The organism is Streptomyces sp. NPDC040610 (assembly GCF_055594065.1).
The window spans coordinates 386,487-731,790 of the sequence record NZ_JBVIXA010000003.1 but is presented as its reverse complement, the minus strand read 5'-3'; the positions used below and the strand labels follow the sequence as shown (position 1 = coordinate 731,790).

306 protein-coding genes, 2 tRNA genes and 5 pseudogenes (1 of these 313 running past the window's edge) are annotated in these 345,304 nt (G+C 72.2%); 131 read left to right on the top strand and 182 right to left on the bottom strand.

Annotated elements, in window-relative coordinates; all coding sequences use genetic code 11:
* Nucleotides 1–639 precede the first annotated feature (639 nt).
* Nucleotides 640–1,677 (top strand): tryptophan--tRNA ligase, encoded by a 1,038-nt coding sequence (trpS, locus tag ACZ6AA_RS15970; RefSeq protein WP_468462606.1) that lies wholly within the window; start codon nucleotides 640–642, stop codon nucleotides 1,675–1,677.
* On the opposite strand, the gene ACZ6AA_RS15965 is transcribed toward trpS, so the two are convergent.
* Nucleotides 1,605–2,651, bottom strand: coding sequence for a GlxA family transcriptional regulator (locus ACZ6AA_RS15965; protein WP_471458462.1), 1,047 nt, complete (start codon nucleotides 2,649–2,651; stop codon nucleotides 1,605–1,607). The two genes, trpS and ACZ6AA_RS15965, sit on opposite strands and share 73 nt — an antisense overlap.
* 86 nt (nucleotides 2,652–2,737) lie before the next feature.
* On the opposite strand from ACZ6AA_RS15965, the gene ACZ6AA_RS15960 reads away from it, so the two are divergent.
* The gene (locus tag ACZ6AA_RS15960) at nucleotides 2,738–3,322 is read left to right on the top strand and encodes a cysteine hydrolase family protein (protein ID WP_468482976.1); all 585 of its coding nucleotides are present in this window, start codon (nucleotides 2,738–2,740) and stop codon (nucleotides 3,320–3,322) included.
* A 121-nt stretch (nucleotides 3,323–3,443) separates the two neighbouring features.
* Here ACZ6AA_RS15960 and proC read toward each other — a convergent pair whose 3' ends face one another.
* From proC to ACZ6AA_RS15935, 5 genes are all read right to left on the bottom strand, one after another.
* Nucleotides 3,444–4,340 (bottom strand): pyrroline-5-carboxylate reductase, encoded by an 897-nt coding sequence (proC, locus tag ACZ6AA_RS15955; RefSeq protein WP_468462608.1) that lies wholly within the window; start codon nucleotides 4,338–4,340, stop codon nucleotides 3,444–3,446.
* Between the two features lie 111 nt (nucleotides 4,341–4,451).
* A complete protein-coding gene (locus ACZ6AA_RS15950; protein WP_468482968.1) occupies nucleotides 4,452–5,189 on the bottom strand; it encodes an ABC transporter permease in 738 nt (245 codons plus the stop codon).
* A 107-nt stretch (nucleotides 5,190–5,296) separates the two neighbouring features.
* Nucleotides 5,297–6,088 carry an ABC transporter ATP-binding protein gene (locus ACZ6AA_RS15945; RefSeq protein ID WP_468462610.1) on the bottom strand — a complete coding sequence of 264 codons (792 nt, stop codon included), beginning with the start codon at nucleotides 6,086–6,088 and terminating at the stop codon, nucleotides 5,297–5,299.
* A 320-nt stretch (nucleotides 6,089–6,408) separates the two neighbouring features.
* Nucleotides 6,409–7,341 (bottom strand): class I SAM-dependent methyltransferase, encoded by a 933-nt coding sequence (locus tag ACZ6AA_RS15940; protein ID WP_471458459.1) that lies wholly within the window; start codon nucleotides 7,339–7,341, stop codon nucleotides 6,409–6,411.
* Between the two features lie 87 nt (nucleotides 7,342–7,428).
* Nucleotides 7,429–7,947: an EamA/RhaT family transporter gene (locus ACZ6AA_RS15935; RefSeq protein WP_468462612.1), complete on the bottom strand. Its 519-nt coding sequence runs from the start codon at nucleotides 7,945–7,947 to the stop codon at nucleotides 7,429–7,431.
* A 277-nt stretch (nucleotides 7,948–8,224) separates the two neighbouring features.
* On the opposite strand from ACZ6AA_RS15935, the gene ACZ6AA_RS15930 reads away from it, so the two are divergent.
* Entirely contained in the window at nucleotides 8,225–10,558 is a 2,334-nt protein-coding gene (locus ACZ6AA_RS15930) for a serine/threonine-protein kinase (RefSeq protein ID WP_471458457.1), read from the top strand.
* 127 nt (nucleotides 10,559–10,685) lie between these two features.
* On the opposite strand, the gene ACZ6AA_RS15925 is transcribed toward ACZ6AA_RS15930, so the two are convergent.
* The 5 genes from ACZ6AA_RS15925 to ACZ6AA_RS15905 form a co-directional block, all read right to left on the bottom strand.
* Nucleotides 10,686–11,018 carry an SH3 domain-containing protein gene (locus ACZ6AA_RS15925; protein ID WP_468462614.1) on the bottom strand — a complete coding sequence of 111 codons (333 nt, stop codon included), beginning with the start codon at nucleotides 11,016–11,018 and terminating at the stop codon, nucleotides 10,686–10,688.
* A gap of 135 nt (nucleotides 11,019–11,153) precedes the next feature.
* A complete protein-coding gene (ilvD, locus tag ACZ6AA_RS15920; RefSeq protein WP_471458455.1) occupies nucleotides 11,154–13,007 on the bottom strand; it encodes a dihydroxy-acid dehydratase in 1,854 nt (617 codons plus the stop codon).
* A gap of 174 nt (nucleotides 13,008–13,181) precedes the next feature.
* Entirely contained in the window at nucleotides 13,182–13,808 is a 627-nt protein-coding gene (locus ACZ6AA_RS15915; RefSeq protein ID WP_471458453.1) for a TetR/AcrR family transcriptional regulator, read from the bottom strand.
* Nucleotides 13,805–14,629: a sugar phosphate isomerase/epimerase family protein gene (locus ACZ6AA_RS15910; protein WP_468462617.1), complete on the bottom strand. Its 825-nt coding sequence runs from the start codon at nucleotides 14,627–14,629 to the stop codon at nucleotides 13,805–13,807. The genes ACZ6AA_RS15915 and ACZ6AA_RS15910 overlap by 4 nt, the downstream gene beginning before the upstream one ends.
* Nucleotides 14,630–14,745: 116 nt before the next feature.
* A complete protein-coding gene (locus ACZ6AA_RS15905) occupies nucleotides 14,746–15,699 on the bottom strand; it encodes a Ppx/GppA family phosphatase (RefSeq protein WP_468482963.1) in 954 nt (317 codons plus the stop codon).
* A 92-nt stretch (nucleotides 15,700–15,791) separates the two neighbouring features.
* On the opposite strand from ACZ6AA_RS15905, the gene ACZ6AA_RS15900 reads away from it, so the two are divergent.
* On the top strand, nucleotides 15,792–16,736 hold the full coding sequence (locus ACZ6AA_RS15900) for a DUF3109 family protein (RefSeq protein WP_471458450.1): 945 nt from the start codon (nucleotides 15,792–15,794) through the stop codon (nucleotides 16,734–16,736).
* A 12-nt stretch (nucleotides 16,737–16,748) separates the two neighbouring features.
* Here the strand turns inward: ACZ6AA_RS15900 and ACZ6AA_RS15895 are convergent, their stop codons facing one another.
* Nucleotides 16,749–18,587, bottom strand: coding sequence for a BACON domain-containing protein (locus tag ACZ6AA_RS15895; RefSeq protein WP_468482961.1), 1,839 nt, complete (start codon nucleotides 18,585–18,587; stop codon nucleotides 16,749–16,751).
* A 252-nt stretch (nucleotides 18,588–18,839) separates the two neighbouring features.
* Here ACZ6AA_RS15895 and radA point away from each other — a divergent pair, with 252 nt between their 5' ends.
* Together radA and disA are read left to right on the top strand one after the other, a co-directional pair.
* Nucleotides 18,840–20,249 (top strand): DNA repair protein RadA, encoded by a 1,410-nt coding sequence (radA, locus tag ACZ6AA_RS15890; RefSeq protein WP_468460025.1) that lies wholly within the window; start codon nucleotides 18,840–18,842, stop codon nucleotides 20,247–20,249.
* Between the two features lie 90 nt (nucleotides 20,250–20,339).
* On the top strand, nucleotides 20,340–21,464 hold the full coding sequence (gene disA / locus ACZ6AA_RS15885) for a DNA integrity scanning diadenylate cyclase DisA (protein WP_030361002.1): 1,125 nt from the start codon (nucleotides 20,340–20,342) through the stop codon (nucleotides 21,462–21,464).
* A gap of 136 nt (nucleotides 21,465–21,600) precedes the next feature.
* Here the strand turns inward: disA and ACZ6AA_RS15880 are convergent, their stop codons facing one another.
* Complete coding sequence (locus ACZ6AA_RS15880; protein WP_468482960.1) at nucleotides 21,601–22,437, bottom strand: hypothetical protein; 837 nt, start codon at nucleotides 22,435–22,437, stop codon at nucleotides 21,601–21,603.
* Between the two features lie 249 nt (nucleotides 22,438–22,686).
* On the opposite strand from ACZ6AA_RS15880, the pseudogene ACZ6AA_RS15875 reads away from it, so the two are divergent.
* Nucleotides 22,687–23,325: pseudogene (locus ACZ6AA_RS15875) on the top strand (phosphatase PAP2 family protein); the annotation flags it as partial.
* 321 nt (nucleotides 23,326–23,646) lie between these two features.
* On the opposite strand, the gene ACZ6AA_RS15870 reads toward ACZ6AA_RS15875, so the two are convergent.
* A complete protein-coding gene (locus tag ACZ6AA_RS15870; protein ID WP_471458486.1) occupies nucleotides 23,647–24,327 on the bottom strand; it encodes a response regulator transcription factor in 681 nt (226 codons plus the stop codon).
* Nucleotides 24,324–25,898: a sensor histidine kinase gene (locus tag ACZ6AA_RS15865; RefSeq protein ID WP_468482959.1), complete on the bottom strand. Its 1,575-nt coding sequence runs from the start codon at nucleotides 25,896–25,898 to the stop codon at nucleotides 24,324–24,326. The genes ACZ6AA_RS15870 and ACZ6AA_RS15865 overlap by 4 nt, the downstream gene beginning before the upstream one ends.
* A gap of 244 nt (nucleotides 25,899–26,142) precedes the next feature.
* On the opposite strand from ACZ6AA_RS15865, the gene ACZ6AA_RS15860 reads away from it, so the two are divergent.
* The 5 genes from ACZ6AA_RS15860 to cseC all read left to right on the top strand — a co-directional run bounded on the left by ACZ6AA_RS15860 (nucleotide 26,143) and on the right by cseC (nucleotide 30,964).
* On the top strand, nucleotides 26,143–27,075 hold the full coding sequence (locus tag ACZ6AA_RS15860; RefSeq protein WP_468460031.1) for an HhH-GPD family protein: 933 nt from the start codon (nucleotides 26,143–26,145) through the stop codon (nucleotides 27,073–27,075).
* Between the two features lie 291 nt (nucleotides 27,076–27,366).
* Complete coding sequence (locus ACZ6AA_RS15855) at nucleotides 27,367–27,924, top strand: SigE family RNA polymerase sigma factor (protein WP_030361008.1); 558 nt, start codon at nucleotides 27,367–27,369, stop codon at nucleotides 27,922–27,924.
* Nucleotides 27,912–28,571 carry a hypothetical protein gene (locus tag ACZ6AA_RS15850; protein WP_468460033.1) on the top strand — a complete coding sequence of 220 codons (660 nt, stop codon included), beginning with the start codon at nucleotides 27,912–27,914 and terminating at the stop codon, nucleotides 28,569–28,571. Before ACZ6AA_RS15855 ends, ACZ6AA_RS15850 begins: the two co-directional genes overlap by 13 nt.
* A gap of 105 nt (nucleotides 28,572–28,676) precedes the next feature.
* Nucleotides 28,677–29,390, top strand: a complete 714-nt coding sequence (gene cseB, locus ACZ6AA_RS15845) for a two-component system response regulator CseB (RefSeq protein WP_468460035.1) — start codon at nucleotides 28,677–28,679, stop codon at nucleotides 29,388–29,390.
* Between the two features lie 44 nt (nucleotides 29,391–29,434).
* Entirely contained in the window at nucleotides 29,435–30,964 is a 1,530-nt protein-coding gene (cseC, locus tag ACZ6AA_RS15840) for a two-component system sensor histidine kinase CseC (RefSeq protein ID WP_471458484.1), read from the top strand.
* A 40-nt stretch (nucleotides 30,965–31,004) separates the two neighbouring features.
* Here cseC and ACZ6AA_RS15835 read toward each other — a convergent pair whose 3' ends face one another.
* The 3 genes from ACZ6AA_RS15835 to ACZ6AA_RS15825 form a co-directional block, all read right to left on the bottom strand.
* Nucleotides 31,005–31,451 (bottom strand): VOC family protein, encoded by a 447-nt coding sequence (locus tag ACZ6AA_RS15835; protein ID WP_030361012.1) that lies wholly within the window; start codon nucleotides 31,449–31,451, stop codon nucleotides 31,005–31,007.
* A gap of 69 nt (nucleotides 31,452–31,520) precedes the next feature.
* Entirely contained in the window at nucleotides 31,521–32,006 is a 486-nt protein-coding gene (locus tag ACZ6AA_RS15830) for a helix-turn-helix transcriptional regulator (protein ID WP_468482975.1), read from the bottom strand.
* Nucleotides 32,007–32,128: 122 nt separating this feature from the next.
* On the bottom strand, nucleotides 32,129–33,730 hold the full coding sequence (locus ACZ6AA_RS15825) for an MDR family MFS transporter (RefSeq protein WP_468482958.1): 1,602 nt from the start codon (nucleotides 33,728–33,730) through the stop codon (nucleotides 32,129–32,131).
* A 127-nt stretch (nucleotides 33,731–33,857) separates the two neighbouring features.
* Here ACZ6AA_RS15825 and ACZ6AA_RS15820 point away from each other — a divergent pair, with 127 nt between their 5' ends.
* Entirely contained in the window at nucleotides 33,858–34,442 is a 585-nt protein-coding gene (locus ACZ6AA_RS15820) for a TetR/AcrR family transcriptional regulator (protein WP_468482957.1), read from the top strand.
* A gap of 93 nt (nucleotides 34,443–34,535) precedes the next feature.
* On the opposite strand, the gene ACZ6AA_RS15815 is transcribed toward ACZ6AA_RS15820, so the two are convergent.
* Nucleotides 34,536–35,216: a M23 family metallopeptidase gene (locus ACZ6AA_RS15815; RefSeq protein WP_468460041.1), complete on the bottom strand. Its 681-nt coding sequence runs from the start codon at nucleotides 35,214–35,216 to the stop codon at nucleotides 34,536–34,538.
* A 347-nt stretch (nucleotides 35,217–35,563) separates the two neighbouring features.
* On the opposite strand from ACZ6AA_RS15815, the gene ACZ6AA_RS15810 reads away from it, so the two are divergent.
* Nucleotides 35,564–38,296 carry an NACHT domain-containing protein gene (locus tag ACZ6AA_RS15810; RefSeq protein ID WP_471458444.1) on the top strand — a complete coding sequence of 911 codons (2,733 nt, stop codon included), beginning with the start codon at nucleotides 35,564–35,566 and terminating at the stop codon, nucleotides 38,294–38,296.
* A gap of 96 nt (nucleotides 38,297–38,392) precedes the next feature.
* Nucleotides 38,393–39,034: a DUF1016 N-terminal domain-containing protein gene (locus ACZ6AA_RS15805; RefSeq protein ID WP_468460045.1), complete on the top strand. Its 642-nt coding sequence runs from the start codon at nucleotides 38,393–38,395 to the stop codon at nucleotides 39,032–39,034.
* Here ACZ6AA_RS15805 and ACZ6AA_RS15800 read toward each other — a convergent pair.
* A complete protein-coding gene (locus tag ACZ6AA_RS15800) occupies nucleotides 38,984–40,438 on the bottom strand; it encodes a condensation domain-containing protein (protein WP_471458442.1) in 1,455 nt (484 codons plus the stop codon). The two genes, ACZ6AA_RS15805 and ACZ6AA_RS15800, sit on opposite strands and share 51 nt — an antisense overlap.
* 243 nt (nucleotides 40,439–40,681) lie before the next feature.
* Nucleotides 40,682–43,204, bottom strand: coding sequence for an ATP-dependent Clp protease ATP-binding subunit (locus ACZ6AA_RS15795; protein ID WP_030361019.1), 2,523 nt, complete (start codon nucleotides 43,202–43,204; stop codon nucleotides 40,682–40,684).
* A 466-nt stretch (nucleotides 43,205–43,670) separates the two neighbouring features.
* Here ACZ6AA_RS15795 and ACZ6AA_RS15790 point away from each other — a divergent pair, with 466 nt between their 5' ends.
* A complete protein-coding gene (locus tag ACZ6AA_RS15790; RefSeq protein ID WP_468460049.1) occupies nucleotides 43,671–44,354 on the top strand; it encodes an SCO3374 family protein in 684 nt (227 codons plus the stop codon).
* On the opposite strand, the gene ACZ6AA_RS15785 is transcribed toward ACZ6AA_RS15790, so the two are convergent.
* The 10 genes from ACZ6AA_RS15785 to ACZ6AA_RS15740 form a co-directional block, all read right to left on the bottom strand.
* Nucleotides 44,333–44,671, bottom strand: a complete 339-nt coding sequence (locus ACZ6AA_RS15785; RefSeq protein ID WP_030361021.1) for a histone-like nucleoid-structuring protein Lsr2 — start codon at nucleotides 44,669–44,671, stop codon at nucleotides 44,333–44,335. The two genes, ACZ6AA_RS15790 and ACZ6AA_RS15785, sit on opposite strands and share 22 nt — an antisense overlap.
* Nucleotides 44,672–44,896: 225 nt before the next feature.
* The gene (locus ACZ6AA_RS15780) at nucleotides 44,897–45,490 is read right to left on the bottom strand and encodes an amino-acid N-acetyltransferase (RefSeq protein ID WP_471458439.1); all 594 of its coding nucleotides are present in this window, start codon (nucleotides 45,488–45,490) and stop codon (nucleotides 44,897–44,899) included.
* A 9-nt stretch (nucleotides 45,491–45,499) separates the two neighbouring features.
* Complete coding sequence (locus tag ACZ6AA_RS15775; RefSeq protein WP_471458437.1) at nucleotides 45,500–46,006, bottom strand: BlaI/MecI/CopY family transcriptional regulator; 507 nt, start codon at nucleotides 46,004–46,006, stop codon at nucleotides 45,500–45,502.
* A 156-nt stretch (nucleotides 46,007–46,162) separates the two neighbouring features.
* A complete protein-coding gene (locus ACZ6AA_RS15770; RefSeq protein WP_471458435.1) occupies nucleotides 46,163–46,342 on the bottom strand; it encodes a hypothetical protein in 180 nt (59 codons plus the stop codon).
* A gap of 13 nt (nucleotides 46,343–46,355) precedes the next feature.
* Nucleotides 46,356–47,054 (bottom strand): hypothetical protein, encoded by a 699-nt coding sequence (locus tag ACZ6AA_RS15765; protein WP_468460057.1) that lies wholly within the window; start codon nucleotides 47,052–47,054, stop codon nucleotides 46,356–46,358.
* A 686-nt stretch (nucleotides 47,055–47,740) separates the two neighbouring features.
* Nucleotides 47,741–48,547 (bottom strand): type III pantothenate kinase, encoded by an 807-nt coding sequence (locus tag ACZ6AA_RS15760; RefSeq protein WP_380842012.1) that lies wholly within the window; start codon nucleotides 48,545–48,547, stop codon nucleotides 47,741–47,743.
* The gene (nadC, locus tag ACZ6AA_RS15755) at nucleotides 48,547–49,554 is read right to left on the bottom strand and encodes a carboxylating nicotinate-nucleotide diphosphorylase (RefSeq protein ID WP_468460059.1); all 1,008 of its coding nucleotides are present in this window, start codon (nucleotides 49,552–49,554) and stop codon (nucleotides 48,547–48,549) included. The genes ACZ6AA_RS15760 and nadC overlap by 1 nt, the downstream gene beginning before the upstream one ends.
* Before the next feature lie 5 nt (nucleotides 49,555–49,559).
* Nucleotides 49,560–51,263 carry an L-aspartate oxidase gene (locus ACZ6AA_RS15750; RefSeq protein WP_468460061.1) on the bottom strand — a complete coding sequence of 568 codons (1,704 nt, stop codon included), beginning with the start codon at nucleotides 51,261–51,263 and terminating at the stop codon, nucleotides 49,560–49,562.
* 85 nt (nucleotides 51,264–51,348) lie between these two features.
* Entirely contained in the window at nucleotides 51,349–52,494 is a 1,146-nt protein-coding gene (panC, locus tag ACZ6AA_RS15745; RefSeq protein ID WP_471458432.1) for a pantoate--beta-alanine ligase, read from the bottom strand.
* Nucleotides 52,491–53,627: a Rossmann-like and DUF2520 domain-containing protein gene (locus tag ACZ6AA_RS15740; protein WP_471458430.1), complete on the bottom strand. Its 1,137-nt coding sequence runs from the start codon at nucleotides 53,625–53,627 to the stop codon at nucleotides 52,491–52,493. The genes panC and ACZ6AA_RS15740 overlap by 4 nt, the downstream gene beginning before the upstream one ends.
* Before the next feature lie 81 nt (nucleotides 53,628–53,708).
* Between ACZ6AA_RS15740 and ACZ6AA_RS15735 the strand changes: the two genes are divergently transcribed.
* On the top strand, nucleotides 53,709–54,938 hold the full coding sequence (locus tag ACZ6AA_RS15735) for a threonine aldolase family protein (protein ID WP_471458428.1): 1,230 nt from the start codon (nucleotides 53,709–53,711) through the stop codon (nucleotides 54,936–54,938).
* On the opposite strand, the gene ACZ6AA_RS15730 is transcribed toward ACZ6AA_RS15735, so the two are convergent.
* Nucleotides 54,898–55,134, bottom strand: coding sequence for a hypothetical protein (locus tag ACZ6AA_RS15730; RefSeq protein WP_468460067.1), 237 nt, complete (start codon nucleotides 55,132–55,134; stop codon nucleotides 54,898–54,900). The genes ACZ6AA_RS15735 and ACZ6AA_RS15730 overlap by 41 nt on opposite strands.
* A gap of 320 nt (nucleotides 55,135–55,454) precedes the next feature.
* Here ACZ6AA_RS15730 and ACZ6AA_RS15725 point away from each other — a divergent pair, with 320 nt between their 5' ends.
* On the top strand, nucleotides 55,455–56,564 hold the full coding sequence (locus ACZ6AA_RS15725) for a DUF5937 family protein (RefSeq protein ID WP_468460069.1): 1,110 nt from the start codon (nucleotides 55,455–55,457) through the stop codon (nucleotides 56,562–56,564).
* A gap of 30 nt (nucleotides 56,565–56,594) precedes the next feature.
* On the opposite strand, the gene ACZ6AA_RS15720 is transcribed toward ACZ6AA_RS15725, so the two are convergent.
* Both ACZ6AA_RS15720 and ACZ6AA_RS15715 read right to left on the bottom strand, forming a co-directional pair.
* On the bottom strand, nucleotides 56,595–57,269 hold the full coding sequence (locus tag ACZ6AA_RS15720; protein WP_030361035.1) for a response regulator transcription factor: 675 nt from the start codon (nucleotides 57,267–57,269) through the stop codon (nucleotides 56,595–56,597).
* 168 nt (nucleotides 57,270–57,437) lie between these two features.
* A complete protein-coding gene (locus tag ACZ6AA_RS15715; RefSeq protein ID WP_471458425.1) occupies nucleotides 57,438–58,640 on the bottom strand; it encodes a sensor histidine kinase in 1,203 nt (400 codons plus the stop codon).
* Nucleotides 58,641–58,812: 172 nt separating this feature from the next.
* On the opposite strand from ACZ6AA_RS15715, the gene ACZ6AA_RS15710 reads away from it, so the two are divergent.
* The gene (locus ACZ6AA_RS15710) at nucleotides 58,813–59,766 is read left to right on the top strand and encodes an SAM-dependent methyltransferase (protein WP_468482974.1); all 954 of its coding nucleotides are present in this window, start codon (nucleotides 58,813–58,815) and stop codon (nucleotides 59,764–59,766) included.
* 70 nt (nucleotides 59,767–59,836) lie between these two features.
* Here ACZ6AA_RS15710 and ACZ6AA_RS15705 read toward each other — a convergent pair whose 3' ends face one another.
* On the bottom strand, nucleotides 59,837–61,033 hold the full coding sequence (locus tag ACZ6AA_RS15705) for an NADH-quinone oxidoreductase subunit D (protein WP_468482950.1): 1,197 nt from the start codon (nucleotides 61,031–61,033) through the stop codon (nucleotides 59,837–59,839).
* Between the two features lie 93 nt (nucleotides 61,034–61,126).
* Between ACZ6AA_RS15705 and ACZ6AA_RS15700 the strand changes: the two genes are divergently transcribed.
* Nucleotides 61,127–61,642, top strand: a complete 516-nt coding sequence (locus ACZ6AA_RS15700; RefSeq protein ID WP_468460075.1) for a PH domain-containing protein — start codon at nucleotides 61,127–61,129, stop codon at nucleotides 61,640–61,642.
* A 296-nt stretch (nucleotides 61,643–61,938) separates the two neighbouring features.
* Nucleotides 61,939–63,243: a PH domain-containing protein gene (locus tag ACZ6AA_RS15695; RefSeq protein ID WP_471458482.1), complete on the top strand. Its 1,305-nt coding sequence runs from the start codon at nucleotides 61,939–61,941 to the stop codon at nucleotides 63,241–63,243.
* Between the two features lie 379 nt (nucleotides 63,244–63,622).
* Here ACZ6AA_RS15695 and ACZ6AA_RS15690 read toward each other — a convergent pair whose 3' ends face one another.
* The 4 genes from ACZ6AA_RS15690 to ACZ6AA_RS15675 all read right to left on the bottom strand — a co-directional run bounded on the left by ACZ6AA_RS15690 (nucleotide 63,623) and on the right by ACZ6AA_RS15675 (nucleotide 67,673).
* Nucleotides 63,623–64,957: a coiled-coil domain-containing protein gene (locus tag ACZ6AA_RS15690; RefSeq protein ID WP_471458422.1), complete on the bottom strand. Its 1,335-nt coding sequence runs from the start codon at nucleotides 64,955–64,957 to the stop codon at nucleotides 63,623–63,625.
* A 242-nt stretch (nucleotides 64,958–65,199) separates the two neighbouring features.
* Nucleotides 65,200–66,165, bottom strand: coding sequence for an ABC transporter substrate-binding protein (locus tag ACZ6AA_RS15685; protein ID WP_468460079.1), 966 nt, complete (start codon nucleotides 66,163–66,165; stop codon nucleotides 65,200–65,202).
* 90 nt (nucleotides 66,166–66,255) lie between these two features.
* The gene (locus ACZ6AA_RS15680) at nucleotides 66,256–66,936 is read right to left on the bottom strand and encodes an ABC transporter permease (RefSeq protein WP_471458420.1); all 681 of its coding nucleotides are present in this window, start codon (nucleotides 66,934–66,936) and stop codon (nucleotides 66,256–66,258) included.
* Nucleotides 66,933–67,673: an ABC transporter permease gene (locus tag ACZ6AA_RS15675; RefSeq protein WP_468460081.1), complete on the bottom strand. Its 741-nt coding sequence runs from the start codon at nucleotides 67,671–67,673 to the stop codon at nucleotides 66,933–66,935. The genes ACZ6AA_RS15680 and ACZ6AA_RS15675 overlap by 4 nt, the downstream gene beginning before the upstream one ends.
* A gap of 175 nt (nucleotides 67,674–67,848) precedes the next feature.
* On the opposite strand from ACZ6AA_RS15675, the gene ACZ6AA_RS15670 reads away from it, so the two are divergent.
* Nucleotides 67,849–69,012, top strand: coding sequence for an ABC transporter ATP-binding protein (locus tag ACZ6AA_RS15670; RefSeq protein WP_468460083.1), 1,164 nt, complete (start codon nucleotides 67,849–67,851; stop codon nucleotides 69,010–69,012).
* Nucleotides 69,013–69,035: 23 nt separating this feature from the next.
* Here the strand turns inward: ACZ6AA_RS15670 and ACZ6AA_RS15665 are convergent, their stop codons facing one another.
* Entirely contained in the window at nucleotides 69,036–70,169 is a 1,134-nt protein-coding gene (locus ACZ6AA_RS15665; RefSeq protein WP_468460085.1) for an alpha/beta hydrolase, read from the bottom strand.
* A 237-nt stretch (nucleotides 70,170–70,406) separates the two neighbouring features.
* On the opposite strand from ACZ6AA_RS15665, the gene ACZ6AA_RS15660 reads away from it, so the two are divergent.
* The 6 genes from ACZ6AA_RS15660 to ACZ6AA_RS15635 all read left to right on the top strand — a co-directional run bounded on the left by ACZ6AA_RS15660 (nucleotide 70,407) and on the right by ACZ6AA_RS15635 (nucleotide 75,473).
* Nucleotides 70,407–72,233: a phosphatidylglycerol lysyltransferase domain-containing protein gene (locus tag ACZ6AA_RS15660; protein ID WP_468460087.1), complete on the top strand. Its 1,827-nt coding sequence runs from the start codon at nucleotides 70,407–70,409 to the stop codon at nucleotides 72,231–72,233.
* Between the two features lie 30 nt (nucleotides 72,234–72,263).
* Nucleotides 72,264–73,142: a dihydropteroate synthase gene (gene folP, locus ACZ6AA_RS15655; RefSeq protein WP_468460089.1), complete on the top strand. Its 879-nt coding sequence runs from the start codon at nucleotides 72,264–72,266 to the stop codon at nucleotides 73,140–73,142.
* Nucleotides 73,139–73,735 carry a nuclear transport factor 2 family protein gene (locus tag ACZ6AA_RS15650; protein ID WP_468460091.1) on the top strand — a complete coding sequence of 199 codons (597 nt, stop codon included), beginning with the start codon at nucleotides 73,139–73,141 and terminating at the stop codon, nucleotides 73,733–73,735. Before folP ends, ACZ6AA_RS15650 begins: the two co-directional genes overlap by 4 nt.
* Nucleotides 73,736–73,911: 176 nt before the next feature.
* Nucleotides 73,912–74,271 (top strand): dihydroneopterin aldolase, encoded by a 360-nt coding sequence (folB, locus tag ACZ6AA_RS15645; RefSeq protein WP_468460093.1) that lies wholly within the window; start codon nucleotides 73,912–73,914, stop codon nucleotides 74,269–74,271.
* Entirely contained in the window at nucleotides 74,268–74,864 is a 597-nt protein-coding gene (gene folK / locus ACZ6AA_RS15640) for a 2-amino-4-hydroxy-6-hydroxymethyldihydropteridine diphosphokinase (protein ID WP_030361051.1), read from the top strand. Before folB ends, folK begins: the two co-directional genes overlap by 4 nt.
* A gap of 120 nt (nucleotides 74,865–74,984) precedes the next feature.
* Nucleotides 74,985–75,473: a DUF3180 domain-containing protein gene (locus tag ACZ6AA_RS15635; RefSeq protein ID WP_468460095.1), complete on the top strand. Its 489-nt coding sequence runs from the start codon at nucleotides 74,985–74,987 to the stop codon at nucleotides 75,471–75,473.
* A gap of 131 nt (nucleotides 75,474–75,604) precedes the next feature.
* Here the strand turns inward: ACZ6AA_RS15635 and folE are convergent, their stop codons facing one another.
* The 6 genes from folE to dacB form a co-directional block, all read right to left on the bottom strand.
* Entirely contained in the window at nucleotides 75,605–76,210 is a 606-nt protein-coding gene (gene folE / locus ACZ6AA_RS15630; protein ID WP_468460097.1) for a GTP cyclohydrolase I FolE, read from the bottom strand.
* Between the two features lie 122 nt (nucleotides 76,211–76,332).
* The gene (ftsH, locus tag ACZ6AA_RS15625) at nucleotides 76,333–78,378 is read right to left on the bottom strand and encodes an ATP-dependent zinc metalloprotease FtsH (protein WP_468482973.1); all 2,046 of its coding nucleotides are present in this window, start codon (nucleotides 78,376–78,378) and stop codon (nucleotides 76,333–76,335) included.
* Nucleotides 78,379–78,541: 163 nt separating this feature from the next.
* On the bottom strand, nucleotides 78,542–79,081 hold the full coding sequence (hpt, locus tag ACZ6AA_RS15620) for a hypoxanthine phosphoribosyltransferase (protein WP_030361055.1): 540 nt from the start codon (nucleotides 79,079–79,081) through the stop codon (nucleotides 78,542–78,544).
* A gap of 65 nt (nucleotides 79,082–79,146) precedes the next feature.
* Nucleotides 79,147–80,193 (bottom strand): tRNA lysidine(34) synthetase TilS, encoded by a 1,047-nt coding sequence (gene tilS / locus ACZ6AA_RS15615; RefSeq protein WP_468460099.1) that lies wholly within the window; start codon nucleotides 80,191–80,193, stop codon nucleotides 79,147–79,149.
* A gap of 176 nt (nucleotides 80,194–80,369) precedes the next feature.
* Complete coding sequence (locus ACZ6AA_RS15610) at nucleotides 80,370–81,497, bottom strand: zinc-dependent metalloprotease (protein WP_468460101.1); 1,128 nt, start codon at nucleotides 81,495–81,497, stop codon at nucleotides 80,370–80,372.
* A gap of 173 nt (nucleotides 81,498–81,670) precedes the next feature.
* Nucleotides 81,671–83,185: a D-alanyl-D-alanine carboxypeptidase/D-alanyl-D-alanine endopeptidase gene (dacB, locus tag ACZ6AA_RS15605; protein WP_468482945.1), complete on the bottom strand. Its 1,515-nt coding sequence runs from the start codon at nucleotides 83,183–83,185 to the stop codon at nucleotides 81,671–81,673.
* Nucleotides 83,186–83,270: 85 nt separating this feature from the next.
* Here dacB and ACZ6AA_RS15600 point away from each other — a divergent pair, with 85 nt between their 5' ends.
* Entirely contained in the window at nucleotides 83,271–83,762 is a 492-nt protein-coding gene (locus tag ACZ6AA_RS15600; RefSeq protein ID WP_030361059.1) for an inorganic diphosphatase, read from the top strand.
* A 159-nt stretch (nucleotides 83,763–83,921) separates the two neighbouring features.
* Nucleotides 83,922–85,574 carry a threonine/serine exporter family protein gene (locus ACZ6AA_RS15595; RefSeq protein WP_468460105.1) on the top strand — a complete coding sequence of 551 codons (1,653 nt, stop codon included), beginning with the start codon at nucleotides 83,922–83,924 and terminating at the stop codon, nucleotides 85,572–85,574.
* A 32-nt stretch (nucleotides 85,575–85,606) separates the two neighbouring features.
* Here ACZ6AA_RS15595 and ACZ6AA_RS15590 read toward each other — a convergent pair whose 3' ends face one another.
* Both ACZ6AA_RS15590 and ACZ6AA_RS15585 read right to left on the bottom strand, forming a co-directional pair.
* Nucleotides 85,607–86,779 carry a DedA family protein gene (locus ACZ6AA_RS15590; protein ID WP_468482944.1) on the bottom strand — a complete coding sequence of 391 codons (1,173 nt, stop codon included), beginning with the start codon at nucleotides 86,777–86,779 and terminating at the stop codon, nucleotides 85,607–85,609.
* Nucleotides 86,780–87,021: 242 nt separating this feature from the next.
* Nucleotides 87,022–87,792 (bottom strand): MerR family transcriptional regulator, encoded by a 771-nt coding sequence (locus ACZ6AA_RS15585; RefSeq protein WP_471458414.1) that lies wholly within the window; start codon nucleotides 87,790–87,792, stop codon nucleotides 87,022–87,024.
* Between the two features lie 130 nt (nucleotides 87,793–87,922).
* On the opposite strand from ACZ6AA_RS15585, the gene ACZ6AA_RS15580 reads away from it, so the two are divergent.
* Nucleotides 87,923–89,335 (top strand): glutamate decarboxylase, encoded by a 1,413-nt coding sequence (locus ACZ6AA_RS15580; RefSeq protein ID WP_471458412.1) that lies wholly within the window; start codon nucleotides 87,923–87,925, stop codon nucleotides 89,333–89,335.
* Between the two features lie 266 nt (nucleotides 89,336–89,601).
* Here the strand turns inward: ACZ6AA_RS15580 and ACZ6AA_RS15575 are convergent, their stop codons facing one another.
* The 6 genes from ACZ6AA_RS15575 to ACZ6AA_RS15550 form a co-directional block, all read right to left on the bottom strand.
* Nucleotides 89,602–90,435, bottom strand: coding sequence for an ABC transporter permease (locus ACZ6AA_RS15575; protein ID WP_468460113.1), 834 nt, complete (start codon nucleotides 90,433–90,435; stop codon nucleotides 89,602–89,604).
* Nucleotides 90,432–91,394 carry an ATP-binding cassette domain-containing protein gene (locus tag ACZ6AA_RS15570; protein ID WP_468460115.1) on the bottom strand — a complete coding sequence of 321 codons (963 nt, stop codon included), beginning with the start codon at nucleotides 91,392–91,394 and terminating at the stop codon, nucleotides 90,432–90,434. Before ACZ6AA_RS15570 ends, ACZ6AA_RS15575 begins: the two co-directional genes overlap by 4 nt.
* Before the next feature lie 195 nt (nucleotides 91,395–91,589).
* The gene (locus ACZ6AA_RS15565; protein WP_468482942.1) at nucleotides 91,590–92,234 is read right to left on the bottom strand and encodes a PadR family transcriptional regulator; all 645 of its coding nucleotides are present in this window, start codon (nucleotides 92,232–92,234) and stop codon (nucleotides 91,590–91,592) included.
* Nucleotides 92,235–92,260: 26 nt separating this feature from the next.
* Nucleotides 92,261–92,812, bottom strand: coding sequence for a DinB family protein (locus tag ACZ6AA_RS15560; RefSeq protein WP_471458410.1), 552 nt, complete (start codon nucleotides 92,810–92,812; stop codon nucleotides 92,261–92,263).
* A gap of 116 nt (nucleotides 92,813–92,928) precedes the next feature.
* Nucleotides 92,929–94,386 (bottom strand): aldehyde dehydrogenase family protein, encoded by a 1,458-nt coding sequence (locus ACZ6AA_RS15555; protein WP_468460121.1) that lies wholly within the window; start codon nucleotides 94,384–94,386, stop codon nucleotides 92,929–92,931.
* A gap of 60 nt (nucleotides 94,387–94,446) precedes the next feature.
* Entirely contained in the window at nucleotides 94,447–95,370 is a 924-nt protein-coding gene (locus ACZ6AA_RS15550) for a helix-turn-helix domain-containing protein (protein WP_289947531.1), read from the bottom strand.
* Between the two features lie 315 nt (nucleotides 95,371–95,685).
* On the opposite strand from ACZ6AA_RS15550, the gene ACZ6AA_RS15545 reads away from it, so the two are divergent.
* Nucleotides 95,686–96,195: an ATP-binding protein gene (locus ACZ6AA_RS15545; protein ID WP_380842081.1), complete on the top strand. Its 510-nt coding sequence runs from the start codon at nucleotides 95,686–95,688 to the stop codon at nucleotides 96,193–96,195.
* Between the two features lie 96 nt (nucleotides 96,196–96,291).
* On the opposite strand, the gene ACZ6AA_RS15540 is transcribed toward ACZ6AA_RS15545, so the two are convergent.
* The 5 genes from ACZ6AA_RS15540 to rpmG all read right to left on the bottom strand — a co-directional run bounded on the left by ACZ6AA_RS15540 (nucleotide 96,292) and on the right by rpmG (nucleotide 98,799).
* Complete coding sequence (locus ACZ6AA_RS15540) at nucleotides 96,292–96,531, bottom strand: DUF397 domain-containing protein (RefSeq protein WP_190118079.1); 240 nt, start codon at nucleotides 96,529–96,531, stop codon at nucleotides 96,292–96,294.
* A gap of 393 nt (nucleotides 96,532–96,924) precedes the next feature.
* The gene (gene rpsR, locus ACZ6AA_RS15535) at nucleotides 96,925–97,194 is read right to left on the bottom strand and encodes a 30S ribosomal protein S18 (RefSeq protein ID WP_471458406.1); all 270 of its coding nucleotides are present in this window, start codon (nucleotides 97,192–97,194) and stop codon (nucleotides 96,925–96,927) included.
* Between the two features lie 2 nt (nucleotides 97,195–97,196).
* Nucleotides 97,197–98,327: a CobW family GTP-binding protein gene (locus tag ACZ6AA_RS15530; RefSeq protein WP_471458480.1), complete on the bottom strand. Its 1,131-nt coding sequence runs from the start codon at nucleotides 98,325–98,327 to the stop codon at nucleotides 97,197–97,199.
* A gap of 53 nt (nucleotides 98,328–98,380) precedes the next feature.
* Nucleotides 98,381–98,629 (bottom strand): type B 50S ribosomal protein L31, encoded by a 249-nt coding sequence (locus ACZ6AA_RS15525; RefSeq protein ID WP_289947538.1) that lies wholly within the window; start codon nucleotides 98,627–98,629, stop codon nucleotides 98,381–98,383.
* Between the two features lie 5 nt (nucleotides 98,630–98,634).
* On the bottom strand, nucleotides 98,635–98,799 hold the full coding sequence (rpmG, locus tag ACZ6AA_RS15520; protein ID WP_030361075.1) for a 50S ribosomal protein L33: 165 nt from the start codon (nucleotides 98,797–98,799) through the stop codon (nucleotides 98,635–98,637).
* Nucleotides 98,800–98,871: 72 nt separating this feature from the next.
* Here rpmG and rpmB point away from each other — a divergent pair, with 72 nt between their 5' ends.
* The 3 genes from rpmB to ACZ6AA_RS15505 are packed head-to-tail and all read left to right on the top strand — an operon-like array spanning nucleotide 98,872 to nucleotide 99,976.
* Nucleotides 98,872–99,108 carry a 50S ribosomal protein L28 gene (rpmB, locus tag ACZ6AA_RS15515; protein WP_030361076.1) on the top strand — a complete coding sequence of 79 codons (237 nt, stop codon included), beginning with the start codon at nucleotides 98,872–98,874 and terminating at the stop codon, nucleotides 99,106–99,108.
* Entirely contained in the window at nucleotides 99,108–99,413 is a 306-nt protein-coding gene (rpsN, locus tag ACZ6AA_RS15510) for a 30S ribosomal protein S14 (RefSeq protein WP_468460127.1), read from the top strand. Before rpmB ends, rpsN begins: the two co-directional genes overlap by 1 nt.
* Nucleotides 99,414–99,472: 59 nt before the next feature.
* Nucleotides 99,473–99,976 carry a hypothetical protein gene (locus ACZ6AA_RS15505; protein ID WP_471458403.1) on the top strand — a complete coding sequence of 168 codons (504 nt, stop codon included), beginning with the start codon at nucleotides 99,473–99,475 and terminating at the stop codon, nucleotides 99,974–99,976.
* 21 nt (nucleotides 99,977–99,997) lie between these two features.
* On the opposite strand, the gene ACZ6AA_RS15500 is transcribed toward ACZ6AA_RS15505, so the two are convergent.
* The 3 genes from ACZ6AA_RS15500 to ACZ6AA_RS15490 form a co-directional block, all read right to left on the bottom strand.
* The gene (locus ACZ6AA_RS15500; RefSeq protein ID WP_471458401.1) at nucleotides 99,998–102,319 is read right to left on the bottom strand and encodes an FUSC family protein; all 2,322 of its coding nucleotides are present in this window, start codon (nucleotides 102,317–102,319) and stop codon (nucleotides 99,998–100,000) included.
* Nucleotides 102,320–102,421: 102 nt separating this feature from the next.
* Entirely contained in the window at nucleotides 102,422–102,802 is a 381-nt protein-coding gene (locus tag ACZ6AA_RS15495) for a MerR family transcriptional regulator (protein WP_468460291.1), read from the bottom strand.
* A gap of 36 nt (nucleotides 102,803–102,838) precedes the next feature.
* Nucleotides 102,839–104,059 (bottom strand): DUF2786 domain-containing protein, encoded by a 1,221-nt coding sequence (locus ACZ6AA_RS15490; RefSeq protein WP_471458399.1) that lies wholly within the window; start codon nucleotides 104,057–104,059, stop codon nucleotides 102,839–102,841.
* A gap of 84 nt (nucleotides 104,060–104,143) precedes the next feature.
* Here ACZ6AA_RS15490 and ACZ6AA_RS15485 point away from each other — a divergent pair, with 84 nt between their 5' ends.
* Nucleotides 104,144–106,480, top strand: coding sequence for an FtsX-like permease family protein (locus ACZ6AA_RS15485; RefSeq protein WP_471458397.1), 2,337 nt, complete (start codon nucleotides 104,144–104,146; stop codon nucleotides 106,478–106,480).
* Between the two features lie 86 nt (nucleotides 106,481–106,566).
* Here ACZ6AA_RS15485 and ACZ6AA_RS15480 read toward each other — a convergent pair whose 3' ends face one another.
* Entirely contained in the window at nucleotides 106,567–107,406 is an 840-nt protein-coding gene (locus ACZ6AA_RS15480) for a nitrilase-related carbon-nitrogen hydrolase (protein ID WP_468460137.1), read from the bottom strand.
* 118 nt (nucleotides 107,407–107,524) lie between these two features.
* Here ACZ6AA_RS15480 and ACZ6AA_RS15475 point away from each other — a divergent pair, with 118 nt between their 5' ends.
* The gene (locus tag ACZ6AA_RS15475; RefSeq protein ID WP_471458395.1) at nucleotides 107,525–109,228 is read left to right on the top strand and encodes a bifunctional 3'-5' exonuclease/DNA polymerase; all 1,704 of its coding nucleotides are present in this window, start codon (nucleotides 107,525–107,527) and stop codon (nucleotides 109,226–109,228) included.
* A 13-nt stretch (nucleotides 109,229–109,241) separates the two neighbouring features.
* Nucleotides 109,242–109,685, top strand: a pseudogene (locus ACZ6AA_RS15470) (beta-class carbonic anhydrase); the annotation flags it as partial.
* Here ACZ6AA_RS15470 and ACZ6AA_RS15465 read toward each other — a convergent pair.
* From ACZ6AA_RS15465 to ACZ6AA_RS15455, 3 genes are all read right to left on the bottom strand, one after another.
* Nucleotides 109,654–113,118, bottom strand: a complete 3,465-nt coding sequence (locus ACZ6AA_RS15465; RefSeq protein ID WP_471458393.1) for an AfsR/SARP family transcriptional regulator — start codon at nucleotides 113,116–113,118, stop codon at nucleotides 109,654–109,656. The pseudogene ACZ6AA_RS15470 and the gene ACZ6AA_RS15465 overlap by 32 nt on opposite strands.
* Before the next feature lie 407 nt (nucleotides 113,119–113,525).
* Nucleotides 113,526–115,727: a sensor histidine kinase gene (locus tag ACZ6AA_RS15460; RefSeq protein WP_468460143.1), complete on the bottom strand. Its 2,202-nt coding sequence runs from the start codon at nucleotides 115,725–115,727 to the stop codon at nucleotides 113,526–113,528.
* Entirely contained in the window at nucleotides 115,717–116,529 is an 813-nt protein-coding gene (locus ACZ6AA_RS15455) for a response regulator transcription factor (protein ID WP_468460145.1), read from the bottom strand. Before ACZ6AA_RS15455 ends, ACZ6AA_RS15460 begins: the two co-directional genes overlap by 11 nt.
* 191 nt (nucleotides 116,530–116,720) lie before the next feature.
* On the opposite strand from ACZ6AA_RS15455, the gene ACZ6AA_RS15450 reads away from it, so the two are divergent.
* Nucleotides 116,721–119,654 (top strand): AfsR/SARP family transcriptional regulator, encoded by a 2,934-nt coding sequence (locus tag ACZ6AA_RS15450; RefSeq protein WP_471458391.1) that lies wholly within the window; start codon nucleotides 116,721–116,723, stop codon nucleotides 119,652–119,654.
* A 195-nt stretch (nucleotides 119,655–119,849) separates the two neighbouring features.
* A complete protein-coding gene (locus ACZ6AA_RS15445; RefSeq protein WP_468460149.1) occupies nucleotides 119,850–120,599 on the top strand; it encodes a DUF4232 domain-containing protein in 750 nt (249 codons plus the stop codon).
* A 186-nt stretch (nucleotides 120,600–120,785) separates the two neighbouring features.
* Here ACZ6AA_RS15445 and ACZ6AA_RS15440 read toward each other — a convergent pair whose 3' ends face one another.
* Together ACZ6AA_RS15440 and ACZ6AA_RS15435 are read right to left on the bottom strand one after the other, a co-directional pair.
* Nucleotides 120,786–121,148: a hypothetical protein gene (locus tag ACZ6AA_RS15440; RefSeq protein ID WP_468482971.1), complete on the bottom strand. Its 363-nt coding sequence runs from the start codon at nucleotides 121,146–121,148 to the stop codon at nucleotides 120,786–120,788.
* An 83-nt stretch (nucleotides 121,149–121,231) separates the two neighbouring features.
* Nucleotides 121,232–124,978, bottom strand: a complete 3,747-nt coding sequence (locus tag ACZ6AA_RS15435) for a BTAD domain-containing putative transcriptional regulator (RefSeq protein WP_471458389.1) — start codon at nucleotides 124,976–124,978, stop codon at nucleotides 121,232–121,234.
* Between the two features lie 77 nt (nucleotides 124,979–125,055).
* On the opposite strand from ACZ6AA_RS15435, the gene ACZ6AA_RS15430 reads away from it, so the two are divergent.
* Both ACZ6AA_RS15430 and ACZ6AA_RS15425 read left to right on the top strand, forming a co-directional pair.
* Complete coding sequence (locus ACZ6AA_RS15430) at nucleotides 125,056–126,030, top strand: alpha/beta fold hydrolase (RefSeq protein WP_471458388.1); 975 nt, start codon at nucleotides 125,056–125,058, stop codon at nucleotides 126,028–126,030.
* Between the two features lie 4 nt (nucleotides 126,031–126,034).
* The gene (locus ACZ6AA_RS15425; RefSeq protein WP_468482933.1) at nucleotides 126,035–126,865 is read left to right on the top strand and encodes an alpha/beta fold hydrolase; all 831 of its coding nucleotides are present in this window, start codon (nucleotides 126,035–126,037) and stop codon (nucleotides 126,863–126,865) included.
* Here the strand turns inward: ACZ6AA_RS15425 and ACZ6AA_RS15420 are convergent.
* Complete coding sequence (locus ACZ6AA_RS15420) at nucleotides 126,862–127,593, bottom strand: cysteine hydrolase family protein (RefSeq protein ID WP_468460157.1); 732 nt, start codon at nucleotides 127,591–127,593, stop codon at nucleotides 126,862–126,864. The genes ACZ6AA_RS15425 and ACZ6AA_RS15420 overlap by 4 nt on opposite strands.
* 90 nt (nucleotides 127,594–127,683) lie before the next feature.
* On the opposite strand from ACZ6AA_RS15420, the gene ACZ6AA_RS15415 reads away from it, so the two are divergent.
* The 3 genes from ACZ6AA_RS15415 to ACZ6AA_RS15405 all read left to right on the top strand — a co-directional run bounded on the left by ACZ6AA_RS15415 (nucleotide 127,684) and on the right by ACZ6AA_RS15405 (nucleotide 130,223).
* The gene (locus ACZ6AA_RS15415; protein ID WP_471458385.1) at nucleotides 127,684–128,199 is read left to right on the top strand and encodes a PadR family transcriptional regulator; all 516 of its coding nucleotides are present in this window, start codon (nucleotides 127,684–127,686) and stop codon (nucleotides 128,197–128,199) included.
* Between the two features lie 102 nt (nucleotides 128,200–128,301).
* Nucleotides 128,302–129,615, top strand: coding sequence for a sensor histidine kinase (locus tag ACZ6AA_RS15410; RefSeq protein WP_468460161.1), 1,314 nt, complete (start codon nucleotides 128,302–128,304; stop codon nucleotides 129,613–129,615).
* Nucleotides 129,579–130,223 carry a LuxR C-terminal-related transcriptional regulator gene (locus tag ACZ6AA_RS15405; protein ID WP_471458382.1) on the top strand — a complete coding sequence of 215 codons (645 nt, stop codon included), beginning with the start codon at nucleotides 129,579–129,581 and terminating at the stop codon, nucleotides 130,221–130,223. The genes ACZ6AA_RS15410 and ACZ6AA_RS15405 overlap by 37 nt, the downstream gene beginning before the upstream one ends.
* Before the next feature lie 60 nt (nucleotides 130,224–130,283).
* Here ACZ6AA_RS15405 and ACZ6AA_RS15400 read toward each other — a convergent pair whose 3' ends face one another.
* Complete coding sequence (locus ACZ6AA_RS15400; RefSeq protein ID WP_471458380.1) at nucleotides 130,284–130,844, bottom strand: TetR/AcrR family transcriptional regulator; 561 nt, start codon at nucleotides 130,842–130,844, stop codon at nucleotides 130,284–130,286.
* 111 nt (nucleotides 130,845–130,955) lie between these two features.
* Here ACZ6AA_RS15400 and ACZ6AA_RS15395 point away from each other — a divergent pair, with 111 nt between their 5' ends.
* Nucleotides 130,956–131,918 (top strand): zinc-binding dehydrogenase, encoded by a 963-nt coding sequence (locus tag ACZ6AA_RS15395; RefSeq protein WP_471458378.1) that lies wholly within the window; start codon nucleotides 130,956–130,958, stop codon nucleotides 131,916–131,918.
* Nucleotides 131,919–132,194: 276 nt separating this feature from the next.
* Here the strand turns inward: ACZ6AA_RS15395 and ACZ6AA_RS15390 are convergent, their stop codons facing one another.
* The 4 genes from ACZ6AA_RS15390 to ACZ6AA_RS15375 are packed head-to-tail and all read right to left on the bottom strand — an operon-like array spanning nucleotide 132,195 to nucleotide 135,067.
* Nucleotides 132,195–132,881 (bottom strand): response regulator, encoded by a 687-nt coding sequence (locus ACZ6AA_RS15390; protein ID WP_468482925.1) that lies wholly within the window; start codon nucleotides 132,879–132,881, stop codon nucleotides 132,195–132,197.
* Nucleotides 132,878–134,038, bottom strand: a complete 1,161-nt coding sequence (locus tag ACZ6AA_RS15385) for a sensor histidine kinase (RefSeq protein WP_471458376.1) — start codon at nucleotides 134,036–134,038, stop codon at nucleotides 132,878–132,880. The genes ACZ6AA_RS15390 and ACZ6AA_RS15385 overlap by 4 nt, the downstream gene beginning before the upstream one ends.
* Nucleotides 134,039–134,065: 27 nt before the next feature.
* Nucleotides 134,066–134,854, bottom strand: a complete 789-nt coding sequence (locus ACZ6AA_RS15380) for a hypothetical protein (RefSeq protein WP_468482923.1) — start codon at nucleotides 134,852–134,854, stop codon at nucleotides 134,066–134,068.
* 60 nt (nucleotides 134,855–134,914) lie between these two features.
* Nucleotides 134,915–135,067, bottom strand: coding sequence for a hypothetical protein (locus tag ACZ6AA_RS15375; protein WP_471458374.1), 153 nt, complete (start codon nucleotides 135,065–135,067; stop codon nucleotides 134,915–134,917).
* 209 nt (nucleotides 135,068–135,276) lie between these two features.
* Between ACZ6AA_RS15375 and ACZ6AA_RS15370 the strand changes: the two genes are divergently transcribed.
* From ACZ6AA_RS15370 to ACZ6AA_RS15360, 3 genes are all read left to right on the top strand, one after another.
* A complete protein-coding gene (locus ACZ6AA_RS15370) occupies nucleotides 135,277–135,846 on the top strand; it encodes a hypothetical protein (protein ID WP_471458372.1) in 570 nt (189 codons plus the stop codon).
* A 37-nt stretch (nucleotides 135,847–135,883) separates the two neighbouring features.
* Nucleotides 135,884–136,060 (top strand): hypothetical protein, encoded by a 177-nt coding sequence (locus ACZ6AA_RS15365; RefSeq protein ID WP_468460177.1) that lies wholly within the window; start codon nucleotides 135,884–135,886, stop codon nucleotides 136,058–136,060.
* 144 nt (nucleotides 136,061–136,204) lie between these two features.
* Nucleotides 136,205–137,431, top strand: coding sequence for an RICIN domain-containing protein (locus ACZ6AA_RS15360; RefSeq protein WP_468460179.1), 1,227 nt, complete (start codon nucleotides 136,205–136,207; stop codon nucleotides 137,429–137,431).
* 12 nt (nucleotides 137,432–137,443) lie between these two features.
* On the opposite strand, the gene ACZ6AA_RS15355 is transcribed toward ACZ6AA_RS15360, so the two are convergent.
* The 3 genes from ACZ6AA_RS15355 to ACZ6AA_RS15345 all read right to left on the bottom strand — a co-directional run bounded on the left by ACZ6AA_RS15355 (nucleotide 137,444) and on the right by ACZ6AA_RS15345 (nucleotide 140,116).
* Nucleotides 137,444–138,436, bottom strand: coding sequence for an alpha/beta fold hydrolase (locus tag ACZ6AA_RS15355; RefSeq protein WP_468460181.1), 993 nt, complete (start codon nucleotides 138,434–138,436; stop codon nucleotides 137,444–137,446).
* A 156-nt stretch (nucleotides 138,437–138,592) separates the two neighbouring features.
* On the bottom strand, nucleotides 138,593–139,243 hold the full coding sequence (locus ACZ6AA_RS15350; RefSeq protein ID WP_468460183.1) for a class I SAM-dependent DNA methyltransferase: 651 nt from the start codon (nucleotides 139,241–139,243) through the stop codon (nucleotides 138,593–138,595).
* 93 nt (nucleotides 139,244–139,336) lie between these two features.
* Nucleotides 139,337–140,116 carry a hypothetical protein gene (locus ACZ6AA_RS15345; RefSeq protein ID WP_468460185.1) on the bottom strand — a complete coding sequence of 260 codons (780 nt, stop codon included), beginning with the start codon at nucleotides 140,114–140,116 and terminating at the stop codon, nucleotides 139,337–139,339.
* Between the two features lie 107 nt (nucleotides 140,117–140,223).
* On the opposite strand from ACZ6AA_RS15345, the gene ACZ6AA_RS15340 reads away from it, so the two are divergent.
* A complete protein-coding gene (locus ACZ6AA_RS15340) occupies nucleotides 140,224–140,913 on the top strand; it encodes a TetR/AcrR family transcriptional regulator (RefSeq protein ID WP_468482918.1) in 690 nt (229 codons plus the stop codon).
* A 96-nt stretch (nucleotides 140,914–141,009) separates the two neighbouring features.
* Here the strand turns inward: ACZ6AA_RS15340 and ACZ6AA_RS15335 are convergent, their stop codons facing one another.
* The 6 genes from ACZ6AA_RS15335 to ACZ6AA_RS15310 form a co-directional block, all read right to left on the bottom strand.
* On the bottom strand, nucleotides 141,010–142,230 hold the full coding sequence (locus ACZ6AA_RS15335; RefSeq protein WP_471458369.1) for a glycosyltransferase: 1,221 nt from the start codon (nucleotides 142,228–142,230) through the stop codon (nucleotides 141,010–141,012).
* 225 nt (nucleotides 142,231–142,455) lie between these two features.
* On the bottom strand, nucleotides 142,456–144,093 hold the full coding sequence (locus ACZ6AA_RS15330) for an AMP-binding protein (RefSeq protein ID WP_471458367.1): 1,638 nt from the start codon (nucleotides 144,091–144,093) through the stop codon (nucleotides 142,456–142,458).
* A 191-nt stretch (nucleotides 144,094–144,284) separates the two neighbouring features.
* Entirely contained in the window at nucleotides 144,285–144,986 is a 702-nt protein-coding gene (locus ACZ6AA_RS15325) for an IclR family transcriptional regulator (RefSeq protein WP_471458365.1), read from the bottom strand.
* 192 nt (nucleotides 144,987–145,178) lie between these two features.
* Nucleotides 145,179–145,556: a hypothetical protein gene (locus ACZ6AA_RS15320; protein WP_471458363.1), complete on the bottom strand. Its 378-nt coding sequence runs from the start codon at nucleotides 145,554–145,556 to the stop codon at nucleotides 145,179–145,181.
* Nucleotides 145,557–145,688: 132 nt separating this feature from the next.
* Complete coding sequence (locus tag ACZ6AA_RS15315) at nucleotides 145,689–145,973, bottom strand: hypothetical protein (protein ID WP_468460197.1); 285 nt, start codon at nucleotides 145,971–145,973, stop codon at nucleotides 145,689–145,691.
* A complete protein-coding gene (locus ACZ6AA_RS15310; RefSeq protein WP_468460199.1) occupies nucleotides 145,970–146,395 on the bottom strand; it encodes a hypothetical protein in 426 nt (141 codons plus the stop codon). The genes ACZ6AA_RS15315 and ACZ6AA_RS15310 overlap by 4 nt, the downstream gene beginning before the upstream one ends.
* Before the next feature lie 156 nt (nucleotides 146,396–146,551).
* On the opposite strand from ACZ6AA_RS15310, the gene ACZ6AA_RS15305 reads away from it, so the two are divergent.
* Genes ACZ6AA_RS15305 through ACZ6AA_RS15290 form a run of 4 tightly spaced genes read left to right on the top strand, consistent with a single transcriptional unit; the run spans nucleotide 146,552 to nucleotide 152,672 of the window.
* Entirely contained in the window at nucleotides 146,552–148,117 is a 1,566-nt protein-coding gene (locus tag ACZ6AA_RS15305) for a hypothetical protein (RefSeq protein ID WP_471458360.1), read from the top strand.
* Nucleotides 148,117–149,532: a hypothetical protein gene (locus tag ACZ6AA_RS15300; protein ID WP_471458358.1), complete on the top strand. Its 1,416-nt coding sequence runs from the start codon at nucleotides 148,117–148,119 to the stop codon at nucleotides 149,530–149,532. The genes ACZ6AA_RS15305 and ACZ6AA_RS15300 overlap by 1 nt, the downstream gene beginning before the upstream one ends.
* A gap of 3 nt (nucleotides 149,533–149,535) precedes the next feature.
* Complete coding sequence (locus ACZ6AA_RS15295; protein ID WP_471458356.1) at nucleotides 149,536–151,308, top strand: hypothetical protein; 1,773 nt, start codon at nucleotides 149,536–149,538, stop codon at nucleotides 151,306–151,308.
* On the top strand, nucleotides 151,254–152,672 hold the full coding sequence (locus ACZ6AA_RS15290; RefSeq protein WP_471458354.1) for a CHAT domain-containing protein: 1,419 nt from the start codon (nucleotides 151,254–151,256) through the stop codon (nucleotides 152,670–152,672). The genes ACZ6AA_RS15295 and ACZ6AA_RS15290 overlap by 55 nt, the downstream gene beginning before the upstream one ends.
* 971 nt (nucleotides 152,673–153,643) lie before the next feature.
* Here ACZ6AA_RS15290 and ACZ6AA_RS15285 read toward each other — a convergent pair.
* Nucleotides 153,644–153,907 carry a hypothetical protein gene (locus ACZ6AA_RS15285; protein WP_471458478.1) on the bottom strand — a complete coding sequence of 88 codons (264 nt, stop codon included), beginning with the start codon at nucleotides 153,905–153,907 and terminating at the stop codon, nucleotides 153,644–153,646.
* Between the two features lie 295 nt (nucleotides 153,908–154,202).
* Here ACZ6AA_RS15285 and ACZ6AA_RS15280 point away from each other — a divergent pair, with 295 nt between their 5' ends.
* The 4 genes from ACZ6AA_RS15280 to ACZ6AA_RS15265 all read left to right on the top strand — a co-directional run bounded on the left by ACZ6AA_RS15280 (nucleotide 154,203) and on the right by ACZ6AA_RS15265 (nucleotide 161,543).
* On the top strand, nucleotides 154,203–155,675 hold the full coding sequence (locus ACZ6AA_RS15280; RefSeq protein WP_471458352.1) for an ATP-binding protein: 1,473 nt from the start codon (nucleotides 154,203–154,205) through the stop codon (nucleotides 155,673–155,675).
* A gap of 63 nt (nucleotides 155,676–155,738) precedes the next feature.
* Nucleotides 155,739–158,534: a Z1 domain-containing protein gene (locus ACZ6AA_RS15275; protein WP_471458350.1), complete on the top strand. Its 2,796-nt coding sequence runs from the start codon at nucleotides 155,739–155,741 to the stop codon at nucleotides 158,532–158,534.
* On the top strand, nucleotides 158,531–159,541 hold the full coding sequence (locus ACZ6AA_RS15270) for a PD-(D/E)XK motif protein (RefSeq protein ID WP_471458348.1): 1,011 nt from the start codon (nucleotides 158,531–158,533) through the stop codon (nucleotides 159,539–159,541). Before ACZ6AA_RS15275 ends, ACZ6AA_RS15270 begins: the two co-directional genes overlap by 4 nt.
* Entirely contained in the window at nucleotides 159,534–161,543 is a 2,010-nt protein-coding gene (locus ACZ6AA_RS15265; RefSeq protein WP_471458346.1) for an AIPR family protein, read from the top strand. Before ACZ6AA_RS15270 ends, ACZ6AA_RS15265 begins: the two co-directional genes overlap by 8 nt.
* Before the next feature lie 67 nt (nucleotides 161,544–161,610).
* Here ACZ6AA_RS15265 and ACZ6AA_RS15260 read toward each other — a convergent pair whose 3' ends face one another.
* Nucleotides 161,611–161,871, bottom strand: a complete 261-nt coding sequence (locus tag ACZ6AA_RS15260; protein WP_471458489.1) for a hypothetical protein — start codon at nucleotides 161,869–161,871, stop codon at nucleotides 161,611–161,613.
* On the opposite strand from ACZ6AA_RS15260, the gene ACZ6AA_RS15255 reads away from it, so the two are divergent.
* Nucleotides 161,828–162,325: a very short patch repair endonuclease gene (locus ACZ6AA_RS15255; protein WP_471458344.1), complete on the top strand. Its 498-nt coding sequence runs from the start codon at nucleotides 161,828–161,830 to the stop codon at nucleotides 162,323–162,325. The two genes, ACZ6AA_RS15260 and ACZ6AA_RS15255, sit on opposite strands and share 44 nt — an antisense overlap.
* Here the strand turns inward: ACZ6AA_RS15255 and ACZ6AA_RS15250 are convergent.
* Together ACZ6AA_RS15250 and ACZ6AA_RS15245 are read right to left on the bottom strand one after the other, a co-directional pair.
* Nucleotides 162,237–164,216, bottom strand: a complete 1,980-nt coding sequence (locus ACZ6AA_RS15250; RefSeq protein WP_471458342.1) for a DNA cytosine methyltransferase — start codon at nucleotides 164,214–164,216, stop codon at nucleotides 162,237–162,239. The genes ACZ6AA_RS15255 and ACZ6AA_RS15250 overlap by 89 nt on opposite strands.
* A gap of 345 nt (nucleotides 164,217–164,561) precedes the next feature.
* Nucleotides 164,562–164,732 carry a hypothetical protein gene (locus ACZ6AA_RS15245; RefSeq protein WP_471458340.1) on the bottom strand — a complete coding sequence of 57 codons (171 nt, stop codon included), beginning with the start codon at nucleotides 164,730–164,732 and terminating at the stop codon, nucleotides 164,562–164,564.
* A 221-nt stretch (nucleotides 164,733–164,953) separates the two neighbouring features.
* On the opposite strand from ACZ6AA_RS15245, the gene ACZ6AA_RS15240 reads away from it, so the two are divergent.
* On the top strand, nucleotides 164,954–165,085 hold the full coding sequence (locus tag ACZ6AA_RS15240) for a hypothetical protein (protein ID WP_471458338.1): 132 nt from the start codon (nucleotides 164,954–164,956) through the stop codon (nucleotides 165,083–165,085).
* Complete coding sequence (locus tag ACZ6AA_RS15235; RefSeq protein WP_471458337.1) at nucleotides 165,086–165,262, top strand: GNAT family N-acetyltransferase; 177 nt, start codon at nucleotides 165,086–165,088, stop codon at nucleotides 165,260–165,262.
* Between the two features lie 91 nt (nucleotides 165,263–165,353).
* On the opposite strand, the pseudogene ACZ6AA_RS15230 reads toward ACZ6AA_RS15235, so the two are convergent.
* The 12 genes and pseudogenes from ACZ6AA_RS15230 to bldG form a co-directional block, all read right to left on the bottom strand.
* Nucleotides 165,354–166,437: pseudogene (locus ACZ6AA_RS15230) on the bottom strand (IS630 family transposase).
* A 543-nt stretch (nucleotides 166,438–166,980) separates the two neighbouring features.
* A tRNA-Thr gene (locus ACZ6AA_RS15225) sits at nucleotides 166,981–167,054 on the bottom strand.
* Between the two features lie 120 nt (nucleotides 167,055–167,174).
* Nucleotides 167,175–168,737, bottom strand: a complete 1,563-nt coding sequence (locus ACZ6AA_RS15220) for an alpha/beta hydrolase (RefSeq protein ID WP_471458336.1) — start codon at nucleotides 168,735–168,737, stop codon at nucleotides 167,175–167,177.
* 381 nt (nucleotides 168,738–169,118) lie between these two features.
* On the bottom strand, nucleotides 169,119–170,324 hold the full coding sequence (locus ACZ6AA_RS15215; protein ID WP_468460213.1) for a DNA polymerase III subunit delta': 1,206 nt from the start codon (nucleotides 170,322–170,324) through the stop codon (nucleotides 169,119–169,121).
* A gap of 386 nt (nucleotides 170,325–170,710) precedes the next feature.
* Complete coding sequence (gene tmk / locus ACZ6AA_RS15210; RefSeq protein ID WP_471458334.1) at nucleotides 170,711–174,142, bottom strand: dTMP kinase; 3,432 nt, start codon at nucleotides 174,140–174,142, stop codon at nucleotides 170,711–170,713.
* Nucleotides 174,143–174,375: 233 nt separating this feature from the next.
* Nucleotides 174,376–177,195: a type I DNA topoisomerase gene (gene topA / locus ACZ6AA_RS15205; RefSeq protein WP_468460217.1), complete on the bottom strand. Its 2,820-nt coding sequence runs from the start codon at nucleotides 177,193–177,195 to the stop codon at nucleotides 174,376–174,378.
* A gap of 509 nt (nucleotides 177,196–177,704) precedes the next feature.
* Nucleotides 177,705–177,902 carry a hypothetical protein gene (locus ACZ6AA_RS15200; RefSeq protein ID WP_468460219.1) on the bottom strand — a complete coding sequence of 66 codons (198 nt, stop codon included), beginning with the start codon at nucleotides 177,900–177,902 and terminating at the stop codon, nucleotides 177,705–177,707.
* Between the two features lie 206 nt (nucleotides 177,903–178,108).
* On the bottom strand, nucleotides 178,109–179,674 hold the full coding sequence (locus ACZ6AA_RS15195; RefSeq protein WP_468460295.1) for a DUF7059 domain-containing protein: 1,566 nt from the start codon (nucleotides 179,672–179,674) through the stop codon (nucleotides 178,109–178,111).
* Between the two features lie 95 nt (nucleotides 179,675–179,769).
* Complete coding sequence (locus ACZ6AA_RS15190) at nucleotides 179,770–180,360, bottom strand: small secreted protein (RefSeq protein WP_468460221.1); 591 nt, start codon at nucleotides 180,358–180,360, stop codon at nucleotides 179,770–179,772.
* Between the two features lie 251 nt (nucleotides 180,361–180,611).
* Complete coding sequence (locus ACZ6AA_RS15185; RefSeq protein WP_468482906.1) at nucleotides 180,612–183,014, bottom strand: sodium-translocating pyrophosphatase; 2,403 nt, start codon at nucleotides 183,012–183,014, stop codon at nucleotides 180,612–180,614.
* 632 nt (nucleotides 183,015–183,646) lie between these two features.
* The gene (locus ACZ6AA_RS15180; RefSeq protein ID WP_471458331.1) at nucleotides 183,647–184,072 is read right to left on the bottom strand and encodes an ATP-binding protein; all 426 of its coding nucleotides are present in this window, start codon (nucleotides 184,070–184,072) and stop codon (nucleotides 183,647–183,649) included.
* Between the two features lie 140 nt (nucleotides 184,073–184,212).
* On the bottom strand, nucleotides 184,213–184,554 hold the full coding sequence (gene bldG / locus ACZ6AA_RS15175) for an anti-sigma factor antagonist BldG (RefSeq protein WP_030677886.1): 342 nt from the start codon (nucleotides 184,552–184,554) through the stop codon (nucleotides 184,213–184,215).
* Nucleotides 184,555–184,635: 81 nt separating this feature from the next.
* Here bldG and ACZ6AA_RS15170 point away from each other — a divergent pair, with 81 nt between their 5' ends.
* On the top strand, nucleotides 184,636–187,089 hold the full coding sequence (locus ACZ6AA_RS15170) for a DEAD/DEAH box helicase (protein ID WP_468460225.1): 2,454 nt from the start codon (nucleotides 184,636–184,638) through the stop codon (nucleotides 187,087–187,089).
* Nucleotides 187,090–187,446: 357 nt separating this feature from the next.
* On the opposite strand, the pseudogene ACZ6AA_RS15165 reads toward ACZ6AA_RS15170, so the two are convergent.
* The 7 genes and pseudogenes from ACZ6AA_RS15165 to ssd all read right to left on the bottom strand — a co-directional run.
* Nucleotides 187,447–187,662: pseudogene (locus ACZ6AA_RS15165) on the bottom strand (Rv3654c family TadE-like protein); the annotation flags it as partial.
* 245 nt (nucleotides 187,663–187,907) lie between these two features.
* Complete coding sequence (locus tag ACZ6AA_RS15160; RefSeq protein WP_468460227.1) at nucleotides 187,908–188,324, bottom strand: TadE family type IV pilus minor pilin; 417 nt, start codon at nucleotides 188,322–188,324, stop codon at nucleotides 187,908–187,910.
* Nucleotides 188,311–188,448: a DUF4244 domain-containing protein gene (locus ACZ6AA_RS15155; protein ID WP_471458328.1), complete on the bottom strand. Its 138-nt coding sequence runs from the start codon at nucleotides 188,446–188,448 to the stop codon at nucleotides 188,311–188,313. The genes ACZ6AA_RS15160 and ACZ6AA_RS15155 overlap by 14 nt, the downstream gene beginning before the upstream one ends.
* A gap of 350 nt (nucleotides 188,449–188,798) precedes the next feature.
* Nucleotides 188,799–189,659 carry a type II secretion system F family protein gene (locus ACZ6AA_RS15150; protein ID WP_471458326.1) on the bottom strand — a complete coding sequence of 287 codons (861 nt, stop codon included), beginning with the start codon at nucleotides 189,657–189,659 and terminating at the stop codon, nucleotides 188,799–188,801.
* On the bottom strand, nucleotides 189,656–190,546 hold the full coding sequence (locus tag ACZ6AA_RS15145; RefSeq protein ID WP_468482904.1) for a type II secretion system F family protein: 891 nt from the start codon (nucleotides 190,544–190,546) through the stop codon (nucleotides 189,656–189,658). The genes ACZ6AA_RS15150 and ACZ6AA_RS15145 overlap by 4 nt, the downstream gene beginning before the upstream one ends.
* A complete protein-coding gene (locus ACZ6AA_RS15140; protein WP_471458324.1) occupies nucleotides 190,543–191,712 on the bottom strand; it encodes a TadA family conjugal transfer-associated ATPase in 1,170 nt (389 codons plus the stop codon). The genes ACZ6AA_RS15145 and ACZ6AA_RS15140 overlap by 4 nt, the downstream gene beginning before the upstream one ends.
* Nucleotides 191,709–192,821, bottom strand: coding sequence for a septum site-determining protein Ssd (ssd, locus tag ACZ6AA_RS15135; protein WP_471458322.1), 1,113 nt, complete (start codon nucleotides 192,819–192,821; stop codon nucleotides 191,709–191,711). Before ssd ends, ACZ6AA_RS15140 begins: the two co-directional genes overlap by 4 nt.
* Nucleotides 192,822–193,347: 526 nt before the next feature.
* Here ssd and ACZ6AA_RS15130 point away from each other — a divergent pair.
* The gene (locus tag ACZ6AA_RS15130; RefSeq protein ID WP_468460237.1) at nucleotides 193,348–194,172 is read left to right on the top strand and encodes an HAD family hydrolase; all 825 of its coding nucleotides are present in this window, start codon (nucleotides 193,348–193,350) and stop codon (nucleotides 194,170–194,172) included.
* Between the two features lie 397 nt (nucleotides 194,173–194,569).
* On the opposite strand, the gene ACZ6AA_RS15125 is transcribed toward ACZ6AA_RS15130, so the two are convergent.
* Complete coding sequence (locus ACZ6AA_RS15125; protein WP_468460239.1) at nucleotides 194,570–195,385, bottom strand: Fic family protein; 816 nt, start codon at nucleotides 195,383–195,385, stop codon at nucleotides 194,570–194,572.
* A gap of 121 nt (nucleotides 195,386–195,506) precedes the next feature.
* Here ACZ6AA_RS15125 and ACZ6AA_RS15120 point away from each other — a divergent pair, with 121 nt between their 5' ends.
* Nucleotides 195,507–196,487, top strand: a complete 981-nt coding sequence (locus ACZ6AA_RS15120; RefSeq protein WP_468460241.1) for an ATP-binding protein — start codon at nucleotides 195,507–195,509, stop codon at nucleotides 196,485–196,487.
* 75 nt (nucleotides 196,488–196,562) lie between these two features.
* On the opposite strand, the gene ACZ6AA_RS15115 is transcribed toward ACZ6AA_RS15120, so the two are convergent.
* Nucleotides 196,563–197,867 (bottom strand): polysaccharide deacetylase family protein, encoded by a 1,305-nt coding sequence (locus ACZ6AA_RS15115; RefSeq protein WP_468460243.1) that lies wholly within the window; start codon nucleotides 197,865–197,867, stop codon nucleotides 196,563–196,565.
* A gap of 296 nt (nucleotides 197,868–198,163) precedes the next feature.
* On the opposite strand from ACZ6AA_RS15115, the gene ACZ6AA_RS15110 reads away from it, so the two are divergent.
* The 6 genes from ACZ6AA_RS15110 to ACZ6AA_RS15085 all read left to right on the top strand — a co-directional run bounded on the left by ACZ6AA_RS15110 (nucleotide 198,164) and on the right by ACZ6AA_RS15085 (nucleotide 206,364).
* Complete coding sequence (locus ACZ6AA_RS15110; RefSeq protein ID WP_471458319.1) at nucleotides 198,164–200,719, top strand: bifunctional SulP family inorganic anion transporter/carbonic anhydrase; 2,556 nt, start codon at nucleotides 198,164–198,166, stop codon at nucleotides 200,717–200,719.
* Between the two features lie 49 nt (nucleotides 200,720–200,768).
* On the top strand, nucleotides 200,769–202,769 hold the full coding sequence (acs, locus tag ACZ6AA_RS15105; protein ID WP_468460247.1) for an acetate--CoA ligase: 2,001 nt from the start codon (nucleotides 200,769–200,771) through the stop codon (nucleotides 202,767–202,769).
* A 229-nt stretch (nucleotides 202,770–202,998) separates the two neighbouring features.
* Nucleotides 202,999–204,396 carry a Na+/H+ antiporter NhaA gene (gene nhaA / locus ACZ6AA_RS15100; protein WP_471458317.1) on the top strand — a complete coding sequence of 466 codons (1,398 nt, stop codon included), beginning with the start codon at nucleotides 202,999–203,001 and terminating at the stop codon, nucleotides 204,394–204,396.
* A 136-nt stretch (nucleotides 204,397–204,532) separates the two neighbouring features.
* Entirely contained in the window at nucleotides 204,533–205,030 is a 498-nt protein-coding gene (locus ACZ6AA_RS15095) for a phage holin family protein (protein ID WP_468460251.1), read from the top strand.
* Nucleotides 205,027–205,977 (top strand): alpha/beta fold hydrolase, encoded by a 951-nt coding sequence (locus ACZ6AA_RS15090; RefSeq protein ID WP_468460253.1) that lies wholly within the window; start codon nucleotides 205,027–205,029, stop codon nucleotides 205,975–205,977. Before ACZ6AA_RS15095 ends, ACZ6AA_RS15090 begins: the two co-directional genes overlap by 4 nt.
* Nucleotides 205,978–206,157: 180 nt before the next feature.
* A complete protein-coding gene (locus ACZ6AA_RS15085) occupies nucleotides 206,158–206,364 on the top strand; it encodes a hypothetical protein (protein WP_468460255.1) in 207 nt (68 codons plus the stop codon).
* Between the two features lie 48 nt (nucleotides 206,365–206,412).
* Here the strand turns inward: ACZ6AA_RS15085 and ACZ6AA_RS15080 are convergent, their stop codons facing one another.
* The 3 genes from ACZ6AA_RS15080 to nth all read right to left on the bottom strand — a co-directional run bounded on the left by ACZ6AA_RS15080 (nucleotide 206,413) and on the right by nth (nucleotide 209,663).
* Nucleotides 206,413–207,615 carry a MarP family serine protease gene (locus tag ACZ6AA_RS15080; RefSeq protein ID WP_468460257.1) on the bottom strand — a complete coding sequence of 401 codons (1,203 nt, stop codon included), beginning with the start codon at nucleotides 207,613–207,615 and terminating at the stop codon, nucleotides 206,413–206,415.
* Between the two features lie 130 nt (nucleotides 207,616–207,745).
* Nucleotides 207,746–208,537, bottom strand: a complete 792-nt coding sequence (locus ACZ6AA_RS15075; protein ID WP_468460259.1) for an NUDIX hydrolase — start codon at nucleotides 208,535–208,537, stop codon at nucleotides 207,746–207,748.
* Between the two features lie 130 nt (nucleotides 208,538–208,667).
* Nucleotides 208,668–209,663, bottom strand: coding sequence for an endonuclease III (nth, locus tag ACZ6AA_RS15070; RefSeq protein WP_468482902.1), 996 nt, complete (start codon nucleotides 209,661–209,663; stop codon nucleotides 208,668–208,670).
* A 661-nt stretch (nucleotides 209,664–210,324) separates the two neighbouring features.
* Between nth and ACZ6AA_RS15065 the strand changes: the two genes are divergently transcribed.
* Together ACZ6AA_RS15065 and ACZ6AA_RS15060 are read left to right on the top strand one after the other, a co-directional pair.
* Complete coding sequence (locus tag ACZ6AA_RS15065) at nucleotides 210,325–210,999, top strand: Crp/Fnr family transcriptional regulator (protein WP_016642758.1); 675 nt, start codon at nucleotides 210,325–210,327, stop codon at nucleotides 210,997–210,999.
* Between the two features lie 269 nt (nucleotides 211,000–211,268).
* Nucleotides 211,269–212,099 carry a nucleotidyltransferase domain-containing protein gene (locus ACZ6AA_RS15060; protein ID WP_471458312.1) on the top strand — a complete coding sequence of 277 codons (831 nt, stop codon included), beginning with the start codon at nucleotides 211,269–211,271 and terminating at the stop codon, nucleotides 212,097–212,099.
* A gap of 113 nt (nucleotides 212,100–212,212) precedes the next feature.
* Here the strand turns inward: ACZ6AA_RS15060 and ACZ6AA_RS15055 are convergent, their stop codons facing one another.
* The 4 genes from ACZ6AA_RS15055 to ACZ6AA_RS15040 all read right to left on the bottom strand — a co-directional run bounded on the left by ACZ6AA_RS15055 (nucleotide 212,213) and on the right by ACZ6AA_RS15040 (nucleotide 214,808).
* Nucleotides 212,213–213,043, bottom strand: coding sequence for an MBL fold metallo-hydrolase (locus ACZ6AA_RS15055; RefSeq protein WP_468460265.1), 831 nt, complete (start codon nucleotides 213,041–213,043; stop codon nucleotides 212,213–212,215).
* A 61-nt stretch (nucleotides 213,044–213,104) separates the two neighbouring features.
* Complete coding sequence (locus ACZ6AA_RS15050; RefSeq protein WP_468460267.1) at nucleotides 213,105–213,989, bottom strand: NUDIX hydrolase; 885 nt, start codon at nucleotides 213,987–213,989, stop codon at nucleotides 213,105–213,107.
* 190 nt (nucleotides 213,990–214,179) lie between these two features.
* Nucleotides 214,180–214,650, bottom strand: a complete 471-nt coding sequence (locus ACZ6AA_RS15045) for a RidA family protein (RefSeq protein ID WP_087885212.1) — start codon at nucleotides 214,648–214,650, stop codon at nucleotides 214,180–214,182.
* A complete protein-coding gene (locus ACZ6AA_RS15040; RefSeq protein WP_003975360.1) occupies nucleotides 214,647–214,808 on the bottom strand; it encodes a DUF4177 domain-containing protein in 162 nt (53 codons plus the stop codon). The genes ACZ6AA_RS15045 and ACZ6AA_RS15040 overlap by 4 nt, the downstream gene beginning before the upstream one ends.
* A gap of 131 nt (nucleotides 214,809–214,939) precedes the next feature.
* Between ACZ6AA_RS15040 and bagA the strand changes: the two genes are divergently transcribed.
* Together bagA and bagB are read left to right on the top strand one after the other, a co-directional pair.
* Nucleotides 214,940–215,914, top strand: coding sequence for an ATPase BagA (bagA, locus tag ACZ6AA_RS15035; RefSeq protein WP_468460269.1), 975 nt, complete (start codon nucleotides 214,940–214,942; stop codon nucleotides 215,912–215,914).
* Complete coding sequence (gene bagB, locus ACZ6AA_RS15030; RefSeq protein ID WP_471458309.1) at nucleotides 215,911–217,263, top strand: ATPase BagB; 1,353 nt, start codon at nucleotides 215,911–215,913, stop codon at nucleotides 217,261–217,263. The genes bagA and bagB overlap by 4 nt, the downstream gene beginning before the upstream one ends.
* A 333-nt stretch (nucleotides 217,264–217,596) precedes the next feature.
* On the opposite strand, the gene ACZ6AA_RS15025 is transcribed toward bagB, so the two are convergent.
* Nucleotides 217,597–217,941 (bottom strand): WhiB family transcriptional regulator, encoded by a 345-nt coding sequence (locus ACZ6AA_RS15025; protein WP_170316297.1) that lies wholly within the window; start codon nucleotides 217,939–217,941, stop codon nucleotides 217,597–217,599.
* A 462-nt stretch (nucleotides 217,942–218,403) separates the two neighbouring features.
* Between ACZ6AA_RS15025 and ACZ6AA_RS15020 the strand changes: the two genes are divergently transcribed.
* The gene (locus ACZ6AA_RS15020) at nucleotides 218,404–220,638 is read left to right on the top strand and encodes a transglycosylase domain-containing protein (protein WP_471458307.1); all 2,235 of its coding nucleotides are present in this window, start codon (nucleotides 218,404–218,406) and stop codon (nucleotides 220,636–220,638) included.
* 129 nt (nucleotides 220,639–220,767) lie between these two features.
* Here the strand turns inward: ACZ6AA_RS15020 and ACZ6AA_RS15015 are convergent, their stop codons facing one another.
* Nucleotides 220,768–221,235 carry a GatB/YqeY domain-containing protein gene (locus ACZ6AA_RS15015; protein WP_471458305.1) on the bottom strand — a complete coding sequence of 156 codons (468 nt, stop codon included), beginning with the start codon at nucleotides 221,233–221,235 and terminating at the stop codon, nucleotides 220,768–220,770.
* Nucleotides 221,236–221,412: 177 nt separating this feature from the next.
* Between ACZ6AA_RS15015 and ACZ6AA_RS15010 the strand changes: the two genes are divergently transcribed.
* The 3 genes from ACZ6AA_RS15010 to ACZ6AA_RS15000 all read left to right on the top strand — a co-directional run bounded on the left by ACZ6AA_RS15010 (nucleotide 221,413) and on the right by ACZ6AA_RS15000 (nucleotide 226,346).
* A complete protein-coding gene (locus ACZ6AA_RS15010; RefSeq protein ID WP_468461112.1) occupies nucleotides 221,413–222,348 on the top strand; it encodes a metallophosphoesterase in 936 nt (311 codons plus the stop codon).
* A gap of 111 nt (nucleotides 222,349–222,459) precedes the next feature.
* Nucleotides 222,460–222,533, top strand: a tRNA-Pro gene (locus ACZ6AA_RS15005).
* A 759-nt stretch (nucleotides 222,534–223,292) separates the two neighbouring features.
* A complete protein-coding gene (locus ACZ6AA_RS15000) occupies nucleotides 223,293–226,346 on the top strand; it encodes an AfsR/SARP family transcriptional regulator (RefSeq protein WP_471458303.1) in 3,054 nt (1,017 codons plus the stop codon).
* Between the two features lie 113 nt (nucleotides 226,347–226,459).
* Here the strand turns inward: ACZ6AA_RS15000 and ACZ6AA_RS14995 are convergent, their stop codons facing one another.
* From ACZ6AA_RS14995 to ACZ6AA_RS14985, 3 genes are all read right to left on the bottom strand, one after another.
* Entirely contained in the window at nucleotides 226,460–226,642 is a 183-nt protein-coding gene (locus tag ACZ6AA_RS14995) for a hypothetical protein (RefSeq protein WP_471458301.1), read from the bottom strand.
* Nucleotides 226,621–226,965 carry a helix-turn-helix domain-containing protein gene (locus ACZ6AA_RS14990; RefSeq protein WP_468461108.1) on the bottom strand — a complete coding sequence of 115 codons (345 nt, stop codon included), beginning with the start codon at nucleotides 226,963–226,965 and terminating at the stop codon, nucleotides 226,621–226,623. The genes ACZ6AA_RS14995 and ACZ6AA_RS14990 overlap by 22 nt, the downstream gene beginning before the upstream one ends.
* 118 nt (nucleotides 226,966–227,083) lie before the next feature.
* Entirely contained in the window at nucleotides 227,084–228,052 is a 969-nt protein-coding gene (locus ACZ6AA_RS14985; RefSeq protein WP_471458299.1) for a JmjC domain-containing protein, read from the bottom strand.
* Between the two features lie 325 nt (nucleotides 228,053–228,377).
* Here ACZ6AA_RS14985 and ACZ6AA_RS14980 point away from each other — a divergent pair, with 325 nt between their 5' ends.
* From ACZ6AA_RS14980 to ACZ6AA_RS14925, 12 genes are all read left to right on the top strand, one after another.
* Entirely contained in the window at nucleotides 228,378–229,595 is a 1,218-nt protein-coding gene (locus ACZ6AA_RS14980; protein WP_471458297.1) for a M16 family metallopeptidase, read from the top strand.
* The gene (locus ACZ6AA_RS14975) at nucleotides 229,592–230,404 is read left to right on the top strand and encodes a hypothetical protein (protein WP_471458295.1); all 813 of its coding nucleotides are present in this window, start codon (nucleotides 229,592–229,594) and stop codon (nucleotides 230,402–230,404) included. The genes ACZ6AA_RS14980 and ACZ6AA_RS14975 overlap by 4 nt, the downstream gene beginning before the upstream one ends.
* A 17-nt stretch (nucleotides 230,405–230,421) precedes the next feature.
* The gene (locus ACZ6AA_RS14970) at nucleotides 230,422–231,552 is read left to right on the top strand and encodes a hypothetical protein (RefSeq protein ID WP_471458293.1); all 1,131 of its coding nucleotides are present in this window, start codon (nucleotides 230,422–230,424) and stop codon (nucleotides 231,550–231,552) included.
* Nucleotides 231,549–232,493 (top strand): ABC transporter ATP-binding protein, encoded by a 945-nt coding sequence (locus ACZ6AA_RS14965; RefSeq protein WP_471458291.1) that lies wholly within the window; start codon nucleotides 231,549–231,551, stop codon nucleotides 232,491–232,493. Before ACZ6AA_RS14970 ends, ACZ6AA_RS14965 begins: the two co-directional genes overlap by 4 nt.
* Nucleotides 232,493–233,248 (top strand): ABC transporter permease, encoded by a 756-nt coding sequence (locus ACZ6AA_RS14960; protein WP_468483623.1) that lies wholly within the window; start codon nucleotides 232,493–232,495, stop codon nucleotides 233,246–233,248. Before ACZ6AA_RS14965 ends, ACZ6AA_RS14960 begins: the two co-directional genes overlap by 1 nt.
* Nucleotides 233,241–234,032 carry a hypothetical protein gene (locus tag ACZ6AA_RS14955; RefSeq protein ID WP_471458289.1) on the top strand — a complete coding sequence of 264 codons (792 nt, stop codon included), beginning with the start codon at nucleotides 233,241–233,243 and terminating at the stop codon, nucleotides 234,030–234,032. Before ACZ6AA_RS14960 ends, ACZ6AA_RS14955 begins: the two co-directional genes overlap by 8 nt.
* Before the next feature lie 75 nt (nucleotides 234,033–234,107).
* Nucleotides 234,108–234,824, top strand: coding sequence for a nucleoside/nucleotide kinase family protein (locus ACZ6AA_RS14950; protein ID WP_471458287.1), 717 nt, complete (start codon nucleotides 234,108–234,110; stop codon nucleotides 234,822–234,824).
* Nucleotides 234,815–235,414, top strand: a complete 600-nt coding sequence (locus tag ACZ6AA_RS14945) for a histidine phosphatase family protein (protein ID WP_471458285.1) — start codon at nucleotides 234,815–234,817, stop codon at nucleotides 235,412–235,414. The genes ACZ6AA_RS14950 and ACZ6AA_RS14945 overlap by 10 nt, the downstream gene beginning before the upstream one ends.
* A gap of 10 nt (nucleotides 235,415–235,424) precedes the next feature.
* Nucleotides 235,425–236,363, top strand: a complete 939-nt coding sequence (locus tag ACZ6AA_RS14940) for a hypothetical protein (RefSeq protein ID WP_468461089.1) — start codon at nucleotides 235,425–235,427, stop codon at nucleotides 236,361–236,363.
* Between the two features lie 45 nt (nucleotides 236,364–236,408).
* Nucleotides 236,409–238,436, top strand: coding sequence for a PEP/pyruvate-binding domain-containing protein (locus ACZ6AA_RS14935; RefSeq protein WP_468461087.1), 2,028 nt, complete (start codon nucleotides 236,409–236,411; stop codon nucleotides 238,434–238,436).
* A 29-nt stretch (nucleotides 238,437–238,465) separates the two neighbouring features.
* Nucleotides 238,466–239,920 (top strand): ARMT1-like domain-containing protein, encoded by a 1,455-nt coding sequence (locus ACZ6AA_RS14930; protein WP_471458283.1) that lies wholly within the window; start codon nucleotides 238,466–238,468, stop codon nucleotides 239,918–239,920.
* On the top strand, nucleotides 239,913–240,245 hold the full coding sequence (locus ACZ6AA_RS14925) for a nucleoside triphosphate pyrophosphohydrolase family protein (protein ID WP_190117986.1): 333 nt from the start codon (nucleotides 239,913–239,915) through the stop codon (nucleotides 240,243–240,245). The genes ACZ6AA_RS14930 and ACZ6AA_RS14925 overlap by 8 nt, the downstream gene beginning before the upstream one ends.
* 122 nt (nucleotides 240,246–240,367) lie before the next feature.
* Here ACZ6AA_RS14925 and ACZ6AA_RS14920 read toward each other — a convergent pair whose 3' ends face one another.
* A complete protein-coding gene (locus tag ACZ6AA_RS14920) occupies nucleotides 240,368–240,778 on the bottom strand; it encodes a DUF6193 family natural product biosynthesis protein (protein ID WP_468461083.1) in 411 nt (136 codons plus the stop codon).
* Between the two features lie 288 nt (nucleotides 240,779–241,066).
* Here ACZ6AA_RS14920 and ACZ6AA_RS14915 point away from each other — a divergent pair.
* Nucleotides 241,067–241,522: pseudogene (locus ACZ6AA_RS14915) on the top strand (P-loop NTPase family protein); the annotation flags it as partial.
* On the opposite strand, the gene ACZ6AA_RS14910 reads toward ACZ6AA_RS14915, so the two are convergent.
* Nucleotides 241,437–242,282: an SDR family oxidoreductase gene (locus ACZ6AA_RS14910; protein WP_471458280.1), complete on the bottom strand. Its 846-nt coding sequence runs from the start codon at nucleotides 242,280–242,282 to the stop codon at nucleotides 241,437–241,439. The pseudogene ACZ6AA_RS14915 and the gene ACZ6AA_RS14910 overlap by 86 nt on opposite strands.
* Before the next feature lie 120 nt (nucleotides 242,283–242,402).
* On the opposite strand from ACZ6AA_RS14910, the gene ACZ6AA_RS14905 reads away from it, so the two are divergent.
* The 3 genes from ACZ6AA_RS14905 (at nucleotide 242,403) to ACZ6AA_RS14895 (ending at nucleotide 248,649) form a co-directional block, all read left to right on the top strand.
* Nucleotides 242,403–243,005, top strand: coding sequence for a TetR/AcrR family transcriptional regulator (locus ACZ6AA_RS14905; RefSeq protein WP_471458278.1), 603 nt, complete (start codon nucleotides 242,403–242,405; stop codon nucleotides 243,003–243,005).
* A gap of 339 nt (nucleotides 243,006–243,344) precedes the next feature.
* On the top strand, nucleotides 243,345–247,445 hold the full coding sequence (locus tag ACZ6AA_RS14900; protein ID WP_471458276.1) for an nSTAND1 domain-containing NTPase: 4,101 nt from the start codon (nucleotides 243,345–243,347) through the stop codon (nucleotides 247,443–247,445).
* 457 nt (nucleotides 247,446–247,902) lie between these two features.
* Nucleotides 247,903–248,649 carry a glycosyltransferase family 2 protein gene (locus tag ACZ6AA_RS14895; RefSeq protein ID WP_468461073.1) on the top strand — a complete coding sequence of 249 codons (747 nt, stop codon included), beginning with the start codon at nucleotides 247,903–247,905 and terminating at the stop codon, nucleotides 248,647–248,649.
* A 28-nt stretch (nucleotides 248,650–248,677) separates the two neighbouring features.
* Here the strand turns inward: ACZ6AA_RS14895 and ACZ6AA_RS14890 are convergent, their stop codons facing one another.
* Together ACZ6AA_RS14890 and ACZ6AA_RS14885 are read right to left on the bottom strand one after the other, a co-directional pair.
* Nucleotides 248,678–249,634: an FkbM family methyltransferase gene (locus ACZ6AA_RS14890; RefSeq protein ID WP_468461071.1), complete on the bottom strand. Its 957-nt coding sequence runs from the start codon at nucleotides 249,632–249,634 to the stop codon at nucleotides 248,678–248,680.
* Between the two features lie 43 nt (nucleotides 249,635–249,677).
* Nucleotides 249,678–250,922, bottom strand: a complete 1,245-nt coding sequence (locus tag ACZ6AA_RS14885) for an amidohydrolase family protein (protein ID WP_471458273.1) — start codon at nucleotides 250,920–250,922, stop codon at nucleotides 249,678–249,680.
* A gap of 240 nt (nucleotides 250,923–251,162) precedes the next feature.
* Between ACZ6AA_RS14885 and ACZ6AA_RS14880 the strand changes: the two genes are divergently transcribed.
* Nucleotides 251,163–251,612, top strand: a complete 450-nt coding sequence (locus tag ACZ6AA_RS14880; RefSeq protein WP_468461130.1) for a DoxX family membrane protein — start codon at nucleotides 251,163–251,165, stop codon at nucleotides 251,610–251,612.
* Nucleotides 251,613–251,891: 279 nt separating this feature from the next.
* Nucleotides 251,892–252,395, top strand: coding sequence for a hypothetical protein (locus ACZ6AA_RS14875; protein ID WP_471458271.1), 504 nt, complete (start codon nucleotides 251,892–251,894; stop codon nucleotides 252,393–252,395).
* Between the two features lie 153 nt (nucleotides 252,396–252,548).
* On the opposite strand, the gene ACZ6AA_RS14870 is transcribed toward ACZ6AA_RS14875, so the two are convergent.
* Nucleotides 252,549–252,881: an ArsR/SmtB family transcription factor gene (locus ACZ6AA_RS14870; protein WP_468461128.1), complete on the bottom strand. Its 333-nt coding sequence runs from the start codon at nucleotides 252,879–252,881 to the stop codon at nucleotides 252,549–252,551.
* A gap of 56 nt (nucleotides 252,882–252,937) precedes the next feature.
* The gene (locus ACZ6AA_RS14865) at nucleotides 252,938–253,429 is read right to left on the bottom strand and encodes an SRPBCC domain-containing protein (protein ID WP_468461061.1); all 492 of its coding nucleotides are present in this window, start codon (nucleotides 253,427–253,429) and stop codon (nucleotides 252,938–252,940) included.
* A gap of 237 nt (nucleotides 253,430–253,666) precedes the next feature.
* Here ACZ6AA_RS14865 and ACZ6AA_RS14860 point away from each other — a divergent pair, with 237 nt between their 5' ends.
* From ACZ6AA_RS14860 to ACZ6AA_RS14850, 3 genes are all read left to right on the top strand, one after another.
* The gene (locus ACZ6AA_RS14860) at nucleotides 253,667–253,876 is read left to right on the top strand and encodes a DUF4287 domain-containing protein (RefSeq protein WP_468461059.1); all 210 of its coding nucleotides are present in this window, start codon (nucleotides 253,667–253,669) and stop codon (nucleotides 253,874–253,876) included.
* Between the two features lie 565 nt (nucleotides 253,877–254,441).
* Nucleotides 254,442–255,197 carry a response regulator gene (locus ACZ6AA_RS14855; protein ID WP_468461057.1) on the top strand — a complete coding sequence of 252 codons (756 nt, stop codon included), beginning with the start codon at nucleotides 254,442–254,444 and terminating at the stop codon, nucleotides 255,195–255,197.
* A gap of 208 nt (nucleotides 255,198–255,405) precedes the next feature.
* A complete protein-coding gene (locus ACZ6AA_RS14850) occupies nucleotides 255,406–255,816 on the top strand; it encodes a RidA family protein (protein ID WP_468461055.1) in 411 nt (136 codons plus the stop codon).
* Between the two features lie 76 nt (nucleotides 255,817–255,892).
* Here the strand turns inward: ACZ6AA_RS14850 and ACZ6AA_RS14845 are convergent, their stop codons facing one another.
* Entirely contained in the window at nucleotides 255,893–257,653 is a 1,761-nt protein-coding gene (locus ACZ6AA_RS14845) for a sensor histidine kinase (protein ID WP_471458268.1), read from the bottom strand.
* 201 nt (nucleotides 257,654–257,854) lie between these two features.
* Here ACZ6AA_RS14845 and ACZ6AA_RS14840 point away from each other — a divergent pair, with 201 nt between their 5' ends.
* The 4 genes from ACZ6AA_RS14840 (at nucleotide 257,855) to ACZ6AA_RS14825 (ending at nucleotide 262,452) form a co-directional block, all read left to right on the top strand.
* Nucleotides 257,855–258,607 (top strand): DJ-1/PfpI family protein, encoded by a 753-nt coding sequence (locus ACZ6AA_RS14840; RefSeq protein ID WP_471458266.1) that lies wholly within the window; start codon nucleotides 257,855–257,857, stop codon nucleotides 258,605–258,607.
* Between the two features lie 212 nt (nucleotides 258,608–258,819).
* Entirely contained in the window at nucleotides 258,820–259,413 is a 594-nt protein-coding gene (locus tag ACZ6AA_RS14835; protein WP_468483608.1) for a hypothetical protein, read from the top strand.
* Nucleotides 259,414–259,492: 79 nt separating this feature from the next.
* Complete coding sequence (locus tag ACZ6AA_RS14830) at nucleotides 259,493–261,400, top strand: S9 family peptidase (RefSeq protein WP_468461049.1); 1,908 nt, start codon at nucleotides 259,493–259,495, stop codon at nucleotides 261,398–261,400.
* A 281-nt stretch (nucleotides 261,401–261,681) separates the two neighbouring features.
* Nucleotides 261,682–262,452: an SURF1 family protein gene (locus ACZ6AA_RS14825; protein ID WP_468461047.1), complete on the top strand. Its 771-nt coding sequence runs from the start codon at nucleotides 261,682–261,684 to the stop codon at nucleotides 262,450–262,452.
* A gap of 58 nt (nucleotides 262,453–262,510) precedes the next feature.
* On the opposite strand, the gene ACZ6AA_RS14820 is transcribed toward ACZ6AA_RS14825, so the two are convergent.
* From ACZ6AA_RS14820 to ACZ6AA_RS14785, 8 genes are all read right to left on the bottom strand, one after another.
* On the bottom strand, nucleotides 262,511–264,034 hold the full coding sequence (locus ACZ6AA_RS14820) for a hypothetical protein (protein WP_471458263.1): 1,524 nt from the start codon (nucleotides 264,032–264,034) through the stop codon (nucleotides 262,511–262,513).
* On the bottom strand, nucleotides 264,031–264,687 hold the full coding sequence (locus ACZ6AA_RS14815) for a SigE family RNA polymerase sigma factor (RefSeq protein ID WP_380842537.1): 657 nt from the start codon (nucleotides 264,685–264,687) through the stop codon (nucleotides 264,031–264,033). The genes ACZ6AA_RS14820 and ACZ6AA_RS14815 overlap by 4 nt, the downstream gene beginning before the upstream one ends.
* A gap of 436 nt (nucleotides 264,688–265,123) precedes the next feature.
* Entirely contained in the window at nucleotides 265,124–266,185 is a 1,062-nt protein-coding gene (locus tag ACZ6AA_RS14810; RefSeq protein WP_468461043.1) for an aspartate-semialdehyde dehydrogenase, read from the bottom strand.
* Nucleotides 266,182–267,453: an aspartate kinase gene (locus tag ACZ6AA_RS14805; RefSeq protein WP_471458260.1), complete on the bottom strand. Its 1,272-nt coding sequence runs from the start codon at nucleotides 267,451–267,453 to the stop codon at nucleotides 266,182–266,184. Before ACZ6AA_RS14805 ends, ACZ6AA_RS14810 begins: the two co-directional genes overlap by 4 nt.
* A 220-nt stretch (nucleotides 267,454–267,673) precedes the next feature.
* Nucleotides 267,674–267,817 (bottom strand): hypothetical protein, encoded by a 144-nt coding sequence (locus tag ACZ6AA_RS14800; RefSeq protein WP_468483603.1) that lies wholly within the window; start codon nucleotides 267,815–267,817, stop codon nucleotides 267,674–267,676.
* Between the two features lie 50 nt (nucleotides 267,818–267,867).
* Nucleotides 267,868–268,833, bottom strand: a complete 966-nt coding sequence (locus ACZ6AA_RS14795) for a hypothetical protein (RefSeq protein WP_471458258.1) — start codon at nucleotides 268,831–268,833, stop codon at nucleotides 267,868–267,870.
* Between the two features lie 275 nt (nucleotides 268,834–269,108).
* The gene (locus ACZ6AA_RS14790) at nucleotides 269,109–269,297 is read right to left on the bottom strand and encodes a DUF397 domain-containing protein (protein WP_468461037.1); all 189 of its coding nucleotides are present in this window, start codon (nucleotides 269,295–269,297) and stop codon (nucleotides 269,109–269,111) included.
* Complete coding sequence (locus ACZ6AA_RS14785; RefSeq protein WP_468461035.1) at nucleotides 269,294–270,109, bottom strand: helix-turn-helix domain-containing protein; 816 nt, start codon at nucleotides 270,107–270,109, stop codon at nucleotides 269,294–269,296. Before ACZ6AA_RS14785 ends, ACZ6AA_RS14790 begins: the two co-directional genes overlap by 4 nt.
* Before the next feature lie 78 nt (nucleotides 270,110–270,187).
* Between ACZ6AA_RS14785 and ACZ6AA_RS14780 the strand changes: the two genes are divergently transcribed.
* Entirely contained in the window at nucleotides 270,188–270,616 is a 429-nt protein-coding gene (locus tag ACZ6AA_RS14780; RefSeq protein ID WP_471458255.1) for a hypothetical protein, read from the top strand.
* A gap of 36 nt (nucleotides 270,617–270,652) precedes the next feature.
* On the opposite strand, the gene ACZ6AA_RS14775 is transcribed toward ACZ6AA_RS14780, so the two are convergent.
* Complete coding sequence (locus tag ACZ6AA_RS14775) at nucleotides 270,653–272,374, bottom strand: hypothetical protein (protein ID WP_471458253.1); 1,722 nt, start codon at nucleotides 272,372–272,374, stop codon at nucleotides 270,653–270,655.
* A gap of 244 nt (nucleotides 272,375–272,618) precedes the next feature.
* Here ACZ6AA_RS14775 and ACZ6AA_RS14770 point away from each other — a divergent pair, with 244 nt between their 5' ends.
* The 4 genes from ACZ6AA_RS14770 to ACZ6AA_RS14755 all read left to right on the top strand — a co-directional run bounded on the left by ACZ6AA_RS14770 (nucleotide 272,619) and on the right by ACZ6AA_RS14755 (nucleotide 275,621).
* Entirely contained in the window at nucleotides 272,619–272,948 is a 330-nt protein-coding gene (locus tag ACZ6AA_RS14770) for a hypothetical protein (RefSeq protein WP_471458251.1), read from the top strand.
* Between the two features lie 46 nt (nucleotides 272,949–272,994).
* Nucleotides 272,995–273,315 carry a hypothetical protein gene (locus ACZ6AA_RS14765; RefSeq protein ID WP_471458249.1) on the top strand — a complete coding sequence of 107 codons (321 nt, stop codon included), beginning with the start codon at nucleotides 272,995–272,997 and terminating at the stop codon, nucleotides 273,313–273,315.
* Nucleotides 273,316–273,338: 23 nt separating this feature from the next.
* Nucleotides 273,339–273,491 carry a hypothetical protein gene (locus ACZ6AA_RS14760; RefSeq protein WP_471458247.1) on the top strand — a complete coding sequence of 51 codons (153 nt, stop codon included), beginning with the start codon at nucleotides 273,339–273,341 and terminating at the stop codon, nucleotides 273,489–273,491.
* Nucleotides 273,492–273,935: 444 nt separating this feature from the next.
* Nucleotides 273,936–275,621 (top strand): acetolactate synthase large subunit, encoded by a 1,686-nt coding sequence (locus ACZ6AA_RS14755; RefSeq protein ID WP_471458245.1) that lies wholly within the window; start codon nucleotides 273,936–273,938, stop codon nucleotides 275,619–275,621.
* Between the two features lie 57 nt (nucleotides 275,622–275,678).
* Here ACZ6AA_RS14755 and ACZ6AA_RS14750 read toward each other — a convergent pair whose 3' ends face one another.
* The 3 genes from ACZ6AA_RS14750 to ACZ6AA_RS14740 form a co-directional block, all read right to left on the bottom strand.
* The gene (locus tag ACZ6AA_RS14750; RefSeq protein WP_471458243.1) at nucleotides 275,679–277,193 is read right to left on the bottom strand and encodes a glutamate synthase-related protein; all 1,515 of its coding nucleotides are present in this window, start codon (nucleotides 277,191–277,193) and stop codon (nucleotides 275,679–275,681) included.
* Nucleotides 277,194–277,345: 152 nt separating this feature from the next.
* Complete coding sequence (locus ACZ6AA_RS14745; RefSeq protein ID WP_471458241.1) at nucleotides 277,346–278,437, bottom strand: sensor histidine kinase; 1,092 nt, start codon at nucleotides 278,435–278,437, stop codon at nucleotides 277,346–277,348.
* Nucleotides 278,430–279,125: a response regulator transcription factor gene (locus ACZ6AA_RS14740; protein WP_030363169.1), complete on the bottom strand. Its 696-nt coding sequence runs from the start codon at nucleotides 279,123–279,125 to the stop codon at nucleotides 278,430–278,432. Before ACZ6AA_RS14740 ends, ACZ6AA_RS14745 begins: the two co-directional genes overlap by 8 nt.
* A gap of 129 nt (nucleotides 279,126–279,254) precedes the next feature.
* Between ACZ6AA_RS14740 and ACZ6AA_RS14735 the strand changes: the two genes are divergently transcribed.
* The 3 genes from ACZ6AA_RS14735 to ACZ6AA_RS14725 all read left to right on the top strand — a co-directional run bounded on the left by ACZ6AA_RS14735 (nucleotide 279,255) and on the right by ACZ6AA_RS14725 (nucleotide 281,650).
* Entirely contained in the window at nucleotides 279,255–279,875 is a 621-nt protein-coding gene (locus ACZ6AA_RS14735) for a M15 family metallopeptidase (RefSeq protein WP_471458239.1), read from the top strand.
* The gene (locus tag ACZ6AA_RS14730; RefSeq protein ID WP_471458237.1) at nucleotides 279,872–280,981 is read left to right on the top strand and encodes an endonuclease/exonuclease/phosphatase family protein; all 1,110 of its coding nucleotides are present in this window, start codon (nucleotides 279,872–279,874) and stop codon (nucleotides 280,979–280,981) included. The genes ACZ6AA_RS14735 and ACZ6AA_RS14730 overlap by 4 nt, the downstream gene beginning before the upstream one ends.
* Before the next feature lie 96 nt (nucleotides 280,982–281,077).
* A complete protein-coding gene (locus tag ACZ6AA_RS14725; protein WP_468483597.1) occupies nucleotides 281,078–281,650 on the top strand; it encodes a dihydrofolate reductase family protein in 573 nt (190 codons plus the stop codon).
* Nucleotides 281,651–281,701: 51 nt separating this feature from the next.
* Here the strand turns inward: ACZ6AA_RS14725 and ACZ6AA_RS14720 are convergent, their stop codons facing one another.
* From ACZ6AA_RS14720 to ACZ6AA_RS14710, 3 genes are all read right to left on the bottom strand, one after another.
* Complete coding sequence (locus ACZ6AA_RS14720; protein ID WP_385710042.1) at nucleotides 281,702–282,361, bottom strand: DUF5063 domain-containing protein; 660 nt, start codon at nucleotides 282,359–282,361, stop codon at nucleotides 281,702–281,704.
* Entirely contained in the window at nucleotides 282,354–282,953 is a 600-nt protein-coding gene (gene recR / locus ACZ6AA_RS14715; RefSeq protein WP_016638709.1) for a recombination mediator RecR, read from the bottom strand. The genes ACZ6AA_RS14720 and recR overlap by 8 nt, the downstream gene beginning before the upstream one ends.
* Nucleotides 282,954–283,119: 166 nt before the next feature.
* A complete protein-coding gene (locus ACZ6AA_RS14710) occupies nucleotides 283,120–283,461 on the bottom strand; it encodes a YbaB/EbfC family nucleoid-associated protein (protein WP_087885156.1) in 342 nt (113 codons plus the stop codon).
* Between the two features lie 287 nt (nucleotides 283,462–283,748).
* Between ACZ6AA_RS14710 and ACZ6AA_RS14705 the strand changes: the two genes are divergently transcribed.
* Nucleotides 283,749–284,492: an SLATT domain-containing protein gene (locus ACZ6AA_RS14705; protein ID WP_468461126.1), complete on the top strand. Its 744-nt coding sequence runs from the start codon at nucleotides 283,749–283,751 to the stop codon at nucleotides 284,490–284,492.
* 110 nt (nucleotides 284,493–284,602) lie between these two features.
* Here ACZ6AA_RS14705 and ACZ6AA_RS14700 read toward each other — a convergent pair whose 3' ends face one another.
* The 5 genes from ACZ6AA_RS14700 to ACZ6AA_RS14680 all read right to left on the bottom strand — a co-directional run bounded on the left by ACZ6AA_RS14700 (nucleotide 284,603) and on the right by ACZ6AA_RS14680 (nucleotide 290,799).
* On the bottom strand, nucleotides 284,603–285,253 hold the full coding sequence (locus ACZ6AA_RS14700) for a hypothetical protein (RefSeq protein ID WP_190117960.1): 651 nt from the start codon (nucleotides 285,251–285,253) through the stop codon (nucleotides 284,603–284,605).
* 88 nt (nucleotides 285,254–285,341) lie between these two features.
* Nucleotides 285,342–287,789: a dolichyl-phosphate beta-glucosyltransferase gene (locus ACZ6AA_RS14695; protein WP_468461019.1), complete on the bottom strand. Its 2,448-nt coding sequence runs from the start codon at nucleotides 287,787–287,789 to the stop codon at nucleotides 285,342–285,344.
* Entirely contained in the window at nucleotides 287,786–288,541 is a 756-nt protein-coding gene (locus ACZ6AA_RS14690) for a GntR family transcriptional regulator (protein WP_468461017.1), read from the bottom strand. The genes ACZ6AA_RS14695 and ACZ6AA_RS14690 overlap by 4 nt, the downstream gene beginning before the upstream one ends.
* A 202-nt stretch (nucleotides 288,542–288,743) precedes the next feature.
* Entirely contained in the window at nucleotides 288,744–290,102 is a 1,359-nt protein-coding gene (locus tag ACZ6AA_RS14685; RefSeq protein WP_468461015.1) for an aminotransferase class III-fold pyridoxal phosphate-dependent enzyme, read from the bottom strand.
* Between the two features lie 139 nt (nucleotides 290,103–290,241).
* Nucleotides 290,242–290,799: a hypothetical protein gene (locus ACZ6AA_RS14680; protein ID WP_471458232.1), complete on the bottom strand. Its 558-nt coding sequence runs from the start codon at nucleotides 290,797–290,799 to the stop codon at nucleotides 290,242–290,244.
* A 124-nt stretch (nucleotides 290,800–290,923) separates the two neighbouring features.
* Here ACZ6AA_RS14680 and ACZ6AA_RS14675 point away from each other — a divergent pair, with 124 nt between their 5' ends.
* Both ACZ6AA_RS14675 and ACZ6AA_RS14670 read left to right on the top strand, forming a co-directional pair.
* Nucleotides 290,924–291,721 carry a response regulator transcription factor gene (locus ACZ6AA_RS14675; protein WP_471458230.1) on the top strand — a complete coding sequence of 266 codons (798 nt, stop codon included), beginning with the start codon at nucleotides 290,924–290,926 and terminating at the stop codon, nucleotides 291,719–291,721.
* Nucleotides 291,721–293,193 carry an ATP-binding protein gene (locus tag ACZ6AA_RS14670; RefSeq protein WP_471458228.1) on the top strand — a complete coding sequence of 491 codons (1,473 nt, stop codon included), beginning with the start codon at nucleotides 291,721–291,723 and terminating at the stop codon, nucleotides 293,191–293,193. The genes ACZ6AA_RS14675 and ACZ6AA_RS14670 overlap by 1 nt, the downstream gene beginning before the upstream one ends.
* Here ACZ6AA_RS14670 and ACZ6AA_RS14665 read toward each other — a convergent pair.
* Together ACZ6AA_RS14665 and ACZ6AA_RS14660 are read right to left on the bottom strand one after the other, a co-directional pair.
* The gene (locus tag ACZ6AA_RS14665) at nucleotides 293,141–293,938 is read right to left on the bottom strand and encodes a VTC domain-containing protein (RefSeq protein ID WP_468461007.1); all 798 of its coding nucleotides are present in this window, start codon (nucleotides 293,936–293,938) and stop codon (nucleotides 293,141–293,143) included. The genes ACZ6AA_RS14670 and ACZ6AA_RS14665 overlap by 53 nt on opposite strands.
* Nucleotides 293,935–294,552: a DUF4956 domain-containing protein gene (locus tag ACZ6AA_RS14660; protein ID WP_471458226.1), complete on the bottom strand. Its 618-nt coding sequence runs from the start codon at nucleotides 294,550–294,552 to the stop codon at nucleotides 293,935–293,937. The genes ACZ6AA_RS14665 and ACZ6AA_RS14660 overlap by 4 nt, the downstream gene beginning before the upstream one ends.
* A gap of 150 nt (nucleotides 294,553–294,702) precedes the next feature.
* Here ACZ6AA_RS14660 and ACZ6AA_RS14655 point away from each other — a divergent pair, with 150 nt between their 5' ends.
* Together ACZ6AA_RS14655 and ACZ6AA_RS14650 are read left to right on the top strand one after the other, a co-directional pair.
* Nucleotides 294,703–295,302 (top strand): DJ-1/PfpI family protein, encoded by a 600-nt coding sequence (locus tag ACZ6AA_RS14655; protein ID WP_471458224.1) that lies wholly within the window; start codon nucleotides 294,703–294,705, stop codon nucleotides 295,300–295,302.
* On the top strand, nucleotides 295,299–295,835 hold the full coding sequence (locus tag ACZ6AA_RS14650) for a MarR family winged helix-turn-helix transcriptional regulator (protein WP_471458222.1): 537 nt from the start codon (nucleotides 295,299–295,301) through the stop codon (nucleotides 295,833–295,835). The genes ACZ6AA_RS14655 and ACZ6AA_RS14650 overlap by 4 nt, the downstream gene beginning before the upstream one ends.
* Here ACZ6AA_RS14650 and ACZ6AA_RS14645 read toward each other — a convergent pair.
* The 3 genes from ACZ6AA_RS14645 to ACZ6AA_RS14635 all read right to left on the bottom strand — a co-directional run bounded on the left by ACZ6AA_RS14645 (nucleotide 295,825) and on the right by ACZ6AA_RS14635 (nucleotide 297,421).
* Complete coding sequence (locus tag ACZ6AA_RS14645) at nucleotides 295,825–296,355, bottom strand: N-acetyltransferase (RefSeq protein ID WP_468460999.1); 531 nt, start codon at nucleotides 296,353–296,355, stop codon at nucleotides 295,825–295,827. The two genes, ACZ6AA_RS14650 and ACZ6AA_RS14645, sit on opposite strands and share 11 nt — an antisense overlap.
* A gap of 426 nt (nucleotides 296,356–296,781) precedes the next feature.
* Nucleotides 296,782–297,237: a hypothetical protein gene (locus ACZ6AA_RS14640; protein WP_468460998.1), complete on the bottom strand. Its 456-nt coding sequence runs from the start codon at nucleotides 297,235–297,237 to the stop codon at nucleotides 296,782–296,784.
* On the bottom strand, nucleotides 297,230–297,421 hold the full coding sequence (locus ACZ6AA_RS14635) for a hypothetical protein (RefSeq protein ID WP_087885146.1): 192 nt from the start codon (nucleotides 297,419–297,421) through the stop codon (nucleotides 297,230–297,232). The genes ACZ6AA_RS14640 and ACZ6AA_RS14635 overlap by 8 nt, the downstream gene beginning before the upstream one ends.
* A 64-nt stretch (nucleotides 297,422–297,485) precedes the next feature.
* Here ACZ6AA_RS14635 and ACZ6AA_RS14630 point away from each other — a divergent pair, with 64 nt between their 5' ends.
* Together ACZ6AA_RS14630 and ACZ6AA_RS14625 are read left to right on the top strand one after the other, a co-directional pair.
* Nucleotides 297,486–297,938: a DNA-processing protein DprA gene (locus tag ACZ6AA_RS14630; RefSeq protein WP_471458219.1), complete on the top strand. Its 453-nt coding sequence runs from the start codon at nucleotides 297,486–297,488 to the stop codon at nucleotides 297,936–297,938.
* Between the two features lie 25 nt (nucleotides 297,939–297,963).
* Nucleotides 297,964–299,307, top strand: coding sequence for a hypothetical protein (locus ACZ6AA_RS14625; protein ID WP_468483588.1), 1,344 nt, complete (start codon nucleotides 297,964–297,966; stop codon nucleotides 299,305–299,307).
* A 49-nt stretch (nucleotides 299,308–299,356) separates the two neighbouring features.
* Here ACZ6AA_RS14625 and ACZ6AA_RS14620 read toward each other — a convergent pair whose 3' ends face one another.
* The gene (locus ACZ6AA_RS14620; RefSeq protein ID WP_468483587.1) at nucleotides 299,357–299,728 is read right to left on the bottom strand and encodes a DUF6907 domain-containing protein; all 372 of its coding nucleotides are present in this window, start codon (nucleotides 299,726–299,728) and stop codon (nucleotides 299,357–299,359) included.
* A gap of 269 nt (nucleotides 299,729–299,997) precedes the next feature.
* On the opposite strand from ACZ6AA_RS14620, the gene ACZ6AA_RS14615 reads away from it, so the two are divergent.
* Together ACZ6AA_RS14615 and ACZ6AA_RS14610 are read left to right on the top strand one after the other, a co-directional pair.
* A complete protein-coding gene (locus ACZ6AA_RS14615) occupies nucleotides 299,998–301,992 on the top strand; it encodes a serine/threonine-protein kinase (protein WP_471458476.1) in 1,995 nt (664 codons plus the stop codon).
* Nucleotides 301,993–302,172: 180 nt separating this feature from the next.
* Nucleotides 302,173–303,741, top strand: coding sequence for a substrate-binding domain-containing protein (locus ACZ6AA_RS14610; protein WP_471458216.1), 1,569 nt, complete (start codon nucleotides 302,173–302,175; stop codon nucleotides 303,739–303,741).
* Here the strand turns inward: ACZ6AA_RS14610 and ACZ6AA_RS14605 are convergent.
* Nucleotides 303,734–305,017, bottom strand: a complete 1,284-nt coding sequence (locus ACZ6AA_RS14605) for an adenylosuccinate synthase (RefSeq protein ID WP_468460986.1) — start codon at nucleotides 305,015–305,017, stop codon at nucleotides 303,734–303,736. The genes ACZ6AA_RS14610 and ACZ6AA_RS14605 overlap by 8 nt on opposite strands.
* A 174-nt stretch (nucleotides 305,018–305,191) precedes the next feature.
* Here ACZ6AA_RS14605 and ACZ6AA_RS14600 point away from each other — a divergent pair, with 174 nt between their 5' ends.
* A complete protein-coding gene (locus ACZ6AA_RS14600) occupies nucleotides 305,192–306,052 on the top strand; it encodes a diacylglycerol kinase (RefSeq protein WP_471458214.1) in 861 nt (286 codons plus the stop codon).
* 36 nt (nucleotides 306,053–306,088) lie between these two features.
* Here the strand turns inward: ACZ6AA_RS14600 and ACZ6AA_RS14595 are convergent, their stop codons facing one another.
* The gene (locus ACZ6AA_RS14595; RefSeq protein WP_471458212.1) at nucleotides 306,089–306,652 is read right to left on the bottom strand and encodes a GbsR/MarR family transcriptional regulator; all 564 of its coding nucleotides are present in this window, start codon (nucleotides 306,650–306,652) and stop codon (nucleotides 306,089–306,091) included.
* Between the two features lie 93 nt (nucleotides 306,653–306,745).
* On the opposite strand from ACZ6AA_RS14595, the gene ACZ6AA_RS14590 reads away from it, so the two are divergent.
* Nucleotides 306,746–307,666, top strand: a complete 921-nt coding sequence (locus ACZ6AA_RS14590) for an ABC transporter ATP-binding protein (protein WP_471458210.1) — start codon at nucleotides 306,746–306,748, stop codon at nucleotides 307,664–307,666.
* Nucleotides 307,663–309,234: an ABC transporter permease gene (locus ACZ6AA_RS14585; RefSeq protein ID WP_468460978.1), complete on the top strand. Its 1,572-nt coding sequence runs from the start codon at nucleotides 307,663–307,665 to the stop codon at nucleotides 309,232–309,234. Before ACZ6AA_RS14590 ends, ACZ6AA_RS14585 begins: the two co-directional genes overlap by 4 nt.
* 70 nt (nucleotides 309,235–309,304) lie before the next feature.
* Here ACZ6AA_RS14585 and ACZ6AA_RS14580 read toward each other — a convergent pair whose 3' ends face one another.
* The 15 genes from ACZ6AA_RS14580 to ACZ6AA_RS14510 form a co-directional block, all read right to left on the bottom strand.
* Nucleotides 309,305–310,513 (bottom strand): cytochrome P450, encoded by a 1,209-nt coding sequence (locus ACZ6AA_RS14580; RefSeq protein ID WP_468460976.1) that lies wholly within the window; start codon nucleotides 310,511–310,513, stop codon nucleotides 309,305–309,307.
* A gap of 67 nt (nucleotides 310,514–310,580) precedes the next feature.
* Nucleotides 310,581–311,261 carry a response regulator gene (locus ACZ6AA_RS14575; RefSeq protein WP_468460974.1) on the bottom strand — a complete coding sequence of 227 codons (681 nt, stop codon included), beginning with the start codon at nucleotides 311,259–311,261 and terminating at the stop codon, nucleotides 310,581–310,583.
* Nucleotides 311,261–312,697: a sensor histidine kinase gene (locus ACZ6AA_RS14570; RefSeq protein WP_471458207.1), complete on the bottom strand. Its 1,437-nt coding sequence runs from the start codon at nucleotides 312,695–312,697 to the stop codon at nucleotides 311,261–311,263. The genes ACZ6AA_RS14575 and ACZ6AA_RS14570 overlap by 1 nt, the downstream gene beginning before the upstream one ends.
* 539 nt (nucleotides 312,698–313,236) lie before the next feature.
* Nucleotides 313,237–314,196 carry an alpha/beta hydrolase gene (locus ACZ6AA_RS14565; protein ID WP_471458205.1) on the bottom strand — a complete coding sequence of 320 codons (960 nt, stop codon included), beginning with the start codon at nucleotides 314,194–314,196 and terminating at the stop codon, nucleotides 313,237–313,239.
* A 249-nt stretch (nucleotides 314,197–314,445) separates the two neighbouring features.
* Complete coding sequence (gene kynU / locus ACZ6AA_RS14560; protein WP_471458203.1) at nucleotides 314,446–315,804, bottom strand: kynureninase; 1,359 nt, start codon at nucleotides 315,802–315,804, stop codon at nucleotides 314,446–314,448.
* On the bottom strand, nucleotides 315,797–316,672 hold the full coding sequence (locus ACZ6AA_RS14555) for a tryptophan 2,3-dioxygenase family protein (RefSeq protein WP_468460966.1): 876 nt from the start codon (nucleotides 316,670–316,672) through the stop codon (nucleotides 315,797–315,799). The genes kynU and ACZ6AA_RS14555 overlap by 8 nt, the downstream gene beginning before the upstream one ends.
* A 179-nt stretch (nucleotides 316,673–316,851) precedes the next feature.
* Nucleotides 316,852–317,265: a DUF3151 domain-containing protein gene (locus ACZ6AA_RS14550; protein WP_468460964.1), complete on the bottom strand. Its 414-nt coding sequence runs from the start codon at nucleotides 317,263–317,265 to the stop codon at nucleotides 316,852–316,854.
* A 64-nt stretch (nucleotides 317,266–317,329) separates the two neighbouring features.
* Nucleotides 317,330–318,490, bottom strand: coding sequence for a MalY/PatB family protein (locus tag ACZ6AA_RS14545; RefSeq protein WP_468461122.1), 1,161 nt, complete (start codon nucleotides 318,488–318,490; stop codon nucleotides 317,330–317,332).
* 143 nt (nucleotides 318,491–318,633) lie between these two features.
* Nucleotides 318,634–319,656 carry a class II fructose-bisphosphate aldolase gene (gene fbaA, locus ACZ6AA_RS14540; RefSeq protein ID WP_468460962.1) on the bottom strand — a complete coding sequence of 341 codons (1,023 nt, stop codon included), beginning with the start codon at nucleotides 319,654–319,656 and terminating at the stop codon, nucleotides 318,634–318,636.
* A 189-nt stretch (nucleotides 319,657–319,845) separates the two neighbouring features.
* Nucleotides 319,846–320,397, bottom strand: coding sequence for an orotate phosphoribosyltransferase (gene pyrE / locus ACZ6AA_RS14535; RefSeq protein ID WP_468460960.1), 552 nt, complete (start codon nucleotides 320,395–320,397; stop codon nucleotides 319,846–319,848).
* A 28-nt stretch (nucleotides 320,398–320,425) separates the two neighbouring features.
* Complete coding sequence (locus ACZ6AA_RS14530; protein WP_471458200.1) at nucleotides 320,426–321,229, bottom strand: aldose epimerase family protein; 804 nt, start codon at nucleotides 321,227–321,229, stop codon at nucleotides 320,426–320,428.
* 346 nt (nucleotides 321,230–321,575) lie between these two features.
* The gene (locus ACZ6AA_RS14525) at nucleotides 321,576–322,463 is read right to left on the bottom strand and encodes an SRPBCC family protein (RefSeq protein WP_471458198.1); all 888 of its coding nucleotides are present in this window, start codon (nucleotides 322,461–322,463) and stop codon (nucleotides 321,576–321,578) included.
* A gap of 70 nt (nucleotides 322,464–322,533) precedes the next feature.
* Nucleotides 322,534–324,123, bottom strand: coding sequence for a polyamine aminopropyltransferase (locus ACZ6AA_RS14520; RefSeq protein WP_471458196.1), 1,590 nt, complete (start codon nucleotides 324,121–324,123; stop codon nucleotides 322,534–322,536).
* Between the two features lie 195 nt (nucleotides 324,124–324,318).
* Complete coding sequence (locus tag ACZ6AA_RS14515; protein ID WP_468460952.1) at nucleotides 324,319–324,840, bottom strand: DUF2617 family protein; 522 nt, start codon at nucleotides 324,838–324,840, stop codon at nucleotides 324,319–324,321.
* A gap of 492 nt (nucleotides 324,841–325,332) precedes the next feature.
* Nucleotides 325,333–325,608 carry a hypothetical protein gene (locus ACZ6AA_RS14510; protein WP_468460950.1) on the bottom strand — a complete coding sequence of 92 codons (276 nt, stop codon included), beginning with the start codon at nucleotides 325,606–325,608 and terminating at the stop codon, nucleotides 325,333–325,335.
* A gap of 182 nt (nucleotides 325,609–325,790) precedes the next feature.
* On the opposite strand from ACZ6AA_RS14510, the gene ACZ6AA_RS14505 reads away from it, so the two are divergent.
* Nucleotides 325,791–327,062: a pyridoxal phosphate-dependent aminotransferase gene (locus ACZ6AA_RS14505; protein ID WP_471458194.1), complete on the top strand. Its 1,272-nt coding sequence runs from the start codon at nucleotides 325,791–325,793 to the stop codon at nucleotides 327,060–327,062.
* A 69-nt stretch (nucleotides 327,063–327,131) separates the two neighbouring features.
* Nucleotides 327,132–328,325 carry a glycosyltransferase family 39 protein gene (locus ACZ6AA_RS14500; RefSeq protein WP_468460946.1) on the top strand — a complete coding sequence of 398 codons (1,194 nt, stop codon included), beginning with the start codon at nucleotides 327,132–327,134 and terminating at the stop codon, nucleotides 328,323–328,325.
* A 21-nt stretch (nucleotides 328,326–328,346) separates the two neighbouring features.
* Here the strand turns inward: ACZ6AA_RS14500 and ACZ6AA_RS14495 are convergent, their stop codons facing one another.
* Both ACZ6AA_RS14495 and clpB read right to left on the bottom strand, forming a co-directional pair.
* Nucleotides 328,347–328,889 carry a type III secretion system chaperone family protein gene (locus ACZ6AA_RS14495; protein ID WP_190117929.1) on the bottom strand — a complete coding sequence of 181 codons (543 nt, stop codon included), beginning with the start codon at nucleotides 328,887–328,889 and terminating at the stop codon, nucleotides 328,347–328,349.
* A 93-nt stretch (nucleotides 328,890–328,982) separates the two neighbouring features.
* On the bottom strand, nucleotides 328,983–331,610 hold the full coding sequence (gene clpB, locus ACZ6AA_RS14490; RefSeq protein WP_468460944.1) for an ATP-dependent chaperone ClpB: 2,628 nt from the start codon (nucleotides 331,608–331,610) through the stop codon (nucleotides 328,983–328,985).
* A 181-nt stretch (nucleotides 331,611–331,791) separates the two neighbouring features.
* Between clpB and ACZ6AA_RS14485 the strand changes: the two genes are divergently transcribed.
* Nucleotides 331,792–332,208, top strand: a complete 417-nt coding sequence (locus ACZ6AA_RS14485; protein WP_190117927.1) for a pyridoxamine 5'-phosphate oxidase family protein — start codon at nucleotides 331,792–331,794, stop codon at nucleotides 332,206–332,208.
* 130 nt (nucleotides 332,209–332,338) lie between these two features.
* Here ACZ6AA_RS14485 and ACZ6AA_RS14480 read toward each other — a convergent pair whose 3' ends face one another.
* Entirely contained in the window at nucleotides 332,339–332,710 is a 372-nt protein-coding gene (locus tag ACZ6AA_RS14480; RefSeq protein WP_468460940.1) for a hypothetical protein, read from the bottom strand.
* Between the two features lie 2 nt (nucleotides 332,711–332,712).
* Nucleotides 332,713–332,901: a hypothetical protein gene (locus ACZ6AA_RS14475; RefSeq protein WP_468460938.1), complete on the bottom strand. Its 189-nt coding sequence runs from the start codon at nucleotides 332,899–332,901 to the stop codon at nucleotides 332,713–332,715.
* Nucleotides 332,902–333,056: 155 nt separating this feature from the next.
* On the opposite strand from ACZ6AA_RS14475, the gene ACZ6AA_RS14470 reads away from it, so the two are divergent.
* From ACZ6AA_RS14470 to ACZ6AA_RS14460, 3 genes are all read left to right on the top strand, one after another.
* Entirely contained in the window at nucleotides 333,057–334,046 is a 990-nt protein-coding gene (locus ACZ6AA_RS14470) for a helix-turn-helix transcriptional regulator (RefSeq protein ID WP_468460937.1), read from the top strand.
* Nucleotides 334,043–335,023 (top strand): helix-turn-helix transcriptional regulator, encoded by a 981-nt coding sequence (locus tag ACZ6AA_RS14465; RefSeq protein WP_468481637.1) that lies wholly within the window; start codon nucleotides 334,043–334,045, stop codon nucleotides 335,021–335,023. Before ACZ6AA_RS14470 ends, ACZ6AA_RS14465 begins: the two co-directional genes overlap by 4 nt.
* 350 nt (nucleotides 335,024–335,373) lie before the next feature.
* On the top strand, nucleotides 335,374–336,057 hold the full coding sequence (locus tag ACZ6AA_RS14460; protein WP_471458189.1) for a helix-turn-helix transcriptional regulator: 684 nt from the start codon (nucleotides 335,374–335,376) through the stop codon (nucleotides 336,055–336,057).
* A gap of 16 nt (nucleotides 336,058–336,073) precedes the next feature.
* Here ACZ6AA_RS14460 and ACZ6AA_RS14455 read toward each other — a convergent pair whose 3' ends face one another.
* The 3 genes from ACZ6AA_RS14455 to ACZ6AA_RS14445 form a co-directional block, all read right to left on the bottom strand.
* Nucleotides 336,074–336,472 (bottom strand): hypothetical protein, encoded by a 399-nt coding sequence (locus ACZ6AA_RS14455; RefSeq protein WP_468481636.1) that lies wholly within the window; start codon nucleotides 336,470–336,472, stop codon nucleotides 336,074–336,076.
* Nucleotides 336,469–337,143: an MmyB family transcriptional regulator gene (locus ACZ6AA_RS14450; protein ID WP_468460929.1), complete on the bottom strand. Its 675-nt coding sequence runs from the start codon at nucleotides 337,141–337,143 to the stop codon at nucleotides 336,469–336,471. Before ACZ6AA_RS14450 ends, ACZ6AA_RS14455 begins: the two co-directional genes overlap by 4 nt.
* Before the next feature lie 310 nt (nucleotides 337,144–337,453).
* Entirely contained in the window at nucleotides 337,454–338,434 is a 981-nt protein-coding gene (locus ACZ6AA_RS14445; protein ID WP_468460927.1) for an MBL fold metallo-hydrolase, read from the bottom strand.
* 295 nt (nucleotides 338,435–338,729) lie between these two features.
* On the opposite strand from ACZ6AA_RS14445, the gene ACZ6AA_RS14440 reads away from it, so the two are divergent.
* Both ACZ6AA_RS14440 and ACZ6AA_RS14435 read left to right on the top strand, forming a co-directional pair.
* Entirely contained in the window at nucleotides 338,730–339,959 is a 1,230-nt protein-coding gene (locus ACZ6AA_RS14440) for a helix-turn-helix transcriptional regulator (RefSeq protein WP_468460925.1), read from the top strand.
* A 183-nt stretch (nucleotides 339,960–340,142) separates the two neighbouring features.
* Nucleotides 340,143–341,396 carry a helix-turn-helix transcriptional regulator gene (locus ACZ6AA_RS14435; RefSeq protein WP_468460923.1) on the top strand — a complete coding sequence of 418 codons (1,254 nt, stop codon included), beginning with the start codon at nucleotides 340,143–340,145 and terminating at the stop codon, nucleotides 341,394–341,396.
* 307 nt (nucleotides 341,397–341,703) lie between these two features.
* On the opposite strand, the gene ACZ6AA_RS14430 is transcribed toward ACZ6AA_RS14435, so the two are convergent.
* The 5 genes from ACZ6AA_RS14430 to dnaK form a co-directional block, all read right to left on the bottom strand.
* Nucleotides 341,704–342,222 (bottom strand): hypothetical protein, encoded by a 519-nt coding sequence (locus ACZ6AA_RS14430; protein ID WP_468460921.1) that lies wholly within the window; start codon nucleotides 342,220–342,222, stop codon nucleotides 341,704–341,706.
* 206 nt (nucleotides 342,223–342,428) lie between these two features.
* On the bottom strand, nucleotides 342,429–342,884 hold the full coding sequence (locus ACZ6AA_RS14425) for a heat shock protein transcriptional repressor HspR (protein ID WP_468460919.1): 456 nt from the start codon (nucleotides 342,882–342,884) through the stop codon (nucleotides 342,429–342,431).
* 4 nt (nucleotides 342,885–342,888) lie between these two features.
* Nucleotides 342,889–344,085: a molecular chaperone DnaJ gene (dnaJ, locus tag ACZ6AA_RS14420; protein WP_468460917.1), complete on the bottom strand. Its 1,197-nt coding sequence runs from the start codon at nucleotides 344,083–344,085 to the stop codon at nucleotides 342,889–342,891.
* Between the two features lie 84 nt (nucleotides 344,086–344,169).
* Nucleotides 344,170–344,895 (bottom strand): nucleotide exchange factor GrpE, encoded by a 726-nt coding sequence (gene grpE, locus ACZ6AA_RS14415; RefSeq protein WP_468460915.1) that lies wholly within the window; start codon nucleotides 344,893–344,895, stop codon nucleotides 344,170–344,172.
* Nucleotides 344,895–345,304, bottom strand: the 3' portion of a protein-coding gene (dnaK, locus tag ACZ6AA_RS14410; protein WP_468460913.1) for a molecular chaperone DnaK. Its footprint extends 1,462 nt past the window's final position; 410 of the gene's 1,872 nt are visible here — the last part of the coding sequence; its start codon lies off the right edge, out of view — the gene reads right to left on this strand; the stop codon is at nucleotides 344,895–344,897. The genes grpE and dnaK overlap by 1 nt, the downstream gene beginning before the upstream one ends.

Here is a 345,304-nt window from a genome sequence, read left to right as displayed (position 1 = left end):
TTCCTCCGGGCGCTTCCCTTCGGTGTTTCTTTTGTTCTTGCGTTTCCGACTCTATCAGATCTTTCCGGCTTCCCGTTCCGATCCGATTTCCTCGGTGCTTTCCGGCCTTTCGGCCTTCCGGCGGTGTTGACTCTATCAGATCCTTTCGGGCCTGATTCCCAGTCAACCGGGGTTGTCTTCGCGGCTGTTGGGCCGTTCCGACGAGTGAGACTTTAGCGGAATCTCGGCTCCCGACCTAATCGGGGGCGTCCTTTCGAACGCGGACTCCTCATTTCGTAAAGACGCATGGAAACGAGCCGACAGCGGCCCTTCGCGGAAACGAAGAGGCTGAGCATCGATCGCTTGAATGGTTCTTACGGAATGGCCGCCCGGGGACCGATCAGTGATCGGCGCTCACGTCGGGCAACTCGGAGAACACTACGTTCCGGGTCTGGAGGTGTCAACTTCGGGGCTGCCCGCGCTACTGTGGGGACATGACTACGCATGCGCGCACCCATCAGTGGTGGGCCGCCTGACGGCGGCCGAGCTGACGCATGCACTCAACGGCCGCCGCTTCGGCGGCCGTTCGCGTATCTCCCTCCGGAGGTCCTGAACCCGGTCGCCGGGACGGCGGCCCCGTTCTGGAGGTGGAGACAAGAGATGACGCGGATCTTCAGTGGGGTCAAGCCGACCGGGCATCTGACGCTGGGGAACTACCTGGGGGCCATCCGGCAGTGGGCGGATGTCGATCAGTACCGGGCCGACGCGCTGTTCTGCGTCGTGGATCTGCACGCGCTGACCGTCGAGCACGACCCCGGGCGGGTGCGGAGGCTCAGTAGGCAGGCGGCGACGCTGCTCCTGGCGTCCGGGCTCGATCCCGAGCGGTGCGCCGTGTTCGTACAGAGTCACGTGGACGAGCACGCACGGCTGTCGTATCTGCTCGAGTGCGTCGCCACGGACGGCGAGATGCGGCGGATGATCCAGTACAAGGAGAAGTCCGTTGTCGAGCGGGCGCGGGGCGGGAGTGTGCGGCTCTCGCTGCTCACCTATCCGGTGCTGATGGCGGCGGACATCCTGGCGTACGGGGCCGACGAGGTGCCGGTCGGGGAGGACCAGACACAGCACGTCGAGCTGACGCGGGACCTGGCGGTGCGGTTCAACCAGCGGTACGGGCACGCGTTCGCGGTGCCGCGGGCCACGCGGCCCGAAGTGGCGGCGCGGGTCATGGATCTGCAGGAGCCGACGTCGAAGATGGGGAAGTCCCATGAGTCGGGGGCCGGGATCGTCTATCTGCTGGACGAGCCGGACGTGGTGCGGAAGAAGATCATGCGCGCTGTGACGGACAGCGGGGGCGAGGTCGTGTACGACCGGGAGGCCCGGCCCGGGGTCTCGAACCTGCTGGAGATCCTCGCGGCTTGTGAAGGTGGGAACCCAAACGGCTTGAGCGGTGTATACGAGTCGTACGGAGCCTTGAAGAAGGACACCGCCGACGCCGTGGTGGAGCTTCTGCGGCCCGTGCGGGAGCGGCACAAGGAACTGGTTGCGGATTCCGCGTATGTGGAGGAGGTGTTGCGGGCCGGGGCTGAGCGGGCGAGGGGGATGGCGAAGCCGACGGTCGATGCCGCCTATCGGGCGATCGGGCTGCTGCCTCCCGCGCCGGCGGTGCCCGAGCCGGTGCCGGTGAACGTGGCGCGGTAGGCGCGTGGGCTGGTGGCGAGACGCGAGGCGAAGTGCTGGCGCATCGTGATCTCGCTGCCGAAGCCCGCGCGGCGGGCCACCTCGGGCATGGGCAGGTCGGTGCGTTCGAGGAGCTTCTGCGCGGCGGCGACGCGCTGGTCCAGGAGCCAGCGCAGGGGTGTGGTGCCGGTCGCCGCGGTGAAGTGACGGGCGAACGAGCGCGCCGACATGCCCGCCCTGGCGGCCAGGTCGGAGACGGTGAGCGGTTCCTGGAGGTGACGCAGGGCGTATTCACGGACTGTGGCGAGGGCGTCGGCGTCGCGGTCGGCGCGAGGTGTGGGGTGCTCGATGAACTGCGCCTGGCCGCCGGTGCGGAACGGGGCGGTGACCATCGAGCGGGCGATGGTCGCGGCGACTTCCGAGCCGTGGTCCTTGCGGACCAGGTGCAGGCACAGGTCGATGCCGGCGGCGGTGCCCGCGGCGGTCCAGATGTTGTCGTCCTCGATGAAGAGGGCGTCGGGTACGACGGTGATGTGGGGGTGATGGGTGCGCAGCAGGTCGACGAGGTTCCAGTGGGTGATGGCGCGGCGGCCGTCCAGCAGGCCCGCCTGAGCCAGGGTGAAGGCGCCGCCGCACAGGGCCGCGATGGTGATGCCGCGGGTGTGGGCGCGGCGCAGGGCCTCCAGGAGTGGGGGTGGTGCCGGTGTCAGGTGGTCGTCCAGGCCGGGGACGACGATCAGGTCGGTGCCGGTCAGCCGGTTCAGCCAGGCGAGGGTGCGGTCGGGGGTGAGGGTGAGGCCGCCGCGCATGGGGACGGGGGCGGGGGTGGTGGCGACGCGGTGGAGGGCGAAGGGGGGTACGCCGCGGTCCGTGCGGTCGGTGCCCCAGACCTCGGTGATCACCGAGACGTCGAAGGGGCGGATGGCCGGGAAGGCGAGGAGGGCGATGCGTTGGGGGTGAGCGGCATCGACGGGTGGGGTGCGGGGTGATTGCACGCTGGCAGTAAACCATCGATCGGTGGCTTTTGTAGGGCTGGGGTGGTGGGGCTCCTGGCGGCAGCATCGTGGGCATGGAGAACGCACTGAACATCGCGGAGAACGCGGCGCTGGTCGTCGTGGACGTACAGAAGGGCTTCGAGGAGGAGGGGTACTGGGGCGCTCGGAACAATCCGGAGGCCGACGACAACATCGCCGCGCTCATCGACGCGTGGCAGGCGACGGGGCGGCCGGTCGTGTTCGTACGGCATGACTCGCCGAAGCCGGAGTCGCCGCTGCGGGTGGGATATGCGGGCAACGAGTTCAAGGAGTACGTCGAGCAGCGGCGCGGTAAGGGGGGTGGGGGTGAGCTGTTCGTGACGAAGAGTGTGAACTCGGCGTTTTATGGGACGCCTGATCTGGACGCGTGGCTTCGGGAGGCCGGGGTTTCTCAGATCGTGGTGGCTGGGATTCAGACCAATATGTGTGCGGAGACCACTGCTCGGATGGGTGGGAATCTCGGGTACGAGGTGGTGTTCGCGTATGACGCGACGTACACCTTTGATCTGGTGGGGCCCTTTGGGTGGCGGCGGACCGCTGAGGAGATTGGGCAGGCCTCGGCTGTGTCTTTGCAGGGGGGTGGGTTTGCTCGGGTGGTTCGGACGGGGGAGGTTCTGGGGGGTGTGGGGTAGGGGTGCCCTGCGGGGCTTTCCCCAGTCCCGCCCCTTCCCGGCTGTGTCAATGTGCGGCTCCGCCGCGCGCGGGGGGCTTCGCCCCTGGACCCCGGGGGTGGGTGTCCCCTTCGGGTGGGGGTTAGGAGTTGTTGCCTGAGGCCAGTTCTCGGCTGCGGTCTCGGGCTGCTTCGAGGGCTGCGATCAGGGCGGCGCGGACTCCGTGGTTTTCGAGTTCGCGGATGGCGTTGATGGTGGTGCCCGCGGGGGAGGTGACGTTCTCGCGGAGCTTGACCGGGTGTTCGCCGCTGTCGCGGAGCATCACCGCCGCGCCGATGGCCGCCTGGACGATGAGGTCGTGGGCCTTGTCGCGCGGGAGGCCCAGCAGGATGCCCGCGTCCGTCATCGCCTCCACGAGGAAGTAGAAGTACGCGGGGCCGGAGCCGGACAGGGCGGTGCACGCGTCCTGTTGGGTCTCGGGGACTCGGAGCGTCTTGCCCACGGCGCCGAAGACGTCCTCCGCGTGGGCCAGGTCGGCGGCCGTGGCGTGGCTGCCGGCGGAGATGACGGACATGCCCTCGTCCACCAGTACCGGGGTGTTCGGCATGACGCGGATGACGGGAGTGGCGTCGGCCAGGCGCTCCTCGATGAACGCCGTGGTGATGCCCGCGGCCGCGCTGATCACGAGGGTGTCGGTGGTGACGTGCGGGGCGAGTTCGGCCAGGAGCGAGGCCATGTCCTGCGGCTTGCAGGCGAGGATCAGGATGTCCGCGCGCTTGGCCGCCTCGGCGTTGGTGAGGGGCTCCACTCCGTAGCGGGTGCGGAGTTCGTCGGCGCGCTCCTGGCGGCGGGCGGTGACCAGGAGGTCCGCGGGGGCTCGGCCGCTGCGGATCATGCCGCTGAGCAGGGCTTCGCCGATCTTGCCGGTGCCCAGGACGGCGACGACCTTCTGGTTCGGCTTGCTCGGTGTCTTCGGCGTCTTCGGCGTCTTCCGCTTGCTCGCGGTGTCCGGAGTGTTCGGCGTGCTCGGCTTGCTCATGGGCGGGGCCTCCCGGGGTGCGTCGTTCGGGGTCATCCTCGCATCGGGTGGAGATGGGGTGGTGGGTTGTCCGGTCAGCGGACGGGGGTGGGGTGGGGGTAAGGGGCGTTGTCAGGGGGTGCGGCGGCGGAGGGTTGCCGCGCCCAGGGCCAGGACCAGGAGGGCGCAGGCCGCGACGATGGACACGTCGCGGATGAAGGCGCCCGTGATGTCGGGGTGGCGCAGGACCTCGTTCATGCCGTCGACCGCGTACGACATGGGGAGGACGTCCGAGATCGCCTCCAGGACCGGCTGCATGTTGTCGCGGGGCGTGAACAGGCCGCAGAGGAGGAGCTGCGGGAAGATCACCGCCGGCATGAACTGGACCGCCTGGAACTCGGAGGCCGCGAAGGCCGAGACGAACAGGCCGAGGGCCGTTCCGAGCAGGGCGTCCAGGAGCGCGACCAGGAGCAGGAGCCAGGCCGAGCCCGTCACGTCCAGGCCCAGGGCCCACAGGGCCAGGGCGGTGGCGAGCGCCGACTGGATCACGGCGAGGACGCCGAAGGCCAGGGCGTAGCCCGCGATCAGGTCGCCCTTCGCCAGGGGCATCGCCAGGAGGCGTTCCAGGGTGCCGGACGTGCGTTCGCGGAGGGTCGCGATCGATGTCACCAGGAACATCGTGATCAGCGGGAAGACGCCCAGGAGGGATGCGCCGATCGCGTCGAAGGTGCGGGGGCTGCCGTCGAAGACGTAGCGGAGGAGCAGGAGCATCACGCAGGGGACGAGGATCATCAGTGCGATGGAGCGGGGGTCGTGGCGGAGTTGGCGTAGGACTCGGGCCGCGGTGGCGAGGGTTCGGTTCGGGGTCATGGGGGCTCCGGAGGGGTGGGGAGAGGGGCGCGGGGCGAGGGGCGCGGGGTGTTCAGGGGCGGTTCGCAGGGGGCCGGAGGGGTGGTGGGTGGTTCGCGGGTGGGTTTTCAAGGTGCGTTTGCCTTGTCGACCAGGTGGAGGAACGCCGCTTCCACCGTTTCCGTGGACGTGCGGGTGCGCAGGGACTCGGGGGTGTCGTCCGCGAGGATTTCGCCCTCGCGCATGAGGAGCAGGCGGTGGCAGCGTTCCGCCTCGTCCATGACGTGGGACGACACGAGGATCGTGGTGCCTCTGTCGGTGGCGATGGTGTGGAAGAGGTTCCACAGGTCTCGGCGCAGTACGGGGTCCAGGCCGACTGTGGGCTCGTCCAGGACCAGGAGTTCGGGGGTGCCGAGGAGGGCTACCGCCAGGGAGACGCGGTTGCGTTGGCCGCCGGAGAGGTTGGCCGCGAGGGCGTCCGCGTGGGTGGTGAGGTCGACCTCCGCGATGGCTCGGGTTACGTCCTCGTGGCGGCGGGTCGCTGTGGGGCCTGGGCCCGGGGACAGGATCGCGGCGAAGTACTCCAGGTTTTGGCGGACTGTCAGGTCGTCGTAGATCGACGGGTCCTGGGTCACGTAGCCGATTCGGGAGCGGAGGGTGGGGGTGCCTGCTGGGTGGTTCAGGACGTTCAGGGTGCCTGTGACTTGTGCCTGAGTGCCGACGATTGCTCGCATCAGGGTGGATTTGCCGCAGCCTGAGGGGCCCAGTAGGCCGGTGATTTGGCCTCGGGGGACGGTGAAGGTGAGGTCCTTCAGGACTGTTCGGTGGCCTCGGGTGGTGGTGAGGGAGGTGGCTTGGATCGCGGGGGTGGGGGGTTGGGTTTGGGGTGGTGGTTGGGGTGGGGGCTCGTTATTCATCATGTGATGATTATGTGGGGTGGGGGGTCGGCTTCGTCAAGGGTTGGGGAGGTGGGGGTGTCCTGGTGGGGGTGTTCGGGTGGGGCCCTGCGGGGCATTCCCCAGTCCCGCCCCTTCCCGAAACCGGGGCTTCGCCCCTGGACCCCGGGGGTGGGTGTCCCCTTCGGGTGGGACGGGGGCGCCGCCGAATCGGCGCTTCGCGCCTCGTCCTCAAGCGCCGGACGGGCTGAGAATTGCTCAAACGCCGGACGGGCTGAGAATTGCCGGAGCAGGCCGGTCGTGCGGGTGGGACAGCCTGCGCCGATCGGCCTTCGGCCTCGTCCTCAAGCGCCGGACGGGCTGGAAACTTCGCCTGCGTGGGGGGTGGGTGGGTTGCGTACGACGGTGATGTCTACGGCGTAGGCCTCTTCTACCTGGGTGTTGGGGAAGAGGGTGGTCAGGTGGGCTCGTTCTGCCGACAGGATCGGGGCCGATTGTTCTGGGCCCAGGGTTGCGAAGTACGAGCGGCTGCCCAGGTGGGCCAGGTGTACGGGCAGGGGGACTCGGCGGGTCCAGTGCAGGCGGCGGTGGGTCGGGGTCAGGCCCGGGGTCACCGCTTCGATCACCGCTGCCGCGTCGCCGCTGATGCCGCTCGCGTGGTAACCCGGCAGCCGGGACTTCAGGCGGGCCTCCTGCTCCGCCGTCCAGGCGACGTCCGGGTCCGGCGTGTTCCACCACACCGCGAGCGCGCCGCCGGGGCGCAGTACGCGCAGGGCCTCCGGTATCGAGGTCGCCGGGTCCGTCCAGTGGAAGGCCTGGGCGTACGTGATGAAGTCCGCCGACGCGTCGGCCAGCGGCAACGCGTCCCCCACCGCACGCAGCAGCGGCGTGTCCGGCAGGCCCGCCCGCAGCTGTGCGCCCATGCCCGGGCCCGGCTCCACCGCGATCACACGCGCCCCGCGGTCCCGCAGCAGGCGGGTGGCGATGCCCGTGCCCGCCCCCACGTCCACCACCGTGGCCCCTGCCAGGGGGCGTCCCGCCAGTTCCTCTAGCGTGGTGAGGAGTTCGGGCGGGTAGCCGGGGCGGGCCGCCGCGTACTGGGCGGCCACCGTGTCGAAGGAGAGGGCGGGGGGAAGGGGTTCGCTCGTGTTCGGGGGATCGTTCTTGTTCGGGCGTTCGCTCGTCTTCGGGGGTGCGTCCGGACTCAGGTCCGGGTGTCGGCTCGGGCTCACGCTCGGGCTCACGCTCGGGTTCACGCGGTCGTCTTCGCTCGGCATGGCGTCATCCTCGCCTCGCCGCCCGGGCCCTCGCCGGGGTTCGGGGGGCTTCGGCCGGCTGTCGCTGCCCCGGGTGCCCCCGGTCCGCTACTTCCGGCGCTTCCGCTTCGACGGGTTCTTCGCCCTGCGTGACGTCCGCTTCTCGTACTGCTCCCGCGCCGTCTCGTACTCCTGGCGGTGCAGGTTCTCGCCGGGGGCCTCCTTCAGGGCGCGGAAGAAGTACGCGAGGAGGGAGCCGACGAAGCCGATCATCATCAGGCTGCGCATCGACGCCACCGACTGCGGGTCGTGGCGCTTGGCGAAGCCCTCCCACGTACGCCGGAACGCGATCGCGCTGCAGATCGCGAACATGATCACGACGAGGAGGTTCACGAACGCGCCCACGTCCGCGATCTCCAGGCCCTGGTAGGCGAAGCGCAGCACGAGGCAGCCCGCGACGGCCGCGGCCAGCGAGCCGACCGCGACACCGGCGCGGCGCAGGCCGTAGCGGTCCGTGTGGTCGACCCAGCTGGTGCCGAAGAAGCGGATGGGCTCGGGCCGGGGCCCCGGCGCGGTGCCCTCGGACGACGGCTCGATACGCGATTCGTCACGCGGTTGGTCACTCACGCGTCGATTATCGCCCGGGAGGGCAGGCAAACGGTCAGCCGGAGCCGCACGGGAGCGATCAGAGCCCGTCCGGCGTTCGAGGACGAGCGCGAAGCGCGAAAGGCGGGGAGAGGGGCGCAGCCCCATGGTCACCCCCGAAGCCGCACCACCGTCCCCCAGGGCCCAGGGGCCAGGCCACGCCGAAGACATCCCCCGCCTTGCCCCGCCCACGCCCCCGGCCGCTAGTTTGTGCGGGCAGGCATGACGCACGGGGGACGACCGGAACGGAGGTCGAAAGGTGTCGCTCCGCTCAGGGGACCCTGAGGAGATCGGTGGCTATGCGCTCGAGGCCCGCCTGGGCGCGGGCGGCATGGGCACCGTGTTCCTCGGGCGTACGGCGTCGGGGCGACCGGTCGCGATCAAGCTGATCCACCAGCAGTTCGCGGACGACGACGAGTTCCGCATCCGGTTCCGGCAGGAGGTCGCCGCTGCGCGCCGGGTGAGCGGCGCGTTCACCGCGGCCGTCGTCGACGCCGACCCCGAGGGGCCGCACCCGTGGATGGCCACCTCGTACATAGAGGGCCCGACGCTCGCGCAGCGCATCGCGCGGCGCGGGCCGATCGGCGGGGCCGAGCTGCGTTCGCTCGCCATCGGGCTCGCCGAGGCGCTGCGCGACATCCACCGCGCCGATGTCGTCCACCGTGATCTGAAGCCGTCCAACGTGGTCCTTTCGCCGGAGGGGCCGCGCGTCATCGACTTCGGCATCTCGCGCGCGGCCGACCAGCAGACGCTCACGATGACGGGGCGCGTGATCGGCACGCCGCCGTTCATGTCGCCGGAGCAGTTGCAGAACCCGCGCGGGGTCGGGCCGTCCTCGGACGTCTTCTCGCTGGCCACGCTGCTGGTGTACGCGTCCACGGGGCAGGGGCCCTTCGACGCGGACTCCCCCTATATGACGGCCTACCAGGTCGTCCACGAGCCGCCCGCCCTCGGCGACGTACCGCACGCCCTGCGCACCGCCGTCGAGCCGTGCCTCACCAAGGACCCGGCCGCCCGGCCCTCCGTCGACGAACTCCTCGTGCTGCTGCGCGACCTGCCCGCCGACCTGGAGGTCGTCGTGGGCGGCGGGCGCACCCGGGACACCCGGACCCAGCACCATCTGTCCCGGGACACGGGCGGGGGGCGGGACACCGGCCGCTCGGACGGCGCGGCAGCGACGGCATCCGGCGGGGGCACCGGCGCGGGCACGGACGGGGACGAGGCCGCCGCCGCGTCCCTCTCCCCCGGCCCGGCGGTCCCCGACCCCACAGCCGCCTCCGCCTCACCGTCCTCCCCCACGCGCCGCCCCGCCCGTCGCCGCTGGCGCCCCGTCCTCGCCGCCGTCGCCGCCATCGCCGTCATCGGCACCGGCCTCGCCCTCCTCGCCCGGTCCTCCGACGACGGCTCGGACGCCAAGCAGGACGACAAGGGCCGCAACGTGGCCGCGACCGGCCCTGCCCTGCCCGACGGCTTCCAGCCGTGGCGGCAGGACGTGCCCGCCGGAACGGCGAAGATCCCCGACGAGGTGCGCTGTCTGCCGCACGGCGACTCCGTGTACTGCGGGGGCGGCGGTTCCGTCGCCGCCCGCGTCCGGGTCGCCGACGGCAAGCGGCTGTGGAGCGTGGGCGGGCCGGGCGTACCGGTCCAGGACACCTCGCTCGCCGGGCTCGCGGGCGGCGGCCGTACCGTCGTCGGCTACCGCTTCGCCGCCGAGGGGTCGGGGCCCGACGAGGTGGTCGCCCTCGACGCCGCGCGCGGCAAGGAGCTGTGGTCCGCGCCGTTCGGCGCCCGGTCCTCGTCCGTCGTGGGCCCCGGCGCCGCGGACGCCGTGGTGGCCGGGTCGACCGTCCTCACGGCCGACGCGGACGGCACCCGGATCGAGGGCAGGGACGCCCGCTCCGGCAGGAGTCTGTGGACGCTCCCGTTCCCCGCGGGCAGCCAGTGCGCGCCGCTGGGCGCGGGCGGCCACGCGTACGTGATGTGCGTGCCGAAGGCGGAGCTCGCCGACGGCCCGGCGCGGCGGGCCACGGTCCGCGGCGTCGACCCGGCATCGGGCGAGCCCGGGCGGGCCGTCGCGCTGGACGGTCCGGTGCAGCCGCTCGGCGGGCTGGACGGGCGGCTCGTCCTGGTGCGGCAGCGGGCGGGCGAGGAGATCGGCGTGATCACGTACGACGCGGTGGTGCGCGTGGACGCGGCGCGCGGCAAGGCGACGACGGCCCGGCTGTCCAAGACGTACGGCGGGACGCCCGCGCTCGTCGGCGGCTCGGTGTACTTCACGGAGCAGAGCGGCCGGGTCAGCGCGGTCGACGCCGGGTCCGGCCGGTTCCGGTGGGCCCGGCACACGGGTGTGGAGGGCGCGGCGGGGCCGACCGCCGGTCCTGGCGCGCTGTACTTCGGTTCGAGCGGCGGCCGGGTCGCCGCCCTCGCCCCACGCGACGGGCACCGCCTCTGGTCCACCGACCCGAAGGTCAACGGCGACGGCGGCCTGCGCACGGGCTCCCGCGTGACGCTCGCGGGGCGGGTGGCGGTGGTGTCGGGGTCGGACAACCTGCTGTACGCGTTCGACACGGCGAAGCCGCCGAAGTCGGACTGAGGGGGCCCTGCCCGGGGTGGGGCCGACACGAAGAAGCCGCCGCAGCCCGGATGCCCGGGCTGCGGCGGCTTCATGTCATCGGCGGCCGTGGCACCTCAGTACCGCGGTGCGACGTACCCGTGGCGCCTCAGCACCGCGGCGCCACGTACCCGTTGCTCCCCGTCCGCACATACGTGTCCGACACATACCGGCTGTTGCCGATCTTGTCCCATATCTGTGAGGTGCCGGTCGGGCCCGTGACCGTCTCGCCGGGGCGCTGGCAGCTGATGGAGACGCGGCTGCCCGCCTGGACGCGGCCGACCTTGGCGTAGGAAGTGCCGGGGCCGGAGCGGACGTTGACGTCCGCGACGACGGGGTAGCTGCGGGCCGCCGCCTCGGTGCTCATCTCGGCGATGTCGGTCCCGTCGAGCTCGGCAGCCCCTGCTGCCCCAGCCGTCACCGTGAGTTCCTCACTGCTCATCCTGCTACCCCATATCCCCCGTGAAACGGGCGGCGCGGGCCGCCCATGGCATGTACCTCACACCATAGACGCGCCCGCGCATCACACCAGTTGCAGGACAAAGCAGGACAGTCTCCACCGGCCCGCGGGAGGGCGTCAGCCCAGCTTCGACACGTCCCGCACCGCGCCCTTGTCCGCGCTGGTCGCCATCGCCGCGTACGCCCGCAGCGCCTGCGAGACCTTGCGCTCGCGGGACTTGGGGGCGTACACGCCGCCAAGGGCCTCGCGGCGGCGGTCCAGTTCGGCGTCGTCGACGAGGAGGTCGATCGAGCGGTTCGGGATGTCGATGCGGATGCGGTCGCCGTCCTCGACGAGGGCGATCGTGCCGCCGGAGGCCGCCTCCGGGGAGGCGTGGCCGATGGACAGGCCCGACGTGCCGCCGGAGAAGCGGCCGTCGGTGACGAGCGCGCAGGCCTTGCCGAGGCCGCGGCCCTTCAGGAAGGACGTGGGGTAGAGCATCTCCTGCATGCCGGGGCCGCCCTTGGGGCCCTCGTAGCGGATGACGACGACGTCGCCCTCGACGACCTGCTTGTTGAGGATCTTCTCGACGGCCTCTTCCTGGGATTCGCAGACGACCGCGGGGCCCTCGAAGGTCCAGATCGACTCGTCCACGCCCGCCGTCTTCACGACACAGCCGTCGACCGCCAGGTTGCCCTTGAGGACGCCGAGCCCGCCGTCCTGGGAGTAGGCGTGCGCGACATCGCGGATGCAGCCGCCCGCGGCGTCCGTGTCGAGGGTGTCCCAGCGCTCGGACTGCGAGAAGGCCTCGGCGGAGCGCACACAGCCGGGGGCCGCGTGCCACAGCTCGACGGCCTCTGCGGAGGCCGACCCGCCCCGGATGTCCCAGGCGTCCAGCCACTCCTTGACGGAGGCGGAGTGGACCGTGTGCACGTCCTCGTTGAGCAGACCGCCGCGGTACAGCTCGCCGAGGATCGCGGGGATGCCGCCCGCGCGGTGCACGTCTTCCATGTAGTACGTCGTGGTCGGCGCGACGTTCGGCGCGACCTTCGCCAGGCACGGGACGCGGCGCGAGACGGCGTCGATGTCCGACAGGTCGTACCCGGCCTCGGCCTCCTGGGCGGCGGCGAGCAGGTGCAGGATCGTGTTCGTGGAGCCGCCCATGGCGATGTCGAGGGCCATGGCGTTCTCGAAGGCGGCGTGGGTGGCGATGTTGCGCGGCAGGACGGAGGCGTCGTCCCCCTCGTAGTACCGCTTGGTCAGCTCGACGACCGTGGCGCCCGCGCGCTCGTACAGCGCCTTGCGGGCCGTGTGCGTGGCGAGGACCGAGCCGTTGCCGGGGAGCGAGAGGCCGATGGCCTCCGTCAGGCAGTTCATGGAGTTGGCGGTGAACATGCCGGAACAGGAGCCGCAGGTCGGGCAGGCGTTCTCCTCGATGCGGAGGATGTCCTCGTCCGAGACGTTCTCGTTCGAGGCGTCGACCATCGCGTCGATCAGGTCGAGCTTGCGGACCGTGCCGTTGACGAGGGTGGTCTTGCCGGCCTCCATGGGGCCGCCGGAGACGAAGACCGTCGGGATGTTCAGGCGCAGGGCCGCCATCAGCATGCCGGGGGTGATCTTGTCGCAGTTGGAGATGCAGATCAGCGCGTCCGCACAGTGCGCCTCCACCATGTACTCGACGGAGTCCGCGATCAGGTCGCGGGACGGCAGCGAGTACAGCATGCCGCCGTGGCCCATCGCGATGCCGTCGTCCACGGCGATCGTGTTGAACTCGCGCGGGATGCCGCCCGCCTCCTGGATGGCCTCGCTCACGATCCGGCCGACGGGGGCCAGGTGCGTGTGGCCCGGCACGAACTCGGTGAAGGAGTTGGCGACGGCGATGATCGGCTTCCGGCCGATGTCCGCGCCCGGTACCCCGGAGGCCCGCATAAGGGCGCGCGCGCCCGCCATGTTGCGGCCGTGGGTGACTGTGCGGGACCTCAGCTCGGGCATCGTCGCTCGCTCCTCAAGAGTCATGCTTCGGGGCATGTGTGACTTACGGCCGAGCGTACGCCGCTGATCCAAGATCCGGACAGGGTGTCCGGATGGCGGGACGGCCGTCTCACCGGCGCAGCCCCCTCGTCCCGGCCCTCGCCGCGGCGGCCACGACCGGGCGCACCCGTGCGGCTACGGCCCGGTCAGATGCCCCTGCACCACCGGCGCCAGCCGCGCCACGATCTGCTCCACGTCCGCCGAAGCCAGCGGCTCGACCTGGATGACGTACCGCAGCATCGCCGTCCCCACCAGCTGCGCCGCCGCCAGCTCCGCGCGCAGCTCGGCGTCGGGCAGGTCGAGGCGCTCGGCGATGCGGGCCAGGAGCTGGGTGGAGATCAGGCGGCGGAAGACCGTGGCGGCCGTTTCGTTGTTGACGGCGGAGCGGACGATGGCGAGCAGCGGCGTACGGGTCTTCGGGTCCTCCCAGACGCCGAGGATGAAGCGGGTCAGGCGCTCGCCGACGTCGTCGAGCGGGCCCTCCGCCACGGCGGTCGGCGCCCCCAGCGCGGGCGCGAAGGCCACCTCGATGGCGGCGGCGAAGACCTGCTCCTTCGTACCGAAGTAGTGGTGCACGAGCGCCGAGTCCACGCCCGCCGCCTTGGCGATGGAGCGCACGGACGCCTTCTCGTACCCGCGCTCCGAGAACTGTTCGCGGGCCGCGTCCAGGATCACCTCGCGCATGGCGGGGCCCTGCTCGGCCTGGGTGCGGGAGGGGCGACCCCGGCGCCGGGGCGCGGGGGCGGGGCTCTCGCCGGTCATGACCGCGGCACCCGCACCGCCGACGCCAGGTGCAGGCGGGTGAAGGCGAGCGCCTCGGCGAGGTCGGCCTCGCGCTCGGCGCTGGACATGGCGCGCCGGGTGTTGACCTCGATGACGACGTGGCCGTCGAAGCCGCTGGTCGCGAGGCGTTCGAGCAGTTCGGCGCAGGGCTGGGTGCCGCGCCCCGGCACCAGGTGCTCGTCCTTCGCGGAGCCCTTGCCGTCGGCGAGGTGGACGTGGCCGAGGCGGTCGCCCATGCGGTCGACCATCTGGAGGGCGTCGACGCGGGAGGTCGCGGTGTGCGACAGGTCGATCGTGAAGTGGCGGTAGTCGTCCTTGGTGACGTCCCAGTCGGGGGCGTACGCGAGCATCTCGCGGTCGCGGTACCGCCAGGGGTACATGTTCTCCACGGCGAACCGCACGTCGGTCTCGTCGGCCATGCGCCAGATGCCCTCGACGAACTCGCGGGCGTAGCCGCGCTGCCAGCGGAACGGCGGGTGCACGACGACCGTCGACGCGTCCAGCTTCTCGGCGGCGGCGCGGGCGCGCTGGAGCTTCACCCAGGGGTCGGTGGACCAGACGCGCTGGGTGATGAGCAGGCAGGGCGCGTGCACGGCGAGGACGGGGATCCGGTGGTAGTCGCTGAGGCGGCGCAGGGCCTCGATGTCCTGGCTGACGGGGTCCGTCCACACCATGACCTCGACGCCGTCGTACCCGAGGCGCGCCGCTATCTCGAAGGCCGTCGCCGTCGACTCCGGGTACACGGAGGCCGTCGACAGGGCGACCTTCGCATCCGGGATGCGCACGACTGGTTCTGACACGGAAGACAGCGTACGGGCCCTTTCCGCGCACCGGGGGGTCGGTCCGCGGGTACCCCCACTCATGTGAGCCACGCCGCACCCGCGGCGGCTTCGGCCGGTCCTGGGACGGGTCCTGCCTAGGGCGTGTCCGAGGCGACGTGCGTGGCGGGCATGTGGTCCAGGCGGCGCAGGATCACGCCCTCCCGCAGCGCCCACGGGCAGACCTCCACGGACTCCACGCCGAAGAGGTCCATCACGCCCTCGGCGACGAGCGCCCCGGCGAGCAGCTGTCCGGCCCGCCCCTCGGACACCCCGGGCAGCTCGGCCCGCTCGGCGGTGGTCATGGCGGCGAGCTGCGGCACCCAGTCCTCCAGGGACTTGCGCTTCAGCTCCCGCTGTACGTAGAGACCCTCCGTGGACCGCGCGGCGCCCGCGAGCCGGGCCAGCTGCTTGAACGTCTTCGACGTGGCGACGACGTGGTCGGGGTTGCCGAAGCGGCTGAACTCGCCGACGGTGCGGGCGATCTGGGCGCGGACGTGGCGGCGCAGGGCGCGCACGTCGGCCGGGTCGGCCGGGTCGGTGGGCAGCCAGGCGGCGGTCAGGCGGCCGGCGCCGAGCGGCAGGCTGGCCGCGGCGTCGGGCTCCTCGTCGATGCCGTACGCGATCTCCAGGGAGCCGCCGCCGATGTCGAGGACGAGCAGCTTGCCCGCGGACCAGCCGAACCAGCGCCTGGCGGCCAGGAAGGTCAGCCGTGCCTCCTCCGCTCCGGTGAGGACCTGCAGGTCGACGCCGGTCTCGGCGCGGACACGGGCGAGCACGTCATCGGCGTTGGTCGCCTCCCGCACGGCCGAGGTGGCGAACGGAAGGAGGTCTTCGACGCCCTTGTCCTCCGCGGCCTGGAGCGCGTCACGCACCGTGGCGATGAGCTGGTCGACGCCTTCGGGGCCGATGGCGCCCGCCTCGTCGAGGAGTTGGGCAAGGCGCAGGTCGGCCTTGTGGGAGTGCGCGGGCAGCGGTCGCGCGCCGGGGTGGGCGTCCACCACCAGCAGATGCACCGTGTTCGAACCCACGTCGAGGACACCGAGTCTCATATACGGAACGCTACTGCGCCCACGACCGTTCCCGGCGTCCGGGCGGGCGTCACTGGTCTCCGGGGACACACGGGCGCGCATACCCTGGAGACGTGCCAAAGACGAAAAAGGCGAAGTCCGACAAATCGAAGCCGTCGCAGTCATCGGAGTCCTCGAAGTCGGAGAAGCAGGTCACGAAGGCCGACAAGGTCAAAAAGGTCAAGCCCGACAAGCCCGACAAGGCCGACAAGGCCGACAAGGGAAAGAAGGCGGGCAAGGGCGCGGCCGTCCAGGACGAGCAGGGTCTGGACTTCGCGCGCGCCTGGGTGGAGTTCCCGGACCCGGCGGACGACGAGCAGGTCTTCCGCTGCGACCTGACGTGGCTCACCTCCCGCTGGAACTGCGTCTTCGGCAGCGGCTGCCAGGGCATCAAGGCGGGCCGCGCCGACGACGGCTGCTGCACGCTGGGCGCGCACTTCTCCGACGAGGACGACGAGAAGCGGGTCGCGGGTTACGTGGCGCGGCTCACCCCGGACATCTGGCAGCACCACGACGTGGGCACCTCGTCGGGCTGGGTGGCACAGGACGAGGACGGCGAGCGCCAGACCCGGCCGTACAACGGCTCGTGCATCTTCCAGAACCGGCCCGGGTTCGCGGGCGGCGCGGGCTGCTCGCTGCACATCCTGGCCCTGAAGGAGGGGCGCGAGCCGCTGGAGACCAAGCCGGACGTCTGCTGGCAGCTGCCCGTGCGGCGGACCTTCGACTGGATCGAGCGACCCGACGACACGAAGGTCCTTCAGGTGTCCATCGGGGAGTACGACCGCCGGGGCTGGGGCCCTGGAGGACATGACCTGCACTGGTGGTGCACGTCGGCCACCTCGGCGCACGGCGCCGGGGACCCCGTCTATGTGTCCTATCGGCCCGAGTTGATCGAGCTGATGGGTCAGGCGGGGTACGACCGCCTGGTCGAGCTGTGCGAGGCGCGGCTTGCCTCGCAGTTGCCGATGATCGCTCCGCATCCCGCGGATCCGGTGCGGGCCGGTTCTCGGGATGCCTGATCGCCGTCGGCCTCAGCCCGGCCCTGGGTCTCCGCCCGGGGCCGGTGCCGTGGTGCCCGGGTCCGACGGGGTCGGGGTGGGGTCCGTGGGGGGTGTGCTCGTCGGGGTCGGGTCCGGGTCGGGCGGGGTCGGCGTGGGGTTGCCCTGGGTGGGGGTCGGGTCCGGGTTCGACGGGCCCGGGCGGGTGGCCGTGGGGCGGGGGCCCGGGTTGCCGGGGCGGTTCGGCGGGGTGGAACTTCCGTAGCCCTCCAGGGAGATGACCGCTCCGGTGGGGGCGATCGTGACGCGGGCGCTCCAGTGGCCCGCGGGCTCGCGATCGGCGTCCACGTACACCCTGATCGTCACGGACTCGCCGGGCGAGAGCGTGCCCGAGGACTGGCTGAGGGCGAGCCAGGACGCTCCGGTGCTCGCGGACCAGCGGACCGGTGAACTGCCGCCGCCGGTCAGCGTGATGAGCGTGACGCCGCCGTGCGAGCGGGCCTGGACGCCGATGCGTCCGGCGCCGGGGGCGGCGGGTCCGCCGGGGCTGATGACCTCCACGGAGACACCGGGTCCGCCGCGGCCGTCGCGGAAGCGGTCGGGGGTGGTGCGGGCGTTGCCCGCGTTCTCGTAGTCCTCCCTGCCCCGGGGGCCGCCGCCGGGGCCGTCGTCGGCCTCGGCCGCGCTGGCGGAGCGGCCGTCGCGGCCCTCGCCGGTGAGCGGCGCGCCGCGGTAGGCCGCCCAGAGGGCGAGGACGGGGGCGGCCACGACAGTGGCGACGACCGTGGTGGTGACGGCACGCGCGCGCAGGCGTTCGCGGCGGGCGGCGTGGTCCTTGGGGTCCATCGGGAAGCCGCGCCGGTCGAAGCGCGGGCCGCCGCCGCGGGGCCTGCCCTTGGCTCGCGGGGTGTGGGCCATGGCGTGGTGCAGGGCCGCGCGCGGGGCGGCGATGACGGGCAGCGCGGCCGGGGTGACGGCGGTGCCGGGCCAGGCGCTCGATGCGGTGCGCTCGGCGGTGCGGCGGCACTGCGGACAGTCGTCGACGTGCCGGACGAGCTCGCGGCGCAGGGCGGTGCCGAGCAGGACCTGGTTGTCGCCGGTGAGGCGGGCCACGATCGGGCAGGTGCCGGTCTCGACGACGGCGAGGGCCGCGCGGGTGCGCTCCACCTCGCAGGCGGCGGAGGCGAGCAGGTCACGGGCGGCGGCCGGGTCGAGGCCGAGGACTGCGGCGACCTCCTTGGCCGAGAGCCGGTGCCGGACGGCCAGCTCCAGGGCCTCGCGCTGCTCGGGCGTGGTCCCGGCGGCCTCGGGCCAGGCGAGCTGGGCCAGCTCGCGGCGGCGGGCGCGGGCGGTCTCGTCGACGGGGGCGGCCGGGGCTCCGGGGACGGCGGGGGCATGGGCGCCGGGCCCGGGGGCCGCCTGGGCGACCTGGGCGGCGGCGGACGCGGGGCTCGGCGCCGGGGCGGACGCACTCGCCCCGGACGCGCCGGCCACGGACGGGTCGCCCCCGGGCGAGCCGCCTCCCGGCGAGCCGCCCCCGGACTGCGCTCCATGGCGGCCGCGCTGCTTCGCCTCGGCGAGGGCGCGCAGGCACATCCAGCGGGCGAGCGCGTACAGCCACGCACGGGTGTCGCCGTCGGGCCGGGCGCCGCGCCGCTCGGCCAGCACGAGGACGTCGCCGAGCGCGGCGGTCGCCGCGTCGTGGTCGCACAGCACCGACAGGCAGTACGTGAACAGGCCGTCCAGGAACGGTTCGTAGTGCGCGGGCGGCGACTGGGCGACCGTGCGCGGCACCACCCGCTTGCGGGCGCCCGGATGCGCCCGGTGCGCGCCGGTGGTGTACGTGGGAGTTTCCGGGCTGCTGCTCATCACCCGTGCGAAGTTAGGCGCATGATGCAGGCGCCTTCTGCCCCCTTGAGCACATTTAATCCTTACGGGTGAACAGATCCCTCAAAAGGGGACAGGAAGAGACGATTCCGTTGCCCGTTCGAGAGGTAAGGGCTCGGGGTGTCGGGGGGCGCCCGGAGCCGTCGGTGAGCGTGGCCCGCGGCCGCTGCCCGGCGCCGCCCACGGCCGGTAGCCGGTGCCGCCCGCGTTGTCAGTGGTGGCGGCTACGGTTCGTGCATGGCTGCCCGTACGAAATCCAGTAAGGACCGGCCGTCCTACCGCTGCACGGAGTGCGGCTGGCAGACGGCCAAGTGGCTCGGCCGCTGCCCCGAGTGCCAGGCGTGGGGGACGGTCGAGGAGTACGGCGCGCCCGCGGTGCGCACGACGACCCCCGGCCGGGTCACCTCCTCCGCGGTGCCCATCGGCGAGGTCGACGTCCGCCGCGCCACCGCACGCTCCACCGGCGTGCCCGAGCTGGACCGCGTCCTCGGCGGCGGCCTGGTGCCGGGCGCCGTGGTGCTGCTCGCGGGCGAGCCGGGCGTCGGCAAGTCCACGCTGCTGCTCGACGTCGCGGCGAAGGCGGCCACGGACGACCACCGCACGCTCTATGTCACCGGCGAGGAGTCGGCCAGCCAGGTCCGCCTGCGCGCCGACCGCATCAACGCCATCGCGGACCACCTGTATCTCGCCGCCGAGACCGATCTGGCCGCCGTCCTCGGCCACTTGGACGCGGTCAAGCCCTCGCTCCTGATCCTGGACTCGGTGCAGACGGTCGCCTCGCCGGAGATCGACGGCGCACCCGGGGGCATGGCGCAGGTCCGCGAGGTCGCGGGCGCCCTGATCCGCGCCTCCAAGGAGCGCGGCATGTCCACGCTCCTGGTCGGCCATGTCACCAAGGACGGCGCCATCGCGGGCCCGCGCCTCCTGGAGCACCTGGTCGACGTGGTGCTGCACTTCGAGGGCGACCGGCACGCCCGCCTGCGCCTGGTCCGCGGCGTGAAGAACCGGTACGGGACGACGGACGAGGTCGGCTGCTTCGAGCTGCACGACGAGGGCATCACGGGCCTGGCCGACCCGTCCGGCCTGTTCCTGACCCGCCGCGACGAGCCGGTCCCCGGCACCTGTCTGACGGTGACCCTGGAGGGCCGCCGCCCCCTGGTCGCCGAGGTACAGGCGCTCACCGTCGACTCCCAGATCCCCTCGCCGCGCCGTACCACCTCCGGCCTGGAGACGTCCCGGGTTTCGATGATGCTGGCGGTTTTGGAGCAGCGCGGCCGCATCAGCGCCCTCGGCAAGCGCGACATCTACAGCGCCACGGTCGGCGGCGTGAAGCTGTCGGAGCCCGCCGCCGACCTCGCCGTGGCGCTCGCCCTGGCCAGCGCCGCGAGCGACACTCCGCTGCCGAAGAACCTCGTGGCGATCGGCGAGGTGGGCCTCGCGGGCGAGGTCAGACGGGTCACCGGCGTGCAGCGCAGACTGGCCGAGGCCCACCGTCTGGGCTTCACACACGCGCTCGTGCCCGCCGATCCGGGCAAGGTCCCGCCCGGTATGAAGGTCACCGAAGTCGCCGACATGGGCGACGCGCTGCGCGTCCTTCCGAGATCGCGTCGTCAAGAGGCCCCACGGGAGCACGAGGACCGCCGGTAGACTTTGCCCTGGTCTCGCCCATCCGTACGAAGCAAGGCGTATCGAGGCGTGTGGGGGAGGGCTTGGACAACCTGCGACCGGAGGAGTGCAGTGGCAGCCAACGACCGGGCAGCGGTTCCCGGCAAGCCCGGTGGAGGCTCCGGTGCCGACGGGCTGATGCGCGCCTCCCTGAGCGCGGTCGCGCCGGGCACGGCCCTGCGCGACGGCCTGGAGCGGATCCTCAGAGGCAACACGGGCGGGCTCATCGTGCTCGGCTCGGACAAGACCGTCGAGTCGATGTGCACGGGCGGCTTCGTCCTCGACGTCGAGTTCACCGCCACGCGCCTGCGTGAGCTGTGCAAGCTCGACGGCGGCATCGTGCTCGACAAGGACATCACGAAGATCCTGCGTGCGGGCGTGCAGTTGGTCCCGGACCCGACCATCCCCACGGAGGAGACGGGCACCCGGCACCGCACGGCGGACCGGGTCAGCAAGCAGGTCGGCTTCCCCGTCGTGTCGGTCTCGCAGTCCATGCGCCTGATCGCGCTCTACGTGGACGGGCAGCGCCGCGTCCTGGAGGACTCGGCGGCGATCCTGTCACGTGCCAACCAGGCCCTCGCCACCCTGGAGCGGTACAAGCTCCGCCTCGACGAGGTCGCGGGCACGCTGTCCGCCCTGGAGATCGAGGACTTGGTGACGGTCAGGGACGTCACCGCGGTCGCCCAGCGCCTGGAGATGGTGCGGCGCATCGCCAAGGAGATCGCCGAGTACGTGGTCGAGCTGGGCACGGACGGCCGCCTCCTGACCCTCCAGCTCGACGAGTTGATCGCGGGCGTGGAGCCCGAGCGCGAGCTGGTCGTCCGGGACTATGTGCCGGAGCCCACCGCCAAGCGCTCGCGCACCGTGGACGAGGCACTGGCCGAGCTGGACTCCCTCACCCACGCCGAGCTGCTCGAACTGCCCACGGTGGCACGGGCGTTGGGCTACACGGGATCGCCCGAGACGCTCGACTCCGCGGTGTCGCCGCGCGGCTTCCGGCTGCTCGCCAAGGTGCCCCGGCTGCCCGGGGCCATCATCGACCGGCTCGTCGAGCACTTCGGCGGTCTGCAGAAGCTGCTCGCCGCGAGCGTCGACGACCTCCAGACGGTGGACGGGGTCGGGGAGGCGCGGGCGCGGAGTGTCCGCGAGGGACTCTCGCGGCTCGCGGAGTCGTCGATCCTGGAGCGGTACGTGTAGCCGTCCGGCTCGGTTCACGACGGGGCTCCCACCCCAGCTGCGGGTGGGAGACACCCGGCGAGCTGGAGGCATCTGCGGGCGGGAGGCATCCCCGGACAGGCAGGAGACACCCCCGGGCGGGAGCGCCCCCGCCGCCCTAGTCCTTCGTCAGCAGGAACGACGCCTGGTCGCTGCCCAGGCCCGCCGCCCGTGCCTCCACCAGGTACGTGCCCGGCTTCGCGCCGCCCGCGGGCGGCGTCGCGCACTGCGGGGCGCTGGCCTTGCGGTCCCACTCCAGGGAGTGCGTCACATGGCCGTTCGCGGGCACCTTGAACAGCAGGGTCGCCGCGGCCCCGGGGCAGTCGTTCGAGGACCACATCGCGTCGTCCGCCCCGGCCAGGGTGATCGTCACGACGGTGCCCTTGCCGCCGAGGTCGACCTTGCAGGCCTTCCCGCCGCTGTTGACGGCGGTCAGCTCCAGCTTCGGCTTCTGCCCGGGCTCGTACGAGTTCCGGACGCTGCGCAGCTTCAACTTGACCGCGCCGGGCGTGCAGTTGGCGAGGGACGACCCGGCCGGGAGCCGAGCGCCCGACCCGCCGCCGCCCTTCGCGTCGCCCGAGCCCCCGGAGCCGCCCGAGCCGCCCTCGGAGTCACCGCCGGAGCCCGAGCCGCCGGAGCCGGCTCCCTTGGAGTCACCGGAGTCACCGGAGTCGCCGGAGCCGTCGCCTCCGCCGTCCCCCTCGCCCTCCGACTCGTCCCGGCCGCCCGGGTGTTCGCTGATCGCGGGCCCGGAACCGGAGGGGCCTGGCGTGATGGACGTCGCGGGGCCGTTGCCCGACGGACCGTCAGCGCCGTTGTCCCCGCCGCCTCCGCCCGAGGCTAGGGCCCATACGACAAGCAGCAAGAGGAGTCCGACGACGGACAGCAGGACGGCCCTCCGACGCCAGTAGATGGAGGAGGGAAGCGGCCCGATCGGATTGCGCAGAGATCCCACGCCCAAACCTTACGAGAGAACCGGGCGTTGTCCTGCCCCACCCGCCGCCTCAGGCCACAACTTTTGCGGATCATCATCCCGGACAGGCCCGCCCGACGGCCCCCGGACGGCCCTCGGACACCCCCTCGGCGCCCCCGCCGCGTTCCCCCGGCGCCCCTTCGACGGCGCCCACCCCTGACTTTCGTCAGGTCCACGATGCGCCCATCGCCGGATGTGACGGTGCCGGACCACTGCGTACGGTCCGGAATCATGGACACCATGGATTCTTCCGGCCTCTACCTAGACGTCACCGAATTCGCCCATGACACCCCGTCGTGGGTGCAGCACCTCGCGGAGGTGTGGACGGAACTCGGTCTGCTGCTCTTCGGCGTGCTGTTCGTCGTGGCCTGGTGGCGGGCGCGGCGCGGGGATCCGCGTGCCGTCGCGGTGGCGGTCCTCGCGCCGCTCGGCACGGCTCTCGCGTACGTCATCAGTGAGACCGTGAAGTCCTTCATCGAGGAGGAGCGGCCGTGCCGGGCGGTGTCCGGCGCGCTCAAGCCGCTCGTGGAGTGCCCGCCGCACGGCGACTGGTCGTTCCCGAGCAACCACTCGACGATCGCGGGCGCCGCCGCCGTGGGCCTCGCCCTCGCCTGGCCCCGGATCGCCGCCCTGACCCTGCCGATGGCGGTGCTCATGGCGTTCTCGCGGGTGTTCGTGGGCGTGCACTACCCGCACGACGTGGCCGTCGGCCTGGTCCTGGGCGCGGTCGTGGTGTTCCTCGCGGTCAAGTTCGCCGCCCGGCCCGTGACGCGGATCACGGAGACGATGCGGGGGTCGCGGACCGGCGTGGTCAGGTGGTTCGCGGGCGAGGGCACGCGCCCGGCGACCGCTCCGGCCGCGGCGGCCGGGCAGTACGTGCCGCCGCAGTCCGGGGCGTACGAGAACTCACTGCCGTACCGGCCCGCGCGCGCCGAGCAGCCCCAGGAGCAGACGATGACGCTGCGCCGCCACCAGGACGCGTACCAGGACTCGCACCAGGACCCCTATCAAGGTCAGGGTGCCTACCAGGGACAGCAGGGACAGGGCGCGTACCAGGGACAGGACGCGTACCAAGGGCAGGACGCGTACCAGGCGCAAGGCTCGTACCAAGGGCACGACCCCTACGGCCAGCAGCCGCAGTACCGGCCCCAGGGCCCCGACCCCCGCGCCTGAAGCGGGAGTTCGGCGCCCTCACCCGGGCGTCGGCTCCCCCGCCCCGTCGTCCGTCACCAGCCCCGCCTCGTACGCGACGACCGCCGCACGCACGCGGTTCTTGACCTCAAGGCGGTCGAGGACCGCGCTGACGTAGGCCTTGACCGTGCCCTCCACCAGGTGGAGGCGCGCGGCGATCTCCGGGTTGGACAGGCCCGCGCCGACCAGGCCGAGGACCTCGCGCTCACGGGGCGTCAGGAGCGCGACGCGGGCGCGCGCTTCGGCTCCGCGCGCCAGTCGGCGGGCGCCGAAGCCGTCGATGACCTGCCGCGCCACCCGCGGCGAGAGGAACGCGGCGCCGCCCGCCACCGCCCGTACGCCCGCGATGAGTTCGTGCGGGTCGCCGGACTTCAGCAGGAAGCCGGTGGCGCCGCCGCCGAGCGCCCGCGCCACGTACGCGTCCTCGGAGAACGTCGTGAGCATGGCGACCGCCGTGCCCGGCAGGGTCCGTACGATCTCCTCCCCCGCCGCCAGGCCGTCCAGGCGCGGCATCCGGATGTCCAGGAGCGCCACGTCGGGGCGGTGCGCCCGGGCCAGGTCGACCGCCTCGCGGCCGTCGGCGGCCTCCGCGACGACCTCGATGTCGGTGCCCGCCGCGAGGATGGCGCCCACGCCCGCGCGGATCATCGCCTCGTCGTCCGCGAGCAGGACCCTGATCACCGCGCCCACGCCGCCTCCCGCCGCATGCTCCGGTCCGCGCCCGCCTTGGGGATCACTGCCTTGTCCACCAGCCTTCCGTCGTCGAAGCAGAGCCTGAAGTGCGTGAGGGAGGTGAAGAGCTCCCCGCTGGAGCGGTAGTAGCGGCAGTCCGCGCCCGGGGGCGGCGGGGTCGGCGCGCGCTCCACCGGCGGGTCCGTGACGCTCCGGTCCGGGAGCACGGCGGCGACCTCGGACCGCGGCTGGCCCACGCGCAGGGCCGCGTAGTCGGCGGGCCGCAGGACGGAGTGCGTCTTCGTGTACGCGTACCAGGTGAACGCCCCCGCGACGAGCACGGTGCCGATGGCGACGGCGGCGCCGAAGGTGAGGGCGGTGCGGCGGCGGGCGTGGGCGAGGAGGGTGCCCGGGGGCGGGGGCGTCGGCTCGGGCGCCCCCGGCCGGGGTGCCGCTCCGGTCACCGGCAGGCTCGCCCGGACGCGGAACCCGCCGCCCCGCGGCCCCGCCGTCAGCGTGCCGCCGCCCGCCGCGACCCGGGCCCGCAGGTCGGCCAGGCCCGAGCCGCCCTCCGGCGGGCCCTGCCGGGGTGGATCGCCGTGCGGGGGCGGGCCGTTGGTGACCTCGATCGTCGTGGTGGCGCCGGTGCCGGTGGCCGTGACGGTGACGGGGGCGCCCGGCGCGTACTTCGCGGCGTTGGTCAGGGCCTCCTGGACCACGCGGTACGCGACGCGCCCGGCGCCGTCGGACGCGTCGGTGCCGTCGTCCTCGTACCGCACGGGAAGGCCCGACTCCGCCGCCCGCGCGACCAGTTGCGCCACCGTCTCGCCGGGTGGGGCCAGCGGGGCCGTCTCGTCGCCCTCGTCCCGGAGCACGCCGATGATCTCGCGCAGCCGGTCGGTGGCCGTCGCGGCGGCCTCGCGCAGGTCGGACGCGGCGGCCCGGTGGTGGGCGGGGAGGTCGGCGGCCACCTGGAGGGCGCCCGCGCGGACCGCGATCAGGCTCAGTTCGTGGCCGAGGGAGTCGTGCATGTCCTGGGCGATGCGGGCGCGTTCGCGCAGCCGGGCCCGGTCGGCGACGATGCGCTGCTCGCGCTCCAGCTGGTCGGCGCGCGCCCAGCCCGCGGCGGCCAGCTCCCGGCTCTGGCGCCAGTAGCGGCCCGCGAGCCAGGGGAAGACCACGCCGAACAGCAGCGTGCCCATGAGCACAAGCCACTCCACGACCGGGTCCACGTCCCGGACCAGGACCCTGACCGTGCCCGCCGCCCAGACCGCCGCGAAGGCGAGCAGCGCCGGGCGGGCGCGGGTGCCGTGGCGGCCGAGCAGCAGCGCGAGGACGGCGAGGGCCGGGCCGTACGAGACCGAGAACAGGGCGGGGGCGGTGAGGGCGAGGGTGGCGGCGAGGAGGAAGGCGGTGGCCGGGCGGGCACGCCACGTCGCCGTGGCCGCGGCCAGGACCGCCAGGCCCGCGCACTGGGCCCACAGCGGGCGGGGCTCGTTCAGCCCGATCGCGTCGGCGCTCACCGCGGGCACGGCGAGGGCCGCCCAGAGGGCGACGTCCATCGTGCGGGGGCTCTTCACTCCCGTGACGCTACGTGCCTCCCGCCGGTGCCCGCCCCTGCCGATCGTCAGGTTTCCCCGCCCCGTCAGGGGCACGGGGAACTGCGCGCCCGGCCCAGTAGGAGCCGCGGACGCGCCTGCCGCGATACGAGCAGACGCGTCTGCGGCCTTCTTGTGGCTGAGCGCGCAGTTCCCCGCGCCCCTCGCGGGGCGCCAGCCGTGCCGTTGGCGCGTACCCCACCGCCACCATGGCAGGATCGTCGGCATGCCGACCGCCCTCGCCGCCGATCTCGTCAGCGCCGGCACTGCCGACGCCCGTTCGCTGGACGAGCAGTTCCACTCCCCCGTCATCGCCTGGTTCGAGGCCAACGCGCGCGATCTGCCGTGGCGTCGGGAGGACGCCGGGCCCTGGGGGGTCATGGTCAGCGAGTTCATGCTGCAGCAGACGCCGGTGAGCCGGGTGCTTCCCGTGTACGAGCAGTGGCTCGCCCGCTGGCCGCGCCCCGCCGACCTCGCCAAGGAGGCGCCCGGGGAGGCCGTGCGCGCCTGGGGGCGGCTCGGGTATCCGCGGCGGGCGCTGCGGCTGCACGGGGCGGCCGTCGCCATAACGGAGCGGCACGGGGGCGACGTACCGGCGCAGCACGCGCAGTTGCTCGCACTGCCCGGCATCGGCGAGTACACCGCCGCGGCCGTCGCTTCGTTCGCGTACGGGCAGCGGCACGCCGTGCTCGACACCAATGTGCGGCGCGTGTTCGCGCGCTCCGTGACGGGCGTGCAGTACCCGCCGAACGCCACCACCGCCGCCGAGCGCAAGCTGGCCCGCGCGCTGCTGCCCGAGGACGAGCACACGGCGTCCCGCTGGGCGGCCGCCTCCATGGAGCTGGGCGCGCTGGTGTGCAGCGCCAAGAACGAGAACTGCGCGCGCTGCCCGCTGGCCGCGCAGTGCGCCTGGCTCGCCGCCGGGAAGCCCGCGCACGAGGGGCCCGCCCGCCGCGGCCAGACGTACGCGGGCACCGACCGGCAGGTCCGCGGCAAGCTCCTCGCGGTGCTGCGCGAGGCCGTCTCGCCGGTGCCGCAGTCCGCGCTCGACCGGGTGTGGGACGAGCCGGTGCAGCGGGCGCGCGCGCTGGACGGCCTGGTCTCCGACGGGCTTGTGGAGCCGCTGCCGGACGGGTACTACCGGCTGCCGCTGACCTGACACCCGCCGGGCCCGGCCTTCACATCACAGCCCGCTGACAGGAAACGGCGACGAAAGCAGCGACAAAAAGGGCATCCACGCCCACACCCACCTGCTGATTTACGTCCAGCCTACTTCTGTTACACAACCTACGTACAGCCGTGCGTCCGCCGCTGGCTGCTCCGCACAACGCCGTGACACGCCCTCCGTAACTTCATACCCGTACCGCACAGGCAAGGGATCAGCGGTCGAGAGGCACCCGGGAATCGACCGGGGGCAGCCGGGGATGAACGGGATCGGAGGCGGTTGGGTATGGCGCACGGCGAGGTGCTCGAGTTCGAAGAGTACGTCCGCACTCGGCAGGACGCCCTGCTGCGCAGCGCCCGGCGGCTCGTACCCGACCCGGTCGACGCCCAGGACCTGCTGCAGACGGCGCTCGTACGGACCTACGGCCGCTGGGACGGCATAGCCGACAAGCGGCTCGCGGACGCCTACCTGCGCCGCGTCATGATCAACACGCGGACCGAGTGGTGGCGCGCCCGCAAGCTCGAAGAGGTGCCCACCGAGCAGCTGCCGGACGCCTGCGTCGACGACTCCACCGAGCAGCACGCGGACCGCGCCCTGCTGATGGACATCATGAAGGTGCTCGCCCCCAAGCAGCGCAGCGTCGTGGTGCTGCGACACTGGGAGCAGATGTCCACCGAGGAGACGGCCGCCGCACTCGGCATGTCGGCCGGCACGGTCAAGAGCACGCTGCACCGCGCGCTCGCCCGGCTCCGCCAGGAGCTGGAGAGCCGTGCCGCCGACGAGTCGGCAGGGCCTGCTGCGCGGATGTTCGAACGTGAGGAGCGGGAGCGTTGCGCGGCCTGAGTGCCCGGACCGGACCAGCGGGCCGGGCCACGAAAGAGTGGAAGGCGGGGAGTGCGGCGGTGGCCGTGCTCGCCGCCCTCGGCCTTTTGCTCGCCGTGACCGGCTGCTCCACGGGCGGCTCCGGCACCCGTGACGAGGGCCCCGCGCACGTCGGCGCCGTGCCGTCCACCGCGCCTTCGGCCGCCCCGTCGCCGACCCCGAAGAGCGTCGACGCGGTCCAGCTCGTCAAGGACGACCCGAAGGTCAGCCTGGCCGTCAAGCGCGACCTGAAGCCGTGCGCCGCCGACGAGTACCCGGTCGACGTGGCCTACGGCAACCTGACCGGAGCAGCGTCGGACGACGTCGTCGTGAACGTCCTGACCTGCGGTGACAGGGTGGGCATCGGCAGTTACGTGTATCGCCCCGACGGCAAGAAGTACGAGAATGTCTTCGCCGACGAGCAGCCGCCCGTGTACGCCGAGATCGACCGCGGCGACCTGGTCCTCAGCAAGCAGCTGTTCGGCAAGGACGGCTCGGTGGCGGACCCGACGGGAGAAGAGATCATCACCTACCGCTGGTCGACGAGCCACTTCACCGAGCAGAACCGCACCCGCAACAACTACAGCACCACGGCGGACGGCGAGACGGCCGAGCCGTCGTCGGACTGACACACAGACCCGACCGCCGCCCGCCACCCGCCCCCGAGCCCGGACCGACCCCGGCCCCCGGACCCCCGACCGCCCCCGAACCGAGACCGGAACTGAGAGCACCCGATGGCAGAACACACCCATGTCCTGTTCGTCGAGGACGACGACGTCATCCGCGAGGCCACGCAGCTCGCCCTGGAGCGCGACGGCTTCGAGGTCACCGCCATGCCCGACGGCCTGTCCGGCCTTGAGGCGTTCCGGGCGGACCGGCCCGACATCGCCCTGCTCGACGTGATGGTGCCGGGCCTCGACGGCGTCAGCCTCTGCCGCCGCATCCGGGACGAGTCGACGGTGCCGGTGATCATGCTGTCGGCGCGGGCGGACTCCATCGACGTCGTCCTCGGCCTGGAGGCGGGCGCCGACGACTACGTGACCAAGCCGTTCGACGGCGCCGTCCTGGTCGCCCGCATCCGCGCCGTGCTTCGGCGCTTCGGGCACGCCAGCGGCCCCGGCTCGGCCGCGCCCGCCGCCGAACAGGGCGAGAGCGCCGACGGCGGCATGCTGAGCTTCGGCGACCTGGAGATCGACACCGAGGGCATGGAGGTGCGCCGGGGCGGCGAGCCCGTCGCGCTCACGCCGACGGAGATGCGGCTGCTCCTGGAGTTCTCCTCCGCGCCCGGCACCGTGCTGTCCCGCGACAAACTCCTTGAACGCGTCTGGGACTACGGCTGGGGCGGCGACACGCGCGTCGTCGACGTGCATGTGCAGCGGCTGCGGACGAAGGTGGGGCAGGACCGCATCGAGACGGTCCGCGGGTTCGGATACAAGCTCAAGGCGTGAGCTCGCGGCGTGGGGGGACACAGGGGTCTGCCATGGGCAGGGGCATGAACGGGGCGCGGTCCGCGTCCGGCGAGGGGGCGCGGGCCCGGGTCGCGTCCGGCGAGGGGCCGGGGGCGCGGTTCGCGTCCGGTGACGGGCCGCGGGCGCGGCTGCGAGGGCTGCGGGCGCGGCTGCGGCGGCCGGGCGGGCCGCTCGGACCGCGGGGCCTGTCGTGGTCGGAGCGGCTGCGGTCGCTGGTCGGCGCCCGGCTGCGCACCGGCGTGCGCTGGAAGATCGCCGCCGCCATCGGCCTGGTCGGCGCGCTCGTCGCGGTGGCGCTGAGCCTCGTCGTGCACAACGCCGCCTGGGTGTCGATGCTCGACAACGCCCGCGACCTCCAGGACGAGCGCGTCCAGATCGCCCAGCGCAACTACGAGGCCCGCCGCACGACCAACGCCATCTACGGCACCAAGATCGACGACCCGCAGCTCCCGAAGGAACTGCGGCAGAAGGTCCTCACCGGCCGCCGCGCCACCTTCGTGCAGGAGCACGGCGACGGCGTGCCCGACATCTGGGGCGCCGTGCCGCTCAGCGACGGCCACGTCCTCTCGGTGCACAGCCGCTTCGCCGACCGCAACACCACGATCATGAAGGACCTCGACCAGGCCCTCGTCATCGGCTCCATCGCGGTCGTCTTCGGCGGCTGCGCGCTCGGCGTGCTCATCGGCGGCCAGATAGCCCGACGCCTGCGCAAGGCGGCGACGGCCGCGGGCGAGCTCGCCCAGGGCAACACCGACGTGTCCGTACGCGACGCCATCGGCGGGCACGTCCGCGACGAGACCGACGACCTCGCCGAGGCCGTGGACGCCATGGCCGACGCGCTCAAGCAGCGCCTGGAGGCCGAGCGCCGGGTCACCGCCGACATCGCGCACGAGCTGCGCACCCCCGTGACCGGGCTGCTCACCGCCGCCGAGCTGCTGCCCCCGGGGCGGCCGACCGAGCTGGTCAAGGACCGGGCGCAGGCCATGCGCACGCTCGTCGAGGACGTACTGGAAGTGGCCCGCCTCGACTCCGCGTCCGAGCGGGCCGAGCTGCAGGACATCACGCTCGGCGAGTTCGTCAGCCGCCGCATGGCCCTGCTGAGCCACGACGTGCGGGTGACGATCGTGCACGAGTCGGAGGTCACCACCGACCCGCGCCGCCTGGAGCGCATCCTCGGCAACCTCGTCGCCAACGCCGCCAAGCACGGCAAGCCGCCCATCGAGGTCAGCGTCGAGGGCCGGGTGGTCCGGGTGCGCGACCACGGCCCCGGCTTCCCCGAGACGCTGCTCGCCGAGGGCCCCTCCCGCTTCCGCACCGGCTCCGCGGACCGGGCGGGGCGCGGGCACGGCCTGGGCCTGACGATCGCGGCCGGGCAGGCGCGGGTGCTCGGCGCCCGCCTCACCTTCCGCAACATCCGGCCGCCGGGGGCCTCGCCGGAGGAGCCCGCCGAGGGGGCGGTGGCGGTCCTGTGGCTGCCGGAGCACGCCCCGACGAACACCGGGAGCTACCCGATGCTGCAACTGCCGGAGAAGCCCGCGAAGTGGCAGAAGTAGCCGACCCCGCGGGTGGCCTGCCGGGCTTCCGGCGGAGCGCTCAGCAGCCCCAGTCCTTGTCCAGGTCGAGCTCGCCCTCGCGCTCCTGGGTGAACGAGAACCAGTTGCCGGAGTCGTCGCGGAAGATCGCCTCCACTCCGTACGGACGCTCCTGCGGCTCCTGGAGGAACTCCACGCCGCGCGCCTTCAGCTTCTCGTAGTCCCCGTGGACGTCGTCCGTGCGCAGCGCGCCGCCGCCGAGGACGCCCTTGGTGACCAGCTTCCGCATGGCCTCGGCCGACTCGGCGTCCATGCCCGCGCCGCCGGGCACCATCAGGGCCAGCATCAGCTCGGGCTGGTCCTTGGCGCCGACGGTGAGGAAGCGCATGCCGCCCTCGCCGAGGGTCATGTCCGTGCGGACCTCCAGGCCGAGCTTCTCCGTGTAGAACTCCTTGGCCCGGTCCTGGTCGAGGACCCAGACGGTGGAAATGGCGAGTCCCTTGATCATGATGTGCTCCTGGTGAGGGCTTTTGTGCTTGCCCGGCCACCGTAGGCAGCGGGCCCGGCGCCGCGCTTCTCAAGAATTGCGCTCCAGTCCGCCGCTCCCCTCACCGCCGTCGTCGGCGTCCGCTCCCCCGGTCCCCGTCCCGGCCCCGGTCTCAGCCCCCGTCCCGGCCCCCGCGCCCGCCCCCGTCCCGTCGAGCCCCGCCCGCGCCGGGAACCCCCCGGCCCACAGCAGCGCCCAGCACCCGGGGATCAGCGCGGCGCCGCGCCCCACGTGCTTGGCGCGGTACTCGCTCGGGGTGAGGCCGGTCTGGCGCTTGAAGGACGACGAGAACGTGCCGACGCTGGTGAAGCCGACCAGCATGCAGATGTCCGTCACGGAGAGGTCGGCCGAGCGGAGCATGTCCTCGGCCCGCTCGATGCGGCGGCGCGACAGATACTGCCCGGGCGTCTCCCCGTACGCCTCCTTGAAGGCGCGCAGGAAGTGATAGCGCGAGTAGCCCGCGTGGGCGGCGACCGCGGTCAGGTCGAGGGCGGGGTCGGCCCAGTCGCGGTCCATCGCGTCCTTGGCGATGCGGAGCTGGCGGAGTCTCTCCACGCCTTCGATGCTGGCACGCGGCACTGACAACGGCCCCCCGGCACCGAAGTGCCGGGGGGCCGTGGACCGGGCGGACCAGCGGGTCAGACGGCCTCTGCAACCGGCTCCCGCTCGCCGCGCGCGGAGTCCCCGTCCGCGTCACCGGCCGGCTTCTTGTCCGCGGGGGCCGCGCCCCGCAGCGGCGTCTCCTTCACGAAGAACGCGGCGATCAGCGCGGCCGCGGCCATCGCGGCGGCGAGCAGGAACGCCACGTGCGTACCGGCGGACACCGCGTGCTGGTAGGCCTCCCGCGCCGCCTCCGGGAGCTTGGCGAGGCTCGCCGCGTCCAGCTGGGCGGAGTGCTCGGTGACCTTGGCGACGCCGCCGCCCCCGGCCTCGGCCATCTCGTCCTGGACGCGGTTGTTGAACAGGGCGCCCATGATCGCGACGCCGAAGGACGAGCCGAGGGTGCGGAACAGCGTGGCCGAGGACGAGGCGACGCCCATGTCCTTCATCTCGACGCTGTTCTGCGCGACCAGCATGGTGATCTGCATCAGGCAGCCCATGCCGGCGCCGAGCACGGCCATGTAGATCCCGGTCGTGACGCGCGAGGTGTCGGTGTCCATCTGCGCGAGCATGAAGAGCCCGACGGCCATCAGGACGCTGCCGGCGATCGGGAACACCTTGTACTTGCCGGTGGCGGTGGTGAACCGCCCCGCGACCATGGAGACCGCCATCATCGCGAGCAGCATCGGCATCAGGAGCAGCCCGGAGTTGGTGGCCGAGGCGCCCTGTACGGCCTGCTGGTAGAGCGGCAGGAAGAGCATCGCGCCGAACATCACGAAGCCGGTGAGGAAGCCGATCACGGACATCAGGGAGAAGTTGCGGCTGCGGAAGATGTGCAGCGGCATGACCGGCTCCGCGGCCTTCTGCTGGACGAACCAGAAGCCGACGAGGGCGGCGACGCCGAGCCCGATCAGCTCCATGATCACGGCCGAGCCCCAGGCGTACTCCGTACCGCCCCAGGTGGTGACGAGGACGAACGAGGTGATGCCGATGGTCAGCAGCGCGGCGCCGAGGTAGTCGATGCGGCCCTGGGCGCGCTTCTTCGGCAGGTGCAGCACGGCGCTCACCATGAACAGGGCGACGATGCCGAGCGGCAGGTTGATGTAGAAGGCCCAGCGCCAGCCGAGGTGGTCGGTGAGGGTGCCGCCGACGAGCGGGCCGCCGATCATCGCGACCGCCATCACGCCGGTCATCATGCCCATGTACTTGCCGCGCTCCCGCGGCGGCACGAGCTCTCCGATGATGGCCATGACGCCGACCATCAGACCGCCCGCGCCGAGCCCCTGGATCGCCCGGAAGCCGATGAGCTGCCCCATGTCCTGGGCGAGTCCGCTGAGCGCGGAGCCGATCAGGAAGATCACTATGGAGGCGAGGAAGGCGCCCTTGCGCCCGTACATGTCGCCGATCTTGCCCCAGATCGGGGTGGATGCCGCGGTCGCGAGGGTGTACGCGGTCACGACCCACGACAGGTGCTCCAGGCCGCCGAGGTCACCGACGATCGTCGGCATCGCGGGGGCCACGATCATGTTGTCGAGCATCGCGAGCAGGATCGCGACCATCAGCGCGAAGATCACCACCCGTACGCTGCGTGGCCGCGGCTCGGCCGCCGCGCCCTGGTCCGTCACCGATTTCCCTGCCATGGTCACCACTCCCCGCTACTTACTTGCCGCCCGGCAAGTTGGCTACAGTAGGGGAAAGTAGACCCCTAACTAGCCGGGCGTCAAGTAAGTTCAGGCGGTGCCGGGGAGAAGTGCGAGGATCGCCACCATGAGCAGCACAGGCAGGCAGCGGCGCCGCGGGGACACCCGCCAGCGCATTCAGGACGTGGCGCTCGAACTCTTCGCCGAGCAGGGGTACGAGAAGACCTCACTGCGCGAGATCGCGGAGCGCCTGGATGTCACGAAAGCGGCCCTGTACTACCACTTCAAGACCAAAGAGGACATCCTCACCAGCATCTTCGACGATCTCACGCGGCCCATCGACGAGCTGATCGTCTGGGGCAAGGAGCAGCCGCGCACGCTGGAGACCAAGCGCGCGATCCTGACCCGCTACAGCGAGATCCTCACGGACGCCGCCCCGCTCTTCCGCTTCATGCAGGAGAACCAGGCGACGATGCGCGACCTGAAGACGGGTGAGAGCTTCAAGGACCGGATGCTCCAGCTCCTGGACATCCTCAGCCACGACGACCCGTCGACGCCGATGACCGCGCAGGTGCGCTGCTTCAGCGCGCTGTTCACCATGCACGGCGGCATGTTCGTCCTGAAAGGCAACGATGGCGACCCCGAGGAGAAGCGGAAAGCCATCCTCGAAGTCGCCATCGATCTGGTGACCCAGGCGCACAACGGCACCTGAGCCGGGGCGTCACACGCGGGGGATCGAACGCGGACGCCCTGCTCGCACGGAAACGGGATCAGACGCGGACGCCCTGCTCACGCGGAAACGGGATCAGACGCGGACGCCCTGCTCACGCAGGAACGCGACCGGATTGACGGCCGAGCCGTAGTTCGGCGTCGTACGGATCTCGAAGTGCAGGTGCGGGCCGCTGGAGTTGCCGGTGTTGCCGGACAGGGCGATGCGCTGGCCGGTGGTGATGGCCTGGCCCGGGCGGACCTCGACCTTCGACAGGTGCGCGTACTGCGAGAACGTGCCGTTGGCGTGCTTGATCACCACGGCGTTGCCGTACGCGGGGCCGTCACCGGCGCCGTTGCCGCCGGCCTTGACGACGGTACCGGCGTGCACGGCCTTGACGACGGTGCCGACCGGCACGGCGAAGTCCTGGCCGGAGTGCTTGCTGGCCCACATGCTGCCGCCGAGGCCGAAGCTCGCGGACAGGCGGTAGTTGTCGACCGGGTCCTGCCAGGCGGCGGCCTTCTTCGCGGCGGCCTGCTTGGCCTGCGCGGCCTTCTTCGCCACGGCCTGCTTCGCCTGCTCGGCGGCCTTGGCCTGGGCGACGGCCTGCGCGCCCACGGAGGAGGCGGTCACGGACCGCTCCCCGCCCTTGGTGTCGGCGGCGGCCGCGATCCCGGCTCCGAGCACCGTCGTGACGCCGACACCGGCGGCGACGACGGCCGCCCGGGTGCGACGCAGGGACGGGCCGGAATGGTGGGACTTGGCGCGCTTCGACATGGGGGAACCTCCGGGGCGGGGCGGGGGGACGGCGGCACGGGGCGTACCGGCTGTACGGGGGTACTGCGGGCAAAAGGGAATCCGGCACGCTCACTGCGCATGCCGGACGGCCATCCCTTGGTAACCCCCACCCCGCCCCGGCCCCAAAACGCCCCTCTACTAGCGGCGGCCGTACCCGGGCCCGCCCGCGACGGCCGCCGAAGCCGCCGGTTCCAGGCCGAAAGTCCCGTCCGGGCGGCCGGAAAGCACCACTAATCCGCCTCGTATGTGACGTATGCCCTGTGCGTCATGTCACCGGAGCGCAAGATCCACCACCCGTGAATGTGACGCCCACTACGCTCTCGACCATGGATCCCGCGGCCATTGGCGTCCGTATCGCGTCCGGTGTCGTCACCCCGCTGATCAGGAAGCTCTTCGTACGACCCGGACCGGGCGCGGGCCTGGTGGCGGAGCCCGTACGGATCGACGCCCTGGTGTCCTTCCGCGGCGAGCGGCGCGACCTCGCCGAGCAGGACGTGCGCCGCCTCGTCACCGCCCTGGTCCGCCAGGCCGTGCGCACCGGCGAGCGCCCCCTCCCCCACGACGAGGAGGAAGCCGTCGGCCACGCCCTGACCCGGACGCTGCTCGCCCTCGGCACCCTCACCCTCACCGACGCCGAGGCGGTGTCCCTGGGCCACGAGGAGCTGGCGGCCAGACTGCGCCGGGCGGACGGGGACGCGACCCGGGACCTCTCGGCGGACGCCACCCACCTCCACCAGCGCCTTCTCGACACGGCCTGCCTGCACATCCTGAACTTCTTCACCCAGCGGTCCACGTTCGTCGCCCGCACCCTCGTCGAGCAGAGCCGCCGCCAGGCGGAACTCATAGTCAAAGTGGACGAGCTGATCGCCCGGGACCCCCTCCCCGGCGCGCGGGACGTGGCCTTCGAGCAGCGGTACCTCGCGTACATCGCGAAGAAGCACGGCAAGCTCACGATCTTCGGCATCGACCTCGCCGACTCGCCCGGCAAGTGGCCCCTGGACGCGGCCTATCTGAGCCTGACCGCCACCGAGCACGGACGGCACCTGGGCGACGTCCGGGTCGGCGACGACTGGCACCAGGTCTTCGAGGCCCACCTCGACCCGACACCCCGCCCCGCCGACGAGGCCCTCGCCACGCACGACCGGGTGCTCCTGCGCGGCGAGGCGGGCTCCGGCAAGACCACCCTGATCCAGTGGCTCGCGGTCTCCGCGGCCCGCCAGGACCCGGACTCCGGCGAGGGGCGCATGGGCTACCTCCACGACCGCGTCCCCTACGTCCTGCCCCTGCGCACCCTCACCCGCCACGGCGAGCGCCTCCCCGCCCCCAAGGACTTCCTGTCCGCCGTCGGCTCCCCCCTCGCGGGCACGCAGCCCGACGGCTGGGAGGCCCGCGTGCTGACCTCGGCCCGCGCCCTGGTCCTGGTCGACGGCATCGACGAGGTCCCCGACGCGGAGCGCGCCCGCACCCGCGCGTGGCTCGCGGACCTGATCGAGGCCTACCCCGGCAACCGCTGGCTGGTGACGTCCCGGCCCTCCGCCGTCCGGGAGGACTGGCTCACCGACGAGGACTTCACCGAGCTGACGCTCGCGCCGATGAGCGGCGCGGACGTGACGGCGTTCATCCGGCGCTGGCACACGGCGGCGGCGACGGGCGCGCCGGAGGACGACCGGGCCCTGCGCGCGTACGAGTCCCAGCTCCTCGAAGCCGTGCGGACCAAGCCCGACCTGGGCCTGCTCGCCACCAACCCGCTGATGTGCGGCCTCGTCTGCGCCCTGCACCGCGACCGCCGCGGCTTCCTCCCCCTCGGCCGCAAGGACCTCTACACGGCCGCCCTGTCCATGCTCCTGATCCGCCGCGACCGCGAGCGCCACATGGCCGTGCCCGAACTCCGCGAGGAGCCCCAGCTCCAGCTCCTCCAGCGGCTCGCGTACTGGCTGATCCGCAACGGCCGTACGGCGATGGACCGCACGCGCGCCACCACGATCATCGGCGACGCGCTGCCCGCCGTACCGGAACTCGCCGCCCTGGGCGACGCGGAGGCCGTCTACACCCACTTCCTCCACCGCAGCGGCCTGCTCCGCGAACCCGGCCCGGGGACGGTCGAGTTCGTGCACCGCACCTTCCAGGACTTCCTGGGCGCGCGGGCCGCGGTGGAGGAGGGCGACTTCGGCGTGCTCGCCGGGCACGCGGCGGACGACCAGTGGGAGGACGTCATCCGCATGGCGGTGGCGCAGGCGCGGCCGCGGGAACGGGCGGAGCTGCTGGGGGACTTGCTGGCGAAGGGTGACGCCCACGCCGACGGCTCCCCCGCCCGCAAGCGGGCACACCTCCTCGCCGCGGCCTGCCTGGAGCACGCGGCGGAGCTGGCGCCCGCGGTGCGGGCGGAGGTGGAGCGGAGGACGGCCGAGCTGATTCCGCCGCGTACGCCCGAGGAGGCACGGGAGTTGGGGGCGGTGGGGCCGATGGTGCTCGATCTGCTGCCGGGCCTCGACGAGCTGAGCAACGCGGAGGCGTGGCATGTGACGATCGCGGCGACCTACGTCCGTTCCGACGCGGCGATCCCCCTCCTCACGCGGTACGCGGACCACTCCCGCGACGACGTGCGCAGGCAGCTGATGTGGGCCTGGAGCCGCTTCGACTGCCGGTCGTACGCGGACGGCGTGATCAGGAAACTCGAGGACGGCAGGACGAACTTCACGCTCCGCACGGACGAGCAGGTCGAAGAGCTGTTCAGGCTCGGCCTGCGCCCCAGGCTCCTGGACATCCGCGACTCGGTTTCGGGTGAGGCCGCGGCCCGCCTGCTCGCCGTGTGCGAACGCACCTACCTGATCCTCGCGGTCGCGCTCCTCGGCACCCTCGCCGACGACCTCGGCCACGCACCGTCGCTGCCCGGCGTCACGGAGCTGATCCTCACAGGCCTGGACCTGGCGGGCATGGAACCGATCGACGCGGAACGGGTCCAGACGCTCTTTCCCCGCCTTGACCGCCTGCTCGTCCCCGCCCCCTGGGATGCCCAAGTCCGTTCGTCGGACGTCGATTTCACTGTCGAGACCTACTGAGACCCGGACCCGAACACCCACCCCACCCCCACACGTTCGGATGATCGACCCCCGATCCCCCTCCCGCACCCCACCCCCCGAGCGACTCTCGACCCCATGTGCAAGGACACCGACACCATGGCCTCCGCCCCACCGGACCCCGTCCCGTCGGCGTACGACGACTTGCTGGCGCAGGCCGGCGGCAGCGTCGCGGCCGCGCACACCCGTGCCCAGCGGGCCGTGAACGCCGAGCTGGTGCAGGCGTACTGGCAGATCGGCAGGCTCCTCCTGGCCCGGCAGGAACGGGTGGGCCAGGAGGAGGCGGGCCGGGACACGGACCTCGTGGCGCGCCTCGCCGCCGACCTGAAGGCGGCCCACCCGACCCAGCGCGGCTTCTCCCGGCGGAACCTGACACACATGCGCAAGCTGGCCCGCACCTGGCCGGGCCAGATCGCGCAGCGCCCCGTCGCACAGCTCCCCTGGGGCCACATCACCGTCCTGATGGAGCGCCTGGAGACCCGCGCGGAGCTGGAGTTCTACGCCGTCGAGGCGGTCCGGCACGGCTGGTCGCGCGCCGACCTGGACCGGGCGATCCGCGAGCACCGGCACCGCACGCGGGCGGGCGCCCCGCTGGACCTGGACGTGACGCTCCCTGAGGGCTCGCCCGCGCTCGCCGAGCTGGCCGGGGACCCGTTCCGCCTGGACTTCCTACGTCTCGACGGACACGGCGTCGACGCGGCGGGGGCGGGGCACCGGTGAGCCACCGTCGGCCCGCGCGCCGTGGCGGGCCACGGCGACGACGGTTTCCCGCAGCCGCTCGACGTACAGCCGCATGTTCTTGGCCGCGAGGTCGGTGTCCGGGTAGCGGCCCGCGAACTGCAGGCCCTCGTGGAGCCGGTTGACCCAGGCGCACGCCTTGTCCCCGTACGACACCCTGACCAGGCCGTACGCATTCAGCTCGGCCCAGCGCGCGGAGCCGACGATGCCCCGGGCGTCCACGAACGAGACGATCGAGTACAGGTCGGGCGACGTCGGCCGGAACTCCGAGCCGAGCAGCCTGAGGACCCGGGCGATGGGCATCCGCGCCAGTGACCTGGTGGCCCGCAGCTCCCCGCGCACACAGTGCAGGGCGCTCTCGAAGTCACGCGCCCGCGCCGCGGGAACCTCGATGGGCGCGCCACCGACGTACCAGCCCACGGAGTCCAGCCACTGCGACTTCAAGCGGGTGTGGAACGGCACGATCGTGCGGTAGACGGGCTGCCCGCTGATCTCGTGGACGATGAGACTGGTGGCGGCGAGGATGCCGACGAGGGTCCCGCCGAAGGGACGGCAGTACGCCTCGAACGCGGCGGCGTCGTCCGCGTCCACGAGCTTCTCGTGCATGAGTTTCTGGATGGGCATCGGGGCGGTGGGATCAAGGCCGGGATCGACGGGGAATTCCGGCAGCTTTCCCCCGCACCGTTTGATGAATTCCCGCCACCGTTCGACGATCGCGTGTGTTCCGTCGATACGGTCCGCGTCCGCGCGCTCGCTCTCGCAGAAGTCGATGTAACTGCTGATCGGCGTCCGCTCCACAGCACGGCCTTCCAGACCGGCCGCGTAAAGCTCATGGATCTCGGCGGGGACCCGCTGAAGGGAGTACGAGTCGACATTGCTGTGGTCGAACGCCAGGTACACGCTCGTGCAGTCCTCCCGCACCACCGCCGTGTAGAGGAAGTTCGGCCAGTTGAGCGCGTCCGCGACCACGTCGAAGCGGTCCTGGAGCCGCTGGACCAGTTTGTCGGCGTCGGGGAAGTCGCCGACGACTTCGCGGCGCAGTGACACGGCTTCGGCGTCGAAGGTGAACCGGCGCATTTCATCACCGGCCCAGCGGAATCCGCTGCGCAGCGTCTCGTGCCGACGCGTCCAGTCCCGCAGGGCGCCCTGGAGTACGTCGAGATCGACGGCTCCCGGAATGTCGAAGGCCGTACCGAGCCAGGTCGGCATGAACAGGCCGTCCGCGCGCACGGCCCGCGCCGTCCGGACGTGGGACTCCTGGACGTACGCCGGTGGCCGGGAGTCGTCCGGCAGGGCGGCCGCGCGGTCGACCGTCGCCGGGTCGAGTGTCCATTCGACGAGCCGTCCTGGGCGTACCTCGCAGCGCTGGAGGTCGGTCATGCGCACTGGGCGTCTCCGTTCATCGGGCGTGGGGGGTTCGGGAACGCGCCCTCTGGGCCACAGCGGAAGCGTGCCGCTCGGGGCCCAACGAGATCGCCCACCGCCGGGAAACGCCGGACCGTGGAAGCCGTGGAAAACCGGGGTGTGAAAGCCGTGAACCTGCGTGGAGGCCGTGGAGACGCATGGAAAAGGGGCTGCCCCGGACCGATTGCTCGGTCCGGGGCAGCCCCGCGGCGCGCCCTGTGCGGGCTACGCCTCCTTGCTCAGGTTCGGCCCGCCGCTGCCGGCGGACTCGATCGGCGGCACGTCCGGGAGCGCCGCCTTCTCCTCGCCGCGGAAGGTGAACGTGGCGTTCTCGCCCTCGCCCTCCGTGTCGACGACCACGATGTGGCCGGGGCGCAGCTCACCGAAGAGGATCTTCTCGGAGAGCGTGTCCTCGACCTCGCGCTGGATGGTGCGGCGCAGCGGCCGGGCACCCAGGACGGGGTCGTACCCCTTCTTGGCGAGGAGCTCCTTCGCGGACTGGGAGAGCTCGAGGCCCATGTCCCGGTCCTTCAGGCGCTCGTCCACCTTGCCGATCATGAGGTCGACGATCTCGAGGATGTCGCCCTGGCTCAGCTGCGGGAAGACGACGACGTCGTCCACGCGGTTGAGGAACTCGGGCCGGAAGTGCTGCTTCAGCTCGTCCGAGACCTTGTTCTTCATGCGCTCGTAGTTGGACTTCGTGTCGCCCTGGGCGGCGAAGCCCAGGTTGAAGCCCTTGGAGATGTCCCGCGTGCCGAGGTTGGTCGTCATGATGATGACCGTGTTCTTGAAGTCCACGACCCGGCCCTGGGAGTCGGTCAGACGACCGTCCTCCAGGATCTGGAGCAGCGAGTTGAAGATGTCCGGGTGGGCCTTCTCGACCTCGTCGAAGAGGACGACCGAGAACGGCTTGCGGCGGACCTTCTCCGTGAGCTGACCGCCCTCCTCGTACCCGACGTAGCCGGGGGGCGAGCCGAAGAGGCGCGAGACCGTGTGCTTCTCGCTGAACTCCGACATGTCGAGGGAGATCAGCGCGTCCTCGTCACCGAAGAGGAACTCGGCGAGGGCCTTGGACAGCTCGGTCTTACCGACACCGGACGGGCCCGCGAAGATGAACGAGCCACCGGGGCGCTTGGGGTCCTTCAGACCCGCTCGCGTACGCCGGATCGCCTTCGAGAGCGCCTTGACGGCGTCCTTCTGGCCGATGACGCGCTTGTGGAGCTCGTCCTCCATGCGCAGCAGCCGGGAGGACTCCTCCTCGGTCAGCTTGAAGACCGGGATGCCGGTGGCGGTCGCGAGGACCTCGGCGATCAGCTCGCCGTCGACCTCGGCGACGACGTCCATGTCGCCGGCCTTCCACTCCTTCTCGCGCTTGGCCTTGGCGGCCAGGAGCTGCTTCTCCTTGTCGCGCAGGGAAGCGGCCTTCTCGAAGTCCTGGGAGTCGATGGCCGACTCCTTGTCGCGGCGGACACCCGCGATCTTCTCGTCGAACTCGCGGAGGTCCGGCGGCGCGGTCATCCGGCGGATGCGCATCCGGGATCCGGCCTCGTCGATCAGGTCGATCGCCTTGTCCGGCAGGAAGCGGTCCGAGATGTACCGGTCGGCCAGGGTCGCGGCCTGGACGAGGGCCTCGTCGGTGATGGACACACGGTGGTGCGCCTCGTACCGGTCGCGGAGGCCCTTGAGGATCTCGATGGTGTGCGGCAGCGACGGCTCCGCGACCTGGATGGGCTGGAAGCGGCGCTCGAGAGCGGCGTCCTTCTCCAGGTGCTTGCGGTACTCGTCGAGCGTGGTGGCGCCGATGGTCTGGAGCTCACCGCGGGCCAGCATCGGCTTCAGGATGGAAGCCGCGTCGATGGCGCCCTCGGCGGCACCCGCACCCACGAGCGTGTGCAGCTCGTCGATGAACAGGATGATGTCGCCGCGGGTGCGGATCTCCTTGAGGACCTTCTTCAGGCGCTCCTCGAAGTCACCGCGGTAGCGCGAGCCTGCGACCAGGGCGCCGAGGTCCAGGGTGTAGAGGTGCTTGTCCTTGAGGGTCTCGGGCACCTCGCCCTTGACGATGGCCTGGGCGAGGCCCTCGACGACGGCGGTCTTGCCGACGCCGGGCTCACCGATCAGGACCGGATTGTTCTTCGTACGACGGGACAGCACCTGCATGACCCGCTCGATCTCCTTCTCGCGCCCGATGACCGGGTCGAGCTTGGACTCACGAGCGGCCTGGGTGAGGTTCCGGCCGAACTGGTCGAGGACCAGGGACGTGGAGGGCGTGCCCTCGGCAGGACCGCCGGCGGTGGCGGTCTCCTTGCCCTGGTATCCGGAGAGCAGCTGGATGACCTGCTGCCGCACCCGGTTGAGATCGGCGCCCAGCTTGACCAGGACCTGGGCGGCGACGCCCTCGCCCTCACGGATCAGGCCGAGCAGGATGTGCTCCGTGCCGATGTAGTTGTGGCCCAGCTGAAGGGCCTCGCGGAGCGAGAGCTCCAGGACCTTCTTGGCACGGGGGGTGAAGGGGATGTGCCCGGACGGGGCCTGCTGCCCCTGCCCGATGATCTCCTCCACCTGCTGGCGGACCGCCTCGAGCGAAATCCCGAGGCTCTCCAGGGCCTTAGCGGCGACACCCTCACCCTCGTGGATCAGGCCCAGGAGGATGTGCTCGGTGCCGATGTAGTTGTGGTTGAGCATCCGGGCTTCTTCCTGAGCCAGGACGACAACCCGCCGCGCGCGGTCGGTGAACCTCTCGAACATCGTTAATCGCTCCTCAGAGCGGTCAGGCAGTAAGGGGACGCTCCCCTCCCTGTCCTTCCGCAGCTTAGTCCCGCAAGCGGGGACCGCTCATTCCAACTGCCGACACCCGTCCGGATCACCCTCACTACCGTAGGGAACGGTTCCTGACTCCAACGCCGACATATGCTCCAACCTGATGGTGCGAGACGATGTTCCCGCAGGCCAAGCAGTTACCCTCGCCATCAGTACGCCGTTGGCGAACGTGAGACGCCTGAACGCTGCGTGTCGCCCCTCCCCACTAGGGATGTCTTACCCGTATGCACTGACACTCCATGCAGCGCGCACCGGTTCCCTCCGCTACGGGCGAACACCCTTGCGCTGCGAAGTACGCCATCACGCCCCCTTTTCGGCCACCGTACGCAGTCGCGGCGGCACCCAGCGTGACATGAGCCGTAACTCCAGTGTGCCCCGCGCTGTTGCTCCGAACATGGCCCTCAGCGTTCCTCACCCCAGGCCGCCGGCCGACCGGCGCGCGGCGCCGGATCCGGCGGGACGGCGTGTGCCGCGCCAGTGGGACGCGGCGGCGGCCGGATTCTGGGATCCGGCGGCGGTGCGGTGCTGGTACGAGAACGGGCTCGGCTGGGCCGTGGCTCCCGGGCCGGACGTCCGGCTCATGACGGGGCTGCGTTTCGACGTACTGGAACTGCCCGCTCAGGCCGGTTTCGCGGCGCTGCGGCAGCTGGGCCCGAAGGCACCCGTGGCCCTGCACGGGGAGACGATGCGGCTCCTGGTGGCCGCGGGCAGCGCGGACGAGCTGCCGGGGCTGCTCGACTGGCTGGAGTGGGGGGACATCCCCCTGGACCTCAGGGCGATCGGCGCGGGCGGTCTGATCGACGCGCCCGTCCCGCCCGGCGCGGCCGGTCCGTCGGGGGCCGCCGTCTGGCTGCGGCCCCCCGAGCCCGGCCACGAGGTGGAGAGAACCCTGCCGTCACTGACGGCCCTGCCCGCCCTGGCGCCGAGCGCCGCTCTGGCCACGGACGGCAGCGGAACCGACCCCCATTCCGGCTCCGCCGCGGGCTCCGACCTCGTACGGCTCGTGGACACGGCGGCCACCGCGTGCCACCGGGTCCGACTTCGGCGTGCGAGCAGTCAGCCGTTGGCCTTGTCGTAGGCCTCGCGGATGGACGCCGGGACGCGGCCGCGGTCGTTGACCTCGAAGCCGTTGTCCTTCGCCCAGGCGCGGATCGCCGCCGTGTCCTGGTTGCCGCCGCCCACGGCAGCGGCGCGCGCCTTGCCACGGCCGCTGGCACGGCCGCCGGTGCGGCGCCCGCCCTTGAGGTAGGGCTCAAGGAGACCGCGGAGCTTGTCCGCATTGGCGGTGGTGAGATCGATCTCGTACGACTTGCCGTCCAGCGCAAACGTCACGGTCTCGTCCGCCTCGCCGCCGTCGAGGTCATCGACAAGAAGGACCTGAACCTTCTGTGCCACCGGATTTCCTTTCATCGATAACTTCAGGGCCGGACCATGCGGGGTGAGCCGCCGAATCGCCGCCCCCTGTTATATGCAGCACTGCAGTACGTCGGAAAGCAAACCGCTTTTCCCGGAAAAACACAAACCCCTGGGAGAGACCGACTGCACGAGATCCCGGGAAACATGCGCGTTTCGGACATAGGGCACCCGGGCAGGTGACTGCCCGGAATACCTCGGTCACGATCACAGATGCAGAAGCATCCGGCTGTTGCCCAAGGTGTTCGGTTTCACTCGTTCGAGGCCGAGGAACTCGGCGACGCCCTCGTCATAGGAACGCAGCAGCTCGCTGTAGACATCAGTGTCGACGGTATCGACGGGCGTCTCGCCGATCTCCACGAAGCCGTGCTTGGCGAAGAAGTCGACTTCGAAGGTGAGGCAGAATACCCGCCGGACACCGAGCCAACGCGCGGTCTCAAGCAGCTTTCCGAGCAGCTGATGACCCACGCCCGCGCCCTTGACCTGTGGATTCACCGCGAGCGTCCGTACTTCGGCGAGGTCTTCCCACATCACGTGCAACGCGCCGCAGCCGACCACCGTCGTCCCATTGCCGTTGCCGTCCGCGCGTTCCGCGACCCAGAACTCCTGGATGTCCTCGTAAAGTGTGACGGTCGCTTTGTCGAGCAGGACGCGCCTGCGGACGTACGAGTCCAGCAGGTCCCGGACGGCGGGCACATCGGCGGTGCGGGCCCTGCGCACGGAGACGCCATTTGCCGGGAGCGTGCCGTGCGCCCCGAGTTCGCCGGGCGCCGGGGGGAGTTCGTCGGGCTGTGCTGGCATGAGCGGACGCTATCGTTCGGGCCCGGCCCCGGGGCCGCCGGGGTTCTCCGGCCCTTCCAGGCCTCCTGGGCCTCCCGGTCCGTGTTTCGCCGCCTCGGCCATGCGATCCGCTTCGGCTTCGGCCTTGCGATCCGCTTCGTCTTCCCTGCGAACCGTGTCGCCTTCCACCATGCGAACGGCGTCGCTGAGCGCTTCCCGCTGCGACGGCGACATCATGCCGAAGAAGGCGACGAGAGCCGCCGCCGGGTTGTCACTCTGCGACCAGGCGTCGTTCATCAGTGCGGCGGCATACGCGGCCCGCGTGGAGACCGCCTCATATCGATAGGCCCGGCCTTCCGCTTCGCGGCGCACCCAGCCCTTCTGATGGAGATTGTCCAAAACGGTCATGACCGTCGTGTACGCGATGGACCGTTCCTGCTGAAGGTCTTCCAGGACTTCTCGAACGGTCACGGGGCGGTTCCACTTCCACACCCGCGTCATCACTGCGTCTTCGAGTTCTCCCAAGGGGCGAGGCACAGCTGAACAATAGTGGGCGAGGTCAGCAATGGCGTGATGGACGTGGCATACCGGTCATTTCCGCAACAAAAAGGGCGCACGACTCGGTGGAGTCGTGCGCCGGGGCGGCGCCCCGCGCCCCGGCAGGGGCTCAGGGGGCCGCGGAGCGGCGGTCGCTCAGGTGTCGCTGGTCTTCGTGGTCTGCCGGACGGCCTCGGTGCGGGCGATCGCCGCGTCGACGGCGGCGTCCTCCTTGGCCTTGTTGGCGCCGCCCTGGGTCTTGACGATCGTCACGATGAGGCCGATGAAGAACACGGCCATCACTACGGGGGGCACGAGCGCGGAGACGTAGTCCATGCCCCCAGCGTAGCTAGCCCGCCGCGAGGCGCTGCGACGGGGCGGCGGGCGGGGCCGGGCGCTTGGGCGGGAACACCTCGGCCGGTGTCGGGACGGGGCGGGGGCGCTCCTGCGGGGCGGCGGGGCGCTCCGCGGGGGTGCCGGGGCGGGGCGCGGGCTTCTTCTCGTCGGCGGCGGCGAGGCCGCCGGGCAGGGCGAGGAGGCGGGTGCGGGACGGGGGGACAGTGGGGCGGGGCTTGATCCGTGCCGTCCCGTCGGTGGCTTCGGGCGAGGGCGCCTCGGTGTTCGCCGTGGCCGCCGCCGACGCCGCGAGGCGGGCCCGTACGGCTCGTTCGGCGAGAACGCGGCAGCGGTCGAGGAGCGCGGCCGCGTGCGGGTTGCCGCGCAGGGCGCGCAGGGCCGCGAGGTCGTCCGCGCCCGGCCGGTACCCGGTCGCGAGCACGTCCTCCAGGAGTTCCAGATACCCGGCCGCGGTGCCGGGCAGCGCCGCCCGGTAGCGCGCGAGGTCGGCCACCAGGAAGGCGCGCAGCCGGGCGCCCTCGCGCACCGCCTCGTCGATGTCGTCGGCGAGGCGCACGCAGTCCTGCACGGCCTGGTCGTCAAGGGCACGAACGGTGCTGGGGTGCAGGGCGTGGGCCAGCGCACGGCGGAGCACTCGCAGCTCCTGCGCACCGAAGGCCATGCCGCCCCGGGATCCGTATGGCGTGGGCATGGGGTGACGATACGCGCTGGGGGAACAAAATCCTCTTAACGGACACCTGGGCGTGGCCTGGGGGCCTTGGGGGACGAGGGGGGTGTGGTGCTTGTGGGTGTCCCGTTGCCGTGGGACGGGGGCGCCGTCGGTCGCGCTGCGCGCTCGTCCTCAAGCGCCGGACGGGCTGGGATTGCCTCGTCGTCGCCCTCGGGTGGGACGGGGCACGGCTTGTCAGTCTGGGCGGCGGCGGGTTGTGGCGAAGGCTACTGCGCCTATTCCCAGGGCTCCCGCTGCCGCGGCCACTATCCAGAGGACGACGCCTGCCCCGGTGTCCGCCATGCGGTCCGTGGGGGTGGTCGTGGCCGGTGTCACCGTGGGTGTGGGGGTCACCGTGGGTGTGGGGGTCACCGTCGGTGGGGGTGTCGTCGGGTGGGTGGGGGACGGGAGTGACAGGGACGCCGACGTGGAGGTGTCCGTGTCGGCCGTCGCCGGCGCCGGGGCCCCCGCCAGTGCCACCAGCGCGGCCGCCGTCACGACACCTCGGCGTGCCTTGCCCCTCATCCGCCCCACACTCTTCCGCCACCCACACCAGACGCCCGGTCAGAACCCCTCCCAGCACAGACTCTTGGACGGGGGCGCTGGTTGTCCCGCGGACGCGAGAAGTTGGCGTCGAGGCGCCGCACCGGGCGGCGTGAAACGCGCGGTCAGCCGCGCGACACGTTCCGTTCGTAGACGAGGCGGAGGCCGATCAGCGTGAGCCACGGCTCGTGGTGGTCGATCACGGACGCCTCGCCGAGCACCATCGGCGCGAGCCCGCCCGTCGCGATCACGGTCACGTCCTCGGGGTCGGCGTCCGGCCCCGCCAGCTCGCGCGCCATCCGCCGTACGACACCGTCGACCTGGCCCGCGAAGCCGTACAGGATGCCCGCCTGCATGGCCTCCACGGTGTTCTTGCCGATGACGCTGCGCGGCCGGGCCAGCTCGATCTTGCGGAGCTGCGCGCCGCGTACGCCGAGGGCCTCCACGGAGATCTCGATGCCGGGGGCGATGACGCCGCCCGCGTACTCCCCGCGCGCGGACACCGCGTCGAACGTCGTCGCCGTACCGAAGTCCACGACGATCGCGGGGCCTCCGTAGAGCTCGACCGCGGCGACCGCGTTGATGATGCGGTCGGCGCCGACCTCCTTGGGGTTGTCCATGAGGATCGGGACGCCGGTCTTGATGCCGGGCTCCACGAGGACGGCGGGCACGTCTCCGTAGTAGCGCCGGGTGACCTCGCGGAGCTCGTGCAGGACGGACGGGACGGTGGCGCAGATGGCGATGCCGTCGATGCCGTCGCCGAGTTCGTCGCCGAGCAGCGGGTGCATGCCCATCAGGCCCCGCAGGAGCACGGCGAGTTCGTCGGCCGTGCGGCGCGGGTCGGTGGAGATGCGCCAGTGCTCGACGACGTCCTCGCCGTCGAACAGGCCGAGGACGGTCTGCGTGTTGCCTACGTCGATGGTGAGCAGCATCAGCTGTCGGCCTCTCCGGAGACCCGCGCTTCGCGGAGGTCCAGGCCGATGTCGAGGATCGGCGACGAGTGCGTGAGGGCGCCCACCGCGAGGAAGTCGACGCCCGTGCGCGCGTACGTCGCGGCGTTCTCCAGGGTGAGGCGGCCGGAGGACTCCAGGAGGGCGCGGCCCGCGACGAGGGCGACGGCCTCCTCCGTCTCGCCGGGCGTGAAGTTGTCCAGGAGGATCAGGTCGGCGCCCGCGTCCAGGACTTCGCGCAGCTGGTGCAGGGTGTCCACCTCGACCTCGACGGGCACGCCCGGGAACATCTCCCGTACGGCCTTGAAGGCCTGTGCGACGCCGCCCGCGGCGACCACGTGGTTGTCCTTGACGAGGGCCGCGTCGGCGAGCGACATGCGGTGGTTGACGCCGCCACCCGCGCGGACCGCGTACTTCTCCAGGGAGCGCAGGCCGGGGGTCGTCTTGCGGGTGTCGCGGACCTTGGCGCCGGTGCCCTCCAGGGCGTCCGCCCACGCGCGCGTGGCGGTGGCGATGCCGGACAGACGGCACATCAGGTTCAGCGCGCTGCGCTCGGCCGTCAGCAGGTCGCGGGTGCGGGTGGTGACGCTCAGGAGCACGTCACCGGCCTCCACGCGCTCGCCGTCCTCGACGTGCCGCTCCACCTCGAACTCGTCCTCGCAGACGACGGACAGGACGGCCTCGGCGACGCGCAGACCCGCCACGGTGCCCGCCTGGCGCGCGGTGAAGTCGCCGGTGGCCACGGCGTCCTCGGGGATCGTGGCGACCGTCGTGACGTCCACGGCGTCCGGCGAGAACTCCATGTCCTCGGCGATGGCGAGGTGCGCGATGTCCTCGACCTGGACGGGGTCGAGGCCCGCGTCCTCCAGCATCCGGGCGAGCGACGGGTCGAGGCCGCACTCCATCGCGTCGTGCGCCGCGTCGCCGCAGCCGCAGCCGTCGCCACAGCCGCCGGTGCCGTCGGCGAGGGGGAGGTCGGTGGTGCTCACGTCGGTCACTGCTCCTGGGTGCTGGGGAAACGGGCGTTGTCGGTGGTACGGATGTCGAGGGTCCTGTCGGGGTTCAGCCGGACGACGATGTGGCGGCGCCACGCCGCGTCGTCGCGCTCCGCGTGGTCCTCGCGCCAGTGGCAGCCACGAGTCTCCTCGCGCTGCCCTGCCGCCGCCACCAGGACGCGGGCGACGCACAGCAGGTTGGTGGTCTCCCAGGCGTCCACGCCGGGCTCGGCGGTCTTGCCGTCCTCGGCGAGCGCGCCCGCCGCGTCCGCGTGCACGGCGGCGAGCCGGTCGGCGGCCTCGGCGAGGGAAGCGGCGGAGCGGAGCACTCCGGCGCCCTCGGTCATCACCCGCTGGATGGTGAAGCGGGCCTCCGGGGGCAGCAGCGGGTGGGCGGGCCGCAGCGGGGGCTCGGGGTCGGCGGGCACGCGCGCGTGGAGGGTGCCGTCGGCGTGCCGCGCGACGATGTCCTCCACGATGCGCTCGGCGTAGACCAGGCCCTCCAGGAGGGAGTTGGAGGCCAGCCGGTTCGCGCCGTGCACGCCGGTGCAGGCGACCTCCCCGCACGCGTACAGGCCCGCCACGGTGGTGCGGCCGTGCGGGTCGGTGCGGACGCCGCCGGAGGCGTAGTGGGCTGCCGGGGCGACCGGTATGGGCTCGGTGACGGGGTCGATGCCGTGGCTGCGGCAGGCCGCGAGGATCGTCGGGAAGCGCGCCGCCCACATGTCGGCGCCGAAGTGGCGGGCGTCCAGGTACATGTGCGCCGCGCCCCGTTCCTGCATGCGGCGCGTGATGCCCTTGGCGACGATGTCGCGCGGCGCCAGCTCGGCCAGTTCGTGCTGGCCGACCATGAAGCGCACGCCGTCGGCGTCCACCAGGTGGGCGCCCTCGCCGCGCACCGCCTCGGAGACGAGCGGCTGCTGGCCCTCGGCGTCGGCGCCCAGGAAGAGCACGGTCGGGTGGAACTGCACGAACTCCAGATCGGAGACCTCGGCGCCCGCGCGCAGGGCGAGCGCGACGCCGTCGCCCGTGGACACGGACGGGTTGGTGGTCGCCGAGAAGACCTGGCCCATGCCGCCGGTGGCGAGGACCACGGCGGGCGCGCGGACGGCGCCCACGCCGTCGTGCTGGCCCTCCCCCATGACGTGCAGGGTGACCCCGGCCGTGTGTCCTTCGGCGTCCGTCAGGAGGTCGAGGACCAGGGCGTTCTCGACCGTCGGTATGCCGCGCGCGCGGACCGCCTCGACGAGGGCGCGGGAGATCTCCGCGCCGGTCGCGTCGCCGCCCGCGTGCGCGATGCGGCTGCGGTGGTGGCCGCCCTCGCGGGTGAGCGCGAGGCCGCCGTCGGCCGACTCGTCGAAGTGGGCTCCGGTCGCGATCAGTCGGCGTACGGCGTCGGGGCCCTCGGTGACGAGGATGCGCACCGCCTCGTCGTCGCACAGGCCCACGCCCGCCACGAGGGTGTCGTCCAGGTGCTGTTCGGGGGTGTCGCCCTCGCCGAGGGCCGCCGCGACGCCGCCCTGCGCCCAGCGCGTGGAGCCGTCGTCCAGGCGCGCCTTGGTGACGACGACGGTCTTCAGGCCGGCCGCCGAGCAGCGCAGGGCGGCGGTCAGACCGGCCACTCCGGAGCCGACGACCACGACGTCGGCGTCGAGCGACCAGCCGGGCGCGGGGGCGTACAGCCGTATGCCAGTGGCACTCATGCGGGGGCTCCGATCCGGGTCGGACGGGTGGCGGGGGTGTCGCACGGGCGCGCGCTCGTGCGGGGGCTTGTGCACGGGCGGGGGCTCATGCCGGGGCTCCGAACGTCAGCGGGATGTTGTCGATCAGGCGGGTCGTGCCGACCTTGGCGGCGACGGCCAGGATCGCCTCGCCCCGGTGGCCGGGGGTGATCTCCTGGAAGTCGGCCGGGTCGACGAGCGCCAGGTAGTCCAGGACGAGCGGCGGTCGCAGCCGCCTGGCCCCGTCGAGGACCTGCAACGCGGCGGCCCGGATGGCGGCGGGGCCCGCGGGTCCCGCGGGGACGGCCTGGGCGACGGCGTGCGCGTCGGCGGCCGCGCGGGCCTCGCCCAGCGCGTTGAGGCCGTCCACGCGCGCGTGGGTGGCGGGGGCGAGGGCGGCCCGGGCGCGCAGCGCCTCCTGTGCGGCGTGCCGGTCGCGGCCCGCGAACAGGGCGCGGGACAGCGCGAGCGCGGTGCGGCGCTCCTCGGGCGACAGGTAGCGGTTGCGGCTGGAGCGGGCGAGGCCGTCGTCCTCGCGGACCGTGGGCACGCCGACGATCTCCACGTCGAAGTTCAGGTCCCGCACCATGCGGCGGATCACGGCGAGCTGCTGGGCGTCCTTCTGGCCGAACAGCGCCACGTCGGGCGCGGTCAGGTGCAGCAGCTTGGCGACGACGGTGAGCACGCCGTCGAAGTGCCCGGGGCGGGTGGCCCCTTCGAGGACGGTGCCCATGGGGCCCGCGGTGACCCGGACCTGGGGCTCGCCGCCGGGGTAGACCTCCTCCGGGGCGGGGGCGAACACGACGTCCGCACCGGCCTGGGACGCGGTCTTGATGTCGGCTTCGAGGGTGCGCGGATAGCGGTCCAGGTCCTCGCCCGCGCCGAACTGCAGCGGGTTCACGAAGACCGTGACGACGACCTCGCCGTCGGGACCGGCCGCCTGCCGTGCCGTGCGGACCAGCGTGGCGTGGCCCTCGTGCAGGGCGCCCATGGTCATGACGACGACGCGGCGCCCGGCGCGGAGGCGGGCGCGGAGGTCCGCGGCGGTGTGCAGGAGGGTGGTGTCGCGGGGAGCTTCAGGGGTGGTGGGTGCGTCCTGGGGTGTCTGGGGCACCTGGGGCTGCTCCTGGGGCCGTTGCGGCTGCTCGGGCTCCTGGGACTGCTCGGACTCCTGGGGCTCCTGGGGCTGCTGAGGTGTCGTCTCCTCGCTCATCGGTCCCCTCCGTTCGCATCGCCCGAGCCGTCCGAGCCCTCCGAACCGTCCGGGCCATCGCCACGGAACCCGTCGGTGCCATGCGGGCCGCTCGGGTCACTCGGCCCGCCCGGACCCCCGGGACCGGAGCCACCATGGCCCCCCGGCCCGCTCACCCCGCCCGCCAGCACCCCGAGCAGGTCCTCGGCGAGTTCCGGCTTGAGGAGGCCGTGGGCGAGGGCGCGGTCGGCGGTCGCGCGGGCCATCGCCAGATACCCGGCAACGGTCCCCGGCGCGTGCTTGCGCAACTCGGCGACGTGCGCGGCGACCGTGCCCGCGTCCCCGCGCGCGACGGGCCCGGTCAGGGCCGCGTCACCGGAGCGCAGGGCGTTGTCGAGGGCCGCGCCAAGCAGCGGGCCGAGCATGCGGTCCGGGGCCTCGACGCCCGCGTCCCGCAGCAGTTCCATGGACTCGGCGACCAGCGTGACCAGGTGGTTCGAGCCGAGCGCGAGGGCCGCGTGGTACAGCGGGCGGGCCTCTTCGGCGATCCACTCGGGCTCGCCGCCCATCTCGATGACCAGCGCCTCCGCGGCGAGCCGCAGCTCGTCGGGGGCGGTCACGCCGAAGGAGCAGCCGGCCAGACGCTGTACGTCCACGTGGGTGCCGGTGAACGTCATCGCCGGGTGCAGCGCGAGGGGCAGGCCACCGGCGCGCAGGGCGGGTTCCATGACCTTCGTGCCGTACCGCCCGGAGGTGTGCACCAGGAGCTGGCCCGGGCGCACCGCACCCGTCTCGGCGAGGCCCTCGACCAGGCCGGGCAGGGCGTCGTCCGGCACGGTGAGCAGGACCAGGTCGGCGCGCTCCAGGACCTGGGCGGGCGAGACGAGCGGGACGTCGGGCAGCATGACGGCGGCGCGCCGCACGGAGCTGTCGGACACCCCGGAGGCGGCCACCGGGCGGTGCCCGGCGAGCTGGAGCGCCGCCGCGAGCGCGGGGCCGACACGGCCCGCTCCGACGACGCCCACAGTGAGCCGCGCGGGGCGGTCCCTGGGGTCCGATCGGGGCTCGGGACGCTGCTCCGGCCGGTGGGATGCGTTCACGCGATGAGGCCTTCCGTTCCAGTCCGCTCGGGGTACCGGACGATTTCTCGTCATGCTAACGCTATCCGTCGGCGGGGCGCCGTCGGCTGTCCACAGGCTGTGGGCATTCGTACGACCACGCGCGATGATCTGTGGATGACCGCACCCGACAAGCCGGACGCTCCCGCCGAGCCGGACGAGTCTGCCGAACCACGCGATTCCGCCGCGCCGGACGAGCCCACCGAACCGGACGAGACCACCGAAGGAGACGGCCGCGCGCGCCGGATCGCCGCCGCCCGCGGCGCGGAACGCCTCCTGACCCGCTCCCCCATGACCGTGACCCTGGCCGAGCGCCTCACAGCCCTGGCCGAGGGCGTCGCCGACGTCACGGACCCGGACCGGACGAGCGACATGTACGGCGACGGCGTGGTCGCCGACCTGGAGGACGAGGTCGCGCGGCTGCTCGGCAAGGAGGACGCCGTCTTCTTCCCCACCGGCACGATGGCCCAGCAGGTCGCGCTGCGCTGCTGGGCGGGGCGTACGGGCAACGCGACCGTGGCCCTGCACCCCCGTTCGCACCCGGAGGTGCACGAGGCGGGCGCCCTCTCCGTAGTGAGCGGTCTGCGTACCGTGCATCCCACGGACGAGCCGCGCTGCCCCACGGCCGACGAAGTGCGCGACTTCGAGGAGCCGTTCGGGACACTGATGCTCGAACTGCCGCTACGGGAGGCCGGTTTCGTCCTGCCCAGCTGGCAGGAGCTCACGGACGTGGTGGCGGCGGCACGCGAACGGGACGCCGTCGTGCACGTCGACGGGGCGCGCCTGTGGGAGTGCGGAACGCACTTCGGCCGCCCGCTGCCGGAGATCGCGGCGCTCGCGGACAGCGTGTACGTGTCGTTCTACAAGTCGCTCGAAGGCATCGCGGGCGCCGCGCTGGCCGGACCACGGGCGCTGACCGACGAGGCGCGCGCCTGGCGGCACCGGTACGGCGGCCTGATGTTCCAGCAGTTCCCGACCGCTGTGTCGGCCCTGCTCGGCCTGGAGCGGGTCCTGCCGCGCCTGCCGGAATACGTCACCCACGCGCGCGTGGTCGCCCAGGCACTGCGCGAGGGGTTCACGGCCTCACGGGTGCCCTGGTCACGCGTACACCCCGATCCGCCGCACACCCACCAGTTCCAGGTCTGGCTGCCGTACGAGGCCGACGTCCTGAACGAGGCGGCGCTCACGCAGGCCGAGGAGACCGGGACCCAGCTGTTCTGGCGCTGGTTCCCGGAAGGACCGCCGGGCCTGTCCGTCACGGAGGTCACCGTGACCGGACCAGGCCTGGCGTGGACACCCGACGACGTCAGGGCAGCGGTCGCGGAGTTCGTGCGCCGCCTCCCCTGAGACCGCGCAGCAGCCGCCCGAGCGCGGCCCGGAACCGCCCGTGCGCGGGGCGCTCGTGGACGACGGCGTTGAAGCGCCCGTAGTCCCGCACTTCCCGCACGACCTGCCAGTCGCAGACACCGGGCGCGGGCGGCGTCCGCTCCCCGAGCTGGGCGGCGCGGTAGCTGTCGAGGAGGTACTGCTGGGTGACGCTCATGACGTAGACCTTTCATAAGAAATAGTACTTAACGGGCACGAGAGGGTGCAGGCGAGGAAGAGACGGCGGGAAGAGGACGACTAGACAGCGGGACACATTGAGCCCGTCCGGCGATTGAGGACGAGCGCGAAGCGCGACAGACGGCACCACAGGCCGACGGCCAGGCCACGCAAGAAGGCGACACCATCGGCGCCCCTGACAAGCCGCCGGACCACGGCGACAACCCCACCCTGCGCCCGGCCGGCAGGCCACGTCGCGCCGATTGACGCCAGTCGTCAATCGGCCACGGCGTTGTCAGTGGCACGGTGCACCATGGGGTCATGAGCGTGAGCATCGACATCACCGGCCTGACGCCGGAGCGGGTCCATGTCGTGCCCTCGCCCCTCGCCGAGCTGGGCATGGCGCTGCACGCGCTGTCCGAGCCCGGTCACCACCCGGGGCTGCAGGGCTGGGCGACGGCCGTCTCCACGCGCCTGGACCCGTGCCTCGCGGACCGCATGTGCGAGGCGGACTTCCTGTGGCGGACGACGTTCTCGGACGTCTTCGCGCCGTTCGCGGGCATCCCCGGCAAGAGCACGCTCCCCGGCGCCACCCTCGCCGAGGAGCTGGACCTCCTGGACAAGCTCACGGACCGCCAGTTCGTGGACGCCGCCCTGGAGTTCACCTGCCAGCTGGCGTACGACACGAATCGCGCCACGGACCCGCTGACCGACCCGGACATGCGCCGGCACGCCCTGGATCTCGCCGCCGCCCGCGGCGACCACCAGGTGCGGTTCACCAAGCGCCTGCTCGACGACCCGCCCGCCGTGCGGGCCTGGTTCCGGCAGCTCATGGAGGACTGCGACGAGGCGTTCTTCGCGGACACCTGGTCGCGGGTCAGCCATCAGCTCGCCGCGGACGCCCGGCACAAGACGGATCTGCTGCGCCGCAAGGGCCTGGGCGAGGCGCTGAGCGCCATCTCCGGAGCGGTGACCCTGGACGAGGAGGCCCGCAGGATCACCATCGACAAGATGGCCGTGGGCCAGACCAGGACGGGCGAGGGCGGCCTGGTCCTGGTGCCGACCAGCCTCGGCTGGCCCCATCTGCTGGTGCTGCACCGGTTCGGCTGGCAGTCCTCGATCACGTATCCGGTGAACTCCCCGGGCCTCTCCGCCCCCGCCTCCGTGGAGCAGCTCACGCGCCGCATGGCCGCGCTGTCCCACCCGGTCCGGATGCGCCTGTGCCGCCACCTGGCCCGCGGGTCGTACACCACGGGGGAGCTGGCCGACGCGCACGGCATGACGGCCCCGGAGATATCCCGGCACCTGAGCGTCCTGAAGAAGGCCGAGCTGATCACGACCCGCCGCCGCGGGCGGTACGTGCAGCACCAGCTCGACCTGGGTGTGGTCTCCCGCCTGGGCAGCGAGTTCATCGAGGGCGTCCTGCGCTGACGCCACCCGGCACGCCGCCCGGGCGCGGGGTCAGCCCGTCCCGCCCCCGGCCCGCACGAGCCCCGTCTCGTAGGCCAGCACCACCACCTGCACCCGGTCGCGCAGCCCGAGCTTGGTGAGGATGCGGCCCACATGCGTCTTCACGGTCGCCTCGGACAGCACGAGCCGCGCCGCGATCTCGCCGTTCGAGAGGCCCTGGGCGACGAGCACCATGACCTCGCGCTCGCGCTCGGTCAGGCGCCCCAGCTCCTTGTGGTGCGGCTGGCTGCCGGTGCCCGGCAGCATCGGGGCGAAGCGGTCGAGCAGCCGCCGCGTCGTGGACGGCGCGACGACCGCGTCGCCGCTGTGCACGGCCCGGATGGCGGCGAGCAGTTCGGCGGGCGGCACGTCCTTCAGCATGAAGCCGGAAGCGCCCGCCTTCAGCCCCGAGAAGGCGTACTCGTCGAGGTCGAAGGTGGTCAGGATCAGCACCTTCGGCGGCTCGGCGGCGGCGCAGATGCGCCGCGTCGTCTCCACGCCGTCCAGCTTCGGCATCCGGACGTCCATCAGGACCACGTCGACCGCCGTGGAGCGCAGCTCCTGCAGCGCCTCGACGCCGTCACCGGCCTCCGCGACGACCTCCATGTCCGGCTGCGCGGCGAGCACCATCCGGAACCCGGTGCGCAGCAGCACCTGGTCGTCGACGAGCATCACGCGGATCGACATCAAGGAGTCCCTTCACGGCCTTTCACGGCCTTCATGGAGCAGTCGTACGTCCATCATCGCGGACGGTGCGGGGGCGCGGAGCGGCGGATGCGCACGGAACGCGCGCGCAGGTGCCCCGACGTACGCGCTGTCAGGGCACTCGTACACGGCGTCAGGTACTGACAGGTGTCAGTGTGCGGGTTTCAGGGGAAGGAGAGCGCTGATGCGGAATCCGCCGCCCGGACGCGGGCCCGCGTCCAGGGTGCCGCCGACCATGCCGACGCGCTCGCGCATGCCGATCAGGCCGTGGCCGCTGCCGTCGGCGCCGCCGTCCTCGTACAGCTCGTGCGGTGCGCCCTTGCCGTCGTCCTCGACGAGCAGCCCCAGGCCGTCGTCGAAGTAGACGAGCCGGACGCTCGCCCCGGCGTTCTCGCCGCCGTGCTTGCGGGTGTTGGTCAGCGCCTCCTGGACGATGCGGTACGCGGTGAGCTCGACGCCGCTGGGCAGCGGGCGCGGGGTGCCCTCCACCCGGAAGTCGACCGGCAGGCCCGCGCCGCGCACCTGCTCTATCAGCTCGTCGAGCTGTTCCACGTCCGGCTGCGGCACGTACTCACCGCTCTCCTCGGGCTCGCCGGTGCGCAGCACGCCGAGCAGCCTGCGCATCTCCGCGAGCGCCTGGCGGCCGGTGCCCGAGATGGTGGCCAGGGCCTGCTTGGCCTGGTCGGGGGCCGCGTCGAGGACGTACGCGGCGCCGTCGGCCTGCACCACCATCACGGAGACGTTGTGCGCGACGACGTCGTGCAGCTCCCGGGCGATGCGGGCGCGCTCGGCGGCGACCGCGACCTTGGACTGCGCCTCGCGCTCCTTCTCCAGGCGGTCCGCGCGCTCCTCCAGCTGGGCCAGGTAGGCGCGGCGGGTGCGGATGGAGTCGCCGAGCACCCAGGCGAGCGCGAACGGCACCACCATGAAGACCGTGAACAGGAGGTTGCCCCAGACCCCCGACGAGCTCTCCGGCCAGCGCAGCTGCGAAAGCGGCGCCGCCGAGAGCCCTCCGACCAGGGCGAACCGCGAGGCCCACCGCGGGCCGTCCGCGGCCGCCGTGTAGATGATCACGAGCATCGCGAAGTTGGCGGGCCCGGGCGGCACGTCGAAGACCATCTGCAGGACGCCGATCCCGGCGGCGAGCACCAGCATCCGGTCGGTCCACCGGCGCCGCAGCGCCACCACGAGGCACAGGCCGATGATGACCGGTATCGACGCGAGGGCAGGGTCGCGGCCGTCAGCCTCCGCGACGGCCACCGCGCCAAGCCCGGAGATCCCGAACAGGACGAACGCCCAGAAGGCGTCGACTCCCGTCGGGTGTCTGCGGAGAAAGTCATAGAGGCGCTGCACGTAACCCAGCGTAGGCAGCCCGTCGGGCCCCTCGGGTCAACCGGAGGTCCGATCCGTACGGCCGCCTCGTACTCCCCAAGGTGGAGGCCCGCTTACCCTTCTCGCTGTGACGAATGAGGCACGGGGAGCGCCGCGAGCGCCAGAAGGCGCGCCGCGCGCCTGGCGGGAAGCCATGGAGGAGGCGCTGTACGGCCCGGAGGGCTTCTACCGGCGCCCGGAGGGACCCGCGGGCCACTTCCGCACCTCCGTGCACGCCTCGCCCCTGTTCTCGGCCGCCGTGGCCCGGCTCCTGTGCCGCGTCGACGCGGCGCTGGGGCACCCCGGGGAGCTGGCGTTCGTGGACATGGGCGCGGGCCGCGGCGAGCTGACGGCGGGCGTCCTCGCGGCGCTGCCCGCGGACGTGGCGGCACGCACGCGCGCGTACGCGGTGGAGCGCGCCGAGCGCCCCGAGGGCATCGACCCGGTGATCGAGTGGCGCGCGGAGCCCCCGGCCGGCGTGACCGGCCTGCTCTTCGCCAACGAGTGGCTCGACAACGTCCCCCTGGACGTGGCCGAGCGGGCCCCCGACGGGGCGGTGCGCCGGGTCCTCGTGCACGCCGACGGCACCGAGGAGCTCGGCGAGCCCGTGGCGGGGCCCGACGCCGCGTGGCTCGCGCGCTGGTGGCCGCTCGGCCCGGAGGCGGGCCTGCGCGCGGAGATCGGCCGCCCCCGGGACGAGGCGTGGACGGCGGCCCTCGCGACGCTCACACGCGGCCTCGCGGTCGCCGTCGACTACGCCCACACCCGCGCCGACCGGCCGCCCTTCGGTACGTTGACGGGCTTTCGCGCGGGCCGCGAGGAGCCGCCCGTCCCGGACGGCAGCCGCGACATCACCGCGCACGTCGCCCTGGACGCGTGCGCCCTGCCCGACGCCCTGCTGCTCACCCAGCGCGCCGCCCTGCGCGCCCTTGGGGTCTCCGGCGACCGCCCGCCCCTGGCCCTCGCCTCCAGCGACCCGGCGGGCTACGTACGGGCCCTGGCCCGCGCGGGCGAGGCGGCGGAGCTGACGGCGGCGGGCGGCCTCGGCGACTTCGCCTGGCTGACGCAGCCGGTCGACATGCCCTTGGGGGACGTACTCACACCCTGACTACGTGTCGATGACCACTAACCGACGACTACTTGCCGATGACCACTTGCCGACGACTACTTATCGACGACTACTTGTCGATGTCGCCGACCACGAAGAACAGCGACCCCAGGATCGCCACCATGTCGGCGACGAGCTGCCCCGGCAGGAGCTCCGCGAGGGCCTGGATGTTGTTGTACGAGGCGGAGCGCAGCTTCAGGCGGTACGGGGTCTTCTCGCCCTTGGACACCAGGTAGTAGCCGTTGATGCCGAGGGGGTTCTCGGTCCAGGCGTACGTGTGGCCCTCGGGGGCCTTGAGGACCTTCGGCAGCCGCTGGTTGATCGGGCCCTGCGGGAGGTCGACGACGCGGTCCAGGCAGGCGTCCGCGAGGTCGAGGGCGTTGTGGGTCTGCTCCAGGAGGCACTCGAAGCGGGCCAGGCAGTCGCCCTCCTCGCGGGTCACCACCTTCAGGACGTCGCCCAGGTCGCCGTACGCCAGATACGGCTCGTCGCGGCGCAGGTCGAAGTCCACTCCGGAGGCGCGGGCGATGGGACCGCTCACTCCGTAGGCGTGCACCGCCTCTCCGGAGAGCACGCCCACACCGCGGGTGCGCCCCCGGAAGATCTCGTTGCCGAGCACGAGCCGGTCGTACACGTCCATGCGCGACCGCACCGAGGCGACGGCCGCCCGCGCGCGCGTGGTCCAGCCCGCGGGCAGGTCCTCCTTGAGGCCGCCGACCCGGTTGAACATGTAGTGCATGCGGCCGCCGGAGATCTCCTCCATGACGTTCTGCAGCTCTTCGCGCTCCCGGAAGGCGTAGAAGACCGGGGTGATGCCGCCGAGCTCCAGGGGGTACGAGCCGAGGAACATCAGGTGGTTCAGGACCCGGTTCAGCTCCGCGAGGAGCGTGCGCGTCCACACCGCGCGCTCGGGCACCTCCATGCCGAGCATCCGCTCGACGGCCATGACCACGCCCAGCTCGTTCGAGAACGCCGACAGCCAGTCGTGGCGGTTGGCCAGCATCACGATCTGGCGGTAGTCGCGCGCCTCGAAGAGCTTCTCCGCGCCGCGGTGCATGTAGCCGATGACCGGCTCCGCGCGCTCGATCCGCTCGCCGTCGAGGACGAGCCGAAGGCGCAGCACGCCGTGCGTGGACGGGTGCTGGGGGCCGATGTTGAGCACCATGTCGGTGCTCTCGGCGGCACCGCCGATGCCGAACGTGGTCTCGGCGGGTTCCGTCGTCCGCGGCGGCCGCGTGCTGGGCGTGTGCTCCGTCGTGGGGCTCATGCCCACAGTCTGTCGTACGCCCGCCGCGGTGCCACGGTCAGATCCCGTACGCGGGGCCGCACCGCTGTCGGATCCCGTACGTAGGCTTGGGGCATGGAGACCGGGACGGGGTCGGGGCCAGGGGGAGCCACGGGGGAGCGCGAGACGCCGCCCGTGTGGACCGGGCTGCCGCGCGGAGTGCTGAACATGCGCCGGATGCTGCTCGTGGTGTGGCTGGTGCCGATCGGGGTGGCGCTCGGCGTACTGCTCGGCCTGTTCGCCGGGCCCGCGTGGGCGGCCTTCGGGGCGCTGCCGCTCGCGCTCACGGCCTGGGGCTGGGTGCTGCTCGGGCGCAACTGGCGCTCGTGGCGGTACGCCGAGCGGGCCGACGACCTCCTCATCAGCCGGGGCGTGCTGTGGCGCGAGGAGACGATCGTGCCGTACGGCCGCATGCAGCTCGTCGAGGTCACGTCCGGCCCCGTGGAGCGGTACTTCGGCCTGGCCGGCGTCCAGCTGCACACGGCCGCGGCCGCCACGGACGCCCGCATCCCCGGCCTCGACCCCCAGGAGGCCGAGCGCCTGCGCGACCGCCTCACGGAGCTGGGCGAGGCCCGATCGGCGGGGCTGTGAGCGGGGCGCGGGAGCGGGAGCAGGACGGGACGGGGGCGCCCGCCGGCGTGCGGCCGCCCTCGGAGGACGGGGGGCCGGGAGGCTCCGACGCCCGGGAAGCCGCAGAGACTGCGGAAGCCTCAGAGGCCACAGAAGCCGCAGAGGCTGCGGAAGCCGCTGGTGAAGCAGGTGCCGCAGGTGCCGCACCTGACACAGGCGGCACAGGAGCCACAGACACAGGCGGCAGAGGCGGCACAGGTGACACCGGTGACACAGGTGGCACAGACGGCACAGGTGACACAGACGGCGCGCAAGGCATTCGAGAGCGACGTCTGCACCCCGTCACGCCCCTGCGCCGCGCCTGGGCGCCGGTCGCGATCCTCGTCGGCTGGGCCTTCCACGACCCGGACGGCACCCAGCGCCGACTGTCCGAGCTGACCGCGACGACGCTCACCCTCGGCGCCACGGCCGTGGTGGTCGGCGGCGCCCTGTACGGCTTTCTGAGCTGGTGGTTCACGCACTTCGCGGTCACGGACACGGAGTTGCGCATCCGCACCGGGCTGCTGTTCCGGCGCACCGCGCACATCCGCCTCGACCGGCTCCAGGCCGTCGACGTGACGCAGCCGCTCGCGGCCCGCCTCGTGGGCGTGGCCAAGCTCAAACTGGACGTGGTCGGCACCGAGAAGAAGGACGAGCTGGCCTACCTCGACGAGAAGCACGCTGCCACGCTGCGCGCCGAACTGCTCGCGCGGGCGGCCGGTTTCGCCCCGGAGACGGCCCGGGAGGTCGGTGAGGCGCCCGCGCGGAACCTGCTGCACGTGGAGCCCCGCATGCTCGCCGTGTCGCTGCTCCTGACCGGCGCGCCCTGGGCGCTCCTGGTGGCCGCGCTCGTCGTGCCGACGTTGCTGTGGCTGATCACGCACAACGCGTGGACGGTGATCGCGACGGCGCTGCCCATGCTGGGTGGGGCGTTCGCGAGCAGTGTGGGCCGGTTCATCGCGGAGTACGACTGGCGGGTGGGCGAGTCGCCCGACGGCCTGCGCATCGACCACGGGCTGCTCGACAAGGCGCACGAGACGGTGCCGCCGGGGCGCGTGCAGACGGTCCACGTGGTCGAGCCGATGCTGTGGCGCCGCCTGGACTGGGTCCGGGTCGAGCTGGACGTGGCGGGTTCGTCCAACAGCGTGCTGGTCCCGGTCGCCCCGCGCGCACTCGCCGAGTCGGTGATCGCCCAGGTCCTTCCCGGGGCCCGGGTACCGGCGGCGAGCGAACTCTCCCGCCCGCCGAAACGCGCGGCCTGGTGCGTCCCGGTGTGGTGGCACGGCTACGGCCTCACGGTCACCGACGCGGTCTTCGCCGCCCGCCACGGCCTGCTCCGCCGCCGCCTCTCCCTGGTCCCGCACGCGAAGGTGCAGAGCGTAAGGCTGGCCCAGGGCCCCTGGGAGCGCTTCAAGGACGTAGCCGACGTGCTGGTGGACACGGGGGCCAACAAGACGGTCACAGCCCGCCTACGAAGCGCGGAGGAGGCCACAGAACTCCTCCGCGCCCAGGCGGAACGCTCCCGGACGGGGCGGCGGGAGGCGCTGCCGGATCGGTGGATGGTGGGTGGGGCGGGGGGTTGAGGGGCGCGGGCGCGCGGGGGCTTTGGCCTGCGGGCGCGGGACGGCTTTGGCCTGCGGGCGCGCGGCGACTCTGCCCCGCAGACGCGGGATGACTCCGGCCTCAGACGCAGAGCGACTCCGGCCCGCAGACGCCGGACGGCCCCGGCCCACGAATGCGGAGCGACTCCGCCCCGCAGGCACCGGTACCACCAACGCCCTGCGGTGCGCCGCGTCCTGCAGAGACGGGTCGGCGGGAGGCGCGCGGCGACCCGGGGACGAGGGCACGCGACACGGCTGGGGCCGAAGGGTGCGCCGCGTCCGGGTGAAACGGGTGGGCGGGTGGGAGATCGGCCGCCGCGCAAGCGGCGGTCGACCCAGGGCGCCCCCGACCAGGGGAACGCTACGCGCGCAGTGCGGTGCGCAGCCCCTCCACGTCGATCTGCTCCGTCTCGTCGTGGGCCGTCAGGTCGATGACCTGACCGACCCCGCGCTCGGCGTCCGTCGCCGCGTCCGACGGCCTGAACTCGGCCTCGGCCTCGGCCTTGTGCACCGCGAGGGCCTCCTCGCCGACGACGTCAGCGAGGTCCTCGTTCTGCACGGCCTCCAGGGCGGCCGGAGCCACACTCTTCGCGGACGTGCTCTTCGTACCGAAGAAGTCGAAGCCGCCCTCACCCGCGGGCCGCCGCGCCCGCGTGGGCGGCACCACGGCCGCCGCGGTGGGAACCGCGAAGTGACCGGCGACCGCACGCTCGTGACCGTGCCCGTCGGCCGCCGCGGGCTTCCCCTGGCCGTCACCGCCGTCCACGTCATCGGGGGCGTCATCGTCGGCGGCGTCGGCGAGCTCGGCGGCGTCGAGGCCGCCCTCCGTCACCGCGGGCCGCGCACCCGCCCGCGCCAGCCGGTCCAGCGCGTCGTTGGCGCGCCCGTACAACGAGGGCGTAGGACTCGCCCCCGGCCGGACCGCGACCCGGGCGCCCCCGGAAGTCTCGGAGCCCTGGACGGAACCAGCCACGTCGACGGACGCAGCGGACACCGCGCCCGCACCCGAAGAAGCCGAATCGACGGACTCCACAGACTCGACGGACTCCACGGACTCCACGGACTCCACGGACTCGACAAGCGAACCGGAACCCACGGACTCAGCAGCCGAAGCGACATCCCCAGCCCCGTCAGCAACCCCGTCAGCAGCCCCATCCGCGGCCCCGTCCACCGCAGCGGACCCGCCCGCCTCACCGTCCTCCGCCCCCGCCCCAGGCGGCAACGCCCGCGTCGGAGTGGTGCCCGTCTCGATGGCGAGCAGGCGCCGCCCCTCAAGGGCGCTGGCCCGCTCCGTCTCCGCCGTCGCGTACCGCCGCAGCAGCGCCGCGTGCTCGTTGCGGAGCGCCGCGAGCTCGGCCCGCTTGGAGCGCAGCTTGGCCTCCAGCTTGGAGCGCAGCTCGCGCGACTCCTCCAGGTCGGACTCGGCCTCGGCTATGCGCTCGTCGTAGCGCCACTCGTCGCTCGCCCGGGCGCGGCTCAGCTCGGCGACGCGTTTGCCCGCCGACCGGTCCCACTGGCGCATGACGACCGAGCCGATGACGGCACTCGCGGCCGCCGCGGCGACGAGGCCGCGCAGCACGACTGGTTCCGCGAACATCCAGGCGCCGCCGGCGCAGACGAGGGAGAAGCCTGCGACCGCCGACGGAGGAAGCAGCCTGTGCAGTGGTGGGGAATGGCGGTGACGTCCACGTGGCATGGCCAGAAACTTACCGCGCGTAGGCGAAGTCTGGTGCCCCGCCCGCCAAATTCCCGGTACCCCCACCACAACTCCCCACCCCGCCGAGCCACTTCCTCTGGAAGCGTCACTCCATCTCCTCCGCGCGGATTCCGCAACCCGGCGCGCGCCGCTTCCGCATTCCGCCGCGAAGGCTCCCCGAGGATCCGGAGTTCGGCCTGGCCCGGGACCGCGCGGAGCGCGCGCCCGGGCCGTCCGGGGGCCTACTTCTTGATCAGCCCCTTCGACTCCAGATACTCCTTGGCGACATCCGCTTCCTTCTCCCGCTCGGCGTCGACCTTGCGGTTGAGTTCGATGAGATCGTCGGTCGTGAGGGTCTTGGTGACCTTGGCGAGGGCGGCGGCTATCTTCTTGTCGCCCGCCGACTTCTCGTTGACCACGGGGAGGATGTTGTCGGCGTTCTGGAGCTTCTTGTCGTCCTCCAGGATCACGAGGCCGAAGTTCTTCAGCGTCGCGTCCGTGGTCGTCGTCAGGACGAGTTGGTCCGTGCCGTTCTTCACGGCCTGCTTGGACTGGGTGGTGCCGACGCCCTTGGGGTCGATTCCGGAGACGTCGATGCCGTACTTCTTCTTGAGGCCGGGCGCGCAGAACGGCCGCGTCTCGCATTCGTCACCGGCGGCGATCCGGACCTTCTCGCCGGACTTTCCAAGATCGGAAAGCGTCTTGAGCTTGTGCTCCTTGGCGTAATCCTCGGTCACCGCGAAGGCGTTCTGGTCCACGGCCTCACCGGCCGGGAGTGCCTTCAGACCGCGCGCCCCGGCGAGCTTGGTGAGCTGACCGTAGGTCGCGTCGAGATCGCTGGAGGCGACCGGATCGGCGTCCGCGCCGTTCTTCTTCAGGTTGAGGAATTCCGTGAGCGTGGCCGCGTATTCGGGCGCCACGTCGATGGTGCCCTTCTTCAGCTCGGGCTCGTACACCTCGCGGTTCTGGACGGTCTTGACCGACGCGTCGTACCCGGCGTCGCGCAGGACGCCCGCGTACAGCTCGGCCAGCACCTTCTGCTCGGTGAACCGCGCCGAGCCCACCACGATCTCGCCCTTGCCGCCGCCGTCGGACCCCTTGTCGTCCTCCAGGCTGTCGCCGCCGCACGCGGTGAGACCCGCGGTCAGCGCCACGACGGCCGCTGCCGCCCCTGCCATCCGTCGCGCGCGACGCGTCCTGCTGTTCATCGGTGAACCACCATTTCGAGAGTTTCCACATCAAGCGTCAAGAAGGGCCCCGGCCCGAACGGGCGGAGCCGACACGGAGCGCCCCGCCACTCACTCGCTCACACGGGACCGCCCCCGCATGGGATCGAAGACCCACCCGGCGAGGACCAGGACACCCTCCACGGCCAGCGCGAGCAGCGCCACCAGGAAGGCGCCCGCGACGACCTGCGGGGTGTTCTGGAGGTTGAACCCGGCCGTGATGATCCGCCCGAGGCCCCCCTCCCCCGCCATCGCGGCGAGCGTCGCCGTGGCGACGACCTGCACCGCCGCCGACCGGACGCCCGCCATGATCAGCGGGTACGCCAGCGGCAGTTCGACGCGTGCGAAGAGCTGCCGCCCGCTCATGCCCATGCCGCGCGCCGCCTCGACCACCGACCGGTCCACCTCGCGCATGCCGATGTAGGCGTTGGTGAGCAGCGGCGGCACCGCGAACAGGACGAGCGCGATCAGCGTCGGCAGGTCCCCGTGCTCGCCGAGCGGGGTGAGCGTGAGCAGGATGAGGACGGCGAGCGTGGGCACCGCACGGCCCACGTTGGAGATGTTCACCGCGAGCGCGCCGCCCTTGCCGATGTGGCCGAGCAGCATGGCGAGCGGCAGCGCGATCAGGCAGGCCACGGCGAGGCACACGCCGCTGAAGTACAGGTGCTCGGCGAGCCGGTGCCACACCCCCTTCTCGCCCTGCCAGTTGGCCGACGTGGTCAGCCAGTCGTAGGCACCGGATATCGCGTTCATACGGGCTCAGCCACCTTGGCCACGCTGTTGGCCGCGTCCGCCTTGCGCGCGAAGCGGCCCGGTCGTATTCGATGAGCTCGCGTCCAGGGCGTCAGGAGCCGCTGGAGGGCGAGGAGCAGCAGGTCGGCCGCGATGGCGAGCACGACGCACAGCGCCGATGCCGTGAGCACCTGCGCCTTGAACTGGGTGTCGAGGCCGTCGAGGATCAGCGTGCCGAGGCCGCCGTAGTCCACGATGGCGCCGACGGTGGTGAGGGCGACCGTGGAGACCGTCGTGATCCGCACCCCCGCGAGCAACGCCGGAAGTGCGAGAGGCAATTCCACTTCCCACAGCAGTCGCAGCGGGCCGTATCCCATCCCTTTGGCGGCTTCTCTGGCTTCTTCGGGGACCGCCTGGAGTCCCGCGAGGATGTTCCGCACGAGGATCGTCAGCGAATACAGCACGAGGCCCGTGACGACCAGGGACGCGGACAGGCCGAAGAAGGGCAGCAGCAGCGAGAACATCGCCAGGGACGGAATCGAGTACAGCACCGTGGTCACGCCGAGAATCGGGGCCGCGAGGAAGCGCCAGCGGCGCGCGAGCAGCGCGAGGGGCAGCGCGACCGCCACTCCTATCGCCACCGAGGAAGCCGTGATCGCCACGTGCTCCACCGTCGCGTCGATCAATTCCTGGCTGCGGGAACGGACGTACTCACCGCAGATCCAGTCGTTCGCCACCAGGCAGTCGCGCTTGCTCACCCGCCCCGCCTCCCCCGAAAGCCCGTCACCATGCCCACCCGTACACGTGCCGAAAGCCACATGTTCCGCTGTCTGGCGACCCTAACCCCGAGCACTGACAATCACCGAGACGCCGAGAGGCTCTTCGTGCCGGTGCAACACGGCCTTCACAGAACACGCGCCACAATGGGGAATCATGATCCGGTTCGAGAACGTGACCAAGCGGTACGCGGACGGCACAACGGCCGTCGACGACCTGTCCTTCGAGGTGGGCGAGGGTGAACTGGTCACGCTCGTCGGCCCGTCGGGCTGTGGCAAGACCACGACGATGAAAATGGTGAACCGGCTCATCGAGCCCACCAGCGGGCGGATATTCCTCGACGGCGACGACATATCCGGAATCGACCCCGTCCAACTCCGCCGCCGAATCGGCTATGTCATCCAGCAGGTCGGTCTGTTCCCGCACAAGACGGTCCTGGACAACACGGCGACCGTCCCGCACCTGCTCGGCGTGAAGCGCGCCAAGGCCCGCGAGCGCGCCGCCGAACTGCTCGACCTCGTCGGCCTCGACCCGTCGACCTTCGGCGACCGCTACCCCGAGCAGCTCTCCGGCGGCCAGCGCCAACGCGTCGGCGTGGCCCGGGCGCTGGCGGCCGACCCGCCCGTGCTGCTGATGGACGAGCCGTTCGGCGCGGTCGACCCGGTGGTGCGCGAGCATCTGCAGAACGAGTTCCTCCGCCTCCAGCAGGCCGTGCGCAAGACCGTGCTCTTCGTCACGCACGACATCGAGGAGGCCGTCCGCCTCGGCGACCGCATCGCCGTCTACGGCCACGGCCGCATCGAGCAGTTCGACACTCCCTCGACCGTCCTCGGCGCCCCCGCGACCGAGTACGTCGCCGACTTCGTGGGCGCGGACCGGGGTCTGAAGCGGCTTTCGGTGACCCCCATCGAGGAGGGCGACCTGGAGCAGCCGCCCGTCGTGCACCTCGACGACCCGCTGCCCAAGGAGTTCGACGCGGACGCCCGCTGGGCCGTCGTCCTGGACGGCGAGAACAACCTGCACGGCTGGCTCTCCGCCGAGCACGCGCGCGTGGGCACCGGCACGGTGCGCGCGCACGCGCGCCGGATGGAGGCGTGGCTGCCGGTGGGCGCGAGCCTGAAGCAGGCGTTCTCGACGATGCTCCAGCACGACGCGGGCTGGATCGCGGTCATCGACGAGAAGAGCGAGGGCCGGTTCCTCGGGGTGCTGACCCCGGCCCGGCTGCACGAGGCGCTGCGCCGCTCGACGGCGGCGGACGCGCGGGACATCCCGCGCGACGCGGTGGAGCTGGAGACGGTGGCCTCGGTGCCGGGAGCCTGACCCCCGGCACCGGGCGCCCGGCGTCAGCGCACGTCCGACCCTCCGGTCAGCCGTCCGCTCATCCACACCAGCGACGCCGGGATCTCACGCCGCCAGGTGTTGAAGTTGTGGCCCCCGCTCTCCAGCGTGATCGACGACACACGGGTCGGCGCCTTGACCTTGTCGATGAACTTCTTGGTGTCCTTGAAGTTGCCCTCGCCCTTCTTGCTGGTGGTCACCAGCAGGGAGGTCTTGGGCGGCGGCATGTGGTCGAGGTACCACATCAGGTCCGCGCGCCGCTCCAGGTCCTTGTCCCCGTGGAACAGGTTGCCCGTCGTCACGTCCTGGGCCGCCTTGTAGTAGGCGGAGAGGCCGACTCCGGCGCCGTACACACCGGGGTGGTGCATGGCCAGCTTCAGGGCGCAGTAGCCGCCCGTGGAGTCGCCGATGATGCCCCAGCTGTCGGGCTTCTTGCCGACCCGGTAGTGGTCGGTGATGGCGTCGGGCAGGTCCTTGGCGAAGAACGTCTCGGACTGCGGGCCGCCGGGGATGTCGACGCACTCGGTGTCCCGGGGCGGCGCCACCGTCGGCCGCAGCATGACCAGGATCATCGGCTGCATCTTGCCGTCCTTGACCTGCCGGTGCGCCGTCTGCGGGTAGTGCAGGCCCTTGATCAGGGCTTCCGCGGTGCCGGGGTAGCCGGTGAGGACCGCGGCCGCGGGGAACGTGCGGTGCTTGTACTGCGGCTGGAAGTACTCCGGCGGCAGATACACGTACGCCGGGCTGGCGATCCTGGAGTTCCGGCCCTGGATGTCGATCTTCTGGATCTGTCCGCCCACACGGGGGATGCCGCCGCCGGGTACGTCCACGGACTTGGTGTCGACCACCCGGACGGGCCCCTTCTCGCCCTTCATGGCGTCGTGGTCGACGACCACGCCCTGCGCCGTCTCCTGGCCGAAGAGGTCGGCCCAGGTGGCGTAGAAGCCGAACGCCTGGTTGGCGGAGAGGCCGACCGACGCGAAGACGGCCAGCTGTGTGGCGAGCAGCAGCCCGACGCGGCCGGTGACGGCGCGCCAGCTGCGGCGTGCGAGCCGCGGCCACAGCCAGATCGTGCCGATGAACAGCAGCACGGCCAGCGCTACCGCAAGTGCCAGCACATTATTGCTCGTGAGACCCATGGGATGATCCTGCCTGCGCTTTCTGCCTGTTCTCTTCCCGGGGGGCGGAACCGTCGGCTCCAGACGAGCGACGTTCCTTTTCCGCCAGCTTTACACCGGTTTTCCGGCCGGGAGTGAACCCGTGTCCCCGAAGGACCGTCCTAGAGGGCGCAATATCACCGGACGCCACCTTTGGCACCGGATGGAAGCTCTCTCGCAGAACTACGGGATGCGATGTCTGTCAGGATAGATGGGGAAATGTCGGGTGTGGTTCCAGGAGGCAACGACGGCAGCGACCGGGGGCCGCGCCGGTTCTTCCGCGGCCCCCGCCCCGAAGCCGTCCCGGTCCTCGCAGCGAGAATCTGCACCCTCGTCGCGCTGCTGAACATCGCGGCCGGTGTGTTCCCCCGCTTCCGGCGCAGCCGGCTGCACACCTTCGCGGAGGTCCTGCCGGGCGCGCTCGGCCCCTTCGCGGCCGCGCTCGCGCTGAGCTGCGGCGTCCTGCTGCTCCTGCTCGCGCACGGGCTGCGGCGGCACAAGCGCCGGGCGTGGCGCGCCGCGGTGGTGCTGCTCCCCGCGGGCGCGGTGGCGCAGTTCGCGTACCGGCACTCCTTCATCGGCGCGGCGATCTCGCTCGCGCTGCTCGCGCTGCTGCTGCGCCATCGCGGCGAGTTCGCCGCGCTGCCCGACCCGCGCAGCCGCTGGCGTGCCCTTGCCAACTTCGTCCTCCTGGGCGCCGGCTCCATCGCGCTCGGCCTGGTCATCGTCAGCGTCCACCCGAAGAAGGTCGTCGGCGACCCGAGCATCTCGGAGCGCCTCGCCCATGTGCTGTACGGCCTGTTCGGCTTCGAGGGGCCGGTCGACTACACCGGCAACACCTCCTGGACCGTCGGCTTCTCCCTCGGCGCCCTCGGCATGCTGACCGCCCTCACCACCATCTACCTGGCCTTCCGCCCCGAGCACCCGGCGGCGCGGCTCACCCAGGACGACGAGAGCCGGCTGCGCGAGCTGCTCGCCAAGCACGGCGGCCGGGACTCCCTCGGCCACTTCGCCCTGCGCCGCGACAAGGGCGTCGTGTTCTCGCCCAGCGGCAAGGCCGCCGTCACCTATCGCGTCGTCTCCGGTGTGATGCTCGCCTCAGGCGACCCGATCGGCGACGTGGAGGCCTGGCCGGGCGCCATCGAGCGCTTCATGGACGAGGCCAAGGCGCACTCCTGGACGCCCGCCGTCATGGGCTGCTCCGAGACCGGCGGCGAGGTCTGGACCCGCGAGACGGGCCTGGACGCCCTGGAGCTCGGGGACGAGGCGGTGGTGGATGTCGCGGATTTCTCCCTGTCCGGGCGCGCGATGCGCAACGTGCGCCAGATGGTCAAGCGGATCGAGCGCAATGGCTACGAGACGCGCGTGCGGCGCATCCGTGACCTCGGCGAGAAGGAGCTGGAGCGCATCCAGCGCGCCGCCGAGGACTGGCGCGGAACCGACACCGAGCGCGGCTTCTCCATGGCCCTCGGCCGCATCGGCGACCCGAACGACGGCGACTGTCTGATAGCGACGGCCCACAAGGCCGACGAGAAGCCCGGCCCCTACGGCGACCTGAAGGCCGTCATCCACTTCGTGCCGTGGGGCAAGGACGGTGTGTCCCTGGAGCTGATGCGCCGCGACCGCTCAGCCGACCCGGGCATGAACGAGCTGCTCATCGTCGCCGCCCTGCAGGCCGCGCCGAAGCTCGGCATCGAGCGGATCTCCCTGAACTTCGCGATGTTCCGGGCCGCGCTCGCGCGCGGCGAGAAGCTGGGGGCTGGCCCGGTCCTGCGGGCCTGGCGCGGCCTGCTCGTGTTCCTGTCGCGCTGGTTCCAGATCGAGTCGCTGTACAAGTTCAACGCGAAGTTCCGGCCGCGCTGGGAGCCCCGCTTCGTCGTCTACCGCTCCAGCCGCGACCTGCCGCGGATCGGCTTCGCAGCGATGCAGGCCGAGGGATTCGTGACGTTCGGCCTGCCGCGCTTCCTGCGCCGTGCCATCGCGCAGCGGCGCCCCTGCCCGCACCAGACGGCCCAGACCGCCGAGCGGGAGGTACGGGCGGCGTAACGGCCGTCCGCTCGGGCCTAGGCTTGAGGCATGAGTACGTTGCGCGGGCGGGGAACGGTCGAGGGTCTGCCTCAGTGGGACCGGTGTGCGGTCATGGGGGTGGTGAACGTGACCCCCGACTCCTTCTCCGACGGCGGCCGGTGGTTCGACACCACGGCCGCCGTCAAGCACGGCATCGACCTGGTCGCCCAGGGCGCCGACCTGGTCGACGTGGGCGGCGAGTCGACCCGCCCCGGCGCCCCGCGCGTGGACGAGGACGAGGAGCTGCGGCGCGTCGTCCCCGTCGTACGGGGCCTGGCCGCCGAGGGCGTCACGGTCTCCGTGGACACCATGCGGGCCCGGGTGGCCCGGCAGGCACTCGCCGCGGGCGCGGTGCTCGTGAACGACGTCTCCGGAGGCCTCGCCGACCCGGACATGGTGCCGTCGGTCGCGGCCGCCCAGGCGCCGTTCGTGGTCATGCACTGGCGCGGCTTCCTCACCGACATCCACGCCCGGCCCGTGTACGCGGACGTGGTCTCCGAAGTCGTCGACGAGCTCCACGCGCGCGTGGAGGCCGCCATCGACGGCGGGATCGCCCCCGAGCGCATCGTCGTCGACCCGGGCCTCGGCTTCTCCAAGGACGCCGAACACGACCTGGCCCTCCTCGCCCGCCTCGACCGGCTGCACACGCTCGGCCGCCCCGTCCTGGTCGCCGCGTCCCGCAAGCGTTTCCTCGGCCGGGTCCTCGCGGGCCCCGAGGGCGCGCCGCCGCCCGCGCGGGAGCGCGACGCGGCCACGGCCGCGGTGTCCGCGATCGCCGCGCACCAGGGCGCCTGGGCGGTGCGGGTGCACGAGGTGCGGGCCACGGCGGACGCGGTGCGGGTCGCGCGGGCGGTCACCGGCGCGGCCGGGGAGGCGGGCGCTCAGTGACGCGCGCGCGAACGGATGTCGAGCAGGTCGAGCTCGCCAACACCGCCTTCTACGAGGCCTTGGAGCGCGGTGACTTCGACGGCGTGTCGGACCTGTGGCTGGACGCCGGGGACCTCGCCGACGCGGAGACGTACACCGGGCCGCAGGACGCGGACGACGACACCGGCGCGGCGGCCGAAGGGGGCCCCGCCCACCCCGAGAGCGCCGACGACGCCGACGACGGCGCGGACGCGGCCTCGGACGGGCCCGCCATCTCTTGCGTGCACCCGGGCTGGCCGGTGCTGACAGGCCGCGGCGAGGTCCTCAGGTCGTACGCGCTGATCATGGCCAACACGGAGTACATCCAGTTCTTCCTCACCGACCTGCGCGTCAGCGTGGCCGGTGACACGGCCCTGGTGACCTGCACGGAGAACATCCTCAGCGGGGGCCCGGCGCCGCAGGAGGGCGACGAGCTGGGGCCGCTCGTGGGGCAGCTCGTGGTCGCCACGAATGTGTTCCGGCGCACGGCCGACGGCTGGAAGCTGTGGTCGCACCACGCGTCACCCGTGCTTGCCGAATCCGGTGACGAAGAGGACGACGAGACACCCGCATGAGTGGTGGCGGGTTGCCGCCGAGTGGGTAGGGGCACCCGCGAACCGTCGCGGGAGGGCCCTCCGGCGGCCCCGCGGGCGAACACTGTCGGTGCTCGCAGGTAGATTCGAATGTGGCTGGTGTGCCGACCGCACTCGGCGGAACCGGCCGATACCGACGACTGTCAGGAGTGATTCGCGTGGATCGTGTCGCGCTGCGTGGCCTGAAGGCGCGCGGGCACCACGGTGTGTACCCGCGGGAACGCGAGGAGGGCCAGACCTTCATCGTGGACCTGGTCCTCGGCCTGGACACCCGGGCGGCCGCGGCCGACGACGACCTGGCGAAGACCGTGCACTACGGCATCGTGGCGGAGGAGGTCGTGGCCGTCGTCGAGGGCGAGCCGGTGAACCTCATCGAGACGCTCTCCGAGCGCATCGCCCAGGCCTGCCTGAAGCACGACGGCGTCCTGGAGGTCGAGGTCACGGTCCACAAGCCGGACGCCCCGATCACCGTCCCGTTCGACGACGTGACCGTCACCATCACCCGGAGCCGCGCATGACCCCCCACAGCGACCCCACCGTCCAGCCGGTCCCCACGTCCGTGGTGGAGCAGGTGGACGCCGCCGACACGACGCTCTCCAACCCCCAGCGCGCGGTGATCTCCCTCGGCTCGAACCTGGGCAACCGCCTGGAGACCCTCCAGGGCGCCGTCGACGCCCTGGAGGACACCCCCGGCCTGCGGGTCAAGGCGGTCTCCCCGGTGTACGAGACCGAGCCCTGGGGCGTCGAGCCCGGCTCCCAGCCGTCGTACTTCAACGCCGTGGTGGTCGTGAAGACGACGCTCCCCCCGGCCTCGCTCCTGGAGCGCGCGCACGCCGTCGAGGAGGCCTTCCACCGGGTCCGGGACGAGCGCTGGGGCCCGCGCACGATCGACGTCGACATCGTCGCGTACGCCGACGTGGTGTCGGACGACCCGGTCCTGACGCTCCCCCACCCGCGGGCGCACGAGCGGGCCTTCGTCCTCGCCCCGTGGCACGACGTCGAGCCGGAGGCACAGCTCGCGGGCCGCGGGCCGGTCGCGGAGCTGCTCGCCGGGGTCGGCCGCGAGGGCGTGGCGCCGCGCGTCGACCTGGAACTCCGGCTGCCCGAGTAATCGTTAGGTCCACAGCGCACGGATTCCGTGCCGCGGGCACAGCACGACGGCGCAGGACACCGGCACGACGGCACGACGGCACGACAAAAACGGCAAGGGACAAGAGGGGCGACCTCCGGAATGAAGCAATTGCGCGTGAGGATGCTGGCAGGCCTCTTCGCCGTCGCCGGAGTGCTGTCCTGGGCGGGGGCCCGGCTGTGGGACTCCGTGGGCACGCTGCCCCGGGTGCCACTGGCCGCGCCCATCGTCCTCGCGCTGATCGCCGTGGTGCTGCTCGCCACGGCGATCTCGCTGCGCGCGCGTCTGAAGGCCCAGCGGGAGCGGCGGCCCGGCGCGAAGGGCGTCGAGCCGCTGATGGCCGCCCGCGCGGTCGTCTTCGGTCAGGCCAGCGCGCTGGTCGCCGCCCTCGTCTGCGGGATGTACGGCGGCGTGGGCGTCTTCATGCTGGAGTTCCTGGACATCCCCGCCCGCAGGGACCAGGCGTACTACGCGGGCTTCTCGGTCCTCGCGGGCATCGGCGTGATAGCGGCCGCCTTCTTCCTGGAGCGGGTCTGCAGGCTCCCGGAGGACAGCGACGACGAACACGGCGGGGCAAGCCCCGCCGTGTGACACCGACACCGCCCGGGCGCCGACAAGGCATCGAACAGACACCCGCTGACGCCCACTGACGATCGCGCGTGCCGCGCCTGTCGCGCCTGTCGCGCCTGTCGCGCCTGTCGCGCCTATCGCGCCTATCGCGCCTATCGCGCCATGATCAGGCTCATCGCCTCATTGCGCGTCGCCGGGTCCCGCAGCTGCCCCCGCACCGCCGACGTGATCGTCTTCGCGCCGGGCTTGCGGACACCCCGCATGGTCATGCACATGTGCTCGCACTCGACCACGACGATGACCCCGCGCGGCTCCAGTATCTCCATCAGGGAGTCCGCGATCTGCGTGGTCAGCCGCTCCTGGACCTGCGGGCGGCGGGCGTAGACGTCGACGAGCCGGGCGAGCTTGGACAGGCCGGTGATCTTGCCGTCGGAGGACGGGATGTACCCGACGTGGGCGACGCCGACGAACGGCACGAGGTGGTGCTCGCAGGAGCTCATCACCTCGATGTCCTTCACCAGGACCATCTCGTCGTGGCCCAGGTCGAACGTCGTCGTCAGAACGTCCTCGGGCGTCTGCCACAGACCGGCGAATATCTCCCGGTAGGCCCGCGCCACCCGCCCAGGCGTCTCCCGCAGGCCCTCGCGGTCCGGGTCCTCGCCGACCGCGATCAGCAGCTCCCGTACGGCGTTCTCGGCCCGCTTCTCGTCGAACTCACCGATCGTGCCCTCGCCGTCCAGCGTCACGGGGTCGGTCATCTGTGCCTCGTTCCTGGGTCCTGTGTTGCGGACGGCCGAAAAGAGCCGCGCCCCCCAGGCTAGAACCTGGGGGGCGCGGCATCCATTCCGGGCCTGGTGGAGCGCCCGGGACGGGATGTTGCTCAGCTCTCGGGGCGGTCCTCAGGGGCCACCTCGAGGGACTGGGTGTCGCTCGTGCCGGTCGCACCGGTCGCTCCGGCGGTCACCGCGGGGGTGGCACCGTTCGCGCCGTTCGTCAGCGACAGTTCCTTCGGCGAGAGCACCGGCGGGCGTGTCGACGGCGTACGCCGGGTGGAGCCCGTCCAGGCCGGACGGGCCGGGCGCTTGACGATCGGGGCGAAGATCTCCGCGATCTCCTCCTTGCCGAGCGTCTCCCGCTCCAGGAGCTGGAGGACCAGGTTGTCGAGAACGTCGCGGTTCTCGACGAGGATCTCCCAGGCCTCGTTGTGCGCGGTCTCGATGAGCTTCTTGACCTCTTCGTCGACCAGCGCCGCGACCTCTTCCGAGTAGTCCCGCTGGTGCGCCATCTCGCGCCCGAGGAACGGCTCGGTGTTGTCGCCGCCGAACTTGATCGCGCCCAGACGCTCGGTCATGCCGTACTGCGTGACCATCGCGCGAGCGGTGGCCGTGGCCTTCTCGATGTCGTTGGCGGCACCGGTGGTCGGGTCGTGGAAGACCAGTTCCTCGGCCGCGCGCCCGCCCAGCATGTATGCCAGCTGGTCGAGCATTTCGTTGCGCGTGGTCGAGTACTTGTCCTCGTCCGGCAGGACCATGGTGTAGCCGAGGGCGCGGCCGCGCGACAGGATCGTGATCTTGTGGACCGGGTCCGAGTTCGGAGACGCCGCCGCGACCAGGGCGTGTCCGCCCTCGTGGTACGCGGTGATCTTCTTCTCCTTGTCGGACATGATCCGGGTCCGCTTCTGCGGGCCCGCCACGACGCGGTCGATGGCCTCGTCCAGCATGTGGTTGTCGATCAGCTTCTGGTTGCTGCGCGCGGTGAGCAGCGCGGCCTCGTTCAGCACGTTCGACAGGTCGGCGCCCGTGAAGCCCGGCGTGCGACGGGCGACCGCGCCCAGGTCGACGTCCGGGGCGACCGGCTTGCCCTTCTGGTGAACCTTGAGGATCTCCAGACGGCCCTGCATGTCCGGGCGGTCGACGGCGATCTGCCGGTCGAAGCGGCCGGGGCGCAGGAGCGCCGGGTCGAGGATGTCCGGGCGGTTCGTGGCGGCGATCAGGATGACGCCGCCCTTCACGTCGAAGCCGTCCATCTCGACCAGCAGCTGGTTGAGCGTCTGCTCGCGCTCGTCGTGGCCACCGCCGAGACCGGCACCGCGGTGTCGGCCGACGGCGTCGATCTCGTCGACGAAGACGATCGCCGGGGCGTTCGCCTTGGCCTGCTCGAAGAGGTCACGCACTCGGGAGGCACCGACACCGACGAACATCTCGACGAAGTCGGAACCCGAGATCGAGTAGAACGGGACGCCCGCCTCGCCCGCGACGGCGCGCGCGAGCAGGGTCTTGCCCGTACCGGGCGGGCCGTACAGCAGCACGCCCTTGGGGATCTTGGCGCCGACGGCCTGGAACTTCGCCGGCTCCTGGAGGAACTCCTTGATCTCGTGGAGTTCCTCGACGGCCTCGTCGGAACCCGCGACGTCGGCGAACGTCGTCTTCGGGGTGTCCTTGGTGATGAGCTTCGCCTTGGACTTGCCGAAGTTCATGACTCGGCTGCCGCCGCCCTGCATCTGATTCATCAGGAACAGGAACACGACGACGATGAGGACGAACGGGAGAAGGGACAGCAGGATGCCGACGAAGGGGTTCTGCTTCGACGGGGAGACGGTGTAACCGTCCGGGATCTGCTTGTCCTCGTATTTGGCCTGCAGCGTCTTGGCGAGCTCGACGCCCTGGTCGCCGATGTAGCTCGCCTGGATCTTGCTGCTGCCCTTGACCTTCTGGCCGTCCTTGAGCTCCACCTTGATGGTGTGATCGTCACCGGTGGTGAGCTTGGCCGACTCGACCTTGTTGTCGGCGATGGCCTGCACGACCTGGCCGGTATCCACCGTCTTGTAGCCACCGGACGAACCGACGACCTGCATCAACACGACCACGGCAAGGACGGCCAGCACAATCCACATGACTGGCCCACGGAAGTATCGCTTCACGTCCATCCACACGGAGCGATGCCGCTCCGTACCTCCTGCCATAGTGAGATTGATAAAGACTGTTCTTCGGACGGTACCCCAGCATTGTCACCCGAAGCCGCACGGGACGGCTGGCAAACCCGCCTCTCCATGCTCCAACGGCGGGACGCGGCTGAGGGTTCCCGGGAAGTCAGCCGCCGTACACGTGCGGAGCCAACGTTCCGACGAACGGGAGGTTGCGGTACTTCTCGGCGTAGTCGAGGCCGTAACCCACGACGAACTCGTTCGGGATGTCGAAGCCGACCCACTCCACGTCGATCGCGACCTTCGCGGCCTCCGGCTTGCGCAGCAGCGTGCACACCTTCAGCGAGGCGGGCTCGCGCGAGCCGAGGTTGGAGAGCAGCCAGGACAGCGTCAGGCCGGAGTCGATGATGTCCTCGACGATCAGGACGTGCTTGCCCTTGATGTCGGTGTCCAGGTCCTTGAGGATGCGGACCACGCCGGAGGACTGCGTACCGGCGCCGTAGGAGGACACCGCCATCCAGTCCATCGTGAGCGGCGTGGACAGCGCGCGCGCCAGGTCCGCCATGACCATCACGGCGCCCTTGAGCACACCGACGATCAGCAGGTCCTTGCCCGCGTACTCCGCGTCGATCTTCGCGGCCAGCTCGGCCAGCTTCGCGTCGATCTCTTCCTTGGTGATGAGCACCGACTGAAGGTCGGTGCCCATGTCGTTCGCGTCCACCCGTATCACTTTCGGTCGTCCCACCGGCCGGTCGGGAAAACGCTCCCCAGTCAGCCTTGCCGGATGACCAGTCTGCCACCCTGCCGCTGTGCGACGACTTTGCCCGGGAGATTGATGGCTCCCTGGCCGCGCCAGCCGGTGATCAGCCGGTCCACCTCTTCGATGTGCCGGGCGAACAGCGCGCCGGCCGGGGCGCCCGCCTCGATGGCCGCGCGGCGCACGATGCGGCGGCGCACCGCGGGCGGCAGCGCGAAGAGCTTCGCGCACTCCAGGAGGCCCCCGGCGTCCCGCACGGACGACTCGGCCTGGGCGGCCCAGGCGTCGAGGGCGTCCGCGTCGTCGCGGGAGAGCTGCGCGGTGCGCGCGAGGGCTTCCACGACGCCCTTGCCGAGCGCCTTCTCCAGGGCGGGCAGGCCTTCGTGCCGCAGCCGGGAGCGGGTGTAGGCGGGGTCGGCGTTGTGCGGGTCGTCCCAGACCGGCAGGGACTGCACCATGCAGGCCTTGCGGGCGGTCTGGCGGTCCAGGTGCAGGAACGGCCTGCGATAGCGGCCACCGGCCCCGGAGACCGCGGCCATGCCCGACAGGGAGCGGATGCCGGAGCCGCGGGCGAGGCCGAGCAGAACCGTCTCGGCCTGGTCGTCGCGGGTGTGGCCGAGCAGGACGGCGGCGGCGTCGTGGCGCTCGGCGGCGTCGTCGAGGGCCGCGTACCTCGCGTCGCGGGCGGCGGCCTCGGGGCCGCCGTCGCGGCCGACGTGCACCACCAGGGACTCGACGGGGTCGAGGCCGAGCGCGGTCATGCGGGTGACGACCTCGGCGGCGCGCAGGTCGGAGCCGGGCTGCAGGCCGTGGTCGACGGTCACCGCGCCGGCTCGGATGCCGAGCTTGGGGGCTTCGAAGGCCAGTGCGGAGGCGAGCGCCATGGAGTCGGCGCCGCCGGAGCACGCCACGAGCACGAGCGGCGGGGGCGGCTCGTGCGGGAGGTGGGGGGCGGCGGGGTGCGGGGTGAGGGTGCGCCGGGTGGCTACGTCGGTCAGTACGTCGTGAAGTACGCGGCGGACCGCCAGGCGTATCGCCGCGACCGCAGGATGGGGACCCATTCCGGTTGGTTCCCTTCGTGAAGTTCGGGGGGTGAGCCTCAGTTCAGTCACTCAGAGTGTGTCGATGGTGACAGAACCGAGCCGTTACCCGAGCATTGCACGCCTACCCATGGCTCACGGTCCCTCGGACGGGTGATTGCGGGGGCGTTCTCCTGCCGTCGGCCGCGTCTGTTCGCTCAGTCTGCCTTACGGTGCACCCGCGCGACCCAGTCCGCCGGTTTGGCGATCTCCGCCTTGGTGGGAAGCGTGTTCGGGGAAGTCCACACGCGGTTGAAGCCGTCCATGCCGACCTCCTCCACGACCGCCCGCACGAACCGCTCGCCGTCGCGGTACTGCCGCAGCTTGGCGTCGAGGCCGAGGAGCTTGCGCAGCGCCTGGTCCAGGCGGCTCGCGCCGCGCTGGCGGCGCTCCTTGAACTTCTCCCTGATCTCGGTCACGGACGGTACGACGTCGGGGCCGACGCCGTCCATCACGTAGTCCGCGTGCCCTTCGAGCAGGGACATCACCGCGGTCAGGCGGGCCAGGATCTCGCGCTGGGCCGGGGTCTGGACGAGCTCCACGAACGTGCGGCCGCTGTCGCCGTCGTCGTCCGCGCCGTCCGTGCGGCCGCCCGCCAGGCTCTGCGCGGCCTCGCGGACGCGTTCGAGGACGGTCATCGGGTCGACCTCGGTCTCGCCGAGGAACGACTGGATCTCGCCCTCCAGGTGGTCGCGCAGCCACGGCACGGACGAGAACTGGGTGCGGTGCGTCTCCTCGTGCAGGCACACCCAGAGCCTGAAGTCGTGCGGGTCCACGTCCAGTTCGCGCTCCACGTGGACGATGTTCGGTGCCACCAGGAGGAGGCGGCCGCCGCCGTTGCCGCCCGCGGGGAGTTCGCGGGTCGCCGGGGCGAAGGTCTCGTACTGGCCGAGGACGCGCGACGCCAGGAAGGACAGGAGCATGCCCAGCTCCACGCCCGTCACCTTGCCGCCGACCGCGCCCAGGACCGCGCCGCCCGGGCCGCCGCCCCTGCGGTCCTTCATCTTCTCCAGGAGCGGCTTGAGCACCTCCCTGAAGCCCGCCACGTTCGCGCGGACCCAGCCCGCGCGGTCCACGACCAGGACGGGGGTGTCGTGGGTGTCCTCCGTGCCCATCCTCGTGAACGAACGGACGTGCGCCTCCGAGGACTTGGCGTGCTTGCGGAGCTCCGCGACGACCGCGCGGGCCTCGTCCCGGCTCACCTCCGGGCCCGGCCGCACGAGCCGGGTCGCGGTCGCCACCGCGAGATTCCAGTCGACCATCTCCGCACCACCGAGGCTCGTCATGCGTCAACGGTACGTGGTTGGCTGCGCCCGCGTACGGGGTTGGGGGCGCCGTTGTCCCACCGGACGGGTCGGGGTCGGTGCCCCCGGGGTGGGTGGGGTTGCCGCCGTCCGGCGCGGTGGGGTCGGCCTGTGGGGTGCCCCTCCCCCGTCGTCATGGCGCCGTCGGACTCGGGCTAGGCGTCCCGGCCCGCCAGTGCCGACGCCATCGCGTCCAGTGCCGACTGGGCGCCCTGGGGATCCGTCGTCCCCGTGGTCATGAAGGCGAAGGCCAGGAGGCGGCCGTCGGGGTCCACCACTGTGCCGGCGAGGCTGTTGACGCCGGTGAGGGTGCCGGTCTTGGCGCGGACCACTCCGGTGCCCGCGGAGGCGTCGGGGTAGCGGTTGACGAGGGTGCCGGTGAAGCCGGCGACGGGCAGGCCCGTCACCACGGAGCGCAGTTCGGGCCGGCCGGGGCCTGCCGCGTGCTTGAGGAGGGCGGCGAGGAGCCTCGCGGAGAGCCGGTCGTCGCGGTCGAGGCCGCTGCCGTCGGCGAACTCGGCGCCGTCGAGGGGCAGTCCGAGCTTGTCGAGCCGCGCCCGTACCGCCCGGGACGCCCCCTTGAAGCTGGCGGGCTCGCCCCCGGCCACCGCGGTCTCGCGGGCGAGGGCCTCGGCGATGTCGTTGTCGCTGTGCGTCAGCATCCGCTCGACGAGGGCGGACATCGGCTGCGACCGGGTCCGGGCCAGCTCGGCGGCCTCCTCGGGGGCCCTGCCGGACTTCGGGTCGGCCTTGAGGCCGATGCCGCGTTCGCGCAGCAGGTTGGCGAAGTTGTGCGCCGCGTCCCGCGCGGGCTCGGCGGTGCGCGCGGCGGGCCCCGATGAGGAGTCGTCGAGGCGGCCCTCGTCGGCCATCAGGGCGCTGACGGGGGCGATGTTCTCGTTCGGGCCGATGGGGTGCTGCGGCGGCCCGGAGTAGCGGGAGGTGTCGTACGACAGGGAGACGTCCTGGTCGGCGCCGCGCTTCTTGAGGGCCTTCGCCGTGTCGTCGGCGAGCTCGCGCAGGCTGGCGGACTCGTCGACGTACCGGCCCTCGCCGCGGGCGGTCAGGGTCGGGTCGCCGCCGCCTACGAGGACGACGTCGCGGGAGTCACGGCCGATGACCGTCTTCGTGGTGAGGCGGTGGTCGGGGCCGAGGGCCGAGAGCGCCGCGACCGCCGTGGCGATCTTCGTGGTCGACGCGGGCGTCAGGCCCCGGCCCGAGCCCTTGCCGTACAGACGCTTGCCCGTGGCCACGTCCACGACCACACCGGACCGCTCGGGGCCGAGCTTCTTGTCGTCCATGAGGGGGCGCAGGACGTCCGCGAGCCGCCTGCCGCCGGTCTCCGGCGCCTTGCGGGCGGAGCGGCCGAGTCCGGCGAGTACGGAGGGCGCGCTCGGGGCCGCGTTCGGGGCCCCGCCACCGGCACCACCGGCGTGATCTGCGCCACCCCCGGCTTCCCGGGAAGCCGCCAGGTCCCGCTCGGCCGTACGCTGGCCGGAGGAGTCCCAGGGGCCGGCCGCGGCGATCGCCACGGCCGCGACGACAAGGCCGACGGCGGCCGATGCCGCCGTGAGCTGCCAGGTCCTGAGTTTCGCGGGAGGCTTGACGGCAAGCCGCCTCAGAAGCTGCAGCAGCTTTTCAGGCTGCTGCCAAGGCTTGCGCTCGTCCACGACGACCTGCCCCTTTCGCGATCACACATCTGCGTGAGGGACACTTAACCACCCGAAGTATGTGCTGATCATGGAGGAGCCACCCGTGGAGTTCGACGTCACCATCGAGATTCCGAAGGGTTCGCGGAACAAGTACGAGGTCGACCACGAGACCGGCCGTATCCGCCTGGACCGTCGACTCTTCACGTCCACCAGCTACCCGGCGGACTACGGCTTCGTCGAGAACACCCTCGGCGAGGACGGCGACCCGCTGGACGCACTGGTCATTCTTGACGAGCCGACCTTCCCGGGCTGCCTCATCAAGTGCCGCGCGATCGGCATGTTCCGCATGACGGACGAGGCCGGCGGCGACGACAAGCTGCTCTGCGTCCCCGCGTCGGACCCGCGCGTGGAGCACCTGCGCGACATCCACCACGTCTCCGAGTTCGACCGCCTGGAGATCCAGCACTTCTTCGAGGTCTACAAGGACCTGGAGCCCGGCAAGTCCGTCGAGGGCGCCGACTGGGTCGGCCGCACCGACGCCGAGGCCGAGATCGAGGCCTCGTACAAGCGCTTCGAGGCCCACGGCGGCCACTGAGCCCCAGCCTCGCCGACGGGCCGCGTGACCTCTCCGAGGGGGCACGCGGCCCGTTCGCGTGCGCCGACAGATGCGTGCGCATACTCGCGTGCCTCGTGCGCATACTGACGTACGTAGGGTGCGCACACACGTACGTACACAGGAACGAGGCATCACCCCGTGGCAGAGGTGGAGGAGGACCGCAAGCCGCAGTCGGACGAGGCGCACAGCGCCTTCGCCCCCGTCGGCGGTGTCGACCAGGCGACCGCACCGGAGGAGGACCACCCGTCGTCGGAGTTCACGATCCCGACGGGTCTGCGGATCCCGCAGCTGCCCGAGGACAAGGAGTCCTCGGCGTTCACGCCACCTCCTTCGTACGACGCCCAGCAGCCGCCCGCCTTCACCCCGCCCGGCGGGATCCCCGTGGTCCGGCTGGTCAAGGAGGCGCCGTGGCAGGACCGGATGCGCACGATCCTGCGCACGCCGGTGGCCGAGCGCCCGGCGCCGGAGCCGACGCAGCGGCACGAGGACGACGAGGGGCGCGCCGTGCCGCGCGTCCTGGACCTCACCCTGCGCATCGGGGAGCTGCTGCTCGCGGGCGGTGAGGGCGCGGAGGACGTGGAGGCGGCGATGTTCGCCGTCACGCACTCCTACGGCCTGGACCGCTGCGAGCCGAACGTCACGTTCACGCTGATCGCGATCTCGTACCAGCCCTCCCTCGTGGACGACCCGGTGACGGCGTCGCGCACGGTACGCCGCCGGGGCACCGACTACACGCGTCTGTCGGCCGTCTACCGGCTCGTGGACGACATCAGCTCCGAAGACGTCGACATCTCCCTGGAGGAGGCCTACCGGCGCCTCGCGGAGCTCCGCCGCAACCGGCACCCCTACCCGGGCTGGGCGCTGACGGCCGCGGCCGGGCTGCTCGCCGGTTCGGCGTCCGTGCTGGTCGGCGGTGACGTCCTGGTGTTCGTGGCGGCCGCGCTCGGCGCGATGCTGGGCGACCGGCTCGCGTGGCTGTGCGCGGGGCGCGGGCTGCCGGAGTTCTACCAGTTCGTGGTCGCGGCGATGCCCCCGGCCGCGATGGGTGTGGCGATCAGTCTGCTCGACCTGCCGGACGTGAAGGCGTCCGCAGTGATCACCGGTGGTCTGTTCGCGCTGATCCCCGGGCGGGCGCTCGTCGCGGGCGTGCAGGACGGCCTGACCGGCTACTACATCACCGCCGCCGCCCGCCTCCTTGAGGTCGGGTATCTGATCGTCGGGATCGTCTGCGGCGTCCTGATGGTGCTCTATCTGGGCGTGACGCTGGACGCGGGCCTCAACCCGGAGACGTCGATCCACTCCTCCGACCGGCCGTGGATCCAGATCCTCGCGTCCATGTCGCTGAGCCTGGCCTTCGCCATCCTGCTCCAGCAGGAACGTTCCACCGTGCTCCTGGTGACGCTGAACGGCGGGGTGGCCTGGATCGTGTTCGGTGCCCTCGCCCGCACCGGGGGCATCTCACCGGTGGCGGCGACGGCGGTCGCGGCCGGGCTCGTGGGCCTGTTCGGCCAGCTCCTGTCGCGCTACCGGTTCGCGTCCGCGCTGCCGTACGTGACGGCGGCGATCGGGCCGCTCCTGCCCGGTAGCGCCACGTACTTCGGGCTTCTTGAGATCGCCCGGAACAACCTCAACCCGGGGCTCGCCTCGCTCTCCAAGGCGGCGGCCCTGGCCCTCGCCATCGCGATCGGCGTGAACCTGGGCGGCGAGCTGTCCCGGCTGTTCCTCAAGGCGCCGCGGGTGGCCGGGGGCCAGAAGGGCCGCCGCGCGGCCAAGCGGACGCGCGGCTTCTAGGGCTTCTTCTCGTACGCTCCGGCCGGGTCGGCCTAGTACCCGTTCCGGCCCTGCTGGTCGGGCTCCTCGGGGTACGGGGGCTGCTGGCGGCCCAGGTACTGGGTCTGGTGGTCCGGGTACTGCTGCTGTCCCAGGTACTGCGTCTGGTGGTCCGGGTGCTGGGGCTGCTGGGGCTGGTACTGACCGGGGTCGGCGGGGTCGGCGTACTGGCCCGCGTACTGCTGGTCGCCGTACTGGCCCTGATAGTGCTGCTGGTCGGGTGCCTGGCCGCCGTACTGCGAGCCGTACTGCTGCTGGTCGTACTGGCCCTGGTACTGGCCGCCGCCCGCGGGGGCGCCGTACTGCTGCTGGGGCTGCCGGCCGTCGTACTGTCCCTGCTGGCCCTGGTACGGGTACGAGGGCTGCTGCGCCTGGAACTGCTGGGCGTCCCTGTGGCCGCCGTACTGATCGCCCTGGCCGCCGTACTGTCCCTGCTGGCCCGGGTACGGCGACTGGGGCTGCTGGGCCTGGAACTGGCGGCCGCCGTCCGCCGGGCCGTCCTCCTGGGACCGCGCGGCCCGGGCCGGGGCCTGCGCGGCCTCCTTCTTGCCCTTGGAGCGGGCCCGCAGGAACTCGATGATGATCGGGACCACCGAGATGAGGACGATCAGGATCAGGATCGCCTCGATGTTCTTGTGGACGAACTCGTGCTTGCCGAGCCAGGCGCCGAGCAGCGTGACGCCCGCGCCCCACAGGACGCCGCCGATGACGTTGAACGTGATGAACGAGCGGTACCGCATGCCGCTGACGCCCGCGATGATCGGCGTGAACGTCCGCACGATCGGCACGAAGCGGGCCAGGACCAGGGACTTCGGGCCGTGCTTCTCGAAGAACTCATGCGCCTTGACCACGTTCTCCTGCTTGAAGAGCTTGGAGTCCGGGCGGTTGAACAGCGACGGGCCGACCTTCTTGCCGAAGAGATAGCCCGCCTGGTCGCCGAGGATCGCGGCGATGACGATCAGGATGCAGGCCAGCCACAGCGGGGTGTCCAGCTTGTTCGTCGTGATCAGCAGACCCGTGGTGAACAGGAGCGAGTCGCCGGGCAGGAAGAAGCCGATGAGCAGGCCCGACTCGGCGAAGACGATCAGGAGCAGGCCCCAGAGTCCGAACTGGTTCAGCAGGTAGTCCGGATCCAGCCAGCTTGGTCCGAGCGCAAGCGTCGTCACGGTTCCGGGCTCCTGTGGGTGTGAGGGGGTGCGGCGGTGGGGCTCTGCGGGCGGGCCGTGCGGTGTGATGGCATCGGTCGCCGCCCAAAGTTACCAACGCGGGGTGACGCGGGCAGGTTCCACCGGTTCCCCCCAGGTTCCCCCGGGAGCCGGGGGACGCGCCAGCCACCCTGAGGCCAAGCTCGCGCCCCCCGGGGACCACGGGACGCCCGGGACGTCCCCCGGGCCCCGGGGAGGCGCGGTCACTCGCCCCCGGCGCCCGCGCGGGCGGTGTTCGCGTGGATCGCGTCACGCATGTACACGGCGAGGCCCGGCCGGATGGCCTCGTACGTGGCCGTGAAGCGGGCGTCGGACACGTACATGTCGCCGAGGCAGCTGTGCAGCTCGTGCGCGCAGTCGTAGTAGCTGGAGCAGATGAAGCGGCGGTGCTCCTCCGCCACGTCCATCGCCGCCGCGGAGCCCGCGGGCTCTCCGGCGGCCAGCAGGTCGCCCATGCGCGCGTGGATCGCGTCCAGCTCCTCGGTCAGCCGCTTCCAGTCCTCCTTGGTGTACGCGGCGGTGCGGCGCTGCGACTCGGCGTACGCCTCGGTGTCGCCCCAGCGGCGCTCCACCTCCTCCGCGTGCTCGTCGGGATCGAAGTCTCCGAAGACCTCGAACTTCTCCTCGGGCGTGAGATTGATGCCCATGCGTCTCGCCTCCATGGCGGTCTCCACGGCCGCGACCATCTGCTGCAACTTGGCGATCCGGGCGGACAGCAGGTCGTGCTGGCGGCGCAGGTGCGCGCGCGGGTCCGCGTCCGGGTCGTCGAGCAGGGTCGCGACCTGGTCGAGGGGGAAGCCGAGCTCCCGGTAGAACCGAATCTGCTGCAGCCGGTCCAGGTCATCGTCGCTGTAGCGCCGGTGGCCCGCGTGGCTGCGCTCGCTGGGCGCGAGCAGGCCGATCTCGTCGTAGTGGTGCAGCGTGCGCACCGTGACCCCGGCGAAACCGGCGACCTGTCCCACGGAGTAGCTCATGGTTTCCGCCCTCTCCTGCTCGGTACGCGTCCCAGCCTGAGTCCTCACGTCACGTGAGGTGCAAGCCCAAAGGCTCGGCCATATCCTCCCGAAAGGGACAGCACCCGAGCCTCGGCCGGAAGGATCCTCGATGCCCCTCCATCACGGCCCCGACCGGCCCGACGACCGGTCCCTCTCGGTGAACCCGTTCTACGGCGAGGCGAACCCCGTCGGCGGCATGACCCAGGCCCCGCCGAAGCACCGGCTCCCCGACGGGCCCCTGCCCCCCATGACCGCGTACCAGCTCGTCCACGACGAACTCATGCTGGACGGGAACTCCCGCCTCAACCTCGCCACCTTCGTCACCACCTGGATGGAGCCGCAGGCCGGGGTCCTGATGGCGGAGTGCCGGGACAAGAACATGATCGACAAGGACGAGTACCCGCGCACGGCCGAGCTGGAGCGGCGCTGCGTCGCGATGCTCGCCGACCTGTGGCACGCCCCCGACCCCGCGACGGCCGTCGGCTGCTCCACCACCGGCTCCAGCGAGGCCTGCATGCTCGCCGGGATGGCGCTCAAGCGCCGCTGGGCGCGCCGCAACGCCGACCGCTACCCCTCCCGCGAGGCCCGGCCCAATCTCGTCATGGGCGTCAACGTGCAGGTCTGCTGGGAGAAGTTCTGCGAGTTCTGGGAGGTCGAGGCGCGGCAGGTGCCCATGGAGGGCGACCGGTTCCACCTCTCCGCCGAGGCCGCCGCCGCGCTCTGCGACGAGAACACCATCGGCGTCGTCGCCGTCCTCGGCTCCACCTTCGACGGCTCCTACGAACCCGTGGCCGACGTCTGCGCGGCGCTCGACGCCCTCCAGGAGCGGACCGGGCTCGACATCCCCGTCCACGTCGACGGGGCCTCCGGGGCGATGGTCGCGCCCTTCCTCGACGAGGACCTCGTCTGGGACTTCCGGCTTCCTCGCGTCTCGTCGATCAACACCTCCGGGCACAAGTACGGGCTCGTCTACCCCGGTGTCGGGTGGGCGCTGTGGCGTACGCCCGCCGAGCTGCCCGACGAACTGGTCTTCCGCGTCAACTATCTCGGTGGGGACATGCCCACGTTCGCGCTCAACTTCTCCCGGCCCGGGGCGCAGGTCGTCGCCCAGTACTACACCTTCCTGCGGCTCGGGCGGGAGGGCTTCCGGGCCGTCCAGCAGGCCTCCCGGGACGTCGCCCGGGGGCTCGCCACCCGGATCGAGGCTCTGGGGGACTTCCAACTGCTCACCCGGGGGGACGAGTTGCCCGTTTTCGCCTTCACCACGGATGCGGGCGTGGGCGCCTTCGACGTCTTCGATGTCGCTCGGCGGTTGCGGGAGCGGGGGTGGTTGGTGCCCGCCTATACGTTTCCGGCGCACCGTGAGGACCTGGCCGTGCTGCGGGTCGTCTGCCGCAACGGCTTCTCCTCCGACCTCGCGCAGCTCTTCGTGGAGGACCTGGTCCGACTCCTCCCGGAGCTGCGGAAGCAGCCGCATCCGCTTACGCGGGATCGGGGGGTTGCTACGGGGTTTCATCACTAGGGGTGGGGGCCCTGCCGGGGGCTCCCCAAGCCCGCCCCTTCCCGGCTGTGTCGATTTGCGGCTCCGCCGCGTGGGGGGCTCCGCCCCCAGACCCCGCTCCTCAAACGCCGGAGGGGCTGTATATCTCGCCGGTGCGGCAAGGTTTCAGCCCGTCCGGCGTTTGAGGACGAGGCGCGAAGCGCCGACAGCGGGGGTCCAGGGGGCGGCAGCCCCCGGTTTCGGGAAGGGGCGGGATTGGGGAATGCCCCGCAGGGCCGCCCCGCGTCCTACTTGCTCAGCGCCCCGAACCTCCGTACCGCCAGCGGCAGGAACACGCCCACCAGGGCCAGGGGCCAGGCGACCGCCAGGAGTTCGGCGTGGTCGGCGGCCCAGGACGTGCCGGTCACGCCGGGGTCGTTGCCGAAGAGGTCACGGACGGCCGTGGCGGCCGCGGACATCGGGTTCCACTCGACCGCCGCACCGAGCCAGTCGGGCATGTTCTGCGGGACGGTGAAGGCGTTGGAGAGGAACCCGACGGGCCAGACGAGGATCTGCACGGCCACGACGAGCTCGGGCTTGCCGGCGACCATGGCGAGGTAGATGCCGAGCCACAGCATGGCGAACCGCAGGAGCATGAGGAGCCCGACGGCGCCGAGGACCCCGGCGAACGACCCGTGCCAGCGCCACCCGATGGCGAGCCCGACGCCCATCATGACGATGAGGGAGGCGAAGGACTGGAGCATGTCGGCGACGGAACGGCCCACCAGGACGGCCCCGTTGGTCATCGGCATGGACCGGAAGCGGTCGATGACGCCCTTGTTGAGGTCGGTGGTGACGGCGACCATCGTGGCGTCCAGGCCGAAGACCATGGTCAGCGCGAACATGCCGGGCACCAGGAACTCGGCGTAGTCGCCCTGGATGCCCTTGCCGCCGCCGATCAGGTAGTTGAACATCAGCAGCAGCATCACCGGGAAGGCGAGCCCGACGACGACCTGCACGGGCTGGCGCGCCCAGTGGGCGAGTTCGCGCCGGGACATGGTCCAGGAGTCGGTGAGGGCCCAGCCGATCCGGGAGCCGCCCGCCCCGGCCGGAGCTGTCGGCGTACCGGTTGTCGTACTCACACGGCCTCCTTCGTGCGTTCCTGGTCCTCCGTGCGCCCCGTGAGGCGCAGGAACACCTCGTCCAGGGTCGGCCTGCGCACCGCGATGTCCTCGGCCTCGATGCCCGCCTCCTGGAGCGCCCGTACGACCCGGGTCAGGGCATCCATGCGGTCGATGACGGGCGCGCTGACGAGGCGCCGGTCGGCGTCGACCGTCGCGTCGTCCGACGCGCCGGGCAGCAGCCGGGCCGCCCGCACCAGCTCGGCCGCGTCGCGCACGACGACGTCGATGCGGTCGCCGCCGAGCTGGGCCTTCAGGTCGTCGGCGGTGCCCTCCGCGATGACCTTGCCGTGGTCGACGAGGGAGATGCGGTCGGCCAGCTGGTCGGCCTCTTCGAGGTACTGCGTGGTCAGGAGCACCGTCGTGCCCGCGCCGACCAGGGAGCGCACCGCGTCCCACACCTCGGCGCGGCCGCGCGGGTCGAGGCCCGTCGTGGGCTCGTCCAGGAACAGCACCTCCGGATCCGTGATCAGTGAGGCGGCGAGGTCCAGGCGGCGCCGCATGCCGCCGCTGTACTGCTTGACCGCCTTGCGGCCGGTGTCCGCGAGGCCGAAGCGGTCGAGGAGCTCGCCGGCCCGCACGCGCGCGTGGCGTGCGCCCAGGTGGTAGAGGCGGCCGAACATCTCCAGGTTCTGGTGGCCGCTCAGCTCCTCGTCGACGGCCGCGTGCTGGCCGAGCAGACCGATGCGGCGGCGCACCTCGTGCGCCTGCCGCCCCGCGTCGTACCCGGCGATCTCCACACGCCCCTCGTCCGCCCGGAGCAGCGTGGCCATGATCCGCACCGCCGTGGTCTTCCCCGCCCCGTTCGGCCCGAGCACGCCGTGCACCGTGCCGCGCGCCGCCACCAGGTCGAGCCCGTCCAGGGCCCGCTTCTCGCCGTACCGTTTCCGTGCGCCTTCGACGACGATCGCGTCCGTCATCCGACTCCTTCCGGGGTTCACCACTGCCCAGCCCATGCAAGTAGTCAAGCTTGACTACCTTGCGAGCCTCGAAGGTACTGCCCGCTTCCGAATTCGTCAAACTTGATTAGTTAGAAATTTTCTTGTCACCCGGGAGGCGCCGCCACGCTCAAGCGTCGTCGCCCTCGGGCCCACCGCACTCAGGTGTCGTCGCGCTCAGGCGTCGTCGCCCTCGTGCCGCTTCCCCGTCGCGAACGGGTTCTCCTCGCCCTCCGCGAGCACCCCGACGAAGGGCTCACCCTCACCGGCGAAGGTGTACGCGCCGCCCTCGATGCGCTCGATCAGGCCGCGCGTCCACGTGGCGCCCGTGTCGGCCTGGTGCAGCCAGAGGTTCATGATCTCGCCGATGTGGCCGAGCTGTTCGGGCCCGTCCTCGGGGGTGTAGTACTCGGTGACGGACGCGCGCCAGTCACCCAGACCACGGATCCGCTGCTCCAGCAGGTCGATCACCTCGGCGCGCGGCAGGTCGACCATCAGGCCCACCGCGGCCGAGAGCATGTCGGGCTTCTGGTTGTACGCCGAGACCAGCGCCTCACGGAGCAGGTCGAGGAACTCCTCCGTGCCCTTCTCCGTCATCTCGTACTCGGTGCGCGGCGGGCCCCCGGCCGTGGACGGCGCGGTCTCGTGCTCGTACAGCAGGCCTTGCTTCGCCATCTGCTTCAAGGCGTGGTAGATCGAGCCCGGCTTGGCGTTGGACCACTCGTGGGCGCCCCAGTACTCCAAGTCGTTGCGGACCTGGTAGCCGTGGGCCCGCCCGTGCTGACGGACGGCCCCCAGGACCAGCAGCCGGATCGCCGACATTCACCACACCTCTCCGAGACAGCCAATCAACTTTGACTAGCGTATCCCTGGTCCATCGCCACCAGCTCGAAGGCCGTCTTGCCGTCCAACGACTCCCTGACGATGTCGGCGTGCCCGGCGTGCCGCCCGATCTCCTCGACCAGGTGCAGCATCAGCCAGCGCATCGACACGGCGCCGTCGTCCGGGAACCACGGCTGGTCCGGCAGCGGGAAGGTGTCGTCCAGGCTCGGCACCGCGCGGATGAACGCGTCCGTCTCCGCGGCCACCCCGGCCCAGAACGCGAGGACGTCGGCGAGCGTCTCGCCCTCGACGAGGCGGAAGCTGTCGCCCCAGGTCTCCTCGGTGCGCTGGCGCTCGTTGGGCTTCTGCTGGGCCAGGCGCAGCCAGTTCAGCTCGGTCTCGGCGACGTGCTTGACCAGGCCAGCGAGGCTCAGCTCGCTGGCGCTCGGCCGGCCGGACGCCTGCGCGTCGCTGAGGCCGAGCACCGAGCGGCGGATGCCGCCGCGCTGCGCCTCGACGAAGGCGATGAGTGCGCCGCGCTCGTCGCCGGGAGCTTCCGCGTTGACGTGGGTGACCATGGTGTCCGCCTCTCTTCGCCCTGCCGGGCCGTCGGCCTGTCCGACACCACAGAAGCTACGGGCCATCGCGGACAGGTGCTGTCCGCAATGGCCCGGGAGGCGGAGAGAATTTTCGGTCAGAACGGGAAGCGCGACCGCCCGTACTGCACGGAGATCCACTTGTGCGTCGTGAACGCCTCGATCGTCGCGTCGCCGTTGAGGCGGCCGACGCCCGAGTGCTTCTCGCCGCCGAAGGGCACGATCGGCTCGTCGTGGACCGTGCCGTCGTTGATGTGGATCATGCCGCTGTTGATGCGGTGGGCCAGGCTCACGCCGCGCTCGATGTCGGCGGTGTGGACGGCGCCGCTCAGGCCGTACGGAGTGTCGTTGGCGATGCGGACGGCCTCGTCCTCGCCGTCGAAGGGCAGGATGAGGGCGACCGGGCCGAAGATCTCCTGGCGCAGCACCGGGGCGTCCTCGGGGAGGTCGGTGAGGATGGAGGGCGCGACCAGGTTGCCCTCGGTGCGGCCGTGCAGCAGGGCCGTGGCGCCCGCCTGGACGGCCTGGGCGACGAGCGACGAAACCCCTTCGGCCTGCGAGGAGTTGATGAGCGGGCCGATGTGGGTCTCGGGGGACGCCGGGTCGCCGACCTTCAGGGACTTGACCTTGGCGACGAACTTCTCGGTGAACTCGGCCTCGACGGCGCGGTCCACGAGGATGCGGTTCGCGGCCATGCAGACCTGGCCCTGGTGGACGAAGCGGCTGAAGACGGCCGCGTCCACGGCGTAGTCCACGTCCGCGTCGGCCAGGACGATCAGGGCGCTGTTGCCGCCGAGTTCGAGGATGCAGCGCTTGAAGGTCTGGGCGCAGACGGTGGCGACGTGGCGGCCGACGGCGTCGGAGCCGGTGAAGGAGATGGCGCCGGGGACCGGGTGGTCGATGAGCGCGTCGCCGATCTCTGCGATGTCCGTGATGACGACGTTCAGGACGCCCGGGGGCAGCCCGGCGTCCTCGAAGATCTTCGCGATCAGGCTGCCGCCGAGCACCGGCGCGTTCTGGTGCGGCTTCAGGACGACGGCGTTGCCGAGCGCGATGGCCGGGGCGACCGACTTGATCGACAGCAGGAAGGGGAAGTTGAAGGGGCTGATGACGCCGACGACGCCCACCGGGACGCGGTAGAGGCGGTTCTCCTTGGTGTCGTCGGGCGAGGGGAGTATGCGGCCCTGCGGGGCGAGCGCGAGATGTATCGCCTCGCGCAGGAACTCCTTGGCCAGGTGCAGTTCGAAACCGGCCTTGACGAGCGTGCCGCCGAGTTCGTTGACAATCGCCTCGGTGATCTCCGCCTCGCGGTCCTCGATGATGCGCAGGACGCGCTCGAAGACGGTGCGCCGGGCATAGGGGTTGGTCGCGCCCCATGCCTCCTGGGCGCGCTGCGCCGCTCGGTAGGCCTGGTCGACCTCGTCCGCCGTGGCGACGGTGATCGACGCCAGCTTCTCCCCGTTGTACGGATTGAAGTCGATGATGTCCCAGGAACCGGAGCCGGCCTTCCACTCACCGTCGATGTACTGGTGAGCCAGATCGGTGAAGAAGGACATGACGCGAGACCCCTTGCCGCAGAGAGCAGACACCTGATTTCACGTCATACTACTGACGATTCACGTCAGTTGGAGTAGACCACGGAGAAGGTCACGGCTGTCGGCCGGATTCGGACAGTCCTCCCGCAGTTCGGCCATCACGCGTTCGTACTGGGCGACTTCTTCGCGCTTGTCCAGATACAGGGCGCCGGTGAGCTGCTCCAGATAGACCACGTCCGACAGATCGGACTCGGGGAAGCTGAGCATCGTGAACGCCCCGGACTCGCCCGCGTGCCCGCCGAAGGTGAACGGCATGACCTGCAGCGTCACATTCGGGCGCTCGGAGATGTCGATCAGGTGCTGGATCTGACCGCGCATCACTTCCCGGTCTCCGTACGGCCGTCGCAGCGCGGCCTCGTCGAGGATGCACTGGAAGCGCGGCGCGCGCTCGGAGACGAGCAGCTTCTGGCGCTCCAGGCGCAGGGCCACCCGCCGGTCTACGTCCGCCTGGTTGATCCGGCCGCCACGGCCGGAGCGGCCGGACCGGCCGCCTCCACCCGCCTTGCCTGCGGCGGCGGCCTTCATGCCGCGCTCGACGACCGCGTGGGCGTACGCCTCGGTCTGCAACAGGCCGTTGATGAACTGGACTTCATAGACGCGGATGAGGGAGGCGGCGCCCTCCAGGCCGATGTATGTCTGGAACCAGCCGGGCAGAACGTCGGAGTAACTGTGCCACCAGCCCGTCAGGTTGGCCTCCTTGGCGAGCGAGAGGAGAGCGTTGCGCTCGGCCTCGTCCATGACGCCATAGAGCGTGAGGAGGTCCTCGACGTCCCTCGACTTGAAGCTCACCCGTCCCAACTCCATGCGGCTGATCTTCGATTCGGAAGCGCGGATCGAGTAGCCCGCCGCCTCGCGGGTGATGCCCCGCGACTCCCTCAGGCGCCTCAGTTGCGAGCCCAGCAGGATCCGCCGTACCACCGAGCCGCTCGACTCCCCAGCGGTCACTTCGCTCAGTCCTCCCCAAGGTGTGAGACCCGCAGTCTGCCATTAAACGCTTCAGGCCGTACTCGTTCGGTTACGGAAAGGGAAAGCCTCCGGAAGGTCTGCACAAGAAGTCGTAGGAAGAAATGGGCAAGAAGCAGCCTAGGAACGGTCAAGTCCGGCGCGTGCACGTGCATCTGCCCTTGCATCTGCTGTACGCATTCGGAACCATGGTCCGCGCGTCACCGCTGCGTCATCGCTGTGCCGCCCGGCTGTACCGACCGCGCCACCGCTTCATCGCTTTGTACCGCGAACCGCGAAAACCGGGGAGTGCCTCGCATGGGGACGAATGGATCGACCATGCTCGAGCCGTTACGGCAGGGCCTTCCTCCGCTCGACCCCTCCGCGGTCTCCAGTGCGGCCTCCTGCGCCCTTCCCGCCCGGTACGAAGCCGTGGGCAGCGCCCGGCAGTTCACCCGCAAGACCTTGGTGTCGTGGGAGCTGGAGGAGCGCTTCGACGACATCGCGCTCGTCGTCTCCGAACTCGTCACCAACGCCCTGCGGCACGCGCTGCCCGCGGACACCCCGCGTGCCGCGTGTCCGGTCGGCGCCACCGAGGACGCGCCCGTGCGGCTGCACATGATGCGCTGGACCTCACGGCTGGTGTGCGCGGTGCGGGACCCCAGCGACGACAGTCCGGTCGCGCGCGAGGAGGCGGAGGACGACTTCTCCGCGGAGTCGGGCCGCGGGCTGTTCCTGGTGGACTCGTTCAGCGACGGCTGGGGCTGGCACCCGCTCGCGGGCGCGCTGAACGGCAAGGTGGTGTGGGCGCTGTTCCAGCTGGCGTAGCGCCAGGGGAACAGCCCACCCCCGTTTACTCCGTCCCGCGATGCGTCACGGTGCCCTGTTCGGAAGTGGTCGGCCGCCGAGCAGGTCCGGCGGTGGTCAGCCGCCGATCAGGCCGTCGAACTCGCCGTCCTTCATGCCGAGCAGCATGGCCTCGATCTCGGCGCGCGTATAGACGAGTGCGGGGCCCTCGGGGAACCGCGAGTTGCGGACGGCCACGTCGCCGCCCGGAAGCCTCGCGAACTCCACGCAGGCGCCCTGCGAATTGCTGTGCCTGCTCTTCTGCCAGACCACCCCGTGAAGATCCGTGGCCGCCATGCCGTTGAACACGTGGTGCACAGGTCGCTCCCCGGTGGTGCCGTGGCTGTCGTTGTAGCCGTCAACTGTCCCGGATCATAGCCGTGTTCATGTGCCAATGCATGGGCAGATGCACGTGCACGCGCCGTGGTGAGCTGGTTACAGCCCCTCCGCCGCTTCCCCAGTGCCCGCATGACATGCGAACGACGGCCCCCGTCCATGATCTTCCGCGCCAAGTTCCGCGCCGGGTTGTCCGGATCGAATACCTCGTGCACTGAGAACAGACGCCGTGGAAAGCGAAACGGCTGCGTTTTTGGCCGAAGACGCGGCCGGTACGTGTGCAAACGGGGGCGAAAGGGCGGCGCCGGACGGCGGGCCGAAGCCCGGCGGGCGCGGCGACAGGCCCGCGCCCGCGGCGGGACGCCGCCCTCCGCTTCAGCGCGACGCGGGCGGAAGCAGCGCCATCTCGCGGGCGTTCTTGATGGCCCTGGCCAGCTGCCGTTGCTGCCGCACAGTCACCCGGGTGACCCGACGGCTGCGGATCTTGCCCCGGTCGGAGATGAACTTCCGCAGCAGATCGGTGTCCTTGTAGTCGATGTACGTGATTCCGGCCTGATCCAGGGGGTTGGGGCGGGACTTGAGAGGTTTGCCCCGGTCGGCGCGGCGCGCGGGCCGCGAGGACGGCGAGGGCGGTGCGGGGGACAACGTCAGACCTCCAGGAGGGCGTCGAAGGCGGGGGTGAGGGTCTTCCAGGCGGCGCGCCCGGCGGCGTACTCCTCGTCCGTGAGCAGGCAGGACTCCAGGACCTCGGCGATCCCGTCGCGGTCGAGGCCGGGCGAGGTGAAGACCAGGTGCTGGCAGCAGTCCCCGTGCTCGGGGTGCCAGTCGAGGGCGGCGGCGGCCCGGCGCACCGGCGGCACCATCTCCCAGGCCGCGTCCGGCAGCGAGGCCAGCCACGGCCCCGCGTTCTCCACGCACAGCGCGCCGCCCGCCGCGTCCCAGGCGAGCAGCGTGTCGGGCCGGTCGGCGAGCCAGAAGCGGCCGCGGCTGCGGGCGGCGGCGCAGGTCAGGTCCTCCAGGGCGGCGAAGAGCCGCTCCGGGTGGAAGGGCCGTTCGCGGTGCCACACGAACGTGCCGACCCCGCTCTCGTCGGCCTCCGCGGGCAGCAGCGCGCAGGCCGGGTGCTGGGCCGCGGCCGCCGCCTGGACGTCGAAGCCGCCGAGTGCGGCGCCCGCCAGGTCGCCGTGGCCGATCGGGACCTGGCGGGCCGTCGGATGGAGCTGGGCGAGCAGCGCGCGGTCCGCCGCATCGGCGCCCTCGGACTCCAGGACGGCGAGCACGGGGGCGTACTCCAGTTGGCGCGCCCAGGTGTCGGCGACGGTGCGCTGGTCGGAGGCGGCCGCGGCGATCCCGGCGTCGGCGAGGTCGTCGCCGTTGCTGAGGCAGGGCAGCAGCAGGCTCGGGTCGACGGCGGTGAGCACGCCGCTCAGGCACAGCGCGTCGGAGCCGTGCCCGGCGATGACCTCGGCCATCGCCTTCGGCTCGACGGAGTCCCACAGTTCGACGACGGCGAGCCGGGTCAGGCCGCTCGCCGCGAGCCGTTCGAGCTCGGGTACGAGGTCCTCGCGAAGCGCGCAGCAGGCGCAGTCGTTGACCAGCGGCGCCTCGCCGGTGGACAGGATTCCGCTCGCGTCGCGGACGGTCCGGGTGACGGTGCCGTACGCGGCGGTGGACAGGTCGTGGTGCAGGGCGACGCTGTCCGGGACGGTGGCGAGCAGCCGGTCGACGGCGGCGGTGCGGGCCTCGGTGTGCAGGCCCGCGACGACGGCGACGTCCATGCGGCCGGGGGTGCCGTAGGGGCGGCCGGAGCCGCCGGGCCCGGGGGTGCCCATCAGCGACCGCCGCCGTAGCGCCGCTCGAAGCGCTCGACGCGGCCCGCGGTGTCCAGGACGCGCTGCTGGCCCGTGTAGAAGGGGTGGCTCGCGGAGGAGACCTCGACGTCGATGACGGGATAGGTGCGGCCGTCCTCCCAGACGACCGTCTTCTCACTGGTCGCCGTGGACCGGGTGAGGAAGGCGAAGTTCGCGGCCTTGTCGCGGAAGACGACGGGGCCGTACGGCGGGTGGATGCCGTCGCGCACGGGGATCAGCGCTCCTCTCGGAAGTCGACGTGCCGGCCGGCCACCGGGTCGTACTTGCGCAGGGTCAGGCGGTCGGGGTCGTTCCGGCGGTTCTTGCGGGTCACGTACGTGTATCCCGTTCCGGCCGTGGACCGGAGCTTGATGACGGGGCGGAGTTCGTTGCGGGCCATGAGGGCTAGTATATGAAAATGAATCCCGTTTCCAAATGGACGGGAGCGAATCCGACCGAGAGGTGCGTCACCATGTCCGCCCACTGCCAGCTCACCGGCGCGAAGCCCGGGTTCGGCAACCACATCTCGCACTCGCACCGGCGCACCCCGCGCCGCTTCGACGCGAACATCCAGCGCAAGCGCTACTGGCTGCCCAGCGAGGGCAGGTACGTACGGCTGCGGCTGAGCGCCAAGGGGATCAAGACCGTCGACACCATCGGCATCGAGGCCGCGGTGGCCAGGATCCGTGCGCGCGGGGTGAAGGTCTGATGGCCAAGAAGAGCAAGATCGCGAAGAACGAGCAGCGGCGCGCGATCGTCGCGCGGTACGCGGCGCGGCGGGCCGAGCTGAAGGAGATCATCCGGCGCCCGGACACCCCGGACGCCGAACGGCTCGCCGCCCGGCGGGAATTGGACCGCCAGCCACGGGACGCGAGCGCCACGCGGGTGCGCAACCGCGACAGCGTGGACGGGCGCCCCCGCGGATACGTAGGCACGTTCGGGCTCTCCAGGGTGCGGCTGCGTGCGCAGGCCCACGCGGGATTCCTGCCCGGCGTCCGCAAATCCTCCTGGTAGCTTGGCGCGCGATTCGACGGGCCACGGCCCGGAACAGAGCTCCACATAGGGGGACTTCAGTGCACACGCGTGTCCGCAGCACGACGATCGGCGCCGCGGTGGCCTCGCTCGCCGCCGCGCTCGTCCTGACCGGTTGCAGCAGCGACGGCGACGACAAGGGCGACGGCGACAAGGACAAGGGGGCGTCGGACAGCGCCGCCAAGACGCCGGGCGGCTCCGACGACGACTCCGGCTCCGACGGCGCGGGCGCCTCGGGCAAGGACCTGGAGGGCAGCTGGGTCGCCACGACCGGTGGCAAGCCGGTCGCCCTTGTGATCACCGACAACCGCGCGACGCTGGTCGGCGAGCACGTGTGCAACGGCTTCGCCGCGGTCGGCGGGGACCAGACGATCAAGCTGAAGTGCGCCGACGGGGACATGGACCGCACCAAGGGGCGGATCGACTCCGTCGACGGCAAGACGCTGAAGATCACCTGGGAGGGCTTCGGCAAGGACGAGTTCCTGCGCACGAAGGGCGGGAAGCTGCCGGAGGGGCTGCCCACGGCGGACATTCCGAAGTCGTAGCGGGGCGCGGCAGCCGACGCTTCAGCGGGTCGTGGGGTCCTCGGGACCCCGCGGCCCGTCGGCGTTCCCGGCCCCCGCCTCCCCCTTCGCCCCCGCCTTACTTACGTTGGTGTCGCTGCCGTCGACCAGCATCGGTGGGGGTGCGGTGTCCAGGGCGTCGGAGAGGTCGGTGAGGGCGCGCAGGAGGAGGGTGCCGCCGCGGCGGACGACGCGGTCGGGGGCGTCGCCCGACTCCCAGGAGTCGAGGGCGTCGCGGACGGGGTCCCACTCCGGCACGCGGCGTTCGCGCACGGCCTGGGCGCCCCGCTCGGTCGCGGTGCGCAGGGCGTCCGCGAGGGCCGCGGCGGCCGGGACCGGGGGTGTGCCGCGGTCGGGGAGGTGGGCCTCCAGGAGCATGGCGACACGGCCGAGTTGGGACAGGGCCTGCTCGGCGTCGGCGGCCGCGGCGCGGGAGAGGCCGCGGTGGCGTACGGGTTCGTGTTCGGCGCGCTCATGGGCCTCCTGCCAGGAGGCGCGGGCGGCGCGGGCGGCGAGGAGGGCCGTGCGGACGTCGGGGCAGTTCTTGCCCGCGGGGTCGGCGTAGTGGGCGACGACGGCCGCGGCGTAACGGCCGTTCGCCGTGAGCCAGTCGGCGAGGCGGGTGCGCAGGCGCGGGGTCTCCCAGGCGGGGTACAGGGCGTACGCAGCCATGGCGAGGATGCCGCCGATGAGGGTGAGGACGACGCGTTCCGGGACGGTCTGGGTCCACTGTTCGCCGCCCATGCCGAGGAGGAAGACCACGTACGCGGCGACGCAGGCCTGGGCGGCGACCTGGCCCGTACGCATCAGGAGGTACATCAGGCCCGCGCTGGCCGCGGCGAGGGCGCCCGAGAGGTACGTGCCCGGGTGGGCCAGCTGAACCAGGGCGGTGGCCAGGGCGACGCCCACGAGGGTGCCGCCGAAGCGGGCGACCGCGCGGGCGTACGTCTGGGAGAAGTCGGGGCGCATGACCATGACGGCGGCCATCGGGGCCCAGTAGCCGTGGCCCAGCGGCAGGAAGGTGCCGGCGGCGTAGCCCGCCACGGTGACCGTCGTGACGCGCAGGGCGTGGCGGGTCACCGGGGAGCGGGGGTTCAGGTCGGCGCGCATGGCCTTGGCGGCGGCGGGGGCCAGGGCCGCCAGGCCCGGGCGGACGAGGGGGCCGTCGGCCACGGCTGGGGCAGCGGGGCCGACCGGAGAGGTGGGGGTGTCCGGGGCGGCTGGAGTAGCGGGGGTGCCCGGGGCGGCAGCGGTGGTCGGGGTGTTCGGAGCAGAGGTGGTCGGGGTGTTCGGAGCAGAGGTGGGACCAGGGGTGGAGGTCGGGAGGGTGGGTGGTGTCGTCGTGCCTGTTGCCACCTCCACCACGTCTCTGAGGAGGGTGCCCAGGCGGGTTGCCGCTCTGTGGGGTGGGCCCTTGAGGATGGCGCCCGTGTCGGGGGTGCGGAACGTGGAGATCGCCGCCGGGGGAAGGTCCACCGGGGTGCCGTGGCGGATGGCGCGGGCGGCCGCGTCGAGGATGGCGCCCGCGGCGGCGAGGAGTTCGCGGACCCGGTCGCGTTCGGGGCCCTCCGCCGGGGCGCCGAGGGCCGGGTCGGCCAGGGACGCGAGGACGGGGCGAATGCGTTCGGCGAGACCGCGGGCGCCGTGGAGTTCGGCGGGGCGGGTGCGGGCCTGGCGCGGGGTGATGTGGGCGGCGGCGCGGGCCGTCATCAGCGGGGCCGGGTCGAAGGGCGCCACCGGGTCGTGGCGCAGACGGCGCGCGTAGTCCGCCTCGGCGGCCAGGGCGTCGGCGAGGGCGTCGCGGTGGGCGCCCCAGCGGCGTACCGGGAAGACGAGCACCAGGGCCGCCTGGACGGCGCCGCCCACGACCATCATCGCGGCGTGCCCGGCCGCGGCGGCGACGGACGTGGGCAGGGTGATCGTGACCAGCATGATCGCCACGTTGGAGGTGGCGATCAGGCCGATGGTCGGGCCCGCGGCCCAGCTCAGGCCCGCCAGGAAGGTCCACAGGGCGAGGAGGGCCAGGAAGAGGAGGAGATGGCTGCCGGTGAGGTAGCCGAGGAAGGTGGAGATCGCGAGGCTGGTGCCGGAGGCGATGGCGAGCTCGGGGCGGGGGCGCCAGCTGCGCTGGAAGGTGGCGATGGCGGCCTGGAACGCGCCGAAGGCCGAGCTTGCGGCGACGGCGGGCCCGAACAGGGCGAGGCTCGCCCCGATCACGATCGCCAGTCCGACGGCCCCCCGCAGGGCGACCAGCGGTTCGAGCCGAGTCCGCTCCACAGCGAGCCCCGAACGCGCCGTCTGCCGCAGGGCCCGCCACCAGGTCACGGGGTGATCGTACGGGGGATTGGGGGTTTGGGGTGGGGTGGGGGTGTTTGGGGGGGATGGCCCGGGAGGGGCGGGGGTGCGGACGGGCGGAGGCCGGACGGGTCAGGCGGGCTGGTCCTCGTGGCGCCGCGCGCGAACCGCGTCCAGGTACTCCCCGATCGCGTCCCGGTTCCGGGTCAGACACTCCACCCGCCGCGTCATGCTGTCCCGCTCCCGCTCCAACGTGGCCAGCATCTCCGGCGTGGCGTCCGGGAAGTGGATGACCCGGGGCTTGTCCAGGCAGGGCAGGATCTGCTTGATGAGCCGCGTGGGCAGCCCGGCGTCGAGGAGGCCCCGGATCTGCAGCACCCGGTCGACGCAGGCCTCGTCGTACACGCGGTAGCCGTTGGCCGCCCGATCGGCGACGATCAGCCCCTGCTCCTCGTAGTACCGCAGCAGCCTGCGCGGCGTGCCGGTGCGCTCCGACAGCTCCCCGATACGCATGCTCACCCTGCGCCCCCTCCTCCGCTCACCCCTGCCTCACGCTTCCCTCCCAGGAAGTCTCACACGCGTGTGCAGGCTGGCGTTGGTGGCCGCCGCGGCCCCCTCGGCCCAGCCCGCCCCGTCCCGCACGCCGCGTACCCGCGTGGTGGTCGTCTCCGGGAACATCCGCTCCGCCCGGTCGGCGACCGCGACGTCCCGCGCGGCGAGCACAGGAAGCAGCGCCCCGCCCCCACCGGCCTCCTCGTGGGTGACGGGCGCGGCGGCCGCTTCGAGGCGGGCGCCGACGCGCTGGGCGTACGCCATCCAGAAGGCCTGCCGGAACGTCTTGGTGCGCTTGCGCCCGCCCGCGCGCTGCCCGGCCTCCGCCGTCGTCATGGCGGCGAGGCCCTGCACGAGGAGGGAGGTGTGCAGCAGCTCCACCACCTCCAGGTCCGCTTCGAAGCCGACGACGGTGGAGAAGCCGAGGGCCTCGTTCCACACCGCGCGGCAGCGGTTCGCGGCGGCGACCGCGTCGAGGAGGATCGCCTTGGCGGTCTCGTACGGGGCGTCGACACCGATGCGGCAGGCCCCGGGCGCGTCCGGGCGGTGCGTACGGGCGGCGAGCAGCGCCTCGTCGACGCTGTGCCGCGCCATCAGCTCCTGCGCCTTCGCGGTCAGCGCCTCCGCCTCCTGCGGGTAGCCGGTCGCCTCGGCCTTGGCGAGCAGGGCGCGGATGCGGGTGAGGGCGCGCGGCTCGTCGTCGCGGTGCGGCGGCGGTACGTGCAGGGGGGTGCCGGGCGCCGGACCGACGGGCTCGATCGGGGGCAGCCGGAGGAGCAGGCGGTAGAGGGCGAGCACGGCGGTGGCGTGCGTGAAGCGGTCGGGCCCCCGCCAGGGTTCGTGGGCGTCGAGGGCGGCGATCTGCGCGGGCCAGCGGGCGGGCAGCAGGCCGGGGGCGTAGCGGAGGGTCTCGGCGCGGATCAGGGCGGCGGCGAGGCGTACGTGCGGCTCGTCGAGGTCGCGCCGGACCAGGCGCAGCACGTCGGCGGGCTGCCAGCCGCGCTCCCAGGCCCGCCGCAGCAACTCCTCGCCGCGCGCGGCGAGTTCGGCGTCGACGGAGGGGTCGGCGGCGAGGAGGGACGCGCCGGTGTCGAGGCCTTCGTCGGCGTGGGCGTGGCGGTTGGCACGCCCCGCACCCTCGCCCCGCCCGGCCCGACCGGCCCCGGCGTCCGCCCCGTACAGCGCCGCAGCGAACGCCCTGTCGATCACCGAATCCATACCCCTAAGGGTAGGCCTGGCCCTACCTTCGACCGGCCCGCCAGTGGTCGTGAGCGCGCGGCCCCGGCGCGGTTGGCTCGGGGCATGGTTCTTGCGTCGCTACGGGCCCGGTGGGCCGGATTTCTGGGTGCCTTCGTCGCCGTCGCCCTCGGGGTGGCCCTGATCGCCGCGACGGGGGTGGGGCTCGCGGCGAGCCTGCGCGCCCCGGAGCGGGAACCGGTGCGGTTCGCCGATTCGCCGGTGGTGGTGGCGGGCCGGGACACGCTGACCGTGCCGGTGCGGCGCGGGCCCGAGATCCGCCACGTCACGAAGAAGCTCGCTCATCCACACCCTGTGGACAACGAACTCCTGCGCGAACTTCGCCGCCTCGGCCAGCTCCGAACAGGCGGTCAGCCCCATACAGCCGACCAGACCCGACCAGCCGGTCAGACCCGTACAGACCGTACGGCACCGGACGCCGTCGGCCTCGACGCGCCCGCCGCCCGGGTGCGCGCCGTCGTCGCCGCGTCCGGCACCGGCGCCCGCGTCCTGACCGGCGCCGACCGCCGCCAGGTCGACCCGGACACCGAGCGGGACGCACGGGCGCTGGTCGCCGTGAACGCGTTCCTCGGCACGGCGGGCGGGGTCGCCGCCTTCGTGTCGGTGTTCGTGACCGCGTCGACGTTCGCGTTCGTGGTGGCGCTGCGGCGGCGCGAGTTCGGGCTGCTCCGGGCGGCCGGGGCGAGCCGGGGGCAGGTACGGCGGTGGCTGCTCGCCGAGGCCCTCGCGGTGGGTGCGGCGGCGTCGGCGGCCGGGTGCGCGGGCGGGGCGTGGGCGGCGCCGGTCCTCGCGCGGACGCTGGTCGACACGGAGGTGGCGCCGCCGTGGTTCACCGTCGACGGCGGCCCCGCCGGATTCGCCTGGACCTGGTGGCCGTACCAACTCGCCTTCTGGACCGGCCTGCTCGTGGCCCTCGCCGGGTCGTGGAGCGCGGCGCGCCGGGCGGGCCGGGTGAGCCCCGTGGAGGCGCTGCGCGAGGCGTCCCTCGACACCGGCGTGATGCCGCTCGGCCGCCGCGTCGTGGGCACCGCGCTGCTCGCGGGCGGGCTGGGGCTGCTCGCGTGGACGCTGTGGACGGAGCCGTCGGAGCTGCTTAAGCGCAAGACGTACACGACGCAGCCGATGATCCTCTCGACGGGAGTGGCGGCGCTGTCCCCTCTCCTCGTACGACACGTGGTCGCCTTGTTCCGTCGCCCGGCGTTCTTGGCGCGGGGCGTGGGCGGACCGGACCGGCGCCGCGTGCGGGGTCTGGGGCTGCGTCCGGCGGGAGGCGTAGGTCGGCACCCCGCCAAGAGCCCAGGAAGGCGCCCCGCCAGGGCACTCACCCTCGCCCGCCTCGCCCGCGCCAACGCCGCCGGTTCCGTGCGCCGCACCGCCGCCGTCGCCGCCCCCGTCCTCGTCACCGTCGCCACGGCGGGCTGTCTGCTCGGCTCGGCCGCGACGGTGGGCGCGGCGAAGGCGACCGAGGCGAGGGAACGTACTGCCGCCCACCTCGTCGTCACCGGCGACGACTTGAGGCAGCCGGGGCGGATCCCCCGCGCGACGGTGGCCGCGTCGGCGAGCACCGCCGTGTTCGTGCGCGAGGACGACGACACCGCGCTCCTGCGCGCCGAGGCCCGCGCCGTGACCGACCCGGCGGCGTTCGCGGCGACGCACCGGCTGCCCGTGGTCGCCGGTGACGTACGCGGGCTCGACGACCGCTCGATCGTCGTCAACGAGGAGTGGCAGCGGCACCGCGTCGGCGAGCACGTCGACGTGTGGCTCGGCGACGGCCGCCGGGCGCGGCTGCGGATCGCGGCGGTCCTCGCGCGCGGCACGGGCGACAACGGGGCGTACGTGACGGCCCGCAACGCCCCCTCCGCCCCGCTCGACCGCGTCGACGTACGCCTCCGGGACGGCGCCGACCGCGCGGCCGTCGCGGCGGCCCTGCGGACGACCGGCGGGCAGGTGCGCACGGCCGGGCAGTGGCTGGCCGCCGAGCACCCCGGCGTGAAGCACCAGACGCGCCTCGGCCTGCGCATGCTGCTCGCGCTCTGCCTCGCGTACACGGCGATCTCGCTGGCGAGCACCCAGCTGATGACGGCACCCGTACGGGCCCCCGAACTGCGCTCGCTGCGCCTCCTCGGCGCCGCGCCCGGCCAGATACGGCTCGTGGTGGCCGCCGAGGCGGTCCTCGCCGTGACGGTCGGCGCGGTGCTCGGCCTCGCCGTGACGCTGGTCGGCCTCGGCGGCCTGAGCGCGGGGCTCGCGCGGCTCTCGGCACCGGCGGGGGTGGTGGTGCCGTGGGACGTGATGGGGGCGTGCGCGGGGGTTCTGGCGGTGGTGGCGGTGGGGGCGGGGGTGATGGGGTGCCGGGGGGTGCGCGCCGAGGGCCGCGGCTGAGGGGCGCGCCCGTGCGGGGCCGGGAGTCCTGCCCCTGGCCGGTCCACGAGCCCCTCCTCCCTCGGCCCATGAGCCCCGCCCTCGGCCTACGAGTCCCCGCCCTCGTCGATCAGCCGCCGTACCTCCCGGTCGACCAGGCCGAGGCGGGCCTCGGCGACGAGCGGCACCATGCGGCGCCGGCGGCGGGCCTCATGGACGTCGATGTCGACGGTGACCAGGGCCGGTTCCCACTTCGGGGCCTGGGCGACGACCGTGCCGCTCGGGTCCACGACCCGCGAGCCGCCCCAGAACGTGGCGCCGTTCTCGTTGCCGACGCGGTTCACGAAGACGACCCAGCACTGGAGCATGCGGGCGGTGTACGACAGCAGGGTGTCCCAGTACAGGCCGGTGTCCATCGCCTCCGGGTCGAGGCTCGCGGCGCTGTTCGTCGGTACGACGATGACCTCGGCGCCGTCCTGCACGGCGAGCCACGGCAGGACCGGCTGCCAGGCGTCGTTGCAGACGAGGGTGGCGGCGCGGCCGTGGTCGCCGGGCAGGTCGTAGGCGCGCAGGTGCTGGCCCGGGCTGACGTGCTTGCGCTCCTCCCAGGCGAGGTAGTTGGGCAGGTAGAGCTTGCGGTGGGCGTGCAGGAGGGCGCCGCCCGCGTAGTGGGCGGCGGTGTTGTACGCGCGCAGGGCGGTGTGCTCGTGCAGGCCGACCAGCACGTCGGGGCCGTGCAGGGACAGGCCGAGGAGACGGGGGTCGTCGACCGCGAGGGAGGTGTCGCGGCGCAGGGCGCCCAGGTGGTACCCGTGCAGGCTCAGCTCCGGGAACACGACGAGGTCGGCCCCCTGCGCCCCGGCCCGCGCCACCTGCTCCCGGGCGACATCGAGGTTCTCGTCCACCTCGCCCAGCACACAGTCCGTCTGCGCCAACGCCACTCGCATGCACCGAGCCTCGCAGCGGCCCCCGGCGGCGGCATGCGGACGGGGGCCACCCGGGTTCCGGGGCGGGCGGTGTCGTGGTGCCGGGGCATTGTCAGTGGCGGGTGGCATCGTCGGGGGTATGTGTGCTGGTCGGTGGGTCGTGGCTGAAGGGGGCGGGGGTGTCGGCCTCGCCGTGCCCGTGGGGGAGGACGGGGTGCCCGTCGGGGGCGTCGAGCGGCACGGCGGTGTCGCCGAGGCCGTGCTCGCCCACCCGGAGGTGGAGCGGTGGGTGTGGCAGTCCACGGCGAGCAGCTATCCGCGGGTCCTCGCGGCGGGCGGCCGCGTCGAGCGGTGCTACGACGTGGAAGCCGCGGAGCTGCTCCTCCTCGGCCACGAGGGCCGCCTCGGCGAGCCCCGCTCGGCCGCCGCGGCCTGGGCCCGCCTGCACCGAAGACCCGTACCGCCCGATCCCCCGCCCCGCGCCGCGGCACCGGGCTCCCAGGACTCCCTCTTCGAGCCGACCCCGGCCCCGCCCCTCCCCCTGGAGGCCCTCCTTGAGGTGTACGCGGACCAGCTCCGGCGGCACGATGCCACCGCCCACCCGGGCCGCATGCGCCTCCTGACGGCCGCCGAGTCGGCGGGCATGCTCGTGGCCGCCGAGATGAACGCCGCGGGCCTGCCCTGGCGCGCCGACGTGCACAAGGACCTCCTGCGCGAGCTCCTCGGCGAGCGCTACGGCGGCAGCGGCGAACCGCGCAGGCTCGCCGAGCTGGCGGACGAGGTGTCCGCCGCGTTCGGCCACCGCGTGCGCCCCGACCTGCCCGCCGAGGTCGTGAAGGCGTTCGCGCGCGCCGGTTTCCGGGTCAAGTCGACGCGGAAGTGGGAGCTGGAGGAGATCGACCACCCCGCGGTCAAGCCCCTCCTCCAGTACAAGACGCTGTACCGGATCTGGACGGCCCACGGCTGGTCCTGGCTCCAGGACTGGGTCCACGACGGCCGCTTCCGCCCCGAGTACACCCCGGGCGGCACCGTCTCCGGCCGCTGGACCACGAACGGCGGCGGCGCCCTGCAGATCCCGAAGGTCATCCGGCGTGCCGTGGTCGCCGACCCGGGCTGGCGCCTGGTCGTCGCCGACGCCGACCAGATGGAGCCGCGCGTCCTCGCCGCGATCTCCCGCGACCGGGGCCTGATGGACGTCGCGGGCAGCGCGGAGGACCTCTACACCCGCCTCTCCGACCGCGCGTTCTCCGGCGACCGCGAGCACGCCAAGCTGGCACTGCTCGGCGCGGTGTACGGCCAGACGTCCGGCGACGGCCTGAAGAACCTCGCGGCCCTGCGCCGCCGCTTCCCGCTGGCCGTCGCGTACGTCGACGACGCCGCGAAGGCCGGCGAGGAGGGCCGCCTCGTCCGGACCTGGCTCGGCCGCACCAGCCCCCCGGCCGTCGGGGCCGCCGACGACGACGACGGCGAGGCGGGCATCCCGCAGGAACCGGAAAGCCCCCGGCAGGCCTCCCCCGACAGCGAGTTCACCCCCGGGTACGCCTCCACCGACGCCCGCGCCCGCGGCCGCTTCACCCGCAACTTCGTCGTCCAGGGCAGCGCCGCCGACTGGGCCCTGCTCATGCTCGCCGCCCTGCGCAGGGCCACCGCCGGGATGCGCGCCGAGCTGGTCTTCTTCCAGCACGACGAGGTGATCGTGCACTGCCCCGACGAGGAGGCCGAGGCCGTCGCCGCGGCGGTGCGGGAGGCGGGGGACCTGGCGGGCCGGATCGCGTTCGGCGAGACGCCCGTGCGGTTCCCGTTCACGGTGGCCGTGGTGGAGTGCTACGCCGGCGCCAAGTGAACGGGTACGACACCTGCCCCCGTCCCGGCAGGTCGCCGTCGTGGCGTGCATGGACGCCCGCCTGAACGTGTACGGGATCCTCGGCCTCGCCGAGGGCGAGGCGCACGTCATCCGCAACGCGGGCGGCGTGGTCACCGACGACGAGATCCGCTCCCTGGCGATCAGCCAACGCCTGCTCGGCACCCGGGAGATCATCCTGATCCACCACACCGACTGCGGCATGCTCACGTTCACCGACGCGGAGTTCAAGAGCGGCATCGAGAAGGAGACGGGGCTGCGCCCGACGTGGTCGGCGGAGGCCTTCCCGGACCTGGACGAGGACGTGCGTCAGTCCGTGCGCAGGATCACGCACAGCCCCTTCGTCCCGCACACCGACTCCGTGCGCGGCTTCGTCTTCGACGTGGCGACGGGCCTGCTGCGGGAGGTCACGCCGGCCGTTCCCCGAGTTCGGCCCTGAGCTCGGCGACCACCTTGGCGTTGACGCCGTCCAGGGATTCGAGGGCCGCGAGGGCCGCCTCCCACTGCTCGTACGCCTCCCGCGTACGCCCCTCGGCGCGCAGCAGCAGCCCGTACTGGTGGCGGGCGAGCCCGGCCATGTGCGTGTCGCCGCGGTGCTCGGCGCGGTCCAGGAGCAGGGCGCACTCGCGGGTGGCGTCCGCCGCACGGGCGAGTTCACGCAGGGCGCGGACCAGGCCGAGGCGGGACTGGGACTCGCCGTGCCAGTCCTGGTACTCGCCGTGCAGGCGCAGCGCCTCCTCGAAGTGGCCGCGGGCGGCGGCGGGTTCGCCGAGGGTGAGGCGGGCGTAGCCGATGTTGCAGTGGGCGGACTGGCGCACGACGAGGTGACCGATGCGTTCGCCGATGGCGAGGCTGCGCTCGTGGTGGGTGATGGCGGCGCGGGCGTCGGTGTGCTCGTACAGATTGCCGAGATGGCTGTACGTGATGGCCTCGCTCAGCGGGTCGTCGAGCCCCCGGGCCAGGGCGAGGGCCTGCCGCAACGCGCCGGCGGACTCGGCGTGCCGCCCGAGGCCTTCGAGGAGGAGGCCCCGGTGGTTCAGGGCCCGGCGCACGGAGGAACTGTCGCCGAGGCCCCGCCACAGCCCGAGGGCCTCGTCGTTGAGCGCCAGCGCCTCCCCCGCGCGCCCCGCCATGAATCGGTGCCCCGCGAGGTCGGACAACGCCTGGGCCCTGGCCCCCGCCTCCCCGTGCCGCCGCGCCGAATCCACGGCGAGCCCGCACAGCCGCTCCAACTCCGTGAGCCTGCCCCGGCGTTGCAGATAAGGGAACAGATACCGCACAAGCCGGGCCACAAGCCCGGTCCCGTCGTGGGCGTGCCGCTCGGCGAGCGTGACGATGTTCCCCAACTCCTGGTCGGCCCAGGCGAAGGCCTGGTCGGGGGTGGGGAAGGCGGGGGTGTGGGGGGCGGGGTCGGGATCGACCGGGGGGCGCCCGGGTGCCCCCAGGCGGTCCCTCTTGTCCTGGCCGTCCGGCATGATCGCGAGGAGGGCGTCGCGGGCGCTGTCCGCGTACCAGGCGAGGGCCGTGCGGTCGGCGGACTCCGGGAGTGGGGCGGCGTGTTCGCGGGCGAAGTCGCGGACCAGGTCGTGGGGTGCGTAGCGGCCGTACGCGATCTCGTCGAGGAGGGCGACGTCGACGAGGCGGTCGAGGGCGGACTGGGCGCGGCGGCGGGGCAGGGCGAGCAGGCGGGCGAGCAGCGGGGCACCGTACTCCGGCAGGTCCAGGGCGCCGACGGCGCACAGGGCGCGGGCTGCGTCGCGGTCGCCCTCCCGGTCGGACGTCCGCAGCGATTCGAGGGCGACGTCCAGGGAGCGGCGTACGCTCAAGTCGTCGTGTTCCAGGTGGTGCAGGCGGTCCCCGCAGTCGGCGAGGAGGCCCGCGAGCGCGTCCGGCGTGAGCGCGCTGCGCGCGGCGAGCCGGGCCGCGACGATGCGCAGGGCCAGCGGCAGGCGGCCCGCGAGCGCCACCAGCGGGTGGTCCGCGTCGAGCCCGTCCCGGCCGGAGGCCGCCCGGAGCAGCGCGGCGCTGTCCGCGTCGGACAGCGGCCGCAGCGGGAAGCGGGCCGCGCCGTCGAGAGCCGTGAGCTGCGAACGGCTCGTCACGATGACCGCGCACCCGGGCCCGCCGGGCAGCAGCGGCCGCACCTGCGCGGCGCTCGCCGCGTCGTCCAGGACCAGCAGGGTGCGGGTCGGCGCGAGCAGCGACCGCAGCAACGCGGCTGCCGCGTCCAGGTCTTCGGGCGCGTGCCGCGCCTCCGCCCCGAGGTCCCGCAGGAGCGCGGCGAGGGCCTGGCCGGGGGTGAGCGGGGTCATGCCGGGGGTGGCGCCGTGCAGGTTGAGGTAGAGCTGCCCGTCGGGGAAGGCGGCACGCAGCTCGTGCGCGGTGTGGACGGCGAGAGCGCTTTTGCCCACGCCTGCCATTCCGGCGAGCACGGCCACGCGGGGACGGCCTTCGCGGGCTGCGGGGTGGGGGTGGGCCTGGGGGGTGTCTTGCGGTTGGTGTGGGGTGTGCGGGGCGGGTTCGCGGTGTCCGGCGTGCGCGTCTTGCGGCTGGCGCGGGGCGTCTGCGTCGCGCGGGGCGGGCCCGTCGTGCCCGGCGTGCGGCTCGTGCCCCTCGTGTGGCTCGCGCCCTTCGGTGAGCAGCACCTTCAGCCGTCGGGTCTGGGCGGCGCGGCCCGTGAAGTGGGGTGGTTTGGGCGGGAGTTGGGCAGGACGGGGCAGGCGGGTGGGTGCGGAGGCGCTTTGACGGCCGCCGGCCAGGAGGGCCCGGGGTGAGGGGCCGGGGGGCTGTTTCGGCGTCGAGGGTGATGCCGAGGGTGGTGGGGACGGCTGGGGGTGCGGGGATCGCTGGGCTTGGTGGGCTTGGTGGGCTTGGTGGGCTTGGTGGGCTTGGTGGTGGTGTTGAGGGTGTGGTGGCTCTTGGAGATCTTGGGGCTGTTGGGGTGGTGTCTGCTGTGGAGGTGGGGGGTGTTTCTCGGGGGTGTGTCGCCGCTGTGGTTCGGGGTGGGGTCCCGGCTGGGAGGAAGGGTGCGGTCGGGTGGGGGGTGACGTGGACCCGGGGCGCGGGGCGGTCGGGGGCTCCTGCGGGGCGGGACCGGACGCGTCCCCCCGGAGGATCTCGCCGTGCGCCTCCCGCACCGCCTCCCCCGGCTCCACGCCCAACTCCTCGACGAGGCGGCGGCGCAGCGCGCGGTGGACGGCGAGGGCCTCCGCCTGGCGGCCGGTGCGGTGCAGCAGGAGCATCAGCTGGCGGTGAAAGGTCTCGCGGAGCGGGTGCTCGGCGACGAGGGAGGCCAGTTCCGGGGTGCGGAAGGCGAGTTCGGCGAGGTGGCGGCCGGGCGAGGTGGCGGCGGCTTCGAGGAGGGCGTCGTAACGGCACTCCAGGAGCAGGAGCCGGGACTCCTCCAGGCGTTGCACGAGGGCGTGGCCCGCGGTGGCCGTCGGCAGGCCGGACAGCGGGGTGCCGCGCCAGAGCGCGAGCGCCGAGCGGGCGGCGTCCTCGACGGCGGCCCAGTCACGCTCGGCGTGCGCGGCGCGGGCCTCCGCGAAGCGGCGTTCGAAGAGGCGTACGTCGAGTTCGCCGTCGTCGACGCGGAGGCGATAGCCGGACGGTACGGCCCGGAGCCGATCCGGGTCGTCCAGGAGGCGGCGCAGGCGGGTCACGTGGTTCTGCAGGGAGGCGTGCGCGGACGCGGGCGGGCCTTCGGCCCACAGCGCGTCCTTCAGCGCGTCGGCGGAGACCGGGCGGTCGGGTTCGAGGAGCAGCGCGGTGAGGAGGGCGCGGGCCTTGGGGCTGCGGACGGGGTGCGGTTCGCCTTCGGCGTCGTACAGGGCGGGTACGCCGAGGAGCCCGAACCGCAGCTCGTTCGTCATGCTCGCCCAACTCCCCGTTGCCGCCGGTCCGGCCACTCGCCGGAGTCCGACCCGCTGCCCCTTCCGAACAGCCGTTGGGCACATGTTAGCGATCTGTTGGCGGGGCCTGATGGGATCACTACATCGGACCTGGCCCCGCCGGTGCGTGCGCTAAGCGCGTGGCTCGGGGGAGTGTCGCCGCCGCGGCCGGGTCCGCCCAAGCTGGCCTCTGGCCTTGGGGGATGTCCCCTTGCTGTGGGACGGGGGCGCCGTCGGTCGGCGCTGCGCGCCTCGTCCTCAAGCGCCGGACGGGCTGAGATCGCCTCGTCGATCCCCTCGGGTGGGACCGGGCGCCGCCGATCGGCCTTCGGCCTCGTCCTCAAACGCCGGACGGGCTGGAATGCCTCCGCCGGACTGGCACTGGTCCCTCACGTCACCGGCAATCTCACCGTGAACACGGAGCCCTTGCCCCGTTCGCTCTCCACCCCCACCGTCCCCCCGTGCGCCTGCACGAGGTTGCGGACGATGGCGAGGCCCAGGCCGCTGCCGCCGGTGGCGCGGGTGCGGGACTTGTCGGCTCGCCAGAAGCGGTCGAAGACGTGGGGGAGGTCGCCGGGGGCGATGCCGGTGCCGGTGTCGGCGACCTCGATCAGTACGCCCGGGGGGAGGCCGCCGTCCTGGGCCGCCGTCGCGTCCGCGGTGCGGCAGAGGACCGTCACCTCTCCGCCCGCCGGGGTGTGGCGGATCGCGTTGGAGACGAGGTTGCCGATGGCCTGGCGGAGGCGGAGGGGGTCGGCGGTGAGCCAGGGGTCGCCGGTGGCGCGGGCGGTGAGGCGGACGCCGGCCGCGTCGGCGCGGGCCTGGTGGGCGGCGACGACCTGGTCGGCGAGTTCGACGGCACGGACGGGCTCGCGGTGCAGGCGGAGGGTGCCCGCGTCGGCGGCGGCGAGGTCCTGGAGGTCGTTGACGATGTGCTGGAGGAGCAGGGCCTCCTCCAGGAGCGAGGTGACGAGTTCCGGGTCGGTCGCGACGACGCCGTCCTCCGCGGCCTCCAGCCAGCCGCGGATGTTGGACAGCGGTGTCCGCAGCTCGTGCGCGACATCGCTGACCATCGCCTTGCGCTGCTCCTCCAGGGCCTTGCGGTGCGCGGCCATGTCGTTGAACGCGGCGGCGAGCTGGCTGATCTCCCCTGCGGAGCGGGCGGGTACGGGCTCGGTGGCCTCGCCGGTCTTCATGCGCTGCGTCGCCGTGGTGAGGGCGCGCAGCGGCCGGGTCAGCCGGGTCGCGGCGAACGCGGTGGCGGCCACGGTGACGGCGAGGATCGCGGCGGCGAGCCCGACGAGGCGGGTGGTGTTGGCGCCGGACAGCTGGAAGCCGCTGTCGGAGGGGCGGGAGCCGTCGGGGCTGGTGATGAACAGGAGCGCGGGCGAGGACACGTACGGGCCGAGCTGTTCGCGGCGGGCGCTGTCGACGCAGTTGGCGGCGAGCGCCTCCTCGGCCTGCTCGGCCTCGCTTCGGTCGGTCCTGGCCTTGCGGGCTTGGTCCTCGGCGCGGCGCAGGGACTCCGCGGACGCGTCCGTGGGCGGGGGCGTCGCGCCGGCGGGGGTGGACGGCGTCGGCTCGGGCGCGACCATCGGGACGCTCGCCAGGTAGAGGCGCGGGGTGCCGCCGCGGCCGATGGTGAGGCCGAACTTCACGGGCTCGGAGCCCTTGCGGCGCATGCAGGCCCAGGCGAGCTTGTTGACCTTGTTGAGGGCCTTGCGTTCGGTCGCGGTGATGTTGATCAGGTACGAGGGGCCGCAGCTGTAGTCCGTGACGCGGCTGTCGGCGTCCTCGGGCAGCTGGACGTGCGGGCGCCCGCTCGGGCCGACGACGAGCTTGGCGTCGACGCCCCGGTCCCGCAGGCAGGCCACGTTCTTCTCGGCGATGGCGCGCAGCGTGCGGCGCTCCCCGGCGGGCAGCCGGAAGGGGCCGACGGCACGCGGGTCGATGCGGTCGACGGCGCCGGTCCCGGTGCCGAGGCCCGCGCCGGTGCCGAGCCCGCCGCCGATGTCGACGCCGGTCCCGCCGCCGAGGGCGCCGTCGGCGTCCGGTGCCCGCGCGTCCCGCTTCGGCGGCTCGTCGGGGGCGAGCCCGGGGTCGGGCGCGGGAGTGGCGCCGGTGCCCGACACCTCCTCCTTGCGCCCCGCCGCCAGCGTCGAGTCGACGGCGAGCGGGTCCACGACGGCGGAGGCGCGCGCGGGGAGCCGCGCCCCGCGCTCGCCGCCGGGCCCGGCGGAGTCGGCGATGACCTTGCGGTTCTCGGTGGTGAGCGCGATGCGGCGGCCGGTGTCGGTGGCGAGGCGGCGGACCGTGCGGTCGGCGTCGCGCCAGTTGGGGCGGGTCGCGGCGAGTCCGAGGAGCTTGTCGTAGATCCGGGCGTCGTCGGCGAGTACCTGACCCTGCTCCTGCCGGATCGCGCCGGAGGTGGTCTGCGCGGCGAGCCAGGCGGTGGCGGCGATCGACATGACGGAGACGAGGACGGAGACGGCGAGCAGCCGGGTGAGCAGGCTCTTGCGTACGGGGACGCGGGTGCGGGCCGCGCCACCGGGTCCGGGGCCGCCGGAGTCGGCCCCCCGCCTACGCCTCATGGCGGGCCGCCGCCCCGTCATGCCCCTCGGCCACGGCCCCGCCGGAAGCGGCCCCGTCATACGCGACGAGCTTGTACCCGACCCCGAAAACGGTCACCAGCCGCCGCGGCGACCGCGGATTCGCCTCGATCTTCTTGCGCAGATTCAGTACGTGGACGTCGACGGTCCGCGCGGATATGTACCCCGAGGAGCCGTGGATGCGGTCAAGGAGCTGCGGCCGCGTGAACACCCGCTCCGGTTCGGCGGCCATCGCGGCGAGGAGTTCGAACTCGCCGGGCGTGCACTCGACGCGGCGCTCCTCCACGGTCACCTCGTGCCGCCGCTCGTCCACGACGAGGCCCCCGGCCCGCAGCACCCGGGCGTCCGGGTCGGGCGGCGGCAGATGGGCAGTGCCCCCGGCGCGCCGCAGCAGGGTGCGGACGCGGGCCATCAGCTCGCGGGGGCTGTAGGGCTTGGTGAGGTAGTCGTCGGCGCCCAGGTCGAGGCCGAGCAGCAGGTCGTCCTCGGTGGAGCGGGCGGTGAGCATGAGGATGGGCAGCGTGCTGGCGCCGGGGGCCGCGCCGAGCCCCGGGTGCTCCCCGGGCCGGGGCCCCGCGCGCAGCACGCGGGTCACGCCGAGGCCGTCGACCTCCGGCATCATCACGTCGAGGATGAGCAGGTCGGGGGCGTGCCGCCGAACCTGTTCGAGCGCGGCCCGGCCGTCGTGGACGACGCCGACCGTGTGACCCTCGCGCTCCAGATAGCGGCGGATCAGGTCGGCCTGTTTCTCGTCGTCCTCCGCGACCAGGACAAAAGCGCACATGCGCCCGAGCATAAGTGGACCTCCCCGGTCCACGACCGTCCCGGGAACGCCCTGACAGGAATCACACAACTCCCCGCACCCGGCGCGGTCCGCGCCCGCGGGCCGTGGCCGGGACCGCGACCGACGGCCCTCCGCCCCCTCATTACCGGCCGGTTATCCTGGGATCTTTTCCGCCAGGAGGGATCGCACCAGTGGAGTTCCGGCTGCTCGGAGCGGTGTCCGTCGCCACCGAGGCCGGTGACCTGCCGTTGGGTCCGGCGAAGCGCCGCAGCCTGCTCGCCACCCTTCTGCTGCGCCCCAACTACCCCGTCTCCGTCCAGCGGTTGACCGAGGCCCTGTGGGACGACGAGCCACCGGCCCGCGCCCGCGGCGTCATCCAGGGCCATGTGTCGCGGCTGCGCACCCTGCTGGTCGCGGCCGACGCGGAGATGTACGGCGTGGAGCTGGTCACCCAGGGCACGGCGTACCTGCTGCGGATGCCCGAGACCCTGATCGACTCCCACCGCTTCGAGGAACTGGTGTCGCTGGCCCGCGGGCAGCGCGCGGTCGCCGACGCGGTGACGATGTACGAGGAGGCCCTCGCCCTGTGGCAGGGCCCCGCGCTGACCGGGGTGCACCCGAGCCCGTCCCTCCAGGCGGCGGCGCAGGCCCTGGAGGAGACCCGGCTGGCGTCCGTGGAGCGGCTCGCCGCCGGGTACGGGCAGGTCGGCGAGCACGCGCGCGCCGCGGCCCTGCTGCGCGCCGAGGCCACCGCCCACCCGCTGCGGGAGTCCTTGTCGGCGGCCCTGGTGACCGCGCTGCGGCGGGCCGGTCGCCGCTCGGAGGCCCTGGACTGCTTCCACCGCGCCCGCCGTCTCCTCGCCGACGAGCTGGGCCTCGACCCGGGCCCGGAGCTGGCCGACGCGTATGCGCTCGCGCTGCGCGGGGAGGAGGAGGCGGCTCCGCCGGGGGGTCGGCCGGGGGCGTACCCGGGGTCGCAGTCGGGGCCGTACCCGGGCTCACAGCCGAGGTCGCGGCCGGGCTCCCAGCCAGGAGCACCGTCGAGCGCACCGACGGGCGCCCCCGCAGGCACACCGACGGCCACTCCCCCGTCGGCGACCCGTGCGGCACCCCAGACAACGCCCCAGCCGCCAGCCCCCCTCACCACCACCCGGCCACCGGCACAGGAACACCAGCCACCCCACCCCCACACCCCCACCCACACACCCATAGACCTCCTCCCCCGCTCCCCCCGCGGCTTCCACGGCCGCTCCGCCGAGTTCACCGCCCTCTCCCGGGCGGCGGCGGGCGAGGCCCCGGTCTGTCTGGTCACGGGTCCCGCGGGCGTGGGCAAGACCGCCGTCGTCGTGCAGTGGGCGCACCGCAACCGCGCGGTCTTCCCCGACGGCCGTCTCTACGCCGACCTGCGCGGCTTCGCGGACACGGGCGAGCCGTCCGTCCTCGACGTCCTGCGTGAGTTCCTGCTGGCGCTCGGCGTGCCGCCGCGCCGGATACCGGAGTCGACGAACAGCGCGGCGGCGCTGTTCCGCTCCCTCGCGGCCGACCGCCAACTCCTCGTCGTACTCGACAACGTACGAGAGTCCGAGCAGGTCAGACCGCTGTTGCCGGGCGGGGCCCGGTGCGTCACCGTCGTCACGAGCCGGAACCGGCTGCGCGGCCTGATCGCGAGCGACGCGGCCCGGCCGCTGCCCGTGGACGTCCTCGAACCGGACGACGGCACGGCGCTGCTCGCCGGGGTGCTCGGCCAGGAGCGGGTGCTCGCGGAGCCGGTGGCGGCGCGGCGCCTGGCGGAGCTGTGCGGCGGGCTGCCGCTGGCGCTGCGGGTGGTGGCGGCGCGGCTCGCGGACCGCCCGGAGTGGACGCTGGCCGCGATGGCCGCCGAACTGTCCGACGAGTCGCGGCGTTCGGTGCTGCTCGACGTGGAGGACACCGGCGTACGGGCGGCGCTGCGGCTGACGCTGCGGCAGCTCCCCGAGGACGTGGGGCACCACTTCGCGCAGCTCGGCCGCCACCCGGGCACGCACGTGGACCGGTACGCGGCGGCGGCCCTCGCGGGCACGGACCCGGACACCGCCGAGGCGGCCCTGGAGCGGATGACCGCCGCACACCTCCTGACCCGGACGGCGCCGGACCGCTGGACCCTGCACGACCTCGTCCGGCTCTACGCCCGCGGCCTCGACGCCGACGCCGAGGCGCTGCCGCGCGTCCTGGACCACTGCGTCGCCACCGCCCTCGCGGCGGCCCACGCGGCCGAGCCGGGCGACGAGCCGTGCTTCGCGCCGCCCGCCGGGTTCCGGGAGCCGCGCGCGGTACGGGAGTTCGCGGACCGGGCCGCCGCGATGGACTGGTACGCGGCCGAGCGCGAGGACCTGACGCTGGCGGCGGGCGCGGCCGACGCGGCCGGGCTGCACGACCGGACCTGGCGGATCGTGCTCGCCCTGTGGCCGCTGGTGGTGTGGCGGGTGCGGGACGGCTGGGCGCCGCTCCTGGAGACGGGCCTGCGCGCGGCCCGCGCCGCCGCCGATCCGTACGCGCAGGCGCGGGTCCTCGCGCTGCTCGGCTGGGTCCTCACGGAGGAGGGCCGCACGGCCGAGGCGCTGGCCTGCCTGGAGGCGGCACCGCCCCTCGCGGCCCAGGCGGGCGACCCGCGCGGCGAGGCGACGGCGCTGGTCAACCTGTCCCTCGCGCAGGCGGCCCGGGGCGGCACGGACGAGGCGGCCCACGGCTGCGTACGGGCGGCGGAGCTGGCCCGTACGGCCGGTGACGGCAACACCGAACGCCTCGCCCTGCACCACCTGGCCCGCCACCAACTGGCCGCCCGCGACTGGAAGTCGGCCCTGGACACGGCGAACGCGGCCCTCGCCCTCACCTCCGCGACGGCCGCCCCGAGCGCCGCCCGCGTCCTGCTCGTCCTGGCCACCGGCGAGGCCCTGATCGGCCTCGGCGACGAACCGGAGGGCATCCGCCGCCTGGACCGGGCGGCGCGCGAGGCCGAGTCGAGCGGCTTCGACGAGGGCGCGGTGCGGGCGCTGGAGGCGCTGGTGCGGGTGTCGGCGGAGGACGGGTTCCGGGAGCGGCACGAGGCGGCGGTGCGGAGGCTGGCGGCGGGGGCGGAAGGGGGCTGAGGCGGGGGCGGAAGGGGGCTGAGGCGAACAGCAACCGACCTGGTCGTGGCCCGTCGCGCCCCTGGTGACGGCGCCCCGCGAGGACGTGAGCGGGACGACAGCGGCGCGTAAGCGGAACGACAGCGGCCGGGCCCAGTCTGGTGTCAACGGCGGGAACGACCGCCAAGACCGCACCACCTCAGGGGGAGCCCCATCATGCGTACGTCCCGGATCCGCACCGCCGCACTCGCCGCCACCACCGCCGCACTCGCCCTGGCGACCCTGACCGCCTGCGGCAGCTCGGACGGCGGCAACGACGCGAAGGGCGGCGCGAAGCGCGACGGCGCCGTCGTGTCGGACAAGGCCGACGGCGGGTCCGGCTCGTCCGAGGGCGCGACCGTCGACGCGGCGAAGGGCTCGGGCTCGGGTTCGTCCGAGGGCGCGACGGTCAGCGCGAGCAAGGGCAACGGGTCGTCCGGTGCGGGCAAGGGCACGAGCGCCGGTACGGGCGAGGGCGCCAAGGCCTCCGCCGCCGGGGTCCGGGCGTGCGACGGCCAGGAGATCTCGTACTCCGTGGTGCACCGCTTCGCGAAGCAGCGCGGCGAGCACCTGCTCATCACCGCCACGAACGCGGACTCCAAGCCGTGCTACGTCACGTCGTTCCCGTCCGTGATGCTCGGCGACACCGCCAACGTCCTGCCGCACTCCGCCAAGGACACCCCCGGCGGCGGCAAGGCCCTCACCCTGAAGCCCGGCGGCAAGGTCTACGCGGCCGTGAACCTCTTCACCGACAGCGCGAAGACCCACACCTCGTCCGAGCTCAGCATCGCGATGCAGGACCACACCGGCGACACCGGCCCCGGCGTCGACCAGGAGGCGTTCGACGCGAAGGGCGTCCCGTCGAAGTTCACGTGGTCGACGGCGGACGTGACGAACTGGAACACGGCGAAGCCCTACAACTTCTGAGCTTGCTGAGACTTCTGAGCCTCATAGGACTTCTGAACCTCATGGGACTTCTGAGCCTCATGGGACTTCTGATCGGCCGACTCCCCCAGAAGGCGATCAGCGGCAGGAGCGTCCCCACCTTCGCGCGTGTGCGCGGAGGTGGGGACGTTCTGGTTTCCTCCGGTTCACGGCCACGCGCGCTGCGGGCTACGCGGCTTCGTACGGTACGACGACGACCTGCACGTCGTCCTCGTAGACGACGCGGCCGGGGTCCGTCGAGCGGACGGTGCGGCAGGGGACGCCGTGGGCGGCGAGGATGTCCAGGTAGCCGGGGACGCGCTCGATGAGGTGGGTGGCGGTCGTCTTGAACCAGGCGACGGCACCGGGGTTCGCCTCGCGGTCGTAGGCGGCGGAGGGCGTGGTGTACGCGGCGTCGAACCAGTCGTTGCCGGCGCGCCAGAAGGCCCGTTGCTCCGGGGTGAGTCTGCCTTCGCGGGCGAGGGTGTTCACCAGGAAGAAGACGCCGGGGTGGAGCCCGCGTTCGTGGCGGACGGGCGACTCGAAGCGTATGTACTCCGTAGCCGTGGCCGTGTCGGCCGGACCGGCCGTGCACGTCTCTTCGGTGGCGGTGTCGGTATCGGTGTCGGTGTCGGTCACCGGCGCATCCTCGCATCGGCGGCGGCGCGCCAGTGAGGTGCCCCGGCACGTTCGGCGAGGGCGCGCGCCTGCCGGTGGTGCCGGGCGGCGGCGCCGGGCCGCCCGAGGGCGGCGGCCAGGTCGCCCGCGTACAGGGCGACGGGTTCGAGGGTGAGCACGCCGCTCCCGGCTCCGGCCAATTCGCCGCAGGCGTGGAGGAGTTCGCGGTAGAGGGCGTCGAGGAGGCCGGGGGAGGCGGAGCCGGAGCGGAGGGCGGCGCGGGCACGGAGGCAGAGGCGGGCTTCCAGGAGTTGGTCGTGGGGGAGGTGGGTGGCTCCGGCAGCTCCGGCAGCTCCGGCGACTCCGGCGACTCCGGCGACTCCGGCGACTCCGGCGGCCACAGCGTCCTCGCCCCCGCTCTGCACCCGTAGGCACAGCAGCGCCAGCTCCAGCAGCCCACCGCCGCCGCCCGCCCCTTCCGCCTTCTCCATCCCGCTCATCCCCCCGCCCCTCATCCGCGCCTCGGCGGCCCGGCACCCGGCCTCCGCCTCCGCCACTCGCCCGGCGACGGCGGCACGCAGCGCCGCGTACCACTCGGTGAACACCCCCGCGAGGGGCAGCCCGTGCCGTTCGGCGAGCCGGTCGACGGCGGCGGCGTGGCCGTCGGCGCGGTCGAATTCCGCTAGGGCGGAGTGGGCCTGGAGCAGCATCAGATGGCCGAGGACTTCGAAGGCGACGAGGCCGTGGCGGGCGGCGAGGGCGGTCAACTCCTCGCCGATGAGGAGGCGTTCGGGGGCGAGTCCGGGGCGGTGGTAGGTGTGGAGGCAGCGGGCGTTGAGGGCGAAGGCGAGAAGCGCGGCGGCGTCGGCTTCGCCGCCCGGGACGACCTCCGCCGCCCGGCCTGCTCCCGCCGGCGCGGCGGCCTCCCCGACGTCGCCGCCCGCCGCCCCTGCAACGTCGGCCACCCCGGCCGTCCCAGCGGCCTCGGCGACCCTGGCTTCCCCCACCGCCCGCGCCAGCCTCTCCGCCTCCCGCGCCGCCTCGGCGCCGCGTTCCGTCCGGGCTCCCCGCGTCTCCATGCCGACGGTGCTGAGCAGTCGGCTTCGGGTGGCGCGGCGGCCCACGCTCCCGTCGTCCGGGAGGGCGTCGAGGGTGCGCAGAGCGGCGGCGACGATGCGGCGGGAGAGGGCTTCGTCGTCGTTGCGGGCCCAGATGCCGGGTACGTCGAAGGCGCCGATGACGCGGGCGGTCAGCTCGGGGTCGCCGGTGGCCTCGGCGGCGACCAGGGCCTCGGCGCGGTACCGGCGGGCCTCGGCGAGTGCGCCGGTGACGGCGAGGTTCCGGACGAGCCCCATGACGATCCCGAGCCGCACCCGACCCCCGGCCGCCTCGGCCGACCGCCCCCGACCTCCGGCCGCCCCTCGCCCCCCGGGCGCGCCCCCGCCACCGGTCGCGCCCCGGCCGCCGGAGACCCCCAGGCCGCCGGACGCCTCCCAGCCGCCGACCAACCCCCCACCGCCAGCCCCACCCCGGTCGTGCGCCTCCAGCGCCCCCCGCCACAGCCGCACCGCCTCATGCGGCGCGAACGCGGCCTCCGCTCGCCGGGCCGCCCGAGCGGCGAAGTCGGCGGCGCGGGCCGCGACCACGCGGGTGCCTGCGCTGAGGTAGTGGTGGGCGATGGCTTCGACGGAGTCGGGCCGCAGGCGTTCGAGGATCTCGCCGACGGCAGCGTGCAGCTGCGCCCGACGAGGCCCCGACAGATCCCCGTACAACGTCTCCCGCACCAGCGCATGCGCGAATTCGACCCGCTCGCCCTCGCCTCCCCCTTCCCCCGCCACGAGGAACCCGGCCGCCACCCCCGCATCGACCCCGTCGAGCACAGCCTCCTCGTCCCCGGCGAGCGCCCCAAGGACCTCCAGGTCGACGCCGGGCCCGATCAGCGCGGCCCGCACGAGCACCGCACGAGCGCCCGTCGGCAGTGCGCCGAGCCGCCGCCGGACGATGTCCCGCACGCCTTCCGGCACTTGGGAGAGCGCAACGACCCCTTCGGTGGCGTACAGGCGGGTGATCTCGCGCACGAAGAACGGGTTGCCGCCGCTGCGCCGGTGCACCGCGCGGACGGTCGTGGCGTCGAGGGGCCGCCCCGCGACAGCCCGCACGAGTTCCCCCACGGCGCCCTCGGACAGCGCCCCGACCCGCACCCGCACGGGCTCGGCGCGGGCCACCCGCCCCAACAACTCCCGTACACCGTCCGAGACTTCCCCGTCCCGATACGTCCCCACGACCAGCACGGCCCGCTCCAGCGGCCGCTCCACCAGCGAGGCGAGCAGCTCCAACGTCCCGCTGTCGGCCCAGTGCAGATCGTCGAGTACGAGCAGCAGGGGCCGCCCCCGGTCGGCCACCCCCGAGATCAGCTCCCCCACCCGCCGATACCACCGGAACCGATCCCCACCAGCGAACACCCCACCGCCACCGCCACCCGAGCCCGCGTCCTCGCCCTCACCCGCACCCGCACCCGCACCCGCACCCGCACCCGCACCCGCACCCGCACTCCCGACCGCGACAGCCCCCTCGGAGATCCCCAACTCCCCCAATACCTCGGCCCAAGGCCACCCGGCAGGAACCCCGCCCTGCTCCGAGGCCCGCCCCCAAGCGGCCACCCACCCTTGCCCCACCAGCCGTCCCGCCAACTCCCGGACGAGCGCGGTCTTCCCCGCCCCGGCGTCCCCGGAGACCAGCACGAGCCCAAGCCGCCCCTCCCGCACCACACCCCGAGCGGCACTCTCCAGATCGCCCAGCTCGGGGCCACGCCCGACAAGCCCGCTCCCGCGCCGAGCAGGAGCGTCTCCAGCCTCGGCGTCATCCCCGGCCATCGCTCCGGGCCCGGTGCCGTCGCTCATGCCGTCGCCCGCTGCGGGCAGGGACCGGTCCAGCGGCGGCACGACGACGGCTCCCGCCCGGAGGGCACCCCCGCCCCGCTGAGCCAGAATCTCCCCCTCCAGCCTCCGCAACCGCTCCCCCGGGTCCACCCCCAGCTCCCCGGCCAGCCGCTCCCGGGCCCTCCGCAGCACCCCCAGGGCATCCCCCTGCCTGCCCGCCCGGAACAGGGCGACGGCGAGGAGTTCCCAGGCCTCCTCCCGCCACGGATGCCCCTCGGCATGCGCCTCCAGGTCGAGGACGGCCTCGCCCGCCCTGCCGAGGGCGAGCGCGGCGGAAGCCCGCCGCTCCACGGCGAGCAGCCGCAGCCCTTCCAGCCGCCGGGCCTCCCCGCGAGCCCACTCCTCGGCGGCCCACTCGGCGTAGGCGGGCCCCCGCCAGCTCGAAAGCGCCTCGTCGAGCAGTTCCAGGGCCGCTCCGGCGCCCCCGTCGGCCAGAAGTCCCGCCGCCTCCCCCACCGCCCCCTCGAACCGCCAGGCGTCCACCGCCCCGCTCCCCGCGAGCAGCGCGTAGCCGGGCCCGGACGTCACGAGCAGCCGTGCGGGCGCCCGCCGGGCCCGTCCCGGTTCGAGCACCTTCCGCAGGTCCCCGACGAACGTCCGGATCGCCCCGACGGCCCGGGGCGGCGGCTCCTGCCAGAAGTCGTCGACCATCCAGTCCACGGGAACGGTCCGCCGCCGGGCGACCAGGAGCCGGGCGAGGACGGCCCGATGCCGGGGCCCCTTCAGGTCGAGGGAGCGCCCGTCCGCGTCCCGGGCGGCGAGGGCCCCGAGGACCTGGAACGTCACGTCACCGGCCCCCGGCCCGGCGCTCTCCTCCTGCGGCACCCCTTCAACGTACCGCCCGTCACCTGCATGGACCCGCTGCTGATCGGTTACTGATCCGGGCCGCGCAGGCTGAACGCATGACACCCCAGACACCCCACACACCCCGCACATCCCAGGCACCCGCGCCCCAGAACGGATCCCGCGCCGAGCCCCGCATCGAGGGCTTCCGCTACGACCGGATCCCGGTGAGCGACGACGGCGTCCATCTGAACGCCGCCGTCGGAGGCGACCCGGCCCGCACCCCCGTGGTCCTCCTGCACGGCTTCCCGCAGACCCACCTCATGTGGCGCCACGTGGCCGTGGACCTGGCGGCGGACCACCACGTGATCTGCCCGGACCTGCGCGGCTACGGCGCCAGCGACAAACCGGCGGAGGCGGCGGACGGCCAGGCGTACGCCAAGCGGACGATGGCGGCGGACGTGGTCGCGCTGGCCCGGGCCCTCGGGCACGAGCGGTTCGCGCTCGCGGGCCACGACCGGGGCGCGCTGGTGGCGATCCGGGCGGGCCTGGACCACCCGGACGCGGTCACGCACCTGGCGTCCCTCGACGTCCTGCCGACCCTCGACATGTGGGACGTCATGCGCGGCACGTCCGCCGCGATCGGCTTCCACCTGTACCTGATGGCGCAGCCGCCGGGCCTCCCGGAGCGGATGATCTCGGCGGACCCGGACGCGTTCTTCGGCCACTTCCTGGACGTGTGGTCGGCCTCGCCGGGTGCCGTGCCGCCGGACGTGCGGGCGGCGTATCTGCGGGCGTGCCGCGAGGCGGTCCCTTCGATCGTGGCGGACGTGCGCGCGTCGGCGTTCGCGGACGTCGAGCACGACACGGCGGACCGCCTCGCGGGCAACGCGCTGCGGATGCCGGTCACGGTCCTCCAGCAGGACTGGGGCGCGGCGCTCGGATTCGACGCGGCGGGCCTGTGGCGCAGGTGGGCCCCGGACCTCACGCACCGGACGGTGTCGTGCGGCCACTTCATGGCGGAGGAGGCCCCGAAGGAGGTCACGGCGGCCCTCCGCGACCTCCTCGCCCGCCCGGGCGTGGACCTAGCCTGACCTCATGCCAACGACCCAGCTCAGCAACGGAATCCGCCTCGCGTACGACGACCACGGCGGCCCGGACGGCCACGGCGATCGCGGCGGCCGCCCGGGCCAGGACATCCCCCTGGTCCTGGTCCACGGCCATCCCTTCGACCGCTCCCTCTGGGACCCGCAGGTCGCCGCCCTCTCCGGCACGCACCGCGTGATCACCTTCGACCTGCGCGGCTACGGGGCCAGCTCGGATGAGACCAACGCCCCCGTCACCGACTTCGGCGACTTCGCCCGCGACCTCCTGTCCCTCCTGGACCACCTGGGCGTGGCGCGCTGCGCGCTCGGCGGGGTGTCGATGGGCGGCCAGATCGTGATGGACGCCTGCGCCCGCTTCCCGGAGCGCATAGCGGGGGCGCTGCTCGCCGACACGTCCCCGGCGACGGACACGGAGGCCGGGAAGGCGTTCCGCCGGGAGACGGCGGAGCGGCTGCTCGCGGAGGGCATGAAGGGGTACGCGGAGGAGGTGCTGCACAAGATGGCGGCGCCGTACAACGAGGAGGCCGCCGCGCATGTGCTCCGCATGATGCTGGCGGCCCCGCCGGAGGGCGCGGCGGCGGCCCTGCGCGCCCGCGCCGAACGCCCCGACTACCGGCCGGTGCTGCCGCGCGTCACGGTCCCGGCCCTGGTGGTCGTGGGCCGGGACGACACGTACACGCCGGTCGCGGACGCGGAGGCGATGCACGCGGCGCTGCCCGACGCGCGGCTGTGCGTGATCGAGCGGGCGGCGCATCTGCCGAACCTGGAGCGGCCGGAGGAGTTCAACGCGGCGGTACGGGAGTGGCTGGCCCGCCTCGGCTAGGCGGGCGTCGCGGGGGTGCCGACACCGGCGGCACCCCCGACAGCCCCGACACCGGCGGCGCCCCCGACACCGGCACCACCCCCGCCGCCCAGCCGCTCCGCGATCTCCTCCGCCGTCAGGACCAGCCCGAACCCCTTCCGCAGCACGGCGAGTTCCGGCTCCTGCCGGGACTCGTCGTCGGTGGCGGTGACGTCCGCGCCGAAGACGACGTGGTAGCCGCGTTCGTAGGCCTGGCGGGCCGTGGTGCCGCAGCAGTAGTTGGTGAGGGTGCCCGTGACGACGACGGTGTCACGGCCGAGGTTGCGGAGCATCGTGTCGAGCGGGGTGTCGTAGAAGGCGCCGTAGGACGGCTTGCGGATGACGGGCTCGTCGGGGCGGCGGCCCAGCGGGGCCCACACCTCGGCGGGGCCGGGGCGGCGCCAGCCGGTGTCGCCGTGCGGGAGTGCGGCGAGGGCGCGCGGCCGGTCGAGGCCGAGGTGGGTGTCGTCGAAGATGGTCCAGACGACGGGGACGGCCGCGGCCCGGCACGCCTCGACGAGGCCGTGCAGCCGGGGTGCCATGCGGGTCGCGGCCGGCACCCAGTAGGGGCTCCAGCCGGGCCGTACGAACTCGTCCTGCATGTCGATGACAAGGAGTGCGGTGCGCTCGGGCCGGATGTCGAAGGTGGCCCGGCCGTGCGCGTAGGCGTCCCGCGCCCGCGCGGTCACCCATTCCTCGGTGTACTCCATGCCCACTCCCTCGCCCTCGCCCATGTCCACACCCCTCACATTCCGTACCTCGATGCGAGGTACCTCGATTCGATGTGCGAGACTAGCACCATGCTCGAACTCGCGATCCTGGGTTTCCTGGCCGACGGCCCGCTGCACGGCTATGAACTGCGGCGCAGGATCGCGCACTTGTCGGGCCACAGCCGCCCGGTCAGCGACGGCAGCCTCTATCCGGCGATCAACCGCCTGGTCGCGGCGGGACTGCTGGCCCGCCGCACCGAGCCGGGCGCCTCGGCGGCCCGCCGCCACACCCTGAGCCTCACGGACGAGGGCCGCGCCGACCTCGTACGCCGCCTGCGGGAACCCGCCGACCTGGACATCAGCGACGGCGGCCGGTTCTTCACGGTCCTGGCGTTCCTTTCCCACCTGCCGGACACCGCCGACCAGCACGCGGTGCTGCGCCGCCGCCTCGCGTTCCTGGAGGAGCCCGCGAGCTTCTTCCACGACGGGGACCGCCCGCTGGCGGCCGAGGACACCGAGGACACGTACCGCAGGGGCATGCTCACGATCGCGCGGGCCACGAGCCGGGCCGAGCGGGCCTGGCTGCGCAAGGTGCTCGGCGACTGACGGGCGCCGCCGTCACGGAAGGGGCGGCCGACGCGAAGTCGTGGCCGAAGAGGGGAGTTTTTACCACTGCCTTCCGGTCACGCTGCTTTCGATAATGCGTACATGAAGAGCACACGACAGAACAGCGACGCGGTCCCGGGTGGCTTCAGGGCCGCGGGCGGTCTCAAGGCCTTCCGCCGCTCCCTGACCCTGTGGTTCCTGGCCCACCGCGCGATGTGCCTGTTGCTGCGGGTCGGCATCGTGTCGGAGACGCTGCGCGGCCCGGTGGGCCTGAAGCTCCTGCCGGGCGCGGTGCGCAGGGTGCGGGCCCTGGCGGACAGGGAGCGGGCGTACGCGAAGAGCTGGTCGGGCGTCGACATCCCCGCGGTGTACCCGGAGCTGCCCGCGTCCGGTGCGGAGCGGGCGAAGGCGCTGCGGTCCCAGCTGCTCGACAAGGGCAACCAGGTGCACCGGGACTGGCGTTGGGTGCACATCCACGCGTTCGTGGGCGGCGCGATCGCCTTCGGCCCGCTGGCCCTCGCCCTCACCGGCGTGTGGGGTCTGTGGACGGCGGCGATGGGCACGGAGCTGCCCGCCGAGTGGGACAGCCTGTGGTTCCTGTTCATCCCGGTCGGCGACCCGGCGACGGCGGCGCTCGCGGGCGTGCTCGGGACGGCGCTGCTCCCCCTGTCGGTGTTCTGGGCGGCCCCCCTCTCCCTCCGCCTGCACGCCCGCTACCTGAACATGCTGCTCGCGCCCAGCGAGTCCGAGCTGCTCGCCGCCCGCGTGGAGCACCTGAAGTCGACCCGGTCCGACGCCGTGGACACGCAGATGACCGAGATCCGCCGGATCGAGCGGGACCTGCACGACGGCGCGCAGGCCCGCCTGGTGGCGATGGGCATGACCCTGAACGCCGCCGAGCACCTCCTGGAGACCAACCCCGACGCCGTCCGCGACCTCCTCGTCGAGGCCCGCCAGTCCTCAACGGCGGCCCTGAAGGAACTCCGTGACCTGGTCAAGGGCATCCACCCGCCGATCCTCGCGGACCGCGGTCTCGCCGATGCCGTACGCTCCCTCGCGATGATCAGCCCCCTGCGCACCGAGGTCGTCATCGACCTCCCCGCCCGCCCCGAACCGCCCGTCGAGTCGGCGATGTACTTCGCGATGGCGGAGATCCTCACGAACGCGGCCAAGCACTCCGGGGCCGAGCGCTGCTGGATCGACCTGCGGTACGAGGCCGGGGCGCTGCGGGCGTCCGTCGTGGACGACGGGCAGGGCGGCGCGGACGTGTCCGCGGGGACCGGACTGCGCGGTGTCGAGCGGCGGCTCGCCCACTTCGACGGTGTCCTCGCCGTGAGCAGCCCGGTGGGCGGCCCGACCCAGATGACGATGGAGCTGCCGTGCGAGTTGTCCTCGCCGAAGACCACTTCCTCCTGAGGGACGGCGTCACCCGCCTCCTTGAGGCCTTCGGCCACGAGGTCCTGGCCGCCGTCGACAACGGCCCACTCCTCCACGAGGCCCTGACGTCCCTGCGTCCCGACGTCGCCGTCGTCGACGTCCGCCTCCCCCCGTCGTTCAGCGACGAGGGGTTGCGCGCGGCGGTCTCGGCCCGGACGGAGGTGCCCGGCCTGCCGATCCTGCTCCTCTCCCAGTACGTCGAGCCCTTGTACGCCCACGAGTTGCTGGCCACGGGCTCCGAGGGCGTCGGCTACATCCTCAAGGAACGCGTCTCCGACGGCGCCGAGTTCATCGCCACGATCGAGCGGGTCGCGGCCGGCGGCACGGCGATGGACCCCGAGGTGGTGTCCAAGCTCGTCACCGGCAAGTCCCGTGACGAGCCCCTGAACTCCCTCACCCCGCGCGAGCGCGAGGTCCTGGAGTGCCTGGCCCAGGGCCTCTCCAACGCGGGCATCGCGGAGACCCTCTTCGTCACGGAGAAGGCAGTGGCCAAGCACATCAGCAACATCTTCATGAAGCTGCAACTCCCGCCGACGGAGTCGGCGAACCGGCGGGTGCTCGCGGTGCTCGCGTACCTGGACCGCTGAGCGTCCTTGACGGCTCCCCGCCTGTGACGGACTCTGCGGACGCGGGAATGTGACCGCAGTTCAGGCGCGGAAGGCATCGATCATGTAGGTGGCGAAGCGGCGGGAGGCTGTGAGGCGGGTGGCGGGCGGGGCGTGCTGGATGCCCTGGTGGGCCATGAGCAGCAGCATGAGGTCGTCGACGACGAAGCCGGGGCGCAGGTGGCCGGTGGCCTGGGCGCGGCGGGACAGGTCGGCGACGGCGCGCAGCGTCCGCTGCCGGTCCGCGGCGAAGTCGTCGGCCTCGGGGTAGGCCGTCATGAACGCGTCGGCGAACCCCCGGCTGCGGGCGTGGAGTTCGCAGATCTCCTGGATCAGGTACTGGAATCCGCGCCACGCGTCCGGGTCCGCGAGGGCGTCCCGGACGATCGCGTGGCAGACGCGCCGCTGCTCGGCGTAGGTCTCGATGATCAGGTCCCGCTTCGTCGGAAAGTGCCGGTAGAGCGTGGCGGGGCCCACGCCCGCGTGCCGGGCGACCTCGCGCATGGGTGCGCCCAGGCCGTCCTCGCCGAACACGACGCGGGCGGCGTCCAGGATGCGGGCCCGGTTGTCCCGGGCGTCGGAGCGAGTCAAACGGTCAGTCATGGCGTCTCACTTCGGCTGAACGGACGGGGGCGTCCGTTACGTTCCGATGGCGGTGGCACCACCCGCGTGGTGGCCCCGTATCCGTGCCTTCACCGACCCCTGGGAGCTGGGATGAAAGCCGTCGTGATCAAGGAGTTCGGGACCGCCGACGGTCTTGAGGTGGTCGATCTGCCCGTGCCGGATCCGGCGCCGGGGCAGTTGGGGGTCGCCGTCGAGGCGGTCGGCGTCGGCGGTGTGGACGCCGTGATCCGCCGGGGGACGCTCGGCGACTTCGGCTTCCGGGAGGGCCATCTCCTCGGCAGTGAGGTCGCGGGGCGCGTGACCTCGCTGGGAGAGGGCGTGGACGACTCGTGGCTGGGGCGGCGCGTGTGGGCGTTCACCGGCTTGTCCGGCGGGTACGCCGAGCAGGCTGTCGCCGAGGTCGAGGAGGTGGTCGAGCTGCCCGACGGCCTGAGCGGCGTCGACGCGGTGACGCTCGGCAACTCCGGTCTCGTCGCCCACTTCGCCCTGGAGCGCGCCGGGTTCACGCCCGGCGAGACGGTCCTCGTGCGGGGCGCGGCGGGCAGCATCGGGATCACCGCGGTCCAGCTGGCCGCCAGGGCCGGGGCGGGCGCGGTGGCCGTCACCACCTCGTCGCAGGAGCGCGGGGCGCGGCTGCGGGAGCTGGGTGCGACGCACGTCCTCGACCGCGCGGGCCAGGGCGCCCCCGACGCACCCGAGGGCTACGACGTGATGATCGACCTGGCGGCGGGCGACCAACTCCCCCTCTTCCTCAACAAGTTGAACGCCAACGGTCGCTTCATGGCCGTCGGCCTCATCGCCGGGTTCCCGCCGCCCGACTTCGGCACCCGCCTGCTCGCCGCCTTCCGCAGCTCGGTCACGTACGCCACGTTGAGCCTCGACACGGTGCCCGTCGCGGACAAGCAGGCGGCGCGCTCGGCCCAGTTCGCCAACGCCGCAAGCGGGGACCTGCGCACGGTCGTGCACGAGGTGCTGCCGCTGGACCAGGCGGCGCGGGCCCATCGGGGGATGGACGAGGGGCGGGTGTTCGGGAGGGTGGTGCTGGTGCCCTGAGGGGGGCGGGGCGCCGGGGCCGACGGCGCGAGGAGTCCACTGCGGGACCCGGACCTCACGGAGTCGGACAGCCGGACCTCACGGAATCCGACAGCCTGACTTCACGGAGTCGGCACCGAGGTCAGGGGCCCCGTGGCGGGGCCGGTGCGGTCCGGTACGCCGTGCGGGGCCAGGAGTCGCTCGCCCTGGCCAGGCGCCCCGGGACCTCCGGCGCCCGAGCTCCGCCTCGGCACCACCGACGACGCCAAGTGCCGCCGAACCATCACGCCATCACAGTCACACCCCACGCCGACGGTCGCCTACGAGCCCGGTCTCGTAGGCGACGATCACAAGCTGGGCACGGTCGCGTGCATGCAGTTTGGCGAGGAGGCGACCGATGTGGGTTTTGACCGTGGCCAGGCTCAGGTGGAGGTGTTGGGTGATCTCTGTGTTGGACAGGCCGCGGGCGATCAGGCCGAGTACCTCCAGCTCACGGTTGGTGATCGCGTCCAGCGATCGGCTCGGCGGTCGGGTCGGCTCTGGGCGGCGGGCGAACTCCCCGATCAGGCGGCGGGTCACGGAGGGAGCGAGCAGTGCCTCGCCTGCGGCGACCACGCCGATGGCGGTGAGGACCTCGGCCGGCGGGGTGTCCTTCAGCAGAAAGCCCGCGGCGCCGGCGCGCAGGGCGGCGTAGACGTACTCGTCCAAGTCGAAGGTGGTGAGGATGAGGACGCGAACGCCGGACAGGGCCGGGTCCGAGCAGATCTGCCGGGTCGCCTCAATGCCGTCCAGGTTCGGCATGCGTACGTCCATCAGCACGACGTCCGGTCGTTCGCGGCGGGCGAGTTCGACGGCCTCCATGCCGTCTGCGGCCTCGCCCGCGGCGGTCATGCCGGGCGTGTGATCGACAAGGGTGCGGAAGCTGCCGCGCACCATTGCCTGGTCGTCGGCGATCAGCACCCGGACCTGTGGCTCGTCAATCATGCTTGTTGCTTCCCTTCGGCGGGCAGCCGGACCGACACCGCGAAGCCGCCCTCCTGCCGGGGCCCCGCCTCGAAGCTGCCGCCGTACATCATCGCCCTCTCCCGCATCCCCAGGAGACCGTGTCCACCTGGCAGTGGACGGTTGGCCGGTGGGTATCCGGGCGGTGGTCCCTCATCCTCGACATCGATGCGGATCTCGCACGTGTCCGCCTCGACCATGACCCGGCAGCGGGTGGGAGCAGCGTGCCGGACAGCGTTGGTGAGGGCCTCCTGGACAATCCGGTAGATGGTCAGCTGTGTCCCCTCGGCCAGGCTCTGCGTGCCGCGCACCGTCAAGTCGACGTCCACCCCCGCCCGGTTCGTCTCCGCAGCGAGCGAGCCGAGGCGGTCGAGGTCCGGCACAGGCCCCAGGGGTGCGCCTTCGGTGCGCAGTACGCCGAGCGTGCGCCGCATCTCGGTCAGTGCGGAACGGCTTGTCTCCTCGATGACCTTGAGCGCGGCCCGCGCCTCCTGCGGGTCGGCCTCCGCCACATGCCCGGCAATACCCGCCTTGACGGCGATCAGGCTGAGGTTGTGCGAGACGATGTCGTGCAGCTCCCGGGCGATCCGCAGGCGCTCCTCGTCCAGCGCGCGCTCCGCCCTGCGCTGCTCTTCCCGCCCGGCCCCGACCCGCCGACCACGCACGGCGAATCCCGCGCCCCAGGCCCCTCCGATCACCACCAGTACCAGCGCGGCCACGCCTGCGGCACCCTGCCTGTCCTCAGCGGGAGTGACCACCGCCTGGCAGAGGTAGACAGTGCCGCACGCCACCGGCAGCGTCACGACGAGCGCGAGCACGGACCGGCGGACGGGCTCGGCCAGCCCGACGAGGTATGCCGCCAGACCGGCGGCGATGTGCGGCTCGCGAGGGATGTCGAGGAGCGACGCCGCGGTCAGAGCAGCGAGTACGATCCCCAGGACCAGGAGCGGCAAACGGCGGCGTACGGCGATCGGCAGGCCGACCGCGGCGGCGATCAGGAAGCCCAGCCAGGCAGGACCTGTGTAGGCGGGCTGGCCGTCGTCGGCGGTCAACCGGGCGAAGCCGACGTACATGGCTGTCAGAGCCAGGGCCGCGGCGAGGTCGAGGGCGTAGAGGTGACGCTGCCCCTTGAGCTTCATGGCCCGACCGTACCTGTACAGGTGCACTCAGCCGGCCTGTCCGAGCAGCACCATCAGCCCGAGCACCACCAGGGTCAGCGGCACCCAGCACAGCACCGCCTTGCCGCTAGGACGGGGCCCTTCACGCAGCAGCGCCAGGCCCAACGGCACCAGCCCGACGCACAGGCCGGCCAAGGCCACCAGGGACAGCGGCGTGGTCCCTTTGAGTACTCCGAGAGGCAGTGCCGCCATGAGGCCGAGTGCGGCGGCACGGACCGGGCCGAGCACCCGGGTGCGCCAGGCCCCGAGGGCCAGGATGAGCCACCCCGCGAGGATGGCGAGGTTCAGCGCGGCGAAGACGTGGAAGGCGCCGTAGCCGTCGGAGACCGCCTCGGTGGCAGCATCGACTCCTTGGGAGCGCACCAGTTGAAAGGCCAGGTGGTCCACTCCTGCATGGAAAGCGCGGGCGAACAGCCCGAACATCACCAGGCCCCCGCCCCACAGGCTCCAGCTGGCGCTCCGGACCCCGATCCGTGCAGCCACCACCGCCACCGCGGGCCAGAGCAACAGGCTGCCTGCGGCAAAGAGGCCGTACGCGGTGGCCATCAGGGTGGGGTGCTGCTCGTACGCGGCGAGCTGATCGGGGTAGAAGAAGTGAAAGCGGACCCGCAGCAACGCGCCGGCCAGCATCAGGAGTGGTCCGAGCACCATGGCGGTGCCGCCCACCCAGCGTCCGGGGAAGCCTGTGCCCTCCAGTCGCTCCACAGGCAGCGCGCCACGCAGTCGGGCGCCGATCGTCGCGGCCGGGGCAGCCATGGATGTCGTCGTGTTTTTCATACTGTTGACGATGCCTTCGCCGCCCCTGCGGGGCGTCGGACCAAGATCTGAACTGCAGCGTCAGACCTGGGTATGACCCGTCGAGCGCCGGAACTGCCCGACCCACCAGGCCCGCACGCTCAACTCCTCCTGCGTGAGCCCCGTCCCCTCCCTCCGCGCACGCGGCTCCTCCCCGTACCGCAGCCGGGACTCCGGACTGTCCTCGATGGCCATCGCAACACCCTCCCGCGCCGGCACAGTTGTCAAGCCCCGCCTACCGGCGAGGCCAGCCGCGGCCGCTTCACCCAGGCGACGATCCGCGTGGACGACCTGCGGGCGGCGACACCGGTCGAGGAGAGCGAGATGCGGACGTGGTGGCAGCGGAAGGCGGAGCTTTACGGGAACGACTGGTAGGCGGCACACCCGCCTCGTAGGCTGTCGGCGTGACGACCGAGGGAGCGGACTGGACCCCGCGGTCCCGCGTGCCCCGGATCGCCGTCCTCTCGGGCGCGCAGGACCTGCAGAGCGCACTCTGGAGCTACTACGACTCCCTTGCCGCACAGGATGTTCGGCACAGCGTCGGCTCCGGCATGTCGGCGATGCTCGACGCACTCCACTTCCTCACGTACCTGAGCGAGATCGAGTCGGAGTTGCGCGCGACGCTCGCGGAGACAGCAGAGGAAGACACACGCCTGCCGCAGGCCACAGCGCCGTCGATGCACGGTACCGGTGGGCCGGTGCACACGGCCGCGTACGCCGAGGAAGCCCGTCGGATCGCGGACGCCCTGACCGCCCTCATCGCCCTGATCCAGGAGGACTTGGCGAAGGCGCTCGGCCTGCGCGACTACGAGTACGCGGACACCGTCCCGAGACACGACCGCTCCCCGTGCGGCGTGGTCCGCCTGACCACGCCCACGATCCCGCGCGCGCCGGGACGGCCGAACTCCCCATCGATCACGACTCGATGGGGCGTCTCGGCTGCGCGCCCCCTGGGAGAGGCACACGCGGCGTAGCCGACACGCCCCCGGCTCCGGCTGGGAAGGCCACTGAATGTCTCCGCTCGACCTGCTCGATCTGCTTCCGGACGCGCCCTGGTGGGCGATCTGGCTCCTCGCTCTCCTGCTGGTGCTCACGGCGTGCGTCACGCGCGTCGCCAAGGCCTTCCTGCCGCCCCCGGCGGACCGGGGCCAGTGGTGGCGCGACTTCTGGAACCGCCGCGACCGGTGACGTCACCCCCGTCGTCCGGCCCAGAGTCGTTGAGGGGTGAATAACGGCTGAAACCGGGCCGTATCGGGATCACGGTCCGCGCTCCTAGGCTGACGGCTGCGCACCGCCGGTGCGTGTGCGACCCGTCGTTCCGGGAGGTTGACCGTGGCAGCACAGCCAGGCCAGTCAGCAGTGTCCGAGGGCATCTACCTCATCAAGAACGAGGCGAGCGGACTGTACGCGGGGGTGCAGCCGGGAGGAGGCGCCAAGCAGGGCGCGAAGGTCGTACTGGAGGCGCTGCACGCCGAAGGGGTGGAGCGGCACCGGCAGTTCTGGCATCTGAAGCCGCACAGCGCGCGCGAGGGCGCGTGGACGTTGCAGAACGTCCACAGCACGCTGCGCATGGACATCATGGTGAACCGGAGCCGCGCGGGCGCGGCGGTGCAGCAGTGCCCGCCGGAGTCGCGGGACGACCTGCTGGTCACGCAGTTGTGGCGGCCGGAGCGGATCGGCGACGACCTCTACTCGTGGGTGAACGTGAACAGCGGCAAGCACCTCGGGGTGCGCGGCGAGCGGCAGGAGCCGGGCGCCGAGCTGGAGCAGGGGGAACCCAAGACGGAGGAGGGGCGCGGCACGCAGGCGTGGCGCCTGGAGCCCGTGCCCGCGCGGGGCGAGACGAAGGCGTTCGACGCGCTGACCGCGCGGATCGTCTCTCCGGGCACCTTCTCCACGCCCGCGAACGTCCTCGCCTCGGCGGTCAAGGGCATCCTGGACGTCGGCGGCGGCGTCTTCGAGACGATGGCCAAGACGGTCCCGGACCCGCGGGCGCCGTATCTGCGCTTCGACGGCTTCCGCGGCGACGAGTTCATCCGCTTCTCGCCCCGCCTCGGCATCGAGTCCGGGCCGAAGAAGACCAGCGAACAGTTCCAGCGGCTCCCGCACGGGTTCCCGTCCCCCGACGCGGATGTCATCAACACCCGTAAGGGCAGCCCCTACACGCACGCCGCCGTGCTCGACCACGACATCCAGGAGTTCTCGGAACGGACGGTGGCCGACGCGGGCAGGGTGCTTCCCGCGGACCTCCAGGGTGTACGCATCAGGGCGGTCACCGCCGCCGACCCCAAGGGCGACCGGCTCGTGTACTTCCTTGGGAGCCATACGGTGCTCACCCTGCTCGACGACCCCGAGTACACGCAGAAGTTCACGCTGCCGCACGCGCCCGGCGAGTTCCTGGCCAACCTCGACACCGCCACCTCCGCCCCCTTCGACGACGCCATGCACTACTTCCTGCTCAAGGGCGACGAGTTCGTGATCGTCAGCGAGGGGAAGCTGGTGCAGGGGCCGACGAAGCTGACGGACGCCTACCCCTTCCTCAAGGGGGTGTGGCTGTAGCGCGCGGCCGGGTCACACCACGGCCCGCAGCCAACTCACCAGGATCCCGTTGACCTCCTCGGCCCGCTCCTGCTGCACCCAGTGCCCACAGCCCTTGAGGATGTGGGACGCGGCAAGGCCGGGGAGCGTCACGGCGTACGCGTCGAGGGCGGCGGACAGCCACTGGAGGGACGGGTCCAGCTCGCCCGCGACGAACAGGGACGGCTGCGTGAGGGCCGCCCCGTCCCACGCCGCGAGGTCCGCCCAGTCGCGGTCCATGTTGCGGTACCTGCCCAGCGGCCCGGTCATGCCTCCCCGCTCGAACTCGGCCGCGTACACGTCCAGTTCCGCCTCGGAAAGCCACTCCGGGAGCGGCCCGCCCTGCGGGAAGCGGTCGGACATCCGGCCGCCCTTCGGCACGAAGTGCAGGCTCGGCGCGTCCGGCGGCGGCATCGTGTCGCCGGACAGGGCCGTGTAGAAGCCCTGGATCCAGCCGCGCACGTCCGGCTCCATGTCGGCCTCGGCGCGGCCGGGCTCCTGGAAGTAGGAGATGTAGAAGTCCTCGTCGCCGGGGATCGCGGCGAACGCCTCGGTGGGGCGGGGGCCGCCCCGGGGCGCGTACGGCACGCTCATCAGGGCGGCCGCGCGGAAGACGTCGGGCCGGAGCAGGGCCGAGTTCGCCGCGATGGGCGAGCCCCAGTCGTGGCCGACGATCACGGCGGTCTCCTCGCCGAGCGCGCGGACGACGCCCACGTTGTCGGCGACGTGCGCGAGCATCCCGTACGCCGCCGTGTCCCGCGGCTGCGACGAGCGGCCGTACCCGCGCACGTCGATCGCCACCGCCCGGTATCCGGCCTCCGCGAGCGCCGGGAGCTGCCGCCGCCACGAGTACCAGGTCTCCGGGAAGCCGTGCACCAGGAGGACCAGCGGGCCGGAGCCCTGCTCCACGGCGTGGATGCGGATGCCGGGGCTCTCGGGCAGCTCCAGCAGGCGGTGCTTCACATCGAGTGCGTCGGTCATGGTCATGGCTCCTCCGGATGTGCGGGGCTGCTCGTCACGAGTCTGTACGGGGGCGGGGGCGGGCGCCGAGGGATGTTGCCGGTCCGGCAAAACGGCCCCCGGCGAGACGGCCCCGGCAGATCGGCCCCCGGCGAGGCGGCCCCGGCAGGGGAGCCGGACGGCCTACGCGCGGGGCTTCGCCGCCAGGAGGTGCGCGTGCTGCGTGCGCTCCCCCTCGTACGGCTCCCGGAGCAGATATCCGTTCGCGGCGAACCCGGCCTCCCGGAGCTGCTCCGTGATCCGCTCCGGCCGCCAGCGCTGGAAGTCCAGGTCCACGTCATGGCCGAAGGCCTCGTCGAAGTGGCGTATGCCGTCGCCGACCTGGAAGCCGAGCAGGAGCTGGCCACCGGGGGCGAGGACGCGGTGGAACTCGGCGAAGACCTTCGGCAGGTCGGCCGGCGGGATGTGGATCGTCGAGTACCACGCGACCACCCCGCCCAGCTCCCCGTCCGGCAGGTCGAGCGCCGTCATCGAGCCGACCTCGAACGGCAGGTGCGGATACTTGGCGCGGGCCAGCGCCAGCATGCCCGGCGACAGGTCGATCCCCCGCATCCGCAGCCCCAGGGAGCTGAGGATGGCGCTCACCTCGCCGGTGCCGCAGCCGATGTCGGCCACCGTGCCCCCGCCCGCGTCCCGCACCAGCTCGGCGTAGGCCGTGAACATCGCCCGCGCCAGCGGCCAGTTGTCCAGCTCGCCGCGCCACTCCTTCTCGACGGCCTCGGCGATGGCGTCGTAGGAGGTCCGAGTCCTGATCAAGTACGCGTCTTCAGCCATGCCGGGACGCTACTCGGACCCACTGACAACGCCCCCGGGCGGACGCCTCCCCGGCGGACGTCCGCCCCGGTCCCCCTCAGCCCCCGGTCCGCCTCAGACCTCCTGCGCCGCCACCGACGGCAGCGGGAGCAGCGGCGACGACGGGTACGCCGAGGGCGCGCCGCCCGCGAGGCGGGACTTCGGCAGCCACAGGGAGAGGATCCGGCTCGACCGGTCGAAGTACCGCTCCGGGGCGAGGGACTCGGGGAGCAGCGCGCCGAGGGACGGCGTGGCCTCCAGGTCGGCCGGGGTCATCCGGGTGGCCACCGTGTGCAGGCCGATGAGCCGCTGCTCCGGCTGGTGCAGCAGCCACACGGCGGCGAGCCCCCGCGCCTCGGCCTCGTCCCGGAGCGCCCCCCACGCCCGCTCCAGGGCCGCTTCCCCGTCGCCCTCGTACCGGAAGCGCTCGAAGCGGCTCACGTGATGCGCGTCCAGGGGCAGGAAGTTGTGCGCCCCCGCGACCCGCCACACGAACCGCTCCACGTCCAGGAAGAACGGGCGGCTCCAGAACTTCACGCCCGGCTCGAACTCCAGCTCCTGGCTGGTGAACCGCTCGTACTCGACGACGTCCGCCCACGTCTCGAACAGATACCGGCCGCCCGTGTAGTGCCGCCCCGCCGCCTCGTCGATCCGGCTCGGCATGTACTTCGCGTACATGCCGGGCCGTACGTCCATGACGCGCCGCTCCACCTCCTGCTTGTCCACGATGTCCTGCACGTCCGCCGCGCCTGTGCCCGCCGCCAGCGGGAAGTCCGACGTGAACGCGGCCTCCATCGGGATCGGGCCGATGTCGTAGCCCTTGATCGGGCCGGGTCCGTATGTGTGCGTGGTCATGCCACACCCCTTCGCTGCCGCTGGTTTCCGGATGTGCCAGGACCATAACTCGAACATCGGCCAATTTCCAAACACTGTTCAACCTTTGCTCGCCGTACTATGGAGCCATGCCTGCAGCCAGCCGCCGCGAGCGCCACCGCGCCCAGACCACCGCCGAGATCAAGGCGACCGCCCTGAAACACCTGGTGGAGGAGGGCGCGGAGGCCGTGGCCCTGCGGGGCATCGCCCGCGACATGGGCATGGCGCCCGGCACGTTCTACAGCTACTTCGACACCCGCGAGGCGCTCCTCGCGGCGCTTGCGACGGATGCGTACCGGGACCTGGCCGCGCACCTTCGCGCGGCCCGCGAGGCGCATCCGGCGGGGGACGCGGGTGCGCGGGCCCTGGCCCACGGGCTCGCGTACCGGGCGTGGGCGCTCACGCATCCGCAGGAGTTCCGGCTGTTGTTCAGCGGGCGGGGCCGGGCGCCGCGCGCGGACACGGCGGAGAGCGCGGAGGCGGAGTACGAGCTGTGCCTCGGGATCGTGGAGATCGCGGTGACGGCTCGGCCTGCCGAGGGCGGCAGCGGTGGCAGTGCTTACGCCTGGGGCGACTTCGACCCGGCGTTCACCGCTGTCGCCCGCGCCGCCTTCCCCGGCCTCACTCCGGCCGTGCTCGCCCTTTCGCTGCGGGTGTGGGGGCGGATGCACGGGCTCGTGACGCTGGAGATCGACGGGCTGCTGCGGCCACAGATCGGTGATCCGGCGGTGCTTTATGGGGATGAACTGCGGGATCTGGTGCGGGGGTTGGGGCTCTGAGGCCCGGGGAGACCGGGCGGGGCTCGTGCGGCTCGTGCGGCTCGTGCGGCTCGTGCGGCTCGTGCGGCTCGTGCGGTCGGGCGCGCCTCGTGCGGGTCACCTGAGGCCGAGGACCAGCTTCGCCGCCACCGCCGCCCCGTCGTCGCTGATCTCCGCCGCCACGGCCGCCGCCCGCTCCCCGGTCGCGGGGGCCAGCGCCGTCCCCAGCGCCGCCGACAGGGACGCGAACGTCGGCGTCGGCCCGTCGTGCGCCACGCCGATGCCCAACCCGGCCACCCGGCCCGCCCAGTACGGCTGGTCCGTCGCCTGCGGCACGACCACCTGGGGGCCGCCCGCGCGGGCCGCCGTCGTCGTCGTACCCGCGCCGCCGTGGTGCACGACGGCCGCGACCCTGCGGAACAGCGCCTGCTGGTTGACCTCGCCCACGACGAAGCAGTCGTCCTGGTCGTCGATCAGGTCCAGGTCGGCCCAGCCGCGCCGGATCAGGACCCGGCGGCCCTGTGCGCGTACCGCCTCGATGGCCACCCGGGCGACATCGTCCGAGCCGTGCATCGGCATGCTGCCGAAGCCCACGTACACCGGGGGCGCGCCCGCCTCCAAGAACGCCGACAGCCCGTCCGGGAGCGGGCGTTCGTCCGGCAGGAGCCAGGCGCCGGTCTGCACGACGTCGAAGCCGAAGCCCGCGCCCTCGGCGGTGCGCCAGGGGTCGAGGACCGGGTCCGTCGCCAGCCACGGCCGGTCGCCGATGACGTAGTCGCGGACGTCGGCCACCGGGGGCAGGCCGATCGACGCCCGGTTGGAGTTGACCGCCTCCCCGAACAGGGCGTTGATGCTGCGGGCGTCCAGGTCCCACAGAGTCCCGTTGTCGGTCACCTCCGGCGGGAACGGGCGGCCCGGGTACGCCAGCGGCGCGTGGTGCGGCGACGGCAGCGTGAGCTGCTGGAACGTCACCGACACCGACGGAATCCCCAGCTTCTCCGCCACCGACCGCGCCCCGGCCACGGCGGGCACCATGCCGGTCGCCACCAGCGCGTCGCACCCCTCGGCCGCCTTGCCCACGGCATCGAGCTGGCTCGCGATCAGCTCGGCCGCCCGCTCCGGCAGGGACTTCGGCTGCCGCGCCGCCGTCGTCAGCGCCCGCGCCGACTGCCCCACCGGCACCATCTCCACCCCGACACCGGCGAGGCGCCGCGCGAACTCCTCGTCCGGCGGCGCGCACACCCGCACCTCCGTGCCCAGCTCGCGCAGCCGCACCGCGAGCCCCACCAGCGGCTCGACGTCCCCACGCGACCCGTACGTCGACAGCACTACACGCATCTCGCGACTCCCCATGTCCACGGCTCCCGGCCCCGAAATCCGGCCTCGGCGGGCGATTCTGCGCCACCACGGGGGCCTTGCCGCAAGCCCCCCGGTGGGCTATACGTTGAGAGTGGCGGGGAGAGGGTGCCCGCCTTTTTCTGTGCCCGGCCCGCGCACGGCCCGCCGCGCGGGCCTCGGAGCCGACCGCCGGACAGGGCTCAGGCGGCCGACCGCCGCCAGGGATCAGGCGCCGGACACCGGCCCCGCCGCCGCGTCGGGGCGGATCTCGCGGCGCAGCACCTTCCCCGCCTCCGACCTCGGCACCCGCTCCCTGAACTCGATCACGCGCGGCACCTTGAACCCGGCGAGCGCGCCCCGGCAGTGCGCGGCGAGGCGGTCGGCGAACGCGTCGTCGCCCGGTATCCCCGGCTCGGGCTGCACGACCGCGGCGACCCGCTGCCCCCACTCCGCGTCCGGCACCCCGACCACAGCCACGTCCGCGACGTCCGGGTGCGCGATCAGGACGGCCTCGACCTCCGCCGGGTACACGTTCACACCCCCGGAGATGATCAGGTCGGTGCGCCGGTCCCGCAGGTACAGCCAGCCGTCCTCGTCGACGTATCCCTCGTCGCCCGCCGTGAAGTACCCGGCCCGCATGGACCGTTCGGTCTTCTCGGCGTCCTTGTGGTACGCGAACGGCACGGCGGGCCGGAAGTACACCCCGCCGGTCTCCCCGGCCGCGACCGGCCGCCCGTCCCCGTCCAGGATCCGCACGTCCGTGGCCGCGAGGGGCCGTCCCACGGTGCCGGGCCTGGCCAGCCAGTCGGCGCTGTCCGCCGCGGAGACCCCGCCCTCGGTGGCGGCGTAGAACTCGTACAGGACCGGTCCGAGCCAGTCGATGGCGCGGCGCTTCACCTCGGGCGGGCAGGGCGCGGCGCCGTGCACGACGGCGCTGAGGCTCGACACGTCGTACCGCCCGCGCACCTCGGCGGGCAGCCGGAGGAGGCGGTGCAGGACCGTCGGCACCGCGAACAGCGCGTCGACGCGATGCCGGTCGATCAGCTCCAGCCAGTCCTCCGTACCCGGCCGCTCCGCGATCACGGCCGTGTGCCCGAGCTGCATCGCCATGTTCGCGAACAGGCCCGGCGCCGCGTGGTACAGCGGCGCGGCGCACAACTGCGTGTACGCGCCCGGGCGCACGCCGACGCGCGCCATGAAGTCCAGCTCGTACGGGCTCGGCCCCGGCGGCGCTTCGGACAGCGCGCGGCGGACGGCCTTGGGGCGGCCGGTGGTGCCGGAGGTGTAGAGCATGACGCCGCCGGCGCGGGGGTGCAGGGACGGGGTGGTGGGGGCGGTGGCCAGGAGGGCTTCGTAGTCGGTCCAGCCCCGGGGCGGTTCCGGGGACGGGGCCGGGTGGGCTTCCGGCGACGGGTCCGGGCGCGCTTCCCGGGGCTGCCCCTGGGGTGCCCGCCCGGCCCCCCACACCAGGCGCCGCTCCGCCGGGATCCCCGCCTCGTCCAGCGCGGGCCCCGCCACGTCCAGCAGCGACGCGTCCACGACCACCACCCGCGCCCCGCTGTCGGTGAGCACGTGCGTCACCTCGGCGGTGGTGAAGTGGTGGCTGAACGGCGTGAAGTACAGGCCCGACCGGCCGGTGGCGAGCCGCAGCTCGAAGAAGGCGCGGCTGTTGGGCAGCATCGCGGCGACACAGTCCCCCGGCCGCAGCCCGAGCCCGGCGAGGGCGTGCGCGAGCCGGTGCACACGGGCGGCCAGTTCCCCGTACGTGAGGGTGGTGCCGTCGGGCTCGACGAGGGCGGGCCGGTCGGGGTGCGCGGCGGCGACCGCGCCGAAGCCGATCTCCGTACCCGCCCCTGCGTCCATGTCCGCCCCCTCGCGCCGCCGTCCGGTGTCCCTTGCGCATCGTAAGCAGCGGGGCGTCACGTTGGCATCAGTGCGCTGACCTGGAGTGCGTCGGCCCGGCGTGCGTCGGCCAGGCGTGCGTCGGCCCGGCGCGGCCTGCCCTGGCTTCCGTGCCCGGCCGGGCGGGCGGGGCCTGCCGCGCCCCGACCCACTCAGGTCCGGCGTCCGTACGGGAGCCGCTGCATGGTGGAGCTGAGCATGCGGGCGCTGCGCCGCGCGACCTCCGTGGTGTGCGCGAGGCGGCGCGGGTCGGGCACGGCCACGCCCACGGCGGCGATGATCTCGCCGGAGGCGGCGTGCACGGGCACCGCGAGGCAGAGCCGTTCGCCGCCCCATTCGTACTGGTGGAGGTCGAGCCCCTGCTCACGGGCCGCGCGCAGGCGCCGGGCCCAGTGGCTCGGGGTGTGGCCGGGCGGCGGCCTGCGCGCGGACGGGGGCGACCCCGGCGCCGCGAAGACGACGTCGGCCGCGCTGTCGGGCGGGAGGGTCTGTCCGGGCAGGTGCGGGAAGAACTCCCGGGCGGCCGCCGCGATCCCGGTCACGACCGTCATGCGCCCACCGGACGGGATGGCGACGCACACGGTGGCCCGGGTCTCCAGGGCGAGGCGCCGCAGCGGCACCGCCGCGCTCCGCTCCAGCAGCCGGTGCGTGGTCCACGACCGGCCGAGGCGCGCGAGGGTCGCGCCGACGCGATAGCGGCCGTCGTACTGTTCCACGGCGCCCAGTGCGACGAGTTGCCCCAACAGCCGGTACACGGTGGTCTTCGGCAGCCCGGTGCCCGCCGCCAGCTCGCTCAGCCCGGCCTCGTCGACCCTGGCCAACTCCTCCAGGAGCACGAACGCCCCCGCAAGCACGCCCCGTCCACCCGGAGAACCGCCCTCAGCGCCCACGCCGCACACGTTAGGCGCGGGCGGAACGGCACCTGGAGTACCAGACAAGCCGTATTCCTCCGGAATCGACCGACCGCCGCCCCACCCCGGACCGGCACGCCGAAGGCCCCCGCGGTGAGGCGGGGGCCTTCTCCCATCAGCCGGTACCGGCCTCGACTACGGGTTGACGATGAAGTAGTCGATGGGCACACCGAGCGGGCTGCCCCAGTCGATGTGGACGCGCACGGAGATGACGCCGTTGTCGGGCGCCACGTTGTACACCAAGTAGCGCGCGGAGCCGATGAACTTGCCGCCGCCGCCCGTCGGTTCGCTCACCGCCACGAACACGCGCGTGTTGGCCGTGAAGGTGGAACTCGTGAGGTTGAAGCGCACGAACCCGTTCCACGCGCCCCAGTCGTGCCGGTAGGTGTAGCCGCTGCCCGACAGGTCCTGCGGGCTCACCTTGCCCGCCTGCCCGATGGCCCGGATCTCCGATTCCTCGAGCTTGGCCTCGACGACCTGCTCGGGCCCGTGCGGCGTCTGCTGCTTTGCCATGTCGCTGCCCCCTCGCCCCCCGCCGTCCCCGGCGAGCGCCGAATCACGCGGATTTCCTACGCGTTCGAGGCTGCCCGGGGGCGCGGAGCCCCGGCAAGCGTTGTTCCGCTGACCGGACCGGGCGCTTCCCTCTCAGTGCTTCGGCCGCTCGGCCACCGCGCGCGCGAGCCGCGCCGCGAAGGCGCGCAGCGCGTCGAGGCGGTGCGGGTCGTACGGCATGGAGTGGCGCGCCCCCGACGCGGTGATGATCTCCACCCTGGGCCTGCGGCCGGTGCCGAACTCCAGGCGGGGCTCCTGGAAGAGGTGGGTGCGGTGGGTGTCGGTGTAGCCGAACACCTCAAGGACGCGGCCGTCGAAGGAGAGCAGGACGGTGTCGGTCACGAACACTTCGTGGAGTTCGTACGGTGGTGTCGTCACGTCGTCTCACCGTCCCCGGCGTAGAGGTAGCCGCCGGGGCGGGCGGGGTCGGCGATCAGCAGCACCTGGTCCCCGGTGCGCGGGATCCTCAGCTTGGACACGATGGTCTGGAGTGCGATCCGGTCGGTGCCGGTTCCCGACGGCTGCAGGACCAGGTCGACGACCGGGTCGAAGTTGACCAGCTTGCCGGTGTCGCTGATCGACACGACGACGGCGGGCGTCGTCGGTGCCCCCATGGCGAGCAACTGCCGCGCGGTGGCGGCGGAGTTGTGCGCCCCGATCGACTGCTGGACCCTGGCGAAGTCCTCGCCGCCGAGGAACGCGCGCGTCGTACGGCCGTAGAAGCCCTTGCCGCTGGCCACCTTCCCGGCGATCTCGGCGGCCCGCTCCTCGCGGGTCTTGCGCTTTCCGAAGAGTCCCATGGTGTGCCTTCCCCCTCTGGTGCGGGCTCTGCTGCGGGCCCTGGTGCTGGTGACCGGTGGTGCTGCCCGGCGTCGTCGAGGGGAACGCTAGGTGGCGGTCTTCGCCTACCGATCCCAGGTTCGACCGTCTGTTCCCCGACGACGTAATCTCGGGCCATGCCGTCCGCGAGCACGCTGCCGAGCGACGGGCACCGTCCGCGTGCCATGGTCATCGACGGGGCTTGGCGTGGGATCGGGGCGGGCGCGGAGTCCGGGTCGGCGTCGGGGCTTGCCTCGCTGAGCGGGCCCGGGGGCGCGCCGTTGACCCGGACGGTCAAGCTGATCGTGCTGCCGCTGATCGTCAGACCCGCGCTGCACCCGGAACTGGCGGCCGACTTCCTCGGCCCGCGCGAGGCCGACCGCCTCGACGCGCTGATCCGGGAGTCCGGTTCGCTGCTCGCGGCGACCGCACAGTGGTTCACGCTGCTCAAGAAGACCCGCCGGGCGCTCGGCGTCGTCGCGGGCAACCCCCAAGACCTGTACTTCCAGCGCTGCTTCGAGCTGGCTACCGAGTACGGGACGCCGTCGGGTGACGCGGGTGCCGTGGCCAGGGATGTGGTCGAGGAGATAGCGGAGGCGGGCGGCGGGCGGACGGTGGGGGCGTTGAAGGAGCATCTGGGGGATGGGGGCCGGCGGGCCCGGCTCGATGGGGAGTTGGCTGCGGCTTGGGGGGCGGCGGGGCGGGCGGACGCGGGTGTGGGCCTGGGTGCGGATGGGGGTCTGGGTGCTGCGGTCGGCTTCGCGGGTGACGTCCTGGAGGCCTGCGGTGCGGGTGGCCCGGGCGCGGGCCCGCTTCCGGGGGAAGGCTCGTCGGCCTTCGCGGCCATGGTCGGGGGCGGGCACGGCAGCCTGCTCGGGCGGGCGCTGTGGACGTACACGAGCGGTGTCTGGGGGCGTGGCGACGTACCGACGCATCTGGGGCTGACCGCGCACCGGACACCGCCGCGCCCGGAGGTCGGCCGGAGCGCGTCGACCGCGACGCTCCCCGCACCGCTCGACCGCACGCTCTTCGAGCGGCTCTTCACCGTCCTCCAGGCGTCGACGCACCGCGAGGAACTGCCGACGGTGCCGGAACTCGTGCGGCGGGAGGTCGGGCGGAGCTGCGCGCCGCTCGGCCTGTACGACGAGAGCCTGCGGGTGACCGTCGTGCTCGGGGGGCGGCTCGCGGTGGGGTTGGATCCGCTGGGGTGCGGGGGGTCGGGCGGCGCTTCCGGGGCGGGCAGCGCCTCTGGGCCGGGCGGCGCTTCCGGGGCGGGCGGCACCTCGGGGGCGGCGGACGCGGTCGTGCTCGGGGAGACGGCGGCCCACCGCGTCGTCAACGGCCGCTGGCAGCGCGAGGCTTCGGTCCTGCGGGCCCGCCGGATGACCGTCTCCCCCCGCCCCGACCCGGACGGCGGCGCGCTGGAAGCCCTCGCCCACGACCTGCGCACCCCGTGGTCGGCGTACATGCGGCGGCTGTGGGTGCGGCTGCACGGGCGGGACGTCCGGGACGCGGCGCTCGCGGACACGGCGGAGGCGTGGGCGGTGCTCGACGGGGTCGCGCGGTCGGTGATGATGGACCATCGGGCGCGGGTACGTACGGCGTTGCGCAGCTTGTCGTCCGGTGCCGCGACGCCTGGTGCCGCTTCCGCCGGCGCCGGGCCTGTCGGCACCGCGCGTGCGGCCGAGCCGAGGAGTGCGTGATGCCGGAGCCGCACGCCGACATGCCGGAGCCACAGGCCGACGTCCACGTCACCCGGGCCGATGACGGCACCGTACTGATCGGCGCCCCTGCCCCCGGGCCCGCCTGCACCCAGGCCGTCCTCGACGTCGCCGGGGCCGTCCTGACCTGGTCCGTGCTCGGCGCCCCGGGGCTGCCGACGGCGGAGATCCATGATGTGGGGCGGGCGCAGGGGTGGGTGTGGGCGGTGTACGGCGAGGGGGTGGCGGCGGCTGTGCGGGGGGTGGCGGCGGCGCCCTGGGCGGGTGGGGTGGCCCTTCGGGGTGGGGTGGCCCAGCCCCGTGAGATCGGCCTGCCCGGCGCGGTGGTCCCACCCGGCGGCGTGGCCCTGCCGGGGCACCCCACCGCCCTCGCGGCCCGCGCCGCCCGCCTCGCCCTCGGCCACTGGGCGGCCCGCTGGTGGCCCACATCGCACCTCGACGGGATACCCGCCCTCGAACCGGACGTACTCGGCCTGGAGTTGGCCGCCCTCACCCACGAGTGCCAGCAGCTCTTCGACGACCTGGAGGACCAGCCCGACGGCAACGCGGCCGTACTCCTCGAAGATCATCGAGCCGCGCTGGACCCACTGATCGCGTGGTGGCGTGCCGGACGGCGGACGACGACCCCGGCGCCCCAACTGGCCGACGTCCTGCGGCTGCTCGACGACGCAGCGGACAACGCCGGGGTGGACGGGGAGGCTTGGCGCCGACTCCGCTCGTCCCTGGAGTCCGGGTCCGGCCCCGGCACCGGACCCGCCCTCGGCGCCACCCCGACCGGCGGCGCGGGCGCGCCGCACGGTGAACGCCTCGACCTCACCACCCTCTTCCCCCACCCCCGCGCCTACGCCCTCACCGCCGGATCCCCCCTCCCCCCGGTCGGCCGCGTGATCGCCCGCGGCCCGGGCACCAACGACTGGCACCGCTACCCACCCGGCTTCGTCGACGCGTCCGAGGCCGCCGTGTCCTGGACGGCGTACGCGCTCGGCGCCGGACGCAGCATCGAGGTCGAGGTGGTCGCCGACGTCGCGGCACCCACCGGCGGCGTGCGCCTCGCGGCGGAGGTCGAGGTGGACGGCGCCCCGCCGCACCGCGTACCGCTGGCCCGCGGGGACGACGTGTGGGCCGGGCGTGCGGACCTCGACATCCCGGCCGCGGTGACGTCGCCGCGCATCGAGGTCGGCGTACTGCTGCCGGGGTTCGACCCGGGCCCAGGCTCCGGCACCGGCACCGGCACCGGCACCGGCACCGGCACCGACGACAGCGCGGCCCGCGCCGCAGTCCGTGCCCTGGCCCGGCATCGGCTGGCCGTCGCGGCGGGGTCGGGCGCCGGCGAGGGCACGGACACGGAGCCGTTCCTCGCCGAGATCGCGGCGGCCGCCGTACAGGAGGACTACTAGCGCATGCCGGAAGACGTAGCGGAACAAGGAGCCCAAGCGCGGCAAGGCGCACAAGCGCAGGAACCCGCACAAGCGGAGCAAGCCGAAGCCCCAACCGCCCCCCTGAGCTATGGCGACCCCTTCGACACCGGCTTCGCCCTCGCCGAACACCACCAGCTCACCGCCGACCTCCCCGCCGCCCAAGCCGTCTACGCCGAACTCCTCGCCCTCGCCGAGTCGATCGACGACTCCCCCGACGTACGGCTCCTGCGCGGCCATCTCCTCTCCGACCTGGGGTCCGTCCAGCTCGCCGCCACCGACCTGCCCGGCGCGACCCGTTCCATCGAGCGGGCCCTCGGCCTGGTCCGGGGTGTGGCGTCCGCCCCGATGGGCCCGCGCGGCCGCCAACTGTGGCTTGAGGTCCTGCTCAAGACGCTCCTCGCCAGGTCCGAACTGCTGCGCAGGACCGGGAACCTGGACGAGGCGCAGGCCACAGCGGACGAGGCGGCGGCCCTCCTGCCCGAGTTCACGGACCCCGAGGGGCTGCGCGGCGCCGAGGTCGGTCTGGCCCGCGTACACCTGCTGCTCGACCGGAGCGAGTGGGGCGCGGCCGAGGAACTGGCCTCGGCGCTCCTCGCCACGACACCCGCGATCGGGCCGCACCTGCTGGACTGCCTGGGCGTCATCTGCGCCTCGACGCAGCGCTTCGAGCTGGCGGAGGACTGCTTCGCCCGCTCGGAGGAGGGCTATCGGGCGCTCGGTCACGCCTCGGGGCAGCAGCAGCTCCTCTCCCACCGGGCGTACGCGGCGATGCGCGCCGGAGAGTTCGACCGGGCTGAGCAGTTGTACGCGGAGGCCGCCGCGGTCTTCGAACGGCAGGGCCAGTTCGAGGACCTGGCGGTCTGCGAGCAGGCCCGCGCCGCCCTCGCGGCGTGGCGCGGCGACACCGCCGACGCGCACGACCTGACGGCGTCGAGCCTGGCCCGCTTCGAACGCCTCGGCGCGGCCGTCGCCGCCGCCGACACGATGCTGATGGGCGCCCGGCACGCGTACGAACGGGGCGACATCGACGAGATGAAGCGGCTCGCGCAGGGCGCGCGGGACGCGTACCAGGAGCGCGGCGTGTACGAGCGCTGCGCGCAGGTGGACCTCATGCTCGCGAAGACCCTTGAGGACAACCTGAACCGGACCGACCACGGCGAGCACGAGCGCACGTCCCTCGCCAACGCGCTCTCCCTCGCGCTGCCCGCCGCCCTGACCCTGGAGGCGGCCCGCTACGACTTCGCCAGCGCGCACGCCCGCAGCCAGTGGCATCAACTCGCGGACGAGGCCATGCGGTTGGCGTTCCGCCTGGCCCTGCGCGCCGGGGACCAGGGGCTGATCTTCGAGCTGGTGGAACATCGGTGCGCGGGGGCGTCGTTGGCGTTGAGCCGGGGGGATCGCGCGGGTGGTGCGGGGCGCGCAGGCGGCGCAGACCCATCGGACCGCCCGGACCGCACGCCACCCTCCACCCCCGGCACAGCGCCGATCTTCCCGGACTCGGCCATGAAGACGTACCCGCTCAGCCAGCCCACCGCCGAACGCGCCTCCGAGGCCCCGCTGACGCTGGGCGGCGTGGCGGCCGATGCCGCCGCGTCGGCCGGCCTGCGGGTCGCGCCCCCGCCCCGGATCCTGATGTCGGCGGAGACGGGCCGCATCGCGCTCCAGGAGTACATCCAGGCAGCCGAGTTCCGCTATCACCGGTGGATCGTGAGCGAGGAAGAGGTGCCGTTCTGGCCGCCGTCGACGACGACCTGACCGAAGCGCACCGCCCCGTGGTCCAGGTCCGCCTGGCCGACGCGGGCGACCTCCACATGACGTGGACGTGGACCACCGGCGCCCAGGGCTTCGGCACGGGGTACGCCCCGGAGCGGGAGGTGGACGAGGCGGTGGGCGCGCTGACGGCGGCGCTGCCGGGCGGGGGCGGTGGGGTGGACGGGGGCAGGGGGCCGGACGGGGGCAGGGGGCCGGACGGGGGCAGAGGCGGCGGCGCGGAGGGCATGCGGCGCGCGTTCGAGTCCGGGGCGCTGGCCACGTACGAGGACGAGCGGCGCCTCGCACGCGTACTGGCCGAGGCGTTGTGGCCCCCGGGCCTGACGGACCAGATCCGCCAGGTGTCGGCCCACCGCGGCCGCCCCCTGATACGCCTCCAGCCCTCACCGCGGGTGGCCCAGGTCCCCTGGGAACTCCTGGCCCTTGACGCGCCCGGCACCACGACGGACACCCGCCTGCTGGACGTGGCGGACATAGCCACGACGACCCCGGCTTCCCTACGCGGCAATACCCCCAACTCCCCCACCACACCTGCCACTACTGGCTCCTCCACCACACCTGCCACTGCTGGCTCCCCCACCATCCTCATCCTCGACCCCCGGATCCCCGGCTTCCGGGCGGACTCCGCCCTCGGCTCGGTCCTGGGCCCCCCGGGCACGGACCCGGCCGTCCTCGCCCTGATCCAGGACCACATGGACGCGGGCCCGATCGCACCCCCGGTCTCGACCCCCGCCGAGGCGCTGCGCCGCACGGACCTGGACCGCGACTGGCTGAGCGAGGTGCTGCGCGAGGGCGCGCGCCGCCTCCTGTACGTGGGCCATGTGAGCGGCGCGCCGCTGGAGGCGGGCCAGAGCGAGGACGTGACGCTCCACCTGACCTGCGGCCCGGAAACGACGGGCCTGACGCCGCCGATCCGCACCCACCGCCCGCTGTCGGCGAAGGACCTGCTCCTGGGCACGCTCCCGCTCCGTCCTGACGGGGTGCCGGGGGCACATCTGTGGCCGGCGCCCCCGCGGGTGGCGCTGATCGCGTGCGAGAGCGGCGGCGATCTCCGCTTCACGGAGTCGTTCGGCCTGGCCACGGCGATGATTCACAACGGCGCGCACCTGGTGACGGCGACGCGCTGGTCCCTGCCGACGAGCTTCGCGTTCCACAGCCTGGCGGCCGTACCGACTTCAGTACGCCCCCTCACAGAGGCGGTGATCGCGGTGGACGCGGCCCACGAACACACCGACCCGATCCGCACACTGACCCGCTGGCAGCACACCCAACTGAACCACTGGCGCACCACGCACAGCCCGGAGCACACCCCCCTCCTCTGGGCGTCCCTGACCAACATCATCAACTAAGAGCGCCCCACACCCCCGGCCACACAAGCGAAACAACCCCGACCGCAACAGCGAGAACCCCCGCACCGAACAAGCCCCAAATGAACCGAACGGCAGCGGCACGCTCCCGCCGATCATGTTCGAGATCGGGCGTGAAAACAGCAGGATCACCGGGCGCGTAATGCACAACAACACAACACCCAAGGGAAGACCGGGGCTTCGCAATGCCTTCCCGGCAAAGCGCGGTGACGAGCACACCCTCAAGCGTGGCGAACTGCACAACAGGAGCGTGATTGACGATCTCCTCACCCTCCCCATCGGTGTAGACATCCCGACTGACAGCGACCACGCGCCCAGGAACGGCGACAGCACCCGCGAGCAATTCCCCTCGCTCCCGCGCATGCCGAACATCCGGACTAAGCCCCCCGACCAAACCCAACAACCCCCCAATCCCGAGAAACCCAACCCCCACCCCCCAAACAAAAAACGCCTGAACGACCAACCCCACCACCATCAACCCCACCAAACAATTGGGCGCACCAAGCCCCCGAGTCTCCCCCTCCACATCCACCAACACCCGAACCCGCTCAGGCCGCCCCCGCGGAAACCACACCGAAACCTCCTGCCCCACCCAGGCCGCATACACAACATGCCCCCGCTCCCCCGCATGCCGCACCCGCACCTCCCGCCCCACCCCCGGATCCCAGAACGCCACGGTCACCGCGATCCCGCCCCGCTTGGACTCCCCATGCCCAGGCGGATGCACCCCCACCACAGTCCCCACCCCCCACACAGCCCGCTGCACCCGAGTAACCCCACCCAGGGACAGCGCATACCCCACCAACGCAATCCCCCCAGGCACCACCCACCACAACCCCAAGCTCCCCTGAACATCCATCCCCGAACGGTCCCCCACCCGCCCCTCTACCGATCCCAGGTTTCCCGCCCACCCGACCAGACATCGTCAGTCGCGAGCACACACTCCGGCCGACTCACTCTTGACCTCGGCAAGCTTCATGCCCCAAGAAACGGCAACGCGGATGCCGACGGCCCGGGCCTGATCCACCCGTACACCAGGAACTACCGGTCGCTGAATCGACCGACACCGGCCAGCATCTGAGCCAAGACGGCCCTGTCGAGCCTGCGTCCCACTGGGCTGCGAGTTCGATCAACCGCTCCCGCGAGTACTCGGCCTGGATGAGGGTGTCGACGTCGATGAAGTCACGGACCTCGGCCCGGGAGAACAGGGCTTCCATCTTGCCGGCCGCCACATCGTCCCGATGCAGCACCGGCCCCATTCGGTCGCCACAGGCAGCCGCTGGAGGAACTCTGCTACCAACTCGATCCTTTTTTTCCTGCCCGCTCACCGGGAACGCGATCCGCGGAACCCCGGATCGCCCGGTCACGGCTCCAGTACGATCAACGGGCGTGTGGACTCGACGGTGTACACGTTGACCACCATAACGGCGTCCACTCCGCACAGCCGGGTTCCGCGGCAGCATCGTTCCCGGCAGCGACTCGCACACGGGGAAAGCAGAGCCGGGACAACCCATGACGTACGACATCGCGGCCCCGGAACCGGCGGGTATGATCGCCTCGCTCAGTTCCCTGGGTTACTCCCTCCCTGCGGCCATCGCCGACCTCGTGGACAACAGTGTCTCCGCGAACGCACGGAACATCGACGTCGAGTTCACGTGGGCTGGACTGGATTCGTGGGTCGCGGTCGTCGACGACGGCAACGGCATGGACGCCGGTGAACTGGCCACGGCGATGACAGTGGCCGCGCGGGGGCCCTCCACGCCACGGAGCCCCACCGACCTGGGACGGTTCGGCGTCGGCTTGAAGTCCGCGTCGTTCTCCCAGGCCAGACAGCTTACCGTCGCCACCGCCAGGTCGGGGGAGTGGCACGTGCGTACGTGGGATCTCGACGTCGTCGAGGAGTTCGGCGAGTGGCGCCTCCTCCACGGTGCGGACGACGAGACGACCGAGCTGTTGACCAGGATCAGGGGTACAGCGGGCCACGGGACGATCGTGTTGTGGCGGCGCCTGAACGGGTACCGCGTGGACGGCGTGACGGAGGACGACGAGCAGACCCAGAAGCAGTTCTATGCTGAGGTGGACCGCGTCGGGGCACACCTGGGAATGGTGTTCGCACGCTTCCTGGTCGGCAGCCGACGGCGCTTCATCCGTGTGTCCGGTGACGTCGTCGAGCCGTGGGACCCGTTCCTGTCGGGTCATCCCTCCGTGCTGCCCCTGCCTCCCGAAACCCTCGTGCTCGGCTCCGGGCGCGTAAGGGTCGAGGCGTTCGTGTTGCCGAGCGCCCAGCGTCTGACCGACGAGGAGTACGAGAAGGCCGCGGGCCCACGTGGGTGGCTGGACCAGCAGGGGTTCTACGTCTATCGCCGGGACCGGCTGATCCTGGCCGGTGACTGGCTCGGGCAGAAGGGCCTACGCCGCGAGGAGAAGTACAACCTGGCGCGGATCGCCGTGGAGATCCCCGTGGAGACGGACGTTGAATGGGGAGTCGACGTCCGCAAGTCCAGCGTAGTTCCGCCCGTCGGTCTGCGCCCCCACCTCCGCCGCATCGCCCTGCGCGCACGCGGGCAGGCCGCCGACGTGCTCCGGCACCGCGGGCAGATCGCCGCACGCACCCACGGCGACCCGTTCGCCTATGCCTGGAAGGTCGGACGCCGGGACGACCAGGTCACTTGTCGGATCAACCGTGAACACCCCCTCGTGACGGCGCTGTTGCGGCGCGGCGGCGAGGCACGGGACGTGCAAGCCCTGATCCATCTGCTGGAGGAGACGGTGCCCGTCACCGCGTTACGGGTTCTGCACGAGACGGACACCGTCGACGATCCAGAACCCTTCGGCGGTCCCGGACCGGCCGACGCCAAGACGGCCCAGGTCGCACAGCGGATTTACGAGGTGATGATCCTCGACGGCCGGTCTCCCGCCGCAGCCCGGGAGCGGTTGAGGACGATGCCTCCCTTCGACCAGATGCAGGGGTTCTGGAACACGTGACCCCGTTGTCAGTGGTCGCCTCTACCCTGCTCGATACCCTTCCAGTCCACCCGGAGGTCCGTTGTGAACCCCGTCCCCGAGGAAGTCGACGAGTCCCTCGCCAAGGCGAAGCGCCTGGTCCTGGCGATGTTTTCTCAGGACCGTCAGCCGTCTCCCAAGGAGGTCGACAACGCGGTCACCGTCATCTTCGGGATGCTGGCCGGCCAAGGAGAGGTGCTGGACAGGGACAGGCTCGCCAAGGAGATCGAACAGGTCACGGCGGTCTTCCAGGAGGGGTCCTCCGGCTTGGACGACGGGGACACGACGAAACATGAACCCTGGCTGCCGGAGGCCAAGAACGACCGTGAGTGGGAGTTCTGGGAGCGCTACCGCCGCTACCTGGAGGACGTGCGCAACCTGCCGCCCGCGGTCGTGCGCCGCTTGGACCAGAGCACCGACGAGGTACTCAGCCAGCTCGAGGACCCCCGGCGTGATGGTTCCTGGCGCCGGACGGGGCTCGTGATCGGGCAGGTGCAGTCCGGGAAGACCGGGCAGTACATCGGGCTCGCCTCGAAGGCCGTGGACGCGGGGTACCAGCTCGTGGTGATCCTCGCCGGCATTCACAACGACCTGCGCAGCCAGACCCAGCTCCGTGTCGACGAGGGTCTGCTCGGCTTCGACTCCCAGCACCAGCAGCGGTCCAACGAGGCGGGCAGCCGTATGGGCGCTGGACGCATGCCGGGGGCCAAGCGGCTGGACATCGCCTCACCCACCAACAGCTCGGAGAAGGGCGACTTCGGTCGCTCCGCGGCCAACGCCTTCAACTCCGTTCGCCTGGGCCACTTCCCGGTCGTCCTCGTGGTCAAGAAGCACTGGAAGATCCTTGAGTACCTGCGCAACTGGGTCAAGGAAGTGAAGGGCACCGAGGACGAGACCGGCCGCACCGTCATCCGCGACATCCCCCTGTTCGTCATCGACGACGAGGCCGACAACGCCTCCGTCAACACGAAGCGCGACCCCGAGGCCGACCCGACGCGGACCAACGGCGCGATCCGGGAGCTCATGCGGACCTTCGACAAGTCCGCGTGCGTCGGGTACACGGCGACACCGTTCGCCAACATCTACATCGACCCCGACGTCGAGCACCCGACTTTCGGCGCGGACCTCTTTCCCGATAGCTTCATCCGCGCCCTCCCCTCTCCGTCCAATTACCTCGGCCCGGAACGCGTCTTCGGCCTCCAAGTCGACGACGAGGACGAGGAGGACGTCGCCCCGTTGCCGCTCCTGCGGTCCGTGAACGACGCCGAGCGTTGGATCCCGAGCAAGCACAAGTCCTCGTTCGGCCCCTCCGATGACCTTCCGCTGTCGCTGCGCGAGGCGATCGCCTCGTTCGTGCTCGCGTGTGCGGCCAGGAAGGCCAGGGGACAGGCGCGGATGCACAACTCCATGCTGGTACACGTCACACGGTTCACTGCGGTCCAGCGGATCATCCATGACCAGGTGTTCGACTACCTGGGCTTCCTCAAGGACTCCCTGCGTGACCGCCACGGGCAGGCTTCCCAGCAGACGACGGCCGAGTTCCGGACCCTCTGGGAGCGGGACTTCGTCCCCACCACCGACCAGTTCCCCACGGGCGAGGTCGAGCCGCTGAGCTGGGAGGAGGTCTCCGAACACGTCCAGTCGGCTCTGCGCAAGATCGTGGTCAGGACCGTCAACGGCGCGTCCCGGGACGCGCTCGAGTACTACGAGCACCGCAGAAACGGTTTCTGGGTGATCGCCATCGGTGGTCAGAAGCTCTCCCGGGGGCTCACCCTTGAGGGGTTGACCGTCAGCTACTACCTCCGGACGTCCAACACCTACGACACGCTGCTCCAGATGGGCCGTTGGTTCGGCTACAGGCCCGGCTACGAGGACCTGTGCCGGCTGTACACGACCCCGGCGCTTCAGGCCAAGTACGTCGAGGTGACTGCTGCGACCGACGAACTACGGCGTGAGGTCGAGGAGATGGCGGCGCTCAACCTCACACCGAGCCAGTTCGGGTTTAAGGTTCGCGCCTCCTCCCTCGGCCTCACCATCACCGCTCCCAACAAGATGCGCCAGGGCACTCCGGTGAGGTTGAGCTATTCCGGGGAAGGGCCCGAGACGACGCTCTTCAATCTCTCCAAGAGGGTGCGTGAGAACAACCTGAAGCTCTTGGGGGACCTCGTCCGGCGCATGGACAGCACTTCGGCACCGGAGCCCGAGGCCCCGGGCGGGAGCGTGATTTGGACCGGAGTCCCCCGCGAGGCCGTCTCGGAGTTCCTTTCAAAGTACGTCACCGACTCGATGGCCGCGCGGGTGCGGCCGCGGTTCATCGCGAAGTACATCGACAAGTGCGCCAACGTGAACGAGCTGTCCGAATGGACGGTGCGTCTGGTCGGAAAGGCGGCGACGGAGGAGACACAGGAAGTCGCCAACCGGAAGATCGGCCCCGTGTCCAGGGCCCCGATCAACGACCCCGGGTACAAGACCGACGGGCGCTACATCATCCGCCGTCTCGTCAGCCCCAAGGATGAACAGACCGGTCTCGACCCCGACCAGGTGAGCACAGCCCTGGAAAACACGCAGAAGGCCGCGGAGAAGAAGAAGAAGGTGAAGGTCCCCCGGGCTCCCTCCGGTGAGCACCTGCGCCACCAGCGCCGTCCGGACCAGGCACTGCTGCTGATCTACCTGGTCGACCTCGCGGAGCGGGAGATCTCCGCGCAGCACCCCCCGCTCGTGGGTTTCCAGGTTAACTTCCCCCGCTCCGAGCACCAAGCGGAGACCGAGTATGTCGTGAACAGCATCTGGAAGCAGGAGGGGCTGGACGACGACGTCGACGACGAGGAGGACTCGGAGTGACCGTCACCGAGGAGGAATGGCAGGAACTGGAGGCTCCGCAGGGCACTCCGGGACGGTCCAGGCTCCGGCTGCACCCGGAGGCGCCGCTGGACGTCTTCCTGTCGGTCACCCATCCCGGGCACCAACGGATGCTCGTGCTCCGAACCGACGCGCACTCGGCGGACCACATCGTGCGCTCGGTGGGAAAGCTGCCGAAGGCGGCCGGCTTCGAGATGCACCTCAGCGCCGTGTCCCGCCTTGAGTACGAACTTCAGGTGATCCTCACCGCGAACGAGCTCAGGGAGGTTTTCAACCCGCTCGTCAGTGACGTGGCGGACACCGTCCGGAGCGCCCCGGAGGCCGCGGCCGCCCTGACAGCGGCCGTCGACCGGTTCGAGAGGTGGCAGGACCTCCTACGTGCAGTCAGCAGGGACGGCCTGGGACCCGAGGCACGTCGCGGCTTGGTCGGCGAGCTCCTGGTACTGCGTGATCACCTTCTCTCCGTCCTCGACCCCGCCGAGGCCGTGGGGGCGTGGACCGGACCGAGCGGAGCCAACCAAGACTTCCAGATGCCCCGGGTCGCGATCGAGACGAAGGCCAGCACGGCCAAGCGCCCGCGGGGTCTCCGCGTCACCAGCGAGCGGCAGCTGGACGACACCGGCACCCCCGCCCTCCTCCTGGCACTCACCTTGCTTGACGAACGACGAGGCGGCACCGGGGCGAGCCTGAACAGGCTGGTGAATGAGATACGGGAGCGGCTCACCAGCCCCGCCGTACGAGCCCGCCTCGACGGACGCCTCATCCAGGTCGGGTACCTGCCCGGCCAGCACGAGCTGTATGACGAGCCCCGCTACACCCTCCGCGACCTGCGTTTCTGGCACGTTCGGGAGGATTTCCCGAGAATTGTCGAGTCTGACCTCCCCGACGGCGTCGGGGACTGCTCGTACCACGTGAGCACCTCCGGCCTCGACCGCTTCCGTGCCACCGCCGACGAGGTGACCGAACTCATCAAGGGGCCCTATGCCTGACCTCGACCTGTCCGCGTACTCCCGCGACCTCGTCGCGGACGTCCAGGCGGCCGCCGACGCCGAGCGGACCACGACCCCGGAGGCGTTCACCCGCAAGGTCCTCGACGACCTGGAAGAAGCCGGTATCGCAGCCAACACCTTCACCGCGTACCACATGGCACACGGCCATCTCGTGCACGGATACGGTGTGGGTGAGTCGGGCGAGTGCTTGGACCTGTTCGTCACGGACTTCCACTTAGACCCCCTGGAGTCCAAGCTCTCGAAGAGCGACACCGAGACCGCCTTCCGACGGCTCCTCAGCTTCATCAGGCGCTGTCGCGACGGACTACGGCGGGACATCGACCCGTCCTTCGACGTCTACGACATGTGCACGGCCGTCGAGAAGGCCCTCACCGAGGTGAGGTGCATCAGGCTCTTCCTCCTCAGTAACCGTGTCAGCACCGGCGCCGCGGTCCCGCCCACCGACTTCGACAACCTCCCCGTGACCCACGAGGTGTGGGACCTGGCGCGGCTCCACCGGCACGCGACGTCCGGCAGCGTCAGCGAACCGATCGTGGTCTCGTTCGACCCACCGCTGCCCTGTGTCTCCGCCCCGAGCAGCGATCCGGATCACTCGGTGACCATGGCTGTCATCCCCGGCCAGCGGCTGGCGTCGCTATACGGCGAGTACGGGCCCCGGTTGCTCGAACTGAACGTCCGCTCGTTCCTGCAGGCGCGCGGTGCCGTGAACCGCGGTATCAGGGACACCCTGCTCAACGCCCCGGGAAAGTTCCTGGCCTACAACAACGGGATCACGGCGACGGCGGCGAAGGTGGAGTTCGTCCATGGGCCGGACGGTCGCCCCACCGGCATATCCCGTGTCCACGGGATACAGGTGGTCAACGGAGGCCAGACCACCGCGTCCCTGCACTACGCGGAGAGCCGGGACAAGGCGGACCTGTCGAACGTCTCAGTGCAGATGAAGCTCACCGAGGTGTCGCCCGAGCGACTTCCGGAGATCGTCCCCCTGATCTCCGAGTACTCCAACACACAGAACCGGGTGACGCTCGTCGACTTCAGCTCGAACCACGTTTACCACGTGGCCGTCCAACAGATCACCCGGTCACTTTGGGCTCCGGCCACGGACGGAAGCGGCCAGGAGACTCACTGGTTCTACGAACGTGCACGCGGCCAGTACACCGACGCAGTGGCACAGGCCCGGACTCCTGCGAGACAACGCGCCTTCAAGACGCTCAACCCGCCGCGACTGAAGTTCACCAAGGCTGACCTCGCCAAGTACGTCAACTCCTGGAACCAGCTCCCGTTCCAGGTGAGCAGGGGAGCACAGAAGAACTTCTCCTCATTCATGGTCCGGATCAACGAGGTGCCTCCACACGTCAACGTGCAGTACTGCCAACGCGCCATCGCGATGGGCATCCTATTTAGGGCCGTGGACCGCGTGGCGGCGTCCCACGAGGCAGGCAGCTACAAGAGCATGATCACGACCTACACGCTCGCCCGTCTGTCCCTCGCCACCAACTGCCGGATCGACCTCGACCGTATCTGGCGGGAGCAGACGATCTCGCCGGCGCTTGAAACCGCCATCGACGACCTCTGCCCACAGGTGATGAGGGTCGTCATCTCGCCACGTGAGGGCAATCACGTGGGCGAATGGGCCAAGAAGGTCGCATGTTGGGACGCCGTGTCCAAGATCCGCTGGGCGGTCCCCCGTTCGCTGGAGGAGGAGCTGCGCGAGGACCCGTTGGACGAGGAGGCCCTCGCGGGAGGAACCGGCGTGCGCGAGGGCACCTCCGACGAGGTGGCGGCGGTCCCCGCGGACGAGTGGTACGCCGTCGAGCAATGGGCGAAGGAGACTCGGAACCTCGAGCCCTGGCAACGACAGCTCGCCGAGTTCGTCGGCAGACGCCTGGAGTTGGGCCAAGAGATCCCCGAGCCGCAGGCGGTCCAAGCGCTGCACGTGCGCAACGAAGCCCTGTCGCTCGGGTTCACCCCGAGTCCGTAGCGTCGCACGGCCACCTCCGTGCGACGGTTCGGAGGATCTTAGAGGTGACCACGCTCCAACAGGTCACTCACGGCGTCCTCGTGGCGGCGGAGAACGATGCGACCGTCTCCGTCGCTGAACGCCACGAGTTTGGCTCCGGCGTGATCCCCACCTCCGCGAGCAGCCCGAGCGAGAGCTGCACCCTGCCCTGTTCGTCGATCCCGATCTCAGCGGGTTCCTGAATCGTGGGGAGAATTGTGGCACCCTCCCCGTCCAAGAGCAGCACACGGTCTTGGATCACGAGCATGGCATCGGATGAGAAGTCGACGAGCACCGGTCGGGTCAGCACTGACAGAAGTCGGTACCTGAGCGGCCGTCGCACACGGGACACCGCACCGGAGGTGTCGCTACGGCGTGCCGTACACGGCCTTGGGTTGCGGTTCCGCCTCCAACGCAAGGTCGCCCCTCGCTGCACGGCCGACTTCGTCCTGCCCAGGTACAGGGTTGCCGTGTTCGTCGACGAATGCTTCAGGCACGGGTGTCCCGTACACGGCCCCACCACGTTCGGAGGGCTGAACGCCAGCCGCTGGGCGGAGAAGATCGAGACGAACAGACAACGAGACCGCAGGAACACCGCCGCAGCAGCGGACGCTGGCTGGACGGTGGTGCGCGTCGGGGAGTGTGAGATCCGCGCGGACGCCGAACGCGCCGCGCTCAGCGTCGCGCTGCGGTGCGACGACCGGTTCCGCGAGCCTGGGCGGGAACCGAGTCCCTGCCGCGCTCCCCGCTCATCGCGTCAGTGAACAGGTCGCTGGCGACGTTGTCCTTGTCGACGCAGTACCGAGCTAGGGGGCACTCGACGCAAAGCGGCTCTCTGGACCGGCAGACGGTGTTCCCGATGAGGCGCAGGGCCGCCATGCGCAGAGACGCTTCCTCGCCTGCTCCCACGAGCTTCACCAGGTTGACCCGGCCGTCGCTGAGCCTGTTCGTTCGGTCGGAGTCACTGCCGTTCAGCCTGGCGGCCACGCGTAGTGCGGCCTGTCCGATCCACAGCAGGTCCTTCCCCGTCAGCAGCTGATACAGGGTTGCCTCGGCGGGCTTCATCTTCAGCTGCTTCGGAATGGCGTCGGCGTCGTTCCACAGTTCCGGCTCGTCCAGAACGACGGCGAGCCGGTCGACCCGCGATCGCGCGGACTCGGTGGGTGCGGCGTCGAGCAGGGCCCGGTACGCGGTCTGCGTCAGGGTCGTACGTCCCTTGACCGCAGCGACCATCTTGGCGAGCTGAGCCGACTGCAGACGCGTTCCGGACAGCAGCGCGACCACCGTGGCCTGCAACGGTGACATGCGTTCCCCGGGCAGTTGGAACCAGTCGGCTCCCCCTCGACGCTCCGCCGCCCACTTGGTCAGGTCCTCACGCACCGTCCGCCAGTAGGGCTGAAGACCGCCCTCGGCCGACTCGTCCCCGCCCACGGGCAGCAGAGCCTCGGCAGCCGCCTGCCCGAGCAGCGGGGGAACCGCGTTGCCGATCTGCCGGAAGGCGTCACTGCGCGTCCCGGCGAAGCGGAACCGGTCCGGGAAGGTCTGGATCCGCGCCGCCTCGCGAACGGTCAGGGTCCGGTTCTGCTCCGGGTGGATGTACCAGTAGCCGTCCTTGGCGATGTGCGCGGTGATCGACCTGCTGAGGTCGCCCCAGTCCAGCTTCTTGTACTTGTCCGTGAACTGTTCGGCGTTGTAGCGCCGGAGCTCCGGGTCAACGTCCGAGTACAGGGACTTCGAGGTCATCTTGTCGAAGGTCAGCCAGTCGTCTTCCCGGACCCTGCGGGTCATGTGATCCCAGACGTGCTCCTTCGGCGCGCGCTTCCTCATTTCCCGTGCGAAGGACGACAGTTCATCGGGCTCGCTGTACTGCCACGTCCGGTCACCAACCTTCTCCCTGGCCTTGACCGGCAGCACGGGGAGGTCGCCGATGGCGTCGCGCAGTGTGGTGCGCCGTTCGCTCTCGGAACGCCAGTCGAACCGCTCCACGTCGTTCCGCGCCAGCAGGATCAGCCGCTTGCGATGCTGAGGAACACCGTAGCGCCACGCGTCGACGAGACGCACCTGAGTGGCGTATCCGAGCTCCTCGAGCTCCTGCTCGATCGTGCGGATCACGATGAAGTCGTCGCCGAGCCCCATGTCGGGCACGTTCTCCATCAGCACGGCGCGCGGACGCAGCCGCTTCACGACGTCAAGGTACGCCTTCCAGAGCTCCCTGCGGTGATCCTCCGGATCACGGCCGTGGTGCTTCACGAGGCTGCGGATCTTGCTGCGTCCGGCCCGGCTGAACGGCTGGCAGGGAGGGCCACCCGCAACGAGATCGATCTTGCCTTCTGCGGGCTTGAGAAAGGCTTCGAGCTCGTCTCGCACCTCGGGTTTGCCGAGGTCCATTCGGAGGCTCATCCCGGGGAAGTTCTTGGCGTGCGTCTCCAAGGCGCGCTCGTCGGAGTCCACGGACGCCGCCACGGTCCAGCCGGCTCGCTGGAGACCGAGGCTGAGCCCACCCGCCCCCGAGAACAGGTCGACGGCGAGTCGCCGTCCCTTGCCGTAGCCCTCCAGCCAGTCGGCGAACTTCTCGGGCTTGCAGCTGTTGCGGTTAGCCGGGAGCTTCAGCTGGTCGCTTCGTTCCAGAGGTACGCCGTAGTACTGCTTGGTCACAGTACGAACCTCCACACCGACGAGTAGAACGAGCACCAGGAGAACATGCTTCTGCTGGCAAGATCAAGGGACCGCTGTTCCGCCTGCCAAAAAGACCGAGGCCGACCGGTAGGACGCCGCAGGCATCCCGAGAATATTACGGGGCAACCGGCCCGTGCGGCTGATACACGACCTTAGCCTCATCCGTAGCGAACAATAGTACGGATCCGCATGGCCAAGATCACTACTGCGGGGCCGTCCTGGCGTTCTTTCTCTGGAGCCACAGGTTCAACACGGGACTCGTGGCGCAGGGAACGGACCGCGGCCGAATTCACCCCTCGCAGCGGCAAGAGATCGCGACGGACGTCAGTCGTTCGGCGGCATGGACAGGACGGGGCCGATGCTCCTGTCAGCAGTCGGCTCGCTGTCTGGTGGGGCGTAGCGTGAGATGTCGTCCGTCTCCGTACTGACCAGCGTGCGCTTGGAATCCGTCGGATACGCGAACGGGCCCGCGTGGTTGTGCATGAGCAGGAACACGCCTCCCGACAGCCGGGAGCGCCCCTTCGCTGCCGACTTCTGCTTCCCGCTCTGAGGCCGCCTCAACGACCTCGGGGGCGTACCAGAGGGATCGGTGCCGTCTCGACCGCGTCACCGTCGGCCGTCGTGACGGCTTCGAGTAACGCGATCTGCCGTTCAAGGGCCCTACTGAGCTTGTAGGCGTGTTATCGCTCTGGAGGCTGGTCGGCGACGCTGGCGGGATGAATGGAGCGATCTCTTACTCATGGCGCGACCCAATCACTGACGAGGAGATGGTCGACCTTGTCCGCTCCCATGGCGGCAACGCCGTTGTCGGCTGGTGGAGCAAGGTCAATGAGCACAGCCTCGGCTGAGTGGGGGCCCGTGATGGCGAGGGAGTCCTTGTCGGTTTCGTGAACGTGGCCTGGGACGGTGGAGACCACGCCTTCTTGATCGACACAAAGACTCGGGGATCGCACCAGCATCGCGGTATCGGGACAGCAGTTGTCCGTCTGGCGGCGGCCCGTGCGCGTGCGTCGGGGTGCGAGTGACTGCACGTTGACTTCGAGCCCAGGCTGCGAGACTTCCATTTCGACGCATGTGGCTTCCGCCCGACGGACGCAGGACTGATCCATCTGCCCTCTATGGGGTGATGATTTGCGCGTTACGTCTTAAACGGGTGGCCACGAGGCATCCGTCGACAAGGTTGCTGCGGTATTGGATTTGGCGGAGTCCGTACCGAAGGGCGCGCATCAGGTGGTCGGGGTCGGTGAAGGCGGTGTTGGCCTGGCTGCTGCGTCGTAGCAGTGACCAGATGCCCTCGACAGGGTTGAGGTCGGGTGCATAGGCTGGCAGGAAGTAGCAAGTGATCAAGTCGTGGGCGTCGATGAACGCCTTCATCCGGGCGTCTTTGTGCACGTTCAGGTTGTCTCATACGAGCACGATCGGCGCAGTGAGCTGTTGGTGGGCGGCGGTCAGCGGCTCGCGATAATCGGCCCAGGTGAAACTACGTCTGCCGCGCCCACTTGTGATCGACGTGCCGCTTGGACCGGTAGATCAGACGGGAGCGTTCGCCCTCCTTATAACAGGCCAGAGCAGCGATGGAGAAGCGGCACTGGGAGCGTCCCCGTACCCGGATGACGGGTGTGTGTCCGCGCCTGGCCCAGGTGCGGGTGGTCGGCGGCGTCATCGAGAAGCCGGCTTCGTCTTCGAAGCAGAGCCAGGCCCCGAGCGCCGACCACGGTGTTTCCACCTGTGGCCAGGTCTCCTTCACCCAGCCGGTGACGGCTTCCTCATTGCGCTCTGCCGCGCGGCGGGCGGGGACCTGGTGGCTGAAGCCGTGTCGGTGCAGCATCTACGCGATGGCTGAGAGCGTCATGCTCTTGTGGAACCGGCGCCCGATCAGCGTCTTGATCCGCGCGAGCGTCCAGGTCTGGTCCGGCCAGCCGTGCGCTACCGGCCCCTTGGCCAGCTCCTGCTCGAGCACCTCAAACAGTGTCTCACTCAGCTTGGGCCTGGACGCCGGTCCCCTCGACCCCAAGGCTGACCTTCCACCCTGTTCCCATACCTGGTGCCACCGTTGTACCGATCGCACGCTGACGCGCAACTGCTTGGCGACCGCGGCATTGTCGTGCCCCAGGGCGAACAACTCGGCCGCCTGCATCCGGATGTGCTCCCGAAACGCCCGTCGCTCCGCGATCAGACCGCCCCCTTGCGGGTACCTCATATGACAAGGCCTACCCGCGACAACCGCAGCTTGTCAGCCGCCGCGACATCACATCCAGAAGGTCAGTAATAGCCTCGTCAAGCGCGGCGAGGTCGGTCTCCCGCCCGAGGAAGCCGGTTCGATCACGCAGCCGCTCCTTCAACACCCGCTGGTTCAGCTCCTGCGTCCGCTCCGAGACGTAACCACCTCCGGGGCGGACCCGCCCGTGAGGTTTGTGACGACTGAACAGTCTCGATGCCACCGATCTTCCAACATCGGAGAAGGCCTCACTTCACCTTCACCAGGACGGCAGCGGTAGCCCCTGACGGAGCATCAAGCACGCCTGTCCACCAGTCGTCCACCGCGGCCCACTGCACGGCCCCGACCGGCTGCCCAGGCAGGAAAAAGCCAGGTCAGAAGCGCGCTGTGCCCATAGGGCCAAGAAAGCTCAACCTGGGGCCTACGCTTTGCAATGCGTAGGCCCCAGGTGTCCGATTGGCCCGGCTTTCAAGCCTAACGAATACAAGAAACCCCAGGTCAGGGGCCTGACCTGGGGTTCTACTGAGCCGCCTTCGGGATTCGAACCCGAGACCTACGCATTACGAGTGCGTTGCTCTGGCCATCTGAGCTAAGGCGGCGCGCGTCCCGCACCTATGGTGCGATCAGCAACGACGCCAAGTCTACACAGTTTCCGGGGGTGCTCCGTACACCCCTGCGAGGCGGGGGTCGGGAGGGTGGTGCGGGGCGCTGAGCTGGGGTTATGTGCAGCGCTTGTCGTTCTTGGGGGCTCGGCCCGTCAGGAGGTAGGTGTTGATCGTCTCGTCGACGCAGCGGCTGCCGCGGCCGTACGCGGTGTGGCCGTCGCCCTCGTAGGTGAGGAGGCGGCCCGAGGCGAGCTGGGAGGCGAGGGCCTTGGCCCAGCGGTAGGGGGTGGCGGGGTCGCGGGTGGTGCCGACGACGATGATCGGGTCGGCGCCCCTGGCCTCGATGCGGTGCGGCTTGCCCGTGGCCTTCGTGGGCCAGTACGTGCAGTTCAGGGCCGACCAGGCCAGGCCCTCGCCGAAGACCGGGGAGGCCTTCTCGAAGTCGGGGAGCGCCTTGCGCACATCCTCGGGCGAGGTGAAGGACGGCGGCAGGTCGAGGCAGTTCACGGCGGTGTTGGCGTACATGAGGTTGGAGTACGAGCCGTCGCCGTCGCGCTCGTAGTAGCTGTCGGAGAGGGCCAGGAGCATCGAGCCGTCCTTGTCCTTCATGGCCGCGGCGAGCGCGTCGCGCAGCTGCGGCCAGGACGTCTCGTCGTACATCGCCGCGATCACGCCGGTCGTGGCCAGCGCCTCGCCGAGCTTGCGGCCGTCGGCGGGGCCGGTGTCGCCGACCGGCAGTGGGGCGCGGTCCAGTTTCGCGAAGAAGCCCTTCAGGTGCTTGCCCGCGTCCGCGGCGCTCTTGGTGCCGAGCGGGCAGTCCGGCTGCCGCACGCAGTCCTTCGCGAACGACTGGAACGCCGTCTCGAAGCCCGCCGTCTGGTCGCGGTTCATCCGGCGCGCGGGCAGCGAGGGGTCCATGGCGCCGTCGAGGACCAGACGGCCGACGCGGTCGGGGAAGAGGCCGGCGTACGTCGCCCCGAGGAAGGTGCCGTACGAGGCGCCCACGTACGTCAGCTTCTTGTCGCCGAGTGCCGCGCGCAGGATGTCCATGTCGCGGGCGGTCTCCACGGTGGAGACATGCCCGAGCAGCTTCCCGGACCGCTGCTTGCAGCCCGCCGCGAACTTCTTGTACGACGCGGCCAGTTGGTCCGTCTCGCGGCGGTCGTCGGGCGTGGTGTCCGTCTGTGTGTACGCGCTCATCTGGCGGTCGTCCAGGCAGGTCACCGGCTCGCTGCGGGCGACGCCGCGCGGGTCGACCGCCACCATGTCGTACCGGGCGCGGACCTTTTCCGGGTAGCCGAGTGCCGCGTACGACTGGAGGTACCCGACGGCCGAGCCGCCCGGGCCGCCCGGGTTCACGAGCAGCGAGCCGAGGCGGCCGCCGGGCTTGGCGTCGGCGGCACCCTTGGCGCGGCTGCCGCTCTTGCCGTCCGCTCCCCCCGTCGCCCGCTTGCGCGACACCGCCAGCTTCACGTCGCCCGCTTCCGGCTTGGCGTAGTCCAGGGGCGCCTTCATCGTCGCGCACTGGAACCCTGGCACCCCGCAGTCGCGCCAGCGAAGCTTCTGGGCGTAGTACGACGCGAGTTCCTTCGGTGTGGCGCGAGGCAGCTCGTCCATGACCACGTCCGTCGACGAACTCGCCGACGAACAGCCGGAGATGAGCAGGCCTACGGCCATGAACGCCAGGCAGCCGTGGCGGAGGCGGCGGGCGCGGATGCGCGCACCGGTGCGGTCTCGGGTCTGCCGCCCTTGGGGCTGCCGTTCCGGCTCTCCTGCTCGAGCGGGGGCGTTGGCTCGGGGAAGGGAGGTTTCCATCTCGCGAGACTAACTCTATGGAGTTGTTGAATCACTTTGCGTGCCCGTATGGGTGAGGCGGTCAACCGGCTGTCGCGGTCACCTCTTGTGGGCGAGGCACAGTCACTCCTTACGGGCGAGGCACAGTCACTCCTTACGGGCGGGGCACAGCCACTCCTTGCGGGCGGTGCACGGTCGCCGTCTGCGGTCGGCGCGCGTCGCCTCCCGCGCTCGGCGCACCGTCGCCCCGCGCCCGGCGGCTCCTCAGCCCGCCCGCAGCGCCACCGTCATCGCCTCCACCGCCAGCAGCGGCGCCACGTTCCGGTCCAGCGCCGTGCGGCACGCGCCGATCGCCTCTATGCGGCGCAGCGTCGACTCGGGCGACGTCTCCCGTGCCATGCGCTCCAGCATGTCCTGCACCTCGGTGTTGGCGAGCGGGACGCGGGAGCCCAACTGGAGGGCCAGGACGTCTCGGTAGACGCCGGTCAGGTCGATGAGGGCGAGGTCGAGGCTGTCGCGCTGCGTACGGGTCTTGCGGCGCTTCTGCTTGTCCTCCAACTCCTTCATCACGCCCGCCGTGCCGCGCGGCATCCTGCCGCCCTGGGCCGCGCCGAGCGCCGCCTTCATGTCCTCGGTCTCCTTGACGTCGACGTCCTCGGCGACCTGCTTGGCCTCCTCCGCCGCCGTGTCGATCAACTCCTGCGCGGCCTTCAGGCAGCCGCCGATCTCCCCGACGCGCAGCGGCAGTTTGAGGACGGCGGCCCGGCGCTCCCGCGCGCGCTCGTCGGTCGCGAGGCGGCGGGCGCGGCCGATGTGTCCCTGGGTGGCGCGGGCGGCGGCCGCGGCGGCGGTCGGGTCGATGCCGTCGCGGCGGACCAGCATGTCGGCGACGGCCGCCACCGAGGGCGTACGCAAGGTCAAGTGGCGGCAGCGGGAGCGGATGGTGGGCAGCACGTCCTCCAGCGAGGGGGCGCAGAGGAGCCACACCGTACGGGGGGCCGGTTCCTCCACTGCCTTCAGGAGGACGTTGCCCGCGCCCTCCGTGAGGCGGTCCGCGTCCTCCAGGACGATGACCTGCCAGCGGCCTCCGGCCGGGGACAGCTGGGCGCGGCGGACCAGGTCGCGGGTCTCCTTGACGCCGATCGAAAGCAGGTCCGTGCGGATGACCTCCACGTCGGCGTGCGTACCGATCAGGCTCGTGTGGCAGCCGTCGCAGAAGCCGCAGCCGGGCTCGCCGCCCAGCGCGCGGTCGGGGCTCACGCACTGCAGGGCGGCGGCGAAGGCACGGGCGGCGTCGGCCCGGCCGGAGCCGGGCGGGCCCGTGAACAGCCAGGCGTGCGTCATCTTCGACGACTCGGGCAGCGGGGTGTCGGCCGCGACGGCGGTGACGAGCGCGTCGGCGTCACGGGCGGCGGCGCCGAGCTGCCCGCTCACCTTCTCCTGGCCCACCAGGTCGTCCCATACCGGCATGGGTCACCGCCTTTGCCCTACCGACGCACACCACCCCTCGGCGTACGTCCCATTTCGCACTGTCGGACTCATTGTGGGGCACCCCACTGACAACACCGCCCACGGCGGCCCTGAGCTGGGCCGATGCCGGGCCGAGCATGGACGGCGCCCCCGGCGGGGGCGAGGTTCTCAGCCCGCCCGGCGTTTGAGGACGAGGCCGCAGGCCGATCGCGGCGGACCGTCCCACGGCAACGGGACACCCACCCTCAGGGTCCAAGGGCGCAGCCCCCGCGCGGCGGAGCCGCGCAATGTCACAGCCGGAGGAGGGGCGGGACTGGGGCGCCCCGCGAGGGCCCAGCCCCGGACTACCCGGACGCACTGCGCCTCAGCGCCCCCGGCGGGGCACCTCAGCGCCCCCGGCGCCGCCCCTCGTCCACATCGTCGTCCTCATGCGACCCGAGCAGCTCGTCCGCCAGCGACGGCAGGTCGTCCAGCGGGGTCTCCTCGGCCCAGTCGGGGCGCGGGCGCTGCCGCGGCGTACCGTCCTCGTCGACCTGCGGCAGCTCCCGCGTACGGTCGTTGGGACCCCGCAGCGCCTCGCCCGACCGGTCCCCGGCGGAGTGGCCGTCGCCCGGCCGTTCGTCGCGGAAGTAGCCCGGCGGCACCTTGTCCGCCACGGTCTCCGCACGCCCGTCCCGCGCCGCCGCGGGCTCGCTGCCCACCGCCGGGAGGACCGCCGTCTCGTCGGCCGCACCGGGCACGGTCGCCTTCGGCAGCTCGGCGGTCACGTCGGACTCGCCGGGCGCGCCGCCGGAACGACCCGCGCCGGGCCGCCCCGCGGCCCCGGCCTCCGGAACCTGCGGCAGCACAGCCGTCTCATCGGCGGCACCCGGGACGTGCGGCTGCGGCTTCACCACAGGCGTGGGCACGGTCGTCTCGTTGTCGGGCGTCCCGCCCGGCGAACCGGGCGCCTTGCGGGCCGAGTCACGGGACTTGTCGGCCTCGTCACGGGATGCGCCGACCGCGTCGGACGGCGTGCCGGCCCGGTCGGGCGACTTCCGGGCCGACTTGTCGAGCGACGCCTTCCCGGAAGCCGCGGCCCCCGCGCCCCGCGCAGAACCTCCAGAACCCGCAGAACCCGAAGCCCCGGCGACCCCTCCGGCCCCACCGGCCCCGGCGCCCCCGCCAGACCCAGCACCGCCCCCAGGCCCCGAAGTGCCCACCGACTCCGCGGCCCCCGCAGCCGCCTCCGCCAACAGCCGGGCCTCCTCGGCCCGCCGCAGCGCCTCCTCCGCCTTGCGCTGCTTCTCCAGCCGGCGGGCCTCGGCCTCCGCGTGCAGCCTGGCCTGTTCCTCGGCCGCGCGGCGGCGCCGTTCCTCCTCGGCGGCGCGGGCCTCCTCCTCGGCCTTGCGCCGCGCCTCCTCGGCGAGGACCCGCGCACGCTCCTCCTCGGCCTTGCGGCGGGCCTCCTCGGCGCGCAGCCGGGCCTCCTCGGCCTGGCGCTCGGCCTCGCGGCGCTGGGCCTCCTCCAGCTCGCGCCGCTTGCGCTCTTCCTCCTCCGCGCGGAGCTTGGCGAGCTGTTCCTGCCGCTCGCGCTCCAGGCGCTCCTCCTCGGCCTTGCGCGCGGCCTCCTCCTCGGCACGCCGCCGCGCCTCCTCCTCGGCCTTGCGGCGGGCCTCTTCCTGGGCCTTCACCTCGGCTTCGGAGAGGGGCAGTACGACATCGAGGCGGTGCCGGATCACGGTGGTGACGGCCTCCGGCTCCTGGGCCGCGTCGACGACCAGGTACCGGCCGGGGTCGGCGGCGGCCAGGGTGAGGAAACCGGAGCGCACGCGCGCGTGGAACTCGGCGGGCTCGGACTCGAGCCGGTCGGGCGCCTCGGTGAAGCGCTCGCGGGCCGCCTCGGGAGCCACGTCGAGCAGGACCGTCAGGTGCGGTACGAGACCGCCCGTGGCCCAGCGGTTGATGCGGGCGACCTCGGTCGGGGACAGATCACGGCCCGCGCCCTGGTAGGCCACGGACGAGTCGATGTACCGGTCGGAGATCACCACGGCCCCGCGCGCGAGGGCGGGTCGTACGACGGTGTCGACGTGCTCCGCGCGGTCGGCGGCGTACAGGAGCGCCTCCGCGCGGTGGGACAGTCCGGCCGACGACACGTCGAGCAGGATCGACCGCAGCCGCTTGCCGACCGGCGTGGCGCCCGGCTCGCGCGTGACGACGACTTCGTGGCCCTTGGCGCGGATCCACTCGGCGAGCGCCTCGGCCTGCGTGGACTTGCCCGCGCCGTCACCGCCCTCCAGGGCGATGAAGAACCCGGAGGCGGCGGCCGCCTGCACGGGGTCGTCGCCGCCGCGCAGCGCGTCCCGCAGGTCGTGGCGGAGCGGCACGCCCTGCCGGTCGTCGGCCTTGGCGAGGACCAGCGCGGCCACGGGCAGCAGCAGCGCGCCGACCAGCATCAGCGTGAAGGAGGCACCGCCGTGGTCGAACACGAACTTGCCGTTGACCATCCGGTGCGGACCGATGACGGCCGCGAGCAGCGGCGCCACGAGCGCGGCGAGCGCTACGGAGAGGCGTACGACGGCCTGGAGGTGCTCGGTGGTGCGCGCCCTGCGGTAGTCCTCGACCTCCTGGTCGAGCAGCGCGTGCCCGAGGTTCGCGGCGACGCCCGCGGCGAGTCCGGCGAGCGCCAGGATCAGCAGGACCGTCGTCACGTCGGGGACGAGTCCGGCGGCGAGCAGCGCGACTCCGGTGACGGTGATCGCGAGCGCCAGCAGCCGGCGGCGCGACAGCGACGGCAGCAGCGCGGGCGCGACGCGGATGCCCGCGACCGTGCCGCCGGTCAGCGCGAAGACGAACAGGCCGTACGTGACGGGCCCGCCCTGGAGGTCCTTGGCGTGCAGCACGGCGACCGCGACGGCCGCGGCGACGGCCCCGGCGACGGCGGTGCAGGCGGCCACGAGGAGCGGGATCGCGCCGGTGCGGCCCTTGTCGGTGCCGCTGCCCGTACGCGGCCTGCGCAGGCCCTCCAGGGGGCTGCGGGCGCGGGGCGTGTGCGTACCGGGAAGCTCGATGGCGGACACGATCGACAGGGACGCGGCGAACAGTCCGGCCGCGAGGAACGAGCCGAGGCCCGCCTGGTGCTGCTCGAACCAGTCGACTCCGGCGCCGAGCAGGATGCCGACGAGGCTGACGGCGACGAGCGCGACGGCCGCGAGCGGCAGCGCCACGAATCCCGTACGCAGCGACAGGCGCCGCAGGGCGTCCATGTGGTCGGGCAGGGGGCGCACCGTGGCGCCCTCCAGGGGCGGTCCCGGCAGCAGCGCGGGCGCGGCGCTCTCCCGGGCGACCGTCCAGAAGCGTTCGGCGACACCGGTCACGAAGGCGGTGACGAGCAGCATCGCGAGCGCGTTGTCCGGCGTCCAGTCGATCCACAGGGGCGCGCAGATCAGCAGCGCGGCCCGGACGCCGTCGGCGCCGACCATGGTCCAGCGGCGGTCGAGCGGGCCGTCGGGCGACGTGAGGGACGTCAGCGGGCCGAGCAGGACCGCTCCGAAGAGGAGGGTCGCGAGAACGCGCGCTCCGAAGACGGCGGTCACCGCGATGGCGACGCCTCTGTAGCCGTCGCCGAACGCCCCCTCGGCGATGGCCGCTTGAAGGGCGAGCATGACCAGGACGAGCAGCGCGAGCGCGTCACCGACGCTGCCGACGAGGTGCGCGCTCCACAACCGCTTCAGCTGCGGTACGCGCAGCAGGGCGCGCACCGCACGCTCGCGGGAGTCCGCGAGCAGGGCGTCATCGGGGGCCGTGGTCATGGCGGGTGGCTGTTCGGCACGCGTCATCCGTCCAGCCTATCTGGACGCCGAGCCTCCTCGCGGTGCCCGCCCGAACACACGCGCCCGTACGCGCCCGGCCTGCACCGGAGCGGCCGCACCGGGCCCGCGCACGGAAACGCGGCGCCGGGGCGCCTGTTCATCAGGCACCGCGACGCCGCGTCACACCGACCGGATCAGCCGGATGAGCAGGATCGGCCGACCGGGTCAGTCGGGTCAGTCAGGTCAGACGGTCAGACAGGTCAGTCTTCGGATGCCGCCGCCTTCGAAGCCGCCGCCTTCTTGGTGGTGGTCTTCTTGGCCGCAGTCGTCGTCTTCTTGGCTGCCGTTTTCTTGGCGGCGGTCTTCTTAGTCGCCGTTTTCTTCGCCGGGGCCTTCTTGGCCGCCTTCTTGGCGGTCTTCTTCGCGGGCCCCTTCGCCCGCTTCTCGGCGAGCAGCTCGAAGCCGCGCTCCGGGGTGATGTCCTCGACGCTGTCGCCGGACCGCAGGGTCGCGTTGGTCTCGCCGTCCGTCACGTACGGACCGAAGCGGCCGTCCTTGACGACAACGGGCTTGGCGCTGACCGGGTCCTCGCCCAGCTCCTTCAGCGGCGGCTTGGCCGCGGCACGGCCGCGCTGCTTCGGCTTGGAGTAGATCTCCAGGGCCTCGTCCAGCGTGATGTTGAAGAGCTGCTCCTCGGTCTCCAGGGAGCGCGAGTCCGTGCCCTTCTTCAGGTACGGGCCGTAGCGGCCGTTCTGCGCGGTGATCTCCACGCCTTCGGCGTCCGCGCCGACGACGCGCGGCAGCGACATCAGCTTCAGCGCGTCCTGGAGGGTCACCGTGTCCAGGGACATGCTCTTGAAGAGCGACGCGGTGCGCGGCTTGACCGCGTTCTTGCCGGTCTTCGGGGTGCCCTCGGGCAGGACCTCGGTGACGTACGGGCCGTAGCGGCCGTCCTTGGCGATGATCTCGCGGCCCGTGCCGGGGTCCGTGCCGAGTGCGAAGTCCCCGCTGGGCTTGGCGAGCAGCTCTTCCGCGTACTCGACGGTCAGCTCGTCGGGCGCCAGGTCGTCGGGGACATCGGCGCGCTGGTGGCCCTCGGAGTCGCGCTCGCCGCGCTCGACGTACGGGCCGTAGCGGCCGACGCGGAGCACGATGTCGTTGCCCACGGGGAAGGACGACACCTCGCGGGCGTCGATGGCGCCCAGGTCGGTGACGAGTTCCTTGAGGCCGCCCAGGTGGTCGCCGTCGCCGTTCCCGGCGTCGGCGGCGCCTCCGGAGGGCTCGCCCTCGCCGAAGTAGAAGCGCCGCAGCCACGGCACGGCCTGCGCCTCACCGCGGGCGATGCGGTCGAGGTCGTCCTCCATGCGCGCGGTGAAGTCGTAGTCGACGAGCCGCCCGAAGTGCTTCTCCAGGAGGTTGACGACGGCGAAGGAGAGGAAGGACGGCACCAGGGCCGTGCCCTTCTTGAAGACGTAGCCGCGGTCGAGGATCGTGCCGATGATCGACGCGTACGTCGACGGGCGGCCGATCTCGCGCTCTTCCAGCTCCTTGACCAGGGACGCTTCCGTGTACCTGGCCGGGGGCTTGGTGGCGTGCCCGTCGACCGTGATCTCGTCGGCGGACAGCGCGTCGCCCTCGCTGACCTGCGGCAGACGGCGCTCGCGGTCGTCCAGCTCGGCGTTCGGGTCGTCGGCGCCCTCCACGTAGGCCTTGAGGAAGCCGTGGAAGGTGATGGTCTTGCCGGACGCGCTGAACTCGGCGTCGCGGCCGTCGGCGGTCCGGCCGCCGATCTTCACCGTGACGGAGTTGCCGGTCGCGTCCTTCATCTGGGAGGCGACGGTCCGCTTCCAGATCAGCTCGTAGAGCCGGAACTGGTCGCCGGTCAGGCCGGTCTCGGCGGGCGTGCGGAAACGATCACCCGAGGGGCGGATCGCCTCGTGCGCCTCCTGCGCGTTCTTGACCTTCCCGGCGTACGTGCGCGGCTTGTCCGGCAGGTAGTCGCTGCCGTAGAGCTGCGTGACCTGCGCACGGGCGGCCGAGACCGCCGTGTCGGACAGGGTCGTGGAGTCCGTACGCATATAGGTGATGAAGCCGTTCTCGTACAGCTTCTGGGCCACCTGCATGGTGGCCTTCGCGCCGAAGCCGAGCTTGCGCGACGCCTCCTGCTGCATCGTCGTCGTACGGAACGGGGCGTACGGCGAGCGGCGGTACGGCTTGGACTCGACCGAGCGTACGGAGAAGTCGGTGTTCTCCAGGGCGGCGGCGAGGGCGCGGGCGTTGGCCTCGTCCAGGTGCAGCGTGTTCTGGCTCTTCAGCTGGCCGAGCGAGTCGAAGTCGCGGCCCTGCGCGACGCGCTTGCCGTCGACCGTGGTGAGGCGGGCGACGAGCTGGGAGGGGTCGCTGGAGTCACCGGGGCGGCCGGTGCCGAAGGTGCCGGTGAGGTCCCAGTACTCGGCGGAGCGGAAGGCGATGCGCTCGCGCTCGCGCTCGACGACGAGGCGGGTCGCCACGGACTGCACGCGGCCCGCCGACAGGCGCGGCATGACCTTCTTCCACAGCACCGGCGAGACTTCGTAGCCGTACAGACGGTCCAGGATGCGGCGGGTCTCCTGGGCATCGACCATGCGCTTGTTGAGGTCGCGGGGGCTTGCGACGGCCTCCTGGATCGCGGCCTTGGTGATCTCGTGGAACACCATGCGCTTGACCGGGACCTTGGGCTTCAGGACCTCGAGGAGGTGCCACGCGATGGCTTCGCCCTCGCGGTCCTCATCGGTGGCGAGGAAGAGTTCGTCGGAGTCCTTCAGCAGGTCCTTGAGCTTCTTGACCTGCGCCTTCTTGTCCGCGTTGACGACATAGATCGGCTGGAAGTCATGCTCGACGTCCACGCCGAGGCGGCGCACCTCGCCCGTGTACTTGTCGGGGACCTCCGCGGCGCCGTTGGGAAGGTCGCGGATGTGCCCGACGCTCGCCTCGACTACGTATCCGGGGCCGAGGTAGCCCTTGATCGTCTTCGCCTTGGCAGGCGACTCGACGATGACGAGTCGGCGGCCGCCCTGTGCGGTCTCGCTGGTCGGGGACAACTTCGCTCTTCTCTCCGGTCGACGCTCGGTGGGCAGTGCTGCGGCGGTGCGGTCCGGCGCCGTGGGCGCTGTGACCGCGCTTGCGTTGCGCTGACGCTGCGGAGTGTGACGGTACATCCCGCCCCCGTGTCAAACGGGAAAAGCCCGCAACGGCCACTCGAACGGTAACCCGACTACCGCCATTCCTGCCGCCTGGGCTGGCCCCTGGGCCTTGGGCGGTGTCGGTGTGGGCCTTGTTCATGGTGCTCTTGGCCTGGCGTGCCGTCCATCGTGCTGCGCGCTCGTCCTCAATCGCCGGACGGACTTTTCCCACCCGCCCGCCCGCGCTTTTCAGTCGCCGGGGGCGGGCTGTTCCAGCCCGTCCGGCGTTTGAGGACGAGGCGCGGAGCGCCGATCAGCGGGGGCCCGGGGCGGCAGCCCCCGGTTCGGGAAGGGGCGGGCCAGGGGCGCCCCGCGAGGGCCCGCGCACGGGGCGACGCGATCGCCCGAGGCGCCCCGCCCGCTCCGGCTCACATACGTGTGAAGGACCACACTGCCAAGGCGAGGGCACCGAAGCCCGCCAGGGTGGACAGAGCCGCGGCGGCCGTCTGGTGCACGCCGTGGGCCACGGGGGCGCGGTGCGCGACACGGGTGCCCGTCCAGAGCAGCAGGCCCGCCCCGAACAGCCCGAACACCGTCCCGGCGAAGATCGCTGGTCCGCTCTCCATGTCCCTGGCCTCCCGCGCCGTCCGTGCGGCACCTGTCGGGTACCCCGGCTGGGGAGGCTGGCACGCCCGGACGGCGGAAGCGCGAAATCCGAGTGAACGGGGGGCGGCGCGCTGGGCCCACAATGGCTGGATTACCTCCCGGAGGGGCTGATTTCTCCCCTATGGGTGGGGCCGGGGGCGTGCGGTCCCAGCAGGCGCGGCAGCCCTTACCGCCCCACGGGCTCCAGGAACCCCTGCTCCACCAGGAGCCGGATCTGCGCCGGGGTGCGGTCCCGCAGCAGCACCGCGTCCTCGCCCATCAGCTGGGCGATGGCGTCCAGGATCCGGCCGGCGCTCAACGTGCCGTCGCAGACGCCCGCGAAGCCCGCGCCCACCGTGTCCACCTGGGTGGCGCGCCGCATGCCGCGGTGCTGGCGCAGCACCACGTGCTCCGGGTCCTCGGCGCCGGGCAGGCCGATCTGCTCCTGCACCACGCCGTCGGCGAGCTTGAAGTGCTCGGCGAGCAGCGCCGCGTCGTCGTGCTCGCGCAAGTAGTCCTGCCGACCGAAGAACGCCTGCACCGTCTCGCCGAGGGGCTGCTCGACGGGGTGCGTCCACTCCTCGACGGTCACGGACGGCTCAGCCGCGCCGGACTTGCGCAGGGTGATCCAGCCGAAGCCGACGCCCCGGGTCTTGCGGGCCTCGAACTCGTCCAGCCAGGCGTCGTACCGAGCCGCGTACTCCGCCGGGTCCGTGCGGTGGTCCCCGGCGTCGCGCAGCCACAGTTCGGCGTACTGCGTGACGTCCTGCACCTCGCGCTGCACGATCCACGCGTCACAGCCGCGCGGCACCCAGGAACGGACCCGCTCGGTCCACTCCTCGCCCTCCACGTGCTGCCAGTTGGCGAGAAACTGCGCGTACCCCCCTTCGTTCAGTCGCTCCCCCGCCTCCTGAACGATCGAGCGGCACAGATCGTCCCCGCCCATGCCGCCGTCCCGGTACGTCAGCCGGGCGCCGGGCGAGATGACGAACGGCGGGTTGGACACGATCAGGTCGTACGTCGCGTCGCCCACCGGCTCGTACAGGGAGCCCTCCCGCAGGTCCGCCGCGGGCGCGCCGGACAGCGCGAGCGTGAGGCGGGTGCAGTGCAGCGCGCGGGGGTTGAGGTCGGTGGCGGTGACCCGGGTGGCGTGCCGGGAGGCGTGCAGGGCCTGGATGCCGGAGCCGGTGCCGACGTCGAGGGCGCTCGCGGCGGGCGTGCGTACGGTGATGCCCGCGAGCGTCGTGGAGGCGCCGCCGACGCCGAGCACGACGCCCTCGTCGCGGCTGCCGATGCCCCCGGCACCACCGACCGCGCACCCCAGGTCGGACACGATGAACCAGTCCTCCCCGTCGGGCCCGCCGTACGGCCGCACGTCGACGGTCGCACGCAGCCCGTCGGCGCTGTCCGCCCCGTCCTGCGTGCCGCCCTCCGCCCGGTCCTGCATGCCGCCCTCCGCGCCGTCCTCCGCGCGGACGAGCCAGCCGCTCTCCAGGAGCACGTCGACCGGCAGCACGTCGGCCACGCGCGCGTGGGGCACGGCACGCTGGAGCAGGAACAGCCGTACGAGCGACGCCAGCGCCCCGTCGTCCCGGGTGGCCCGGAGCGCGGGCACGGTCTCGCTGCGGGCGAGCGCGGTGTAGGCGGGCGCCCCGAGCAGTTCGAGCAGCCCGTCGGCGGTGAAGTCGGCGGCGAGGAGGGCTTCCCGCAGCCGCGCGGTGACGTCGGCGCGGTCGGACGAGGGCAAAGGCATGCTGGCGTTACTCACCCCCCAATTGTGACCCGCCCGCTCAAGACGGCGCCCCCGGCGCCACGGGGCACCGGGGGCACACGGCCGTACGGGAGCGGCTAGCCCTGGGTCTTCGGGGAGGCCGCCGCGGACTTGCAGCCGTCCTGCTCGCGCATGGCCTTGCCCACGTCGCCCGCCTCCAGCTTCTTCTGGGCGGTGTTCTCGCTCTGGCTGAGCTTGCCCAGCTCCTCGGCGATCTTCGCCAGGTCGTCCGCGAAGGCCGACTGGTCCTTGGTGTCGAGCTTGTCGGTCTGCGTCTTCAGGTCGGCGTACGACTTGGAGAGGCCGTCCAGCTCCTTCACGGCGTCGTTGAGCTTCTTCTCGCCGTCGTCGACGGGCGGGGCGCCCGCCTTCTTCAGGGCGGCGCTCCGCTGCGCGTAGGCCGCGGAGATGTCGCCGAACGCCTTGGAGTCGGTGCTCTTGACCTCGTCCGGCGAACTGTTGTCGGCCGTCTGCTTCTTGATGGCCGCGTTGGCGTCGGCGATCTTCTTCGACTGCGGCCCCACGGCCGTGTCACAGACCTTCTTGGCCCAGTCGTCCAGCTTCTTGTCACCGTCGTCACTGCTGCATCCCGACAGCGCCAGTACCAGTACCGCACCGCCGGACAGTGCGGCCGCGAGCTTCTTGTTCACCGGATTGGTCCCTTCCATGGCTCTCGGCCCCGGAACTTACACGCCAACTGGGCGACAACCTCATGCCAGGGGTGCGTTACGCCCCCTATTGCAGCCATTTGCACCAAGCTGCGGGTACGAGAGAAGGCTCACGAGGTCCACCTCGCGACCCCGCACACACGCCCGCGGGCGGACGGCGCCTCAAAAAGCGCCGCCCGCCCGCGTGTTGAGCGGATCCACCGCGTCCGGCCGGTCCGGGTCACCCCCGTCCCGGCCCGCCGCGGCCTAGGTCACGAAACCACCGCCGGATCCGCCGAATTGGCGACCTTGCCCTGGGGCTCGCCGTCGCCCACGGCGATGCCGCGCCGCTTGGACACGTACACCGCCCCGACGATGACCGCGATGGACAGCACGGCGATCAGGACCCGCATCGCCACGCTCTTGTCCTCGCCGTAGCTGAATTTGACCACCGCGGGCGCGATGAGCAGCGCCACCAGGTTCATCACCTTCAGGAGGGGGTTGATCGCCGGGCCCGCGGTGTCCTTGAACGGGTCGCCGACCGTGTCACCGATCACCGTCGCGGCATGGGCCTCGCTGCCCTTGCCGCCGTGGTGGCCGTCCTCGACGAGCTTCTTGGCGTTGTCCCAGGCGCCACCGGAGTTGGCGAGGAACACCGCCATCAGCGTGCCGGTGCCGATCGCGCCCGCGAGGAACGAGCCGAGCGCGCCGACGCCGAGGCTGAAGCCCACCGCGATGGGCGTGAGCACGGCGAGCAGACCGGGTGTGGTCAGCTCCCGCAGCGCGTCCTTCGTGCAGATGTCGACGACGCGCCCGTACTCCGGCTTCTCCGTGTAGTCCATGATCCCGGGGTGCTCGCGGAACTGCCGCCGCACCTCGTAGACCACGGCTCCGGCCGACCGCGACACGGCGTTGATCGCGAGCCCCGAGAAGAGGAACACGACCGCCGCGCCGAGGATCAGACCCACCAGGTTGTTGGGCTGTGAGATGTCCATCACCAGGTTCATCGGGGCGCCGTCGCCGAGCTTCTGCCCGACGTCGTCCGCCGCCTCGGCGATCGCGTCCCGGTACGACCCGAAGAGCGCCGAGGCCGCGAGTACGGCCGTGGCGATGGCGATGCCCTTGGTGATGGCCTTGGTGGTGTTGCCGACGGCGTCCAGGTCGGTGAGGACCTGCGCGCCCGCGCCCTCGACGTCGCCGGACATCTCGGCGATGCCCTGCGCGTTGTCGGAGACCGGCCCGAAGGTGTCCATGGCGACGATGACGCCGACCGTGGTGAGCAGCCCCGTACCGGCGAGGGCCACCGCGAACAGGGCGAGCATGATCGACGTACCGCCGAGCAGGAACGCCCCGTACACACCGAGGCCGATCAACAGCGCGGTGTAGACGGCCGATTCGAGACCGATGGAGATGCCCGCGAGCACGACCGTGGCCGGGCCCGTCAGCGAGCTCTTGCCGATGTCCTTGACGGGACGCCGGTTGGTCTCGGTGAAGTAGCCGGTGAGCTGCTGGATCAGCGCGGCCATGACGATGCCGATGGCGACGGCGATGACCGCGAGGATCCGCGGGTCGCCGCTCTTGGCGAGGATCGCCGCGTCCGTGACGCCGTCCAAGTCCGCGTACGACGACGGGAGATAGACGAAGACGGCGGCCGCGACGAGCGCCAGCGAGATGCCCGCGGAGATGAAGAAGCCGCGGTTGATGGCGGTCATGCCGCTGCGGTCGGCGCGCCGGGGCGCGACCGCGAAGATCCCGATCATGGCGGTGATCACGCCGATCGCGGGCACGATCAGCGGGAACGCGAGTCCGGCGTCGCCGAACGCCGCCTTGCCGAGGATCAGCGCGGCGACGAGCGTGACGGCGTACGACTCGAAGAGGTCGGCCGCCATCCCCGCGCAGTCGCCGACGTTGTCGCCCACGTTGTCGGCGATGGTCGCGGCATTGCGCGGATCGTCCTCCGGAATGCCCTGTTCGACCTTGCCGACCAGGTCGGCGCCGACGTCGGCGGCCTTGGTGAAGATGCCGCCTCCGACACGCATGAACATCGCGATCAGTGCGGCCCCGAGGCCGAAGCCTTCGAGGACCTTGGGGGCGTCGGCCGCGTACACGAGCACCACACAGGAGGCGCCGAGCAGACCGAGCCCCACCGTGAACATGCCGACGACGCCGCCCGTACGGAAAGCGATCTTCATGGCTTTGTGCGAGACGGCGGTGAGATCCTTTTCCGGCTCGCCTTCCGCCGGTGTCGCTTCCCGCGCGGCCGCGGCCACGCGCACATTGCTGCGTACGGCGAGCCACATACCGATATAGCCGGTGGTCGCCGAGAACGCCGCGCCGATCAAGAAGAAGATCGAGCGGCCGGCCCGCTGATTCCAGTCGTCCGCGGGCAACAGCATGAGCAGGAAGAACACCACGACGGCGAAAACGCCAAGGGTGCGCATCTGACGTCCCAGATAGGCATTCGCGCCTTCCTGGACCGCCGCCGCGATCTTCTTCATGCTGTCGGTGCCCTCGCCCGCCGCGAGGACCTGGCGCACCAGGATCCAGGCGAGCACGAGCGCGGCGACCGCGACGGCCGCGATCACCATCACGATGAGCCGGTTGTCGTCGGTCAGTACCGCGGCCGCGAGGGTTGAGGGGTGGTCAAGCTGATGAGGGGTAGAAAGCCCCGCCATTCGTCCTCCTTGACGCTTGGGCTGAGCTCAAGATGTGGACGGATTGTAGGGAGCCGGACCTGATCAAAACAGTGTGCCGCAAACGGAATTGGCGCGGGAGTGCGTGTCCGCAAATGATCGCGCCGTTGGATTGACCCCGAAAGCGGTAATGCGCCAAAAGCATTGACGCCGCCGTCGGTGCGGAGTTCTGTTCTTGATCGCCGAAGTTCTGACCTCCGGAATCACTAGTAACACAATTTAAACTCCGAACACTCACCCCGATAACCGGACACCGTCGGCCTCGTGCGGCGCCGGCGTCCCACCCGCCCCCAGAGCCCCTGCCGGGTCACTGGTTGCTGAGTCACTGGCAGCGGGTGCCTGACGGCGCGCAGCACCCCTCCAGCCCGTCCGGCGTTTGAGGACGAGGCGCGAAGCACCAACAAGGGGGCAAGGGGCGAAGCCCCATACGGACCGCGGGGCACGGGGGAGGGCGAAGCCCGGGGACGGGCGGGTGGGTGGGGAAGCAAAAACCCCGGCACACGCCGACGCGACAGCGCGCGGCGACAAGCCGGGGCACAGGGCGGCAACAAGCCGGGGCACAGAAAGGACGCGAGGCGAGCCCAGACCCGGCCGGGGTCAGGCCACCGCGACCGTCAGGCCGTCGTGGGCCAGGTCATCCGAATCGACCCACCGTTCTCCCCGGCGGTCACTTCCACGTCATCCACAAGTCCACTGATGACCGCCAGCCCCATCTCGTCCTCGCCCTCAGCCGCCAGATCCTCCCCGGATCCGGGCGGAGCACCGGGAGCCCGCTCCCCGGGCGCGGAACGCGGAGCCTCATCGCCGACCTCGATGGAGAACTGCTTCTCCTCCTCGACGAGAGCGACCCGCACGGGCGCGGGAATGTCGGCGGCCTGATGCAGCCCGACGGCACGGGTGCAGGCCTCGCCGACCGCGAGCCTGACCTCGTCGAGGACCGCCTCGTCCACACCCGCCCTGCGCGCGACCGCGGCCGCCACCAGGCGGGCGGTCCGGACGTGCTCGGGCAGCGCGCTGAAGCGGAGTTCAACGGTGGCCATGCATCCCCCTCGGACATACACGCGTGCTGTCAGGGGGCCCGGCCGTCGGCCCGGCCCCCTGCCGTACTGCCACTCCGGGCCAGCGGCCCGGAAACCCCGGGACGAGTCCCGGGGCGCCCGGCCGCTGCCGGGCAACCGGCTCAGTCGGTGGCCGCGACCGCTTCATCGACCGAGGTGTGAATCGGGAACACCTTGGTCAGACCGGTGATACGGAAGATCTTGAGAATGCGCTCCTGGTTGCAGACCAGGCGCAGCGAGCCCTCATGGGCACGCACACGCTTCAGGCCACCGACCAGCACGCCGAGTCCGGTGGAGTCGAGGAAGTCCACTCGCTCCATGTCGACGACCAGATGGAAACTGCCGTCGTTCACCAACTCGACCAACTGCTCGCGCAGCTTGGGCGCGGTATAAACATCGATTTCGCCACCGACCTCGACGACCGTACGATCGCCGACGGTACGGGTCGACAGAGACAGGTCCACGGATCCTCCAGCACCTTGCTATCGAGCGGTCGCCCCTCGGGACACCTCGGCCCACGCCCTCGGGACGGATCGCCAGCCGCGATGGCATTCAATCACTTACCGGCAGGCGTGCACGACGCCTTCGGACCATTGTCCATCCCGCCGGTGACACACTCGGTGCCGATGGCCAACTTTTCTCCCTCCGGAGGACCCTCTCGGGACACCCCGGCCCACGTCTCCCCGCAGTCGGTCCTGGACCGGCTGGCCACGGGGCCCACCCGGGCTGCGCGCGTCACTCATACGGAGCACCTGCCCCCACGTGCGGCCCGTTATGCGGTCTGGCCCGATCGCATCCGCGCGGAGGTGGTCGCCGCCGTGCAGTCGGCCGGAATCGATCATCCGTGGGCCCACCAGGCGCGGGCCGCCGAACACGCGCTGGACGGCGAGTCCGTCGTCGTCGCGACCGGCACCGCGTCCGGCAAGTCATTGGCATATCTCACACCCGTCCTCTCGGCGCTGCTCGACGGCTCCGAGGCCCCCAACGGCCGCGGCACCACCGCGCTGTACCTGGCCCCCACCAAGGCCCTGGCCGCCGACCAGCGCCGCGCCGTCCGCGCCCTGGCCGCCCCTCTGGGCACGGCCGTGCGGCCCGCGGTCTACGACGGCGACACCCCCGTCGAGGAACGCGAGTGGGTGCGTCAGTACGCCAACTACGTCCTGACCAACCCCGACATGCTGCACCGCGGCATCCTCCCGTCCCACCCCCGCTGGTCCTCCTTCCTGCGCGCCCTGCGCTACGTCGTCATCGACGAGTGCCACACCTACCGCGGCGTCTTCGGCTCCCACGTCGCCCAAGTCCTGCGCCGCCTGCGCCGCTTGTGCGCCCGCTACGGCTCCGACCCCGTCTTCCTCCTCGCCTCCGCCACGGCCGCCGAACCGGCCCTGGCCGCGGAACGCCTCACCGGCCTCCCGGTCACCGAGGTCGCCGACGACGCCTCACCCCGCGGCGAGGTCGTCTTCGCCCTCTGGGAGCCGCCGCTCACCGAACTCCACGGCGAGAAGGGCGCCCCGGTCCGCCGCACCGCCACCGCCGAGACCGCCGACCTGCTGACCGACCTGACCGTCCAGGGCGTCCGCTCCGTCGCCTTCGTACGCTCCCGGCGCGGCGCCGAACTCATCTCCGTCATCGCCCAGGAACGCCTCGCCCAGGTCGACCGCTCCCTGGTCCGGCGCGTGGCCGCCTACCGCGGCGGCTATCTCCCCGAGGAGCGCCGCGCCCTGGAACAGGCCCTGCACTCCGGCGAACTCCTCGGCCTCGCCGCCACCACCGCCCTCGAACTCGGCATCGACGTATCGGGTCTGGACGCCGTCGTCATCGCCGGCTATCCCGGCACCCGCGCCTCCCTCTGGCAGCAGGCGGGCCGCGCCGGACGCTCCGGCCAGGGCGCGCTCGCGATCCTTGTCGCCCGCGACGACCCGCTGGACACCTATCTCGTCCACCACCCCGAGGCGCTCTTCGACCAGCCCGTCGAATCGACCGTCCTCGACCCCGACAATCCCTACGTCCTCGCCCCCCACCTCTGCGCCGCCGCCGCGGAACTCCCGCTCACCGAGGACGACTTCAAGCTCTTCGGCCCGGCCACCGGCGACCTGCTCCCCCAGCTGGAGGCCGCGAAGCTGCTGCGCCGCCGCACGAAGGCCTGGCACTGGACCCGCCGCGAGCGCGCCGCCGACCTCACGGACATCCGCGGCGAGGGCGGCCGACCCGTGCAGGTCGTCGAGGAGGGCACCGGCCGCCTCCTCGGCACCGTCGACGCCTCCGCCGCGCACACGACCGTCCACGAAGGCGCGGTCCACCTCCACCAGGGCCGTACGTATCTCGTCCGCAGCCTGGACCTGGACGACTCCGTCGCCCTCGTCGAGGAGGCCGTCCCGCCGTACTCGACCACCGCCCGCGACACCACCGCCATCTCCGTCCTCGACACCGACACCGAGATCCCCTGGGGCCCCGGCCGCCTCTGCTACGGCTCCGTCGAGGTCACCAACCAGGTCGTCTCCTTCCTGCGCCGCAAGCTCATCACCGGCGAGGTCCTTGGCGAGACCAAGCTCGACCTGCCGCCCCGCACCCTGCGCACCCGCGCGGTGTGGTGGACGGTCACCGAGGACCAGCTCGACGCCGCCCGCGTCAACCCGGAGATCCTCGGCGGCGCCCTGCATGCCGCCGAACACGCCTCCATCGGCATGCTGCCCCTCTTCGCCACCTGCGACCGCTGGGACATCGGCGGCGTCTCCGTGCCCCTGCACCCGGACACCCTGCTGCCGACGGTCTTCGTGTACGACGGCCAGCCCGGCGGCGCCGGATTCGCCGAGCGCGCCTTCCACACCGCCCGCACCTGGCTCACCGCCACCCGCGAGGCCATCGCCTCCTGCGAGTGCGAGGCCGGCTGCCCCTCCTGCATCCAGTCCCCCAAGTGCGGCAACGGCAACGACCCGCTCCACAAACGCGGCGCGATCCGCCTCCTCACCACCCTCCTGAAGGACGCCCCCACGCCCTGATCCCCCGGCACCGGACGCACCCGCGTCGACGGACGTGCCCCCAGCGACGGACGTACCCCCAGGGGCGGATGCGCCCCCAGCAGCGGGCGCGCCCCCGGCGAGGGGTGCGCCTTCAGCGCCGGACCCGCCTCCAGCAGCGGGCCGTCCCCCAGCGACGGACGGGCCTCCGGCAGCGGTTGCAGCCCCAGCGGCCGACCTGCCTCCAGCGGCGGGCCCGCCCTCGGCAACGGGCCAGCCCCAGATGGCAGACACACCCTCGGCAACACCCGCACCCGGCACCGCCCCCGCAGGCAGGGCAGGCCCCGCCCGCGACCTGACCTCCATCTCGAACGGCCCGAACTCCGCCGCCGCCGTGACCTCCGACACCTCCCCCACCACCGCGCACCGCACGATCCGCGTGTCCTGTGCCCGCGCCACCCGCTCGGCCCGCGCGCACGCCTCCGCACGCCCTTCCGTCCAGTGGTCCGCCGCCGCCAGCGCCGCCAAGTCGGCCGCGCCGCCCGCCCGATGACGAGCCACGGTCACCTGCCCCATCGCCAGCACGACCCCCGCGACCGCACACAGCACGGCCATCACCACCACGGTCCACACCGTCGCGGCACCCCGGTCCCCACCCGCCACAGCCCCACCGACCCCACCCGACCCAGACCTCGCTCCCGACCCAGACCCCGCACCCGGCCCAAGCCCTGCCCCCGCTCTCGCGCCAGACCTCGCACCCGACCCAAGCCCTGTCCTCGTCCCCGGCCCAGAGCCCGCTCCCGACCCGAGCGCAGCCCCAGGCCCGGCCCCCGGCCGCCGACCTCCCGCGCACCCCCGCCTCACGCCCCGACCCCCACCGTCTCCTCCGCCATCGCCACGGCCTCCGCCCGCAACCGCAGCCCGAGGCCCAGCGCCCGGGGCCCCGGCGACCGCGCCACGACCTCCACCCGGACCAGGTCGCCGTCCCTGCTCACCGCCACGCTCGCGCCGCGCGGGGCCGCCTGCCGGGCCACCGCGACCGCCGTGCTCTGCGGGTCCTGGCGAGCCATCGCGCGGGCCCCGGCCCGGGCCGCGTCCACGCACTGGATCTGCGCGGACGCGGTGAGCAGGGCCCACACGAGCGCCATCGTGAACAGCACCAGCGTCGGCAGCACCACCGCTGCCTCCGCCGTCACGTACCCGCCGTCACTCCGACCGCGACGCCGCCCGGACCGGTGCCCAGAACCAGGCTCAACACCGGTCTCAGAACTGGACATTCAGCGCCCTCTCCACCACCGCCTGGAGGGCAGCCCTGACCGGTCCGCTCGTCACGACCTTGAGGAGCAACCCGGCGAACGCCACGGTCGCGATGATCCCCATGGCGTACTCGGAAGTCACCATTCCGGAATCCCGCGCGACGCCCCGCATCCGGCCCATCCGACGCACCGACCTCACTGAACCGTTTGGACGCATGGGATGCACCGGCCACTCCCGCCGCATCCACCGCGCCAGCCGGGCCACGTACAGCCGAGCCCCCGCGCGCACCTTTCCCCACATTTCAACCCCCATGGAATTTCTGTCGGTTGTCCACATCTGGTTGTTCGCAGCTGGTTGTTCACAGCTGGCTTCTCGAGAGCTGTTCTCTCGGGGCTGGTCGTTCGGTCCACCCCGCCCCGATGTCCTGCCACCCGTACGACATTTCGCCCAGGAGCCCCCAGCGCCCCCGTCCGCGCACCCGGCCGCAGGCCCCCTCACTGCCCGCTCATCAAGCCCCCCGCCAGCCCGATCACCACCGGCACCACACCGATCGCGATGAACGCGGGCAGGAAGCACAGGCCCACCGGGGCCGTCATCTGGACCGCGGCGCGCCGGGCGCGGGCTGTCGCCGTGCGTCCCTGCTCGGTTCGGCAGTCCGCGGCGAACCGGGCGACGGGGCCTGCGGCGGGCGAACCGGACTCGGTGGTGCGTTCCAGGAGGCGGGCCAGCGCGTCGGCGCCCGGTATCTCACCGACCCGCCGCCACGCGTCGGCCGGTGCGCCGCCGAGCCGTACCTGCGCCGCGCCCCAGGCGAGCCGTTCCCCGACGGGTCCTCCCAAGGACTCGCCCACGGCCTGTGCCGCCACCACGGGTCCCGCTCCGGCCGCCACGCAGGCCGCCAGCAGATCGGCTGCCAGAGGCAGTTGCCGAGCGGCTTGAGCGGCGTCGGCCTCGTCCTTCCGGTCGGCGCCCGGCCGCAGCCGCCACACGCAGCACCCCGCGGCCACGCCCACCACGCAGCCCGTGATCCCGCCGGCCAGAGCCCAACCCGCGCCGACCACCCCGGCCACGGTCAGCCATCTCCGCGCCAGCGCCCGCCGCCCGGAATCCGCATCGCCCCACCGCCGGATCCCCGCCCGACCGTCGGCACCTTCATCCCCTTCGCCGCGCCCTCGACCCCATGACCGCCGCGGAGGCCCACCGGCCTCCAGGACGGCCAAGGCCCGGCGCCCCGCGACCCGTTCCTGTCGTGCCGCCGCCAGGGTCAGCAGCAGCCACACCAGGGCCGCCGCCGACCACACCACCGCCCCCAGGCTGTGGAGAACTCCGGCGCCGACGATCACCTCGTCCGTCATCGCCCCTCCGCCTTCCGCATGATCCGCAACGCCCACCACGCGCCCGCGCCCTCGAACAGTCCGCCCACGGCCAGGCAGCCGAGGCCCGCCCCGGTGTGCAGCAGCACCCGCAGTGGCTCGGCGCCGAGCGCGGCGCCGAGGAGCAGGCCCAGGACGGGGAGTCCGGCGAGCATCAGGGCCGTCGACCGGGCGCCCGCCAACTGCGCGCGCAGGTCGGACCGTTGATCACGCTCCGCGCGCAGTGCCCCTTCCAGGCGCTCCAGTCCGGCGGCGAGGCCCGCGCCCCGGTCCACGGCGACCCGCCAGCACGCCGCGAGTCCAAGGAGCCCTTCGGCACCCGGCTCCCGGGCGGCCTCGCGCAGCGCGCCGGGCACGTCCCCACCGAACCGTGCCGCCGCGAGCACCCCGGCCCGCGCCCCACCGAGCCCCCGGCCGACGCTCCCGCCCGCCTCCGAGCCCGCCCACGAGCCCGCCTCCGCGGCCGTCCGCAGCGCCTGCCCTGGCTGTCGTCCCGCCCGCACCTCTCCGGCGAGAGTCCCGCACAGGCCGATGACCGCGTCGGCCCTGCCGTCCCGCGCGCGGGCGGCCTCCCGGGCCCGCCGCACCCGGCCCGCGAGGGGCACGGCGACCGCCCCCGCGGCCAAGGGCAGCACGGACTCCCCCAGGAGCCCGACGGCCGCCCCGCCCACCAGGAGCCAGACCTCGTGCCCGAGCCGCCCGCGTACCCGCGTGATCCCCCGCCGCCACCGGGGCACCGCGGCCGGACCACCGGCCGGGAGGAGGGACCGTGCCCTCCGCAGCCCTCGGGCGGCACGCACCCGCCCGCCGAGCAGCCACACCGACCCACCCGCGCACAGAGCGGCGCCGCACGCCGTCGCCGCGCTCATGTCCCCGCACCCCGCTCCGCGAGCAGCGCGCTCAGCCGCGGCCAGCCGCGCTCCCGGACGAAGCCCCGCTCGCCCCAGCGCAGCGCGGGCACCGTGGCCACCAGACCGGAAGGGGTGCGCTCCAGGACCTGCACCTCGGCGATCCGGCGCCGACCCGCCCGGTCCCGTACGAGATGGAGGACCACCGACAGGGCCGCCGCCACCTGGCTGTGCAGGGCCGCCCGGTCGAGCCCGGCGGCCGTGCCCAGCGCCTCCAGGCGGGCCGGGACGTCGGCGGCGGCGTTGGCGTGCACCGTGCCGCAGCCGCCCTCGTGGCCGGTGTTCAGCGCGGCCAGGAGGTGCACCACCTCGGCGCCCCGCACCTCGCCCACCACCAGCCGGTCGGGGCGCATCCGCAGGGCCTGGCGCACCAGGTCGTCCAGGCCGACGCGGCCCGCGCCCTCCTGATTGGCGGGCCGGGACTCCAGGCGCACCACGTGCGGGTGGTCGGGGCGCAGCTCCGCGGAGTCCTCGGCCAGGACGATCCGCTCGCCCGGTCCGACGAGGCCGAGCAGGGTGCTCAGGAGGGTCGTCTTGCCGCTGCCCGTGCCGCCGCTGATGAGGTACGAGAGGCGGGCGTCGAGGAGGCGGCGCAGCACCCGCTCGCCGCCGGGCGGAACCGTGCCGGCCGCGACCAGTTCGGCGAGGGTGAAGGCGCGGGGCCGCACGACGCGCAGCGACAGACAGGCGGAACCGACGGCGACCGGGGGCAGCACCGCGTGCAGCCGGGTGCCGTCCGGCAGGCGGGCGTCCACCCAGGGCCGGGCGTCGTCCAGGCGCCGCCCGGCCACGGCCGCGAGCCGCTGGGCGAGGCGCCGCACCGCCGCCGGGTCCCGGAAGGAGACCTGGGTGAGCTCGAGGCCGCCGCCGCGGTCCACCCAGACGCGGTCCGGCGCGGACACCAGGACGTCGGTCACCGAGGGGTCGGCGAGCAGTGGTTCCAGCGGGCCCGCGCCCACCAGCTCGGAGCGCAGTTGCTCGGCCGCGCCGAGGACTTCGTCGTCGCCCAGGATCCGTCCTTGTGCCCGCAGGGCCTCGGCGACCCGGGCCGGGGTGGGCTCGGTGCCGTTCGCCGCGAGCCACTGCCGGACCCCGTCCAGCATCCGGGCGCCCACGACGGCGGTCATACGCCCCCTCCCGCGTGGGCCGGAAGCTGCTCCCAGAAGGCCGCGCAGAACCGGGCCAGGGGCCCGCGCGCCGCGCCACCGGGCGGCTGTCCACCGCCGCGCGCGGTCCCGAGGCCGTGCTCCCGTGGCAGTTCGCCGACGAGGGGCAGGCCGAGCAGCCGGGCCACCTCGTCCGCGTCGAGCCCGTCGCCGCCGGGCAGGCCGGGGGTGGTGACGAGCCGCAGGTCCCGCAGCACCATGCTCACGGCCGACGCGACCCGCCGGGCCCCGGCCACCGCGCGCAGCTCCGCCGGCACCACGAGCAGGCCGAGGTCCAGCTGCGCCAGCGCCTCCGCCATCGCCTCGTCGACGCGGCGCGGCAGGTCGACGACCACGACGCCCCCGCGCCTGCGGGCCGCGGCCAGGACGGCTCGCACGGCCTCCGGGGCGATGGTCAGCGTGTCCCCGCGGTCCCAGCTGAGGACGCGCAGGTCGTGCAGGGCGGGCAGCGACTCCTCCAGGGCGCCGCCTCCGACCCGGCCCCGGGACTGCGCGAAGGCGGGCCAGCGCAGTCCTTCGGCGGTCTCCCCGCCGAGCATCACGTCGAGTCCGCCGCCCAAGGGGTCGGCGTCGACCAGCATGGTGCACCGTCCGGCGCGCGCCGCGGTGACGGCCAGGGCGCAGGCGAGTGTGGAAGCACCGGCGCCGCCGCGGCCGCCGATGAGGCCGACGGTCAGCGCGGGTCGTCCGACGCCTTCGGCGACGTCGGCGATGCGGTCCACCAGCCACCGCTCGCCGTCGGGCAGGACGAGGACGTCGTCCGCGCCGATCTCCACGGCCCGCCGCCACACGCCCGAGTCGTCCTGGTCGCGCCCCACGAGCACGACCCCGCGGCGGCGTGCGGCGCCGCGCACCCGGTCGGCCGCGTCGTCCCCGACGAGGACGAGCGGGGCGGACTCCCATCCGCCGCCGCGCTCGGGCACGCCGTGGTGCACCTCGGGCCGCGCTCCCGCCGCGGCGCACAGCCGCAGCAGGTCGTCCAGCAGGTCCACGTCCTCCGTGACGATCAATGGTCCACCGGCGCGCCCCTCGGACGTCGGCGGTGTGTCGTACGCAATGACTCCAGCCACGATCTTCCGGCCCCCTCTCGCTGCAAGTCCTTCGAATGCGCGTGTGTACGCATCCGGATGCGCGTCCGCGAAGACCGGCCAATGGAATCCGGCCAAGAACTTCACGAACGGAATCAAGCGTGCGGCGATCCCGGAAATCATGTGGATCTTGGTCAATAACTGTGGAGAAGACGTTGGCTGTGAATAACTCCTTCACCCATACCGGTGACGCCCCCGGCGCCTTCCGCAGCGCAGCCCCACGGCTACACACAGTGACGGATCCGGGGCGCACGGCATCGACGTCGATTCGGCGCACACGGCGCCACGACGATCGGAAAAGATCAGGAATGGGGGTCAAAAACCCACCCGGACATGCGACGACCCCCGCCGGGGGGGAGAGCGGGGGTCGTCCCCTCGGTCCGACTCGGGGGGGGAGGAGCCAGACCGGGTTAGCACGGTCGCGAACGATCCGTGACTTCCATGGTGTACCCGAGAGCCTTCTCAGGCAAACCCACGCGCCTCAGCTTACGCCGAATGGTGGGCGCCTATGCTCAACCTCGTGGAAAACCACTCGTCGCCCCGCACAGCCGCGTTCTTTGACCTGGACAAGACGGTCATTGCGAAGTCGAGCACGCTCACCTTCAGCAAGTCGTTCTACCAAGGCGGGCTGATCAACCGCAGGGCGGTACTGCGGACCGCATATGCCCAGTTCGTGTTCCTCGCCGGCGGGGCCGACCACGACCAGATGGAACGGATGCGGGCGTACCTGTCCTCGCTGTGCCGCGGCTGGAACGTGGAGCAGGTCAAGGAGATCGTCGCGGAGACGCTGCACGACCTGATCGACCCGATCATCTACGACGAGGCGGCCTCCCTCATCGAGGAGCACCACACCGCGGGCCGCGACGTCGTCATCGTCTCCACCTCGGGCGCCGAGGTGGTCGAGCCGATCGGCGAACTCCTGGGCGCGGACCGGGTGGTGGCCACGCGGATGGTGGTCGGCGACGACGGCTGCTTCACGGGCGAGGTGGAGTACTACGCGTACGGCCCCACCAAGGCGGAGGCCATCCGGGAGCTCGCCGAGTCCGAGGGATACGACCTGGAGCGCTGCTTCGCCTACAGCGACTCGGCCACGGACGTGCCCATGCTCGAGTCCGTCGGCCATCCCTCCGCCGTCAACCCGGACCGGGCGCTGCGCCGTGAGGCCCTCGCGCGCGGGTGGCCGATTCTGGACTTCCACCGCCCGGTGCGGCTCAAGCAGCGGCTGCCCGCACCCCGCCGTCCGGCGCTCGTCGCGGCGGCCGCGGTCGGCGCCGCGGCGGCCACCGCGGGCCTCGTGTGGTTCGCCAGCCGACGGCGCGCGGCGGCGAGCTGACCTCGCACTTCGGGGCGCGCGCCACGGTGCTCGGGTGCGCCCCTGGAGGCGGCCGGAAACCTGCGCCCGATTCACCCTTGTTTGAACCTAAAAGTAAAGAAGTGCAGTCAGGGCTTCCGCTTCCTCCAGGACAGGAGTACAAAGGAGTCAACGGCCCGCGAGACCAAGGACATCCGAGAGGATTACCTTTAACCGCATTGATTGGCCCCACGGACCGAAGCATGGCCACCGAGCACCCACGCGACGTCGACCCGTCGATTACGGGCCAGCCGCACCAGGTGACGGGCAAAGTTCCCGACCTGATGGGCAAACTTTCGAGGACGCTTGGTAACCCGGTGAACATGCCAGCGGCGGTACGAATTCTCGTACCGCCGCATCCCTGTTCCCGGGGTCCCGGTTACGCCGCCCCGCGCTGCAGCGCCTCACACACCGCCGTCGACTCCCTGACGCCCAGCTCAACCGCCCTGCCACAGTGGGCGATCCAGGCCGCCACACCCTCCGGAGTGCCGGACACGTACGCCTCCAGGGCGCCCACGTAGGCAGCCCGCCCCAGCTCCGCGTGGCCCGCCTCGGCCGGGCAGATGGACTTCGGGTCGAGGCCACTGCCCACCAGGACGATGCGCTCGGCCGCGCGCGCCACCAGGCCGTTGCAGGAGCCGAAGGGCCGCAGGGCCGCGAGTTCGCCGTGCACCACGGCCGCCGTCACCAGGGCAGGGGCCGAGCCGCCCGCGATGACCAACTGCGAAAGGCCTTCGAGCCGCCCCGCCACCTCGTCCGCGCCCGGCAACTCCAGCTCGATCAACGGCTCGTCGACCGGTTCGCCCGCGAGCCGCGGACGGCCCGCGGCCTCGTCGGCGTCGGCCGCGGCGACCAGGTGCAGCCGCGCGAGCACCCGCATCGGCGACTGCCGCCAGATGGACAGGAGCTGCCCCGCCTCGGCGGTCAGCCGCAGCGCGGCGCCCATCACGCGCGCGTCGCCCTCGCCGCTGAAGTCGGTACGCCTGCGCACCTCCTCCAGGGCCCACTCGGCGCCGGACAGCGCCGCGGACCCGCGCGCGCCCCGCAGCGCCGCCTCGGCGGTGACCTCATTGCTGCGACGCCGCATGATCCGGTGGCCGTACACCCGGTCCACGGCCTTGCGCACGGAGTCCACGGAGTCGGCGACACCGGGCAGCGCGCCCAGGGCCGCCAGCGGATCGGCTTTCGTACTCATGAGTACGACCCTACGCACCAAGGGCCCGCCCGCCACGAAGGAGTGGTCTTCTTCACGCGATCCGGCCCCTCCAGTCACGAACAGGGCCCCACGCCAGGGCGCGCGGCTAGGCTACTTGAACATGAAGATCGCTTTCGTGGGGAAGGGCGGCAGCGGCAAGACCACGCTGTCCTCGCTCTTCATCCGACACCTCGCCGCCACCGGCGCGCCGGTCATCGCGGTGGACGCCGACATCAACCAGCACCTGGGCGCCGCCCTCGGCCTCGATGAGGAGCAGGCCGCCGGGCTGCCCGCGATGGGCGGACGACTGCCGCTGATCAAGGACTATCTGCGCGGCACCAATCCGCGCATCACGAGCGCCGAGAAAATGATCAAGACGACCCCGCCCGGCGACGGCTCGCGGCTGCTGCGGGTCTGCGAGGACAACCCGGTGTACGAGGCGTGTGCGCGGGCCGTGGAACTCGACGGCGGCGCCGTGCGTTTGATGGTCACCGGGCAGTTCACCGAAGCCGACCTCGGTGTCGCCTGCTACCACTCCAAGACGGGAGCGGTCGAACTGCTCCTGAACCACCTGGTCGACGGCCGCGACGAGTACGCGGTGGTCGACATGACCGCGGGCTCCGACTCCTTCGCCTCCGGGATGTTCACCCGCTTCGACATGACGTTCCTCGTCGCCGAGCCGACCCGGAAGGGGGTCTCCGTCTATCGCCAGTACAAGGAGTACGCGCACGACTTCGGCGTCGACCTCAAGGTCGTCGGCAACAAGGTCCAGGGCCAGGACGACATCGACTTCCTGCGCGAGCAGGTCGGCGACGACCTCCTGGTGACCGTCGGGCACTCCGACTGGGTGCGCTCCATGGAGAAGGGCCGTCCGCCCCGGTTCGAACTCCTGGAGGAGCGCAACCACTTGGCCCTGAAGACGCTCCAGGAAGCGGCCGACTCCGCCTACGACCGCCGCGACTGGGAGCGCTACACCCGCCAGATGGTCCACTTCCACCTGAAGAACGCCCAGAGTTGGGGCAACGAGCGGACCGGGGTCGACCTTGCCGCCCAGATCGACCCCGACTTCGTCCTGCGGGAGCACGCGACGGCTACCGCCTGACCCCGGACGGGGCGGCGCCAACCCCGGGACGGGGCGGACCGCCCCCGGGACGGGCCGCCGCCGACCCCGGACGAGCTACCGCTTGGCCGGCTCCGCGCCCGGAACGCCCTTCGGCGCCGGGGCGGGCCGGGCGGACAGGAAGGCGGGCCAGCCCTCCTTCGGGGTCTTGCCGACGCCGAGCCGGGTGAGCTTGGCGAGCACCTGCGGGTCCTGCGCGTCCAGCCAGTCGGCGAGCTGCCGGAAGGACACACAGCGCACCTCGCGCTTGGTGCAGACGCGCTCGATCGTCTCCTCGATGGCGCGCATGTAGGTGCCGCCGTTCCAGGACTCGAAGTGGTTGCCGATGATCAAGGGGGCGCGGTTGCCGTGGTAGGCGCGGTCGAAGCCCTTGATCAGGCCGTCCCGCATCTGGTCGCCCCAGTACTCGTGCTTGTCCGGGTCACCGTGCGAGGTCGAACCTGACTGGTTCACCATGAAGTTGTAGTCCATGGTGAGCGTCTCGAAGCCGCGCCCGGGGACCGGGACGAGCTGCATCGACAGGTCCCACAGGCCCTCCTTCTTCTTGGGCCAGAGCTGGTTGTTCACGCCGCTGGTGTCGTAGCGGAAGCCGAGTTCGCGGGCCGCGCGCATGAAGTTGGTGCGGCCTTCGAGGCAGGGCGTGCGGGCGCCGATGAGTTCGCGGTCGTAGTCGAAGGGCAGCGGCTGCGCCTTGCCCATGCCGGTGTTGGTCTTCCAGCCCTTCACAAAGGACTTGGCCTGGTTGATCTCGCTCTTCCAGTCGGCGACGGACCACTCGCCGACGCCTCGGCCGGTGCCGCAGAAGTGGCCGTTGAAGTGGGTGCCGATCTCATTGCCCTCGAGCCAGGCGCCGCGGAGCTGGTCCACGGTGTCCTTGATTCCCGCGCGGTCGTTGAAGCCGATGTCCGAGCTGCCGGCGAGATGCTGCGGCGGCTTGTAGAGCCTGCGCTTCTCCTCGGGGAGCATGTACACACCGCTGAGGAAGTACGTCATCGTGGCGTTGTTGCGCTTGGCGACCTTGCGGAAGTGGGAGAACAGCTTCTGGCCGTCCTCGCCCGCGCCGTCCCAGGAGAACACCACGAACTGCGGGGGCCTCTGCCCCGGTTTCAGGCGCTCGGGTCTGGGCAGCAGCGGCTGCTGACCGGTGAACGCGGTCGAGCCGTCGCCGATCAGGCGCACCGCGGCCTTGGGAGCCGGGGCACCGGCGGGCTTCTTCGCGCCGTGCGCGGACCCGGGCGAGCCCCCCTTCGTGCCGGACGAGTCGTCGGCGCACCCGGCCAGGGCCACCGTGCAGACCAGGAGCGCGGCGAGGCCCGCGGCCGTCCGCCGCACCCCCGCGCCAGTGCTTGGGTTGGCGGCCATCTCCGCCCACCTTCTTCCGTGCAAGTCGGGACAGAACGGCAGCAACTTCGCACGGGGTCACGAGTGGTGGATTCCGACAAGCCGATGAGCATTTTTATTCACTCATTAGAGTGATCACTTACCCCATTTGCCCTGATGATCCGGCTAAGACCTTTACACTGCATTACGGTTCGTTTACCGAGAGTTGAGATATCCCGCCGCTGCAACGCCGTGACCCACGGCCGCGACCCGCCCTCCGGATCCCGCCGGAGGACCCCCTGTTCCGCGACCGCGCCGCCCCGGAGGAGACGGGAAACATGTCTGCCTGCGTCCCCACAAGCGCCGCCGACTCGGCGCACGGCCCCCGCCCCCAGCAGCCCCACGCGCCGCCACCGCGCAAGAAGTTCCACATCTCGGGCGCCGACGTGTCCGCATCCGTCGCCGTCTTCCTGATCGCCCTGCCGCTGTCCCTCGGAATCGCCCTCGCCACCGGCGCACCGCTCCAGGCGGGCCTCGTCGCCGCCGCCGTCGGCGGCCTCGTCGCCGGACGCTTCGGCGGCGCGCCCCTCCAGGTCAGCGGCCCCGCCGCCGGACTCACCGTCGTCACCGCCGACCTCATCCAGCGCTACGGATGGCGGACGACCTGCGCCATCACCGTCCTCGCCGGACTCGCCCAGATCGGCCTCGGCTGCCTGCGCGTGGCCCGCACCGCGCTCGCCGTGAGCCCCGCCGTCGTGCACGGCATGCTCGCCGGAATCGGCGTCACCATCGCCGCCGCCCAACTGCACATCGTGCTCGGCGGCACCCCCCAGAGCTCCGTGACGGCCAACCTCGGCGCGCTGCCCGCCCAGTTGGCCGACCTGCACCCGGCCGCGCTGTCCGTGAGCGCGCTCACCCTCGGCGTGCTGCTGCTGTGGCCCCGGATCCCCGGCCGCGTCGGACGCGCCGCACGGACCGTCCCCGCACCGCTCGTCGCCGTCACGGCGGCCACCGCGCTCTCCGGGCTCGCCACCCTGACCGTGGCCAAGGTCGACCTGCCCTCCTGGCGCACCCACGCCCTCGCCGGACTCCCCGAAGGCCCCGCGCTCGGCCTGGTCGCCGCCGTGCTCACGGTCACGCTGGTGTGCGGCGTCCAGTCACTGCTCGGCGCGGTCGCCATCGACAAGCTCACCACCCGGCGCACCGGCACCCAGGAGCGGGTGGGCCGCTCCGACCTCGACCGCGAGCTGCGCGGCCAGGGCATGGCGAACGTGGTGTCCGGAGCGCTCGGCGGACTCCCCGTCGCGGGCGTCGCCGTGCGCAGCGTGGCGAATGTGCGCGCCGGTGCCGTCAGCAGGAACTCCACGATGCTGCACGGCGTTTGGGTAGTAGCGGCCGCCCTGCTGCTCGTGCCGGTCCTGGAGATGATCCCGCTCGCCTCCCTGGCCGCGCTCGTGATGGCCGTCGGCGCCCAGATGGTCAGCATCAACCACATCCGCACGGTCACCCGCCACCGCGAAGTGCTCGTCTACGCGGCCACCACCCTGGCCGTGGTGTTCCTCGGCGTCCTGGAAGGCGTGGCCATGGGCGTCGCCGTGGCGGTGGCCGTCGCCCTGCACCGCCTCGCCCGCACCCGGATCACCTGTGAGGAGGACTCGGAAGGCGTTCACCACGTGCACGTGCGGGGACAGCTGACGTTCCTCGCGGTGCCCCGGCTCAGCCGCTGCCTGCACCACATCCCCCAGCGGGCGCACGCCGTCGTGGAGCTGGACGGCTCCTTCATGGACCACGCGGCGTACGAGACCCTGCACAGCTGGCTCGACGCGCACTCCGCGCAGGGCGGCAGCGCCGAAGTCACCGGCCGCGGCGGCCAGCGCATCACGGAGCCCGCCGCCACCGCCCACTGCGGCTGCCGCCCCTGGACGCCCTGGCGCAACCACCAGTGCGACACCCCGCAGGAACCCCCGCGCACCGACCGCCCCGAACAGCACCAACTGGCCAAGGGCATCAGCGCGTTCCAGCAGAACACGGCGCCGCGCGTGCGGGGTGAGCTGGCCCGCCTCGCGCGCGAGGGGCAGCGGCCCGCACAGCTCTTCCTGACGTGCGCCGACTCCCGCGTCGTCACGTCGATGATCACTTCGAGCGGCCCCGGCGACCTCTTCGTCGTCCGCAACGTGGGCAACCTGGTGCCGCTGCCCGGCGCCGAGAGCGGCGACGACTCGGTGGCCGCGGCGATCGAGTACGCGGTGGACGTGCTGAAGGTCAAGTCCATCACCGTGTGCGGGCATTCGGGCTGCGGTGCCATGCAGGCGCTGCTCAACACACCACCGACCGGGGCGCAGACACCGCTCAAGCGCTGGCTGCGGCACGGCCTGCCGAGCCTGGAGCGGATGGCCGAGCAGACCGCGGAGGCGGCCGAGCAGGGCCTCGGACCCGCGGCCGACGAGCCCCTTGCGACGACGGCGGACCGCACCCTCGGGACGGCGGCCGACCAAACCCTCGTAGCCGCGGCCGAGCAAGACCTCGTAGCCGCGGCCGAGCAAGACCTCGGGGCGGCCGGACAGAACGGCACGGCGGCGGCGCACACCCTGCGCGGCATGCCCCGGCTCGCGGGCCGCGCCCCCGCCGACGCCGTCGAGCAGCTCTGCCTCACCAACGTCGTCCAGCAGTTGGAGCATCTGCGGGCTCACGAGGCGGTCGCAAGGCGGCTCGCCGAAGGGGACCTGGAACTGCACGGGATGTACTTCCACGTGGGCGAGGCGCAGGCATATCTGCTGGCCGAAGGCACGGCGGGAGCGGAGGAAGGGAGGGAGGCGGGTGAGACGGCACGCGCGGGGCAGGCACCTGACGAGGTGTTCAGCCAGGTGCCACCCGCCCATCCGGTAGAGGTCTAAACCAATTTCCGGCAAGCCCTTGTCACCGGGGTCGAGTGTCTGATGAGCTGTGGGCTGGGACACAACGGACACCCTGGGAAAGGGAGATGTCGTGAGCAACGAAAGCCTGGCCAACCTGCTCAAGGAGGACCGCAGGTTCGCGCCACCGGCCGAGCTGGCGGCGCACGCCAACGTCAGGGCGGAGGCGTATGAACAGGCCAAGGCTGACAGGCTCGGCTTCTGGGCCGAGCAGGCCCGCCGGCTGACCTGGGCCACCGAACCGACCGAGACGCTCGACTGGTCGAACCCGCCGTTCGCGAAGTGGTTCGCCGACGGCAGGCTCAACGTCGCGTACAACTGCGTCGACCGCCACGTCGAAGCGGGCAACGGCGACCGCGTGGCCATCCACTTCGAGGGTGAGCCCGGCGACAGCCGGGCCATCACCTACGCCGAGCTGAAGGACGAGGTCAGCCGCGCGGCCAACGCCCTGACCGAGCTGGGCATCACCGCGGGCGACCGGGTCGCGGTCTATCTGCCGATGATCCCCGAGGCGGTCGTGGCGATGCTGGCGTGCGCCCGCATCGGCGCCGCGCACTCGGTGGTGTTCGGCGGCTTCTCCGCGGACGCGATCGCCGCCCGCATCAAGGACGCCGACGCCAAGCTCGTCATCACCGCCGACGGCGGCTACCGCCGGGGCAAGCCGTCCGCGCTCAAGCCCGCGGTCGACGAGGCCGTCGGCCGCGTGGAGGGCGTCGAGAAGGTGCTCGTCGTCCAGCGCACCAAGCAGGACGTGGCGTGGACCGAGGGCCGCGACCTGTGGTGGCACGACGTCGTCGGCAAGCAGTCGCCGGAGCACACGCCCGAGGCGTTCGAGGCGGAGCAGCCGCTGTTCATCCTCTACACCTCCGGGACGACGGGGAAGCCCAAGGGCATCCTGCACACGTCCGGCGGCTATCTGACGCAGGCGTCGTACACCCACCACGCCGTCTTCGACCTCAAGCCGGAGACCGACGTCTACTGGTGCACGGCCGACATCGGCTGGGTCACCGGACACTCGTACATCACCTACGGCCCGCTCTCGAACGGCGCGACCCAGGTGATCTACGAGGGCACGCCGGACACCCCGCACCAGGGCCGGTTCTGGGAGATCGTGCAGAAGTACGGGGTCACGATCCTGTACACGGCGCCGACGGCGATCCGTACGTTCATGAAGTGGGGCGACGACATCCCCGCCAAGTTCGACCTGAGCAGCCTGCGGGTGCTCGGGTCGGTGGGCGAGCCGATCAACCCCGAGGCGTGGATCTGGTACCGCAAGCACATCGGCGCCGACAAGTGCCCGATCGTGGACACGTGGTGGCAGACCGAGACCGGCGCCATGATGATCTCCCCGCTGCCCGGCGTGACCGAGACCAAGCCGGGCTCCGCGCAGCGCGCGCTGCCCGGGATCGCGGCGACCGTCGTGGACGACGAGGCGAACGAGGTGCCGGACGGCGGCGGTGGCTATCTGGTGCTCACCGAGCCGTGGCCGTCGATGCTGCGCACCATCTGGGGTGACGACCAGCGGTTCATCGACACGTACTGGTCGCGCTTCGAGGGCAAGTACTTCGCCGGGGACGGCGCGAAGAAGGACGACGACGGGGACATCTGGCTGCTCGGCCGGGTGGACGACGTGATGCTCGTCTCCGGGCACAACATCTCCACCACCGAGGTCGAGTCGGCGCTCGTGTCGCACCCGTCCGTCGCGGAGGCCGCCGTCGTCGGCGCCGCCGACGAGACGACGGGCCAGGCCATCGTCGCCTTCGTGATCCTGCGGGGCACGGCGGACGCGGACGACGCGGAGCTGGTGGGCCGGCTGCGCAACCACGTGGGGACGACGCTCGGCCCCATCGCCAAGCCCAAGCGGATCCTGCCGGTGGCCGAGCTGCCCAAGACGCGGTCCGGGAAGATCATGCGGCGCCTCCTTCGGGACGTCGCGGAGAACCGTCAGCTCGGTGACGTGACCACGCTCACGGACTCGTCCGTGATGGACCTGATCCAGTCGAAGCTGCCGGCTGCGCCCAGCGAGGACTGACCCGCTCACCAGCACCACCGGAGCACCGCTCCAGCGCAAGAGAGGCACCCGGCGCCACCCGCGCCGGGTGCCTCTTTTGTGCTTAAAGTGATGTTCGCCGGATGAGTCCTGGCGCACGGTTAGGTAAGCTAAGGATCAACGTCAACAACGCGACAAGAAACGCTCAGGTGCGCCGGGAAGTCTGGTCGGCATGTGCTCAGCCCTGCCTACCGACCGGAGGTCGACTCCCGTGGCCGCGCCCACCAGCAGCAACCGCAAAGTACTCGGACGCCTCTCCCTGCCCGAGCGGAACTTCGTCGCGGAGGCGCTGCGCACCGAGACCGTCGGTGGCGTACTCCTGCTCATCGCCGCCATCACGGCCCTGATCTGGGCGAACACCCCGATCAAGGAGAGCTACGAGAGCGTCAGGGACTTCCACATCGGGCCCGCCTCGCTCGGCCTCGACCTGTCGATACAGCACTGGGCGGCCGACGGGCTGCTCGCCGTCTTCTTCTTCGTCGCCGGGATCGAGCTCAAGCGCGAGCTGGTGGCCGGCGATCTGCGCGAGCCCAAGGCCGCCGCGCTGCCCGTGATCGCCGCGATCTGCGGCATGGCCGTGCCCGCCCTGGTCTACACGCTGGTGAACGTCATCGGCGGCGGCGCCACGGACGGCTGGGCCGTGCCGACCGCGACCGACATCGCCTTCGCGCTCGCCGTCCTCGCGGTCATCGGCACCTCGCTGCCGTCGGCGCTGCGGGCCTTCCTGCTGACCCTCGCCGTCGTCGACGACCTCTTCGCGATCATGATCATCGCGATCTTCTTCACCAGCGACCTGAACTTCGCCGCGCTCGGCGGCGCGGTCCTCGGCCTCGCCGTCTTCTGGCTGCTGCTCCGCAAGGGCGTACGCGGCTGGTACGTCTACGTTCCGCTGGCCCTGGTCGTCTGGGGCCTGATGTACAACAGCGGCGTCCACGCCACCATCGCCGGTGTCGCCATGGGCCTGATGCTGCGCTGCCACAAGGAGGAGGGCGAGCGGCACTCCCCCGGTGAGCACATCGAGCATCTGGTACGCCCCCTCTCGGCGGGGCTGGCCGTGCCGCTGTTCGCGCTGTTCAGCGCCGGTGTCGCCGTCTCCGGCGGGGCGCTCGGCGACGTCTTCACCAAGCCGGAGACCCTCGGCGTGGTGCTCGGCCTCGTCGTCGGCAAGGCCGTCGGCATCTTCGGCGGCACCTGGCTCGCGGCCCGCTTCACCAAGGCCGAGCTGAACGAGGACCTGGCCTGGCCGGATGTGTTCGCGGTGGCCTCGCTCGCCGGGATCGGCTTCACTGTCTCGCTGCTCATCGGGGAACTCGCCTTCAGCGAGGACCCGTTGCTCACGGACGAGATCAAGGCCGCCGTGCTGATCGGCTCGCTGATAGCGGCCGTGGTCTCCGGAGTCCTGCTGAAGGTGCGCAACCGCAAGTACCGCAAGCTGTGGGAGGACGAGGAGCGCGACGAGGACCTCGACGGCATCCCCGACATCTACGAACAGGACAATCCGGACTACCACCTGCGGATGGCGGAGATCTACGACAAGAAGGCCGCCGAGCACCGCAGACTTGCTCAACTGTCAGCCGGATCGAGCGACAGGAGCGATGGTCCGGCATGATCTGATCTGACCAGAACTTCCGCGCGGACAGCCGCCAGGGCCGTCCGCCCGGACCGACGGCCCGGACCGACGGCCCGGCCGACCGCGCGGACAGGTCCGCAGGCAGAGAAGAAGTCAGAGAAATGAGGAGCAAGCGATGAGCGCACCCGACGGTCCCGTCGGCACCGAACGCAGCCTCGGCCAGCTCGTCTCCGCGGCGAGCAAAGAGATGTCGGAGCTGGTGCACGATGAGATCGCGCTGGTCAAGGCCCAGCTGACGCAGGACGTCAAGCGCGGTGCGATCGGCAGTGCCGCGTTCATCGCGGCCACCGCCGTCCTCATCTTCTCGCTGCCGATGCTGAGCTTCGCCCTGGCCTACGGCATCCGCACCTGGAGCGGCTGGAACATGGCCATCTGCTTCGTGCTCTCGTTCGCGGCGAATGTCCTGGTGGCCGGACTTCTCGCGTGGATCGGCGTGATCTACGCGAAGAAGGCCGCGAAGGGCAAGGGCCCCCAGAAGGCCGCTGCCGCCGCCAAGGAGACCGCCGCCGTCCTGAGCAACGTCAAGCCGCATCCGCGCGCCGTGGCCCCTGCGGGCGCCCTTGAGCTGGAGGCCGGTGAGCGGGCCGACGCTGTGGCACGCTCGACTACATGACGGACCAAGGCCGACCCTCGGACAGGACCACCGCCGCGCCCCCCTCGACCGTACGGATCGAGGGCCCCTGGACGCACCGGGACGTCGCCGCCAACGGCGCCCGCTTCCACATCGCGGAGGCCGGTGAGGGCCCGCTGGTGCTGCTCCTGCACGGCTTCCCGCAGTTCTGGTGGGCCTGGCGGCACCAGCTCGTCGCGCTCGCCGACGCGGGCTTCCGCGCGGTGGCGATGGACCTGCGCGGGGTCGGCGGCAGCGACCGCACCCCGCGCGGCTACGACCCCGCGAACCTCGCCCTGGACATCACGGGCGTCGTACGGTCCCTCGGCGAGCCCGACGCCGCGCTCGTCGGGCACGACCTGGGCGGCTACCTCGCCTGGACGGCCGCCGTGATGCGGCCCAAGCTGGTGCGCCGCCTCGCCGTCTCCTCGATGCCGCACCCGCGGCGCTGGCGCGCGGCGATGCTGCGGGACCACAAGCAGACGGCGGCCGGGTCGTACGTGTGGGGCTTCCAGCGGCCGTGGCTGCCGGAGCGTCAGCTGGTCGCGGACGACGGGGCCCTGGTGGGGCGCCTGGTGCGGGACTGGTCGGGGCCGAGCCTGCCGGACGACGAGGCCGTGGAGACGTACCGCCGCGCCATGTGCATCCCCTCGACGGCGCACTGCTCGATCGAGCCGTACCGCTGGATGGTGCGCTCCCTCGCCCGGCCCGACGGGATCCAGTTCAACCGGCGCATGAAGCGCCCGGTGCGGGTGCCGACGCTGCATCTGCACGGCTCCCTCGACCCCGTGATGCGCACTCGCAGCGCGGCGGGATCCGGCGAGTACGTCGAAGCGCCCTACCGCTGGCGGCTGTTCGACGGCCTCGGGCACTTCCCGCACGAGGAGGACCCGGTGGCGTTCTCCAACGAGTTGGTGTCCTGGCTCAAGGACCCCGAGCCGGACCGGTAGGACGTACGCAGCGGCCGGAGCGGTGGAGCGGTCGTCACCCCCGGCCGAGTAGAACGTTCGTCACGGTTCGTCACCCCCACAGGGAACTACTGTCCTACGAACGCCAATTGCCTGCCGCATAGGCCAATTGAGGCCCTTGGGCGCGGTTACCGACCTTGAGGCACGGGCACACGTCCGGGTATGGGCTGGACGCACGACTACAGTGACGTAGCACGCAAGCGCCGGACGGCCACCGTGGTGAACGGCCACGAGAGGGGCGGCCCGCACGATCCGGGGCACTCCGGAGACGCGGCTGACGCGGCCTCCGCCGAGGCCATCGGCATCCCCCGCATTCTGCGCCGCCGGGCCCGCTGGATGTCCGCGCGGCTGCGGCACACCCGCGACTGACCCGCACCCGCACCCACCCCCGCGCGGCGGCTCCCCCCAGGGGCGCGCCTAGAGCGCGCACCCCTGGCTGTCGACCTCCTGGTTGGCGGTGCGGCCGCGCTCGATGTCCTCGCGCACCTCGTCCACGGTCAGGGCGTATCCGGTGTCCGGGTCGTCGAGCGACTTGGCGAACACCACGCCGTAGACCTTGCCGTCCGGGGTGAGCAGCGGGCCGCCGGAGTTGCCCTGGCGGACCGTGGCGTACAGCGAATACACATCGCGGCGGACCGTGCCCCGGTGGTAGATGTCGGGGCCCTTGGCCGTGATGCGGCCGCGCACGCGCGCGGAGCGGACGTCGTAGGGGCCGTCCTCGGGGAAGCCCGCCACGATCGCGCTGTCGCCGCTCTGGGCGTCGCGCGAGGTGAACTGCAGGGGCGGGGCGGGCAGGGTCGGCACGTCGAGGACGGCGATGTCGCGCTCCCAGTCGTAGAGCACGACCTTGGCGTCGTACTTCTCGGCCTCGCCCCCTATCTGCACCTTGGGCTCGTCGACGCCGCCGACCACGTGGGCGTTCGTCATCACGCGGCGCGGGGCGAACACGAAGCCGGTGCCTTCGAGGGCCTTGCCGCAGCTGTGCGCGTCACCGCTGATCTTCACGATGGAGCGCTTGGCGTCGGCTGCGACCTTGCTGCCCACGAGCTTGGGGTCCGGGGGCTGGACGTCCTTGATGGGTTCGTTCGAGAACGGGCTGAAGACCTGCGGGAAGCCGTTCTGCGCGAGGACGGAGGAGAAGTCCGCGAACCAGGTGTCGGCCTGGTTGGGCAGCGTGCGGGAGACGCCGTGCAGCACCGTGGAGTTGCGCACCTCCTTGCCGAGCGTCGGCAGGGTGGTGCCCGCGAGGGCGGAGCCGATCAGCCAGGCGACGAGCAGCATCGCGACGACGTTGACCAGCGCGCCGCCGGTGGCGTCCAGGGCTCTGGCGGGCTGCCAGGTGATGTACCGGCGCAGCTTGTTGCCCAAGTGCGTGGTGAAGGCCTGGCCGACGGAGGCGCAGACGATGACGACGACCACGGCGACGACGGCCGCGGTCGTGCTGACCCTCGCGCCCTCGTCGGTGAAGGCGTCCCAGATGACCGGCAGCAGATACACCGCGATGAGACCGCCGCCGAGGAAGCCGATCACCGAGAGGATGCCGACGACGAAACCCTGGCGGTAGCCGACGATCGCGAACCACACGGCGGCGAGCAGCAGCAGGATGTCCAGCACGTTCACGGAATTCAGTCCTCGCCTCGCATCATTCCCCGCCTCGCCTCGCGGTCTTCGCGCGTCACTGTCCTCGCGCCCGCCCCGTGGGCGGTACGCACGGCCACGAGCCCCGGTCGGCCCGGTCCCCGCAACCTTGTCATGAGCCCCAGTCGAGCGGGACCTGGCGGTCCCTGTCCCAGGGGCGCTCCCAGCCCGCGTAGTGCAGCAGTCTGTCGATGAGGCCGGCCGTGAAACCCCAGACCAGGGCGGACTCGACGAGGAAAGCCGGGCCGCTGTGGCCGCTCGGGTGGACCGTCGTCGCGCGGTTCGCCGGGTCCGTGAGATCGGACACGGGGACCGTGAACACGCGGGCCGTCTCGGCCGGGTCCACGACGCCGACGGGGCTCGGCGCGCGCCACCAGCCGAGCACCGGTGTCACGACGAAGTCACTCACCGGGATGAAAAGGCGCGGCAGCACGCCGAAGAGCTGCACGCCGTCCGGGTCGAGGCCGGTCTCCTCCTCGGCCTCGCGCAGCGCGGCCCGCAGCGGGCCCGCCACGCGCGGGTCGCCGTCCTCCGGGTCGAGGGCGCCGCCGGGGAACGACGGCTGGCCCGCGTGCGAGCGCAGCGAGCTGGCCCGCTCCATGAGCAGCAGCTCCGGGCCCTGCTCACCCTCGCCGAAGAGGATGAGGACGGCGGACTGGCGGCCCGCGCCGCTCGCCGGTGGCAGGAAGCGGCTGAGCTGGTCGGGGCGGACGCTCTCGACGGCGCGCAGCACGGGGGTCAGCCATCCGGGCAGGCCGTCGGCGGAGAGCAGGCCCTGGGCGGTGAGGGCGTGGTGGTCGCCCCGGCGGGCGGGGTCGGTCGCGGAGGCCGGGGCGTCGCGGCGGGCGGGGTCTGTCGCGGGGCCTTGGGGGCGCGCCGGGTCCTGGTCCTGGCCGTCGCTCATGTCCGTCTCGCCTGTGTGCGTATCGCTCGCGTGCGTCATCGGCACCCCCGTCCGTCTCTGCACAACGCCTGTCGGCCCGCTGATGGTTCCTCGTCCCGGGGATCGTCCGGGCCCGCTCCCGGCCCCCGGGTCACCCGGCGGCGCCCAGGGGCGGGGCCGCCTTGCCCGGAAAGCCCGGCGGGGGGTTGAGCCGCTGGCCGGGCATGCCCCCCATCTCGTACTTCAGGAGCTTTCTGGCCTTGTCGGGATCCGTCTCGCCCTCTCCGTACGACGGGCAGAGGGGGGCGATCGGGCAGGCGCCGCAGGCGGGCTTGCGGGCGTGGCAGATGCGGCGGCCGTGGAAGATCACGCGGTGCGAGAGCATCGTCCAGTCGCTCTTCGGGAACAGCCCGCCGACGACGGCCTCGACCTTGTCCGGGTCGGTCTCCTCGGTCCACTTCCAGCGGCGCACCAGGCGGCCGAAGTGTGTGTCGACAGTGATTCCAGGGACCCCGAAGGCATTGCCCAACACGACGAAGGCGGTCTTGCGGCCCACGCCCGGCAGCTTGACCAGGTCGTCGAGGCGGCCGGGGACCTCGCCTCCGAAGTCGTCGCGCAGTGCCGCCGACAGGCCCATGATCGACCGCGTCTTGGCGCGGAAGAAGCCGGTCGGGCGGATCAGCTCCTCGACCTCCTCGGGGTTGGCCGCGGCCAGGTCCTCGGGGGTCGGATAGCGGGAGAAGAGGGCGGGCGTCGTCTGGTTCACCCGCAGGTCCGTCGTCTGGGCCGACAGGACGGTGGCGACCAGAAGCTGGAAGGGGTTCTCGAAGTCCAGCTCCGGGTGGGCGTACGGATACACGTCGGCCAGCTCGCGGTTGATCCGCCGGGCCTGCCGCACGAGGGCGGTGTGGGATTGCGGGGGTTTGGGCTTTTTGAGGGGGGTGGTGGCCTTCGCGGTCTTGGCGGGGGCTGCCTTCTTGGCGGGAGCCGTGGCCTTGGCGGAGGCCGCCTTCTTCGCGGGAGCCGCCTTCTTGGCGGAAGTCGTCTTCTTGGCCGAGGCCGCCCTCTTCGGCGCGGCCCTCGTCGTCTCCTCCGGCACCGCCCCGCCTCCGTCCCTGGAGCCTTCTGACACGCCTCGTTTCGCCATGGCGCCAGCGTACGGGCCGTCACTGACACGGACGGGGGAGATGCGCAGTTGTCACGCGCCGGAGATCGTCCGGCGGGCCGGAACGCACCGCCACGGGTGCCCCGACCGGCGCCGCGCCCCCGCCCCACCACGCCCCCGTTGGCGGAAAGTCGACGCACCCGGCCGAGCACACCGAGGAGCACGCTCCGGCACGCACTCCGACACCACGCCCGGCGCGCCCCCCGACCCACCCCCGACGCTCCCTCGACCCGATCCCCGACGCGCCCCTCGGCTCACCCTCGCCCCACCCCCGCCCTGCCCCCCCAACACGCCGAAAGGACCCCACCCCCACCCCGTCCACATCCCATCCACGCCCCACCCAACGCCCGATTTGTCCGGTTCCTCGGGGTAACGTAAGCGTGTTCGCCCACAGCAGAATCGCCGGACGCGCCCGTGACCGCTGCCGCCGTGGCCTGTGCTCTCACGGGCCAGGGAGCAGGTGTCCGACCCACGTCCGGACGTCCGTATCCGTCGCCGGTCCCCCGGATCGGCCCCCAATTGGCCCCCTTCCGCATTGCCCCCGTCACAAGTGCGGCAGACTTGAGTGACTGATCACACTGTTTGAACCGTCCGGCAAACTGGGGGCACCGTCCCCTGATGCAGGTCGACAAGGAGAGAACTCGTGGACGACGTTCTGCGGCGCGCCCCGCTCTTCGCGGCGCTCGATGACGAGCAGGCCGCGGAGCTCCGCGCCTCCATGAGTGAGGTGACGCTCGCGCGCGGGGACGCGCTTTTCCATGAGGGCGACCCCGGAGACCGCCTGTACGTGGTCACCGAGGGCAAGGTGAAGCTCCACCGCACCTCCCCGGACGGCCGCGAGAACATGCTCGCGGTGCTCGGCCCCGGCGAGCTGATCGGTGAGCTGTCGCTCTTCGACCCCGGCCCCCGCACGGCCACGGCCTCCGCCCTCACCGAGGTCAAGCTGCTCGGCCTCGGCCACGGCGACCTCCAGCCCTGGCTGAACGCCCGCCCGGAGGTGGCCGCCGCCCTGCTGCGCGCCGTCGCCCGGCGCCTGCGCAAGACCAACGACCAGATGTCGGACCTGGTGTTCTCCGACGTCCCCGGCCGCGTGGCCCGCGCCCTGCTCGACCTGTCGCGCCGCTTCGGCGTGCAGTCCGAGGAAGGCATCCACGTGGTGCACGACCTCACGCAGGAAGAGCTGGCCCAGCTGGTCGGCGCCTCCCGCGAGACGGTCAACAAGGCCCTCGCGGACTTCGCGGGCCGCGGCTGGCTGCGCCTGGAGGCCCGCGCGGTGATCCTGCTCGACGTGGAGCGCCTGGCCAAGCGGTCCCGCTGACGCCGGCCTTCCGCGCCCTTCGTACCTTCCGCGCTTCCCGTGCCTCCCGCGCGGAGCCCGGTGCTTCGTACGCGATCGGGGCCGTCCCTGGAGTCAGGGGCGGCCCCGCCGTCGTATCCCCGCGGAGCCGTCCCGGTCCCCCGCGGAGGCATCCCGGTCCCCGCGGAGCCGTCCCGGCGCCCCACGATCACACGTATGCCCCGCGCCACCAGTCGACTTCAGGGCGGAATTTGCGTGCTCCGGGGCGTGGCACGCTGCACAGTGGGCCCATGGACACCGTCGGTCGGGGACTGGACAGTCAGGGCTACATCGAGCGTGAGGGCTCGCTGGGGCGGGTGGGCGACGCCTTCCGGCCCGTCGTCGCCGCTGCGCGCGACCGCGTCGCGGAGACCTTCGGCAAGCGCCTCGACAGCGCGTACCTGTACGGCTCCGTGCCCCGCGGCGCCGCCCGCGCTGGCCGCTCCGACCTCGACCTGCTGCTCGTCCTGCGCGAGGAGCCGACCCCGGACGACCGCGCCGACGCGGACGCCGTCGCCTCCGCCGTCGACAAGGAGTTCACCGAGGTCGACGGCGTGGGCATCCTGCTTTCGAGCCGCGCGGCCGTCCTGAGCGAGCTGGAGACGTACGACCTCGGCTGGTTCGTGGCCTGCCTCTGCACGCCCCTGCTCGGCGAGGACCTGGCCGAATTCCTGCCCCGCTACCGGCCCGACAGCCTCCTCGCCCGCGAGACCAACGGCGACCTCGCCCTGTTCCTGCCCCGCTGGCGCGCCCAGGCCGCCGACGCCGACCCGGACGAACTGCGCGCCCTGGTCCGCCGCGCCTCCCGCCACCTCGTCCGCACCGGCTTCACGCTCGTCATGCCGCGCTGGGGCGGCTGGACCAGCGACCTCACGGAGATGGCGGCGGCGTTCGCGCGCTACTACCCCCAGTGGGCCGACCCGATGCGGGCGGCGGCCGCCATGGCCCTCGAACCGGCCGCCGACGCCGCCGCGCTGCGGGAGTACGCCGACGTGATCGGGCCGTGGCTGGCCGAGGAGTACACGGCGGTGCACGGAGTGAAGACCCCGCGCCCGCAGCAGGGCGAGCCCGGGGCGCACTAGAGAGTCCTCCGGCGCGCCCGTCGGATCCACGCGCAGGACCTGATCCCATGCGACCCCGCGCCGGCCCGCCGGGCGGGCCTCGGACGAGCCCAGGCCCTGGACGGGCCCAGGGCTTAGATGAGCCCGTGCTCCCGCAAGTAGTCCAACTGCGCCCGCACCGACAGCTCCGCCGCGGGCCACAGCGAGCGGTCCACGTCCGCGTACACATGCGCCACGACGTCGCCCGGCGCCACGTGCCCGTTCTCGACCGCCGTCTCCACCTGGGCCAGGCGGTGCGCCCGGTGCGCCAGATAGAACTCGACCGCGCCCTGGGCGTCATCGAGGACCGGGCCGTGGCCCGGAAGGACCGTGTGCACGCCGTCGTCGACCGTGAGGGAGCGCAGGCGCCGCAGCGAGTCCAGGTAGTCGCCGAGGCGGCCGTCGGGGTGGGCGACGACCGTCGTGCCGCGGCCGAGGATCGTGTCACCCGTCAGGACGGCCCGGTCGGCGGGCAGATGGAAGCAGAGGGAGTCGGCGGTGTGCCCGGGCGTCGGCACGACGCGCAACTCCAGGCCGCCCGTCGTGATCACGTCGCCCGCCGCGAGGCCCTCGTCGCCGAGGCGCAGCGCCGGGTCCAGGGCGCGGACCTTGGTGCCGGTCAGCTCCGCGAAGCGCGCGGCGCCCTCGGCGTGGTCGGGGTGGCCGTGCGTGAGCAGGGTGAGCCCGACCCGCATGCCCTGCTTCTCGGCCGTCGCGATCACGTGGGCGAGGTGCGCCTCGTCGAGCGGGCCGGGGTCGATGACGACCGCGAGGCCGGAGCCCGGCTCCGCGACGATCCAGGTGTTGGTGCCGTCCAGGGTCATCGCGGACGGGTTGGGCGCGAGGACGTTGACGGCGCGGTCGGTGGCGGGGCCGCTGAGGACGCCGCCGCGGGGCTGGCCGGGGAGGGCGGCTGCTTCGGTCATGCGGGGGTGACTCCCGTCGGGTCCGGGTGGGTGCGGTGCCGTGCGGCGGCGGCCGGTCGCCTCATGCCGCGCCGCCCGCCGGGATGTGCTTGGTGAACTCGTCGTGGCCCGGCCAGAACAGGATCAGCTCGCCGTCCTCAAGGCGGGCCCGGGCCAGGACCGGGGTCAGGTCGCGGGACTCGGCGGCGGCCAGGGCGTCGGCGGCCGTGGCGGAGCCGTCGAGCTGGCGCAGCGTGGAGATGGTCGGCGGCATCATCAGGAGTTCGCCGCGGTCGTAGCGCTCTGCGGCCTGCCGGGGGCGGATCCAGACGGTCCGGTCCGCCTCCGTGGAGACGTCACGGGTGCGCTGGCCCGCCGGGAGGACGGCGACGAAGAAGAACGTGTCGTAGCGGCGCGGCTCGAACTCCGGGGTGATCCAGCGGGCCCACGCGCCGAGCAGATCGCTGCGCAGGACCAGGCCGCGGCGGTCCAGGAACTCGGCGAAGGACAGGTCACGGGCGACCAGGGCGACGCGGTCCGCCTCCCAGTCGTCGCCGGTGGTGTCGTCGATGACGCTGTCCGGGGTCGGCCCGGCGAGCAGGACGCCCGCCTCCTCGTACGTCTCGCGGACGGCCGCGCACACGATGGCCTGGGCCGCCGCCTCGCCCACGCCCAGGCGGGCCGCCCACGCGGCGCGCGGCGGGCCCGCCCAGCGGACGTGGTGGTCGTCGTCGCGGGGGTCGACGCCGCCGCCGGGGTAGGCGTAGGCGCCGCCCGCGAAGGCCATCGTCGTGCTCCTGCGGAGCATGTGCACTTCGGGGCCCGCGCCGGTGGCCCCGGCTTCCGCGGTGTCGCGCAGGAGCATGACCGTGGCCGCCTGGCGGGGTGGGGCGGGGGTCAGTTCGCCTGCCGCGAGGGCGCGGACGCGGTCGGGCCACTCCGGTGGGTACCACTGCCCATTTGCCATGGGCGGAGGCTATCCGGTGTGGTGCGGATGTTCGAGAGGCCTCTTGTACGTCGGGGGGACGCGGCCGTTGTACGGGGCGTGCTGGGCCCTTGGACGGCACAGCACCGTGGCACGGGGCTGTGCCCGGTCCGGCGCGGGAGGGAGAGCCGGGCAGCCGCGCGAAGCCGGGCCGCCCGTCCCCCCACCACCCCTACTGCGGCAGCAGCTCCACCTGGATCTCGACCTCGACCGGCGCGTCCAGCGGAAGCACCGCCACGCCCACCGCGCTGCGGGCGTGCACGCCCTTGTCGCCGAGGACCTCGCCGAGCAGCTCGCTGGCGCCGTTGAGGACGGTGGGCTGGCCGGTGAAGTCGGGGGCCGAGGCGACGAAGCCGGTGACCTTCACGACGCGCGCGATGCGGTCCAGCTCGCCCGCGACCGACTTGACCGCGGCCAGCGCGTTCAGCGCGCAGGTGCGGGCCAGGTCCTTGGCCTCCTCCGGCGTGACCTCCGCGCCGACCTTGCCGGTGACCGGCAGCTTGCCGTCCACCATCGGCAGCTGGCCGGCCGTGTACACGTACACGCCCGACTGGATCGCGGGCCGGTACGCCGCGAGCGGCGGGACGACGCCGGGCAGGGTCAGACCGAGCTCGGCGATCCGGGCCTCGACCACACCGCTCATGCCTGCTTCTCCCGCTTCAGGTAGGCCACCAGCTGCTCGGGGTTGTTCGGCCCGGGCACGACCTGGACGAGCTCCCAGCCGTCCTCGCCCCAGGTGTCCAGAATCTGCTTCGTGGCATGGACGAGCAGCGGCACGGTTGCGTATTCCCACTTGGTCATACGGCGAGGGTAATGCCTGGCACCAGGGGCCTCATGACACCCGCTGTCCGGCGCCCCCAGGGGGCGGGTCAGGGGCCGGTGGGGGGCAGCCTCATGCGTAGCCCGCCGGGCGACTGGTTAGGCTCGAATACGTGAGCAGGCTCCAGGTCGTCAGCGGCAAGGGCGGTACCGGCAAGACCACGGTGGCCGCGGCCCTCGCGCTCGCCCTCGCGACGGAGGGCAAACGCACCCTCCTCGTGGAGGTCGAGGGCAGACAGGGCATCGCGCAGCTCTTCGAGACAGAGGCGCTGCCCTACGAGGAGCGGAAGATCGCCGTCGCTCCGGGGGGCGGGGAGGTGTACGCCCTCGCCATCGACCCCGAACTGGCCCTTCTGGACTACCTCCAGATGTTCTACAAACTGGGCAGCGCGGGCCGCGCCCTGAAGAAGCTCGGTGCCGTCGACTTCGCGACCACCATCGCGCCCGGTCTGCGCGACGTCCTGCTGACCGGCAAGGCCTGCGAGGCGGTCCGCCGCAAGGACAAGCGGGGCCGGTACGCGTACGACTGCGTGATCATGGACGCCCCGCCGACCGGCCGCATCACCCGCTTCCTCAACGTGAACGACGAGGTGGCGGGGCTCGCGAAGATCGGGCCGATACACAATCAGGCGCAGGCCGTCATGCGGGTCCTCAAGTCCCCCGAGACGGACGTGCACTTGGTGACGCTCCTGGAGGAGATGCCCGTCCAGGAGACCGTGGACGGCATCGCCGAGCTGCGCGCCGCCGGGCTGCCGGTGGGCCGCGTCATCGTGAACATGGTGCGCCCGGCCCTCCTCGGCGAGGCGGATCTCGAGCTCGGCCTGGAGCGCACGCCCCGTACGGCCATCGCCAGGACCCTGGCGGCCGCGGGGCTCGGCGGGGCCCGCGGCGCCGCGGGACGGCTCGTGGACCCGCTCCTCGCCCAGGCCGCCGAGTACGCCGAGCGGTACGCCCTGGAGGGCGCCCAGCGGGCCGTGCTCGGCGAGCACGGCCTGCCCCTGCACGAACTGCCCCTGCTGGCCGATGGGTTGGACCTCGGGGGTCTATACGAACTCGCCACCGAACTGCGACAGCAGGGGGTTTCATGAGCCTCGACCCGGCACGTGACCCGCTCGACGTCGACGCCCTGCTCGACGACCCGAAGACCCGCATCGTGGTGTGCTGCGGCTCCGGCGGCGTCGGCAAGACGACCACCGCGGCCGCCCTCGGCCTGCGCGCCGCCGAGCGGGGCCGCACGGTGGTGGTCCTGACGATCGACCCGGCGCGCAGGCTGGCGCAGTCCATGGGCATCGACTCGCTGGACAACGTGCCGCGGCGGGTGAAGGACGTCCAGGGCGCCGGGGAACTGCACGCCATGATGCTGGACATGAAGCGCACCTTCGACGAGATCGTCGAGGCGCACGCGGACGCGGACCGGGCGAAGGCGATCCTCTCCAACCCCTTCTACCAGTCGCTCTCGGCGGGCTTCGCGGGCACGCAGGAGTACATGGCGATGGAGAAGCTGGGGCAGCTGCGCTCCCGCGACGAGTGGGACCTGATCGTGGTGGACACCCCGCCGTCGCGCAGCGCCCTCGACTTCCTCGACGCCCCGAAGCGGCTGGGTTCGTTCCTGGACGGGAAGCTGATCCGGCTCCTGATGGCCCCGGCGAAGGTGGGCGGCCGGGCCGGGATGAAGTTCCTGAACGTCGGGATGTCGATGATGACGGGGGCCCTCGGCAAGCTGCTCGGGGGTCAGCTCCTGCGGGACGTGCAGACCTTCGTGGCCGCGATGGACACGATGTTCGGCGGCTTCCGCAAGCGGGCCGACGCGACGTACCGGCTGCTTCAGGCGCCGGGGACGGCGTTCCTCGTGGTGGCGTCGCCGGAGCGGGACGCGCTGCGGGAGGCCGCGTACTTCGTGGAGCGGCTCGCGGCGGACGACATGCCGCTGGCGGGTCTGGTCCTGAACCGGGTGCACGGCAGCGGCGCCGCCGAGCTGTCGGCGGAGCGGGCGTTGGCCGCGGCGGAGAGCCTGGAGGAGGCCGTGGTGGAAGGCCACGAGGAGGAGGCGGCGGAGGGGGCCGGGGCCGCCGCCGAGGAAAATCTTGGGGCGGGCGGCATTGTGGATCAGGAGGGCGGGAATGTTGGACTGCGTAACCCCTCAGAGTCCGAGGCTCCCAACTCCCCTGAGGCGAACGGTACTTCCCCTTCAACCAAAGACGACGACTCCGGCGCGTCCGTCGAGCAGCTGACCGCGGGCCTGCTGCGGCTGCACGCCGAGCGCATGCGGCTGCTCGCCCGCGAGCGGCACACCCGGGACCGCTTCACGGCGCTGCACCCGGAGGTGGCCGTGGCGGAGGTGGCCGCGCTGCCGGGCGATGTGCACGACCTCGACGGCCTGCGCGCGATCGGCGAGCGGCTCGCGTCGGCGGGCGCCGCCGCGGGCGACCCGGAGTGACGGCTCCGGGAGTGACGGCTCCGGGCGACGGGCCGCCCAGTGTCGCCGGGGCGGCCGGTGACCGGGCGTGACCGCCCGTCCAGGCGTGCGCGCACGCCCGTCGTACCTTTGCCGCACAGGACCCGCACAGGACACCGTCCGTCCTGACGCGCCCTGACGAATCACCTGGCGTACAGCCCATACGTCAGGTGTCGCTCAGCCTTCGCGTCAGGCTGCCCGGCGGCCCCGGTGCCGCCTGTGAGCGGCGGCACTCCTGGGGGCCGGTGGTGGGCGGCGGGTGCTGCGACGGGTGGTGCGGTGGTGCCACGTGACGTGGTGCTACGTGACGGGGGCTCAGCCCACGGCCGCGTAGCTCTCGTAGGTCTCCTCGTCGTCCAAGTCCACGGGCAGCAGGCCCGTGCCACGCTCGTACTCGGAGCGTGCTGTCTCAAGGAGCCTGCGCCACGAGGTGACCGTGGGACGCCTGCGCAGCAGTGCGCGGCGCTCCCGCTCTGTCATGCCACCCCACACGCCGAACTCGACGCGATTGTCCAGCGCGTCGGCCAGGCACTCCGTGCGCACCGGGCAGCCGGTGCACACCGCCTTGGCCCTGTTCTGCGCTGCTCCTTGTACGAACAGTTCATCCGGATCGGTAGTGCGGCAGGCGGCCTGCGCACTCCAGTCGGTTACCCAGCCCATACCGGCGCCGTCCTCTCCCGAATCGAGGCTCCCCCACGGCGGCAGCGGCATATTCACCGCCGCCAGTTGAGGACGTTACGGAAGGTGGGCACAGCGCAACACCCCCTGCGGGCCCAATCTTGAATGGCCCGAACGGACTATGCGTAAGCGGCAGATCACCCGACGGAGTGAGCTGGCGACATGCGTGACCAACCCGGCAAATGCGGGCAGTTCAGCTGGGTCACAGCGGACGCGAGGAGACGGACGAGGCGGATTCGGACATCGATTCCGGCACCTGTTCCGGAGGCCCACTGATGATCCGCTTCCGGAGGCCCGCCGAAGATCGGCCGAGGATCCGCGACGACCGGCCGGATGCGGGAACGGCTCGGGGCTTGTTGCGCGACCACACTGCTGTGACAGTTGAGAGCAGCTTAGGCCAAGGCATATACGCGTGTCCGGCGAATCAGAACGTAGGCTGCCCCCATGGCAAACAAGCGATCGGGCGGTGGTCTCTCCCCCGCGCAGCAGGCCGCCAAGTTCCTGGGCGTGAGCGTGCTCGCGGGCGCGGTGCTCGCCGGGATCGCGCTGCCCGCGGCGGGCGTGATCGGCCTGGCGGCCAAGGGGTCGGTCGAGGGCTTCGACGAGATTCCGGCCAACTTGAAGCAGCCGCCGCTCAGCCAGCGCACCACGATCCTGGACTCGGCGGGCGGGGCCATCGCCACGGTGTACTCGCGCGACCGCACGGTGGTGCCGCTGAAGCGCATCTCGCCGTACATGCAGAAGGCGATCGTCGCGATCGAGGACTCCCGTTTCTACGAGCACGGCGCGGTGGACCTCAAGGGCATCCTGCGCGCGGTGAACCAGAACGCGCAGAGCGGCGGCGTCGCGCAGGGCGCCTCCACGCTCACGCAGCAGTACGTGAAGAACGTCTTCGTGGAAGAGGCCGGCGACGACCCGGACAAGGTCGCCGAGGCCACCCAGCAGACCCTCGGCCGCAAGATCCGCGAGCTGAAGTACGCGATCCAGGTCGAGGAGGAGCTCGGCAAGAAGCGGATCCTCAAGAACTACCTGAACATCACGTACTTCGGTCAGCAGGCGTACGGCGTCGAGGCCGCGTCCCAGCGGTACTTCTCCAAGCCCGCCAAGGACCTCAAGCTCCAGGAGGCGGCCCTCCTCGCCGGCATCGTGCAGTCGCCGAGCCGCTACGACCCGGTGAACGACCCGGCCGAGGCCAAGCAGCGCCGCAACGTCGTGCTCCAGCGCATGGCCGAGACGCACGACATCTCGCAGCGCGAGGCCACCGAGGCCAAGAGGACCAAGCTCGGCCTGGACGTCAGCCGCCCCAAGAACGGCTGCATCACGGCCGTGAAGGGCGCCGGGTTCTTCTGCAAGTACGTCGAGAAGACCTTCCTGAACGACCCGGTCTTCGGCAAGACCAAGGAGGCCCGCGCCAAGCTGTGGAACCGCGGCGGCCTGCGCATCAGGACGACGCTCGACCCGCAGACCCAGACCTCGGTGCAGGCCTCGATAAAGGATCACGTCTACCAGACCGACGACGTGGCGACCGCAGCCAGCATCGTCGAGCCCGGCACCGGCAAGATCCTCGGCATGGGCCAGTCCCGCCCGTACGGCTACCGCAAGAACGAGACGGAGATCAACCTCTCCGTGGACAACTCGATGGGCGGCGGCGCGGGCTACCAGCCCGGTTCGACGTTCAAGCCGATCGTGGCCGCGGCGGCCCTGGAGCGCGGCATGTCTCCGGGCAAGCGGTACGACTCGCCGTACGAGATGCCCTACCCCGAGCGGGTCTCCGCCTGTGACGGCAAGACCTGGCGGAACTTCGGCAACCAGAAGCTCACCAACGAGAACGAGTCCGAGGTCGGCCCCTACCGCATGCGGGAGGCGACCGCGAAGTCGGTCAACACCTACTTCGTGGAGATGATCGGCGACATCGGCATCTGCCCGGTGACGAAGATGGCCGCCAAGATGGGCGTCCAGCGCGCCAACGGCAAGCCCATGGACCAGGCGCCGTCGATCGCGCTCGGCACCCAGGAGGTGTCGCCGCTGACGATGGCCAGTGCGTACGCGACCTTCGCCGCGCGCGGCAAGTACTGCACCCCGATCGCCATCGAGTCGATCCGCACCCTCGGCGGGAAGTCGCTGCCGGTGCCGAAGTCGACGTGCTCGCAGGCCATGTCGGAGCGGACCGCCGACACGATCAACACCCTCCTCAAGGGCGTGGTCGAGGACGGCACCGGCAAGCAGGCAGGACTCGGCTCCCGCGACAGCGCGGGCAAGACCGGTACGACGGACTTCCGTTACGCCGCCTGGTTCGCGGGCTACACCCCGAACATGTCCGGCGCCGTCTGGGTCGGCGACCCGGCCCACGACCGCCGCATGGTCAACATCACCATCGGCGGCCGCCCCTACGGCAAGGTCTTCGGCGGCGAGGTCCCCGGCCCCATCTGGCGCGACGCCATGAGCGGCGCCCTGGCGGGCAAGCCCGACCCCGACTTCGAGACGGTGCGCCTGCCCGGCGACAAGAACCGGGACCGGGACCACGGGGACGGTGACGACGGCGGCGACGACGACGGGAAGCCGGGCGACGGCGGCCACAACGGTGGCGGGGGCGACGACGATGACGACGACAGCCCGTGGCCGGACCTGCCCGGGGTCATCGGTGGCGGGGGCGGGGGGCCCGGGGGCTGGCGGGACTAGGTCCGGCCGGGGGCCTCGGGGCTTCTGAGTACGTTGCCCACGGGCTTCTGCATACGTCGATGGGGTGCCGTCCAAGTCGAACTTCCCGACTTGGGCGGCACCCCATCGACATAAAAAGGGGACTGAGGCTCAGCTGCCGGCCAGGAGCTTCTTGACCGCGGCGGCGACGCGGCCGCCCTCCGCCCGCCCGGCGACCTTCGGGTTCACGATCTTCATGACCTGGCCCATGGCACGCGGCCCCTCGGCGCCCGCACCCTTCGCCTCGGCGACGGCAGCGGCGACGATCTGCTCCAGCTCGTCGTCGGAGAGCTGCTGGGGCAGGTACGCGGCGAGCACCTCGCCCTCCGCCTTCTCGCGCTCGGCCTGCTCGGCGCGGCCGCCCTGCGCGAAGGCCTCGGCGGCCTCGCGGCGCTTCTTCGCCTCGCGGGTGATCACCTTCTGCACCTCGTCGTCGGAGAGCTCACGGGCGGACGTGCCCGCGACCTCCTCCTTGGAGATGGCGGTGAGCGTCAGCCGGAGCGTCGAGGAGCGCAGCTCATCGCGCTCCCTGATCGCCGCGGTGAGGTCTTCCTTCAGCTTCGCCTTCAGCGTGGTCATGGGGGCAATTGTGGCAGGTGGGCGCGAGGTGACGCCCCGCGTTTTCCGGGCGCGGGGGCCTGGCCGGGGCTCGGCGGGGGTCGGGTCGGCCCCCCTCTCCTCACCCGGGGGCTCCCCCTCTTCCCCATCCGGGGGCTCCCCCTCCGCCCGATGTGGCGCGTCTGACACGATGGTCGTATGCGCGCGCGATACGCAGTACCTCTGGGAATCACGGCGACGGCCGCGGCCGGAATCGCCTACTCGGTGGGCATCGAGGCCCGCTTCTTCCGGCTGAGGCGGGTGACGGTCCCGGTGCTCCCCGCCGGAATGCGCCCCTTGCGCGTGCTCCAGGTCTCCGACATCCACATGGTGTCCGGTCAGCGCAAGAAGCAGCGCTGGCTGCGCTCGCTCGCGGGCCTGCGCCCGGACTTCGTGATCAACACGGGCGACAACCTGTCGGACCCGGAGGGCGTGCCGGAGGTCCTTGACTCGCTGGGCCCCCTGATGTCCTTCCCCGGGGCGTACGTCTTCGGCTCGAACGACTACTACGGCCCGACGCTGCGCAACCCCGCCCGCTACTTGCTGGAGAAGGCGCAGGGCCGCCACGGCCTGAACGGCAACAAGCCCGTGGTGGGGGCGGTCCACAACCCGTGGGAGGACCTGCGGGACGGCTTCGACGCGGCGGGCTGGGTGAACCTCACGAACACCCGTGGCGCGCTGAAGATCGACGGCTACGAGATCGCGCTGACCGGTCTGGACGACCCGCACATCAAGAGGGACCGGTACGCGCGGGTGGCGGGCGGCCCGGTGGCCGACGCGGACTTCTCCCTGGGCGTCGTGCACGCCCCGTACCTCCGCGCCCTCGACGCCTTCACGGCCGACGGCTACCCCCTGGTCCTCGCGGGCCACACCCACGGCGGCCAGCTGTGCATCCCCTTCTACGGGGCGCTGGTCACCAACTGCGACCTGGACACGGACCGGGTGAAGGGCCTGTCGACGCACGAGGCCGAGGGTCACACCTCCTACCTGCACGTCTCCGCGGGCTGCGGCACCAGCCGCTACACCCCCCTCCGCTTCGCGTGCCCCCCGGAGGCCACCCTCCTGACCCTCACGGAACGCTCCCCCCACGCCTGAGCCCCACCCGCGCCCCACCCCGCAAAACCGGATTTCGTCTCCGGCCGCCGGTCCGCTAAAGTAATCGATGTCGCCGCGACCTGCCCAGCAGGACCGCCGGAACAACGACATCGGGGTGTGGCGCAGCTTGGCAGCGCGCTTCGTTCGGGACGAAGAGGTCGTGGGTTCAAATCCCGCCACCCCGACAGCTGAAACAGCAGGTCAGGGGCATGATCCGAGGAATCGGATCATGCCCCTGACTCGTTTCTTGAGCCTCTTGGGAGCCGACTTCTGGATACGGCTCCCGGACAGCTCCCATTCCCGCTGCGGGGAGGGGCCCGGCACTTCACGAAGCCATCAGGCACGCGCGCGAGTGGAGTGCGCCACAGCGCCAGGTAACTGCTGACACGGACCGCTACTGCACACGCCCGTTCGCTCCCGATCAGCGGCCACCAACTGGGCGTGTTCCCCATGGTGCTCTCCATACGGCCGGCGCCGGCCAATGTCGACGTCGGTGTCAGTGCCTTCCGGCACCATGGGAGACACTCTCCACCTCGCAGCGCCGTTGGCCTCGTCTCTCAGCGACCCTCAGCTCCGACAGCGCGCCCCCGACGCTCAGCGCTGACCAGTATCGAAAAGGTCGTCCGCGCGTCCGAGGGCGCGAGGACGACGACCGCCGGCCTGCGTTGCCCCACTCATATACGAGTCGAACTCACTGCGGCTGATTCCGGTCTGGGAGCCGTGCGCCCACCAGACCTCGCGGGGAGGCGCAACGCGGATCGAGGCAATGCGGCGGACCTCCACCGTCTTGCTGCCGTCCAGGGAGGTCGAAGAAGGACGAACTGGCTGAACCCCGAAATAGCAGCCCGCGACGCTCCCGTTCCTGGCAAGGCATGACACGCCCTCTTCCACAACGAATAATCCATGGCTAACCCAACCAACCGTTTTGAGAAGAGTCAGGTACGATGGCGTCTCTCCAATTCTCGCTGCTCGGCCCCCTGCGCATCCTCCGGGACAACTCCTCTTTGCCCGTGGGATATCCGCAGCAGCAGGCGATGCTCGCCACGCTCCTGCTCAGACCGGGGCGCGCCGCCGGAGTGGCCGACCTCACCGATGCGCTGTGGGGCACAGAGCCACCGGCGAAGGCCGTGTCCACGTTGCGGACCTATGCCTGGCGCTGGCGGCGGATCCTCACGACCGACCGGCCGGATCTGGATGTGCTCGTGACCTTCGGCGACGGCTACCGGCTCCATGTGCCCGAGGAGTCGATCGACGCCTTCCAGGTCACGAGGCTCACAGCCCAGGCGGAGCGGGCCGGTGCGCAGGGTCGGCCCGAGCAGGCACGGGAACTGCTGTGCCAGGCACTCGAATTGTGGGAGGGCGAGCCGCTCGCGGCCATACCCGGCCCGTTCGCTGAGCGGCAACGCCAGCGCCTCGGCGAACTGCGCCTCGCGCTGCTCGAGGAGCGGCTGGCGTACGAACTCACATTGGGCCACGCCGCGCGCTGTGTGCCGGAGCTCACCGAGCTGACCACCGAGCATTCGTTGCGCGAGCGGCCCTACGGGCTGCTGATGACGGCCCTGTATCAGGCGGGGCGGTCGGCCGACGCCCTTGCCGTCTTCCGCGACGCCCGGCGACTGCTCATCGACGAGCTCGGGGTGGAGCCCGGGCCGGAGCTGGAGGGACTGCACCGGCGCATCCTCGAGCGCGACCCCACCCTCGTCCCCGCGGCCCCGGAGTCGATCGGCCTCGTCGGATCCGGTGCGGAGACGGACGAGGCACCGGAACAGCCGGAGCCATCGCCCGGCTCCCGCCAGAAGTCCACCGCGCCACTGCCCCGCCCAGCCCAATTACCCCCGCCCGAGCCGGACTTCATCGGCCGTGAGCGCCTCATCGACACGCTCGGCGACTGCTTGCGGAAGCCGGGGCGCAGCACCCCCGCGGTGGCCGTCCTCGTCGGTATGGGAGGGGTCGGCAAGACCTCGCTGGCGCTCCATGTGGCGCATCGGGTGCGGGGCACCTTTCCGGACGGCCAGTTGTACGCGGACCTGCACGGCGGCGACGCGGTTCCGAGTCGGCCCGAGATCGTACTGGCGAACTTCCTCTCCGCCCTCGGCGTCACGGCCGATGCGCTGCCGGACGACCTGGAGTCCCGAACGGCCCTGTTCCGGTCAGTGGTTGACGGCCGGCGGATGCTGATCGTCCTTGACAATGTTCGTGACGCGCAGCAGTTGCGGCCGCTGCTACCGGGGACCGAGTGCTGTGCCGTGGTCGTCACGAGCCGCAGCCGCATGGCCGGTCCGCCGGTGACCTTGCAGCTCAATGTGGATGTCTTCCACAGTTCGGAGGCCAATGAGCTGCTGTGCCGGTCGATCGGTGAGGCGCGGGTGGCGGCCGAGCCGCAGGCCGCGCTCGACCTGGTCGAGGCGTGCGGCTTCCTGCCGCTCGCCGTACGGATCGTGGCTGCCCGGCTCGCCGCCCGTCCGATGTGGTCCATCGCCAGTCTGCGGGAGCGGCTCGCTGTGGAGTCGCGTCGTCTGGACGAGCTGCGCGCCGGTGAACTGGCCGTGGAGGCGGTGTTCGAGCTCAGCTACCGTCAGCTGACGGACGAGCAGGCGGCGGCGTTCCGGCGGCTCGCCGCCGTGGACTGCGCGGAAGTCGGGGTGGCCGCGGCCGCCGCGATGCTCGGAACAGATCAGGCCGGCGCCGAGGACGTCCTGGAGTCGCTGGTCGACGCCTGCATGCTGGAATCGAAGGTGTTGGGCCGCTACGGCTACCACGATCTGTTGCGCGCCTTCGCGTGCCGGAAGTCGCGCAGCGAGCAACCGGACGAGGCGTCGGTGGCCCAGGACCGGCTGCTCGGGTTTCTGCTGTCGACGACCTGCGAGGCGTTCCGGCAGGCCGCCCCCGCCGACCCGGTGTCCGGCACGTTCACGCCGTCCGACACCCCCGGGCTGTCCTTCGCCGATCTCGCCGCCGCGCAGCAGTGGGTCTCGGTCGAGGCTGAGGAAGTACGCACCCTGGTGACGCAGTTGGCTCGGGAGTGCGCCTCCGCTCGCGCAGCGGACGGCGGTACGGCGCACGGCGTGCGGGGCGAGCACGAGGTGCGCAGACTGCGTCAGGCCATCGATCTCCTCATCGCTCTCAGCCCGTTCGACGTCAGCACCAGCCACGCCGAGCTGGTGTCGACGGCGGACACGCTGGTGAGTGCCGCCGTGCGGCAGCGCGACCGCGCGGCCGAGGGGCGGGCCCGCTTCCTGCAGTGCACCTACGCCCTGGCCGCCGCCCGGCTCTGCAACGCCGAGGTCGAGGCGAGGGCGGCGCTGACGGCGTGCCGGGAGGTGGGCGACACCGTCGTGCTCCAGCAGGTCCTCAACGACCTCGGGCTCATCGCCCAGTACCTGTCGCGCTACGACGAGGCCATCGCGCACTTCAACGAATCCATCGTCCTGGCGCGGCAGTTGGGACACCGCTCGGGCGAGACGGCGATTACGGTGAACGCCGCCCTTGTCCAGGTGCGCGCCGGTAACGCCGCCGAGGCGGTGGCGGTCTGCCGCAAGGTCCTGGACGGCGATCTGTACGCACGGGACATCCCGGGACGCGCGTACGCCCTGTACGTACTCGGTCTCGCGCTGCACACCTTGGGCAACCATCACGAGGCCGTGGCGCGATTCAAGGAGTGTCTGGACCTGTGCACACGTGCCAACCTGCGCTCCCGCAGCGTGCACGCGCGCTACCGCCTGGCCGAGAGCCTGCGCACGCTCGGCGACCTGGAGCAGGCCCTCCCGCACGCCGAGCGGGCTCTGGCGCAGTGCGAGGAGATCGCTTTCGAGCGGGACCGGGGGCACGCCCTGATGGTCCTCGGCCGGGTGCTCTTCGACCTCGGCCGCCGCGCCGAGGGGCGTGCCCTCTGGCAACGGGCGTACGTCCTGTTCACTCGGCTCAAGCTGCCCGATGCGTCCGAGGCGGCGACGCTGCTGCGCTCCTCGGAGCGGGAGTTGGCCGGGGACTGCGGGTGAACGAGGGCTGCCAGTGAGTACGGACCGCAGCTGACCGAAGACCCGGGGGGCCGGGCCGTGCCCTGGCCCGCCCCCCGGGGTACGGCGCTCGCAGTCCGCTCCGCCCGCTCCGTCTACACCTTCGGCTCCCAGTTGGAGCCGGTGCTGTTCCACGCCACCGTGCTGCGCTCCGGGTGCGGGGCCGGAGCCGGAGCCGACAGCGCTGTCGCGGAAACCCCTGTCAGTATGGCGAGCAGTAGAACGCCGGCCGCCACGGCCCCGGTCCGGCTGTTCTTCAGATTGCTTCGGCGTGGCATGGGGTTCCCCCTTGGATTCGTACGAACGTATTGCGGTCATGGCTGTCGGCATTCGTGGGCGAGGATGCGGTATCGCGTCGCAGATGGGTGCCGAGTGCCGCTCCCAGTTGGAATCGGTTGTCCACACCGAGCCGGTTCATCAGGGAGCGCAGCATATTGGTCACGGTGCGGGGGCTGACGCCCAGCCGATGTGCGGCACTGACATCCGTGTGCCCGGCCAGCAGCAGGGAAATGAGCCTGAGTTGACGTTCATCGAGGGCCAGGTGGCGTGGCGGGCCCAGTCGGGGCGCCCTGTGTGCTGACTGGGCCGATGCATCGTTCATGGGTGTGACATCACCTCTCCCCGGTATGGCTGTTGCCCTCCCCACAGTCACAGAGCCCAATCAACGGCAGATCACTGCGCGACAGCCCTTGATCTATGCCGCATGAATGTGCCGCACTCTACTGCCCGCTCACCTGCCCGTCGGGAGTCGGCGTCGGCCATGCAGCGGCCAGTTCGGACAGACGAGGGCCTTCGGGCCGCGGCGGCATACGGTCCAGGTGGCGCTGCCGTGCGTGGGCCACCAAGCCCTCCTCGGTCAGGTTCGCCAACTGTCGGCGTGCGGTTTCCAGGAGCTTCTTCGCCTCGGCGATGATGGCGGCGTCCGAGAGGGGCCGCGGCCCCGCCTCGGCGTCCTCGGTCCCGTCGGCCCGGATCGCGTGCTCCTGGATGCTGTCGAACAGTTCGGCCACGCCGATCTCGCGCACAGCCAGCGACAGATGCGCGGACAGGCCCTCCTGGCCGAGGGCACGATGGGCGAACCCGCGGGGGATGTAGAGGACTTCGCCCGGGCGCAGGACGGTGTGGAGCAGCTCGGCGGGCTGCGGTTCGTTGTCCCGCACACGGCCCGCCTGCCACCTGGCGTCGGCCGGTCCCTCGTGGACGTACCAGCTCTTGCTGCCCGTCAGCTGCACGACGAAGACGTCACCGTCGTCCCGGTGGAGCGGCAGCCCGGCCTGGCCCGCGGGGGTCACGAAGCAGAACGCCTCGACGGAGCGGCCGAGTTCGGCGGCGAGGGCGTGCAGCATGTCGCGGGTCGGCCCGTGCCACTGGTCCAGGCAGCGCAGCAGCATGGTCGCCCCGCCGTCGAGGAGAGCGCGGATCTTCACCTCGTCCGCGAAGCCGCCCGGGTTCTCGCGCGCGACCGTTCTGGTCGAGGTGAAGTCCGTGACCGGAAGGCGCCGGCCGTCCCGCCACATCTCGACGTACGGCTCCCGGAAGAGCCCACTGGCCAAGGCAGCGTCGACATCGGCGAGGGCGAAGGGGCTGTGCATTCCGCCGGCGGCGAAGACACCGGGGCGACTGCGCCAGTACGACCAGAACGAGGAATTCGCATCGTCGACCAATTGGCCGAGTATCTGTGCTCCCATGAGCCATCAAATTAACGGCGCACAGGGCCTCTTCGATACCCCTCTTTCTGTTTTCAGCAGCTCCTGCGGGGCCTCGTCAATTCGAGGTGCGGAATACGGAAAGCGCTATTGCTGTCGCCGCCGGACGCTGCCTAACGTGCTTCCCGTCCCGTTCAGTGTTCGATCTAAGGAGGAAAACATGGCGAAGCACGCTTCGATCCTGCGTCCGCGTCTCGACAAGGTCAAGCCGCAGGACCGCTGACCAGCGAGGCAGTGATGTATGCCGCCACCTTCGGGTGGCGGCATACCCGCTTGACGTAGGCGAATTACCGAATGGAGGGCTGCGGTGCATCAGTTCACAGAGGTGGAGGGCCCGATACCCGTCGTCGGTCTGATCGACGATCGGCTGAGTACGACCACCATCTGCCTGGCATCGAAGTACGGTTCGCAACTCGACCCCCTGGGGCAGTGCGGACTCGCTCATGTGCTGGAGCACGTACTGATGTCGACGCCCGTCGGAAGCGTCCCCTCACTGAGCGAGTACGTCGAGCGGCTCGGCGGGCACGCCAACGCGGAGACCGGTCTCGACCGCATGCTCTTCTACGCACAGGTGCACCCGGACGACGCCGATGAGATCGCCGGGCTGCTGTATCAGGCGGTCCTCCAGCCCCGTTGGAGCGACGCCGTCCTCAAGCAGGAGAAACGCGCCGTCTTCCAGGAGCTGGCCGCCGCCGCGGCCGACCACAGCGATGTGGTGCAGGACGCGTTCCTCGCGCACTTCTTCCCCGGGCACCCCATGGGCCGTCCGGTCGGCGGCACAAAGGTCGACGTTGAACGATGCGACACGGCGTCAGTCGCCGCCGCGCACCGGGATCGGCTGCTGACCGCGCCCCTGTCGGTGATCGTCGTGGGGCCCAGGTTGCCGAAGTCGATCGATCCCGTGGCGGCCGGAATCGAGCCCCGTACCCTCGCGACGATCGGCACGGCCCCGGCAACCGTGCCCCCGTCGCCACCGCCCGCCCCGCCGCACCCGGTGCGCTGGTCGGAGGAGTTCACCTGGCTGTGTGCGGGCGCGCCCTCGGTGCCGGACCACGACCCGCGCAGGCCACACTTCAACGTCCTGGCCCAACTGCTCGGCTCCAGCCCGTCGTCGCTGCTGTACCGCAGGCTGCGCGGCGAGGCGGGGCTCGCCTACACCTTCTACGCGTGGAATCGCGGTTACGCCGACACCGGTGCGTGGCGCGTCATGGCCGGTGTGGAGCCGGGCAACGGCGACGCCGCGCTCGAAGTGATCCGTAACGCGCTCGACGAGGTCGCCACCAAGGGGCCCGACCCCGACGACCTGGCCTCCGCCCGCCGCCAGGCCCGGATGCGCGTCCTCACCTCCATGGACACGCCCTTGGACTGCGCCCGCTTCCTGGCCATGCGCAGCGCCGCCTCCGGCTCCTGGTCGCCCACCGACGAAGTCGCGTACATCGACGCGGTGACCGCCGACGATGTGCAGCGGGCTGCCGCGCAGATAAGGGACGGTTTCCGGGCCGTCGCCAGTCCGGCGGCGCCGTGAACACGACGGAGCGGCACACGACGGACGAGCGCACGGCGGACGACTATCTGGAGCGGGCCCGGCAGGCCGGTCTGGTGGCCGAGGTGTGCGGGCACCGGTATGTGGCCGACCGGTACGACGACCCGTTCACCAACCGCCGACAGATCCTGGTCGAGTACTGCGATCCCGGGCTGCCCGCGGACGCAGCGGCGCTCGGTGCCCTCCGTGACCAGCTGCGCGAGCGCCACGCCACGGCCGAGGCGGTCCTGCTGCGGGTGGCGGGCGGTGCAGCCCTGCCCGCCCCGTGGCGGCCCCGGCTCACCTACATCTGTCACGAGTCCTCCGCGAGCACCACGCCGTCGCACCCCCGTCCGGCGGTGAGCGTGCGTCCCGCGACGCCCGACGACGACGCCCTCGTCCACGACTGGCTGGTGCAGGCATTTCGCAACGCCTACCCCGGCCAGGAAGTGGACGCCCACCACAGCGGCATCGAGGGAGTGTTGGCGAATTCCGGACGCCTGTCGTTCATCGCCCAGGTCGCGGGCGTGCCCATCGGGCACGGCACCGTCCTTGCCGACGAGCGGGACGAGGTCACCGGGGAGGCGTTCGCCGAGCTGGTGGACATCCTGATCGACGACGCGGAGCACCGGCGGGAGGCGACCTCGGCGCTGGTCGACGCCGCCGCGCGGGCCACCGCAGGACGCCGGCTGTGCGGGCATGTGGTGCACCCCCACGAGCCGGGGCAGGCCCGACAGGCGGTTGCGGTGCTCCAGACGCTGCTGGGCGCCGACTGGTCGGTCGATCACGCCTTTTGGGAGAGCACGTGGTGACGCGCCAAGGGACACCCATGCCCCCCTCGTCCCCCGCCGCGTCGTCCCCGCTCACACTGGACCTGTTCTTCGACGCGCTGTCCGTGGACCGGCAGGAACCGCTGCGCGATCTCGTCCGGAGCGCCCGCAGGCTGCGCGGCCATCTGGCGCCCCTGGTCCTGTCCGTCGCCGCCTGTGAGGGTGCGGTCCTGGGCAGCGGCTCCACGGACGAAGTTCGCCGCATGCGAGCGAGGGTCGACGACTACCGCGCGCTCGCCACGCTCCTGTCGACCGAAGTGCCAGGACTCCGCGTGCTCAAGGGCCCCTCGCTGGCGGAGCACTATCCGAGCGGGGTGCTCCGCCCCAGCGGTGATCTGGACGCGTACGTACCCGACGAGGCCGCCCTGTGGCTCGCCGTGGCGGCGGTGCTGCGTACCCGTCCGGTGACCGATGTCGACGTGACGGTGCTCGGCAGCGGGGCCCACGTGCACTGGGTCGTGGTTCTTCGCTGGTCCGCGGAGGATCCGGCCCTCGACCCCGATCACCGCGTCGAGTTGGTGACCTTCGCCTACCCGGGGCAGCCCGGGGTGGTGCCGTTGCGTGCCGAGCCGCCGCGCGACCAGGTGATGGGCGACCTGCTGGCCATCGCGGAGGAGGCGTTCCAACGTCCCTTCACCATCAAGGACGTTCTCGATCTGGCTTTCACTCTCGACAGCGCCGACTGCCCGTCCCCGGCGGCGCTCGCCGAGGCCGCAGTCCGTTATCGGCTCGCGCCGGAACTGCTGAGTCTGAGCCGGGCATTGCACGGCGCGGAGAACCTGACGAGCCCGGCCAACGACCGTCTGCTGACGCTGCTGGAGGGCAACGCCGAGCGCGAGTCGGCCGCGAGGCGCGGTCGCGAGAGCGCGCCCCAGGTGCCCGAGCGCGCCTGGACCAGGGAGCCCTGCCTGAACAGCGGCCGGCCACTCCACGGCCTGCGGCTGTCTGCCGACCCCACTTCCCGCCCGGACAGCGCGGTGCGGTTCCACACGTTCACCGGCGGCGTGCTGCTGCTCTGCCCGCTGGGGGAGTTCCTGCTGGTCGAGACGGAGCTCGTGGACCCGGCGGCGTACGAGGCGGCACTCACCGAACTTCGCCGGCTGCGCACCGTCGAGGGGGAGCGGTCATGAGCGCCGTCCATGTCGAGGACCTCAGCCGCCGGTTCCGCGGCCGCAAGGGCCAGGAGGTCACCGCGCTCGACGCGGTGAGCCTGCGCGTCGAGGAGGGAGAGGTCGTAGGGCTTCTCGGGCCCAACGGTGCGGGGAAGACCACGCTGTCGCGGATCCTCACGACGCTCCTGCTTCCCACGAGCGGATCGGCCCGGGTGGAGGGCCTCGACGTGGTGCGTGAGGCGACCGCGGTGCGGGAGCGCATCGGCCTCGTACTCGGCGGCGAGCGCGGCCTGTACGGTCGCTTGACTGCCCGTCAGAACCTGAGGTACTGGGGCGCCATGCAGGGCCTCACCGGCAGCCACTGCCGCACGCGGGCCGACGAGCTCCTCGAACGGCTCGGTCTCGCCGCACGTGCGGACGACCGGGTGGAGACGTACTCACGCGGCATGGTGCAGCGGGTCCATCTGGCCCGCGCGCTGCTGCGCAACCCGCGCGTGCTCATCATGGACGAGCCCACCAGCGGCATGGACCCCCATGCCGCACAGGGCTTCCGCGGGCTCGTCGAAGAGTTGCGCGACGGCGGCTCGACCGTGCTCCTGGCCACCCATGACATGCAGGAAGCACAGCTGCTGTGCTCGCGCGTCACGCTGATCGACCACGGCAGCATCCTTCGCGAAGGGGCGCCCAAGGACCTGCTCACCGGGCTCGACGCGCCCCGGACCGTGACCGCAGGCGGTGTCTCGGCGGCCGTCGCCGGGGCCGCCGCGGGCATCCCGGGTGTCGCAGTGGAGGGGCCGACGCCGGAGGGGCTCGTGACGCTCCGGGTCACGGGGGACGACGCGGTGTCCGAGGTACTGCGGATACTCACCGCCGCGGGCGTGCACGAGCTGTCGGTGGCCGCGCCCACCCTGGCCGAGGTCTACCGATCCATCATCGAGGACCGGGAGTTCGCCCTCTGATGGCCGCCTTCGTGCAGTTGCAGTGGCTGCTCCTGACGCGCTCCCCACGTCTGCTGGCCACGCTGTTCGTCGTCCCGCTCTACGCGGTGGTCTTCTTCACCACGGTGCGCTCGTACGGGGCGCCGGAGCTGGCCGGCACGGTGGCGCTGACCGCGTTCTCGATGAGTATGTGGTCGCAGGCGATGTTCGTTGCGGCGGAAGTCGTCGACAACGACCGGTGGGACGGCACCCTGGAGCCCTCCCTGCTCACCCCGAACGCCTATGTGCGCTCTCTGGTGACGAGGGTCTGCACCATCACGGCGCTGAGCGTGCCGGTCCTGGTGGAGGTCATCGCGATCGGGCGGGTCGGCTTCGGATTCCCACTGCCGGTGCACCGGCCCGTCATCGCGCTCACGGCCACGCTGCTGCTCGTCGTCGGTACCGCCGGGTCCGCTCTGCTGGTCAGCGCGCTCATGATCATCGTGCCCGTGGGGCGGCTGCTGCAGAACGCGCTGACCTACCCCTTCTACATCCTCGGCGGCCTGGTACTGCCCGTCACTTCGCTGCCGGCTCCCGTCGAGTGGGTCGCGCGCCTGTTCTTCCTGTCCCATGGGGCACAGCTGCTCCGCGACGCGATGAGCGGGGCCGACGGCAGTCACTGGGGCGACTTCTGGGCCCTGCTCGTCCTGTCGGTCATGCAGTTGGCGGCCGGTGTGTTCCTGCTGCGCCGCGCCCTGTCGCGGGCGCGCCGGGGGGAGGCCAGGCTCTATGCGTAACGCCGGAGCGCTGTTCCATCAGATCGGCTACGGACTGCTGAGCAGCTACCAGGACTACCGCGCCCTGTACACATGGCGCTCGTGGCTGTTCGGCTGGATGGTCCGGCTGCTGTGCCAGGTGCTGTTCTTCTCGATGGTCGGCAAGGCGATCGGCTCGGACGGGGCGCAGCACTACATGGCGCTGGGCAACGCGGTGATCCTGGGGCCGCTCGGCGCGTTGGGGGTGGTCTCCTCCAGCGTGGCCGAACGCCGCGGCGGAACCCTGCAGTTCCTGCTGCTCAGCCGTAACGGCCCGTTCCCCGTGCTGTTGTCCCGGGGCCTGTACTGGGCCGCCGACGGGGTCGTCACCTCGTGCTTCGCGCTCGTGGTCCTGCGCTGGCTGGTGGGTGTCGAGATCAGCCCGCCGATCCTGCCCGTCTGCTTTCTGCTCCAGATCCTGATCACTCTCAGCGGATACAGCCTGGCCCTGGCCCTGGCGGGGGTCAGCCTGCGGTGGCCGGAGAGTCGTATGTATCTGACGGCCGGGGCGACGATCCTGCTGATGACGATCGCCGGGGTGAACACAGCGCCTCCGAGCGGAGGCATCGGCGGCGCCGTCGCCTCCGTGTTGCCGGCCACCCATGGCCTGCGGGCGATTCGTTCGGCCGTGGCGGGCGACGGTGTTCCGCCGACCGCCGTGTTCGCCGAGTGCGGGGTGCTCCTGCTGTGGGGCGCGGTCAGTTGGCTGACGCTCACCGGGTCACTCCGCTACCAGGTCCGCGCGGGCACGCTCAACCTCCGCTGAGCTCCACACGCCTCTCCCCCCTCCCCGCCCCGACTCCACAGCTCCCTCGACCACTTCCAGCAGAGAGAACCAGCCATGAGCGCAGTGAACGTCTTCAGCCTGGTCGGCCCGCCCGGGTCGGGGAAAACCACTCAGGCCGCTCGTCTGGCTGCGGCCGTGGGCGAGGCCCTGGGCTCCCCGGTGCTACGCGCCTCCGTGCCCGCGCTGCTGCGGGGCGAACCCGACATCACGGCCCGGCTGACCCCGCACCAACGGGTACGGGTGGCCGAGGCCCGGGAGGCCGCACACGCCTACGCCGACCGGGGTGAGCTGATGCCGACGGAACTCGACCGCGTGATCCTGGAGTTGGTGTGCCGGGTCGGCCGGAGCGAGCCGGTCGTGCTCGACAGCGTGCCGCGCGGGTGTGAGCAGGCCCGCCTGCTGCTCGCCAGTGGCCTGGCCAGCCCACAGCTGATGGTGCTTCACCTACGGGCGCCTGATGACCCTTTCGAGTTCTCGATGCGCCGCCAGCTCGCCCGCGCGGCCTCCAGGGGCGAGGCTCCGGTCACCGGCAAGGACCTCTCGCGGATGACGCGGAAGGCCCACGTCTACGCCGAGCAGACCCTCCCCGGCCTGGCCGACATCGCGCGCACCGGCACGCGTCTCGCCGACTTCGACGCGGACGCTCCCGTCGACCGCGTCGCCCAGGAGATCCGCGAGTACCTCGTCCGCCGCGGCGCCCTGCCACCGCTGCGGGCCGTGGCCTCCACGGGTGTCGGTGCCGCGCGGCAGGGGGCCGGGCCGTGCAGCTGATCCTGGTCCGGCACGGGCGTACGCAGGCCAACGCCCAGGCCCGTTTCCCCCTCACCTCTGACGTGCCCCTGGACGGGGTCGGCCGCGAACAGGTCACCCGCACCGGGCAGCTGTTGGCCGCGTCGGACTTCCGCCCCGAGGTCATCCACAGCAGCGACGCGGCGCGCGCAGTCCAGACCGCCGCCGTCCTTCGGGACTTGATCGACCCGGACCTGAGCATCACTCCCCGACCGGAACTGCGCGAGCTGGACTGGGGTGAGCTGCGCGGACGGTCCATCTCCCCCGGCGCCTCCGGTGACACCTCGTACGCACGCTGGCAGCAGGACCCGATGAGCAGGCTCCCTGGAGGAGAGAGCCTCGTCGATGTCGCCACCCGGGTGGACGGGATGCTGCGGCTGCTCGCCGACGACGGGCGTCCGGCGATCGTCGTGTCCCACGCGGTCACGCTCACCGTCCTGACGGCGCGGGTCTACGGCTGGGACCTCCTCGAAACCTGGCGGACGCACCGGGCGCACCTGCCGCCCGGGCAGTTCCGTCGCCTGGAGCTCACCGCACCGCCGGTTCCGGCCCGGTCTCTACCCCGCACCTGAAAGGACCACCATGGCCTACACATCCCTGACACCGCTGATCGAGGAAGGCGTACTCGACGAGGTCCTCGAAGGCCTCGGCTTCCTCCACGCGAACGACCACTGCCGCCGCAACTGCACCCACTGCCCCGCCTTCGGCGACACGACACCCGTACAGATGACGCCCTTCGCGACCCTGACCCGCCTCGCGCACGACGTCGGCGAGGCGTTCCGGGACCGGGGCATCACAGCGCAGCGCAGCATCGTCTCCTGGCGGATCAGCGATCCGCTCGACTACCACGTCAGGGACGGCAAGACCACCCGGACCACGTTCGACGTCGCCCGGATCTGGCGTGAACACCTGGGCCAGGGACTTTACTTGGTGACCAACGGCAGTGAGGGCAAACGGTTCGCGCGGACCGCGCTGCGTGACGTCGCTGCCGCGCCCGAGGTGGTCTCCCAGGTCAAGCTGACCGTCACCCCCTGCGACCAGGGCTGGGGCAGCGAGCGCTATCTGCACAGCATCGCCGAGGACATCGCGACGCTCGCCCCGCTGTGGGACCTGGGCTCGACCCGCATGGAGGATCCCTCGGGTCTGCGTTTCCGCATCAACCTGAAGTCGACGCGGGACCGGCGCGAGGAGGCGCTGGACTTCATGGCCCAGGCCCTTGATCTGGCGGGGCTGCGCCCCGGCGCGGCCGAGAAGGCCATGGCCGACCCCCGGCGCATTTCGGCCAAGGACATCTACGACCTGGGCTCCTACGTCGGGGACAGCCCGGTGGTGAACGCCATCAGCATCAAGGGCAACAACGGCAAGCGGTTCAAGTCGACCGCCGACACCCGCACGCACCACCAGTACGGCATCTACCCCGACGGCGCCGTCCGGGTCATCGACATGTACGAGTTCAAGGTCTACGAGGCAACTGGCGAGTCCGGTGCCCCGCTCCGCGTCGACCTGCGGAACGCCGCCTGACATCCGGCGCGGCCAGGTCGAAGGAAACGGAAGACAGGAGTCAGGGTGAAGCAGGACAGAGTCGTACCGCTGTATCGAGCCGCCGGGTTCCCCACGCCGCTGACCGGCGCGAAGGCACAGTCCCTCGCCCGCCTGCACGGGGCAGGTCTGGCGATCCCTGATGGCGTCTGCGTGACCTCGCGCTGGTTCGGCGAGGTCGCGTCCCGCACGGACATCGGCGAGACGATCGAGGACCAACTGCGCGATCTGGGCGCGGTTCCCACCGGTACGGGGCGCTCCCTGGAAATCATCCGCCGGGCCCTCACGCGCACGCTCTGGCCCGAGGACCTGGTCCTGGAGGTGCGCGCGGCGGCGGAGCGCCTGCTCGGCGAAGGGCCGGTGATGGTGCGCTCGTCGGTTCCCGTCGAGGACGGCGCCGGTCTGTCGTACGCCGGTGTCTTCGAGTCCGAGGGGCCGCTGAGCACCACGGCGGAGGTGCTGTCGGCGCTCGCCCGCTGCTGGGCGGCGCTGTACTCGGCCCGCGCCTTCTCCTACGCACGAGGCCAACTGCCCCGGGAGTACGCCGCTTTCCTGCAGACCTGGGTGCGCCCCGACGCGCACGGCGTGCTCTTCACCCAGGACCCCGTCACCCACGCCCGCGGGCCGATCACCGATGTCGCCTGGGGCAACGCGACCGACACCACGTCGGGGCGGGGAAACGCCACGCGCCTGGCCCTCGCGGACCGGTACAGCGGCGACGTCCTGCCGCACGAGCTGCGGGACTCGCTCATCTCCCTTGCCGAACAGGGCGAACAGCTCTTCGGCCACGCGCTCGACCTGGAGTGGGTGTGGAGCGACGGGCGGCTGCACACGCTTCAGGCCCGCCCCATCACGCACGCGACCGCGGTCCACGCGCCGACGACCGCCGCCTGGTGGCCGGACTCCGACGTCGGCGCGCTGCACGACGTCGATCTCGGCCTGTGCCGACGGCGCTTCGAGGGCGCTCTGCAGAAACACATCTGGCTGCGTCGGCAGTGTGCTGCCCTCGATGTGCCGACTTACCGCGAGGCGTACGTCGTCTACCGCCCGCAGGACACCGAGCGCCTCGCGGCCGAACTGTCCGGACATCTGCGCACCGAGTTCGTGCAGATCAACTGGGGTGCGCGCGGCACCGGCACCGTCGCGCCGCTGGCGGAGCTCGCAGACCGCCTCAAGCGCGGGCACGACCGCAATCCGCTGGCCGACCCGGCCTTCTGCGCGGCGCACATCGGGGAGATCGTGGCGGCCGAGGCGTCCGGCTTCTCCGCCGTGCTCAGCGACGGGACCGTCGTCATCGAGGCATTTCCTGCCGGGCTTCCGGGCATCAAGGAAGGCGGTCTCGTCCCGTCGGTCTTCACCGTCTCCGCCGAGGGAGCGATCACCCGTGAGCACATCGCCGACTTCGACCGCCGGTGCCGGATCGAGCCCGGCGAGGGCTGGTGGTGGCGCCCGCAGGACACGCCTCCGTACTCCTTCGACCGGTCCGACGCCGAGGTCCTGGACATCGCCCGGATCACCCGCGCCCTGTGCGACTCCCTCGGTGAGGCCCGCGTGGAGTGGTACGCCGGTGACGGCCGGGCCATGGTCCGCGACGTCAGTCTCGAAGGCGGCCGCCTCGACGCTCCTTCGGCCCCTGGGGGGCAGCTCATATCCGGCGGGGTCGCCTCGGGGACGGTACTGAATCTTCCGGACCTCGCGGAGCTCGACGAGGCAGCCCGCACCCTGGAGGTCAGCGTCATCGGCTCCGGCACGGACAACGCCGCGGTCATGGCGGACGCCCGGATCACCGCCGCCGTCGCCGCGGTCCGCCGCACCGACAACGTCATCGTGGTGGCCGAGTACCCCTCGGCGGGGCTCATCCCGCTGGTGGACTTCGCTGCGGGCTTTGTCTTCCAGCGCGGCAACCTGCTCTGTCACACCGCCATCGTGCTGCGCGAACGGGGAGTTCCGGCGATCGTGTCGCGCGATGCCGCCCAACTGCTGCGCGACGGGATGTCGGTGGAGGTCTCTCCCGCCGGAGTGACCGTCGTGCACGATCGGGAGCGGGTGTGCTAGAGACCCACCTCCTCGCACACACAGGGACCTTGCGGCCTCTCGACCTCGACAGTGCGCGGCTGGTGGAGCGGCTGCTGTGCGACGACTCGCGCAGCGGTTCGGCGTGGCGCGGGCTGCTGGTGCGTCCGGACTTCGAGCCGGACGGCTTCACCGTGGCCGAGCGGATGAACGGCGAGGTGCTTCTTGAGGCTTCGGAGAGCGACTTCGGTACGTGGCTCTCCGGTGTGATCGAGGGGAAGTTGCGGCGGGTGCTGCCCTCCGGCGGGTATGCGGGGATGTCCGCCGTCGCCGGCTTCTGCCACGCGCAGACGATGCGGCTCCTGGAGCACTCCGTCGCGGGGGCACCGGTGGCGCGGACGCTGGCCAACCAGGAGTTGCCCTCGGTGGTGGACCGCGTGGTCGCGCACTGCGCGTTCGGAGATGTCCGGGCCCCGGTAGCCACCCACCGGGGGTACGCGGACCGTTCCGTACGGGCCGCCCTGGACCTGGCCCCCCTGGTCCTGAACGCGTGCGGGTCGGACCTTGCCGCCCTGCTGCGCTACAGCCTCGCCGCCGGGCTGCTCGGCGCCGAGCAGAAGCTGCGCACGCCCGGACCCGGTCTCGCTCTGCCCGTCGGCGCGCCGGGCGACCCCGCGCCGACGGCGCGCGACCTGTGGCCGCAGTACCGGAAGCTGGCCGAGCGGCCGCTCCACGTGGACTATTGGGATGCCTTCCTTGCCGAAGTGCTCGATGGTCCACGGCAGTTGGCGTGGTTCTTCGACGACTGCGCCGAGACCGTGATCGATCTTCTGCTGCTCGGCCGCCTCATGGAGGCCAATCCGCGCTTGCGGCTCACCTTGGTGCCCAAGTCCCTCCCCTGCTACACCGACGCCGACGCGCCTCTCCTGCTCCGCCTGCTCAACTCGCCGCGTCTGCGGGCGCTTGGCGTCGACCGGCTGCGGGCAACGGACGTGTGCACGACCGGCCCGAGCATGGCCACGGCCAACCTGCGCAAGCTGTCCCCGGAGCTGGCCCGTGCCCTGCACGAAGCGGACTGCGTGTTCGTGAAGGGCACCAACGTCCACGAGATGTTCCAGGGCGGCATCAGCAAGGTGATGTACACCGGATTCGTGCTGGTCAGCGAGTTCAACGAAGGGGCAATGGGGGTGAACGCGGCCACGGCACCTCTGTTCCTGGTCCGCTCCGAGCCCGGTGAGTACACGAACTGGGGCTTCGAAGGACGCCGCTTCCGTACGCAGCGCTACGCCGACGGTCGGCACGTCAGGTTGTGCTGGAGCACTTTGACAGACCGTGAGCGGCGCAAGGAGTGCACCGAACCCGTCGCGCTCCGCGACGAGTGGCATCGGCTCGACGCGCTCGCCGAACGGGTCGCACCCAGAACGCGCGTTGCGCTGGAGAGCGAGCGGGGAAGGGTGCGCAGGAGGCTGCAGCAGCTCACCGGAACATCCGTCGGCCCCACCCCTTCTTGGAGTCCACATGCCTGACCCCGAAGCCGACTGGCTGGACGAAGTGGAACGCCTCGCCGCCGGGGCGATCGCTCGCTTCCCCCGCCACAACGAGATCTTTCACCTCGTCTCCCGCCTCGCCGAGGAGACGGGGGAAGTCGCCCAGCAGGTCAACCACTTGGAGGGCATGGGGCTCAAGCGCGACCGCCACGGCGAACCGGAAGTCGGAGACCTCACCAAGGAGGTGCTCGACGTGGTGCGCTGTGCCGTGACGATCGCCATGCATTACGGCTGCATCGATGACCTCCGGGAGCTCACGTCGCAGAAGCTGGCCTCGTACCGCCGGGAGGGGTGGGTGAACTGACGGCGCACCGCGCCGAACGGCGTCGGGACAGCGGCGCCGTCGGTGTCGATCAAGGCCGAACCTCATTCGGGACGAAGAGGTCGTGGGTTCAAATCCCGCCACCCCGACAGTGAAGTACCAGGTCAGGGGCCAGATCCGCAGTTCGGGTCGGGCCCCTGAGCGGTTTCCGGGGGCATCTTGGGGCCGGTGGGGAGCCGACTTCGGGAGTCGGCCTCCTCCGCCGTGGCCGTCTCGCCGAGTGCCTCGGCCCACAGTTCCTCCTGCACGCGGTAAGGACTGCCGCTGTTCGACGGGGCGACGGCCACCTCGACGCGGAGCGGATATCCGGAGCAGGAGCTGAAGCCGAGTGTCCAGTGGCTGGAGAAGACGCAGAGCTGCCGCAGCACCGGTTCAGCGTGAGCCGCTTCCACGAGTGCGCCGAACTCGGGGAAGTGCGCCTCCGCGCGTTCACCGGAGCGCAGAAGCGGCAGCCCGGCCCGCACACCCGCCGGCCCGCCGCTCCCCTGCCCACGCCGCACCAGCCCTGACGGCATCCGCCAGTTCCGTCGTGACTCCGCCGACGAGCTCGGTCCCTCGCCCCCAACCCGAGACGCTGAACGACCGGCTGCTCGCCCCGATGTCGACGGACAGCGGTTCGCGCCCTGGGGCCTGCGTGGCGATCCCCGCCGAGAGGGGCCCCCACCCTCGTGGGCGAACACCGAGAGATCGACGCCGAGTTCGGCCGCCAGCTGTTGCAGCGCCGCGGCCAGGCTGCCCGCAACGGCCAGGTCGGGACAGAGGGCTGAACCCCCTCCACAGTCTGCCGCCGGAACGCCACCGAGGGAACGGTGATCAGGCGCGGCGCGGCCGCAGAGGGCCGCCTGCCCTCGGCGTCCCGGGAGTTCCGCACCCGGGTCGCGTGGATGCCGCAGACGATCACCGCCATGACGGGCCTCACCGCACGCGAGCAAGTCGCCTACACCGGCTGGCTCAGGGGCATGAACCGCGCCGACGCCTGGGCCGCCGCCGTCATCGCGCTCGACCGGGTCCAGATGGGAGAGCGGGCGGACACGAAGACCAGACAGCTCTCCGGTGGGCAGCTGCGGCGCGTCCTCCGCGACCTGATCCTGCGCCTCGCCACGGACGAGGTGCAGGTGCTGATGTCCACCCACGACGTCGCCGACCTCGCCGAAGGGGCCGACCTCGGGTACGTCAGCGGAAAGCCGCCCCGTTCCGCCGCGCCCACTCCGCGTACGTGTGCGGTGCGCGGCCGAGGACCCGCTCGACGTCAGGGCTGACGCGGGACTCGGCGGGGGTGGGCTCGCCGAGGATGGCGAGGGTGGTGTCGGCTACGGGGGCGGGCATGAAGTGGAGGAGTTGGGCGTGGGCCTCGGCGCGGGTCTGTTCGGTGAAGTGGATGGGGGTGTCGAGGGCCGCGGCGAGCGCCTCGGTCTGCTCGCGGGGGGTGATCAGGGACGGGCCCGTGAGTTCGTAGACGTGCTCCGTGTGGCCCGGCTCGCGCAGCGCCGCCGCGGCCACCTCCGCGATGTCGGCCGGGTCGACGACCGGCAGGCCGACGTCGCCGAACGGCGCCGCGACGGTACGTGACGTACGTACCGACTCGGCCCAGGCGTAGGTGTTGGACGCGAAGCCGCCGGGGCGCAGGATCGTCCACTCCATCCCCGACTGCCGGACCGCGTCCTCGATCGACCGCATCAGCATGCCGTGCGACGGCGAGTCCGGCCGGGTCACCACCCCCTGCGAGGACAGCAGCACCACCCGCTCCACTCCGCCCGCCTTCGCCACGTCGAGGAGGTCCGCCGGGCTGAGCCGGTGCGCGCTCGCGCCGCCGCTCTGCAGGAACAGCGCCCGCGCGCCGTCGAAGGTCGAGCGCAGGCTCTCGGCGTCGGCCAGGTCCGCCCGGCGCCAGTCCGCCCCTTCCGGTACGTCCTGCGCCGAGATCCGCCGGGACGTCGCCCGGACCTTCTCGCCCGCCGCCGCCAGCGTCCCCGCCAGCGATCTTCCGACGTTTCCGGTCGCTCCGGTCACCACGATCATGTTTTCTCCCGAGAGTTGGTTGCTTCGTCAGTCAGTAGTCGCCAGCCAGCCAGTTAGTTAGTTGGCTGACTTGATTGGACGCTAGCACGTGACCCCGGGGCGCTGTCTATAGTTAGTCAGGTGACTGACTCAAGGAAAGTTCGCGGTGCCGGGAAGCGGCAGCGGCTCATGGCCGCCGCCGCTCAGGTGCTGCATCAGCAGGGCGTGGAGCGCACCACCATCGCCGACATCGCGGCCGCCGCGGACGTGCCGGTCGGGAACGTCTACTACTACTTCAAGACCAAGGACGAGCTGGTCCAGGCCGCGCTCGCCGAGCACTCGGGGCATCTCGCCGCGCTCACCGAGGGGCTCGACGCGCTGCCGGATCCGCTGGGGCGGCTCAAGGCGCTGGTGGGGATGTGGGTCGAGCAGCGGGACACCGCGGCGCGGTACGGCTGCCCCACCGGCACCCTGGCCGCCGAGCTCGACAAGCGGGCCGAGGGCGGTCTCGACAAGGAGGCGGGCAAGGTCGTCCGGCAGCTGCTCGACTGGGCCGAGCGGCAGTTCCGCGAGCTGGGGCTGCCTGATCCCGGGGGGCTCGCGCTCGCCTTCGTGGGCGCGTACCAGGGCATGTCCCTGCTGGCCAACGCCCTCCGCGATCCGGATGTGATGGTCAGCCAGGGGGCCCGCCTCGACGACTGGCTCGACGGCCTCGTCGGCCCCGGCGCCCCCGGCGCCGATTGACCGACGTCCGGGCGGCAGACTCCGCGTCGTATCGGTACCGGTCCCTCCCCTCGTGGGGACCGGTACCTAACGAGGCGGGCGGCGTCGACCCGCGCCGGAGCGACGCGGACCGAAGGGCGAAAACCAGCCAGGAGGGTGCAGCGCCATGTGACACCTCTCCGAGCGCCGGGCCCGGTGGCCTGCCCTGACGCCTCGCGGTTGGTTCGCTACTGCGCCGCGATCCTGCCAGTTGAGGGTCCGGCTGAGGAGCTTCCGGTATTGTCCGGCCCACTTCGCCGCAGGTCAGGCGTATAAAGTGAGTTTTCCGGTCCGGATGTCCAGGTGCGGCGGAAGTAAGGGGTGGAGGCCTTGGGTTCCGACTCGGGGGCACGTACCGCCTTCGCGGAACGCCTCGCGCTGCTGTATCAGGAGGCCGGAAATCCGCCCCTCAAGCGCGTCGCCGAAGCGGTCGGGCAACTGCAGCGCGTCGACGACCGCGGGCGGCCCGTACGGGTGTCCGCGCAGCGCATCAGCGACTGGCGACGGGCGAACAACGTGCCCGCCCACTTCGCCGCCCTCGCCGCGGTCCTGCACGTCCTGATACCCGAAGCCCGGCGCAAGCGGCCCACCCCGGTGTCCACCGGCCTGTACGACCTCGCCCAGTGGCAGCGCCTCTGGGAGCTCTCGGTAGCCGACACCGCCGGGGACCGGGCCGCTGCCGCCGGACAGGACGAGGAACGGGCCCCCGCCGACACCCCGGCCGTGCCCGCCGTGTGCCCCTACCGCGGGCTCGCCTCGTACCGCGAGCAGGACGCGCAGTGGTTCTTCGGCCGGGAGCGCAGTACGGACGCCCTCGTCGCCCAGCTCCGCGCGGCCGAGAGGTCGGGCGGCCTCGTCATGCTCGTGGGCGCCTCGGGGGCGGGGAAGTCCTCCCTGCTCAACGCCGGTCTGGTGCCCACCTTGCAGGGCGGCGCCCCGGGCGCGGAGAACAGCCCGGTGCTGCAGCTCGTGCCGGGAGCCGATCCGGTCGGCGCGTTGGCCGGGCGCATACCGGGGCTCGGTCGTGTCGTATCGGACATAGGTCCCGATACGCCCCAGTTCGGCCCCGCTGTGCGTGCCGCCCTCACCGCCTGGGCCGAAAGCCAGGACTCCGCCTCGGCCGAGGGCCAGGGCCCCGCCTCGGCCAAGGTCCAGGACCCCGCCCCGGCCGAGCGCCAAGCGCCCCCCACCCCCCGCCCCGTCCTCATCGTCGACCAGTTCGAGGAAGCCTTCACCCTCTGCTCCGACGAGGCCGAGCGGCGTACGTTCATCCAGCTCCTGCACGCGGCCTGCGCGCCCGCCGCCCCCGAAGGACCCGACGGACCGGGCGGCCCGGACGACCCCGCGCCCGCCCTCGTCGTCCTCGGCATCCGCGCCGACTTCTACGAGGAGTGCCTCGGCTACCCCGAGCTGGCCGACGCGCTCCAGCACCGGCACATGGTGCTCGGGCCGCTGACCACCACGGAGCTGCGGAACGCGGTGACCGGACCGGCCAAGGCCGTCGGTCTCGAACTCGAACCCGGGCTCGCGGAGCTGATCGTGCGGGAGGTGAGCACGGGCGGCCCGCGCGGGGCGCACGACGCGGGCGTCCTCCCGCTCCTCTCGCACGCGCTGCTCGCCACCTGGCAGCGGCGCAAGACGGGGAAGCTGACGCTGGCCGGGTACCGCGCGGCGGGCGGCATCCAGGGGGCGGTGGCGGCGACCGCCGAGCGCGCCTGGTCCGGCCTCGACCCGGCGGCACGCTCCGCGGCCCGGCTGCTGCTGCTCCGCCTCGTCCACCTCGGCGAGGACACCCAGGCCACCCGCAGGCGGGGGACGCGGCGGCAGTTGGCGGAGGAGTCGACGAACCCGGACAAGACCGAGGAGTCCCTGGAGGCGCTGGTGCGCGCCCGGCTCGTGACCCTCGACGCCGACACCGTGGAGATCACGCACGAGGCGCTGCTGCACGCCTGGCCGCGGCTGCGCGACTGGATCGACGAGGACCGCGGCGACCATCTGCTGCGCCAGCGCCTGGAGGAGGACGGCAGGGCCTGGGAGGACTCCGGCCGGGACGCGGCGCTGCTCTACCGGGGTTCGCGCCTGGAGCGGGCGCGCGCCTGGGCGGAGTCCACCGGCGACACCTTCCTGACCCGCGGCGCCGCGGAGTTCCTGGCCGCGTCGGCCGGGCTGCGCCGGCGCATCCTGTGGATCAGCCGGGGCGCGGTGGCGGCGCTCGTCGCCCTGGCGCTGTTGGCCGTCGTCTCCGCGGTGGTCGCCTCGCAGCAGCGCAACGACGCGGTGGCCAAGCGGAACGACGCGGTCTTCGAGCAGGTGACCGCCGAGGCCGACCGCGCCCAGTCCACGGATCCGTCGCTGTCCGCCCAGCTCGACCTGGTGGCACACCGCCTGCGACCGGACGACGAGGGTACGAGGAACCGGCTGCTCTCGATCGTCAACGCGCCCCTCGCCACCCCGCTGCTCGGCCACACCGGCGCCGTCTACCTCACCTCGTTCAGCCCCGACGGACGGCTCCTCGCCACCGCGAGCTACGACCGGACCGTCCGGCTGTGGGACGTCCACGACCGGTCCCGCCCCAAGCCCCTCGGCGAACCCCTCACCGGCCACAGGAGCTGGGTGAGCACCGCGGTGTTCAGCCCCGACGGCACCACCCTCGCCAGCGCGTCCGACGACGGCACGATCCGGCTGTGGGACGTACGGGATCCGCGCCGTCCGCGCCCGATCGGGAAGCCCGTGACCGGGCACGGCGGCACGGTCTACCTGCTCGCGTTCAGCCCGGACGGGCGCACGCTGGCCTCCGCCAGCGAGGACCACACCGTCGGCCTGTGGGACGTGCGGAAGCCCGGCCGTCCCAAGGCGCTCGGCACCCTGACCGGCCACACCGCCGCCGTGCGCTCCGTGGCGTTCAGCCCCGACGGGCGGACCCTGGCGGCCGGGGGCGACAACGGCACCATCAGGCTGTGGGACACCGCCGACCCGCGCCGCCCCGAGCCGATCAAGCGGGTCCTCACCGGCCACACGGACACCGTGCACTCGGTGGCGTTCGACCACGAGGGCCGCACCCTCGCCAGCGGCGGCTCCGACAACACCGTCCGGCTCTGGGACGTGACCGACCCCCGCCGCGCGGCCTCCCTCGGCGCACCCCTGACCGGCCACACCGGCCCCGTCTGGTCGGTGGCCTTCAACCCCGCGGGGACCATGCTCGCGGCCGCCAGCGCGGACAGCACGGCGAGCCTGTGGAACGTCCGCGATCCGGCGCACCCGTCGCAGGTCGGCGTACCGCTGTCGGGAAGCGGCGGGGAGGTGTACGCCCTCGGGTTCAGCCCCGACGGGCGGACGCTCGCGACGGGCAGCGGCGACAACAAGGTCCGCCTGTGGTCGATCCCGACGTCGGACATGATCGGCCGCATCGGCTCGTTCCGCCCCGACGGGAAGGTGCTCGCCACCGCCGCGCGCGACGAGAAGGTCCGGCTGTGGGACGTGCGGCGGCCCGAGCGGCCCGAGGCGCTGAGCAAACCGTTCAAGCCCGGGTCGGGGGCGGTGCGCACCCCGACGTTCTCCCCCGACGGCGACACCCTCGCCGTGCTCACCGGAGCCCGCTCGGTCCGGCTGTGGAACGTCAGCGACCCGTCCCGCCCCGTCTCCTACGGTCCCGCCGTCGAACTGCGCACCCGGTTCGCGGCCGCGATGGCCTTCAGCCCGGACGGGCGCGTCCTCGCCACCGCCTACGAGGACCGCACCATCCGGCTGTGGAACGTCGGCGACCCGGCCCGCCCCCGCCCGCTCGGCGCCCCGCTCACCGGCCACAAGGGGTACGTCAACGACCTCGCCTTCAGCCCCGACGGCCGGACGCTCGCCAGCGGCAGCTCGGACGCCACCCTGCGGCTCTGGGACGTGGCAGACCCGCGCCGCGCCACCCCGCTCGGCAAGCCCCTCACGGGACACCTCGGCCCCATCAACACCCTCGTCCACAGCCCGGACGGCCGGACCCTGGCCAGCGGCAGCGACGACAGCACGGTCCGGCTCTGGGACATCTCCGACCCGCGCCGGGCGACCCGCCTCGGCTCCCCCCTCACCGGCCACACCGACGCGCTCGTGTCCCTCACGTTCAGCGAGGACGGCCGGACCCTGGCGAGCGGCGGCAACGACAACACGGTCCGGCTCTGGGACGTCACCCACCCCGCGCGGACCGCGGCCATCGGCCAGTCGATGAGCCCCAACGCCAAGACGGGAAGTTTCCTGTCGTTCAGCCCTCAAGGTCACATGCTCGGAGTTTCGAGCGGCACGGATACCGTCCGGTTGTGGAACCTCGACACCGACGAGGCCATTCGCCGTATTTGCTCGACCACACACGGTGTCCTGACGCCGGAGAATTGGCGTGAGTATCTGCCCCGGCTCTCGTACGCACCGCCGTGCGAAAGGTGAAGGTTCGCTGTTTTCCACCGGGGTCCGCGGCGCGTGATCCCGCTCACAACTGGCCAACTCCGGCCCATTCCTTCCCCCGGCGCCAGCAGGCTTGTTACGGTTGGGCACAGCCCGATCGCTGGTGCATCCCCCGTCGCCAGCGATCGGGCCCTTCCATGCCCTCGTCGACCTGTGGCTTTACCGCGATTGCGCCCTCCGCAATGCGTCAATGCGTCGAATTGCAGAGCTCTTTCAATACTCGCGGCACCTCTCATGACGCCTCTCGTGGCGCATCCGATGGCGCCACTCATGGCGCATCTCATGGTGCAACTCGCGACACCGGGGCCGGATTACGACAAAAGATCTGTTCCACCTACATGCAACCCCTGTTGGCCCCTACCCGAACCCCTGTCGGCGAATATCTCGTTGAGGGGTGTACGACACCCCTTCACCGCTCCCCGGAAAGGTGGTGCGTGCCGTGCGCAGGCGCGTCGTCATCATCACGGCAGTCCACGGACCCTCCGCCCCGTACCTCACGGGCGCTTACGAATCACTGCGCGCGCAACGGCTCCCCGAGGGGTGGGAGTGGCACTGGGTGATCCAGCAGGACGGCCTGGGCGAGGGCGTCGCCCCGCACGTCCCCGACGACAGCCGCGTGACGTTCCGCCAGGGCCGGCCCGGCGGGCCCGGCGTCGCCCGCACCCTGGCCCTGGGCCACGCGGACGGCCCCTACGTCAAGGTCCTCGACGCCGACGACCAGCTGTCCCCGGGGGCGCTGGCCCGCGATCTGGCCGCCCTGGAGAGCGATCCGACGCTGGGGTGGGCCACGTCCCGCGTCCTCGACCTGCTGCCGGACGGCACGACCGTCGGGTTCCCCGGGGATCCCGGGCAGGGGCCGATCGAGCGCCGGGCCGTGCTCGACCACTGGGCCGCGCACGACTACCGCGCGCCGGTCCATCCGGCGACGCTCTTCGTCCGCCGCGACCTGCTCGTCGCGCTCGGCGGCTGGATGGCGCTCCCCGCCTCGGAGGACACCGGCCTCCTGCTCGCCCTGAACGCGGTGTCCCGCGGCTGGTTCTCCGCCGAGGTGGGCCTGCTCTACCGCAAGTGGCCCGGCCAGGCGACGAGTCAGCCCGCGCACACGGACGCCGCCGAGCGGGAGGTGCGGATGGCGGTGGTGCAGGCGCGGGCGCGGGCGCTGGGGGGCTTCGAGTGGAGCTGCTGAGCGGGCCCGCGCCAGGCCGTGCCCCCGGCTACAACGTCTCCGCGTCGACCCGCGAGAAGATCAGGTCGCTCTCCTCGACCACGGGCCCCCGCAGCCGGACCGGCGCGGCGGCCGGGCCGCGCAGGGCCGCAGGGTAGGTCCCGACGGCGTACTCATTGGCGATCCGGTAGGCGTGGAATCCGTGCTCCCGCATGAGCGCCATCAACTCATCGGCCGACTCGCCGAGTTGGCGCATGCGGTCCGGGGTCACCTCCACGGTCACCTCGGCGTCGGGGCGCAGCCGGTCGAGCATCGGGGCCATGCCGCGGACGACGCCGCCCTCGGCGCCCTCGACGTCGACCTTGATCACGCGGGCGGTGGCGATCTCCTCGGCGTCGAGCAGCTCCGGCAGCGGGCGGGCCTCGATGTCGAACTTCGACTCGGCGGGGCCGTCGTAGGGGACGATGCTGTTCGCCCCCATGTTGTGCGAGCTGGCCAGGACGAACGTCAGCGTCTCCGCCCGGTCGGACACCGCGGCGTTGAGCGCCCGGACGTTCCCGCAGGCGTTGAGCCGCACCTGCCGCAGCAGCCGCTCGTGGAACACGGGCGAGGCCTCGACCGTCACCACCCGCCCGGTCGGCCCGACGAGCCGCGAGGCCAGCACGCCGAAGTAGCCGATGTTGGCCCCGACATCGACGAACGTGTCCCCGGGGCGGAGCCGGCCGCGCAGCCACCGCGTCATGTGGGGCTCCCACGAGCCGAACAGGTAGAGGTAGCGCTGGATGAGGTCCTGGGTGTCGACGGCGAACCGCACCCCGGGCGCGCCCGGCACCCCCTCCGCTCCCCGCGCCCCGAAGTCGACGTCCACCACGCGGCGCCGGGGGTGCTCCCGCAGGCGGGCGTTCAGATACCGGGAGGCCAGCGCCGCCTTGCCGAGGGACCCCGGCGCCCGGCGCACATACGCGCGCGCCAGCGTGGTCAGGGCCTCCGAGGTGGGATGCGACATCCGGTCCGCCTGCCTCTCGCACGGTGCGTCGCGGGCCGTGGCGTCAGGCCGTGGCCGCGGCCGTCCGGTCTTGGTCAAACGGCAGGTCCAGCATACGAATCGCGTTGCCGCGCAGCAGCTTGTAGGCCACGTCCTCCGGGAGGTGGCCCACGTGGTCGGTCGCGACCTGCTTCGTGTGCGGCCAGGTGGAGTCGACGTGGGGGTAGTCCGTCTCGAAGGTGGCGTTGTCCACCCCGACCGTCTCGATCGCCTCGATGCCGTGCTTGTCGCGGAAGAAGCAGCAGAAGATCTGCCGGTAGTAGTACGTCGACGGCGGCTCGGGGATCAGGTCCTTCACGCCGCCCCACGCCCGGTGCTCCTCCCAGACGTCGTCGGCGCGCTCCAGGGCGTACGGAATCCACCCCATCTGCCCCTCGCTGTACGCCAGTTTCAGCCGAGGGAACTTCACAAGGACCCCCGAGAAGAGGAAGTCCATCATCGAGGCCATCGCGTTGTTGAAGGACAGCGAGGCCTGGACGGCGGGGGGCGCGTCCGGTGAGGCGGCGGGCATCTGCGACGACGAGCCGATGTGCATGTTCACGACCGTCCCGGTCTCCTCGCAGGCCGCGAAGAACGGGTCCCAGTGGCCGGAGTGGATCGAGGGCAGCCCGAGATAGGTCGGGATCTCGCTGAAGGTCACGGCCCGCACCCCGCGCGCGGCGTTCCGCCTGATCTCCGCGACGGCGAGCTCCACGTCCCACAGCGGGATGAGACAGAGCGGGATCAGGCGCCCCCCGCTGTCCCCGCACCACTCCTCGACCATCCAGTCGTTGTACGCGCGGACACACGCGAGCCCCACCTCCTTGTCCTTGGCCTCCGCGAAGGTCTGGCCGCAGAAGCGCGGGAAGGTGGGGAAGCAGAGCGAGGCCTCGACGTGGTTCAAGTCCATGTCCGCGAGCCGCGCCTTGGGGTCCCAGCAGCCGCGGCGCATCTGCTCCCGCGTGATCCCGTCGAGCGTCATCTCGTCCCGGGAGAATCCGACGGCGGCGATGATGCGCTTGTACGGGAAGATCTCGTCCTCGTACCGCCACCAGTCCGTGACCTGACCCTCCGGGTCGGTGGTGAAGCGGTACTTCCCGCCCACGTACGCCAGTTCGCCGATGCCCGCGGTGAAGGGCTGCGGGCCCCGGTCGCGGTACTTGGCCGGGAGCCAGGTCTCGAAGAGGTGCGCGGGCTCGATGACGTGATCGTCCACGCTGATGACCTTCGGGATGTCCTTGGCGCCGCTCTCATTGCCCTTGCCGCTCACGCTGTGTCCCCTCACCGCCCGCCGGATCCACCGGCCCGAATCTGACGACCCATCAGATCGAGGCTATGGCGAGGCGGGCCGCACGGCAAGCGGCAGCGCGAAGTCGGGGAGGCGGCCGCGCGGGGCGCGCGGGGTGCGCGAGGCCTTGCGCTCTCGCGGGGCATCCGCTGAACTGACGGATCGTCAGACATGAACGGGCGAGCGGCCGCGGGAACAAGCGGGCGACGGGAAGGGCACGTGATGCAGACGATCTGGCTCAGCGGCGCGGAGTGGTTCGCGATCCTCCGGATCGGGCTCGGGCTGTGGTGGCTGGAGAGCTGGCGGCACAAGGACAAGAAGACGTGGTTCACCGGCGGGGGCATCGGCTGGGCGGCGGGCATCGCCGAGAAGCACAGGTGGCCCGTGGTGCGCCGCGGCTTCGACACCGTGGTGAAGCCGCGCCCCCGGCTGATGGCCTACGTCGTCGCGTACGCGGAACTGGCCCTGGGCCTCGGCCTGATCGCCGGTTTCCTCACCCCGATCGCCCTGGCCTGCGGCCTCGTACTCAATCTGATCTACCTCGTCCTCATGATCCACGACTGGGCCGAGCAGGGGCAGAACCTGATGATGGCGCTGATCTCGGCGGTGGCGCTGCTCGCGATGAGCTGGCAGGTGTGGTCGGTGGACGAGGGGTTGGGGTTGTTCTTGTGAGGGGTGTTCCCGTGAGGGACGTTCCGGCGAGGGACGTTCCGGCGAGGGGTCGTTGTGGAGCGGACGTCGTGAAGGAGTTGGGGCGTGAGCGGATCTGAGCGGGATGAGGTTTCGGGCGGGGCGCCTCGGGGTGGGGCGGGGCGCGGGGCCGGGGCGGAGGTCGAGGCTGCGCCTGCGGTGGAATCGGCGTCCGGGTCCGCGGCCGAGGGTGCGGCCGGGGGCGCACTGCGGGCGGGGCACTCGGCTCGGGCGCGGAGTGCGGCGGCGCGGGCTGCGGCTGTGAGCAGGCACATCGAGCGGGGGCGGGGCGCGGAGGGGGGTGCCGAGGCGGACGGCCCGGGCGTGGACGAGGGCGCCGAGGCGGCCGACCAGGGCGTGGACGAGGGGGTCGTCTGGAAGGCGGCTCATGCGGCGCGGGTGTCCGCGCAGGCGATCGCCGTACTCGACGAGGGCGACCCCGACCCGGCGGCGGACTCGCGCTGCGCGAGGAACGCCGCGGCGTCCGCCGCGCAGGCGGCCCGCATGGGACAGATCCACGACGCCGACAGCGAACTCGCCGTCGCCGCCTGCGCAGCGGCCCTCAAGGCGGCACAGGCGGCGGGGGCGGCCGCGAAGGCGGGCGAACTGGGCGCGAACCAGTCGCTGAACGCGGCGGCCGACGAGGCGGAGGCGGCGGCCGTCGCGGCGGCGGAGCGGGCCGGGTGGGTGCGCCCCGGGGAGGAGGCACCGCGGGTGGCGACCGGAGTGCGGAGCGGGGAGTTGATGCAGATGCTGCATTTGTGAGGGCGGGGCTGGGGCGCCGGGGCGGGGCGGGTGCCGGGGGCGGGCACCCCGGCCAACCGGGCCCGAGCCGAGTGCGGGCGGGGGCCGCTGACGGTCAGGGCGAGTACAGGGCGAGTACCGGTACAGGGCGAGTACCGGACGCATCGGGCGCGCCTAGCGTGCGTCCCGCTCCGCTGCCTCCGCGATGTGCTTGATGGCCGCGAGGCGTCGGTCCCAGTCGGCTGCGAGGGCGGCCATCCAGCGGGCCGTGACGTTCAGCGCCGCGGGCCGTACCGCGTACCGCATCTCGCGTCCGACCCGGTTGCCGGAGACCAGGCCGGCGGCGTCGAGGACCGTGAGGTGCTTGACCACGGCCTGGCGGGAGACGGGGAGTTGGTCGGCGAGCTTCGTCGCGGTGGCCTCGCCGCGCGCGGCGAGCAGGTCGAGGAGCCGACGCCGGGTCGGGTCGGCCAGCGCGGCGAGAACACCGTCCACGGCCTCACCCACGACGCTGTCGGGGGCCCCGCCGCCCACGGCCTCGTCGACGGGTGGTTCCTGGTCGGTCACGTGGACGGCTGCTCGGCTCGCTGCTTGAGCGCGTCGAGCTCCTGGGGCCAGCCGCCGGTGTTGTCCCGTACGGCCTGGGCGCGCAGTTCCTCGGACCCGGCCAGCGCCGCGAAGCCGCTCTCCACGACGCGGAGGCGGGTCTTGTCGCCCTCCGAGGTCAGCGTGAACTCCACGAGGGTGCTGTTGTCGGCCCGCAGTTCCTCGCCGGGGAACGCGCTGGCCCAGCGGTACGCCACGTACGTCTGCGGCTCGACCTTCTCCACCCGTACCGGATAGTCCCCGTACTCCGGGTTCCTCGCCACCATCGACTCCCCCTCCCTGGCCGTGGTCCCCGCCAGGCTCGCCTTGTCGGCCACCCAGAACCCGGGCTCGGTCACCAGCGACCAGACCCGGTCCAGGGAAGCGGCGATCAGGGTCTCGCGCTCGATCCGGTCGGGCAGGGTGTGCGGGCTCTGCGGGGCGGGCGCGCTGCTGCCGGTGTCACTCATGGCGGGCTCCTTCGGTCGTCTCGCTCTCGACGGGTGGTGCAACTCCAGGGTTGCACATAGGCAGGCCCAGTGCAACCGAAGGGTTGCACCTGAAGGCGAGAGGGTGGGCCGCTCGGGGATTCGTGACGTGGATCACTTCGCGGAGGCGATGAGTCCTCGGGGCGGGGGTGGTCCTATGTGCGAAAAGACCGAGCGTGAGGCCGAAGACCGAGCGTGAGACCCGGGGAGGGTGTTGAGATGTCTGATGCCGCTGTGAAGGGGCCCGCGAGTTACTTTCCTTCGATCGAGGCGAAGTACGGGCGTCCCGTCTCGGAGTGGGTGGAGCTCATTCGGGGGTCCGAGCTGAGCAAGCACATGGATCTCGTGAAGTGGCTCAAGGCCGAGCACGGGCTGGGGCACGGGCACGCCAACGCGCTGGTGGCGCACACCCTGGCCGGGGGCAAGTGACGCCGGGGGCGTCCCGGGTCGGGCCGGCACGCGTTCCGCGCCGCGCGCCGATGTGCGCGAGCTGAGCACGGCCGCCGCCCCCGCGAGGACCGCCGCCGCGACCGTCAGCGTCGGCGCCGCCGGATTGATGCGCCTGCGCGGCCGCTCCCCTGCGGCCGCGCAGGCGGGTGCGGTGGTCGCTGGACTTGTACTCAGCCATGCCGCACCGGGGACGGATCCGGTGCGGCGGAGTGCGGCTCCGCCGCGGCACCGGAATCCCGTGTCGAGGGTTGTTCCGTACTCAACAATGCCCCGGGCGGGTCGCGTCGCGCGAGGGCCGAGTGGCCCTCGTACGGGGCCGCTCGGCCCCGGCGTCCGGCCCCGGCCGGGCCGTTCGGCCCCTGGCAGGGAGCAAGCCCTTACCGTCACCCTCGAAGGGGCACGGTTCGCCACCCTCGGACGGCCATGGGCATCACCACCCCGCCGTACAGGCACGGACACCGACGCCGACACCGGCGCCCCCTCCGCGTGGCAGAGCCGCCGACCGGCAGACCGATGGACCCGCCCGGCCGACCAAGGGGTAGACATGGACAGCACTGCCGCAGCACCGGATCCGGCCGACCCCGGCACCCCGCCACGCCCCATCCGTGTCTTCCTGCTCGACGACCACGAGGTCGTCCGGCGCGGCCTGCGCGACCTGCTCGACGGCGAGCCCGGGATCGAGGTGGTCGGGGAGGCCGCCAGCGGGGAGCAGGCGCTGGCCAGGGGGCCCGCGCTGCGGCCCGACGTCGCCGTCCTCGACGTCCGCCTGCCCGACGGGAACGGCATCACCGTGTGCCGTGAACTGCGCGCGCTCATGCCGGGGTTGGCGTGCCTGATGCTCACCTCGTTCGACGACGAGGACGCGCTGCTCGACGCCATCATGGCGGGCGCCGCGGGCTACGTACTCAAGCAGATCAAGGGGTCCGACCTGGTGACGGCGGTACGGACCGTCGCCGCCGGGCAGTCGTTGCTCGACCCGGCCACGACGGCCCGGCTGATGCGGTCGCTGCGCGGGCCCGAGAGCGAACTGCCGCCCGAGGACGCCCGGCTGTCCGTCCTCAACGAACGCGAGCGTGCCATCCTCGCGCTCATCGGGGAGGGGCTCACCAACCGGCAGATCGGCGGGAAGCTGTATCTCTCCGAGAAGACCGTGAAGAACCACATCTCCCGGATGCTGGCCAAGCTGGGCGTCGAGCGGCGGGTGCAGGCCGCCGTCCTCGCCGCGCAGGTCGCTCCGCCGGGTGACCGGGCCAAGGCGGGGCCCGGTTCGCCGCCGTCGCAGGGGCGGCCCGCCCGTTGAGCTCTCCCCGGCCCCGCCCCTTCCCGAAACCGGGAGCTGCCCCCCCGGACCCCGCTGATCGGCGCTCCGCGCCTCGTCCTCAAACGCCGGACGGGCTGAATACGGGTGGGTGTCCCCTGCGGGTGGGACGGGCCCCCGGGAATGGATCACCGCACTCCGTGGCTGTCCCCCATGGATCACGCCACCACCCTGAAGGAGTGTCATCAGCATGTCCGTTGCCCAGCCCGCCGCCGAGCGCGTACGCGTCACCGCGGATCCCGACTGGTACGAGTCCGCGGGCATCTCGCTCGGCGTCCGCGTCGGCAACCTGGTCTTCACCTCCGGCCAGGCCCCGATCGACGCCCAGGGGGCCACCGTCGGCGCCGGGGACTTCGAGGCGCAGGCCCGGCAGGCGCTCGCCAACCTGTCGACCGTCCTGACGAACGCGGGCTCCAGCCTCGCCGACGTGGTCAAGGCCACCGTGTTCGTCACCGACATCGCGAGGCAGGACGTCTTCGCCGCGCTGCGCGCCGAGCACTTCCCGGACAAGCCCCACCTCGCGGAGTCGTTCGTGGAGGTGTCCTCGCTCGCCGACCCGGAGTGGATGATCGAGATCGAGGCGATCGGGCTCGTGCGCTGAGGCCGACCGCCCAGGGGTGACACCGGCCGGTCCCGGGGTGGGCCCGCCGTCCCACCGGAAGCCGGGCCCACCGGCCCTACCCCGACCCCACCCCCGCCACCGGCACCCTCCACTCCAGCCGCGTCCCCCGCCGCTCCCCCGCCCGCACCACCAGCTCGCCCCCGAGCCGCTCGGCCCGCTCGGCGAGGTTCCGCAGCCCGGCGCCCCGCTCGGCTCCAGCCCCGGCGGCCTGCCCCGCGGCCTGCCCCGCCCCCGCCTCGATCCCCACCCCGTCGTCCACGACCGTCAGTTCGAGCACCCCTTTGCGTACGACCAGGGACACCTCGGCGCGGCGGGCGCGGGCGTGCCGGGCGACGTTGGACAGGGCTTCGTTGAGGACGGCGACCACGTCGTCGGCGACCGCGCGGGGGACGTCGGTGTCGATCAGGCCCTCCATGCGCAGGGCGGGGGTGAAGCCGAGGGCGGCGGCCGCGTCCTCGATCGCCCGGACCGTGCGGACGCGCAGACCGGCCGCGCCGCCGGGCGCCTCGTGGTCGCGCAGGCCGAAGATGGTGGAGCGGATGATCTTGATGGTGGCGTCGAGGTCGTCGACGGCCCTGCGCAGCCGCTCGGCGGCGCCCGGGTGCTCCACGAACCGCTGCACGCTCTGCAGCGTCATGCCGGTCGCGAACAGCCGCTGGATCGCCAGGTCGTGCAGATCGCGGGCGATGCGGTCGCGGTCCTCAAGGAGGCTCATCTGCTCGGCGTCGCGGCGCCGGTCGGCGAGTTCGAGGGCGAGCGCGGCCTGGCCCGCGAAGCCCGTCAGGGGGGTGGTCTCGGCCTCGGAGAAGCCGGGGCGGCCGCTGCTGCGGGCGAGCAGCAGGACGCCGCGCACGTCGTCGCGCGTGCTCATCGGTACGGCGACGGCGGCGCCGAGCCCCTCCCAGCGGTCGGCCTTGAACGTCACCCGGGCGTCCTTGCGCACATCGGACGCGGACACGAGGGCCTGGGCGTCGAGCGCGGCCCCCGCGAACGAGCCCTCGCGCGGCAGGGTGGCGCCGCGGTGCGCCTCGGAGCCCAGGCCGAGCGCGATCTCGACCCGCAACTCGCCCTCGCCCCGCATGAGTTCGATCACGCCCAGCTCGGCGGACGTGATCTCCTTGGCCCGCTCCACCATCAGCTCAAGGACCTGCGTCTCCGGCGCGCCCGAGAGCACCGCGCCGGTGACCTCCGCGCTCGCCTGCAGCCAGCGCTCGCGCAGCCGCGCCTCCTCGTACAGGCGGGCGTTCTCCACCGCCACCCCGGCCGCGACCGCGAGGGTGGAGAGCACCGACTCGTCCTCGGCGTCGAACTCCGCGCCGCCGTGCTTGCCGGTCAGGTAGATGTTGCCGAAGACCTTGTCGCGTACGCGGATGGGGACGCCGAGGAACGAGTGCATCGGCGGGTGGTGCGGCGGGAAGCCGGACGACGCGGGGTGGTCGGACAGCTCCGCGAGGCGCAGCGGCTGCGGGTTGCGGATCAGCTCGCCCAGCAGTCCGTGCCCGGAGGGCAGTTCGCCGATCTGGGCACGCAGCTCGTCGCTGATGCCGACCGGCAGGAACTCGTCCAGCATCCGGCCCTGGCCGATCACGCCGAGCGCGCCGTACTCGGCGTCGACGAGGGCGACCGCCGTCTCCACGATGCGTCTGAGCACCTGGGCCAGGTCAAGCTCCCTGCCGACCGAGAGCACCGCCTCCAGGAGGCTGTGCAGCCGGTCCCGGGTGCCGCGGACCGCGGTGATCCGCGCGGCCAGCTCTTCGAGCAGTTCGTCGAGGCGCAGCCGTGTCAACTGGCCTGTGTCCGCTCGCTGTTGGCCCATCGGCTCCTCCGCCCGAGCAGACGTGCGCCCCCGTCCGGCGTCCAGACGCTCACCGTAGCCGGTGAGTGGCGCTGCGTGGAGGCCCTTCACCTGCTTGGCTCCCCCATCGAAATCTCCCGGCCCGCGGGAACCCCGCCCTCGTACCGGACGACCAACTGTCCACACGAATACGGGAGTTGAACGAGAGCGAGGAGGGCCGGGATGGACCGCAGGGGTCTGCTGAGGTCGACGGCCGCCGTGGGGGCGGCCGGGGCGACGGCTTGGGGCGCGGGGAGCGCGGCGGCGCGGGAGCGGCGGGACGATGGAGGCGATGGAGGCGGTGACAGACGCGATGGGGGACGCGGGCGGGGTCCGCTGCGCGTGCACATCGTCGTCTTCGACGGCGTCGAGGAGCTGGACTTCGCCGGTCCCCTGGAGGTCTTCGGCGCCGCGCGCTCCGTCGGGCAGCGGGTCGAGACGGAACTGGTCACGAGCGGCGGCCCGGGTGGTTTCACCGGTCGCTTCGGTACGCGGGTGACGGACGTCGGCGCCTGGGACCCGGACGCGGCCGATGTGATCGTCGTGCCCGGCGGCGGCTTCGCGCAGCGGGACGGCGCCGGGATCTGGGCCGAGATCAAGAAGGGCCGCCTGACCCGCGCCCTGAAGGAGGCCGTCCGCCCCGACCTCACGCTGCTCGGCGTCTGCACCGGCGTGATCGTGCTGCACGCGGCCGGAGTCGTCGGCGACCGCCCCTGCACCACGCACCATCGCGCGAAGGACTACCTGCGCGAACGGGGCGCCGACGTCCGCGACGCCCGCGTCGTCGACGACGGGAACCTGGTCTGCGCTGGCGGGGTCAGCTCCGGGATCGACGGGTCCCTGTGGCTGCTTGAGCGGGCGCTCGGGAGCACGCCGGCCGGGCAGGTGGAGGCGCTGATGGAGTTCGAGCGGAGAGGGACGGTGCTGCGGACGTGACGCGGGGGCCGGCGGGTGCCGGTTCGCCCGCGTCGGGGGGCCGCGGCGCGCGAGCCACGCGCGCGCCCGGGCGCGCACTCGGCGCGTTCTCCCGCAGCTCGTCGTCCGCGCGTAGTTCCGCGAGCGGTCCTGTGGTGTCACCATGCGGAGTCCAGGTGCGGCGTGCGGGGCGGGGCGGCTCGGGGTCGCGGGGCGCGGGGTGGGAGGCGTGGATGACTGAGGTGTTCTTGCGACGGCTGACCCGGTGGCAGGCGGAGCAGCAGCGCGAGTCGATCGCGAACGTGTACGTGGAGTGCTACGGGCCGGGCGGGACCGGCGGGTTCGACGTGACCGGCAGGACCGGCGGGTCGGGTGGTCCCGGCGGCAGCGGCGAGCCCGGCGGCGCCGACCGGAAGGCGTTCCTTGAGCGGTTCGAACGGCATGTCCAGGAGCCCGACTTCGACATGGTGACGGCCGACTCCGGTGCGGTGCTCGCCGGTTGTCTGTACGGGTTCCGGGCCGCGCGGGGCAGCGCGCTCCTGGACTCCCTGCGGGACGTCCTGCCCGCCGACGCGGCCGGGCGCGCGGGGGCGGGCCGCCTCTTCGTGCTCACGGAACTGATGGTCCTGCCGGACTACCGCATGGAGGGCGTGGCCACCCGGCTGCGGGACCTCCTGCTGTCCCGGCACATGACGGACGTGGTCGTCGCGTCGGTGCCGCCCGGGGACGGGGTCGCCCACGAGGTCCTTCGCGCCTGGTCCTACGCGAAGCTGGGCGCGTTCGGGTCGCCGCAGCGGGAGGCGTGGCTGCGGCCGGGACCCGGCTGAGCGGGCCGGCCCGGAAAGTTATCCACAGGCTGGGGACCCTCGCCAGCGGGAGGGCGCCCCGGCCAGGCACTATGGGGCCATGAGTGACACGGGTACGCAGCCGAATGCGGGTACGGGGCCGAGCGCGGGGACGGGCCGGGGCGAGGGTGCCACACCGTCGGGGACCACGTCGTCGGGCACCACGTCGTCGGGGACGGGGCCGACGCCCGACTGGGAGAAGCGCTTCCGCGCGCCCCGCGTCTCCCTGCCGGACTGGGCCGAGGACGCCCCCGACCACTCCCTGTTCGTGTCGAACGCCACAGGGACGTACGAGCTGTACGCGTGGGACCGCGCCACGGGCGAGCAGCGCCAGGTCACCGACCGGCCGAACGGCACGACGGACGGCCTGCTCGCGCCGGACGGCCGCTGGATCTGGTGGTTCAACGACAAGGACGGCGACGAGTTCGGCGTGTGGATGCGCCAGCCCTTCGACGGCAGCGGCACGGACGAGCCCGCCGTGCCGGGCCTGGAGCCGTCGTATCCGGCGGGCCTCGCCATCGGCCGCGACGGGCGCACGGTCGTCGTCGGCCGCTCCACGGACGAGGTCGGCACGACGATCCACATCGTCCGCGCCGACGCCGCCCCCGGCGACGCCCCCGCCGAGATCTACCGCCACCGCGAGTCGGCGGGCCTCGGCGACCTCTCCCACGACGGCACCCTCATCGCCATCGAGCACACGGAGCACGGCGACGCGATGCACTCCGCGCTGCGCGTCGTGCGCACCGACGGCTCGACCGTCGCCGAGCTCGACGACAGCGAGGGCGGCACGGTCGAGCTCGGCCTGGAAGTCCTCGGCTTCGCCCCGGTCGACGGCGACACCCGCCTCCTGGTGGGCCACCAGCGCCGCGGCCGCTGGGAGCCGATGGTGTGGGACGTGGCCACCGGCGAGCAGACCGACCTCGCCCTCGACCTGCCCGGCGACGTCTCCGCCGAGTGGTATCCGGACGGCTCCGCGCTGCTCGTCGGGCACGGCTTCGAGGCCCGCGGCGACCTGTGGCGGTACGACCTCGCCAGCCGCGAGCTGACGCGGGTCGAGACCCCCCGCGGCTCCGTCTCCGGCGCCACCGCCCGCCCCGACGGCACCGTCGAGTACATGTGGTCGTCCGCCGCCGAGCCGCCCGTCCTGCGCTCCACCTCCGGCAAGGTCGTCCTGGACCCGCCCGGCATGAAGGCGCCCCGGTCGGTGCCCGTCGAGGACGTGTGGGTGGACGGGCCCGGCGGCCGCATCCACGCCCTCGTCCAGAAGCCCGCGGGGGCGAGCGGGCCGCTGCCCACCGTCTTCGAGGTGCACGGCGGGCCGACCTGGCACGACAGCGACTCCTTCGCGGCGGGCCCGGCCGCCTGGGTCGACCACGGGTACGCGGTCGTCCGCGTCAACTACCGCGGCTCCACCGGCTACGGCCGCGAGTGGACCGACGCCCTCAAGCACCGCGTCGGCCTCATCGAGCTGGAGGACATCGCCGCCGTCCGCGAGTGGGCCGTCGCGTCCGGGCTCGCCGACCCCGACCGCCTCGTCCTCTCCGGTGGCTCCTGGGGCGGCTATCTCACCCTCCTCGGGCTCGGCACCCAGCCCGACGCGTGGGCCCTCGGGCTCGCCGCCGTGCCCGTCGCCGACTACGTGACGGCGTACCACGACGAGATGGAGGCCCTGAAGGCCATCGACCGCACCTTCTTCGGCGGCACCCCCGAAGAGGTCCCCGACCGGTTCTCCGCCTCCTCTCCCCTCACCTACGTCGACTCCGTCAAGGTGCCGGTCTACATCTCCGCCGGGGTGAACGACCCGCGGTGCCCGATCCGCCAGGTCGAGAACTACGTCGACCGGCTTGCCGCGCGGGGAGCCGTCCACGAGGTGTATCGCTACGACGCCGGGCACGGGTCCCTCGTCGTGGACGAGCGGATCAAGCAGGTAGCGCTCGAGCTGGACTTCGCGGGGCGGCATTTGGGGTAGAGGGTGGGGGCCCTGCGGGGCTTTCCCCAATCCCGCCCCTTCCCGAAACCGGGGGCTGCGCCCCCGGACCCCCGCTATCGGCGCTCCGCGCCTCGTCCTCAAACGCCGGACGGGCTAAAACCGTGCCGCACAGGCGACATATATAGCCCCTCCGGCGTTTGAGGAGCGGGGTCTGGGGCGGAGCCCCCCACGCGGCGGAGCCGCAAATCGACACAGCCGGGAAGGGGCGGGATTGGGGAGCCCCCGGCAAGGCCCCCGCAGGCGCCCCGTACCGTGGGGGTGTGTACCGGTTCCTGCTGACGCCCCGCTGGTGGGGCATCAACCTCTTCGTCGCCCTGGCGATCCCCGTGTGCCTCTTCATGGGCTCCTGGCAGCTCACCCGCTTCGAGGACCGCGTACAGGACCACAAGGACGCCGAGCGCCAGGCGACCACGGACACGGGCGCGGCCCGCCCGCTGGCCTCGCTGCTGCCGGTGGACAAGAAGACCTCGGGCGAGCGGGCGACCGCGACCGGCCGGTGGGGCAAGCAACTGCTCGTGCCGGACCGGGAGTTGGACGACAAGAGCGGGTACTACGTCCTGACGCTGCTGCGCACGGACGCGGGCAGGTCACTGCCGGTGGTGCGGGGCTGGCTACCGGGCACGGCGGACGCGAAGAAGGCTCCGGCGCCGCCGAAGGGCGAGGTCACGGTCACGGGCGCGCTCCAGGCCTCGGAGAGCCAGAGCTCGAACGGCGTGACCACGGCGGGCGGGCTGCCGTCCGGCCAGGTGGGCATGATCAGCGGGGCGTCCCTGGTGAACATGGTCCCGGACGACCTGTACGACGCGTGGGTCACGCTCGACCGGGCCACGGGGCCGCTGACGCCGGTTCCGGCGACGGCGCCGGAGGACTCGGGCCTGGACATGAAGGCCTTCCAGAACCTCGGCTACACCGGCGAGTGGTTCGTCTTCGCGGGCTTCGTGGTGTTCATGTGGTTCCGGCTGTTCCGGCGCGAGCGGGAGTTCGCACGGGACGCCGAGCTGGGGCTCGTACCGGACGCCACGGAGGCGTAGCCACACACCGCCGAGGCGCTCCGCGGGGCTCACGGCACGTGTCACCACGCCGCGCGCGTCACTGCGCCGCGAGCACCCCGGTCTTGTACACGGTCCCCGCACACGCGTTGGGCACCGTCGCGCCCGCGGAGGGCGAGCCCGGCTCGGCCGTCAGGGACACGGCGACCTTGCCGTCCTCCGTGCCCTCCTCGGGGATCAGCTGCGTCGTCGCGCCGCCCGGGGCGCCGCTCTCGGAGCCGCTGCCGCCGTTGCCGCCGCCGGTGTCGCTGGGCGTGGGGTTGGGCGAGGGGTCGCCGCCGTCGGACGGGCAGGTCCCCGAGGGGACGAAGGCGAACCGCACCTCGTACGAAGCGCCGGGCTTCAGGACGAGCGCGCTGGACTCCTGCGCGGGGTCGGGCAGGCCGGTCGCGGCGTCGCCCGCCGTGTGGTCGACGACGTTGACGTTCGTGGGGTCGGCCGCGCCGAGGGCGGCGGCGTTGACGCTGCCGGCCGAGCTGACGGTGCAGCTGTTGCCGGAGGTGTTGGAGATCCGGAAGGTGCCGTAGACCGTGCCGTTGGCCTCGGCGGGGGCGACGGAGCCGGTGGCGCCGAGCTGGGCGGCGTCGCAGCTGGGCGAGGACACGGCGTCCGTGTCGTCGTCCGTCGGGTCGGGGCCGCCGGTGGCGCCGCCCTGCTTGCCGTCCTTGCCCTTGCCGTCCTTGCCCTTCCCCTCCTTGCCCTTCTCTTCCTTCTTGTCCTTCTTGTCTTCCTTGTCCTTGACCTTGTCGCCCTTGCCGTGCTCGCCGCGGTCCTTGCTGCCGCCGGTGTCGCCCTGGCTGGGCTGGTTGCTGCCCGCGCCGATGATGGAGGGCCGCGCGTCCGAGTCGCCGCCGGAACCGGCGACGTGCACGAGGGCGGGGATGGCCGTGCCGACGAGGAGCGCCGCGGCCGCCATGCCGACGAGGGCCTGGCGCTTGCGGGCGCGGCGTGCGGGCACCGCGTGCCGCAGCCGCTCCAGGGCGGCGTCACCCGGCTGGATCTCCTGGACGGCCTGCTGGAGCAGGCGCCGCAGCGCGAGTTCGTCGCCGTGCAGACCGTCGGGGTCGTTGGCGTCGTCGGGGTCGTCGGAGCCGCCGCCGAACGGGCCACCGCCGGAGCCACCGGAGCCGGAGCCACCGCCCGGGCCGGTCCCGCGCGGACCGCCGCCCGAACCTCCGGCCGCGCCGCCGCCGTGGGCGCTGCCGCCGGGGCCGCCGCCGCGTGCGGGGCCGTCGCTCGACGCGCCGTCCTGCGGTCCTTCGCCGGATTCGCTCACGATCAGGCCGAGTACGCCGAGTCCGTGGTCGGGGCGGCCCTGGTCGGGGCGGCCCTTGCCGCTCGGCCCGTGCTTCACAGTTCCGTTCCCAGCGTCTTGCCCGCGGGCGCGCCCGGCGTCCCGCTCTTCGTACATGTCCCGCATGTCCCGCTTGTTCAGCGCGCTCTTCTTGCTCAGCACGCTCGGCCTGTCCGGCGCGCCCGCTCTGCCCAGCGCGCCCCGCCCGCCCAGAGCACCCTTCTCGCTCGAAGTGCCCTGCGCGCTCAGCTGGTGTCCCCTGTCCGTCATGCCGGGGCCTCCATGGCGACGCGCAGGGCGGCGATGCCCCGCGAGCCGTACGCCTTGACCGAGCCGAGGGATATCCCGAGCGTCTCGGCGACCTGGGCCTCGGTCATGTCCGCGAAGTACCGCAGGACGAGGACCTCGCGCTGGCGGCGCTGCAGGCCGCGCATGGCCTTGATGAGTTCGTCGCGCTCAAGGAGGTCGTACGCGCCCTCCTCGGCGCTCGCCATGTCCGGCATCGGCTTGGTGAGCAGCTTCAGGCCGAGGATGCGGCGGCGCAGCGCGGACCGGGAGAGGTTGACGACGGTCTGGCGGAGGTAGGCCAGGGTCTTCTCGGGGTCGCGCACGCGCTTGCGCGCGGAGTGCACGCGGATGAACGCCTCCTGCACGACGTCCTCGCAGGAGGCGGTGTCGTCCAGGAGCAGCGCGGCGAGTCCGAGCAGCGACCTGTAGTGGGCGCGGTAGGTCTCGGTGAGATGGTCGACGGTGGTGCCCGCGGTCACGCTCAACTCATCGCCCTCGCGCTGAGTCGGGATGCGGGCGGGCCGCGCTGCGGGCATGGGGGCGATCACCGGCATGCCGCCGGGTACGCGCGGGCGCCTGGGCGGTCGCAATGCCACCGCGCCGCTCGCTGCTGTGAAGTCCAGTACCTCTGCCACGCCTGTTTGACACGCTTCCCCCCATCAGGGTTGTACGCGTCGGGTGTGGCGTTCCGCATCGCCTGTCCCGTGCAGGCCGCAGGCGCCGTGCTCGCGGCGTGCGTCGCGGTTGCGGGAACCGCTCGCGACGATGCATCAAAAGCCCCCATGCGTACCAGCTCTTCCCCTATGCCCCATATTCTTTTTCGCAGCACTTCAGGCCGCCCACTGGAGGGCGACGGCGAAGACGCGCGCCACGCCGTCGCGGTTGCACGACGCGGAAGCCGAATCTTCGAACGCGGAGACGCCCCAGTTCAAGCGGTCTGGACCATCGGATTGAACACAGAACTTACACAGTTCCTACGGGGCGTTCCGCTCCGGGAGGCCCTTACGGCGGCGGAAGCAGCGCCTCCGCGACCGCGCCCCGCACCGCTCGGCCACCGCCGCTGGATTCGCCTCAGCCGCCGCCGGTGAACTCGCCCGCGATCAGCTCCGCGATCTGCGTGGTGTTCAGGGCGGCGCCCTTGCGCAGGTTGTCCCCGCACGCGAAGAATTCGAGCGCCGTCGGGTCGTCGAGGGCGCGGCGCAGCCGTCCGACCCACGTCGGGTCGGTGCCCGTGGCGTCGGCAGGGGTGGGGAACTCCCCGGCGGCGGGGTCGTCGAAGAGCACGACGCCGGGCGCGGTCGCCAGGATCTCGCGGGCGCGGGCCACGGTCACCTCGTCCTCGAAGCGCGCGTGCACCGTCACCGAGTGGGTGGTGACGACGGGGACGCGGACGCAGGTGACGGCGACCTTCAGGTCGGGCAGGCCGAGGATCTTGCGGGACTCGTCGCGGACCTTCATCTCCTCCGAGGACCAGCCGTCCTCGCGGAGCGCGCCGACCCACGGCACGACGTTCAGCGCGACGGGCTCGGGGAAGGGCCCGGTGTCGTCGCCCACGGCCCGCCGGACGTCCCCGGGACCGGTGCCCAGCTCCGAGCCCGCGACGAGCTTCAGCTGCCGCCGCAGGGTGTCGATGCCGTCCTTCCCGGCCCCGCTCACCGCCTGGTACGAGGAGACGATCAGCTCGCGCAGGCCGAACTCGGCGTGCAGGGCGCCGAGGGCGACGATCATCGACAGGGTGGTGCAGTTGGGGTTGGCCACGATGCCGCGCGGCCGGAGCCGGGCGGCGTGCGGATTGACCTCGGGCACGACCAGCGGGACGTCCGGGTCCATCCGGAAGGCGGCGGAGTTGTCGACGACCACGACACCGCGCGACGCGGCGATGGGCGCCCACTGCTCGGCCACGTCGACGGGGACGTCGAACATGGCGACGTCCACGCCGTCGAAGACGTCCTCGCTCAGCGCGAGGACCTCGACCTCCGCACCGCGCACGGCCAGCTTGCGGCCGGCCGAGCGCGGTGAGGCGACGAGTCGGATCTCGCCCCAGATGTCGGCGTGCTGCGACAGCATCTGGAGCATCACCGTGCCGACGGCCCCGGTCGCTCCGACGACCGCGAGCGTCGGCTTGCGGTTCATCGCCCGGTGCCTCCATAGACCACGGCCTCGTCGGAGTCCGAGTCGAGGCCGAAGGCGGTGTGGACGGCGCGGACGGCCTCGTTCACGTCGTCGGCGCGGGTGACCACGGAGATGCGGATCTCGGACGTCGAGATCAGCTCGATGTTCACGCCCGCGTCGCTGAGCGCCTCGAAGAAGGTCGCCGTGACGCCCGGGTTGGTCTTCATGCCGGCGCCGACGAGCGAGATCTTCGCGATCTGGTCGTCGTAGCGCAGGGAGTCGAAGCCGACCTGGGCCCTGGTCTTCTCCAGCGCGTCGATGGCCTTGCGGCCCTCGGTCTTCGGCAGCGTGAAGGAGATGTCGGTCAGGCCCGTCGAGGCGGCCGACACGTTCTGTACGACCATGTCGATGTTGACCTCGGCGTCGGCGATCGCCCGGAAGATCGACGCGGCCTCGCCCGGCTTGTCCGGGACGCCCACGACCGTGATCTTGGCCTCGGACGTGTCGTGCGCGACACCGGAGATGATGGCCTGCTCCACCTTGCGGTCCCCTTGCGGTTCGTTGCTGACCCACGTGCCCTGCAGTCCCGAGAAGGACGACCGGACGTGAATCGGGATGTTGTAACGACGGGCGTACTCCACGCAGCGGTGGAGCAGCACCTTGGACCCGGAGCTGGCGAGCTCCAGCATGTCCTCGAACGAGATCCACTCGATCTTGCGCGCCTTCTTCACGACGCGCGGGTCGGCGGTGAACACACCGTCGACGTCGGTGTAGATCTCGCAGACCTCCGCGTCGAGCGCGGCGGCGAGGGCGACGGCGGTGGTGTCGGAGCCGCCGCGGCCCAGCGTGGTGATGTTCTTGCCCTCCTGGCTGACGCCCTGGAACCCGGCGACGATGGCGATGTTGCCCTCGTCGATCGAGGTCCGGATGCGGCCGGGCGTGACATCGATGATGCGCGCTTTGTTGTGAACCGAGTCGGTGATGACACCGGCCTGGCTGCCGGTGAACGACTGGGCGGCGTGGCCCAGGTTTTTGATCGCCATGGCAAGGAGTGCCATGGCGATCCGCTCTCCGGCGGTCAGCAGCATGTCGAATTCGCGCCCGGCAGGAATCGGCGATACCTGTCCGGCGAGATCGATCAACTCATCCGTCGTGTCACCCATCGCCGACACCACGACAACGACCTGGTGGCCGTTCTTCTTGGCGTCGACGATCCTCTTGGCGACCCGCTTGATGCCCTCGGCATCGGCTACGGAGGAGCCTCCGTACTTCTGCACGACAAGGCCCACGTGCGCTCCTCGCTCAGTCCGTCTCGTTCCGCATCACTGCGGTCGGCTCAGTCTAACGAGCGGCCGAAATCCGCCCCGCGAGTATCAGATCGTGAGATGTCCCGCTCACGCCTTGATCATCACGGTGGCTCTTCGTCCTCCGGCCGCTCCGGGGACTCCTCTGCCCGCTGCGAACCGGAGCACTCCGGAAAGTGGGCCGGGTCACATGGGGCGGCGGCGTTCAGTCCACGTACTCCTTGAGCTTCTCCGTGTCGAGGATGATGCCGACCGGGCCGGGCAGCTCCACGCTGTCACCGAAGGATCGCCGGGTCACGCGGCGGTACGTTCCGTCCTTCAGGTCGGCGTCCGTGGTCCTGGGGGTCATGGCGTCGCCTCCTTGACTCCATGGTGCCCGGACCAGCTCGTGTTGCACGCTCATCCGCGCCCCCTCGGCGCCAGCCCCGCCGCGCGGCGGGCCTCGTCGGCGCGGGCCGCGACATCCACGGTGGCCTCCGGCTGGCGGGCGGCGGGCAGGAACGTCGGCGGGACCACCCCGGGCGGCGGTCCCGTCTCGTCGAGGCCGCACTCCGCGCGGCACTCGGCGCACAGCCCGTTGATCAGCGGCACGGACGTCTCCGGCTCCTCGCAGAGGCCGCAGACGAACACGGCCCGTGTGACGCGGGCCTTGGGCCGGGTCTTGGCCGGGGGCTTCGGGGGCATCTTGCTCTCCAGTCGTTTGCGGGCGAGTCCGCCCGGGTTGGTGACGGGGGACGGCAGTCCGGCCGTCAACGCGTGGATCAGTTCGGCGGGGGTCGCCCCGCGCGCCAGCCACTCGGCCGCGAGGGGTTCCAGCGCCTCGCACTCGGCCTCGGAAAGGGCCATCCGGCGGTCCGCCGCGCGGAGTTCAGCCAGCGTGCGGTGCGCTGCGCTGGGCTCTTCGGTGGCTTCGGTGGCTTCGGTGGCTTCCGCCGGGTCCGGCTCGGCGTCGGCCGCCTCCGGTTCCGGCTCGTCGGCCCTGGCCAGGCCCGGCTGGTGGTCGTGCGTGACGTCGCGCCCGTGCCGGGCCTGTACGAATCCCGCCCACCACTCCTCGGACCTGCGCAGGCGCGACCAGTACGTCCTGGTCACCCAGCGCATCGTGTGGTCCTCGACGGTGAGGTGTTCCTTCACCCAGCGCAGGTGGCCCGCGTCCGTCAGGCGGCTCATCGCCGTACGGACGGCCTGCTGGCCGTAGCGGGGGTGCTCGGCGGCGATCACCTTGTGGCCCATCGCCGCACCGGTCGGCAGCTCGTCGATGAACGCCGCGAGTTCCGCCTCGCGTGGGGGCAAGTGTGCGAAATCTGCGTCCGCGTACGGGGGTTCGTCACCCGCCGGGCGTTTGCCGTAACCCGTTTTGGCCATCGGGTGGGACGGGGACGGCAGGACAGCATTAGGGTTGGCGTAAGCCACGGTCGAGTCCTTGTCGATCCGTAAGGGCTAGGCCTCGGTTCCGGTGTTGGCGCACCGGCCGGGGCCGTTCTTTTGCCGCGAACCTAGGGCGACTTTACGTTCCGAAGCAAGCTGACTACGAAACGTCACCCTTGCGGGTGAGAGAGGCTTCAACTCCCGTAGAGGGCGGGTTGGTTGGGCCTGAATTCAACCAACCAAACCCAGGGAAAGAGCTCGGGTCCCGGGGCTCAAGCTCCGGGCCGACCTGCGGAGATGAAGGCCTTCCAGGCGGGGGTGGAGACGTGTAGGCGTGGGCCTGCGGCCTGCTTGGAGTCGCGTATGTGGACGGCGTCGGGCCCGCCGAGGGCGACTTCGACGCAAGCGCCGCCTTCGTCGTTGCTGTAGCTGGACTTGTTCCACTTCAGGTCTTCGCTCACAGCTCGTCCACCATCCGCTCGATGAAGCGTGCCGAGTCCTCTCTCCCGAGAGCCTCCGTGCGGATCATGCTAAGTCGCTCCGTGTGCGAACTCACCACCTCGGGCTCAGCCGTGAGCTGATACACGGAGGGCCCTTCAGTGAAGGCGAAGCGCTCGCGATCACGGGTTTCGAGGAACACCATCGGCCCCAGGAGTGCCGACGGAATCGTCCGGCTGAACGGCAGCACCTGCACGGTGATGTTGCTGCGGCGCCCCATGCACTCCAGGCGCAGAAGCTGCTCTTTGTCCACACGCGGGTGTCGAAGCGCCGCCTCGTAGACCACGAAGGAGCATGCGACCGGCGGCTTGCGGTCCAGGATTTGCTGCCGCTCGATCCGCGCGACGACTCGCTCCTCAACAACGTCGTCATCCAACGGTGGACATCGATTGCCGATCAGCCACCGCACGTACGGCTCCGTCTGCAACAGCCCGGGGATCAGCGCGACTTCGTACCACCACATGCTGATCGCCTGCTGCTCGTACTGCATGAAGTCCTGTGCGCGAGCCGGAAAGGGCTCCCGCTTCACGTAGTCCTTACCCGCGCTCAGCAACCCTTCCGCATGGCACAGCTCGTCCGCGACGTCCAGAACCCTGGCCGTCGGCATCCGCACACCCTGCTCCATCGCCTTGATCGTGTCCGGCGAATAGTTGGACGCCGCGCCCAGCTCCTCGCGGGTGACGTTGGCCTTGGTGCGCCAGCGTTTCAGCTGGTTGCCGCCGTACCTCCACGTACCGGGAGAGCCTGGAGACGAGGAGTTGTACTGGACCGGCACAGCGGCCACCTCCCACAGCTACACGTGCGCGTGTCACCCCGCGGTCACTACCGAGCGTAGCCCGTCCACCAGCACCGTGTGACCATGAACAACGCGTTTCACTGGCCCGACTGGGTCCCCCTGGCGGGCCACCAACTCCGGGTCTCCGGAGTGCACTTCGACGCGCTGCGCGTCCCCGGCGTACGCGGGGAGCTGGTGGCGGCGCGCCTGATCGAGGAGGCGGACGGGGACGCGGGCCCCGTGATCTGCGAGGCCGTCGGCTTCCGGTGGATGTACTTCCTGGTGGCGCCCGGCACGGCGAGGGGGCACGCCTGGCCGCTCGGGGTACAGCGGTTCGGCGGGGCGGGCTGCCGCACGGTGACGTACATCGGCGTACCGGCCCTGGACGGCAACACCTGGCCGCTGCGCTGGTACAGCGAGCCGACGCCGACGGCGCCGTTCGTGGACCCGGCGGGGCTGCGGGCGGCGCTGGGAGGCGGGGACGCGGACCAACGGCCCGGGGCCTGACCTGGCGCAGCCGCCCGGCCGTCCGCTGCGGGCCCGTTACGCGCGGTCGAGTCCGTCCTCGCGGACCCGCAGGGCCAGGTCGATCTTGGTGTGGGTCGGGCGTCCCGCCGCCAGGTACTTGGCCTTGACCCGGCTCAGGTAGTACTTGGCGGTGTTCGGGGTGATGCCGGTGCGGCGGGCGGCGGACTGGAGGGTCAGGCCCGAGGTGTATTCGAGCAGGACGCGCAGCTCCTTGGGGGACAGGTGCGGCACCTCAGCCGACGGCCCGCCCGAAGGTCCATCGCTGCTGCCGACCCGCGCCAGCCAGCCGGGCAGATCGGGGGCGCCGAATTCGTTGCTGAAGACCTGCGGCCGGTGGCCGCAGCGGTAGACGTCATCGTGGACGGCGCCGTGCACGCGGAAGCCCAGGCCGCGGACCAGCTCCTGGTAGTCCGGGCTCGCGGTGGACACCACGAGGCGCCCGGCCGCGATGCCCTGGCGCAGTACGTGCCGCAGGAGCAGGGCGCGTGCGGTGGGGTCGTCGCAGTGGGCCGCGCCGAGGAACAGCCCGCCGCCGGCCAGCATCCTGCTGTGTTGCTGGATCAGCGGTTCCGCGCAGTCGGCGCTCTGCTCGCCGATCGGCAGCAGGTTGGCCACGCCGATCGGTCGGCCGTCGCGGTCGTGGGCGAGGTGGAAGGTGGAGATGTCGTGGCCGGCCCAGCGCTCGGTCAGACGTGCGCTCCGCCGCGGGTCGAAGCCGCTGTGCCGGGCCCACCGGTCCATCAGCCGCGCGATGTCGTCCTGGTCCGCCGCGCATGCCAGGCGGAAGCCCACAGCGCGTTCGCCGGTGGGGAAGAGCTCGCGGCGGACCCGCGGGGCGCCGGTGAGGAAGAGCGCCTGGTCGGCGAGCGCGGCGCGCTCCTGGCCGTCGTGGGCGCGCCGGAGCAGGGCCAGCCGGTAGTCACGGGCCCGGGTCCGGCTGTCCTCGTGGGCCTCCGGCCGGCGCCAGCGGTAGGCGAGTTCGAGGACCGACCGGTACGGTTCGGCGATCCGCAGGCCGAGGGCGTCGCGGTAGACGATGCTGAGCGCCGCGAGCCTGCTGAACTGGTCGGGCCCGCCCGGCAGCAACCGTTCGTCCGCGGTCCGCACGGTGGCGAGCATCCGTAGGGCGTGCCGCCACCGCCGGCCCGGCAGTTCGCGGCCGAGCCGCTCCAACACCACCTGCGCGAGGCGGTCGGCGACCGCGCCGGGCGGTTCGCACTCCGCCCCGCAGGCCAAGGCGCGGCGGGCGGTGTCCGCGAGCAGCGGGATGCCCCCGGCGAGCCGGTGCAACAGGGCCCGCAGGCCGGGCTCCCGGATGTCGGCCGTCATGACCCTGATGCGCCCTTCACAGGCGGGTGCGACGGCGACGGCGACGATGGGGTCCGTCCAGCGCGGATCCATGGCGACCGGTTGGCGGCTGACCACGACCAGGCCGGGGTGCCGGTGTCGGGCATCGTGCAGGGCCGCGCTGACGGCAGCTACCCGCTGCGGGCCGTCAACGCTGTCGAGCACCAGGGTGCGCCGGGCGGCGGCCGGGTCGGCCAGATGCCGGCGCAGCGCACGGAGCGCACCCGGCAGGTCGGGGTCGAGGTCGACCCTCGTGATGCCGTCCAGGTGTGCGAGGAGGTGGGACTTGCCCACGCCGAGCGGGCCGGTCAGGTTGACCTGCCGGTGTCCCGCCAACGCCCCTCGTACGTCCTGCAGTATCTGCGAGCCGTTCCCCCCGGAGCCGCCCACGAACACCCCCGCGTTCGGTCATGCATGGTGTGTGATGCACCGCGGCGTGAACGGTTTCCATCACTAACTGGCTATTCATCAATATGCCGTCAAATAAGGGGAGTTGGCAACGCCCCGCCCGAATGGGCGGGTGCCGGAGGCGTGGAGGGCCGACCTAGCCTCGCTGACGAGGGGCCTTCCGTAGGGACCCCAGCTCGGTGCACGGATCGCCCGTGACCACCGAAGCGACCTGTGAGGAGAATCCGTGAGCCGCTCGTCCTTTCTGCCTCGGCGCGTTGCCGCCGTGGCCCTGGCCGCCTTGGCGTGCCTCGCCGCCAGCGTCACCTCCGCCCAGGCAGCCCAGACCGGCGGCGCCCCGAACCAGGCGGCCGTCGTGCCGGAGGTGCGGACGTTCACCGGCAGTGGGCTGGGCACAGGACCGTCCCAGGCCGTGGACGGCGCGGTCCGGATGGCGTACACGAGCGCCCAATGGGCCGGGTGGCAGTCCACCCAGTGCCACGTGCGCGGCACCGACGTCCGGTGGGCCGGCATCGGCGTGTACGCCGCGGTCGCCGAATTGTTCTGCCAGCGCTGAATCGCAGCGCTTCCCGCCAAGTCATCACTGAGAAGGGAACACTGACATGATCTCCAGGTTCATCCGCGGCAGTGCCGTCGTCGCCCTGGCCGGCCTCGCCGCGCTGCTGCCGACCGCCGCCCACGCCGACACGGGCACCGCCAGCAGCGCCGGCGCCCCCACCGCCGTGCAGGAGCGGCAGGTCTTCACGGGCTGGGCGTACGAGAACAGCCCCAAGGAAGCCAAGCGCGAGGCCGAGAAGATGGCCCGCCAGCACGCCCTGATCAGCGGGTTCACCCCTGAGCAGTGCGTGCTGCTCTACGCCAACTCCTACCGGATCGGGCCCGGTTACTACGGCGCCAACGCCGCGATCGCCTGCAACCGCTGAACCCGCGTAATCCCGGCTGAACCGTGCTGAACCAGTTCGTCCCGCCGACGCGCACCTGCACCTGCCACGCCGACGACGTCGCCCGCAAGAAGGCAGCTCGCAGTCGGGCCGCCGTGCCGCCGGTGCCGGAGGACGACCAGGGCAGGCCGCGCCGCTTCATCGGCCGGCGCTCCTGACCCCGCCCTGCGACGCCGCCCCACCCGCCGGACCGGGGGTGAGGCGGTGTTGCCGGGGCACGGCCGGTGACCGATTGCGGCCCGGGTAGGTGCACGGGGCGGTCACGTCCTCCGACGTGCACGAGCAGCGACAGCAGGCCTGACGGCCGTCCCCGCGCGGAGCTGAGGGTGACGCGCCTTCGACCGCCGGGGACCTGCCGGGCCAGTGCGGGTTGGCTACGGGAAGCCTGCGGGTACCAGCCCGGCGCCCGCCTCACCCGCGGCGTGCGCTGCTCCACCCGCCGGACCCTCACCCTCACCGCCCAGGCAGAAGCCACCGGGCGCGCTTTCCGGGCGGCTCTGGAGGCGAGGGCCTTCCGCAGGCGTCCGAGTCGTGGGCCGGGGTAGACGTCTGACCGGTCCGCACATCGGCGCGGCCGTAACCCGGGAGAGGACACGATCAGCGTGAGCGATGCCGAGCACCGGAAGCAGACCCCCGACGGAGCGGCCGAACTCCTGGTGCGCTGCCTGGAGAACGAGGGCGTCGAGGTGGTGTTCGGCGTGCCCGGTGAGGAGAACATCCGTTTCACCAACGCCCTCGCCCGCTCGGAGAAGATCCGCTACGTCCTCACCCGGCACGAGCAGGCCGCGTCCTTCATGGCGGAGATGCACGGCCGGCTCACCGGCTCGGCGGGGGTGATGTCCGCGACGCTGGGGCCCGGCGCGATCAACCTGATGCTGGGCGTCGCCGACGCCATGACGAACAGCACGCCCGTCGTCGCGATCTCCGCGCAGGTCGGCAAGGAGCGCAACTACAAGGAGTCCCACCAGTTCGTGGACCTGGTGAGCATGTTCGCGCCGATCACGAAGTGGTCGGCGGGCGTCCCGGCCACCCGGGCCATCCCGGAGATGGTGCGGCGCGCGTTCAAGACCGCGGAGTCCGAGCGGCCCGGCGCCGTCTACCTCGCCGTGCCCGAGGATGTCGACGAGGCGACGGACGGCTCGGACCTGCGCCCGCTGCGCAGGAACGTCGTGCGGCCCGAGGCGCCGTCCCCGAATCAGATCAAGCGGGCGGCGGAGCTGCTGCGACAGGCCCGCCGACCGGTGATCCTCGCCGGGCACGGCGCGGCGCGCGGCGGCGCCGAGGAGTCGCTGGCGGCGTTCGCCACCGCACTCGACGTGTCGACGGCGACCACCTTCCACGGCAAGGGCGTCCTGCCCGACGACCACCCGTGCGCGACCGGCACGTTCGGCTTCATGCGGCGCGACTACACCAACTTCGGGTTCGAGCAGGCCGACGTCATCATCGCCGTCGGCTACGAGCTGCAGGAGTTCGACCCGTCCCGGATCAACCCGGACGGTGACAAGAAGATCATCCACATCCACCGCTTCCCGGCGGAGGTGGACGACAGCTACTCGGTCGACGTCGGCATCATCGGCGACATCTCCGCCTCCCTCGACGCCCTCGCCACCGAACTCGACGGCCTGCGCTGGAGCATCGACGACGAGGACACCACGGCCACCCGCACGCTGCTGGCCAAGGAACTCGAGCAGGGCGCCGCGGACGAGCGCTACCCGCTCGCCCCGCAGCGCGTCATCGCCGACACCCGCGCCGCGCTCGGTCGCGACGACATCGTGCTGGTCGACACCGGCGCGCTGAAGATGTGGATGGCCCGGCTCTACCCGACGTACGCGCCGAACACCTGCCTCATCTCCAACGGCTTGTCCACCATGGGCTTCTCGCTGCCCGGCGCGCTCGCGGTCCAGCTCGCCAGGCCGCAGACGAAGGTGCTGGCGGCGGTCGGCGACGGCTCGTTCCTCATGCACTCCCAGGAGATCGAGACGGCGGTCCGCGAGAACATCCCGCTGACCGTGCTGATCTGGGAGGACAACGGCTACGGGCTCATCAGGTGGAAGATGGACCTGGAGGTCGGGGAGAACTCCAACACCGACTTCGGCAACCCGGACATCGTCCAGTACGCCCGCAGCTTCGGCGCGAAGGGCTACCGCATCGAGTCCGCCGGGGACCTGCTGCCGACGCTCCGTGAGGCACTGGCGGACCCGGGCGTGTCGATCATCAACTGCCCGGTGGACTACGCCGAGAACATGAACCTCATCGAGCACCTCGGGCACCTCGACTCGGCGCTCTGACCCGCCCGCGCGGCGCGCCCGACTCCCGTACGGGCCGCGCTGGGGGCAAGGACGTGCTCAGGCAGTGAGCAGCTCGGTGATCTCATCGGCGAGCTCGGGGCCGAGCGAGCCCCAGCCGTCCTTGTAGCCGTAGACGCATCCCAGGGTGCGGGCGTCGTAGTCGCCGTTGAGGATGTCGATGTCGGTGGGGGTGATGAGCGAGGGATGGGCGACGCCGACGGCGCCCGAGACCCTCAGCAACTCCCGGCGCAGGGTGCGCAGGTAGCCCGCGGCCCGGATGGCCTTCGAGGGTGCGTCGATGCCGCGCGTCAGCCACGGGTTCTGGGTGGTGATGCCGGTGGGGCATGCGTCGGTGTGGCACTTCTGCGCCTGGATGCAGCCGATGGACAGCATCGCCTCACGGCCCACGTTGACCATGTCGACGCCGAGGGCGAACGCGACGACGGCGTTCTCGGGCAGGCCGAGCTTGCCGGAGCCGATGAAGGTGATGTCGTCGGTCAGCCCGCGCTCGGCGAACACGCTGTAGACGCGGGAGAAGCCCATGCGGAACGGCAGGGACACCGAGTCGGCGAAGATCAGGGGAGCGGCCCCGGTGCCGCCCTCGCCTCCGTCGACGGTCACGAAGTCGACCCCTCGATCACCTCGCTCCATCAGGGTGGCGAGTTCCTCCCAGAAGCCCATTTCCCCGATGGCACTCTTGATCCCGACGGGCAATCCGGTCTCCGTGGCGAGCAGTTCCACGAAGTCGAGCATCGAGTCCACGTCGTGGAACGCGGTGTGCCGCGCAGGCGACGCGCAGTCCTCGCCCGCCGGGATGTCGCGGATCGCGGCGATCTCGTCGGTCACCTTCGCACCCGGCAGCATGCCGCCGAGCCCCGGCTTCGCACCCTGCGAGAGCTTGATCTCGATCGCCTTGACGGGCCCGCTCGCGACCACGGACTTGAGGTCGTCGAGGTTGAACGTCCCGTCCTCGTTGCGGCAGCCGAAGTACGACGTACCGATCTGGAGGACGAGTTCCCCGCCGTTGAGGTGGTAAGGCGACAGGCCGCCCTCGCCGGTGTTGTGCATCGTCCCGGCCAGCGCCGCGCCCTTGTTGAGTGCCGTGACGGCCGCGCCGGACAGCGAGCCGAAGCTCATCGCCGAGATGTTGACGACACTCGTCGGACGGAACGCCTTCGCGCGGCCTCGTGGCCCGCCGAGCACCTTTGCCGAGGGCAACGGCGCCTGCGCGTCGTGCGGATCGGGCAGCCGACCGGCGAACGTGCGCTGCTTCACGTACGCGTGACCCTGTTCATGCTCGACGTCGTCGTCGGTGCCGAACCCGAAGTAGTTGTTCTCCTCCTTCGCCGACGCGTAGATCCAGCTGCGCTGGTCACGGCTGAAGGGCCGTTCCTCGTCGTTGGACGCCACGATGTACTGCCGCAGCTCGGGGCCGATCTTCTCCAGCAAGTACCTGGCGTGCCCCAGCACGGGGAAGTTCCTCAGCAGTGCGTGCTTTTTCTGCACGAGGTCGCGGGCGGCCACCAGCGCCAACGCCGTGGCGGCTGACGCGCCTATGTTCCGAGCACGCATGAAGGACGTTCCTCTCCTCGACTGGCCGAACCTCACCACGACCGGCTACCCCGCACCGGCGAAATGCCACGGGAGGGTGGCGAAGGCTCTCTCCTGCGGGCCGTCCAGGCCAACGCCGATGCCGACGGCCGGATCAGCCCATCGGGCACGGCCTAGGCCCCGGGGCCGGCACCTCTCGGCAGCTCCACGGTGACGCGGAGCCCGCCCTCGGGGCGCGGGGTGAGGGTGAGGGTGCCGTCGTGCGCGTTCGTGATGGTCTTGACGATGGCGAGGCCCAGGCCGAGGCCCGCGTGGTCGGTGTGGAGGCGTTCGGCGCCGCGCTGGAACGGCTCGGTGAGGGTGGCCGCCAGCTCCGGGGAGACCTTCTCTCCGGTGTTCTCGACGGTGAGCGTCACGGTGCCGGGGCGCAGCGCGGTGGTGACCCAGACGGTGCCGTGCGCGGGCAGGTTGTGGACGATCGCGTTGTGCACGAGGTTCGTGGTCAGCTGGAGCAGGAGCGCCTGCGAGCCGGTCGTGGGGGTGATGTCGCCGGAGGTTTCGAGGGTGACGCCGCGCTTCTCCGCGAGGGGGAGGAGGGTTTCGGTGGCCTCTTCCGCCATCAGGGACAGGTCGACGTGTTCCGGGGTGAAGGACCGCTGGTCGGCGCGGCTGAGCAGGAGCAGGGCCTCGGTGAGGTCGATGGCGCGGGTGTTGACGGTGTGGAGGCGGTCGATGACTTCCTTCGTGTCATGGTCCGGGTCGGTGCGGGCCACGTCGAGGAGCGTCTTGGAGACGGCGAGCGGCGTGCGCAGTTCGTGCGAGGCGTTGGCGGCGAACCTCCGCTGCTCGCCGACGTGCGCTTCGAGCCGTTCCAGCATCGTGTCGAAGGCGTCGGCGAGTTCGCGGAACTCGTCCTTGCGGCCCGGCAGACGGATCCGGTGGGAGAGCGATCCGGTCGTGGCCATGCGGGTGGCGTCCGTGATGCGGGTCAGCGGGGCGAGCATGCGACCGGCGAGGAACCATCCGCCCACGAGACCGAAGACCAGCAGGAACACCATGACCGCGGCTGCCGTCGGCGCGAAACCGCGCACCATGTCGGTGCCCGGAGTCTGTCTCCACGCCCCCTCTTCGTTGGTCCGCAACCACCCCTGGCTCACCAGGAAGAACCCCGCGGCGCCGATGAGCAGCACCCCCGCGAGCATGAGGAATCCGGTGTAGCTGAGGGTGAGCTTGAGGCGGACGCTCAGACCGGACCGCCTAGCCACGGTCACCGCTCCCACGCCCGGTGCCGGGCGGCGTGTCGATGCGGTAGCCGACGCCCGGCACGGTGGCGATGAGCCAGGGTTCGCCGAGGCGTTTGCGCAGGGCGGAGACCGTGATGCGGACGGCGTTGGTGAACGGGTCGGCGTTCTCGTCCCACGCGCGCTCCAGAAGCTCTTCGGCGCTGACGACACCGCCCTCGGCGGCGACGAGGACTTCGAGGACCGCGAACTGTTTGCGGGTGAGCGCGACGTAGCGGTCGTCGCGGTAGACCTCGCGGCGGAACGGGTCCAGGCGCAGGCCCGCGATCTCCCGCACGGGGGGCCTGCTGTGGGCGCGCCTGCGGTCGAGTGCCCTGAGCCTGAGCGCGAGTTCCCTGAGTTCGAAGGGCTTCGTGAGGTAGTCGTCGGCGCCGAGTTCGAACCCGGAGGCCTTGTCGTCGAGGCGGTCGGCCGCGGTGAGCATGAGGATCGGCATGCCGCTGCCGGAGGCGACGATGCGCTTGGCGATCTCGTCGCCGGAAGGGCCGGGCACGTCCCGGTCGAGTACGGCGATGTCGTACGTATTGATGCTCAGCAGTTCCAGCGCGGTGTCGCCGTCGCCCGCGATGTCCGCCGCGATGGCCTCCAGGCGCAGGCCGTCGCGGATGGCCTCCGCCAGATAGGGCTCGTCCTCGACGATCAGCACACGCATGTCATAGACGCTACAAGCGGCCGCATATCGTCGGCATATCGAAAACCGCATACCCGCCCGCAACGCCGCGATTCCTTCACTGGCGGTATGACGCGAACTCCCTCATCAGCGCGAACAGCGCCCCGCCGGATGCGATGGCTCCTCGCCGTCGGCCTGTTGGTGGCCACGGCACTGACCATCGTGGTCATCGACCGGCAGTCGCAGGGGTCCTCGCCCCCGTCCTCCCTGTTACCTCCGTCCTCATCCGCCGGGCCGGGCCCGGACCACGCCCCTCACGGTGACCGACGCGGCCCGGTCGGCGAGGCCGACGGTGTCGTCCCCGACGACGTGACGATCTACGACGACGGGATCCCGGCCGTCGCCAAACTCGACGAGGGCCTGCGCGACGCCCTCCGCGAGGCCGCGGACGACGCCGGGGACGACGACGTCGACTTCTACGTCAACAGCGGCTGGCGCTCCCCGGACTACCAGAACCAGCTCCTGCGCGAGGCCGTCGCCAAGTACGGCTCGAAGGACGAGGCCGCCCGCTGGGTGGCCACCGCGTCGACGTCCCCGCACGTGGCGGGCGACGCGGTCGACATCGGGGACTCCGACGCCCAGAGGTGGCTGTCCGAGCACGGCGCCGCGTACGGGCTCTGCCAGATCTACCGCAACGAACCGTGGCACTACGAACTGCGCACCGAGGCCGCCGACGAGGGCTGCCCGCGCATGTACGCCGACCCCACCGAGGACCCGAGGACACGGCAGTGACCAGCACCATCACGAACACGGACACCGGCACAAACACAAACACAAACACCGGCACCGGCACCGGCACCGGCACCGGCACAGCCACCCCGCCCTGGCGCGCGGCCCTCCACCGGGCGAGGCTCGCCTGTTCCCGCCCGGACCCCTGGAAGCGCGGCCCACTCCTCACCGCACTCGCCCTCCTCCTCGGCCTCTTCCTGCTCCTGCACGGGTGGATCCCGAACCGGATCGGGAACGTCGGCAGCCTGGTGGAGACCTTCCTGCCGTGGTTCGGCCTGTTCGTGCCCGTGCTGCTCGCGGGGGCGCTCTGGCGCCGCTCCGCCGCCGCGCTGTGCGCGCTGCTGCTGCCGCTCACGGTGTGGCTGAACCTCTTCGGCGGGCTGCTCGTGGACAAGTCCCACGGCGGCGGCGACCTCACCGTGGTCAGCCACAACGTCGGCGCCGACAACCCCGACCCGGCGGGCACCGCCCGCGACCTGGTCGCCTCCGGCGCGGAGGTCCTTGCCCTGGAGGAGATCAGCACGCAGGCGAAGCCGCTGTACGAGAAGGCGCTGGCGAAGGCGTACCCGCACCACACGGTGCAGGGCACGGTCGGCCTGTGGAGCAAGCTGCCGCTGTCGGACGCCCGGCCGGTCGACACCGAGCAGGACGTCGGGCCGCTGGGGGACGCCAAACCGGCCGACGCCGTGTTGGCGGACACCCGGGCGCTGCGCGCCACGGTGGCCACGGACCAGGGTCCGCTGGCGGTGTACGTGGCCCACCTGGGGTCCGTGCGGGTGGTGCCCGGGGAAGGCTTCGCGACCGGGGGCCGGGACCGCGGGGCGAAGGCGCTCGCCAAGGCCGTCGCGGCTGAGCGCAACGAGCGGGTGGTGCTGCTCGGGGACATGAACGGAACCTTGGACGACCGCGCCCTCGCGGGCCTCACCTCGCGCATGGACTCGGCCCAGGAGACGGCCGGGGACGGCTTCGGCTTCACCTGGCCGGCGAAGTTCCCGGTCGCCCGCATCGACCAGATCCTGGTCCGTGGCGTACAGCCGCAGGGCTCCTGGACACTCCCGGCCACCGGCAGCGACCATCTGCCGGTGGCCGCCGCGATCGACTACCGATGAGTTTTCCCATGGCGCGCGGTCTGAGTAGTCAGAGATCATGACGGGCACCGGACACCGCGTCCGGCACCCTCCAGACCGAGCCACCGAGGACCTTCGATGCGCACTCTGATCAGCACCGCCTTCATCTCGCTCGACGGCGTCGTCGAGGCCCCGGGCGGCGAGCCCGGCTACCGGAACTCGGGCTGGACCTTCAAGGACGTCGATTTCCTGCCCGAGGCGTACGAGATCAAGGGCCGGGAGCAGCAGGAGGCCGGCGCGATACTGCTCGGCCGGACCAGCTACGAGGCGTTCAGCCCCGTGTGGCCCGGCATGGAGGAGTTCGCGCAGTACAAGGTGATGCCGAAGTACGTCGTCTCCACCACCCTCGCCGAGGGCGACCTGGTGACGAACTGGGGCGAGACCACAATCCTGCGCTCGGTCGACGACGTCGCCGCGCTGAAGGAGACCGAGGGCGGCCCGATCATCGTCCACGGCAGCGCCACCCTGAACCGCGCCCTCTCGGACGCGGGCCTGATCGACCGCTACCACCTGCTGGTCTTCCCGCTCCTGCTCGGCGCGGGCAAGCGGCTCTTCAGCAGCACGGACAAGGACACCCAGAAGCTGAAGCTGGTCGAGTACGAGGCGTACGCCAACGGGCTGCAGAAGAACGTCTTCGACGTCGTCCGCTAGGTCTGCCCGAGGGTCGGCGGGCAGAGGCCGCGCCGACCCGTCGAACGGGCCCTACGTCGCGGGGCGCAGACCCAGCGGGCCCGCGATCTCCTCGGCCATGACCTTGCCCGCCTCCTCGGCGAGGGCGTCCTCCATCAGGTCCTCGTCGGTGTCCAGGCCGTTGAGGTCCTCAAGGGGCTGGTTGAGCCGGACGTGCGCGACCAGGGACTGCAGGGCGCGCAGGGAGGCGGATGCGGTGGAGCCCCAGTTGGAGAAGTAGGAGAACTGCCACCACCACAGGGCCTCCGTGGTGCGGCCCTCGCGGTAGTGGGCGAGGCCGTGGCGGAGGTCGGTGAGGACGTCGGCGAGGTCGTCGGAGATCCGGCAGGCCACGGGGGCCTTGCGGGGCTCGTAGGGGTCGAAGACCTCGGAGTAGACGTCGATGGGGTCGAGGAGGCGGGCCAGGCTCTCGCGGAGGTCGTCGACGTCCGCCTCCGGGCCGAGGTCCGGTTCGTAGCGCTCGTCGGGGACGATGTCCTCGTGCGCGCCGAGGCGGCCGCCCGCGAGCAGCAGCTGGGAGACCTCAAGCAGCAGGAAGGGCACGGCCGAGTCCGGCTCGTCGCCCTTGGCGATCTCCGTGACCGCGACGATGAAGCTCTCGATCTGGTCCGAGATCTGGACGGCGAAGTCGTCCGGGTCCTGGGTGATCGCGTGCAGCGTGGCGTCAGACATCTAGGAGTCGTCTCCCCTCGAAGGCGCGGCCCAGGGTGACCTCGTCCGCGTATTCCAGATCTCCCCCGACCGGGAGTCCGCTGGCCAGTCGGGTCACTTTCAGGCCCATGGGCTTGATCATGCGCGCGAGGTACGTCGCCGTGGCCTCGCCCTCCAGGTTCGGGTCGGTGGCCAGGATCAGCTCCGTGACCGTGCCGTCGGCGAGGCGCGCGAGGAGTTCCCTTATCCGCAGATCGTCCGGGCCCACGCCCTCGATCGGGCTGATCGCGCCGCCGAGCACGTGGTAACGGCCGCGGAACTCACGGGTCCGCTCGATCGCCACGACGTCCTTGGGCTCCTCGACCACGCAGATCACCGACGGGTCGCGGCGCGGGTCGCGGCAGATGTTGCACAGCTCCTCCTGCGCGACGTTCCCGCAGGTCGCGCAGAAGCGGACCTTGTCCTTGACCTCAAGGAGGGCGTGCGCGAGCCGGCGGACGTCCGTGGGCTCGGCCTGGAGGATGTGGAAGGCGATCCGCTGCGCGCTCTTGGGACCGACGCCGGGCAGCCTGCCCAGTTCGTCGATGAGGTCCTGGACCACGCCTTCGTACACGGATTGCCTTCCTGTCTCCGGCCGCCGGTCTCGGCTTCCGGATCTTCAGTCTTCGGGGCTCAGGGAGCTTTTGTACGTACCGTAGTTGGCCGTCGGCCGACATAGAAGGGAAGCGCGGGCCACAACGGCGGCCGGGGCGCGGCCCCGCGAAGCGCCGGGCGACGTCCTAGAACGGCAGGCCGGGGATGCCGCCGCCGCCCAGACCCTGGGCGAGGGGGCCCAGCTTCTGCTGCTGCAGCGCCTGGGCGTTCTCGTTCGCCGCCTGCACCGCCGCGACCACCAGGTCCGCGAGGGTCTCCGTGTCGTCCGGGTCCACCGCCTTCGGGTCGATCACAAGGCCGCGCAGCTCACCCGAGCCGTTGACCGTCGCCTTGACGAGGCCGCCGCCCGCCTGGCCCTCGACCTCGGTCCTGGCGAGCTCCTCCTGCGCCTTGGCGAGGTCCTGCTGCATCTTCTGGGCCTGCTGGAGCAGCTGCTGCATGTTGGGCTGGCCACCACCGGGGATCACGATCAGCTCCTGGTTCCTCTGGTCCGTATGGCGGGATTTTCCCGTCTGGCACGAGCCTACGTGGTCACTGCCGCACTCGCCCCAGCACTCCGGCCGCCACTCTTTCGGGTGAGATCCGCCCAGCTCCTATACCTGATCAAGCGACCCTTCCGGGCGGAAAAGCCGCGAAACCCGGCGCATAGCCACCCATTGGGCGGTAGGACTGGATGCCGCGCAGCGGCACCAGCCAATTACGTTGCGCCACTATGCGGAAGCCGAGGGAGTGCCGGGTGAGCCACCAGCCGGAGATGCAGCCTGAGGGGGTGCCCCATGACGGGGACGGGGCCGGTGCGGGGACGCCCGGGGCGGCGCCCGGCGACCTGGTGGGGCGATCGTTTCCGCAGGGAGACTGGGGAGAGCCCGCGGAGCGTCTCGACGAGCTGTACCGGTGGGTGGAGCGCGGGGCGCTGGAGACCGCCGGGTGGTATCTGCGCGACCGTACGCGCAAGCGGCTCGGGGCGCGGCTGCTGCGGGGCGGCGCGGCGCTCGGGGCCGCCGGGGCGGGGGTGCTGCCCCTCCTCGACCTCGCCGGGGGCGTCGGCGGTGTGGCCACGTGGGGATTCGTTTCGCTGCTCGCCGGGGTGGCGTGTGTGGGGTGCGACCGGTACTTCGGGCTCACCTCCGGGTGGATAAGAGACGTCGCCACCGCGCAGGCCGTGCAGCGGCGGCTGCAGGTGCTGCAGTTCGACTGGGCCTCGGAGAGCGTGCGGGAGGTGCTCGGGCCCACGGAGGGGACCGCCAGTGAGGCGGCCGAGCGGTGTCTTGGGGTGCTGCGGCGCTTCACCGAGGACGTGACGGAGCTGGTGCGGGCCGAGACGGCCGACTGGATGGTGGAGTTCCGGGGCGGGCCCGCGCCTTTGGTGATGCAGGGTGCCGTGCCCGGCGGGGCTGTCGGGGCGCCTCGGGAGGGGGGCGGTGGGCCCGGGCGGTTTCCGTTGCCGCCCGGGGCCCGGCCGAACATGCCTCGGCAGCGGCCGCCTGAGCCCAGGTAGGCCTTGCCGGGGGCTCCCCAATCCCGCCCCTTCCCGAAACTGGGGCTCCGCCCCAGACCCCGTATCGGCGCTTCGCGCCTCGTCCTCAAACGCCGGACGGGCTGGGATGCTCAGCTGTAGATGATCATTGAGCCCTGGGCCAGGGACCGCGTCGTCGCCGCGTGCAGGCCCAGCCAGACGTGGCGTTCGCGGGCGAAGGGGCTCGGGTCGTGCGGGGGTGGGGTGGCGGGTTCTTCCAGGGTGGTGGGGGCCTGGGGCGGGGCCGGGGGGAGCGGGGGGTTGGCCGGGTCTATGCCGATGGCGGGGGCCACGAATTCCAGTTCGCGCAGGAGGGCCTGGGAGGAGCCCAAGGGGCCGCCGCCGGAGAGGAGTTCGTCGTTGGACAGCGGCGCGGGGAAGTCCACGGGGACATACGCGCCCGCGTGGTCGTAGTGCCAGACTAGGTGGGACTGCTGGGCCGTGGAGTCGAACATCTCCAGGAGTTGTTCGTAGTCGCCGCCCAGCTCGTCCACGGGGGTGACCTCCAGGCCGCAGATCTTCAGGAGGTAGGCGCGGCGCAGGAAGTGCAGCGCGTCGTAGTCGAAGCCCGCGACCGGGGCCACGTCGCCGGAGAGCCCCGGCATGTACGCGTACACGGGCACCGCCGGCAGTCCCGCGTCGCCCAACGCCTTGTCGTACGTGGCGAGTTCCTCGGCGAAGGGGTTGTCGGGGCTGTGGCACAGCACGTCGACGAGCGGGACCAGCCACAGGTCGCAGGCCAAGAAATGCTCCTAGGGTCGGTGAATGAGGGTCCTACGTACGTAGCTACCGTGCGTGTTGTTCCGGCAGCGTAGTGGTACCGGGGCCTGCTCAGCCTCCCCCGTGCACGTCCCAGATCCACACCCCGTCTACCCACTTTGCGCGCTGTCCAAGGAGGTCGTCGACCGTCGTGCGCAAGGCCGCGTCGCCCGGCTGCGGCGCGAGGACGAGGAGGCCCGCCTTCCAGTACCGCAGGTCGACCCGGGCCGCCTCCCGCCAGGCGTCGGTGATCCGCACGGCCCGGCCCGAATTGCGCACGTCCCGCAGGAGGTTGGAGGTGTTGCGGGGCGAGGCGCCGTAGATGCCGACGCGGTCCGGTCCCCAGGGCCCGTTGAAGTAGCCGCCGGGCAGCCGGAACCCCAGGTCGGCGGTGGTCTGCCAGTGCAGGGCCTCGGCGTAGGCGGGGTCGGGCAGCGGCACCGGTACGAGGGTCTCGCCGGAGGCCGTGTCGACGTACCGCTTCCAGGTGCCGTCGGCGATGAACGCGGGCACCTCGGTGCGGTCCACGGCCTTCAGGGGGAGGGGGTAGAGCGGGAGGAGGGCGAGGGCCACGGCGGTGAGCCCGGCGTAGCGGAAGGGCCTCCCCCACCTCCGCCCGCCCTCGGCGCCGCGCGCCACCAACTGCCCCACGGCCAGCGCCACCAGCATCCCCAGCGCGGGCGCGCACACCATCGCCACCCGCGACTCGATGACCGACTCGAAGAGCGGCTTGTCGGAGAGCAGCGCCCAGGGGCCGGACAGGACGACGTCCGTCTGCGGGATGCGGAACTTCGGGCCGAGGGAGAGGAAGGCCGCCGCGACCGCCGTGAAGGCGAGGGCCTTCACCGCCGGGCGCCGCCACAGCCACACCACGATCAGCAGGGCGAGGGCGATGAGCGGCCAGCCGTAGAAGGCGTTCTGCTCCGTGGGGTTCATGGAGAGGGAGGCGGCCGTGTCCGCGTCGCCCGCGAGGGAGCGCTCGGAGAAGGACAGCAGGGCCAGCGGGCTGTTGCCCGCGTTGTCGCCGTGCAGGACGCTCTTGTAGCTCTGCGGCCCGAAGAACTGCCACCACAGCGGGAACGCGACCAGGGGCAGGCAGACGGCGAGCCCGATGCCGATGCCGCGGGCCAGCGGCCGCCAGGCCGCACGCGCCACGTCACGGCGCACCACCGCGTACGCCACCGTGAACAGCAGCATGCCCATCGCGGCGAGCAGCAGCGGCTCCTCGCCGAGGAAGATCTGGTACGTCGCGAAGAGCCCGAGGACGACCCCGTCCCGTACGACGCGTGTGCCCTCGCAGAGCCTGAGCGCGCGGTCGACGATCAGCGGGATCATGAACAGGACGATGAAGTTCGGGTGCGCGTGCGCGTGGCTGATCATCGGGGGCGCGAAGGCGGCGAGGGCCGCGCCGAGGGCGGCGGCGCCCCGGTGGCGTACGAGACGGCGGACGATCAGCCAGTACCAGGCGAAGGCCGTCGCGGCGAGGCCGAGCGTCATGGCGAGGTTGAGGCTGATGGCCGGGCCGAAGAGCCAGGTGACGGGTGCGAGGGGGACGGAGAGTCCGAGCATGACCGTGTTGGCCATGAGGTTCACGCCGTCGGGATAGCCCTGCAGATCGGTGAACAGGGGGTTCTGGAGGTGCCGCACGTTGTGCGCCGTGACCTCGAAGAACCACTCCCACTGGTTCTGGTCCTGGAGGGCGTGCGGGAGGTAGCGGTGGTCGGGGGATATCCAGCGGGCCGAGTACAGGACGGCGGCGAAGGTGACGAAGAGGGCGGCGACGAGGAGGTCGACGCGGCGTATGGAGCGGATCTTGAGGGACGTGACCTCGGCGAGCACTCGCGCGTAGTCGCCGGGGCGGACCTTGGAGCCCTCCTGGTGCGACCAGCGCACCGGGACCTCCGCGACCGGCCAGCCCTCGCGCCGGAAGTGATGCAGGATCTCCACGTCGATGCCCCAGCCGCTGAGGCGGGACGCGGCGAAGGCCGCGCGGGCACGGTCGCCGTCGAAGAGCTTGAACCCGCACTGGGTGTCGCGGATCCCGGGGACGGCGACCGCGCGTATCAGGAAGTTGCCGCCGCGGCCGAGCAGCTCGCGCAGCCGGTGCTGGTGGACGTCGATCGTCGCGCCCGGCCGGGCCCGGGAGCCGACGGCCGCCGCGTGCCCGTCCGCGAGCGCCTTCTCCAGGGCCTCCAGCTCCTCGATGGGCGCGGCCAGGTCGGCGTCCGTGACCAGGACGCGACGGCCGTACGAGGCGAGGACGCCCTGGCGCAGGGCGTGGCCCTTGCCGCGGTTGCGGCCGCCGCGCAGGAGCTGGATCCGGGGGTCCGCGGCGGCGGCATCGGCGGCGATCTCCGCGGTCCGGTCCGTGGAGCCGTCGTCGACGACGATCAGCTCCCACTGCGGGCGCCCCGCGTCGGCGGCCGGTCCGTCCAGGTAGGCGCGGATCGCGTCCAGGGTGGGGGCGAGGCGGCGTTCCTCGTTGTAGGCGGGGATGACGATGGTGAGGTCGACGGTCATGCGGGGGCCTGCGGGGGGTGGTGGCCGGGGCCGTGCTCGCGACGGTCCTGCGGGTCGCCGCTCGCGGCCAGGCTCTGGATCAGGTCCAGCGAGTGGGCGTTGTACTCGGCCACGATCGCGTGCGCGAGGACGGCGTCGCGGCAGGTCAGGGCCTCCACCAGGTCCAGGTGCCGGGACCAGAGGCGGCCGCGCAGGTCGCCGCCGCGCTCGACCTCGCGGCGCAGGTGCGGGACGGCGCACACCCAGGACTGGACGCGCAGGCGGTGCAGGAAGTCCGACAGATACGCGTTGCCGAACAGGGCGCTCAGTTCGCGCCAGAAGCGCAGGTCGTAGCCGATCAGGACGGTGAGGTCGCCGGCCGCGGCCGCGCGGGCCGCCTCCTCGCCGCGGCGGCGCACGGACACGAAGCCCGCCGCCGGTACGGAGTGGTGGGCCGCCGTCGTCGCCACCTCGCGGAAGATGGCGTCCGCGATGAGGCCCCGGGCCTGGAGCATGCCCCGGTAGTCGGCCAGGGTGTGCTCGTGCACGCGGAAGCCGCGGTGCTGCACGGAGTCCAGGAGGCCCTGCGCCGAGAGGTTCACCAGGGCCTCGCGGACCGGGGTCGCGGAGACGCCGTACTGGTCGGCTATCTCCTTCACCGTGAACTCCTGGCCCGGCACGAGGCGGCCCGCGAGGATCTCGTCGCGCAGGGCGTCGGCGATCTGCTGGCGCAGGGTGCTGCGGATGACGGCCGGGCCGTCGGGTCCGGGCATGGTGGTGGGCCTCCCCCTACGCGTTTCTCTGACGTGGGCGTCCTCGAACGGACGTGGGTAAGTTCTGGTCACTTACGAGCACGTCAGACTACGTGGTCGGGGTTCCCGTGCCCCATGACCGAGGTCACGGCGGTGTGCGGGGTGCCGTGGGGCGGGTGGAACGACCCCCTGCGGTCGCCCCACCCGGCCCCGGCGGCCGTCGTCAGGCCACGTGCGCGTCGGCGGCGTCGAGCGCCGCGTCCAGGGCCGCGAGGCCGGCCTTCGCGTCGGGCTCCGAGATGTTGCACGGCGGCACCACGTGCGTGCGGTTCATGTTCACGAACGGCCAGAGCCCCTGTGCCTTCGCGGCGGCGGCGAACGCGGCCATGGGGGCGTTCGCGTCGCCCGCGGGGTTGTAGGGCACGAGCGGCTCCCGGGTCTCCCGGTCCCGTACCAGCTCAAGGGCCCAGAACATGCCGACCCCGCGCACCTCGCCCACGCTCGGGTGCCGCTGCGCCAGCTCCCGGAGCCCGGGACCGATGACGTCCTCGCCCATCCGGGCCGCGTGCTCGACGACCCCCTCGTCCGCCATGACGTTGATCGTCGCGACGGCGGCCGCGCAGGCCAGCGGGTGCCCGGAGTAGGTGAGCCCGCCCGGGTAGGGCCGCTTGGCGAAGGTCTCGGCGATGGCGCCGGAGATGGCGACGCCGCCGAGCGGCACGTAGCCGGAGTTCACGCCCTTGGCGAAGGTCAGCAGGTCGGGGACGACACCGTCGTAGTGGTCGACGGCGAACCACTTGCCGGTGCGTCCGAAGCCCGCCATGACCTCGTCGAGGACGAGCACGATCCCGTACCGGTCGCACAGCTCGCGGACGCCCGCGAGGTAGCCGGGCGGCGGCGGCATGATCCCGGCGGTGCCCGGGATGGTCTCCAGGATGATCGCGGCGATGGTCGCCGGACCCTCGAAGGCGATGGTGTCCTCCAGGTGCTGGAGGGCCCGCTCGCACTCCTGGGCCTCGTTCTCGGAGTGGAACGGCGAGCGGTACAGGAACGGCGCCCAGAAGCGGACGACGCCCGCCGAGCCGTTGTCGGACGGCCAGCGGCGCGGGTCGCCGGTGAGGTTGATCGCCGCGGCGGTGCCGCCGTGGTACGAGCGGTACGCGGACAGCACCTTCGGGCGGCCCGTGTGCAGGCGGGCCATGCGGGTGGCGTTCTCCACGGCCTCGGCGCCGCCGTTGGTGAAGAAGATCTTGTCCAGGTCGCCGGGGGTGCGCTCCGCGATGAGGCGGGCGGCCTCGCTGCGGGCCTCCAGGGCGAAGGCGGGCGCGAACGTGGTCATCGTCGCGGCCTGCTCCTGGATCGCGGCGACGACCTTCGGGTGCTGGTAGCCGATGTTCGTGTAGACGAGACCGCTGGTGAAGTCGAGGTACCGGTTGCCCTCGTAGTCCCAGAAGTACGAGCCTTCCGCGCCGGCCACGGCCAGCGGGGTGATGAGGTCCTGGGCCGACCAGGAGTGGAACACGTGGGCGCGGTCCGCGGCGGATACGGCTGCGCCGAGCTGCGGGTTTGGCTGAGGGGTCATGGGGCCGAGGGTAGATGTCCACTTCGTGGACGGGACATGGGCGTCCTGTCTGGCGGCCGCCGGGGAACACGACACTCTGTCGGGCGGGGGCGCCGTCCTCGGGCGGGGGCGCCCCCGCAGCGGTACGAGCGGCAGGCGGTCAGTCGTCGTCCGGCTCGGGCACGGCGCGGGCGCGGGGGCCGTCCGGGGTGCAGCGGATCTCGTACGTCAGGTCGTCGCGTTCGTCGTCGTCGTTGGCCTCGGCCTCCAGGTGGGCCGTGGGGGACGGGCCGCGGGTGACGTCGTCGTCTATGTGGTAGCCGTCGGCCGGGCTCCAGGAGAGGAGGTAGACGGTGCCGTCGGGGCGGCACTCCACCGTCGCCGTACCGCCGGTGAAGCGGACCGTGGAGCGTTCGGCGGCCCGATGGGTCGGGTGCTCGGTCGGCTCGGCCGGGGGCGTGCGGGAGGGCGAGGGGTGGGAGGGGGAGGCGGGGCCGGAGGGAGACGCGGGGCTGGAGGGGCGGGAGGCAGGGGGTGAGGCCGACGGCGGGTGCGGGGTGTCCGCGAGGGCGCGCCGCACGGCGCCCTCGTCCAGGGGCCTGCTGTGGGCGGCCCCGCCGGAATCCGCGCTGGCCAACTGCCAGGCGCCCAGCGCGCCCGCCGCCGTGCCGACCGCCACCCACGCCGCCGTACCCGCGGCACTCCACCACTTGCCCACCCCCACACCCTCCCCCACCGTTCCCTAACGTCCGGTTAAAAGCCCGGTTAAGGTCGGCCCAGGGAGCGTGATCCGGCGTGAATCGGCGCCCGATTCCCGGTGAACCCCTGGTTACCGTGGCCGCATGGCCCACCTGCTCGTCGTCGAGGACGACCCCCAACTGCGCGGCGCCCTCGTGCGTGCCCTGCGCGACAAGGGCCACGCCGTCGCGACCGCGCCCACCGGCATGACGGGGCTCGACGCGGCCGTGACCCACCGGCCCGACCTCGTCGTCCTCGACCTCGGCCTGCCCGACGTGGACGGCGCCCAGGTCCTTCGGATGCTGCGGGCGGTCAGCGACGTACCCGTCATCGTCGCCACCGCCCGCGACGAGGAGCCGGAGATGGTGGCCGTACTCGGCGCCGGCGCCGACGACTACATCGTGAAGCCGTTCGGCGCCGCGCAGTTGGACGCCCGGGTGAAGGCGGTCCTTCGGCGGCTCGGCGCGGGTGCGGAGGGGGCGGAGCCGCTGCGGGTCGGCGGGCTCAGCGTCGACGTCGCCGCCCGCGAGGTGCGCCTCGACGGGGCGCCGATCGACCTCACGCCCCGTGAGTTCGACCTGCTCGCCCATCTCGCCCGCCGCGCCGGGCAGGTGGTTTCCCGGCGGGAGCTGCTCGCCGAGGTCTGGCACCAGCCGCTCGGGGGCGCCGACAAGACCGTCGATGTCCATCTGTCGTGGCTGCGCCGGAAGTTGGGAGAGACGGCGCTGGCGCCGCGCTATCTGCACACCGTGCGGACGGTCGGCGTCAAGCTCAGCGCGCCGGACGGGTGGGGGGCGGACGGGCCTGCGCCGGACGGGCGGGGTGCGGGCGGGCCCGCGCCGGACGGGCGCGGTGCGGATGAGCCCGCGCCGGACGGACCCCCGCCGGAAGGGCCCCTCTGATGCGGCGGCGCCTCCTCCTGCTCACCGCCGCCACCACCGCCCTCGTCCTCACCGCCCTGCTCGTCCCCCTCACCCTCCTCACCCGCAGCCACGCCGCCGACCGCGCCACCGCCGAGGCCACCGCCCGGGCGCAGTGGGTGGCCCACGCGATCGGGCCCGTGCTCGCCTCGGCCGGGGAGCGGCCGACCGCCGAGCAGACCGTCGCCGGGGTCAACGGGGACGGGTTGCCCCGTACGTCGCTCGTCCTCGGGGACGGGACCGTCGTCGGGCCCGGACACCGCTCCGGCGGCGGCGCCGTCACCGACGCCGTGCGGCTCGCCCGGACCGGGCGGGCCTTCACCTATGAGCCCTCGGGCGGCGGGCGGCAGGTGCTCGTGCCCGTGCACGGGGCCGCCGACGGTACCGCCGTCGTCCAAGTCACGCTCACCGAGCGGCAGTTGTACGCCGGTACGCTCACGTCCTGGCTCGTGCTCGCCGGGATCGGGGTGGGGCTCGTGCTGCTCGGGCTGCTGCTGGCCGACCGGCTCGGGGCGCGGCTCGTGGGGGCCACGCGGGGGCTTGCCCGGACGGCGGATCGGCTGGCCGCCGGGGATCTCACGGCTCGGGCCGTACCCGACGGGCCGCCGGAACTCCGGCTTGTCGCCGGGGAGTTGAATCGGCTTGCCGGGCGCATCGACGAGCTACTTCGGGCCGAGCGGGAGCATGCTCGGGAGAACGCGGCCGATCTCGCGCATCGGTTGCGTACGCCGGTGGCCGCGTTGCGGCTGGACGCCGAGTCGTTGCGGGATCCTCGGGAGGCCCGGCGGATCGCCGAGGACGTGACCGCGCTTGAGCGCAGCGTGGACGATGTGATCCGGCGGGCTCGGTTGCCGCTGCGGGGTGCGGCGTGCGCTGATCTTGCCGCCGTGGCCCGCGAGCGGGGGGCGTTCTGGCGGCCGTTGGCCGAGGATCAGGGCCGGGGGCTTCTGGTGGACATCCCGGTGCATGGTGGACCCGAACGTCAGGGGCACCGTCGGCCTGGGCCGTGCCCACCCGTGCCGCCCCTGGCGGCCCAGCTGCCCACAGCGGGTACAGGCAACGGGCCGGACAGTCGCCGCCGTCCGGACGAGCCCGAAGAGATACCCGTCCCCGTCCCCCCGGACGAACTCTCCGCCGCCCTCGACGCCCTCATCGGGAACGTGCTCGATCACACTCCCCACGGCACCGACTTCCGGATCACCGTCGGCCTCGACGGGGCGGGGCATGCCCGGGTCACCGTCGTCGACGACGGGCCCGGGTTCCCCGACGGTTATCCGGAGGCGGCCGCCCGTGGCGCCAGTGGGGGCGGGTCCACCGGGCTGGGGCTGGACATCGCGCGGCGGACGGCCGAGGACGCGGGCGGCGGCTTCGCGATCGACGCGGGGCCGACCCGGGTCACCCTCACCTTCCCGCTCGCGGGAACACCGTCCGGACCGCCCGCGCCCAGCGGTTGACGCCGAGGTCGGGGCGGACGGCCGCGAAGCCGCCGCAGTACTTGGTGAACTCGGCGGCGCGCAGGCCGTAGCGGTGCAGGACCCGGTCGGCCTCCGTGAGGCGGCCGCGGGTCTTGGTCTCGACGAGGACGAGGCCGCTGTCGGCCGCGGCGGTGCGGCCCGTCGCCACGTCCCGCACCACGAGCGCCGCGTCGCACGTCACGCGCTGGCCGTCGGCGACGAACGTGGCGCGGCGGTAGTCCGTCACGAGGGAGGGGGTGAGTCCGTGCGGGGCCTCGATGCCGTACGACCCCCTCAACACCCCGGCGAGGAAGCCCCGTCGGGTGTCGTCGAGGGCGTGGTCGGCGCCCTCCATCCGCTGCCGGTGTTTCACGGTCTCGCCGCGCCCGGTCTTCAGCTTGATCTCGAACTGCCGCTCCCCGCTGTCCTGATAGAGCCGCTCCCGCACGCGGTAGCGCAGCCTGCGGCCCTGGCGGTGGTCGTGGTACGTGCGCAGGGCGGGGGTGTCGTAGTACGTCGAGCTGTATCCGAACGAGCGGCGGCCGCCGATGCTCAGGGCACGGAACGCGCCGCCCGCCCGGCGCGGGTCGGTGAGCAGGGCCGCGAAGTCCTCGAAGATGTCGACGGGGACCAGATAGCTGTGGTCGTAGCGGGCGAGGAGCTCCGCGCGGACGTTCAGCTCGTCGAGCGAGACGGGGTGCGCGGCGAGCGCGGCACGGCTCAGGGCACGTACGGCGGGTTTCACGCGGCCTCCTTGGCGTACGGCGGGGTCACTCGTACGAACTCCCCATCGTGGGCCATTGGTTCCGGCTGACGGAAGCGGACTTCCAGCACCATGAGGTCGCGTACGTAGTCGACCTCCTGGACGGTCCAGCCGAGGGGTTCGCCGAGCCGCCGGGCCAGCTCGGCGCGGAGCGCGTCCTCCTCGCGGTACACCGCGTCGAGGGTCACCAGGGCCCGGCGGTCGCGGGCGTACAGGCGCGGGTGGTCGCCGACGTACATCACCAGGAGCAGCACGCCCGAGAGGCCCGCGGCCAGCGGCAGCGAGAGCCCCGGGAGCCCGCACAGCAGGCCGAGGACGAGCGTCGTGAAGTAGTACGCGACCTCCTGGTGGCGCACGGAGTCGGAGCGGAGCCGGACGATCGACAGGACGCCGAAGAGCCCGAACCCGAGCGCGAGGCCACCGCCGCCGGACGCCTCCGACAGGGCGGCGACGACCGCGAACAGGGCGACGTTCAGGGCGAGATAGGCGGGCACCAGCTCGCGCCTGCGGTGCCGTGGGCAGAACACGGCGAAGGTCAGCAGCGAGACGGCCGCGAGGTCGAGGCCGAGGTGCGCGGAGAGGGTCGAGATGTCCATGGGCGGGACGTTAGGGAGGGGCGGGTTAAGGGGGCTGCCGGTGGGGGTTAAGCGCGGCGGCGGGGATCGTACGTCCGAATTTTATTGACAACATCCTGTCGACATGACAGCATTCTTACAACGTCACCGAGTGACACCATGGAGGACACCATGAGCGCCACGACCACCGCCGTTCACCTCGCCGTCTACGACGCCCTCGCCGACTGGGAGACGGGCTACGCCACCGCCTACCTCGCCCGCGCGGGCCACACGATCCGTACCGTCGCCGCCACCCGCGAGGCCGTCACCACCGTCGGCGGCGTCCGCATCCAGCCCGACCTGACCCTCGACGAGCTGCGCCCCGAGGACAGCGAGCTGCTGATCCTGCCCGGCGGGGACCTGTGGGACACGGGCGACTCGCTCGCCCCGTTCGCCGCCGCGGCCCGCACGTTCCTCGACGCGGGCGTGCCCGTGGCCGCGATCTGCGGGGCCACGGCGGGGCTCGCCAGAGAGGGACTGCTCGACGACCGGGCGCACACCAGCGCGGTGTCGTTCTACCTGGACGCGACGGGCTACAAGGGCGCGGACCGGTACGTCGAGTCGGACGCCGTCACCGACGGCGACCTGATCACGGCGGGACCGACGGAGCCGGTGGCGTTCGCCCGCGAGGTCCTCAAGCGGCTGGGCGCGTTCGAGGGCGAGAAGCTGGACGCCTGGTACCGGCTGTTCCACGACTCGGACCCGACGGCGTACGAGACGCTCGCGTCATGAGCGGCACGGAGCGGGGCAGCGGTGAGCGGGTCGGCGGCGGCGAGCCCGTCGTCAACGTCACGGTCGGCGAGGGCGTCGTCGGCCTGCCCGAGCAGGACCTGCTCACCCGCACCGCCCTCGGCGTCTTCCGCCTCAACGGCCAGTTCCTCTCCGTGTCGGAGGAGATGGCCCGCCCGGCCGGACTCACCGCCGCCTGGTGGCAGGTCCTCGGTGCGGTCCTGCGCGAACCGCAGCCCGTCGCGGGGATCGCCCGCACCATGGGCATCACCCGGCAGAGCGTGCAGCGCATCGCGGACCTCCTGGTGCGGGGCGGACTCGCCGAGTACGCCCCCAATCCGGCCCACCGCCGCGCCAAACTCCTCCGCCCCACCGACGAGGGGCGCGCGGCCGTCCAGCGCATCCAGCCCGCACACGCGGACCTCGCCACCCGGCTCAAGGAGGCCCTCGGCGAGGAACAGTTCGCGCAGACCGCGCAGACGTTGGAGCGGCTCTCCGAGGTCCTCACGGAGCTGGAAGCGACCGTCAAGCCCTAGCCAGGACGAGGGCGTCGTACAGCGGCGAATCGGCGAACGGCAGCACCTCACCGAACCACTCGTAGCCCCACGTCTCGTACAGGGAGCGCACCTTGGGGTGGGAACGCTCGACGAGGAGCGTTGCCCGCGGCTCGGGTCGGCCGTCGAGCAGATGCGCATGAATCGCCTTCGCCGCGCCGGTGCCCCGTGCCTCATCGACGACCATGAGCTCGGACAGGGCGAACGTCCGGTGGCCGTCCTCGTCGACGGCGCCATCCGGCACCGGCGTGCGAAGCCCGGCCCACCACCTGGTCCCACTCTGAAGGGTGCAGCCGTAGGCATAGCCGACCGCGGCCCCGTCCAGGTAGCCGACGACCACGGCGAAGCCGGGCACCTCCGTGTTCCAGCCGAGCCGCTCGTCGAACCGCTCGACACTGTGGAAGCCCTCGGCCAGCCGGTCGGCGTAGATCTCCGCGTACAGGTCGAGGAGTTGAGGGCGAACCCCGTCGAGCCCTGCCGCCCCCCGTCGTTCCAGCCGCATGCCGTCCACGCTCACGCTCCCGCCCGTCGTGTCTCCTCCAGGAAGTCGGCCGCCGCGGGTACGTGGGCATGGCGGCGCATCTGCTGCCTCAGGCCGTTCAGCTTGTGTTGTACCCGCGCGCTCTGAATCCGCCGGCCCATTGTCACTGCGTGCCGGGCCCGTCCGCCTCTGCAAGTGGGGCGAGCGGGGGCCCTTCGCCCAGTGACGATCCCATGCTCTTGTGCGGGCGGCCGCGCACCGTACTGCGCGGCCGCCCTCTCGCCCGTTGCTCTGCCTCTCCAACCTGGCAACGGGGAGCTTGGCCGACTCCGGCCGTGCGCACGCGGGTGCGCTGCGCGCGCTCCGGGGCCGGTGACGGAGACGCGTACGCCACCGGCCGGGCCCCGCCCACCCCAGCGTCCTGGGGGGCCTGGAGCGGGCGGGGGTCTACAGCATGCTGGCTGTCGGGCACCTTCGGGCGTGGATGTAGGAGTACACCGGGCCGCTCATGCCCTGCCAGAGGTGCGGTCGAGCCTCGGTGCCCGGTTCGATGCTGGTCCGGCAGTTCACGCACCATGGCGGCGGCTTCCCGGCCTGCTTCCGCGCGGCCAGGTGCTCGGCCGTCAGGGACTGGCCGCGCTCGCAGGGGCCGAGGGGGCAGCGCAGGCAGTCGATGCCGTGGTCGTACCAGTCGAGGTACGTGGCCAGGGCGCGGCTCTGGACCACATGGCAGGCCGAGCAGGCCCGCGGGCGCCAGTCACCGGTGCCGCCGAGGTCGACGCCCTCGCCGCCGTCGAGGTCGCGTGGGCACCAGACGCACACGGTGCCGGACCGCTGCTGGACCGTGAGGGCGGTACCCGCGGGCACGACGAACAGACGCAGGGCTTCTGTCACATCACGCATGGGCACTCGCCCCTGACCCGAGAGACCGGCCCTCCCACGCGTCGCGCAGCCGTGCGCCTTCAGGGCAGTCGGCAAGGATGCCCAGGTGGATGCCGGGGCAGTTGTCGAGGTGGTCCCGGTAGGCCCTGTCCAGGTCCGGGAACTCGGTCAGGTGCGGGAACTCGGTCAGGTCGTTGGTGTCCACGCCCTGACAATCTCAACGAGGCGGGTGTGTACGGGATATGACAACCTATGACACAGAGTTGATCATGCGTGTGGTGGCCGTGACCGGCACCAGGGACACGGGGCACCTCCGCCCCGACGCGTACGCAGAACTGTTCCGGTACTACCTCGGGCCGTTCGCCACCCGAGAGGCGCGCTTCTACGTCGGGGGAGCCAAGGGCATCGACTCCATGTCTCTGATCTGGCTGGCGGGCAACACCCCCGCGGCCATCACCGTCGTCGTACCGGGCTTCGTCGACCAGCAGCCCGACGAAGCCCGGCAGGCCATCGCCCGCACCCGCGACCGCATCGAGGAGATCGTCGAACTGCGAGCGCCGGAGTTGAAGACGCCCGCCTACCACGCACGTAACCGGTGGATGGTGGACCGCGCGGGCATGACGATCGGCTTCCCGCACCACTCTGAAGAGTCCTCGGGTACCTGGCAGACGCTCAACTACACACGCGATCAGGGGAAACCGCGCCTGATCGTGCCCGTGTAGGCCACGCCTGCTCCACCATGGCGACATGGGCGATGTGAAAGATCGAGCCGCCGGGGCCGCACGGCTGAAGGAACTACGGCACCACCGTGGCCTGTCCCTCGCCGCCGTCGCCCGCGCGCTCACTCTCCTCGCCGAGAAGCTGCACCAGCCGACCCTGCCCGCCGTGGCCAGCGTGCAGCGGTCCGTCGCCCGGTGGGAGGCGGCCCGGCCGACCACGCCGGACGAGCGGTATCAGCTCCTGCTCGCGCACCTCTACGCGCGCACCCCTGCGGGTGACGTCTCGCTCGGCCCAGGCTCCGACTTCGCCGAATACCTGCACGCGCTCAGCCTGCTCGGCGAGAGCGAAAGCCGGATCACCGAACTCCGCAGCCTGCTCCTGCGAGCGGCCACCGACTCCGGCTCCGGCCTGCTCGCCCTGCTCGCTCCAAGGACCCAGGCGGGGCTGAGCGCAGCGCTCGCGGACCCGTCTCAGGCGGACGAGATGACCGTGGCGGGGCTGGCTGCTGTCGTGGCCGACGTCAACGCCCAGGTGGGCTCACTGCCGATGGTGCGCCTCCAATTGCTCCTCGCCCCGGCAGTCGAAGCAGCGAGGCGCCTGCTCGCGGGACCGGCCCCCACCCCGCTCGTGCCCCACCTCCGAGACGTCGTGATCACCGCTGCGGCCCTGGCCGGCCGCCTCGCGTTCGAGACGCGGGACGACGCCGCATCCCGAGCCCTGTACGGCGAGGCCACCCGCGAGGCAGGCCGTCTCGCGCAGCCATGGCGACAGGCCGGCGTGCACATGAGCCACGCCCTCGTCACCCTCTACTCACGGGACGGCCTCGACGGCGCGCGCCGACTGGTCGACCAGGCCGTGCGAGCCGCGCGCACCGGGGAGAGCACGTTGATCCGCGCGCGGACACACGCCCTTCAGGCCGAGTTGGCCGCGCGGGCCGGGCACGAGCGCCAGTCACAGGCCGCACTGGGGCTCGCCTGGTACGACATCGAAGCCGATCACACCGACGACCCGGCGCCCACCTCGTTCTCCCCCGGGCATCTTCGCGGCTTCGAAGGCGTATGCGAGCTGTATGTCGGCGATCCCGCGGCCGCGCACGACCGGTTCGCCCGCTCGGCGGCGGCGTTGTCCGCCCCTCGGGAGCAGGTCCAGAAGGCCATCGTCACGACGGACCAGGCGCTCGCCCGCATCCGCCTCGGCGAGCCCCAGGACGCCGTGCAGCTGCTGCACCGGTGCGTGGCGGCGGCCTCGATCACCGGGGGCCGCGTGCCCGGGCTTCGCCTGCGGCAGGCACGGAAGGAACTGCGGCCCTGGCGACGAGAGAACTGGGTCGCGGACCTCGATGACCACTTGATGGACGTCCTCAGTTCCTGAGCATCGGTGTTGACACCCCGTCAGTGAGCGGCTGTTCGCATCTCGGCACTCATTGCTCCCCTGGTTCGTCTTCGGCGAGGAGCAAAGTCAGTTCGCGGGCCGTGGCGCGCAGTTCGGCCGCGGCTTCCACGAGCGATTCGGCGAGCGCGTCCAGCCCTGCCGCGTCGAAGCTGCGCGCGACGCCGGACTGCTCGACGTACACCTGGATGTCGCGGCTCGCCAGGCGGGAGTACGGGGCCTGCGCGAAGAGAACCGTGAAGAGGCCCTCGCTGTCGAACGTCAGCTCGCGGGCCGGGCCGTAGTGGGTGATGTCGACGTGGTACTGCGGTACCGCACCCTCGTGTCCGGCGCACCACGAAGGGCACGGGACGGTGACGTCACCGACGTCCACGGTGGGCAACGTGACGGCACGGGCTGGCATAGGTCCGGCTCCTCGTTGGTCAGGGATCGGTTCCGGCCGCCCAGTGTTTCGATCACCCTCGAAGGGCTGCCCCGTCCCTCACGGATGTGTCACAGATTCCGTCGACAGACTGCGGAAAAGGCTCATATGTAGTGGGCTTATCAAGGACTCGGGGGCGTCCCATGAACCGTGCGCACGGTGCGTAGACTCCTCGGTCTGTCGCACGGCGATGTACACGCGGTCACCGCCTTCGGTGGCTGAAAAACAGGGGGAGGACGGCGCCGATGGCCATGGAGAAACTCGGCCCCGGGGATCCGCAGCGGATCGGTGCCTACCGGCTGCTCGCGCGGCTCGGCGCGGGTGGCATGGGGCAGGTGTATCTGGCGCGCTCCGATCGCGGGCGCACCGTCGCGGTCAAGCTGGTCCGTGAGGAGTTGGCCGCGCAGGACGAGTTCCGGGGGCGGTTCCGGCAGGAGGTGGGGGCCGCGCGGCGCGTCGGCGGGGCGTGGACCGCGCCGGTCCTCGACGCGGACACCGAGGCGGGCATCCCGTGGGTCGCCACGGGGTACGTCGCCGGGCCCTCGCTGCAAGCCGTCGTCTCGCACGACCACGGGCCGCTGCCCGAGCGGTCCGTGAACATCCTCGCGGCCGGGCTCGCCAACGCCCTCAAGGACATCCATGCGGCCGGGCTCATCCACCGCGACCTGAAGCCGTCCAACGTCCTCGTCACCATCGACGGGCCGCGCGTCATCGACTTCGGGATCGCCCGCGCCCTGGAGACCGTCACGGACGGGGGCCTCACCCGCACCGGGGCGCTCGTCGGCTCACCCGGCTTCATGGCACCCGAGCAGGTGCGCGGGGATCGCGTCACCGAGGCCTGCGACGTCTTCTGTCTCGGGTCCGTCCTCGCGTACGCCGCGACCGGAGCGCTGCCCTTCGGGACCGCCAACAGCGGTGTGCACGCGCTGATGTTCCGCATCGCACAGGAAGAGCCCGACCTGGAGGCCCTGCCCGAGTCGCTGCGCGACCTCGTCGGGCACTGCCTCGCCAAGGCGCCGGGCGATCGGCCGTCGCTGGACGAGATACTCGCCCGGACCGGGGCCGAGGACACCCTCTCCGAGGGCAAGTCCCTGGAGCCCTGGCTGCCCGGGGCCCTCGTCGCCCAACTGGGACGGCATGCGGTGCAGTTGCTGGAGATCGAGGAGCCGGAGGGGGCGGCCGGGGGCACGTCAGGTTCCGGTGAGCCCACACCGGGGGCCGACGCGGGAGCAGCACCCGGAGCGGCAGGAGCGGCTGCGGCAGGAACTGCGGGAGCAGCAGGAGCCGGGGCAGCGGCAGGCGCAGGCGCGGCCGCCGCTTCGGCGCAGGGCGCCCCCGCCCCCGGCCCCACCCCCGCCGCATCCCCCGGCCAGGCCGACCCCGCCACCCCGTCCGGCCAGGACACCCCACCCCCACCCGGCGCCCCCGGCCACGCCCCCGTCAACCACCTCCCCACCATGGTCAGCGGCCTGCCCCCGGCCCCGACGGCCGCGCCGGCACCCGCTCACACCCCCACTCCCGCCCCCACACCCGCCCACTCCCCCGCGTACGCCTATCCGCACCAAGCCCCCGGCTACGGATATCCGCACCCCCAGCAGCCCCCGTACGGCTCCACCCCGCCGTACGGCCCCACGCCCCCGTACGGCCTCCCCGCAGGGGAGCCGCAGCGGCGCAGCGGGCGGTCCACCGCGCTGCTCGTCGCCGTGGCGCTGATCGTCGCGCTCGGCGCGGGCGGCACCGTGTACGCGACGATGAAGGGGGACGACGGCGACCCGAAGGCGCGTGGCGGGGGTGACGGGAAGAACCGGGAGAGCAGCGCGCCGGAGACGCCCGGCTCGCCGTCGGAGTCCGACTCCGGGCCGACCCCCTCGCCGTCCACGTCCGCCGTCTCGGACAAGACCGTGCCGGACAAGTTCCTCGGCACCTGGAACGGCACGGTCAGCGGAGACGCCGGTCTCAGCACGCGTCGGCTGACCCTTCAGCAGGGCGAGAAGGGCGACACCGTCCTGTCCATGACGGCCGACGGGCCGATGGAGGGCGGCGGCACCTACCACTGCGTGTTCCAGGGTGAGTTGGAGTCCGCGAGCGAGGGCCGACTGACCATCGGCCCGACCCGGGTCACCGTCGGCGGGCCCCCGGCGTGCACCCCCGGCAAGCCGACCGTGATCACGATCCTGCCGAGCGGCGAACTCCACCGCGTCAACACCGACGGCAGCCGCGCCCTGACGTACACCAAGGGCAGCTGACGTACACCAGGGGCGGCTGACGTACACCGACGGCAGCCGAGGGGAAGGGCGACTGGCGAGCGAGGGCAAACCGCCCGCACAGCAAGCCAGTTGAACCCCTCACGAACGTCCGGCGGCGGAACGGCGAAGTCCCCCGCCGTGGCGTTCCCCGCCCCGGGGGCGCCTCCGTAGCGTGCGGGCGTGAACTGGTTGAGCCCCGAGAACGTCGTCGCCGTATCGACCGCCGCGCTCGGGCTGCTCGCCACGATGGGTGCCATCTGGTACGAACGGCGGGTGCCGCGCCGCAAGCGCATCGGGTACCGCGTGCAGATGGACACCGCGATCGGCGACAACGTCCGCACGGGCGGGGCGAACGCGCGGCTCGGGCTCTTCGACGAGACGCCGGAGATGTCCGACGCCACGCTGGTGCTGCTGCGGGTGGAGAACGACGGGTCGCAGTCCATCGGCGACGCCGACTACACGGGGCGGGCGCTGCACGGCCTGACCGCCGTGTTCACGGGCCGCACCGTGCGCGGCCTCGCCGTCACCGCGCAGGCGGGCGCCGACCATCTGATGGAGCACTTCACCCCGGCGGCGGGGCTGCGCTACGACGGCTCGACCGTGTACATCCCGCGCGTCCCGCTGAACCGCGGCCAGCACTACAAGCTGCTCGTCCTGCTCACCGGCGGCGCCGTCGGCCGCGAGATCACCGTGTCCGGCGGCATCCAGGCGGGCGAGGTGCAGCCCAACAGGTCCACCACGCCCGACGACAAGCCGCCGCTGTTCAGCCGCCCCGCGAAGGTGCTGACCGCCCTGCTCACCGCGTCGGTGGTCACGCTCGCCGCGATGATCCTGGTGGGCGAGGACGACCCGACGCCGATCGAGTGCGCCACGGGGCGGCTGACCGTCGTGGGGTCGACGGCGTTCCGGCCCGTCGCCGAGGAGCTGAAGGAGAAGTACGAGGACGACTGCCCCGGCGCCTCGATCAGCGTCAGCGCGCACGGCAGCACGGCGGGGATACGGGAACTCGACGCGGCGGGCGCCGATTCGGCCCGGTCCGCGAAGAAGTCGCCGTCGCTGATCGCCCTGTCCGACGGGCCCAGGTCGGACGGCTATCCGCGGCTCGTCGAGCACCGCGTGGCGGTCTCGGCGTACGCGCTCGTCGTCAACGACGGGGTGCGGCTGCGGAATCTGTCGCTGAAGGACGTGCGGCGGCTGTACCGGGGCGAGATCAGGAACTGGAAGCAGCTCGGCGGGGCCGACCAGGAGGTCGTCCTGGTCAGCCGAGGGTCCAGCTCCGGCACCCGCGACACCCTGCAACGCCGCCTGCTCGACGGCGACTTCGAGATCAAGGCGTCGTCCAACGACTGCGTGCGCAAGGACGACGCCCGCGCCCCCGTGATCCGCTGCGAACTCGACTCCACCGAGCAGGTACTCGACGCCGTCGCCCGCACCCCCGGCGCCCTCGGCTACAGCGAACTGCGCGCCGCCGCACGCCTCAAGGGCCTGCACCGGCTGTCCCTCGACGGCAGGCAGCCGTCCTCGGACGGCCTCACCGAAAGCGGCGGCTACCCGTACCGCGAGATCGAGTACGCCTACACGTACGGACAGCCGCCCGCAGACTCGCTCGCGTCCGGTTTCCTCGCCTACGCGCGCGGCAGCGGCCAGGACGTGATCCGCGTCCATGGCCATCTGCCGTGCGCGACACCGGAGGGATTGCGCGCCTGTGCCGAACTCCCGGACCAGGCGCGCGGGTCGACCGCTAGATGAACGAGTTGATCTCGATCGTCTCGTCGCGGCCGGGGCCCACACCGATCGCCGAGATCGGCGCGCCGGACATCTCCTCCAGGGCCTTCACATAGGCCTGCGCGTTCTTCGGCAGGTCGGCGAAGGTCTTGGCCTGGGTGATGTCCTCGGACCAGCCCGGCAGCGTCTCGTAGATGGGCTTCGCGTGGTGGAAGTCCGTCTGGTTGTACGGGAGTTCCTCGACGCGCTTGCCGTCGATCTCGTACGCGACACAGACCGGGATCCGCTCCCAGCCGGTGAGGACGTCCAGCTTGGTGAGGAAGAAGTCCGTCAGGCCGTTCACGCGGGTCGCGTAGCGGGCGATCGGGGCGTCGAACCAGCCGCAGCGGCGGTCCCGGCCCGTGGTCACACCGCGCTCGCCGCCGATGGTGCGCAGCGCCTCGCCGTCCTTGTCGAACAGCTCGGTCGGGAACGGGCCCGCGCCGACACGCGTGGTGTACGCCTTCAGGATGCCGATGACACGGCTGATCTTCGTCGGGCCCACGCCGGTGCCCGTGCAGGCGCCGCCCGCGGTCGGGTTCGACGAGGTGACGAAGGGGTACGTGCCGTGGTCCACGTCCAGGAGCGTGCCCTGGCCGCCCTCGAACAGGACGACCTTGTCCTCGTCGAGCGCGTTGTTGAGGATCAGCGTGGTGTCGGCCACGTACTGCTTGATGTTCTCGCCGTGCTCCAGGAGCTGCTCGACGATCTGCTCGGCCTCGATGGCGCGGCGGTTGAACACCTTCGTCAGGAGCTGGTTCTTCTGCTCCAGGGCCGCTTCGACCTTCTGCTTCAGGATCGACTCGTCGTAGAGGTCCTGGACGCGGATGCCGGTGCGGTTGATCTTGTCGGCGTACGTCGGGCCGATGCCGCGGCCGGTCGTGCCGATCTTCCGCTTGCCGAGGAAGCGCTCACCGACCTTGTCGACCGTCACGTTGTACGGCGTGATGATGTGCGCGTTACCGCTGATCAGCAGCTTCGACGTGTCGACGCCGCGCTCGTTCAGACCGCTCAGCTCGGAGAGCAGGACCGACGGGTCGACGACGACTCCGTTGCCGATGACCGGGACACAGTCCGGCGAGAGGATCCCGGAAGGGAGGAGATGCAGCGCGTACTTCTGGTCGCCTACGACAACCGTGTGGCCGGCGTTGTTGCCGCCCTGGTAACGCACTACATAGTCCACGGAGCCACCGAGCAGGTCGGTGGCCTTTCCCTTGCCTTCGTCACCCCACTGAGCACCGAGCAGCACGAGTGCGGGCACAGGCGTACACCCCTTCCGGGCGGGGCATGTCCAAGGTCAGGGGCCACAGCGACAGGCCGTCGGCCGCCGATGTGGGTGTGCCTTGGTTGCCCCGGAATAGACGAAGCCCCTGGCGCAATAGCGCAAGGGGCTCTTGCACAAAGATGCTACCCGAGACCTAAAGAAAGGGCGCACGTGTCGTCTCGCGACCAGCTTCTGGTGGTCATCGACCCGGTCGCCCGGCGCACGGACGGGGAGTCCGTACGCATCGCCAAGGACGTGCTTGGCGCGGGCGCGGGCGTCAGGGTGTGCCTGCCCGAAAGCCCCGAGGAATTCACGAAAGCGCTGGTCAGGCGAGGGGCACGGCGGCCCGTCGTGGTGGGTGACGATGCCGCGCTGCTGCGCGCGGTCGGTGTGCTGCACCGGGAGCGGGCGCTCGCGTCCGCCGTGCTCTCCGTCGTTCCCGTCGGCTCCGCCGCGTCCGCCGTCCGCCTGGCCCGGGGGCTCGGGGTGCCCGCCGGGGCGGTCGCCGCGGCGCGGGCCGTCCTGGAGGGGGCGCCCCGGCGGCTCGATCTGCTCGTGGACGACCGGGACGGGGTGGTCGTCGGGGATGTGCTGATTCCGCCCGTGGGGGCGGTGGCGGGCGGCGGGGGCGGCGCTCCGGGGGACGATCCCGGCGGGGCCGGGGGCGGGGAGCGGCATCCGTGGCTGCGGACCTGCCAGTCGCTCGTGCGGACGCTGGCCGTGCGGCCCTCGCGGGTGGTGCCCGGCGGCCCTTCGCGGCTGCGGGTCGAGGCGGACGGGGTGACGCTGGTGGACCTCGACCAGCCCGTCGAGGGGGTGCGGGTGCGGCCCGGCGGGGCGGGGTTCGCGCGGGTCGAGGTGCATCCGGCGTCGGTCGGGGCGGAGGTCGCGCCCGTGCGGGCGCGGGCGCGGTCGGTGACGGTGTCGGGGCCGGACTTCCGGTACCGGGCGGACGCCGTCGTGACCGGGCCTGTGCGGAGCCGGACGTGGCACGTCAGGGCGCAGGCCTGGGGGCTGGTGCTGCCGCGCTGAGGTGCCGCTCGCGGTCAGCGGGGCGGGCGACGCGGGTCAGCGGGGCGGGCCGAAGAGGGACTCCCTGTGGGTGCGCCAGCGGGTCATCATGCCGGCCAGTTCCCCCTGGACGAACTCGAAGAAGGCGAGGGTCTCCTCCAGGCGGTGGCCCGCGGGGGAGTCCGGGCCGAGGCTCGCGATGCCGTCGCGCAGGGCGGTCTCCCAGCGCTTGAGGACGGAGTCCCGGTTGGTCAGCGCCTCGTACCACTGGTTGCTGTGCACCCGGAAGATGTCGCGCCGCGAACCGGGCTCCCGCTCGCGGGCGACCATGTACTGCTGGGTCAGATAGCGCACCGCCCCCGACACCGCCGCCGGGCTCACATGCAGCCGCTCCCCCAGCTCGGCCGCCGTGAGCGCGCCGGACTCGGAGGCGAGGAGCGCGGCGAAGACGCGTGCGGGCATGCGCGGCATCCCGGCCCAGACCAGCTGCGCGGCGAACTGCTCGGTGAACCGGGACGCGGCCGCCAGGTCCTCCGTCGGGCCCTCTGCCAGGTACTCCGCGCGCGCGCCGTCGGGCCCGTCCGCACGGCTCGCCGCCGTGCCCTGCTCGTCCGTGCTCATCCCTGGATCATCTCCCCTGCTCGCCCCGGCCCTCCCAAGTTTATACAGTTCCTTAACTTCACAAATTTGTGAAAGCAGCGTACGTTCAAAAACATGACGAAGGCAATCACCGTCTCCGGGCTGCACAAGTCGTTCGGCCGGACCCACGCGCTTGACGGCCTCGACCTCGACGTCGAGCGCGGTGAGGTCCATGGCTTCCTCGGGCCCAACGGGGCCGGCAAGTCCACCGCCATCCGCGTCCTGCTCGGCCTGCTGCGGGCCGACTCCGGCGCCGCGCAGCTCCTCGGCAAGGACCCCTGGCACGACGCCGTGGAACTGCACCGGCGCCTCGCGTACGTACCGGGAGACGTCACCCTGTGGCGCAACCTCTCCGGCGGCGAAGTCATCGACCTGTACGGCAGGCTGCGGGGCGGCCTGGACCAGGAGCGGCGGGCCGAGCTGATCGAGCGGTTCGAGCTGGACCCGACGAAGAAGGGCCGCGCCTACTCCAAGGGCAACCGCCAGAAGGTCGCCCTGGTCGCCGCGTTCGCGTCGGACGTCGAGCTGCTGATCCTCGACGAGCCGACGTCCGGCCTCGACCCGCTGATGGAGGAGGTCTTCCAGAGCTGCGTGGTCCGGGCCCGCGAGGAGGGCCGTACCGTCCTGCTGTCCTCGCACATCCTCAGCGAGGTGGAGACCCTCTGCGACCGGGTCAGCATCATCCGCAAGGGCAGCACCGTCGAGTCCGGCTCCCTGGCCGACATGCGCCACCTCACCCGCACCAGCGTCCGCGCCGAACTCGCGGGCGAGCCGACCGGGTTGTCCGGGCTGCCGGGCGTGCACGGCCTGGAGATCGAAGGGCACCGCGTGGCGCTCCAGGTCGACACCGACAAGCTGGACGCCGTCCTGCGCGCCCTGACCGACTCCGGCATCCGCACCCTGACCAGCACCCCGCCCACCCTGGAGGAGCTGTTCCTGCGGCACTACCAGGAGGACGTGGGGCCGGCGCGTACCGAAGGGGCGATGGCGCGATGACCGCCGTCACCGGCACCCGGCCGCTGCTGCGCCTGGCGCTGCGCCGCGACCGCGTCATCGTCCCGGTGTGGCTCGCCGTCATCGCGACGATGGTCCTGAGCATGCCGAACACCCTCAAGGAGGTGTACGGCACGGCGGCCCAGCGCGCCGACCTGATGGACTCGCTGGCCACCAACGCCTCCCTGCGCGCCCTCTACGGCCCGGTGTTCGACGAGTCCTACGGCGGGCTCACGGCGTGGCGCGTCGGCACCTTCGCCGGGGTGTTCGCCGCCGTGATGAGCCTCGTCATCGTCGTACGGCACACGCGCGAGGAGGAGGAGACGGGGCGCCAGGAGATGATCTCCTCGGCCATGGTCGGCCGCCGCGCGCCCCTGACGTCGGCGCTGCTCACGGCGCTGGTCGCGAACGCGCTCCTCGGCCTGCTCGTCGCCGCCGGACTCGCGGGCGAGGGCGGCTCGGGGGCGCTCGCGCTGGGGCTCGGCATCGCCGGGGTGGGCATGGTGTTCGCCACGATGGCGGCGATGGTCGCCCAGTTCACGGAGAGCGCCCGGCTCGCCAAGGGCCTCACGTCGGCGCTGCTCGGCGCGGCGTTCGTGCTGCGTGCGGCGGGCGACTCGGCGACGGCCGACGGCTCCTCGCTCCTGACCTGGCTGTCCCCGGTCGGCTGGCTGGAGAACCTGCGCTCCTTCGGCGCCGAACGGTGGTGGGTGCTGCTGCTCTTCGCGGGCGCCATCGCCGTCCAGACCATCGGGGCGTACGAACTCGCCGGGCGCCGCGACGTCGGCATGAGCTTCCTGCCGTCCCGGCCGGGCCCCGCGCACGGCCGCATCGGCACGGCGGGCGCCCTCGCCCGGCGGCTGCAGCGCGGCGCCGTCATCGGCTGGAGCCTCGGCTTCCTCGCCGCCGGAGTCGTCTTCGGCGGGATGACGGACGGCGCCACCGACCTGGTCGGCGACAACGAGAACACCCGCGAGATCTTCGAGCGCATGGGCGGCCAGACCGGCCTCACCGACGCCTTCCTCGCCGCGATCGTCGGCATCATCGGCATGGTCGGCGCGCTCTACATCGTCGCCTCGGTGCTGCGGCCGCACGGCGAGGAGACCTCGGGGCGCGCCGAGCCGGTCCTCGCGAACGCGGTGGGCAGGCTGCGCTGGGCGGCGGGCCACCTCGTCGTCGCCTTCGCGGGCGCCGCGCTGATCATGCTGCTCGCGGCCTGCGGGCTCGCCATCGGGTACGGGCAGGACTTCGGGCCGATCGTCGGCGCCTGCCTGGTCCAGCTGCCCGCGATCTGGCTGATCGGCTCCCTCGCGGTGCTGCTGCACGGCGTCTCGCCGCAGCTGGCCGTCGGCGCCTGGGGCGTGGCGGGCCTCGCCCTGCTCATCGGCTGGATCGGCCCCGCCCTCGACGTACCGCAGCCGGTCATGAACCTGTCGCCGTTCTCGCATCTGCCGAAGCTGCCGGGACAGGACATGGCGTGGAGCCCGGTGCTGCTGCTCACGGCGGTGGCGGTGGCCCTCACGGCGGCCGGGCTCGTGGGGCTGCGCCGCCGGGACCTGGCGACCGGCTGACGCGCCGGGACGACCCCGGGGGCCGCCGCAGCACGGGGACCGGCGGCCCCCGGCCCCTCCCCCGCGCCCTTCAGCAGCTCACGATCAGCTCGCCGAGCCCCCGCATCACGAAGTTCGGCCCGCGCCGCGGCTCGGCGGCGAGCCGCAGCCGAGGGGCCCGGCGCAGCAACGCCCCCAGCGACGCGGCCAGTTCGACGCGGGCGAGCGGCGCGCCGACGCAGTAGTGGATGCCCGCGCTGAAGGAGATGTGCGGGTTGTCGGCGCGGGCCAGGTCCAGGGTGTCCGGGGCGGCGAACGCGGCGGGGTCCCGGTTGGCGGAGCCGAAGAGCAGCGCGACCTCGCTGCCGCGCGGAACGACCGTGTCCCCGACCTCGATGTCGTCGAGCACCCACCGCTCGAAGAGCTGCAACGGCGTGTCGTAGCGCAGCAGTTCCTCGACGGCTGTGGGCAGCAGTCGCTCCGGCTCCGCGCGCAGGGCGGCGAGCTGTTCCGGGTGACTGAAAAGAACGTTCCACCCATTGGCGGTGGCGTTGACGGTGGCCTCGTGGCCCGCGTTCAGGAGCAGCACGCAGGTCGAGATCATCTCCTGCTCGCTGAGACGGTCGCCCTCGTCGTGGGCGGCGATGAGCGCGCTGATCAGATCGTCGCCGGGCTCCTTGCGCCGCGCGGCGATCAACTCCCTCAGATACGCCGAGAACTCCACCGAGGCGCGCACGGCCCGGGCCGCCGTCTCCTCCCCCGGGTTCAGCTCGTACATCCCGCAGATGTCCGCCGACCAGGGCCGCAGCGGCCCCCGGTCCGCCTCCGGGATCCCCAGCATCTCGGCGATCACCGCGACGGGCAGCGGCTCGGCGACCCGCGCCACCAGATCCCCGCCCCCGTCCGCCACGAGCCCCCGTACGAGATCGTCCGCGAGGCCCTCGACGTACGGGCGCAGCCGCTCCACCGTGCGCGGAGTGAACGCCTTCGCCACCAGGCGGCGGACGCGGGTGTGCGCCGGGGCCTCCAGGTCGAGCATGCCGTGGTCGTTGAGGACGTGGAACGGCTCGTGCTCGGGCGGGGGCGCCTGGCGGCCGAACTCCTCGTGGCTGTACCGGTGCAGATACGTGCGGCCGAGGCGGCGGTCGCGCAGCAGGGCAGCGACGTCCGCGTGGTGCGGGATCAGGTACTGGCGGCTGGGTTCGTAGTAGTGCGCGCGGCCCCGGGCGCGCAGGGCGGCGTACGCGGGGTAGGGGTCCGCCACGAACTCGGGCGACCAGGGGTCGAAGGGGGCGTCCATGCCGGGACGTTAGCCCCGCGCACCCCGCCTGACCAGCCCCCCTCGGCCCGGCCCGACCGGCGCCCCCTCAGCCCGGAGTGACCAGCCGCGCCTCGTACGCGAACACCGCCGCCTGGGTGCGGTCGCGCAGGCCGAGCTTCACCAGGACCCGGCTGACGTGCGTCTTGATCGTGGACTCGGCGACGACGAGACGGGCGGCGATCTCCCCGTTGGACAGGCCCTGCGCGATGAGCACCAGGACCTCCGTCTCGCGTTCGGTCAGCTCGCCGTACTGCGCCTGCGCCTGCGCGGACGCGGCGAGCCGGGGGTTGTCCGACAGCTTCGAGAACTCCGTGATCAGGCGGCGCGTCACGCTCGGCGCGAGCAGGGCCTCGCCGGAGGCCACCACCCTTACACCGTCGGCGAGTTGGCGGGCCGAGGCGTCCTTGAGCAGGAAGCCGGACGCGCCCGCGCGCAGCGCCTGGTACACGTACTCGTCCAGGTCGAACGTCGTCAGGACGAGCACCTTCGTCTCGACCCGGGCGTCCGCGACGATCTCGCGGGTCGCCTCGATGCCGTTCAGCTCCGGCATGCGGATGTCCATCAGGACGACGTCCGGGGCGAGTTCACGGACCCGGTCGACGGCCTCGCGCCCGTTGACCGCCTCGCCGACGACCTCGATGTCCGGCATCGCGTTCAACAGCACGGAGAAGCCCTCGCGGACCATCATCTGGTCGTCGGCGATCAGGACGCGGATGGTGCGGTTCATCAGGCGTGGCCTCCGGCCGGCTTGTCGAGGGAGAGGGGCCGTGTGACGGCCGGGGACGAGGGCTCGGCCGTCGGCGACCCCGGCCCGGTCGGTCCGGTCCGGACGTCGGCCGCCTCCGGGGCGCCCCCCGCGTCCGCCGACCTCGGGGCGTCCACCGGCACCGGCAGGAACACCGTCACCTCGTACCCCCCGTCCGCCGTCGGCTCCGCCGTCATGCCGCCGTCCAGCATCGACACCCGCTCCCGCATCCCCGTGATGCCGTGCCCCGCGCCCGGCGAGGGCTTCACCGACTCCGTCGGCGGCCCGTTGACGATCCGCAGGCCGAGTCCGCCGAGGACATAGCCGATCTCCACCCGGGCCGTCGCGCCCGGCGCGTGCCGCAGGCTGTTGCTGAGCGCCTCCTGCACGATGCGGTACGCCGAGAGCTCCACGCCCTGCGGCAGCTCGCGGGCCGCGCCGGTGACGGCCTTCTCCACGGCGAGGCCGGTGCCGCGCACGTTGTCGAGCAGCCGGTCGATGTCGGCGAGGGTGGGCTGCGGGGCGTCGGGGGCCTCGTAGTCCTCCGCCCGGACGACGCCGAGGACGCGGCGCAGCTCCGTCAGGGCGATCACCGCGTTCTCGCGGATCGTCGCGAAGGCCTGCTCCAGCTCCGGCGGCGGGTTCTCCACGCGGTACGGGGCGGCCTCCGCCTGGATCGCGACCACCGACATGTGGTGGGCGACCACGTCGTGCAGCTCGCGGGCGATGTTCGTACGCTCCTCGAGGAGCGTGCGCCGGTCCCGCTCCACGGCGGTGACCGTGCGCTCGGCGACGACCTCGCGGCGGGTGTGGGAGTTCACGGCGGCCAGGCTGACCAGAGTGATCGCGACGCCGCTGACCACGGCGAGGGGGCCGCTGTTGGACGAGTAGCTCGACCCGGCGCCGTCCGCGAGGAACGAGTACACCGTCGTGAGGACCCACATCCAGGCCGCCGTGCGGGGGCGGGTGCGGGCCGCGACCACCATCATCACCAGGGTGTGACCCACGAAGGAGCCCGGCGACCACGGGTAGTCGCCGCCGCCTGCCACCACCGCGAGGAACGGGGTCACCGCCAGGGACAGCCACCACGCGAAGACCGGGCGCACCAGGGTCAGGGCCACCGTGGCCGCGGGGATCAGCGACGCCAGGACCTCGATCAGGTCGTTGCCGCCGTAGCCGCCGGACATCCCCGCGTACGTGATCATCACCGTGAACGCGGCCATCGCCAGGACCACCGCGTGCGGGAACCACACGGCGAGCCTGCGTATCCGTCCCGGCAGCCACTGCACCATCGTGGCGTCGGCGCGCAGCGGGGGCAGGGGGCGGTAGGCGAAGGCGTCGTGGAAGAGGTCCGTGCGCAGGCCCTGGAGGGCGTTCTGCGCGAGGTGGAGCTCTGGGCTGCGCGTTTTCTCGGTCACGCGATAGACGGTACGGGGCCGGGGGTCGGCCCCGCGTCCCCTCCGGGACGGGTTCGGGGAGGTCCGTCGCAGGTACTACGTGGGGCCCTCGCGGGGGCGCCCCAGTCCCACCCCTTCACCGAAACCATGGGCTCCGCCCCTGGACCCCGGGGGGTGGGTGCCCTGCGCGGGCGGGCCAGTCCTCCCCCGAATCGGCGCTCCGCGCCTCGTCCTCAAACGCCGGACGGGCTGAAAACTTCGCCGGGCGGGCCGGAGAGGCGCTGTGGATCGCGAGGAAGGGGGCGCTGCGGGGAGAGGGAGGGGTGCTGCGGGGAGAGGGAGGGGTGCTGCGAGGCGGGCAGGAGCGGTGCTGCGACGGGCGGGAGGGGTGCTGTGGCGTGGGGGCGTTTCGGGGCTGATGGTGCCGGGCTTTTGGGTTGCCCGGGAGAAGTCGGGGCGGGTGGGTGGGAGAGAGCCCGTCCGGCGATTGAGGACGAGGCGCGGAGCGCCGATACGGGGGTGCCCCCGGCGCGGCCGCACGGGACGCGGGGGAAGGGCGATCAGAAGGCCAGCTGGGCGATTTCTTCCGCGACCACCGCGCACGCGTCCGCCGCCGGATCGATCAGCGGAAAATGGCCCACGTCCTCAAGAAGCGTCAAGCCGACCACCTCACCGGCCTTGGCCGCCGCATCCGCGTAGGCCTCGGAAACGGCCTGAGGCACGACGATGTCCGTCCGCCCCTGGACGACGGTGGTCGCGATCCCGGTGGGCAGCAACGCCGCCGGATCCGCGTGCACGACCCGCTCCTCGAACCGCACGTCGGCATCACCGGCGTCCACACCGGGCCGAACGGCACCGAGGAACTGGCGTACCGCACCGGAACACACCCCCAGCTCGTCCGCCACCCGCAGATCCCCGATCGGGGCGAGCGCCACCACCCCGCGCAGCGGCGCAGGCCGCTCCCGGTGCCACGGCGAGCCCTCCGGCAGGACGTGCCGCGCCGCGGCCCACAGCGCGAGATGCCCCCCGGCGGAGTGCCCGGTCAGCACGACCCGGTGCGGGTCGGCCATGGGCAGCGCCGTACGGACGAGCCCGGGCAGCGCGTCGAGCGCGGCGGCCACGTCGTCGAGGGTGTCGGGCCAGCGCCCGGCGACGGGCCCCGCATCGCCCTGCTCAGGGGCGAGGCCCCCCTGGGCGGGAACGAGGCCGTCCTGCGCCGGGACAAGCCCACCCGCAGCACCCCGCCGGTACTCGACGCTGGCCACGGCGAACCCCCGCCGGGCCAGGAAGTCCGCGAACGGTGACACGTGCGCGCGGTCGTACGGAGCCCGCCACGCACCCCCGTGCAACACCACGACCAGCGGCGCGGACCCCTCGGCGGCGCCGCGCGGGGCGTAGAAGTCCACGACCTGGTCCGCGTGCGCGCCGTACGCGACGGTGGCGTCGGCCCGGACCGCGGGATGCGCGAACGCGGAATCCTGCTCGGCGGCATCGCGAGCCACGGCGGCGTCGTCCGGCATGCGGCAACCCTCTCAAACTCGGTCAGCGGCCGCCCGTCGGCCACCGAAGGCAACTGTCCAGGAGCAACTCTCCGGCAGCCGACGGGCGTTCGTACCATGATCCAGACCATGATCCAGATCTGCCGGACGGTATCAGGATCCGGCCGACAGCCGTGCCGCAGGGCCCACCGCACCGCCCCATCCAGCGACCCCACGGCACTCTCACGGCAGTCTCCCCGACCACAGCCGACCACAGACGGCCGCAGGCGACTACAGAGCCCCTTCCGACCTCCCGGGCGCCCCGGGCGCCCCGGGCACCTCCGCCAGCGTCTCCGCCAGCACCCACGCGGCCCGCTCCGCGTCCGCGAACGACACGTACAGCGGCGTGAACCCGAAGCGCAGCACGTCCGGCGCGCGGAAGTCGCCGACCACGCCCCGCTCGATGAGCCGCTTCATGACGTCGGCGGCGTCCGGGCAGCGCAGCGCGATCTGGCTGCCCCGCTCGGCGTGCGCCTCGGGCGTGACGGACTCGACGCGGCCCGCGGGCACGTACGCGGCGACGCAGGCGAGGAAGAAGTCCGTCAGGGCGAGGGACTTGGCGCGCACGGCCGCCATCGACACGCCCTCCCACACGTCGAGCGCGGCGTCGAAGGCGAGCAGCGACAGGATGTCGGGGGTGCCGACACGGCCGCGTACGGCGTCGGCGGCCGGTTCGTACTCGGACCGCATCCCGAAGGGCTCGACGTGCGAGTTCCAGCCGGGCAGCGGCGAGTCGAAGTGCGGCTGGTGCTCCCGGCGCACGTACAGGTACGCGGGCGAACCGGGGCCGCCGTTCAGGTACTTGTAGGTGCAGCCGACGGCCAGGTCCACGCCCTGCTCGTCGAGGCCGATGGGCAGCGCGCCCGCCGTGTGGCACAGGTCCCACACGACGAGTGCGCCCGCGGCGTGCACGGCCGCGGTCAGGCCGGGCAGGTCGTGCAGGCGCCCCGACTGGTAGTCGGCGTGGTTGAGCAGTACGGCGGCGGTACGCGGACCGAGCGCGCCGGGGACGTCCGCCGGGGCGACGGGGATCAGGCGGCAGCCGGTGAGGCGGGCCGCGGACGCGGCGATGTACCCGTCCGTGGGGAAGGTCGTGGCGTCAACGACGAGTTCGTCGCGCCCCTCGTCCGGGGAGGTCCCGTCCCCGCCGCGCCGACGGGCGATGCGCACGGCCGCCACCAGCGCCTTGAAGATGTTGACGCTCGTCGAGTCGGCGACGACGACCTGCCCGGGGGCGGCGCCGATCAGCGGGGCGAGCCGGTCGCCGATCCGCTCCGGAGCGGTCCACCAGCCGCTCTCCTCCCAGGAGCGGATGCGCATCTGCCCCCACTCGCGGGTGATGACGTCGACGACACGCGCCTCGACGCCCCGGGGCAGCGCGCCCAGCGAGTTCCCGTCCAGGTAGACGGTGTCGTCGAGTACGAACTCCGCCCGCTTGTGGGCGAGTTCGTCCTTCCCGTCCCGTACGGCGGCGGCGTCGACGAGCCGCGCACGCTCCGCCACGAGGGCCACCTCCGACACCTCCGACACCTCGGACAACTCCGCCACCTCCGCCACCTCCGCCGTCTCCGGCCTTCGTGCCTCAGACATGGCTGCGCGCCGTCCACAGCTCGGGGAACACGTTCTTCGTGGCCCGTTTCTCCAGCCAGGCCACCCCGGCGGAGCCGCCCGTGCCGGTCTTGGAGCCCATGGCGCGACGGGTGGCGACCAGGTGGTCGTTGCGCCATCGCCAGACCAGCTCGCCGACGTCGGTCAACGCCTCGCCGAGCCGGGCGAGTTCGGCGCCCTCGTCCCCGGCGTACAGGGCCGTCCACACGGCCTCGACCTCGGGCGAGGGCTCGTACTTGCGGGAGATGTCGCGATCGAGGACCGCGGCCGGTATCGGGTGCCCGCGCCGGGCGAGGAGCCGCAGCACCTCGTCGTACAGGCTCGGCTCCTGGAGCGCCTTCTCCAGCTCGGCGTGCACGCGCGGGGCGCCGCGGTGCGGCACCAGCATGGACGCGGACTTCTCGCCGAGCAGGAACTCCATGCGCCGGTACATCGCCGACTGGAAGCCGGAGCCCTCCCCGAGCGCGCCCCGGTAGGAGTTGAACTGGGCGGGGGTGAGCTGCCCGAGCGGCTTCCACGAGTGGTTCAGGGCCTCCAGCTCCCGCACCGACCGCTTCAGCGCGGCGATGGCCACCGGCACGTCGTCCTCGCGCAGGGCGCGCGCGGCGGTCTCCCACTCGTGGACGATGACGGTGAACCACAGCTCCATCACCTGGGTGGTGACGAGGAAGACCATCTCGCCGGGGTCGTCGGACCGCAGGTGCTGGAGGTGCGTGAGGACGTCCGCCTGGACGTAGTCCTCGTAAGGGGTGGTGCCTGCGAAGTCGAGGTTCGGGCTGTCCGGGCTCTCGCCGTCCGCCACCGCGGACTGGCGGCCGGGCTCGTGCGCCGCGTGCGCCTCGTGGGACATCGCTGTCTCCTAGATGCGTACTCCGGGTAGCGGTCCGCCCCTGCCGGTACCGGCACGGGGGCCCCGGTCCCCACCCGCATCCTCCGCAACATCCCCGGAAACGGCAAGACCTGCCTGGTCACACTGGGTGTCCAGGCAGGTCGTGCACGGCCCGCGGGTGCGGTGGCCGGGCGGGGCCGCTAGCCAAGCGTGTCCGCCGCCGCCGGTGAGGAGTCGCGCAGGAACGTCGAGCAGCGCTCGTACTCCTCCTGCTCGCCGATCGCGCCCGCGGCGCGGGCCAGGGCGTGCAGGGCGCGCAGGAAGCCGCGGTTCGGCTCGTGCTCCCAGGGGACCGGGCCGTGGCCCTTCCAGCCGCTGCGGCGCAGGGAGTCGAGGCCGCGGTGGTATCCCGTACGGGCGTACGCGTACGACTCGACGACGCGGCCTGCCTCGTACGCCTCGTCGGCGAGGCGGGCCCAGGCGAGGGACGACGTCGGGTACTTCGCCGCCACCTCCGTGGCCGGGGTGCCGGCGGCGAGGAGTTCGCGGGGCTCCGGGTCGTCGGGCAGGTGGGTCGGGGGCGGTCCCCCGAGCAGGTTCTCGTGAATGGACATGGGACAAGTCTGCGGCATGCGTGGCCCTGCCGGGGGCTCCCCGACCCCGCCCCTTCCCGAGGCCCTACCCCCGCACCGCCCGAACCCCCCGCACCAACGCCTCCACCCCCGCCTCGACCTTCCCCCGCGGACACCCCACATTCAGCCGCACGAACCCGGGCGCCCCATACGTCCCCCCGGCCATGACGGCCACCCCCTGCCGCTCCACCAGCTCCCGCTGAAGCCCCTCGTCGCCGACCCCTCCGAGCACGGACCGCAGATCGACCCAGGCGAGATACCCGGCCTGCGGCGGCACCCACCCCAGCTCGGGAAAGGCCTCGTTCAACCGCTCCCCGACGAACGCCAGATTCCCGTACGCGTAGGCACGCACGGCGTCCAGCCACTCCGCCCCTTCCCGGTAGGCGGCGATGTGGGCGGTGAGGGAGAGCACCGCGGGCGAGGCGAGGCCCTCCCCCGTGTCCATCCGCCGGACGAAGGCGGCATGGTCGTCGGGGTCTCCGACGAAGCCGTAGCTCCCGCTCAGAGAGGGGAAGTTGAAGGCCTTCGTGGCGGAGGTGACAAGGGCCCACCGCCCCCGGGCGTACCGGGTCCACGGCAGGTGGGTGGATCCGTCGTGCGTCAGGTCGGCATGGATCTCGTCGCTGATGACGGCGACCCCGTACCGCTCGCACAGCGCCGCGATCCCGCCGAGCTCGGCGTCGCTCCACACCCGCCCGGTGGGATTGTGCGGCGAACAGAGCAGCAGCACGCGCGCGCCGGGCCGGGCCAACTCGGCTTCGAGGAGGGCGAGTCCGGGATCGTCGACGGGCACGGTGCGCAGCTCGCGGCCGAGCCCGCCGACGGCCTTGCGGAACCCGTCGTAGGTGGGCGTGTGCACGACCACCCCGTCGCCGGGCTCGGTCCACATCCGCAGGAGCTGGGATATCTGGTTGAGCACGGACGGGGCGTACACGAGCGAGCCGGGGTCGACGTCGGTGTCGTGGCGCTGTTTGAACCAGTCGCGGACGGCGCCGCGAAAGTCGTCGTTGCGCCAGTCCGTGTAGCCGAAGACGCCGTGCGCGACGCGGCGTTGGAGCGCGTCGAGGACGGGCGGGGCGCACGGGAAATCCATGTCGGAGATGGTGAAGGGGAGCAGGTCGGGGACCGGGAACCGGTCGGCGACGCCGTCCCACTGGACGCACCAGGTGCCGTACCGGTCGACGGGGGTGTCGAAGTCGTACTCCACGGGTTCGTGCTTCACGGGTTCGTGCTTCACGGGTTCGTGCTTCACGGACGTGTCCTCCACGGGCTCGTACTCCACGACGGGTTCCTCCGGACATGCCGCGGGCCCGGCACCCACGCGGAGTACCGGGCCCGACGAACGGTGACCTACTTGAGCTTCGTGCCGGTGGAGCGCAGGTTCGCGCACGCCTCGGTGACGCGCTTGGCCATGCCCGCCTCGGCGGACTTGCCCCAGGTGCGCGGGTCGTAGGTCTTCTTGGAGCCGACCTCGCCGTCGACCTTCAGGACGCCGTCGTAGTTCTTGAACATGTGGTCGGCGACGGGACGCGTGAAGGCGTACTGCGTGTCCGTGTCGAGGTTCATCTTCACGACGCCGTTCTCCAGGGCGGTCGCGATCTCCTCGGCGGTCGAGCCGGAGCCGCCGTGGAACACGAAGTCGAAGGGGGACTGCTTGCCGTACTTGGAGCCGACGCCCTCCTGGAGGTCCTTCAAAAGCTCGGGGCGCAGCACGACGTTGCCCGGCTTGTAGACGCCGTGGACGTTGCCGAAGGACGCGGCGAGCAGGTAGCGGCCCTTCTCGCCCAGGCCCAGGGCCTCGGCGGTGCGGATCGCGTCGTCGACCGTGGTGTACAGCTCGTCGTTGATCTCGTGGGTGACGCCGTCCTCCTCGCCGCCGGTCGGGGTGATCTCGACCTCAAGGATGATCTTCGCGGCGGCGGCCTGGGCGAGCAGCTCCTGGCCGATGGCCAGGTTGTCGGCGAGGGTCTCGGCGGAGCCGTCCCACATGTGGGACTGGAAGAGGGGGTTGCGGCCGGCCTTGACGCGCTCGGCGGAGACGTCCAGGAGCGGGCGGACGTAGCCGTCGAGCTTGTCCTTCGGGCAGTGGTCGGTGTGCAGCGCGACCGTGATGTCGTACTTCGCCGCGACGATGTGCGCGAACTCGGCGAGGGCCACCGCGCCCGTCACCATGTCCTTGTTGTACTGGCCGCCCAGGAACTCCGCGCCACCCGTGGAGATCTGGATGATGCCGTCGCTCTCCGCCTCCGCGAAGCCGCGCAGCGCAGCGTGCAGGGTCTGCGAGGACGTCACGTTGATGGCCGGGTAGGCGAACTTGCCTGCCTTCGCCCGGTCGAGCATCTCGTTGTAGACCTCGGGGGTTGCGATGGGCATGTGTCCGCTCCTTGTGATGTGCGGGGTGAGTGCTGCTCTGCTGCTGTGTCCCTGACCTGGGGTACCTGGAGGACCGGTGGGACCGGTGGTACCGGGGGCGACGCCGTCGTCGCCCCCATCTTTCCAGACTCGCCGGATTGCTCCAGCCCGAGCGCGGCACCCGTGCGGGGCGCCGCGCGGCGGCTTCGCTCAGTCGAGGCCGAGCTCGTCCTTCGAGTACGCGAAGAGGTACGGGACCCCCGCGCCCTCGGTGATCTTCTCGGCGGCGCCGGTGGCACGGTCCACGATCGTCGCCACGCCCACGACCTCGGCCCCGGCCTCGCGGACCGCCTCCACGGCGGTCAGCGGGGAGCCGCCGGTCGTCGACGTGTCCTCGACCACGAGCACCCGGCGGCCCTTGATCTCCGGGCCCTCCACGCGGCGCTGCAGGCCGTGCGCCTTCGCGGCCTTGCGGACCACGAAGGCGTCCAGGCTCCGGCCCCGGCCCGCGGCGGCGTGCAGCATCGCCGCGGCCACCGGGTCGGCGCCCATCGTCAGGCCGCCCACGGCGTCGAACTCCAGCTCCGCGGTCAGGTCGAGGAGGACCTCGCCGACCAGGGGGGCGGCCTCGCCGTCGAGGGTGACGCGGCGCAGGTCCACGTAGTAGTCGGCCTCGATGCCCGAGGAGAGCGTCACCTTGCCGTGCACGACGGCCTTGTCCTTGATCTGCTGCAGCAGGTCGCCGCGTACGTCGTTCGTCATGGCTACGAGCTTAAAGGCGCCGTGGGGGTCACAGTCGCCGCCAGGTCCAGGTGGTCGACGTCTCCAGGGGCTCCAGCGGGGTGACGAGGCGGGGCGCGGTGTTCAGGCCGTTCGGCGGGCCCGTCTGCGGCTCCACGCACACGGCTTCCGCGGGTTCGTCGTACACCACGACCCACTGCTCCCTGCTCGCCACCTTCAGCTCCAGGCGGCCCGGCCAGGTCAGGGTCACGTCCACGCCGTCGGGCATCCCGAAGCAGTCGTCCCAGGGGCCGGGGGCCGGGTCGATCCGGGTGCCCGTGGGGAGGTGGTCGTCGCCCCGCAGTTCCTGCCAGGCGGCGGCGAAGTCCAGCCGGACGCCCTCGGTGTCCGGCGGGTCGCCCGCCAGGTGGCGGTTGAACCACGGGTGCCAGCCCGCCTGCGCCGGGAACGAGTCCTCGTACGTCTCGATCGCCAGCCTCAGCGTCAGGGCGTCCTCGGTCAGCTCCACGATCTGCGTGACCCTGCCCGGGTACGGCCAGGGGTCCGTCAGGTCGTACGTGAACACCGCCTCGCGGTCGGTGACGCGGGCCGTCTTCCACTGGGCGTCCCGGGCGGTGCCGTGGATTGCGTGCGGTGGCGAGTTCACCGGGAGCTGGTGCGGAACGTCGCCGTTCCTGAACCGTCCCTCCCTGGTGCGGCCGCACCACGGCACCATCGGGAAGCTCCCGTACCGCTCCCCCTGTCGCAGCAGCTCGACCCCGTCGACCCGCAGACTCCCCACCCGGCAGCCGTCCCCCGGCCGCACCACCACATCCGCGCCACCCGCGGCCAGCCTGATCTCATCACTACTCACACCCCCGACCTTACGACCGCCGCCTCCCCGCCGGGGGCTCCCCAACCCCGCCCCTTCACCGATGCCAGGGCTCCGCCCCTGGACCCCGGGGGTGGGTGTCCCCTTCCGCCGGGCCGGAGGCACCGCCGAATCGGCGCTCCGCGCCTCGTCCTCAAACGCCGGACGGGCTGAAACTTCGCCGGGGCTGGGCGGAACCGAGGCTGCGGGGCGCGGCAGGGTGGTTCAGGGCTGATGGTGCCGGGCTTTTGGGTTGCCCGGGAGAAGTCAGGGCGGGTGGGTGGGAGAGAGCCCGTCCGGCGATTGAGGACGAGGCGCGGAGCGCCGATACGGGGGCGCCCCCGCCAGCTCAGCGCCGCCGACGCAGCACCCGACCCACCACAATCGCCGAAGCCAGCACCACCGCCGCCGCAGGCGCGGCCCAGCGCAGCGTGGCGACCCCGCCCGACATCGCCTCGGGCACCGGCACGGGCGCGTACCGCCCCCGGGGCGGAGCGTGGTCGACCTCCTCCGCGCTGCGCCCGATCATCGTCCGCCGAGCATGCGCGGCCTCCGCCGCAGCCCCACCCCCGACGCCCAACACCCGGTCGAAGTCATCGGCCACCGGGTCCAAGGACGGAGGCGGCACCTCGGCCTCGTAGATCCCCCCGACCTCCTCGACGGAGTCGACGGCATCGGCGGAGGCGGAGGCTGCGGCGTCATCGGCGGCGGCGTCGACCGAGTCGGCCGGGTCGGTCGGGGCGGCCGGGGCGTCCCCGTCCTGGTCCCGGCCGGAGGCCTCCGCGGAAGCCGTAGAGGCCCTCCCCACCCCCAACCCCTCCCCGAACCGCCCGAGCAACCTCCGCACCGCCGCCTCCACAGCCTGTGGAGAACTTTCGGCGATCTCGGCGATGCGCCCGTCGCCGGAGCCCGTACCGGAGAAGGCGAGGCTGGTGCCGCCCTCCGCGGCGGGGGCGAGCCGCAGGGTGAGGGAGAACTTCACGGAGCCACCGCCGCGCACCTCGGTGCCCTCGCCGTCGAGGGAGTAGACACCCCCGTCCCGGGGGGCGAGCCGCAGGGCACCGCGGTAGGTGATCGTGTGGCCACCGACCCGCACCCGCAGCCGCCCGGCCAGGGGCGGCGACTCCGCGTCGGCATCACGCTGCCACCCCGGCACAGCGCCGACGACCCGCTCGGGGTCGGCGAGCGCTTCGCGGAGCGGCTCTTCCGGGACCGGTACGAACACCTCATGCTCCATGACAGTCGAGCGTACCGACGCCCACCGCGTGATGTACGACACTTGCCCGCGCCAAGGGCCGGACGGCCCGTCAGTCGGCGTACCGCGGATGCACGAGAGTGGAGGGGGCGACGGACTGCCGGGCCCCGGGCCGGACGCGCTGGGCGGCGCGCGCACCGGAGCGCAGGATGGCGGAGTCCGCGGCGGCGACAAGGCCTTCGGGCCCGCGGGCGGCGAGGACGAACCCCCAGTCGCGGGGGTGGACGGTGCCGTCGGCGGTCCGGTCGGGCCCGGCGGCGAAGCCGGAGTGACGCCCCGTCACGCGGTAGGGCGTGGTGGCGAGCCCGGCGGCGCGCAGGGTGGCGTCGACGGTCCAGTAGGTGTGGGCGCGGGCGGCGACGGGCCCGGCGTGGACGGCGAGGCGGCCGCCGTCGGTGAGGGCGCGGGCGACGAGGCCGTAGAACTCCTGGGAGTAGAGCTTGGTGCTGGCGGTGATGCCGGGGTCGGGCAGATCGGCGACGACGACGTCGTAGGGGAGGCGGCGGGCGTGCGGCCCGCGCAGCCAGTGGAAGGCGTCGGCGTGCACGACCCGCACGCGCGGGTCGCGGTAGACGTGCCCGTTGAGTTCGCTGAGCGCGGGATCGCTGCGGGCGAGCTTCACGACGCCGGGGTCGATCTCGACGATGTCGACGCGGCGCACCCCGGAGTGACGGAGCACCTCGCGGGCGGCGAGCCCGTCGCCGCCGCCGAGGACGAGGACGCGGGCGTGCGGCCCGCCGCGCATGGCGGGCTGGACGAGCGCCTGGTGGTAGCGGTGTTCGTCGCGGCCGCTGACGCGGAGTCTGCCGTCGAGGAAGAGGTCGAGGGATTCGCGGCGGCCGCCGGTGAGGACGACTTCCTGGACGCCGGTCTGGACGGCGACGCGGATGTCGGAGCCGTAGACGGCACGGCGGGCGGCGCGCTCGAAGTCGTCGACGAGGACGGCGGCGGAGGCGAGGACGGCGAGGACGGTGACGTTGGTGGCGAGGAGTATCCAGCGGCCGCGCCCGCTCAGGTCGCGGCCGAACAGGCCGAAGACGAGGGCCCCGCCCGCGAGGACGTTGACGGCTCCGGTGAGCAGCGCCCCGGTGAGCTGTCCGAACCAGGGCAGGAGCAGGAAGGGGAAGGCGAGTCCGCCGACGAGCGCGCCGACGTAGTCCGCGGCGAACAGATCGGCCACGGCGCCGCCCGCGTCCTGCCGTCGGACGCGCTGGATCAGCACCATCAGGAGGGGCACTTCGGCGCCGATGAGGACGCCGATGGCGAGCGAGAACGCCACGAAGAGGTAGCGGGAGCCGCCGGCCCACACCTCGCCGCGGTCCCCGGCCCAGGCGAAGGCCGCGTACAGCGTCATGGCGCTGCAGCCGCCGACGAGGGCGAGGGCGGCCTCGATGAGGCCGAATCCGGCGGCGGCCCGGCAGCGCAGCCGCTTGGCGAGCAGCGAGCCGATGCCCATCGCGAACACCATCACGGACAGCACGACGGATGCCTGGGTGACGGAGTCGCCGATCAAGTACGAGGCGAGGGCGACGAGTTCGAGTTCGTACACGAGTCCGCAGGCGGCACAGATGAACACGCCCGCGAGGACGAGGAACCGGCCTGTCCGGGGCGTGACGGGCAGACGCTCGGGCGGCTCGATCACGCTGCGAACGCTACGTCACCGAACGCTTACGCCAAGTCCCCCACAAGGGTGGAGGTGTCCCGGGGGACGTGTAAGACGCACGAAGGGCCGCTGGGCGTGTGCGGGTGGCACCGGTGCCGCGCCCGCGCGCACGACTCCGCCGCCGCCCCGGGCACCCCGCCCGTCACCGGGCGGCCGCCGGGGAGTTCCCCCATGTCACAGCGCCGCCGGCATCCGCACGCCGACCCGGGTCCTGGTCGCGACCAGTTGCCCGTCCTGCGGATAGGCGTGCCAGGTGCGCCACATGACCGAGCCCTCGTGGCGCTGGGCGAGCATCGCGGTGAAGGCGTGCGGGATGCCGGGGAAGACTCCGGCGAGGCCGTGCGGGTGCTCGGTGACCAGGGCGAGCAACTCCTGGGCACGGCCCGCGAACTGACCCCGCGACAGCGTTTCGACGCAGGCGGCGAACTCGTACTCCCACTCGCCCACCCGCTTGGACACGCCGAGCGGCAGCGGGGTGCTGCTGCCGGGGATGCAGGCCACCGTCTCGGAGCAGCTGCCGCCGCGCTCCTCCTCCAGGAGCACTTGGTGGGACGCCCCGAGGAGTCTCAACTGCACGGTGGCGCCGGACAGTTCGAGGTCGAGCGTGGCAAGGGCGGGCAACGGCTCGCGGCCGAGGGCCCAGGCCAGGTCCCCGGCGCGCGTGTCGGTATAGACAGTCTTCAGGGTCGTGAGCATGGGTCGGCTCCGCTAAGCACGCAATGGAGGTGGGGCCGGCGCACCCGGTCGGACACCAGGAGGTCGGAATGCCGGCTCGTGCCCACGGAGAAGTCCCGATCGTTGATTGAGCTGAGAACGTCCGAGGGCGGTGTGACGGTTAAGAGGGAATCATGAACTGCGACACTGCCACAGCGTTTTTACCCAACTTCGTAGGGTTTCCATCCCCTAGAGGGCCGAACAGTTCATCTGTTCACGTTTCTGCAAACTCAGACGATCCAGAAGCGTCCCGGTACGGTCGCCAATAGCCCCATTTCGCCCCTGTCGCCCCGCGACGACCCGCTGCGCAGCGCTTTCTCCACGCGCCGCGTCAACATCCGTCCCCTCGCTCCCCGGCGCCGCCAAATCACCTTCCCGTCAAGGCCTCCCGGCACTCCTGCCCGACAACGACGAAGCGCCCGCCGGGAGTTGACTCCCGGCGGACGCTTCGCCCAGTGGACCAGCTGCCCCGTGTCAGCTGCCTCCGCCGCATCCACCCCCGCCACCGCCACCGCAGGACGAGCCGCCGCCACAGGACGAGGAGCCACCGCCGCAGGACGAGCCGCCACCGCCGCACGACGTCGCGCCGCTGTGGTTGCTGCTGCCGCCGCCGCTGGACGCCCACCAGCTGCCGCCGCCGGCCCCGGACGCCGTGCGGCGTCCGCGGCTTCCGCGCACCCGGGCGGCGCCGATCGTCAGCCCCGCGATCATCAGCACCACAAGACCAAGGAAGAGGACGACAAGAATCATGTCCCTCACTCACCTTTCCGTTCCCCCGATGCGCGGGACGCCTCGCGTTCCCCCGGAACCACGAAGCGTCCCGCGCCCTGCGGTTGTTGTCCCGCGTCGTTGCGTGACAAGGGCATGCCCCCGGCCATTCGCGGCCAAAGCAGAGTTGAGGAACTCCAGAGGTTCGGCGCAGGATGACGGCCATGACGTCCTCTTCTGGCTCAACCGGCACCACCGGCGCCCCGGGCGCCCCGGGTTCCTCAGCGAGCGGCCGCCCGCTGCTCAACCGCCGTCTGGCCGAATTCGGCACGACGATCTTCGCCGAGATGTCGGCCCTCGCCGTGCGGACGGGGGCGATCAACCTGGGCCAGGGCTTCCCCGACACGGACGGCCCCGAGGAGGTGCGGGAGGCGGCGGTGCGGGCGCTGCGCGACGGGCGCGGCAACCAGTACCCGCCGGGCCCCGGCGTGCCCGAGCTGCGCACGGCGGTCGCGGACCACCAGGCGCGGGTCTACGGCCTGGGCTACGACCCCGACCGGGAGGTCCTGGTCACCGCCGGTGCCACCGAGGCCATCGCGGCCTCGCTGCTCGCCCTGGTCGAGCCGGGCGACGAGGTCATCGCCCTTGAGCCGTACTACGACTCGTACGCCGCCTCGATAGCGCTCGCGGGCGGCACCCGGGTGCCCGTGACCCTGCGGCCCCGCGAGGGACGCTTCGTCCTCGACCTGGACGAGCTGCGCGACGCCGTCACCCCGCGCACCCGGCTGCTGCTCCTCAACACCCCGCACAACCCGACGGGCACCGTCCTCACCCGCGAGGAGCTGGCCGCGATCGCCGAGCTCGCCGTCGAGCGGGACCTGATCGTGGTCACCGACGAGGTCTACGAACACCTGGTCTTCAGCGACGCCCCGGCACCCGACGGCTCCGGCACGCCCGCGCACATCCCGCTGGCGTCCTTCCCCGGCATGCGCGAGCGGACCGTCACCATCGGCTCGGCGGGCAAGACGTTCTCCTTCACCGGCTGGAAGGTCGGCTGGGTGACGTCCACGCCGGAGCTGGTCACGGCGGTGCGCTCGGCGAAGCAGTATCTGACGTTCGTGGCGTCGGGCCCGTTCCAGTACGCGGTCGCGGAGGCCCTCGCGCTCCCCGAGTCGTACTTCACGGGCATCCGCGAGGCCCTGCGCGCCAAGCGGGACCTGCTGTCGGCGGGCCTGACGGCGGCGGGCTTCGAGGTCTACCGCCCGCAGGGCACGTACTTCATCACCACCGACATCCGCCCGCTCGGCGAGGACCGTTCGCACGGCGGCGACGGCTTCGCCTTCTGCCGCGCCCTGCCCGAGCGCGCCGGTGTCGTCGCCATCCCGAACGCCGTCTTCTACGACCACCGCGAGGCGGGCGCGCCCTTCGTGCGGTTCGCGTTCTGCAAGCGCACGGAGGTCCTCTCGGACGCGGTGGAGCGGCTCAAGGCGCTGTAGGGCGACGGCACCCACCCACACGGACCCACCCGGCTCGCGTCCGCCGCCACGACCCCGGAGGGTTCGGGTGTGACCCACCCGAGCCCCACCGTCCCGGCCCCGCTCACGAAACCGCCCCGCACCCGCTGTCTGGCCCTGGAGCCCAAGGGCCCGACGGCCGTGCGCGCGCTCGGTGTCTTCGCCGCCGCCCGCCTCACCGGGCTGCTCGCGGTGACGGCCGTGGCGCACGCCACCGGCCAGGACACCTTCCGCCTTCTCGGCCGCTCCTGGGACTCCCGCTGGTACACCGGCATCGCCGCCCACGGCTACGGCCGCACCCTGTACTTCGAGCCCGCCGTCGTCCAGAGCGACCTGGCGTTCTTCCCGCTGTACCCGGGCCTGATCCGCGCGGTCACCACCGTCACACCGCTGTCCCACGGGGCGGCCGGGCTGCTCGTCTCCTGGCTCGCCGCGGGGGCCGCCGCCCTCGGCATCTACGCCGTCGCGGCCCGCCTGTACGACCGCCGCACCGCGACCGTCCTGGTGCTCCTGTGGGGTCTCATGCCCCACTCCGTCATCCTGTCGATGGCGTACACCGAGCCGGTCCTCACCGCCCTCGCCGCCTGGTCCCTGTACGCGCTGCTCACCGGGCGCTGGCTGTGGGCGGGCTCGCTCGCTGCGCTCGCGGGCCTGGCCCGGCCGAACGGCTTCGCGGTGGCGGCGGCGGTGCTCGTGGCGGCGGTCTGCGAGATCGTCCGGCGGCGCGGGCGGGGGGTTCCCCACAGGCTGTGGACGGGCGCGCTGCTCGCCCCGCTCGGCTGGGGGGCGTACGTCCTGTGGGTCGGGGTCCGCGAGGGCGATGTGCTCGGCGGCTACTTCGCGGTGCAGCGCGGCTGGGGCTCGCGCTTCGACTTCGGCGCGGGCTCGCTCGCCTTCGTCAAGCACCTGCTGCTCGACGGGGACAAGCTGGTCTTCTCCATGACGCTGGTGATCGTCGCGGTGGCCGTGCTCCTGTACGCGCTCCTGGTGGCCGAGCGGGCGCCGCTGCCGCTGCTCGTCTACACCGGCGTGCTGCTCCTGATCACGGTCGGCGGCTCCGGCTTCTTCGAGTCCAAGCCGCGCTTCCTGCTGCCCGCCTTCCCGCTGCTCATCCCGCTCGCGTGCGCGGTCCTGCGGACGGCGAGAGCCCGGCCGAGGGCCGCCTACCTGGTGGTGGGCGCCCTGGCCGGGCTCTCGGTGGCGTACGGGACGTATCTGGTGACGATCGCCCGCATGCCCTTGTAGTCACCGCGGTGCGGCGGGCCCTCAGGCCTCGTCGTCGCCGGGCTTCTCCTCGCCGTCGGCGGAGTCGACGGCCTGCTCAAGGCCCAGCTGCTCGACGAGCCAGCGGTCGAACTCGATCGCGGCCCGCACCCAGCTCACCGTCGACGACACGAAGTGCTCCAGGGAGACACCCGTGCCGATCAGCATCTGGGCCTCGCCGATGAGGCGGACCGTGCCGTCGTCGTGGGTGTGGCTGTAGACCTTCGGCCACAGCGTGCGCCGGTTCCAGTCGTCGATCGACTCCAGGAGCTGGAGCTTCTCCTCGATGCCGTGCGGCCGGTCGTAGAACGTCCGCACCGAGAAGACCGCCTGGTCGTCCTCGCCACGGAACATGAAGTACGTACGGAACTCCTCCCACGGCGCCGCGAGGTCACCCTCGTCGTCGACGACGTACTTGAGTTCCATCTGGTCCAGGAGCTGCTTGACCAGGTCCTGGTCAGGGACGACGGGGCCCGCCGGTCCTGCGCCCTGCTGCGGTTCGGGCTGGCCCCCGAAATTCGGAATCGAGGACGGGTCGATGCTCACCGTGTATTTCCCTTCGTACGGATTGAGCCATCCTCTCCCATGCCGGGCGGGGGCTCGCAACCCCCGCCCGCCTATGTGACCGGTTACGGCGCCTTACAGCGACTTCCCGGTTGTCCCCGGACCCGTCCCGGCCCCCGCGGGACCGACGATGAGCCCGTCCCCGAAGACGTCCACGCGGACCGTGTCCCCGTCCTTGACCTCGCCCGCCAGGATCTCCTTGGCGAGCCGGTCGCCGATGGAGGTCTGGATGAGGCGGCGCAGCGGCCGGGCGCCGTACGCCGGGTCGTTGCCCTCGTCCGCGAGCCAGGCGAGCGCCGCGGGCGTGACGTCGAGCGTGAGGCGCCGGTCGGCGAGGCGCTTGGCGAGGCGCGCGATCTGCAGCTCGGCGATGTGCGCCAGCTCGTCCTTGCCGAGCGCGGAGAACACGACGAGGTCGTCGAGGCGGTTCAGGAACTCGGGCTTGAAGGAGGCCCGGACCACTTCGAGTACCTGCTGCTTCTTCTCCTCCTCGCTGGTCAGGGGCTCGACCAGGTACTGGCTTCCGAGGTTGGACGTGAGGATCAGGATGGTGTTGCGGAAGTCCACCGTCCGCCCCTGCCCGTCGGTCAGCCGGCCGTCGTCGAGGACCTGGAGCAGCACGTCGAAGACCTCCGGGTGCGCCTTCTCGACCTCGTCGAGCAGCACCACCGAGTACGGGCGCCTGCGCACGGCCTCGGTGAGCTGGCCGCCCTCCTCGTACCCGACGTAGCCGGGCGGGGCGCCGACGAGGCGGGCGACGCTGTGCTTCTCGCCGTACTCGCTCATGTCGATGCGGATCATGGCCCGCTCGTCGTCGAAGAGGAAGTCGGCGAGCGCCTTGGCCAGCTCGGTCTTGCCGACGCCGGTCGGGCCGAGGAACAGGAACGAGCCGGTGGGACGGTCGGGGTCGGCGATCCCGGCGCGGGTGCGGCGCACGGCGTCGGAGACGGCCTGGACGGCCTCGGTCTGGCCGATCAGGCGCTTGCCCAGCTCGCCCTCCATGCGCAGCAGCTTCTGCGTCTCGCCTTCGAGGAGGCGCCCGGCGGGAATGCCGGTCCAGGCGGCCACCACATCGGCGATGTCGTCGGGGCCGACCTCCTCCTTGACCATCGTGTCGGACTCGGCGGCCTTCTCCTCCTCGGCCTCCGAGGCGGCCTCCAGGTCCCGCTCCAGGTCGGGGATCTCGCCGTACAGGAGCTTGGACGCGGTGTCGAAGTCGCCGTCGCGCTGGGCACGCTCGGCCTGCCCGCGCAGCTCGTCCAGCTTCTCCTTCAGCTCGCCGACGCGGTTGAGGGACTGCTTCTCCTTCTCCCAGCGGGCGGTGAGCCCGCGCAGCTCCTCCTCCTTGTCGGCGAGGTCGCGCCGCAGCTTCTCCAGGCGCTGCTTGCTCGCCGGATCCGTCTCCTTGCTGAGCGCAAGCTCCTCCATCCGCAGCCGGTCGACGGCGCGCTGCAGCTCGTCGATCTCGACCGGCGAGGAGTCGATCTCCATCCGCAGCCGGGACGCGGCCTCGTCGACGAGGTCGATGGCCTTGTCGGGCAGGAAGCGCGAGGTGATGTACCGGTCGGAGAGCGTGGCGGCGGCGACGAGCGCACTGTCCGCGATCTGGACCTTGTGGTGGGCCTCGTAGCGCCCCTTGAGCCCGCGCAGGATCGCGATGGAGTCCTCGACGGACGGCTCAGCGACGAGCACCTGCTGGAACCGCCGCTCCAGCGCCGGATCCTTCTCGATCCGCTCCCGGTACTCGTCGAGGGTCGTGGCCCCGACCATCCTCAGCTCGCCCCGCGCGAGCATGGGCTTGAGCATGTTCCCGGCGTCCATGGCCGAATCCCCACCGGCCCCGGCCCCGACCACCGTGTGCAGCTCGTCGATGAACGTGATGATCTGCCCGTCGCTCTCCTTGATCTCGGAGAGCACGGTCTTCAGCCGCTCCTCGAACTCGCCCCGGTACTTGGCGCCCGCGACCATGGCCCCGAGGTCCAGCGACACGAGCCGCTTGTTCTTCAGCGACTCCGGTACGTCGCCCTTCACGATCCGCTGCGCGAGGCCCTCGACGACGGCGGTCTTGCCGACGCCGGGCTCGCCGATGAGCACGGGGTTGTTCTTGGTACGCCGCGACAGGACCTGGACGACCCGCCGGATCTCCTGGTCCCGCCCGATGACCGGGTCGAGCTTGCCCTCGCGGGCTGCGGCGGTGAAGTCCGTGCCGAACTTCTCCAGGGCCTTGTACTGCCCCTCGGGGTCAGGGGTGGTCACGCGACGCCCTCCACGGCTCGTCTCGAAGGCGTCGAGCAGCTTCTTCGCGCTCGCGCCGTTCTGGTTCAGTACCTCACCGGCGGCTCCGCCCTTCGCGGCGAGGCCGATGAGCAGGTGTTCGGTGGAGAGGTAATCGTCGCCCAGCTCCTTGGCGCGCTGCGCCGCGTCGGCGACGACGGCGAGCAGCTCGCGGTCGGGCCCCGGCGGGGAGACGGTCGACCCGGTGACGCTCGGCAGCCCCGCGAGGACGCGCTCGGCCCCCGCGCGCACGGCCGCCTGGTCGGCGTCCACCGCGGCGAGCAGGTCGGTGATGTTCTCGTTTTCCTGGCCCTCCAGAAGCGCGAGCAGCAGATGCGCGGGGGTCAGGTCGGGGTTGCCGCCGGACACGGCCCGGCTGGTGGCCGCGTTGATCGCGTCCCGGCTCCGGTTGGTCAGCTCGGCGTCCACGTGCGGGTTCTCCTCCTGGTCGCTGGGTTTTCCGGGTACGGGGCGCGGGCCGTCCCGCCCGCGGGGCCCCACCCCAATACTGACTTAGCCAACGTGCACAAAGTTGAGTCTATTCCACTCAAGGGTGGGTCCGGAACCCGGAAATCCCGGAACTCCCGGAGGGAGGGTTAGGTTCCTGCCCATGAGCATCGACCTGGGCGACCCGCCCGCCCCGTACCTCAGCTTCTGGCGAGAACGCCATCTGTGCACCCTGACGACCCTGCGCCCGGACGGCACCCCGCACGTCGTCCCCGTAGGCGTCACCTTCGACCCGGAGGCGGGCATCGCCCGCATCCTCGCCAACCGGTCCAGCAGGAAGGTGGCCCACGTCCGCGCGGCCTCCGGCCCCGAGGGACCCGGCGCGCGGGTCGCGGTCTGCCAGGTGGAGCGGCGGCGCTGGGCGACCCTGGAGGGCCTCGCCGAGGTGTCGGCGGAGCCGGAGCGGGTGGCCGAGGGGATGCGGCGGTACGAGGAGAGGTACGGGCGGGTGCCGTCGCCGAACCCGGACCGGGTGGTGATCGAGATCCGGGTGACCCGGGCGCTGGGGAAGGCGGGCTGAGGGGGCGCGGGGACTCGGGAGCGCGCCTCGGCACCGGCACACACCACAGCGGCGCCACCGTGTTCAGGTCCACGGTGGCGCCGCTGCTGGGGGAAGCACCTGCGCGATTTACAACGACGGGGGAATCGCGTCAGGCGCTGCGGGGGGTGGCTGCGAGGGAGTCTGCGGAGGCGGTCTGCCGCTCGACGGCTTGCCGGTCGGCCTCCCGCTTACGCTTGTCGATCACTTGGTGGTCGCGCTGGTCGAGGTTCACGAAGACCATGCCGTAACGCACGGCGCAGCGGACCGGCTGCGGCGCGCCGCGGGGGCGGCGCAGGCAGCGGTAGGCACGGATGTCCTCGTCGTCGTCGCGGACGATGACGACGGGTTCTCCGACCAGGGTGACCATCAACGAGTCGCCGGGGTGGGGGATCGCGGTGGCGAGGTCGATGAAGTGCCAGCCGGAACGGTAGGCGGTGGCCATTTCGCGGCGGAAGGTGCGGTCGTCAGGGGGAGTGGTCATGGCTACGCAACCCCCGTCGGAGCCGAGCCCCACCAGACATCGCTCTGCCCGGCCGCGTCGATCGGTGCGGCCGCCCATACGACATCCGGCGGTGCGGCATTGGACGTCGGCGTCTGCGCGCCGACCTGGCCCGCGTCGACGACGGCCAGAGCACTGATGGCCAGACCGGCCGAAAGGGCACCGATAAGCACTGAGCGAAGCATTCCCTTGCACATAGCGGGCTTCGTCCTCACTTCCCATAGTGACTTCCCCCGGCCTCCCAAGACGATGGCTCATTCGGCCATGCGCGCACCACAGGAGCGATGCATCATGTTCCTGCACGTTCAGGAGCCTGGGGGGTGGAGCTATGACAACAAAGGATCCAATTCGGGCACATCCTCATTCCGTAGCCGAGCTATGCGAAGAGGGCAAGCGGCTCTACGCCGACGCGCTGCGCGCGGGACGCATCGCTCGGACCGAGGCCGCCGCGGCTCCGTGCCTGGTCGAGTTCGCTCTTCTGCATCCGGACCCCGATGATCCGGAGTGGCTCCGTCCGGTGCCGCCGACCGCGGCTCTGGCACAGCGGCTCCGGCCCATCGAGCGCGAGATCCAGGACCGCCGCACGCTCGCCGTGGAACTGACCGACACCTTTGAGCCATTTCTCGCCATCAGCGCCCAGGACCGCTCAATGGTCCACGCGATCACGGTCCTCGAAGGCTCCGAGCGGATCAACGCGGCCATCCAACTTGCGATAGCGGAGTGCCAGTCGGAAATCCTGACGGTGCAGCCAGGGGGCGGGCGCAGCGAGGAGATCCTTCGGGAGGCGGTGAAACGCAGCCAAAGCATCATCGAGCGCGGCATCACGATGCGTACGCTCTACCAGCACACGGCGCGGCACAGTCAGGGCACCATCGCCTACGCCGAGTACATGAAGCAAGGCAAGGTCGAGGTCCGCACCCTCGAGGAACTCGTGGACCGGCTGATGGTCTTCGACCGCACGGTCGCATACATTCCGGCGCAGGAGGACGGTCAAGTGGCCCTGGAGCTGAGGCACCCGGGGCTCGTCACGTACCTCGCGAACGTCTTCGAGCAACTCTGGCAGCGTGCGTCGCCGCTGCTCGAAGAGGCACCGTACGGACCGCCCACCGACGGCATCACCGGCGTACAACGCTCCATAGCCCGGCTCCTCATCGAAGGCCACGTCGACGAAGCCATCGCCCGCCGCCTCGGCATGAACGTGCGCACCTGCCGCGCCCACATCGCCAAAATCGCCGCCGCCCTGGGCAGCGGAAGCCGCGCCCAGCTCGGCTACCTCATCGCCCAGTCCGGCATCCTCGAGCAGGACAAACCGAGATGACCACCGAACCCCGCCCGCACCCTCACGGCCCCGACGAGCTGTGCGACGCGGGTTCGGCCCTCTACGCCCGGGCCCTGCGCGAGGGCCGCGTCCGCCACCGGGAGGCCGACACCGCCCCCTGCCTCATCGACTTCGGCCTCCTGCACCCCGACGTCGAGGACATGGCGTGGCTGCGCCCCACCGCGCCCGCCGTGGCCCTGCCCCAACTCCTGCGCGGCATCGAGGACCACATCGCCCGCCACCGCGAGCGGGAGGAACGCCTGACGGCGATGTTCGAGCCGCTGATGGCCCTGGACGCCCGGCAGGCGGCCGGCGGGGAGCCCCCCGAGATCACCGTCCTCGACGGCTTCGAGCGGATCAACGCGGCCATCGCCCGGGCCATGGCCGACGCCTCCGGCGAGGTCCTCACCGTCCAGCCCGGCGGCGTCCGCTCCCCCGAGGTCCTCGCCGACGCGCTGCCCCGCGAACAGGAACTGCTCAGCCGCGGCTGCCGGATGCGCACCCTCTACCAGCACACCACCCGCCACTCCCTCCCCGCGCTCGCCCATTACGAGCAACTGGACGGAGACGTAGAGGTACGCACGCTCAATGAGGTAACCGAACGCATGGTGGTCCTGGACCACTCGGTGGCTTTCATCCCCGCCAGCAAGGACCGCACGGTCGCCCTCGAAGTACGCCAACCGGCCATCGTCGACTACCTCATCACCACCTTCGAACGACTGTGGCGACTGGCCACGCCGATGTTCCCGCACGCGGCCCAACTGCCCGCCGAGAACGGCATCACCACCCGTCAGCACGCCATCGCCGAACTCCTCGTGGAAGGTCTCACCGACACCGAGATAGCCGCGCGCCTCGGCATGAACGTCCGCACCGCCCGCGAACACATCGCGAAACTCGCCGCGATCCTCGGCAGCAACAGCCGCGCCCAGCTCGGATATCTCATTGGTCAGTCAGGGATCCTCGACCAGAATCACTAGCTGTCGGACACCTGGGGCGGGGGGCTTCGGGGAAGTGCGGGAGGGGCAGCGACGTGGTGGTGGAGCACAGATCGCACGCGGAAGGGCTGCTGTGCGAGGCGGGCAGAAACGCGTACCTGCGCGCTCTCCAGGACAGCGGGATCCGAGCTCAAGATGCCGAAGCGATTCCGTGCCTCGCCAACCTCGACCTTCTGCACCGGGACACTGAGGACCCGCTGTGGCTCCGTCCCGTGGCGCCGTCCGTAGCCCTGGCCCAACTGCTCTACCAGACAGAAGAGCACATCGCCCAGCAACGATTGCGCGGAGCACGAATGGCCGCCGCTTTCGAATCACTCATGCCACTCACTCACGTGACGGATCCCGTATCGCCCTCGCCGTCCATGACGGTCCTGGAGGGCATCGACCAAATCGACCCGGCCATACGCCGGGCAGGAGCCAGGTCCTCCCAGGAACTCCTCCTCATCCAGCCCGGCGGCAAGCGGCCGGCCGAAAAGCTCCCCGAAAGTCTGCCCATATCGCAGGGTGTGCTCGACCGGGGCGGACGCGTACGCACGCTCTATCAGCACACAACGCGGTATTCCCAGCCCGCTCTGGACCACTATGAACAGCTGGACGGCGACGTCGAAGTCCGCACCTTGGATGAACTACCCAGACGCCTCATCCTCTTCGACCGCACGTACGCGTTCGTCCCCGCCAGCAAGAGCCGCGACGACGTGGCACTCGAACTCCGCCAGCCAGCCATCATCAACTACCTGGTCGCCACCTTCGAACTCCTCTGGCGCCTGGCCACCCCCATGTTCCCGAACGCGGAGCCACTCCCCGCCCCGAACGGCATCACCCCCCGCCAACAAGCCATAGCCACCCTCCTCACCGAAGGCCTCACCGACGCCGACATAGCCGCCCGCCTCGGCATGAACGTCCGCACCGCCCGCGTCCACATCGCCAAGCTCTCGGCGGTCCTGAAGAGCACAAGCCGGGCCCAACTGGGCTATCTCATCGGAAAGTCGGGGATCCTCGACCGCACATCGGGCTGACCCTGCCGGACAGGCCCTAGTGGTACACGGCCCGCTGCAAGGGCAGCCCCAACGCCCGCAGCGCCGAGCGCACCACGCACTCCGCGTCCAGGCCGTCCACCCCGAGGTCGAGCACGGCGGACTGTTCCCACCGCACCGACGAGGGGCGGCCCATGCTGACCTGCCAAACGGAGGCGCGGTCGTCCAGGGCGATGTTGAGGACGCGGACGACGGAGACCTTGGCGACGACCTGGAGGGGGAAGTCGCCCGCGAGCATCTGGCGGTCCACTACCCAGGTCACGGGATAGCCGCGGCCGTTGAGGTCGGCGGCCATGGCGTGCAGGAGCGTGGCGAGACCGGCGCGCTCCAGGACGGGGCCGACCGTCGGCGGCGGCATCACCGGAGCAGGCGCCTTGGCCGCCTTCTCCAGCCTCATGCCGATGTCGGCTTCTCGTCGAGCGGGTCGAAGAGCAGCACGACATGTCGCGCCCCCGGCGAACTCGCCGGTTCGGAGACGACCATCGTGATCTGCCCGGGGCCTTTTCGCGGGTGGTAGAGGGGCCGCACGTCACCGTCGGGGTGGATGTACACCTCGGTGCTGCGCTCGTAAATGGGGCCCGCGTACTTGTCGCGTTTGACGTCCGCGTTCAGCTGCGCGAGGGAGCGGTTCTCCGGATGCTGAATGTGGGCGAGCCGGATCTGGTTGAGAATTCCGGGCGCCCAGCGCGTCTCCCAGTCCGTGAGAATGTGATCGCGGGCCTCGTCGGCGAGCGCCATCCACCGCATGGTGTTCTCCGGCGGTTTGCCGTCTTCGAAGATGTCGGCGAACGGCTGGTTGTACGCCACCAGGTCCCATTGGACGTTGTTCACGTACGAGATTTCACGCTGCCCGGAGACGGCCCGCTGCCACGCGGCGGCGGCGGGCATCAGGACGCTGTCCGCGGGGTGGAGGGGGTGCGGCGGCCGCTGGCCGAGGCTGAGCAGATAGACCTGGGTGAACTCGTCCTCGCTCATGCGCAGGATCCGCCCGACCTCGCGCAGGTACTCGTCGCGCGGGGACATCTTTCCGCTTTCGAATCGGTGGTAGGTGCCCACCGAGCGGTTCATGAGGATGTCCATATCGGGCTGTGCGAGACCGTGCACACGGGGCCCGGGGCGCCCCGTCGGCTTCGGCGTCAGACCCACTTCGGCGGGTGTGATTCTGGAACGCAGTTCTTTGAGTATGCGACGCAGCGCTTCCTCGTCCACTGCGTTTCCCCCTTTCCCGCTTCCCCGCTCCCCCGTAGCCGTGAACATGGCCTGCCACGAGCACGGTTCCTGCACCATAAGCCCAAACGAGTCGCCGACCAACAGATCGTATTCACCGGGCTCTTCCGCGTAGCGCCCGGGTGGGCGGGGAGCCGTCCGGGCGCGGTGGTCAGCCGGCCGCCGCGGTGGCGTGATGGTGCGTGTACGCCCAGCGTGCCGCGTGCGTGGCCAGATCCACCATCTCGATGGGCGCCGCGGCCTCGCCGAGGTGGTGGTACTCGATGAACGTCAGCATCACGACCCGCTCCGGCGCGCCCAGGTGCGGGTGGAAACCGGCGGCGAGGATGTCCGCCGCGGCCTCGTACGCGCCGAGCCCCCGCCCGTACCGCTCCTTGATCTCCCCTTCGAGATCCCGCAGATAGCCGATGTACGCGCGCACCCCGTCGGGCCCGATGACCCGGCCGTGGCCCGGCACGATGTGCTCGGCGTCGAGCGCGAGCACCGCCTCGGCGGCCCGGACGACCTCGCTGAGCGGCCCCTCCCAGTGCACGGGGTGGTCGCCCTCGAAGATGACGTCGCCCGCCATCACGACGCCCTGCTGAGGCAGATGCGCGACCAGGTCCCCGGCGGTGTGCGCCGGACCCACTTCGAGGAGGCGCACCTCGATGTCCCCGACCCGGAAGTCGTAGGAGCCGTTGAAGGTGACGGTGGGCGGGACCACGGTGATGCCGGTGTAGTCGTACGCCCCGAAGCGTTCGCGCGCGTACCAGCCGAGCGGGTTGGCCGGGTCGCTCGCGTGCACCAGGTACTGCATCTGCTGCGGGGAGATCTCGCGGCAGTGGCGTTCCAGGCTGGCCTGGGAGCTGATGATCTCGGCGCCGGGGAAGAAGGCGTTGCCGAAGCAGTGGTCGCCGTTGGCGTGGGTGTTGACGACCGTGCGGACCCGGGCGCCCGGGGGCAGGGCGCGGTCGGCGGCGGCGATGAGCGCGCGGGTCATGCGCTCGTCGTAGGGGGTGTCGATGAGCGCGGTGTCGTCGCCCGAGGTGATGAGCAGGCAGTTGGCGAGGCCCCAGGAGCCCGCGGCGCCGCGCGGCGCCCAGAGGTAAAGGCCGTCGCCGCCCAGGGCGGTGAGGTCCACAGGAAGGTCCATGGACGTATTTTCGTCGGGAGTGGGGGGTTCCCCGGCTGTGGGGATGGCCACAGTGGCGACAACCCGTGTTGTTGAATTTTGAATAATTGGTTCGGCATCGCAGGGGATAAACCCGCCATTGATATCAGTTCTCTCGTTGACAAGGATGGCGAGTCACGAAGGATGACAGCTCACGAAGGATGACGGTCCGGCTCACAACTCACGGGCGCCCGCCCGCGGGTGAGGGCCCGTCGGTGACGCTCGACCACGGCGTCCGTCATTCGCGCGATCACTGCAATCCGAGCAGGGGGAGCATGTGCAGGACGTTGTGACGCAGGCAGCCCCCACCGTCCGCGGCGGGTCGCAGGGCGCGGCCGGGGCCCGGCTGACCGGGCCCGCCCCGACCGGGGAGCCCGCCGCCCGCCACCACGTGCCGCACGAGCCGGTGGACGTGTGCGAGGCCGGGCGGGTGCTGTACCTGCGAGCCCTTCAGGAACGCCGAGTTCCCGCCAAAGCCGCCGCCGCGACCCCGTGCCTCATCGACACCGGGCTCCTCCACCCGGACCCCGACGACGCCACCTGGCTGCGGCCCACCGCGGCCGCCGTCGCCCTGCCCCGCCTCCTTGAGGACATCGAGGGGCGCGTCGCCCGCCAGCGCGGCCGGGCGACCCGGCTCGCCGCCTCCTTCGAGCAGTTCCTGCGGCTCGGCGCCGACGGGACCTCGGACCTCTCGGCGTCGCCCGTCACCGTGCTCAAGGGGATCCCGCGCATCCGGCTCGCCGTCCGGCAGGCGATGGCCGAGGCCTCCGAGGAGATCCTCGGCATCCAGCCCGGCGACTCCCGGCCGCGGCTGCTTCCGCACAACGAGCCCTGGCGTCTGGAGGAGTTCGCCGAGCGCGGCGGGCACATGCGGGTGCTCTCGCGGCCCCGGACGGCCGACGACGTGCTGCCCGGGCTGCGCCTGCCCGAGCCCTTCCTGCCCGGCTCCTCCTTGCCCGCCCCCGGACAGCCCGACTCCTCCCTGCCCGGCCCCGGACAGCCCGGATCCGCCCCGACCGGACCAGGACAGCCCGGCCCCGGCGGGTCCGGGCCCACAGGCCCCGCCCCGGTGAGCCCCGCCCCCGCGAGGGCCGTCGGCCGTGAGATCCGTACGCTCGACGAACTCCCGCCCTGCCTCCTCGTCTTCGACCGGGACGTCGCGTTCATCCCGGCCGTCGAGGACGGCTCGGTCGCCTTCGAGCTGCGCTCCGGCGCCCTCGTCAGCTATCTCTCGACGGCCTTCGACATCCTGTGGCGCCTGGCCACGCCCCTGTACCGCGAGGACACCCCGCCCCCGCCCGAGCAGGAGATCAGCGACGTCCAGCGCGCCATCGCGCACTTCCTCACCGAGGGCCGCACCGACGCGGAGATCGCCCGGCACCTGGACATGAACGTCCGCACCGTCCGGCTGCACGTGGCCAGGCTCGCCGCCCTCCTCGGCAGCCGCAGCCGCACCCAACTCGGCTATCTCATCGGCCGCTCGGGCCTGGTCGAGCAGCACCAGTAGGCGCACGCGCGGTCTGCGGGCACACCGGGCGCGCTCGTTCGCACCCCCGTTCGCACCCGCGCATGCGCCGTCCCCGGCACGCCGTCTCCGTGATCCCGCGCGCCCATGGCCTCATGGAGGTGCTGCCCCGGCACGCACCGCACCGCCGAGCGCGGGCAGCCTGACCGGGGAGGGAGTACGACGATGTCCGGCGAGCAGAGACCCAAAAGCGCGGAGGACCCGCCACGGAGACCGGCGACAGCTCCGGCGACAGGACCGGCGACAGCGCCAACGCCCGCACCTGCAACGGCACCAGAGCCCGCACCACCGGATCCCGCACCGGACCCCACACCACCGACGACCGCGCCCCCCGACCTCTCCGGCCCCCACACCGCCCACGGCCCCGACACCCTGTGCCCGCCCGGCGCCGCCCTCTACCGCCGGGCCCTGTGCACGGGCCGTGTCCACACCCGCGAGGCCGAACCGGCCCCGTGCCTCGTCGACTTCGGGCTGCTGCACCCGGACATCGACGACATGCAGTGGCTGCTTCCGAGCGAGCCCACGAGCGCGCTGCTCGGGCTGTTGCGGGGCATCGAGGAGCAGGTCGGGCAGGAGCGGCAGCGCGAGGCGGAGCTGATGGCGGCCCTGGAACCACTGCTCACCCGCGTCCCCACCCAGCCCGGGAGACCCGTCGGCCCGCCCGCGAGACCCGCCGACGCGTCCACGCGACCCGAGGGGCCCACCGGCGACGCCACCCAGCCGCAGAGCCCCACTCCCACCGGCAACCCCACCAGCCCCGCCATCACCCTCCACACCACCCTCCCCCACATCACCCACGCCATCGACGCGGCCGTGTCCCGGTGTGCGGAGGAGGTCCTGACGATCCAGCCGGGCGGTTTCAGGCCCATCGCGGATCTGGGCGCCGCGCCGCCGCGCGAGCAGGCGCTGCTGTCCCGCGGCTGCCGGATGCGCACGCTCTACCAGCACACGACCCGGCACGCCTTCCCCGTGATCGCGCACTTCGAGAGCCTCGACGGGGATGTGGAGGTGCGGACGCTGAGCGAAGTCACCGAGCAGCTGGTCGTGTTCGACCGCGCGGTCGCGTTCGTACCGGCCGACCGGGGCGCCACCGAGGCGCTGGAGATCCGCGTGCCCGCCGTCGTCGGCTATCTGGTCGCGCTCTTCGAGCGGCTGTGGCACCTCGCCACGCCGATGTTCCCGCACCCGGCGGCGCCGCAGCCTGCCAAGGACGGGATCACCGCCCGCCAGCGGGCCATCGCCGAACTCCTCGTCGAGGGCCTGACGGACGCCGAGATCGCCGACCGGCTCGGCATGAACGTACGGACCGTACGCGTCCATGTCGCGAAGCTCACCGGCACCTTGGGCAGCCGCAACCGCACACAACTCGGATTCCTCATCAGTCGCTCAGGAATCCTGCGCCCCGGGCACCCCGCGTGAATCACGAACGTCCGGATTTGCCGCCACTTGCCCCCACCTCCGCCCCTTGCACCGCAACAAGTTGACGGTAGCGGAGCGTGGGCGGGCCGTTGCATCGTGGTGATGGCGGCAGGGAGCGGCCAGAGCCGTCTCAGGTACTGGAACCGCCCGCTCCCCGCGGCCGAGTGGCTCTGTCGTGGTCTCCCCCCGCAGAGTCGCGCTTCCCTAAGGGGTTGCCCCGGTCCGGTCACGCCCCGTGGCCGACCGGGGCGCTCGCGCCTTCGGGGGAGTGAGCGCCCCGTCCCACGGGCGGCCCGGGGTGGGCTGCTCAGGCGTGTGCCGTGCTGCCGTCGGCCCACTCCTGCAGCAGTCGCTCCCGCTCGTCGCGGCGCGGCGAACCGCCCTCGTGCGCGCGGCCCCAGGCGGCCATCGCGGCGAGCGTGGTCATGAGCGTGGCGGCGCCCTCGGTGAGGCGGGCGAGCAGGGCGCGCGAGAGGTCGTACTCCTTCTGGGAGTAGCCCGCGGCCGCGGCGACGTACGCCGTCAGCTCGATCTCCTCGTCGGCCGTCCCGACGCACACCGTCATCGTCGGCGCGTCGTCACCGCCGCCGAGGCCCATCGTGAGCGCCATGTCGACGACGGCGCCCACCTGCCGCTTCAGGGACCGCACGGGCACGTCCTCGACGGTGAGCGCCTGGACGTCGTCCCACAGCCACAGGCCGGCCTGTCCATGGCCGATACCGGCGATGCCCTCGGGTGTGAGCCGCACTCCGGGGGCGAGCCCGGCCGGTTTCGATCCCACGTACACATCGCCTTCGGCGATCCAGAACAGCCCCACCATGGCCATGGTCTTCCAGCTCCCCCTGTGCCGAGCACAGCGCTCGATTCGATTGCGCGGTCGGGCGAGACGGGCTGGTCAGGGGCGCTCCGCGCCCGGCCCGCGGTGATGAGTGCCTCGCCCCGCCCACTATAAGGAGGCAAGCGACCGGGCCGGGAGTTCCCCATGGGAGCCCCCGGCCCGGATCGAGCGCGGTGCGTGCGCCGGAGCGCGCGTCACACTTCCGGCGACCTCTTCGGCCGCCACACCACGAGCGCGCTGGTCTGCTGGACGTCCTGGTACGGCACGAGGTCGCGGCGGTACGAGGCGTGCACCGCGGCCTCGCGCTGCTGCATCGTCGCCGCCGCGCCCTCGACGGCCGCCGACAGCTCGGCCACCCGGGACTGGAGCGCCGTGACCTGGTTCTCCAGCTCGATGATGCGCTTGATGCCCGCCAGGTTGATGCCTTCCTCCTGCGACAACTGCTGGACGGTGCGCAGCAGTTCGATGTCGCGGGCGGAGTACCTGCGGCCCCGTCCGGCGGTGCGGTCGGGCGAGACCAGGCCCAGGCGGTCGTACTGCCGCAGGGTCTGCGGATGCAGGCCGGAGAGCTGGGCCGCCACCGAGATGACGTACACCGGGGTCTCGTCCGTCAGTTGATACGGGTTGCGTCGGCGGCCGTCCCGCTCCATGAGGTCACGCTCCCTTCGCGGCCTTGAACAGTTCTGCCCGCGGATCGGTGTCCGCAGTCGCCTTGCGGTAAGCCTCCAGGGCTTCCTGCGCGGCGGGGGTGAGGGTGGTCGGCACGGCCACCTCCACGGTCACGAGCAGATCGCCCCGGGTGCCGTCCTTGCGGACCGCGCCCTTGCCGCGGGCGCGCATGGTGCGGCCGTTGGGCGTGCCGGGGGGCAGCTTCAGGGTGACGGGCGGGCCGCCGAGCGTGGGCACCTTCACCTCGCCGCCGAGCGCCGCTTCCGCGTACGTCACCGGCACGGTCACCGTCAGGTTGTCGCCCTTGCGGCCGAAGACCGGGTGGGCGTCGACATGGACGACCACGTACAGATCACCGGCGGGGCCGCCGCGCTCGCCCGGCGCGCCCTTGCCACGCAGGCGGATGCGCTGGCCGTCGCTGACGCCCGGCGGGACGCGGACCTGCATGGTCCGCGAGGACTTGGCGCGGCCGCTGCCGTGGCAGACCTCGCAGGGGTCCTGCGCAATCAGGCCGCGGCCCTTGCAGTCCACGCACGGGTCGGTCAGCGAGAAGCCGCCACCGCCGCCGCGCGAGACCTGTCCCGTGCCCACGCACGTCGGGCAGACGCGCGGGGTGCCGTTCTTGTCGCCCGTGCCCGAACACGCCTTGCACGGGGCCTGCGACGACATGCGCAGCGGAACCGTCGCGCCGTCCACCGCCTCCGTGAAGCTCAGCGTGACCTCGGACTCGATGTCCTGGCCGCGGCGCGGCTGCGTCCTCGTCCCGGCGGTCGCGCCGCCGCGGTTGAACAAGCCCCCGAAGACGTCACCGAGGCCGCCCCCGAATCCGCCGGCGCCCGTCTGTCCGCCTCCGCCCGGGGCGCCGCCTCCGAAGAGGTCGCCCAGGTCGAAGTTGAACGATCCGCCGCCCGCGCCCGCGGGGCCCGGCCTGAATCCTCCGCCGTTGCCGAAGAGCGCGCGGGCCTCGTCGTACTCCTTGCGCTTCTTGGGGTCGCCGAGGACGTCGTTCGCCTCGGAGATCTCCTTGAAGCGCTCCTCGGCCTTGGCGTTGCCCTTGTTGGCGTCCGGGTGGTTCTCGCGGGCGAGCTTCCGGTACGCCTTCTTGATCTCGGCTTCGGTGGCGTCCTTGGGGACGCCGAGGACCTTGTAGTAGTCCTTCTCGATGAAGTCCTTGGTGCTCATCCCCGACGTCCCTCCTTCCCTGTCATCCGGCGGGCCCCGGCGCCGAGGTCACCCTCGGCGCCGAAGCCGCCGTCCGTGTCGGCGTCAGCCCTCGTCCGGGCCACCGCTCTCCTTGCCCTTGGCGTCCGCGCCGTCCGCGGCGCCGTCGGCCTTGCTCTCCGCGTCCGCGGGCGCGCTGTCGTCGCCCTCGGCCGCATCTGACTTGACCGTCTGCGCGCCGGGCTGCGGCTCGGCCACCGCCACGCGCGCGGGGCGCACGACCCGCTCGCCGATGCGATACCCCGGCTGGAGGATCGCGACGCACGTGGTCTCCGTGACGTCCGGTGCGTAGCTGTGCATCAGCGCTTCGTGGATCGTCGGGTCGAAGGGCTCGCCCTCCTTGCCGAACTGCTGCAGACCCATCTTGGCGACGACGGTCTCCAGCGCCTCGGCGACGGACTTGAAGCCGCCGACGAGCTCGCCGTGCTCCCTCGCCCGGCCGACGTCGTCGAGCGTCGGGAGCAGTTCCGTCAGGAGGTTCGCCGCGGCGATCTCCTTGACCGTCACCTTGTCCCGCTCGACCCGGCGGCGGTAGTTCTGATACTCGGCCTGCAGCCGCTGGAGATCCGCGGTGCGCTCGGTGAGCGCGGTGCGGACCTGGTCCAGCTGGGCGGTCAGGCCCACGATCTGGCTTGCGTCCCCGGCCGGGGCCGCCGGGCCCTCCTCGGTGGAGGGCCCGTCGGCCTGCGGCGCCTTCTCTTCAGGGGTGGCGCCGGAGGGGACGTCGGGCTGCTCGGCGTTCTCGCCGAAGCCCGGGGTCTCCTCCGTCATCAGGCAGCGCCGCCCTTCGCGTCACCGGGCTTCTCGTCGTCGACGATCTCGGCGTCCACGACGTCGTCTTCCTTGGACATGTTCGGAGCCTCGGCGCCCGGAGCGGCACCCTCGGCGCCGCCCGCGGCCTGCGCGGCCTGGGCGTCGGCGTACATGGCCTGGCCCAGCTTCTGGGAGACGGCGGCGACCTTCTCGGCGGCCGTGCGGATCTCGGCCGTGTCCTCGCCCTTGAGCTTCTCCTTCAGCTCGGTGACGGCTTCCTCGACCTCGGTCTTGACGTCGCCGGGGACCTTGTCCTCGTTGTCCTTGAGGAACTTCTCGGTCTGGTAGACGAGCTGCTCGCCCTGGTTGCGGGACTCGGCGGCCTCGCGGCGCGACTGGTCCTCCTCGGCGTACTTCTCGGCCTCTT

Excerpts from the sequence above, each read along its gene's own strand:
- ACZ6AA_RS15345 (WP_468460185.1), bottom strand. The coding sequence starts at position 140,116 with ATGACCACGCACACATACGGACCCGGCCCGATCAAGGGCTACGACATC.
- proC (WP_468462608.1), bottom strand. The coding sequence starts at position 4,340 with ATGAGCAAGCCGAGCACGCCGAACACTCCGGACACCGCGAGCAAGCGG.
- folK (WP_030361051.1), top strand. The coding sequence starts at position 74,268 with ATGACCCCCCACAGCGACCCCACCGTCCAGCCGGTCCCCACGTCCGTG.
- ACZ6AA_RS15110 (WP_471458319.1), top strand. The coding sequence starts at position 198,164 with ATGTCTGCCTGCGTCCCCACAAGCGCCGCCGACTCGGCGCACGGCCCC.
- ACZ6AA_RS15280 (WP_471458352.1), top strand. The coding sequence starts at position 154,203 with ATGACGTACGACATCGCGGCCCCGGAACCGGCGGGTATGATCGCCTCG.
- cseB (WP_468460035.1), top strand. The coding sequence starts at position 28,677 with ATGGCAGAACACACCCATGTCCTGTTCGTCGAGGACGACGACGTCATC.
- panC (WP_471458432.1), bottom strand. The coding sequence starts at position 52,494 with ATGAGCGAGGAGACGACACCTCAGCAGCCCCAGGAGCCCCAGGAGTCC.
- ACZ6AA_RS14985 (WP_471458299.1), bottom strand. The coding sequence starts at position 228,052 with ATGGGAGCACAGATACTCGGCCAATTGGTCGACGATGCGAATTCCTCG.
- ACZ6AA_RS14830 (WP_468461049.1), top strand. The coding sequence starts at position 259,493 with ATGAGTGACACGGGTACGCAGCCGAATGCGGGTACGGGGCCGAGCGCG.
- ACZ6AA_RS15015 (WP_471458305.1), bottom strand. The coding sequence starts at position 221,235 with ATGACCACGCTGAAGGCGAAGCTGAAGGAAGACCTCACCGCGGCGATC.
- ACZ6AA_RS14795 (WP_471458258.1), bottom strand. The coding sequence starts at position 268,833 with ATGGCCAAAACGGGTTACGGCAAACGCCCGGCGGGTGACGAACCCCCG.
- ACZ6AA_RS14695 (WP_468461019.1), bottom strand. The coding sequence starts at position 287,789 with ATGACCGTCGACCTCACCATCGTCATCCCCGCCTACAACGAGGAACGC.
- ACZ6AA_RS15685 (WP_468460079.1), bottom strand. The coding sequence starts at position 66,165 with ATGAACAGCAGGACGCGTCGCGCGCGACGGATGGCAGGGGCGGCAGCG.
- ACZ6AA_RS15545 (WP_380842081.1), top strand. The coding sequence starts at position 95,686 with ATGGGGACGAATGGATCGACCATGCTCGAGCCGTTACGGCAGGGCCTT.
- ACZ6AA_RS15355 (WP_468460181.1), bottom strand. The coding sequence starts at position 138,436 with ATGACCATGACCGACGCACTCGATGTGAAGCACCGCCTGCTGGAGCTG.
- ACZ6AA_RS14820 (WP_471458263.1), bottom strand. The coding sequence starts at position 264,034 with ATGACGGACAGGGGACACCAGCTGAGCGCGCAGGGCACTTCGAGCGAG.
- grpE (WP_468460915.1), bottom strand. The coding sequence starts at position 344,895 with ATGACGGAGGAGACCCCGGGCTTCGGCGAGAACGCCGAGCAGCCCGAC.
- ACZ6AA_RS14660 (WP_471458226.1), bottom strand. The coding sequence starts at position 294,552 with ATGGACATCTCGACCCTCTCCGCGCACCTCGGCCTCGACCTCGCGGCC.
- ACZ6AA_RS14810 (WP_468461043.1), bottom strand. The coding sequence starts at position 266,185 with ATGAACCGCAAGCCGACGCTCGCGGTCGTCGGAGCGACCGGGGCCGTC.
- ACZ6AA_RS15750 (WP_468460061.1), bottom strand. The coding sequence starts at position 51,263 with ATGAGTGCCACTGGCATACGGCTGTACGCCCCCGCGCCCGGCTGGTCG.
- ACZ6AA_RS15945 (WP_468462610.1), bottom strand. The coding sequence starts at position 6,088 with ATGATGAATAACGAGCCCCCACCCCAACCACCACCCCAAACCCAACCC.
- rpmB (WP_030361076.1), top strand. The coding sequence starts at position 98,872 with ATGTCCGCCCACTGCCAGCTCACCGGCGCGAAGCCCGGGTTCGGCAAC.
- ACZ6AA_RS15180 (WP_471458331.1), bottom strand. The coding sequence starts at position 184,072 with ATGGCCACCGTTGAACTCCGCTTCAGCGCGCTGCCCGAGCACGTCCGG.
- ACZ6AA_RS15670 (WP_468460083.1), top strand. The coding sequence starts at position 67,849 with ATGATCCGGTTCGAGAACGTGACCAAGCGGTACGCGGACGGCACAACG.
- ACZ6AA_RS14425 (WP_468460919.1), bottom strand. The coding sequence starts at position 342,884 with ATGGAGCGGGACGGCCGCCGACGCAACCCGTATCAACTGACGGACGAG.
- ACZ6AA_RS15810 (WP_471458444.1), top strand. The coding sequence starts at position 35,564 with ATGGATCCCGCGGCCATTGGCGTCCGTATCGCGTCCGGTGTCGTCACC.
- ACZ6AA_RS15950 (WP_468482968.1), bottom strand. The coding sequence starts at position 5,189 with ATGACCCCGAACCGAACCCTCGCCACCGCGGCCCGAGTCCTACGCCAA.
- ACZ6AA_RS14480 (WP_468460940.1), bottom strand. The coding sequence starts at position 332,710 with ATGACCACTCCCCCTGACGACCGCACCTTCCGCCGCGAAATGGCCACC.
- ACZ6AA_RS15285 (WP_471458478.1), bottom strand. The coding sequence starts at position 153,907 with ATGGAAGCCCTGTTCTCCCGGGCCGAGGTCCGTGACTTCATCGACGTC.
- ACZ6AA_RS15170 (WP_468460225.1), top strand. The coding sequence starts at position 184,636 with ATGGCATTCAATCACTTACCGGCAGGCGTGCACGACGCCTTCGGACCA.
- ACZ6AA_RS15125 (WP_468460239.1), bottom strand. The coding sequence starts at position 195,385 with ATGAGTACGAAAGCCGATCCGCTGGCGGCCCTGGGCGCGCTGCCCGGT.
- ACZ6AA_RS15095 (WP_468460251.1), top strand. The coding sequence starts at position 204,533 with ATGAGCGCACCCGACGGTCCCGTCGGCACCGAACGCAGCCTCGGCCAG.
- ilvD (WP_471458455.1), bottom strand. The coding sequence starts at position 13,007 with ATGCCCGAGCTGAGGTCCCGCACAGTCACCCACGGCCGCAACATGGCG.
- ACZ6AA_RS15830 (WP_468482975.1), bottom strand. The coding sequence starts at position 32,006 with ATGGACCGCGACTGGGCCGACCCCGCCCTCGACCTGACCGCGGTCGCC.
- hpt (WP_030361055.1), bottom strand. The coding sequence starts at position 79,081 with ATGGGCACCGACCTTCAGTCGGTGCTCATCACCAAGGAAGAGATCGAC.
- ACZ6AA_RS14430 (WP_468460921.1), bottom strand. The coding sequence starts at position 342,222 with ATGGCCATGGTGGGGCTGTTCTGGATCGCCGAAGGCGATGTGTACGTG.
- ACZ6AA_RS15240 (WP_471458338.1), top strand. The coding sequence starts at position 164,954 with ATGAATGGAGCGATCTCTTACTCATGGCGCGACCCAATCACTGACGAG.
- radA (WP_468460025.1), top strand. The coding sequence starts at position 18,840 with ATGGCTGCCCGTACGAAATCCAGTAAGGACCGGCCGTCCTACCGCTGC.
- ACZ6AA_RS14670 (WP_471458228.1), top strand. The coding sequence starts at position 291,721 with ATGCGGCGGCGCCTCCTCCTGCTCACCGCCGCCACCACCGCCCTCGTC.
- ACZ6AA_RS15780 (WP_471458439.1), bottom strand. The coding sequence starts at position 45,490 with ATGCCAGCACAGCCCGACGAACTCCCCCCGGCGCCCGGCGAACTCGGG.
- ACZ6AA_RS15760 (WP_380842012.1), bottom strand. The coding sequence starts at position 48,547 with ATGCTGCTCACCATCGACGTAGGCAACACGCAGACCGTCCTCGGCCTG.
- ACZ6AA_RS14580 (WP_468460976.1), bottom strand. The coding sequence starts at position 310,513 with ATGGACGCCCCCTTCGACCCCTGGTCGCCCGAGTTCGTGGCGGACCCC.
- ACZ6AA_RS14925 (WP_190117986.1), top strand. The coding sequence starts at position 239,913 with ATGCCTGACCCCGAAGCCGACTGGCTGGACGAAGTGGAACGCCTCGCC.
- ACZ6AA_RS15155 (WP_471458328.1), bottom strand. The coding sequence starts at position 188,448 with ATGGTGACTTCCGAGTACGCCATGGGGATCATCGCGACCGTGGCGTTC.
- pyrE (WP_468460960.1), bottom strand. The coding sequence starts at position 320,397 with ATGACGAACGACGTACGCGGCGACCTGCTGCAGCAGATCAAGGACAAG.
- ACZ6AA_RS15220 (WP_471458336.1), bottom strand. The coding sequence starts at position 168,737 with ATGGCCGTAGGCCTGCTCATCTCCGGCTGTTCGTCGGCGAGTTCGTCG.
- ACZ6AA_RS15495 (WP_468460291.1), bottom strand. The coding sequence starts at position 102,802 with ATGCGTATCGGGGAGCTGTCGGAGCGCACCGGCACGCCGCGCAGGCTG.
- ACZ6AA_RS15085 (WP_468460255.1), top strand. The coding sequence starts at position 206,158 with ATGGGCTGGACGCACGACTACAGTGACGTAGCACGCAAGCGCCGGACG.
- ACZ6AA_RS15725 (WP_468460069.1), top strand. The coding sequence starts at position 55,455 with ATGAGCGTGAGCATCGACATCACCGGCCTGACGCCGGAGCGGGTCCAT.
- ACZ6AA_RS15090 (WP_468460253.1), top strand. The coding sequence starts at position 205,027 with ATGACGGACCAAGGCCGACCCTCGGACAGGACCACCGCCGCGCCCCCC.
- ACZ6AA_RS14860 (WP_468461059.1), top strand. The coding sequence starts at position 253,667 with ATGTCTGATGCCGCTGTGAAGGGGCCCGCGAGTTACTTTCCTTCGATC.
- ACZ6AA_RS14435 (WP_468460923.1), top strand. The coding sequence starts at position 340,143 with ATGTCCGGCGAGCAGAGACCCAAAAGCGCGGAGGACCCGCCACGGAGA.
- ACZ6AA_RS14620 (WP_468483587.1), bottom strand. The coding sequence starts at position 299,728 with ATGCCAGCCCGTGCCGTCACGTTGCCCACCGTGGACGTCGGTGACGTC.
- ACZ6AA_RS15855 (WP_030361008.1), top strand. The coding sequence starts at position 27,367 with ATGGCGCACGGCGAGGTGCTCGAGTTCGAAGAGTACGTCCGCACTCGG.
- ACZ6AA_RS14990 (WP_468461108.1), bottom strand. The coding sequence starts at position 226,965 with ATGAACGATGCATCGGCCCAGTCAGCACACAGGGCGCCCCGACTGGGC.
- ACZ6AA_RS15295 (WP_471458356.1), top strand. The coding sequence starts at position 149,536 with ATGCCGGAAGACGTAGCGGAACAAGGAGCCCAAGCGCGGCAAGGCGCA.
- ACZ6AA_RS15765 (WP_468460057.1), bottom strand. The coding sequence starts at position 47,054 with ATGCCCACGCCATACGGATCCCGGGGCGGCATGGCCTTCGGTGCGCAG.
- ACZ6AA_RS14585 (WP_468460978.1), top strand. The coding sequence starts at position 307,663 with ATGACCGCCGTCACCGGCACCCGGCCGCTGCTGCGCCTGGCGCTGCGC.
- ACZ6AA_RS15480 (WP_468460137.1), bottom strand. The coding sequence starts at position 107,406 with ATGCGAGTGGCGTTGGCGCAGACGGACTGTGTGCTGGGCGAGGTGGAC.
- ACZ6AA_RS15075 (WP_468460259.1), bottom strand. The coding sequence starts at position 208,537 with ATGAGCGACGGCCAGGACCAGGACCCGGCGCGCCCCCAAGGCCCCGCG.
- ACZ6AA_RS14705 (WP_468461126.1), top strand. The coding sequence starts at position 283,749 with ATGCAGCCTGAGGGGGTGCCCCATGACGGGGACGGGGCCGGTGCGGGG.
- ACZ6AA_RS15700 (WP_468460075.1), top strand. The coding sequence starts at position 61,127 with ATGGAGACCGGGACGGGGTCGGGGCCAGGGGGAGCCACGGGGGAGCGC.
- ACZ6AA_RS14505 (WP_471458194.1), top strand. The coding sequence starts at position 325,791 with ATGACGTCCTCTTCTGGCTCAACCGGCACCACCGGCGCCCCGGGCGCC.
- ACZ6AA_RS14685 (WP_468461015.1), bottom strand. The coding sequence starts at position 290,102 with ATGACCCCTCAGCCAAACCCGCAGCTCGGCGCAGCCGTATCCGCCGCG.
- ACZ6AA_RS15055 (WP_468460265.1), bottom strand. The coding sequence starts at position 213,043 with ATGACCGAAGCAGCCGCCCTCCCCGGCCAGCCCCGCGGCGGCGTCCTC.
- ACZ6AA_RS15395 (WP_471458378.1), top strand. The coding sequence starts at position 130,956 with ATGAAAGCCGTCGTGATCAAGGAGTTCGGGACCGCCGACGGTCTTGAG.
- ACZ6AA_RS15145 (WP_468482904.1), bottom strand. The coding sequence starts at position 190,546 with ATGAGCGCGGCGACGGCGTGCGGCGCCGCTCTGTGCGCGGGTGGGTCG.
- ACZ6AA_RS14735 (WP_471458239.1), top strand. The coding sequence starts at position 279,255 with ATGCGATGGCTCCTCGCCGTCGGCCTGTTGGTGGCCACGGCACTGACC.
- ACZ6AA_RS15420 (WP_468460157.1), bottom strand. The coding sequence starts at position 127,593 with ATGGAGTACACCGAGGAATGGGTGACCGCGCGGGCGCGGGACGCCTAC.
- ACZ6AA_RS14835 (WP_468483608.1), top strand. The coding sequence starts at position 258,820 with ATGACTGAGGTGTTCTTGCGACGGCTGACCCGGTGGCAGGCGGAGCAG.
- ACZ6AA_RS15720 (WP_030361035.1), bottom strand. The coding sequence starts at position 57,269 with ATGTCGATCCGCGTGATGCTCGTCGACGACCAGGTGCTGCTGCGCACC.
- ACZ6AA_RS14595 (WP_471458212.1), bottom strand. The coding sequence starts at position 306,652 with ATGAGCACGGACGAGCAGGGCACGGCGGCGAGCCGTGCGGACGGGCCC.
- ACZ6AA_RS15410 (WP_468460161.1), top strand. The coding sequence starts at position 128,302 with ATGAAGAGCACACGACAGAACAGCGACGCGGTCCCGGGTGGCTTCAGG.
- ACZ6AA_RS15825 (WP_468482958.1), bottom strand. The coding sequence starts at position 33,730 with ATGGCAGGGAAATCGGTGACGGACCAGGGCGCGGCGGCCGAGCCGCGG.
- ACZ6AA_RS14645 (WP_468460999.1), bottom strand. The coding sequence starts at position 296,355 with ATGCGGCTGGAACGACGGGGGGCGGCAGGGCTCGACGGGGTTCGCCCT.
- ACZ6AA_RS15680 (WP_471458420.1), bottom strand. The coding sequence starts at position 66,936 with ATGAACGCGATATCCGGTGCCTACGACTGGCTGACCACGTCGGCCAAC.
- ACZ6AA_RS15430 (WP_471458388.1), top strand. The coding sequence starts at position 125,056 with ATGACACCCCAGACACCCCACACACCCCGCACATCCCAGGCACCCGCG.
- ACZ6AA_RS15705 (WP_468482950.1), bottom strand. The coding sequence starts at position 61,033 with ATGAGCCCCACGACGGAGCACACGCCCAGCACGCGGCCGCCGCGGACG.
- ACZ6AA_RS15375 (WP_471458374.1), bottom strand. The coding sequence starts at position 135,067 with ATGGCCATCGAGGACAGTCCGGAGTCCCGGCTGCGGTACGGGGAGGAG.
- ACZ6AA_RS14675 (WP_471458230.1), top strand. The coding sequence starts at position 290,924 with ATGGCCCACCTGCTCGTCGTCGAGGACGACCCCCAACTGCGCGGCGCC.
- ACZ6AA_RS14510 (WP_468460950.1), bottom strand. The coding sequence starts at position 325,608 with ATGATTCTTGTCGTCCTCTTCCTTGGTCTTGTGGTGCTGATGATCGCG.
- dnaJ (WP_468460917.1), bottom strand. The coding sequence starts at position 344,085 with ATGAGCACCAAGGACTTCATCGAGAAGGACTACTACAAGGTCCTCGGC.
- ACZ6AA_RS15390 (WP_468482925.1), bottom strand. The coding sequence starts at position 132,881 with ATGATTGACGAGCCACAGGTCCGGGTGCTGATCGCCGACGACCAGGCA.
- ACZ6AA_RS15925 (WP_468462614.1), bottom strand. The coding sequence starts at position 11,018 with ATGAGCAGTGAGGAACTCACGGTGACGGCTGGGGCAGCAGGGGCTGCC.
- ACZ6AA_RS14640 (WP_468460998.1), bottom strand. The coding sequence starts at position 297,237 with ATGCGTGATGTGACAGAAGCCCTGCGTCTGTTCGTCGTGCCCGCGGGT.
- ACZ6AA_RS15660 (WP_468460087.1), top strand. The coding sequence starts at position 70,407 with ATGTCGGGTGTGGTTCCAGGAGGCAACGACGGCAGCGACCGGGGGCCG.
- ACZ6AA_RS15740 (WP_471458430.1), bottom strand. The coding sequence starts at position 53,627 with ATGACGAGAAATCGTCCGGTACCCCGAGCGGACTGGAACGGAAGGCCT.
- ACZ6AA_RS15310 (WP_468460199.1), bottom strand. The coding sequence starts at position 146,395 with ATGGGACTCTTCGGAAAGCGCAAGACCCGCGAGGAGCGGGCCGCCGAG.
- ACZ6AA_RS15635 (WP_468460095.1), top strand. The coding sequence starts at position 74,985 with ATGAAGCAATTGCGCGTGAGGATGCTGGCAGGCCTCTTCGCCGTCGCC.
- ACZ6AA_RS15340 (WP_468482918.1), top strand. The coding sequence starts at position 140,224 with ATGCCTGCAGCCAGCCGCCGCGAGCGCCACCGCGCCCAGACCACCGCC.
- ACZ6AA_RS14920 (WP_468461083.1), bottom strand. The coding sequence starts at position 240,778 with ATGCCGTCAGGGCTGGTGCGGCGTGGGCAGGGGAGCGGCGGGCCGGCG.
- ACZ6AA_RS15485 (WP_471458397.1), top strand. The coding sequence starts at position 104,144 with ATGGTTCTTGCGTCGCTACGGGCCCGGTGGGCCGGATTTCTGGGTGCC.
- ACZ6AA_RS15050 (WP_468460267.1), bottom strand. The coding sequence starts at position 213,989 with ATGGCAAATGGGCAGTGGTACCCACCGGAGTGGCCCGACCGCGTCCGC.
- ACZ6AA_RS15860 (WP_468460031.1), top strand. The coding sequence starts at position 26,143 with ATGCCGACCGCCCTCGCCGCCGATCTCGTCAGCGCCGGCACTGCCGAC.
- ACZ6AA_RS15690 (WP_471458422.1), bottom strand. The coding sequence starts at position 64,957 with ATGCCACGTGGACGTCACCGCCATTCCCCACCACTGCACAGGCTGCTT.
- ACZ6AA_RS14750 (WP_471458243.1), bottom strand. The coding sequence starts at position 277,193 with ATGCGTGCTCGGAACATAGGCGCGTCAGCCGCCACGGCGTTGGCGCTG.
- ACZ6AA_RS14615 (WP_471458476.1), top strand. The coding sequence starts at position 299,998 with ATGGAGAAACTCGGCCCCGGGGATCCGCAGCGGATCGGTGCCTACCGG.
- ACZ6AA_RS15585 (WP_471458414.1), bottom strand. The coding sequence starts at position 87,792 with ATGAGCTACTCCGTGGGACAGGTCGCCGGTTTCGCCGGGGTCACGGTG.
- ACZ6AA_RS14800 (WP_468483603.1), bottom strand. The coding sequence starts at position 267,817 with ATGACCCCCAGGACCACGGACGCCGACCTGAAGGACGGAACGTACCGC.
- ACZ6AA_RS15730 (WP_468460067.1), bottom strand. The coding sequence starts at position 55,134 with ATGAGCGTCACCCAGCAGTACCTCCTCGACAGCTACCGCGCCGCCCAG.
- ACZ6AA_RS14525 (WP_471458198.1), bottom strand. The coding sequence starts at position 322,463 with ATGGAGCATGAGGTGTTCGTACCGGTCCCGGAAGAGCCGCTCCGCGAA.
- ACZ6AA_RS15200 (WP_468460219.1), bottom strand. The coding sequence starts at position 177,902 with ATGGAGAGCGGACCAGCGATCTTCGCCGGGACGGTGTTCGGGCTGTTC.
- ACZ6AA_RS15150 (WP_471458326.1), bottom strand. The coding sequence starts at position 189,659 with ATGACGGACGAGGTGATCGTCGGCGCCGGAGTTCTCCACAGCCTGGGG.
- ACZ6AA_RS15710 (WP_468482974.1), top strand. The coding sequence starts at position 58,813 with ATGGAGGAGGCGCTGTACGGCCCGGAGGGCTTCTACCGGCGCCCGGAG.
- kynU (WP_471458203.1), bottom strand. The coding sequence starts at position 315,804 with ATGTCTGAGGCACGAAGGCCGGAGACGGCGGAGGTGGCGGAGGTGGCG.
- ACZ6AA_RS15300 (WP_471458358.1), top strand. The coding sequence starts at position 148,117 with ATGCCGGAGCCGCACGCCGACATGCCGGAGCCACAGGCCGACGTCCAC.
- ACZ6AA_RS15820 (WP_468482957.1), top strand. The coding sequence starts at position 33,858 with ATGAGCAGCACAGGCAGGCAGCGGCGCCGCGGGGACACCCGCCAGCGC.
- ACZ6AA_RS14650 (WP_471458222.1), top strand. The coding sequence starts at position 295,299 with ATGAGCGGCACGGAGCGGGGCAGCGGTGAGCGGGTCGGCGGCGGCGAG.
- ACZ6AA_RS15335 (WP_471458369.1), bottom strand. The coding sequence starts at position 142,230 with ATGCGTGTAGTGCTGTCGACGTACGGGTCGCGTGGGGACGTCGAGCCG.
- ACZ6AA_RS15580 (WP_471458412.1), top strand. The coding sequence starts at position 87,923 with ATGCCCCTCCATCACGGCCCCGACCGGCCCGACGACCGGTCCCTCTCG.
- ACZ6AA_RS14655 (WP_471458224.1), top strand. The coding sequence starts at position 294,703 with ATGAGCGCCACGACCACCGCCGTTCACCTCGCCGTCTACGACGCCCTC.
- ACZ6AA_RS15415 (WP_471458385.1), top strand. The coding sequence starts at position 127,684 with ATGCTCGAACTCGCGATCCTGGGTTTCCTGGCCGACGGCCCGCTGCAC.
- ACZ6AA_RS15795 (WP_030361019.1), bottom strand. The coding sequence starts at position 43,204 with ATGTTCGAGAGGTTCACCGACCGCGCGCGGCGGGTTGTCGTCCTGGCT.
- ACZ6AA_RS14720 (WP_385710042.1), bottom strand. The coding sequence starts at position 282,361 with ATGTCTGACGCCACGCTGCACGCGATCACCCAGGACCCGGACGACTTC.
- tilS (WP_468460099.1), bottom strand. The coding sequence starts at position 80,193 with ATGGGTCCCCATCCTGCGGTCGCGGCGATACGCCTGGCGGTCCGCCGC.
- ACZ6AA_RS15460 (WP_468460143.1), bottom strand. The coding sequence starts at position 115,727 with ATGAGGCGTAGGCGGGGGGCCGACTCCGGCGGCCCCGGACCCGGTGGC.
- ACZ6AA_RS15330 (WP_471458367.1), bottom strand. The coding sequence starts at position 144,093 with ATGGACGCAGGGGCGGGTACGGAGATCGGCTTCGGCGCGGTCGCCGCC.
- ACZ6AA_RS14950 (WP_471458287.1), top strand. The coding sequence starts at position 234,108 with ATGAGCGCAGTGAACGTCTTCAGCCTGGTCGGCCCGCCCGGGTCGGGG.
- ACZ6AA_RS15255 (WP_471458344.1), top strand. The coding sequence starts at position 161,828 with ATGGCATCGGATGAGAAGTCGACGAGCACCGGTCGGGTCAGCACTGAC.
- ACZ6AA_RS14550 (WP_468460964.1), bottom strand. The coding sequence starts at position 317,265 with ATGTCCATTCACGAGAACCTGCTCGGGGGACCGCCCCCGACCCACCTG.
- ACZ6AA_RS15190 (WP_468460221.1), bottom strand. The coding sequence starts at position 180,360 with ATGGAAGGGACCAATCCGGTGAACAAGAAGCTCGCGGCCGCACTGTCC.
- ACZ6AA_RS14890 (WP_468461071.1), bottom strand. The coding sequence starts at position 249,634 with ATGTCGCATCCCACCTCGGAGGCCCTGACCACGCTGGCGCGCGCGTAT.
- ACZ6AA_RS14855 (WP_468461057.1), top strand. The coding sequence starts at position 254,442 with ATGGACAGCACTGCCGCAGCACCGGATCCGGCCGACCCCGGCACCCCG.
- ACZ6AA_RS15400 (WP_471458380.1), bottom strand. The coding sequence starts at position 130,844 with ATGACTGACCGTTTGACTCGCTCCGACGCCCGGGACAACCGGGCCCGC.
- fbaA (WP_468460962.1), bottom strand. The coding sequence starts at position 319,656 with ATGCCCATCGCAACCCCCGAGGTCTACAACGAGATGCTCGACCGGGCG.
- ACZ6AA_RS14845 (WP_471458268.1), bottom strand. The coding sequence starts at position 257,653 with ATGGGCCAACAGCGAGCGGACACAGGCCAGTTGACACGGCTGCGCCTC.
- ACZ6AA_RS15570 (WP_468460115.1), bottom strand. The coding sequence starts at position 91,394 with ATGACGGACGCGATCGTCGTCGAAGGCGCACGGAAACGGTACGGCGAG.
- ACZ6AA_RS14865 (WP_468461061.1), bottom strand. The coding sequence starts at position 253,429 with ATGAGTGACACCGGCAGCAGCGCGCCCGCCCCGCAGAGCCCGCACACC.
- ACZ6AA_RS14940 (WP_468461089.1), top strand. The coding sequence starts at position 235,425 with ATGGCCTACACATCCCTGACACCGCTGATCGAGGAAGGCGTACTCGAC.
- ACZ6AA_RS15185 (WP_468482906.1), bottom strand. The coding sequence starts at position 183,014 with ATGGCGGGGCTTTCTACCCCTCATCAGCTTGACCACCCCTCAACCCTC.
- ACZ6AA_RS15140 (WP_471458324.1), bottom strand. The coding sequence starts at position 191,712 with ATGACCGCCGTCGTGGGCGCCCGGATGCTGGACGGGGTCCGGCAGTGG.
- ACZ6AA_RS15320 (WP_471458363.1), bottom strand. The coding sequence starts at position 145,556 with ATGGCAAAGCAGCAGACGCCGCACGGGCCCGAGCAGGTCGTCGAGGCC.
- ACZ6AA_RS15915 (WP_471458453.1), bottom strand. The coding sequence starts at position 13,808 with ATGACCGGCGAGAGCCCCGCCCCCGCGCCCCGGCGCCGGGGTCGCCCC.
- ACZ6AA_RS14690 (WP_468461017.1), bottom strand. The coding sequence starts at position 288,541 with ATGCCCGGACCCGACGGCCCGGCCGTCATCCGCAGCACCCTGCGCCAG.
- ACZ6AA_RS15000 (WP_471458303.1), top strand. The coding sequence starts at position 223,293 with ATGGCGTCTCTCCAATTCTCGCTGCTCGGCCCCCTGCGCATCCTCCGG.
- ACZ6AA_RS14850 (WP_468461055.1), top strand. The coding sequence starts at position 255,406 with ATGTCCGTTGCCCAGCCCGCCGCCGAGCGCGTACGCGTCACCGCGGAT.
- ACZ6AA_RS14590 (WP_471458210.1), top strand. The coding sequence starts at position 306,746 with ATGACGAAGGCAATCACCGTCTCCGGGCTGCACAAGTCGTTCGGCCGG.
- tmk (WP_471458334.1), bottom strand. The coding sequence starts at position 174,142 with ATGACGCGTGCCGAACAGCCACCCGCCATGACCACGGCCCCCGATGAC.
- folE (WP_468460097.1), bottom strand. The coding sequence starts at position 76,210 with ATGACCGACCCCGTGACGCTGGACGGCGAGGGCACGATCGGTGAGTTC.
- ACZ6AA_RS15130 (WP_468460237.1), top strand. The coding sequence starts at position 193,348 with ATGCTCAACCTCGTGGAAAACCACTCGTCGCCCCGCACAGCCGCGTTC.
- ACZ6AA_RS14625 (WP_468483588.1), top strand. The coding sequence starts at position 297,964 with ATGGGCGATGTGAAAGATCGAGCCGCCGGGGCCGCACGGCTGAAGGAA.
- ACZ6AA_RS14465 (WP_468481637.1), top strand. The coding sequence starts at position 334,043 with ATGACCACCGAACCCCGCCCGCACCCTCACGGCCCCGACGAGCTGTGC.
- ACZ6AA_RS14485 (WP_190117927.1), top strand. The coding sequence starts at position 331,792 with ATGAGCATCGACCTGGGCGACCCGCCCGCCCCGTACCTCAGCTTCTGG.
- ACZ6AA_RS14955 (WP_471458289.1), top strand. The coding sequence starts at position 233,241 with ATGCGTAACGCCGGAGCGCTGTTCCATCAGATCGGCTACGGACTGCTG.
- ACZ6AA_RS15425 (WP_468482933.1), top strand. The coding sequence starts at position 126,035 with ATGCCAACGACCCAGCTCAGCAACGGAATCCGCCTCGCGTACGACGAC.
- ACZ6AA_RS15610 (WP_468460101.1), bottom strand. The coding sequence starts at position 81,497 with ATGACGAGCCTCGGTGGTGCGGAGATGGTCGACTGGAATCTCGCGGTG.
- ACZ6AA_RS15215 (WP_468460213.1), bottom strand. The coding sequence starts at position 170,324 with ATGCCGGTATGGGACGACCTGGTGGGCCAGGAGAAGGTGAGCGGGCAG.
- ACZ6AA_RS15555 (WP_468460121.1), bottom strand. The coding sequence starts at position 94,386 with ATGTCCTTCTTCACCGATCTGGCTCACCAGTACATCGACGGTGAGTGG.
- ACZ6AA_RS15380 (WP_468482923.1), bottom strand. The coding sequence starts at position 134,854 with ATGAAAAACACGACGACATCCATGGCTGCCCCGGCCGCGACGATCGGC.
- ACZ6AA_RS15160 (WP_468460227.1), bottom strand. The coding sequence starts at position 188,324 with ATGTCCAGTTCTGAGACCGGTGTTGAGCCTGGTTCTGGGCACCGGTCC.
- ACZ6AA_RS15195 (WP_468460295.1), bottom strand. The coding sequence starts at position 179,674 with ATGCCTTTGCCCTCGTCCGACCGCGCCGACGTCACCGCGCGGCTGCGG.
- ACZ6AA_RS15120 (WP_468460241.1), top strand. The coding sequence starts at position 195,507 with ATGAAGATCGCTTTCGTGGGGAAGGGCGGCAGCGGCAAGACCACGCTG.
- ACZ6AA_RS14880 (WP_468461130.1), top strand. The coding sequence starts at position 251,163 with ATGCAGACGATCTGGCTCAGCGGCGCGGAGTGGTTCGCGATCCTCCGG.
- cseC (WP_471458484.1), top strand. The coding sequence starts at position 29,435 with ATGAACGGGGCGCGGTCCGCGTCCGGCGAGGGGGCGCGGGCCCGGGTC.
- ACZ6AA_RS14450 (WP_468460929.1), bottom strand. The coding sequence starts at position 337,143 with ATGAACCGCTCGGTGGGCACCTACCACCGATTCGAAAGCGGAAAGATG.
- ACZ6AA_RS15565 (WP_468482942.1), bottom strand. The coding sequence starts at position 92,234 with ATGTCGGCGATCCGGCTGCTGGTCCTGGGGGCCGTCCGTCAGCACGGG.
- nth (WP_468482902.1), bottom strand. The coding sequence starts at position 209,663 with ATGGCGAAACGAGGCGTGTCAGAAGGCTCCAGGGACGGAGGCGGGGCG.
- ACZ6AA_RS15530 (WP_471458480.1), bottom strand. The coding sequence starts at position 98,327 with ATGGACGTCGCCGTCGTCGCGGGCCTGCACACCGAGGCCCGCACCGCC.
- ACZ6AA_RS15365 (WP_468460177.1), top strand. The coding sequence starts at position 135,884 with ATGTCTCCGCTCGACCTGCTCGATCTGCTTCCGGACGCGCCCTGGTGG.
- ACZ6AA_RS15815 (WP_468460041.1), bottom strand. The coding sequence starts at position 35,216 with ATGTCGAAGCGCGCCAAGTCCCACCATTCCGGCCCGTCCCTGCGTCGC.
- ACZ6AA_RS15455 (WP_468460145.1), bottom strand. The coding sequence starts at position 116,529 with ATGTGCGCTTTTGTCCTGGTCGCGGAGGACGACGAGAAACAGGCCGAC.
- ACZ6AA_RS15770 (WP_471458435.1), bottom strand. The coding sequence starts at position 46,342 with ATGGACTACGTCTCCGCGCTCGTGCCCCCCGTAGTGATGGCCGTGTTC.
- ACZ6AA_RS15020 (WP_471458307.1), top strand. The coding sequence starts at position 218,404 with ATGGCAAACAAGCGATCGGGCGGTGGTCTCTCCCCCGCGCAGCAGGCC.
- ACZ6AA_RS14630 (WP_471458219.1), top strand. The coding sequence starts at position 297,486 with ATGCGTGTGGTGGCCGTGACCGGCACCAGGGACACGGGGCACCTCCGC.
- bagB (WP_471458309.1), top strand. The coding sequence starts at position 215,911 with ATGAGCCTCGACCCGGCACGTGACCCGCTCGACGTCGACGCCCTGCTC.
- ACZ6AA_RS14445 (WP_468460927.1), bottom strand. The coding sequence starts at position 338,434 with ATGGACCTTCCTGTGGACCTCACCGCCCTGGGCGGCGACGGCCTTTAC.
- ACZ6AA_RS14555 (WP_468460966.1), bottom strand. The coding sequence starts at position 316,672 with ATGTCCCACGAGGCGCACGCGGCGCACGAGCCCGGCCGCCAGTCCGCG.
- ACZ6AA_RS15790 (WP_468460049.1), top strand. The coding sequence starts at position 43,671 with ATGGCCCTCAGCGTTCCTCACCCCAGGCCGCCGGCCGACCGGCGCGCG.
- ACZ6AA_RS15060 (WP_471458312.1), top strand. The coding sequence starts at position 211,269 with ATGGACACCGTCGGTCGGGGACTGGACAGTCAGGGCTACATCGAGCGT.
- rpmG (WP_030361075.1), bottom strand. The coding sequence starts at position 98,799 with ATGGCCCGCAACGAACTCCGCCCCGTCATCAAGCTCCGGTCCACGGCC.
- ACZ6AA_RS15490 (WP_471458399.1), bottom strand. The coding sequence starts at position 104,059 with ATGGATTCGGTGATCGACAGGGCGTTCGCTGCGGCGCTGTACGGGGCG.
- ACZ6AA_RS14575 (WP_468460974.1), bottom strand. The coding sequence starts at position 311,261 with ATGAACCGCACCATCCGCGTCCTGATCGCCGACGACCAGATGATGGTC.
- ACZ6AA_RS15940 (WP_471458459.1), bottom strand. The coding sequence starts at position 7,341 with ATGCCGAGCGAAGACGACCGCGTGAACCCGAGCGTGAGCCCGAGCGTG.
- ACZ6AA_RS15010 (WP_468461112.1), top strand. The coding sequence starts at position 221,413 with ATGCGCGCGCGATACGCAGTACCTCTGGGAATCACGGCGACGGCCGCG.
- rpsN (WP_468460127.1), top strand. The coding sequence starts at position 99,108 with ATGGCCAAGAAGAGCAAGATCGCGAAGAACGAGCAGCGGCGCGCGATC.
- ACZ6AA_RS15560 (WP_471458410.1), bottom strand. The coding sequence starts at position 92,812 with ATGGTCACCCACGTCAACGCGGAAGCTCCCGGCGACGAGCGCGGCGCA.
- ACZ6AA_RS14455 (WP_468481636.1), bottom strand. The coding sequence starts at position 336,472 with ATGAGGCTGGAGAAGGCGGCCAAGGCGCCTGCTCCGGTGATGCCGCCG.
- ACZ6AA_RS14470 (WP_468460937.1), top strand. The coding sequence starts at position 333,057 with ATGACAACAAAGGATCCAATTCGGGCACATCCTCATTCCGTAGCCGAG.
- ACZ6AA_RS15025 (WP_170316297.1), bottom strand. The coding sequence starts at position 217,941 with ATGGGCTGGGTAACCGACTGGAGTGCGCAGGCCGCCTGCCGCACTACC.
- ACZ6AA_RS15305 (WP_471458360.1), top strand. The coding sequence starts at position 146,552 with ATGCCGTCCGCGAGCACGCTGCCGAGCGACGGGCACCGTCCGCGTGCC.
- ACZ6AA_RS15385 (WP_471458376.1), bottom strand. The coding sequence starts at position 134,038 with ATGAAGCTCAAGGGGCAGCGTCACCTCTACGCCCTCGACCTCGCCGCG.
- ACZ6AA_RS15115 (WP_468460243.1), bottom strand. The coding sequence starts at position 197,867 with ATGGCCGCCAACCCAAGCACTGGCGCGGGGGTGCGGCGGACGGCCGCG.
- ACZ6AA_RS15905 (WP_468482963.1), bottom strand. The coding sequence starts at position 15,699 with ATGAGACTCGGTGTCCTCGACGTGGGTTCGAACACGGTGCATCTGCTG.
- ftsH (WP_468482973.1), bottom strand. The coding sequence starts at position 78,378 with ATGGACGTGAAGCGATACTTCCGTGGGCCAGTCATGTGGATTGTGCTG.
- ACZ6AA_RS15805 (WP_468460045.1), top strand. The coding sequence starts at position 38,393 with ATGTGCAAGGACACCGACACCATGGCCTCCGCCCCACCGGACCCCGTC.
- ACZ6AA_RS14970 (WP_471458293.1), top strand. The coding sequence starts at position 230,422 with ATGCCCCCCTCGTCCCCCGCCGCGTCGTCCCCGCTCACACTGGACCTG.
- ACZ6AA_RS15475 (WP_471458395.1), top strand. The coding sequence starts at position 107,525 with ATGTGTGCTGGTCGGTGGGTCGTGGCTGAAGGGGGCGGGGGTGTCGGC.
- ACZ6AA_RS14725 (WP_468483597.1), top strand. The coding sequence starts at position 281,078 with ATGCGCACTCTGATCAGCACCGCCTTCATCTCGCTCGACGGCGTCGTC.
- ACZ6AA_RS15465 (WP_471458393.1), bottom strand. The coding sequence starts at position 113,118 with ATGACGAACGAGCTGCGGTTCGGGCTCCTCGGCGTACCCGCCCTGTAC.
- ACZ6AA_RS15445 (WP_468460149.1), top strand. The coding sequence starts at position 119,850 with ATGCGTACGTCCCGGATCCGCACCGCCGCACTCGCCGCCACCACCGCC.
- ACZ6AA_RS15045 (WP_087885212.1), bottom strand. The coding sequence starts at position 214,650 with ATGAGCGGTGTGGTCGAGGCCCGGATCGCCGAGCTCGGTCTGACCCTG.
- ACZ6AA_RS15735 (WP_471458428.1), top strand. The coding sequence starts at position 53,709 with ATGACCGCACCCGACAAGCCGGACGCTCCCGCCGAGCCGGACGAGTCT.
- trpS (WP_468462606.1), top strand. The coding sequence starts at position 640 with ATGACGCGGATCTTCAGTGGGGTCAAGCCGACCGGGCATCTGACGCTG.
- ACZ6AA_RS15265 (WP_471458346.1), top strand. The coding sequence starts at position 159,534 with ATGCCTGACCTCGACCTGTCCGCGTACTCCCGCGACCTCGTCGCGGAC.
- ACZ6AA_RS14910 (WP_471458280.1), bottom strand. The coding sequence starts at position 242,282 with ATGATCGTGGTGACCGGAGCGACCGGAAACGTCGGAAGATCGCTGGCG.
- ACZ6AA_RS14765 (WP_471458249.1), top strand. The coding sequence starts at position 272,995 with ATGATCTCCAGGTTCATCCGCGGCAGTGCCGTCGTCGCCCTGGCCGGC.
- ACZ6AA_RS14565 (WP_471458205.1), bottom strand. The coding sequence starts at position 314,196 with ATGCCGGACGACGCCGCCGTGGCTCGCGATGCCGCCGAGCAGGATTCC.
- ACZ6AA_RS15040 (WP_003975360.1), bottom strand. The coding sequence starts at position 214,808 with ATGACCAAGTGGGAATACGCAACCGTGCCGCTGCTCGTCCATGCCACG.
- ACZ6AA_RS15665 (WP_468460085.1), bottom strand. The coding sequence starts at position 70,169 with ATGGGTCTCACGAGCAATAATGTGCTGGCACTTGCGGTAGCGCTGGCC.
- ACZ6AA_RS14515 (WP_468460952.1), bottom strand. The coding sequence starts at position 324,840 with ATGCTCACGACCCTGAAGACTGTCTATACCGACACGCGCGCCGGGGAC.
- ACZ6AA_RS15350 (WP_468460183.1), bottom strand. The coding sequence starts at position 139,243 with ATGGCTGAAGACGCGTACTTGATCAGGACTCGGACCTCCTACGACGCC.
- ACZ6AA_RS14995 (WP_471458301.1), bottom strand. The coding sequence starts at position 226,642 with ATGCCACGCCGAAGCAATCTGAAGAACAGCCGGACCGGGGCCGTGGCG.
- ACZ6AA_RS14840 (WP_471458266.1), top strand. The coding sequence starts at position 257,855 with ATGGACCGCAGGGGTCTGCTGAGGTCGACGGCCGCCGTGGGGGCGGCC.
- ACZ6AA_RS14740 (WP_030363169.1), bottom strand. The coding sequence starts at position 279,125 with ATGCGTGTGCTGATCGTCGAGGACGAGCCCTATCTGGCGGAGGCCATC.
- ACZ6AA_RS14965 (WP_471458291.1), top strand. The coding sequence starts at position 231,549 with ATGAGCGCCGTCCATGTCGAGGACCTCAGCCGCCGGTTCCGCGGCCGC.
- folP (WP_468460089.1), top strand. The coding sequence starts at position 72,264 with ATGAGTACGTTGCGCGGGCGGGGAACGGTCGAGGGTCTGCCTCAGTGG.
- ACZ6AA_RS15835 (WP_030361012.1), bottom strand. The coding sequence starts at position 31,451 with ATGATCAAGGGACTCGCCATTTCCACCGTCTGGGTCCTCGACCAGGAC.
- ACZ6AA_RS14960 (WP_468483623.1), top strand. The coding sequence starts at position 232,493 with ATGGCCGCCTTCGTGCAGTTGCAGTGGCTGCTCCTGACGCGCTCCCCA.